This window comes from Granulicella paludicola (genome assembly GCF_025685545.1).
Classification (GTDB): domain Bacteria; phylum Acidobacteriota; class Terriglobia; order Terriglobales; family Acidobacteriaceae; genus Granulicella; species Granulicella paludicola.
The window spans coordinates 403,701-865,073 of record NZ_JAGSYC010000025.1 but is presented as its reverse complement, the minus strand read 5'-3'; the positions used below and the strand labels follow the sequence as shown (position 1 = coordinate 865,073).

General features: G+C 60.0%; 389 protein-coding genes, 4 tRNA genes and 2 pseudogenes (2 of these 395 running past the window's edge). 224 read left to right on the top strand and 171 right to left on the bottom strand.

Annotated features, from left to right (window positions below; translation table 11 throughout):
* Positions 1-339 carry the 5' portion of a bifunctional hydroxymethylpyrimidine kinase/phosphomethylpyrimidine kinase gene (gene thiD, locus OHL14_RS15400; protein ID WP_263380242.1) on the bottom strand. Its footprint begins 456 nt before the window's first position, so the window shows 339 of its 795 coding nt (coding positions 1-339); its start codon is at positions 337-339; its stop codon lies beyond the left edge, outside the window.
* A 168-nt stretch (positions 340-507) separates the two neighbouring features.
* On the opposite strand from thiD, the gene OHL14_RS15395 reads away from it, so the two are divergent.
* A complete protein-coding gene (locus OHL14_RS15395; protein ID WP_263380241.1) occupies positions 508-1,101 on the top strand; it encodes a septal ring lytic transglycosylase RlpA family protein in 594 nt (197 codons plus the stop codon).
* A 174-nt stretch (positions 1,102-1,275) separates the two neighbouring features.
* On the opposite strand, the gene OHL14_RS15390 is transcribed toward OHL14_RS15395, so the two are convergent.
* The 7 genes from OHL14_RS15390 to dnaE form a co-directional block, all read right to left on the bottom strand.
* Positions 1,276-2,175: a dimethylarginine dimethylaminohydrolase family protein gene (locus OHL14_RS15390; protein WP_263380240.1), complete on the bottom strand. Its 900-nt coding sequence runs from the start codon at positions 2,173-2,175 to the stop codon at positions 1,276-1,278.
* Between the two features lie 242 nt (positions 2,176-2,417).
* Positions 2,418-2,597 carry an Rcat domain-containing protein gene (locus OHL14_RS15385; protein WP_263380239.1) on the bottom strand — a complete coding sequence of 60 codons (180 nt, stop codon included), beginning with the start codon at positions 2,595-2,597 and terminating at the stop codon, positions 2,418-2,420.
* Positions 2,598-2,804: 207 nt separating this feature from the next.
* Positions 2,805-3,863 carry a CPBP family intramembrane glutamic endopeptidase gene (locus OHL14_RS15380; protein WP_263380238.1) on the bottom strand — a complete coding sequence of 353 codons (1,059 nt, stop codon included), beginning with the start codon at positions 3,861-3,863 and terminating at the stop codon, positions 2,805-2,807.
* 26 nt (positions 3,864-3,889) lie between these two features.
* The gene (locus OHL14_RS15375) at positions 3,890-4,774 is read right to left on the bottom strand and encodes an acetyl-CoA carboxylase carboxyltransferase subunit alpha (RefSeq protein WP_263380237.1); all 885 of its coding nucleotides are present in this window, start codon (positions 4,772-4,774) and stop codon (positions 3,890-3,892) included.
* Between the two features lie 21 nt (positions 4,775-4,795).
* A complete protein-coding gene (locus tag OHL14_RS15370; protein ID WP_263380236.1) occupies positions 4,796-5,224 on the bottom strand; it encodes a DoxX family membrane protein in 429 nt (142 codons plus the stop codon).
* A gap of 94 nt (positions 5,225-5,318) precedes the next feature.
* On the bottom strand, positions 5,319-6,008 hold the full coding sequence (locus OHL14_RS15365; RefSeq protein WP_263380235.1) for a cupin domain-containing protein: 690 nt from the start codon (positions 6,006-6,008) through the stop codon (positions 5,319-5,321).
* 16 nt (positions 6,009-6,024) lie between these two features.
* A complete protein-coding gene (gene dnaE, locus OHL14_RS15360) occupies positions 6,025-9,561 on the bottom strand; it encodes a DNA polymerase III subunit alpha (RefSeq protein ID WP_263380234.1) in 3,537 nt (1,178 codons plus the stop codon).
* A gap of 117 nt (positions 9,562-9,678) precedes the next feature.
* On the opposite strand from dnaE, the gene OHL14_RS15355 reads away from it, so the two are divergent.
* Positions 9,679-10,068, top strand: a complete 390-nt coding sequence (locus OHL14_RS15355; RefSeq protein ID WP_263380233.1) for a hypothetical protein — start codon at positions 9,679-9,681, stop codon at positions 10,066-10,068.
* 54 nt (positions 10,069-10,122) lie between these two features.
* Here OHL14_RS15355 and OHL14_RS15350 read toward each other — a convergent pair whose 3' ends face one another.
* Positions 10,123-10,578 carry an energy transducer TonB gene (locus OHL14_RS15350; RefSeq protein WP_263380232.1) on the bottom strand — a complete coding sequence of 152 codons (456 nt, stop codon included), beginning with the start codon at positions 10,576-10,578 and terminating at the stop codon, positions 10,123-10,125.
* 301 nt (positions 10,579-10,879) lie between these two features.
* On the opposite strand from OHL14_RS15350, the gene OHL14_RS15345 reads away from it, so the two are divergent.
* A complete protein-coding gene (locus tag OHL14_RS15345; protein ID WP_263380231.1) occupies positions 10,880-12,511 on the top strand; it encodes a M28 family peptidase in 1,632 nt (543 codons plus the stop codon).
* Positions 12,512-12,574: 63 nt separating this feature from the next.
* On the opposite strand, the gene OHL14_RS15340 is transcribed toward OHL14_RS15345, so the two are convergent.
* A complete protein-coding gene (locus OHL14_RS15340; protein ID WP_263380230.1) occupies positions 12,575-13,006 on the bottom strand; it encodes a winged helix-turn-helix transcriptional regulator in 432 nt (143 codons plus the stop codon).
* A gap of 92 nt (positions 13,007-13,098) precedes the next feature.
* Here OHL14_RS15340 and OHL14_RS15335 point away from each other — a divergent pair, with 92 nt between their 5' ends.
* Entirely contained in the window at positions 13,099-13,854 is a 756-nt protein-coding gene (locus tag OHL14_RS15335; RefSeq protein ID WP_263380229.1) for an SDR family oxidoreductase, read from the top strand.
* 61 nt (positions 13,855-13,915) lie between these two features.
* Here OHL14_RS15335 and OHL14_RS15330 read toward each other — a convergent pair whose 3' ends face one another.
* Positions 13,916-14,557: a YdcF family protein gene (locus tag OHL14_RS15330; RefSeq protein ID WP_263380228.1), complete on the bottom strand. Its 642-nt coding sequence runs from the start codon at positions 14,555-14,557 to the stop codon at positions 13,916-13,918.
* Between the two features lie 195 nt (positions 14,558-14,752).
* Positions 14,753-15,802: a M20/M25/M40 family metallo-hydrolase gene (locus tag OHL14_RS15325; RefSeq protein ID WP_263380227.1), complete on the bottom strand. Its 1,050-nt coding sequence runs from the start codon at positions 15,800-15,802 to the stop codon at positions 14,753-14,755.
* Positions 15,803-15,866: 64 nt separating this feature from the next.
* Between OHL14_RS15325 and OHL14_RS15320 the strand changes: the two genes are divergently transcribed.
* The gene (locus OHL14_RS15320) at positions 15,867-16,550 is read left to right on the top strand and encodes an alpha/beta hydrolase (RefSeq protein ID WP_263380226.1); all 684 of its coding nucleotides are present in this window, start codon (positions 15,867-15,869) and stop codon (positions 16,548-16,550) included.
* On the opposite strand, the gene OHL14_RS15315 is transcribed toward OHL14_RS15320, so the two are convergent.
* A complete protein-coding gene (locus OHL14_RS15315; RefSeq protein ID WP_263380225.1) occupies positions 16,475-17,404 on the bottom strand; it encodes an alpha/beta fold hydrolase in 930 nt (309 codons plus the stop codon). The genes OHL14_RS15320 and OHL14_RS15315 overlap by 76 nt on opposite strands.
* Positions 17,405-17,710: 306 nt before the next feature.
* Here OHL14_RS15315 and OHL14_RS15310 point away from each other — a divergent pair, with 306 nt between their 5' ends.
* Positions 17,711-20,671, top strand: a complete 2,961-nt coding sequence (locus tag OHL14_RS15310) for an ATP-binding protein (RefSeq protein ID WP_263380224.1) — start codon at positions 17,711-17,713, stop codon at positions 20,669-20,671.
* Positions 20,672-20,678: 7 nt separating this feature from the next.
* Positions 20,679-22,106 (top strand): sigma-54-dependent transcriptional regulator, encoded by a 1,428-nt coding sequence (locus OHL14_RS15305; RefSeq protein WP_263380295.1) that lies wholly within the window; start codon positions 20,679-20,681, stop codon positions 22,104-22,106.
* Between the two features lie 33 nt (positions 22,107-22,139).
* Here OHL14_RS15305 and OHL14_RS15300 read toward each other — a convergent pair whose 3' ends face one another.
* Entirely contained in the window at positions 22,140-23,972 is a 1,833-nt protein-coding gene (locus tag OHL14_RS15300) for a CCA tRNA nucleotidyltransferase (RefSeq protein WP_263380223.1), read from the bottom strand.
* Between the two features lie 224 nt (positions 23,973-24,196).
* Here OHL14_RS15300 and OHL14_RS15295 point away from each other — a divergent pair, with 224 nt between their 5' ends.
* The 9 genes from OHL14_RS15295 to OHL14_RS15255 all read left to right on the top strand — a co-directional run bounded on the left by OHL14_RS15295 (position 24,197) and on the right by OHL14_RS15255 (position 33,038).
* The gene (locus OHL14_RS15295; protein ID WP_263380222.1) at positions 24,197-24,721 is read left to right on the top strand and encodes a DUF6982 domain-containing protein; all 525 of its coding nucleotides are present in this window, start codon (positions 24,197-24,199) and stop codon (positions 24,719-24,721) included.
* A gap of 20 nt (positions 24,722-24,741) precedes the next feature.
* The gene (lpxD, locus tag OHL14_RS15290; RefSeq protein ID WP_263380221.1) at positions 24,742-25,758 is read left to right on the top strand and encodes a UDP-3-O-(3-hydroxymyristoyl)glucosamine N-acyltransferase; all 1,017 of its coding nucleotides are present in this window, start codon (positions 24,742-24,744) and stop codon (positions 25,756-25,758) included.
* A 20-nt stretch (positions 25,759-25,778) separates the two neighbouring features.
* Positions 25,779-26,135 carry a hypothetical protein gene (locus OHL14_RS15285; protein ID WP_263380220.1) on the top strand — a complete coding sequence of 119 codons (357 nt, stop codon included), beginning with the start codon at positions 25,779-25,781 and terminating at the stop codon, positions 26,133-26,135.
* Between the two features lie 37 nt (positions 26,136-26,172).
* Positions 26,173-28,488, top strand: a complete 2,316-nt coding sequence (locus OHL14_RS15280; protein WP_263380219.1) for a S9 family peptidase — start codon at positions 26,173-26,175, stop codon at positions 28,486-28,488.
* Positions 28,489-28,498: 10 nt separating this feature from the next.
* Positions 28,499-29,161 carry a dTMP kinase gene (gene tmk / locus OHL14_RS15275; protein WP_263380218.1) on the top strand — a complete coding sequence of 221 codons (663 nt, stop codon included), beginning with the start codon at positions 28,499-28,501 and terminating at the stop codon, positions 29,159-29,161.
* Between the two features lie 87 nt (positions 29,162-29,248).
* Positions 29,249-30,664, top strand: a complete 1,416-nt coding sequence (locus OHL14_RS15270) for a cytochrome P450 (protein ID WP_263380217.1) — start codon at positions 29,249-29,251, stop codon at positions 30,662-30,664.
* Between the two features lie 79 nt (positions 30,665-30,743).
* Positions 30,744-31,247 (top strand): Hcp family type VI secretion system effector, encoded by a 504-nt coding sequence (locus OHL14_RS15265; RefSeq protein ID WP_263380216.1) that lies wholly within the window; start codon positions 30,744-30,746, stop codon positions 31,245-31,247.
* An 18-nt stretch (positions 31,248-31,265) separates the two neighbouring features.
* Positions 31,266-32,387: a DNA polymerase III subunit gene (locus tag OHL14_RS15260; RefSeq protein WP_263380215.1), complete on the top strand. Its 1,122-nt coding sequence runs from the start codon at positions 31,266-31,268 to the stop codon at positions 32,385-32,387.
* A 246-nt stretch (positions 32,388-32,633) separates the two neighbouring features.
* Complete coding sequence (locus tag OHL14_RS15255; protein ID WP_263380214.1) at positions 32,634-33,038, top strand: hypothetical protein; 405 nt, start codon at positions 32,634-32,636, stop codon at positions 33,036-33,038.
* A 292-nt stretch (positions 33,039-33,330) separates the two neighbouring features.
* Here the strand turns inward: OHL14_RS15255 and OHL14_RS15250 are convergent, their stop codons facing one another.
* Positions 33,331-34,332 (bottom strand): L-threonylcarbamoyladenylate synthase, encoded by a 1,002-nt coding sequence (locus OHL14_RS15250; protein WP_263380213.1) that lies wholly within the window; start codon positions 34,330-34,332, stop codon positions 33,331-33,333.
* 256 nt (positions 34,333-34,588) lie between these two features.
* On the opposite strand from OHL14_RS15250, the gene OHL14_RS15245 reads away from it, so the two are divergent.
* A complete protein-coding gene (locus OHL14_RS15245; RefSeq protein ID WP_263380212.1) occupies positions 34,589-35,173 on the top strand; it encodes a class IV adenylate cyclase in 585 nt (194 codons plus the stop codon).
* A gap of 244 nt (positions 35,174-35,417) precedes the next feature.
* Here the strand turns inward: OHL14_RS15245 and OHL14_RS15240 are convergent, their stop codons facing one another.
* The gene (locus OHL14_RS15240; protein WP_263380211.1) at positions 35,418-36,362 is read right to left on the bottom strand and encodes an energy transducer TonB; all 945 of its coding nucleotides are present in this window, start codon (positions 36,360-36,362) and stop codon (positions 35,418-35,420) included.
* Positions 36,363-36,664: 302 nt separating this feature from the next.
* Between OHL14_RS15240 and ileS the strand changes: the two genes are divergently transcribed.
* From ileS to OHL14_RS15210, 6 genes are read left to right on the top strand one after another with little or no spacing between them, the layout of a single operon-like run.
* Positions 36,665-39,571, top strand: coding sequence for an isoleucine--tRNA ligase (gene ileS / locus OHL14_RS15235; RefSeq protein ID WP_263380210.1), 2,907 nt, complete (start codon positions 36,665-36,667; stop codon positions 39,569-39,571).
* Positions 39,571-40,056 carry a signal peptidase II gene (lspA, locus tag OHL14_RS15230; protein ID WP_263380209.1) on the top strand — a complete coding sequence of 162 codons (486 nt, stop codon included), beginning with the start codon at positions 39,571-39,573 and terminating at the stop codon, positions 40,054-40,056. Before ileS ends, lspA begins: the two co-directional genes overlap by 1 nt.
* Before the next feature lie 3 nt (positions 40,057-40,059).
* Positions 40,060-43,086 carry an excinuclease ABC subunit UvrA gene (uvrA, locus tag OHL14_RS15225; protein ID WP_263380208.1) on the top strand — a complete coding sequence of 1,009 codons (3,027 nt, stop codon included), beginning with the start codon at positions 40,060-40,062 and terminating at the stop codon, positions 43,084-43,086.
* Between the two features lie 24 nt (positions 43,087-43,110).
* Positions 43,111-44,448 (top strand): tetratricopeptide repeat protein, encoded by a 1,338-nt coding sequence (locus OHL14_RS15220; RefSeq protein WP_263380207.1) that lies wholly within the window; start codon positions 43,111-43,113, stop codon positions 44,446-44,448.
* Positions 44,449-44,462: 14 nt separating this feature from the next.
* On the top strand, positions 44,463-45,110 hold the full coding sequence (locus OHL14_RS15215) for an FMN-binding negative transcriptional regulator (protein WP_263380206.1): 648 nt from the start codon (positions 44,463-44,465) through the stop codon (positions 45,108-45,110).
* A gap of 41 nt (positions 45,111-45,151) precedes the next feature.
* Complete coding sequence (locus tag OHL14_RS15210) at positions 45,152-45,862, top strand: M48 family metalloprotease (RefSeq protein WP_263380205.1); 711 nt, start codon at positions 45,152-45,154, stop codon at positions 45,860-45,862.
* A gap of 117 nt (positions 45,863-45,979) precedes the next feature.
* Here the strand turns inward: OHL14_RS15210 and OHL14_RS15205 are convergent, their stop codons facing one another.
* A complete protein-coding gene (locus tag OHL14_RS15205; RefSeq protein ID WP_263380204.1) occupies positions 45,980-46,843 on the bottom strand; it encodes a prolipoprotein diacylglyceryl transferase in 864 nt (287 codons plus the stop codon).
* Positions 46,844-46,947: 104 nt separating this feature from the next.
* On the opposite strand from OHL14_RS15205, the gene hpt reads away from it, so the two are divergent.
* From hpt to aroA, 4 genes are all read left to right on the top strand, one after another.
* Positions 46,948-47,511 carry a hypoxanthine phosphoribosyltransferase gene (gene hpt / locus OHL14_RS15200; protein WP_263380203.1) on the top strand — a complete coding sequence of 188 codons (564 nt, stop codon included), beginning with the start codon at positions 46,948-46,950 and terminating at the stop codon, positions 47,509-47,511.
* Between the two features lie 156 nt (positions 47,512-47,667).
* A complete protein-coding gene (locus OHL14_RS15195) occupies positions 47,668-48,903 on the top strand; it encodes a putative DNA modification/repair radical SAM protein (protein ID WP_263380202.1) in 1,236 nt (411 codons plus the stop codon).
* A gap of 2 nt (positions 48,904-48,905) precedes the next feature.
* Positions 48,906-50,318, top strand: a complete 1,413-nt coding sequence (locus OHL14_RS15190) for a UdgX family uracil-DNA binding protein (protein WP_263380201.1) — start codon at positions 48,906-48,908, stop codon at positions 50,316-50,318.
* Positions 50,319-50,371: 53 nt separating this feature from the next.
* Positions 50,372-51,682 carry a 3-phosphoshikimate 1-carboxyvinyltransferase gene (gene aroA, locus OHL14_RS15185; protein WP_263380200.1) on the top strand — a complete coding sequence of 437 codons (1,311 nt, stop codon included), beginning with the start codon at positions 50,372-50,374 and terminating at the stop codon, positions 51,680-51,682.
* On the opposite strand, the gene OHL14_RS15180 is transcribed toward aroA, so the two are convergent.
* From OHL14_RS15180 to miaB, 3 genes are read right to left on the bottom strand one after another with little or no spacing between them, the layout of a single operon-like run.
* Entirely contained in the window at positions 51,679-52,806 is a 1,128-nt protein-coding gene (locus OHL14_RS15180; protein ID WP_263380199.1) for a glycosyltransferase family 9 protein, read from the bottom strand. The two genes, aroA and OHL14_RS15180, sit on opposite strands and share 4 nt — an antisense overlap.
* A gap of 27 nt (positions 52,807-52,833) precedes the next feature.
* On the bottom strand, positions 52,834-53,367 hold the full coding sequence (locus OHL14_RS15175) for a bifunctional nuclease family protein (protein WP_263380198.1): 534 nt from the start codon (positions 53,365-53,367) through the stop codon (positions 52,834-52,836).
* Positions 53,368-53,385: 18 nt separating this feature from the next.
* Positions 53,386-54,762, bottom strand: coding sequence for a tRNA (N6-isopentenyl adenosine(37)-C2)-methylthiotransferase MiaB (gene miaB, locus OHL14_RS15170; RefSeq protein WP_263380197.1), 1,377 nt, complete (start codon positions 54,760-54,762; stop codon positions 53,386-53,388).
* 115 nt (positions 54,763-54,877) lie between these two features.
* Here miaB and OHL14_RS15165 point away from each other — a divergent pair, with 115 nt between their 5' ends.
* Entirely contained in the window at positions 54,878-55,339 is a 462-nt protein-coding gene (locus tag OHL14_RS15165) for a hypothetical protein (protein WP_263380196.1), read from the top strand.
* A gap of 6 nt (positions 55,340-55,345) precedes the next feature.
* Here the strand turns inward: OHL14_RS15165 and OHL14_RS15160 are convergent, their stop codons facing one another.
* Positions 55,346-56,713: a glucuronyl esterase domain-containing protein gene (locus OHL14_RS15160; protein ID WP_263380195.1), complete on the bottom strand. Its 1,368-nt coding sequence runs from the start codon at positions 56,711-56,713 to the stop codon at positions 55,346-55,348.
* 313 nt (positions 56,714-57,026) lie between these two features.
* Positions 57,027-57,722 carry a Crp/Fnr family transcriptional regulator gene (locus OHL14_RS15155; RefSeq protein WP_263380194.1) on the bottom strand — a complete coding sequence of 232 codons (696 nt, stop codon included), beginning with the start codon at positions 57,720-57,722 and terminating at the stop codon, positions 57,027-57,029.
* 466 nt (positions 57,723-58,188) lie between these two features.
* On the opposite strand from OHL14_RS15155, the gene OHL14_RS15150 reads away from it, so the two are divergent.
* Positions 58,189-60,363 carry a glycosyl hydrolase gene (locus tag OHL14_RS15150; protein WP_263380193.1) on the top strand — a complete coding sequence of 725 codons (2,175 nt, stop codon included), beginning with the start codon at positions 58,189-58,191 and terminating at the stop codon, positions 60,361-60,363.
* A 31-nt stretch (positions 60,364-60,394) separates the two neighbouring features.
* Here the strand turns inward: OHL14_RS15150 and OHL14_RS15145 are convergent, their stop codons facing one another.
* The 5 genes and pseudogenes from OHL14_RS15145 to OHL14_RS15130 form a co-directional block, all read right to left on the bottom strand.
* Complete coding sequence (locus tag OHL14_RS15145) at positions 60,395-62,143, bottom strand: rhamnogalacturonidase (protein ID WP_263380192.1); 1,749 nt, start codon at positions 62,141-62,143, stop codon at positions 60,395-60,397.
* Positions 62,144-62,320: 177 nt separating this feature from the next.
* Positions 62,321-63,043: an OmpA/MotB family protein gene (locus OHL14_RS15140; RefSeq protein WP_263380191.1), complete on the bottom strand. Its 723-nt coding sequence runs from the start codon at positions 63,041-63,043 to the stop codon at positions 62,321-62,323.
* The gene (locus tag OHL14_RS15135) at positions 63,040-63,345 is read right to left on the bottom strand and encodes a MotA/TolQ/ExbB proton channel family protein (protein ID WP_263380190.1); all 306 of its coding nucleotides are present in this window, start codon (positions 63,343-63,345) and stop codon (positions 63,040-63,042) included. The genes OHL14_RS15140 and OHL14_RS15135 overlap by 4 nt, the downstream gene beginning before the upstream one ends.
* Before the next feature lie 196 nt (positions 63,346-63,541).
* Positions 63,542-63,703 (bottom strand): annotated as a pseudogene (locus OHL14_RS20050) (motility-associated protein); the annotation flags it as partial.
* A 203-nt stretch (positions 63,704-63,906) separates the two neighbouring features.
* Positions 63,907-65,052, bottom strand: coding sequence for an alkaline phosphatase family protein (locus tag OHL14_RS15130; RefSeq protein WP_263380189.1), 1,146 nt, complete (start codon positions 65,050-65,052; stop codon positions 63,907-63,909).
* A 503-nt stretch (positions 65,053-65,555) separates the two neighbouring features.
* On the opposite strand from OHL14_RS15130, the gene OHL14_RS15125 reads away from it, so the two are divergent.
* From OHL14_RS15125 to OHL14_RS15115, 3 genes are all read left to right on the top strand, one after another.
* A complete protein-coding gene (locus OHL14_RS15125) occupies positions 65,556-68,573 on the top strand; it encodes a response regulator (protein ID WP_263380188.1) in 3,018 nt (1,005 codons plus the stop codon).
* 1,144 nt (positions 68,574-69,717) lie between these two features.
* Positions 69,718-71,013 (top strand): aminotransferase class I/II-fold pyridoxal phosphate-dependent enzyme, encoded by a 1,296-nt coding sequence (locus tag OHL14_RS15120; protein ID WP_263380187.1) that lies wholly within the window; start codon positions 69,718-69,720, stop codon positions 71,011-71,013.
* Positions 71,014-71,316: 303 nt separating this feature from the next.
* A complete protein-coding gene (locus tag OHL14_RS15115; RefSeq protein ID WP_263380186.1) occupies positions 71,317-71,583 on the top strand; it encodes a DUF2164 domain-containing protein in 267 nt (88 codons plus the stop codon).
* Positions 71,584-71,810: 227 nt separating this feature from the next.
* Here OHL14_RS15115 and OHL14_RS15110 read toward each other — a convergent pair.
* Positions 71,811-71,888, bottom strand: a tRNA-OTHER gene (locus OHL14_RS15110).
* A gap of 39 nt (positions 71,889-71,927) precedes the next feature.
* A complete protein-coding gene (locus OHL14_RS15105; RefSeq protein WP_263380185.1) occupies positions 71,928-72,959 on the bottom strand; it encodes a LacI family DNA-binding transcriptional regulator in 1,032 nt (343 codons plus the stop codon).
* Between the two features lie 65 nt (positions 72,960-73,024).
* Between OHL14_RS15105 and rfbD the strand changes: the two genes are divergently transcribed.
* Positions 73,025-74,026, top strand: a complete 1,002-nt coding sequence (gene rfbD, locus OHL14_RS15100; RefSeq protein ID WP_263380184.1) for a dTDP-4-dehydrorhamnose reductase — start codon at positions 73,025-73,027, stop codon at positions 74,024-74,026.
* On the opposite strand, the gene OHL14_RS15095 is transcribed toward rfbD, so the two are convergent.
* The 11 genes from OHL14_RS15095 to OHL14_RS15045 form a co-directional block, all read right to left on the bottom strand.
* Positions 74,013-74,423: a hypothetical protein gene (locus OHL14_RS15095; RefSeq protein ID WP_263380183.1), complete on the bottom strand. Its 411-nt coding sequence runs from the start codon at positions 74,421-74,423 to the stop codon at positions 74,013-74,015. The genes rfbD and OHL14_RS15095 overlap by 14 nt on opposite strands.
* Before the next feature lie 46 nt (positions 74,424-74,469).
* A complete protein-coding gene (locus OHL14_RS15090) occupies positions 74,470-75,312 on the bottom strand; it encodes a hypothetical protein (RefSeq protein WP_263380182.1) in 843 nt (280 codons plus the stop codon).
* 315 nt (positions 75,313-75,627) lie between these two features.
* A complete protein-coding gene (pnp, locus tag OHL14_RS15085) occupies positions 75,628-78,120 on the bottom strand; it encodes a polyribonucleotide nucleotidyltransferase (RefSeq protein ID WP_263380181.1) in 2,493 nt (830 codons plus the stop codon).
* Between the two features lie 427 nt (positions 78,121-78,547).
* A complete protein-coding gene (gene rpsO, locus OHL14_RS15080) occupies positions 78,548-78,814 on the bottom strand; it encodes a 30S ribosomal protein S15 (protein ID WP_263380180.1) in 267 nt (88 codons plus the stop codon).
* Between the two features lie 247 nt (positions 78,815-79,061).
* Complete coding sequence (locus tag OHL14_RS15075; protein ID WP_263380179.1) at positions 79,062-79,745, bottom strand: dienelactone hydrolase family protein; 684 nt, start codon at positions 79,743-79,745, stop codon at positions 79,062-79,064.
* A 104-nt stretch (positions 79,746-79,849) separates the two neighbouring features.
* Positions 79,850-80,188, bottom strand: coding sequence for a flagellar biosynthesis anti-sigma factor FlgM (gene flgM, locus OHL14_RS15070; protein WP_263380178.1), 339 nt, complete (start codon positions 80,186-80,188; stop codon positions 79,850-79,852).
* Between the two features lie 85 nt (positions 80,189-80,273).
* Complete coding sequence (locus OHL14_RS15065) at positions 80,274-80,417, bottom strand: hypothetical protein (RefSeq protein WP_263380177.1); 144 nt, start codon at positions 80,415-80,417, stop codon at positions 80,274-80,276.
* 44 nt (positions 80,418-80,461) lie between these two features.
* Positions 80,462-81,319 carry a FliA/WhiG family RNA polymerase sigma factor gene (locus OHL14_RS15060; RefSeq protein ID WP_263380176.1) on the bottom strand — a complete coding sequence of 286 codons (858 nt, stop codon included), beginning with the start codon at positions 81,317-81,319 and terminating at the stop codon, positions 80,462-80,464.
* 201 nt (positions 81,320-81,520) lie between these two features.
* Complete coding sequence (locus OHL14_RS15055; RefSeq protein WP_263380175.1) at positions 81,521-82,786, bottom strand: sigma-54 dependent transcriptional regulator; 1,266 nt, start codon at positions 82,784-82,786, stop codon at positions 81,521-81,523.
* 37 nt (positions 82,787-82,823) lie between these two features.
* Positions 82,824-83,072, bottom strand: coding sequence for a hypothetical protein (locus OHL14_RS15050; protein ID WP_263380174.1), 249 nt, complete (start codon positions 83,070-83,072; stop codon positions 82,824-82,826).
* Entirely contained in the window at positions 83,062-83,787 is a 726-nt protein-coding gene (locus OHL14_RS15045) for a response regulator transcription factor (protein WP_263380173.1), read from the bottom strand. The genes OHL14_RS15050 and OHL14_RS15045 overlap by 11 nt, the downstream gene beginning before the upstream one ends.
* 133 nt (positions 83,788-83,920) lie before the next feature.
* Between OHL14_RS15045 and lexA the strand changes: the two genes are divergently transcribed.
* The 8 genes from lexA (at position 83,921) to OHL14_RS15005 (ending at position 91,416) form a co-directional block, all read left to right on the top strand.
* Positions 83,921-84,526, top strand: a complete 606-nt coding sequence (gene lexA, locus OHL14_RS15040) for a transcriptional repressor LexA (protein ID WP_263380172.1) — start codon at positions 83,921-83,923, stop codon at positions 84,524-84,526.
* 124 nt (positions 84,527-84,650) lie between these two features.
* A complete protein-coding gene (gene panB, locus OHL14_RS15035) occupies positions 84,651-85,517 on the top strand; it encodes a 3-methyl-2-oxobutanoate hydroxymethyltransferase (protein ID WP_263380171.1) in 867 nt (288 codons plus the stop codon).
* 30 nt (positions 85,518-85,547) lie between these two features.
* Positions 85,548-86,387 carry a pantoate--beta-alanine ligase gene (gene panC, locus OHL14_RS15030; protein WP_396271396.1) on the top strand — a complete coding sequence of 280 codons (840 nt, stop codon included), beginning with the start codon at positions 85,548-85,550 and terminating at the stop codon, positions 86,385-86,387.
* Positions 86,384-87,604 carry a bifunctional phosphopantothenoylcysteine decarboxylase/phosphopantothenate--cysteine ligase CoaBC gene (coaBC, locus tag OHL14_RS15025; RefSeq protein ID WP_263380169.1) on the top strand — a complete coding sequence of 407 codons (1,221 nt, stop codon included), beginning with the start codon at positions 86,384-86,386 and terminating at the stop codon, positions 87,602-87,604. The genes panC and coaBC overlap by 4 nt, the downstream gene beginning before the upstream one ends.
* A 131-nt stretch (positions 87,605-87,735) precedes the next feature.
* Positions 87,736-88,311, top strand: coding sequence for an elongation factor P (locus OHL14_RS15020; RefSeq protein ID WP_263380168.1), 576 nt, complete (start codon positions 87,736-87,738; stop codon positions 88,309-88,311).
* A 213-nt stretch (positions 88,312-88,524) separates the two neighbouring features.
* Positions 88,525-89,739, top strand: coding sequence for an efflux RND transporter periplasmic adaptor subunit (locus tag OHL14_RS15015; RefSeq protein WP_263380167.1), 1,215 nt, complete (start codon positions 88,525-88,527; stop codon positions 89,737-89,739).
* Between the two features lie 67 nt (positions 89,740-89,806).
* Positions 89,807-90,667: a DUF4097 family beta strand repeat-containing protein gene (locus OHL14_RS15010; RefSeq protein WP_263380166.1), complete on the top strand. Its 861-nt coding sequence runs from the start codon at positions 89,807-89,809 to the stop codon at positions 90,665-90,667.
* Positions 90,668-90,720: 53 nt separating this feature from the next.
* Complete coding sequence (locus OHL14_RS15005; RefSeq protein WP_263380165.1) at positions 90,721-91,416, top strand: HAD hydrolase-like protein; 696 nt, start codon at positions 90,721-90,723, stop codon at positions 91,414-91,416.
* Here the strand turns inward: OHL14_RS15005 and OHL14_RS15000 are convergent, their stop codons facing one another.
* The 5 genes from OHL14_RS15000 to OHL14_RS14980 are packed head-to-tail and all read right to left on the bottom strand — an operon-like array spanning position 91,417 to position 94,963.
* Entirely contained in the window at positions 91,417-91,914 is a 498-nt protein-coding gene (locus OHL14_RS15000) for a DinB family protein (protein WP_263380164.1), read from the bottom strand.
* Between the two features lie 17 nt (positions 91,915-91,931).
* A complete protein-coding gene (locus OHL14_RS14995) occupies positions 91,932-92,849 on the bottom strand; it encodes an ROK family protein (protein WP_263380163.1) in 918 nt (305 codons plus the stop codon).
* Positions 92,850-92,856: 7 nt separating this feature from the next.
* The gene (locus OHL14_RS14990) at positions 92,857-93,675 is read right to left on the bottom strand and encodes a ZIP family metal transporter (protein WP_263380162.1); all 819 of its coding nucleotides are present in this window, start codon (positions 93,673-93,675) and stop codon (positions 92,857-92,859) included.
* A gap of 56 nt (positions 93,676-93,731) precedes the next feature.
* Positions 93,732-94,568: an alpha/beta hydrolase gene (locus tag OHL14_RS14985; protein ID WP_263380161.1), complete on the bottom strand. Its 837-nt coding sequence runs from the start codon at positions 94,566-94,568 to the stop codon at positions 93,732-93,734.
* A 38-nt stretch (positions 94,569-94,606) separates the two neighbouring features.
* A complete protein-coding gene (locus OHL14_RS14980) occupies positions 94,607-94,963 on the bottom strand; it encodes an FtsB family cell division protein (protein ID WP_263380160.1) in 357 nt (118 codons plus the stop codon).
* A gap of 203 nt (positions 94,964-95,166) precedes the next feature.
* On the opposite strand from OHL14_RS14980, the gene OHL14_RS14975 reads away from it, so the two are divergent.
* From OHL14_RS14975 to OHL14_RS14950, 6 genes are all read left to right on the top strand, one after another.
* The gene (locus OHL14_RS14975; protein WP_263380159.1) at positions 95,167-95,316 is read left to right on the top strand and encodes a hypothetical protein; all 150 of its coding nucleotides are present in this window, start codon (positions 95,167-95,169) and stop codon (positions 95,314-95,316) included.
* 32 nt (positions 95,317-95,348) lie between these two features.
* Positions 95,349-95,957, top strand: coding sequence for a biotin transporter BioY (locus OHL14_RS14970; protein ID WP_263380158.1), 609 nt, complete (start codon positions 95,349-95,351; stop codon positions 95,955-95,957).
* 51 nt (positions 95,958-96,008) lie between these two features.
* Positions 96,009-96,863, top strand: a complete 855-nt coding sequence (locus tag OHL14_RS14965; RefSeq protein ID WP_263380157.1) for a menaquinone biosynthesis family protein — start codon at positions 96,009-96,011, stop codon at positions 96,861-96,863.
* A 140-nt stretch (positions 96,864-97,003) separates the two neighbouring features.
* Positions 97,004-97,079: transfer RNA gene (locus OHL14_RS14960), tRNA-Lys, on the top strand.
* A 504-nt stretch (positions 97,080-97,583) separates the two neighbouring features.
* Positions 97,584-101,492 (top strand): Ig-like domain repeat protein, encoded by a 3,909-nt coding sequence (locus OHL14_RS14955; protein WP_263380156.1) that lies wholly within the window; start codon positions 97,584-97,586, stop codon positions 101,490-101,492.
* Between the two features lie 403 nt (positions 101,493-101,895).
* A complete protein-coding gene (locus OHL14_RS14950) occupies positions 101,896-103,074 on the top strand; it encodes a glycoside hydrolase family 88/105 protein (RefSeq protein ID WP_263380155.1) in 1,179 nt (392 codons plus the stop codon).
* 69 nt (positions 103,075-103,143) lie between these two features.
* Here OHL14_RS14950 and OHL14_RS14945 read toward each other — a convergent pair whose 3' ends face one another.
* Positions 103,144-104,403, bottom strand: coding sequence for a hypothetical protein (locus tag OHL14_RS14945; RefSeq protein WP_263380154.1), 1,260 nt, complete (start codon positions 104,401-104,403; stop codon positions 103,144-103,146).
* 362 nt (positions 104,404-104,765) lie between these two features.
* Here OHL14_RS14945 and OHL14_RS14940 point away from each other — a divergent pair, with 362 nt between their 5' ends.
* Both OHL14_RS14940 and OHL14_RS14935 read left to right on the top strand, forming a co-directional pair.
* Positions 104,766-108,284: a TonB-dependent receptor gene (locus tag OHL14_RS14940; protein ID WP_263380153.1), complete on the top strand. Its 3,519-nt coding sequence runs from the start codon at positions 104,766-104,768 to the stop codon at positions 108,282-108,284.
* An 86-nt stretch (positions 108,285-108,370) separates the two neighbouring features.
* The gene (locus OHL14_RS14935) at positions 108,371-109,447 is read left to right on the top strand and encodes an alginate lyase family protein (RefSeq protein WP_263380152.1); all 1,077 of its coding nucleotides are present in this window, start codon (positions 108,371-108,373) and stop codon (positions 109,445-109,447) included.
* Positions 109,448-109,561: 114 nt separating this feature from the next.
* Here the strand turns inward: OHL14_RS14935 and OHL14_RS14930 are convergent, their stop codons facing one another.
* Complete coding sequence (locus tag OHL14_RS14930; protein ID WP_263380151.1) at positions 109,562-111,103, bottom strand: carboxylesterase/lipase family protein; 1,542 nt, start codon at positions 111,101-111,103, stop codon at positions 109,562-109,564.
* Positions 111,104-111,685: 582 nt separating this feature from the next.
* On the opposite strand from OHL14_RS14930, the gene OHL14_RS14925 reads away from it, so the two are divergent.
* The 9 genes from OHL14_RS14925 (at position 111,686) to OHL14_RS14885 (ending at position 134,884) form a co-directional block, all read left to right on the top strand.
* Positions 111,686-112,975, top strand: a complete 1,290-nt coding sequence (locus OHL14_RS14925; RefSeq protein ID WP_263380150.1) for an Hsp70 family protein — start codon at positions 111,686-111,688, stop codon at positions 112,973-112,975.
* 222 nt (positions 112,976-113,197) lie between these two features.
* Positions 113,198-116,602, top strand: coding sequence for a WD40/YVTN/BNR-like repeat-containing protein (locus OHL14_RS14920; protein WP_263380149.1), 3,405 nt, complete (start codon positions 113,198-113,200; stop codon positions 116,600-116,602).
* A 144-nt stretch (positions 116,603-116,746) separates the two neighbouring features.
* A complete protein-coding gene (locus OHL14_RS14915) occupies positions 116,747-117,352 on the top strand; it encodes a ferric reductase-like transmembrane domain-containing protein (protein ID WP_263380148.1) in 606 nt (201 codons plus the stop codon).
* An 87-nt stretch (positions 117,353-117,439) separates the two neighbouring features.
* Entirely contained in the window at positions 117,440-120,703 is a 3,264-nt protein-coding gene (locus tag OHL14_RS14910) for a WD40/YVTN/BNR-like repeat-containing protein (RefSeq protein WP_263380147.1), read from the top strand.
* A gap of 157 nt (positions 120,704-120,860) precedes the next feature.
* A complete protein-coding gene (locus OHL14_RS14905) occupies positions 120,861-123,833 on the top strand; it encodes a TonB-dependent receptor (RefSeq protein ID WP_263380146.1) in 2,973 nt (990 codons plus the stop codon).
* A complete protein-coding gene (locus tag OHL14_RS14900; protein WP_263380145.1) occupies positions 123,833-126,688 on the top strand; it encodes a TonB-dependent receptor in 2,856 nt (951 codons plus the stop codon). Before OHL14_RS14905 ends, OHL14_RS14900 begins: the two co-directional genes overlap by 1 nt.
* A gap of 755 nt (positions 126,689-127,443) precedes the next feature.
* Complete coding sequence (locus OHL14_RS14895; RefSeq protein WP_263380144.1) at positions 127,444-130,266, top strand: TonB-dependent receptor; 2,823 nt, start codon at positions 127,444-127,446, stop codon at positions 130,264-130,266.
* A gap of 164 nt (positions 130,267-130,430) precedes the next feature.
* Positions 130,431-131,903: a metallophosphoesterase family protein gene (locus tag OHL14_RS14890; RefSeq protein WP_263380143.1), complete on the top strand. Its 1,473-nt coding sequence runs from the start codon at positions 130,431-130,433 to the stop codon at positions 131,901-131,903.
* 92 nt (positions 131,904-131,995) lie between these two features.
* Positions 131,996-134,884 (top strand): hypothetical protein, encoded by a 2,889-nt coding sequence (locus tag OHL14_RS14885; protein ID WP_263380142.1) that lies wholly within the window; start codon positions 131,996-131,998, stop codon positions 134,882-134,884.
* Between the two features lie 75 nt (positions 134,885-134,959).
* Here the strand turns inward: OHL14_RS14885 and OHL14_RS14880 are convergent, their stop codons facing one another.
* A complete protein-coding gene (locus OHL14_RS14880) occupies positions 134,960-138,061 on the bottom strand; it encodes an alpha-L-rhamnosidase (RefSeq protein WP_263380141.1) in 3,102 nt (1,033 codons plus the stop codon).
* Positions 138,062-138,249: 188 nt separating this feature from the next.
* Between OHL14_RS14880 and OHL14_RS14875 the strand changes: the two genes are divergently transcribed.
* A complete protein-coding gene (locus tag OHL14_RS14875) occupies positions 138,250-140,277 on the top strand; it encodes an amidohydrolase family protein (protein WP_263380140.1) in 2,028 nt (675 codons plus the stop codon).
* Between the two features lie 56 nt (positions 140,278-140,333).
* The gene (locus OHL14_RS14870) at positions 140,334-141,434 is read left to right on the top strand and encodes an alpha/beta hydrolase (RefSeq protein ID WP_263380139.1); all 1,101 of its coding nucleotides are present in this window, start codon (positions 140,334-140,336) and stop codon (positions 141,432-141,434) included.
* On the opposite strand, the gene OHL14_RS14865 is transcribed toward OHL14_RS14870, so the two are convergent.
* Genes OHL14_RS14865 through purF form a run of 8 tightly spaced genes read right to left on the bottom strand, consistent with a single transcriptional unit; the run spans position 141,431 to position 152,341 of the window.
* Positions 141,431-142,516 (bottom strand): 5-(carboxyamino)imidazole ribonucleotide synthase, encoded by a 1,086-nt coding sequence (locus tag OHL14_RS14865; protein WP_263380138.1) that lies wholly within the window; start codon positions 142,514-142,516, stop codon positions 141,431-141,433. The two genes, OHL14_RS14870 and OHL14_RS14865, sit on opposite strands and share 4 nt — an antisense overlap.
* Positions 142,513-143,016, bottom strand: a complete 504-nt coding sequence (purE, locus tag OHL14_RS14860) for a 5-(carboxyamino)imidazole ribonucleotide mutase (RefSeq protein ID WP_263380137.1) — start codon at positions 143,014-143,016, stop codon at positions 142,513-142,515. Before purE ends, OHL14_RS14865 begins: the two co-directional genes overlap by 4 nt.
* On the bottom strand, positions 143,013-143,588 hold the full coding sequence (purN, locus tag OHL14_RS14855) for a phosphoribosylglycinamide formyltransferase (RefSeq protein ID WP_263380136.1): 576 nt from the start codon (positions 143,586-143,588) through the stop codon (positions 143,013-143,015). The genes purE and purN overlap by 4 nt, the downstream gene beginning before the upstream one ends.
* On the bottom strand, positions 143,585-144,907 hold the full coding sequence (gene purD / locus OHL14_RS14850) for a phosphoribosylamine--glycine ligase (RefSeq protein WP_263380135.1): 1,323 nt from the start codon (positions 144,905-144,907) through the stop codon (positions 143,585-143,587). Before purD ends, purN begins: the two co-directional genes overlap by 4 nt.
* Positions 144,904-145,881 carry a phosphoribosylaminoimidazolesuccinocarboxamide synthase gene (locus OHL14_RS14845; protein ID WP_263380134.1) on the bottom strand — a complete coding sequence of 326 codons (978 nt, stop codon included), beginning with the start codon at positions 145,879-145,881 and terminating at the stop codon, positions 144,904-144,906. Before OHL14_RS14845 ends, purD begins: the two co-directional genes overlap by 4 nt.
* Positions 145,882-145,886: 5 nt before the next feature.
* On the bottom strand, positions 145,887-146,939 hold the full coding sequence (purM, locus tag OHL14_RS14840) for a phosphoribosylformylglycinamidine cyclo-ligase (protein WP_263380133.1): 1,053 nt from the start codon (positions 146,937-146,939) through the stop codon (positions 145,887-145,889).
* 58 nt (positions 146,940-146,997) lie between these two features.
* On the bottom strand, positions 146,998-150,801 hold the full coding sequence (gene purL, locus OHL14_RS14835; RefSeq protein ID WP_263380132.1) for a phosphoribosylformylglycinamidine synthase: 3,804 nt from the start codon (positions 150,799-150,801) through the stop codon (positions 146,998-147,000).
* A 10-nt stretch (positions 150,802-150,811) separates the two neighbouring features.
* Positions 150,812-152,341, bottom strand: a complete 1,530-nt coding sequence (gene purF / locus OHL14_RS14830) for an amidophosphoribosyltransferase (RefSeq protein WP_263380131.1) — start codon at positions 152,339-152,341, stop codon at positions 150,812-150,814.
* 271 nt (positions 152,342-152,612) lie between these two features.
* Between purF and OHL14_RS14825 the strand changes: the two genes are divergently transcribed.
* The 4 genes from OHL14_RS14825 (at position 152,613) to OHL14_RS14810 (ending at position 158,808) form a co-directional block, all read left to right on the top strand.
* Positions 152,613-152,996, top strand: coding sequence for a hypothetical protein (locus OHL14_RS14825; RefSeq protein WP_263380130.1), 384 nt, complete (start codon positions 152,613-152,615; stop codon positions 152,994-152,996).
* 188 nt (positions 152,997-153,184) lie between these two features.
* On the top strand, positions 153,185-156,106 hold the full coding sequence (locus OHL14_RS14820; protein ID WP_263380129.1) for a TonB-dependent receptor: 2,922 nt from the start codon (positions 153,185-153,187) through the stop codon (positions 156,104-156,106).
* 180 nt (positions 156,107-156,286) lie between these two features.
* Positions 156,287-157,756, top strand: coding sequence for a PepSY-associated TM helix domain-containing protein (locus OHL14_RS14815; RefSeq protein WP_263380128.1), 1,470 nt, complete (start codon positions 156,287-156,289; stop codon positions 157,754-157,756).
* Between the two features lie 302 nt (positions 157,757-158,058).
* Positions 158,059-158,808, top strand: coding sequence for a YoaK family protein (locus OHL14_RS14810; RefSeq protein WP_263380127.1), 750 nt, complete (start codon positions 158,059-158,061; stop codon positions 158,806-158,808).
* A 373-nt stretch (positions 158,809-159,181) separates the two neighbouring features.
* Here OHL14_RS14810 and OHL14_RS14805 read toward each other — a convergent pair whose 3' ends face one another.
* The gene (locus OHL14_RS14805; RefSeq protein ID WP_263380126.1) at positions 159,182-160,912 is read right to left on the bottom strand and encodes a carboxypeptidase-like regulatory domain-containing protein; all 1,731 of its coding nucleotides are present in this window, start codon (positions 160,910-160,912) and stop codon (positions 159,182-159,184) included.
* 237 nt (positions 160,913-161,149) lie between these two features.
* Complete coding sequence (locus tag OHL14_RS14800) at positions 161,150-162,913, bottom strand: GWxTD domain-containing protein (RefSeq protein ID WP_263380125.1); 1,764 nt, start codon at positions 162,911-162,913, stop codon at positions 161,150-161,152.
* Between the two features lie 313 nt (positions 162,914-163,226).
* Between OHL14_RS14800 and OHL14_RS14795 the strand changes: the two genes are divergently transcribed.
* Both OHL14_RS14795 and OHL14_RS14790 read left to right on the top strand, forming a co-directional pair.
* Complete coding sequence (locus OHL14_RS14795; protein WP_263380124.1) at positions 163,227-164,645, top strand: efflux RND transporter periplasmic adaptor subunit; 1,419 nt, start codon at positions 163,227-163,229, stop codon at positions 164,643-164,645.
* Positions 164,646-164,711: 66 nt separating this feature from the next.
* Complete coding sequence (locus OHL14_RS14790; RefSeq protein WP_317890425.1) at positions 164,712-165,470, top strand: ABC transporter ATP-binding protein; 759 nt, start codon at positions 164,712-164,714, stop codon at positions 165,468-165,470.
* A gap of 5 nt (positions 165,471-165,475) precedes the next feature.
* Here the strand turns inward: OHL14_RS14790 and OHL14_RS14785 are convergent, their stop codons facing one another.
* From OHL14_RS14785 to OHL14_RS14775, 3 genes are read right to left on the bottom strand one after another with little or no spacing between them, the layout of a single operon-like run.
* Positions 165,476-166,891, bottom strand: a complete 1,416-nt coding sequence (locus tag OHL14_RS14785; protein ID WP_263380123.1) for a deoxyribonuclease II family protein — start codon at positions 166,889-166,891, stop codon at positions 165,476-165,478.
* Between the two features lie 35 nt (positions 166,892-166,926).
* A complete protein-coding gene (locus OHL14_RS14780) occupies positions 166,927-167,382 on the bottom strand; it encodes a hypothetical protein (RefSeq protein ID WP_263380122.1) in 456 nt (151 codons plus the stop codon).
* 6 nt (positions 167,383-167,388) lie between these two features.
* The gene (locus OHL14_RS14775; protein WP_263380121.1) at positions 167,389-167,712 is read right to left on the bottom strand and encodes a hypothetical protein; all 324 of its coding nucleotides are present in this window, start codon (positions 167,710-167,712) and stop codon (positions 167,389-167,391) included.
* 97 nt (positions 167,713-167,809) lie between these two features.
* Between OHL14_RS14775 and OHL14_RS14770 the strand changes: the two genes are divergently transcribed.
* Entirely contained in the window at positions 167,810-170,668 is a 2,859-nt protein-coding gene (locus OHL14_RS14770; RefSeq protein WP_263380120.1) for a hypothetical protein, read from the top strand.
* Between the two features lie 3 nt (positions 170,669-170,671).
* Here OHL14_RS14770 and OHL14_RS14765 read toward each other — a convergent pair whose 3' ends face one another.
* The 6 genes from OHL14_RS14765 to OHL14_RS14740 all read right to left on the bottom strand — a co-directional run bounded on the left by OHL14_RS14765 (position 170,672) and on the right by OHL14_RS14740 (position 177,855).
* Positions 170,672-172,297, bottom strand: coding sequence for an amino acid permease (locus OHL14_RS14765; protein ID WP_263380119.1), 1,626 nt, complete (start codon positions 172,295-172,297; stop codon positions 170,672-170,674).
* 45 nt (positions 172,298-172,342) lie between these two features.
* Positions 172,343-173,929 carry an APC family permease gene (locus tag OHL14_RS14760; protein WP_263380118.1) on the bottom strand — a complete coding sequence of 529 codons (1,587 nt, stop codon included), beginning with the start codon at positions 173,927-173,929 and terminating at the stop codon, positions 172,343-172,345.
* Between the two features lie 29 nt (positions 173,930-173,958).
* Entirely contained in the window at positions 173,959-174,618 is a 660-nt protein-coding gene (gene thiE, locus OHL14_RS14755; protein WP_263380117.1) for a thiamine phosphate synthase, read from the bottom strand.
* An 88-nt stretch (positions 174,619-174,706) separates the two neighbouring features.
* Positions 174,707-176,089 (bottom strand): acetyl-CoA carboxylase biotin carboxylase subunit, encoded by a 1,383-nt coding sequence (accC, locus tag OHL14_RS14750; protein ID WP_263380116.1) that lies wholly within the window; start codon positions 176,087-176,089, stop codon positions 174,707-174,709.
* Between the two features lie 89 nt (positions 176,090-176,178).
* A complete protein-coding gene (accB, locus tag OHL14_RS14745) occupies positions 176,179-176,682 on the bottom strand; it encodes an acetyl-CoA carboxylase biotin carboxyl carrier protein (protein ID WP_263380115.1) in 504 nt (167 codons plus the stop codon).
* Between the two features lie 54 nt (positions 176,683-176,736).
* On the bottom strand, positions 176,737-177,855 hold the full coding sequence (locus OHL14_RS14740) for a M24 family metallopeptidase (protein ID WP_263380114.1): 1,119 nt from the start codon (positions 177,853-177,855) through the stop codon (positions 176,737-176,739).
* Between the two features lie 96 nt (positions 177,856-177,951).
* Here OHL14_RS14740 and OHL14_RS14735 point away from each other — a divergent pair, with 96 nt between their 5' ends.
* Positions 177,952-178,848 carry a metallophosphoesterase gene (locus OHL14_RS14735; RefSeq protein ID WP_263380113.1) on the top strand — a complete coding sequence of 299 codons (897 nt, stop codon included), beginning with the start codon at positions 177,952-177,954 and terminating at the stop codon, positions 178,846-178,848.
* A 152-nt stretch (positions 178,849-179,000) separates the two neighbouring features.
* Here the strand turns inward: OHL14_RS14735 and OHL14_RS14730 are convergent, their stop codons facing one another.
* The 5 genes and pseudogenes from OHL14_RS14730 to OHL14_RS14710 all read right to left on the bottom strand — a co-directional run bounded on the left by OHL14_RS14730 (position 179,001) and on the right by OHL14_RS14710 (position 183,624).
* Positions 179,001-179,255 (bottom strand): helix-turn-helix domain-containing protein, encoded by a 255-nt coding sequence (locus OHL14_RS14730; protein ID WP_263380112.1) that lies wholly within the window; start codon positions 179,253-179,255, stop codon positions 179,001-179,003.
* A gap of 230 nt (positions 179,256-179,485) precedes the next feature.
* A pseudogene (locus OHL14_RS14725) lies at positions 179,486-180,424 on the bottom strand (MBL fold metallo-hydrolase).
* 192 nt (positions 180,425-180,616) lie between these two features.
* On the bottom strand, positions 180,617-182,158 hold the full coding sequence (locus tag OHL14_RS14720) for an AMP-dependent synthetase/ligase (protein WP_263380111.1): 1,542 nt from the start codon (positions 182,156-182,158) through the stop codon (positions 180,617-180,619).
* A complete protein-coding gene (locus OHL14_RS14715) occupies positions 182,122-182,373 on the bottom strand; it encodes a hypothetical protein (protein ID WP_263380110.1) in 252 nt (83 codons plus the stop codon). Before OHL14_RS14715 ends, OHL14_RS14720 begins: the two co-directional genes overlap by 37 nt.
* A gap of 204 nt (positions 182,374-182,577) precedes the next feature.
* Positions 182,578-183,624: a VWA domain-containing protein gene (locus OHL14_RS14710; RefSeq protein ID WP_263380109.1), complete on the bottom strand. Its 1,047-nt coding sequence runs from the start codon at positions 183,622-183,624 to the stop codon at positions 182,578-182,580.
* A gap of 310 nt (positions 183,625-183,934) precedes the next feature.
* Here OHL14_RS14710 and OHL14_RS14705 point away from each other — a divergent pair, with 310 nt between their 5' ends.
* Positions 183,935-185,050: a WD40/YVTN/BNR-like repeat-containing protein gene (locus tag OHL14_RS14705; RefSeq protein ID WP_263380108.1), complete on the top strand. Its 1,116-nt coding sequence runs from the start codon at positions 183,935-183,937 to the stop codon at positions 185,048-185,050.
* Between the two features lie 11 nt (positions 185,051-185,061).
* Positions 185,062-185,364, top strand: a complete 303-nt coding sequence (locus tag OHL14_RS14700; protein WP_263380107.1) for a hypothetical protein — start codon at positions 185,062-185,064, stop codon at positions 185,362-185,364.
* Here the strand turns inward: OHL14_RS14700 and OHL14_RS14695 are convergent.
* The 3 genes from OHL14_RS14695 to OHL14_RS14685 are packed head-to-tail and all read right to left on the bottom strand — an operon-like array spanning position 185,361 to position 188,268.
* The gene (locus tag OHL14_RS14695; RefSeq protein ID WP_263380106.1) at positions 185,361-185,888 is read right to left on the bottom strand and encodes a GNAT family N-acetyltransferase; all 528 of its coding nucleotides are present in this window, start codon (positions 185,886-185,888) and stop codon (positions 185,361-185,363) included. The two genes, OHL14_RS14700 and OHL14_RS14695, sit on opposite strands and share 4 nt — an antisense overlap.
* Before the next feature lie 9 nt (positions 185,889-185,897).
* Positions 185,898-186,563, bottom strand: coding sequence for a CatA-like O-acetyltransferase (locus OHL14_RS14690; RefSeq protein WP_263380105.1), 666 nt, complete (start codon positions 186,561-186,563; stop codon positions 185,898-185,900).
* A gap of 46 nt (positions 186,564-186,609) precedes the next feature.
* Complete coding sequence (locus tag OHL14_RS14685; RefSeq protein ID WP_263380104.1) at positions 186,610-188,268, bottom strand: alpha-L-fucosidase; 1,659 nt, start codon at positions 188,266-188,268, stop codon at positions 186,610-186,612.
* A 147-nt stretch (positions 188,269-188,415) separates the two neighbouring features.
* Between OHL14_RS14685 and OHL14_RS14680 the strand changes: the two genes are divergently transcribed.
* Positions 188,416-189,768 carry a DUF1015 domain-containing protein gene (locus OHL14_RS14680; protein WP_263380103.1) on the top strand — a complete coding sequence of 451 codons (1,353 nt, stop codon included), beginning with the start codon at positions 188,416-188,418 and terminating at the stop codon, positions 189,766-189,768.
* Between the two features lie 206 nt (positions 189,769-189,974).
* Here the strand turns inward: OHL14_RS14680 and OHL14_RS14675 are convergent, their stop codons facing one another.
* Complete coding sequence (locus tag OHL14_RS14675) at positions 189,975-190,463, bottom strand: DUF3592 domain-containing protein (RefSeq protein WP_263380102.1); 489 nt, start codon at positions 190,461-190,463, stop codon at positions 189,975-189,977.
* Positions 190,464-190,503: 40 nt separating this feature from the next.
* Positions 190,504-191,274 carry a thiazole synthase gene (locus tag OHL14_RS14670; protein ID WP_263380101.1) on the bottom strand — a complete coding sequence of 257 codons (771 nt, stop codon included), beginning with the start codon at positions 191,272-191,274 and terminating at the stop codon, positions 190,504-190,506.
* 351 nt (positions 191,275-191,625) lie between these two features.
* Here OHL14_RS14670 and OHL14_RS14665 point away from each other — a divergent pair, with 351 nt between their 5' ends.
* Entirely contained in the window at positions 191,626-191,847 is a 222-nt protein-coding gene (locus OHL14_RS14665) for a DUF3185 domain-containing protein (protein WP_263380100.1), read from the top strand.
* A 3-nt stretch (positions 191,848-191,850) separates the two neighbouring features.
* Here OHL14_RS14665 and OHL14_RS14660 read toward each other — a convergent pair whose 3' ends face one another.
* Complete coding sequence (locus tag OHL14_RS14660; RefSeq protein ID WP_263380099.1) at positions 191,851-192,123, bottom strand: metal/formaldehyde-sensitive transcriptional repressor; 273 nt, start codon at positions 192,121-192,123, stop codon at positions 191,851-191,853.
* 365 nt (positions 192,124-192,488) lie between these two features.
* On the opposite strand from OHL14_RS14660, the gene OHL14_RS14655 reads away from it, so the two are divergent.
* On the top strand, positions 192,489-193,946 hold the full coding sequence (locus tag OHL14_RS14655; RefSeq protein ID WP_263380098.1) for a carbohydrate porin: 1,458 nt from the start codon (positions 192,489-192,491) through the stop codon (positions 193,944-193,946).
* On the opposite strand, the gene OHL14_RS14650 is transcribed toward OHL14_RS14655, so the two are convergent.
* A complete protein-coding gene (locus OHL14_RS14650) occupies positions 193,943-194,413 on the bottom strand; it encodes a DUF3592 domain-containing protein (RefSeq protein WP_263380097.1) in 471 nt (156 codons plus the stop codon). The two genes, OHL14_RS14655 and OHL14_RS14650, sit on opposite strands and share 4 nt — an antisense overlap.
* 108 nt (positions 194,414-194,521) lie before the next feature.
* On the opposite strand from OHL14_RS14650, the gene OHL14_RS14645 reads away from it, so the two are divergent.
* A complete protein-coding gene (locus OHL14_RS14645) occupies positions 194,522-195,391 on the top strand; it encodes a VOC family protein (RefSeq protein WP_263380096.1) in 870 nt (289 codons plus the stop codon).
* A 69-nt stretch (positions 195,392-195,460) separates the two neighbouring features.
* Here OHL14_RS14645 and OHL14_RS14640 read toward each other — a convergent pair whose 3' ends face one another.
* Positions 195,461-195,934, bottom strand: coding sequence for a hypothetical protein (locus OHL14_RS14640; RefSeq protein WP_263380095.1), 474 nt, complete (start codon positions 195,932-195,934; stop codon positions 195,461-195,463).
* Between the two features lie 210 nt (positions 195,935-196,144).
* Here OHL14_RS14640 and OHL14_RS14635 point away from each other — a divergent pair, with 210 nt between their 5' ends.
* The 18 genes from OHL14_RS14635 to OHL14_RS14550 all read left to right on the top strand — a co-directional run bounded on the left by OHL14_RS14635 (position 196,145) and on the right by OHL14_RS14550 (position 213,107).
* The gene (locus OHL14_RS14635; RefSeq protein WP_263380094.1) at positions 196,145-197,086 is read left to right on the top strand and encodes a prepilin peptidase; all 942 of its coding nucleotides are present in this window, start codon (positions 196,145-196,147) and stop codon (positions 197,084-197,086) included.
* A gap of 78 nt (positions 197,087-197,164) precedes the next feature.
* Positions 197,165-197,575: an NADH-quinone oxidoreductase subunit A gene (locus tag OHL14_RS14630; protein ID WP_263380093.1), complete on the top strand. Its 411-nt coding sequence runs from the start codon at positions 197,165-197,167 to the stop codon at positions 197,573-197,575.
* 74 nt (positions 197,576-197,649) lie between these two features.
* Positions 197,650-198,156, top strand: coding sequence for an NADH-quinone oxidoreductase subunit C (locus tag OHL14_RS14625; RefSeq protein ID WP_263380092.1), 507 nt, complete (start codon positions 197,650-197,652; stop codon positions 198,154-198,156).
* Between the two features lies 1 nt (position 198,157).
* Positions 198,158-199,441, top strand: a complete 1,284-nt coding sequence (gene nuoD / locus OHL14_RS14620) for an NADH dehydrogenase (quinone) subunit D (protein ID WP_263380091.1) — start codon at positions 198,158-198,160, stop codon at positions 199,439-199,441.
* Between the two features lie 140 nt (positions 199,442-199,581).
* Positions 199,582-199,824: a hypothetical protein gene (locus OHL14_RS14615; RefSeq protein WP_263380090.1), complete on the top strand. Its 243-nt coding sequence runs from the start codon at positions 199,582-199,584 to the stop codon at positions 199,822-199,824.
* Positions 199,825-199,924: 100 nt separating this feature from the next.
* Positions 199,925-200,221 (top strand): nucleotidyltransferase family protein, encoded by a 297-nt coding sequence (locus OHL14_RS14610; RefSeq protein WP_263380089.1) that lies wholly within the window; start codon positions 199,925-199,927, stop codon positions 200,219-200,221.
* Positions 200,211-200,576 carry a HepT-like ribonuclease domain-containing protein gene (locus OHL14_RS14605; RefSeq protein WP_263380088.1) on the top strand — a complete coding sequence of 122 codons (366 nt, stop codon included), beginning with the start codon at positions 200,211-200,213 and terminating at the stop codon, positions 200,574-200,576. Before OHL14_RS14610 ends, OHL14_RS14605 begins: the two co-directional genes overlap by 11 nt.
* Positions 200,573-200,878 carry a transcriptional regulator gene (locus OHL14_RS14600; protein WP_263380087.1) on the top strand — a complete coding sequence of 102 codons (306 nt, stop codon included), beginning with the start codon at positions 200,573-200,575 and terminating at the stop codon, positions 200,876-200,878. Before OHL14_RS14605 ends, OHL14_RS14600 begins: the two co-directional genes overlap by 4 nt.
* A gap of 79 nt (positions 200,879-200,957) precedes the next feature.
* The gene (locus tag OHL14_RS14595; RefSeq protein WP_263380086.1) at positions 200,958-201,410 is read left to right on the top strand and encodes a hypothetical protein; all 453 of its coding nucleotides are present in this window, start codon (positions 200,958-200,960) and stop codon (positions 201,408-201,410) included.
* Between the two features lie 175 nt (positions 201,411-201,585).
* Positions 201,586-202,095: an NADH-quinone oxidoreductase subunit NuoE family protein gene (locus OHL14_RS14590; RefSeq protein ID WP_263380085.1), complete on the top strand. Its 510-nt coding sequence runs from the start codon at positions 201,586-201,588 to the stop codon at positions 202,093-202,095.
* A complete protein-coding gene (nuoF, locus tag OHL14_RS14585; RefSeq protein WP_263380084.1) occupies positions 202,096-203,430 on the top strand; it encodes an NADH-quinone oxidoreductase subunit NuoF in 1,335 nt (444 codons plus the stop codon).
* A gap of 5 nt (positions 203,431-203,435) precedes the next feature.
* Positions 203,436-205,817, top strand: a complete 2,382-nt coding sequence (locus OHL14_RS14580; RefSeq protein WP_263380083.1) for a molybdopterin-dependent oxidoreductase — start codon at positions 203,436-203,438, stop codon at positions 205,815-205,817.
* A gap of 15 nt (positions 205,818-205,832) precedes the next feature.
* Positions 205,833-206,894 carry an NADH-quinone oxidoreductase subunit NuoH gene (nuoH, locus tag OHL14_RS14575; protein WP_263380082.1) on the top strand — a complete coding sequence of 354 codons (1,062 nt, stop codon included), beginning with the start codon at positions 205,833-205,835 and terminating at the stop codon, positions 206,892-206,894.
* A 67-nt stretch (positions 206,895-206,961) separates the two neighbouring features.
* Positions 206,962-207,468 (top strand): NADH-quinone oxidoreductase subunit J, encoded by a 507-nt coding sequence (locus OHL14_RS14570; RefSeq protein ID WP_263380081.1) that lies wholly within the window; start codon positions 206,962-206,964, stop codon positions 207,466-207,468.
* A gap of 2 nt (positions 207,469-207,470) precedes the next feature.
* Positions 207,471-207,773, top strand: a complete 303-nt coding sequence (gene nuoK, locus OHL14_RS14565; RefSeq protein WP_317890424.1) for an NADH-quinone oxidoreductase subunit NuoK — start codon at positions 207,471-207,473, stop codon at positions 207,771-207,773.
* Between the two features lie 138 nt (positions 207,774-207,911).
* Entirely contained in the window at positions 207,912-209,861 is a 1,950-nt protein-coding gene (gene nuoL, locus OHL14_RS14560; RefSeq protein WP_263380080.1) for an NADH-quinone oxidoreductase subunit L, read from the top strand.
* Positions 209,862-209,925: 64 nt separating this feature from the next.
* Entirely contained in the window at positions 209,926-211,617 is a 1,692-nt protein-coding gene (locus OHL14_RS14555; RefSeq protein WP_263380079.1) for a complex I subunit 4 family protein, read from the top strand.
* Complete coding sequence (locus OHL14_RS14550; protein WP_263380078.1) at positions 211,617-213,107, top strand: NADH-quinone oxidoreductase subunit N; 1,491 nt, start codon at positions 211,617-211,619, stop codon at positions 213,105-213,107. The genes OHL14_RS14555 and OHL14_RS14550 overlap by 1 nt, the downstream gene beginning before the upstream one ends.
* A gap of 548 nt (positions 213,108-213,655) precedes the next feature.
* Here the strand turns inward: OHL14_RS14550 and OHL14_RS14545 are convergent.
* From OHL14_RS14545 to OHL14_RS14530, 4 genes are all read right to left on the bottom strand, one after another.
* Positions 213,656-213,955 carry an ATP synthase F0 subunit C gene (locus tag OHL14_RS14545; protein WP_263380077.1) on the bottom strand — a complete coding sequence of 100 codons (300 nt, stop codon included), beginning with the start codon at positions 213,953-213,955 and terminating at the stop codon, positions 213,656-213,658.
* Positions 213,956-214,117: 162 nt separating this feature from the next.
* Positions 214,118-214,852, bottom strand: a complete 735-nt coding sequence (gene atpB / locus OHL14_RS14540; RefSeq protein WP_263380076.1) for a F0F1 ATP synthase subunit A — start codon at positions 214,850-214,852, stop codon at positions 214,118-214,120.
* A 40-nt stretch (positions 214,853-214,892) separates the two neighbouring features.
* Positions 214,893-215,303 (bottom strand): hypothetical protein, encoded by a 411-nt coding sequence (locus OHL14_RS14535; protein ID WP_263380075.1) that lies wholly within the window; start codon positions 215,301-215,303, stop codon positions 214,893-214,895.
* Positions 215,303-215,542 (bottom strand): AtpZ/AtpI family protein, encoded by a 240-nt coding sequence (locus OHL14_RS14530; protein ID WP_263380074.1) that lies wholly within the window; start codon positions 215,540-215,542, stop codon positions 215,303-215,305. Before OHL14_RS14530 ends, OHL14_RS14535 begins: the two co-directional genes overlap by 1 nt.
* Positions 215,543-215,716: 174 nt before the next feature.
* Here OHL14_RS14530 and OHL14_RS14525 point away from each other — a divergent pair, with 174 nt between their 5' ends.
* Entirely contained in the window at positions 215,717-217,693 is a 1,977-nt protein-coding gene (locus OHL14_RS14525; protein ID WP_263380073.1) for a lysine--tRNA ligase, read from the top strand.
* Between the two features lie 425 nt (positions 217,694-218,118).
* On the opposite strand, the gene OHL14_RS14520 is transcribed toward OHL14_RS14525, so the two are convergent.
* On the bottom strand, positions 218,119-219,186 hold the full coding sequence (locus OHL14_RS14520; protein WP_263380072.1) for an aminotransferase class I/II-fold pyridoxal phosphate-dependent enzyme: 1,068 nt from the start codon (positions 219,184-219,186) through the stop codon (positions 218,119-218,121).
* Between the two features lie 80 nt (positions 219,187-219,266).
* Between OHL14_RS14520 and OHL14_RS14515 the strand changes: the two genes are divergently transcribed.
* Both OHL14_RS14515 and OHL14_RS14510 read left to right on the top strand, forming a co-directional pair.
* Positions 219,267-220,073 carry a TIGR00282 family metallophosphoesterase gene (locus OHL14_RS14515; RefSeq protein WP_263380071.1) on the top strand — a complete coding sequence of 269 codons (807 nt, stop codon included), beginning with the start codon at positions 219,267-219,269 and terminating at the stop codon, positions 220,071-220,073.
* 57 nt (positions 220,074-220,130) lie between these two features.
* Positions 220,131-221,684: a phage tail sheath family protein gene (locus tag OHL14_RS14510; RefSeq protein WP_263380070.1), complete on the top strand. Its 1,554-nt coding sequence runs from the start codon at positions 220,131-220,133 to the stop codon at positions 221,682-221,684.
* A gap of 8 nt (positions 221,685-221,692) precedes the next feature.
* On the opposite strand, the gene OHL14_RS14505 is transcribed toward OHL14_RS14510, so the two are convergent.
* The gene (locus OHL14_RS14505; RefSeq protein WP_263380069.1) at positions 221,693-222,439 is read right to left on the bottom strand and encodes a ribonuclease T2; all 747 of its coding nucleotides are present in this window, start codon (positions 222,437-222,439) and stop codon (positions 221,693-221,695) included.
* Positions 222,440-222,493: 54 nt separating this feature from the next.
* On the opposite strand from OHL14_RS14505, the gene OHL14_RS14500 reads away from it, so the two are divergent.
* The 5 genes from OHL14_RS14500 (at position 222,494) to OHL14_RS14480 (ending at position 231,671) form a co-directional block, all read left to right on the top strand.
* On the top strand, positions 222,494-226,231 hold the full coding sequence (locus tag OHL14_RS14500; RefSeq protein ID WP_263380068.1) for a glycoside hydrolase family 2 protein: 3,738 nt from the start codon (positions 222,494-222,496) through the stop codon (positions 226,229-226,231).
* Positions 226,232-226,373: 142 nt separating this feature from the next.
* A complete protein-coding gene (locus tag OHL14_RS14495) occupies positions 226,374-227,834 on the top strand; it encodes an FAD-binding oxidoreductase (protein WP_263380067.1) in 1,461 nt (486 codons plus the stop codon).
* Between the two features lie 126 nt (positions 227,835-227,960).
* Positions 227,961-229,121, top strand: coding sequence for an FAD-binding oxidoreductase (locus tag OHL14_RS14490; protein WP_263380066.1), 1,161 nt, complete (start codon positions 227,961-227,963; stop codon positions 229,119-229,121).
* A 128-nt stretch (positions 229,122-229,249) separates the two neighbouring features.
* Positions 229,250-230,668 carry a (Fe-S)-binding protein gene (locus OHL14_RS14485; protein WP_263380065.1) on the top strand — a complete coding sequence of 473 codons (1,419 nt, stop codon included), beginning with the start codon at positions 229,250-229,252 and terminating at the stop codon, positions 230,666-230,668.
* 235 nt (positions 230,669-230,903) lie between these two features.
* The gene (locus OHL14_RS14480; protein WP_263380064.1) at positions 230,904-231,671 is read left to right on the top strand and encodes a 2-keto-4-pentenoate hydratase; all 768 of its coding nucleotides are present in this window, start codon (positions 230,904-230,906) and stop codon (positions 231,669-231,671) included.
* Positions 231,672-232,058: 387 nt separating this feature from the next.
* Here OHL14_RS14480 and OHL14_RS14475 read toward each other — a convergent pair whose 3' ends face one another.
* Positions 232,059-233,276: a DUF2264 domain-containing protein gene (locus OHL14_RS14475; RefSeq protein ID WP_263380063.1), complete on the bottom strand. Its 1,218-nt coding sequence runs from the start codon at positions 233,274-233,276 to the stop codon at positions 232,059-232,061.
* A 58-nt stretch (positions 233,277-233,334) separates the two neighbouring features.
* Between OHL14_RS14475 and aceB the strand changes: the two genes are divergently transcribed.
* The 5 genes from aceB to OHL14_RS14450 all read left to right on the top strand — a co-directional run bounded on the left by aceB (position 233,335) and on the right by OHL14_RS14450 (position 238,588).
* On the top strand, positions 233,335-234,933 hold the full coding sequence (gene aceB / locus OHL14_RS14470; protein ID WP_263380062.1) for a malate synthase A: 1,599 nt from the start codon (positions 233,335-233,337) through the stop codon (positions 234,931-234,933).
* A 134-nt stretch (positions 234,934-235,067) separates the two neighbouring features.
* Positions 235,068-235,775 carry a helix-turn-helix domain-containing protein gene (locus tag OHL14_RS14465; RefSeq protein WP_263380061.1) on the top strand — a complete coding sequence of 236 codons (708 nt, stop codon included), beginning with the start codon at positions 235,068-235,070 and terminating at the stop codon, positions 235,773-235,775.
* A gap of 212 nt (positions 235,776-235,987) precedes the next feature.
* Positions 235,988-237,511 (top strand): CoA-acylating methylmalonate-semialdehyde dehydrogenase, encoded by a 1,524-nt coding sequence (locus OHL14_RS14460; protein ID WP_263380060.1) that lies wholly within the window; start codon positions 235,988-235,990, stop codon positions 237,509-237,511.
* 199 nt (positions 237,512-237,710) lie between these two features.
* On the top strand, positions 237,711-237,983 hold the full coding sequence (locus OHL14_RS14455; RefSeq protein ID WP_263380059.1) for a hypothetical protein: 273 nt from the start codon (positions 237,711-237,713) through the stop codon (positions 237,981-237,983).
* A gap of 95 nt (positions 237,984-238,078) precedes the next feature.
* A complete protein-coding gene (locus OHL14_RS14450; protein WP_263380058.1) occupies positions 238,079-238,588 on the top strand; it encodes a hypothetical protein in 510 nt (169 codons plus the stop codon).
* Positions 238,589-238,894: 306 nt separating this feature from the next.
* Here OHL14_RS14450 and OHL14_RS14445 read toward each other — a convergent pair whose 3' ends face one another.
* The 7 genes from OHL14_RS14445 to OHL14_RS14415 all read right to left on the bottom strand — a co-directional run bounded on the left by OHL14_RS14445 (position 238,895) and on the right by OHL14_RS14415 (position 247,869).
* Positions 238,895-240,250, bottom strand: a complete 1,356-nt coding sequence (locus OHL14_RS14445) for an aminotransferase family protein (protein ID WP_263380057.1) — start codon at positions 240,248-240,250, stop codon at positions 238,895-238,897.
* Positions 240,247-241,704, bottom strand: coding sequence for an NCS1 family nucleobase:cation symporter-1 (locus tag OHL14_RS14440; RefSeq protein WP_263380056.1), 1,458 nt, complete (start codon positions 241,702-241,704; stop codon positions 240,247-240,249). The genes OHL14_RS14445 and OHL14_RS14440 overlap by 4 nt, the downstream gene beginning before the upstream one ends.
* Positions 241,701-243,116 (bottom strand): dihydropyrimidinase, encoded by a 1,416-nt coding sequence (hydA, locus tag OHL14_RS14435; RefSeq protein ID WP_263380055.1) that lies wholly within the window; start codon positions 243,114-243,116, stop codon positions 241,701-241,703. The genes OHL14_RS14440 and hydA overlap by 4 nt, the downstream gene beginning before the upstream one ends.
* A 10-nt stretch (positions 243,117-243,126) precedes the next feature.
* Positions 243,127-244,590, bottom strand: a complete 1,464-nt coding sequence (preA, locus tag OHL14_RS14430) for an NAD-dependent dihydropyrimidine dehydrogenase subunit PreA (RefSeq protein ID WP_263380054.1) — start codon at positions 244,588-244,590, stop codon at positions 243,127-243,129.
* Positions 244,577-245,908, bottom strand: a complete 1,332-nt coding sequence (locus OHL14_RS14425) for an NAD(P)-dependent oxidoreductase (protein WP_263380053.1) — start codon at positions 245,906-245,908, stop codon at positions 244,577-244,579. Before OHL14_RS14425 ends, preA begins: the two co-directional genes overlap by 14 nt.
* A 97-nt stretch (positions 245,909-246,005) precedes the next feature.
* A complete protein-coding gene (locus OHL14_RS14420; RefSeq protein WP_263380052.1) occupies positions 246,006-247,241 on the bottom strand; it encodes a Zn-dependent hydrolase in 1,236 nt (411 codons plus the stop codon).
* A 79-nt stretch (positions 247,242-247,320) separates the two neighbouring features.
* Entirely contained in the window at positions 247,321-247,869 is a 549-nt protein-coding gene (locus OHL14_RS14415; protein ID WP_263380051.1) for a DinB family protein, read from the bottom strand.
* 256 nt (positions 247,870-248,125) lie between these two features.
* Here OHL14_RS14415 and OHL14_RS14410 point away from each other — a divergent pair, with 256 nt between their 5' ends.
* From OHL14_RS14410 to OHL14_RS14395, 4 genes are all read left to right on the top strand, one after another.
* Entirely contained in the window at positions 248,126-248,680 is a 555-nt protein-coding gene (locus OHL14_RS14410) for an RNA polymerase sigma factor (RefSeq protein WP_263380050.1), read from the top strand.
* On the top strand, positions 248,677-249,411 hold the full coding sequence (locus tag OHL14_RS14405; protein ID WP_263380049.1) for a hypothetical protein: 735 nt from the start codon (positions 248,677-248,679) through the stop codon (positions 249,409-249,411). The genes OHL14_RS14410 and OHL14_RS14405 overlap by 4 nt, the downstream gene beginning before the upstream one ends.
* A 187-nt stretch (positions 249,412-249,598) precedes the next feature.
* Entirely contained in the window at positions 249,599-250,231 is a 633-nt protein-coding gene (locus OHL14_RS14400; RefSeq protein WP_263380048.1) for a hypothetical protein, read from the top strand.
* Positions 250,232-250,264: 33 nt separating this feature from the next.
* Positions 250,265-251,437, top strand: a complete 1,173-nt coding sequence (locus OHL14_RS14395; protein WP_263380047.1) for a cysteine desulfurase family protein — start codon at positions 250,265-250,267, stop codon at positions 251,435-251,437.
* A 69-nt stretch (positions 251,438-251,506) separates the two neighbouring features.
* On the opposite strand, the gene OHL14_RS14390 is transcribed toward OHL14_RS14395, so the two are convergent.
* Entirely contained in the window at positions 251,507-253,384 is a 1,878-nt protein-coding gene (locus OHL14_RS14390) for an APC family permease (protein ID WP_263380046.1), read from the bottom strand.
* Positions 253,385-253,721: 337 nt separating this feature from the next.
* On the opposite strand from OHL14_RS14390, the gene OHL14_RS14385 reads away from it, so the two are divergent.
* Positions 253,722-254,276, top strand: a complete 555-nt coding sequence (locus tag OHL14_RS14385; protein ID WP_263380045.1) for a glutathione peroxidase — start codon at positions 253,722-253,724, stop codon at positions 254,274-254,276.
* A 23-nt stretch (positions 254,277-254,299) separates the two neighbouring features.
* A complete protein-coding gene (locus OHL14_RS14380; RefSeq protein WP_263380044.1) occupies positions 254,300-255,412 on the top strand; it encodes an alpha/beta fold hydrolase in 1,113 nt (370 codons plus the stop codon).
* On the opposite strand, the gene cobA is transcribed toward OHL14_RS14380, so the two are convergent.
* The 12 genes from cobA to OHL14_RS14320 all read right to left on the bottom strand — a co-directional run bounded on the left by cobA (position 255,409) and on the right by OHL14_RS14320 (position 266,910).
* Positions 255,409-256,218: a uroporphyrinogen-III C-methyltransferase gene (cobA, locus tag OHL14_RS14375; protein ID WP_263380043.1), complete on the bottom strand. Its 810-nt coding sequence runs from the start codon at positions 256,216-256,218 to the stop codon at positions 255,409-255,411. The genes OHL14_RS14380 and cobA overlap by 4 nt on opposite strands.
* Positions 256,215-256,859, bottom strand: coding sequence for a precorrin-2 dehydrogenase/sirohydrochlorin ferrochelatase family protein (locus tag OHL14_RS14370; RefSeq protein WP_263380042.1), 645 nt, complete (start codon positions 256,857-256,859; stop codon positions 256,215-256,217). The genes cobA and OHL14_RS14370 overlap by 4 nt, the downstream gene beginning before the upstream one ends.
* Positions 256,860-256,864: 5 nt before the next feature.
* A complete protein-coding gene (locus OHL14_RS14365; RefSeq protein WP_263380041.1) occupies positions 256,865-258,589 on the bottom strand; it encodes a nitrite/sulfite reductase in 1,725 nt (574 codons plus the stop codon).
* A gap of 279 nt (positions 258,590-258,868) precedes the next feature.
* Positions 258,869-260,149, bottom strand: a complete 1,281-nt coding sequence (locus OHL14_RS14360) for an MFS transporter (protein WP_263380040.1) — start codon at positions 260,147-260,149, stop codon at positions 258,869-258,871.
* A gap of 72 nt (positions 260,150-260,221) precedes the next feature.
* Positions 260,222-260,926: a response regulator transcription factor gene (locus OHL14_RS14355; RefSeq protein ID WP_317890423.1), complete on the bottom strand. Its 705-nt coding sequence runs from the start codon at positions 260,924-260,926 to the stop codon at positions 260,222-260,224.
* Positions 260,927-260,976: 50 nt separating this feature from the next.
* Complete coding sequence (locus OHL14_RS14350) at positions 260,977-261,312, bottom strand: PilZ domain-containing protein (RefSeq protein ID WP_263380039.1); 336 nt, start codon at positions 261,310-261,312, stop codon at positions 260,977-260,979.
* A 61-nt stretch (positions 261,313-261,373) separates the two neighbouring features.
* On the bottom strand, positions 261,374-262,609 hold the full coding sequence (locus OHL14_RS14345) for a hypothetical protein (RefSeq protein ID WP_263380038.1): 1,236 nt from the start codon (positions 262,607-262,609) through the stop codon (positions 261,374-261,376).
* A complete protein-coding gene (locus OHL14_RS14340) occupies positions 262,606-263,667 on the bottom strand; it encodes an aminopeptidase (protein WP_263380037.1) in 1,062 nt (353 codons plus the stop codon). The genes OHL14_RS14345 and OHL14_RS14340 overlap by 4 nt, the downstream gene beginning before the upstream one ends.
* A 16-nt stretch (positions 263,668-263,683) precedes the next feature.
* Positions 263,684-264,805: a carboxylate-amine ligase gene (locus tag OHL14_RS14335; protein ID WP_263380036.1), complete on the bottom strand. Its 1,122-nt coding sequence runs from the start codon at positions 264,803-264,805 to the stop codon at positions 263,684-263,686.
* 12 nt (positions 264,806-264,817) lie between these two features.
* Positions 264,818-265,138: a hypothetical protein gene (locus OHL14_RS14330; protein WP_263380035.1), complete on the bottom strand. Its 321-nt coding sequence runs from the start codon at positions 265,136-265,138 to the stop codon at positions 264,818-264,820.
* Between the two features lie 5 nt (positions 265,139-265,143).
* Positions 265,144-266,070 carry an ATP-grasp domain-containing protein gene (locus OHL14_RS14325; protein WP_263380034.1) on the bottom strand — a complete coding sequence of 309 codons (927 nt, stop codon included), beginning with the start codon at positions 266,068-266,070 and terminating at the stop codon, positions 265,144-265,146.
* 111 nt (positions 266,071-266,181) lie between these two features.
* The gene (locus OHL14_RS14320) at positions 266,182-266,910 is read right to left on the bottom strand and encodes an esterase family protein (protein ID WP_263380033.1); all 729 of its coding nucleotides are present in this window, start codon (positions 266,908-266,910) and stop codon (positions 266,182-266,184) included.
* Positions 266,911-267,026: 116 nt separating this feature from the next.
* Between OHL14_RS14320 and OHL14_RS14315 the strand changes: the two genes are divergently transcribed.
* The 6 genes from OHL14_RS14315 (at position 267,027) to rplS (ending at position 271,045) form a co-directional block, all read left to right on the top strand.
* Entirely contained in the window at positions 267,027-267,911 is an 885-nt protein-coding gene (locus OHL14_RS14315) for an alpha/beta hydrolase (RefSeq protein WP_263380032.1), read from the top strand.
* A 133-nt stretch (positions 267,912-268,044) separates the two neighbouring features.
* Complete coding sequence (gene rpsP / locus OHL14_RS14310; protein ID WP_263380031.1) at positions 268,045-268,320, top strand: 30S ribosomal protein S16; 276 nt, start codon at positions 268,045-268,047, stop codon at positions 268,318-268,320.
* Positions 268,321-268,615: 295 nt separating this feature from the next.
* On the top strand, positions 268,616-268,930 hold the full coding sequence (locus tag OHL14_RS14305) for a KH domain-containing protein (RefSeq protein WP_263380030.1): 315 nt from the start codon (positions 268,616-268,618) through the stop codon (positions 268,928-268,930).
* Positions 268,931-269,084: 154 nt separating this feature from the next.
* Positions 269,085-269,738: a ribosome maturation factor RimM gene (gene rimM, locus OHL14_RS14300; protein WP_263380029.1), complete on the top strand. Its 654-nt coding sequence runs from the start codon at positions 269,085-269,087 to the stop codon at positions 269,736-269,738.
* Positions 269,728-270,567 (top strand): tRNA (guanosine(37)-N1)-methyltransferase TrmD, encoded by an 840-nt coding sequence (trmD, locus tag OHL14_RS14295; protein WP_263380028.1) that lies wholly within the window; start codon positions 269,728-269,730, stop codon positions 270,565-270,567. Before rimM ends, trmD begins: the two co-directional genes overlap by 11 nt.
* A gap of 97 nt (positions 270,568-270,664) precedes the next feature.
* Positions 270,665-271,045: a 50S ribosomal protein L19 gene (rplS, locus tag OHL14_RS14290; RefSeq protein ID WP_396271395.1), complete on the top strand. Its 381-nt coding sequence runs from the start codon at positions 270,665-270,667 to the stop codon at positions 271,043-271,045.
* 79 nt (positions 271,046-271,124) lie between these two features.
* On the opposite strand, the gene OHL14_RS14285 is transcribed toward rplS, so the two are convergent.
* On the bottom strand, positions 271,125-272,159 hold the full coding sequence (locus tag OHL14_RS14285) for a hypothetical protein (protein WP_263380027.1): 1,035 nt from the start codon (positions 272,157-272,159) through the stop codon (positions 271,125-271,127).
* A gap of 197 nt (positions 272,160-272,356) precedes the next feature.
* Here OHL14_RS14285 and OHL14_RS14280 point away from each other — a divergent pair, with 197 nt between their 5' ends.
* On the top strand, positions 272,357-273,133 hold the full coding sequence (locus OHL14_RS14280; RefSeq protein ID WP_263380026.1) for a ribonuclease HII: 777 nt from the start codon (positions 272,357-272,359) through the stop codon (positions 273,131-273,133).
* Positions 273,133-273,852 carry a PIG-L deacetylase family protein gene (locus tag OHL14_RS14275; protein WP_263380025.1) on the top strand — a complete coding sequence of 240 codons (720 nt, stop codon included), beginning with the start codon at positions 273,133-273,135 and terminating at the stop codon, positions 273,850-273,852. The genes OHL14_RS14280 and OHL14_RS14275 overlap by 1 nt, the downstream gene beginning before the upstream one ends.
* Here OHL14_RS14275 and OHL14_RS14270 read toward each other — a convergent pair.
* The 4 genes from OHL14_RS14270 to OHL14_RS14255 form a co-directional block, all read right to left on the bottom strand.
* Positions 273,849-275,753: a DUF1800 domain-containing protein gene (locus tag OHL14_RS14270; protein WP_263380024.1), complete on the bottom strand. Its 1,905-nt coding sequence runs from the start codon at positions 275,751-275,753 to the stop codon at positions 273,849-273,851. The two genes, OHL14_RS14275 and OHL14_RS14270, sit on opposite strands and share 4 nt — an antisense overlap.
* Before the next feature lie 219 nt (positions 275,754-275,972).
* A complete protein-coding gene (locus OHL14_RS14265) occupies positions 275,973-276,683 on the bottom strand; it encodes a protein-methionine-sulfoxide reductase heme-binding subunit MsrQ (RefSeq protein WP_263380023.1) in 711 nt (236 codons plus the stop codon).
* A gap of 5 nt (positions 276,684-276,688) precedes the next feature.
* Positions 276,689-277,654, bottom strand: a complete 966-nt coding sequence (gene msrP, locus OHL14_RS14260) for a protein-methionine-sulfoxide reductase catalytic subunit MsrP (RefSeq protein WP_263380022.1) — start codon at positions 277,652-277,654, stop codon at positions 276,689-276,691.
* A gap of 47 nt (positions 277,655-277,701) precedes the next feature.
* The gene (locus OHL14_RS14255) at positions 277,702-279,171 is read right to left on the bottom strand and encodes an APC family permease (protein WP_263380021.1); all 1,470 of its coding nucleotides are present in this window, start codon (positions 279,169-279,171) and stop codon (positions 277,702-277,704) included.
* A gap of 61 nt (positions 279,172-279,232) precedes the next feature.
* On the opposite strand from OHL14_RS14255, the gene OHL14_RS14250 reads away from it, so the two are divergent.
* Complete coding sequence (locus OHL14_RS14250) at positions 279,233-282,016, top strand: PIG-L family deacetylase (RefSeq protein ID WP_263380020.1); 2,784 nt, start codon at positions 279,233-279,235, stop codon at positions 282,014-282,016.
* 74 nt (positions 282,017-282,090) lie between these two features.
* Here OHL14_RS14250 and OHL14_RS14245 read toward each other — a convergent pair whose 3' ends face one another.
* Positions 282,091-283,371, bottom strand: a complete 1,281-nt coding sequence (locus OHL14_RS14245) for a hypothetical protein (protein WP_263380019.1) — start codon at positions 283,369-283,371, stop codon at positions 282,091-282,093.
* 484 nt (positions 283,372-283,855) lie between these two features.
* On the opposite strand from OHL14_RS14245, the gene smc reads away from it, so the two are divergent.
* The 6 genes from smc to OHL14_RS14215 all read left to right on the top strand — a co-directional run bounded on the left by smc (position 283,856) and on the right by OHL14_RS14215 (position 291,118).
* Positions 283,856-287,776: a chromosome segregation protein SMC gene (smc, locus tag OHL14_RS14240; protein ID WP_263380018.1), complete on the top strand. Its 3,921-nt coding sequence runs from the start codon at positions 283,856-283,858 to the stop codon at positions 287,774-287,776.
* A 79-nt stretch (positions 287,777-287,855) separates the two neighbouring features.
* On the top strand, positions 287,856-288,383 hold the full coding sequence (locus OHL14_RS14235; protein WP_263380017.1) for a CvpA family protein: 528 nt from the start codon (positions 287,856-287,858) through the stop codon (positions 288,381-288,383).
* Between the two features lie 97 nt (positions 288,384-288,480).
* A complete protein-coding gene (locus tag OHL14_RS14230) occupies positions 288,481-288,765 on the top strand; it encodes a helix-turn-helix domain-containing protein (protein ID WP_263380016.1) in 285 nt (94 codons plus the stop codon).
* 29 nt (positions 288,766-288,794) lie between these two features.
* Positions 288,795-290,795 (top strand): type II secretory protein PulD, encoded by a 2,001-nt coding sequence (locus OHL14_RS14225; protein WP_263380015.1) that lies wholly within the window; start codon positions 288,795-288,797, stop codon positions 290,793-290,795.
* 115 nt (positions 290,796-290,910) lie between these two features.
* Positions 290,911-290,985: transfer RNA gene (locus OHL14_RS14220), tRNA-Gly, on the top strand.
* Between the two features lie 58 nt (positions 290,986-291,043).
* Positions 291,044-291,118 (top strand) — tRNA-Cys (locus OHL14_RS14215).
* Between the two features lie 65 nt (positions 291,119-291,183).
* Here the strand turns inward: OHL14_RS14215 and OHL14_RS14210 are convergent.
* Positions 291,184-291,450 carry a hypothetical protein gene (locus OHL14_RS14210; RefSeq protein WP_263380014.1) on the bottom strand — a complete coding sequence of 89 codons (267 nt, stop codon included), beginning with the start codon at positions 291,448-291,450 and terminating at the stop codon, positions 291,184-291,186.
* Positions 291,451-291,818: 368 nt separating this feature from the next.
* Here OHL14_RS14210 and OHL14_RS14205 point away from each other — a divergent pair, with 368 nt between their 5' ends.
* A complete protein-coding gene (locus OHL14_RS14205; protein ID WP_263380013.1) occupies positions 291,819-292,820 on the top strand; it encodes a hypothetical protein in 1,002 nt (333 codons plus the stop codon).
* Positions 292,821-292,918: 98 nt separating this feature from the next.
* Here the strand turns inward: OHL14_RS14205 and OHL14_RS14200 are convergent, their stop codons facing one another.
* The 9 genes from OHL14_RS14200 to OHL14_RS14160 all read right to left on the bottom strand — a co-directional run bounded on the left by OHL14_RS14200 (position 292,919) and on the right by OHL14_RS14160 (position 304,087).
* Positions 292,919-293,686: a PIG-L deacetylase family protein gene (locus OHL14_RS14200; RefSeq protein WP_263380012.1), complete on the bottom strand. Its 768-nt coding sequence runs from the start codon at positions 293,684-293,686 to the stop codon at positions 292,919-292,921.
* A gap of 32 nt (positions 293,687-293,718) precedes the next feature.
* Positions 293,719-294,708 carry a DsbA family protein gene (locus tag OHL14_RS14195; RefSeq protein ID WP_263380011.1) on the bottom strand — a complete coding sequence of 330 codons (990 nt, stop codon included), beginning with the start codon at positions 294,706-294,708 and terminating at the stop codon, positions 293,719-293,721.
* Positions 294,709-294,766: 58 nt separating this feature from the next.
* Positions 294,767-296,434, bottom strand: a complete 1,668-nt coding sequence (locus tag OHL14_RS14190; protein ID WP_263380010.1) for an NAD+ synthase — start codon at positions 296,432-296,434, stop codon at positions 294,767-294,769.
* 63 nt (positions 296,435-296,497) lie between these two features.
* Positions 296,498-298,003 (bottom strand): sugar transferase, encoded by a 1,506-nt coding sequence (locus OHL14_RS14185; protein ID WP_263380009.1) that lies wholly within the window; start codon positions 298,001-298,003, stop codon positions 296,498-296,500.
* A 129-nt stretch (positions 298,004-298,132) separates the two neighbouring features.
* Positions 298,133-299,146 (bottom strand): ABC transporter ATP-binding protein, encoded by a 1,014-nt coding sequence (locus OHL14_RS14180; RefSeq protein WP_263380008.1) that lies wholly within the window; start codon positions 299,144-299,146, stop codon positions 298,133-298,135.
* 9 nt (positions 299,147-299,155) lie between these two features.
* Positions 299,156-299,752, bottom strand: a complete 597-nt coding sequence (mobA, locus tag OHL14_RS14175) for a molybdenum cofactor guanylyltransferase (protein ID WP_263380007.1) — start codon at positions 299,750-299,752, stop codon at positions 299,156-299,158.
* Positions 299,753-299,763: 11 nt separating this feature from the next.
* Complete coding sequence (locus tag OHL14_RS14170; RefSeq protein WP_263380006.1) at positions 299,764-301,167, bottom strand: dipeptidase; 1,404 nt, start codon at positions 301,165-301,167, stop codon at positions 299,764-299,766.
* Positions 301,164-302,489: an MFS transporter gene (locus tag OHL14_RS14165; protein ID WP_263380005.1), complete on the bottom strand. Its 1,326-nt coding sequence runs from the start codon at positions 302,487-302,489 to the stop codon at positions 301,164-301,166. The genes OHL14_RS14170 and OHL14_RS14165 overlap by 4 nt, the downstream gene beginning before the upstream one ends.
* Positions 302,490-302,692: 203 nt before the next feature.
* Positions 302,693-304,087, bottom strand: a complete 1,395-nt coding sequence (locus OHL14_RS14160; RefSeq protein WP_263380004.1) for a M28 family peptidase — start codon at positions 304,085-304,087, stop codon at positions 302,693-302,695.
* A 64-nt stretch (positions 304,088-304,151) separates the two neighbouring features.
* On the opposite strand from OHL14_RS14160, the gene OHL14_RS14155 reads away from it, so the two are divergent.
* The 5 genes from OHL14_RS14155 to secA all read left to right on the top strand — a co-directional run bounded on the left by OHL14_RS14155 (position 304,152) and on the right by secA (position 311,616).
* The gene (locus OHL14_RS14155) at positions 304,152-304,982 is read left to right on the top strand and encodes a rhamnogalacturonan acetylesterase (protein WP_263380003.1); all 831 of its coding nucleotides are present in this window, start codon (positions 304,152-304,154) and stop codon (positions 304,980-304,982) included.
* Complete coding sequence (locus tag OHL14_RS14150) at positions 304,979-307,357, top strand: beta-galactosidase (protein ID WP_263380002.1); 2,379 nt, start codon at positions 304,979-304,981, stop codon at positions 307,355-307,357. The genes OHL14_RS14155 and OHL14_RS14150 overlap by 4 nt, the downstream gene beginning before the upstream one ends.
* A gap of 24 nt (positions 307,358-307,381) precedes the next feature.
* Entirely contained in the window at positions 307,382-308,164 is a 783-nt protein-coding gene (locus tag OHL14_RS14145; protein ID WP_263380001.1) for a TIGR03435 family protein, read from the top strand.
* 36 nt (positions 308,165-308,200) lie between these two features.
* Positions 308,201-308,485, top strand: a complete 285-nt coding sequence (locus OHL14_RS14140) for a hypothetical protein (protein ID WP_263380000.1) — start codon at positions 308,201-308,203, stop codon at positions 308,483-308,485.
* A gap of 137 nt (positions 308,486-308,622) precedes the next feature.
* A complete protein-coding gene (gene secA / locus OHL14_RS14135) occupies positions 308,623-311,616 on the top strand; it encodes a preprotein translocase subunit SecA (protein WP_263379999.1) in 2,994 nt (997 codons plus the stop codon).
* Positions 311,617-311,779: 163 nt separating this feature from the next.
* On the opposite strand, the gene OHL14_RS14130 is transcribed toward secA, so the two are convergent.
* On the bottom strand, positions 311,780-312,199 hold the full coding sequence (locus tag OHL14_RS14130) for a MerC domain-containing protein (RefSeq protein ID WP_263379998.1): 420 nt from the start codon (positions 312,197-312,199) through the stop codon (positions 311,780-311,782).
* Positions 312,200-312,267: 68 nt separating this feature from the next.
* On the opposite strand from OHL14_RS14130, the gene OHL14_RS14125 reads away from it, so the two are divergent.
* The 5 genes from OHL14_RS14125 to OHL14_RS14105 all read left to right on the top strand — a co-directional run bounded on the left by OHL14_RS14125 (position 312,268) and on the right by OHL14_RS14105 (position 317,954).
* Positions 312,268-312,591 carry a rhodanese-like domain-containing protein gene (locus tag OHL14_RS14125; protein ID WP_263379997.1) on the top strand — a complete coding sequence of 108 codons (324 nt, stop codon included), beginning with the start codon at positions 312,268-312,270 and terminating at the stop codon, positions 312,589-312,591.
* A 20-nt stretch (positions 312,592-312,611) separates the two neighbouring features.
* Positions 312,612-312,992, top strand: a complete 381-nt coding sequence (locus OHL14_RS14120) for a YidH family protein (RefSeq protein ID WP_263379996.1) — start codon at positions 312,612-312,614, stop codon at positions 312,990-312,992.
* Between the two features lie 60 nt (positions 312,993-313,052).
* Positions 313,053-314,132: a DNA topoisomerase IB gene (locus OHL14_RS14115; RefSeq protein WP_263379995.1), complete on the top strand. Its 1,080-nt coding sequence runs from the start codon at positions 313,053-313,055 to the stop codon at positions 314,130-314,132.
* A gap of 80 nt (positions 314,133-314,212) precedes the next feature.
* Complete coding sequence (locus OHL14_RS14110; RefSeq protein ID WP_263379994.1) at positions 314,213-316,075, top strand: APC family permease; 1,863 nt, start codon at positions 314,213-314,215, stop codon at positions 316,073-316,075.
* Between the two features lie 160 nt (positions 316,076-316,235).
* Entirely contained in the window at positions 316,236-317,954 is a 1,719-nt protein-coding gene (locus OHL14_RS14105) for a serine/threonine-protein kinase (protein WP_263379993.1), read from the top strand.
* Between the two features lie 171 nt (positions 317,955-318,125).
* Here OHL14_RS14105 and OHL14_RS14100 read toward each other — a convergent pair whose 3' ends face one another.
* Complete coding sequence (locus OHL14_RS14100; RefSeq protein WP_396271401.1) at positions 318,126-319,091, bottom strand: tyrosine-type recombinase/integrase; 966 nt, start codon at positions 319,089-319,091, stop codon at positions 318,126-318,128.
* Positions 319,092-319,231: 140 nt separating this feature from the next.
* Positions 319,232-320,182, bottom strand: coding sequence for a tyrosine recombinase (locus OHL14_RS14095; RefSeq protein ID WP_263379992.1), 951 nt, complete (start codon positions 320,180-320,182; stop codon positions 319,232-319,234).
* Between the two features lie 80 nt (positions 320,183-320,262).
* Here OHL14_RS14095 and ffh point away from each other — a divergent pair, with 80 nt between their 5' ends.
* From ffh to OHL14_RS14085, 3 genes are all read left to right on the top strand, one after another.
* The gene (ffh, locus tag OHL14_RS14090) at positions 320,263-321,651 is read left to right on the top strand and encodes a signal recognition particle protein (RefSeq protein ID WP_263379991.1); all 1,389 of its coding nucleotides are present in this window, start codon (positions 320,263-320,265) and stop codon (positions 321,649-321,651) included.
* Between the two features lie 49 nt (positions 321,652-321,700).
* A complete protein-coding gene (locus tag OHL14_RS20305) occupies positions 321,701-322,120 on the top strand; it encodes a RipA family octameric membrane protein (protein WP_449727809.1) in 420 nt (139 codons plus the stop codon).
* A 779-nt stretch (positions 322,121-322,899) separates the two neighbouring features.
* Complete coding sequence (locus OHL14_RS14085; RefSeq protein ID WP_263379990.1) at positions 322,900-323,220, top strand: GIY-YIG nuclease family protein; 321 nt, start codon at positions 322,900-322,902, stop codon at positions 323,218-323,220.
* Positions 323,221-323,247: 27 nt separating this feature from the next.
* Here the strand turns inward: OHL14_RS14085 and OHL14_RS14080 are convergent, their stop codons facing one another.
* A complete protein-coding gene (locus OHL14_RS14080; protein WP_263379989.1) occupies positions 323,248-323,730 on the bottom strand; it encodes a PEGA domain-containing protein in 483 nt (160 codons plus the stop codon).
* 112 nt (positions 323,731-323,842) lie between these two features.
* Between OHL14_RS14080 and OHL14_RS14075 the strand changes: the two genes are divergently transcribed.
* The 26 genes from OHL14_RS14075 to OHL14_RS13950 all read left to right on the top strand — a co-directional run bounded on the left by OHL14_RS14075 (position 323,843) and on the right by OHL14_RS13950 (position 353,546).
* Positions 323,843-324,463, top strand: coding sequence for a DUF2062 domain-containing protein (locus OHL14_RS14075; protein WP_263379988.1), 621 nt, complete (start codon positions 323,843-323,845; stop codon positions 324,461-324,463).
* A gap of 286 nt (positions 324,464-324,749) precedes the next feature.
* Complete coding sequence (locus tag OHL14_RS14070; RefSeq protein WP_263379987.1) at positions 324,750-325,442, top strand: peroxiredoxin-like family protein; 693 nt, start codon at positions 324,750-324,752, stop codon at positions 325,440-325,442.
* Between the two features lie 51 nt (positions 325,443-325,493).
* Complete coding sequence (locus tag OHL14_RS14065) at positions 325,494-326,870, top strand: GntP family permease (RefSeq protein WP_263379986.1); 1,377 nt, start codon at positions 325,494-325,496, stop codon at positions 326,868-326,870.
* 132 nt (positions 326,871-327,002) lie between these two features.
* Positions 327,003-328,637: a glucose-6-phosphate isomerase gene (gene pgi / locus OHL14_RS14060; RefSeq protein ID WP_263379985.1), complete on the top strand. Its 1,635-nt coding sequence runs from the start codon at positions 327,003-327,005 to the stop codon at positions 328,635-328,637.
* Positions 328,638-328,805: 168 nt separating this feature from the next.
* Positions 328,806-329,666 carry an IclR family transcriptional regulator domain-containing protein gene (locus OHL14_RS14055; RefSeq protein ID WP_263379984.1) on the top strand — a complete coding sequence of 287 codons (861 nt, stop codon included), beginning with the start codon at positions 328,806-328,808 and terminating at the stop codon, positions 329,664-329,666.
* 152 nt (positions 329,667-329,818) lie between these two features.
* On the top strand, positions 329,819-331,993 hold the full coding sequence (locus OHL14_RS14050) for a hypothetical protein (RefSeq protein WP_263379983.1): 2,175 nt from the start codon (positions 329,819-329,821) through the stop codon (positions 331,991-331,993).
* A 442-nt stretch (positions 331,994-332,435) separates the two neighbouring features.
* Positions 332,436-333,659 carry an ArnT family glycosyltransferase gene (locus OHL14_RS14045; RefSeq protein ID WP_263379982.1) on the top strand — a complete coding sequence of 408 codons (1,224 nt, stop codon included), beginning with the start codon at positions 332,436-332,438 and terminating at the stop codon, positions 333,657-333,659.
* A 161-nt stretch (positions 333,660-333,820) separates the two neighbouring features.
* Positions 333,821-334,807 (top strand): acyl-CoA desaturase, encoded by a 987-nt coding sequence (locus OHL14_RS14040; RefSeq protein WP_396271394.1) that lies wholly within the window; start codon positions 333,821-333,823, stop codon positions 334,805-334,807.
* A gap of 95 nt (positions 334,808-334,902) precedes the next feature.
* Positions 334,903-335,829 carry a sensor histidine kinase gene (locus tag OHL14_RS14035; protein WP_263379981.1) on the top strand — a complete coding sequence of 309 codons (927 nt, stop codon included), beginning with the start codon at positions 334,903-334,905 and terminating at the stop codon, positions 335,827-335,829.
* Positions 335,826-336,509: a MarC family protein gene (locus OHL14_RS14030; protein WP_263379980.1), complete on the top strand. Its 684-nt coding sequence runs from the start codon at positions 335,826-335,828 to the stop codon at positions 336,507-336,509. Before OHL14_RS14035 ends, OHL14_RS14030 begins: the two co-directional genes overlap by 4 nt.
* A gap of 7 nt (positions 336,510-336,516) precedes the next feature.
* Positions 336,517-337,269, top strand: coding sequence for a response regulator transcription factor (locus OHL14_RS14025; RefSeq protein WP_263379979.1), 753 nt, complete (start codon positions 336,517-336,519; stop codon positions 337,267-337,269).
* A 78-nt stretch (positions 337,270-337,347) separates the two neighbouring features.
* Entirely contained in the window at positions 337,348-337,557 is a 210-nt protein-coding gene (locus OHL14_RS14020; RefSeq protein ID WP_263379978.1) for a heavy-metal-associated domain-containing protein, read from the top strand.
* Positions 337,554-339,908 carry a heavy metal translocating P-type ATPase gene (locus OHL14_RS14015; protein ID WP_263379977.1) on the top strand — a complete coding sequence of 785 codons (2,355 nt, stop codon included), beginning with the start codon at positions 337,554-337,556 and terminating at the stop codon, positions 339,906-339,908. The genes OHL14_RS14020 and OHL14_RS14015 overlap by 4 nt, the downstream gene beginning before the upstream one ends.
* Before the next feature lie 49 nt (positions 339,909-339,957).
* Positions 339,958-342,327, top strand: coding sequence for an LptF/LptG family permease (locus OHL14_RS14010; RefSeq protein WP_263379976.1), 2,370 nt, complete (start codon positions 339,958-339,960; stop codon positions 342,325-342,327).
* A 38-nt stretch (positions 342,328-342,365) separates the two neighbouring features.
* Positions 342,366-343,082 carry an FKBP-type peptidyl-prolyl cis-trans isomerase gene (locus tag OHL14_RS14005; RefSeq protein ID WP_263379975.1) on the top strand — a complete coding sequence of 239 codons (717 nt, stop codon included), beginning with the start codon at positions 342,366-342,368 and terminating at the stop codon, positions 343,080-343,082.
* Between the two features lie 97 nt (positions 343,083-343,179).
* Positions 343,180-344,937: an ABC transporter ATP-binding protein gene (locus OHL14_RS14000; RefSeq protein WP_263379974.1), complete on the top strand. Its 1,758-nt coding sequence runs from the start codon at positions 343,180-343,182 to the stop codon at positions 344,935-344,937.
* Between the two features lie 196 nt (positions 344,938-345,133).
* Positions 345,134-346,285 carry a beta propeller repeat protein gene (locus OHL14_RS13995; RefSeq protein ID WP_263379973.1) on the top strand — a complete coding sequence of 384 codons (1,152 nt, stop codon included), beginning with the start codon at positions 345,134-345,136 and terminating at the stop codon, positions 346,283-346,285.
* 317 nt (positions 346,286-346,602) lie between these two features.
* Entirely contained in the window at positions 346,603-347,802 is a 1,200-nt protein-coding gene (locus OHL14_RS13990; protein WP_263379972.1) for a beta propeller repeat protein, read from the top strand.
* Positions 347,803-347,854: 52 nt separating this feature from the next.
* Entirely contained in the window at positions 347,855-348,502 is a 648-nt protein-coding gene (locus OHL14_RS13985; protein ID WP_317890422.1) for a non-canonical purine NTP pyrophosphatase, read from the top strand.
* 152 nt (positions 348,503-348,654) lie between these two features.
* Positions 348,655-349,473: a succinate dehydrogenase gene (locus OHL14_RS13980; RefSeq protein WP_263379970.1), complete on the top strand. Its 819-nt coding sequence runs from the start codon at positions 348,655-348,657 to the stop codon at positions 349,471-349,473.
* Position 349,474: 1 nt separating this feature from the next.
* Positions 349,475-349,900, top strand: coding sequence for a hypothetical protein (locus tag OHL14_RS13975; RefSeq protein ID WP_263379969.1), 426 nt, complete (start codon positions 349,475-349,477; stop codon positions 349,898-349,900).
* Positions 349,901-349,909: 9 nt separating this feature from the next.
* Positions 349,910-351,679, top strand: coding sequence for a succinate dehydrogenase flavoprotein subunit (gene sdhA, locus OHL14_RS13970; RefSeq protein ID WP_263379968.1), 1,770 nt, complete (start codon positions 349,910-349,912; stop codon positions 351,677-351,679).
* 111 nt (positions 351,680-351,790) lie between these two features.
* Positions 351,791-352,576, top strand: a complete 786-nt coding sequence (sdhB, locus tag OHL14_RS13965; protein ID WP_263379967.1) for a succinate dehydrogenase iron-sulfur subunit — start codon at positions 351,791-351,793, stop codon at positions 352,574-352,576.
* Positions 352,577-352,627: 51 nt separating this feature from the next.
* The gene (locus OHL14_RS13960; protein WP_263379966.1) at positions 352,628-352,837 is read left to right on the top strand and encodes a type II toxin-antitoxin system HicB family antitoxin; all 210 of its coding nucleotides are present in this window, start codon (positions 352,628-352,630) and stop codon (positions 352,835-352,837) included.
* Positions 352,834-353,073, top strand: a complete 240-nt coding sequence (locus OHL14_RS13955) for a type II toxin-antitoxin system HicA family toxin (protein ID WP_317890421.1) — start codon at positions 352,834-352,836, stop codon at positions 353,071-353,073. Before OHL14_RS13960 ends, OHL14_RS13955 begins: the two co-directional genes overlap by 4 nt.
* 59 nt (positions 353,074-353,132) lie before the next feature.
* Positions 353,133-353,546: a GlcG/HbpS family heme-binding protein gene (locus OHL14_RS13950; RefSeq protein ID WP_263379965.1), complete on the top strand. Its 414-nt coding sequence runs from the start codon at positions 353,133-353,135 to the stop codon at positions 353,544-353,546.
* Positions 353,547-353,624: 78 nt separating this feature from the next.
* On the opposite strand, the gene OHL14_RS13945 is transcribed toward OHL14_RS13950, so the two are convergent.
* The gene (locus OHL14_RS13945; protein WP_263379964.1) at positions 353,625-353,828 is read right to left on the bottom strand and encodes a hypothetical protein; all 204 of its coding nucleotides are present in this window, start codon (positions 353,826-353,828) and stop codon (positions 353,625-353,627) included.
* A 112-nt stretch (positions 353,829-353,940) separates the two neighbouring features.
* Here OHL14_RS13945 and OHL14_RS13940 point away from each other — a divergent pair, with 112 nt between their 5' ends.
* The gene (locus OHL14_RS13940) at positions 353,941-355,092 is read left to right on the top strand and encodes a dipeptidase (protein ID WP_263379963.1); all 1,152 of its coding nucleotides are present in this window, start codon (positions 353,941-353,943) and stop codon (positions 355,090-355,092) included.
* Between the two features lie 2 nt (positions 355,093-355,094).
* Here the strand turns inward: OHL14_RS13940 and OHL14_RS13935 are convergent, their stop codons facing one another.
* Positions 355,095-355,388, bottom strand: coding sequence for a putative quinol monooxygenase (locus OHL14_RS13935; protein ID WP_263379962.1), 294 nt, complete (start codon positions 355,386-355,388; stop codon positions 355,095-355,097).
* 135 nt (positions 355,389-355,523) lie between these two features.
* Between OHL14_RS13935 and OHL14_RS13930 the strand changes: the two genes are divergently transcribed.
* The 3 genes from OHL14_RS13930 (at position 355,524) to OHL14_RS13920 (ending at position 358,025) form a co-directional block, all read left to right on the top strand.
* Positions 355,524-356,654 carry a glycoside hydrolase family 130 protein gene (locus OHL14_RS13930; RefSeq protein WP_263379961.1) on the top strand — a complete coding sequence of 377 codons (1,131 nt, stop codon included), beginning with the start codon at positions 355,524-355,526 and terminating at the stop codon, positions 356,652-356,654.
* A 48-nt stretch (positions 356,655-356,702) separates the two neighbouring features.
* Complete coding sequence (locus OHL14_RS13925) at positions 356,703-357,449, top strand: peptidylprolyl isomerase (protein WP_263379960.1); 747 nt, start codon at positions 356,703-356,705, stop codon at positions 357,447-357,449.
* A gap of 69 nt (positions 357,450-357,518) precedes the next feature.
* Positions 357,519-358,025 carry a peptidylprolyl isomerase gene (locus OHL14_RS13920; protein ID WP_263379959.1) on the top strand — a complete coding sequence of 169 codons (507 nt, stop codon included), beginning with the start codon at positions 357,519-357,521 and terminating at the stop codon, positions 358,023-358,025.
* Positions 358,026-358,106: 81 nt separating this feature from the next.
* Here OHL14_RS13920 and mdh read toward each other — a convergent pair whose 3' ends face one another.
* Positions 358,107-359,036, bottom strand: a complete 930-nt coding sequence (gene mdh / locus OHL14_RS13915) for a malate dehydrogenase (RefSeq protein ID WP_263379958.1) — start codon at positions 359,034-359,036, stop codon at positions 358,107-358,109.
* 181 nt (positions 359,037-359,217) lie between these two features.
* Positions 359,218-360,648 (bottom strand): glutamine synthetase family protein, encoded by a 1,431-nt coding sequence (locus tag OHL14_RS13910; RefSeq protein WP_263379957.1) that lies wholly within the window; start codon positions 360,646-360,648, stop codon positions 359,218-359,220.
* A 204-nt stretch (positions 360,649-360,852) separates the two neighbouring features.
* Here OHL14_RS13910 and OHL14_RS13905 point away from each other — a divergent pair, with 204 nt between their 5' ends.
* On the top strand, positions 360,853-361,797 hold the full coding sequence (locus OHL14_RS13905; RefSeq protein WP_263379956.1) for a carbon-nitrogen hydrolase: 945 nt from the start codon (positions 360,853-360,855) through the stop codon (positions 361,795-361,797).
* An 11-nt stretch (positions 361,798-361,808) separates the two neighbouring features.
* Here OHL14_RS13905 and OHL14_RS13900 read toward each other — a convergent pair whose 3' ends face one another.
* The gene (locus OHL14_RS13900) at positions 361,809-362,600 is read right to left on the bottom strand and encodes an SDR family NAD(P)-dependent oxidoreductase (RefSeq protein ID WP_263379955.1); all 792 of its coding nucleotides are present in this window, start codon (positions 362,598-362,600) and stop codon (positions 361,809-361,811) included.
* Positions 362,601-362,831: 231 nt separating this feature from the next.
* Here OHL14_RS13900 and OHL14_RS13895 point away from each other — a divergent pair, with 231 nt between their 5' ends.
* From OHL14_RS13895 to OHL14_RS13885, 3 genes are all read left to right on the top strand, one after another.
* Complete coding sequence (locus tag OHL14_RS13895; RefSeq protein ID WP_263379954.1) at positions 362,832-364,259, top strand: oligogalacturonate lyase family protein; 1,428 nt, start codon at positions 362,832-362,834, stop codon at positions 364,257-364,259.
* 89 nt (positions 364,260-364,348) lie between these two features.
* The gene (locus tag OHL14_RS13890; RefSeq protein WP_263379953.1) at positions 364,349-364,843 is read left to right on the top strand and encodes a DUF3455 domain-containing protein; all 495 of its coding nucleotides are present in this window, start codon (positions 364,349-364,351) and stop codon (positions 364,841-364,843) included.
* A gap of 42 nt (positions 364,844-364,885) precedes the next feature.
* Positions 364,886-365,485 carry a hypothetical protein gene (locus tag OHL14_RS13885; RefSeq protein WP_263379952.1) on the top strand — a complete coding sequence of 200 codons (600 nt, stop codon included), beginning with the start codon at positions 364,886-364,888 and terminating at the stop codon, positions 365,483-365,485.
* A gap of 8 nt (positions 365,486-365,493) precedes the next feature.
* Here OHL14_RS13885 and OHL14_RS13880 read toward each other — a convergent pair whose 3' ends face one another.
* Positions 365,494-367,725, bottom strand: coding sequence for a penicillin acylase family protein (locus OHL14_RS13880; RefSeq protein ID WP_263379951.1), 2,232 nt, complete (start codon positions 367,723-367,725; stop codon positions 365,494-365,496).
* Positions 367,726-367,820: 95 nt separating this feature from the next.
* Between OHL14_RS13880 and OHL14_RS13875 the strand changes: the two genes are divergently transcribed.
* From OHL14_RS13875 to OHL14_RS13835, 9 genes are all read left to right on the top strand, one after another.
* Entirely contained in the window at positions 367,821-368,891 is a 1,071-nt protein-coding gene (locus tag OHL14_RS13875) for an agmatine deiminase family protein (RefSeq protein WP_263379950.1), read from the top strand.
* Positions 368,892-368,968: 77 nt separating this feature from the next.
* The gene (locus OHL14_RS13870) at positions 368,969-369,553 is read left to right on the top strand and encodes a cytochrome P460 family protein (protein ID WP_263379949.1); all 585 of its coding nucleotides are present in this window, start codon (positions 368,969-368,971) and stop codon (positions 369,551-369,553) included.
* Positions 369,554-369,570: 17 nt separating this feature from the next.
* Positions 369,571-369,897 carry a hypothetical protein gene (locus OHL14_RS13865; protein ID WP_263379948.1) on the top strand — a complete coding sequence of 109 codons (327 nt, stop codon included), beginning with the start codon at positions 369,571-369,573 and terminating at the stop codon, positions 369,895-369,897.
* 6 nt (positions 369,898-369,903) lie between these two features.
* Entirely contained in the window at positions 369,904-370,518 is a 615-nt protein-coding gene (locus tag OHL14_RS13860; protein ID WP_263379947.1) for an HD domain-containing protein, read from the top strand.
* Positions 370,519-370,530: 12 nt separating this feature from the next.
* On the top strand, positions 370,531-371,046 hold the full coding sequence (gene tadA, locus OHL14_RS13855) for a tRNA adenosine(34) deaminase TadA (protein ID WP_263379946.1): 516 nt from the start codon (positions 370,531-370,533) through the stop codon (positions 371,044-371,046).
* A 42-nt stretch (positions 371,047-371,088) separates the two neighbouring features.
* Positions 371,089-371,862, top strand: a complete 774-nt coding sequence (locus OHL14_RS13850) for an SDR family NAD(P)-dependent oxidoreductase (RefSeq protein WP_263379945.1) — start codon at positions 371,089-371,091, stop codon at positions 371,860-371,862.
* Positions 371,863-372,218: 356 nt separating this feature from the next.
* The gene (locus OHL14_RS13845; RefSeq protein ID WP_263379944.1) at positions 372,219-373,229 is read left to right on the top strand and encodes a hypothetical protein; all 1,011 of its coding nucleotides are present in this window, start codon (positions 372,219-372,221) and stop codon (positions 373,227-373,229) included.
* Between the two features lie 111 nt (positions 373,230-373,340).
* On the top strand, positions 373,341-374,309 hold the full coding sequence (locus OHL14_RS13840; protein ID WP_263379943.1) for a carboxypeptidase-like regulatory domain-containing protein: 969 nt from the start codon (positions 373,341-373,343) through the stop codon (positions 374,307-374,309).
* A 193-nt stretch (positions 374,310-374,502) separates the two neighbouring features.
* Positions 374,503-375,126, top strand: a complete 624-nt coding sequence (locus OHL14_RS13835; protein WP_263379942.1) for a hypothetical protein — start codon at positions 374,503-374,505, stop codon at positions 375,124-375,126.
* 10 nt (positions 375,127-375,136) lie between these two features.
* Here the strand turns inward: OHL14_RS13835 and OHL14_RS13830 are convergent, their stop codons facing one another.
* From OHL14_RS13830 to OHL14_RS13820, 3 genes are all read right to left on the bottom strand, one after another.
* On the bottom strand, positions 375,137-376,297 hold the full coding sequence (locus OHL14_RS13830) for an MFS transporter (protein ID WP_263379941.1): 1,161 nt from the start codon (positions 376,295-376,297) through the stop codon (positions 375,137-375,139).
* Between the two features lie 97 nt (positions 376,298-376,394).
* Positions 376,395-376,985 (bottom strand): hypothetical protein, encoded by a 591-nt coding sequence (locus OHL14_RS13825; RefSeq protein WP_263379940.1) that lies wholly within the window; start codon positions 376,983-376,985, stop codon positions 376,395-376,397.
* 3 nt (positions 376,986-376,988) lie between these two features.
* Positions 376,989-378,062 (bottom strand): PASTA domain-containing protein, encoded by a 1,074-nt coding sequence (locus OHL14_RS13820; protein WP_263379939.1) that lies wholly within the window; start codon positions 378,060-378,062, stop codon positions 376,989-376,991.
* A 128-nt stretch (positions 378,063-378,190) separates the two neighbouring features.
* On the opposite strand from OHL14_RS13820, the gene OHL14_RS13815 reads away from it, so the two are divergent.
* Positions 378,191-378,442 (top strand): glutaredoxin family protein, encoded by a 252-nt coding sequence (locus OHL14_RS13815; RefSeq protein ID WP_263379938.1) that lies wholly within the window; start codon positions 378,191-378,193, stop codon positions 378,440-378,442.
* Positions 378,443-378,509: 67 nt separating this feature from the next.
* Here the strand turns inward: OHL14_RS13815 and OHL14_RS13810 are convergent, their stop codons facing one another.
* Positions 378,510-380,243, bottom strand: a complete 1,734-nt coding sequence (locus OHL14_RS13810; RefSeq protein ID WP_263379937.1) for a chloride channel protein — start codon at positions 380,241-380,243, stop codon at positions 378,510-378,512.
* A gap of 146 nt (positions 380,244-380,389) precedes the next feature.
* Complete coding sequence (locus OHL14_RS13805) at positions 380,390-380,860, bottom strand: MarR family winged helix-turn-helix transcriptional regulator (protein WP_263379936.1); 471 nt, start codon at positions 380,858-380,860, stop codon at positions 380,390-380,392.
* Between the two features lie 203 nt (positions 380,861-381,063).
* Between OHL14_RS13805 and purB the strand changes: the two genes are divergently transcribed.
* Entirely contained in the window at positions 381,064-382,362 is a 1,299-nt protein-coding gene (gene purB, locus OHL14_RS13800; RefSeq protein ID WP_263379935.1) for an adenylosuccinate lyase, read from the top strand.
* Between the two features lie 103 nt (positions 382,363-382,465).
* On the opposite strand, the gene OHL14_RS13795 is transcribed toward purB, so the two are convergent.
* Positions 382,466-383,095: a response regulator gene (locus OHL14_RS13795; RefSeq protein ID WP_263379934.1), complete on the bottom strand. Its 630-nt coding sequence runs from the start codon at positions 383,093-383,095 to the stop codon at positions 382,466-382,468.
* A gap of 71 nt (positions 383,096-383,166) precedes the next feature.
* Positions 383,167-383,928 carry a Crp/Fnr family transcriptional regulator gene (locus OHL14_RS13790; protein ID WP_263379933.1) on the bottom strand — a complete coding sequence of 254 codons (762 nt, stop codon included), beginning with the start codon at positions 383,926-383,928 and terminating at the stop codon, positions 383,167-383,169.
* A gap of 593 nt (positions 383,929-384,521) precedes the next feature.
* On the opposite strand from OHL14_RS13790, the gene OHL14_RS13785 reads away from it, so the two are divergent.
* On the top strand, positions 384,522-385,106 hold the full coding sequence (locus OHL14_RS13785; protein ID WP_263379932.1) for a YkgJ family cysteine cluster protein: 585 nt from the start codon (positions 384,522-384,524) through the stop codon (positions 385,104-385,106).
* A gap of 14 nt (positions 385,107-385,120) precedes the next feature.
* Here OHL14_RS13785 and OHL14_RS13780 read toward each other — a convergent pair whose 3' ends face one another.
* Positions 385,121-386,209, bottom strand: a complete 1,089-nt coding sequence (locus OHL14_RS13780; RefSeq protein WP_263379931.1) for a hypothetical protein — start codon at positions 386,207-386,209, stop codon at positions 385,121-385,123.
* A 234-nt stretch (positions 386,210-386,443) separates the two neighbouring features.
* On the opposite strand from OHL14_RS13780, the gene OHL14_RS13775 reads away from it, so the two are divergent.
* Positions 386,444-387,061, top strand: a complete 618-nt coding sequence (locus tag OHL14_RS13775; RefSeq protein WP_263379930.1) for a UbiX family flavin prenyltransferase — start codon at positions 386,444-386,446, stop codon at positions 387,059-387,061.
* On the opposite strand, the gene OHL14_RS13770 is transcribed toward OHL14_RS13775, so the two are convergent.
* From OHL14_RS13770 to OHL14_RS13760, 3 genes are all read right to left on the bottom strand, one after another.
* Positions 387,048-388,007, bottom strand: coding sequence for an alpha/beta fold hydrolase (locus OHL14_RS13770; protein WP_263379929.1), 960 nt, complete (start codon positions 388,005-388,007; stop codon positions 387,048-387,050). The genes OHL14_RS13775 and OHL14_RS13770 overlap by 14 nt on opposite strands.
* Positions 388,008-388,042: 35 nt before the next feature.
* Positions 388,043-388,690, bottom strand: a complete 648-nt coding sequence (locus OHL14_RS13765; RefSeq protein WP_263379928.1) for a nitroreductase family protein — start codon at positions 388,688-388,690, stop codon at positions 388,043-388,045.
* Between the two features lie 204 nt (positions 388,691-388,894).
* Positions 388,895-389,920 (bottom strand): hypothetical protein, encoded by a 1,026-nt coding sequence (locus OHL14_RS13760; RefSeq protein WP_263379927.1) that lies wholly within the window; start codon positions 389,918-389,920, stop codon positions 388,895-388,897.
* A 176-nt stretch (positions 389,921-390,096) separates the two neighbouring features.
* Here OHL14_RS13760 and OHL14_RS13755 point away from each other — a divergent pair, with 176 nt between their 5' ends.
* Positions 390,097-391,023 carry a hypothetical protein gene (locus tag OHL14_RS13755; RefSeq protein WP_263379926.1) on the top strand — a complete coding sequence of 309 codons (927 nt, stop codon included), beginning with the start codon at positions 390,097-390,099 and terminating at the stop codon, positions 391,021-391,023.
* A gap of 521 nt (positions 391,024-391,544) precedes the next feature.
* On the opposite strand, the gene OHL14_RS13750 is transcribed toward OHL14_RS13755, so the two are convergent.
* Positions 391,545-391,715: a hypothetical protein gene (locus OHL14_RS13750; RefSeq protein ID WP_263379925.1), complete on the bottom strand. Its 171-nt coding sequence runs from the start codon at positions 391,713-391,715 to the stop codon at positions 391,545-391,547.
* Between the two features lie 293 nt (positions 391,716-392,008).
* On the opposite strand from OHL14_RS13750, the gene uvrA (OHL14_RS13745) reads away from it, so the two are divergent.
* The 7 genes from uvrA (OHL14_RS13745) to OHL14_RS13715 all read left to right on the top strand — a co-directional run bounded on the left by uvrA (OHL14_RS13745) (position 392,009) and on the right by OHL14_RS13715 (position 403,562).
* A complete protein-coding gene (gene uvrA, locus OHL14_RS13745; protein WP_263379924.1) occupies positions 392,009-395,194 on the top strand; it encodes an excinuclease ABC subunit UvrA in 3,186 nt (1,061 codons plus the stop codon).
* Positions 395,195-395,253: 59 nt separating this feature from the next.
* Entirely contained in the window at positions 395,254-396,159 is a 906-nt protein-coding gene (locus OHL14_RS13740; protein WP_263379923.1) for a CPBP family intramembrane glutamic endopeptidase, read from the top strand.
* A gap of 296 nt (positions 396,160-396,455) precedes the next feature.
* Positions 396,456-397,502: an S-methyl-5-thioribose-1-phosphate isomerase gene (gene mtnA, locus OHL14_RS13735; RefSeq protein ID WP_263379922.1), complete on the top strand. Its 1,047-nt coding sequence runs from the start codon at positions 396,456-396,458 to the stop codon at positions 397,500-397,502.
* A 106-nt stretch (positions 397,503-397,608) separates the two neighbouring features.
* Positions 397,609-399,438, top strand: coding sequence for a VWA domain-containing protein (locus OHL14_RS13730; RefSeq protein ID WP_263379921.1), 1,830 nt, complete (start codon positions 397,609-397,611; stop codon positions 399,436-399,438).
* Between the two features lie 138 nt (positions 399,439-399,576).
* The gene (locus OHL14_RS13725; RefSeq protein WP_263379920.1) at positions 399,577-401,382 is read left to right on the top strand and encodes a VWA domain-containing protein; all 1,806 of its coding nucleotides are present in this window, start codon (positions 399,577-399,579) and stop codon (positions 401,380-401,382) included.
* Between the two features lie 126 nt (positions 401,383-401,508).
* Complete coding sequence (locus OHL14_RS13720; RefSeq protein WP_263379919.1) at positions 401,509-403,086, top strand: VWA domain-containing protein; 1,578 nt, start codon at positions 401,509-401,511, stop codon at positions 403,084-403,086.
* A 170-nt stretch (positions 403,087-403,256) separates the two neighbouring features.
* A complete protein-coding gene (locus OHL14_RS13715) occupies positions 403,257-403,562 on the top strand; it encodes a permease (protein WP_263379918.1) in 306 nt (101 codons plus the stop codon).
* A gap of 21 nt (positions 403,563-403,583) precedes the next feature.
* Here the strand turns inward: OHL14_RS13715 and OHL14_RS13710 are convergent, their stop codons facing one another.
* Positions 403,584-404,726, bottom strand: a complete 1,143-nt coding sequence (locus tag OHL14_RS13710; RefSeq protein WP_263379917.1) for a hypothetical protein — start codon at positions 404,724-404,726, stop codon at positions 403,584-403,586.
* 131 nt (positions 404,727-404,857) lie between these two features.
* Complete coding sequence (locus OHL14_RS13705) at positions 404,858-405,331, bottom strand: DUF2127 domain-containing protein (RefSeq protein ID WP_263379916.1); 474 nt, start codon at positions 405,329-405,331, stop codon at positions 404,858-404,860.
* A 217-nt stretch (positions 405,332-405,548) separates the two neighbouring features.
* Between OHL14_RS13705 and OHL14_RS13700 the strand changes: the two genes are divergently transcribed.
* The 3 genes from OHL14_RS13700 (at position 405,549) to metG (ending at position 411,046) form a co-directional block, all read left to right on the top strand.
* Positions 405,549-406,952 (top strand): O-antigen ligase family protein, encoded by a 1,404-nt coding sequence (locus OHL14_RS13700; RefSeq protein ID WP_263379915.1) that lies wholly within the window; start codon positions 405,549-405,551, stop codon positions 406,950-406,952.
* A 168-nt stretch (positions 406,953-407,120) separates the two neighbouring features.
* A complete protein-coding gene (locus tag OHL14_RS13695) occupies positions 407,121-408,494 on the top strand; it encodes an MFS transporter (RefSeq protein WP_263379914.1) in 1,374 nt (457 codons plus the stop codon).
* A 119-nt stretch (positions 408,495-408,613) separates the two neighbouring features.
* Positions 408,614-411,046, top strand: a complete 2,433-nt coding sequence (gene metG, locus OHL14_RS13690; protein WP_263379913.1) for a methionine--tRNA ligase subunit beta — start codon at positions 408,614-408,616, stop codon at positions 411,044-411,046.
* A 151-nt stretch (positions 411,047-411,197) separates the two neighbouring features.
* Here metG and OHL14_RS13685 read toward each other — a convergent pair whose 3' ends face one another.
* On the bottom strand, positions 411,198-412,067 hold the full coding sequence (locus tag OHL14_RS13685; RefSeq protein WP_263380287.1) for a sugar phosphate isomerase/epimerase family protein: 870 nt from the start codon (positions 412,065-412,067) through the stop codon (positions 411,198-411,200).
* Between the two features lie 127 nt (positions 412,068-412,194).
* Here OHL14_RS13685 and OHL14_RS13680 point away from each other — a divergent pair, with 127 nt between their 5' ends.
* From OHL14_RS13680 to OHL14_RS13670, 3 genes are all read left to right on the top strand, one after another.
* On the top strand, positions 412,195-413,226 hold the full coding sequence (locus OHL14_RS13680; RefSeq protein WP_263379912.1) for an oxidoreductase: 1,032 nt from the start codon (positions 412,195-412,197) through the stop codon (positions 413,224-413,226).
* Between the two features lie 158 nt (positions 413,227-413,384).
* Complete coding sequence (locus OHL14_RS13675) at positions 413,385-413,570, top strand: DNA-directed RNA polymerase subunit omega (RefSeq protein WP_263379911.1); 186 nt, start codon at positions 413,385-413,387, stop codon at positions 413,568-413,570.
* A gap of 89 nt (positions 413,571-413,659) precedes the next feature.
* The gene (locus OHL14_RS13670) at positions 413,660-414,028 is read left to right on the top strand and encodes a nuclear transport factor 2 family protein (RefSeq protein WP_263379910.1); all 369 of its coding nucleotides are present in this window, start codon (positions 413,660-413,662) and stop codon (positions 414,026-414,028) included.
* A gap of 88 nt (positions 414,029-414,116) precedes the next feature.
* On the opposite strand, the gene OHL14_RS13665 is transcribed toward OHL14_RS13670, so the two are convergent.
* From OHL14_RS13665 to OHL14_RS13655, 3 genes are all read right to left on the bottom strand, one after another.
* Positions 414,117-414,842: a lysophospholipid acyltransferase family protein gene (locus OHL14_RS13665; protein ID WP_263379909.1), complete on the bottom strand. Its 726-nt coding sequence runs from the start codon at positions 414,840-414,842 to the stop codon at positions 414,117-414,119.
* An 85-nt stretch (positions 414,843-414,927) separates the two neighbouring features.
* Positions 414,928-415,368 (bottom strand): cupin domain-containing protein, encoded by a 441-nt coding sequence (locus OHL14_RS13660; protein WP_263379908.1) that lies wholly within the window; start codon positions 415,366-415,368, stop codon positions 414,928-414,930.
* The gene (locus OHL14_RS13655; protein ID WP_263379907.1) at positions 415,365-415,826 is read right to left on the bottom strand and encodes a cupin domain-containing protein; all 462 of its coding nucleotides are present in this window, start codon (positions 415,824-415,826) and stop codon (positions 415,365-415,367) included. The genes OHL14_RS13660 and OHL14_RS13655 overlap by 4 nt, the downstream gene beginning before the upstream one ends.
* Before the next feature lie 409 nt (positions 415,827-416,235).
* On the opposite strand from OHL14_RS13655, the gene OHL14_RS13650 reads away from it, so the two are divergent.
* From OHL14_RS13650 to OHL14_RS13640, 3 genes are all read left to right on the top strand, one after another.
* The gene (locus tag OHL14_RS13650) at positions 416,236-417,057 is read left to right on the top strand and encodes a TatD family hydrolase (protein WP_263379906.1); all 822 of its coding nucleotides are present in this window, start codon (positions 416,236-416,238) and stop codon (positions 417,055-417,057) included.
* Positions 417,058-417,102: 45 nt separating this feature from the next.
* Positions 417,103-417,603, top strand: coding sequence for a YajQ family cyclic di-GMP-binding protein (locus OHL14_RS13645; RefSeq protein ID WP_263379905.1), 501 nt, complete (start codon positions 417,103-417,105; stop codon positions 417,601-417,603).
* Between the two features lie 135 nt (positions 417,604-417,738).
* Positions 417,739-418,755: a polyprenyl synthetase family protein gene (locus OHL14_RS13640; RefSeq protein ID WP_263379904.1), complete on the top strand. Its 1,017-nt coding sequence runs from the start codon at positions 417,739-417,741 to the stop codon at positions 418,753-418,755.
* On the opposite strand, the gene xseB is transcribed toward OHL14_RS13640, so the two are convergent.
* Both xseB and OHL14_RS13630 read right to left on the bottom strand, forming a co-directional pair.
* The gene (xseB, locus tag OHL14_RS13635; RefSeq protein ID WP_263379903.1) at positions 418,752-419,012 is read right to left on the bottom strand and encodes an exodeoxyribonuclease VII small subunit; all 261 of its coding nucleotides are present in this window, start codon (positions 419,010-419,012) and stop codon (positions 418,752-418,754) included. The genes OHL14_RS13640 and xseB overlap by 4 nt on opposite strands.
* Positions 419,012-420,919, bottom strand: coding sequence for a bifunctional homocysteine S-methyltransferase/methylenetetrahydrofolate reductase (locus tag OHL14_RS13630; RefSeq protein WP_263379902.1), 1,908 nt, complete (start codon positions 420,917-420,919; stop codon positions 419,012-419,014). Before OHL14_RS13630 ends, xseB begins: the two co-directional genes overlap by 1 nt.
* Positions 420,920-421,109: 190 nt before the next feature.
* Between OHL14_RS13630 and OHL14_RS13625 the strand changes: the two genes are divergently transcribed.
* The 4 genes from OHL14_RS13625 (at position 421,110) to OHL14_RS13610 (ending at position 425,958) form a co-directional block, all read left to right on the top strand.
* A complete protein-coding gene (locus OHL14_RS13625) occupies positions 421,110-422,663 on the top strand; it encodes a hypothetical protein (RefSeq protein ID WP_263379901.1) in 1,554 nt (517 codons plus the stop codon).
* Positions 422,664-422,667: 4 nt separating this feature from the next.
* The gene (gene bshB1 / locus OHL14_RS13620) at positions 422,668-423,405 is read left to right on the top strand and encodes a bacillithiol biosynthesis deacetylase BshB1 (protein WP_263379900.1); all 738 of its coding nucleotides are present in this window, start codon (positions 422,668-422,670) and stop codon (positions 423,403-423,405) included.
* Between the two features lie 367 nt (positions 423,406-423,772).
* The gene (locus OHL14_RS13615; protein WP_263379899.1) at positions 423,773-424,810 is read left to right on the top strand and encodes a ferritin-like domain-containing protein; all 1,038 of its coding nucleotides are present in this window, start codon (positions 423,773-423,775) and stop codon (positions 424,808-424,810) included.
* 29 nt (positions 424,811-424,839) lie between these two features.
* Positions 424,840-425,958 carry a ferritin-like domain-containing protein gene (locus tag OHL14_RS13610; RefSeq protein WP_263379898.1) on the top strand — a complete coding sequence of 373 codons (1,119 nt, stop codon included), beginning with the start codon at positions 424,840-424,842 and terminating at the stop codon, positions 425,956-425,958.
* 61 nt (positions 425,959-426,019) lie between these two features.
* Here the strand turns inward: OHL14_RS13610 and OHL14_RS13605 are convergent, their stop codons facing one another.
* The 6 genes from OHL14_RS13605 to dcd form a co-directional block, all read right to left on the bottom strand.
* On the bottom strand, positions 426,020-426,658 hold the full coding sequence (locus tag OHL14_RS13605; RefSeq protein WP_263379897.1) for a hypothetical protein: 639 nt from the start codon (positions 426,656-426,658) through the stop codon (positions 426,020-426,022).
* Between the two features lie 31 nt (positions 426,659-426,689).
* Positions 426,690-427,682, bottom strand: a complete 993-nt coding sequence (locus OHL14_RS13600) for a UDP-3-O-(3-hydroxymyristoyl)glucosamine N-acyltransferase (RefSeq protein ID WP_263379896.1) — start codon at positions 427,680-427,682, stop codon at positions 426,690-426,692.
* Positions 427,679-428,581 (bottom strand): lysophospholipid acyltransferase family protein, encoded by a 903-nt coding sequence (locus OHL14_RS13595; protein WP_263380286.1) that lies wholly within the window; start codon positions 428,579-428,581, stop codon positions 427,679-427,681. Before OHL14_RS13595 ends, OHL14_RS13600 begins: the two co-directional genes overlap by 4 nt.
* Before the next feature lie 159 nt (positions 428,582-428,740).
* A complete protein-coding gene (locus tag OHL14_RS13590) occupies positions 428,741-429,433 on the bottom strand; it encodes a lipid-binding SYLF domain-containing protein (protein ID WP_263379895.1) in 693 nt (230 codons plus the stop codon).
* Positions 429,434-429,736: 303 nt separating this feature from the next.
* Positions 429,737-430,435, bottom strand: a complete 699-nt coding sequence (locus OHL14_RS13585) for a response regulator transcription factor (protein ID WP_263379894.1) — start codon at positions 430,433-430,435, stop codon at positions 429,737-429,739.
* 112 nt (positions 430,436-430,547) lie between these two features.
* On the bottom strand, positions 430,548-431,102 hold the full coding sequence (dcd, locus tag OHL14_RS13580; RefSeq protein ID WP_263379893.1) for a dCTP deaminase: 555 nt from the start codon (positions 431,100-431,102) through the stop codon (positions 430,548-430,550).
* Between the two features lie 280 nt (positions 431,103-431,382).
* On the opposite strand from dcd, the gene OHL14_RS13575 reads away from it, so the two are divergent.
* Positions 431,383-431,652 carry an HU family DNA-binding protein gene (locus tag OHL14_RS13575; protein WP_182277472.1) on the top strand — a complete coding sequence of 90 codons (270 nt, stop codon included), beginning with the start codon at positions 431,383-431,385 and terminating at the stop codon, positions 431,650-431,652.
* Positions 431,653-431,746: 94 nt separating this feature from the next.
* On the opposite strand, the gene priA is transcribed toward OHL14_RS13575, so the two are convergent.
* The 3 genes from priA to fbp are packed head-to-tail and all read right to left on the bottom strand — an operon-like array spanning position 431,747 to position 436,227.
* On the bottom strand, positions 431,747-434,287 hold the full coding sequence (gene priA, locus OHL14_RS13570; protein ID WP_263379892.1) for a replication restart helicase PriA: 2,541 nt from the start codon (positions 434,285-434,287) through the stop codon (positions 431,747-431,749).
* A gap of 9 nt (positions 434,288-434,296) precedes the next feature.
* Positions 434,297-435,259, bottom strand: a complete 963-nt coding sequence (locus OHL14_RS13565; RefSeq protein WP_263379891.1) for an alanyl-tRNA editing protein — start codon at positions 435,257-435,259, stop codon at positions 434,297-434,299.
* Positions 435,259-436,227, bottom strand: coding sequence for a class 1 fructose-bisphosphatase (fbp, locus tag OHL14_RS13560; protein ID WP_263379890.1), 969 nt, complete (start codon positions 436,225-436,227; stop codon positions 435,259-435,261). The genes OHL14_RS13565 and fbp overlap by 1 nt, the downstream gene beginning before the upstream one ends.
* Before the next feature lie 56 nt (positions 436,228-436,283).
* On the opposite strand from fbp, the gene OHL14_RS13555 reads away from it, so the two are divergent.
* The gene (locus OHL14_RS13555; protein WP_263379889.1) at positions 436,284-437,597 is read left to right on the top strand and encodes a M24 family metallopeptidase; all 1,314 of its coding nucleotides are present in this window, start codon (positions 436,284-436,286) and stop codon (positions 437,595-437,597) included.
* Positions 437,598-437,760: 163 nt separating this feature from the next.
* Here OHL14_RS13555 and OHL14_RS13550 read toward each other — a convergent pair whose 3' ends face one another.
* A complete protein-coding gene (locus OHL14_RS13550; protein ID WP_263379888.1) occupies positions 437,761-439,674 on the bottom strand; it encodes a CocE/NonD family hydrolase in 1,914 nt (637 codons plus the stop codon).
* 97 nt (positions 439,675-439,771) lie between these two features.
* On the opposite strand from OHL14_RS13550, the gene OHL14_RS13545 reads away from it, so the two are divergent.
* Positions 439,772-440,860, top strand: coding sequence for a vWA domain-containing protein (locus tag OHL14_RS13545; protein ID WP_263379887.1), 1,089 nt, complete (start codon positions 439,772-439,774; stop codon positions 440,858-440,860).
* A 73-nt stretch (positions 440,861-440,933) separates the two neighbouring features.
* Positions 440,934-441,947 (top strand): vWA domain-containing protein, encoded by a 1,014-nt coding sequence (locus tag OHL14_RS13540; RefSeq protein WP_263379886.1) that lies wholly within the window; start codon positions 440,934-440,936, stop codon positions 441,945-441,947.
* On the opposite strand, the gene holA is transcribed toward OHL14_RS13540, so the two are convergent.
* Genes holA through OHL14_RS13525 form a run of 3 tightly spaced genes read right to left on the bottom strand, consistent with a single transcriptional unit; the run spans position 441,944 to position 445,358 of the window.
* On the bottom strand, positions 441,944-443,065 hold the full coding sequence (gene holA / locus OHL14_RS13535; protein ID WP_263379885.1) for a DNA polymerase III subunit delta: 1,122 nt from the start codon (positions 443,063-443,065) through the stop codon (positions 441,944-441,946). The genes OHL14_RS13540 and holA overlap by 4 nt on opposite strands.
* The gene (locus OHL14_RS13530) at positions 443,062-443,601 is read right to left on the bottom strand and encodes an LptE family protein (RefSeq protein ID WP_263379884.1); all 540 of its coding nucleotides are present in this window, start codon (positions 443,599-443,601) and stop codon (positions 443,062-443,064) included. Before OHL14_RS13530 ends, holA begins: the two co-directional genes overlap by 4 nt.
* 2 nt (positions 443,602-443,603) lie before the next feature.
* The gene (locus OHL14_RS13525; protein ID WP_263379883.1) at positions 443,604-445,358 is read right to left on the bottom strand and encodes a M1 family metallopeptidase; all 1,755 of its coding nucleotides are present in this window, start codon (positions 445,356-445,358) and stop codon (positions 443,604-443,606) included.
* Between the two features lie 77 nt (positions 445,359-445,435).
* Between OHL14_RS13525 and OHL14_RS13520 the strand changes: the two genes are divergently transcribed.
* Both OHL14_RS13520 and OHL14_RS13515 read left to right on the top strand, forming a co-directional pair.
* Positions 445,436-446,056 (top strand): DUF4126 domain-containing protein, encoded by a 621-nt coding sequence (locus OHL14_RS13520; RefSeq protein WP_263379882.1) that lies wholly within the window; start codon positions 445,436-445,438, stop codon positions 446,054-446,056.
* Between the two features lie 9 nt (positions 446,057-446,065).
* Positions 446,066-446,620 (top strand): GNAT family N-acetyltransferase, encoded by a 555-nt coding sequence (locus OHL14_RS13515; protein ID WP_263379881.1) that lies wholly within the window; start codon positions 446,066-446,068, stop codon positions 446,618-446,620.
* A 63-nt stretch (positions 446,621-446,683) separates the two neighbouring features.
* Here the strand turns inward: OHL14_RS13515 and ftsH are convergent, their stop codons facing one another.
* A complete protein-coding gene (gene ftsH, locus OHL14_RS13510; RefSeq protein WP_263379880.1) occupies positions 446,684-448,600 on the bottom strand; it encodes an ATP-dependent zinc metalloprotease FtsH in 1,917 nt (638 codons plus the stop codon).
* A 264-nt stretch (positions 448,601-448,864) separates the two neighbouring features.
* Complete coding sequence (gene tilS / locus OHL14_RS13505; RefSeq protein WP_263379879.1) at positions 448,865-449,962, bottom strand: tRNA lysidine(34) synthetase TilS; 1,098 nt, start codon at positions 449,960-449,962, stop codon at positions 448,865-448,867.
* Positions 449,963-450,044: 82 nt separating this feature from the next.
* On the opposite strand from tilS, the gene OHL14_RS13500 reads away from it, so the two are divergent.
* The 6 genes from OHL14_RS13500 (at position 450,045) to OHL14_RS13475 (ending at position 454,584) form a co-directional block, all read left to right on the top strand.
* Positions 450,045-450,527 (top strand): GNAT family N-acetyltransferase, encoded by a 483-nt coding sequence (locus OHL14_RS13500; RefSeq protein ID WP_263379878.1) that lies wholly within the window; start codon positions 450,045-450,047, stop codon positions 450,525-450,527.
* 36 nt (positions 450,528-450,563) lie between these two features.
* Complete coding sequence (ispD, locus tag OHL14_RS13495; protein ID WP_263379877.1) at positions 450,564-451,268, top strand: 2-C-methyl-D-erythritol 4-phosphate cytidylyltransferase; 705 nt, start codon at positions 450,564-450,566, stop codon at positions 451,266-451,268.
* Between the two features lie 122 nt (positions 451,269-451,390).
* Positions 451,391-451,696: an ArsR/SmtB family transcription factor gene (locus OHL14_RS13490; protein ID WP_263379876.1), complete on the top strand. Its 306-nt coding sequence runs from the start codon at positions 451,391-451,393 to the stop codon at positions 451,694-451,696.
* A 140-nt stretch (positions 451,697-451,836) separates the two neighbouring features.
* Positions 451,837-452,268 carry a hypothetical protein gene (locus OHL14_RS13485; RefSeq protein WP_263379875.1) on the top strand — a complete coding sequence of 144 codons (432 nt, stop codon included), beginning with the start codon at positions 451,837-451,839 and terminating at the stop codon, positions 452,266-452,268.
* A gap of 174 nt (positions 452,269-452,442) precedes the next feature.
* Positions 452,443-452,718, top strand: a complete 276-nt coding sequence (locus OHL14_RS13480; protein WP_263379874.1) for a hypothetical protein — start codon at positions 452,443-452,445, stop codon at positions 452,716-452,718.
* 270 nt (positions 452,719-452,988) lie between these two features.
* On the top strand, positions 452,989-454,584 hold the full coding sequence (locus tag OHL14_RS13475) for a sensor histidine kinase (protein WP_263379873.1): 1,596 nt from the start codon (positions 452,989-452,991) through the stop codon (positions 454,582-454,584).
* A gap of 35 nt (positions 454,585-454,619) precedes the next feature.
* Here OHL14_RS13475 and OHL14_RS13470 read toward each other — a convergent pair whose 3' ends face one another.
* Positions 454,620-455,363: a class I SAM-dependent methyltransferase gene (locus OHL14_RS13470; protein ID WP_263379872.1), complete on the bottom strand. Its 744-nt coding sequence runs from the start codon at positions 455,361-455,363 to the stop codon at positions 454,620-454,622.
* A 208-nt stretch (positions 455,364-455,571) separates the two neighbouring features.
* On the opposite strand from OHL14_RS13470, the gene OHL14_RS13465 reads away from it, so the two are divergent.
* The gene (locus OHL14_RS13465) at positions 455,572-456,318 is read left to right on the top strand and encodes a glucose 1-dehydrogenase (protein WP_263379871.1); all 747 of its coding nucleotides are present in this window, start codon (positions 455,572-455,574) and stop codon (positions 456,316-456,318) included.
* Between the two features lie 145 nt (positions 456,319-456,463).
* On the top strand, positions 456,464-457,990 hold the full coding sequence (gene gltX, locus OHL14_RS13460) for a glutamate--tRNA ligase (RefSeq protein ID WP_263379870.1): 1,527 nt from the start codon (positions 456,464-456,466) through the stop codon (positions 457,988-457,990).
* A 76-nt stretch (positions 457,991-458,066) separates the two neighbouring features.
* Here the strand turns inward: gltX and OHL14_RS13455 are convergent, their stop codons facing one another.
* Together OHL14_RS13455 and OHL14_RS13450 are read right to left on the bottom strand one after the other, a co-directional pair.
* Positions 458,067-458,429 carry a carboxypeptidase-like regulatory domain-containing protein gene (locus OHL14_RS13455; protein ID WP_263379869.1) on the bottom strand — a complete coding sequence of 121 codons (363 nt, stop codon included), beginning with the start codon at positions 458,427-458,429 and terminating at the stop codon, positions 458,067-458,069.
* 150 nt (positions 458,430-458,579) lie between these two features.
* Complete coding sequence (locus tag OHL14_RS13450) at positions 458,580-459,065, bottom strand: SgcJ/EcaC family oxidoreductase (RefSeq protein ID WP_263379868.1); 486 nt, start codon at positions 459,063-459,065, stop codon at positions 458,580-458,582.
* Positions 459,066-459,195: 130 nt separating this feature from the next.
* Between OHL14_RS13450 and OHL14_RS13445 the strand changes: the two genes are divergently transcribed.
* Together OHL14_RS13445 and OHL14_RS13440 are read left to right on the top strand one after the other, a co-directional pair.
* Positions 459,196-460,935, top strand: coding sequence for a DUF885 domain-containing protein (locus OHL14_RS13445; protein ID WP_263379867.1), 1,740 nt, complete (start codon positions 459,196-459,198; stop codon positions 460,933-460,935).
* Positions 460,936-460,985: 50 nt separating this feature from the next.
* A protein-coding gene (locus OHL14_RS13440) for a hypothetical protein (RefSeq protein WP_263379866.1) crosses the window boundary here: on the top strand, positions 460,986-461,373 show its 5' end (the start). The gene runs 485 nt beyond the window's last position; the window shows 388 of its 873 coding nt (coding positions 1-388); it begins with the start codon at positions 460,986-460,988; the stop codon falls past the right edge of the window.

Genomic DNA, 461,373 nt, shown 5'->3' with positions numbered 1-461,373 from the left:
GGAGCTGGATCGAATCACAGGGTCTAACACAATTGGAATGTGTGGCTTAGTAACGTGACCTGTCCTCATGTTCTCGAGGAAGTTTGCGACGGCAGCTACGCCCTCAATTCCTCCGAGCATTCCTATCTTGATCCCCATGGCGGGAAGGTCAAAATGCAGTGTTTCGAGGGTTTCAGAAATCAGCTCTTTTGAGAGAACTTGGACCGCCCCCACCCCTACGGTCGACTGAACTGTCAGCGCGGTAATCGCCGAAGTCCCGAATATCCCATGCGCCTGAAACACCAGTAAATCCGCAGTGATCCCCGCGCCCGAAGACGGGTCGTAGCCAGCGATGGTCAATCCGATAGGGGGAGAAACGGGTAAAGTACCGGCGGTTTGGGGCTCCACTTAAAACCTTTTCGTGTGTAAAAAACCTAGCACAGATCAACAAAGCAATGCAAGCATTTTCCAGCGCGTCAATCCTTTGCTTTGTTTGACTTAGGTCTGCACCACCCGGACAATAGTCATATGAGTAATCCCACGATGAAAGTCGTCGGTGAGCTGCAGGGTAAGACCAGACGGATTCTGAAGCATAGTAGCGTTCTGGCTCTAACCCTGGGATTGTCAGCCTCCGGCGTCGCAAGTCCAACAGTTAAGCGAGGGCCTCTGGCAGAGGCGGAGAAACATCCCACCACTGCTTCCAAGCGACACTGGTTCCAGATCGGCAAGGCATCCTGGTATGGTCCAGGCTTCCATGGCCGAACTACAGCAAATGGGGAAACCTTCGATATGTACGCTCTCACCTGTGCACATCGGACGATTCCTCTCGGTTCCTGGGTTCGCGTGACGAACCTCTTTAACAAGAAGTATGTTTTCCTTCGGGTTAACGACCGTGGACCGATGGCACCAAGCCTGATCGTCGATCTCTCCTATGCAGCCAGCAAGAAGCTGGCGATGAGTGGATTGGCGAAGGTCAAGATCGAGGTGGTCTCACCGAAGGATACGCCGCTGGCCCAGCAGTTGGTCGCGCAGCTCTCTATGAGCAATGATCCGACGGTCCTGAGTCCGGTTCCGGCCTTCGAGCCGAACCTGAACCTGGTATCGATGGTCGAGGACCGCTAACCGCGGCACCCTCCAAAGGGCCCCAAAACTAGTAACATTGTTCTAGCTAAGGCCATCAGGCCCTGTCTTCCCTCGTGGAATGCGGGGCCTTTTCTCTGTCCCGATTGCGCCATTCGCCGCAAGACAAAACCCCAGCAGTCCGCTGGGGCTTTGCTGCTAGGCTCTTGAAGAGCTTTAGGGGTGAAGGACACCGTGAGTCACCGGCAGATCGCTCAGGCGAAGCGCCAGAGACTTGGCGCCACCACCGCTGTTGATGAACTCACTCAGCTCCAGCTGCACGACGTCGAAACCGCAGTCGAAGAGCCGGGCAGCTAGGTCCTTGCTGATCTCGCCGGTAAACACCATCCGGCCGAGGTTCAGAGCACAGGAGGCCATGCGGGTCGCGTCTGCCTCGGTGACGGCAATCCGCTTCTCTGCGGGATACGCCGCTTCAATCGCCGCGAGGGACGCCGAATCGAACGCCCCGGGGTAATAAAGCAGGTAGCCGCCATGCAGCGGCGTGAAGCAGGTATCCAGATGGTAGAAGCGCGGGTCGATCAAGTGCAGCGACTGCACCGGCACGTGCCAGGCATCCGCCACATGGCGATGCGCGGACTTGCAGGTGCGAACGCCGTGGGCCGCCCAGAGGCGCTTACCCGTGTCGTCGAAGCTAAGATCGCCTTCTCCTTCGAAGGCGGTCTCACGCGGCGTCTCCCATAGAAGGAAGCCGCTGCTGACAAGCCAGCGACGCAGGTAAGCGCTCTCCGCGCGACGCTCCGTGTGGAAGAAGCTCGAGACGGCCGCAACCCCATGGTGAACCAGCGCGGTGTGTCCCAGGAAAACCATGTCTGGACAGCCAGGTTCTGGATGCAGCAGACGAACGTCAGCGACGGAGCGGAGAACGTTATGCAAGCCCCTCCACTGCGCAAAGGCCAGATCGCGTGAGGTTCGATGAACATTGCCGGCCATCCAGGGATTCAGGACAGACTCAACTCCGAACCATTCGGGGGGACACATCAGAAAGGTAGGGCGGGTGAAGAGAGGCGTGGAGGCGAAGACTTCAGGGGAGGTGGAGACAATGGTGCTTGTAGCCATGATGAAGTAGTTCCTAAGTTCCGTCAGGGAGTTTCCTCCCACGAGATAACGATCGTCAAGTGGCTGCACCCTGATTGGTACATCGACCAGAACGGAACTTATGGTGAGACGCTTTGCCCCTGCGAAACGTTCCTGTGGGTCACCGACATTTCATCTCACTATCTCCATGCCGTGAAGGTTGTCCTTCGCACGACAAAGGGCGCGACCGAAGTCGCGCCCTTTGTCGTGCAATAGCTGGAAAACTAGAGCTTTTCGAAGAACTCGCATGCCGAGCAGGAGATATAAACCCCGCCAGGAATGCCGCGCTCACGGTCCTTGACGCGCTTCACGATGCGCGTCGGCTTCGAGCACTTGGGGCAATCGGTGCTCTTCTGTGTGTCCATAACTTTCTTGCGGTCGCCGGTCTTGGCAATCTTTGCCATCTTTGTGTCTCCCTACAGAACAGATATTTGGCTTGCCTGGCTTCGCAGGCGGCCTCCGCGTACCCACGCGGGCCATCCTTGCTCGATCCTGTCGTCTATTTGGCTGCTTGTAGGCTGGGCCGAAACGAGGAGCTTGCGAGGCGAAGACCTTTGGTAAACGCTCGTCTTCGAGTCTACATGATTAAACCGTGGATTTCCACGGCCTTGCTAGTCTTCCGTGCCATCCAGCGGCGCACCTTGCTCTTTACGCAGGTGCTCCTCGATCGCAGGCATGGTCGATGGTCTTGAGGAGGTTGTCGAAAGGATCTGCACCAGCGGCGCTGGCCTGGCCGCAGCAGCATCTTCCATCTCCGTGTGCGCCGCCGGGGGAGCAATCACCACCGGAACGCCCCCGGGCAGTATCTCCATATGCGTGTAGCGCCACGCGTAGTCGCGGGTGAAGTAATACAGCGGCACAATCGCCAGCAGATGGATCGCCAGCGTCAGGAATGCTCCATCAGGACCATACGGGCCGCCAGTGAGCCAGTTAGCACCCTCAGCCGACGTCGTAATGATCGTACAGAGACTCGCATCACCCGCCGTTGGCAGACCCAAAAGCACAGCCGTGGTCGCAGCCCAGCCAAAGTGAATTCCCCAGCTTACCCAGAGAGCGTTCGTGCGCTGAAACGCGACGCAGAGCAACACGCTCGCAGAGAATGCCACTGCCATGCTGAGCCAGTTGCTATTGGGATGAATGATCGAGGCTAGCGCATAGATCAGCGAAACCACGATCGTCGCCACGACTACGCCGGTACCGGCGATGAGCCGCTTATAGAGAAACCCGCGAAATGCGATCTCGGAGGCGAGAGTGCCAATCGCAATAGCAACAACCGAAAGGATCGCCGGAGCCCAATTGCGGGGTCCCAACCAGAACTCAGGATGAAGGGCACCGACCAGCATCATCGGCACTACTGCGACTAGCGCAATCAGCCAGCCGAGTGAGATCCCACGCAGCCACTCTTCCCTGCTGCTGACGCGCTGCGGCAGGCCATCCACAAGATGGGCTTCGCCACCACGGTTGCCCATCCGTGCAATTGCGGACAGCCCAAGGTAGAGCAAGAAGAGCAGGAACACCGGTTCGAGCAAGGGCTGCAGCAACACAGGCACATGCCCGCCGATGCCATTAGCTGCGGAGTCAGCCAGCCTGTTGGCCACCAGAATCCAAAGCCCTGCCAGCAGGAAGAGGCTGATATTCAACGGTCGCGAAGGAGCGGAGCTGGTCTGCAACGTAGGTCTGTCCTGTTCGTTTGGTGCTACGCGCTGGCTGCGACGCCTGCAACGGTATAAAACTGCGCAATGTTTCGGAACTTGGCGTAACGCGCCGCCAGCAGATCCTCGATCGACTGCGATTGCAGCGCGGCCAAATGCTGGGTGAGCTTCTTATTCACCATCTCAAAAGCCAGCGCAGGATCGTTGTGTGTTCCGCCCTGCGGCTCGTCGATCACGTCGTCCACACAGCCGAGGCGCTTCACATCGGTCGCCGTATAGCGAAGCGCAGCCGCGGCCTGCTGCTTCTTGCTCGCATCCTTCCACATAATCGACGCACAGCCTTCGGGTGAGATCACCGAATAAATGGTGTTCTCGAGCATCAGGACGCGATCCGCAACGGCAAGCGCGAGCGCCCCACCGGAACCACCTTCGCCCGTCACAGTCGCAATGGTCGGCACGCGCAGACGGGACATCTCCAGCAGGTTGCGGGCAATCGCCTCACCCTGCCCGCGCTCTTCTGCTCCAAGTCCCGGGTTCGCTCCCGCCAGGTCGATAAAGGTGAAGATCGGATGGCCGTACTTCTCGGCGAACTTCATCACACGGAGCGCTTTGCGATAGCCTTCAGGGTCGGGCGAACCAAACTTGCGCGCCACACGCTCCTTCAGGCTGCGACCCTTAAGATTGCCGATGACAGCCACAGGCTGACCATGGAACCGAGCCATACCCGCAGCCATCGCCGGATCATCGCCAAACTGGCGGTCGCCGTGAATCTCGCTGAAGTCGGTGAACAGGGCTTCGATGTAATCCATCGGATAAGGGCGCTGCGGATGCCGGGCTAACTCGGTTTTGACCCAGGCCTCTGGGACGGGAGGTGCTACGGAGGGAGCGGATTTCGGTGCTGTATTTTCTGCCATCGGAAGTACCCCCATGATTGTAAGCGATCACAAGGCCTATTGCTGACGGAAGCGACTAAACACAGCCTGCCACGAAAGATCGAACCGGTCGCGACCGAACAGCAGCGCAGCCAGCACCAGCCCATACAGCAGCTGCTGCCCGGCGACGTTCCAATCCTGCTTCAGCGTGACGCCAAACATCAGCACCAGCATCAAGAGTAGTGCGAGTGTCAACGCATACCGCGTGGCCACGCCAAGCAATAACAGCAAGCCAATCAGCAACTCAACACATGGGATGACATACCCCGTCGCCAGGGATAGCGACGGCGGCAGCGGCGTGTCTGCCATGCTCTTCACCATGCCATGCGCAAAGCCGGAAAGGTGCGTGCCTGTAAAGATGCGAGCGAAGCCATGCCCGAAGAAGTTTATTCCGGTAAGTAGACGCAGCAAGGTATACGCGTGACGCTGCTCCTGTGATGCTCCCATCCGAAAAGGCACGACGGGAGCGTTGTTCGTTGAACCATCCATGCGGAGTTAGACGCGAAAAGTCGCAAAGTTGGTCAATCTGCAGTGCAATTCGCTACCGTCGCGCGAATAGAAGTGAGATGCGGAGCACCTGTGCGTCCTTCGAAAGGGATACAGCCTCGTTGGACGCTAGCCACAGGACGTCCCCAACCTGCAGGCTGCGGACCGCCCCGCCTGCAACGATCGCATCCACCGGGGTGATCGCCACTAGCAGTGACCGATCCGGCTTCTCCGCCGCGATGCAGCCCGTATCCGGGGGGCACAGAACCCGTTCGATCTGTAGCGCCGAGTCTCTGAACTCGGTACTCGTACCCGGTTCAGGGTCAGCGGGCACAGGCCCACGAATCGCATCTTTGATGTCGTCCGCCGGAATTCTCTTCAGTTCTACTCGCAGGAAATCTGACGGCTTGTCGTCGAGGTTTTTCACGCTATGCCGCTCCGCAACGCCGGGGCTGATGCGGAACGCGCCTGTGTGTGTCGGAGGCCTATTCACAGAGGGCTCGCTCCCGGCTTCGTGATCGATCCTCACAACACCAGAATCATTCAAATACACATACACCGTCGTAAACGCCGAGTGATCATGCATCGGCACGAACTCCTGCGGCCCATAATGGACACGCATAACCAGCAGGTCAGGGTTCTCGAAGATCGTCTTATAGTTCGACGGCAACGGTAGTGTGGACTGCGCTGCCATCGCCGCCGTGCCGAGCATCGCAGTCAACGCAATGATCATCCGCTTCGCCATCGATTCCTCACTTTCGCTACTGAATCACCTGCACGGCACCGCGGCCGACGAGTGCTTCCACCTGTTCGATAAACGCGATATCGGCTGAGACATTCATCCCATGCGTCTCCAGGTCCGCAGCGAACTGATTCGGCTCTTCGAGCCTCAACATAAGCTTGCCAGTACCCGGACATGCCTGAAAGATCGCTCGCAGCTTGCTCAGCAACTCCGCATCCGGGCTATGTAGGGGCACCTTGATGCGCAAAGCCTCCGGCAGCTTAATCTTCACGTCTTCAAGCGCCTGGATGCCGCTGATAGCAAGCTTCGGTGCTGAATCTTCTTCGCCGCGCAGCGAACCGCGCACGATCACCGGCACCTCGATCTTGAGTTTCTCCGCGAGCTTCAGATAGCTCGCCGGAAATGCAATCAGATCGATCTTGCCTACCGTATCTTCCAGGCACGCCGAGGCGTACATCTCACCTGAGCGCTTCGACTTCGCCACCTTAAGTCCTGTGATCACGCCCGCAATCTGGATCTCGGTTTGCTGCTCGGCCTTGCCACGATTGAAGACGACAGGCTCTGGCTTCATCTCACACGCCGTCACGGTGTCGAGGACCTTCAGATTGCGCAGCTTCTCGCGGTACCTGTCCATCGGATGCCCGGAGACGAAGAAGCCAAGCACATCTTTCTCATTCTGCAGGCGTGTATGCTCATCCCACTCTGGAGCTGCCGGCAGAGCGTCTTCGCTCGCAGAGTTATTCGCAGGGCCGGGATCGTCGAACATGCCAAATAGCCCATGCTGTCCCGCCGCTGCATCCTTCTGTGACTTCTGCGCACGCTCCATCGCCTTGTCCAATGCGGCGAAGACGCGGCCACGCGGTCCAAACGCATCGAGCGCGCCAGCCTTGCACAGCGACTCAAGCACCCGCTTGTTCATCAGGCGGAGGTCAACCTTCTCGCAGAACTCCCAGAGGTTCGCAAACCCCTTCTTGCCCTCTCCAATCAACGCCTCACGCGCGCTGATGATCGAATCAATAGCATTGTGGCCGACATTCTTGATTGCCGCCATGCCGAAGACAATGCTGTCACCCGCAGGCGTAAAGCTGGCGGCGGAGAGCTGTACATCCGGCGGAACCACGGCGATACCCAGCTCGCGGCACTCGCCAATGTACTTCACCACGTTCTCAGGCTTCGAGGTTTCCGAAGTCAGCAGTGCGGCCATGAACTCCACCGGATAGTGCGTCTTGAGCCACGCCGTGTGATACGCCAGCAGCGCATACGCAGCCGAGTGCGACTTGTTGAAGCCATACCCCGCAAACTGCTCCATCAGGTCGAACAGCGCCCCGGCCTTCTCCTTGTTGAACTTCAACTCCGCAGCGCCAGCCATGAAGGTCGTGCGCTGCTTCGCCATCTCCTCCGGGTTCTTTTTACCCATCGCGCGGCGCAGCAGATCGGCGCCTCCTAGCGAGTAGCCGCCCACCGCGGAGCTGATCTGCATGACCTGCTCCTGGTAGACGATGACGCCCAGCGTCTCGCGAAGAATGTCTTCGATCTCCGGGAAGGTGTACTCAACCGCGCGCCTTCCCCACTTGCGCTCGATGAAGTCATCGATCATGCCGCCCTGGATAGGACCCGGACGATAGAGCGCGTTAAGAGCCGTGAGGTCCTCAACAGTGGTGGGCTTATAGCGGCGCAGCACGTCACGCATGCCTCCGGATTCAAACTGAAAGACACCGCTGGTCAGTGCGCGATGAAATACACGCTCGTAAGTCGCCTCGTCATCGAGCGCGATAGTCGCAAGATCTACGTGGTCCCCACGATTGGACTTGATGAGCTTCAGACAGTCGTCGATGACGGTCAACGTTGTCAGGCCCAAAAAGTCCATCTTCAGCAGGCCCATCTTTTCGACGGCCTTCATGTCATAGCTGGTGACGATGGCATCGTCCTTCGTGCGCGTGACCGGCACAAGCTCGGTCAACGGCTGGGGCGCGATGACAACGCCCGCAGCATGAACTCCAGCACCACGTACAAGGCCTTCCAGGCGTAGCGCGGCGTCGATGACCTCTTTGATCTTCGGATCAGACTCATACGCTGCTGCAAGCTGAGGTGAATCCTTGAGCGCCTGGTCAATCGTGATGCCGATCGTCGGAGGGATGAGCTTCGCGATGCGGTCGACCTCGCCATAAGGCATGTCGAGCGCTCGCCCGACGTCCTTGATAGCCGCCTTTGCAGCCATCGTGTTGAACGTGATGATCTGCGCGACCTGATCGACGCCATACTTCCGCTTGACGTATTCGATGACCTCGCCGCGACGGTTCATCTCGAAGTCGATATCGATATCAGGCATCGAGACGCGCTCAGGATTGAGAAAACGTTCGAAGAGCAACCCGTTCTGCAATGGATCGATGTCCGTGATCTCCATCACGTACGCTACCAGCGAGCCAGCTGCCGACCCACGGCCCGGGCCTACAGGAATGTTGACCGACTTCGCGTAACGGATGAAGTCCCAGACTATCATGAAGTAGCCAGGGAACTTCATCGACTTGATGCAGTCGATCTCGCGGGTCAGCCGCTCTTCGTATTCCGCAATCGTGCGACGAATCTTGCCGGTGTCCTGCAGATGCTTCACTGCCGTATCGCGGCGCATCGCCCAACCCTCGCGGCAGACCTTCTCAAAGTATTCGTCCAGATCCATCCCATCCGGGCAGTCGAACTTCGGAAACGGATTCTTGACGGCCTTCATCTCAAGGTTGCAACGCTCCGGGAACTCCATGGTGCGTGTGCAGACCTCGGGGCGTTCGGCGAAGAGACGATGCATCTCGTCCGCCGTCTTGATATAGAACTCCTGCGTGTCGAAGCGGAAGCGCTTCGGATCATTCATGCTCGCGGCCGTTTGAACACAAAGCAGAATTTCGTGGGCACGGGAGTCCTGATCCTCAATGTAATGCGAATCGTTCGTCGCGATCAGCGGAATGTCGAGTTCTTTCTCCAGCCGAAACATCGCCTTCACGACCTCGGCGTCCGGAGCGAGCTTGTGGTCCTGCGTCTCGAGAAAATAGTTGCCGCGACCGAACATCGTCTCGTACTCGCCCGCGGTCTTCTTCGCGGCCTCGTAGTTCCCTTCCATCAGGTGTTGCTGCAACTCGCCCGCGAGGCAGCCAGAGAACGCGATCAAACCTTCTGTATGCTTGGCGAGGAAGTTCTTCGAGACACGCGGCTTTTTGTAAAAGCCGTGGAGCGCCGCCTCAGAGGTAAGCCGGACAAGGTTTTTGTAGCCTGCCTCGTTCTCGGCCAGAATGAGCAGATGATTGTACTTCGACTGCGGATCGGCGAACTCGCGCCGATGGTCTTCTTCCTTGCAGACGTATAACTCGCAGCCAAGGATCGGCTTCAGATTCTTCTTCTTCATCGCGTCGAAGAAGTGGACAGCGCCGAAGATGTTCCCGTGGTCCGTGATCGCGGCTGACTTCTGCCCGATCTTGGTCAGGTGAGCGGCGAGTTTATCGACATCGCAGGCTCCATCGAGAAGCGAATAATCCGTGTGGAGGTGAAGATGGGTAAACTCAGCAGCCATGGAATGAGTTTACTGCTGAGTCCACGGAGGAAATCGAGTTCGAGAATGCTCCCGGCGGCTATTCAAGCCCATCGGTCCTACTGACAACCGTTGTGGTTCCTCGCTAAAATCCACGCTATGACTCTTCTTCTGGGTAGCATCTCGAAGATGATGCGGCGACGAAGGCGAGACCAGAAGCTCGCCGCCGCCGCACAATGGCCGACGACGACCGCCAAGCTGCTAAAGGGCGCACTCGTAGATAAAGACGAACTTGCCGAGGGCACGCTCGCGCAGGACCGCCAGCTGGAGTTCCCCTACTACTTCGCGCTGACCGAGGGTTTCGCCACTGGCTACTTTAGCGGCTACCTCCGTAGCGCTCCCGGCTCTGAAGGTGAGATCCGCCGGCTGCAGAAAGTTGTAGACGAAGGCACTCCCATAACAGTGCGCTATGACCGGTCGAATCCGGACGAAGGTTGCGTCCTCGCCCGAGATAATACCGGCCTCAGCTTCGGCGTCTGGGAAGGCTAGCCCAAATAGAAAGAGGCAGCCCCGGAAACCGGGGCTGCCTCATAAAACGTCGGGTTACTCTACCGTGACGCTCAGGTTTACATCCATGGGAATCGCTTCACCGTTCAGCGTGGCCGGCTTGTACACGTACTCGTTGATCGAGCTGAGTACCTGGTAGTCGGTCAGATCGCCGGCGGACTTTACCACCTTCACAGCGGTGGGCTTGCCGTCTTTGCCAACGGTTAGCGACAGACCTACCGTACGGTTGTGCATATAACCCGCAGGAAGAACGGAGCTCTGCGTGAGCTGCGCTGCGTGTACGAGAACCGGTGGAACAACTCCGGTCGAAACGCGAGCGGTGGTGCGGGTGGAGGCAGTCGCTGCAGCCACGCGCTTGCCAGCCTCAGAAAACTCAGGCTGAACATTTGCGGACTGAAGAACTGGCGTAGATTGGGGCTGAGCAGGCACCTTCGACTGTGCAACAGCAAGCACGGGCGAAAGCGCAAGGATGGCCAACATAGTACGCTTCATGGAATATTCCTCATTGGGTTAGAGTACCCGTTATTACGTTAACCTTGAAGTCATACGATTGTCAACAAAAAGTATTCTCCACTAGAAACGCACTTGCAAAGCAGCTTTCTTCAAACGCGCCAGGTCAGCATCCGCTAACGCTCAACATCCCGCGTCCGACGCCGAATTGCAATGACTTCGCGAATTCGATAGTTTTGAGCCATCGCACCATCCATCGAAACCTAAGAGCTATCGCGCGGGCTAAGCTGGCCTCGCGTCTGCGACCTACCGCATCACTGACTTTCGAAAGCGAGAACTCTTCATGACTCTGCTCCGCTTGAAGCACGCCGCCGTGGCTGCCGTCGCCCTGTTCCTCCTTCCAATCGCACGCGCCCAGGAACAGGCAGGTGACAAGGTCGATCTTGCCACCCTCACGCAGATCAAAACTGAAGCCTACGACCACTCCCAAGTGATGGAGACCCTCTATAACCTTTCCGAGGTCTACGGCCCGCGCGTCAACAACAGCCGGAACCATCGCGCCGCCGCCGAGTGGGCGATGAAGCAGATGAAAGACTGGGGCCTGAAAAACGTCCACCTCGAAAAGTGGGGCCCTTTCGGCTACGGCTGGCAGATCAAGAAGTATTACGGCGCGCTCGAGTCGCCTGCCTACGCTCCTCTCATCGGCTTCCCTCTCGCATGGACGCCCGGCACCAACGGCCCCGTCACCGCTGACGCTGTTTGGGCTCCGCTACATTCCAAGGAAGATTTCGCGAAGTACAAGGGCAAACTGAAAGGCAAGATCGTCCTGATCTTCGATCCTCGCGAGCTCAAGATGCATACCGAAGTCGAAGCAAAGCGCCTGACCGATGAAGAGGTCGCGGCCCGCGCCAACGGCGGTGGTTTCGGAGGTCCCGGAGGACGCCCCGGCGCACCTGCAGCACCCAAGCCCGGCGAGTACACGCCGACCACCCTTTCGACAGCCGCTCCCATCGGCATGGTCAATCGCAACGAGGTCAACACCTTCCTCAAGGAAGAAGGCGCACTCGTCGCCATCACCCCCGGCTACAACGGCGACGGCGGCACCATCTTCGCCTCCTACGGCGGCTCCGAGAAACCCACGGATCCAGTAGGCCCGCCGATGGCCGCCATCACCCCGGAGCAGTACAACCGCATCGTTCGCCTCATTCAGCACGGCAACACTCCAAAGCTCACCTTCGATATCCAGGTCGAATACCAGAAGGACGACCTGATGGGCTTCAACGTCATCGGCGAAATCCCCGGCACAACCAAGCCGGACGAGGTCGTTATGGTCGGCGGTCACTTCGACAGCTGGCAAGGTGGCACCGGCGCCACCGACAATGGCACTGGCTCCTCTGTCGCCATGGAAGCTGTGCGCATCCTCGCCACTCTGCACAAGCCGATGGCCCGCACCGTCCGCGTCGCTCTCTGGGGCGGCGAAGAAGAAGGTCTCTACGGCTCGCTTGCCTACGTGCAATCGCACTTTGCTCCGCGCGACACTATGAAGCAGACACCCGAGTATCCCAAGCTCGATGTCTACTTCAACGACGACTCCGGCTCCGGCAAGTTCCGCGGCGTCTCAGCTTTGGGAGATCCCAAGCTCGCCGCGATCTTCAGTTCATGGATCGCGCCCGCGACCATCAAGGACTCCGGTCTGATCGCCGTCACCGGAGGCACGACCTTCCGGCCTACCACTGCTCCTGGCGGAACGGACTCGACCAGCTTCTCCTGGATCGGTCTCGACGGTATCGGCTTCATGCAGGACGGTTTGGAATACGGCTCACGCACCCATCACTCCAACATGGACTTATACGACCGCGTGCAGAAGGACGACGTCATGCAGGGCTCCATGATCGAAGCGTGGTTCGCGTACAACGCCGCGACCCGCAAGCAGATGCTGCCGAAGATTCCGACACCAGAACCAACAACGAAGTAGGTCTGCAGTGGCAACAACAAACAGGTGAGGCAACAGCCTCACCTGTTTGTTGTTGAAGGAAAGCTAAACAACCCGGCTTTTGAACGCCGCGCGGGCAGCCTCTACCTTCTTATGGTTCTTCTCCGCCCAGATCCAGACCCCGCAGAACGCTTCACTGAGCGTGTACCCGAGGTTTGTGATCTCGTACTCTACACGCGGCGGAATCACCGGATAGACCGTGCGCTCCACCAGACCATCGGACTCCATCTGTCGCACCGTCTTCGTCAGCATCTTCTGGCTGATCCCCGGGATATGCCTGCCCAGCTCCGTAAACCGTAGGCGGCCATGCTCTACCAACGCTTCGAGCACCAGCATCGTCCACGTATCGGCCACGCGGCTAATCACTTCCTGCACGAGCACCTCCACCTCAGGACTGGACGCAGGGTAGGGCTCATGCACAGGCTTTGACGGCTTTGTACTCGCTGTTTGTTTGGCTGAAGCCTTTTTCGAAGCCATATCGCTCACCTTTGGGTAAGTATAGAACGAAAAGGTGCCTACTTCCCAAAAGAGAGCGATAGGCTTATGTTCGTTTTCAGAGGAGATTCACCATGAAGATGACAGGCAACACAATTCTCATTACTGGCGGCGGCTCCGGCATAGGCCGCGGTCTCGCTGAGGCGTTTCACAATTTGGGCAATGAGGTAATCATCGCAGGTCGCCGCAAAGAGGTCCTGGAGTTCACTGCGACCGCAAACCCCGGCATGAAGTTCGTAGTCGCCGACGTCGATTCGCCAAACGCGGTGAAGGTCTTCGCCGAAAAGATCGCAGCCGACTTCCCTGCCTTGAACGTGCTGCTGAATAACGCTGGCATCATGCGACCAGAAGACTTTGCTGCAGATATCGTAGACGTCAGCACCGCCGAAGCCGAGATCACCACCAACATCCTTGGCCCTATTCGCCTCACGGCAGCGCTGCTGCCCCTGTTGAAGAAACAGAAAGAATCCGCAGTCTTAATGGTGACCTCAGGCCTCGCCTTCACTCCGCTGGCAGGTGCACCGACGTATTGCGCAACCAAGGCAGCAATGCACTCCTTCAGCCAGAGTCTTCGCTACCAGCTGCGTGAAACCAGCGTGCAGGTCCTCGAGCTGGCTCCGCCCTATGTGCAGACCGAGCTCGGTGGTGCATCCCAGGCCTCCGATCCGCGCGCTATGCCGCTGGCGGAATACATCAGCGAAACCATGTCTCTGCTGGCAGCCCCGCCAGCTTCAGGAGAGATCCTGGTCAAGCGAGTGGAACCGCTTCGCTGGAGTGAGAAAAACGGCAACTTCGAGCAGGTCTTCGGCATGCTCGCCACGATGCACTAGAGAGCCGCGCAAGGAAGTGGAACAGAAGCTCTTCGCTTCTGCTCCACATTCTTGCGCTTGCCTAGTTTGAAGCGGTCGCAGCAGCTTGCGGAAATGGCGCGTTCGGCGGGAAGCCATGCGTATGAATCCGGCGAGTCTGCTTGATCTCGCTAATGTAGATAGCGAGGATGCGCGCAAAGCTGTACTCACCCGGCCACTCCGAAGCATGCGTGCGCCACAGGATGGGATAGTGCTGCAGGATCAACGCGGCGCGCCGCAGATGCGACGGCGAGCTGATGACCTCTGCCGAGTTCCAGCCTTGCGACTGCATGATCTTGTAGCTGTCGTAGACGTTTTGCAGCGTATCCTTCGCTGTACCCTCTTCGATCACATCGTCAGCAGGCACACCGACGGCCACAGCCAGAGTTTTCATCGCATGCGCTTCTATGCAAGCATTGTGGGCCGCGCCACCCGACATGATGATGTGCGACGCCACTCCGTTCTTGAACTCCCGTACCGACTCGAGCACGCGCTCGCGCTGCTCCGGGCTTGAGCTCCCATCGGTATTGCATGGATAGCCGAGCACCAGCAGCGTGTCGAAGTGCTTCAACTGCGTGTTCGACGCAGGCAGTTCGAAGTAATACATAAGCGGGCGCAGAATCAGCGCGCTGCCGAAAGCAAGAATAAAGAAAAAAGTAAGGAAGATAGTAGACAGGCGGGGCATCGTCTTGCTCCATGGTCGCATTGAGCGGGGTTGGGGCGGAAGGATTTCTGCGCTGAGATCAGTAGCATCGCTGGTTGGTCGACGCTGGTGAGAGTGTAGCAGTCAGATTGTGAGTCTGGCCGCCAGCAAAATCACCCAGCCACCAAAATGGGCTGCACCCATTCCTCACAACATGACCAAAATGTCGCCTCTCGACTAGGCTGTCAGCGCCTTTGCCAGTTTCACGTAAAGCTCAACGCAGTCCAGAAGTTCCTGCTTGTTGATCTTCTCGTCCGGCGTGTGCGCGACGTGGATGCTTCCTGGTCCCAATAGGAACGGCTCACCCCACGCAGTCAACGCGGGGATGTCCGTGGTGAACTTCGCCACCATTGTGTCGAAGCCCTCAAACGAGCGCATGCGGACAAACGGCAACTCCAGCGAAAACACTACCTCGCAGCGGCCAGCGGCAGCCTTCACAATCGCGGCCTTCGTCTCCTCGGCAGGTCCTACCAGTCGCACAAGAATGTGTGCCTCCGCCTTATCGGCAATCACATTCGGAGCGCGGCCACCGTGGATCAACCCCACGTTCAGCGTCGAATCCCCAATGCCCTCGATGACCGGCAGCGGCAGCGATTGGATATCGTGCAGCGCCTCCAGCAGCTTATCGATCGCCGACTCTCCCAGTTCTGGATACGCAGAGTGTGCAGCCCGACCGTGAGCAAAAAGCTCCACACGCAGCGCACCCTTGCTGGCCAGCGCGAGCCGATTATCCGTCGGCTCCCCGTTGATCAAAAACCGCGACCCACGCGGATTCTCATTGGCCACCTTGGCTCCAGCCGAGTCCCGCTCCTCACCCACAACAAACAGCAATCCTATCGGCATGCCCGTCACGCGGAGCTTCTCGGCTGCCGCAATCTGGGCAGCGATAATACCCTTGGCATCGCACGTGCCGCGACCGTACAGATGCGTCTCGTCCTCGCGGCAGGCACCAAGAAACGGTGGCACCGTATCCATGTGCGTCGAAAACACGACATCGGGTACTATGCCCTTGTCTACCATCTCCTGTGGCAGTGCAAACACATTGAAGCGCGGCCCGGTTCCCGCACCGGGAGTGCGCGCAAGGTCCGGCTGCTGCACCGGCTGCCGTTCGACGTGATAGCCGAGCGAGGCCAGGTACGTTGCAAGAAACTCGCCGGCGGGTGCCTCGTGATACGTGGTCGATTCAATATCGACGAGCTGACGTGTGAGCTGAATAGGATCGACCATGCGCCAAGGATAAACGACCTACACCCGTGGAAGATCGAACAGGCTGGCAAAGTAGACTGAGGGTATGAGCGAGTTCCAATCGAAGGTGATGGCCGTTGACGATCTGCAAGGTCCCGCGGGCCGACTCGAAGGCATACTGAACACCGGCCGCGAAGACGCGCTATACGCCGTTCTAATCGCCCATCCGCATCCCCTGGGCGGCGGCACGATGCACAACAAGGTCGTCTACCACGCGGCCAAAGCCTTCTCCAGCTTCGGCCTGCCTGTGTTGCGTTTCAACTTTCGTGGCGTCGGCCTCAGCGAAGGCTCGCACGATGGCGGTCCCGGTGAAATTGACGATGTCCACGCCGCGCTCGACTGGCTCGATGCAAAATATCGTCTGCCCATCCTCTTCGCAGGCTTCTCCTTCGGCGCGAATATTGGTCTCCGCGCCTGCTGCGGTGACAGTAGTGTGAAAGGTCTCGTCGGTCTCGGCCTCCCCGTACAGGCCGAAGGCCGGAACTACACCTACGAGTTCCTCCCCGCCTGCGGACGCACGCCTAAGCTATTCATCTGCGGAGACAGTGATGAATACGCTCCCATGGGAACGCTGGAAGGTGTTCTGGTCTCAGCGCCGATGCCACGCAAGATTGTCTGGGTTGAAGGAGCGGATCACTTCTTTGCCGGAACAGCTCAATCGCCGACTTCGAAGTTGGACGTCATGAGCGGTGCGATACGGCTATGGATCGCCGAAGAGTTCGGGCTATAACCTGCGGCTTCCGCCGAGTAGGCCAGCACCATCTGCTGGATCAACTCCGCGACCTTCGCCGGAGTTTCTTCGGCTGGTCGATGTCCCACCCCAGGCAGTACATGCAGCTCAGACTGCTGGAGATGCGAGCAAAGCTCCGTGGCCGTGTAGACAGGTACAGCCCGATCGCAGGCTCCCCACAACACCAGGGTTGGCGTCGACAGCGGCTTCCGCAGCAGCTTACCGAGCGAAGCCATATCGTCATGCCAGGTGCGAATCAGCTTCAGCAGGTGAGCAATCGTTCCCGGCACACGCAGATTTTCCCGATACGGCGCAAGGCGCTCAGGGGTATCCCAGCTTTGCGGCCCTGCCATGCGGCGTAACCCCATCATCTGAATCCACTGAGGAAACCACGGCATCGTGTGCGCGAAAATCCGCCCCGGCAGCGACAGGTAGAAGCGAATCACCTCAGTCGCCTCGTCGAAAAACGGATGCGCGGGCGCAAGCAGCGCTATCGAAGTCAGCCGCTCCGGATACTTTGCCGCAAGCCGCAGCGCAATAGCCCCTCCATGCGAGTGACCCAGCACAATCGGCTTCTTCAGCTCTAGCGCATCCAGCACACCGGCGACACACAAAGTAGTCGACTTCAGATCCGCCGCAAGATCGGCGCGACGTTCCGACAGACCCGCCCCCGGCAGATCAAGCGCGATCACATGCAGATTCGAGTCCAGCTCATTCATGAACGGAAGGAAGGTCGCCGCCGAACCCATAAGGCCATGCAGCAAAACCAGTGTTGGCCTCCCTTCCATCGCAGCCCCGGTTTCGAGGTACGAGAGTTGAAGGCCGTCAAGATTCAAATAACGGCGTTCTGACACGGCGCGGATAGCTCTTTTCGGACAAGTCTTTAGGGATTGAAGCCCTCTGTTAATAGTATGTAAATTTCGTCGAAACTCAAAGCGAAATGCTCGGAAGCTATCCTGTTGGAACCAAATGGTTGATGTTGTCGTATACAGGACATCCTTGAAATAGAAACAGGTTATGATTTTATGGATCGCAAATGAACATTCCACGCTTCCCCTGCAATGCAGTCTCTAGCAATAGGCTGTTCAAAGCGTTTTACCCGTTTGGCCTGTAACTTGCATCACCAATTAGAGAAAGCCCTTGGACGAGGCGAGATCTCCGTGAAGAGTGAATCGCAAACCCGACTACTTGCCCTTATTCTCGCCGTGTTCACACTAGGCGCGGTAGGTCTGGCCGTTGCGAATTACGTTCAGGAAGGCGGCTACAACCAGCCCACGGATGGAGCCCGCCTCACCGAAGCCGACGGCGGTCTGCGGGTTTACATGGTCCCCCCCGACAGTCCCGCCGAAAAAGCAGGTATCCGCACCGGCGATGTCCTCATTGCTATCAACGACATCCAGACCCCTCGGTTGGCCAGCGCCGAGCGCGAGATGGAGCACACCGGCATCTTCGGTACGGCCACCTACACCCTGCGCCGCACCATCGTCCGCGACGGCAAGGCGACGGTCCACACCATCCCCGCCGCTGTTGTTCTGCTCCCCACCGATCGCACAGATTACCAGGTGCTACGCCTCATCGCGCTGGTTTACCTCTGTATCGGGCTCTACGTGCTGCTTCGCCGGTGGACCGCGCCCAAGTCCACCCATTTTTATGTCTTCTGTCTGACTTCGTTCATCCTCTACGCCTTCCAGTACACCGGCATCCTCGACGGCCTGGACGACACGATCCTCGCCGGAAACATCCTCGCGATGTCCCTGCAGCCGGCACTCTTCCTCCACTTTGCGCTGAGCTTCACCGTCGACCGCTCCAGCCGTGCCCGCCGCGCAGCCTACTCCCTGGTCTACATCCCGGGCATCGTCCTCGTCGGCCTGCGCGCCATGTGGATCTTCCACTGGTCCTCAACCGAACTCCTGAAGCACCGCCTCGACCAGATCGACTACGTCTATCTCGTCACCTACTACACCATCGCCGCCGTCATCTTCTGGGTGCGTTATCGCGCCGAAGAGCAGCCTCTACAGCGCCAACAGCTCAAGTGGCTCTCCCGCGGAACTGTATTGACGGTGCTTCCCTTCACCGCGCTCTACGTCATCCCGTTCGTGTTGAACTGGAGCGCCCCGGAATCGCTCGCCAAGGTCGCCTCTCTCTCGCTCATCCTTCTGCCATTGACCTTCAGCTGGGCCATCGTCCGTTATCGCCTGATGGACGTCGACCTGATCTTCAAGCGCGGCGTCACCTACACGCTCGCTACCGGCGCTCTCGTCGGCCTTTACTTCGGCATCATCGCCCTCTTTGCCGAGATGGTGCACACCCGCATGAAGGGCCTCGGCACCTGGGGACTCGTCGCTGCGGTCATCGTCACCGGCCTGCTCTTCGATCCCCTCAAGCGGACGATTCAGGGCTGGGTCGATCGCTTCTTCGACCAAAAGGAGATCGACTACCGCGAGACCCTCGTCGAGTTCGGCAGCGAGTTGAATGCTCAAACCGACCTCCGCGCCCTCGTCACCTCCATCGTCGAGCGTCTCCCCGAAACACTGCTCGTTACGCGCGTTGCCGTCTTCCTCGCCGATGAAGATGTCACTGGCCGTCGCGAGACCTTCTCCCTGGTCGCCGCTCACGGCCTCAGTGCCCAGGTGATGGCCGAGGGCAGCAAGCTCGACCTCGGCTTCCTCGACTTCGATCACCGCGACAGCAACAGTCATCTCTTCTTCGAGACCCCGCAAGCCGTCCTCCGTCTGCCCGAAGAACAGAAGCAAACCGCCGCAGCCCTCGACCTCAACTACTATGTCCCGTGTCGCGCTGCCCGCCACGGGGGCAGCGGTCGCACCACATTAGCTGTCCTCGGCCTCGGACGCACCGGCGACGGCGACTTCCTCTCCAGCGAGGACATGGTGCTGCTCGAATCGCTCGCCGGCTACATCGGCATCGCCATCCAGAACGCTCAGCTTTACCGCAAGCTCGAGCAGAAGATCACTGACTTCGAACGTCTTCGCGACTTCAACGAAAACATCGTTGAATCCATCAACATCGGCGTCTTCGCCGTCGACCTCGGCGACCATATCGAAAGCTGGAACGCGCAGATGGAGGTTATGTACGCGACCCCCCGTGCCGACGCGCTCCGCCGTCCCATGCGGGAAGTCCTCCCGCCCGAATTCCTCCAGGAGTTCGATCGTCTGCGCAGCGAGACCGGCGTCAGCACCCTTTACAAGTTCCGCCTCCAGACCCCCACCGGCGAGGCACGCACCGCCAACATCACCGTCGCTCCCCTGCTCAATCGCGACTTCAAAACTGTCGGCCGCATCATCATCGTCGACGACATCTCCGACCGCATCAGCATGGAAACGCAGCTTACCCAGGCAGAGAAACTCTCCTCGATCGGCCTGCTTGCCGCAGGCGTAGCGCACGAAGTCAACACCCCGCTCGCCGTCATCTCCAGCTACACGCAGATGCTCGGCAAGCAGCTCCGCGCGGACGAAGCCACCCATGCGCGCCTCCTGCCGGTCATCGAGAAAATCACGCAGCAGACCTTCCGCGCCTCCGAGATCGCCAGCGGTCTACTGAACTTCTCACGTATGGGCAGCGTCGAGTTCTCCAGAGTCGACATCAACGCCATGGTGCGCGACACCGTGCTCCTGCTGGAACACCAGATGCGCAGCGCCAGCGTCACGGTAACCACCGACCTGGCCGAGTCGCTCCCCGCAGTGCTCGGCAATCGCGGCAAACTCCAACAGGTCCTGGTCAACCTTGTACTCAATGCCAAGGACGCGCTGCAGGACAAGAAGGACGGCCACGTCAGCATCCGCACCGAAAGCGCCAACGGACGCCTGTCGCTCATCGTCGAGGACGACGGTGTCGGCATGAGCCAGGAAGTCCTCCGCAAAATCTACGATCCCTTCTTCACTACGCGCAGCAATCCGCAAGAGGGTCATCGCAAGGGCACTGGACTCGGGCTCTCCGTCACCTACGGAATTATTCAGGAACATTCGGGAACCATTGAGGTATCCAGCAACGTAGGAGTAGGTACAACGTTCAGGCTGGAGTTCCCCGCAGCTGAAGGAGCATCTTCGGCGGGGTCCGGGCGTCTAAACGAAAAGAGTGAAGTTGGAAAGGTAGTACATGTCTAATGCTTTGATGACGGAACCGGTGGGCGTCGACGCTGGCGGTGGTAGCTCGCAGCGCGGTCAACGAATTCTGATTGTGGACGATGAAGCCGGAATCCGCGACTCTCTGGAGACGCTGCTCACACTCGAAGGGTTCCACGTCGATCTCGCCGTGGATGGCAACCAGGGTCTCGATCAACTCACCCGCAAGACCTACGATCTTCTTCTGCTCGACCTCGCTCTGCCGGGCGAAAGCGGCATCGATCTTCTACCCCGCATCAAGACCCTCGTACCCGAGATGCCGGTCATCCTCATCACCGCCTACGGCACCGTCGGCAATGTCGTCGACGCGATCCGCGCAGGTGCTTCCAACTTCGTTCAAAAGCCGTGGGACAACGAAAAGCTTCTCGCTGATATTCGCTCCGCGATCGGCAAGAACAAAGCCGAGCAAGAGGTCGTGCTGCTTAAGCGCACGCTCAAGCAGCGCGTCTCCTTTGAAAACATCGTTGGCAAGAGCGAGCCCATGCTCAAGCTCTTCGACCTCGTTGCACAGGTCGCGCCCAGCCGCTCCACCGTACTCATCCAGGGCGAAAGCGGAACAGGCAAAGAACTCATCGCAAAGGCCATCCATCAGCATTCGACGCGCAGAGACAAGCCCTTCATCCCCGTCAACACCGGCGCGGTTCCAAGCGAGCTCCTCGAGTCCACACTCTTCGGCCACGAGCGCGGTGCCTTCACCTCCGCCGTCGCCGCAAAGAAGGGCCTCTTTGAGGTCGCTGATGGCGGCACGCTCTTCCTGGACGAAATCGGCACCATGCAGATGGACATGCAGGCCAAAATCCTGCGCGTCCTGCAGGATAAGCGCTTCATGCACGTCGGCGGCACCTCCGAGATTCAGGTCGACGTCCGCATCGTCGCCGCGACCAATGTGAACCTTGAGCAGGCGGTCAAAGAAGGCCGCTTTCGCGAGGACCTCTTCTATCGCCTCAACGTCATCAGCCTTCATCTGCCGCCGCTGCGCACCCGCAAGGAAGACATCCCGCTGCTCGCCAACCACTACCTCAAGTACTACGCGGAGGAGAACGGCTTCTCGCAGCTTGAGCTTTCTGGCGAGGCCCTGCGCGTCATGATGGACTACGAGTGGCCCGGTAACGTCCGGGAGCTTGAAAACGCGATGGAGCGCGGCGTCGTCCTCGCCAACGGTCCGCAGATCACGCCGGAGCTTCTGCCCACGCAGATTCGCGGCAACACCTACTCGACCAACCTGTTGGAACAGCGCCCCGACGCCTCCCTCTTCGACGTCATCGAAGACATAGAGCGCCGCATCATCGCTGATCGGCTGGAGCGCTGCAATTGGAATCAGACGGAGGCTGCCGAATTCTTCCGTGTGCCGCTTTCGACACTGAACCAGAAGATCAAGCGCCTGAACATTGAAGTTAAGAAGCGTGGACGCGATTAGTTCACTCGAAGCTGAGACAAGGAAAGGCCCGGCTTAGCGCCGGGCCTTCTTTGCTGCAGGCTTCTTCTTCGCAACTGGCTTCGGTGCAGCCTTCTTTGCGGCCGCCTTGGCAGGCGCTTTCTTCGCAACCGGCTTAGGCGCGGGCTTTGCTGCCTTCTTCGCCGGACTCACCTTCCTTGCGACTGGTTTCGGCGTAGGCTTTTTGGCGGCAGGCTTCGCGGGTGACTTCTTCGCAACCGTCTTCGGTGCGGACTTCGCGGCCTTCTTTGCTGCGGGCTTAGCAGGAGCCACAGCCTTCTTCGCAGGTGCTGAAGCTTTGACTGCAGGTTTCGGAGCGGACTTAGTTGCCGTCTTTGCAGCGACCTTCACCGGAGCCTTCACGGCCGCCGGCTTGTCAGCCTTAGCGGGTGCCACAGCCTTTACCGGCACCACCTTCGCAGCCACCGGCTTCACCGTTTCAGAGGCCTCGATTGTCGGCTCCACACCTTCGACCGCCTCCTCCTCACTCTTCTTCGCTACCTTCTTGGCGCGCTTCGAAGGCTTCGCCTCGCGCTTGACGGCGCGCCGACGCAGATTGACCGGCGGCGGAGGTGCGGGCGGAGAGTAGGGCTCCAGGAATGCACGCGCAGCCTCAGAAGTATCCAGCAGCCCGTCCATGATCGCAAAAGTCAGCTTCTCGATCAGCTCCTTATAAACAGGCAGCTCGGGAACAATACGCATCTCCTGCATAAGCTGGTACGGAATCTTGGTGTGAGCCTGCGGCCATTCCGTGAAGAAAGCCTTGAACTTGTTCTGAATACCAGCGGCCTTGCCCGTATGGGCCAGCCACAGAATCGGCTCCGGTGCGTAAGAGTAAAGCAGCTTCCAAGCATCCGAAGGAGCCGCCGCAGCCTTGCTCGTAAAGATTGTGCTGAAGGTCTTCGTCTCCGCATCGAGCGATTCGATCTGCGTCACAAAACCGGGACGCGCAAACGCCGCCTTCAAAGCCGTTACATCCTTCGGTCCGAGCTTTGCCGTCAGCAGTGGGAACAGCGCAGGCGAGGAATCAGGATGCAAACCGAGCAACTCCAGCTGCCCCACCGTGTCGCGGAGGCGTTCCAGCTCCGCCTCGTTTACATGCTTCGATGTCCACGCCGGGAACAGCACCTTTAGCCAGCCTTCGGACTCCAGGCTGTGCAGCACGTGCATCGGATCTTCCTCATGGAAGATCTCTTCCAACTCATAGCCGCTGGCCGTCGGATTCAGCGCCGAGATATAACCCTCAGTCTTGGCCGTCTCGTAGCGCTGCTTGGTCTTCTCTTCAAGCTGCCAGCCCAGACGCGCAGCCAGACGAGTCGCCCGGATCAGCAGGCTCGGGTCTTCGATAAAGCCGTAGTTCGAAACCAGCCGCAGCTCGCGATTCTCGAGATCGGCGATGCCGTTCAAAGGATCCATCAGCAGGCCATAAGATCCCTCATTCAACGAGATCGCCATGGCATTTGCTGTAAAGTCGCGGCGGCGCAGGTCTTCGAGGATGTTTGCAGGTTTGTACACCGGCTTGCCCGGCTTCGGATACGTCGCGGTCAGCGTGGCGCCAACTTCCAGCCGGACGCCGCCGGGGAAGTTGAAGTACAGCTTCTGGGCAGCATCGTCTTCACCGATAAGCGTGCCACCGGCTTTCTCCAGGTCCTTCTTCAGCTTGGTCGCGTTGCCCTGCACGGCAAGGTCGAGGTCGCGGATCGGCGAGCCCGTGGTCAGGTCTCGAACGGCGCCTCCGACCAGGAAAACGGTCATGCTGCGAGAGCGGGCGGCGGTGCGGACGTGTTCCAGGGAGGCGAGCTGAGCTGCGTTCAGGCGAGTCTGCAGCAGGTAGATGTAATCGGCCATGTTGGGTAAGGGGGCTCCGGACGTGTAAGGCGTTGCGGTGCGTTGTGGCGATTCTTTGCAAAGGCTAATTCGTTCAAAATCAGAGGCTTAGGTGTCTTCTAAACCCCGCCACAACTCCCAATTTTACATCAGCAATGCTCATTTGGCTACCTGATTGCACTATTTTCGTTGCGGTTCTGGCCGACAGTGCGACAATCCGGTCAAGTTTCTGAAGGGATTTCTCCATGGCGGCGGCACAGAAGAAGGTCGTTGTAAGAATGAACGGAGGCGCTCTCGCCTGGGGTTATCTACCTCAGAGTGACTTTCTTGCCGACGGAAACGTCGATCTTATCGAGGTGGATGCGCGTGCTAAACATCTACCCATCAGCGAGATAGTCGCCATTTTTTACGTGAAGGATTTCAATCTGAACGACCACGCAGACCCGGAACGTCTCGGTCGCCGAAGCTTCCCTATCCGCCCTCGAGGCGAGGGCCTCTGGGTCCGCCTTGAGTTCCACGAAATGCCGCCCCTCGAAGGCCTGCTTCATCTCGACCTCTCTTTCCTCGACGACCTGCTCCAGACCTCGGGCCTGTTCCTCACCCCGCCCGATCGCCACTCCAATACCCTTCGGCTTTTTGTACCGAGAAGTTCCATTCGCACCTTCGAGGTCGTCGGCTGGGTCAGCTCTCCCACCAGAACGCTCGCCGCGAAGACCGCCAAGCAGGCAGCACTCGCCCTCCAGGCAGGCCTGTTCGAGCAGCAGGACTAGTTCCGGATAAAATGGCGGGCATGACGTTAGGCGAGTTGGCAGCACGGATCGGCGCAGAACTGGTGGCAGGCACAGACGCCAGCGGAGTCGTAGTTACCGGCGTCGCCGGAATCGAAACCGCAGGCCCCCAGCAGATCACCTTCGTAGCGAACCCGAAGTACGCAGCGATGGCCAAAACCACCTCCGCCGGGGCACTCATCGTCGAACCCGAGTTCGCCGAAGTCTCCGTCCCCACCCTCCGCGTCAAAAATCCTTACCTCGCCTGGTCCAGGGCCATCGAAGCCTTCCATCCCCCATTGAAGTACGCGCCGGGTATTCACCCCACCGCTGTCGTTGCCCCCACCGCCACCCTCGGTGAGCGCGCACACATCGGCGCTTATGTTGTCGTTGGCGACGGCTGCGTCCTCGGCGATGACGCCGTACTCCTTCCCCACGTCGTCCTTTACCCTGGCGTCCAGACTGGCGCCCGCTTCCTCGCCCACGCCCACGCCGTCGTCCGCGAAGGCTGCCTCCTCGGCGACGACGTCGTCCTCCAGAACGGCGCCATCATCGGTGCCGACGGCTTTGGCTTCGCCAAAGGCAACGATGGCCGCTGGGTCAAGATCGTGCAGGCTGGTCCCGCCATCCTCGAAGACGCCGTCGAGGTCCAGGCCAACGCCTGCATCGACCGCGCCAGCGTCGGCGAAACCCGCGTCAAAATCGGCGCCAAGATCGACAACCTCGTGCAAGTTGGCCACGGTTCCACCGTCGGCGAAAACACCCTGCTCTGTGCGCAGGTCGGCCTCGCCGGCTCCAGCCACATCGGCAAGAACGTCATCCTCGCCGGACAGGTCGGCGTCGCCGGCCACCTCAACATCGGCGACGGCGCCATCGCCACCGCACAAACCGGCATCCCCAACGACGTAGCCCCAGGCGCCGTCGTCAGTGGCTATCCCGCCATGGACAATCGCGACTGGCTCCGCATGGTCGCTGCAGTCCGCCGCCTCCCCGATCTCGTGCGCAAGCTGCGAAGCAACACGGACCCCAGTTCGAAGTAAGACACTGATACCCTTTACAAATGGTCTTGAAGAGCTTGGTGCGGTGTGTCGGTGTCGCGATGGTGCTGGTCAGTGTCAGTGGGTGCCACTCGGCCTACGTCGAAGCCGACGTGAAGAACGCAACCGCCTCGACCATCAGTCTCGTCGAAGTCGACTACCCCAGCGCCAGCTTCGGCAAAGAGACCCTCGCCGCCGGTGAGACCTATCACTACCGCTTCAAGATCCTCGGCGACGGTGACACCAAGGTCATCTGGACCGACGCCGCGCGGCACGAGCACACCGTCAAAGGTCCCGCCCTCCGCGAAGGTCAGGAAGGTCCACTCGTCGTCACCATCGGCGACGATACCGCGCATTGGGATCTTCGATTGAAGCCATAACCACCCACCCCGCGCCACTCAATACGCGACCCGCCGGATGATATCGTTTCGACATATCTACAGCTTCGTCCGCGAGGGTCCCATGAGAGTCGTCCGCCGTCTGCTTACCGCTTCCCTGTTCATTCTCCCCGCTCTCCTGAGCGTGCCCACGCAAGCGCAGGCGCCGAAGCGGCTCATCACGGACAAAGACCTCTTCGACTTCGTCTGGATCGGCGACACGCAGCTCTCGCCCAAGGACACCCGCGTCGTCTTCGTCCAGACCACCGTCTCTGCAGATCGCTCCGGCTACGACACCTCGCTCTATCTGCTCGACACCGCCGTTCCCGGCGCGACGCCCCAGAAGCTCACCGCTGGCCCGAAAGACTCCTCGCCTCGCTGGTCGCCCGATGGCACCCACATCGCCTTCGTCCGCTCTGGCAGCGTCGACGGCAAGCCCGGCCCCGCGCAGCTCTACCTCATGGCAGCCAGGCCCGGCAGCAAGATCCTCAAGATCACCGATCTCCCCAAAGGCGCAGGCTCGCCCCAGTGGTCTCCCGACGGCCAGGCCATTCTCGTCACCTCCTCGACCCCGCAGGATCAGGCCGCCGCTAAAGCCGACGCCGCAAAGAAGTCGCACCTCACCGGCGATGACGCACACGTCTCCGATATCAAAATCATCGACCGCGCCACGTGGCGCTCCAACGGCGAAGGTTATCTCGATCCCACCTTCGTCTCCCAGCTCTATCTCGTCTATCTGCCCAAGGCCGATGGCACGCAAGCCCCCGCGTGGCAGCTCACCAGCGGCCGCTTCGGCGTGCAGGACCCTCTCTGGTCGCCCGACTCCAAGTGGATCTTCTACACGCAATCGCGCGTGGATGAGTCGATCTACGAGGAGAAGCCCCACAATGCTATCTACGGCATCAAGGTCACCACCGGCACCGAGCATCCGAAGGACACACCCGTCGTCTCCTTCTCGGACGAGCTCAAGCTCAGCGCCCGCGGCCTCGCCATCTCTCCGGACGGTCACCACTTCGCCTTCCACGCCTCCGGCCCTGAACCTAAACCGATGACCCACAAGCAGGACGATCTCTGGGTAATGGACCTCAAGGGATCAGGCGACATGGCCCTCATCGCAGGCGAGCCGCGCAACCTTACCGCCAGGCTGTCCTATGAGATGGGCGGCGGCGTAGGCGGCGACAACACCGCTCCTCGCGGCGGCGGTCGTGGCGGCCTCGCCTGGACCTCGGACAGCAAATCCATCCTCGATCTCGCTGGCTATCGCGGGAGCGCCCTGCTCGTCAGCGTAGACACAACCTCCGGCAAAGTAACGGAACTGACCCAGCAGAAGCAGGCCGTCCTCAGCTTCAATGCCACCCCGGACGCAAAGACCATCATCGCCCTCATCTCCAACCCCGTCCTCATCGGCGATCTCTTCGCTCTTCACGCCGGATCGAAAGAGCAGACGCAGCTGACGAAGGTGAACGACGCGCTGTTCTCGCAGCTCGATCTCCAGATGCCGCTCGATATCCAGGTCAAGCCGACGCATCACGCCGAAGACATCAAGGGCGAAACCATCGACACCTTCATCATGATGCCGCCAGGCATCACCGGTAAGCCCGCAAAGCCTCTGCCGACCATCCTCAACATCCACGGTGGCCCGCACTCCGCCTACGGCTGGGTCTTCGACCACGAGATGCTCTGGATGGCCGCAAAAGGCTACGTCGTCATCTATCCCAACCCGCGCGGCTCCACCACCTACGGCGAAAACTTCGCCAACATCATCCTCAACAACTACCCCGGCGACGACTTTCACGACCTCATGGACACTGTCGACGAGACCATCAAACTCGGCTACGCAGATCCCACAAAACTCGGGGTCACCGGCGGCTCCGGTGGTGGCTTGCTCACCGACTGGGTTGTCACGCAGACCGATCGATTCAAAGCTGCCGTCGCGCAGCGCGATATCACCGACTGGGCCAACTGGTGGTACATCGCCGACATGGCAGGCTTCCATCAGTCCTTCTATCCCACCAGCCCGCCGTGGGAGCACATCGAGCTCTACCGCGCTCACTCCCCCATCACCTTCGTCGGCAACCTCAAGACACCGATGATGTTTATCCTCGGCGATGCGGACTTCCGCACTCCCACCGGCGCAGGCGGCGAAGAGTTCTTCCGCGCCCTGAAGTACAAGAAGATCCCCACCGTCATGGTGCGCTTCCCGCGTGAGAGCCACGAACTCTCCCGCTCCGGCGAACCCTGGCACCGCGTCGAACGCCTCGACAACATCATGAACTGGATGGACCGCTTCCTGATGGGCACCTGCGAACCGCAGTACGACATCACTCCAACCTGCAAGGCTGAGTCCGTGCAGTAAACTCAACGCTGTGTCCGGACTATTCATCACCTTCGAAGGCCTTGACGGCTCAGGCAAGACCACGCAACTGCAACGCCTCGCAGCCTCACTCGCAGCGGACGGCCACCGCGTCGTCACTCTCCGTCAACCCGGAGGCACGGCGCTCGGCGACCGCATCCGTTCCGTCCTGCTCGACTCCAAAAGCGAAGCCGAACTCGGAGCCATCGCCCCCGAAGCCGAACTCGCTCTGATGTTCGCGGACCGCGCGCAGTCGCTCAAGCAGGTCATCCTGCCCGCGCTCGACGAAGGCTCCATCGTCCTCTGCGATCGCTACACCGACTCCAGCGAAGCCTATCAGGGCGCTGGCCGCGAACTCGGTGCCGACCGCGTCCTCGCGCTGCATCAGGCCGTCTGCAACGGCATCCAGCCGCAGTTGACCGTGCTCCTCCTGCCGCCTCTCGAAAAGTCACTCGCCCGCGCGCGCCGCCGCAACGAACGCCACATCCGCAAGACCGGATCAGACGAAAACCGATTCGAGCGCGAAGGCGAAATCTTTTACCGTCGAGTCCATGAACAATACGAGACCATTGCTCGACGCGAGCCACAGCGCGTAGAGGTCTTCGCCGAAGAGGCCAGCATCGAGTCCATCGCCGAGCGGATACTGGATGTAGTCCATAAACGCCTCGAGCGGTAAATGTTTTGAAGGGGCTAGGCTTCAGCTCAGCCATCACCTAAACCTTGAGGATCGGGGCTTCAGCCCCTGAGGGAACTCGGACTCGCTATGAGAGACTTTGACCGCGACTACGACTACATCCCCGCCCGCACCCACGGTGAGTGGCGTCTGCCCCCCGGCCTCAAGCGCGCGCTGCCCTTCTACGCGCGCCGCAAATGGGTCAGCTTCGGCGAACCCATTCCGCTATTCGAGCACCTGCACAAGATCTTCGGCCGCATCGCGCACTATCGCTTCCTCGGCACCACCATCGTCTTCATCAACGACCCCGAGTTCATCCACGAAATCCTCGTCAATCAGGCAGGCAGCTTCGTCCGTGAACGCACCCTGAAGCGCATGAAGATCCTCCTCGGCGAAGGTCTCATCACCTCCGACGACCCCATCCACATGCGCCAGCGCCGCATCGCAGCGCCCGCCTTCCATCGTCAGCGCATCGCCGGCTACGCCAGCCAGATCGTCGCCAATGCCACCACCACCCGCGACAGCTGGCACGCCGACTCCGAGATCGACATCGCCGACGAGATGATGCAGCTCAGCCTGCACATCGTCGCCCGCACCCTCTTCGACAGCGAAGTCACCCCCGACGTTCTCAGTGTCCGTGACGAGGTCAACACCATCATGGGTCTCTACAACTTCCTCGTCGCCTTCCCCATGATCGAAAAGGTCCTGCACCTCCCCATCCCCGGCGTCGTGCAGTTCCGCCGCGCCCGCAGGCGCCTCGACGAGGTCGTAGCCACCATGATCGCCAGCCGCCGCAAGCTCGGCCGCGAAGAGCTCGAATCCCGCACCGACCTCCTCTCCCTCCTCATGGCCGCCCGCGACGAAGGCGACGGCAGCGGCATGACCGATGTGCAGCTACGCGACGAGGTCCTCACCATCTTCCTCGCAGGATACGAAACCGTCGCCAACGCCCTCACCTGGACCTGGTATCTCCTCAGCCAAAACCCCGACGTTGCCGACAAGATGTACGCCGAGGTCGCTGCTGTCCTCGGCACCGGCGACGACGCCCGCACCGCCACCCTCGCCGACTACCCCCAGCTCAAATACACCGAGATGGTCTTCGCCGAATCCATGCGCCTCTACCCGCCCGCCTGGGCCATGGGTCGCCAGTCCACCAAACCCGTCACCCTCGGCGAGTTCCGCATCCCGCCCAACGCCCACTTCTTCATGAGCCAGTACGTCATCCAGCGCTCGGAAGAGTTCTGGCCCGACCCTCTCGCCTTCCGCCCCGAGCGCCACACCCCCGAAGCCAAAGCCGGTCGCCCGCGCTTCGTCTACTTCCCCTTCGGCGGCGGTGGCCGCCAGTGCATCGGCGAAGCCTTCGCCTGGATGGAAGGCGTCCTCTCGCTCGCCACCATCGCCCAGCGCTGGCGTCTCCGATTCGTCCCGACCTATCCCGTCATCGCGCAGGCCAAGATCACACTGCGACCGAAACACCCAATGATGATGCGGGTCAATCGCGTCTGACGACGATAGTTAAAACCCTGATATTTCGCAGGCACTCACGCCGGGACACCTATACACTCCTCACACAAGGAGCAACCCCATGGCACTGAACGCCTACATGACCATCAAGGGCCAGAAGCAAGGAAACATCAGCGGATCGGTAACGCAGAAGGGACGCGAAAACACGATCCTCGTCCACTCCTACAGCCACGAAATCATCAGCCCGCGCGACCCCCAGTCGGGATTACCCACCGGCCAACGCATGCACAAGCCCTTCGTCATCGTGAAGCAGATCGACAAAAGCTCCCCGCTGCTCTGGATGGCTCTCATCAATAAAGAAAACCTCACCAGCTGTCAGCTCCAGTTCTTCACCACTGCGATCGCGGCCTCCGGCACAGCCGCAGCGGAGCAACAGACCTACACGATCACCCTCACCAACGCCAGCATCTCCGACATCCACGAGTCGATGCCCAGCAACGTCGACCCCTCCCAGGTCCGGCTCCCTCTGCAGGAGGAGGTCTCCTTCACCTACCAGAAAATTCAGTGGACCTGGACCGAAGGCGGCATCACCGCAGGCGACGACTGGGAAGCTCCGGTAACCTAGTACAAGAGGTTTTTTGGCTTGGTCACCTTTGAAGAATTTGTAGGAAACTCCCACACGGTCGAAGGTCTGCGCGCCGCCATCGCCGCAGGCCGTCTACCGCGCTCCATGATCCTCCTCGGCCCCCGCGGCGCAGGCAAGTACACCCTCGCCATCATGCTCACCATGGCGCTCGAATGCCAGCTCCAGCCCCGCGAGCTTTCATCTGAAGGTCGTGAGCTCGCCAGCTTCTGCGGCACCTGCCGCAACTGCACCCGCATCGCCGAAGCCGCCGACCTCGATGCCCGCATCGAAGAAGCCGTTACCGTCCGCGAGGACATGCGCGAGACCGACAAAAAAGACACTCGCGTCCTCGTCCAGACCCACCCCGACGTCCTCGTCATTCCGCCCGACCCGCCGCAGCTCCTCATCAAGCTCGGCCAGATCCGCACCATGATCCAGCGCGCGCAATACCTGCCCACCGAGGCCCCCGCCAAGGTCTTCATCCTCACCTCCGCCGCCTTCATGAAAGAAGCCGCCAACTCGCTGCTCAAGCTTCTCGAGGAGCCCCCGAATTACGTCCACATGATCCTGCTCGCTGAAAACCTCGGCGAACTTCTCCCCACCATCCGCTCCCGCTGCGGCGTCTCCCACCTTGGAGCCCTGCCGATGGAAGAGATCTCCTCCATGCTCGCCAAGCGCCGTCCCGAGATGAACCGTAGCGAGCGCGATCTCACCGCCCGTCTCAGCGAAGGTGCCTTTGGTCGCGCCCTCGGCTTCAACCTCTCCGAGTACGCCGCCGCCCGTGCCGATGCTCTCACGATTCTGCAGGGTGCCGAGCGTGGCGGCGACCACTCTGCCCTCTTCAAGATGACAGAAAGTTATCGCGCCGGAGCCGAAGGCCAGGTCAAAACAACCTCGCTCCTCCGCGCCTTTTCGAGCGTCCTCGAAGACATGCTTTTGCTCCAGTCCGGCGCAGGTGACCGCATTCGCAATATCGATAAACGCGCAGACCTTCAGCGCATGGCCGATACCTTCAGCTTTGACTGGATCGAATCCGCTGTTCGCGCCATGGATGCCGTTCAGAGCGGCCTCCGACGCAACCTCTTGCGCTCCTTGAGCTTGGACGCGCTCGCTGTAGAATTAGAAGGCGCAGGCCGATAGACCTGCCCTCTCGGCCCATTTTGAGACATTTCGGGCGGCTGGGCAGTCTAACCATACAAATCAAACGCCACAGAGCGTCTTTGCATCCTACACTCAGGCAAAGAAATCACACAGCTGAAGATTCAGGAACACAAGGTAGGTCGCAATCGTACTGGTGTGTGTGCCATACAGGCCGCCACAGTACATTCGCGCATCCCGCAACATGCGGTAGAAACGCTAGCGACGGAAAGAGCAAGGGGGACAAATTTGATCGAGACTAAGGGACCGGCAACGAAGACAGCAGCCAGCCGCAAGGAAGACAACACGTTCAACGGAACGCGGAAGCTGATTCGCCCGCATCTTTCGCTGATCGAGCGCAAGCGCGATCCCGTGCATGTAGAAGATCCGCTGACGCACGCGAACATCGACGGCTACTCCACGCTGGAGGCCTCACACGCCGAGGCGTTCTACTTCCAGAAACAGATGCAGCAGCAGACCGAGATGCTCGTCGTGATGGACGACGGCGAAGAGCTTCGCGGCATCATCCAGTGGTACGACAAGGGTGCCATTAAGCTACTCGTCGGCCGCAACCGCGTACTCATCTACAAGAATGGCATCAAGTACCTCTTCAAGGCCAGCGAGGCCTACCCCGCCGGCAACATCATGAAGTAGCCGCACCACCCCTTGTTGTCAGTCCATAACGCACCATCGGCCCATAGCGCACCACCCGCTTCTTTTTCACTCCGTAGCACGTCCCCTATTTGTCCTTCCGTAAGCGCATCCCCCTTTTTGTCATTCCGTAGCGCAGCGGAGGAATCTGCATTTCGTCCCAGGACCCCCACAAATCCGGGTGCCCCATCTTCGCGGCAGTTTCGTCGCAGCTAAGCCGGGGCCCCCGGCGAACGTCCTTTGTTCGTTGGGGTGGAACGTGGGCATCGCGCCCCGCGCGACGTTTCACCCGACGCTACTTCGCCATCGCGGCCTTCCGCAACCTATCCCGCAGCGCATCCCCCACCCCGCCCGCCGCAGGCAGCGGACAAACAATCACATCCACTCCGCGATCATCCAACTCCCGCAGCCCGGCAAACAACCGCGCAGCGAGCGTATCCAAATCCTCCCACCGTCCCCACTGATACACGTCTGCCCCGGCAGGCGCCTGCCATCCCTCCGGCAGCATCACGCCAGTCTTCGCACCCACCTCCGGCGCCTCCACCCAAGGCTCCACCAGCATCAGCGTAGCCCGCGGCGCATAGTGCCGAATCCCGACTCCCGGCGACGGCAATGACTCAGGAGCCGCCACCACCCGCGCAGGCTCGTACACCGTTACCTCAACCCCAGTCGCCGCCGTCAGCTGCTCCGCCGTCACCGCCCCCGGTCGGTACAGCACCATCGGCGTCTGCGTCGGATCGAGCACCGTAGACTCAACCCCCACCGAGGTCGGTCCCGCGTCCAGCACCGCATCGATCCGTCCCTCCAGATCGGCCAGCACATGTGCCGCCGTCGTCGGGCTCGTATGCCCGAAGCGGTTCGCGCTCGGTGCGGCGATGGGCAGATTCGCCTCTCGCAACAAAGCCAGCGCCGCCGGATGCGAAGGAATCCGCACCCCCACCAACTCCCGCCCCGCCGTTACAGCATCCGGAATCGCCGCACTGCGTGGCAACAACAGCGTCAGCGGCCCCGGCCAGAAAGCTGAAGCCAGCGCCAGCAGCCGATTCGCAAACTGCGGTGGGACCACCGCAACCTGGCGCAGCTGCGCGACACTCGCGATGTGAACGATCAGCGGGTCCCACGAGGGCCGCTGTTTCGCCTCAAATATCCCTGCAACAGCCTCCGTCGAAAGAGCATTCGCGCCCAACCCGTAGACGGTCTCGGTAGCAAACGCCACCAACCGTCCCGAACGAAGCAGCTCAGCCCCCTGAATGATCTGTTCCGGCTTCTCCGCCGACAAATGAAGCGTTTGTTTCATACCTCCGTTCATCCTAGCCGAAGCCTGCAACAAGAGCGCTTCCAAACTCTTAGCTCATACACTCATAGCTCTAAGCTGAACAGAAACCGCGCCACGACTTCTGCGTTCTTCCTCTGCGTTCAAGCCCTTGCCACAGCGACATGCGAAGCACGAGCCCGTCCCCTTACAACCACGACCTTTTCCCAAAATCTCACAACCCAAGCCATTTCCCGGCATTCCACAGCGATCTCCCCAGGACAGGCGTAGACTTCACCGTATGCAGGCTGCGGAGATCGAGCTGAAGTTTCCCGTGGCGGATGTGCGCAGACTACGCGCCTCCGCTCTAGCGCTTGGGTTCGAGGTTCTGACCGAGCGGACGTTCGAAAGCAACACTCTGTACGACTCTACCGACCGTGCGCTGCGCGTGAAAAAGCAGATTCTCCGCCTTCGCAACTACGGCGGCATCTGCACCCTCACCCACAAACGCAAAGCCGACATGAACGACACCGACGTTCATTACAAGACCCGCATCGAAACCGAAAGTGAAGTCCAGGACTGCGAGGCTATGGCCGAGGTCTTCGCCCAGCTCGGCTACCTGCCGGTCTTCAAATACGAGAAGTTCCGCACAGAACTCGCCCACAATGGCGGCAAGCTCGTCCTCGATGAAACCCCCATCGGCATTTGGGCCGAACTCGAAGGCGAGCCCGCCTGGATCGACTCGATGCTCGCCGGCCTCGGCATCGCCGAAAGCGACTGCATCACCGACAGTTATGGCAAGCTCTTTACCAACTGGAAGGAAGAGACCCGCAGCCCAGCTGAAAACCTCACCTTCGATGAAGTAGCCATCGCTGTAGCTGGATAGCTCTGCAAAGCAACAAACCTCTATCAGTAGATGAAGAGTCAGCTATATCTACAGCTGTTGAGCGACTTGACAACCACCCCTATTGACAGCCTTGATAAACTACGTACAGAAGAAGAAGAAAAGGCCCGGAGCTTATCCGGGCCTTTTCTTCAAGTTCCAATGGGTCATCCAGCATCCGACCTAACCCATCTTGAATGAATGCTTTGAGTACTAAGTATGGGGGGAGGGGGGGTACCCGACCCCGTTAGAAGATCTGGAAGTTTACGTCGATGGAAAGCTCAACCTTCACAGGTTTTCCGTCCTTGGTCGCAGGCTTGAACTTGTACTGACGAACAGCTTCGACAGCCTTCTCATCAAGTCCCATTCCAACTCCCCGCGCAACACGAACATGCGACGGATTTCCCTGCTCGTCGACGATCAGATCGACCACGACGTTTCCAGAGAACTTGGCCTTGCGAGCCTCTTCCGAAAACTCGGGATCGACCTGCGACAGAATGCTCGGAGGCCGAACTCCGCCGCCGATGTGATAAACACCGCCACCAGTATTTCCGCCCGAACCTGGCCCGATCCCATTGCCATTTCCCGATCCGATTCCGCCGCCACTGCCGGTTCCAAGCGAGCCAACCGCAGCAGAAGGAGCATTCGGCATCCCGAGATTTGGCATGTTGTTGGTCGCCATCTTCAGGTCAGGCTGAACGACAACAGTCGGCTCGACAGCGAGCTTGGGCGGAATCGTCGGAGGAGCTTTGGGAGGAACAATCTGCTTTGTGTCTAGCTTTGGCAAAGCGCCCTTGGTGACGGGAGCAAGATCATGCGCACCACCGCCGCCGCCAATCTGATCCTTCGCTGGCGGAAGAGGCGGCGGAGGCGCGGTCAGAACGGTGACATTGACCTTTGCGGGCGCCGCAATCTGAACGCCCTTGCGAATCAGGAGCGCAATAAGAAGAATCAGCAGCGCATAAAAACCGATGGAGAGGCCGACGGATTGCGGACTCATCTTCGTTGCCATGCGGTCGGGCACAGCGATAGGAGTCGACTCAAGGACGAGAGGCGGAAGTTTCTCCGGGAAGAAGGCGTCGCGAACGTTTGAGATAAGGGAGGCGAAGATGCCTTCTTCCTTGATCTCGCCGCTGATGCTCAAGCCGGTGCCTGGGTTTCTGATAGTTCCGATCGTATCTTTTTCAGCCATAGGATTGAGTACGAGGGTGATGCGCAGAGCTTATAGGGTGCGAATTCACTTGCAACATTCTACAAACATTGAAACAGGATTTGTCTGCGAAGGCCTGCTGGCTCCTCAAGGTTAGACGCAAAGAGTGTGGAAGATGTCTCTTTGCGAGTTTTGGTGAGGTCAAGATGGGGAGCTTTCGGAGGTTCGGGTGGAAGACCCGGGGACCAATCCGGTACGAAGAGCCTAAGCGATTTACAATAAAGGTTTGCGCGGTAAGCCGCTGGGGCTGCCTGCCTGCACCTGCACGATGAGATGGAGCCTGGATGTCGGAAGAGACGAAGGTACAAGTTAAGAGCGCCGAAAAAACTGGCCTGAAGAGCACCCTGAACCTGCCGAAGACTGAGTTCGCCATGAAGGCGAACCTTCCGCAGAATGAGCCGGCGAGGCTGGCGGCGTGGGACGCGGCCGGGCTGTATGAACAGATTCGCGAGGCACGCAAGGATGCGCCGAAGTACATCCTGCACGACGGCCCTCCGTATGCCAACGGAGCGATTCACCTGGGTCATGCGCTGAACAAGTGCATCAAGGACTTCGTGGTGAAGACGAAGACGATGGCCGGGTTTGACGCTCCGTATGTGCCGGGCTGGGACTGCCACGGGCTGCCGATCGAGATCAAAGTAGACGAGAAGCTGGGCGGCAAGAAGCTGGAGATGGATCCGGTTGAGGTTCGCCAGGCCTGCCGCGAGTACGCGTCGAAGTTCATCGACCTGCAGCGCTCGCAGTTCAAGCGTTTGGGAGTGCTGGGTCGCTGGGAAAAGCCATACCAGACGATGGACTTCGAGTATGAGTCGAAGATCCTGGAGACGTTTTATGGGTTCTACGAGAAAGGCTTCGTCTACAAGGGACTGAAGCCGGTGTACTGGTGCTCGCACGACCGCACGGCGCTGGCCGAGGCCGAGGTGGAGTACGAGATGCACACCTCGCCGAGCGTGTACGTGCGCTACAAGCTGACGAGCGATGCATCAGCGATCGATCCGAAACTGAAGGGCCGCGAGGTCTGGACGATCATCTGGACGACGACTCCGTGGACGCTGCCGGCGAGCATGGCTGTGGCGTTCGGGCCTGAGGTCGATTACGTTGCGCTGGATGACGGCCAGAATGTGTATGTAGTCGCCGAAGCGCTGGCCGCGCAAGTGATCGAGAAATGCACGCTGATGGGCGATCTGAAGAATGCGAAAGAGATTGCAAAGTTCGCGGGAGCGAAGCTGGACCGCGTCACCTTTCAGCATCCATTCCTCGATCGTTCGATCCTCGGTGTGAATGCCGATTATGTGACGACGGATCAAGGTACAGGCGCAGTGCATACGGCACCTTCGCACGGTCCAGATGACTTTGCGACAGGTGTGAAGTACGAGCTTCCGCTAACGTGCAACGTGGATGCTCAGGGCAAGCTGCGGAACTACGAAGGGCAGCCGTTCGACGGGCTGTTTGTGCAGAAGGCGAACTCCGTCATCAAGCAGGTGGTGCAGGAAAAGGGCGCGCTGATGGGCGAGTTTGATCTGCATCATAGCTATCCGCACTGCTGGCGCTGCCACAAGCCGCTGATCTTCCGGGCGACGGAGCAGTGGTTTATCGGCATGGAGACGCCGGTGCTTTCGCCGAAGGCGGACGGTAAGAATGTGACCTTCCGAGAGCGCGCGCTCGATGAGATCAGCCGCGTGACCTGGGACCCTTCGTGGGGTGAAGAACGGATCAGCAATATGATTGCGACGCGGCCTGACTGGTGCATCAGCCGTCAACGCATCTGGGGTGTGCCAATCGCGGTGTTCCTCTGCGAGAAGTGTCATGAGCCGCTGAACGACGGCGCGATCAACAAGAGTGTCGTGAAGTTATTCGCGAAGGACGGAGCGGATGCGTGGTACTCGCGCTCGGCGGAGAGCCTTCTGCCGAAAGGAACGAAGTGCCCGAACTGCAGCGGCACGGAGTTCCGCAAGGAGATGGACATTCTCGACGTATGGTTCGAGAGCGGCGCGAGTTGGCACGCGGTGCTCGAGGTTGAACCGGAGTTGAGCTTCCCTGCCGATCTCTACACAGAGGGCGGCGATCAGCATCGCGGATGGTTCCATTCGTCGCTGCTTTGCGCTGTAGGACTGAAAGACGCTGCGCCCTACCGGATGGTGGCGACGAGCGGATGGACGCTCGATGAGCAGGGTCGCGCGTTCTCGAAGTCGCTGGGCAATGGTGTCGATCCTGTGGATGTGGCGAACCGGCTGGGCGGCGAGATCATTCGGTTGTGGGTTGCAAGCGTCGACTTCCGCGAGGATGTCGCTGCGAGCGAAAACCTGATGCAGCGCGTGAGTGAGAACTATCGCAAGCTGCGCAACACGCTGCGATTCCTGCTGTCGAATTTGGACGGCTTCGATCCGGCGACGGACGCTGTTGCGTGGAGCGAGATGCAGCCGTTGGATCAGTACATTCTGGCCCGCACAGCGGAGCTGGACGCGGCGATTCGCAAAGCGTACGACGAGTTCGAGTTCCATCGCGCGTATCAGGCGCTGAACGAGTTCACGAACACCGATCTGAGTGCGCTATACGCGGATGTGGTGAAGGACAGGCTGTACACACTGGCTCCGAAGAGCGTGGGCCGGCGGAGCGCGCAGACGGCCATGTGGCGGATTGCGGAGGCGATGACGCGGCTGATTGCGCCGATTCTTTCGTTCACCGCGGATGAAGTATGGCAGCATCTGCCGAAGACGGCGGACCGCGCTAGCAGTGTGCATGTGGCGCTGTTTCCGACGGTGATGGAGATTGTTCCCGGTAGCGTTGCGGGGATCGAGCGCGAGTGGGAACAGTTGTTGCAGGTGCGGTCGTTAGTGATGCTCGAGCTGGAAGCGATGCGCGCGGCGAAGACGATCGGCAAGAGCCTCGAGGCGAGCGTGACAGTGATTGCGACGGAAGGTTCCGATGAGGCGATCGTGCTGCGCAAGTATGAGTCATCGTTGGCGGAGTTTTTTAATGTGTCGCAGGCGACGGTGCAGCTGGTCGGAGCAAGCAAGCAGCAGAAGACTGTCATCATTGAGGCCGGTGTTGCTGACGGCTCGAAGTGCGGCCGTTGCTGGCGCGTGGTTCCGGATGTGGGTAGCGATGATCGCTGGCCCGAGGTTTGTGCGCGTTGTAGCGAGGCGCTGGAAGCGATTGGTTTTGCACCGACGCAGGGAGATGGTAAGTAATGCGGGATAAGCGTTGGTTGATGCTGCTGATTGCAGCGCTGGTTGTGGTGGCAGATCGTCTGTCGAAGATCTGGGTGGTGCAGCACATCAAGATGGGTGCTGCGATCACGGTTTGGCCGAAGGTGTTTCGGATCACGCATGTGCTAAATTCCGGCGCGGCTTTCAGCATGTTTGAGGGTGCGAAGCATCCCGAGATGGTGCGAAACACGCTCATCGGTTTCTCAGTGCTGGCGGTGGTTGTGGTGCTGGTGATGATCTGGCGCATGGGGCCGAGGCTTTCGGCGACGTCGGTTGCGCTGGCGTTGATTATGGGTGGGGCGATCGGGAACATGTACGACCGCATCAAGCTGCACTACGTCGTGGATTTTCTCGAGGTGCATATTTATCACTACCACTGGCCGGACTTCAATGTTGCGGACTCAGCGATTGTGGTGGGAGCTTGTTTATTGCTGCTGGAGATGCTGAAGCCGCAGAGGAGTCACTAGAGCATGGCAGTAGCGACGGCGAACGACAGCATCATCATTCGTGGGGCTCGGACGCATAACCTAAAGGGCATCGATGTGGAGATTCCACACAATGCGCTGACGGTGGTGAGCGGCGTCTCGGGTTCGGGCAAATCGTCGCTCGCGTTCGATACGGTGTATGCCGAGGGTCAGCGACGGTATGTCGAGAGCCTGTCGGCGTATGCGCGGCAGTTTCTTGAGCGCATCGAGAAGCCGGATGTCGACTTCATGGATGGGCTGGCGCCAGCGATCGCGATCAAGCAGAAGAACCAGACGCGAAATCCGAGATCGACGGTGGCCACGGCTACGGAGATCTTCGATTATCTGCGGCTGTTGTTTGCGCGGTGCGGAACGGTGACGTGCCTGCACTGCGGCGGCGTAGTACGACGCGACTCGGTCGATGAGATTGTGACGCGCGTGCTGGCGGCGCTCGATGGGCAGCGGGTGTATGCGCTGTTTCCGATTGTGCGGACTGAGGTGAAGCTCGAAGCGCTGCAAGGGCCGATGGATGCTGAGGGGGGCGAAGCTGCGATCGTGGCTGCTCCAAAAAAGCCGGCGAAGAAGATCATCGCCTCAAAAGGTAAGAAACAGGTCCTTCGCTCCGCTCAGGATGACAATTTCAATAGTCTGACCGAGAGTTTGAAGGAGCGGCTCGGAGAGCTGCGTAGGCGTGGGTATAACCGGCTGTGGCAGGCGGAAGGCGAAGGTGCTGGAAAGATCGTGGAGTTCTCTACGCCTGAGAGCCTGCTGGAGCTGGATTTTTCGAAGCCGATTTATATTCTGGCTGATCGTCTGGCGTTGAGTGCTGAGGTGCGGTCGCGACTGGTGGACGCGATCGAGACCGGCTATCGCGAAGGCGGCGAGATCGTGTTTCGCACTGTGCCACGTGAGGATGGGGGAGAGGCGAGAACGCTGCGGTTTTCAGCGGCGTTCGAATGCGAGACGTGTCATCGAGCGTATCGCGAACCGGAGCCTCGACTGTTCAGCTTCAACAATCCGTTTGGGGCTTGCCCTCGCTGCCAGGGATTTGGGAACACGATTGACTTCGATCCGAACCTGATTGTGCCGGACCGCTCGAAGACGCTTGATGATGGAGCGGTCGATCCGTGGACGAAGCCGAAGTATCGTGCGATGCATGGCGAGATGAAGCGCGCTGCGAAGAGCGAAGGCGTGCCGACAAATGTTCCGTGGTTTGACTTGACCGATGCGCAGCGGATCTTTATTGAAGAAGGCCGCGGCAGCTGGATGGGGATCCGCGGATTCTTCGCGGACCTGGAGCGGAAGAAGTACAAGCTGCATGTGCGCGTGTTCCTGTCGAAGTATCGCGGCTATGCAACGTGTCCGGATTGCCGTGGACAGCGGCTGCGAGCTGAGGCTCGCGCGGTGCTGCTTGAGGGCAAAAACATCTGCGAGCTGTGCGCGCTGACGATTACGGAAGCAGAGGCATTCTTCGATGAGCTAAAGCTGAGTACTTCTCAGATGGAAATTGCGGGCAAGATTCTGGAAGAGGTGCGTCAACGGGTTCACTTCCTCGAACAGGTGGGGCTTGAATATCTGACGCTAGACCGTTTGAGCTCGACGTTGAGCGGCGGTGAGTCGCAGCGGATTCAGCTGGCGACGAGTCTTGGATCGCGGCTTGTGGGCGCGTTGTATGTGCTAGATGAACCCTCGATTGGGCTGCATACGCGTGACACAGCCAAGCTGATCACTATCATGGAAGAGTTGCGCGATCTGGGCAATACGATCCTTGTGGTGGAGCATGATCCCGATGTGATTCGGGCGGCGGATCATCTGCTCGATCTGGGCCCGGGTGCCGGTGAGTTGGGTGGACAGCTACTGGCTGCTGGCACGGTGGAAGAGGTTAGCAAAAATAAGAACTCGATTACGGGCAAGTACCTGAGCGGACGCGCGAAGATTGCCGTGCCCAAGCTGCGGCGTGAACTGGGGCGCGAGAAACTGTTATTGAAGGGTGCGCGTATTCATAACCTGCGTGGTGTCGATGTTGAGATTCCGCTCGGTGTGCTTTGCTGCGTGACGGGTGTTTCGGGTTCGGGCAAGTCGACGATGGTGCACCAGGTGTTGTATCGAGCGCTGATGCAGGCGCTTGGACAAGCTGAGGGTTCGGAACGTGGACAGCAGGAGACGAGTGGGCTGTATCGCGAGCTTTCGGGAACGCAGTACCTGACCGATGTCGTACTGGTGGATCAGTCGCCGATTGGACGCACACCGCGCTCGAATCCTGTGACGTACATCAAAGCGTTCGATGCGATTCGAGAGCTGTTTGCGGCGCAGCCGGATTCTCGGCGCAAGTCACTAACGGCTGGATCGTTCAGCTTCAACGTTCCGGGTGGCCGCTGCAATGTTTGCGAAGGAGACGGCACGGTGACGGTGGAGATGCAGTTCCTTGCTGATGTAGAGCTGCCATGCGAAGAATGCAACGGAACGCGTTACAAAACGTCCATCCTTGAGGTGAAGTACAAGGGCAAGAATATCCACGAGGTGCTGGGCATGACCGTCCGCGAGGCGCTGGTGTACTTTGCCGGTCATGCAAAGATCGTGGACAAGCTGGCAGTGTTAGATGAGGTTGGACTGGGTTATGTGCGGCTGGGACAGAGTGCCACGACGTTAAGCGGAGGTGAGGCCCAGCGCGTAAAGCTGGCTCAGCATCTGGCGACGGTGCGTTCAGGTTCGGATATGAGCGCTGCTCGCCTGGAGGCTCGCAGGGCTACGAATCGGGTCCTGTACATCCTGGATGAGCCTACGACCGGCCTGCACTTTGAGGACGTGGCGACGTTGCTGGCCGCATTCAACAAGCTGATTGATGGCGGCGCCTCTCTGCTGGTGATCGAACACAATCTTGACGTGATCAAGTGCGCGGACTGGGTAATCGATATGGGGCCGGAGGGCGGTTCGGGTGGCGGCAAAGTTGTGGCTGTGGGCACTCCGGAAGAGGTCGCGAAGGTGAAGGAGTCTTACACAGGACACTGGCTTGGGCCAGTGTTGAAGCAGTGAGTAGATAGTAAGGAGTAGTGCGTAGTGAAAACGGTAAAACTGACAGCGGCGGTAGGGGTGGTGATGTTTGCCGCTGTGGTGGGGTTTGCGCAGGACCTGCCGCCGGGGACGCATAGCGTCGATGACCACTCGGCTGAAAACGCGGCGAGTGCGCAGATTGCAGAGGCAGAAAAGCTGCTGGAGCATGGGGACTTTGCGGGGGCTGAGGCGAAGCTGACAATCCTTGCAGGCAATCATCCGAAGGATGCTCGCGTTCAATATGACCTGGGCTTTGCGGCGGACCACAACGAGCATGATGAGGTTGCAGCGAAGGCATACGCGGCTGCGATTGCGGCCGACGACAGCCTTGCGGAACCGAAGGTTGCTCTGGGCCTGTTGGATGCTCGTGCGGGCAGAAGTCAAAAGGCGAAGGATGAGTTGCTGGCCGCTGCGAATACACAGATGGCACCAGCGGAGCTGCGTGGGCGAGCATTTCGAGCATTGGCTAGTTTAGACGATGGTGAAGATCCTATCGGAGCGCAAAATGCGCTGTTTGCCGCGCTGAAGCTGACACCGGAGACGCCTGCAGATGTGTTGCTCGGGGCTGAGTTGAGTGAACAGATGGGGGAGCCTGCGCTGGCTGAGACGGCGTTTCGGCGGGCACTTACACTGACTCCTGAAGATACGGAGGCAACGGCTGGGCTGGCGCATACCCTGGCGCAGCAGAAGAAGCTGGATGAGGCAGATACGGTGGTGACGCAGGGGTTGAAGGAGCATCCGGGCGATCCGCGACTGGTGGCGCAGGCTGTGCCAATCTATGCGGCAGAGAATAAGGCCTCCGCTGCGATTCCGATGATGGTCGAGCTACGTGCGAGCGATGCCAAGTTTGCGGCGAATGCCGAGATGACCAAGGTGCTGGCGCATCTGTATGAGACGCAGAACGACGAGGCGAGTGCGGAGAAGCTGTACCTCGAGCTTGCCGCAAAGACGCCGAATGATCCGGCGTTGCTGGATGATCTGGGCTCGGCTGAGGTGCGTCTTGAGAAGTATGCGCAGGCGCAGGCCGTGCTGGCAAAGGCATTCGCTATGCGCAAGGAGTTTGACGACGACGATGCGTGGGGAGAGACGGCTGAGCATCTGGCGTTCTCGGCTTCGAAGAACAAGGACCCGAAGACGAGTCTGATGGCGCTTGCGGCCCGGTCGACGGTGCTGCCGGATTCCCCTTCGTCTCTGTTTCTGGAGGCGATCTCTCATGATGCTCTGCATCAGGTGAAGGAGGCGCGGGCGAGCTATAAGGCGTTTCTGGCGGTGGCTGGCGGGAAGTTTCCGGACCAGGAGTTCGAGGCGAAGCATCGTCTTGTAGCGTTGGAGCATGAGCACTAATAGCGGAGGCCCGGATGTACATTCCCAAGGCGAATGAAGAGACGCGGCTGCCGGTGCTGCATGAACTGATGCGGAGCCATCCGCTGGCGAGTCTTGTGACATTGAACGCGGGCGAACTGTTCGCTACGCATCTGCCGATGGTGCTGCATAAGGGTGATTTGGAGTTCGGCGTGCTGCGCGGGCATGTAGCGCGAGCGAATGGGCAGTGGAAGAACGCTGATGCTTCGTTGGATGCGCTGGCGATTTTTGCGGGGCCGGAATATTACATTACGCCCACCTGGTACCCCAGCAAGCATGAAACTGGTAAGGAGGTTCCGACGTGGAACTATGTTGTGATCCATGCCTATGGGCCTCTGAAGGTGGTGCAGGATGCGGAGTGGCTGCTGGCACACCTGGAATCGCTAACGGATGCGAATGAGGCTGGACGTGCGATGCCCTGGAAGGTAAGCGATGCTCCTGCGGAGTATGTGCGACAGCTTGTGAATGGGATCGTTGGATTTGAGATCGTGATTCGGCGGCTCGAGGGCAAGTGGAAGGTCAGCCAGAACAAGCGCGAGCCAGAGAAACGTGGCGTGATTGAGGGACTGGCGGTGCTGGGAACCGATCAGAGCAATACGATGAGTGTGCTGGTGGCAGAGCGCGCCGACTTCGCTACGGAGTAGGCTGAGGAAAGCCGCAGGCTGCATGGTGATAGCGTTAAAGAGTGGCGCGCACTTCCCTTCCTATCGTTCCTGAGTCAGTACACACGGTCTTCGCAGAGGAGTACCGGGGTCTGAGGCCGCGCGCTCCGATGCCTGCGCTTGAGATCAAGTTTCGACGTTTCACAAGTTTGAATACGACAATCCGCTTGCGTGATGGGCAGTTGATCGTGCGATTGAGCGATTTGCTGGAGTCAGCGCCTGAGAGCGTGCATCGTGCGATTGCGCACATCCTGCTGGCGAAGCTGTACCGGAAGCCGATTGAGCCGGTATTTGCGGATCGGTATCGGCGGTATACGCAGTCGGAGGCGGTGTCGAGGCAGGCGGAACGGATTCGAAAGGACCGCGGGCGCAAGGTGCTGACCTCACCGCAGGGACATCTCTACGATCTGGATGAGGTGTTCGAGTCGGTGAATACGCGCTTCTTCTTTGGCTTGCTTGGAAGGCCTACGTTAACGTGGAGCGCGCATGTGGCTAAGCGGATGCTTGGCCATTACGACGCTGCCCACAACACGATCGTGGTGAGTCGCGTGTTCGACAGGCCAGGGACGCCGAGGTATGCAATCGAATATCTGCTGTACCACGAGATGCTGCACCTGAAGCATCCGGTGACGGTGCGGGCAGGTCGACGGTGTGTGCATTCGCGGGCGTTCCAGGCTGAGGAGAGGCTGTTTCCTGAGCTGGAGCAGGCGAGGGCGTTTTTGCGGCGGTTGTAGGAGACACTGGGGGCGCGAACCCCATCTCCCAGAGTCAGGGCATGTGGAACCCAGATGGTGGTGGTTCCAGAAGCAGGTCCTTCGCTGCGCTCAGGGTGACAATACTTGAGGGTATTGTTATTCGGTGCGGAGGTAAGGTGGCCACTGCTTGTTGGCCCTTGCGGACCATAGCATGACAATGCCGCCGAGGATGATGCTGCCGAGAGCAGCTACCTGTGCGTTCGACATGCCCCAGTAGAGGCGCGGATTGACGCGGACGAACTCAACGAGGAAGCGACCGATGCCAGCAAGAATGAGATAGAGGCCGGTGAGCCAGCCGACAGGCTTGTGCTTACTGCCGAGTTTCCAGAGAATCCAGAAGACGACGAGCGAGAAGAGAAGCTCGTAGAGTGGCGTGGGCTGCACGAGGGCGTCGGGCGGAGTGGGAGGGACGAGGGCGTCCTTCGCCATGTGAACTCCCCAGGGGAGCGTGGTGTTGATGCCGTAGTCTCCGTCGCCGGAGGTGAGGCAGCCGATGCGGCCAATGCCATAACCGAGAGCAGCCGCCGGAGCTGCGAGGTCTAGCATACGAATTCCGCCGAGGCGTGGGCCGGGAACGCCTTCTGCAGGGCCTTTGAATCGACCGATAGCGCCCTGCCAGTAAAGCGTGATGATGCCTGCGACAAGGCCTCCGTACCAAGCGAATCCAGCCGCAAACCAATGCAGGAAGCCGATCAGAACGGGGCCGGGCTGGCTGAGGCCGGGGAGCAGGATCTGGTGCCAGGCCATGGCGAGTTCCCGGGGGTTTTCGAGTTCGTGCCAGAGCTTAGCTCCGACGATACCGGCGAGGACGACCATGGTGACGACGTTCAGAGCGTCGGTGTCAACGCCGTTGCGCTCGAAGTTACGGAACATGACGACGGTCGCGAAGACGGCAGCCAGCCAGAGTAAGAGGCCGAAGGTGCCGACGTGGAACGAGCCAAGATGGATATATGGGTACATGCAGTCTTTCAGTATAGGGGTTATGGCGTTGGATAAGGACTGCGAGGGGCTGGGACAGGTTTTCCTCATGGCGGTGGAGGCGGGTTTCGCGCTACTCTGTGCCAATGGCTACTTCTTTGCCCCCTTACGTCGATCCCCTCTCCATGGAAGTCCTGTTCTCTGTCGATCAGATTGCCGAACGTGTGCAGTCGATTGGCAAGCAGATCTCCGAAGACTACGCAGGACAGACGGTTGTGCTGATCGGCGTGCTGAAGGGCGCGGCAATCTTTCTCGCCGACCTTGCGCGTTCGATCTCGGTAGATAACACATTCGACTTTGTTGCGGTGTCGAGTTATGGGCGCGCGCGCGTGTCATCGGGCGCGGTGAAGCTCATCAAGGATATCGACAACCCAATCGAAGGCAAGCACGTGATCCTCGTGGAGGACATTCTTGATACGGGTCTGACGCTGAGCTATTTGCGAGGACTGATGTTGCAGCACAAGCCAGCTTCGCTGAAAATTGCGACCTGCCTGGACAAGCCGGAACGGCGCCTCGTGCCGATCGAATCGGACTACACCTGCTTCCAGATTCCAAACCGCTTTGTGATTGGCTATGGCATGGACTATGCCGAGCGTTACCGTGGTGTGGCGGATATCCGCATCTTCCCGGAGACCGTTCCGGGACACTAGCGGCAGGCGAAAGAGCGGCCACGGCGAGATGTCGTGGCCGCATTTTTGTGTCCGACCGTATGGCCAAAGAACATAGCTGCTGCCAGTTTTTCCGTCATGAAAGCGCGGATTACTTTCGCCTTGTGTTCTCTCCCAGAGATGGCGTTGAATAGGGATATGGCGATGCTGAGTGTGCAAAACAAACTCGAAATACTAGCGGACGCAGCGAAGTACGATGCTTCCTGCGCGAGCTCGGGAGCTAAGCGAGCCGGCAATAGCAAAGGCGTAGGACACACCGACGGCATGGGGATATGCCATAGCTATACGCCGGATGGTCGATGCGTTTCACTGCTGAAGATACTGTTGACAAACTATTGCACGTACGACTGCGTGTTCTGCGTAAACCGGGTGTCGAGTGACATTCGCAGAGCGCGGTTCAGTCCGCAAGAAGTCGTGGGGCTGACGCTTGATTTTTACAAGCGGAACTACATCGAAGGGCTGTTTCTCTCTTCAGGGATCATTCAGTCTCCGGATTACACGATGGAACAATTGATCGAGGTTGCAAAGACATTACGGAGCGTCCATCACTTTGGCGGATACATACATCTGAAGACGATTGCGGGATGCGATGAGCGGCTGGTGCAGGAGGCTGGAAGATGGGCTGATCGACTGAGCGTGAATATCGAGCTACCGAGCCAGAGCGATCTGGTGCAGCTTGCACCGGAGAAGAAGGCTGTAGTCATCGAAGGCACGATGGGACAGATTCGCGCGAAGAAAGACGCTGCGGAGGACGAGGGGAAGGCGCTTCGAAGTGCGCCGAAGTTCGCGCCTGCAGGACAGTCGACGCAAATGGTGGTGGGCGCAACGGAAACGACGGACCGGCAGATCATTCTGCGCGCCAGCACTTTGTATGGCGGATATAAGCTGCGGCGAATCTATTACACGGGGTTCAGCCCCTATCCGGAGGCGGATGCTCGGTTGCCGTTGAAGGCAACTCCGCTGATGAGAGAGCACCGGCTCTACCAAGCGGATTGGTTGATGCGCTTCTACGGCTTCAGCGCGGAGGAGATTACGACAGAGAGCGCGCCGCAGTTGTCGCTCGACGAAGATCCGAAGACGACATGGGCCAAAGCCCACCCGGAGTTTTATCCTGTCGACGTGAACGCCGCGCCGAGAGAGGCTTTGTTGCGTGTGCCGGGGATAGGTCATCGCAATGTCGAGAGGATTCTGCGCATACGAACGTATCACCGGATGTCGATGGAAGACCTGCGGAAGCTGCATGTGCGGGTGAAGAGCGTCGCGGGCTATGTGGTTGCGGCAGATCATCTCCCGACGGCTCCAGCTGCAGGGGCGATGCCCACGGCTCAGATGGAGCTCTTTGCAGCCTCAAGTGCGCTTTCGGGGCAGGTCTAATTGTGCGCCGCGTAGAGGTCGCCCCCACGTTTGAAGCGTGGCGCGAGGTGGCGCGGGAGGCTTTGAAGGATGGATACAGGCCGGAGGAGATCAATCTCGCAGATGCGACGGTGCCGGTATCTGGCTTGCTTACGCTGCAAGCTGAAGACGAGCCACAAGGGGCAATGGTGGCGCGGCCTCATGTGCCTAAGGAGTTCCTCGAGCGCGCACGCTCTGTGGCGGCGCATAGGGAGGCGCGAAGATGGAACCTTCTGTATCGGGTGCTGTGGCGTTTGCAGTCTGAACGACGGTTGCTGCGCATGGAGTTGGATGCGGATGTCGCTGAGTTTGGAAGGCTGGAGCAACAGGTGCGGCGAGACCTGCACAAGATGCACGCGTTCGTGCGCTTTCGCAGGATTGTGGACGAGGATGGCGAACAGTTTGTCGCCTGGCATGAACCAGACCATCGGATCGTTCCTTTGGCGGCGCCATTTTTTGCGGAGCGATTTGCGGTGATGCGGTGGGCGATCCTGACTCCCGACGAGTGCGTGAGTTGGCGGCCGGAGACGAAGGAGTTGATCTTTGGGCCAGGTGTTCCACGAGAGACAGCGCCGCAGGCCGATGAACTCGAAGGCCTCTGGCGCAGTTACTATGGTGCGATCTTCAATCCTGCCCGAGTGAACCCAAAGGCAATGCGAGCTGAGATGCCGGTGAGGTACTGGAAGAATCTACCCGAACTCACGCAGCTGCCAAACCTTATGCAGAAGGCCGAGAGCCGAGTGCAGTCGATGATGATACGACAATCACGGCAGCCGACGGCAGCACCTTTCGTCCCAGAGGAGCACACACTTACCGTCCTACGAGAAGCTCTGCCGCGCTGCGAAGGCTGCGATCTGTTTCGACATGCAACGCAGGTAGTGCCGGGTGCCGGAGCTGCCCACGCCGCTCTCATGCTGGTAGGGGAGCAGCCGGGCGACCAGGAGGACTTGCAGGGCGAGCCCTTTATTGGACCGGCAGGAGCTATCCTGCGGCGGGCGATGGAGGAGTTGGGCATCGATGCTGAACAGGTGTATGTGACGAATGCGGTGAAGCACTTCAAGTTTGTATCGAGGGGGAAGTTTCGGCTGCATCAGAACCCCAAGATGAGCGAGATTAGTGCGTGTAGACCGTGGCTGCTGGCGGAGATCGACGCGGTGAAGCCGTCGGTGATTCTGTGTCTCGGCGCGTCGGCAGCGAAGTCGCTGCTGGGTGGCACCTTTGCTTTGATGAAGCAACGCGGAGAGCCTCAGGAGAGCACACACGCGAGGCATGTATACGCAACGGTGCATCCGTCGGCGGTTCTGAGAGGCGCGGATGAAGAAGGCCGGGCGCAGCTTTATGCCTATTTGAAGGCGGATTTAGCCACGGCCTGGGCGCAAGTTTTGAAATGTGAATAAGAGCGGACAGCGCCGGACAAGCGCTCCAAGGGCGTTGCATTTACGATATAGGTATGGCTTCTACGCACGACGCTTCGACCTCCAAGACTCAGATTGTTTCTCCCGCCCGCGGCTTCCGCGGCTCTCTTATGCTGCCCGGAGACAAGTCCATCTCTCATCGTTATGCCATGCTGGCTGGCTTTGCAGAGGGCACTTCGCGTATCGCGAATTTTTCAACCGGTGCTGATCCGCATAGCTCGCTGGCTTGCATGGAGGCAATGGGTGCAAAGGTAAGCACCGAGGGCAGCGTGCTCTCGGTGACAGGCACGGGCGGCGCTCTTGCTCAGCCAAAGGGTGATCTGGACTGCGGCAATTCTGGCTCGACGATGCGCATGTTAGCGGGGTTGGTTGCTGCGCAAGAGGGTAACTTCCGCTTTGTGGGTGACGAGTCGCTGACGGTGCGACCGATGGAGCGGATTCGCAAGCCTCTGGAGTTGATGGGTGCGCAGATCGAACTGACCGAGGGTCATGCTCCCATTACGGTACGCGGCACTGAGTTGAAGGCGATCCACTTCGAGGTTCCTATTGCGAGCGCGCAGGTAAAGACGGCGGTGCTTTTTGCAGGACTGCAAGCGAAGGGGGTGACTTCGATTGCAGAGAAGATTCGAACTCGTGACCATAGCGAACACGCGCTACGGGCCTTCGGAGCGACGCTGACGCGGCATGACGATCGGCTGTCGATCGAGGGCGGGCAAAAGCTGCGTGCGATCGATATGACCGTGCCGGGCGACATGTCGTCGGCGGCGTTCTTTTTGTGCGGCGCGCTGCTGTTTGAAGACAGCAATCTGGTGCTGGATTCTCTGGGCATGAACCCAACGCGCGCTTCCCTGCTGGATGTCATTACGGGGATGGGCGGCAAGATCAAGGTGCTGAATGTCGAAGAGATCCATGGTGAGATGGTGGGCACAATCCAGGTGCAGCGCAGCGCGCAGTTGCGCGGGATGGACATCTCCGGTGCGCTGGCGGCGCAGTTGATTGATGAGCTACCGGTGATCGCTGCGATTGCTCCTTACACTGAGAATGGCGTGAAGATTCGCGATGCGAAGGAGCTACGTGTGAAGGAGAGCGATCGCATCGCGCTGGTGGTGAAAAACCTTCGAGCGATGGGTGCCGAGGTCGTAGAGTACGAGGACGGCATGGATATTCCCGGCGGGCAGACGCTGCGTGGCGGCATCGTGGACTCCGGACTGGACCACCGCATCACCATGGCGTTTTCGATTGCTGCGCTACGGGCGCAAGGAGAGACCGAGATTCACGGCGCTGAGGCGGCCGCGGTTTCGTTCCCCGAGTTTTATACGTGGCTGGATGAGTTGGCGATTCGCTAAGCGCGAGTGTTTGAGAGCAAGCGGGCAATGCGCTGCTCTCGAGCGGAGCCTAGAGGTGGGTGCGTGTTCGTGAGCTGTGCGAAGGCGTTGATAGCTGACTCTGTAGATATTTCATCAAGCTGATAGTCCGAAGGAATGTCATTGCGATCTTCGCCGCGTAGAACGAGAGCGCGGGTGTCGTTGATCGGAAGCCATTCGATCGCAGGCTGCCAGCTAGGTGCGAGCACCAGCATAGGTACACCTGCAGCCCGGCCCACGTGCAACGTACCGGTATCCACGGTAATCAGTGTGTCGCATGAGCAGAGCAAAGCTGCGAGCTGCGGGATGCTTGTACGCCCGGCCAAGCTAGTTCCACGGGAAACCGAAAGAGCGCGAATACGGTTGATCGCCGGGGCTTCGTCAAGTGTGCCGAGAAAGATCGTCCTGTGTCCTAGTGCTTCGACCTGACGGATGAGAGCTGCGAAGCGCTCTTCATGCCAATTATTGCGTTGCGCACCGCTGCCCTGGACGACGATAGCGGTGAGTTGTTGGCCCTCCGCATTGACCTCATGTAGCAGAGACTGCGCAACGGTGAGATCTTCGGTTGTGAAGTAGACAGCGGGCTCATGGTGTGGCGTTCCATCGCCGACGAGCCGGAGGTTGTTGGCAATGAGGCTGATGGATTTGTCGTAAAGGATGGGCTCGTCGTAGAGTTGCGGGATCTGAGCGAAGCCTCGCGTGGGGGCGAGACGCAGCAGCAGGGCAAACAGTGCGAGTTTGCCGCGACGATTAGAAGCATCCTGCAGAATCCGCGTGGGGCGAAGGCCGCGGGTTTGAAGGCGATCGCGCAGCTGTGTGGCGTGCAGCAGGAGATCGCGGAAGGAACTTCCCGGATCGGGGGTATCGAACAAATGGTCTACGTGAGGGTTGTGCTGAAGGAGGGCGAAGCCCAAGCTTCGTGTGGCTACGATAATTGTGCAGTCAGGGTGCGCAGCCTTGAGGGCGGCGTATATGGGAGTGCCATGAACGCAGCAGCCGAGCGGAATCCGGTATTGCAGAATGAGGAATACAGGGGGTGAGCCGCCGACGCGAGGTCGGGAGTAGCGCATGAGTTGAAAGAAGAGACGTAGCAGCGTGTTGCGCATCTTTAGAAGAGACTACACGGACTGAGACTACATTTTGTAACGACCCATCTCATCGTCGTTGAGGCTTTCGAGCCAACGACGGAGATCTTCGGGGCTAAGGTTGCTCGTGCCTAAAGAGGCGCGGCGGGCGTGGTCAAAGACCTGTTGCGACACGAAGATGGGGCAGTCTGCGCGCAGGGCGAGCGCTATAGCGTCGGAGGGGCGTGCATCGAGGGCAACGGGTTCCCCGCCTTGGTCCATCCAAATAGTGGCGTGAAAGGTGTCCTCGCGTAAGGAGCCGACGACGACGCGCGTGACACGGGCATTGAGGCCGTGGATGGCTGCACGCATTAAATCATGCGTCATGGGGCGAGGTGTCGTGGCTTTTTCGATTTCGAGCGCGATGGCGTTCGCTTCAAAGAGACCGACCCAGATCGGTAGCACTACTTCGCCAGTGAGGTCGTTGAGGACAACGATGGGCTGGCGAGTGGAGGGGTCCATCATCAGGCCGCGGATGCGTACCTCAACCTCCTGCTCGGCGAGCTTCTCTTCGGTCTCGGGTTTGAAGCCGGGCAAATGCATAAACGTAGTGTACTGCTTCTATCTGAGAACCGGCACGCGGGCATTGAGAGCCTGTTGAGCCAGTAGTGCGGGCGAGGGAGCGGCGGGAGCCGTAATGGCTTCGCCAACAAGTGAGCTTGGGAAGACCTGCGTGATGCGCACGTCAACGTAACTACCGATCACCGGCACGATCTCGCAGCTAAAGTTGACAGTCTTATTCTGGCTGCTGCGACCGGTAATCTGGCCTCGAGAGTTTGCTCCGTGTTCAACCATTACAGTCATTGTCTGATCGAGATGGCGCGCGTAGTTCCTGCGCTGGATCTCGCGCTGGCGTGCGTTAAGGATGGCAAGGCGTTCGACCTTCGCCTCTTCCGGGATCGAATCGACCATGTGAATAGCAGGGGTGTTGGGGCGCGGCGAGTACTTGAAGCCGTAGATGGCGTCGTAGCCTACCTCGTCGAGTAGCGTGATGGTGTCTTCGAAGTCGCGATCGGTCTCGCCGGGGAAACCGACGATGATGTCACTCGTAAGCGAGATGTCGCGCTTGGCAGCCTTAGTCCAACCGATCCGCTCCAGGTACCACTCGCGAGAATACTCGCGGGACATAGCCTTCAGGACGCTGGTGGAGCCGGACTGGACGGGCAAATGGATGTGGTCGCAGAGCGCTGGCATCGCGTCGATGGCGTCGACGATGTCCTTCGTGAACTGTCGCGGATGCGAGGTGGTGAAGCGTACGCGTTGGATGCCGTTCACCTCACCTACTGCGGAGAGTAGCTCGGCGAAGGAGCGTCTCCCGCTGGGATCAACGTAGCTGTTGACGTTTTGACCGAGCAGCTGAATTTCGGTGTAGCCTTGGCCTGCGATGCGCTGGGCTTCGGCGAGTACGGAGGCCGAGGTGCGGCTGCGCTCCTTGCCACGCGTGTAGGGCACGACACAGTAGGCGCAGAACTTGTCGCAGCCTTCAATGATGGTGATGTAGCCGCGGTGTGGGTTGGAACGCGCGGTGAATTCGGTATCGAAGGTCTCGTCGGTCTGGCGGTCATCGAGGCCGGTAATTCGATTTTCTCCTGCTTCGAGGCGCGCGAGCATCTCCGGCAGGTTGCGATAGGACGAAGAGCCAGCCACGATGGAGACGTAGGGTGCCTTCTCGAAGATCTTTTCCCCCTCCTGCTGGGCAACGCAGCCGATCACGGCGAAGCGCTTACCTTCCCCCTGGAGCTTCTTGTATTCGTTCAGGCGATGGAATACCTTCTGCTCGGCTTTATCGCGGATGGAGCAGGTGTTGTAGAGGATAAGGCCGGCGTCAGCTTCGTCCGGTACCTGCTGGTAGCCTTCGCGCACGAGGGTTCCGACGACTTTTTCAGAGTCGTGCGCGTTCATCTGGCAGCCGAAGGTTTCAATGTAGAAGGTTTTCATGATTCTCGAATTCGCGGGTGTTGATGCGGCGTAGTGCCTACTTCCCTGATCCTATTGTAGCGGTTTCGGGGGTGGGAGACTTGCTCCTGACAAGCTGGAGTGTCATGCTCGAAAGATGAAGTTTTCACGAGTTCTGTCGGTCGTCGTCTCTGGTTGGCTTGGTTGCTGTGCACTTGGTATGGCACAGGAGGGCGGGCAATGGCGCGCGTCAAATACTACGGCCAAGCAGATCACCGGTGATATCGCATTCAGTGACGTTAAGCTGTACATCAACTTCACCGGCTTTACGCTAGCTCAGATTCGCGATCTGAAGGCCGAAGAGGTGAGCATCCTGTTCGATGGGACCGATGGCACGACCGGACGCGGCAACCTGTTTCGGCTGGATATTCCCGCAGCTAAGACTTTCAATCACAAGAGCCACATTTGTGGCTCGGAGAACGCGGAGTATGCCGCGACGTTCGTCACTGGCAGAAAGCTGCAGGTTGCGTTCTTTTCAGGCACGGCCATGCCAGTTCTGACGGGCGAGGCAATGGCGAATGCTACGAACCTTTGTGGAACGTTCGAATACGTCCGCTAGATTTCGTTACGGCTCAGGATGCAAGTGCAGTTTGAGGAAGTCGACGTAGATGGCCCAGTCCGACGGGACCATGCCGTGGCCCCCATCGTGCATGTAGTAGCCAAGATCGTGCAGGATCGGCTGCTTTGCCGCGGGCCACGTTTCTGTATCCAGCGGGTCTTTACCAAGTAGCTTGTAAACCGGCGCTGCGGCTACTTCTGCAAGGAATTCTCCCTTGGGATCGGACCAGTAATCGGTGTTCCCTGTTTGTAGCAGCAATGGGCGTGGCGCGATGAGGTCAATGAGCATGTGCGCGTCCATGGGAGCGATATCTGGAAAGCCGCCATACTTTGACCAGTTGGTGGCGAACTGGTAACTGTAGCGTGTGGGATCGGTTAGGTGCGCGATGGTCTCGCCGTAGTTGCGGTGGCTCAGGGCGGCGCCGCCTTCTCCTGAACAGCTTGCAATGACGAGGGCAAAGCGCTGATCGTGCGCACCTGCCCACATGACAGTCTTGCCCAGCCGTGAGACCCCCTGGATGGCGACGCGCCTGGCGTCTACGCGGGGATCAGTCTCGAGGTAGTCTTCAACGCGACTCATGCCCCAAGCCCATGCGGCTATGGTTCCCCATTCGTCGGGCGCCGGCTTGGTCTGACCAGTCTTCAGATAACGCGACTGAATTCCGTCATTGAAGCCTTCGGGATAGTCGGGAACGACATCACCATAATAGAAAGTAGCGACACCAATGTTGGCTGCAAGCAGGGCCGCAGCATCGACGCCCACAACGAATGCGCGGCGTTCTACCTTCTTACCTTGCTCGTCGGTGGTGATGCTTTGCGCTAATTGCTGCGCTTTCGTGTGGGTCTTTGGGTCCCAAACCATTTGTGGCGTAATGCCTGGGTCATCTATAGCGTTCTGGTTCGCGCCAAAGTTGATAGCGAGCAGCAGCGGCACGGGCTTTTTCGCTGCCGTGGGCAGGTACTCAAGCAAATGAATTGCTGGACCGTTGCTATCGCTGGTGAGGTGAATCGTGATCTGCCTGCGGATTGCCGCACCGTGGAGTGCAGGCGTTCCCTTGTCGGTAATCTCAAAATTCGAAGCGGTCAGGTGAGTCGGAGCTCCCGTGGGGACACGACCAAACTGCTGCGTTTCGAAGATCTGAATGATCTCAGGACGGCGACGCTGCGTCCAAGTTTTGGCGTCGGTTACGAACCTGCCATCATTGAGACGCATTGCGTCGGGTAGCGTGAAGATTCCGACCTTAGCCTCGTCGTAGTTGAGTGGAATGCCTGCAACGACAGGGGGCGGCTCTTTTGCGGGAGCAGTTTGTTGGGCGTGAAGACCGAAGACGGATACGCCGAAAAGTGCGAGAGACAAAGCGGAACGCAGACACATGGAGAGTCCCCGATAACGCTGTCCATGCTAGCACCGCGACCGCGTGCTCCGCAGCCGCAAGAGCCTATCTGTGAAATCAAATCGGTTACTGTATAGCAGACTACGTGAAGGCGGACCAGAAAGCTTGGCACGCGACGCGGATGGAGAGCTTTATCAGTATGCCGGTGGTGGCTTCGGCACGATAGATTGTAAGAAGCAAGAGGAACGGGGCGAGCTCAGGCTGAAACAGCTGAGATCGCCCCGTTTTTCTGCAGTGACTACGGATATGAGTAACAATTCCTTCGAGGATGACAACGATCGGAAGGATGAAACGCTAGCTGAGCCTGCCATCGACGTTGTGCTTCGTAGTCGGCCAGGTCTCTGCGCTCTTGTGAGAGCGGCGGAGGAGACGGCTCAGATGCTCCGGCGTGATGCTGAGCAGCTGTGCGAGCTCCATCTGTTTGAGCATAGGCAAGGCGTCCAAGGTTCTGATCTGCGGATGTTTGACACTGCGTTCGCGCATGAAGCTGTCCAATCGCTGCTCGGCGCTATCGCTCATCAAGCGCACCTGGGCGGAGGTCTGCGCGATAAGTTCGAGGCAGAGGGAAGAGACGAAGTAGCGCATCAGACGGGCGTTTTGCGTAAGCCGCTGATTGAAATCCAGCGCGCTGATGCGTGAGACTACGCAGGGTGTGACAGCCTTCACGGAGCAGACGCTTGGGGTGTGCATCACAAGGCAGGCCGCTCCGCCGAACCAGCCCGCCGCGCGCAGGCCCAGTGTCGTCTCGCGTCCCTCTGGGCTAACGTAACTGAGTCGAACTAGCCCGTCACGAATCAGCCAAACCGTCTTACAAATCTCTCCCTGCTCCAACATTAGTGTCCCCGGGGGAACCTCTACGGGCTCAGGTAAGTCCTTCAGATTTTCGAACGCATCGGACAGAATGGGGGCAAACGCGGGGAAGGTCGATCCTTCGACATCGTTCGTATATTGGCCCGACTCTGTAAAGGGATAGGCATCAGTCCATTTCACAGGGCACATCTCCAGGTTAGGTTAATCTCGACTCTTTGCTCGCTTCGCGGATAACAAACTATCTGTGTCTCGCTTACGAGGTAGATCGCAGGAAGGATTGGTAAAAACCTTCTAAGTTTTTTCTAGCCTCTGAAACTTCCCGTTGTGGGAAATGAAGATGGGTTTGGCTGCTGTCATGTGATTCGTTTGGGCAAGATTTGCGCAGATGCCAGGCAGTCGCACAACAACTCTTGAACTTGGTGCGAATCAAGTTTTTAAGTTTTTTAATCTGCCAGAAGCATTGCTGCAAATCTCTGGTTTTCAATGGAGAAAGTATTTCTCACTTACGGGTTCGACAATGTATAAAACTCTGGGAGATTTACGATTGAAGCCATACGCTCGCAACACTGCCGCGATTCTATTCTGTGCCTTGAACCTGATAGAGTCACTGGCCATAAGTGCGCAACAGCCGTGGCAAAAGCTGCAAATGCCCACAGCTGCAGCGATGGCGAAGGCGTGGCTCGCGCCCCCTTCGGAGTATGGGCCAGAACCTTATTATGGACTCAACGGACCGGTGACTCTCGAGAGCGCGCGGCGCGACCTGGATGTCATAAAGGCTCTTGGTTTTCGTGCGGTCACGGTGCAGGCTGGCGGTGGCATGGTGCAGCCGTACCTGTCTCCGGAGTATTTCGCCTTCTTCAAGCAATTTGTGCAGGAAGCAAAGAAGCGTGATCTGCGCGTGTGGATCGTCGACGATATCGGCTATCCTAGCGGATTTGCAGGCGGCAGGTTCTCAAGCGAGAAGCCTACGCTGCGGATGCAGGCCCTGTCGATCGAAAGGCGGTTACCAGTGCATGGCGGCGAGACGCTAACCGTGCCGATCAAGGCGGAGACGGTGGCTGTCGTTGCACAAAGTTCTTCGGGAGAACGGATAGCCGTCACTATCCCTGGCGACGGCCAACTTCACTGGACCGCGCCGACGGGGCAAGACTGGACAGTGCTGGTAGTCGAGCACGTCTTTCGCACCTCGCCGACGAGGAGCGACACCAATCCGACGCACCAGAAGGACCAGTCGCAATCGCTGGAGGATTATCTAAATCCGGCTGCCACGCAGGCATACCTCCAGTTCGTCCATCAGCAATACTACGACGCAATGTCGGAGGCGTTCGGCACGACGATCCTTGGCTTTCGCGGCGATGAACCGGACTATTCCATCTCCGGCCTGCCTTGGACGCCTGCGTTCTTCGAACGATTTAAGCGGTTGAAAGGCTATGATGTCCGGCCCTATGTAGCCGCTTTGATCGCTGCGCAGACCAGCCGCGGGCAGGTGCCCGCAACGTTGACGGCAGAGGAGGTGCGGGCCAAAGGCGATTACTACGACGTCTTCTCGCAGATGTTTCGCGACGGCTTCTTCAAACCACAGGCTGAGTGGTGTGCCGCGCATCGCGTCGAATATCAGGTCCATCTGAATCATGAAGAGATGGAACTGGCACTTGTGAAATCAGAAGGCGAGTTCATGCGCGACATGAAATACGTTCAGGTGCCAGGGATCGATTCAATCTGGCATCAGATTTGGACGGACACGATCTCCGACTTCCCCAGATTGGCGGCAAGCGCAGCGCATGTGTACGGACATCCGAGGGCCTTCACCGAGAGCTTTGCCGCATATCGCCCTGCGCCCGACATCACGATGGCGCGCTACATTCTGAATGAGCAAATCGTTCGCGGCGTGAACCTTGTGGAGACGATGTACTATCCTGCAACACCGCCCCAGAAAGCCGAGAATATCTCTGCCCGACAAGAGCGCCAGGGAGGACCGCCGGAGGTAATGCGTGATCCCGGCTGGCCCGCTCTGATGCAGTATGTGCAGCGACTTAGCTATGTGATGAGCATGGGGCGACCCGCAGCGGAGGTAGCGCTCTATCTTCCTTCAAGTTCGATGTGGCTTGGCGACGCGGCCAGCGATACGGCCTTTGTGGCGACGGAGCAGATGCTTTCGGAGCGGCAGATCGACTTCGACATCATCAATAACGACGCGCTCGCGAGCGACCTAAAGTCCGGCAAAGGAGGCTTCGAAACGCTTAGCGGTAACCGCTATCGTACGGTGATCGTTCCCTCTCCACTGGTGATAAGCGAGACCGAACTCGAACGCCTAAGAGGGTTCGCAAAGGGTGGCGGTAAGGTTCTCTTTCTCGGTCGCGCACCTTCGATGATCTACAACAGAACGATCCTCGATGCTCGCGCAGCTGCGTCGCGGGAGTTTGCGTTCGCGACGATTGAGACATCGGCGCAACTACCGGCGACACCAACACCGCCAGCGCAGCCACCAGTAGAGCCCTTGAAGCCTCAGATTGTGCCCACAGCTATTGAGGCTGCCGTGACGGGTGTCATCCGCGCCCACACCGTAGCGCTTGATAGTCCCGATACGGCGCTGAAGGTGATGGCGAGAAGGCTAGCGGATGCCGACGTGTATCTGATCTTCAATGAAGGCGCAGAAGCGAAGGCCCCTTCCGCAACCTTTCACTCGAAAGGAACGAGGGCCGAACTTTGGTCGCCGCAGGATGGCACCGTGAGCCCACTGCCGTCGACTCACAGCAGTGGAGCGGTCACGATCAAGCTCAACCTGAAGCCATATGAGACCGAGCTGATCGTGATTCGCTAGGCTGAATCTGCGGCCTGCATTTACCTGCCTGCTAAGGCACGATGGAGTCCGGCGCCGCGCGTGATAGTAGGATGCGCGTGTCTGTGGAGCTATTCAACGAGAACGCAGGCACATTGCTGGGGGCTGTGATGAAGTAGAAGTCGGCGCGGTGGACGTTGTCTGTGTAGATAGCGGGGCGGGCATCGGGCACCTTCGGTTGTATCTCAACGTGGCTCATCTCGAGTCGGTTGACGTGCCGGAAAAAGAAACCGTGCGCCGGCAACGTGCCGAGCATCCCGGGCTCCGGATAACCGTCTTCCTTCTCAGGTACTTGAATCTTCGCCTGCTCCGCCGTTCCGCCACCCACATGCTCGACGTAGACATCGGTGATCTTCAGGTCTTCGATCGGATAGCCGGGGATGCCGGTAATGTTCGATCCGTACTTGCCTGCGGTGTTGTAGCTGGTCACGTTTGAAATAAGAACGCGCCGCAGCGTGCCGACGACGGTCGACTGATCGCCAGTTCCCTTCGGCCCGCGCAAGCGCGAACCCAGCCGCAAGAAGATCGGGCAGGAGATCACATCGCGCATGGTGATGTTCGTAACGGCGATATCTTCGAGCAGCGCACCGTCGACGGTCTCCAACGCGAGCCCCTGGCAGCCCTCAAAAACACAGTTCGAGATGGTGATGTTAATGAAGCCGCCGTTCGATTCAGTGCCGCACTTGATGCGACCGGTGCCGCCGACCTTGCCATAGTCCGCTGGCGAACCGTCAAACTTTTTGAAGGTTCCATCGAGTACGCTACCAAGGCGATAGGCGCCGGTGACGTAGCAGTTGGTGATGTTTACGTTTTCGGTGGGGCGATTGTAACCAAGCGCGAAGCTAGATTTGGGACAGATGCCGTCGTCCCACGGTGAGTTGACGGTGCAGTTGGAGACACGAACATTTTTGCAACAGTCGATGTCCATGCCGTCGCGATCGGTGTCAATTTTGAGGTTGTCGATGGTGAGATTGTCCACGCCGGTGAGTAGCAATCCGAAGTGACCACCTTTGAGTATGGAGAAATCGCGGAAGATGACGTTGCGGCAGTTCTTCAGCGCGATAGCCTTGTTGCCGACACCGGGCTGTTCAGCTTGAAACATTGGATAGTCTCCGCGGGGCGGCCGGTTGCGCTCTACAGCCTGCGCAGGTGCGGGGGTTCCGACGTGCTCCGGGCCGAAGCCACGGCCCGAGGACCCAGCCGCAGCCGGTGGACGACCCGGCCCCGCACCGAAGCTCAGTCCTCTGCCCCAGATGAGGCCGGGACCGGTGATGGAGAGATCGGAGAGGCCCTCGCCCCAGAAAAGCGAGTTGTGCCAGTGATTGTGCCCGTAATCCTGGTAGGCGTCATAGCTCGTCTTTGGTTCGGCCGCGTCGTAGGTTCCGCCCATGTAGCCGGTCGTTTCGCCGGGTTTCGGTGAGTCGGCAGCGATGACCGTGCAGCCCTGCGACAAATAGAGATCTACCTTGCTCTTGAGGTGGATAGAGAAACTAAGATACACGCCTGCAGAAAAGTAAACCGTCCCACCTCCGGCGGCTGCGGCGGCATCAATCGCGGCGTTGATCGCAGGCGAATCGACGGCGTGACCATCGCCCTTTGCGCCAAAGGCGCGCACATCGAAGATCATTGGAGTTGCGGACTTCGAGGCGTTGTTGCGTGCCTCACCCGCAGCAAGGGTGGGGACGACAGCGGCAGCGGAGGCGGCGAAGCTCAAGCTACCAAGCTTCAGGAGGTTACGGCGGGCGGAGTCGAAGGGATCCATGTCGCCGGTGATGCTAGCAGAGTTCTAGTACGTTTGAAAATCATTCCCCATAGGAATCTTCGCAGCAACTGCGGAGAGAGCAACCAGACGCTCGGCCTGTACGCTTTATCGCTTTAAGCTCCTGCAGGCATCGAGTCACCTCCGCGAACGCACGCCCCGCCGTCCCGGTTCGCTTCCCTACTCGTTGTCCATCTTCGTTGCTGTGACGATGACGATATCGACCCTGCGATTCGATTGGCGCCCCAATGGTGTGTCATTCGTGGTGACGGGATGATATTGACCGTAGCCAGCAATGGAAAGACGCGCTGGATTGAAGTGTCCGTCATCTATTAACATCATCGCAACGTTAGTTGCGCGCGCGATCGAAAGGTCCCAATTGGAGTTAAACTCAAGCGTGTGGATCGGGAGGTTGTCAGTGTGACCTTCCACACGCATATCGAGCCCGTACTTCATCAGGACGGAAGCTATGCGCTGCATCTTTCCCGTCGCGTCCGCGAGTAGCGTCGCCTCTCCGCTCCTGAAGAAACCGAGTTCATGCAGGCTGATGACGAAGCCGTCCGGAGTCATCCTCAGCACAACCTCATTACGCGCAATCTCTTTCCCGAGTGCAGAGGTCAAGTCCCGCTGCAGTGCAATCACATCGACCCCCGCGCTTCGATTCACTAAAACAGGACCTGCATCAGAAGTCCTTGCTGCGCTGTTTACACCGGCGGCGGGAAAAGCGCCGAGTTGCTGGAAGCCCTGCTTCACGGCAGAGGATACCTGCTGAATATCGTGCTTCTCATGGTGGGAGGATGCGAAAAGAACGACAAAGAGCGCAAAGAGAAGCGTCATGAAATCAGCGTAGGAAACCGTCCAGCGCTCTGTGGAGGATTCACTCTCATGCTCCTGCAGGCTCATCGGGTCACCAATGAAGGGCGCTGCTTCGCCGACGCCGGCCCCACATAAACGAACGGTCTAAGTCGCTGCTCGACGGCGCCAGCGCTGAGACTTTCGGCGATGCCTGCGGTGCCTTCGACGATCATCTCGCGCAGAGCCTGACGCCGGGAATTGAGAACACGGATGCGACCGGCGCAAGGCAATAAAAAGAGGTTGGCCGCACCCACACCGTAAATGGTTGCGACAAAAGCGACGGCGATCCCCCGGCCGACTTCGGCGATATTTTCCATTTGCTGCATTACCTGATCGACATCGAATGCCACTCACACCCCCGGTGATGCCCATCCGCAGCGTATCGCACACAAAGTCCCGCGCGTGATGGTCTTTTAGGAAGCCCGGATACTTCGCAAAGATCTGGCTCTTGTCCGGATCCTCCACATCAGCCTCGATTGCAACCGACCCTTCCTTGCGAGCCTTGCTCAGCACGTCGAACATCATCTTCAGCGTCTCCGTATAGCGTTTCTTCGTATACGGCGATCCTTTCAGCACCCCAAGCACGCTGCTGATTGTTTTCTTCAAAATATGGATAGGGTTTGCAGTAAGAACAGTTCCAATCGCAGCTCCCCCGATGGTCACCAATTCTGATGGCTGGATCAGAACGGCTAGCTTGCCCTTCTCCATCAAGAACCCAGTAATCACGCAGCCAAAGACGACCAGTATTCCCACGATAGAAAACATTCGTTGTGACCCCGTTGTAGTGTTTAGCCGGGACGGCGATAAGCCGTCTGGCAAAGCAGAGTGGCTGATGGTGCCCGTGCTGTATCTGCATGGTCATCATCGGCAACCGGGGTAATTATTTAAATCGAAGGAGCGCGGACACGCACTCAGGCAGCGATGCCGATGCTCTGGCTCAGAACGCGCCGCAAATCCTCGAGTCCCTGCGGTCGGGGCAAAGTCTGCTCATTCGTCGCGAAGAACGCGATTGAATCCTCATGCGCAGGGTCGAACCCATGCATCCCCGCATAGCGATAGCGCCCCATGAAGCTGGGGTTCAGCAGAATCCCCGGCTTCAGTAAATAGATGCGGTCGCCATAACGCCCGTCCGGAAAGTCGCAGCCCCATGAGCGGAGAGTCTCGTCGTCGAGCCACTGCCCATCGGAGAGATACAGCAGAGCATCGCCGATCAGCCGCTCCGCCTCTTTGGTGTGAAACCAGAAGCGGGCCATCGTCGCATCGTAGACCGCGAAATAGTCTTCGCCAAACTCCAGCGGCAGAGAGCTCACGATCTGCATTAGCGCACACTCCTTGCGGATGTCCGTCATGCCGTGGTCGGAGAACGCAGCCACCTTCACTTCGTCGTAGTGCTCGCGGGCCAGCGCAATCAGGTCGCGAATCTCCTGCTCATACCAGCCCAGCTTGCAGATGATCTTCTGTGACGATGTGCCTTCATACTGCTGCAAAATATCTAGCTGCGGCAGAAAGATGTATGCCAGACGCAGCTTACCGGTGGCAATCTCTTTACGCGCGGCTGCCAGGTTCTCTTCCTCGTCCAGCCGCCAGTCCGATACATGGAATGGCACATTCTGCCTGCGCAGGTCGTCGAACAGAGTTGCCTGTGCACCGTTCGGCTCATAGAGGTCGCGGTTGTCGTTATAACCCAGTTGCCGCAGCAGGTTGAACGGCGTGTCACGTACCTCGAAGTCGCCGTTGCCACCCACATAGCGGCTTAGTTTCTTGCCGAACCAGCGCCGCACGCGGCCACGCCGCGTTAGAAACTGTGGCAGCAGCCGCGGCCACAGGACCTTGCGGAACGGCGAGTTGCTCGGGTCGTACGTAAATAACGCAAAGTGGCCGTGATCGCGTGGCTTCAGGCCCGTCAGGATCGTTGGATCGCCTGTCGCTCCTGGCCCGAAGATCGTTGCCAGCGGACCACGATATGGAAGCTCCTCGCGAAGGAAGCCGTGCTCGTGGGCCAGCCGCCAGCCCAGAGCATCGATGAACACCGCGATAGTGATGGAGGTTTTAGGCATCTTCACAGGACGAAACGGGTCGTACGAGCAGTTGTCCAATGAAGACATTCTCCAGAGAGAGGCCCGCAATTTGCTTGACAACAGTACTCAACCCATTGCAAGTCAACCTGTGACAAGCATAGGTTTGCCCGTGCCTTTCAGCACTTCCTCAAAAGGGGCAGAGCTTACCTCCACACCCATGTTTGCGACTTACCTGTTCCGAAGCGGGACACGTCACGACACGCGCGCTGGCACCAAACGCACAAATTCGTATATTTCTGTGGAAATCCTCGATAGCCCCAGAACTCGGTAACGTGACTGTAAATTCTTACTCCTCCTGCCACTCCCATCGATCAAGATCAACTAAATCGAGTCATCGATTGACAGATTCCGCTGGAGTCGCCTTCACGCTTGCAATAGATTATGGTGTACGACCGAAACACAACGAGACGCGTGCTGAAAGTCTGTTGCCGCGCCTTGGCCAGGCTTCGAACTTCACCAACGCTGGAACGATGAGGTAGTGGATGCAAACGGCACCAAGACAGATAGACGACCTGAAACGCGCGGAGTCTCTGCTACGCAGCGTACTTAACGGCTCTATCGATGGCATTCTCATCATGGATGCGGATGGACGCGTAGAGCTCGCCAATCCGGCCGCCGAAGCACTCCTCGGCTACGCCTCAGGTCAACTACCCGGCAAGAGCGTTGTCGATCTCCTTACCGTTCCCGAGCATCAGAATGTCGAAGAATTCCTCACCCATAGGGCGCAGGAACAGGAGCACTCCACCGAAAAGATCAGCACGCCCATCGACGGACGCAAACGCAATGGCAGCTCTATTCCGCTTTCTCTCTCGCTGAGCTCCACAGTCAACGAGGACACACCCGGATACATCTGCTGCCTCCGCTTCACACCGCCACAGAACGACTCTCACCATCAGGTCGAACTTGCGCTTAAGAACGCAAGGGACGTCGCTGAAGCAGCCAACCGTGCGAAAGGCGAGTTCGTCGCCACGGTCAGCCATGAGATCCGCACGCCGATGAACGCTGTCATCGGCATGACAGGTCTACTCCTCGAAACGCCTCTCACTCGCGAGCAGCGCGAGTATGCCGAGACCGTTCGCTCCTCCGGCGAAAATCTTCTTGAGATCATCAACGACATTCTCGACTTCTCTAAAATCGAGTCTCTTCGCCTTGAGCTCGAAGAACTGGAGTTCAATCTTGCCGAATGTGTCGAGGATGCGCTCGACCTCGTTGCTCCTGCCGCTGCAGCCAAAGGACTCGAGATCGGATACCTTCTCGACGAAAACCTGCCTTCGCTGGTCGTCGCCGACATCACCCGCGTGCGACAGGTCCTCGTCAACCTGCTTTCCAATGCCGTCAAGTTCACTGCTGCCGGTGAGGTCCTCGTCACGGTTTCGGCCGACAATAAGCGCGGCAACCAACTTCGACTACTTTTCGCGGTAAAGGATACCGGTACCGGCATTGCGAAGGATCGTCTCGATCGCCTTTTCCAGCCTTTTACTCAGGCCGACAGCTCCATCACGCGCCACTTCGGAGGCACGGGCTTAGGCCTCGCCATCAGCCAGCGGCTCGCCATCCTCATGGGCGGAACCCTGCGCGTTGAAAGCGTTCCCGGCGAAGGTGCAACCTTCTTCTTCACCATGCAGGCGCGATCACGCCCCTCTGCGGCCACGCACCATCTTTTCAAAGGAAAGACAGTCGTTCTGATCGATGCCAGCCCTCTGAGCGCACGTACCATTGAGGCTCAGGCGAAACGCCTTGGTCTCAAGCTGCTCCAGGCCGCTACTGCGGCCCAAGCCCAGACGTTACTTGAAAACAACGACGTCGACGCCGTCCTGCTCGCCAACACCGTGGCAAGCAAAGAGGGCGCAGCCGTCCGCTCCGCGCTGGCGTCTAGTAGACGGAAGAAGTTACCGCTCGTCATGCTCACCTCGCTCGGGGCCCGCAACACGGAACTCCACGCAGGCATCGTCCCCGCAGGCTGGCTCAGCAAACCGATCCGCTCGCAGGGCCTCGAATCCATGTTGTCCGAGCTCTTCGCCGGAGGCATCCCCGTTTCCGCTCCCATCGCCAGCGCGCAGAGTGGACCGACCGTCAAGCGCAGCATCCGCATCCTCGTCGCCGAAGACAACCCGATCAACCAGAAGGTTGCGATGAAGATGATTAAAAGCCTGGGCTATCGCGCCGATGTCGCCGGGAATGGGCTGGAAGTGCTCGATGCTCTCAACCGACAGCCTTATGACGTGGTGCTGATGGACGTGCAGATGCCGGAGATGGACGGTCTCGACGCGACGCGCAGGATTCGGCAGCGCTCGCCCGCCGAAGACGGCCCGTATGTCATCGCGATGACCGCGAATGCTATGCAGGGAGATGAGGAGATCTGTCTCGCCGCTGGCATGAATGAGTACCTCACCAAGCCGATCCGGATGGCCGACCTCAAGCTTGCGCTGGATCGCTGGGCGGAGATGAATCCAGATCAGGAGCGCACCGTCGTCACCTCCGCCGAGACCGCCGCGAAGTCCGCGCTGAGCGGCCAGCTGGCAGAGCTGCAGAGCATCGGCGGCGATGAGCTCGTCGCCGAGGTGATGAATGAGTTCCAGCTCCAGGTCGAGTCGGACCTCGCCGAGATCGTGGTTGCTGCCAAAGCCTGCGACTATGCAGAGCTACAGCGGCTCGGACACCGCTTGAAGGGCGGAAGCACGACTGTTGGCATTACGACTGTGACTGCGATCTGCACTGAGCTGGAAGCGGCGGCGGCGGACAAAGACGATCGCCGCATCGCGCTCATCGTCGAGCGGCTGAACCGCGAGGTGATCCGAACTCGGACGCTTTATGGAGCGAATGACGCTTCGAAGAACGTTCGCATTCTGATTGCGGACGATCATCCAGTTGTGCGTTTTGGCGTGCGAAGGATGCTACAAAGTCACGCTGAGTATGTTGTCGTTGGCGAGGCTTCAGATGGCAAGGAAGCGATTCGCGAGATGCGCGAGATGCAGCCTGACATTCTACTGCTCGACCTGAACATGCCGGAACTTCCAGGGTTGGAGACGCTGCGCGAGCTCACGACGATTCAGGTGCCGACAAAGACGATCCTGCTGACTTCAGCGATCAGCCAGCGCGAGATTCTGGAGGCTTTGCAGCTCGGCGCTCGCGGCGTTGTGCTGAAGGATGCGCTGACGACCGATCTGGCGATGTGCATTTCTACTGTGATGCAAGGTCATTATTGGCTGGGACGAAAGCCAGTTCAGAACCTGGTGCAGGTTCTGAACGATCTGATGGAGGAGATTAAACAGCCTCCGAAGAACACGTTTGGTCTGACTGTGCGCGAGCTGGAGATTGTGCGACTGATTGCGCAGGGAATGACGAACAAGGACATTGCGCGCGAGTGCGATATTGCCGAAGAGACGGTGAAGCGTCATTTGAAGAACATCTTCGACAAGGTTGGTGTCTGGAATCGGTTGGAACTGGCGTTGTTTGCGATCAACAACCATCTTGTTGGGGATGGTGCGGCGCAAGCATGAAGGCCCTCCCCCCATACTTTGCAGCTAAAGTGTTGACAGAATGCGGCTTACGGTGAGAGTTCGACACCTGAAGTCTGGGGTCCAGGACTAGGTCTGGACAGACAGCTGAGGATGTTCTCAAACCTTTCAGGATCTCGTCTGCCTCTACTTCCTATTTTAACAAACCGACCCAGGAAACATCCATTTATTTTTCAGCTCCTAAGCTGTTTCTTGTCAGCGAGTTCCCTGTCTAGGGCTGGCGCTGGGGGCTTGACACCAATTCACAGGAGCAGAGGAAACGCCAAACGCTGCCGCGAGACTTCGCGGCAGCGTCTGGTATCAGCAAGAGAGTTCAAGAGAGAGTGAAGGGCGGGACAGGCTTACCTGCCCTGCGCTTGCAAACAAGTGAAGAATTGGTACAAGTTCGAACGGTATAAGGGCAGAGAGAGATTTCTACGAATCTTTGTGCAGTGGTCCCCGTGATCCGGTCTGGATCAGGAGACCGGGAGAAGCTTGTTGACCCCACATGTGCGCTCGTTTTGGCGCCGCTTGTTTCCTGTATCCAAGATGCTGCCAAGGGGCGGAGTGCGGATATACCCCGATGGAGGTTGGGATGGTGCTTTGGGGGCAGAGGGCCGAGCCGAGGTCAGACAGCGTCCAAAGAGTCGATATCGGCGTTGATTTGGAAATGCCGGGCTGAGGAGAAGGGATGTGCCAGGGACTGAAGCCCGATTCCCGGACGATTCCAGATGCCTTGGCTTAAGCCCAAAGCTATCCTGAAGCGAATTTGGCGTAAGGCGTTGATGCTAATGCGTTTGCATCAAGGAATTCGGATGCAGGCTATTCAAGTCTGTCGATGCCAACAAAATAACTGTGGGAAACAAGAGATTTTTCGCGTTCGAGATGTGTTTTTCCATGAATTTCGCGTTACCGTGGAATCACCGAACGATTCATCGCGTTCGTAGCTGGTCTTATCAGGCCGGACTACGAACAAGGGTCCCCGCTACTGCTTTCGATTCTTCCAGGACGAAGATCAGGCAGCCACGACGATTCCCAAGACAGAGCCTTGCAGTGACCATTGCCTGCGGTCTGCCGTCGTGCATTCCAAGTTTCCCCAACAACTTCATTCCTACATCCAACTTCAACCAGCACGAGGAGAAGACTTATGACGACCGAGAACAGCAACTGTAATGTCAGTGGAGTATCGCGCCGCAACTTCCTGCGTACTCTGGGTGCAGCCAGCGCGGCTGCGGCAGCACTTCCGGCAGCGGCTGCGTTTGCGCAGCAGGCAGCGCCCCAGGCGGCTGTAGGCCAGGCACGTCGTCGCGACTTCGGATCGGACATGGGCGAGACCCGCGTGATGAACCCGAACACGGTCATCATCAGCTCGAACGAGAATCCTCTCGGACCCGCGTCTTCTTCGCTCGAAGCGATCTCGAAGACGGCCTCGCTGGGTGGACGTTATCACCAGGAGATCAGCGCGCAGACGGTGGCTGCGTTCAACGAGATCTACGGCCTGAAGCGTGGCTACTCTGCCCTGTTCCCCGGATCGGGTGGACCGCTGGACCTGGCGCTGATGTCAAACATCGGCCCCGACAAGCCGCTCGTGATGGCTGACCCCAGCTATGAGCAGGGCACGCGCGCTGCGCAGGCGATGAAGGCTCCCCTGTTTGCCGTGAAGCTGACCCCGACCTATGCGCACGATGTGAAGGCGATGCTCGCCGCTCATCCCTCGCCCGGTGCGTACTACATCGTGAACCCGAACAACCCGACCGGCACGATGACCCCGAAGGCCGACATTATGTGGCTGCTGAAGAACAAGCCCAAGGGTTCGGTGGTGATTGTGGATGAGGCTTACTTCCACTTCTCGACCGACGATTCGATGCTGGACCAAGTGGCTGCCGATCAGGACCTGATCGTGATGCGGACGTTCTCGAAGATCTACGGCATGGCCGGCCTGCGTGCTGGTTTTGCTGCTGGTCGTCCTGACCTGCTGATGAAGTTTGCGACTGTGGCCCAGCCGGCCCGCAGCCTTGCGAGCATCTCGATCACCAGCGCTGCCGGTGCGAAGGCTGCCCTGCAGGACAAGGACCTGATCGCGACTCGCCGCAAGATCAATGCGGACAACCGTTCGGAGACGCTCGAGTTCCTCTCGAAGAAGGGCTACACGGTTCTGCCCGGATCGCAGGCGAACTTCTTCATGGTCGACGTAAAGCGTCCGGGTCACGACTTCCAGCAGCAGATGATGAAGGAAGAGGTCGCTATCGGCCGTACCTGGGCTGCGATGCCGACCTATGTCCGCGTCACTGTGGGCACGAAGGACGAGATGGCGAAGTTCCAGACGGCGTTTGTGAAGTGCATGGACACGGCTCCGACCCCGGGACCGGTCAATGGCGCTTCGCTGTATCTGCCGACCCACTACACGCCGAGCGAGCTGTTCCGCGGCGAGTTCCACGGCTAAACGAACCTCTCAACCACGTTGCGAAAGCCCCGGCAAAACAGCCGGGGCTTTTTGCGTGTGATTATAGATGGCCACTTCTAGAGCTGAGAGATCGGGCCAGCTCTACCTCTGGGGCTAAAGCCCCCCTGATTGATTGGGCAATCGACGTACGGGCTAAAGCCCGTACCCTTCGAAGCCATATTTTCAGCAACCGCTGAAGCACCTACCCTTCTAGGCAAAACTTTCAGCAACCGCTGAAGCACATCCCCTTCAAGGCCAAATTTTCTTCGCCGAGCATTTCGTACACTTTGGGTGGAGGGTTGGATGATCGCGATAAAGAAAGAAGAAAAGGCGGAGGCCGTGGCGTCGCTGCAGCGTTATTTTGAGATGGAGATGCCGGAACCGCTGGGGACTCTGCCTGCGACGTTGCTGCTGGATTACTTTCTGGAGGAGATTGGACCGGTGATTTATAACCAGGCGATCGCGGATGCTCAGTCGCGGGTGATGCAGCGGGTGGGGGATTTGAATGGAGAGCTGTTTGAGGACGCGTTTACGTATTGGGCGAAGAAGGAGAAGAAGCGGCGGCGTTAGACGCGGGTCGCGAGGACAGATTTCGGCGGGGTGGCGGAGGGCAAACCTTAGGGCTGAAGCCCTTACTTCTTCTGCAGGCTGTGAGACCCAAGGCTGAAGCCTCGGGGTTACCTGAGTTGTGGCAGGGCTGGAGAGAGTACCCTCAGCGGCTGAATTCGTGCCCCAGAAGGGACGTTACGGCATAGCTGAAGCGATGCCCTTCACGAGACTGCGGGGCGGGAGGGTTGTGGCGTCCCCGACGGGATTCGAACCTCGTGTTTACGTCGTGAGTGCGACGTCGTCCTGGGCCACTAGACGACGGGGACTTCCCTGCCTGCGGGCTGATGGTGCATAGCCTTCCTTGTCTATTGTAGGCGAGGGCGGGCGGTGGAGTTGCGGATGAGGAGGGTGGGTTGGATGAGGTGGGCCTGGCTGCGAGGGCGCGGGGTGTCGGGGGTGGTGGCGTCGGTGCGGTGGAAGAGGCTGCGGAAGGCGGTGGCGGCTAGCTCGGCTCGGGGGACGTGGATGGTGGTGAGGGCGGGCTGGGTGTAGGCGCTGAGCTGGATGTCGTCGAAGCCGATGATGGAGATGTCGTGGGGAATGGAGAGGCCGGCTTCGTGGATGGCTCCCATGGCTCCGATGGCGGTGAGGTCGTTGGAGCCGAGGATGGCGGTGGGTGGGGCTGCGGCGGCGAGTAGGTGGGCCATGGCCCGGTGGCCGCCTTCGATGCGGTGGTTGGCTTCGATCAGGTGCTCGGGGGCGAGGGAAAGGCCGTGGGCGTGGAGGGCGGCGATGAAGGCTTGGGTGCGGGAGCGGGCGGAGCTGAGGGCTGCGGGGCCGCTGATAAAGCCGATGCGGGTGTGGCCGAGGGTGACGAGGTGGGCGATGGCCTGGTGGATGCCTGCGGCGTAGTCGACGGAGACGACGCTGGCTCCGGGGACGGCGGTGGAGGTGTCCATGAAGATGGTGGGGATGCGGCGCTCGCTGAAGGTGTGGATGAGGCGCTCTTCCATTTCGGAAGTCATGATGGCGACGCCGTCGACTTTGCGCTGGAGCATGCGGATGACGCAGCGCTCCATGCGGGCGGGGTCGTAGTCGGTGTTGGAGATGAGGACGTCCTGGCCGTGGGATTCGGCGATCTCTTCGAAGGCTTTGACGAGCTCGGGGAAATACGGGTTGGTAATGTCGGAGATGATGAGGCCGTAGAGATGGCTGCGGCCGGAGCCGAGGGTGCGGGCGCTGGTGTCGGGGTAGAAATCGAGTTCTTTGATGGAGGCACGGACGCGGTCGGCGGTGGCAGGGATGACGTGGGCGGTGCCGTTGATGACGCGGGAGACGGTGGCCTTGGAGACGCCAGCGTGTTTTGCCACAGCAGAGATGTTCATGCGCTCGATCATTCGATGCTTGAGTGTAGCGAGTGTGGCGCAGTCTTGACCAATGCGTTACGGTACCATCGCTTTGGATGCTGACAGGAGGCGATGTGGCAGGGCGAGTTTTGTTGACGGGTGTAGGCGGTCAGGTGGGTGGGGCGGTGGTTCCGCTATTGAAGAGGTTTGCGGAGGAGCGCGGGCTTGAGGTGGTGGCTCCGGTGCGGGGTGAGCTGGATTTGAGCGATGCTGCCGCTGTTCGAAGGTATGTACGCGAGGTGGTACCGCGGTGGATTGTGAATCCGGCGGCGTATACGGCAGTGGACAAGGCTGAGAAAGAGCCTGAGCTGGCGTATGCGATCAATGCAGAGGCGGTGAAGGTGCTAGGCGAAGAGGCGAAGGCGCTGGGGGCGGCGGTGATCTCGTTTTCTACGGACTATGTGTTTCCGGGCGACGGCGAACGTCCTTGGGTCGAGACGGATGCGACGGGACCGCTCGGGGTGTATGGAGCTTCGAAGCTGGCGGGCGAGAGGGCGCTGGCGGAGAGTGGGGCTGCATACTTCGTGTTTCGGACGAGCTGGGTATATGGGGCGACGGGAAATAACTTTCTGCGGACGATTCTGCGGTTTGCGCGAGAGCGTGAGGAGATGAAGGTGGTGGCCGATCAGCATGGTGCGCCGACGTGGTCGGAGTCGCTAGCGCGGCTGGTGGTGCATACGATGGCGAGGATGGAGGATGCGACCTGCAAAACCACGTCCCAAAGGCGGGACATGGGGCACCCGGATTCGAGCAGATCCCTGGCGGAGGCTGTGCGCGAGGTGGGCGGGGTGTATCACGCTTGCGATGCCGGGGAGACGACGTGGTTCGGGTTTGCGGAGGAGTTCGTAAGGCTGGCGAAGGTGGCGGAGCCGGAACAGAGGTTTGCGCGGCTGCTGCCGATCGCGACGAGTGACTATCCGACGCCGGCGAAGCGACCGCTGAACTCGCGGATGAGTTGCGAGAGGCTTCGCGCACAGCTGGGGTTCACGATGCCGAAGTGGGAGGACTCTGTGGCGCAGGTGATGGCGGCGATTGCGACCGGGTCTACCGCCAGCTGAAGGCGAGATGCCAGCGCAGGCCACTTTCGGCGGTGCGCTTTAAGACCTGCTCGTACTCGTGGAGTTCTGCCAGTATCTCGGCGCTGTGTTCGCCCAGCCGTTTCGGATCGGTCTCCAGCGCAGCTACCAGCGCGCTCACGGTATGCAGACCCTCTGCCGCGTCGAACCACTGTGGAGGCGGCAGCCTAGGGAGCAGATCGGGATTGCCTGCGCCTTCTTCGATCAGCAACGCCATTGAGTTCTCATCAGCGGAGAAGTACGTCAGCAGCGGAGGTACGCCGAGCCGCAGCGCCAGCTCCTCCACGGCGCTCTCATGACGGGCCAGTTCCCGGCCATTCACGTAGATGTTGAACCCAGGATCTTCGCCCTCAACGACGATGTACATCGTGGCTGCCATGTCGAAGAGTGTATCGCCAGAAGCGGCTATGAAAACAACCACGAAACTACCTTGGCACCACGCCGGAGTTGCGTTCGGCATCCTCAGACGATGGCAGGAGCAGGTAGACGCCCGCGAGCACCAGCAGCGCCAACCCTACGACGCCACGTAGCGTCATCGGCGGACGCGTGAGCACGATTCCCTCCAGCGCGATCAACAACGGCAGCAACGTGAACTGCGCGGACCACCGTGTGGCCCCGACACGCTGTAGAGCATAGACGCTTAGCAACGCAAGTAGACCGTCGCAGGAGACAGCCAGCAGGGAGACCGTAGGCCGGGTGTGCGTGGCCAGCGATTCCGCTGTGAGTGCGAGGCTGAAGATGAGGGTTCCGCCCAGCAGAGCGGTCGTGGGTCGCCAGCGTGTGGCGCTGCCGCGGAGGCAGAAGAGTGCGGCGCCGACACCTGTCATGACTGGCGCAAGCACCAGCGCTACATTGCTACGGACGTTGCCGAGGTTTGGTTCTACCAGCAACAGCAATAAGCCACCGACGGCAGCAAGTCCCGGCCAGATGCGACCCGCAGCGCCATCCAAGCCGCCTGCTCCCATCGCAGCAGCGGCAATGCCAACCGCCACGGGGGTGAGCGCCAAGGACATCGTCAGTGCCGGGCCATCGAGACCGCGCGCGTTCAAGAGGGCTCCTACGGCGGGACCGGCAAAGAGTAGCGCGCCGGAGAGCAGGCCGACCCACGAGCCTCTCAGCGTCACTTTTGCAGGGCCGCGACGCAGAAGGCTCAGGCTGACCAGCGTCGCCCACCCGCAACCCACGGCCAGCGATGACAGCGTTGGCTCGGCTTCAGGATGCGCCTCCGTGACGATCCAGCGGCTCGCGCCTGCCAACACAAGCAGCACAAACGGCGCCCAATGGGCTAAGCGAACTCTAGTCGTGCTCTTCAGCCCAGCCTCCGTGATGCGCAACAGGTCACACTTGGTAGACGCACCCTTGCAGGCCTACGGATTCAAAATGTGTTGAAGCGGTCTTGCGAGACCCATGCGGACTCTACGCTACCAGCGAAAAGCAGATGCTTCGGTTGCACCCCAACGAACGAGAAACATTCGTCGGGGACCTCGCCTGCGCTCAGGATCACAAGCAAGAAGGATGGGCCTAGACACCGAAGGCCGCGCTGTTTGCGCGGCCTTCGGTGTCTGTTTCTGGGTGGAAATGGGTTACTGAGCTCCGCCAGCCGGAGCACCACCCTGCGGTGTGCCACCCGGACGACGACCACGGCGACGGCGGCCACGGCGCTGTCCAGCAGGACGCGGCGTGCCGTCTGCAGGCGCATCGCCAGCGGGCTGAGAGTTCTCTTCGCCCTCTGCTCCCTCGTCGGTACCCTCATCCTCTCCGTCGAACTCCTCGTCGTCGAACTCTTCGTCATCGTCCGTCGGGTTGGATTCCTGAACCGGAGGAGCTACGGGACGATCGGCGCCACGGCCACGATCACCACGCTCACCACGATCACGGTCGCGCTCGCGTCCGCCTTCACGCCCGCCGCGCTCACCGCGGTCCGAACGCTCGCCACCACCAGCCGCTTCGGCTACCGGCGGCAGACCAAGCTTCTCGCGCTGCTCACGCAGCACAGCCTTGCGGCTGAGCTTGATGCGGTTGCCTTCGATCGCCAGGACCTTCACGAGGATCTGATCGCCCTCGCGGAGTTCGTCCTTCACTTCCTTCACGCGGTGCTCAGCGATCTCGGAGACGTGCAGCAGGCCGTCGGTGCCCTGGAAGATTTCGACAAAAGCGCCGAACTCTGCGAGGCGAACGACCTTGCCGAGGTAGGTCTTGCCGACCTCAGGCACGGCGGTGATGTCGGAGATCATCTGGATCGCCTTGGCGAGACCTTCTGCATCCGAGCTGGCCACGTTGACACGGCCCGTATCGTCGACGTCGATCTTGACGCCGGTTGCATCCACGATTCCGCGGATGACCTTACCGCCGGGTCCGATGAGGTCGCGGATCTTGTCGGTGGGGATCTGGATGGTGTGGATGCGAGGAGCAAATGCGCTCTTCTCTTCCGACGCCTTCGAGATCACCGCGTCCATCTTGTCGAGCAGGAACATGCGGCCCTCGCGAGCCTGCGCCATCGCCTCACGCATGATCTGCGGAGTGATGCCCATGATCTTGATGTCCATCTGCAGGGCGGTGATGCCGTTGCGCGTACCAGCGACCTTGAAGTCCATGTCACCGTAGTGATCTTCTGCGCCTGCGATGTCGGTCAGAATGGCGTACTTGTCGCCTTCCTTGACGAGGCCCATTGCGACGCCGGCAACTGCACCCTTGATCGGGATACCCGCAGCCATCAGCGAGAGCGAAGCGCCACAGACGGTGGCCATCGAGGAGGAACCGTTCGACTCGAGGATGTCCGAGACGACGCGGAGCGTGTACGGGGACTCCGACTCGTCAGGCAGAACAGCTTCAATTGCGCGCCAAGCGAGCGCGCCGTGACCGATCTCGCGACGGCCCACGCCGGACATACGTCCAACCTCACCTACCGAGAACGGCGGGAAGTTATAGTGCAGCATAAACTTGCGCTTGATCTCGCCTTCATAGCTCTCCATGCGCTGCGCGTCGTCGGTGGTGCCGAGCGTTGCGGAGACCAGAGCCTGCGTCTCGCCGCGCTGGAACAGGGCCGAACCGTGCACACGGGGTAGCACGCCGGTCTCGATAGCGATCGCGCGGATCTCGTCGAAGGCGCGGTGATCGGGACGGATGCGGTCGTTGAGCACCTGCTCGCGGAAGATGGTCTCGCGGAGACCTTCGAAGTACTTGCTCAGCTTCTTACCCGCGTTCGGGTCGTCAGCCGGGAGTTCCTTTTTGAGCTCGTCCTTGATCTCCTTCACCTTGGCGTAGCTCTCGAACTTGGGGTACTTCTGCGTGTTGAGCGCGTCAGCGAGCTTATCGCCGATCTTCGCCTTGAGAGCAGCCGCGTACTCGGTGTCGTTCTCCAGCGGAGTGACGGAGCGCTTGGTCTTACCTGCAACCTTCACCAGCTCGTCGATACCAGCAACGATCTTCTTGATCTCGACGTGAGCGAACTCGATGGCTCCGACGACGACCTCTTCGGAGACTTCCTTTGCGCCGGACTCAACCATCACGATGCCGTCAGCGGTGCCGACGACCATGATGTTCAGCTTCGAGGCGAGGCGCTCGGTGTAGGTCGGGTTCACGATGTACTGCTCTGCACCGGGCTCACCGATATAGCCAACGCGCACAGCGCCGACAGGGCCGTGGAACGGAATGTCGGAGAGAGCGAGAGCGCAGCTTGCGCCGTTGATGCCGAGGACGTCGGGATCGTTTTCCTTGTCAGCCGAATACACAAATGCGACGACCTGCGTCTCGTTGCGGAAGGCCTCAGGGAACAGAGGGCGGATCGGGCGGTCGATCTGACGGCTGGTCAGGATCTCCTTCTCCGACGGGCGGCCTTCACGCTTGATGAAGCCGCCGGGGATGCGGCCACCGGCATAGGTGAACTCGCGGTACTCGACGGTCAGCGGGAAGAAGTCTATGCCTTCCTTGGGGTCGGGCGAGGCTACAGCCGTCGCGAGGACCGCGTTGTCGCCGCTGGTGGTGAAGGCTGCGCCGGATGCCTGCTTGGCGATGCGGCCGGTCTCAAACTTGATGTGTTTGCCGCCTGCGAGTTCTACGGTTACTTCTTGCTTCATATGTATTTCTTCCTCTTCTTCTCTGTCGTCAGTTTGTCTCTAAGCTTGTGGGTCGCGGCGCGCGGAGGCTCGGTGTCTGCGCAGCTCTACGACAAAAGCCCCGCCGAAGAGTTGGCTTCGGTCGGGGCTATGTGTCTTTCATACCTTTGGCAAGAAGTGTGGATGGAGAGCATGGGCACTCGCGAGTACGTACGGGGCATAAAAGCGGTGAAGGCTGCGAAGTGAGCCTCCATCCGTACTTGTGCCGCAAACCCGCGGGTGGCACCATGCAAAGTCAATCGTCCTACACTCCTGGCACTTGTAAACCCAGACGTCGTAACCATGGAGGTTGTTGACTCTGGTCTTCCAGGCCCGGGTCTTGTGAACCCGGCCAGTCCGTTGGGCGCAAGAGCCGCAACAGCCAGCCATAAGGCCTGCTCGATCGCAGTTACTTGCGAATACCCAGCTTGCCGATCACTTCGCGATAGCGATCCGAGTCCGTCTTCTTCAGGTAATCGAGAAGGCTACGGCGCTTGGATACCAGCATCAAGAGTCCGCGGCGCGAGCCATGGTCCTTCTTGTGCATCTTGAAGTGCTCAGTCAGCTCACCAATGCGCTCCGAGAGGATGGCAATCTGCACCTCGGGGCTACCGGTGTCCGTATCGTGAGTACGGAATTTGCTGATGATGTCTGTTTTCTTTTCAGTTGCTAACACGAGTTTGTCTTGCTCCTGATTCTTAGTACTCTAGTCCACCAAATTTCCAGTGGCCTCGTTAAAGATAGCACGCTGGCGGACATAAACTGCCCAGCCAGTGTGGTTTATGGGGTCCAAGTGGACCGTTTCGGCCCGCACCTCGCTCGCCTGATGGCGAGCGAGGTGCGGAGTAGACAGGGGCCACTTGCCTTGGCTGGGCTGAAGCCCAGCCATATGGAGAAAGAGACGAAAACAACGAAGACTGCGATTACCCGAGGTGCTTGTGCAGGAAGGCCAGCGAGCGCTCATCGGCTGTCTCTGCGGCAGCTGGAACAAAGCTGGGACGGGCAGGGTTGGCGAAGGCATGGCCTGCACCTTCATACAGATAGATCGTCACGTCGGGATGGGCGGAGCGGACGGCGTCGACCTGGTCATTGCCGATGTGGTCGTCGTCCGCGCCGAAGTGCAGCAGCACGGGGCAGACGGGTGTCTCGGTCGCGACGCTGCCGATACCGCCAGCGTAGTAGCCGACGGTGGCGGCCGGGGTGATGCCCAGGGACTTGGCGCGGGTGGCGCTCAGCCAGGACATCAGGCCGCCATAGCAGAAGCCGAGGACGGCGGTCTTGCCAGCGGATTCGATGTGCTTGAAAGCTGCCGCCACGTCGAGCAGTGCGGTCTCGGGCTTGAGCTTGCCGTACAACTCGAAGGCCTTCTTCATGTCTTCCGGGCCGTAGCCGAGCTGCAGGTCGCGCTCATAGCGGTCGAAGAGAGCAGGGGCCGCGGCGAGGTAGCCATGCTTCGCGTAGTGGTCGGCCACGCCCTGGATGGACGGGTTGACGCCGAAGATCTCCTGCACGATGACGACCGCGCCTTTGGCGGTGCCTTCGGGTTTGGCTACATACGCCGAAAGTCCGTGACCATCGCTTGCCTTTACCGATACAAACTCACCCATGTTGTTTCACTCCTGATGTCTGTTGTGACACGCCTCTGCGACGAAAAGGTCGCTGGACGATTGTCTCCTAAGAGAGATGCAGGAAGTGTGAAGGAGGGTGCTGATCAGGAGTTGTCTTTGTCCGGATGAAGAGAATCTGGCCCGGCGATGTGCTCGATCATCTTTTCGGCAAGGGCCTCGGCCGTGACGGAGTAGGAGCCATCGGCGAGAGCGGCGCGCAGGCGCTCGATCTTCGCGCGGCGCAGTGTCTCCTCGCGCCGCAGTTCCTCCGGAGCGGCTGCGGTCGTCTGCAGCAGAACAGAGTGCAGCGTCTCATCGTCCTTGGAAGCCTTTGCGTGGGCCAAGCGGTCCGTCCCCTTCGTCAACGCCACGGTAGCGCGGCCCGCCTCGGTTGGGAGTGCGAGGCAGCGCCCCTGCGGCAACGTGTTCCTGATCTGCGGCACAACCGTGCTTTCTGAGGTCCTCTCTCAGAAAGCGCCATCGGCAACCGATGAGAAAACTTTAGCTTAAATCTAACTTCTTCCTAACCTAAACATTCACGATGAGGATCAGGGCGGCCAGTACGAAGAGCGTGCCCAGGGTGTGCTGCATCAAGGCGCGGACCTCATTCCGGCGACGGGTGATGTAACGCGGATGCAGAGCTGTGGCGCTGTTGATGGTCGATTCGATCATGCGGTGCCTCCCTGGTGTGGTGCGGGTTGGATGATGCGTTGAGGTCAAGCTGCATTGCGGATGCGCGTCTTTTTTACCGATCGTCCCGCACCCATCGCGGAGCGAAGGCGAAGGACCGCCGAGGTGTGAATCTGCGAGACGCGCGACTCTACGACGCTGAGCGTGAGACCTATCTCCTTCATCGTCAATTCCTCGTAGTAATAGAGGGTGAGGACGAGTCTTTCTTTTTCCGGCAGCTTTTCGATCGCGTCTATGAGCAATTGCTTACGCTCGCTCTTGAGGCATTGGAAGAGGGGGTCTTCCTCAGGCGAGGTGGGAAGAAACGACAGCTCCTCTTCGCCTGAGTCTTCACTGCGCTCGGCGTGCAGGCTACCGATCTCGAGACCTTTAAGCTCGCCGAGCAAGTGCTGAAAGTCGCCGAGCTGCAGGCCGAGTTCGCGGGCGATTTCAGACTCCTGCGGAGCGCGGCCGCAGCGCTGTGTAAGCGCTCGAATCGCCTCTTCGATGGCGCGACCTTTGCGGCGCAGCTCGCGGGGGCTCCAGTCCAGTTCGCGCAGCGAATCGAGGATGGCACCGCGGATGCGGAACTGCGCGTAACTCTTGAACTGCACCATCTTGCTCTGATCGAACTTGTTGAAGGCGTCCATCAGGCCGAAGACGCCGGCGGAGACCAGGTCTTCGATCTCGACGTGTTGCGGCAGCCGTTCATGCACACGGCGAGCGATGTAGCGGACCATCGGCAGATGTTCGATGAGGCGGCGCTCGCGCTCGTGCTCATCCATGGCCAGCGGCGGGAGCGGCGGAATACCGCAGAGACCAACGGAGAACAAGGCGTCGGTGTTCAATCCATTCATGTCAGTGGGGCCCAGGGTCTTCGTCGTGTTGCTCTGCATGCTCGTCATCGGATGGACTCCTCAAGAGATGTGGATTGTGCAAAGTGCCCTGGCTGGGATCGTTGCGCCTCGGTGGCTCTGCACTTGCAACAGGTAAATGCAACCTGCGTGCCAAACCCGGGAGCTCGAATATGAGAGTTCTCCAAGATAGGGATGGCCGATTCTTAGAGTTCTCTCAGATTGATCCGGTCCGAGGAGAGGCAGGTTTTGTCAACGGCGGCCACCGCGCAGGCGAATCTCCTCCACGCGCAGCACGGCGCTGTCTCCAGCGAGAATGGTGCCTCGTTCCAGCACGTGAGCAAGCTCGCGCACGTTGCCGGGCCAGTTGTGGCTCTTCAAGACCTCAAGCGCCGAGGCCGAGAGGCGCTTGCGAGGAGCGTCGCGGCCGAGCAGCTCCAGGAAGTGTTCGGCGAGCAGAGCGATGTCGTCGCAGCGATCGCGCAGAGCGGGGACCTCCAGCGGAAAGACGGCGAGCCGATGATAGAGATCGAGGCGGAATGCGCCCTCGGCGGCGCGTTTTTCAAGATGCTGGTGCGTCGCTGCGATGATGCGGACGTTGACATGGATGAGCTCGTTTTCGCCGACGCGCTGCAGCTCGCCGCTCTGCAGGAAACGGAGCATCTTGGCCTGCAGACCAAGCGGCATCTCGCCGATCTCGTCGAGAAAGAGCGTGCCTCCATCGGCGGCTTCGATGCGGCCGGTGCGCGACTGGACGGCTCCGGTGAACGCGCCGCGAGCATGACCGAAGAGCTCGGCTTCAAGTAAAGCTTCAGGAATTGCGGCGCAGTTCAGGACAACGAGAGGTTTCTTTGCGCGTGGACTGAGCCGATGCAGGGCCTGCGCGACGAGCTCCTTGCCGGTGCCGGTCTCTCCTTCGATCAATACCGTGGTGGAACGGGGAGCGACGAGCCGAATCAGCCTGGCGAGCTCTTTGATAGGTGTGCTCTCGCCGATCATGTCATCCACCGCGGCGGTCGGACCGGCGGCGTCGACAGGAAGGGGCTGGACGACTGGCGTCAGCGTGCTCTGCGAGGGTGTGACGGCAGCGACGGCGGAGGCGTGTGCCTTTGCCGCGCCCGGTCGGACGGAGGGCAGACTCTGGGCCTCGCGCAGGGAGTGCAGAAGCTCCTGACGGTGAGAGCTCCGCACCTGTCGCAATGCCTGCACGCCGGAGGTCTGCACCAGGGGCTGCCCATCGACGCGCAGTACCTCGAGGCCGGGATAGAGCATGGCGAGATTCCCGGCGAACTCACCGACCTCCAAGTCGGGCAACCACTCATCGAGCAGCAGCGCATCCTGCGTGTGCTCTTCCAGCACACTGATGGCCTCAGCACCTCCGCTGGCCTCGCGTACCACCCAGCGCATGGCGTTGAGGCTGGAGACCAGTTTTTGTCTCAGGACACCATCCGCGCTGGCGATGACCACTCGCCTGCCCTCTCCTGCGCTGCGTGCATCGAGGTGTTCGATTGCGTTCATATCCCCTCACCGTCCTTGCATAGGAACAAGGGTTTGCTTATGGCCTCAGCTTCATCTCAACGAGCAGCGATTGCCGCAGCGACTCAACACACTCGAAGATGAGCCGGATATCGTCAAGGCCCCCCCGCACTGCCTCCCGCAGGCTCTCCGGCTCGGCTTCGGCTGGATCGACCTGCATCATCGCCAGCTCCAGGCGGCAACGCAGCGTCGTAAGCGGCTGGCAGAGATCATGGAGCGCCGAACGCATCTCTTCGTGAAACTCATTGGAGACTCTCTCAGCTGCCATACGCCACCTCGGCAGGAGCTGCGGCGCGGCGCAGCCGGTAGCCTGCTCCGCGCACGGTCTCGATTACCTGGGCCACCGCGACGACCTCACCTTGCAGGCGCTGCGCGTCGGCGAACTTACGCCGCAGATAGGTGATGTAAACATCGACGACGTTGAGGCCGCTCTCGGACGAGCCGGGCCATACCTCACCCAACATCTCGGCACGCGTGATGCATTCGCCGCGACGGCGGACGAGGACCTCGAGCACCATGAACTCCTTCGCCGTGAGATCGACTGCCGTATCGCCATAGCGAACAGAGCGCTCCATGAGGTTCATGGTGATGCCGTTGAACTCAAGGAGTGGGCTGGCGAAGCGTGAGCGACGGCGCAGGATGGCGCGACAACGGGCGGTGAGTTCGTGAAAGCTGAACGGCTTCTGCAGATAGTCATCCGCTCCGGCGTTCAAGCAGTAGACTCGATGCTCAAGCTCGACGCGCCCCGTGAGCACAACGACAGCGGTGTCCGGACAGCGTTCTCGCACGACCTTCAATACCTCCAGGCCATCGCGCCGCGGCAGGCTGAGATCGAGCACCATCAGGTCGACGCAGCGCTCCTGCACATACTCAATCGCTGCGTCCCCGTCCCCAGCGCAGTCGACCTCGTGGCCCTCAATCTTCAGTCCCTTTTGCAGGAACAGGGCGAGAGCGGTATCGTCTTCGACCACGAGTACATGCATCTATAAGTCCTCACTGGGGCGGCGCTGCCGTTTGACATTCCTCTTACGCTCTTGGGAAGGCTATCGGCACCTGAGGTATCTTTTTTTATTCCCTCGCGTTGCAGTTCGCTTTTTATTCGCTAGAATGGACGGCATGGCGATTACGCGTCGGCAAAAAGAAGTTATCGATTTCCTCTCGGGTTTCACGCAGCGCAACGGCTACTCTCCGTCATACGAGGAGATTGCAGCGGGGCTTGGCCTCAATTCGCTTGCGACCGTACACAAGCATGTGACAAACCTGCAGAACAAAGGGCTTTTGCAGCGCGCTCATAACCGCAGCCGCTCCATAGACGTTCTGCCACAGCGTAAGGCGCGCTCGGCGATGGATCGACTGCCTTTGATGGGGCGTATCGCCGCCGGTCGACCGGTCGAGGCAATTGAGCAGGCCGAGACAATCTCTCTGGGAGATATCCTGGGCAATCGTGAATGCTATGCGCTGGAGGTTCGCGGCGATTCGATGCGCGATGAGCACATCATGTCCGGCGACTACGTTTTGGTAGAACGCACCCGCACAGCTCGCGAGGGTGAGATCGTTGTCGCGCTGATCGACGGTGCGGACGCCACGCTGAAGCGCTTCTATCGCGAGGGCAACCTGATCCGCCTTCAGCCTTCGAATACCGAGATGGCCCCCATCTACGCGCCTGCCGCGAATGTAGCGATTCAAGGCAAGGTACTGGGCATCCTTCGCAAGTACGCTTAAATAGGGATCGACAGCAGGGATAGAGCGAACGGCTACGGCCCTTCTCCCCTGTCGTCCAGCTCCCTTGCTATACTCAGTTCGTTCGGGCTGCATTCGCACTATGCGAAGTGGCACTGGAGAGACGATGAGCCTTACTACCCCCACGAGCGTGGCAAAAGTCACGCCGCAAAGTCTGCTGGCACAGAAACAAGCCGGCGCCGCTATCACCGCCATTACAGCTTACGACTACCCCACCGCCCGTCTTGCCGACGAGGCTGGGATCGACCTGCTTCTTGTAGGCGATTCCCTTGCCATGGCCGTCCTGGGACATCCCGACACTCTGTCCGTGACTTTGGACGAGATGATCCATCACGCGAAGGCTGTTCGCCGCGCTACGCAGCGCGCCCTGCTGATCGTCGATATGCCCTTCGGCAGCTATCACGTCAGTCGCGAAGAGACGTTGCGCAACGGTATCCGTGTCACGAAAGAAGCCGGGGCCGAAGCGATCAAAATCGAAGGCGGAGCAGAGCAGGTTGTGAACGTTCGCACGCTGACGGCAGCGCAGATTCCCGTCGTCGCCCACATCGGACTTACTCCACAATCGCTTCGTCGTATGGGCGGCTATCGCGTTCAGGGGCGAACCGAAGCCGCTGCACTACAGCTTGCAGACGACGCGGTTGCGCTGCAGGATGCCGGTGCGATCGCGATCGTGCTCGAGGGGGTTCCCCGCGAGTTGGCGACGCATATCACTTCGCTGCTGGCGATACCCACGATCGGCATCGGTGCCGGTCCCGATTGCGACGGACAGATCCTCGTCTTCCACGATCTCTTTCGACTCACCTTTCGCCAGCCTGCGAAGTTTGTCCGGTCCTTCGGCGATGCGGGCGAGTTGATGCGACAGGGGCTCGACGAATTCCGTAATGCTGTCGAGTCGCGGAGCTTCCCTGATGACAGCGAAAGCTATCACCTGCCCACTAGCGTATCGCTCGAAGTCGCTGTTAGCCGGGGGTAACGAGTGCAGATCATCAGCAGCATCTCTGCCATGCACGAACTACGCCGTGCACTACGCCGGGGATCTTCGATGGAGACACTCGGGCTCGTGCCGACGATGGGCGCTCTCCACGAAGGCCATCTCTCGCTCGTGCGCGCGGCTCTTGAGGGTTGTGATCGCGTCGCTGCAAGTATTTTCGTCAACCCAACGCAGTTCGCTCCAGGCGAAGACTTTGCCAAGTATCCACGCACGTTTGAGGCGGATTGCGCTCTGCTGGAGCAGGCCGGGGTTCACTACCTCTTTGCACCGACGACTGAAGAGATGTACCCACCTGCGGCAGAGACCTTCGTCGATGTGCCCAAGATCGGATCGCGGTTGGATGGCGCCTCCCGGCCGGGTCACTTTCGCGGCGTCACGACAGTTGTCAGCAAGCTATTCCACATCGTGCAGCCAGATCGTGCGTATTTTGGGCAGAAGGATGCGGCGCAGGTAGCCGTGCTGCAGGCGATGGTACGCGACCTCAATTTCGATATCGAACTGGTCGTATGCCCGACGCGGCGCGATGCGGATGGCCTCGCGCTCAGTTCGCGCAATCGCTATCTCTCCGAAGCAGAGCGCGAACAAGCCCTGGCGATTCCACAAGCCCTCTGTGATGCGGCGGAATCGATCGGCCAAGGCGACAGTTCCTCGGCGATCGTACGAGCTACGCTAAGGCATGATCTTGATGCCGCTGGCGTTCGCGTGGACTATACGTGCGTTGTGGATGCCAGGAGCCTCGAACCCGTCACTGAAGTCAGGGCCGGTTCACTTATCGCCATCGCCGCCTTCATCGGGAGTACCCGTCTCATCGACAACTTCGTGGTTCCCATAGACGAAGAGGTAGCAGAATGAAGATCCTTTTGGGAGTGACCGGCGGCATTGCCGCCTACAAAGCGGCCGAGCTTACACGTGAGTTGCAGCGGCGCGGCGCGGAGGTGCAGGTTGCCATGACGGCGGGAGCCGAGCGGTTCATCACGCCGCTTACCTTCGCCTCTCTCAGTGGTCGCCAGGTGCTGACCTCGTTATGGCAGCCGCACGCTGAGGCCACCTCTGGAGAGCCAGCACCTTTTGCCATCGAGCATATCTCGGTGGCGCAGCAGATCGACGCACTGGTGATTGCGCCTGCGACAGCGAATAAGCTCGCTAAGCTCGCGCATGGCATCGCTGACGACCTGCTTACAACGATCGCGCTGGCAACAATAGCACCGATCGTCATCGCGCCTGCCATGAATGTAAACATGTGGCACCACCCGGCGACGCAGCAAAACCTGGCGACGCTGCGTTCTCGTGGCGTGCATATCGTCGAACCGGGCAGCGGTTCCCTCGCCTGCGGCATGGTCGGCGAAGGCCGCCTTGCTGATCCGGTTGAGATAGCGGATGCTGTCCTCGCAGTCGCGACACCCATCCGCGACCTCGAAGGGGAGACGATTCTTATCACGGCTGGCGGCACACGCGAGGCGATCGATCCTGTGCGATTTCTCGGTAATCGCAGCAGCGGACGCATGGGCTTTGCGCTCGCAGAACAGGCGTCGAACCGAGGGGCGCGAGTCGTGCTCGTCACAGCAGCGAAGGCAACTGAACCTCTCGACTGCGAGATGCATTCTGTCACGACTGCCGCTGAGATGCAGGCCGCCGTGCTGGAAGCGTTGCCACGAGCAACGACCGTTATCATGGCGGCCGCTGTCTCGGACTATCGGGTAGTGTCGCCCTCGCTGCAGAAGTTGAAGAAGGCTGCGGCCATGACGCTGAAACTGGTTCAAAACGACGACATCCTGAAGCAGATCATCAGCCACCGCCGGCCAGGCACCGTCGTCATCGGTTTCGCCGCCGAGACAGAAAACCTGCGCGCAGAGGCTCGCCGCAAGCTGCTGGCGAAAAATCTCGACGCCATCGTGGCAAACGATGTCTCCGGTGCCGACAGCGGCTTCGAGGTCGACCGCAACGCCGGATTGTTCCTGACACATGACTCGGAGATCGCTCTGCCACCATCTTCCAAGCTGGCGATGGCCGGTCGCATCCTCGATCAGTTGACCGCTCTTCGCCTCTCGCGCTCAGCCCTCGTATACTAGAGCTAATTAGCTGTTGCTGCGAAGCGCAGACATAGTATAGAGCCGTTTTCTCTGGGAGAAAACGGCGTCAATACCTAAGCCACACGAGATACCCACAGCTAATTAGCTCGAGGGAGCGAAAGAGAGAGTTTATGGCCACACTGCTCGAAGCTATCAACGTAAAACGCAAGATGCTGTTTGAGTTCGAGAACGAACCCTATGTCTGCCTGGACTCCGACATCAGCACACCGACTGCACGCGGCGGCCAGACGCTCGTGCGTCTGAAGATGCGTAACCTGCTGACCAACGCGGTGTTCGATAAGACCTTCAAGGCTCAGGATCGGTTCAAAGAGCCGGACGTAGTGTTCGTCCCTGCCTCCTACCTCTATAGCGATGGTGAGGGTTCACACTTCCTCGACCAGGAGAGTTTCGAGACGCATACGCTGACGCCCGACATGCTTGGCGATGCGCTGGATTGGCTGCTTGAAGGCACCATGCTGCAGATCCGCAAGTACAACGGCAACCCCATCGGCCTGCAGCTGCCGATCTTCGTCGAGCTCGATGTAAAGTACACCGAGCCCGCCGTTCGTGGAGATTCCTCCAGCGGCAGCGTCACCAAGGATGCCGAGCTCGAGACGGGCCGCGTCATCAAGGTGCCGCTCTTCATCAAGGAAGGCGAAAAGATCAAGGTCACCACCGAAACGGGTGAGTTCTCCAGCCGCGCCTGATCCTTATTAGCGAAAGATCTGAAGCGCCCGGGAGCCAAGTATTGGCCTCCGGGCGCTTTTGCGTTCGATCCATCTAATGTAATGAAATAGAAGACACTTACCTTGAGTCAGCGAACAATCCAACATCTCCGGGAACCAACCTCACACCACCTGCGTATCTCCTTCCGAAGCAACACTTGACTCTTGCAATTCGACCTCGGAGGTCCTACAACGGTGAGCACTTTGAATCGGTCCCGCAAGCGGCTATGGATCATCCTCGGGGTGGTCGCTGTGGCTCTCATCTCCGGTGGCGTCGTTGCGGCGAAGACGTTAGGCGGATCGACCGCCATCGACCCCACGCAGATCGCTACAGCGGAGACAGGCGACATTGCACGCTCGGTCGTCGCGACCGGGAAGATCTGGCCGATCACTCAGGTTGAGGTCAAGTCCAAGGCCAGCGGCATTGTCACCAAGCTTGACACGGACATCAATCACAGCGTCCGCAAGGGTGAGGTGCTCGCGCAGTTGGATCAGCAGGAGATTCTGGACCAGGTCGCCGCCCAGAAAGCACAGCTCGCCGCCGCCGAGGCGAATGCAAGTTCTGCCAAGGCTGCCGTCGAGTATGATCGCGTCGCCGCGGAGTCTCCCGACCTGCCCATGGTGGAGCACTCGTATCAGCGCCAGCTTGAGATGCAGAAGGATGGCGTCGTCTCGAAGCAGTCGCTCGATGACGCCGAGCAGAAGTACCGCGCTGCAGCCAACACGCGTGATCGTTACACAGCACAGATCATCGTCGATCAGGCGAAGCTGAAGCAGTCCAACGCACAGGTGCAGCAGGCGCAGGCTTCTCTAAAGCAGCTCGAAGAGCAGCTGAGCTACACGACGGTCACCTCTCCCATCGACGGCGTCGTACTCTCACGTGACGTGCAGGTCGGTGATGCCGTCAGCTCGATCCTGGTGCTGGGTTCGACTGCAACGTTGGTCATGACGCTCGGCGATACGCATGAGGTCTACGTCAAGGGCAAGGTAGACGAGTCCGATATCGCGAAGGTGTATCTTGGCCAGCCAGCACGCATCAAGGTGCAGAGCTTCCGCGACAAGACCTTCGCCGGACGTGTCACCAAGATTGCACCTCTTGGCGTCGAAAAGGATAATGTCACGACGTTCGAGGTCCAGATCTCCATCGACAATCCCGGCGGCGAACTGAAGGCCAACATGACTGCAAACGGCGAGATCGTTCTGGAGGAGCATAAGAACGTGCTCACGATTCCGGAGCAGGCGGTGATCTACGATAAGGATCGCAACGCCACCGTATGGGTTCCGGATGCGCATGGCAAAGACGGCCACCGTGCTGTACCGGTCAAGGTCGGGCTCTCCAACGGCAGCCGCATCGAAGTGACAGCGGGTCTACACAGCGGCGACAAGGTCGTCCTGCAGCAGACTTCCTGAGGATTTTGAAACAGCATTTGTAGCAGCATCCATGAACCATCACGTCATACCTGGAAGGTAAACGCCCATGAAACTCCAACTCGTCACCGCTGCCGCCGTACTGGCCATCAGCACAGCCGCCTTCGCCGACGGACACTTCGAGCGCACGCTCAACGTGTCGTCGACTCCCGATCTCTACGTCAACAATGGCTCTGGCAACATTCAGATTCACGCCGGCTCCGGCTCGGAGATTCACATCTCTGCCCGCATTCGTACCAGCTGGGGCATGTTCGGGGGTGGTGGAGACTCGAGCAACGCCATCCGCGAGATTGAAGACCATCCGCCGATCGCGCAGGAAGGCAACAGCGTCCGCGTGGGCTTCGTCACCAATCACAGCGAGTACAACCATGTCTCGATCGACTACGACATCACCGCGCCTGCAGGCGTCGCACTCAACCTGCATAGTGGTTCGGGCGACGTGACAACTGCGGATGTTGGCCGATTTATCACTGCAAGCACCGGGTCAGGGAACATCCGCGCACAAGGTGTTTCGGGACCTGCCGACCTTCAATCCGGATCCGGCGACATCACCCTCGACCAGCGCAACGGTGGCGACATCAAGGCACGCACGGGTTCGGGCAACGTCCATATCCACGGCTTCAATGGCAGTCTCGTGGCTCGCTCGGGTTCCGGCGATATCGACGCCGAAGGTCATCTCACTGGGACCGCCACACTCGACAGCGGCTCGGGGAATGTGAAGCTGCACCTCGGCAACGATGCGCACTTCAATCTCGAGGCCTCCACAGGCTCTGGCGACATCCGCGTTCGCTATCCAAACGCGCCCGAGCAGGACGAGCACTCGCGCCATCACATGACGGCTCCAATCAATGGCGGTGGACCTCCGCTACAGGTTCGCACCGGCTCCGGCAACGTAGAGATCAGCAGCTAGGCTGACATCGGCAACACACAAGCAGTGCGGCACCGCCATGTATTCTTAATCCCATGGCTGTGCCGCGTTTTCTTGTCTTCGACCTTGATGGAACGCTCATCGACTCTTCTCTCGACCTCTGCAACTCGGTCAACATGGCGCTGCAGGATGTTGGCAAGCCCACGTTGCAGAATGAGTTGATTGCCAGTTACATCGGCGATGGCGCGGCCATGCTGGTGAGGCGCGCTCTGGGTGATCAGGGAGATGTTGACTCCCTCGCACCCGATGATGAACTCGTCCAGCGCACCTATCGCAGCTTTATCGAGCACTATCACCTGCACAAACTCGACAACACACGTTGTTATGAGGGAGTTCTCGATGCACTGACTGCGATACGAAGGCGGCATCGCGATCTGCCGATGGCTGTGCTGACAAACAAGCCTGTGCATCCCTCACGAGAAATTTGTGAGCAACTCGGCATGGCACAATTCTTTTTCCAGAACTACGGTGGCAACTCCTTCCCCACCAAGAAGCCCGACCCCACCGGTTTACTGACGCTGATCACCGAGGCGCAACAGTTTTCCAAAGAGATCGTTGCAGAGAACACCGTGATGATTGGCGATTCGAGCGTCGACATCTACACAGCAAAGAGAGCTGGCACGCGTTCCCTGGGATGCAGCTTTGGCATCGCACCGCATACGCTTGCGGATGCGAGGCCGGACGCGATCGTCTCTCACCCATCTGAGTGGCTCGTCGCGCTCGGCCTCTAGTTACTTCTTCCAGGCGCCCAGCAGGCGGCGCAACACGATCAGTTCGCCCACATGATAACCAGCGTGGTCGATGATCAACAGGGCCTCGCGGAAGAGCGTTTGTCCTTCGCCCCACTCGAACGGAGCTACTAGCTGTTCATCTGTCGCGGCTTCAATCAAAGCTTCAAAGCTCTTGCGGTCTTCGAGCACAGACTTAATCGCTGCGTCCCAGGCTTCGCTGCTCGGCGGCGAAACGTCCTTTGGCCAATAGGCATCGGGCCACTTCATCGGCTTGTATTTGCCGTCATGGTTATCGCTGAACTCCAGGATGTCCCGTTGCGCGATGCGAATGTGCTCCAGAATCTGCCATGCCGAGTACGGCAGACCTTCTGGCGCAGTGCCACGCAGCTTCTCCGGAAACGCTTTTACAGCGTCCTCGAAGGTAGCGTGCGCCTGGCTGCCATCGAGCATCTTCAGCAGCTCACTCTTTACCGATGTTGCCGATACGTTCTTCGTCATGGCTGCTTGGATGCTACTTAGTGCTTCGCGGTTTCAGGTTCCGGCCACAACCATGCCGCGCCACGCACACCACTGGAGTCACCGTGAACGTTCTTTACGATGGGAGTCGTCACGCCACCGCCAAAGGATGCATCGCTCAGGAGCCGCGAGAGTTCTCCATCGTACAGGCGATCCAGGTTGGAAAGTCCGCCGCCGAGCACAATGATGTCTGGATCGAAGACATTCACGATCGTCGACAGTCCTCTGGCCACGCGCGAAATCAGCCGCTGCAGTGAAGCCTGCGCTGCAGGCTCGCCTGCCGCCGCCGCCGCGACAATCGCTGACCCGCGCAGGTTGCTGCTGGTCGCGCGCGCATAGTCCCACTCCAGGCCAGTGCCGGAGATCCATGTCTCCAAGCAGCCCTGCTTACCGCAATAGCAGGCTGGACCGGGAAACTCTTCGCCCGTCATCCAGGGCAACGGCGTGTGCCCCCACTCGCCCGCCAGACCATTCGGACCGGCGTGGACGCGCCCGTCGATCGAAATTCCACCGCCACAGCCAGTGCCCATAATCACGCCAAACACCGCGTGATAACCCTTTGCGGCTCCATCGGTCGCCTCACTCACCGTAAAGCAGTTGGCATCGTTCGCGCAGCGCACCTCGCGGTTGAGCGCGGTACTCAAGTCCCGCTCGAACGGCATACCGTTAAGCCAGATAGAGTTGGCGTTCTTGACCAGTCCGGTCGCAGCGGTCACCGTACCCGGGATGCCCACACCGACGGTACCGCTCTCGCCCAACTCCGCTTCCATGTCGAGAGCGAGGTCACGGATCGCGTTCACTGTGCCCTCGTATTCGCCCTTCGGTGTTGCTACACGAACGCGGCGTAACTCTTTGCCTGCTGCATCCAGTGCGATCGCTTCAATCTTTGTGCCACCCAGGTCAATTCCAATTCGCATTGCTCTCCTACGCTCCTCGCATCTGCGTCAGCCCAAGGGCCAGCAGTACGCCGACAATCAAACAAAGAATCTGCCCGAACACCGCTTTAGGCTTGTCTTCTGCCTGCAGCTCCGGGAGCAAGTCTACTAGAGAAATGTATAGGAAGCTGCCTGCACTTACCGGCAACAACCACGCTACACGGGCGGAACCACTTCCGCCCAGCGCTACCACCAGCAGCCAACCAAGCAAACTCGAAGCGCCTGCGCCGATAGCCAGCCACGCAGCCCGGTTGCGCTCGATGCCCATGTGAACCAGCAGAGCAAAGTCTCCCATACGATGAGGAATCTCATGCAGTCCAACGGCCAGCGCTGTCACCCACCCCACACGGCGGTCCAGCGCAAAGGCCGCGGCTACACTGGTGCCGTCCACGAGGCTATGTGTTACGGCTCCGAGCAGGAGGGTCGTCGACCGCGATCCATGGTGGTGGTGATGATGCTCTCCGGGCTCATGCACCTCGGTGCAGTCGACCTCGGGTGAAGGTTCAGCACTCACCCCTGACAGGACATGGAATGCGCGTTCAAACGTATAGAGTGTAAGCATGGTCATCACCAACACCACCCATAAGGCGGTGCGGTTACCCAACGCCTCAATCGCCTCTGGCAGCAGGTGCGCCGCTCCCGTGGTCAGCAATACGCCGACAGCTACGCTAATGACATACGGCAACGCGCGACGAAGCCATGCATCGAAGCGATGAAGACCCGTGACCGCAGCAGCAGCCAGCAGCTGAACACCCACCACGGCAAGCAGCGAGATCAGGTCTTCGTGAGATAAAGATGAGCCGAGCAAAATTCCTCCGCTCCTTATCCTACCTGCCCTTTTGCGGATTTCGCTCGAAGCGAAAACTATCCCTGCAGCAAGGCAAGCATTGCATCGCGGCTAATCGGCCACGCGTGGCTTTCAGGGTCGACCACGTCGAAGTGGTCTGCCCCCGGCACGATCTTCACCTCCACAGAATCGCCCTGGCGCCTTGCATTCTCTGCCCAGCGTTGCGGCAGCTCCGCGGGTATCTGATCGTCGTAACTTCCCTGCACCAGAATCTGCCGCACGCCCAGCGGTAAGAGCAACCCGGGGTCGGCGGCACTGTACCGTGCTGGCACCTGCTTCGGATCACCGCCCATCAGGCTGCGAACGGCAGAACCGCCGTTACTGAAGGCGAAGAAACCACCGAGATCAATCGTCAGCCGCAGATCGACCGCGCCCGCCAACCCCACGAGCCCTTTTAGCGCTATCCTCGGTTGCGGCTCAGCCAGTTCGCTCGTATGCGGAACGTGATGTCGACCCGCGAGCCAGAACGCGAGCTGTCCCCCCGCCGAGTGCCCCGCTGCGATCACTCGCTGCAGGTCCAGCGGATACGCCTGCGCCAGCTTCGCCACATGGTCGAACCCCGCAGCTACATCGTGCATCGTTCCCGGCCAGCCGCCGCCGTCTTCGCCCACGCGACGGTACTCAAGCGACCACACGGCGACACTCTGAGAGCGCATCGCGTCACAAAGAAAGCCCGCATAGCCGAGATCGTACTGCGCCTTCCACCAGCCGCCATGAATGAAGACCACCAAGGGCCAACGCTGTTTGTTGCTTGCGAGAGTCTTTGGTAGCCAGAGGTCGCCAAACTGCAAAGGCAGTGACCCATACGGCAGTCGCAGGTCGCATTTTGGAGGATTTCGTTCGAGAACGCTCATACTGAACTAACGCACCGAAGCGACCATCAGATGCGGCGTTAGTGCTTTGCAGAGGCGTCGGTATTGGTGGGTAGCGTGTAGATCACTTCCCCATTGCGGGTGTAGTGGAGCTGCGCGCGAGCCTCGTGCTCAATAGCGCTGGGATCGCTCTGCAGACGCTCGACGTGACCGCGCAGGCGCTCGTTCTCGGTCTTCAACACCTGCATCTGCTGCTGCAGGTCCTTGGCCTCTTCGCGCTTTTTCGCAAAAGCCGTCAGGCCGTTATGACCGAACACTACGCCATATCCCATCCCAAGCGCGAGCACGCCGACAGCGATCGTCGCTCCGCGGCGACGCCAGATATAGATGTGACCCCGCGCCGCTTCGGCGAGCGCCGGAAGCCGCGAGCTGGGCATCGTCTTTTTCTGACCTAACGGCACAAGACTTTTCCTGACTTAAGTATCGCCCACAAAAACCGCGTGTTGTGCGGGCTTTCGTTGGGTGGAACCATACTTGTCGACAGCAGACAACTTATTTAGCGTGCTGATTGCTTCGATGCAGGATCGCACCGAGGCGTCGCCCCCTCCACCTCGCCTTTTGCTATCCTTTACAGGTACACATGCTTGTTCTGATTGCCATCTCGATTCTGTCGTTCCTCACCCTGCTTGTGACAAGTCTCGTGATAGCCCGCCACATCTCCCGCGTTCGCAAGAGCCGCACCCCTGCGGTCCCTGCAGAAGCCCCAAGAAATCTTTCCAACTCGCTTTAGGCTTCACCCATCTCCCAACAACGGGGACATACATGCCGACCATCACCGCCCTCTCTTCGCGCAATGCCAATCTCGCCACCGCCGCTAACACCCTTCCGGGCAAGATCGCCATTGGCATCGCAGCGACTGCTGTCGTTGCTGCCGCTGCGCACATCGCGATCCCGCTGCCGTTCACGCCGGTGCCGCTTACGCTGCAGCCTCTGGCCGTGCTCGCCGTCGGTCTCACGCTCGGACCCGTGATGGGCTTCTTCACCATGCTCGGCTATCTGGCAGAGGCCGCCATTGGACTGCCCGTACTCAGCCCCGCAGGCCCCGGTGGTATCGCGCAGATCCTCGGCCCTTCAGGCGGCTTCCTCATGTCTTATCCGCTGGTAGCCGCCGTCATCGGCGGCGTCGCACGCACTCTCTCCGTGCGCCTATCCAGCTTCGCCTCTGTTGTTATCGCTGGATTCTGCGCAATCGCCGTGCTCTTCACCTTCGGGGCTGCCTGGTTCGCGAACTACACCCACCACTCTCTCTATGCCACTTGGATCGGCGCTGTCGCTCCGTTCCTTCCCGGCGAGATCGTCAAGGTCTTCGTCGCAGCTGGTATGTACAGCGCCTTCACCAACACGCCCAACCGTACCCGCAACAACGCATAACTTCGGGCGGAGCTCAGCACGCGCACTCCGCTCGACCAGCACAAGGAACCAATGACTACTGCAGCAACCGACGTACGCGAGATCAAGATAGCCCACAGCCCCGACTCCGATGACGCCTTCATGTTTTACGGCCTCGCCACCAACAAGGTTCGGGTCCCCGGCTACAAGTTCACCCACACCCTTACGGACATCGAAGCACTGAACCATCGCGCACGCACCGACCAGTTCTACGATGTCACTGCGATCAGCTTCCACGCCTACCCCTACGTGCAGGAGCACTACACCATCATGTCCTGCGGCGGCTCCATGGGCGACAGCTACGGTCCCATGATCGTCGCTCCGAAGAAGTACACGCTCGACGAGGTCAAGAAGCTTCGCATCGCCGTCCCCGGCGAGATGACCAGCGCCTACCTCGCGCTGAAGCTATTCGCTCCCGAGATCGAAACCGTCACCGTTCCCTTCGACAAGATCATCCCGGCGGTCGTCGCTGGCGAGTTCGATGCCGGCCTCATCATCCACGAAGGCCAGCTGACCTACGCACACGATGGCCTGAAGAAGATCATCGACCTCGGCGTATGGTGGCACGATCAAACTGGGCTTCCCTTGCCTTTGGGCGGCAACGCCATTCGCCGATCGCTTGGGCCTGAGGTCCAGGAGATCGTTGTCAACGCCCTGCGCGACAGCATTCAGCATGCCCTCGATAACCGCGAGGCAGCGCTGGACTACGCCATGCAGTTCGCTCGCGATCTCGATACCAGCCTGGCCAACCGTTTCGTCGGCATGTACGTCAACGAGCGCACGCTGGACTACGGCGACGACGGCCGCGAGGCTATTCGCAAATTCCTTGACATGGGCTACGAGCGCGGCATCATTCCGATCAAGTCCAATGTGGACTTCGTTGGATAGAGTTTTCCTCATGGTTCGGCGTAGCAAAATCACGCCGGACCATGCTATATTTATTCAAGTGCGGTGAATGCCCCCTGCACTTCCCTTAGCGAAACTTATTGCTTCGCTCCTGACTCTCCCCGAGACAGGTTTCAAGGAATGGACGCGTAGCTCAGCTGGTAGAGCATTCGACTCTTAATCGACTGGTCGTAGGTTCGATCCCTACCGCGTCCACCACTTCTCCCTCAAATGCAATACCGTACAGATGAACGTCAAGTAGTGCTTCGCCCGCTCCACGCGGATTGGTTGTTTGTCATGTCGCAGGATCGCTTCACTTGCTCCCATTTCTTCCAGCAGATGAACCCTGAAAACGCACCTGCCGACGTCGAGAGATGGACCGCGTGTGTCCGGAAAACCTGTGACACGGACACACAAACTTCATCCTGAAGCCTCTCGCATAACTGGGAGTTGCTAATGATTTTCTCGCACACGTTCAAAAGTGGGCGTGCCTTCCGCACCGCGCCGGTTGACTCACTGCTTCCAGCTTCCACATCTCTTCCCTATTAGAGAGCCGACGCATGACTGCCTAGGTGAACGTCTTTAGACGATTGAAATAGTTTGTGCGTTTCAACAAATCGTTACACGGATGACATTTATTTTGGCTATCTTGTCTTCATGTCTTCTTTTTTTCGGTGTTCTTCGGCCCGTAGTCGTGTTCTTTTTGTTCTTTTTCTGACGCTGATGTTCGGCTCCCAGGCCTGGGCAGGGTCAACCACCGTCGTCATCAGTCAGATCTACGGCGCAGGTGGGAACTCAGGCGCGGTGCTCGACTCGGATTTTGTGGAGCTCTTCAATCTCAGCTCCCAGCCGGTCAGTTTGAATGGCTGGTCTATTCAATACGTGTCTTCTGGTGGTACGGCGGCGACTTCTGGCACGGCATATTCGCTGCCCAACGTGACGCTGCAACCGGGCCAGCACTTCATCATGAAAGGCGCCACGGGCACAACTTGCACCGCCTCTTCGACACCCGCCTGCCCTACCTTTACCGCCGATGGCACCAGCGCGATCAACCTTTCCGGCACTATCGGCAAGGTCTTTCTCGTCAATACGACGACTCTGCTGACGGGGGTGACGCCGACAGGCACCTCCGGTGCCTCATCTTGCACCGGACCGACCTCTGTGGTGGACTATGTGGGGTTTGGCAACTCCGCTACATGCGCAGAAGGTGGCAAATACACCACGCCAAATGCCACAGCAACGCAGGCCATCATCAGGACGAATCCCTGCGTCGATACCGACAACAATGCGGCTGACTTCAGCAACGGAACACCGGTGCCGCACAACATGTCATCGACGTTCACTCCCTGCTCAACGTCGTCGAGCCCGACGGCTCCGACGCTGACCGCTTCCGTTACACCGGCCTCGCAGACGTCGGGTCTGTCCGTGCTTCTCACTGGTGCGGGCACGCCAGGTTCTTCCCCGGCGTCGACAGGCCTCGCGGTCACTGCCGATCTCAGCGCTCTTGGCGGCAGCGCAACCCAGCCGCTGAACGATGCAGGTACGAACGGAGATGTGACCGCAGGCGACGGAACGTACAGCTACAGCTTCACCATCCCCTCCGGTCAGGCCGCGAATCTCTACAAGTTGCCCTTCACCGTCAGCGACAGCCAGCTTCGTAGCAGCACGACAAGCGCAAATCTCACGGTTACGGCACCGGTGTCGTACACCCCGATCCACACCATTCAGGGCAGCATGGGCAACGGTATGACGGCCCCGACTGCTTCGAGTTATGTGGGGCAGGTGGTGCAGACCTCCGGGATCGTGACCGGCGTCTTGTACAACGGCTTCTACCTTCAATCCCGCGATAATGCTACGGACTCGGATCCCACTACGCCAGAGGGCCTCTTCGTCTACACGGGATCAGCTTCTACCTCGACCACTCCCGTTCCCGCCTTGGGATCCGAGGTTCAGGTCACCGGCACAGCGACTTTGTACCCAAGCGGCGCGACCCTTGCAGGTCTTGAACTCAAGGGCATCACGGGCTACTCCGTGCTCAGCACAGGCAATCCTCTGCCTGCGCCGATCACGCTGACCACCAGTATGCCTAGTCCGAACGGCGGCCCGTACCAGCTCCTGCGCTATCAGTCGATGCGTGTGACGGTACCGAGCTTTACGGCGACCGAAGGCACCCAGGGCACGCTCACCGAATCGGACGAAACGTATGTTTCCAACGGCCAGTTCTACGGAACGGTAACGGGTATCACGCGACCGGTGCGCGGACCCGGTCTTGAAGTCCTTGACCCTCTCACGCCAAGCTATCCGAACATCCCACAGTTCGATGACAACCCCGAGGTCATCGCGGTAGATTCAACCGACAGCGGCGGCGCTGCGATCGACCTCGCTACAGGCTCTGTGCTGACGAACATGACCGGCGTGATGGACTTCTCCGGCATCGAGTACAACGCGAACAGCGGTTCGGGACCGCAGCTCGGAGCAGGCCCGGTCTTCATGCTCGACGCCGCTACACGCCCGACGGTCACGGGTGGCATGACAGTCGTCTCGGTTCCTGCAGCCAAAGCGAACGAACTCACCATCGGCGACCAGAACATGGAGCGATTCTACAACGCAACGGCCGATACCGCCGGTGCTGTCGTGCTGACGTCCGCGGCTTACCAGCACCGGCTGGCGAAGGCCTCGCTTGCCATTCGCAATGTGTTGGGAACTCCCGATATTCTCTGCCTGGAGGAGATGGAAAACCTGGCCACACTGACCGATCTGAGCAACAAGATCAGTGCGGATGCTCTTGCTGCCGGCCAGATCGACCCGCTCTATGTGCCGTATCTCACCCAGGGTAACGACTCCAGCGCCATCAACGTCGCTTTCCTTGTAAAGCCCTCAAAGGTCGACGTGACCGACGTGACGCAGTTCGGTAAGGGCACGACCTACACCAACAGCACCGGCGCACAGGCCGTCCTGAATGATCGCCCGCCGCTGGTGATGCACGCAGGTATCAAGCGCTCGGGTGTGGCCGACTATCCGTTGACGATCATCGTGAACCACCTGCGCTCCCTCAATGGCGTGACCGATGCCACCAGCTCCGGTCAAAGCGTTAGATTGAAGCGCGAAGCGCAGGCCGAGTTCCTCGCGAGCCTCATTCAGGGCTATCAGGCAAATGGCGAGCATGTCATCTCGGTCGGCGATTACAACGCCTTCGAGTTCAACGACGGCCTCGTCGACACGCTGGATATCGTCCGCGGTGTGGCGACGAATGCGAACCAGGATGTTGTGCCTGGCCCAGCGACGCCCATCGTCACCCCGGCCCTGGTGGACTTGGCTCCTACCAACGTTGCCAACGGAACATACTCCTACGTCTACGTCGGCGACGCGCAGAGCATCGATCACTTCTTCGCCACGTCGGATATCGCAAGCCTCATCCATACCGCTCCCGCGCACTTCGATGCTGACTTCCCCGTGGTCTACCGCAACGATGCCGCGCGGCCCGAGGCGAGTTCGGACCATGACGGTATCGTCGGCTACTTGTCCGTTCCCTCGGGCACCGTCATCACGGTTGCGCCGTCGTCGTTGACCTACGCCAACAGCCAGCCGCTGAATACTCCTTCGGCCTCGCAGCCAGTGACGGTCACCAATACCGGAACCTCTGCCATCACAATCAGCAGCATCGTCACCAGCACCGGCTTCACGCAAACCAACAACTGTGGCACGTCGCTTGCTGGTGGAGCCAACTGCATCGTGAACGTAGTCTTCCAGCCAACTGTGACAAGTCCGCAAACCGGAACTCTCACGCTCAATGACAGCGATGCGAACAAGATGCAGACGATCGCACTGAGCGGTACCGGTGCCGGCATCTACAGCACGATTTCGCTGAGTGTAGCGCCGCCGACGGCAGTTGCTGGAGCGAACGTTGTGCTGACGGCGACACTCTCTGGCAACAGCACGAACCTGCCTTCGGGCAACGTGAACTTCTCAAGCAACGGAACAGTCCTCGGCACAGCGGCGATCACCTCGGGTGTGGCATCGCTTACGACCAAGTCACTTCCCGTTGGTTCGGACGCTATTACCGCAAGCTACACCGGCGACGCAGTTTACCCAACAGTCTCAACCACCGCTCCGGTGACGGTCACGATCACGCCTGCTCCTATTCCGGACTTCACCTTCTCGATCTCCAACACGGCCATCAATGTAAGCGGCTCTACAACCAGCGGGAGCTCCACAATGAACGTCGCGATGGTGAATGGCTTCAGCTCATCAGTCACCTTCAGCTGCTCGGGACTGCCTTCTAACAGCCACTGCAGCTTCGCCCCGGCGACGCTGACCACCAGCGGGAGTTCAGTGCTGACCGTCGTCATCGATAAAGCGGCGCTGGCTCCTGCAGGCGTGAACCCCATGGAGCGGAACGAAGGTATCGCGGTCGCCATGCTGCTTGGTCTTCCCTTGCTGCTGCGTCGTTCGTTGCGTACAAAGCTGGGTGGTCGCGGCAGCTTTCTGGCGGCGCTCCTATTCGCGCTTACGATCTCGGCAATCACCGGCTGCGGTAGTGCCACCACGAATAAAGGTACGAGCACGGTCGTAGTCACAGCGACGGGAGGGAACACCTCGCACACGGCGAGCGTCACTCTTAACGTCCAGTAGTTGTAGCGAACAAGTGAAGGCGCAGGCCCGCGCCGGTTCCCCCCGGAACTGCGCGGGCTGCGCTAAGGGTCGCATGGTGTCGAGGTCGAGTTGCTACCCAAAGCCGGCCAGCACGCGAAGATCAGGAAGTAACCACGGTCGCCGCGACGAGCCAGCAGGTCCTCAGACTCCACTCCATCGCAAAAGACACTCGTTGACGTGGGATCGAGGAGGAGAGCTGGTGGGTCACAAAAACTTAGCTGTCGTGACGAGGGTAAATATCTACTGCTGCGATCCACAGACTCTAAGACAGCTGGGCTATTTGTTCGGCGATGCAACTAATATGTCAAAGCTGCTATATTCGCTCTCGCAGAAATTTCTGCCTAGATCTTTGCACGCAAGGTGAAGACATCAGGAGAGCGAGATGAATCGTTTGTATTCGGGCATAAAGCTGGGCTTCATCCTTTGCATCAGCTCGCTCATGCTTGCCACCACTGCGTGGGCTCAGTCGCCCTCAACGGTGGTCAAACCACAACCCAAACCCGTCGACCGCGAGGCCAGCGGCGATGCGCCCACCGATCCCGGCCCCCTTGCGGACGGTCTCTCCGGCAAGCTCTACCCCCGAGACATTCAGGTGGCCATGCGTAAAGTTGCCGACTGGCAGATCGCTTATGCCGGTGCGAAGTTCAACCAGCAATGGACGTACGCTCCTCTCTACGAAGGACTCATCATGGCTTCTCGTTCCATGCATGATCCCACTTATGAGTCCGTCGTCGAGAAGACCGCGAAGGGCTTTGACTGGCAGCTCGTCGACGATCGCTTCCCTCACGCGGACGACGAAGCTCTCGGCCGCGTCTACCTCGAGCTTTATCAGGCGCACCCCGACCCGAAGAAGATCGCTTCCGTCAAGACGATTTTAGATCGCCTCGTGGCTCGGCCCGACGACCCCAACAAGCCCGTCTGGTGGTGGTGCGATGCTCTTTATATGGCTCCGCCTGTGCTGATGCGGATGTACGCTGTCACCGGCGACCGGAAGTATATCGACTACATGGACCGTGAGTGGTGGATCACCTACAACCTGCTCTACGACAAGAACGAGCAGCTATACTTCCGCGATGCGAGCTTTCTACAGCGCAAAGAAAAGAACGGCAAGCCTCTCTTCTGGGCACGGGGGAACGGATGGGTGCTTGCCGGACTCGCACAGTTGCTTGAGCTGATGCCAAGGGATTACCCGACGCGTCCGAAGTACATTGCAGAGTACAAGGAGATGTCCGCGAAAATCGCATCGCTGCAGCAACCCGATGGCTTATGGAAGACCGGACTGCTCGACCCGGAAAACTACTCCATGTCCGAGGTATCGGGTTCTGCCTTCTACACCTATGGCCTGGCCTGGGGCATCCACCGCAAGCTACTCGACGCGAAGCTCTTTCAGCCTGTCGTAGCAAAAAGCTGGGCAGGCATGGTCTCGCACATCTACGCGAGTGGTCGGCTCGGTTCGATTCAGCCAGTAGGAGCTGCACCCGACGCCTTCACAGCATCCTCCAGCTATGTCTTCGGAGTCGGAGGCTTTCTGCTCGCAGGCAGCGAACTCAACAAGAAATAGAAAGGCTGTTGAATCCGCTAAAGTTTCGTGAAATGCGGGTTGGAAGCTTTAACTTCCCATTCTTGAAGTTCACCACACATGAGCGGCGAGAATCGTCGGGGCACCCGTCTTACCATCAATGACATTGACGCGGAGGACGACCTCCACATTGCGGTTCGCGAAGTCGCTGCCCAGACGCTCCTGAAGCAGTTTCATATACCGAGGGCTCGTCGCGAACTGCGCAGCCGCTTCTGTGCCGTTGCGGCCGAGACCAGCCAGAACAACAACCCAGCTATCTGTCACCGTGTTGCGGAAGCGTGCAATCAGGGCGAAGTCATCGGCGCTGGAGTACGGCAGTGAATGATCGCGCCTCCACAGAACCCCTGGTTGCGCGCCATCAACGATAGCGGACGAGGGATCGTTGTCAGGCGAGAAGTGAAAGCGGAGTGGCTGCACCAGCCGAGTTGTCCACTGATTGTTATACCCGCCGACAAGGATGACCGATCGGTCGCGAAGTTCGTTGAGTGGAGTAGAGGCAGCCACCTGGAGATGCGGGACAGAGCCGCTAACCTCGATCAGGCCACTAAGCTGCGCGATGGCTGAGGCCGACTGCATGGAAACGAAGGGATATTCGATATCCTTTCCCGCTGTTTCCACGCCGGAGAAGTCGTTTTGTCCAAAGACGGATCCTCCGGTGCAGACGAGCACGGACGGTTGATCACGCAGTACGGGAGCCCAGAAGCTGGAAACTGGCGTAGGAAGAGCGTTCCTGCGAGAGGCCCAGCTCCAGCCCGCAAAGGCTCCGAGGATGGCGACACAGGCAACAACGCTGAGGACAACACTGCGACGCGAGAGCAGCGCGGACGATTCGACAGGAAACGTCGCGGGTAACAAAACCTGCTGCGGCGAGGCTGGAATAGGATCGTTCGACGGTGCCAATAGCTGGGATTGCGGGTGGAACTCCAACTCATCCTCCGGAACATGGACGAATTCGGGAACGTAAGAGCCAGCCGGAAGCGAAATTTGGATGGCTGGTTTCTTATGGAGCTCGTGATAGTAGAGCGAAAGTCGCTTGCGCACCTCTCCGGCTGTATAGCGGACAACGGTGTCGGTATTGGTGTCGTAGGAGGCTGGCCGGTCGAAGACCTCAACGCCAAGAGTCCGCTCCTTCAATGAGTCTGATTGCCCGTCGAGGGTCTTCTCTACAACGTATTGAAGAAGGGCTGGGTAACGCTTGCTGTTACAAAAATGCGGGCTGGCAAGGATCTCCTGCAGCTCACGCAGGATGGCTTCGCGGTCGAGACGCGTCTGAGGATGCCAGGCGTCCCTCGAGATGGTGGTGAGACTCATGATCAATCACGAATCCTACTCGCCCTTGCTTCGGCCCCGCAAGGCACGTTTGTCACAAGTTCAAACTAGGGCAGAGACAATTCATTCTAAAAGGGATAGGCGCGGGCACCTGAGCCAAACGGTGAGTCACTTGCCGGAGTGACTTCTTAAGGCGGAGTGTGGCGCTGCTTGAAAAAGGAAACCGTCTCCGCGCTGAACCTCAAGATGCGCTGGGACATGGATGGCCCTGATCCTGCCGAACATCGGGGTATTAAGTTTCAACCCCGGTCTAAAGCGACTCAATTCTTCCAAGAATCTGAAGCGAATTTGAGAGAGTTCCACCCACAGATAACAGAACTTAACAACTTTTGGAGGCAGTACAGATGAACCCGCAAAACCAACTCACCAGCATGCAACGGATTGGATTCGGCAGAACCAGAGTTGTGATTGCAGCCGCCATTCTTATGACCGGCACCTATGCTCTCTTTCCGGAGCTTACCCCCAGCAACTTGATTGCTCATGCGCAGAACACGAATGCTACGATCCGCGGCCAGGTACTCGATCCGACCGGCGCTCTCGTTCCGAGCGCTTCCATCCTGATCGTCAACAAAGAGACCGGAGTTACAGTGTTCAACGGTAAGACCGATTCCGCCGGAACCTTTGTTGCACCGCAGGTTATTCCCGGCATCTATAAGGTGACCGTCACCGCCCCGGACCTTAAGCAGTCCGTCACCGATAACCTTCAGGCGACCGTAGCGCAGATCGCGGATGTGACGGTCAAGCTTGAGCTCGGCGAGAGCACGGAGGTCGTGACTGTTGAATCTAAAGGCGAGCAGCTCGACAGCAGCACCTCAGACGTGTCCACGCTGATCACGCCCGCTGACGTTCAGAATCTGCCCATCCAGGGCCGCACGACGGAGAACCTTCTCGCATTCATTCCCGGCGTCGCGCACGGTGGCGGCGGCACCACGCCGAGCACCTCTCAACTTTCCATCAACGGCAGTCGAACGCTCAATACCGAGGTGCTGCTCAACGGCGTCTCCACGATTGTAGCCTCCACCGGTACACCCCTCACGCTTCCCTCACCCGATGGGGTTGATTCGTTTCGTGCCCTCACGACGAACGCGCCTGCAGAGTATGGCCGCACCTCAGGCGCTGTTATTTCAGTCAACACCCGCTCAGGTGCGAACGCCTATCATGGCAGCCTCTATTTCCTTATGAAGAACGAGGACTTCGACGCCAACACGTACTTCCATAAACTGACCAGCCCGGTGTTGCCGCGCAACAAGGACCGTTTCTTCCAGATGGGAGGATCACTCGGCGGTCCTATCCGCGTACCCTGGCTCTTCAATGGGCACGACAAGGCCTTCTTCTTCTTCAACTACGACCGCACATTGCAGCCCAGTTCCACGACAATCACCGAGACTGTCCCGACAGCCGACATGCGCGCCGGGCATTTCTCCTATGCGCTTGCGCCGGTGGATGCCACGGGCAAGGCGCGCGCTCCCCAGCAGCTCTTCTATCCGGGCCCGCGTGGAGCGGCAGGAGGCACGACGACGGTCGCCATTCCCAACAATGATGTCAGCGCTCTGCTCGATCCTGCATCCGTAGCCATCATGAACCTGCTTCCGCTACCGAATGCAGCGGGCACATACGACCCCGTCAACAATCGCTACACCAGCAACTGGCAGTCCCTGCAGAATCTCAGCGGCCACTATCAACGCATCGTGGGTCGCGTCGACCTGACGCCCACGCTGAAGGATCGCTTCAGCATCAACATCTACCGTTACACCACGGCGACTCCGAATGCTGTTACCTACAACAGTCAACTGCTCAACACCACCTGGGACTGCACCTGCAACAATGCCTGGCTCCCTTCGATCGACTGGACGCGTAGCTGGTCATCTTCCCTCGTGAGCGACTTGAACATGGGCTTCTTCCGCAACGTCGTCCTTCGTAATCCTCCGGGCCAGGTCGGCAACGTATCGCAGACGACCGGCATCGCGTCGTTACCCATCAACCAGTTCCCCGAACTCACCGATCCGGGATTCAGCAATATCGGCTCAGACACCAACACCAACCAGGTCAACATCACCAATACATTCACGCCCTTCGGTACGGTCACGAAGACCTTTGGCCCACATACCTTCAAAATGGGTGGCTCGCTGCGCAAGAACCAGTTCAACTCCTACAATCCCGCGGCAAGCCCTGAAGGCTCTATCGCATTCGACGGTTCCATCACCAATCACGGCGCATCCGGCACGGCCACCTCTGGTGTTGCCGATTTCATGCTGGGAGAGATCAAGACTGCCAGCTATGAACAGCCGATGCCCGAGACGGGACGTCGCAACTACAACCTCGGCCTATTCTTCCAGGACGACTACCGCGTCACGCCAAAGCTGACCCTGAATTTGGGTCTGCGTTACGAGATCGAGGGATCGCTCTACATTGCGACGAATGTCTATAGCCGCTTTGACCCTAACACCGGCGCGCTGCTGGTAGCCGGGCAGAACGGCGTGTCCCGCTCCCTAAATGTCACCGAGCCCAAAGCTGATTTTTCTCCGCGCATCGGCCTCGCCTACAGCGTCAACGACAAGACGGTGATCCGCGCGGCGTTTGGCACCTTCTATGGAACGATCTTCCAGAACCTCGGTGGCCAACTTGCCTATCCCGGATATGACAATTCACCCTCGTACAACAATCTGGGCACTGGTATCGCGCAACCTTTCAGCCTTTCGCAGGGGCTACCACTCGTCGCTCCCGTGCCATTGAGCAATCCAGGCCTCGCGATCGCCAATGCCACGGTCTCCAATCCCTACTCGCCAAGCGGTGTCTCCTTCAACGAGCTGAATCCGATGGCACTCGTCCAGCAGTGGAATCTTGGGTTCCAGCGCAAGCTGCCGCTTGCGATGACACTCGAGGTGAACTACATCGGCAACCATGCACTGCACCTTGCCTACGTTATTCCAGCGAACATCGTCCCACTCACGTCTGTGGATGCAGTCACGCTGGCCAACAACACTACGGCCACGCAGAATGCAGTTCCCTTCCACACCATCAAGTCGTTCTCTGTTGTCGATGGCGTCGGCAACTCGAACTACAACTCTCTGCAAGCCACGTTGAAACGCGACTTCAACCGAAGCCTCGCGGTGCTATCCAACTACACCTACGCTAAGGAAGAGGATGACGGGAGCACAATCTACAACTTCGCTGCACCCAACGGCACGGCGAACGCACAGTACACGGCAACAGGTGCTTACCGGTCTATGGATTTCACTGTCGGTAATATAGACGCGAAGCACACGCTAAACATTGCGATGATCTACACCACACCAGGTCCCTGGTGGCTGCGCGACTGGCATATTTCCCCGGTCTTTGTCGGTCGTACAGGGCTCCCGGTCAACGTCACGCAGACCAACGAGATTTCAAACGTGTCGCAGCAGCGCCCTAACGGCAATCCGCAACTGGTCAAACTGGCTCATCCCTACGTAAATGGCAGCAGCATTCAGTACTGGGACTCGCCGCAGACCGACACCACCAGCTTCGCTCTCACGCCCTCGGGGCCGGTGTACAACACCATCGGAGGCGTTCGAACGCGCATTGTGAACACAGGCTTCGGCAACGTTCCTCGCGACTCCAATCGCGCGCCAGGCGAGGTAGACTTTGACGCATCTGTGGCGAAGGACTTCCCCATCTACGGCCGCTTCAAGTTCCAGATCCGGTTCGATGCCTTCAACGTCATCAACCACACCAACTTCAGTGCGCCGAGCGGGTCTCTCAGCGTGGGCGAACAAAGCACCGCGCCTACTGTGGCCAACTTCCAGGGATCTACCGCGTTCGGAAAGATCACGGGAACTGGAGCAGCAAGAACCATGCAAGCATCCACACGCATCTTCTTCTAAGAATGCTTTGACCTGACCCGCTGCGAGTGACCGCCGCTGGAGGTGGTCACTCGCCTAAAGATCCAAAACCTCTCACTCGAGAAACTATGACCTTTCTAAGACATGATTCGTCCCACATCGTTGGCTTTGTCCTCGTCGGCGTCGCTCTCTGCGGCCTGCCTCGCCTGGCTGCATCCCAGACACTTCGATCTCCATGGGATGGTAAGCACGTCGCTGCGACCGACGTGCCGTATGCCTGCACGCCAATCACGCACATTGCACCTGACCTGACCACCGACGGATTTTATCGTCTCGATGACCCGACGCACTCGATCATCGACCCCGTTCGCCAGAAGGCTTACAACGAGTCCAGCAACCCGGTGAAGGCCGCCGGAATGAACATCGTCATAGCTGCCGACGCGTACCGCACCACTGGATCGAAGCAAGCACTGAAATGCGCCGTGGAAGGAATTCTCACCATGGCGAAAGACCGCTCTCTGTCGGGTCATATGTCTTCAAGTCAGGCTTACTATGTCCAAGGTTGGGTCGTGGGTGCCATTGCCATCGCGTATCTCAAGGTGAGAGACGGTGTGCGCGTCACGCCAGAGCAGAACGATCTGGTCGGCAACTGGCTCGTAGCAGTTGGAGCACAAACGAAACGCTATTACGACGATCGCCGCAAACCCGGGACGGGGGACGCGGGCAACAATCATCTCTATTGGGCAGGTGTCGAGCTGGTAGCGATCGGAGTAGCGGCGAATGATCGTAAAGACTTTGACTGGGGAATCGCAACCTACGACAACGGTGTCAACCAGATCCGACCGGACGGCACGTTACCCCTTGAGATGGCTCGCGGCAGCAAAGCGCTTCACTATCACCTCTATGCCTTAGCGCCTCTCGTCCTCATCGCAGAGTTCGGCCAAGCCAACAACATCAACCTCTATGCGCACGCGCATGGCGCCATTCATAAACTCGCGGACATATCGGTTGCAGGCCTCGAAGACCCGCAACTCTTCGTCAAGGGCACAGGGGTCAAACAGGAGGTTCCCAACGTACCTAGCGGAGACCAGATCGGCTGGGCCCCTCCCTATGTTCGCCGGTTCCCAAATCCGGATTTGACGCGGCTTATCCAGAAAGCCCCAAGTCTGAGCGTCTATTACCTTGGTGGCCTACCACCCGCGTGACGCCAAAACCCACTCACGCGCCATAGCTCATTCATGCGCATTACACTGACGCATCCCATCCCCTGGATCGCAATACTTTTCAACGTCAAGTACGAAAGGCTCCTTTACACAACTTCACAAAAGCCCATCCCATAGCAGAAGTTCGGCCTGTTGGGGATGCTCCGCAACCTTACTTGGGATGTTGAGCAACATCGTCGAGCGCACTTCCTGCGTGAACTGGGGCCACACAGGAAGACCTGCGGCAGCAGGTGGTTCACCCTTTAGGAAATTGAGCCACGCTGCATGCATCTGCTCTGCCAGTGCAGTCTCCCCAGCTTCGGGAGAAGCTTTGGTCCGATCCCAAACCAAGTCTATGTCTTCGGAATGGAACGCCAGCCCCTTCATTCTGCCTTTGGTTGGAGCGTAATCCAGCCGGTACATCCATGCAGATCCACCTCCGTTGACGAACGCCTCTGCCACACGTTCACTTGGTATCCAATACTCCTCCGCCGTAACCGCGCGGATTCTGCGAAGTTCATCACTCATGTCCGGATACAACGAGGCGTACTTCGCAAATACTTCGTTAAAACGCGGTAATTGAACATTGCCTAGATCCTGCGCCGTCGGATCGTGTTCAGGACGAGGCCCGATAAAAAGAGCGCTCTCATCGCGGTTCGTGCCAATCAGCAGCCGTTTCGATCCTTCCGATTTGCCGATAGATTTGATGGGTAACCGCGGTAACAGATCTACATCGATCTGAGGCCGTAGTGGGAAGTGCTGCGGCCAGCTCTTCAGAAACTTGGTCTGTACATCCAGCAGCGCGGAAGCAGGTGCATCGAGCATCGCAGCCACAGCTGTTTGGGTTTCATCCTTCCATAACTTGCCGAATCCCTCGGCCACGTCGGCTGATGCTTCCTTTGACCACACGCGCTCCGCGCCACCGCTTTCCGAGATTGCCTGCGAAAATAAAGGCTGAGCGCGTGGCGTGCCGAGCAGTATATCTGTCAGCTTTGCGCCAGCGCTCTCACCACCCACCGTAATACGTGCGGGATCACCTCCGAAGACACTGATATTTCTCTGAAGCCACTCCAAAGCCGCGACCAGATCACTCAACGCATTATTAGCAGTCCCCTCGTATGCTGCACCGAGCAGCGGCTCCCAGTTCAGAAAACCAAAGACGCCAAGCCGATACCCCACCGTCACAAGCACCACACCTTCATGCGCAAACTGTGAACCGTCGTAAGTAGCCTCAAAGGCATGACCGTTTGTGAAGCCTCCGCCATGGATCCATACGAAGACCGGCCACGGGCCTTTGCCTTGAACACCACCCGGAGTCGGCGTCCAAAGATTGAGGTATAGGCAGTCTTCGCTATGTTTCACACCGGGTTCGCCGGTCTGAACTGGCGAGTCTGCGAACGAGCGCGCATCCCTCACCCCGATCCATGGCTTTTTCTTCCCGGCGGGACGGAAGCGCAGTTCGCCCACGGGCGGTTCTGCATATGGAACGCCCCGAAAGATATGCACACCGTCAATAGTTTCCCCACGGAGCATGCCGAGGTCTGTCTTCACCACCGCCGTCGAATCCTGCGCCCAGATGCGGCGAGGCAGAACAGCAACTCCCGCCGCCAGGAACCCCTGCTGCACTATAGCTCTACGTGACCAAACTTGCTTCTTCATCCCACCAGCCTAAACTTTTTTGCCGGGTTAGGACCGCTCATCAGATGTACGTTGCTACATCACCGGCCCCAAGTTTCGCAGTAAATACCTTGTCATGAAAACCGACGTGGAAGAAAATCGACACCCACATCGGACTGCCAAGCGTCTACTAAAGGCCCATCAGAGCAAAAAACCACACCAAGCGCCATCGTTCTGCACATAAGAGTCCTCACGGGGCTTATTGAAAGCGAAGGTTTCGCCTTCGACACTGCCTCTGATCGCGATGCGCCCCAGGGTTTGATAATCTGGGTTGATGCGGTAATGGAAAAGGCTCTTATCGATTGCTTATTGCTCTGAGTCGACTATGCCTTCAAGACCGTAAGAGCGGCACACTTGGATAACCGAATAGGGCGTATAGTCCAATCGACCTTTCCAGTGACCGCGTCTGGAATCGCTAACTTGGTACAGACTTGTCGGATATTGGCGCCGCGTTGAGACGCTACCCAGTTTGGCTTATCTGAAGTGGGTGCCTCCACACCTGGAAACATCGAGCGAACGTGCCACCGAATCGCTCGAGTGGTTACGCGAAACGCAGGAGAAAGTTTGGAACAGGAACCTCAGGTTGTGGGGATAGACTTTGGAACGACGAACAGCTCCGTTGCTCTACTACGGCAGGGCAAGGTCATAGAGGTTCCGTTCGAATCCAGAGCTGAGAGTAGCCGATCCTCGCGGTCCCTTCTCTATCTTGAACGTGACCGTGAAAGAAACGGACCTTCTGCCATTCGCTCATGGACTGGCGCCGAAGCGGTTGAACAGTATCTTGAGGCCAATGAAGAGGAGGTACAAAAGCGACTCATACAGTCCTTGAAGAGTCACTTGGCAGCTCGTAATCTCACGGGCACCGAGATATTTAGCCGACAATATCGTTTCGAAGAGCTTGTTGCGCGCATCCTTCGGGATCTGAGGCGACGGTCTAGTGAAGTGTTCGGCTTCGAAGTGACGAAGGCCGTGGTGGGCCGCCCGGTGATGTTTGTTAATGCAGCAAACGAAAGCGATAATGCGTTTGCAGAGCAGCGACTTCGAACTGCCTTGAGCGACGCCGGATTCAGCGACATCACGTTCGCCATGGAACCGATTGCGGCGGCGCGGGCCTATCAAGCAGCGCACGCGATCCAAGGCATTACCCTCATAGGGGACTTCGGGGGTGGTACTACCGACTTTTCTCTACTGAATGTCACGCGAGGAAAGTCCAGAGTCTTGGCGAGTACAGGTGTCGCGTTAGCAGGAGATGCCTTCGATGCGCGCATTGTCAGGCGACTCATCTCTCCCGCGCTCGGCTCGGACTCTTTTTCACTTTCTTTCGGCAAAGAATTATCCGCGCTTCCAGCATGGGTTTATCGCCGCCTCGAGAACTGGCACACGCTGTCCTTCCTGCGGACCAGAGAGGTGCGAGACATGCTTCGCGTCGCGGAAAGACGCTCGACAGAACCAGAAAAAATTCACGCCTTGCGGGAGGTAGTGGAAGACGATCTTGGATATCTTTTGCATCGCGCGGTTCAGCGCGTAAAGGCCGAGCTATCAGAGGCAACAGAGGCGACGTTCCTCTTGGATACAGGCAATCTGCGGTTGCAGCAGCAGGTTGCGCGCTCGGACTTTGAGACATGGATTGCTCCGGAGCTGGAACAGATGACCCGTGGCATCACCGCACTCCTGGAGGAAGCGGGTATTCCTGCGACAGAGGTAGATCAGGTTTTCCTGACTGGAGGCACGTCGCTGGTGCCGGCAGTGAAGCGAATTTTCCGAGAACGTTTTGCGAATGCTGAGTTTAAATCTGGCGACGTCTTCACATCCGTTGCACAGGGGCTGGCACGGATAGCTCAGGACATATCTTAAGAACGCGACATGCACATCCAGATAGGGACTTGCGGGACAAATGAACGCACCGCCAAAATCGGCCTTACCCCATGCGATTAGTTCATAAGTTCCGCTAAACCGATGCTGGCCGGAACTTCTAGTTCTCGCCGTTCGAATACGCCACCGCAGTGGATATAAACTGACGACAGTCTTATCCCGATACGACCTGCTTTCGTTCAAATATCTTGAGGTTCTGACATCATGACGCGAATTTCGCGAGTGGTTCTGAGTGGACTGGCCTTCGCCAGCCTGACGTTTTCTTGTTTCTCCGCCGCTGCGCAGGTTGATCCAAGCCTCTACGCCGGTCTCAGATGGCGCAACGTGGGCCCCTTTCACGGCGGCCGCATCTCTTCGGTCACCGGAGTCATCGGTCAGAGCGGCACGTTCTATGTGGGCACTCCTCTTGGCGGGATCTGGAAGACCACCAGCGGCGGCGTGACGTGGTTCCCTGTCTCCGATCAGCAGACGAGCTTTAATAGTGTGGGTGCAATTGAGGTCGCGCCATCGAATCCGAACATCATTTATGCCGGTACTGGCGATCCCATCAGCGGCAGCCTGGGCAACGGCATGTGGAAGTCCACCGATGCCGGGATGACGTGGAAGCACATCGGGCTTGAGGACACCGTCAAGATCGGCAGCATGGTGGTCGACCCCTCCGATCCTAACGTGGTGCTTGTCTCTGCGCTTGGCGACAGCACGCATTCCGGAGGCGGTATCTATCGCACCACTGATGGCGGCGATACCTGGACCAATGTCCTGAAGACTCCGGACTACGATGGCGTGCGGGACTTGCAAGCCGCTTACGACGAGCCGAAGGTGATGCTGGCGGCGACACAAGGCACAGGCGGCGGACGTGGCCCCGCTACAGGCAAGGTCAAGCCGCCGTTGACCTTCAAGTCCACGGATGAAGGCAAGACGTGGAAGCAGATCAAGATTCCGCCGTTCGAGGGCCGCATCGCGGTGGCTGTTGCCATGCACACCAAAGGTAAGCGGATGTACATCGTTGGCAACGTCATTGAGCACGGATCTGGCCTCTATCGCTCCGACGATGGCGGTGATACCTGGAAACACATGGCGGGCAACGACACCCGCATCGCCAACGGTCAGGGTGCTTACAGCAGCGGTGTCTTTGTGGACTCGGAAAACCCGGACGTTCTTTACACCATGAGCACCGCCATGTACCGTTCGACCGACGGTGGCGAAACATTCGAAGCCTTCAAGGGCGCTCCCGGCGGCGAAGACTATCACAAGCTCTGGGTCGATCCGACTATCGGCGGCCGCATGCTGGTTGGGTCCGATCAAGGTGCCAGCGTGACGCTCGATAACGGTCGCACCTGGAGCCTCTGGTATACAGAAGCCATCTCGCAGGTCTACCACATCGCCACCGATAATCAGTATCCGTACTGGATCATGGCGGCACAGCAGGATACCGGCGCGGTGATGATCAGCAGCCGCGGCACCTTCGGCCAGGTGAACTTCACCGACTGGAGCCCGCTGCCTTCTTCAGAGTTCGGCGTTGTCACGCCCGATCCAAAGAATCCTCAGATTATTTACGGCGTTGGCTACGGACCCGGCGGTGGCGGCAGCGGCCTGATCAAGATCGACATGAAGACCGGGCAGTGGCAGAACGTCGCGCCGAACTTCGGTACCGACGCAGCGAAGTTCACAGCAGGCCGCGACTTCCAGAAGAAGTTCGATCTCGCCTTTGATCCCAGCGCCCTCTATGTCGCGTACCAATGTTTGGTGGTCACACGAGACGGCGCTCACAGCTTCTCCATCGCCAGCCCTGATCTCACAACAGCCAAGGGATCGCCGAAAAAGTCCTGCGGCGCCGCTCCGGTTACGCCTCCCGCCAAGGGAACGCCGCCCTCCTCCGTAGCCGGTACATTCACGCCGGAGCCGAGCTTTGAGCAGCGTGTGGCTGTGCCTGAGCCTTCCATCAACGACTTCTCCATCTCGACAGTCAAGCGCGGTGTGATGTGGAGCGTCAGCAGCAACGGCCAGATCTACAACACGATGGACCACGGTAAGACCTGGAACAATGTCAGCAACATTACCGACGCTCCTGCACGCACGAACTTCAGCACGATCGAAGCCGGAGACAACGTGAACACAGCGTTTGTCGTCGGCCGCATCGCCCTTGGACCGGCGGCGGCGATGAACGCTTCCTCCGCTGCGAACACCCCGGCTACCCCAGTAGACGTGGACGTTCCACTGATGTGGCGCACGATCGACGGCGGCAAGACCTGGCTGAAGATTATCGACGGTCTACCCGCCGACGAGCGAACCGGCAGCTGGATCAACAGCATGCGTGCTGATCCGCAGCAGCCGGGCCTGCTCTTTGCTGGCAGCGAAACGACCGTCTACGTCAGCTTCGACAACGGCGATCACTGGCAGCCGTTGCGCCAGAACCTTCCCAGCACGTCTATCCGCGATCTTACGGTGCACACCGATCATCACCAGAATGATCTGGTGATCGGTACGTACGGTCGTGGCTTCTGGGTTCTCGACGACATCACGCCACTGCGGCAGCTTGCCGCGCACGCGCAGACCATTGCCTCTTCCTCGGTGTATTTCTTCGAGCCCGAGCAGGCGATTCGCGCTCGCAACAACAGCAACTGGGATCAGCCCTTCTCCATCGAAGTACCCCATGTCGCAAATGCGCCGTATGGCGCCATCGTGGACTATTACCTCAGCAAGGTACCGACCGGCCCGATCCAGTTACAGATCTTCGATGGCCACGACAACCTCGTTCGCACAATCACCAGCACGCCGCCCCCGCCGATCACCGGCGAAGAGTATCCGCACTACTGGCTCGCTTCGCCGGAGTCGCGCGCACTCAGCACGCATATCGGCCTTAATCGCATCAATTGGAACCTCTACTACGATGACCCGCCAGCCCTGCGTCACGATCTCGAAAACGAGATGAACATGACCGAAGGCTCCGTTACCCCCGGCCCGCATGGACCGCAGGTGATCCCTGGGATCTACAAACTGAAGCTCACCGTCGACGGTCAGGTCTATACCCGCGAAGTCACCGTGATCAATGATCCGCGCGTCGGACAAAGCCCGGAATTGATGACCGCTCTGAATAATCAAAACAAGCTGACGCTGCTGTCGGTCCAGGGCATGCAGCAGAGCTTCGACGGCAACGCTGAAGTGGATGCGGTGAGAAATCAGACTGCGACCTTGATGCAGAGCAAGCTGCCTGAGGATGTCGCCACTCAGGCCAAGGCACTCGATGCCTCACTCCTCAAGATCGGTGGTGCCCTGCCGACCGGTGGCGGTGGTGGTCGTCGCGGTCCTGTGGACCCGAAAGCGATGCAATCGTTCATGGACCTGAACAACACCTACAACACCATGGTCAGCATGATGCAGGTGGGTATGGATATGGCACCCACACCTTCGCAGATTGCGACCTGGGAGAGCGATTGCAAGAGCTTCGATCAGACCGTCGAGGCCTGGAAGGCAGCACAGAAACAGATCGCCGACTTCAACGCGCTGGTGATCAAAAATAATCTGAAGCCGCTCACCGTAGTACCGAGCAAACTGGCCGAGCCGACGTGCAGCTTCATCCCTGCAGCGAGTGTAAGGGCAAAGAAGTAATCCTCCCGATTCCAGGTGCAGGAGAAAACGCAGGCAGAGCGGTCGCCCTCACAGCGGCTTCTTTGCGTACTCGCAACTACCAAAAGGCACCTATACTCAGTCCCGCTATTCATCACTTCAACCAGGAGAGCTCTTCGGAGAGGAATGACTTTACTCGATCTGTGTTCGTACCTAGGGCTGGGCGCGGCGGGGGCGGCGACGTTGAATCTGCTGCTGGGCCTGCTGATGTCGATGCGTTACAGCCCAGTACGAATGTGGCCGCACCGTCGTATTAACGTGTTCATGCTGCATCAGTGGACAGCGTACCTCACGGTGGCGCTGACTGTAACGCATCCGCTGGTGCTTCTGTTTCAGTCGACACGAGTGTTCCGCGTCGTCGACCTGATCTGGCCGCTGCACTCCCCACTGCAGCCGACACTGAACACAGTAGGCGCGCTGGCCGCGTACCTGGTGCTGTTGATTGTGGGCTCTTCTCTCCTCCGGACACAAATCGGACGACCTGTGTGGAGACGTCTCCACTACCTTGCGTTTCCAATGATGTTGCTTCTCTTCATCCATAGCATCCTTACCGATCCGGAGTTGAAGGACGGGCATCCTGACCTGCTGGATGGCGGGAAGATATTTCTCGAGATCGCTTGCGTAGTGAGCATCGCTGCGGTCGTCGCGCGCCTGTGGCGGCGCGGTCGCGGACTCCGACCGGTCACAAAATCAACGTGGGAGTCTTTCAACGGGCCAACGTCGTCTGAATGATTACACTGCAGTTAGAAAATGTTGAGAGGGAGCTGTAAATTGGTGATTAGCTCCCGCACGCCACAATCTACGTTTCGAGGAACCACTGTGAAAAGATTCGGTCGATCTCTTTCCGTCTGCCGTGTTTCGGCCAAGCGCGGCTTTGCCAGTAAAACAGCGTCATCTTTGCTGGTCTTCCTTGGAATGAGTGTGGCGGCCGCTTACGCCCAGAGTGCGCCAGTGTCCACCTTCAACGACATGAAGTGGCGGCAGATTGGGCCGATGCGAGCAGGTAGAACCCGAGCGCTGGCGGGTGTCGCAAGCCAGCCTGCCACCTTCTATATCGGCGGAGTGAATGGTGGCGTCTGGAAGACGACCGACGGCGGTGCGACCTGGCATAGCCTCTGGGACGCGCAGCCTTCGGGCTCGATCGGCACGATTGCCGTGGCAGACTCGAACCCCGATATTGTCTGGGTAGGCAGCGGAGAAGGCCTGCAGAGGCCAGATCTTTCGACTGGCGACGGTGTGTACAAATCTACGGACGCGGGCAAGACATGGACGCATCTTCCACAGCTCCGCGATGGACAGCAGATCGGGCAGATTGCGATCGACCCTAAGAATCCCGACAAAGTGTTTGTCGCGGTGACGGGACACCCGTATGGCCCGAATAAGGAGCGCGGACTGTATCGCACGCTTGACGGTGGCAAGACCTGGAAGAACGTCCTCTACATCGACGAGCAGACAGGCGCGTCCGACGTAGAGATCGACCCAAACAATCCGCAGATTGTTTACGCAGGCATGTGGCAGCGGCAGGAAGGTCCGTGGGAAAACGGCGCCTTCATTGGCGATCGCGGCGGTATGTTCCGCTCGACCGACGGCGGCGAGACGTTCGCGAAAGTGACAGGCGGAGGTCTGCCCGACGACCAGCTGCAGGTGAATATCGCGATCGCCCCTTCCGATTCGAACCGCATCTACGCTGAAGTTGCACGGCTTCGCGGCGGCGTGCTGCTCATGCGCTCCGATGACGGTGGCAAGACATGGATCCATGCCCCAGTCAATGATTCTCGACCCGAAGGTCGCATCGGCGGCGGGGACGTGCCGGTTCCCCGCGTCGATCCCAAGGATCCGAACACCGTCATCGTTGCAAGTGTCGTAACCTGGCGATCGACCGACGCAGGTAAGACCTGGTTCGGTCTGCGAGGAGCGCCCGGCGGCGACGACTACCAGAACGTCTACATCAATCCCAACAACACGGACATCATCGCGCTTGCCAGCGATCAGGGCGTCATCGTCTCGATGAACCGCGGAGAGTCCTGGACAAGCTGGTACAACCAGCCCACCGCGCAGATGTACCACGCGACGGCAGACAATTCGTTCCCGTATCGCGTCTGCGGCGGACAGCAGGATTCTGGCAGCGCCTGCGTCGGTAGCCGTAGCAACGACGGACGCATCACCTTCCACGACTGGCACCCGGTCGGCATCGAAGAGTACGGCTACGCCGCTCCCGATCCGGATAATCCCGACATCGTCTATGGCGGCAAGGTCACCAGGTACGACCGCAAGACCGGGCAGATACAGAACGTGGAGCCGAAGGCAACGCGCGGCATCCGCACAGTGCGCACCGAGCCGCTCCAGTTCTCACCCATAGATCATCACAAGTTGTACTTTGGAGCCAATACTCTTTGGCTTACAGAGAATGGCGGGCAGGACTGGAAGGAAATCAGCCCGGACCTGAGTCGCGAGACTTACGACATTCCCGACGTCATTGGAACGTATAAGGACAACCCGGCGGCCAAGCCAACCCGACGCGGAGTCATATACTCTCTCGGCCTTTCGCCGCTCGATGTGAACCGCCTCTGGGCCGGCACGGACGACGGTCTGATCTGGACGACGGCGGATGGCGGAGCCAACTGGTCCAACGTAACGCCGCCTGCCATGAAGCCGTTCTGGAAGGTGTTCAACATGGACGCCGGCCACTTCGACAAGCTGACGGCGTACGCCGCCGTGAATACGCTTCGGCTCGACGATATGCGACCTCACCTCTTCCGCACGCACGACGGCGGCAAGACGTGGAAGGAGATCAATAACGGCATTCCTGACGGTGCAGCCACGAGCGCAATCCGCGAAGATCCGAAGCGTAAAGGTCTGCTCTATGCAGGTTCTGAGACGCAGGTATATGTCTCCTTCGACGACGGCGATCACTGGCAGTCACTGCGGCTGAATATGGCTGCGGTTTCGATCCGCGATCTCGAGGTGAAGGAGGACGATCTCATCGCAGCGACGCATGGCCGTGGCTATCTGATCCTGGACGACGTGACACCATTGCGGCAGTTCAGCGAAAAGCTCGAAGCCGAGAGCGCTCACCTGTACACACCGCAGGTAGCCATCCGTATCCGCGGAGATATGAACCCGCCGACGCCGTGGCCGCCAGACATGGCAACGGGAGAAAATCCGCCCGACGGGGCGATCCTCGATTATTACCTGGGCTCCAAGTTCAACGGTACCGTCTCACTCGAAATTACGGACAGCAAGGGTGAGGTCGTCAACAAGTTCAGCAGCACCGATCCCGTGACGCCGCTCGACCCGCGTTATCCCGACCCTACCGTCTGGGCACAGATGCCGCGCATCGTGCAGACTTCGGCCGGACATCATCGCTTCCTGTGGGACCTGCGCTACGCAGAAGTTCCGGGCATGGCCACCGGCCCTGATGCTTCACAGGCTGTGCCCCACAATACCCCTCCGGTTCCTTCGTCTCCCTTTGTGATGCCGGGTGAGTACACGCTCAAGATGGTCGCGGGCGGCAAAACGTTCAGCACAAAGATGACAGTCGTGATGGATCCGCGAGTAAAAACTACATTTGCTGATCTAGAGAAGCAGTTCGAAGTTTCAAAGAAGATGTACGACCAGATGATGCGCGCGACAGCAGCGATTCACGAAGCAACCGTGCTGCGGCACCAGATGGAGGCCGACGGCTACAAGGGTCCGAGTGGCGCCTCCTCTAATCTGGAGAGCAAGCTGGAGACGATCGTCGGCGTGGAGCGCGGAGAAGAGCGTGGTGGCGGTGGCCGTCGCGGTGGTGGCCCTGCACCTCCACCGACGCTGGGCTCTGCCCGCACCGCACTCGCCCGTCTGGAGCACGAGATACAGAACGCAGACGCTGCTCCTACGACGACACAAGTACAGGCCGCGGAAGAAACAGGCAAACCGCTTGAGGACCTTCTGCAGAAGTGGGACGATCTAAAGAAGACGGACCTGAAGTCTCTGAACGAGTCACTCCGCCAGAAGAGCCTGCCGCTGCTCTCACTCGATACACACATCATCGATCACGATGTCGAAGATCAAATTGAGTTGGGCGACGAAGACGAGCCATAGCGCAACGAGGTAGGGAGGGCACAGCCTTCCCTGCCCGTCAGTTTCACAGTACAAACTTACAAACAAGAGCGTGGTGCATTGTTCCGCGACAAGGGAGCGTTGCACCTTCATAGATGACAGCGCATTCATCTGCAAGACGATTACAAGAGGACATCAAGTGACAAGCAATTTCAGGAGACGTTTTCTCGCGCTGTTTGCAGCCATGACGATAAGCGGTTCGCTGCACGCCCAGACGCCCGATACCGTAACCTTGACCGGCGTGGTGCAGGACACCACGCATGCGCAGATTCCCGGCGCGACCATCACGGTGACCAACGCTCTCACCGGCCTGTCACTCTCCGTGATCTCAGATAGCCACGGCGACTTCACCCTCAACGGTTTACCCGCCGCAGGTAGTTACAACGTCCGCAGTGAGAAGAATGGCTTTGCGCCCGCGACGGTGCAGCACATCTCGGTCGCAGGCGGCAGCACGGCGAAGGTGACGGTAACGCTGAGCGTCGAGCCAGCTACAACGCGGGTGGATGTAGCAGGATTCGCAACAGACGTTCATCTTGACCAGCCGCAACTGGGCGACTTCTTGAGCGCAACGCAAATCCAGGAGACGCCGCTGTTGAACCGCCGCATCACCTATCTGCCGCTGCTTAACGCGGCGAACCGCCCAGCCATCAATCAGGGCGACGTTTTTATGAATCAGGACCTCTTCACAACCAACGGCTCGGGACGCCGACAGACGTGGTTCGAGATCGACGGAGCGAACGGCAACGATGGCTGGGGGCGGCAGACGATCTTTACCAATATTCCTGAAGATGCTGTCGAAGAGGTCTCCGTTCTGACCAACGCCTTCAGTGCGCAGTACGGATATGGCACAGGCAGCGTGGTGAATATCGTGACGAAGAGCGGCGGTAATAGGCTGCACGGCGATTTGCTCGCGCTCTATCGTCCATCCGGCACGGAAGCCAGGCTTTCCGGCTTTACGACCGCGAATGCAGCCAGCGGAAATGACATCGTGAACGACAGCATGGACCAGTTTGCGGCCTCGCTCGGCGGCCGGGTGGGCAAAGGCGATGCCACACACTTCTTCGGGGCCGTAGAAGAGACGCAGCAGAACCGTGCGAGTCCTATCACCTCGCCGCTTGCGCCAGGCAACTTCATCGGCCACTATCACGACCTCATGGGCACCCTTCGCCTCGACCACCAGTTGGGCGAGAAGAACAATACTTTTTTCCGCTTTGCTGGCGACGGATTCTACGACACCAATCCTAATGGCACCGTTGGCGGATCGACGCTGGCAAACGTGGCACGCACTTTCCGTCGTCGCACCTACACTACGGAGATCGGTGACACAACGCAGCTGAGCTCGCACCTGGTGAACAACCTGCGTGCAGAGTTTCAGCTTGGCTCGCCCATTACCGAGTTCGATCCGGTCGTATTCTCCACTCAGTTCAGCGTGCCTATCTCCGGCGGCGGATCGTCCTCCACATTCACCAGCGGCACTAGCCAGAGTGCCCTGCTGATGAACCATCAGTACGAGGTCAACGATGTCGTGTCCGCTTCTCTGCACCGGCATCAGCTCTCGTTCGGCACAGAACTGATCTTCGCGCACACTGGCGGCAACAGTAAAGAGTTCGGTGGCCCCGTCTATCTCGGCAAGTTCACCTACAACACCTGCACTCTTGCAGGTGCGACTGCAGCCCAGGTCGATGCCTACTGCGAGAGCTCCGCATACTTGAACAACATCGCCAATGTCGCAAACTACTCGCAGAGTTATGGCAACGCGAACTATACCGTGAACGATGCACTCTATGCAGTCTTCGCGCAGGACGACTATCGCCTCAGCAACAGACTCACCCTAAACCTCGGCCTGCGCTACGAGGGGCAGACCTTTACCGACGCGCACAAGAACTTCGCCCCACGCGTAGGCTTCGATCTCGATGTCTTCGGCAGAGGCAAGACCATCATCCGTGGTGGCTTCGGCATCTACTACTCGCAGATCGTAGACAACGAAGAAGCGAGCTATGCGCTTACCGGGCCCACCGGCGTCTTCAGTTACACCGCGACGCCCGGACAGGTCGGATTCCCCACCAGCATTGCTGCAGCCCCTCTGCCATCGTTCCCTACGGGTGCAGTCGCCCCCCTCCGCAGCCTCTATATCCGCCCCGGCGAGAGTGCGTACCTGAACCAGTTCTTTCCCACTTCCACGCTGGTTGGCTACCCAAGCAAGCTGCTGAACCCGTACTCCGAGCAAGACACCTTGAGCGTCGAACAGCGCCTGGCGCGCGAGACCGTGCTGAGCGTGGATTACGTTGGCACCCACGGACTGCGCATTCTGCGACCGCTCGACGTGGACGCGCCCGCCTCCTTCGTACGCACCGACAACATCACCGTTCGCTCGGCGATCGCAACGAACTGCAGTCGACCTTACTGGGTCTACTACTTCGCGCAGAAGGGTACGAGTTGCACCGCGTCGACAGCGGCCACGCAGCCTCCGTACAGCGTCATCCAGAGCGACGTGAACAATGGCTTTCTGCACTATGACGCTCTCGATGTAAACCTGCGCAAGAGTTTCGGCGATAGGGGCGTTCTGCTTGCGAGCTACACCTGGTCTCACACCTTGGATAACGTCGATCCCGACGCGACAAGCCAGAACCCCAACGATCCACTCAAGACTGGCCCAGCTGAGTACGGCAACGCACTTTACGACCAGCGCAACCGATTCGTCCTGAGCGGCTTTTATACCGCTCCGCTGAAGATCAAAATCGGTGGGATCGCGACAATGGCCGGCGGCTTGCCCTATAACCTGACCACTGGATTGACCAACAGCGGAGATACGGGTGCGACGACCGACCGGCCCATCATCAATGGCGTGCTTGTAGGGCGCAACACCGGTCGCGGTCGAGCTATGTACTACGTCGACCCCTTCGTCGAACGCTCGTTCCCCATCTATCAACGAGTGCATCTCGACCTGCGCGCCGAGGCCTTCAACGTCAACAACCATCCCAACTTCGTCACGTTCAACGGCGTGTACGGAACCGGCACCTCGCCGTCGCCGACACTGGGCGTTCCGAGCGCAGGTGCTACAGCACAGCTACCCGCGCGTGAATTGCAGTTCTCGGCAAAGGTAAGTTTCTGATGCGTCGGCTATCTGCCTTATTCGTACTCCTGTTCTGCGCGGGCACTTTGCTCGCGCAGAACAGCACCGGCTCCATCTTCGGCAAGGTTACCGATCCACAAGGACTCGCCATTCCGCAAGCGACGATCACGATTCGTAGTACGGATCTGGCAACCATTCGTGTCGTTCGGTCGGATGCAGTTGGCGAATTTCGTATCAATGGTCTCGTTCCGGGTGCATACACCCTCGATGCGCAAACGAAGTCGCTCAAGCTGCGCAAACCCACGAAGCTCACGGTCGGTCTGGGCAGCAGCATAGACATTGCGATCAAGCTGGACATCACCGACGTGAAACAGAAAACGACCGTGTCGGCACGCGCTGGCACCTCCGAAGGAAACACGACGGCCCCGCCGATCAACCAGAGCGAAGCCTCCGTCAGCACCTTCTTCGCAGGCCTTACCGAGACGTACTTACCGAATCGCGATCGAGATGTGACACAGTTCGATCAATTCACCGCGGACTCCCATGACAACGACGACGGCACGAGCGTCGATGGACAGAGAACCAATGCGCTCATCACTCAGGTCGACGATGTCGCCTTCTCTAGCCCGCTTTTCGGTTCCGCGCGCACCGCCGAGGATCATCCTTTTTTCTTGCCGCAGACAGTCGTACGCGAGTTTCAGCTCGTGACTGCCGGCGCCTCTGCCGAGGTCGGCTTCACAAGCGCAGGCTTCGTCAACGTCGCGACAAAAGAAGGCTCGAATCGTCTTCACGGCGAAGCCTTCTACACGGCAAGGCCAGCCACACTTACATCCTCGGACGCCTTCGGCAATAGCCCGAGCAATACGATGAACAACTTCGGTCTCTCCGACGGCGGCCCCATCGTGAAGAACAAACTTTTCTTCTACGCCGGCATCGAGCAGAACCTTCTACACGCGCCTCGATTCACCGAGTTCGCGCCCCAAGCACCAACGTTCGCAACTCCCACAAACCTGCTCGCGCTGCAGGGGCAGATCAAAGAACGCGACAAACCTCTTGCCATTTCGGGCCGCCTCGATGCCATTCTCGGCACGAGAAACACGTTGAACCTGGAGATCGCTGGGACGCGCGTTCGCTCCGCGCGTATGGAAGATCTCAGCGGCGATGGCGAAGAGCGCACACTTGGAGCCGCATCCACCGCAGCGAACGAGAGCGGACAGAGTCTCTTCGCGAAGGTGGGTCTCTCGACTGTTCTAAGTGCAACAAGCGTCAACCGCGCTCTGGTTGCGTGGTCCAGCGATCACCGTGCGATCACGCCGCTCTCGACGGCTCCTGCGTTCGTCATCAACGGATTCGGCACGCTCGGTGGCAGCACCCTCGGCACTCATCTCTACACCGCCCAGCAATGGCAGATCACGGACGACGTTACGCTCTCGCGAGGTCGTTCGCTGCTGAGTTTTGGAGGAGCGTTTTTCTACGATCCGTCCTACGAGCAGCGCGAAGAAAACCTCAACGGGCGCTTCGACTACAGCTCTCTGGCTGACTATCTAGACAATGCTCCTCGGCGCTTCCAGCAGACCTTCGTGACCGGCAATGTGCGTTACAACGAGGCGGTAAAGAGTCTCGGCTTGTATGCGAACGAGCGTGTCGAACTGCATCGCGGCTTGACCCTTACGGCAGGCCTTCGCTGGGCAGGCCAGTGGAACCCACAGCCCTTCAACGCCAACACGCTCATCGCCCAGTCACAACGCGTCCCCAATGATTTAGCGCAGTGGCAACCCCGCGTCGGACTGGCCTGGCGCGCAAATGACCGCACCGTGGTACGCGTATCTAGCGGGCTATACGACGCGCCCACTCCGGCAACGATCTTCCATCGTGTCTTCGCAGATAATGGCACACAGACGGTCACTGCGGATAGCTACTTCGATCCCGCCCTGCTTACCCTCACCAACGCAAGAACCACGACGCCTATCGCGTTGGGCACAGTGCCCAGTGGGCTGACCACTCCCCAGTCTCTCGTTGAAGCCATCGATCCCCTCTTCCGCAATCCCCGCTCGTTCCAGAGCGCGGCAAGTGTGGATGAGACCGTGGACTCGAAGCTCATCATGCGCGCAGAGTATCTGCACGCCTCCACGTGGAAGCTACAGCGCACCGTTGACGAAAATCTGAACGCACCAACGATCAACGCGCAAGGGGTGCCGATCTTCCCTGCTCTGCGACCAATCCTCGCAATCGGCAGAGAGATGGTGAACCAGTCAAGCGCGCATGCCCATTATGACGGTCTCACTCTGTCCGCCCTCGCGAAGCTATCCACGCGCTCGCAGATCAGCCTGAACTACACCCTATCGCAGACGAAAGACGGCGACTCCAGCGATGGCCCGTACAGCATCAGCTCTGCCCTGAACCCTTTCGATCTCCGAGCAGAAAATGCATACTCGAACCTCGACGTGCGGCATGTGCTGAACATAGCGGGAATCTTCAATCTTCCGCTAGGCTTCAAACTCAATCCGTTGATAGTGGCGCAGTCAGGTTCTCCGTACTCTGCTCTCGTTGGCTTCGATACACAAAACGACGCAAACGACTTCAATGATCGTGCCGTCGTGAACGGAGTTGTAACGCCTCGCAATATCTATCGCGGCCCTGTCTTCGGTGATGGGGACGTTCGCGTAGTGAAGGATTTCACCCTCAAAGGCGAAGGTCATCACCTCGATCTCTTTATGGATATCTTCAACGTGACAGGCGCCAGCAATCGTAGCTTCGGCCCGCAGCAGGTGAGCCTTTTCGGCTCGCCAGGAAGCCCGCTCTTCTCCGCAGGGCAGGCGCTCTACGCACCAGGCACCACACGCATCGGCGGTCCGCGTGGATTCCAATTCACAGCCCGCCTGGTAGGGTTTTGATCGCTGTCCAAAGCAAAGCTGAATCTCTTGTTTTGGATCGTTGCAGTACAAGTCTTGGCTCCTGTAACGGCCATCATATGCGCGGTCACAAGCCACGAAAACCGACCCGTTATCCGAACGAAGATGTTGCCGCACTCCCTTCAACACCATCACAAATTCAAGATATCGCCAACGATGGCTCTTCTCGTGGCCTTGCTATACCCTTCCGTCTGCAGGTTCCTCAAATAAGATCGGTTTCTTCGCCTTCAGCGCGTTTGAAGGCTTCACGCCCATTCACGCGTAGTTTTGCGCTTACTGCAAAGATCGGAAGCCCTTTGCGTTCCAACTTTCGCGCGTGACGTTGCCCGTCAGCGTATTAGTGGACGCAACAGATGCCACTCTTGGGATGGCGCTCAAAGACTCCACGAACAGGTTGGCAGCCTCCCTGCCACGCCTCGCTGGCGGCTCAGGAGATACCCTGGTGCTACATTTCGATCAATAAACATATACGTTTCCGCCAGAACCTTAAGGTTAGCTTCATATTCCACAGACCCCTCCGCCATTAACACTCCTGTCACCAAGCTTTCACGAGTCCGTTACGAGAACGGCGTCCTTCCCTGACAAAGTGATACCAAGCCAGTAAGCCATTTGCTCTGCGGCCAGTCGCGGATTTCACCTCGAAATCCAGCTTCGCCATGACCTCTCATGGAGTACCTCACGGAAACGCAGACAGTGTTGCGCCAGGCTAAGAACTCTCCCTCAGGGAAGGACAAACAATGTTGATTGAAATCTCTCGTGTGCAGCTGCGGTTCAGCGCCTCGCGCAGTCTGCGGCTCTTCGTGGTCGCAAGCCTCTGCACGCTCTCGACCAAACTGATGCTTGCCGCCCCGGCGATGCGTCCCTATGCCACCGGCATCCACACGCACAGCGGCCAGGCGACAGCCACTCTCCAGGGCACCGTACAAGACGCCAAGGGTGGACTCATCGCTAACGCGACCGTCACCCTGCACGAGACCTCCACCAAACGCAACAAGACCGTGACCACCGACGCCAAGGGGCACTACTCCATCAGCAATCTGCCCACCGGCACCTACGATCTCGTTGCTGTGGCGCCCGGTTTCAGCGCCGTTATGAAGAACGGCATCGTGCTCAGCGAGAGCGGCACAGAAATCACCTTCTCACTCCCCATCGGCAGCGCAACCACGGACATCACCGTCGACGCCGACCAGACGCACTCCGTTGCGGCCTCTCTTGCTCCCATGGACGCTGTGCTCTCGGAGACCTCCGCTCGCACCGAGATCACCTCGACCATGATTAAGGACTTCATGTCGCCCGTGGCCGATTACGGTGAGGCCGTCGAGATGGCGCCCGGCACCTTTACCACCAACAGCAACGGCGTCGGCCTCGGTCAGTCCAGCACCTACTTCCGCGGCTTCCCCGACGGCGACTACGACATCGACTTCGATGGCATCCCCTTCTACGACACCAACACCCCTACCCATCACTCATGGGCGTTCTTCCCTGCTCAATTTCTCGGCGGTATCGACTTTGATCGTTCCCCCGGCTCGGCATCGACCATCGGACCTGCCCCTTTCGGCGGCTCCATCCACCTGCTCTCCAAGCGTTTCTCCCCCATCGACAATCTGCGTGCCACTTTCTCCGGCGGATCGTTCAATACCTTTCTCTACGACGCGCAGTATGACTCCGGCAACTTTGGCCCGGGACAGAAGTTCAACCTCAACCTCGACATCCACCACCTGCAGTCGCATGGCTATCAGAGCCTGAACAACCAGCAGCGCAACGGCGGCGATATCCAGTTCCAATACCGCCTCAGCAACAAGACAACTCTCACCGGCTTCTCCGCCGTCATCTGGCTCGATGCCAACACGCCGAACTTCAGCGCGACCCGCTGCCAGATGTACGGCGTCAGCTCGACCAGCGCTTATAGCTGTGCTCTCACCGGCGGACCTGGCGGTCTTTATCCGTTCACTGGCGCCGGTCTCAACTTCCTGCTGACCAACAACTCCGATCCGCTTTTGTATCTCGACGATAAATACAACTACTACCATGTGCCCACCGACTTCGAATACGTCGGCGTGCACTCGGACCTCGGTAAGGGCTTCATCTTCGATATCAAGCCTTACACCTACAACTACGACAACTCGGAGTACTACTCGAAGGCCACTACCATCACCGACGCTACCAGCATCAATGGATCGAAGACGTACCTCGGATTAAAGATCGCTCCGTGCAATGTCGGCACGGTCAGCACCGTCAATGGAATCTCTGTCTCGGCTTATCCCTGTGCGGTCGACAAGTACAACAGCTACCGCAAGTACGGTGAGACCTCGGAGCTCTCGCAGGTATCGAAGCATGGCATCCTGCGCGCCGGTCTCTGGTATGAGTGGGCGAACACCAACCGCCACCAGTATCCTTCCGATCCAACCAGCTCATCGCACGCAGATTCGACGCTGCCCAACTTCTCGGAGACCTACGTCACTAACTCTTATCAGCCTTTCGCAGAGTATGAGTTTCACTTCGGCTCGAAGCTGACCATGACACCCGGAGTCAAATGGGCCTACTACACCATCGGCACCAAGCAGTATGCCGACAACGGTGGCAAGATTGGCCCGCTCAATGGCAACCCGTCCACCTTCATCACCAACGGTGGCAGCTACCTGTCGACCTTGCCCTCGGGCTCTGTCAACTACCGCATTCGTAATAACTGGTCGGCCTACTTCCAGGGAGCAACGGGCAGCGTCGTGCCTCCTTCCGCAGTCTTTGACTTCAGCCAGGGTGCAAGCGGTGTGCCTGTTGCGACACTTCCTAAGCAGCAAAAGAACCTGACGTACCAGGGCGGCACTGTGCTGAAGCTCAAGCGCGTCACCTTCGATGCCGATCTCTTTCACATTCACTTCGACAACACATACTCTTCGTTCACACCGCTCTCCACCGGCGAGCCCGTCTACTTCCTTACGCCCAGCACGAACACGGTTGGCTTTGAGGCGGAAGGCAACATCTATCTCGTAGCAGGCCTCAGCCTCTACCTCAACGGCAGCTACGATAGTGCCACCTACAATGGAACGCTGGCGGGAAGCTGCACCACGGGTACCACCGGCTGCACCACCACGACAGCGCAGTACACCTTCACCGCACCGTCAGGTCAACATGTTGCGAACACTCCCTCAGACATCGAAACCGAGGGTCTGACTTACCAGAAGAAGTCCTGGGATGTCGGCATCTTCAACAAGCGCGTCGGAACGCAGTATCAGGATGTTAGCTCCTATCACAATCAGTACACAGTGAACCCCTTCACCCTAACCAACGCAAACGTCAACTACACCGTCCGCTCAGGCCGTTTCACAAACACGACGTTAGCTCTGTCCCTAAACAATATCTTCGACAACCACAACATCACCAGTGCTTCACTGGCAGGTAAACCGATCACGCAGAGCGTCATAGTGAACGGCATCACCTACGTCGACCCGTTCAACACAGTGGGGCAGACGCCCATTAATGGACAGGACGCCATCAGTATCCTGCCAGCGCGTAGCATCATGCTCTCCGTCACCTTCGGACTCACACCTAAGGGCCGGTAAGTTGCAACCGATATGCCTCCACTTCTCAAGAAGTGGAGGCATTTGTCTTTGCATAACGCCTGACTCCAGTCAGGCCACTACCTCCTAGCCCTGCAACGCCCCTTTAGCCTCAGGTAAAACGTCTACGCACACCTGCGTACTCTGTATGAAGGAGAATCTCGCTCGTGAATCTACTTCGCCTAAGCTCACACATCGCAGTGATCTCTTGCGTCCTGAACACTCTTGCGCTCGTCGTCCCGGTTAGCGCGTTGACCGCGCAGCAACCAGCACAAGCCCCCGTCGTCATGCTGAGCGATCTGCACTTCGACCCCCTGCACGATCCAGATAAGGTCGCTCGCCTGCAGAAGGCACCTCTCTCCGAGTGGACCTCTATCCTTGAGTCCCCTGCCTCGCCTAACCAGCCCGCGCGCTTCGCAGCCTTGCAGGACGAATGCAGCGGGAAGGCCGGCATCGACACGCCCTATGCCCTTCTGCAAAGCAGCCTATCTGCAGCGAAAGCTAGTTCCCACTCCGCAGCCTTCGTAACGGTAAGCGGCGATCTCCTCGTGCATGACCTCGATTGCCGCTACCGCGCCGCCATCGGCATGCCCTCGAGCCAGGCGGACGACCAATCCGCCTCCGCTGCCTTCGCTGAAAAAACGACGGTCTTCGTCATGAGCAGGGTGGAGTCGACATTTCCGGACATCCCCGTCTATCTCGCGCTCGGCAACAACGATTCGCGCTGCAATCACAACCGTCTCGACACGCAAGACGAATACCTGAAGGCTTCGACCTCGACCGTCATCGCAGGCCTGCGCGGCATCAGCGTGGCAGACAAAGCCTTGGCAGCCCGCACCTATGCGTCCGCAGGCTATTACGCCCTCACCATGCCCGCGCCGATGATGAACACCCGCCTGATCGTCATCGACGACATCTACATGATGCCCAAGTTCGCCAACTGCGAAGCAAACGCCGGAGACAAGAAAGGCGAGCAGGAACAAGTCACCTGGCTCCAGCAACAACTCACCGAGGCTCGAACCGCTCATCAGCGCGTCTGGCTGCTCGGCCATCTGCCGCCCATCGTCAACGCCGACGCTTCGCTTTCCGGAAAGAACTCCTCCTGCCCCACGCTGAAGGTCGTGCGCTACCAGGACAATGAGGATCTAGCCAATGTAGTGGCCGCCAACGCCAGCACCATCACGCTCGGCATCTTCGGCCATACCCACATGGACGAGTTCTTCCTGCTCCCCTCAACGACCGGTGGCGTGCCCGTCAAGGTCATTAGCTCCGTCTCGCCGGTCAGCGGCAACCTGCCCTCGTTCACCGTTGCTACCGTGAATCCTGCCTCCGCCCAGCTCGCCGACTACGCCGTCTACAAAGCCTCAAACGCCACGGGCGAAGCCACCGTCTGGTCGAAAGAGTACGCCTTCGGCTCCACCTATAACGCGACGGCGTTCACGCCAAAATCTTTGGCAGACGTGATCGCTACCCTTCAGGCAGACACCTCTGGAACAGGCAAGGAGAGCCGCGCCTATCAGGAACACTTCCTCAAAGGTGCAGGCGGCAAGAAGCTGTCCCCCAGCTGGCCCGGCTATGCCTGCAGCCTGAATCATCCAACCGCAGAGGCCTTCACGGCCTGCGCATGCGCCTCGCGATAGTCCACGCTACCGCCACAAACAAAGTTGTATCGTTACATCAAACAATTAACTCCGCTCAGCGCCATGCTTCAGCGGTCAAAAAGAGGTTGCTCATGCGCCGGACTCGTCTCTTCTCTCATTGCGCAACAGGCTTCACCGCCGTATGCGTGTCCATGACTTCGGCATTGGCTCTCAGTCAGACGCCCCAATCACAGCCAAGCAACTCCGGCTTCAGCGTGGCCGCTCCCAAAGACGAAATCATGGGCAAGGAGGCGGCCCAAAAGCAGTCAACGAAGTCCAGGGTCGACAGCCCGAACCGCACCGTCGGCCCGCAGCAGGATGGCTCGATCGTCGCATCCGACAACCAGACACTCACACCCGCCGGAAAGATCATCGAACTCGGCTCTCCCGTACGAGCCAAAGCCATCGCACTCAATCCCGATCAGTCCAGCCACACAGCGGCCGTGCTTCTGATGGGCTCCCCGCAGCCAGTCATCGTCATCAATACGGAGACGGGTCAGGTCCTCCAACGCTTCATCCCCGAAGACCCAGGCGCCGCCTCCGTCAAAGATCGCAGCGCTGGCTCGTTCACGGGCATCACCTACTCGTCTAAAGGATCGAAGCTGCTCTTCAGCCAGGACAACAACTACGTAGTCATCGCCACCGTGAACAAGCGCACCGGCCTGCTCAGCCACGAGCAGCGAGTGGCCCTTCCAGAACCGCCCGCAGACGGTCGCCTCTATCACAACGCGAAGGCCATCAACCCCGGTGGTATCGCGCTCTCCGCGGACGGCAAGCGAGCCTATGTTGCCTTGAACGCAGCAAACACGCTCGGTGTCATCGACCTCGCCGCATCCCCTGCCAGGCTCATCGCCCAGATCCCCGTCGGCAACGCCCCCAACAGCGTGTTGCTTCGCGGCAACTACGCCTACATCAGCAACGAAGGCGGCCGCCCCGCGACCAGCGCGGACTTCACCAACCTCTCCGATGGCACCCCCATCGTGGTCGATCGCACCGATGCCTTCACCCTCACCGGCACCGTCTCCGTCGTCGACCTCGCCGCGGGCAAAGTGATCAAGTCGATCCCCGTCGGCCTCCATCCGGCAGGCATGACCCTCTCCGGCTCCAGTCTCTATGTCGCGAACGCCTACAGCGACAGCCTCTCCATCATCGACCTCAGCACAGACACCGTTACCCGCACCATCTCGCTCAGCGTTCCCATCGCTGGCGGTGTCTTCGGCTCAGGCCCCAACGATGTCGCCGTCACAGGCGATGGCAAGGCCTACGTGACCCTCGGCCAGGCGAACGCCGTCGCGGTCGTCAATCTCCAGGGCCGCGAGCCCAACCCAGTCATCGGTTACATTCCAACCGCGTACTTCCCCACATCCATCACTTACGACAAAGCGCAAAAACAGCTCGTCATCGCAGACGACAAAGGCCTCGGCTCTCGCGGCAACTCCACCACAACCAAAGGTGTCGTCGGCTACAACACCCATGCCGACATGGGCGTCGTAAATCTTATCTCCGAACCCAACGCGGTTGAGCTTGGTCGATTGAGCAAGCAGGTCTTCAACAACAATCACTGGGATCTCACCACAAACATCGAAGTCGGCAAAGAGTACATCGACCCCGCTGCCAAGCCTGTTGCCGTGCCTCTCCACATCGGCGAACCCTCGCTCATCAAACACGTCTTTCTCATCATCAAAGAGAACCGCACCTACGACCAGATGCTCGGCGACGTAGCCTGGGGCAACGGAGCTCCCGAGCTCGCCGTCTTCGCCTCCGCTCTGCCCAATCAGCATGCCTTCGTAAAGCGCTTCCCTCTGCTCGACAACGTCTACGCACCCAGCCGACAGTCTGCCGATGGCCATCCGTGGATCGGCATGTCCGGCTCCTTCTACTCCAACGACATCCTCTCGCCCGACTGGATTCGCTCTTACCCCGGCGGCGAAGCAGAGGACGCCCTCACCAACACTCCCCAAGGTTTTCTCTGGACAGCCGTCGAAGCCCGCGGCCTCAACGCGAGTCTCTATGGTGAGTGGAGCAGCGGCACCACCGTCGCGAAGAAGCCTAACGGCGCAGCCTACACCTGGACCGACTTCTACAACACCTCACTCTGCAAAGAAGGCCGTGCGCCCGCCGCAAGCTGCGTCGTCCCCGATGACGCCATACACGTAACCTCCGCGATCCCTTCGGCCGCGAAGATCATGGACCCACACTTCCCTCCCTTCAATCTCGATATTCCAGACCAGTACCGCGCGGATTACTGGATCAAAGACTTCCAACGCATCGATGCCGCCAATCAGGTGCCGAACCTGACCATCCTCTGGCTACCCGACGACCACACCGCAGGTACCTCTACCGGCCATCCTCTACCCATCAACTATCAGGCCGATAACGACCTCGCCCTCGGACGCATCGTCGACGTCATCAGCCACAGCAAGGTCTGGGCGCAGTCGGCCATCTTTGTGGAAGAGGACGACTCCCAGGCAGGCACAGATCACGTCGACGGCCATCGTCAGCCCATCTACATCATCAGCCCCTACACCGCCGCCCCGCAGGCACCCGGCCAGGGCAAGGTCATTCACACCACATACACCGCTGAAAACATCAATCGCACCATCGAGAACATCCTCGGCACGCAACCCCTCACGCAGTTCGACCTGGTCGCTTCGCCCATGTTCGATGCCTTTCAGGACACGCCGGACCTCACCCCTTACAACCACCTCGCCGCCGTCATTCCTCTAGACAAAGGTCCCGGCCTTACTGGAGACGCCTCCGCCGCTACCAACGCCATGGAAAAAGCCTGGCTCAAAGCCACGGAAAAAGTCATGAAGGGCAAGTACGATAAGGCCGACTCCGTCGATCCGAACTTCCTGAATCACGTCACCTGGTACGTCACCACCGGCTGGAGTCGCCCTTACCCCGGTGAGGACAAAATCCTTTCGCCTGAGCCCCTCGTCAAAGCCGCGATGAAGTACAAAGACGACGATGACGACTAGAACACAGTAGCCTTGGTCACACAGAAAAGCGCGAAGAGCCTCCGCTCCTCGCGCTTTTCCTTCTTCTTTAGCTTCCTACTTCGTGACAGAGTACGTGTGCACTCCGCTGCCAACACTCTCAGTCCGCCCATCCGGCAGCGACACCTTCGCCGTCGTATTCGCAGGAATCTTCAGCGTGAACTGGTGCCTCGCCTCCGACCAATCCGACACGATTGTGCCATAGGCAGAGTCATACTCCACATGTAGCTTAGGCAGGCTCGGATCGAAGTGCGGCTGCACCACGATCTCGTGATACCCAGGCCCAGTCGCATCCGTATCGATGCCCGCAGCCCTGCGATACACCCAGGCCATCACCGAACCGAACGCATAGTGGTTGTACGAGTTCATGCCCGGATCGCCAGTATCGCCGTTCCAGCGCTCCCACCAAGTCGTCGCACCCTTCTTCACCATGTAGCCCCACGATGGATACGTGTCCGAGAGCAGCAGCTTGAACGCAAGGTCCGTCTGCTTGTTCTCATCCAGCACAAACATCAGGAACGGCGTTCCCAGGAAGCCCGTCGATAGATGATTGCCATGCGCCTGTATATCTTTCACCAGTCGCGACACCATCTCCTCGCGCTGGCTCTCAGGAGCGATCCCCGTGAACAGCGTCGCAAGATAGCCCGTCTGCGTATTGCCCTCAACAGAACCGTCCGCCTTCACATACGCTTTGCGATAAGCCGCAGCAATACTCTCATACTGTTGCTGATACTTCGCCGCATCCTCCGTCTTCCCAAGCGCTCTTGCCATCTCCGTCATCTCACGCGCCACCAACGCCCAATAGGCCGTGCCAATCAGGTTCGGCGGCGTGTGCTGATCCGGCGCAAGCCAGTCGCCATAGTTTTCCGAAGTCGCCTTCGTTCGCAGATAGTCAGGGTTGTTCCGCAGGATGAAGTCCATCCAACGCTCCATCGCAGGCCATGAGTTCTCCACCGTTACCTTGTCGCCGTACTGCAGCCACGCAGCATACGGTATGAAAATTCCTGCATCGCCCCATCCCGGCGCGCCCGGCTCCGACAGCACATCCGGCGAAACATTTGTGAACGCACCATCCGGCTTCTGCGCGTCGATCACATCCAGCATGAACTTATGCGTGAACGCATCGATATCGAAGTTGTAGCTTCCCGTGCGCCAGAACACTCCGGCATCGCCCATCCAGCCCAGTCGCTCATCGCGCTGCGGGCAGTCCGTCGGAATCGAAACGAAGTTGCCGCGCTGGCCCCATTCGCCGAGCTCATTCATCTTGTTCAGCGTCTCGTTAGAACTCGTGAGGCGAATCGTCGGCTTCTCTGGAAGACTGTTGTACACCAGCCCCTCAATCGTTCCAAGCGTCGCCATCATCGTATGCTTCGCATTCATCACATCGAGCTCCACATAGCGGAAGCCATGGAACGTAAACGCCGGCGTCCACACCTCTTCGCCCTGCCCGGAGAGCACATACGTATCCGTAGCATCCGCGTTGCGCAGGTTCTCCGTATAGATGCTGCCATCCGGATTCAGCCGCTCCGCATACCGCAGCTTGATGACCGTCCCGCGCTCGCCATGCACATGGATGCGCACGTTGCCCACCATGTTCTGACCCATGTCGTAGATGTACGGATGAACGGCACTCGCCGCATCCAGCTTCACAGGCTTCACACTCTGCGTCGTCGTGATCGGCAGATCCGGCTGGGCCATCAACTTCATGTCCGCGTCTGGCGGCGTGCCCGCCACGGCCGCAGTCCAGTTCGAAGCCTTGAAGCCAACCTTGTCCCATCCTGCCTGCGTCAGCTGCGCATCGTAGGACTCGCCACCATAGATCTCCGCAAACGTAATCGGCGAGGACGAGGTGCTCCACGTCGGATCGGTCACGACGCTCTCATGCCGTCCGTCAGCAAACGTAATGTCGAGCTGCGCGCGCAGCAGCGTCGGCCCCGGCGTAAAGCGAAAGCCCGACCACGTCATCGGCGAACTGTACCAGCCCGCGCCCAGCATCACGCCCATCGCATTCTGCCCGGCCTTCACCAGCGACGACACATCGTACGTCTGATACTCCGCACGCTTATGGAAGTCCGTCCATCCCGGCGACAGCAACGTCTTCGGCGCAACCGGCTCCCCATTCAGAAACACCTTGTACGCACCTAGCGCGGTAATGCTCAACCGTGCCGTCTTCACCGGCGTCGCCACCTTGAACTCTTTGCGCAGCAGCGAAGCTCCAACCGCAATCGACGTCGGCCCATGAATCGGCTTATCGCGATCGAGTCCAATACCGAAGTCCATCGACAGCGGTCCCACCACCGCTACCGGCTGCCAATTGTCCGTCGGCTTCAACCGCTCCTGCCATCCACCATCCGTCGACTCGCCACCCGTAACGATCCGCTCCTCATGTCCATCCGCGTGCGTCAGCCGAATCGACGCAGCGATCGCCGTCGGCGCATCCTTCCGTGCGCGGTGCGAGGTCACATCCAGCAGAATCTCGTTGTCGCCCTCATGCAGATACCCCGCAATCTCCTCGCGATCAAACGCTCCCCAGCCATCGTGATGCCCCGTCACATGCCCATTCACACTCGCGGTAAATTCACCGCGCACATACACATGCAGGCTCGCCGCCTCGAGCTTCTCGTGCAGCGGCAGATGATACGCAAACTGCACCTTCGTCGCAGACGGCACATGCTCGGCATCCATCTTCGGAATCCACACCAGCCGGATCGCATCGAGCTCCTTCTCGTCCGCAACATCCTTATGCCGGATCCACTGCGCCTTCCAGTCATTCTCCTGCAGTATCCCGGTCTCGAACCACGTCGGCAGCGACGAGCTGCGCACGCCCTTCGTATCCCAGCTGATCACCTTCCACACATACCTGTGCTGCGGCTTCAACGTCGCTCCCGCATACGCCACATCCACCGATGAGGACGAATCCACCTTGCCCGAATCCCACGCATCCGCCTTGCCCGGCAGTAGGTCGCTCGCTCGCGTCGCCACCAGCACCTCATACGCCGCCTGCATCCAGTTTGGGGTCTTCGCATCACTCTGCCAGCTAAACGTCGGATGCGGCGTATCGATCCCCAGCGGTGTCGTCAATCCATTCGAACGAAGCCGCACCGGGCTTGCCTGGGCCGTAATCACCACCGTAAAGAGCACAAGAATCAGCTTTCGCATTTGGACCATCTCTCCCTCAACATCGATACTTGCCGTTCGCCAATCCCAGCCATCATAGCCCCCACTCGCAGGTGGAAACCATTCCATCCCGGAAATCGACCAAAGGACAATACTCCTAAACAGACCAGCTGTCGCGATCAGGTAGCATCTTCCTAGCTCGCATTCGAGCCCAAGGCCATCCTCTCTTTATGCGTCGCGCCCTGCTCTCTCTCTGCTTTTACTGTTCCGCTTTTGTTCCTCAGACCATCCAGGCACAGCACGCGCCACTCGAGACCGAGCACGGCATCTACGCCGTTCATCTCATCCTCCACACCATCGGCACAGAGGAATACCGCGTCACCGACACAGGCAAACAGCAGCAACTCTCCATCACCACCAACACCGCCGACCGCGGCATGAAGCGCACCACCACCGCGACCCTCGACCTGCTCCCCGGCTTCATCCCCACGCGCTTCGAACTTCACACCCTCACGCCAGCAACCGACACCGCACCCGGCGTCGACACCTCCTCGCTCACCGAGATCACCGGCAATAAAGTCTCCGTGCGCGAAGGCGATCTCAACCGCACACTCCTCAAGCCGCCCGTCGCCTTTACCGGCTTCGCCAACATGCCCGCTGCTGCGCAGATGATGATGATGCGTTACTGGCTGCACCACCAGCACCCCGCGCAACTCCCCCTGCTCCGCGCCTCCGCACAGGCGCTGCCCGTCGTTATCCGTCCCGTCGGCCACGACGTCTTTACCGTCAAAGGCCAGATCGTTCGCCTCACCCGCTACACCATCTCCAATCTCATCTTCGGTCGTGAAGTCCTCTGGATGAACGACAGCGAACGCGTCGCCGCGCTCATGACCTTCGCTGGCGGCCTGCCACAGGAAGAAGTCCTCGACGAGTACAGCTCCGCCTTCGACGCCCTCATCCAGAGCGGCATCCGTCAGGAGATGCTCGACCTAGCCGACCTCACCCGCGCCACGCGCCCCACAGCCTCCATCAACTTCGCCATCGTCGGCGCTCGTCTCATCGACGCCACCGGCGCGCCCGCCGTCGAAAACTCCACCGTCCTCATCCGCAACAATCGCATCGCCGCCGTTGGTTCCGCAGCCTCTGTCCACATTCCCCCCGGCACCCGCATCGTCCACGCCGACGGCCAGTCCATCCTGCCCGGCCTGTGGGAGATGCACTCGCACTACTCCGGCATCGAGTTCGGCCCCGCACTCCTCGCCGCTGGCATCACCACCGCGCGCGACTGCGGCGGTGAATTCGAGTTCCTCATCACCCTCCGGCACGCCCTCGAAGCCCAGCATCAACTCGGCCCGCGTCTCCTGCTCGCTGGCCTCATCGACGGCGGAGGTCCACTCAACTTCGGCGCCTTCACCGCCGACACACCCGGCGAAGGCGTCGTCGCCGTCGACCTCTACGCCGATCAGCACTTCGACCAGATCAAGGTCTACTCGCAGCTCAAACCCTTCGTCCTGCGCTCCATCGCAGAAGAAGCCCACAAGCGCGGTCTCACCGTCACCGGCCATGTGCCCAGCGCTATGGACGCCTTCGAAGGCATCGCCGATGGCATGGACCAGATCAATCATCTGCAATACATCACCAACGCGATGAAGCCCCTCGGCTCAACCGCCCCATTCACTCCCGCCGACCTCCAGTCCGATAGAGCAAAGAAACTCATCGCGCTTCTCGTTGAAAAACACATCGTCGTAGACCCCACGCTCGGCTGGGGAGAGATGGCGAACCATCCTGCCAGCATCCCCACCTCAAGCCTCGAACCCGGCGTCAACGCCGCACCCTATCCCCTCGCGCTTCGCTTCAACAACATCGGCAAGCCCAACATGGACGAAACGAAGTTTCACGCCACGATGAACGCCAACCTCCAGGCCGTTGCCGCACTGTTCAAGGCAGGCGTCCCCATCGTCGCAGGCAGCGATACCAACCTCGTCGGCTACGGCCTCGACCGCGAACTCGAACTCTACGTACAGGCCGGCATGACGCCCCTGCAAGCTATCCAGTCCGCCACCATCGTTCCCGCCCGCGCCATGCACCATGACGCCGACTCCGGCACCATCGAAGTCGGCAAGCGCGCCGACCTCGTCCTCGTCAGCGGCGATCCCCTCACCAACATCAGCGCCCTCCGGAACGTCGTCAGCGTCGTCACCGATGGCCGCCTCTATGACAGCAAGCGCTTAGCCGCCACCGTTGGCTTCCACCGATAACCTCTCGCCAACATCCTTACTCACGAGCGACAATGGAGCGCACCTAAGAGGACTCCATGACTCGTCGCCTGCCCCTCGCCATCGCTCTTCTCAGCACTATCGCCACCGCGCAGACCCCGCGCCCCACACCGCCCACACCGCCCACACGCGATCCCGCCACCGCAGGCTACGTCAAAGCCACAAGCCTCGCCGACGACACCAACGCCCCCGCTGCCACCGACGGCAACTTCATCCTTGGCCCCACGCACACCGCCGCACCCGAAACCTCAACCAATCCCAGCGTCCCACAAGGCACCGTCTACGAGTTCACCATGAACTCCTCCGACAGCAAGCTCTACCCCGGCATCGCGCGCGACGCTGGCACCTTCGGCACACCTGACCCCACCGACCCGGCCAAGCTCATCGTCACCACCAGCCACCACGCGCCCTACACCCGCAAGGTCGCCGTCTACGTCCCCGCGCAATACGTTCCCGGCACCGTCGCTCCCTTCATCATCGGAACCGATGGCCCCGACCGCACCCTCTTCACCACGCTCGATAACCTCATCGCCGCCCACCGCGTCCCCGTCATGATCGCCATCTCCCTCGCCAATGGCAGCGGCGATGCGCAAGGCAGCGAGCGCGGCCTCGAATACGACACCATGTCCCCGCGCTATGCCGACTTCGTCGAGACCGAAGTCCTCCCCCGCATCGAAAGCCAGTACCACCTTCGTCTCAGCAAAGACCCCAACGCCCGCGCCACCATGGGCGGCAGCTCTGGCGGCTCCTGCGCTCTCATCATGGCCTGGTATCGCCCCAACCTCTATCACCGCGTGCTCACCTACTCCGGCACCTACGTCAACCAGCAGTGGCCACCCAACCCGCAAACCCCGCACGGTGCATGGGAGTTCCACGAGCACCTCATTCCCTCATCGCCCACCAAGCCCTTGCGCATCTGGATGGAAGTCGGTGACCGCGATCTCCTTAACCCCAACATCATGCGCGACAACCTGCACGACTGGGTCCTCGCCAACGAGAACATGGCCAACGTCCTCGCCGCGAAGGGCTACCACTACCAATTTGTCTTCGCCAAGAACGCAGGCCACACCGACCACGCCGTCAAACTCCAGACGCTCCCCGAAGCACTCGAGTACCTCTGGCAGGACTACCAACACTAATCCTCAGGATTCAGCCGCGTATACCACCGGCCAATCGCCTCGCGCTCACTCGCCGCAAACGTGATGTGCCCCACCTTGCGCCCCGCACGCGCTTCCTTGCCATAGTCATGCCGATGCAGCGCAGCCGTGCTGGCCGTCTCGACCTCGCTCGGCATCTCGCCAATGCAGTTCAACATCACCGTCGGCTCGCTCGTCGTCGCTCCCAGCTCCATGCCTGCAATCGCTCGCAGATGGTTCTCGAACTGCGACGTGGCCGAGCCCTCAATCGTCCAATGCCCCGAGTTATGCACCCGCGGTGCCATCTCGTTCGCCAGCAGCCCGCGGTTCACCACGAAGAACTCCACCGCCAGCACGCCCACATATTCCAGCGCTTCCAGGATCTTCCGCAGATACGTCTCCGCCAGCTCCTGCAACTCCGCCGTCGCACCAGCAAACGGTACCGTCGATCGACGCAGAATCCCCTCGCGATGCACATTCTCAATCAGCGGATAGAACACAATCTCGCCGGTCGTCCCACGCGCCGCGATCAGCGAAACCTCCGCCCTGAACCGCACCATGCCCTCAAGAATGCACGGCACATTGCCGACCTCCGCCAGCGCCGTGGCGATGTCGCCACTGCTCTCCAGCCGCACCTGCCCCTTGCCGTCGTACCCCATACGCCGCGTCTTCAGAATCGAAGGCAGCCCCAGCTCCGCCACCGCGCGCTGCAAATCCTCCGTGCTGTCCACCTGCGCAAACGGAGCGCATCCAATGCCATTCTCGTTGAAGAACCGCTTCTCCAATAACCGATCCTGAGCAATTCCGATCGCCCGCGCATTCGGATGCACGTTCAATCCCTCCAACACGAACATCTCGGTGTTCTCGCTCTCGATCGTCACCACGTCCACCTGCTTCGCAAACGCGGCCACCTGCTCCGCATCGTTCAGGTCCACTACCACCAGAGTGGCCACCTGCTCTGCGCAGTCACCCGGCTGCCCGGCGCAGATCACCTCCACGCCCAGCCGCTTGCCAGCCTCGGCCAGCATCAGCGCCAGCTGCCCGGCGCCCAGCACTCCCACTCGTGAGGTCTTTACGTCACTCATACGCGCGGATCAGGTCCCTTCAATACCGTCTTTGTCTGCTTCGCTCGGAACGCATCGAGCGCCTTCGCAATCTTCGCATCCTCATGCGCCAGCACCGCCGCCGCAAACAGCCCAGCGTTCTTCGCTCCAGCCTCGCCAATCGCAAACGTCGCCACCGGAATTCCCGCAGGCATCTGTGCAATCGATAGCAGCGAATCCAGCCCATTCAGCGCGCGGCTCTTCACCGGAACTCCCAGCACCGGCACACTCGTCTTCGCCGCCACCATGCCCGGCAGATGCGCCGCGCCACCAGCGCCCGCGATGATCAGCCGCAGCCCGCGATCCTTAGCGCTCTCCGCATACCGCATCATCTTGTCCGGCGTGCGATGCGCGCTAACCACCTCAACCTCGTACCCAATGCCGAACTCATCCAGCATCTTCGCAGCGTTCTCCATCGTGGGCCAGTCCGACTTCGACCCCATGATGATGCCCACCACCACCTTCTTCGCAGCCTTCTTCATCCGCGTCTCCAATCCTTCAGCACCTCGACGAACGCCTGCTGTTCCAGCGCCTGCACGCGCTCCTTCAGCATCTCCGCCGTATCGCCCGGCAGCACCTCGCAGCGCTTCTGCAACACGATCGGCCCTGCGTCCACCTCTTCCGTCACCTGGTGGATCGTGCATCCCGTCTGCTTCACACCTGCCGCGATCACCGCCTCGTGCACACTCATATTCATCATGCCGCCAAACGCAGGCAGCAGCGAAGGATGCACATTCAGTAACCGCCCTCGCCACGCATCTACAAACGCTGTCGTGACGATCCGCATGTATCCGATCAGCAACACCAGCTCGACGCCAGCCTCCTGCAGCGCAGCCGACACGCGCTCATCGTACTCCGCGCGCTTCAGTCCCGTCGCGTCGATGTGCAGCGTCTTCACGCCATACTTCGCAGCGCGCTCCAGGATCTGCGCCTCCGCCTTGTTCGAGATCACCACCGCAATCTCAACATCGAGCGAACCATCCGCAATCGCATCCAGCACGCCCTGCAGCGCCGTCCCGCGCGTCGATCCAAGTACCCCTACCCGCAGACTCATACCGACCTCAGCTTCTGCATATGCTCCATACGCCGCTCGATCGCAGCCGCCGTTCCAATGTCCGTGCGATAGAAGAACGGCCCCGGCACCTGCTTCGCAGCCTCGCCACAAATCGCCTCTGCCTCGGCCAGCGTCTCACCCACACCCACAAACGCCACCGTGCGCGACCCCATAGCCACCAGCGTTCCATCCACCATATCGACAGCGCTCAAATACGCGCTCACACCCGCAGGCAACTGCTCCGGCATCACCACCGCATCGCCCTTGCGCGGAGTGTCAGGATATCCCTCCGGCACGATGTACCGGCACACGCTCGCCTTCTTCGCAAACGTGACATCCACCGCATCGAGAGTTCCATCCGCAATCGCCACACACACCGCAACGAAATCGCTCTCCAGCAGCGTCAGCAGATTCAACGACTCCGGATCGCCGAACCGCGCGTTGTACTCAATCAAACGCACACCATCGCGAGTCGCCATGAACCCGCCATACAGTATCCCTTGATACAGCGCGCCGCATTCCTCCGCCAGCGCCGCAGCCACGCGCTCATTGATCGCCTGCGCCTCGGCCACATCGCTCTCAAGCAGGAACGGCAGCTTGTGGTCCGCATCGCTGTACGTTCCCATACCACCCGTATTCGGTCCCTTGTCGCCATCGTAGGCGCGCTTATGGTCCTGCACCGCAGGCATGTGTCGCAGCGTCTTCCCATCACAGAAGCTCATCAGCGAAAACTCCTCGCCCTCCAGCTTCTCTTCCACCACAAACGGATGTCCCTGCTCTACAAGCTCCTTGCAGAAGGCCACGCTCTCAGCCTGCGACAGCAGATGATCGCCACACACCTTTACACCCTTGCCACCGGCCAGTCCATCGTCCTTGATCACATGCTGCATCGGAAACCGCGCCAGCACCTCGTCCACGCCATCCATCGACTCGAAGCGCTGAAAGAAAGGATTGCCCGGAATCGCATACTTTGCCAGCAACTCCCGCGTGAACGCCTTGCTCGACTCCACACGCGCCAGGCTCTGCGTCGGTCCCACCACACGCACCTTCGCCGCCCATAACGCATCCGCAACACCAGCAGCCAGCGGAGCCTCCGGCCCGAGCACAGCCAGCGTCGCACCATGCTCCGCAGCAAACGCCACAACCTCTGCAGGCGCAGTGATGCTGCCCAGCCCATACACTTCACACAACCCATCGATTCCAGGGTTCTTCGCTCCACTGAAGCAAAGCAGCGCAGGCTTCTGCGGCGAACGCGCCAGTGCCACAGCGATCGCATGTTCGCGAGCGCCCGACCCTACAATCAGAATCCGTTCAGTCATCTTGCGTTTCCTATCGCCGCAAGCACCGTAGCCTCAAGCGGTCGTGCATCCGGTACAAACTCCTCACCGGTAATCTTTTCGAACAGCAGGATGTATCGCGACGCCAGCTCCGCAATCAGATCCTCCGGCGGCGTCGGCAGCACCGCATCCTTGTACGGATCGCAGCGCTCCCGGAACCACAGCCGGAAAAATTCCTTGTCGATCATGTCCGGCTCCTTGCCCGCAGCCACGCGCTCCGCATAGCTGTCCGCAAGCCAGTAGCGGCTCGAATCCGGCGTGTGTACCTCGTCGATCAGCACGATCGCTCCGGCATCATCCACACCAAACTCATACTTCGTATCGACAAGAATCAGCCCACGCTCTGCCGCCAGCTTTTGTCCAAACGCAAAAAGCTCCAGCGCCTTCGCCGAAACGAAATCCCACTCGTCCTGCGTCAGCCACTTCTCCGCGACAATCTCTTCCGCCGTGATCGGCCGATCATGCGTGGCCTCCTTCGTCGTCGGCGTCACCAGGTTCTCATGCAGCGGCACATTCTTCGTCATGCCCTCAGGCAGCGTATGTCCGCAGAAGCTCCTCACGCCCTTTGCATACTGCGTCCAGATCGAAGTGTCCGTCGACCCCGTCATGTACCCGCGCACCACAAACTCAATCGGCAGCACGCGGCACTTCTTCGCCAGCAACGCATTCGCATGCGGGCTCGCGATCACATGGTTCGCAACGATATGCTTCGTCTGCTCAAACCAGTACAGCGATGTGCGGTTCAACACTTGCCCCTTGTACGGAATCGCGCCCAGCATCCGATCAAACCCGCTCTGCCGGTCCGTCGTCACTAACAACATGCGGCCGTCACTGAGCTCGAACGTGTCACGCACCTTGCCAACATAGTGCTTCACACCTTCACCCAGCGCGAGCTCCGTCTTCGTCACGCAATCAGGAATCGCCGCAATCAGCTGCTCTCTTGTCACAGTGCTCATCGCGCTTACACTCCACCAAATCGCACGCCCGTGCCCGGTTCAACGCGGCCCATCTCCCACACGCGCAGCTTCGGATACGCCACAATCGCAGCCGCAATCTCCTGCTGCAAACCAGCCGGTGCCACAATCACCAGGCCCACACCCATGTTGAACGTGCGGTACATCTCGATCTCTTCGATCTGTCCCAGCTTGCGCATCCACTCGAACACCGGCTGCGGCTTCCACGTTGCGCGGTCGATCACGCAACCCAAGCCCTCAGGCAACACCCGCGGAGTATTTTCCACCAGCCCGCCGCCCGTCACATGCACCATGCCCTTCACCGCAACGCCCGCGTTCAGTATGTTCCGAATCGGCGCCACGTAGTTCGCATGCGGCTCCAGCAGCACATCGGCCAGCGACTCTCCCTGCAGCTCTGCAGGCTTGTCATCGATCGAATGCCCTGCCATCTCAAAAATCAACTTGCGCGCGAGCGAAAAGCCATTCGTATGCAGGCCGCTTGAGTTCACTGCGTACAGCACATCCCCCGCAACAATGCTGGAGCCGTCGATCAGCTTCTCGCGCTCGACCACGCCCGTCACAAAGCCCACAACATCCAGCTCACCCGGCGCGTACACAGCAGGCATCTCCGCCGTCTCGCCGCCCACCAACGCAATGCCAGCCTCGGCACAGGCATCGCTCATGCCCTTCACCAGCTGCTCCACAATCGCAGGCTCTGTCTTGTGCAGGCCAAGGTAGTCGAGAAACGTCAGTGGCGTCGCGCCCATCACCGCGATATCACCAGCCACCGCCGACACCAGGTCATGACCCAGCGCCTCATAACGCCCCGCCATCACCGTCACCTTCGTCTTCGTGCCCACGCCATCGGTGCTCTGCACCATCACCGGATCGCTCATTCCGGCAAGCGCATCCTTCAGGCTGAACAGCGTGCCAAACGATCCCAGTCCCGTTAGCACCGCCTTCGAATGCGTCTTCGCTACATGCGACTTCATCCGTCGCACGGCCTCGTTGCCCGCCTCGATATCTACACCCGCCGCTTTGTAATCAACCTTCGAACTCACGCGCTCACCCAATCCGTGATCGTCTTCATCACTCTTGTCTTCTCAATACTGTCTGTTTCTACCCAACCCACTTGCGTGCGTTGTCAAACATCCTCTGCCACGGACTCTGCTTCAGCGCCCGCGTCCACGTATGCTGCACGCCCAGCGAAATCCGCTCCGGATGCGGCATCAGAATCAGCGCCCGCCCATCCTCACTCGTCACACCGGCAACACCCTGCACCGACCCGTTCGGATTCAGCGGATAGTGCTGCGTCACCGAGCCACCATTGTCGATATACCGCAACCCAACCACAGCATCGCCCGCAATCTCCGGCACAAACCCTTCTCCATGCGCAACCGCAATCGGAGCCCGCGCTCCCGCCATGCCCTGCAGCATCAGCGAGGGCGAATCCTCAATCTCCACCATGCACAGCCGCGCTTCAAACCGCGACGACACATTGCGCTCGAACCTCGGCCACGCCGCCGCTCCCGGAATGATCCCACGCAGCTGAGACATCATCTGGCAGCCATTGCACACGCCCAGCGAGAACGTATTCTTGCGCTCGAAGAACTCCGTAAACATTGCCTTCAGCCGCTCATTGAACAGGATCGTCTTCGCCCAGCCACTGCCTGCGCCCAGCACATCCCCATACGAGAACCCACCGCACGCCGCCAGTCCCACAAACTCATCCAAAGTATGACGACCCGCCAGCAAATCACTCATATGCACATCGACAGGCGTGAATCCAGCGCGATCGAACGCTGTCGCCATCTCCACCTGTCCATTCACGCCTTGCTCACGCAGCACCGCAACCCGCGGCGTCTTCACATGCACAAACGGGGCATTCACCCGCTCGCCAAGATCGAACGGCACACTCACCGAAAGCCCAGGCCGACGCGCATCATCCAGCAGCGCATACTCCTGCGCCGCCGTCTCCGGATTATCCCGCAGACTCTGGATGTAGAAACTCGTCTCCGCCCAGATCTTCTGCAGCGCACTCCGCGAGTCCTCGTACACAATCTTCTCGGTCGTGCGGAAGATCACCTCGTTCGATGCCTTACTGAACCCGATCACGCTCGCCGCAACGCCGACCTTGGCAAACGTCGTCAGCACTGCATCCACGTTCTCCCAAGCAACCTGCACCACGCCGCCAAGCTCTTCGCTGAACAGCGTAGCCAGATCACACACCCGCAGCTGAGCTTCAAACCCGCTCTGCCCCGCGAACGCCATCTCCACCAGCGTCACAAACAACCCACCATCGCTGCGATCGTGATACGCCAGCAGTTTCTTCTCGCGATTCAACTCCTGCATCGCGGCAAAGAAACCCTTCATCACCTCAGCCGTAGGCGCATCGACAGCCTCGCCGCCGCTGCGACCATACACCTGCGCCAGGCAAGATCCGCCCAGCCGATTCTTCCCTTCACCCAGATCGATCAGGATCAGCGCCGCATCGATCGCGCTCATCTCAGGCGTCAGCGTGCGCGTCACATCGCTCACCGGCGCAAAGCCGCTCACAATCAACGACAGCGGCGACACCAGACTCTTCGTCGCTCCATCCTCCTGCCAGCGCATCCGCATCGACATCGAATCTTTGCCCACCGGAATCGTCATGCCCAGCGCCGGACAGAACTCCATCCCCACAGCCTTCACCGCGTCGAAGAGCTTCTCATCCTCGCCCGTCTCACCAGCCGCAGCCATCCAGTTCGCCGAAAGCTTCACATCGCCAAGCTTCTCAATCGCCGTGCCCGCAAGGTTCGTGATCACCTCGCCCACAGCCATTCGAGCCGAGGCCGCAGCATTCATCACCGCCAGCGGCGTGCGCTCGCCAATCGCCATCGCCTCGCCATGCTCGGTGTCATACGCACTCAGCGTCACCGCGCAATCAGCGACCGGCACCTGCCACGGGCCCACCATCTGGTCCTGCACCACCATGCCCGTGATGCTGCGGTCACCAATCGTAATCAGAAAGCTCTTCGATGCGATCGCGGGCAGCCGCAGCAACCGCTCCACCGCCTCATCAATCGTAATGCCACTCAGATCGAGCGTCGCACTCTGCGCAGCAGCGCGGCTAAAACTCCGCTCCATCTTCGGAGCCTTCCCAAACAACACGCTCATCGGCAGATCGATCGACTTCTCCGCGCCATCCTCCAACGTCAGGTGCTGCTGCTTCTCAGCAACACCCACCACCGCAAACGGACACCGCTCCCGCGCACAGATCGCCTCGAACTCCGCCATCTGCTCCGGAGCAATCGCAATCACATACCGCTCCTGCGACTCGTTACACCACGCCTCCAGCGGACTCAACCCTTCTTCGCCACGAGGGATCGCACTCAGCTGAAACGTGCCACCCGTGCCGCCATCCTTCACCAGCTCAGGAAACGCATTCGACAATCCACCTGCACCCACGTCATGGATAAACGCAATCGGATTCTCCTCGCCACGTTGCCAGCAGCGGTCGATCACCTCCTGCGCGCGACGCTCCATCTCCGCGTTATCGCGCTGCACCGAAGCAAAGTCCAACTCCGCATTCGCAGCGCCTGCACTACTCGAAGCCGCACCACCACCCAGCCCAATCAGCATCGCCGGCCCACCCAGCGCCACCAGCTTGTAACCCGGCTTGATCTCGCCCTTCTCCACATGCTCCGTGCGAATGTTGCCGAGTCCGCCAGCCAGCATGATCGGCTTGTGATATCCGAACGCCACTCCTTCGCTCGTCTGTTCAAAAGTCCTGAAGTAGCCGCAAAGATTCGGCCGCCCAAACTCGTTGTTGAACGCCGCCGCGCCCAACGGCCCTTCGATCATGATGTCCAGTGGCGAAGCGATATGCGCAGGCCGACCAATCGTCTGCTCCCACGGCTGCGGCGCCTGCGGCAGCTGCAGATTCGAAACCGTAAATCCGCTCAGCCCCGCCTTCGGCTTACCGCCGCGCCCCGTCGCACCTTCATCGCGAATCTCACCACCCGAACCCGTCGCCGCTCCCGGCCACGGCGAGATCGCCGTTGGATGATTGTGCGTCTCCACCTTCAGCAGAATGTCGATCGCCTCTTCATGCGCGCGATACACCCCATCCTTCGCATCCGGAAAGTATCGACCCCCGCGCCAGCCACGAATCACCGCAGCGTTATCGCGATACGCCGAGAGTACATTCTCGCTCGACATCTCATGCGTATTCCGAATCATCCCGAACAGCGACTTCGGCTGCTTCTCGCCATCCACCGTCCACGTCGCGTTGAAGATCTTATGCCGGCAGTGCTCACTGTTCGCCTGCGCAAACATGTACAGCTCCACATCGGTCGGGTTTCGCTTCAGCCGCGTAAACTCCTGCACCAGGTACTCAATCTCATCCGCCGCCAGCGACAAGCCAAGCTCGCGGTCAGCTCTCTCAATCGCCGCGCCACCTTCACCCAGCACATCGATGTACGCCAGCGGCTTCTGCTCCCGCGGTGCAAACAACATCTTCAACTCATCGGCGCTCGCGAAGAACACACTCTCCGTCATGCGATCGTGCAGTGCCGCCGCCACTGCATGAAGATCGCTCGCCCCACTCACCGTAATCTCGCGAGCCCGCTCTACGCGCAGCACACTCGTAAAGCCAGTGTTGTGCAGAATCTCCGTCGCCTTGCTCGACCACGGCGACTGCGTACCTGCGCGCGGCCCCACCCACATCCGCGCCCCGCTTGCCTCCACCGCCTCGCTGTCCACCACACCCAGCAGCTCGAACAGCCGTGCCTCATCCAGCACCGCATCCTCGTTCACAACCTGCAGCACAAACAGGTAGTCGCTCGCGACCACCTGTGCGCCTGCATCGATTGTCTGGAGTCGCGTCGTCAACCGTTCCCGCTCGAACGGTGTCAGCGCCGCAGGTCCGCGCAGGATGCGCACGACCGGCAGTTTAGATATGGGCTGCGAGGTTTCTCGAAATATGGCTTGCGACATCTTCTGTTTGTTTGGCCGTGTCGTTTCGCTGGCGCTCCAGCAGGTTGAGATACTCTTCGGTGATGTCTCCGGTCACATAAATGCCATCGAAGACAGACGTATCGAAGTGCGTCAGCCCAGGCGCCGCCTCGGTGATCGCAGCCTTCAAGTCATCCAGGTCCTGAAAGATCAGCTCGTCCGCGCCAATCTCCTTCGCCAGCTGCTGCACATCCTTGCCCGTCGCAATCAGCTCTGATCGCGCTGGCATATCGATGCCGTACACATTCGGAAACCGCACCGGTGGCGCAGCCGAGCACACATACACCTTCGCAGCTCCCTGCTCGCGCACCATCGCGATAATCTCTTTGATCGTCGTTCCGCGCACGATCGAATCGTCCACCAGCATCACGTTCTTGCCGCGGAACGCATTCGGAATCGGGTTTAGCTTCCGCCGAATCGACTGCTTGCGCAGCGCCTGTCCCGGCATGATGAACGTGCGTCCCACATAGCGATTTCTCACCAGCGCATCGCGATACGGCAGGTTCAGTCGCGTAGCAATCTCCTGCGCCGCTATCCGGCTCGTCGAAGGAATCGGCACCACAACATCGATCGGCACATGCGCCCACTCGCGCTTGATCTTCGCTGCCAGCTTCGTACCCATGTTGATGCGCGCCTCATACACCGACACACCATCCAGCACCGAATCCGGCCGCGCCAGATACACATACTCAAACAGACACGGGGCCTTCTCATGCGCCAGCAGACTTACATGCCGATGCACCTCGCCCTCCATGTCGATAAAGATCACTTCGCCCGGCTCGAGATCGTGATGCAGCTCAAAGCCGCCCACCTGCAGCGCAACGCTCTCACTCGCAATCATGTACTCCGTCGCGCTCGGCATGTCCTTGAACTTGCCCGTATCGCGCGTGCCGAACACCAGCGGCCGAATCCCATGCAGATCGCGGAATGCCACCATGCCTACACCAGCGATCATCGTGATCACCGCATAGCCGCCCTTGCAGCGACGATGCACTTCCTCGACCGCAGCAAACACATCGAACTCATTCGGCTTCACCGCACCGCGACGGCTCAACGCATGCGCGAACACGTTCAGCATCACCTCGCTGTCCGAACGCGTATTCAGATGTCGCATGTCCGTCTCGAACAGGCCGCCCACAATCTCAGCCACATTCGTCAGGTTACCGTTATGCGCAAACACCACGCCATACGGAGAGTTCACATAAAACGGCTGGGCCTCTGCCACCGATGAACATCCCGCCGTCGGGTACCGCACATGCCCCACACCAACGTTCCCCAGCAGCCGAGCCATGTTGCTCTTGTTGAACACATCCGTGATCAGGCCTTCCCCCTTCTCGAGGTAGAACCGTCCCTGGTAGTTCGTAACAATGCCCGCTGCGTCCTGCCCACGATGCTGCAGCATGGAGAGTGAGTCGTAGATTACCTGGCTTACCGGACTATGTCCGAAGACGCCAACGATACCGCACATATGTCCTCACTGCCGTTCGGGTCACTGGGAAGTGGTTACTGGGGCGAAAATCGCCACCCTCCCATTATCCCTCATTCCCGGGTGGAAAATCCCTACAACTCCCTACCTCTATTGTCATCCTGAGCGCAGCGAAGGACCTGCTTCTTATCCGTCAGCAACTTCGCCGCAACTGCCGGGTGCCCCATCTTAGCGACGGTCTTATCGTGGCTAAGACGAGCATCGCGCAAAGCGCGACCGCCCCGCCCACTCTACCCATGTACACTACCTCCAAGTGCGCCGTCTCATCACCCTCGTTCTGCTGCTGGCCTTCGGTCTTCCGACCGCTGCGCCCGCCTTCGGCCTCACCGCCGATGCAGACACGTCGCTGCCGGCATGCTGTCGTCGCAACGGCATGCACCACTGCGCGATGTCCCCGGCCGAGCGCGAAGCCCTCACCCACGGCACCAAGGTCAGCCTGCTCACCGCTAAGTGCCCCTGCTGCCCGGCGCCCGCCTCGCAACTCCAGCACCTCGACGTAGCCTTCGCTCTTAACACCCCCAGCCTCTTCAACCTCATCGCTGCGCCCACCCCGGCCAGCCAGATCGCCGCCTGGGCTCGCGCTGCCGAAGCCGGTGCCCGTCACAAACGCGGCCCCCCTGCCGTTCGTCTCTCCTAAATGGTGATGTTCAGTCTCGAAGGGGCACGGCTTCAGCCGTGCCGCATGTGACCTCCTAGGCAAGGGGCTTTAGCCTCTGAGGCACGTCTTCTTTCAAGCTGCAATACCATCTCCTGGCTAGCTCCCTCACATCCTTGAGCCGCAACAGCACGCGACCTGCCGCGTGCAGCCGTCCGTAGGAGGACAACTTGTACCGAAGCCTCTCCCTAGCGCTCCTTGCGCTTTCAGCATCCCTGCCTGCAATCCGCGCCCAGGAGACCATCAACAACGCCTCCCTCGCCGGTCGCGTCACCGACACCTCCGGAGCCGTCATCCGCGACGCCGCCATCTCCGCCCGGGCCCTCAACACCGGCCTCAACGCCAGCACCACCACCGACGCCGCCGGCCGCTTCCGCTTCCCTTACCTCGCCGTCGGCCCCTACGAAGTCACCATCCACCAACCCGGCTTCTCCGACGTCCGACGCTCCCTCACTCTCACCATCGGCGCCGCCTTCGATCTCCCGATAACCCTCACCATCGGCAGCGTCCAGACCGGCGTCACCGTCGAATCCGCCGCCCCCGTCCTCGAAGCCAGCCGCTCCCAGATCACCTCCACCGTCTCTCAGAATGAAGTCGCCAACCTCCCGTTCAACGGTCGCAACTTCCTCGATCTCGCTCTGCTCGTCCCCGGCGTCAGCCCCACCAACACCGCCGCCAACCAGCTCTTCGCCGAAACCTCCGCCGTCCCCGGCCAGGGTCTCTCCGTCGGCAGCCAGCACAACTTCTCCAACTCCTTCATCGTCGACGGCCTCTCCGCCAACGACGACGCCGCCGGTCTCGTCCAGACCGACTTCGGCCTCGACGTCGTCCAGGAGATGCAGGTCGTCACCAACGGCGGTCAGGCCGAGTACGGCCGCGCCCTCGCCGGTTACTTCAACTACGTCTCCAAATCCGGCGGCAACCACTTCCACGGAGACATCTACTCCTACCTCCGCGACAAACACCTCAACGCCAAGAACGCCTACAGCGGTCTCCTGCTGCCCTACACCCAGACCCAGTCCGGCGCCTCCCTCGGCGGCCCCATCATCAAAGCCCGCACCTTCTTCTTCGGCAACTACGAGTACCGCCAGCTCAACCAGACCAACTTCCTCACCATCACCCCGGCCAACGCCGCCGCCATCAACTCCGTGCTCACCGCCAGCAAATACCCCGGTCAGCTGCTCAACATCGACCCCTCCGGCATCACCGTCTACGCCAACCCCGTCCGCTTCAATAACCTCTTCTTCAAGATCGACCACAAGCTCAGCGACAAGGACCAGCTCACCGCCCGCTACAGCCTCTACCACGTCTCCAGCATCAACTCCCGCAACGCCGGCGGCCTCACCTACACCTCAGGCGGAGCCAACCTCAACGACCTCGACCAGACCGTCGCCGTCTCGAACATCTACACCATCAACTCCCGCACCGTAAACGAAACCCGCGGCCAGTTCACCAACTCCAACCTCAAGGCTCCCGTCGTCGATCAGGTCGGCCCCGCCGTCAGCATCACCAACGCAGCCACCTTCGGCACCGCCTCCGGCTCCCCCACAGGTCGCTACGATCGCCTCTACGAGGTAGTCGATAACCTCTCCCGCCAGATCGGAGCCCACTCCGTCCGCGTCGGTGCCGACTTCCTCTTCAACGACCTCACCATCACCTTCCCCATGTCCAACCGAGGCAGCTACTCCTTCTCCTCCCTCGCCAACTTCCAAAAGGGCATCTACTCCACCTACGCTCAGACCTTCGGCAACTTCGTCGTCCCCCAAACCAACCCCAACTTCGGCATGTACGCGCAGGACGAGTGGAAGGTCAGCCCCTCGCTCACCCTCAACGCCGGGGTACGCTACGACCTCCAGTGGCTCAAGGCAATCAACCTTGACACCAAAAACGTCTCGCCGCGCGTAGGCTTCGCTTACCAGCCCTTCCGCGGACGCGGCACCATCATCCGCGGCAGCTTCGGCCTCTTCTACGATCGCGTTCCCCTCCGCGCCCTCTCCAACGCACTTGAGTCCGATGGCAACGGCACCTCCATCAACGCCAGCACCCTCGCCTCGCTCTCCCTCTCCTACGGCCAGACGAACGCGCCCGTCTTCCCTAACATAGTCACCGGCTACACCGCACTAACCCTTCCACCCACGCTGCGCCTCAGCCTCAGCACCATGGACCCCGACATGAAGAACGCCCGGGCCATCCAGAACAGCCTCGAGGTCGATCAGCAGATCAGCCCCACCAGCAACCTCGCTATCGCCTATCAGCACATCCGCGGCGAAGACATCCTCATCGACGTCAACCTCAACACCCCCACCTGCAGCTCGACGGTCGACCCCACCGACCTCTGCCGTCCCAACCAGGCCATCGCCAATAACAAGCAGTACTACCCCGGCGCCGACTCCTACTTCGACGCCCTCACCGTTTCCTACAATCTCCGCCCCGTCGCCCTGCCCTTCGGAACCGGCGGCAGCTTCCGCCTCTCCTACACCTGGTCCAAAGCCATCGACGACGTCAGCTACGCCTTCTTCTCCGGCCCCGTCAACAACTACGACCCCGGCATGGACCGCAGCATCTCCGACGACAACCAGAAGCACCGCGTCGTCGTCGACGGCACCCTCCACACCTCGCTCGACCACGGCGAAAACCTCTCCGCTAAACTCACCCACGGCTTCGAGCTCGGCGGCACCCTCACCTACTACTCCGGCTTCCCCTTCAACATCACCAACGGCGTCACCGACATCCAGACCACCACCGAGCGTCCCTGCCTCGTCGTCGCCTCCCTCTGTGCCACCGCAGCGCCCGGCACCATGATCAGCCGCAACGCTGGCCTCGGCTTCCCGAGCTTCACCATCAACACCCGCCTCTCCCGCACCTTCAACCTCGGCGACCGCTTCAAGCTCCAGGGCCTCGCCCAGGCCTTCAACCTCGTCAACACGCGCAACGACCTCTTCCCCTCCGGCAGCCTCGGCAGCAGCTGCAGCTACCCATCACTTACCCCCACCCCGGGCAACACCACCTGCGTCGTGCCCTCCACCTTCGGCAAACCCACCAACTCTGCAGACCCGCGCAGCATCGAGTTCGCAGCCAAACTGATCTTCTGAAATCCTTCGCCATTTGGCCTGTCCCTTCTGATTTGACTTTTTTCGTTTGTCATTCCCGAAGGGAATCTGCTGTTGCTTTCCGCCGGGTGCCCCATCTTCGCCGCAGCTTCATCGCGGCGAAGGTGGGCATCGCGCAAAGCGCGACCGCCCCACCACCAGCGCACCATAAAGGACACCGCCATGACCACCACCGCCCTCGACCACCGCACCGTCTGGCGCTGGCACTTCTACGCCGGGCTCTTCTGCATCCCCTTCGTCCTCTGGCTCTGCGTCACTGGCACCGTCTTCCTCTTCCACCCGCAGATCCAGCACTGGCTCGACCGCCCCTTCGACCACCTCAACATCTCCCAGCGCGCCTCCGCCAACGCGCAGGTCCAGGCCGCCCTCGCCGTCGTCTCCGGCACCACGCTCGACTCCTACCAGCTTCCCTATACCCCCACCTCCGCCTCCGAGGTCCTCGTCGATAAAGGCACCGCGCAGTTCCGCGTCTACATCCACCCGCAGACCCTCGCCGTCCTCCACATCGATAACGAAGATCACCGCATCGACATCTTCACCTCACGCCTCCACGGCGAACTCCTCCTCGGCAAGTACGGCTCCTGGATCACCGAGCTCGCCGCCTCATGGGCCGTCGTCATGGTGCTTACCGGTCTCTTCCTCTGGTGGCCGCGCCATGCCAGCGGCCTCGCCGGCGTGCTCTATCCCCGCCTCCGCGCCGGGGGCCGCACCTTCTGGAAAGACATCCACGCCGTCACAGGCATCTACGTCTCGTTCTTCGCTCTGTTCCTGCTCTTCACCGGCCTACCCTGGGCCAAAGCCTGGGGAGGTTACCTCAAAGCCATCCGCCACTTCAGCGCAGGCCACGCCGTCCAGCAGGACTGGACCACCAGCAGCGCCGACACCCTCGCCGCCCGCAGCAAACGATTCTCCGCCGCTTACCCCGCACCACCTATGGACATGAGCGGCATGTCCACCATGCACACCATGCCCGGCACGCCCTCTGCTCATCACATGGAAGGCATGCCGAACATGTCTTCTATGGAGCCTGCCGCCGCCGAACACGCCCAGCACCTCGGCTTCGGTCGCCACGCAACCAACCTCTCCGGCCCCGACGCCTTCCGCGATCTCGATAAGATGGTCGCCACCGTCGCCCCGCTCGGTCTCCCCAACCCCGTCCTCATCGCCCCGCCCATGCACTCCGGCGGCAACTGGACAGCCAAATCCGACACCCGCGACCGCCCTCTTCGCGTCGACCTCGTCCTCGACGGCCACTCCGGCGCCCTCCTCAAGCGCACCGACTTCAGCTCCAAGCCCTGGCTCGATCGCGTCATCGGCACCGGCATCGCTGCCCACGAAGGCCAACTCTTCGGCCCGCTCAACCAGCTCCTCAGCCTCTTCACCACCGCGGGACTCTTCCTGCTCAGCATCAGCGGCCTCATCATGTGGTGGAAGCGTAAACCCGGGTCCGTCCTCGGCGCTCCCACTCCCCTCCACCCCATCCGTTTCTCCGCCGCCCTCCTCGCCCTGCTCGTCGCGCTCGGCCTCTACTTCCCCTTCCTGGGCGGCTCCATGCTCCTGGTCCTCCTCACCGAGCGCCTCATCCTCCGCCACCTCCCCACAACCCGCCACTGGCTGGGCCTCCGCACATAAGAACAGCCACTCGACAGACCAGCGTCAATCTTTCCGCCGGGTGCCCCATCTTCGCGACGGCTTTATCGTCGCTAAGATGGGGCACCCAGCGAACGTTCTTTGCTCGTTGCGGTGAAACGTGGGCATCGCGCAAAGCGCGACCGCCTGGCCTTACTCCTCTTGCTTGTCACGCTCTTTTGTTTGTCATTCCCGAAGGGAATCTGCTGTTGCCGTTGCTCTTGCTGTTGCTCTTCCTTCTGAATAGGTCCGAACTTCGCCATCCCATAAGAACTAAAATATCAATCAGACCTCAGGCCACCCCGATGCCTCTGCACTACCTCCGCCGCCTCACCTCCGTAAATCGCTCCGAACGCGCCGACAGGCACCTCGCCCGCTATCTCGCCTTTGTTGCCGGCGCCGTCAACGCCGGAGGCTTCCTCGCCGTTCGTCAATACACCTCGCATATGTCGGGAATCGTCGCCGCCATGGCCGACAACTTCGCCATCGGCGCCTACGCTCTCGCCGTCCGCGGTCTCGCTGCCCTCACACTGTTCTTCCTTGGAGCCCTCACCACCACCCTGATCGTGCGCTGGGGCCGTTCTCACAATCTAAGCAGCGAATACGCCCTTCCGCTGCTCGTAGAGGCTGCTCTCTTGGTAGCCTTCGGTGTCACCGGAAAGGTCTTTGTGGTGGAACCGGTCATTGGAACGATTCTGCTTCTGTGCTTCACCATGGGCCTGCAGAATGCCATCGTCACCAAGATCTCCACGTCTGTCATTCGAACCACTCACATCACAGGCATGGTCACCGACGTGGGCATAGCCGTCGGTCGCATACTCTGGGCGTACGCCAGCAGAACCGGGGATGCAACCACCCATCACTGGTCCAGCCTCCGCCTGCTCACATCCCTCATCGCCCTGTTCTTCATCGGCGGAGTCATCGGTGCGATCGGCTTCAAAAGCTTCGGCTTTCTCTTCACACTCCCCTTGGCTCTCCTGATCGTCATCCTCGCAATCCTGCCCGTAATCGACGACCTGAGGCAGCAATCCGCTGCCTCACCCGAACACAAATGAACCCTTCACCCCACAAACAAAACTGTCATCCTGAGCGAAGTCTCGCAGCCTCATCGCGAGGCGCAGCCGAAGGACTCCGAAGAAGCCCCACCCACCCGTACTTTCGACACCTTCTTGCCCAAAACCCCTTGCAGTAGGCCCACCCGCTTCGCCAAAATCCTGTCAAGCCCTGATAGCTCTAACCCACACATTCCAAAACAAATAGAGTTGCATGTTCGCTGTGTGCCATTCGCTATAATTAAGTAAAGGGGCAAAACAAAGCGGCCGACTCACCGCTGTCTACCCAATGTGGCTGGATGTCATCAAAAGTCCAAAAGTATCCCATTCCGAATCAAGACTTTGGACACTGAAGTCAGGGGGGAGGGGGGTTACTCTAGAAGTTGAAAGCTAGCCCAGCCTGAATCCCGCGCGGAACCTGCGCCAGAAACAGCGTGTGTCCATCCGGAGCCAGCACAGGCTGGTAGCCCTGTTCCAGCAGATTCGTAGCTTCTACCACAGCATCGACGCCCTTCGGCAACATCCGCCCGCCCCACAAACGCTGCCGGACGAAGAAGCTCAGATAAGCCTCTTCCGGCGTCGTGTTGTAGCTGTTCACCTGCGTCAACGTCCGGTTCGGCTGCCAGCGATATTCAGCCTTCAGCGAAGTGCCCGTGTGCAGAATCTTCCCGCGTAGCGACACACTCGCTGCTGACGTAACTTGCTTCGACAGGCTCTGCTGCAACGCCGCAATCGAAACCAATCCCTGCTGACTCACGAGCGCGGTTCCCAGATCGTATTCGCCCCACGCTGAAAGCGCAGGCGTAATCGAATGCATCACCGACGCACTCAAACCGTGGCTCTCATAACCCTGAGCCGCGACCTGGAAAGTTCCCGTCGTCGGGTCCTGCACGATCCCGGTCTGCTGCAGATCGCTCCGCACCAGAATCCCGCTGCCGCCAATCGCCGTATACGAAACCCGGTCAATAAACCCAGCAACAGTCAACACATCCTTGTCGCCGAGCTTATGGCTCACGGAAAGCTCGTTGTGGCTTCCCTGATTTCCCAGCGGTCGTCCATTCGCATCGGCCACAGCCGTAATCGAAGGCTTCAGCCGATCAAGATCCTCTGAGCTTTGCGCCTCGTGTCCGCTGGCAAAGCGATACTCGACGACGAAGTCTTCATCCGGATGAACCATCACCCGCACATAAGGCTGCGTCCGCAGCCGCGTCTCTTCGAGCTTTTCCGCTTCCAGCAGCGTACCTGCGTCGATCACCACCAGATCACCTAGCGCCAACCGTTGCGCGCTGGCGACCTGCATCACCTCAAAACCAGGTCCATAACCCGGCAGCGACCCATTCGCCAGCTCTGGATGCGACTGGAAACCCGTCACCAGCCGCGTGCTTCCGCCCAGCAGTGTCTGCCGCTGATAACCAGCAGTCACAGCAACCGAAGGTCCTGGCGAATCGATGCTCGACGAGTTGCCGACATCCGCCCGCAACACCGCAGCATCTCCGTCGCCCATCGTGCGGCTCAGCACCAGCGACTGGTGCATACCGCCCTCGCCGAACGTGCCATCACCGTTGGTCATGGTCACGCGGCCTTCATTCACAGATCTCTGGCTAGACTCGGAGCTCGACGAAACAGAGATGCCATCCTCGGGATCGACCAGCCGCAGCAATGGCCGATTTGCTGTCGACCTCAGCGCCCACTTCCAGTCATCGGCAGGCTCGTCCGCGCGACGCCGCTGCGTCGGCAGCCAGTTCGCCGCTTCAAAGATAGTGCTCATGGTGAGGTTGACGATGGTCTGCGAACCAGACACCAGCCGCAGGTTGTTCTTCAAAGTCGGCATGAAAAACGCGGCGGAGGCTCGAATCTGGTATTTGCCCGCATCGACCGCAGGAATCAGGAAGCGACCATGATCGTCGCTGAAGGCTGTCGCTACTATGGTGAGATTGGCTCCGACCAACTCCACTAGAGCGCCCATCTGAGGAGTGCCCTGCGCATCGCGCACGACACCGGACACCGCCGCCGAAGTGGCAGAGCCGTTATGTGTGGCCGCTGCGCAGATCTGGGAGATTCCCAGCAGCGATGCCAACATCATCAGACCCGGTACGAATCGTCTCACCGCGCTCCAATACCTCGTGTGCGCGCCTACGGCTCTCCAAAACGTCCGCGGCTCGTGCAACCAGCCGGTTGTCGCCCTCGGAAGGATTCGATCAGGACCTACGTGTCTGCCTGACGTCTTTCCCTGCTGCCAGCTTGCGGCGGCACTCCAAAGTACGACATCTGTCCTAAAGACTATCGCGAAACCGCCTGAAGGCTCAACTCGCGGCTTCGCTGTCCTCGTTCTCTCAACTCAGTCTTACTGCTCGACGATGAAAGGAGCGCTCGAAGCAATTGCCTGCTTCGTCACACCGTCGTTGATCTTGATGGTCACCTGGTAACGACCCGGCTGCAGGCTCGCCAGCGGCATCGTCTTCTCCAGCGTGAGCTGATCGGCGTTCGGGTTCAGCTTCGCAGCCGACTCCGAAGATGAAAGAATCTGCTTGTTCGTCGCCAGATCCAATACCTGGTACTCGATCGTCGCATCATTCTTCTTGTTGTCGCCGATGCCCAGGTTATAGACCTGCATCCAGAAGTTCAGGTTCTGCGCGCGGTGGAAGACCACCGGAGTCGAGAACGTCGCCGGAACGCGAGGACGGATCTTGGTGTTGCCGATGACGAAGTTACCCGCGCCTACATCCTTCGAGGGCACCCTCTCCATCTGATCAGCGAGGATCAGCGACGAAGCCGCCAGGCGGTCGTCGTCAAATTTCGGCACGTCCACACTGCGACGCCACACGCCAAAGTGGTCCTTGTTATTGACGTCCTTGATCGCGATCTCAACCTTGTACCGGCCCGGAGGTAGTGGAATTGCCTTCCAGTACACCGACTGGTTGTTCTTGGTGCGCTGCAGCAGGTCGCTCGGCGTCTCCACCTTCACGGTGTCCTCGAACGTCTGGACCACGCGGTGGTTGATATTGCTGACGCGGCCAAGGATATTGACCGTACCGACCGAATCGCCGTCCTTCGTGTTGTACGTGATGTCACCATTACGAATCTGCAGAGTCACCGGCACCATAACGGTGTCGTTCGTCAGCTTCACATAGTCCGTGCGCACATCGAACAGGAAAGGAGGTCCGGTCAGGATCTTCTCGGTCGCCAGGAACTGGTCCAGGTCGGCGAACTTTACCGGCGGCGGAGCGAACAGCTTCGCAAACTGATCGAGACGATCGAACTGCTTGCTCTGCTGCATAGAAGACATCGGGCCATTACCGAGCTGCTCGAGACCTCCACCCGCGAAACGGTCCTTCTTATCGGCCTGACCGTTCTGCTCATACTGCGTCAAGCCGGCGCCCGGAACGTGCTTCAGGGCATCTTTCTCGGAACGGTCGATCGTCGCATGGTAATCGCCGCACATGCAGGTGTCCACGAACTCGATGTCGATGTTGTCGCCAACACCGGCGAGATAGCGGTAGTGCCACGTCTCGAACGGGAAGGTCGAGGTGTTGCCACCGCCCTCTTCCATCGGACGGTCATAGCTGCCGCCCGAAGGGTGCGAGTCGATCGAATCAGGCTTGCCGTAAGCGATATAGATGTGACCGCGGTCTGTCATCCAGCCAGGCTTACCTGCAGCAAAGTGCTCATTCGCGTAGGCGATGCGGGCGTAGTGCTCGTCCTTGAACTCGTTATCGTTGGAGTCCGGGTTCGGGTTGCGGCGCAGCCAAAACTGCTCGATGAACTGATCGCGCTCCTCATCGTTGGCGAGGCTCTTGAACGCCTTCTGCTCTTCGTCGGTGATGATCCAGCGAACGTCCTCATCCAGCCACTTCTTGTACTCGCCCTTCAACTCGGCGACGGTGGCCTTACGACGGGCGCGTTCTTCGCGATCGCTCAGGCGACGCTTCAGCGGATCGGGCTTTTCAGTGGTTGCGGGTGCCTTGACTACGCCACCATTGTCCTGCACCGTCTGCTCCTGCCCCGGCTGCTGCTCGGGCGCGGTCTGGGCATGCGCCGCCAGGCCGGCAAAGGATACAGTGACCAGCGCCAGGCTGGTGAAAAAAGACGAGATCTTCGGTGAGTTCATGGGTAGCTGCCACTCCTGTTACTAGACGTGATTCATTCTAGTCTTCGCAGCCTCTGCATACAAGACGATCCGCGGGCCCGCTGCTATCATTCGGTGTGGATCGTTTGACTGGTTAGCTGCTTCTGAGTGTTTCGACTCATCCGCAGCGAAAAGGTCACCGACCGAAGCCTTCCGTCTTTAGGGTCAATGTAAGCTATCTCCGATTCATGCTAAGTACAGTTGGAACAAACTCTGTATCTTCTTCGTATCCCCTTCAGCCTCTGAGTCCCTCGCGTGTCCAACCTGAGCAACATCCCTGGAAAGTAAGCATTTGATGAGCGGAAAAAAGGTATTCTTCGTCATCCTGGCCCTGATCGCCCTTGTTGGCATCGTCTATGGCAGCATCCTCTATAGCCGCACAGACGTGCTGGCCGTCACGACGGCCAAGGCGGTACGCCAGGATCTGGACGCCAATGTCAGCGGCACAGGGCAGATCAAGCCCAAGACCTACGTCAACGTAGGTGCGACCGCCTTCGGTCGCATCACGCACCTTTATGTGAAGGAAGGCGACCACGTAAAGAAGGGCGACCTGCTCGCCCGCGTCGAAAGCGTGCAGCCCGAGGCGACCGTCTCGGCCCAGAGCGCCGCGATCGCCGCTTCCAAAACCGACATCAACTCCTACATCGCTGCCGAACGCACCGCCGTTGCGAACGTCTCGCAGGCTAAGGCCGACCTCGAACAGAAGCAGCTCGATTACAGCCGCGCCAAGCAGCTCTACAACGACCAGCTGATCTCCAAGCAGGACTACGACGCCAAGGTGGCCGCCTTCGACATGTCCAAAGCCACGCTGGAGCAGCGTGATGCCTCCGTGGCACAGGCGAAGGCCCAGACTGCTTCCGCTCGCGGTCATATGAGCCAGGCCGTTGCAACGCAGACATCCAACTTCGACGCCCTGGATAAGACGATCAGCCGCGCGCCTTATGACGCTCTGGTCACCAACGTTCCTGTCCGCGAGGGCGAGACCGTCGTTGTCGGCATCCAGAACGCCGGCGGCTCGACCATCATGACGCTCGCAGATATGTCCGTTATCACCGCTGAGGTGAAGGTCGACGAAACGGACATTGTGAACGTGCAGATGGGCCAGTCCGCAGACGTCACCGTAGATGCCCTGCCCGGCAAAATCTTTAAGGGCCACGTGACCGAGGTTGGAGATCAGGCTCTGCTGCGCACGACCGGCCTATCCACCACGCAGTCGACCACCGGCACGGAAGAGGCGAAAGACTTCAAGGTTGTCGTGACACTGGATCAACTGCCTGGCGGTGGTTCTCAGATGCCCGACTCGCTGCGGCCTGGCCTCTCCTGCACGGCAAAACTGACCACCGCGCACAAAAACGATGCGCTCACCATCCCCATTCAGGCGCTGGTAGAACGCGATGCAGACACGGAAGCGAAGTTCTTCAAGAACAAGGGTAAGACGCCTCCCACCGGCGATGTCGCTCCGACCAAGGCGAAGCCGCTCACGCAGGGCGTCTACATCCTTGTGATGGATGACAACCGTACTCGCGTGAAGTTCGTTCCGGTTTCGACCGGCGTCACGGGCACTACAGACATCGAGGTGATCGCCGGCCTGAAGGCAGGCGACGAGATTGTTACCGGCCGCTATAAGACACTGCGCATCCTCAAGAGTGGCACTGCCGTCAAACGCGATAATTCAGTCGCCGCAGCAGCGCCCTCGGACGACAGCTCCAGCTAACCCGCTATGCGGCGGTCGCTCGTCGCATAAACGTTATCCCTCTTTGAAGCTTTATCGGAGATCTTCATGGCCTACACCATCGACCCGCCTGAACAAGACCGCATCGGCGCCAACGCATCCGGCCCCCGCGAAGGCGACGTCATCGTCACCGACAATCTGTGGAAGACCTACGAGATGGGTGATCAGATCGTAAATGCCCTGAGCGGTATCGATATCCGCATCCGCCACAACGAGTACGTCGCCATCATGGGCCCATCAGGCTCGGGCAAGTCAACGTTGATGAATCTACTCGGATGCCTCGATTCGCCGAGCAAGGGACAGTATTGGTTGAACGGGCATGACGTTTCAAAGCTGAACGACGATGAACTCGCCCGCATCCGCAATAAGGAAATCGGCTTCGTCTTCCAGACCTTCAATCTGCTGGCCCGTGCCACAGCTCTGCACAACGTGGAGCTGCCGCTGATCTACAACGGCACGCCTGCAGCCGAGCGCATCGAGCGCGCTAAGTTCGTGCTGGAATCGGTAAATCTCGGTAGCCGTATGCACCACAAGCCGAACGAGCTTTCGGGCGGTCAGCGTCAACGCGTGGCCATTGCTCGGGCCCTGGTGAATAAGCCTTCTATCATCCTCGCCGACGAACCCACCGGCAACCTCGACTCGAAGACCTCGGTCGAGATCATGGCCCTCTTCGATGAACTACAGGCGCAGGGCAACACCATCATTCTCGTGACGCATGAACCGGACATCGCTGACTTCGCTCATCGCGTCATCAGCATCCGCGACGGTTCGGTTGAGTCCGACGGGCCCAGCCGCCGCGTCCGCTAGATTCATTATGGAGTCACCGGAGGCGTCGTAGCCGCCGTTCCTCCGGCTATCAGCTTGGCCATGTCGGCGGAGAGCGTCGCGTTCTTCATCACGAAGAACATGCCACCGCGGCCATTCTGGCTGCTGTCGCAGGTTCCGTCCGGGCCGTCCAGCGTTCCCTGCTGGTTCTCGTCCCCGAAGATCGCCAACCCATCACCCGGTCTGGTCGAAACACCGATCTTCGCATGATTGCCATCCGTGCCGGATTCCCCCTTCAGGTTGAACACCGGACCTCCGTTCCAGCTGCCAGAGGTCGCAATCTCCACCGCACCTGGAGCGGTTGGCAAAGAGCTGTCCCAGCAAGCCGGAGGAGCTCCGCCCGTCGTTGAAGGAATATACGGCGTGGCCCACCACGTCGCGGCACGCAGCGGCACGCCGCCCAGCACAGAGGACACCATCTGCCACGGCGGAACATGCAGCCCTGAGGGTTTTGCAATCAGGCGCACTCCCGTTGAAAGCGTCACGGGCATCGCCGGGTCGAGCACCGTCTGCGTCGACTTTACTCCAAGCTTCAATTGCTTCAGGAGGTCGATCACATCGGCGGGCCCGCCGATGTTCGCCACCTGCGGATTGTTCGGATCGGTCGCCACACTGGCCTGACTCAACGAGGTCAGCACCACCTTCAAGTCCGTCTCGTTCAGCTTCAGCGCGAAGAAGTGCTGACTCACCTCAACGTCGTCGTCACCGTTGATACAGCCGAGCGTGTTCCCTGTCGCCTGCACCGACTTCAGGTTGCCCGCGTTCGGCCACGAGGGCGTACTGACCTGCATCACGAAGCCTTCACCCGCATCGTTCCACGCCACCATGCCCTTGGAATGACCCCAGGGCGATCCGCAGTCGCCCTTCGAGCAGCCAAGAACCGCCGGACTCACATCATGAAACTGATCGTTCCAGATCAGGTAGTGATACCCGCCGTTGAAGACCTCGTCAAAAGTAGCTCCTACAGGATCGCTCGTTGTGGTACCCAGACACTCCTGCGCGCTCTTTGCCAGCGCCGGCGCCTCACTGCTCGCATACACAAACTGCTGGCCGCCAGCATAGGTCTGCTTGCTGCCACCGAACGGACAGGTGATATCGCCTCCGCCACAGTTCGGGTATGCCTTCGCATCGAGCTTGAAGACGAACCACCAGTCCACCGGATGCCCCTTCGCCAACAGAGGCATCGGTGGTGCACTAGGCGTCGCGGCGCCCATCACCATCTGGGTGGTGGAAGCCTCGGGCACAGCCTGCGGTGCCTTGCCGGTACCGCTCAGCGATCCGCAAGCCAGCGCAATGGCTAACGGAATCGCCGGACCGATCGTGCGCACAAGACTGCCCTTCTTTGGCGCTGCGGGCGTCGTAGTCGTGGTGGTTACCGTCGTGGTCGTTTTCTTAGCCGGCATCGTCTTTCTCCTCAGCAATCGCGCCCGACAACGTTCTAGTTGTTGGTGTTTGCAGGAGAAGGATCAGCACCCGATGACACCACGTTTGAGGCGTCGGCGGCGACCGCTGCACCCGTATTCGACATCTGCTGAGCGCTATTTCGCACGGCAGCGCGCTCCTCCGGCGTGGTCACACCTTCATCGCGGCTGTAGGAGATTCCTTTGCCGACCGCATAGGTGCTCGCACTGATCCCCAGCAGCGTCAGTATGCCGTCAGGAATCGCCGGAAACACATGATTGGTCTCCACCATCATGAAGAGGCTGATCGCGACCACGAGGGTAAAGATCAGCAACTGCAGGCGCGAGATGCTTGCGGAGCCGTTCGCCTCCGACAACACCTTCGAAAGGTCGATCTTGTCGGTCCAGATAAACCACAGCAAGGTCGCGCAAAGCAGCCCCATGAACAGGCACACACCGTAACCGCAGATCGTCTGCATCAAACCCATCGTCATCTCTCCTTAGATCGTCTTTAGCAACCACATCTTGGCGGCCTTCACAGACATGTACACGCCGCTACTGGCCCCAAACACCACAAGCTCCTGCGTTGATACCGTTGGAAACACCGTGCTGCCGTGCGCTGCCTGGCCGACAATCCGAGCACTCACCGCGATCGTTGAAATCAAAAGCTGCACCCGCTCCGGGCTCACGGGCTGGTTGCGCGTCTTGTCCGCAAACAGTCCGGCCAGCGACAGTCGCCCGGTCAACATGCGATAGGCGAACGTCGCTGCAAGCAGCGCGAGAAAACCTCGAAACTCCAGGCCCAGGATCACAGCAGGTGACATATAGATTTGGTTTGTAGGAACGCGCCGATGCTAGCACCAGTCTTTGTCAGTAGCAACAATATCTTTCTCTCCAACCACTTTTCTCTGTTGCATTCGGATGGCCCCCCTTCGATTTGGTCTGCATGAGATCCTCCACAGCAACAATCTCGGCGAGGTCGCATCTAAACTAAGACCTATGGGGTATTTCACCCGCAAGACGGTTACGCTCCTCTCGCTGCTCCTCACCTTTGGCCTGCCGCATGCGCAGGCGCAGGCCACCGCGCGCTTTGACCTCGTCGGTCCCAAGATCGATGTGCGCGTTACCCGCAACGGCGTCACGTTGCCAATCGCCCAGGTTCCCACACTGAAGCCCGGCGACAAGCTTTGGATTCACCCCGACCTGCCACCCACCCAGTCGGTCAAGTATCTGCTGATCGTTACGTTCTTGCGAGGCACCACCAACCCTCCGCCCCCGGAATGGTTTACCCGTGTTGAGACCTGGGACCATCACGTCCGCGCCGAAGGCGTCTTTATCACCGTGCCCGCCGAAGCCCAGCAGGCGCTGATCTTCATGGCGCCCGAAACCGGCGGTGATTTCTCTACGCTACGTTCCGCAGTCCAAGGTCGTCCAGGCTCCTTTGTCCGCGCCTCCCAGGATCTGATCGAGGCTGGCTTCGAAGAGGCACGCATCGAAAAGTACATCGCCGACATTCGCCGCGTACCTCCAGCCGATCCGGCCGACCTGCAAAAGCACTCCGATCTGCTGGCGCGCACTCTCGCCTTGAAGCCCAATGCAGACTGCTTCAAGCGCCCAGTCGATACACAATTCAGCTGTCTGACGCAGACCGGCACCCAGGTCGTGCTGGACGATGGCCATGGGCAGACCGTCATCAATGCACTTTCGAATGGACCAGGTTCCGATCTCATCCAGCAGGCCAGCTACACGCAGGCTTTGGGCGCTGGCGTCTACTCCGCCTACGTGGGCGCCATTGTCGACGTGATTCGCATTATGGGCAGCCTGCACACGGCGCAGTTCCAATACATCCCCGCCATCAGCTTCCCACAGGCCGAGCAGATGAACCTGCGCCTGAACACACCACCCTCCTTCCATAATCCGAAGTCTGTGCTGGTCATAGCTCTGCCCGCCGTGCAGGCGGCAACTCCTCCACCTTTGCGCGCCGCCGACCCCAACCACGTTAGCTGCCTCATTCAACCCTCGGTCGTACTCCCTACCGAGGGCGCTCCGCTGGTCTTCTCCGCCGACTTCGCGCATAATCTCGTGTTGCACCTGAACACACCCCCCGGAGCTCCCACTCAACCGGACATCCCTCTGGTGCCTGATGCCTACTTCGGCGGCCTTGTACTGCAGCAGACGCCCGAGCACCACGTTCTCCTGCCGCAGCCGCAACCCCTGGCGTCCGCCGATACTGGACCCGCAGCGCCAGTCACCCGAACTCCGGCGCCTGTGGCGACTCAGCCCAAGCCGGTCCTGCTGACAGGCACCGTCATGGGCCGATGGGGCTTCGACAGCTTTACTGGACCGACCATGCCCCTGCAGCAACTCCCCGGCTCCGGTTGGCACATTGTCGCCCGCGGAGATGCCAATCCCGACCTGATCGCTGGCCGTAACGTACAGTTGCTGCTCGCCTCTTCAGGTACCTCGTGCGTGCATACGATCACGGCTAGGCCCAACGGCGTGCGGGCCAACATCAACATCGCCTTCAAACCCGAGCCTCTGACCCCACCCTCGGATACGCCAGAGGCAACGCCTGCCCCTGAAGCTCAACCTCTTGACCAGGTGCTGGCGCTCACTCTGCCGCTCGATCACAACATCACGCCAGGTGACCTAAACCTCGACATCCAGCAGTTCGATCAGCCGAAGCCCGATAAACTCGCCGCGCGTACCTTCGCGGAGCCTGCAAATATCACCGGCGTCGAACTTCATGCCGGAGATCGCTCACTCCAGCTGATGGGGTCGCACCTGAACGAAGTTTCGCAGCTGATGCTCGGAGACCTCGTCTTTTCGCCGACACCGGACGGCCTTACCTCTTCCGATGGAAAAGACACGCTTCGCCTCGCTCTGCCTGCAACGCTGCCGCCGCCCTCGATCCACGATGGCGACCACCTCTCTGCGAAATTAAACCTGCACGACGGACGATCGATCACCGTACCTGTGACGGTCGGCTCCCCCCGACCTTCGCTTTCACTACTCAGCAAGACCGCTGCGCCGACCAACTCTCTCATTGCTCTGCCCAATCCAGACGACCTGCCACTCAGCACAAGCCTCACCTTCACCGTAAAGAGCCAGAGCAACTTTCCACGCAACGGACAGATCGAGATCGAGACTCTCGACGGTACCCTGCGCACGGTATTGACGCTTGCGCCCTCGGGCGGTCTACTCCTGCAGGATCCTCACACCGTGGTGGCCACGCTTGACCCGCTGCGCTCCTTCGGACCCAGTGCCTTTGGAGCGTTGCACCTGCGCGCTGTCTTCCCGGGAGACAAAGCTGCCACGAGCGACTGGCTTCCCTTTGTCACCTTGGTGCGACTGCCGACGCTAACGCAACTGCAATGCCCAGAAGCGGAATCCCAGCCCTGCACCCTGACTGGCAGCAACCTCTTCCTCGTGCAGGCCATATCGACGGACCCGACTTTTACGGTCTCGACGCCGGTACCTGATGGCTATACCGGCAACGCTCTCACGGTGCCTCACCCCGCGGCGTACACAGTCTTCCTGAAGTTGCGCGACGATCCTGCGACGGTCGATTCAGTCATCTTCCCGGCCCCGCCCTCGAATCGCACGCATCGCGCGGGCAGGTCGACCTCCGAGAAGGAAAAGTCTTCCGGAGAAGGACAGCAGTCGGAGAAACAACCTGCGAGCGAGGGCTCCTCGAAGAAATCTGCTCCTGCTACGCCCACACAAACGCAGAAGAGCCCGGCAGCATCGCCGGGCTCCCCTACGAACCAACCTTCGTGAGGCTTACGCTCCGGGGCTATCCGCACCAGGATCAAGTTCGCCCGGCAGCAGGTTCTGCTGCACCCGGCTGTGCTTCTGCCCATAGGTGAAGTACACCACCAGACCAATGATGAGCCAGATAATGAGACGGGCCCAGTTCAACCAACCCAGCTTGATCATCATGTAGCCGTTGAAAAGCACTCCGAGAATCGGCACCAGCGGTACCCACGGCGTGCGGAACGGACGAGCCTTGTCAGGGTCAGTGCGGCGCAACACGATGATCGAGATGCACACGATCACGAACGCCAGCAGCGTTCCGATGTTCACCATCTTGCCGATATCGTCGATCGGCGTCAGAGCGCCCACGATCGCAGCGATAAGCCCGACCAGATAGGTGTTCTTGAACGGTGTCCGGAACTTCGGATGCACCTCAGCGAAGAACTTCTTCGGCAGCAAGCCATCGTTTGCCATCGCGTACAGCACGCGGGTCTGACCAAGAAGCATGACCAACATCACACTCGTCAATCCAGCCAGGGCACCCGCAGTGATAATGTCACTCGCCCAGGGCAGGCCGCGATCGAGGAATGCGCGCGCAATCGGAGCTTCAATGCTCACCTGCTGCCACGGCACCATGCCCGTCAGTACAGCAGCTACGCCGATATACAGCAGCGTACAGACAGCCAGCGAGACGATGATGCCGATCGGCAGATCGCGCTGCGGGTTCTTCGCCTCCTGCGCCGTCGTCGAAACAGCATCGAAGCCGATGTACGCGAAGAAGATATACGCCGCTCCAGCGCCGATGCCCGCAAATCCGAACGGAGCAAACTGGTGCCAGTTCGCGCCCCAGTTAGCCGGATGCACATAGTGTGAACCGAGGCCCAACACGAACAGCACGACCGCCACCTTCAACACCACGATGCCGGAGTTGAACTTCGCCGACTCCTGAATACCGATCGCGAGAATCGACGTGACCAGCATGGCGATGATGAACGCGGGGAGGTTAAGACCGATCTCGTGGCCGAAGAGAACAGGAGCGCCCAGCAGCACATGCGCGCGCGCAATCACGTCCGCAGTCGGAGCTGCTTTCAGCGCACCCAGCTGCGTAATGTACTCCTGCGAACCGGCGATCAGCGACGGATAGTTCGTCGCCATCACCTGACGGCAAACATTTTCGACAGCAACGCCCAGCGCCGTCCAGTGGTCATACGCCAGCCACAGCGGAAAATTGATATGGAAGATCTGCATCAGCTCAATAAAATGGTTCGACCAGCCCGAGCTAACGGTGCTGGCGCCCATCGCATACTCGAGCGTCAGGTCCCAACCGATGATCCATGCCACCAGCTCGCCCAGCGTAGCGTAGGCATAGGTGTAAGCCGATCCAGCCAGCGGAATCATTGCGGCGAACTCGGCATAGCAGAGCCCGGCAAACGCGCAACCCAGTCCACTCAGCACGAACGAGAGCATCAGGCCGGGGCCAGCGTAATGAGCGCCCAGACCAGCCAGCACAAAGATGCCCGCTCCGATCACAGCTCCTACACCCAGCGCGGTCAGCTGGAATGGTCCAAGCGATCGCTTCAACGTGCCTTCGCCTGTGGCCTCCGATTCGGCCATCAGAACTGCCATCGACTTCGTTGCAAAAAGTTTCGCCATTGCCTAGAGTCTTCTCCTGTTTCCTATCTTACGAATCACAAACCACTACTCGCCAATCAGTGCCTTCTTCGCTTGTCGCTGCCAGATCGCGTACACCGGCAATCCCAACAGCACGAGGATCAACCCAGGCCACGTGTACTGAGGCTTGTATCGCAACAGTACACCACAAATCCAGGTCGCCATCACGATATACAGCGCCGGAAGCACCGGATAGCCGAACGCTTTATAGGGTCGCGGTGCATCCGGCTGCGTGCGTCGCAGGCGGAACAACGCCACGATCGTCAGCACGTAAAACACCAGCACAGCGAAGATCACGTAGTCCAGCAGGTTGCCATACTGGCCGCTCAGGCACAGCAGGCACGCCCAAGCGCACTGCATCCATAAAGAGTTTACCGGCGCGTTCGACTTCCGATCGAGTTTGCCTACCGTCTTGAAGAACAGCCCATCGCGGCTCATCGCGTAATAGACGCGAGCACCCGCGAGCAGCATCCCATTCACGCAGCCGAAGGTACTGACAAGGATAGCCGCCGCCATCAGCTTCGCACCGATGGCGCCGAAGGCAGCCTGCAAGACGGCAGTAGCAACGCGGTCCTGTTTCGCACCGGCTATCCCAAGTTCCATCAGACTTTGAGGATGAAACGTGGAAGTGTTGAACATGCTATTCATCGGTAGCACACTCAAATACACAAGATTGCAGGCAATGTAGAGAAGAAGTACAACTCCAGTGCCGATGGCGAGCGAGAGTGGAAGGTTTCGTTTTGGATTGGAAATCTCACCTGCAGTAAAGGTCACGTTATTCCAAGCATCCGAAGAGAAAAGCGACCCCACTTGCACGATGGCGAGGGCAATAGCGACGTTCAAAACAATTTCCGAGATCCCAGCACGAAGCATTGGTCCTGAGTGCCCTTGACTACTGGAAAAGCCTTGGTACTTTGTAAACGCGAGTGACCAGAAGTTATGGCCAAAGTTTGCAGCGAGTCCCTCTGCGTCTTTGTGCTCAAAAAATAAAAGCAGCCCGACACCAATCACCGCCAGCAGCGCCAGCACCTTCGCGCTGGTAAACACATTCTGAATCGCCGCCCCGGTCTTCACCCCGCGCGTGTTCGTAAACGTCAGCAGCACAATAATCACAATCGCCGCAAAGTTCGCCGTGCTCAGTCCGACGTTGCCGCTGCCGATGTGAACGATCCAGTTCGTCTGGCTCACGCTGGGGAAGAAAACTCCGAGAAACTTCCCAAACGCCACACCCACCGCGGCGATCGTTCCTGTCTGGATGACGAGAAACAGCGTCCACCCATACAGAAAGCCCCAGATCGACCCCAGACCTTCGCGGAGGTACACATATTGCCCGCCCGCCTTGGGCATCATCGCCGCGAGTTCGCCATAGCTCAGCGCTCCGATGATCGTGAGCGCCGCCGTCACCAGCCATGCGGCAATCAGCAATGCGGGCGAACCCAGGGTGCGGCTCATATCCGCAGGCACGATGAAGATGCCTGACCCAATCATCGAGCCCATCACGATGGCCGTCGCCGAAAACAGCCCCATGCCCTGCACAAAGTGCGGCTGGGTTGCAGCGCCGGAGACCTTGTCATCCTGAGCCGTAGGCGAAGGACCTGCTTCTTGACCAGCCATGGGTTTGAGAGGATTCACGTTCCTTCAACCTACCGTAAACGCTGCAGAAAGTCTTCCACCACCGCCGCTACGGTCATCCCCGGCACAAAAAGCCCGCTGATCACGGCCACCGAGTCCGCACCGGCATGGATCACACTCTGCGCATTCTCCCGCGTAATGCCGCCAATGGCCACCAGGGGCTTTTGGGTCAGCGACCTCGCCCGACGCACGCCCTCAAGCCCCACAACAGGCTCGGCATCCTTCTTCGTTCCCGTCGCAAAGACCGGCCCCGTGGCGATGTAGTCCCACGACCCAGCCAAAGCCGCCGCACCGTCCGCCTCGCAGGCCTCGAACGCAGCATCCGCCTCCAGCACCTGCGTCCCATTGTGCGTGGAGACGCCGACAGCCCCCACGAGCAGCTTAGCCGAGCGCACCGGCAGGTCTCCCTGCCCGACATGCACCGCGTTCCAGCCAGCCAGCTTCGCCAGATCAGCGCGGTCATTCATCACCAGCATGGCCTCTCGCCCTGCAAACGCCGCCGAAATCTCCGCAGCAGCCCGCAAGACCTCCTGCGGGCCATTTTCTTTATCGCGATACTGCACCAGCCGCACACCTGCCTGCGCCAGCTCCGTAGCGAATGCAGCAACGCTCACCCTGCGTGCGTTTAGCGTTGCGCGGTCGGCGATCACATACAGTTTTGGTATATCCATCAACCTACATCCCACGTCCTGCGTTGAAATGGCGGAGCTTTCGCTCCGCCATCGCTCTTATGACACCCGCGCACTTTCCAAATCGGGTCTACGCGGTCTTCTCCGCTTCCTTCGCGCGAGCTTCCTTTTCGCGCTCCAGGAACCTCTCCATGAACTTCGTATCGAAGTCGCCGGACCGGAAGCCCTCATCGGCAAAGATCCGCTGATGTAACGGGATCGACGTGAAGATTCCCTGCACCACGAACTGGCTCAACGCGCGCTGCATCTTGTCCATCGCCTCTTCGCGATCTTTGCCATGGCAGATCAGCTTCGCAATCAGCGAATCGTAATACTGCGGCACCACACCTTCGGCATACTGTGCTGTATCCACGCGCACACCATTGCCGCCGGGCAGGTTGAAGACTTTGATCTTGCCGGGGCTCGGCGTGAACTTCTCCGGATGCTCTGCATTGATACGGCATTCGATCGCATGGCCGGTGATGATCGGCACCTCCGGCACGATGTCCGAGAGCTTCTCGCCCGCCGCAATGCGCAGCTGCGCCTTCACGAGATCGACGCCAGTCACCATCTCGGTGACACAGTGCTCCACCTGGATACGCGTGTTCATCTCGATGAAGTAGATCTCGCCATCTTCATCCATCAGAAACTCAATCGTTCCAGCATTCCAATAACCAATCGCCTTCAGCGACTTCTTGATGACCGCCGCGATGTCCTCACGCTGCTTCTGCGTGATCTGCAGGCTCGGAGCCTCTTCAATCAGCTTCTGATGCCGCCGCTGAATCGAGCACTCACGCTCGCCAAGAGACATCACATTGCCATGCTCATCGGCCAGCACCTGAAACTCGATGTGGCGTGGACGCTCGATGAACTTCTCCATGTACAGGTCGCCGTTCGAGAACGCATTTAACGCTTCGGTAGACGCGCTCTGGTAAAGCGCAGGCAGCTCTTCTTTGGTGCGCACGATGCGCATACCGCGACCGCCACCACCGGCGACTGCCTTCAGGATCACCGGATACTTGATTTTCTCCGCGATCTTCAGCGCCTCTTGCTCGCTGGACAGAATGCCGTCGGAACCCGGCAGAATCGGCACCTTCGCGTCCTTCATCGTTTGGCGCGCCGTCGACTTCTCACCCATCATCTGAATCACTTCAGGCGGGGGTCCGATAAACTTGATGTTGCTTGCGCGGCACACCTCAGCAAAGCTAGCGTTCTCGCTGAGCAGCCCGTAGCCCGGATGAATCGCATCCGCGCCCGTGATCTCCGCTGCGGAGATCACAGCCGGAACGTTGAGGTAGCTGTCCTTCGAAGGCGGTGGCCCGATGCAGATCGCCTCATCCGCAAACTTCACATGCAGGCTGTTGCGGTCCGCCTCCGAGTACACCGCAACCGTGCGGACACCCATTTCCTTGCACGCATTGATGACGCGCAGCGCAATCTCACCACGGTTTGCAATCAAAACTTTACGAAACATCCAGCACCCTTACTCGAACATTCTTGCTTCTTAGTTTGTCATTCCGCAGCGCAACGGAAGAATCTGCTTCACCATTGCGCCACGAGACCCTACTTGATCGCGAACAGCGGCTGCCCATACTCCACCGGTTGACCAGGCGTGACGAATACCTTCACGATCTTGCCAGCGGCATCGCTCTCAATCTCATTCATCAGCTTCATGGCCTCGACGATACAGAGCACCTTGCCCACGCTCACCGTGTCACCCTCCTGCACGAAAGCAGGCGCATCGGGAGAAGGCGAAGCATAAAAAGTGCCCACGATCGGCGACTTCACAATGTGCGCGCCCTCATGCGGATCAGCCGCAGGCGCCGCCGGAGCTGCCGCCGCAGCGACAGGAGCAGCTGCCATGGGAGTAACCGCTGGAGCCGAGCCACGTGACGCAGACATCAACGCCGCCAGCTGCGCCGCATCAATGCCACTCGACGGAGCCGCTGTGCCCACAAACTTCAGGCCCACCTTCAGGTCCGGGCGCTCCATCTCAAACTCGGCAATCCCGCTGGCCTTCAAAAACTCAACCAGCTCCTGCAACTCCTTCAAATCCTTCTGATCCATCTCATCTCCTATTTGTATTTCTAATCCCTAATCCTTGTTTCCTAATCCCTGCCCTTACAACTCAATCCACGCCTTCGGGCTTGCGGCGGTCAAGACCTCGCCACCCTTCGGCGTTACCAGCACCATATCTTCGATGCGCACGCCGAACTTGCCGGGGAGATACGCCCCAGGTTCAATCGTAATCATCATCCCCGGCTCCAGCACCTGCTCCTGCTTCGCCGCCACCCGGGGTCCTTCATGAATCTCCAGCCCTACGCCGTGCCCGGTGGAGTGACTGAAAGCCTTCTCCAGCCCAGCCGCTCGCAGCACCGATCGCGCTGCCTCATCCACATCGCCACAGCTCACACCTGGACGCACCGCAGCCACTGCTGCCTTCTGTGCTTCCAGCACCGAATGATACACGTCCCACTCTTCTTCACTCGCCTTGCCCATGTGTACCGTGCGCGTCATGTCCGAGCAGTATCCATCCAATACAACTCCAAAATCCAGGGTCACGAAGCCACGCCTCGGCAGCTTAGCCCGCGTCGCGCGTCCGTGCGGCAGCGCGCTGCGCACACCGCTCGCCACAATCGTCTCGAAGCTCATCGCTTCCGCGCCGCCCCGACGAGCCAGCAACTCCAACTGAGCAGCTACCTCCATCTCCGTGGCGCCGACCACCATGTGCTCCAATACACCCTCAAAGAGATGGCACCCCAAGGCAGCAGCCTTCTTCATTAGCTTGATCTCGCCGGCATCCTTGATCTCGCGGATCTTCGCAACCAGTCCATCTGCCGCTACAAAGAAGCTTCGCCGCACCCTCCCCGGTACAGCCTTCTTCAGCGCCTCGAAATCAGCTACTGAGGTCTGTCCTGCGTCGAAAGCGCAGGTCGCCACACCCAGACCCGCCAGCCACTCCACCGCACGCACCGCAGCGGAGCCTTTTTCTACGTTTACCCTGAGCCCGGGAGCTTCGTCCCTTGCCTGCGTCGTGTACCGTCCATCTGTAAATAAGGCAGCGCGCCCACCCGCGATCCCTACCGCTCCGTTCGAGCCAGTAAATCCAGTGAGATACCGCACGTCTGGCAGATGTGTCACCAGCAACGCCGCTGCCCCAGCCTTTGCCGCAGCTTTCGCGGCTTGCTTACGTCGTTCAGAATGCTGGGACCCGGGCTTCTTCGTTCCTGCCTGTTGCATCCGTTGATTTTACCTGTAGAGGGTCTTGAAATGGACGATAGCCGACGATCAAGGTTCCCAGTACCTAACAGACGACCAGACCAGCTATCATGATGTATGCGTTATGATTCCGGCCTCCGCCGTTATCCAAAGACGGTGTCCCCAATCACCCGCCGGGCTTTCATCGGTGGAGGCGCCGCCTTCGCAGCGGGACTCGCCGCCTACTCTGGAACCATCGGTCGGCATCAGCTTGAAACCTCACACCACGTCTTCGCCCTGAAGAACCTGCCTGACACCTTCGTCGGCTTCCGCATCGTCCAGATCAGTGACATCCACCTGAAGGAGTACACCGAGGCCTGGTTCCTCGAAAAGGTGGTTGCCGAGGTCAACGCCCTTAACCCTGACCTTGTACTCCTTACTGGCGACTTCATCAGCCGCGGCCCTCTGCCGGCCTCCTATGCCTTCAAATATGCAGGGGTCGCCGCCGAAATCCTCTCTGGCCTCCAGGCACCCCAGCGTTACGCCATTCTCGGCAACCATGAAGCCGCCGTCGGCCCCCGGCGAATCGTGGACGTCCTCCGCACCCACGGAACGCCCTTCCTTATCGACAGCTACGTCCCCATCGAGCGCGGCTATGAGCGCATCTGGCTCGGCGGGACTGACGACGCCTCGTTCAACAAGCCGGACCTGGCCACCACACTCCCTCACGACCCAAAAGTACCCATCATCCTGATGTGCCACGAACCCGATTACATCGACACTCTTGCGCTCGATCCGCGCTTTGCCAAAGTCGACCTGATGCTCTCAGGCCACAGCCATGGCGGACAGGTACGCCTGCCCATCGCAGGTCCACTGATCCTGCCTCCGCTTGGCCGCAAGTATGTGCAGGGTCTCTACCAGGTAGGCGATACCAAACTGTATGTGAACCGTGGCATCGGCACCGTCGGCCTGCCCTTCCGCTTTCATTGCCCCTCGGAGATCTCGCACTTCACCCTGATGCGCGACGACACTTAGTCATGCCCAGAGATCGGGTGCCCCATCTTCGCCGCAGCTAAGGTGGGCATCACGCGAAGCGCCGCCTTCGAAAATATGTAAGAGCGCCGTACTCTTTGGAGATTTTTATTCGGAGCAGCGAGTCTGCTCACGGTAGGACAGATGAAGGCCAGCTACCGTGCCCGCGCCACCGGCTTCTTCACCGCCGGGTCCACCGACGCCGAAACCACACCGCTCTTCTCATCCATCCAGTTATCGAGCAGGCTCTTGCGAAACCGCCACCGGTTCCCCAGTTTGAACGCCGGCACAAAGCCTTCGGACGCGTACCGATACAGCGTGTCGCCGCTGATGCCCAGGTACTCCGCCGCCTGACGGATATCCATCACCTCGCGAACCGCTACCTGCTGCCCCTGCGCTACTGCTGCCATGGCTTTCGTCTCCAGACCTCCGGAATCTTCCGCGTTCTTTCCGGTAGTTGCTGTTGTACCGGATTTTCCACAGGCATACAAGAGTTTTCTCAGGCACGTTCCTGCTTTAGGAACTGCATCCGGCAAGAGTAACTAAGTCATTACTAACGAAGGAGTTAGGAATCTCGCAAGTCAACACATTCTCAAGCTACAAGTTAGGTTTATCTTGCAACTGCCTGAAGCAAGAACACTTAGCCTCGTTGCTGCCACCAGGACGACCACAAACCATCGCCGCGTACGACCTCCGTCGGCTCCCCTGGTCGCGGAGACCATAGTTTGACGCCGCGCTCCGCCGCCAGCTCGATCATTCGCTCCATTGGCTGGCGCCACCCATGCAGTGCCAGATTGAAGAGTCCCCAGTGAATCGGCATCAGCACGCCACCACCCGTCAGCCCACCCATCGCCTCATACGCTGCGACGGCAGCATCTGGTCCCAGGTGAATGGTCGGCCAATAGGGCGAAGACGCCCCAATCTCCAGCATGACTACGTCGAAACCGTCGTACTGAGCACCGATCTCCGCGTAACCTTCCCAGGGGCCCGAATCCGCCCCGTAATACAAACGGTGCTGCGGCGTCTCCAGCACGTAGGAGCCTCATAGCGTCGTAAACCGGTCACCGAGACCGCGCCCGGAAAAGTGACGCGAAGGCCACATCGTTAGCTTCAAGGCTCCAACCTCGACGCTCTCCGTCCAGTCCAGCTCTGTGATCTGTGCAGCAGCGACACCAAACTTGCGTAGCCACGCACCAACACCCAGCGCCGTCACCCACTTCGCCTGCGGCTGCAACTTTGCCAAACGCTTCACTGTCTTAGCGCCGAGGTGGTCGTAATGATCGTGGGAAATAAGCACCACATCCAGCTTTGGCATGGCCTCCAGCGCCAGCGTCGGCGCATAAAAGCGCTTCGGCCCCATAAAAGAGAAGGGGCTGGCCCGCTGCTCCCACACGGGATCGATCAGCACCCGCACGCCGTCGATCTCCACCAGGGACGAGGAGTGCCCGAACCATGTCACCCGCAGCCCGCTTGCTGGGTTCTTCGCATACACTGACGCATCCGTCGTGAAAGGTCCCAGCGGCGTCTTCGGCTCTGCCTCCTGGCGGTTAAACAGGAACTCGGGCAGCACCTTCCACATCGTGCTGAACCCGCCAACCTGCGTTGGAACGGGATTCTGATAGGTTTTCCCTACTTTGGTCGATCGTCGTAACAGGGTCATCTATCTAATAGGATGCACCATCCCACCGAACGTTTCGTCCTACGAAAAAAAGCTCCGATTCCCAGTCGATTCCTCGGCTGAGACTCGGAGCTTTTCATTTCGATGCCCCTTCTATTCGTGATACATCCCTGCAATTTCATCCTTGTACTTCTCGAGGATCACACGGCGCTTCAGCTTCATGCTGGGCGTCAGTTCGCCGGAGTCCACATTCCACTCTTCCGACACCACTGTCACCTTCTTGATGGTCTCGTGATGCTCCAGACCGCTGTTCACCTTCTTCACGATCTCTTCGTACAGCTTCTGCACCTTCGGATCCTTCACCATCGCGGCATGGTCGCCTGCCGCGACACCATTCTGTCCCGCCCACTTCTCCAGTGCCGGAATGTTCGGAGAGATCAAGACGCTCGCGTACTTACGGTTGTCGCCGATCAGCGCAGCATTGCTGATGAGGCCATCGGCCTTCAGCTTGCCTTCAATCGGTTGCGGCGCGATGTACTTGCCGCCACTGGTCTTAAGCAACTCCTTTTTGCGATCCGTGATTGAGAGGAAATTATCTTCCAGCTTGCCAATGTCACCGGTCTTGAACCACCCATCTTCGGTGAACTCAGCCTTCGTTGCCTCTTCACGCCGCCAGTAGCCCGCGAACACCGAAGTGCCCTTCACCTCGATCTCACCGTCGGCTGCGGTACGAATCTCAATATTCGGTATCACTTCACCGACTGTACCCAACCGATAGGAATCAAAAGTGTTGCGCGACAGCACCGGCGATGTCTCCGTCAGGCCATAGCCTTCAAAGATGCGCACGTTCATATCGAGGAACCAGTTCGCGGAATCCATACCCAGCGGGGCTCCACCCGAGACGAACAGCCGCACGTTGCCGCCCAGAGCCTCGCGCAGCTTCGAATACACCAGCTTGTTCGCAAGCTTCCACAGCGGCGATCCCGGCTCCTCACCCTTGGCGACTGTCGCGCGATTGCTCTTACCCACGCCCAGCGCCCAGTTGAAGATCTTCTTGCGGAAGCCCTGCGGCTTCGACTCCGTCCCCTGCCGCACCTTCTCAAACACACGCGGCACTGCCAGAAAGATCGTCGGCTTCACAGCCTTTGTGGCGCCTACGAGATCATCGAACTTCGGCAGGTAAGCGATCTGCCCACCATTGCCATAGATCGCATAGTCCAGATGTCGTGCGAGACAGTGGCTCAGCGGCAGGAACGAGATCGACGAATCCTTCTCGTCAATGTAGAGCCCGTCTGTCGAATGCTTCAGGTTATCCGCCAGATTTTGGTGCGTCAGCATCACGCCCTTGGGATCGCCTGTGGTCCCCGACGTGTACACAATCGTCGCCAGCTCCTCTGGCTTTACCTGCGTCAAGAGTGAATCGAATCCCTCATCCGGGGATTCCAACGCCGGCGCGCCCTTCATCGGTTCGCTGAAGTTCAAAGCATTGTCGAACTGCCCATCGTCGAGCACGCACACATGCTCCAGCGCAGGAACCTCGCCTGCGTCCACCAGCTTCTTGAACTGCTGCTTGGTTGAAAGAAAGAAGGCTCGCGCGCCTGAGTCGCGAAGGATATAACCCATCTGCTCCGGCGTCAGCGTCTGATACAGCGGCACGCTCACCGCGCCCATGCCGAGAATTGCGAAATCCAGCACAGGCCATTCCAGCGGTTCTCACATACCATCGCAACACGATCGCCGCGTTGAATTCCCCACGACTGCAACAGTGCCACCGCAGCCCGCACCCGTCCATACATTTGCTGCGACGTGATGGGCTTCCACTCGCTGCCGTCCTTCCACTGAGCAACCGTTTTCGAGCCCTTGTGGCTCATCGTAAGGAACAACTCGTTGATCGTCGAAAATTCCAGCATCCGGTCTGTTCTCCCGCAGTGGCCCAGCCACTGCAAACCCGAACCATCTTATCCCGATGAGGCTAAGTCCGGTCAGGCTCTTGGCTTGGATGCAGATTCAGACGAATGCGATTTCCTCTTCGCGCGAAAGCAATAACCACGGTCCAAACAAATTGAAGGCCCGAGACTGATGGCTCCTTCGACATATCGTGCCGGCAGATCAGGTTATTGGGGCTTAGCTACCTTCGGGAAGTACCCGGCACGTGTACGTACCGTCAGCGCATGGAAGCCCTTTTCCTTGGCCTCTACATGAATCTGGCGGTAGCCGCCTTGCGAGATCGGCTTCGTTGAGCGGTACTCAATGGTGTACTGCGTGCGAACATCAGCAGCGACCTCCTGCGCAATCTCGTCCACATCCTTCAGCGCCTTCGGGAAATAGGCAACTCCACCCGTCTGCGCAGCCAGCTCGCTGAGAACCTCTCTGGAGTGCTTCGCCTCGCTACGGCTCGTGTCATCGCCGAAGAGCAGGCCGATGCAATAGATAGCAGGACCGTCCAGCTCCTGCACACGCCGAATTGCCTGCTCCAGCGTGGCGCTCGACGCATTATCGTCGCCGTCCGTCACGATCAGCAGCACCTGCTTCGGTCGATGCGCGTTCTTTGACAGATAATCCGCCGAAGCAATCACCGCGTCATATAACGCCGTGCCACCGCTCGAGCGGATGAAGCTCAAACCCTGTTGCAGCTTCGGAATGCTGTTCGTGAAGTCCTGATCGATATAAGCCTCAGAACTGAAATCGACAAGAAAAGCCTCATCCTGCGAATTCGACAGCCGCACCAAATTCAAGCTGGCAGTGTCCACCGCCGCTCGCTTGTCGTACATCGAGCCCGAACTATCGATCAGGATGCCGATCGACACCGGCACATCCTCATGCTTGAAACCCACGATTTGCTGCGGAACACCATCTTCATACACATGAAAACTCGAAGCTCCGAGCGTATCTACGGCCTTGCCCGAGCCATCGAATACCGAAGCATTCAACCGCACCTCAAAAGCATCGGTGTGCAGAACATATTTGCCGTTCTCTTTGGAGATCGCATTGTCCTGAGGCTCCTGTTTCTGAGCTGGGGCTGCCGGAGAGGCGCCATCAGGCGTGGGCACCGGGTCGGCATCATGCGTCAGGTCCGGAACCTGTGCGGGTTGCGTAGAGTTCTGCGCCACGGCGGACTGTGGTCCAGTCAGCAGCCCCGCTAACAAAATCGAGCCGATCATCCAAGTCTTGCAAGTACTGCGAACGTGCATAAAACCCCTTGCAACAACGCGCCGCAGGTGCATTCCAACGCGGCAGCGAGAAAGTCGCCTCTTCAATGTACGATAGCTCGCCGCTCTTCGGCGATACCTCAGCAGAGCCAACCGTTAGAACCTACGACGGAGAACCAGCGCCTGGGGTTGCAGGAATCCGAAAACTCCCTGTGGTTCAAACCTCCTAAATCGCGCGGCGCTGAAGAATCTGCTGCTCACCTGCGCCCACATCTCCTATACTGGCCGCGCCTGCATTTGCAATTTTGAGGGAGCTACAGCCATGTCCTCCGTCCGACTGTTGGTTGGAACTAGAAAAGGTGCGTTCGTCCTCACTGCCGACGGCGCACGCAAGAACTGGACCGTCTCTCAACCTCACTTCCCGGGCTGGGAGCTCTATCACCTCAAGGGCTCGCCCGCCGATCCCAATCGCCTTTACGCCTCACAGTCCAGTGGCTGGTTCGGCCAGCAGATTCAGCGCTCCGACGATGGTGGCCTCACCTGGAACCCGGTCGGCAATAAATTCGCCTACGACGGCACTCCCGGCACACACCAGTGGTACGACGGCACAGCGCACCCCTGGGAGTTCAAACGCGTCTGGCACCTCGAGCCCTCGCTCACCGATCCCGATACCTGCTACGCGGGCGTTGAAGATGCCGCACTCTTTCGCACCACCGACGCAGGCCTCTCCTGGCACGAGCTTCCCGGCCTTCGCAGCAGCGCCACCGGCCCAGCCTGGCAGCCTGGCGCAGGCGGTCTCTGTCTCCACACCATCATCCTCGACAAGGCCAACCCCGATCGCATGGTCATCGCCATCTCCGCCGCCGGAGCCTTCCGCACCGACGATGGCGGGAAGACATGGAAGCCCATCAACAAAGGTCTCTATTCCAAGTACATTCCCAACCCCACCGCCGAGGTCGGCCACTGCGTCCACCACGTGGCCATGAACCCAGCCCGACCCAACACGCTCTTCATGCAAAAGCACTGGGACGTCATGCGCTCAGACGATGCCGGAGATCAGTGGACGAAGATCAGCGGCAATCTTCCCACCGACTTCGGTTTCGTCATCGACACCCACGCCCACCAGCCCGACACCGTCTACGTCGTCCCCATCAAGTCCGACTCCGAACACTTCCCCCTCGACGGCGAGCTCAAGGTCTATCGCTCGCGCTGCGGCGGCAATGATTGGGAACCCCTGACGAAAGGCCTCCCGCAGAAAGATTGTTACGTCAACGTTCTGCGCGATGCCATGTCCGTCGATCAGCTCGACGACTGCGGCATCTACTTCGGCACCACCGGCGGCCAGGTCTACTGCTCGCCCGACGGCGGCGATACCTGGAGCGCCATCACTCAGAACCTTCCAGCGGTTCTCTCCATCGAAGCCCAGACACTCCCTTAGACCGCGCTCTCATGCTCATCCGCGTCGAACTTCCCCAACATCTCCGACAGCTCGCAGGCATACCCACCCACGAGCTTTCGCTGCCCCTCGCCCCTCCCATTACTTTGAACGCAATCCTCGACGCCATCGAAGCGGCCTACCCTGCACTTCGCGGCACCATCCGCGACCATCACACGCAGCAACGCCGCCCCTTTCTGCGCTTCTTCGCAGAGATGGAAGACATCTCCCAGCTCCCGCTCGACGCTCCACTCCCGACCAGCGTCGCAGAAGGCCGCGAGCCGCTGCTCATCATCGCGGGGATCGCAGGCGGCTAAGCAATCGCCCGCTCCATCACCACAAAGTACAGATCGTCCCGCAGCGGCGTCCCAAACCGCTCGTCCCCATACGGAAACTCCTCGCGCTCGCCGGTCAGCGCATACCCACGCCGCTCGTACCAGGCGATCAGCCCTGCGCGAACATTGAGCACGGTCATCCGCACTCGGCTTGCTCCACGCTCACGCAGGTCGGACTCTGCAGCCGCCAGCAACTGCCGCCCCTTTCCCTGGTTCTGCAATCCCGGCCGCACCGTCAACAGCCCCAGATACCACGTCTCCGCGGACTTTGGCTCCAGCCAGACCGTCCCCAACAATTCACCTGAAGCCTCATCGCGCCATAGCATCAGCCTCGCCTTCGGCTTCGCGGCCACATCTTCACGCAACGCCTCTTCGGTCGTTCGCACACCCGCGATAATCCCTGTCTCCGAGTTCCAGCTGGCACCGTCGCCCGCACTCCGATAGGCCACATTTGCCAGCGCCGCCACTTCGCTCAAATCTGCGTCGACCGCCTCGATCAGCACCATCGACCCAGTCTACAACCCCAACTCCAGCGCTTCAGGCGACTCCAAAGCCTGCTCAAAGCGCTCTACGAACTGGGCTACATGCGACCCGTCCGCAAGCCCATGATGCACATGAATCGACACCGGCATCGTGCTCCGACCGCCAGCCTCCGTGATCTTGCCAAACGTAATCTTCGGCGCGGAATCAGGCTTTGAAAGATTCATCGCATGTGAGATCGACGTGAAGTCGAACCATGGCAACACCGAGTAGCGGATCAAATTTTGATGGGACGACCGCTCCAGATCATCGCGGCTCTTTACGCGCTCCACCTCAGCCGAGGCGGCACGCACAAACGGCACAAGCTCTCGCTGATAGACATAGTCGCCAAAACCAATCGTCCCGTTTGCGCGACCCACAGCGCTGCCGCCATGGATCGTGCCGTACTCCCACACAGCTCCATCGACCACACGAGTTCTGAAGTTTTCAACCGCGTTCGCCGCCACCAGCGATCGATGCAGCAGCGTAAGAAATACTGAGAGCCCGCTGTCCTTCGCAAAACGAAACGACTCTGTGCAATCCACACGGATACAGACCCCGTGGTAGGGGTCTGTAAATCCGCTGAATAACCCAAAAAGCGGTCCACGCTCCCACGTCTTCAAATCGATCTGGACAGCATCCGCCCTGAACTTCTCATCCATGGCTTCATCGTATCGCCTCCGCAATCTCCATGGCAGAGGCCCCCGCTTACAGCTTGCCCAGCAGAATCTGCCCGCTCGCTGCGCCTTCAACCGTTCCGGAGATCGTCCCCGAGTCGCCCATTCCCGTCACATCCAGAATCAGTTCATTTGGCTTGCCCGGCACCTTCTTCAGCATCTTCGGCTGCGGCGCTCCGCCCAGCATCAGCGCAACATCGCTGATCCCCGTCACCGCACCTTCGCTCGCCACCAGCCGCAGACGATACTGCGCCGCCTCCTTGGTATGCCCATGCAGATCCAGATCGAAGTGGCCACCCTTCCAGCCGCCCACCAGGTCTGGCGCCCACAGCGACGAAGCCGCATTCCAATCCGACGGCGGCGCCATGCCCGTATCGAACACGGCCAGCCGCCGCAGCGTCATCGTGCCGACAGACTTCGTAGCCACCACACGCAATGCCTCCACGGTCACCGGCTTCACCGGCTGAATCCGTTTCTGCCCAATCGCCGAGCCTTCACCCAGTGCCACCCACGCCCTCTCAACTCGGCCTTCCAACCGATAACCGCGTACCCGCTCCCCCTTCATCGTGTCTTCCTGCAGCATGACCGTATCGATCCGCACAGGCGCCTTCAACATCAACGTCACAGCACGTCCTTCGCCAGACGTCTCTGCCACAGACTTACCAAACCGGCGCTTCACCTCAGCGCCCAGCTTCGCCGCGGCCTCTGCATCCGCTGCATCGAAGCGTCCCGTCGGATTGGGCGGCAGGTTCAACAACAGCTGACCTCCGCGCCCCACCGAACGGTAGTAGATCGAGAGCAGCTGCTCCTCCGTCAGCACCTTGTTCGCATCCGTCGGCGTCCAGAACCAGTCCGGCCGACGAATTGACACATCCACCTCGTTCGGCAACCATACGTCGCCGTCCGGAGTTCCATCCAGCGCCGTCGCCGTTCCGTGTACCGCATCGCGACGCTCAATGCCGTTCCAGCAGGGATACGGGGCAAAGCCATCCTCATTGCCCACCCATCGAATCGTCGCGTTCGGCCCCTGAAACACAGCCACATGCGGCTGATACTTCTTCAGGATATCGCCCACCGGCGTCGCGGTCGCTCCATCGAACCAAACCTCGACCAGCTCTCCATACTCGCTCAACAACTCCGTCAGTTGTTCGCGATAGATCGCGTCATACTTCTTCTGCTCCTCCGGCGTCTTGCAGATGCCGCCAGTCGCCGCCCCAAAGTGATCGTCCCGCGGCGATAGATAGACCCCAAGCCCCAGCCCGAACTTCTTGCACGAAGCCTGCAGCTCACGCATGATGTCGCCCTTGCCGTTCTTCCACGGCGAACTCTTTAAACCGAAATCCGTCGTCTTCGTCTGCCAGCAGCAAAATCCATACTGATGCTTCGCCACAAACACGATGTACCGCGCCCCAGCAGCCAGCGCGGTCTTCGCCCATTCATCCGTATCGAGATTCACCGGGTTCACCTCAGACGGCTGCACCGTGTACGAACCCGGTCGGCCGTTCTGATAGGTCTCATTCCCAAAGTGAATGAACATGCCCATCTCGAGGTCCTGCCACCGCGCCTGATCCGGCGTAGGCCGCGCCACGGCGCGCCCCTCTGCAACAGCAGGAGCAGCCAAAGCCAGTCGAGGAAGAGCAGCCACAAGTCCGGCACGAGCAGAGAGGGAGAGCAGAGTCCGTCGATTCATAAGCAGCATTCTACGACTATCAATCATAAAAATGAACATTCACCCGTAATAAATACAAAATAGATGTCAAGGGGTCGGTGACCTTCGCAGGCGACCAAACTACCTGGGATACCCCTCTGCACAGCCATCAAAAGTACAATCATCCATATGGCTCGCCTTTATCCGTTCCGCGCCCTCCGTTACGATCCAGCCCGCGTCAACATGACCGACGTCGTTACCCAGCCGTATGACAAGATCTCCCCGGCCATGCAGGACGCCTACTATGCGGCGAGCCCCTACAACCTGATCCGCGTCATCCTCGGTAAGCACCTGCCCGGCGACAATGACACCGAGAACGTCTACACCCGCGCCGCCGCCACCCTCAACGACTTTCGTAAGGAGGGCATCCTCAAGGAAGAGTCCGAGCCCGCGCTCTACGGCTACTCCCAGACTTACAAGGTCCCCGGCACCGAAGAGGTCCGCGAACGCCGCGGCTTCATCGCCCTCGCCCAGCTCTCCGACTACGCCGACAAGGTCGTCTATCGCCACGAGCAGACCTTCCCCAAGCACAAGTCCGATCGCCTCTCGCTCTTCAAGGCCACCCGCGCTTACTGCGAGCAGATCTACATGCTCTACTCCGACCCTACCTTCACGGCCGAGAAGATCATCTTCGCCGACGGTGCCGCGCCGGAGCTCGAAATCACCGACGAGTACGACGTCATCCACCGCGTCTGGAAGCTCACCGACCCCGCGCTGATCCAGAAGGTCCTCGCCACAATGGAGGACAAGTGGCTGCTCATCGCCGACGGCCACCACCGCTATGAGACCTCAACGACCTACATGTTCGAGCGCGCCGCCGAGCTCGGCGTCGACCCGAAGGCCGCACCAAAGACCACGCCCGAAGGCCTGCCGGCACCCGCCTTCCCTGAGCAGGCCATGATGATGACCTTCGTCAACGCCGACGCCCCGGGCATCACCATCCTGCCCACGCACCGCGTCGCCTTCGGCCTGCCCGACTTCAGCGGCCACGCCTTCGCGGACAAGGCGGAGAAGTTCTTCACCGTCGAAGAGATTCACGCCACCCCCGACGGTCATCTGCCCGGCGCACCTGGCCTGCTCCAGCACCTGAACGAGACACCCGGCATCGCCTTCATAGCAGCCACCCGCGACGGCGATTTCCTGCTTACTCCCAAGCCCGAGGCCATCGCTCCGCTGCTCGCGCATCTTTCCCCCCGTCAGCAGCAGCTCGACGTCGTCCAGCTGCACAAGGTCGTACTCGAAAACCTCCTCGGCCTGAACGAAGAGAAGGTCCGTGCCGGTAATAACGTCCGCTACCTCCGCGAAGCCACCGAAGCCCTGCAACAGGTCGGCAGCGGCAACGCAGATGTGGCCTTCCTCATCAAGCCGGTAACGCTGGAGCAGATGAAGGAAGTCTCCCTCAACCTCGAAGTGATGCCGCAGAAGTCGACGGACTTCTACCCCAAACTCCTCAGCGGTCTTGCGATGTACACGCTCGACTAAAGCAACCTGAATCTTCCTCCAAGACAGTCTCTCTTTTGGTTTGTCATTCCCGAAGAGCCTGCCCTGAGCGAAGTTGAACGGGGAATCTGCGTTTGTCTTTGTTTAGCGCCAGCGGCGCGGCCACATACCAGCCCAGGGCGTAGCCCTGGGTTCGGTGGCAAAAAGCAATCTGAGGGCTGAAGGCCCGACACAATCTTGTCAACCGCTCAAATGTGTTCAAGCGATTGGATTTTACTGAGGTTGCGTGGCCGCGCCTCACGCTTGTTGACGCGCCACCGGAAAAACAGCCCGAACAAAGTCATAACAATGGCGGCAATTCCAAACCCTATGGAAAAGCCCCATGTTTGGCCGAAGCTATTGATCGCCGCATCAGACGGATCATCTGGCTCGTAACGGACGGGGACCTTCTGACCCACTTCAAAAGGCGACGAGTTCGAACCTACGTTTGATACGACCGCCTGCTGATTGCCATCTTTTAGCGAAAACGTGAAGGCCGGCTCGTACGTCACACTGCCTTCATCGTCTTGCTTCTCTCGAAGCTCGACGATCGTTCCAGTGGTCGTGATGGATCGCGCTATAAAGATGAGCGTGTGGGCAGCAAACCCCAAGGTGAGCAGAGTCCAGATTATTCCCTGAACCAGTCCGATCCACATTAGGAGTTTCAACACTACTAACCAGATATCACGTCGAGACATGAAGATATTATGCCTATCAAAACACGGCCTCGACTGACGATCACCGCGAAATCCCCTCCAGCGGCGAACTGGCCGTCGCATACAGCTTCTTCGGCATCCTCCCCGCCAGAAACGCCTCACGCCCCGCTTCGACACCCTTCTTCATTGCGCTCGACATCAGCACAGGGTTCTTCGAAGCCGCCATCGCCGTATTCAGCAGCACGGCATCGAAGCCCAGCTCCATCGCCAGCGCCGCATCGCTCGCCGTTCCCAAGCCCGCATCCACCACCAGCGGTACCTCCGTGATCAGCTCGCGCATCATCCGCAGCGTATACGTATTTGCCATGCCCAGCCCTGTCCCAATCGGAGCTCCCAGCGGCATCACCGCAGCCGCGCCTACATCGATCAGCCGCTTCGCAAACACAATATCGTCGGTCGTATACGGCAGAACGGTGAAGCCTTCCTTCACCAGCACCTTCGTCGCCTCCACCGTCGCCTGCACATCGGGATACAGCGTTGCCTGATCGCCGATCACCTCGATCTTCACCCAGTCAGAAAGCCCCACCTCACGCCCCAGCCGAGCCGCGCGGATCGCCTCCTCCGCCGTGTAGCAGCCTGCCGTATTCGGCAGTAAAAAATACTTCTTCGGATCGATGAAATCCAGCAGCGACTCCTTGCTGCGATCCAGATTCACGCGCCGCACCGCGACCGTCACCATCTCCGCGCCGGAGGCCTCAATGGCGGCCTTCGTCTCCGCGCCATCCTTGTACTTCCCTGTGCCAACAATCAGCCGCGACCGAAACGTTCTTCCTGCAATGACCAATTCATCCATCCCTCTATCCTAAATCCGCCGCCGCAAACACAATCGGCCCGTCCCGAAGGACGAGCCGATATGCGGTGATCTGTTTGGGTTGACCTGAGGCATCCGTTACGGATGGGCCTCGGCAGGACTTATGGTCGTTCGACGAAAAGCCGCCAGGACTAGAGCAACGGATGCTCTAAGCCTCAGTCACCTCACGTGTTGTGGTGCTACATGTACTGTCAATTTTCATAAGGTTTGGACCATCCTCCTTTCCCGTGTAGCTCGAAAGTAAAACCGACGGAGAAGAAAGTCAAACGCGATGTTAACCTCAATTTGCATCTCACGAAACGACTGACATTTCAGCACGGAGTTTTCTACACCATGAAACCAGCAACCATCATCGGCGCGATCCTCATCCTCGTCGGCATCGTCGGCTTTGCCCTCGGCGGCTTCAGCTTCACGCATGAGAAGAAGGACGTCGACCTCGGCCCGCTGCAGGTCTCGCACGAGCAGAAGAAGACCGTACCCATCCCGCCCGCGGCAAGCCTCATCTGCCTAGTCGGCGGCGTCGTGCTCGTCGGCGTCGGCATCACCCGCAAGTAGACGCTACTTCATATACGCCCGCACCAGATCAATCAACTCTTCCCCAAGCTCAGGCGTCAGCGCCTGGGCCTTCGGCCCCACAAGATGAAGGCGGATGTGATCTTCCAACACCTCCGCCATCAATCCATCGATCCCGCCGCGCACCGCCGCCAGCAGCATCAGCACATCCGAACACTCCCGCCCCTCAATCAAACTGCGCTCCACTGACTCCACCTGCCCATGAATTCGCTTGGCTCGGTTGATCAGTTTTGTCCGCTCGCGACTCGTCTCCATCATTCCCTCCATATACCCTACTGGGGTATACTATATCCACGACGCAGCCGAACCGCGCCGAAACATCTGAGGCACCCCGTGCCGGAAAGGAGATTCCCCATGACCCTCTTTCGCAATCCGCTTCGCAGGAAGGAAACCATCCCAACCCCGACCCGTCCGATCCGCACCATGCTGATCACCCGTCGCTTTGTAGAAACCGGCGACGAACGCTGCCCCCTCGCCGGTATCTGGATGCCGCTCAACGACAGCTCCGCTGTCTCTGAAGACTCTGAATTACTCCGGCCCGTCATCGGGAAACTCCTCCTTGGCGGGCCATTCATCTCACTCTTACATTCGCTCCGTACAGTCACAGAAAGCCTCCACGACCGATGCCTCAGACACCTGGCCGTCTCTCACCTCTCGTCCTCCTTCTCTGCGCTCTCTGCGTAACGCCCTCCCGCGCCCAGCAGGACGCCGCCGCAACCGCCCCTGTCCCAACTCCGGAAGCTCCAGCGCCGCAGCTCACCGTCTTTCCGCATCCTGACACCGCGCGCTACCTGCTCTCCGGGCAGGCCAATATCGTCTTCCAGTCGCATCCCGGCTTCCACTCGCCGTATGAAGGCACCAACTCCTTCCTGGCGCGCGGTGAATACAAAACCTCGCTCGTCGGCACGATCTACGGTGGCTTTCAGCTGATCGCCGATCCTCGCTTCGAGCTCGACGGCATCTTCGACATCGAATCCGCAGGCGGTCGCGGCATGTCCGAAGCCCTCGGTCTCGCTGGTTTCAGCAACCTCGACGTCGTGCGCAACCCTACGCTCGGCTCCAAGCCCTACATCGCCCGCGTACAGCTGCACCAGACCATCGGCTTCACCAGCAAGATGGTCGACCAGCCACGTACGCAGTTCTCGCTTGCCACCAAAGTCCCGGAGCGCCGCCTTGACCTCCGCGTTGGCAAGCTCAGCATGCCCGACGTCATGGACATCAGCGGCCCCGGCTCCGACTCGCACCTGCAGTTCCTAAACTGGACCGCCGACAACAATGGCGCCTGGGACTACGCCGCCGACACGCGCGGCTACACCTACGCCGCCGTCGCCGAGTATGACGACAAGCTTTGGTCCGCGCGCTACGTTCTTGGCCTCATGCCCACCGTCGCTAATGGCATCGACCTGCAATGGAACCTGCACCGCGCCAGCGGTCAGAACGTCGAGCTCGAATACCGCAAGACGCCCTTCGCCTTCCTGCCCGAACGCCTGATTGCTGCCGATCGCAAGGGCACGGTACGCCTGCTCGGCTTCGTCAATCATGCCAACATGGGCGACTACCGCGATCAGAACAAGATCGCTATCTTCGAACGCTCCATCGGCCAGACCAGCGCGACACCCAGCATCACGCAACACGCCGAACAGGTCACCATGAAGTACGGTATCGGCCTGAACTTCGAGCAGGAACTCACGCAGGACGTCCGCGTGTTCGGCCGCTTCGGTTGGAACGAAGGCCAGCACGAAAGCTACGCCTACACCGAGGTCGATCAGACCTTCGAACTCGGCGGCGACATCTCCGGCGCCCACTGGGGACGTACCAACGACAAGGTCGGCCTCGTCGGCATCTCCAACGCCATCAAGCGCGACCACCAGCAGTACCTCGCGCTCGGTGGACTCGGCTTCATCCTCGGCGACGGCGCTCTAAGCTACGCGCGCGAAGACATCCTCGAGACGTACTACACCGCTCACAACTGGCGCGGACTCTTCACTGCCTTCGATCTCCAGCTCGTCGCGCACCCCGGCTACAACCAGGCCCGTGGCCCGGTCGAAATCTTCACCGTCCGCACCCACGTTGACTTCTAGGCGCGCACAGTCCTCTTGCGAACGCGCCCCAGAATCAAGCCGACATCAGCCAGAACGATGCCGATAATTCCGAACACACAAGCCACAAAATAGAGTCGCCACACCGTAGCTACCTGCGCGGACTCGGGCGATTGAGCCGGATAGATCACAGGCACAACCTCGCCCGTAGCGAAGCTGGGATCGTCACTGCGGACGGGGTCGATGAAGTTCACGATCCTTCCGCCCGGCAGCTGAAACCGCAGATGGGTGACCGACACCACCTCTCCCTGCGCATTCTGCGTCGAAACATTCTCCGTCACAGTTGCCGAGATCCGCGCGAAGGACCGGAACGTCCACCAGGTGTGGGCCGCAAAGACCGCGCACAACACCAGCGACAGCAAGCCAAAGGGCAACGTAATCCTCGCAACAGGGGGTGCCGTGGCCGAAAAGTACGCGCCCCACGTTCGACGCAGTGCAACCAGATCCATCTCTCCACTCTATGCGAATGCGCGCCTCACCGTTGCGGCCCAGCCTCATGCCAGCGACAACCGTCCACCCAGCCCTCTACAATCTTCACCGGAGAGTGCCCAACCACGATGCTGAATCGCCGCCGTCTCACCGCTTCCCTTCTCAGTCTCTTCGTTCTGCCGCTCGCAGCCCGCGCCCAGCAGCCTGCCGTAACTCCCTCGGCCGATCTCGCAGGCATCGCCCATGTTGCCATCCGCGTCCACGATCTCGACGCCTCCGTCGCGTACTACGAAAAGCTCGGCTTCATCCGCGCCTTTGCGCTCTCGCGCGAGGGCAAAGTCTACGAGGCCTTCATTAAGATCGACGATCAGCAGTACCTCGAGCTTTACCCGGTCGAGGACAAGAACACGCAGATCGGGTTCCTGCACGTCTGCTTCTACGGCAGAGACCTGCCCGCCGTGCACGACTACTACGTAGCCCACGGCCTCACTCCGAACAACGTTCGCACCGCTGGCGCAGGCAATCTGCTATTCACCATGCCCGGCCCCGCCACCCTTACCGGCCCCCAAAACATGGAGTACACGCAGTACATGCCTGCCTCTATGCACTCCAAGGCCATCGGCCAGTTCCTCGGCCCCGATCGCATCTCGACCCACCTCATCGGCGTGGAAATCGGTTTCACCAATCCCGCCGAGGCAGCCGCTTTCTACAAAGACAAGGCAGGCTTCATACCGCAGGCGCCCACCAGAATGCCCTCACGCGGCCCGCAGACCACCTTCGCCCTTCCCGGCAATCCCTCCGAGTTCATCAAGCTCGTCTCGTCCGCCGAACTCGGCTTCCGCTCCCGCATCGTTCTAGCCGCCGATACTTCCACCGCCGCAGCGAAACTGAAGCAGCAAGGGGTTGAGTTCAAGCAGGGTGGAGGCGAACTGGATAGTCACGACCTTCTGCTCACCGATCCCGATGGCAATCAGATCATCCTCAAAGCCACAAAATAGTTCTTCGCCGACAAAAGAAAGACGGCTGCCATGCAGGCAACCGTCTTTTGTTTCTGTTTGGGTAGAGGATTAGCGATGTCCGCCGCCGCCGCCACCGTGGAAGCCGCCGCCACCACCGTGGAAGCCACCACCGCCGCCGCCGCGGAAGCCACCACCAACATTGCCGTGGAAACCGCCACCAGCATAACCTCCGCGATAGCCACCACCGTAACCGCCACGGTATCCACCACGATAGCCGTAGCCACCAACACCGCGGTAACCGTAGCCGCCACGATAGCCGTAGCCGCCGCGACCATACCAACCGCCGCGATACCACGGGCCTGCGCCGATAAAGAGGCCGCCGTTGAACCACTCAGGGCCGTAGTACCCATACGGAGCGCACGCATACGGCGCGTAGTCGTAGTAGCCATAGCTGCAGGCCGGAGCCGCGTACGGATAGCCGCCAACACCGATGCCCACCGAAACCTGAGCGTTCGCCTTAGGCGCCGTCGTAAAGAAAAAACCGAGTACTGCGAGAAAAGCGAAATAGCGTAAATAACGCATGATGCAACTCCCTCTAACCTCGCTCGAGCGTGCTTTCTCGCTACGAGGTCTGGGTTCAGGACGTTTTCAATGTTGCCGTCCGTTCCCTATTGTTAGAACACAGCCTCCCCCGCAAAGTTGCACACAATTCCAAGCAGAACAGAACGATAACCGCGCCCGCCTGAATCGCGTCCCCAGGCAACCATTCGCCACAACCTATACTTGAGACTCATGATGTCTCCGCTCGTGTTCGAGATCGTCGCCTTCGTCCTTGGTCTGCTCTTCGGCAGCTTTCTGAACGTCTGCATCGCGCGCCTGCCGCGACACGAGAGCCTTTGGCACCCCCGCTCCCACTGCCCCCATTGCAGCAAAACGATCCGCTGGTACGACAACATCCCTGTTCTCAGTTGGATACTGCTGCGCGGAAGGTGCCGGGATTGCGGCGAGAGCATCTCTTGGCGCTATCCGGCGGTGGAACTCGCCACCGCGATCTGGTTCACATTGGTAGCCGCCGTCTTCAACGCCCGTTTGCTCAACGTACTCCACGAGCAAGTGCCAGCCTTTCAAACTGAACACCTCGCCGATCAATCTATCGCAGGCATCGCCGCTCTCATTCTCGGCTTCCTTCTCATCGGTCTGCTCGTCATGGACTGGCGCACCCACACGCTTCCCAACGCCTTCACCACACCCGGCATAGCGATAGGCTTCTTCCTCACCTGCTGTCAAATCATCTTCCTCGGCCCCAAGGAAGGCGATGTCATGCTGCACGGCAAGAACCCGATCACCAGCGCGGGCAGCACCGTCGACAAGGGCAATCTCATCCTCACCGGCCCCGAGCACATCGTCCTCGGCTGGCTCGCCTCCGTCGCCGCCGCAGCCTGCCTCCTGCTGCTGATCCGCTTCCTCTATCAGAAGCTACGCGGCCGCGAAGGCCTCGGGCTGGGCGATGTGAAACTCATCGCGATGATCGCCGCCTTCCTCAGCTTCTGGCCAGCGATGCTCTCCCTCTTCGTCGGCGTGGTCCTCTGCTCGCTATTTGCCGTGACGCTGATGGCTCGCGGAAAAGCCAATGCCACCACGCAGCTACCGCTTGGCACCTTCCTCTGCATCGGAGGGCTCGTCGCAACCCTCTTCGGCGCTCCGCTTATCGCCTGGTACAGCACTTTGCTCTAGCTTTTCCGTCGGACGCTATCCCCTGTGGATGCCGTCCCTTGATTCTTGACCGCTACGCTCCTACACTCAAGACTGGCCATGCAAACTCACTACATCTGGCAATACATCCCTCTCGTGCTGCAGATCCTGGTCGCTCTGGCTATGGCCGGCGGCATGGTCGCTGCGTCCTTCTTCATCGGCAAACACAAGCGCACCAAGGTCAAGCTCGGCGCGTACGAGTGCGGTATGGATCCCGTGGGCGACGCCCGCGGACGCTTCTCCGTCAAGTTCTACATGGTCGCCATGTTGTTCATTCTGTTCGACGTCGAAGCCGTCTTCATAATGCCCTGGGCCGTCATCTACCGCCAGCTCCACACCATCACCGGCCAGCGTCTCTTCGGCTTCTGGGAGATGGTTGTGTACCTCGGCTTCGTCGCCGTCGGTCTTTTCTATGTCTGGAAGAAGGGCATCCTCGACTGGACCAACACAAGCAGCCGCGGCGATCTGTAAGCCGCACAACCTCATCGATTTGTCATTCTCCTGAGCGAAGTCGAAGGGGAATCTGCTTTCAGAGAAGAGAAGATATGTCTGACCCGATCATCAACCCTGCGACTCCCGAGGCCTGTTTCGGCAAAGAGGCCGTCACCGCTGCGCTCGCCGACCACGCCGCTATCCAGGGCCTCGCCGATCTCATCGTTGACGCCAAGTGGGATCGCAAGGAACTCACCCTCACCGTCGCGCCTGAGACCATCGTCGCCGCCTGCAAGGCCGCCCAGGCCGCCAGCTATGTCTTCTTCGAGGACGTCACCGCCGTCGACTGGTACCCCGCCGAGCCCCGCTTCCAGCTCAGCTACTCGCTGCTTTCGTACAAGCTCAAGCAGCGCATCCGCGTCGTCGCCCGCCTCAACGAAGGCCAGTCCATCGCCTCGGTTACCGGCGTCTGGCCCTCCGCCAACTTCTACGAACGCGAGGTCTTCGACCTCTTCGGCGTTCCCTTCACCGGCCACCCCGGCCTCACCCGCATCATGATGCCGGAGAACTGGGAAGGTCATCCGCTGCGCAAGGACTACCCCGTGGAGGGCTACCGCTAATATGTCTCCTATCGAACAGCTTGACGAAATCACAGCAGAAGACATGTTGATCCCCGGCGTTGAAGACGTCGTCCGCGAGTCCACCTCGCATCACCGTCCCGAAGGCTCCGACCCGGTGAGCGAAAGCACGATGATCCTGAACATGGGTCCGCAGCACCCGTCCACGCACGGCGTTCTTCGCCTCGTGCTGGAGATCGACGGCGAAACCATCGTCTCCCTCGCGCCCGACATCGGCTACCTGCACACCGGCATCGAAAAGACCTGCGAGGCCAAGTTCTACAACCAGGTCACGCCGATGACCGACCGCATCGACTACCTGTGTCCGATGACGAACAACACGGCCTACGCCCTGGCCGTGGAAAAGCTCCTCGAACTCGAAGTCCCCGAACGCGCGCAGTACATTCGCGTCCTCTTCAACGAGCTCACGCGCATCCAGTCGCACCTCGTCTGGCTCGGCACGCACGCCATGGATATCGGCGCGCTCACCGTCTTCCTCTACTGCTTCCGCGAGCGCGAAGCCCTGCTGCGCATCTTCGAGGCTGTCAGCGGCCAGCGCATGATGACCAGCTACGTCCGCATCGGCGGCGTCGCCCTTGAAATGCCATCCGGCATGATCAAGGACATCCGCGCCTTCCTCGCCGACTTCCCCTCCAAGATCGCCGAGTACGAAGGCCTCCTCAACAACAACCCCATCTGGAAGTCGCGCCTCCAGGGCGTCGGCAAACTCACCGCGGAGCAGGCGATCGCTCTCGGCGTCAGCGGCCCGCCCATGCGCGCCTCCGGCATCGACTTCGACGTCCGCCGCGACATGCCCTACTCGGGCTACGAGAAGTTCAAGTTCAACGTCCCCGTCTCCAACGGCTGCGACGTCTGGGCCCGCTACCTCGTCCGCATGGACGAGATGCGCGAGAGCGTCAAGATCTGCCTCCAGGCGCTCGACGGCATGCCCGAAGGCCGCATCGTCGCCGACGCGCCGAAGATCATCCTTCCCGACCGCGAGCAGATGAAGACCCAGATGGAATCCCTCATCCATCACTTCAAGATCGTCACCGAAGGCTTCGCAGTCCCGGCAGGCGAAGCCACCAGCTCGGTCGAAGCTCCGCACGGCATGATGAACTACTACGTCGTCTCGGACGGCACCACCAAGCCCTACCGCGTCCACATGCGCAACGCCGACTTTGCCAACCTCCAGGCATTGGAGACCATGTGCAAGGGACAGCTGATCGCGGACGTAGTCGCAGTCATCGGCTCAATTGACGTAGTGCTCGGAGCTATCGATCGGTAGTCCGGTGAAACCTTTTGCCCTACTCTGCTGATTTGCCCGATCAACACCGAGATGCGTTAGTAGCGCTCTGGAATGAGCTGGTGGCTAAGTTGCGCTCTCGCCTTAGTGATCTGGAGGCTAGTGGCTTTTTGAAACGGCCCATGGTCGAAGAGATTTTGCCGCAGGAGTTCATTGCCACAACAGAGGGTGGTGATTGGGGCGGATATTTGAGTGTCTGGCTAGATCCTCACTCCGGCGAAGGAAGCTGGAATCAAATCGCACCTGAAGATAAGTGCGAGCCCTGGAGGATGTCGCCAGATGGCATCGCATCAATCAGTGGAGAGCAGGTCTCGGTGCACGGGCTTGCAGAACGTTTCGCCACCAAATTGATCACGAAACGATGAATCATGACCTCCACACCGAACTCTGGGTTTCCTGAGTACCAAGCTGCGCCTCTGCCGACGGTTGCAACAAAACCCAACGAAGTTCATCTAGACTAAACGCATGAGCCGCGACGAGGTTCTCGCCAAACTCCGCCAGCACGCGCCTGAGCTACAGGCCGAAGGCATCCTGCACCTCGCGCTCTTCGGCTCAACGGCGCGCAATGAGGCCGACGAGGCCTCCGATGTGGATTTAATGGCTGACTATGACCCGGAGAAGAAGCTCAGTTTGCTGGACATCGCCGGTCTGCATCTACAACTTGAAGACCTGCTGGGCGCGAAGGTCGACCTCTGTACGCGCAATCTCATCAAGCCCATCCTGAAACCCTATGTAGAAGCGGACGCCGTCGATGCGTTCTAATCGCACCCCTGCAGTCTACTTCGACGACATCCTACGGGCCATCGCGCTTCTGCGGGCTTACTGTGCCGAGTTGGACTTAGCGACCTTCGAAGAACAGCAAGGGAAGCAGGATGCGATCCTCTATCGTCTGCTGGTTCTCACCGAGGCCGCTCACCGTCTTCGTGAGGACGAACTGGCACTCTGCCCGGGACCGAACTGGCGCAAGATTCGAGACTTGGGAAACGTGATTCGGCATGCCTACGACGCGATTGATCGTGCGACCATCTGGGAGATCATCCACAGCGATCTGCCGCCGCTCAAGGAAGCCTTGGAGCTTACGATGCGGAAGCATTTCCCGGATGTACCGCTGCCATGACCTCTCAACTCCACACCGAACTCTGGACCTCCTGGGCATCCGTACTGCGTAGCTACGCAGCCGCGCACGGCCTGAACGCTAAGCAACACGCCGTGGTCGAGGTCAGCGCCGACTCCATCATCCTCCGCGTCGGCAGCCAGTGGATGGAGTTCACCGCAACCGAGCAGCGGTTGAGCGACGGCCCCCCTGTCCCGTTCGCACTCCTCGAAGACGGCACCGTCACCCTGAACCACGCCCCAGCCGAAGAGATGGACATGGCCGCCGAACGCCTCGCCCGCGAAATGCTCTTCCCTTCGCTCTAACGAACTTCTCTGGCGCCACATTCTCTGTTTTCAAGTACTCTAATCACCATCGGGCCCCCATATCTTCGCCAGGATGGATATGACTGCACCGCTAGGCTCCAAGCTCGCTCAACTCGCGAACGCCCGGAAGAAGGCCGAAGAGACTCTCGTTGTCTCGGCAGATGAACTCGCCCGTCGCGAGGCAGAAGCCATCGCTGGCAAAGCACGCGCGATTCAACAGCTGCTCACGCCGCATGTGGATGCCTTCAATGAAGCTGTCGAGGCTGTTGACCGCATCACGGTTGAAGTGGCTTCGCCCGTCGTAAAGATCAAGCAGAACCATGTGAACCTCATCTCGATCGAGGTCAAGGTCGCGGGTGCCACCTTCAAGCGAACAGGCGGACGGTATACCTCGGAGGATTACTTCACCTTCGGCACCGACGAAAGTGGAGCGATAACTTTTCGCAACTTTGACGCGACCGTCAAGAAGCCGCTCAGTGGCGATCAGTACGCCGAGATCGTGCTGATGGAAGCGCTCGGTCTCAACGAATAATGCGGAGTGATTCGCTTGTGACGAGGGCGATCTCCCATCAAACAACTGCGGCCACTTTTGTCGCATATCGTTTTTCGAACAGATACAAGCAGCTTTCCTCAACCGACTGTGACTTGAGTGGCTTAGCGATAGTAGACTAGGTTTCGACGCCTCATTTTCGAGAACCCGAAACTCTATGAGCACCATTCCGAATTCGATCTTTACGCCTGCAACTGCGGCCCGCTTCGATAAGCTGGCCACCATCTATCCCGTGAAGCGTTCGGCCCTCGTTCCGATGCTGCTCTATGCGCAGGACGACCTCGGCTATGTCAGCGACGCGGCCATCTCCGAGATCGCCAAACGTCTCGACCTGCTCGAACTCGACGTCCGCAACGTGCTCAGCTACTACTCCATGCTCCGCACCGCCCCTGTCGGCAAGTACAACGTGCAGGTCTGCACCAATATCAGCTGCATGCTGCGCGGCGGCTTCGAGCTGCTGGACCACTGCAAGAAGACCCTGCACATCGGCCACAAGGAAACCACCGCCGACGGCATGTTCTCGCTCGAAGAAGTCGAATGTATCGGCGCTTGTTGCTGGGCTCCGGCCGTGCAGGTGAACTATGACTTCCACGAAGACCTGACCCCCGCAAAGATGGACGCCGTCCTGGCTGACTATCGCGAAGGCCGCGGAAAGGACGTGAAATAGATGCCAACCCTCGTCTCGCATCCTGATGAAGTCAAAGTCGTCTCTCGCCGCTTTGGCATGGGCGCAACCGACATCGACAAATACATCGAACTCGACGGATACAAGGCCGTCCAGAAGGCCATCGAAAATGGTCCTGAGTGGATCGTCAATGAGATGAAGGCCTCCGGCCTGCGCGGTCGCGGCGGAGCAGGCTTCCCCACCGGCATGAAGTGGAGCTTCGTTCCCAAGGTCTCCGAGAAGCCCAAATACGTCCTCGTCAACGGCGACGAATCCGAGCCCGGCACCTGTAAAGACCACGTCCTCTTCCTGCACGATCCCCACTCCGTCATCGAAGGCACCATGATCGCGGGCCTCGCCATCGGCTCCAAGGTCGGCTTCATCTATCTCCGCGGCGAGTATCGCTATCTCCTCAAGATCGTCGAAAAGGCCGTCGCGGACGCTTATGCCAAGGGTTACCTCGGCAAGAACATCTTCGGCAAAGAAGGCGTCGACTTCGACATCATCACGCAGACCGGCGCCGGTGCGTATGAGGTCGGCGAAGAGTCAGCCCTCATGGAGTCCCTCGAAGGCAAACGCGGCGTGCCGCGCATCAAGCCTCCCTTCCCAGCGGTCGTCGGCCTCTACGGCGGCCCCACGGTAATCAACAACGCAGAGACCATCGCCAACGCTCCGCACATCCTCCTCATGGGTGGCGAGGCCTACGCCAAGCTCGGCAGCGAACGCAACGGCGGCACGCGCCTCTTCGGCATCAGCGGCCACGTCGAACGCCCCGGCGTCTACGAACTCCCCATGGGCTACTCCATGCGCGACGCCATCTACAAGGTCGCAGGCGGCATCAAGGACGGCAAGAAGCTCAAAGCCGTCGTGCCCGGCGGCAGCTCCTGCCCCGTCCTCAAAGCCGATGAGATCGATGTCGGCCTCGACTTCGACCAGATGGCGAAAGCTGGCACCATGCTCGGCTCCGGAGGCATCGTGGTGCTCGACGAGTCTGTCTCCATCGTCGAGTTCGCCCTCCGCACCATCCGCTTCTACCAGCACGAGAGCTGCGGCTGGTGCATCCCCTGCCGCGAAGGAACCGACTGGATCAAGAAGACCCTCACCCGCTTCCACGCAGGCGGCGGCAACAAGAAGGACATCGACAACATCCAGTACCTCGCCGAAAACATGATGGGCCGCACCTTTTGCCCACTCGGGGACGCCGCTGCGATGCCCACGCTCGGCTTCGTCAAGAAGTTCCGCTCGGAGTTCGAAGAGTACCTCGAAGGCAAGCGCGTCGAGCACCCGCTGATCCAGATCACGCCCATCGGCGAGCCCGCGCTCGCAGGAGCCCACTAGACCTTATGCCAGACGTAAATTTCATCGTAGACGGCAAGAAGCTTACCGCCCCGGCGGGCACGCTCCTCATCGACGCCTGCAAGTCCGCAGGCATCGAGATCCCGGCCTTCTGTTACTACCCCGGCCTCTCGCTCCAGGCAGCCTGCCGCATGTGCGTCGTCCGTATTGAGAAAGCCCCCAAGCTGGGGACCGCCTGCACCACCACCGTCGCCGAGGGCATGAACGTCACCACCGAATCCCCCGAGATCGCACAGGCCCGCAAGGCCACCCTGCAACTCCTGCTCGGCAATCATCCGCTGGACTGCCCCGTCTGCGACGCCGGCGGCGAGTGCGAGCTGCAGGACATGACCTTCAAGTACGGTGCAGCCGACAGCTTCTACGCCGAACCCAAGAACCATCGCGAAGAGCAGAAGTGGTCGCCGGTCGTCTACTTCGATCGCCCCCGCTGCATCCTCTGCTATCGCTGCGTCCGCATGTGCGGCGAGGGTATGGACATCTTCGCGCTCGGCGTCCAGAACCGCGGCAGCAGCTCCATCATCGCTCCGAACGTCGCTCCGTCCGAGTCGCCCGATCACATGGCCGCGCTCGACTGCGAGCAGTGCGGCATGTGCATCGACGCCTGCCCCGTAGGCGCGCTCACCTCCGGCACCTACCGCTACAAGACCCGCCCCTGGGAGATGAACCACGTCGCCACCGTCTGCACCCACTGCGGCGACGGCTGCAAGACCACCCTCGGCGTCCGCTCCGTCAACGAAGGCTCCGAGATCGTCCGCGGCGACAACCGCGACAAGAGCGGCATGAACGGCGACTTCCTCTGCAACAAGGGTCGCTACGCCTTCGACTTCGCCAACAACATCGAACGCCTCAGCTCGCCGCTCGTCCGCCAGTCCGATGGCAAGCTCAAGCCCGTCAGCTGGGAAGAAGCTCTCACCTTCGCAGGCAAGAAACTTCGCGAGCTGCGCGATGCCAAGGGTGCCAACAGCATCGGCGTCATCGGCTCCAACCGCACCACCAACGAAGAGAGCTACCTGCTGCAGAAGTTCGCGCGCACGGTCATCGGCACCAATAACATCGATCACCACCGCACCGCCGACTTCGTCACTCTCGCGACCGCCCTGCAAGGCACCACCACTGCAGACGGCAAACCCCGCTTCGCCTCGCAGCGTTGCGTCGAGAAGTCGCCCGCCATCCTGCTCATTGGTGGCGACCCGACCAACGAAGCTCCGCTGACCGCCTGGAACATCCGCACCAACGTTCGCCTCAACAAGGCGCGCCTCTACGTTGCGAACCACCAGGACATCAAGCTCAAGCGTCAGGCCAAAGCCTTCGCTCCTGTAGCCGAGTTCGGCTATGCCGCCTTCATCGACTCCCTCGCCTCTGCCAACGACTTCAGCACCGCCGTTAAGGCCGAAGAGAAGCTCGTCGTCGTCGTCGGCAACGAACTCCGCGGCGGCGAACTCGCCAAGCTGATCGCCGCCCTGCCCCACGCCAAGTTCGCTCTGCTGGCCGACTATGCCAATTCGCGCGGCGCGTCGGACATGGGCGTTCTTCCCGACGTCCTCCCCGGCTATCAGTCGCTCAAGGGCTCCACCCTCGCCAGCGAATACGGCGCAGCCGGCCAATCCCAGGTCGCTGACGCCCCCGGCCTCGACCTGCTCGGCATGTTCGACGCAGCCAGCGCCGGCCATCTCTCCGCGCTCTACGTCGTCGGTTCGAACCCCATCAAGCGCTTCGGCATCGACGCCTCCGCACTCAAGAACACCTTCGTCATCGTGCAGGACATGTTCCTCACCGAGACGGCCGTGCTCGCCGACGTCGTCTTCCCCGCCGCTAACCTCTACGAGAAGGCCGGTTCTGTCACCAACAGCTACGGCGATCTGCAGCTCGTCGCCAAGGCGGCCGACAAGGCTGGCGTCCGCTCGGACTTCGAGCTGATCGTTCGCCTCGCCGACAAGTTCGGCCACGACGTCAAGACCCTCGTTCCCTTCGGCAAGGGCCTCCGCGCGGCCGGTATGTCTGGAGACATGGGTCAGACCCGCGGCGCTCAGTCCGGCGAAGCCGACCGCCACAGCGTCTGGCTCACCGCCAACAACCTCGAGCCCAAGCTCTCGCCCTTCGATCCCTTCGCCATCCTCGACGAGATCCAGCGCGTGGTTCCCGGCTACGACAAGCTTCTCCGCCTGCAGCTGCTCAGCGGCAACGACCAGCACATCGCGCCCGCAGCCTCCGGCCTCGTGCAGATCCAGACCGGCCGCAAGGACCTCGTCCTTCCCGCAGCGGACACCCTCTTTACCTCGGGATCGCTCACGCGCTTCTCGCCCATGCTGCAGGATGTGCAGCGCCATCAAGCTTCCGAACACACTGACCACCTGGCCTCTGCCGACTGAGAGCACTAAAGCCCGATGATTCATCTGTCCGCATTTCAAATCTTCCTGCTGCTCACGGTCCTCAAGATCGCGGTGGTGCTGGTCATCACGCTTACCGCAGTGGCCTACACCGTGCTGCTGGAACGCAAGGTGCTCGGCCGCATGCAGAACCGCTGGGGACCCAGCCGCGTAGGCCCGTTCGGCCTGCTACAGCCCCTCGCTGACGGCATCAAGCTCTTCCTCAAGGAAGACCTCATGCCGCTCGCCGTCGAGCGCCCGCTCTTCGTCGCAGCCCCCGTCATCGCCCTCGCCTGCGCCCTCATCTCCATCTCCATGGTGCCCTTCGGTGCGGAGACCACCTACCAGGGCGTCGATCTGTTCCAGATTGCCAACATCAACGTAGGCCTGCTCATCATCCTCGGCGTCACCAGTATCGGCGTCTACGGCATCGCGCTCTCCGGCTGGAGCTCCAACAACAAGTACTCGCTCTTCGGCTCACTGCGGTCCACCGCGCAGGTCATCAGCTACGAGCTCGCCCTCGGCCTCTCGCTCGTCGGCGTCATTCTCCGCGCCGGTTCCCTTTCGCTTCGCGATATCGTGAACTCGCAGTCGGCCCACGGTGCCCGCTCCTGGAACATCTTCGGCGGCCTCCAGATCGTTGGCTTCTTCATCTACCTGATGGCCGCCTATGCCGAAACCAACCGCTCGCCCTTCGATCTCCCTGAAGCCGAGTCCGAGCTCGTCGCGGGCTACCACACCGAATACTCCTCGATGAAGTTCGCCATGTTCTTCATGGCCGAATACGCCAACATGATCACCGTAGCCTGCGTCGCGACCCTGCTCTTCTTCGGCGGCGCGTCCTCACCCTTCGGTCACCTCACCGACCACCTCTTCGCCACCGGCTTCATCCACGCCGTACTGCCGATCTTCTGGTTTGTCTTCAAGGTCTTCTCGTTCATTCTTCTCTACATCTGGGTGCGCGCTACGCTGCCGCGCTTCCGCTATGACCAGCTCATGGGCTTCGGTTGGAAGTTCCTTCTGCCGCTCGCCATGGTTAACATTCTCGCAACCGCTCTCGTGCTCGCGTTCCGCAGCTAATACATCTCACGACGCAGTTACAATCGAAGTAAACCGACACGCTGAAACACGAAAGATTGAAGCAACAATGCAAATTGCCCTCTTCACCATCTTCGGACTGCTGGCCGTCATCGCAGCACTCAACATGCTGCTGCAGCGCCATCCGATCAACTCGGCGCTCTCGTTGGTCGTCGTGATGATGTCGCTGGCCGTGCTCTACTGGTCGCTTGGCGCGGAGTTCCTCGCCGCCGCCCAGATCATCGTCTACGCCGGCGCCGTCATGGTGCTCTTCGTCTTCGTCGTCATGCTGCTCAACGCAGGCGAAGAACAACGCACCAAGGGCTCGAAGATCGCCTCCATCGCTGGCTTCCCCGGCGCGGCCGCCATCTTCTGCCTGCTGACCTTCATCTTCCTCAAGAACCGCGCAGCCCTCGGCAACACGCAGCTCTCCGGCCTCTACAACGGAGCCGAAAGCAACCTTACCCGCATCGCACACGCGCTCTTCACGAACCTGCTGCTGCCCTTCGAGGTCACCTCCGTTCTCGTCCTCGTGGCCATCCTCGGCGCAGTCGTGCTGGCAAGGAAGGAGCTCTAATCATGGTGCCCACCTCCTACTACCTCATCCTCGGCGCAGTCCTCTTCTGCATCGGCATCGCGTCCTTCCTCATCCGGCGCAACATCATCACCATCTTCATGTCGATCGAGCTCATGCTAAACGCCGTCAACCTCACCTTCGTCGCCTTCGCGCACATGTGGGGCCAGGTCGCGGGCCAAATCTTCGTCTTCTTCGTGATGGTCGTCGCCGCAGCCGAGGCCGCCGTCGGCCTCGCCATCATCATCGCGCTCTTCCGCGTTCGGCAGACGCTCAACGTCGACCAGGTCAACCTGCTCAAGAACTAGCTTTGTAACTGTTTCGGTTTGTCATTCCCGTAGGGAATCTGCTTCTCGCTTTTGTTCTTGCTTTCGTTTTTGTACTTGCTTTTGTTTGTCATTCCCGAAGGGAATCTGCTTTTCGCTTCTCGCGCCACCGAATCAATCATGGACAACACGAACCTGCTCTGGCTCATCCCGACCCTTCCCTTCGCCGGCTTCCTGATCAACGGAACGCTGGGCCGCAAGCTGCCGCGCGCCGCTGTCTCGGCCATTGCGCTGCTCTTCACGGTCCTGCCCGCGCTCATCGTGGCAAAGCTCTGGCTCATCCTCAAGGCCGACGGCGCCCCGCTCGCCCTGCAAGCCGTCAGCCGCCCCTGGATCGCCGTCTCCGGCTTCCATGTCGACTTCGCCTTCACCGTCGACCACCTCACCCTGATCATGCTCAGCATCATCACCGGCGTAGGCTTCCTCATCCATATCTACTCGGTCGGCTACATGGCCTACGAGGAAGGTTTCTGGCGCTTCTTCGCCTACCTCAACCTCTTCATGTTCTTCATGCTCGTCCTGGTACTCTCGTCGAGCTTCCTCCTGCTCTTCGTCGGCTGGGAAGGCGTCGGTCTCGCCTCCTACCTGCTCATCGGCTTCTACTTCACCAAGGACTCCGCCGCCAACGCAGGCAAAAAAGCCTTCATCGTCAACCGCATCGGCGACTTCGGCTTCCTGCTCGCGATGTTCCTCCTCATCGCTCACTTCGGCTCGCTCGACTTCAACACCGTCTTCTCGCACGCCGCGACGACAGCAGCTCCCTTCACCGCCATTTGCCTCCTGCTCGCTCTCGGAGCCACCGGCAAGTCCGCCCAGATCCCGCTTTACGTTTGGCTCCCCGACGCGATGGAAGGCCCCACGCCCGTCTCCGCGCTCATTCACGCCGCGACCATGGTCACCGCCGGCATCTACATGGTCGCCCGCTGCCATGTGCTCTTCAACCTCTCGCCGACCGCCCTGGCCGTCGTCGCCTGCATTGGCGCCGCCACCGCACTTCTCGCCGCCACCATCGGCATGGTGCAGAACGACATCAAGCGCGTCCTCGCCTACTCCACCGTCTCGCAGCTCGGTTACATGTTCATGGCCTGCGGCGTCGGAGCGTACTCCGCCGGCATCTTCCACGTCATGACGCACGCCTTCTTTAAGGCCCTGCTCTTCCTCGCCGCAGGCTCCGTCATCCACGCCCTCGGCGGCGAGCAGGACATGCGCAAGATGGGCGCCCTCCGCAAGCGCATCCCCATCACCTTCTGGACCATGTCCGCTGGTGTCTTCGCCATCGCCGGCTTCCCGTTCCTCTCTGGCTTCTTCTCCAAGGACGAGATCCTCTTCCAGGCCTTCACCGCCGGCACCGCTGTCGGCAAGTTCGCCTGGGCGATCGGCGTCTTCACCGCCTTCCTCACCAGCTTCTACATGTTCCGCCTCTGGTTCAAAACCTTCTTTGGCGCCTCCCACGTGGTCGAGCACAACACCCACGATCATCACGCGGCTCACGATAGTCACGGTTCGCATGGTGTGCACGAGTCGCCTCTGGTCATGACGGCTCCCCTCATGATTCTCGCAGTCCTCGCCATCATCGGCGGCATCGTTGGCGTCCCAACAGCCTTCGGTGGACACAACGAGTTCGAGCACTTCCTCGATCCCGTCCTCTCCAGCGGTCACGAGGTCGTCGCCGCCTCCAGCGGAACAGCCATCGCGCTTTCGACCGTGGCAACTCTCGCCTTCGCGCTCGGTCTCGGCCTGGCCTATCAGCTCTACATCCGCAAGCCCGGCACCTCCCGCGAGATCGCCAAAAAGTTGCAGCCGATCTACTCCCTCCTCGACCACAAATATTGGGTCGACGAGGTCTACAACTTCGCCATCGTCGGCTCCCTGTTGAACGTCTCGCGCATCGCCCTTAGCGGCATCGTCGACACCGGCATTGTGCAGGGCTCCATCGGCCTGCTCTCCAGCGGCACCGGCGCCCTCGCTTCCGTCACCCGTCGCATGCAGTCGGGCAACATTCGTTCCTACGCCGGCTGGCTCGCCCTTGGAGCCGCCGCCGTCATCGCCATCACTATCTTTATTCACTAACCGTTTTGTTTGTCATCCTGACCTTGAGCGTAGCCGAAAGGGATGGACCTGCTTCACTCGCTTTTTGCTTGTCATTCCCGAAGGGAATCTGCTTCACCGAACGACCGCGACCTTTATGAATCCAGACCACTCCATTCTGACGCTCCTCCTGCTAACGCCGCTGGTCGGCGCGGTGGTGCTCGCCCTGATCCCGGAGCGCGAAGCCGACATCCCCGGGCAGTCCGGCAGCAAGATCCACGCCATCGGCGCGCTCGTCGTCACGCTGCTCACCTTCCTCTTCACGCTGCATCTCCCCGCGCACTTCAACTACGCCGCAGCCCCCGGCAGCTTCCAGTTCGAAGAGAACTACAGCTGGATCACCTCGCCTGCCATCCGTTACCACCTCGGCGTCGACGGCCTCTCCATGTGGCTCATCGTCCTCGCGGGCTTCCTCGCCCCCATCGGCGTCCTCGCCTCCTGGAACACCATCAAGCAGCGCAGCAAGCTCTTCTACATCCTCTTCCTGCTGCAGCAGGTCGCCATGCTCGGCATATTCGTCGCGCTCGACCTCTTTCTCTACTACGGCTTCTGGGAGTTCTCGCTCGTCCCCCTCACCCTCCTGATCGCCACCTTCGGCCGCACCGAAAACCGCCGCCGCGCCGCCATCAAGTTCTTCCTCTACGCCTTTATCCCCTCGGCCATCCTGCTCATCGCGATCATCTGGCTCTACGTGCAGACCAACACCTTCCAGCTGAATGAACTCCACGGCATGGCTCTCGCCAAAGCCATCTCGCCAAACTCAAAGGCCATGCTGCTCTGCTCCATCGCCTTCCTCGTGGCCTTCGGCGTCAAGGTACCCATCTTCCCACTCCACGGCTGGCTGCAGGACGCCGTCTCAGAAGCTCCCACCGCCGCCGTCATGGTGCTCGCCGGCAAGCTCGGCCTCTACTCCATCCTGCGCTTCAGCTTCGGCATCTTCCCCGACCAGTCCCACTACGTCGCCCCGCTGCTCATCGCACTCGGTGCCGTCGGCATCGCCTACGGCTCGCTCATCGCGCTCATCAAGACCGACCTCAAGAAGCTCGCCGCCTTCTCCACCCTGGCGCACGCCTCTTTCGTGGTCCTCGGCATCTTCACCTTCACCGTCGCCGGTCTCGATGGCGGCGTCTTCCAGATCCTCAACGAAAGCCTCGTTGGCGCCGCCTTCTTCATCCTTCTTGGCCTGCTCTACGAGCGCTACGGCACCTACGAACTCCGCGACTACGGCGGCCTCGCCGCGCGCCATCCCTGGATGGTCACCATGTTCGTCATCATGACGCTCGCAGCTGTCGGCCTGCCCATGCTGAACGGCTTCGTCGGCGAGTTCCTTATCCTCTCTGGCTCCATGCAGTCGCTCATCGCGCACCACATCCTCTGGACCGTCGTCGGCACCACCGGCGTCATCTTCGGAGCCGGCTACATGCTCTGGATGATCCAGCGCATCTTTTATGGTTCTTTGGGCCACAGACCCAAAGAGGTTACGGGCTGGGACCTCACCGCTCGGGAACACCTCGAACTCTGGCCCTTCGCCGCTCTCTTCCTCGTCATGGGCGTCGCCTCCCCGCTCTGGATGAAGGCCATCGACACCTTCGGCGCGCCCACGGTCGACATCAACACCGATATCACCATGAACATGTCGCCGCGACCGGCGACTCAACCAACCTTCGTCGACCCCACCCTCGCCTCCGCCGCTCTTGGCAAACCGGCCCCAACCACTGACAAGGGGGCGCGCTACTAATGTCCACCAACCTCCTCGCCCTGCTTCCTGAACTCGTTCTCACCATCACCGGCGTCCTCGTGATGGTCCTGGAACCCGTCATCCCCGCTGGCAAGTCGCGCAAGCCGCTCGGCTGGCTCGCGATCCTCGGCTCCCTGCTCTCCGGCTTAGCCGCTTTCTATCAGCTGCAGATCGTCAACGCTCAGGGCACCCTCACCGCCTTCTATTCCACGATCCAGATCGATCCCTTCTCGATCTTCTTCCACCTCCTCATCGCCGCCGTCGTGCTTGTAACGCTGCTCGGTTCGCTCGACTACTTCGAGTCCCCCATCACCCACGCAGGCGAGTACTTCGCCCTCGTCCTCTTCGGCGCCGTCGGCATGATGTTCATGACCAGCTCCGTCGAGCTCCTGATGGTCTTCATCGGTCTCGAAATCTCCTCGATCTCCACCTACATCCTCGCTGGCTTCCGCAAGGGCCGTGCCACCGCCTCCGAGTCCTCCATCAAGTACTTCCTGCTCGGCAGCTTCGCCACCGCCTTCTTCCTCTATGGCGTAGCCCTCATCTACGGAGCCACCGGCTCCACCAGCATCGGCCCCATCGCCGCTGGCCTCGCCATCACCAGGACCCCCACCATGGCCATCCTCGCCGTCGCCATGGTCCTCATCGGCCTCGGCTTCAAGGTCTCCGCGGCTCCCTTCCATGTCTGGACGCCCGACGTCTACCAGGGTGCTCCCGCCCCGGTCGTTGGCCTTATGTCTACCGCACCCAAGGCCGCTGCCTTCGCCGTGTTGCTCCGCTTCCTCTTCAATGGAACACCCATGCTCCACGGCCACTGGATTCTCCTCATCGAGATCCTCGCCGTCGCCTCCATGTGCCTCGGCAACCTCGGCGCGCTCAAACAGCACGACGTCAAGCGCCTGCTGGCCTACTCCTCCATCGCCCACGCCGGCTACCTGCTCGTCGCCTTCACCGGCACCCACCAGAACGCCGTCGCCGGTGCCTGCTTCTACACCGCTACCTACGCTGCGATGAACGTCGGAGCCTTCCTCGTTCTCTCGCAGCTCTCCGGCTTCTCTGAGCGCATCCGTTCCATCGAAGACTTCACCGGCCTCGCCCTCAAGCGGCCCGGTATGTCCGCTCTGCTCGGCTTCTTCCTGCTCTCGCTCATCGGAATCCCCTTCACCGGCGGCTTCTTCGGCAAGTTCTACGTCTTCTCGGGAGCGCTCCAGAACGGCCACGTCTGGCTCGGCATCGTCGGCCTCGCCAACTCCGGCGTAGCCTGCTTCTACTACCTCCGCCTGCTGGCCGCCATCTACTCGCGTCCCACCAGCGACAGCGTTGCCTACATCCCCGTCCGCAAGGTGACGGCTCCGGCAGCGGTCGCTCTCGCAGCCACCGCCCTAGCCACCCTCGGCCTAGGCATCCTGCCCAACAAGCTGGTCCACCTGGTAGAACGAGCGACCCCCACCACCACGGCAGCGGTCGCAGTTCAACCCACCCAGCAATAAGCCCCGCTACCCCAGGCGAAAGAAAGGCCCTCGCAATCGCGAGGGCCTTTCTACTTCTGCTCTTGCTTTGACCCTTGCATTCGCCTCTTTTGTTTGTCATTCCGCAGCGAAGCGGAGGAATCTGCATTTGCCTCTGCTTTTAGCTTGCCATTCCCGCCGCGAATCCTCTTCCGCCTTTCGCGAAACACCATTCCCCACTCAGTCGCCTCGCAAACGCCACAAAGCCAAACCACCCGCCGCTCCTTTTGCTGTCAAGCCCTTGCGGCCTCCACAATTCCGCTAACTCCATGCAAACAATAGACATCCCCACCGAAAAACAATTGCATGTTTACCCTTCCCTACTTGCTATCCTTAAATAAGAGAAGAAGTCGCAGCGAAGGCATCGCTCCTTCTCACTCTTTCGAGCACCCCAGACTTCCGCACCAAAGAACACACCTAAACCCCCCGCAATCAATACTTTGACACAATAAGTAGGGGGGAGGAGGGGGATACCCACAAACACAACGGCCCCCGCCGAAGCGGAGGCCGTCGCCGTCTACAGACGTCGTTTACTTCACGTACAGGAAGATGATGACGAACGTGAATAGAGCGAGCGATTCGATGAACGCCAGGCCGAGAATCAGGAAGGTGAAGATGCCAGGACGAGCGCCCGGGTTACGAGCCAGAGCCTCGGTTGCCGAAGCAGTTGCCTTGCCCTGAGCCAGACCGCAGAGACCAGCAGCGAGCGCCATGCCGATGCCTGCGCCGATCGGAGTCCACGGGCTGACAGCATCCGCACCCTGTGCGAACGCGGGGGTTGCGAGGAACAGAGCGGCCAGAGCCGAGAAGAGGTATTGAAGCTTACGCATTGTTGTTACTCCATGCTCCCGTAAATGTCGCTGCCAGTGGGTGGTTGAGGTTCACCGTGCTGACCCCCTCACGCTGTACAACGTTGTAACTCTCCTCGAACAGGGAGCGCCCAATTCGAAGAATCTTGCTGGCCGGGGGGAATTTCCCCGACCAAAAGCTCTCTAATGGTCGTGCGAAACCGCAAGCGACAGATAAATCATCGCCAGCAGCACGAACACATAGGCCTGAACAATGGCCACACCAAGATGCAAACCAAGGAACAGCAGCGGAATTCCCAGCGGCACCAGCGAGAAGAAAGCCAGCGTCAGCAGGTCACCTGCGAACATGTTCGCGTACAAACGAACCGTCAGCGACAAAATACGCGCCAGGTGCGAGATGATCTCGATCGGCAGCATCAGCGGATAGAGCCACCAGACCGGTCCCAGGAACTGCTTCACGTAGCCGAAGCCGTTCGCCTTGATACCGTAGATGTGGTAATACACAAACGTCACGAGCGCGAGCCCGAGAGGCACCCTCGGGTTCGCTGTTGGCGACTCAAGCCAAGGCGAAGCTAGACCCAATAGGTTGCACATCACAATGAAGAGACCCAGCGCAGTCAGATAGCCAGTGAACTTCTCGTGACCATGCCCGATGATCGACTCACCCTGGTCATTGATGAACCCGTGCGTCATCTCCGCGAGATGCTGCACCGGTCCCGGCGTCTCCACGCTCAGCGTCGCGCGGATCGAGATGAAGTACACAACCAGTACCAGGAAAACCAGCACTTCCATCGCGAACGTGTTCGTGATGGGCGCATCGAGATGCTTCGGCGTCTGGTGAGCCATCGCCAGCAGAGCATCCACCGGGCGCGCAAAAAGGTCGTTCAGAATCTTCGTAAAAAACAATTGATGTGGCATAAGTCTCTTAGATCTTTAGCTCTGTGGCCGCAGAAACCGTCTACAGCGTCCATTCCCTGGCCATCTTCAAGGCCTCGAACGTCAGCGCAGCGATCCCCAATCCGAGACCTACGGCGAGCGCGATCACGGAACCATGCAGATACTTAACGCTAACATAAAGCACCGCAATCGCTAAGCCCAGCCTGAGGAAGAACCCACTCAGGATCAGCCCCATCGGCCTCGCCTTCCCACCCGCATCCATCCGCGCCATCACCGCAGACATCAGCTTCATCCACTCCCACAGCCCAGACCCCGAGATCACCGCACCGACCAGCAGCAGCAGCGCGCTCGCCCAGCCCAGCTTCCAGCCAATCGCCACCATCCCGACCGCCGTCATCGCCGCCAGCAGCTTCAGCGTGCGCACCAGCGTCGAGCGAACATCGTCCTCGGTAAAACCTTCCAGCCCTGCCATCAGTCTCCCCGCTTCATGTAGCCTGAGGCCGTCTTGTAGATCTGCACGAAACCCGCGACAGCTCCCAAAATGATTCCAGCCACCGCGATCCAGCTCGTATGAAAGTGCTTATCCAGCCACATCCCGGCCAGCGCGCCGATCAGACATCCCGCAGGCAGCGCCAGCGCCAGCTGAATCATCGACTCAGCCTTCACCAGGTCCTTCAACGAACCGTTGTCCTTTTTGCCGTCATCAGCCATCGCTCTAAACCGTAACACCTCAGTCGTTCAAACCGGTAGCCACCAGCTTCAAACTTTGTCATCCTGACCCTGAGCGAAGCCGAAGGGGAAGGATCTGCTTTTTGCTTGCCACGTCACCAACGCCGATATACTGGACATCACGAATCTGCACGAAACGAGCCTCAAACTTTGTCCTTGCCTGAAAACCAATCCGCTACGCCTCTCCCCGACCAGTTCGAAGCCCAGTTCGAGTCCGCCTTCGAACAGCGGTTCTACAACGAGCGCCTGGAAAAGCTCGAAAAGATCGCCGCCCTCGGCGCCGCCAACGGCCTCAAGCCGCTCGAAGCCACCTATCCGAACAGCTTCCGCTTCGTGCCAGAAGGCATCGACGTCCCCCAGATCCGCTCGCTCTACGCGAACGCCACGGCCGAAGAGCTCGAAGCCCAGAAGGCTGAGATCGCCGTCGCGGGCCGGATCGTCGCCATCCGCCTGCAGGGCAAGGCCGGCTTCGCCACGCTGCTCCAGAACGGCGAGCGCCTCCAGCTCTACGTCCGCAAGGACGACGTTGGCGAACCCACCTTTGAGCTGTACAAGCTGCTTGACCTCGGCGATCACATCGGCGTCAGCGGCTCGCTCATGCGCACCCGCACCGGCGAGCTTACCCTCAAGGTCGGTCCGGCCACGCCGGAGAAGCCCACCCTCACCTTCCTCTCGAAGGCCATGCTCCCGCTGCCCGACAAGTTCAGCGGCCTCGGCGACATCGAACTCCGCTACCGCCGCCGCTACCTCGACCTCTTCACCGACACCGGCGAAACCGCCGAAGCCAGCTCTGAACCTGCCACAAACCCCGTCATTCTGAGCGAAGCGCAAAGCGCGCAGCCGAAGAACCCCGAAGCCTCTGGCCCCGCCACAACCGCCGAAACCATCTCCACCACATCACCCGAACCTGCGACAATCACCCGCCGCCCCGCCCGCGAGGTCTTCGTCAAGCGCGCCGCCATCCTCCGCGCCCTGCGCCACTTCTTCGATAGCCGCGGCTACCTCGAAGTCGAAACTCCCATGCTGCACACCGTCGCCGGTGGCGCCGCCGCGCGCCCCTTCGGCACGCACCACAACGCGCTCGACATCCCGCTGAACCTCCGCATCGCCCCGGAGCTCTACCTCAAGCGCCTCGTCGTCGGCGGCTTCGACCGCGTCTACGAGATCAACCGCAACTTCCGCAACGAGGGCGTCAGCACGCAGCACAACCCCGAGTTCACCATGCTCGAGTTCTACCAGGCCTACGCCAACTACCACGACCTGATGGACCTCACCGAAGAGCTCATCAAGTTCGTAGCCACGGAAGTGAACGACACCACGATTACTTTCTTTACTCACCCCAATAAGCGCTTCTCTCAACAAATCCTCGAAAGTCTAGCTCCAGTTCGTATCGATCTTTCGAAATGGCAACGCTTATCCATGCGACAAGCGATCATTCAGTTTTGGCACGGAGAGTTTTGCCAAGCTCCTGAAATGGAGGACTTTGGAAGCGCCCAAAACTTATTTGATTTTTTGGTTCGTGCTGAGAAAGAAGCTCGAGAAGCACGTCATCCAGACGCTCCGGATTTGTTCCATGAAGTGTCTGAAGCTTCTTTGACAGAATCTAAGCGGCAGTGGTTTCAAAGCGTCATAGCTCATGGGCTTCACGCATGGGAAGATGACAAGCAGTATGGGAAAATCATCGCGACGCTCTTTGAAGATATTGCCGAAGAGCACCTCATCCAGCCCACGATCATCTACGACTTCCCACTAGCCGTCTCACCTCTCAGCAAGGTCAAGCCCGACGAGCCTGAGTGGGTCGAGCGCTTCGAGTTCTACATCGGCGGCTTCGAGATCGGCAACGCCTTCTCCGAGCTCAACGACGCAGCCGACCAGCTCCGCCGCTTCGAATCGCAGCTCGAGGACCGCAAGAACGGCGACGACGAGGCCATGGCCGAAATCGACCACGACTACGTCCGCGCCCTCGGTTACGGCCTGCCTCCCACCGGCGGCGAAGGCATCGGCATCGACCGCCTCACCATGCTCCTCACCGGCTCCCGCTCCATCCGCGACGTCATCCTCTTCCCCCTGATGCGCCCCCAAACCAAGGCCACCGCACAGGAAGAGCACACCCACGGCGAGTCCGCGGAGTAGCAGCCACAACAGTACCCCCATGAATTGTCATCTCGACCGAAGTCCGCGCTTTCTGCGGACGTAGCGGAGAGACCCCTGTATTTGTGGTAGCGATGTGCGAAGCACGAGCGTACCTTTCCGTCACGCTGCCAAAAATACAGGGGTCTCTCCGCTACGCACGGCGATAAAGCTGCCATGCTTCGGTCGAGATGACAACTTCTAGCAGTTGTATCCGCTCCAGATGCGAATTTCAGACATCGTCATCCTGAGCGCAGCGAAGGACCTGTTTTCTGCTCCGAGTCTCGAAGGATGGCCCGCGAGTAAAGCTCTAGAATGTTTCGATAGCGCCCCGGGTCCGTTGGCTAAACAAGCGAAAACAGGTCTTTCGCTGCGCTCAGGATGACAATATTAAAGGGCGTTGCATTAGACTTTCGGTGCCTCGACACTCAACTCCCCACCACCTCACCCACGACCTTTACCCCTTCCATCACCCGCTCAAACTCCACCTCACCCCCCAGAGCCACGCGCATCCCGCGAGCCACCACACCCGGCGCAGCAAACCCGTGCCCTCCACTCACCAGCACACCGCGTTCCGCGCACAGCCGCTGAGCCTCTACCGCCTCCATCCCGTCGGGCAACAACACCCAGAGATGCCATCCAGTCTTCGCCCCCGGAGCGACCCGCACAGCCGCAGCCGCCAGCACCTCGCGCGCCGCAGCATTCCGCCGAGCACCCTCCACCAGCTTCCGCTCGATCAACTCCTGCATCGAGCCATCCGCAATCAGAGACACCGCCGCCGCATTATGAATCAGCGAGGTCCCTGAAGCCGTATTCATCATCGCCAGATCAATCGCGCCCTTATATCGCTCCGGTGCCACAAGAAACCCCGTCCGCGTCGCTGGACAATAGATCTTGCTTAGCCCGCGCACATAGAACGTCCGCTCCGGCGCGAGCACGCGATACCCCACAGGCGCATCCGGCTGCATGTAGCCATACGCATCGTCCTCGAGGATCACCAGGTCGAACTCCCGCGCCACGGCGACAATCGCCTCGCGCCGTGCCAGCCCAGCCGTGAACCCGACAGGGTTCTGCACGGTCGGCATCACAAACACCGCCGCCACCTCCTGCGCCTCGCACACGCTGCGCAGCGACTCCGGCGTCATTCCCTCATCATCGAACTCCACCGCCGCCACCGGGCATCCGAGAAACTTCGCCTGGTGCAGAATCCCGCCATACGTGATCCCCTCGGCAGCAATCGTCTTGCCAGCCAGCCCGGCGGCCATCAGCGACACCAGCACGCCATGATGTCCGCTACAGACGATCCAAGTCGTCTCCGACGGCGATCCGATCCACTTTGCCGCCACCGCACGCAGCGCCATCTGGTCGTTGCGATACGTCGGGCGCAGCTGATTCGCATCGTTCACATGCAAGTCATCCACGGCCGCGCGCAAACGCTGCTGCCACTGCTCACCCTGCCCCGGAAGCAGAGGAAAGTTGTACTGCATCTCGATCATGCGTTGAGTGTAATGCCGCGGAACAAGAGACGCAGATTCCCTTGCGGGAATGACAAACAAAAAAACGGTAAACTCATACAGTGAACATTCTTTTCGTCGGCGATGTCTTTGGCTCGCCTGGCCGGCACATCGTCCGCGAACATCTTCCCCACGTCCTCGAATCCAACGACGTCGATCTCCTCGTCATCAACGGTGAAAACGCCGCGGGCGGCTTCGGCATCACGCCCTCCATCGCAGAAGACCTCTTCGATCTAGGCGCGCACGTCATCACCACCGGCAATCACATCTGGGACAAGAAAGAGATCTTCGAATACATGACCGTATTCGAGAACTCGCACGAGCGAGGTCGCCGCGTGCTCCGCCCCGCCAACTATGCCATCGGAACGCCGGGCTTCGGCGTCTACGAAGGAGAGCTGCCGAACGGCACGAAGTATGCGGTGATGAACATGCAGGGCCGCGTCTTCATGTCCTCCTGCGACGACCCGTTTCGCAAGGCCGACGAGCTGCTCGCAGGCATCGAGCGCAACTCCGGCGCGAAGATCATCCTGCTCGACTTCCACGGCGAAGCCAGCAGCGAAAAGGTCGCGCTCGGCTGGTATCTCGATGGCCGCGTCACAGCCGTCCTTGGCACGCACACCCACATTCCCACCGCTGACGAGCGCATCCTGCCCAACGGCACCGCCTACCAGACCGATGTCGGCATGTCCGGCCCCTACGACTCCGTCATCGGCGTCGAAACCGAGCTCGTCCTCAAGCGCTTCCTCTCAGGTATGCCCGGCAAGTTCGAAGCCGCCAAGGGCAATCCGAAAATGTGCGCGACGTTGATCGGTTGCGATGGCGGCACAGGCCGCGCCTACAGCATCCAGCGCATCATGCTCGGCGAATAAACCTACGGCAGCAAGGCTGTCTCCGCGTACACTTGGCTCCATCCAGCGGAGACAGCCATGCCCCTGCCCATCAAAATCCCCGGCGTCTACATCAACGAGCTCACAGGCCTCACACATACCATCACCGGCGTGGCCACCAGCATCACCGCCTTCATCGGACGAGCAGCCTTCGGGCCGGTAAATACAGCAACTCCCATCGCCAGCTTCTCCGATTTCACCCGCCTCTTCGGTGGCCTCAAACCAGGTCTTCCCCTCGGCTATGCGGTCAACGACTTCTACGTGAACGGCGGTGGTCAAGCCATCGTTATACGGCTGGCTCCAGGAGCCATCGCATCTGTCGCGACCACCCAGCCCTTCGGCGTTACCTTCTCCGCAATCACTCCAGGCACGTGGGGAAACACTCTCAGTACCCCCACGCCCGACCCGTCACCGGGACACCCCGCAACAGCGCCCACCGGACTCAGTCTGCGCATCGACCCCGGCACCACGCCCACGACCTTCCACGTAACCATCTCGCTCAATGGCTCCACGGAAAGCTACCAGGACGTTCTTCTCGCGGGTGCCGCGTCGTCCACGCGCATCGACATACTGCTGGCCCGCCAGTCGCAACTTGTTCACGCTAGCCTTCCGCCGGTCGCATCGCCCACCCCCTCTACCGGCTGGCTCACCTTCGCAGGAGGCCTCGACGGGACGCCTCTCACCTCGAAGGACATCATTGGCGACGCATCCGCGCACACGGGCATCTACCAACTCAACCAAGTCGGCCTCTTCAACACCCTCTGCATCCCGCCCGACACCTTCGACACCGATATCGACCCAACCGTCTGGGCCGCCGCAGCCGACCTCTGCCAGCAAAACCGCGCCATGCTCATCGTCGATCCCCCCATCGCCTGGAGCGCCGCGCTGGAGGCTGACACGCTCAACGCGATCTCCCTCAATCACTTTGGCATTGCAGCAGCAAGCGCACAAAACGCGGCCGTCTATCTTCCCCGCATCGTCTCGCCGGATCCGCTCGCGGCCAACGCCACACTCACCCGCGCCCCCAGCGGAGCCATCGCCGGAGTCTGGGCGCAGACCGACACCCAACGCGGCGTCTGGAAGTCGCCAGCCGGTGTAACGGCTCCTCTGCTCGGTGTGACCGGCCTGGAGTCCGTGCTCACCGATGCTCAGAACGGCGTACTCAATCCCCTAGGCATCAACTGCCTTCGCACCTTTTCCGCCTATGGCACCGTAGTCTGGGGAGCGCGCACTATGGCAGGCGCCGATACCCTTGGCGACACCTACCAATACATCCCCGTCCGCCGTCTTGCACTCTTCCTCGAGACCAGCCTCTTCGAAGGCCTCAAGTGGGCCGTCTTCGAACCCAACGGAGAACCTCTCTGGGCAGAACTCCGCCTGTCCATCGGCAGCTTTCTTCAAACTCTCTTTACCCAGGGCGCGTTTCAAGGCAGCACTCCAACGCAGGCATACTTCGTCAAATGCGACGCAGAGACAACGACACAAACCGACATCGACAACGGCGTAGTCAAATTCACCGTAGGCTTCGCTCCGCTGAGGCCCGCAGAGTTTGTCATTCTTCAGATCCAACAAGCTGTCTCACCGCCAGCCTAAGCTTGCACCTACTGATCGCTCGTAGCCCCCGGCGGCGTAATCCGCACCGAGTTTGCCCTGCACGTCTTCACGCTGCCGCAGCTCACAGCCGTCAGGCTCTTCGAGAGACAAACCTCGATCGCTGTCAGCCGATTGTTTCCGCAGGCCAGCACCACATCGCCGCTCGGATCACTCGGATTCGCCGCAGAGAAATCCGCGAGAATCGCCCCCGGCGTCAGCGAGATCGCGTTCTTCAACCCGTTGAGCTGCGACGGCACCTTCACCGCATCGAACGCCTTCCGCTCCGCCTGGAAATACGCATCCGGCGCCAGCCCAGAGCACGTGCCATGCGTCGACCACTCGTGCTGCAGTAGCCCCTGGTCCGGATAGATATCGCTATACTGCCCTGGGTTCGCAGGCCCCGGCGCATTCGAGCAGTTCTCCGGATACGTCCCATCGCTGTTCTCCGGCCATAACCCATGAAGCTCAAACGCCGGATGCGCCGCGCACTCCGTCGCCGTCGGATGCGTGACGCAATACTCCGGCGACCACGACAGCGTCAGCAGATAAAAATCGAACGTCCCCGGCGCAGCCGCAACACCACGATTCCCTCGCCGCTGGCTGCGCGGCTGCGACACACTCTCGCTCCGCACACTGTAGACGCCCGGCCCCGTCTGCGTCCGCTGCGTGTTCGTCACCGTCGTCTCATCCGCGACCGGTGCCTTACACCCCACCACGAACAACACGAACGCCAACACCATCGAACTCCGAATCATCGCTCTCTCCTTCTCAGTTCAGATGCATCTCGCATCCTACACGCCACTCTGCCTTTGTTTGTCATTCCCGAAGGGAATCTGCTTCTCGCCCTGATCATCAAAGGCTCCATCGTCAACCCGCTCTATAAACCTTGCGATGCCGCAGCGCACCTTTGTCATTCCTCTCTCACCTTTGTCATTCCGCAGCGTAGCGAAGGAATCTGCATCTCTTCCACCCATACCCTGTCCTCTCGACCGAACGCTGATCTAGCGAAGCGCGCCGAAGAGGCAGCGAAGAGACCTGTATCTGCAACAGCCAACCTCATCCACCGCAACCTGCCTGACAGCTTTCCGCTCCTTCCGGTAGACTTCCCACCTATGGACTCTCTCTCCCGCCGCCGCTTCCTGCAATCTGCTGCCCTCGCCTCCGCCGCCACGCAGATCATCCCAGTTCTTAGCGCCTCGCCCACCGCAGCGACTCCGGCATGGCCCGAGAACGGCACCCTCGTCCCCGACACCGGCTGGCGACTCTGGCTCGACCCGAAAGCGGACTGGCAGAACGACGACCTCTTCCTCCCCGAAGACGTTAGCTGGGTCGGAGAAGGTAAAGACGCGAAGCTCTGCGGCAAAGGCAAGCCGCTGCCCATCAACGCACCCACCGGCGGCTGGTCCATCCTCACCGCCACCGCAGGCAAAGAAGTCATCCTCCCCACCACCGTCGAGCAGCACTTCTGGGGCAAGTTCGGCGCAGGCACCGACGGCAAACCCCGCCCCTACACCCCCGAAGAGTACCGCTACGCGGCTACCACCCCTCCCGTCGCTCCGGCCGACGACAACATCCCGCAGAACGGAGCGTACTTCGGCGTCTCCTGGTGGTATCGCGAGATCGACATCCCCACCGCCATGCAGGACAAGCGCATCTTCCTGCACATCCGCGGCGCACGCCTCCGCGCAGAGGTCTACCTCAACCAGCAGCTCGTCGGCTACTCCATCATGGAAGAGCTCCCCTTCGAGTGCGACCTCACCCACGCCGCCAACCCCGGCGGCCCCAACATCCTCTCCATCCGCCTCACCAACCCCTTTGGCCGCTTCGACTGGGTCGACGGCGCCAACGCCAAGTGGGGACACCTCAGCCTCTATCGCTCACACGGATTTGCAGGGCTTGATCGCGGCATGACGATCAGCGAATGTCCACGCACTCATAGACTCACAAATGCGTATGTGCTCAATACTCCTTTGCCAAACACGATTTTGGTGCGAGGGACCTACGAAACCAAAACATCCGCACATCAAGACATGCTCGACCCAGTGCTGGACTTGATTGATCCAGAAACAGGTAGAACGGTATGGACCAACGCGAATGCCGAGGATTTTTTCCCCGGGCAAGCGCCTTCAAAGAGCGGCATAAGCAATCAATTCGACTTCGAAATTAAAGCAATGATTCCGAAGCCTAGTCTTTGGGACTTGAATGGAGGCAAACTTTACCACGCTCGCCTCACGGTCAAAGGGAAAGACAATACTACCGACACCCGCACCATCGCCTTCGGCTTTCGCTCCTTCACCGTAGACGGCATCGGCACCATCCCCTCGAAAGACAAGCCCGGCTCCGGCACCAACGCCCTCTTCCGCCTCAACGGTCGCCGCATCCGCATCTACACCTCCATCTCCTGGGGCTTCTGGGGACTCAACGGCCTCTTCCCCGTCCCCGAGCTCGCAGAAAAAGAAGTCACCGCCGCCAAAACCCTCGGCCTCAACTGCCTCAACTTCCACCGCAATCTCCCCAAGGAAGACGTTCTCCGCAAGCACGACGAACTCGGTGTCCTCCGCTACATGGAACCCGGCGCAGGCAAGCTCGCCATCGGCAAACTCCCCGCAGGCGTCGCCACCAACGCCGCTGGCACCGTCATGGAAAAGCCTCACACCGAGGCCGAAAAGTTCGCGCAGCGCTTCATGTTCGTCAAGTGCGTGGAGATGGTGAAGGCCAACCGCTCGCACCCCTCCGTCATCGAGTACTGCCTGCAAAACGAGATCGGTGCTGACCTCAAAAACCCCGACACCCTCGCCATCCTCAAGGCCATGCATGACGAGGACCCCAGCCGCTGCGTCGTCCTCAACGACGGCTTCGTCGCCCGCGGCGCCGCACAAGCATGGTACGAGCCATGGTCCGCCGACCTCAAAGAAGGCAAGCTCCACCGCTCCGACGAAGAGCCGTGGGGCGACTGGTGGAACAACCATCAAGGCGCGGGCGATCAGTGGTACGACAGCTTCTACAAATCACCCACCGACTACACCTACAAGGCTCCCTACAAAGAAATCCTCACCGAGTACGGCGAGATGGAAGGCTGCGCCCGCCCCGACAATCACCCGCTGATGGTCCACCAGATCAAGGAGACCTACAAGAGATACGGCGGCGACTCGTACGATCTTCTCGACCACGAAGAGATCATCGCTGGCTACGAAAGCTTCATCGCCAAATGGGGCTTCCGCAAAGCCTTTCCCACGGCCGAAAGCTTCTTCCTCGCCTGCGGCCGCACGGAGTACGAGTCCTGGCAGAACTATATGGAGAACGCCCGCATCAGCGACGAGCTCGACTTCGCCGCGATCTCCGGCTGGGAGTCGACCGCGATCGAGAACCACTCTGGCATCGTCGACAACCTCCGCAACTTCAAATCCGACCCCGAACTGATTCGAAGCTCCCTGCTGCCGGTGCGACCCTGCGCGAAGCAGCGCAGCACCGTTATTTCGCTCGGACCTCAAATGACTGGTCACGCCATCTTCGATCTATACCTCTTCAATGACACCGGCAAAGCCGTGACTGGCACTCTGACCTTCGAGATGATTACCCCAAATGGACGACGAGCCACTCTTGTGACTTTTCCCGTTCCGAAGAACCAGCTAGCGGACCAATTTAGCTATCTAATCCAAGAAGCTTTCACTACCCCACCGCTGAGAGAAGAAGGACTGTACCAGTTTAGGTTTTCAGTCTCCTCCCTTCCGCTAGCGACACAAACAAAAGAAATCTGGGCTAGTTGCATCGTTGAGACGGAGTTTGCAAAAGAATATGGAATGTCCATCGGCTATTGGCTAAAGTGCGACCAAAATCGACGGCTTGCGGTCTCGGGCATCAGTGAAGCTTTGCGGAAGCAAATCGCTGAGGTCGGAGAATATACATGTCACAACATTCTTGACTTCAAACCTGGCGAACACTACGACCTCATCATCACCTCCGGCATCACCGCCCACACCTCCAAAGACGGCCAGATCGGCGAAACCACCGGCGAATCCATGCCCGTCATGAAGCCCGGCCACGTCGCTGAACCTGGCGAAGTCCCCGAGACCAAACAGCTCGGCCACATCGACCCCGCCATCCTCGAAGCCGCAAAGGTAGGCACGCCGCTCCTCGTCATCCCGCAGGCCGACACGCTTTCCGACGGCTGTGCCCAGCAGCTCGCCGCCGCCGGAGCCTTCACCTACCACGGCAACGTCGGCGACTTCCGCGCCCCGTGGATGGGCAACTGGTACGTCGGCCGCGAGCACCCACTCTTCGCAGGCATGCCCACCAACGCCGCCCTCGGAGGCTTCTACCAGATCCCCGGCCGCCAATCGAACGGTCTGCTCATCGAGCAAGCTCCCAACGGCTCGCCCGTCGAGATCGTAGTAGCCTACTCCCGCGACCACGACCGCAGGATCGGCGCAGGCACCTTCACCACGCGCCTCGGTAAAGGCAAGCTCCTATACCACCGCGTCCCCCCGATGCACCCGGTCATGCAGCAACGCTTCCTCGCCAACGCCATCCGCTGGCTCACCACCTAACCCAAAACGCTTGTCATCAAAACGCCTGTCATTCTGAGCGGAGCGCAGCGAAGTCGAAGAACCCCGAAGCCCATCACTCACCACCAGGGCTCTGACCTTTCCACCCGAGCCCACCCACACCCTCACGCGCTACCATAACAACGTGTTCACCCCAGCCATCCTCGACGAACTCCGCGCCGCCGTCGACGCGCGCGGACTCATCGTCGACCGCAACCAGCTGCAGACCTACGAGTGCGACGGCCTCACCGCCTACCGCACCCTGCCCTCAGCCGTAGTCCTCCCACGCACCACCGCCGAAGTCTCCGCCGTCATCAGGATCTGCGCCGCGCACAGCATCCCTTTCGTCGCCCGCGGCGCAGGTACCGGCCTCAGCGGAGGCTCGCTCCCCGCAGAAAACTCGCTCGTCATCTGCCTCGCCCGCATGAACAAGGTCCTTTCCGTCGATCTCGAAAACGCGCGCATCACCGTCGAACCCGGCGTGACCAACACGCAAGTCACTGAGCGCGTGAAATCCGCAGGCTACTTCTACGCTCCAGATCCCTCCTCCCAAACTGTCTGCACCATCGGCGGCAACCTCGCCGAAAACGCAGGCGGCGCGCACTGCCTCAAGTACGGCTTCACCACCACGCACGTCCTCGGCTGCGAGGTCGTGTTGCCCAACGGAGACATCCGCTGGTTCGGCTCTGAGCACGGCCTCGTCGACAGCCCCGGCTACGATCTCCCCGGCGTGTTCATCGGCTCCGAAGGCACCCTCGGCATCGCCACCAAAGCCGTCCTCCGCATCACGCGCCGCCCTGAGACCGTGCAGACCCTCCTCGCCGCCTTCGACTCCGCCACCGATGCCGCGCAGACCGTCTCCGACATCATCGCCGCCGGCATGCTGCCCTCGGCGATGGAGATGATGGACCGGACGTCGATCTTTGCGGCGGAAGCCGCCGTCCACGCGGGCTATCCCGACTGCGACGCCCTGCTGCTGGTCGAACTCGACGGCCCCACCGCCGAGGTCCAAGCCCAGATGGCGCAAGTCCGTTCCCTCTGCTCTACAAACAAAGCCTGGGAGCAGCGCCTCGCCCAAACCGACACTGAACGCGCCCTTGTCTGGAAGGGTCGCAAAGCCGCCTTCGCCGCTATGGGCAGAGTCTCGCCCAACTACATCGTGCAGGACGGCGTCATCCCGCGCACCGCCCTACCCGCCGTGCTCACACGCATGAAGCAGATGTCCGAGGAGACCGGCCTGCGAATCGCCAACGTCTTCCACGCAGGCGACGGCAACCTGCATCCCATGGTGCTCTACGACGCCGCTAACCCCGGCGAAGAGGACCGCGCCCTCATCCTCTCTTACGACATCCTCCGCATGTGTGTCGACGCAGGCGGCTCCATCAGCGGCGAGCACGGCATTGGCCGCGAGAAGCAGTGCGTCATGAGCTACATGCACGCTGAGCCCGACCTCGCCACCATGCAGCGCGTGCGCCGCGCCTTCGACCCCAACAACCTCGCCAACCCCGAAAAGCTCTTCCCAACGCCACGTCTCTGCGGCGAACGCCGCCACGGCGCCTATATCCCCCACCCCATCGAAGCCGCCGGTATCGCGGAGGTCTACTAAAACGAACTTCATACCTGCAATAGAATTGTCATCCTGAGCGGAGCCTCTCGCGGCTTCATCGCAAGAGGCATAGTCGAAGGACCTGCTGTTAGCTCGTAGTTACAAGATGTTGATCCATTTCAGCCCATGCCCACCAAGACGCACTCCCCCGCTACCACCGAAGAACTCTCCGCCATCCTCCGCGAAGCCTCCGCGCTGGGCCGCACCATCACGCCCACCGGCGCTGGCACCAAGCTCGCCTGGGGCAACGCCATCACCACCGACGACACCATCTCCCTCGCCAACCTCTCCGGCGTACGCGAGCACTCCTGGCAGGACCTCACAGCCACGGTCGGCGCAGGCACAACCTGGTCGGCCCTCCAGTCGCAGCTCGCCAGGCACCACCAGCGCGTCGCCCTTGACCCACTCTTTCCCGAGCGCGCCACCGTCGGCGGCATCCTCGCCACCAACGACTCCGGCCTGCTTCGCATGCGCTACGGAGGTCTCCGCGATCTCGTTCTCGGCATGACCGTCGTGCTCGCCGACGGCACCATCGCGCGCACCGGCGGCAAGGTCGTCAAGAACGTCGCAGGCTACGATCTCCCCAAGCTCCTCACCGGCTCCTTCGGCACGCTTGGCATCATCACCGAGGCCACCTTCCGTCTCCACCCTCTGCCCGCGCATACCTCGACTTTCACCGCGCGCTCTGCCGACATCGCAGCCCTTGCCGACCTCATGCAGCACCTCGTCACCTCCGCCATGAGCCTCGAGGCCATGCAGCTGCGCAATGAACCCGACGCCTTCGCGCTCGACATCCAGTTTGCCGCCGTCCCCGAAGCCCTCGACGACCACGAACAGCGCCTCCGCCGACTCGCCTCGAAGCTCTCCCTCGAACCCACCACGGTCGACATCTACACCACACGCGAACAACTCTTCGCCATCCCCAACGCCACCATCCTCAAACTCACTACACTGCCAACCAAGCTTTCCGCTCTCATCGCAGGCTTCGCGCAACTCGCAGCCCACGGCATCACCGCCCAGGCCGTAGCCGACCCCTCAGGCATCGTCACCGTCGCTCTCGTCGCGCCCGCCGCAGGCCTCGCCACCATCCTCGAAGACCTCCGCGCCCGTCTTGCACCCATCGGCGGCACCGCCGTCATCCTGCAGCGCGGCGCACTTCCCACAGACATTGACCCATGGAACAACCCCGCGCACCCGCCCGCCGCCCTCGACGTCATGCGAGCTATCAAGAACGAGTTCGACTCCCACCGCCTCCTCAACCCCGGCAGGTTCGTTGGAGGCCTCTAGTGCTTCGCCAGCCCTGCTAAACTCTGTCATTCTGAGCGGAGCGTAGCGCAGCCGAAGAACCCCGTCACATCGAAATTCGTCACAACCGCCCGAACCGTTCCGCCACGACTCGTACCACCACAGACTCCATGCCCGAACCCCTCACCCAAATCCAACCCGCCGTCACCCTACCGCTCTCACTACTCGACAAGTGCGTCCACTGCGGTTTCTGCCTCCCCGCCTGCCCCACCTATGTCCTCTGGGGCAATGAGATGGACTCCCCGCGCGGTCGCATCTGGATGATGCGCAAGTCCACCATCGGCGAAGCCAACGAAGACGAACACCTCGACCACAACCTCCGCACCCACATCGACAACTGCCTCGGCTGCATGTCCTGCATGACCGCCTGCCCCTCCGGCGTCGAGTACAACAAGCTCATCGAAGACACCCGCGCACAGATCGAAGCCCACACCGTCCGTCCTCTATCCGAACGTCTCTTCCGCTGGATGCTCTTCAGCACCTTCCCGCACCCCACACGCCTCAAGCTCCTCGGCCTTCCCATCGCACTCTACCAGCGCTTCGGCATCCAAGCCCTTGCCCGCAAATCAGGCCTCCTCAACCTGCTGCCCCGCCGCCTCCATGCGATGGAAGCTCTGCTCCCCACCGTCCCTCTCAACCCTTTCCGCAAACTTCCGAAACTCATCCCTGCACAAACCCGTTGGTCAGAATCACCACAAGACCGGGTGCCCCATGTCCCGCTTCTGGGAAGTGGGTTCGCAGAATCCGTCCCCGTCACCAACACCCTCGGCCGCGTCGCCATGCTCACCGGCTGCGTGCAGGACGCCTACTTCAAGCACGTCAACGAAGCCACCGCCCGCGTCCTCTCCGCCGTCGGCTACGACGTCGTCATTCCTCCCGCGCAAGGCTGCTGTGGAGCTCTCATGGTCCACTCCGGCCTCGAACACGAGGCCATGGACTACGCACGCCGCATGATCGCCATCTTCGAGCGCGCACAGGCCGACACCATCGTCATCAACGCCGCAGGCTGCGGCAGCACCATGAAGGAGTACGCCCACCTCCTCCGCAACGACCCCGCCTGGTCCGGCCGCGCCGCGCGTTTCTCCAAACGCTGCAAGGACATCTCCGAACTCCTCGCCGCTGCTCCCATCACGGCGCAGCTCTCACCGCTCCCCCTTCGGGCCGCTTACCACGATGCCTGCCACCTCCGCCATGCGCAGGGCATCTACGCCGAACCCCGCGCTCTGCTCGCACATATCCCCGGCCTCACCATCGCCGAGCTCGCCGAATCGAACATCTGCTGCGGCTCCGCTGGCGTCTACAACCTGCTGCATCCCGAAACAGCCGATGAACTCGGAGACCGCAAAGTCCAGCACCTGCTCGAAACCAAGGCCGAAGCCCTCATCAGCGCCAACCCCGGCTGCCTGCTGCAACTGCAAGCCGCTCTCCGTCGCAACGGACACGCCGAGCTCCCCACCTTCCACATGGTCGAGCTCCTCGACGCCTCCCTGCGCAGTCTCACAGTAGACAACCTGCTGAAGCGTCACTAAATCTCAAATATTGTCATTCTGAGCGCAGGCGGGGTCCCTAGCGAACGTTCTTTGTTCGTTGGGGTGGCAAGCGAAGGACCTGCTGTTGCCCTCTGCACACTCGCCACAGCTCGGGTACCCCGAGGCTTGAGCCTCGAGTCTCATAAAACGTAGCGAACGGAGGGCTTTAGCCCCAAGGTTTGCTTTTGCACGACGAAGCATGACGCACACCACGTCTCTGAGGCACACTGACTATATGACCGGAACCCGCGAAGACATCCTGCTCACCACCGTCGACACCCTGCTCGAAGCCCGCCGCACCGGCAAGACGCTCACCGACCTGCCCGCCGAGCTCATCCCCGCCGACATCCCCGAAGTCTACTTCGTGCAGGACGCCGTCGCCGCAGCCTTCGGCCCCATCGGCGGCTGGAAGATCGGCGCCCCCACCCCCGAAGCCACACCCGTCTTCGCGCCCATGCCCGCCGCCTGGATGGCTCCCTCCGGAAGCACCCTCACCGATCCCCGCCACCTCTACCGGGGCCTCGAAGCCGAGATCGCCTTCCTCATCGGCGAAGATTTGCCGCCACGCGACACCCCCTACACCCGCGAAGAAGCCCTCGCCGCCATGGCCTCCTGCCATCCGGTCATCGAGGTCCTCGAGTCAGCCTTCACCGACCCCGCCGCCGCCTCCAAGTTCGCCTCCCTTGCCGACCTCCAGATGCACGGCGGCTTCGTCTACGGCCCTGCCTTCGACGCTTGGCATGGTTTCGACTTCAACACGGAAAAAGTCAACCTCTCCATCGACGGCGTCATCCGCGTCGAGCGCACCGGCTCCAACACGTCCGGCGACCTCCTCAAGCTCATCCCGTGGCTCGCCAACGAAGGTGCCACCCGCACCGGCGGCCTCAAGAAAGGCCAGTGGATCACCACCGGCTCCTGGACCGGCAACACCCTTGCCAACAAGAACGCCAGCGTCGACGTCGAGTTCGCCACCGCAGGCCGCGTCCAGATCCGCTTCGCCTAGATTCCACGAAATCGCGACTCCAGCTCTGGCACCTTCCTCGCCAGAGGTGAAATTGCACCGTGCGACCATCCACCCTATTGTCTCGCTTCTATCTCTTCGCTCTTATCTGAACAGGATCCTTGAGTATCTCGACCGGAGGTAGCTTTATCACCGAAGCGGAGAAAACCCGCGTCAAGAGCATCGTCCATACTCGCGTAGCCCTTGATTCAGGGCCGGAGGTCCGTTCGATACCAGCGTAGGGCGAAGCCCTACGAGCTTTGGGGGGAAAGTCCGAGGGCCGGAGGCCCGATCTATAAAGCTGCATCTGAAGGGAAATATTCTGTGTTGGCGACCCCCGTGCCCCTGTTATCTCGCTTCTAACTGTTGTCTGTCACCGGAACAGCAAGCCTACAGCGCATGATCCGCCACAACATCCTCCCCACCCCACACCTTCTGCGCCGTCCACTTCGCGCTCGCATCCTTCCAGAACGGCTTGTCTGCACCCAGCCCAAGCGGCAGAAACGCCTCCAGGCACAGGTACAGACTCCCCGTAGAGATGTAGGTCTCCCCCAGCGCAGGCTGATGCCCCGCCAGTCCAATCGCCAGCCATCCATCCTCGTCGTACGACCCCGCCGCTCCCAGCGAAACCTCCATCGCTGCCGTTAGCGCTCCACGCACCTGCGCGGGCTTCACTCCCTCCGGCAGCTCCTCGCGTAAAGCCGAATCCGCCAGCAGATGAAACGCTCCACACCGGTACGTAATCGACCGTCCCACCACCGGCCAGGTCCCATCGCAAGCGATCATCCGTTCTTGGATCGCCGCATACCGCATAGCGCGTTCGCCTTCCACCTTCGCCAGCTCCGGCCCCACGCCAACCTTCCCCACCGGAGTCTCAAGGACCGCGCGCAGGAGCGGATGGATCACGAAGCTGTCGTAATAGTCCGCATGAAACTGCGGCCCATCGCCATACACGCCATCGCCGACATACCAGTCCTTATGCTTCTGCAACGCCACCTCCACCGGCCCACGTTCCCACTCAGCACCTAACCGCTCCAGCGTCGCCTCCACTGTAGCCGCAAACAGCAGCCAGTTGTTCACGGGAGGCTTGATCACACGCGTCTTCTTCAGTCCCTCGATCAACTGCGCCTTCACCTTCGCAGGCAGCTTGTCCGCCAGCTCCTTCGGAGCCCGCAAAATCCCCAGCCCCAGAAACGCCGCATCCACGACCGTCTGCGAAGTCGCTCCGAACGGCATGGCGTCTGCCGAAGCAGGATCGACCCCGGCAGCGATCGCCTCCCGCGCCAGCCCGCAATACCGCTTACGCAGGTCAGTTTCACTCCCACTCTCCAGCCAGGGAGCAATGCCGCTCAGCGTTCTCCCCAGCGCCTCCAGATAGGTACACTGTCGCCGACTCGCCTCCTGCCCCGGCTTGCTCTCCACCGGCATCACCACCTTCAGCCTGCGCTCACTCAGCGCCGTCAACACAGGCCCGGCAGTCTTCTCCAGGTACATCACCCAGCGTCGACGAACATCCCCAACCGAATCAACGATCGGCGACGCCTCCATCCTCGGCACCCCCGCCGCCATCAGCAGCCCGCTCCCCTGCAAAAACCTCCTGCGGTCCATGTCGCCTCCCCCCGGAATCCTAACGCACACGCTCGCTCTGCCGTATCCTGAACAAGCCATGATCGAACTTCCCGGAGTCACCCTCCAAGCCGCCGTCCCCTCTGCCTACGCCGACATCCTCTCGCCCGAAGCCCTCGCCTTCGCCGTCGCCCTCCAGCGCGAGTTCAATCCCCGTCGCAAGGAGCTCCTCGCCGCCCGCGTCACCCGCCAGCAGCGGCTCGACGCCGGCGAACGCCCTGACTTCCTTCCCGAGACCGCCCTCGTCCGCGCCTCCAACTGGGTCGTCGCTCCGCTTCCCTCCGATCTCCTCGATCGCCGCGTCGAGATCACCGGCCCCGTCGATCGCAAGATGATCATCAACGCCCTCAACTCCGGCGCCCGCGTCTTCATGGCCGACTTCGAGGACTCCACCACCCCCACCTGGCACAACGTCCTCGACGGCCAGTTCAACCTCCGCGACGCCGTCCGCCGCACCATCACTTTCGACGACCCCAACTCCGGCAAGCACTACGAACTCATTCCCAACCCCGCCGTCCTCTTCGTGCGCGCTCGCGGCTGGCACCTAGAAGAAAAGCACATCCTCGTCGACGGCGACCCCATGTCCGGCTCCATCTTCGACTTCGCACTCTACTTCTTCCATAACGCGAAGGAGCTCCTCGCCCGCGGCTCCGGCCCCTACTTCTATCTGCCCAAGATGGAGTCCCACCTCGAAGCCCGCCTCTGGAACGACATCTTCGTCCGCGCGCAGTCGCTGCTCAACGTCCCACAGGGCAGCATCAAGGCCACCGTCCTCATCGAAACCATCCTCGCCACCTTCGAGATGGACGAGATCCTCTACGAACTCCGCGAGCACTCCGCAGGCCTAAACTGCGGCCGCTGGGACTACATCTTCTCCTTCATCAAGAAGCTCGCCGCCGACCAGTCCATGCTGCTCCCCGACCGCTCCCAGGTCACCATGGCCTCGCCCTTCATGCTGGCCTACTCCAAGCTCTGCATCAAGACCTGCCACCGCCGCAACGTCTCCGCCATGGGAGGCATGTCCGCCCTCATCCCCATCAAGTCCGACCCCGAAGCCAACGCCCGCGCCATCGCAGGCGTCAAGATCGACAAAGAACGCGAAGCCACCAACGGACACGACGGCACCTGGGTCGCTCACCCCGGCCTCGTTCCCATCGCGCTCGAAGTCTTCGACCGCATCATGCCGCAGCCCAACCAAATCTCCCGGCAGCTCCCCGACTACGACTGCACCGCCGCCGAACTCCTCGCCGTCCCCACCGGCACCATCACCGAAGCCGGCCTAAACCAGAACGTCGCCGTCGGCCTCGGCTATCTCGAAGCCTGGCTGCGCGGCATCGGCTGCGTCCCGCTCTTCAACCTCATGGAAGACGCCGCCACCGCCGAAATCTCCCGCGCCCAGCTCTGGCAGTGGGTCCACCACCACGCCATCCTTACCGACGGCCGCCCCGTCACCGAAGCCCTCGTCAACGCCGCCATCGACGCCGAACTCACCCGCGCGAAAGCCACCGTCGACCCCAACCGCTTTGCCGCATACGAGCAAGCCGCAAAGCTTACCCGCGACCTCATCGCCGCCCCACGCTTCCCCGACTTCCTCACCCTGCCTGCCTACGAGCAGGTCTTAGCCCACGAGACCCTGTAAACCCTCGCAAAATAGAACCTTCAGGCAGCTTTCCATGCCCTCAAACGCATCCATCTTTACTGTAACTTGTTGAATCGCGGAAGTCGGCTACCCGACAGACTCGCTATCGGCAGTTACGAGTTACTGGAGACATCATGGCAAGAACCACAATCACGAGCGAATCTGTCACCACTGAAGAAGGCGGCATCCTCGCCGTTGATCCCAACTCGGCTGAAAACCTGCTCGCCTCCGCACATCTTGGCGAACGCATCAAGCGCCTCCGCCTCAAGCGCTCCATGGGACTCGTCGAGCTCGGTCGCAAAACCGGCCTCTCCGCCAGCTTCCTTTCGCAGCTTGAGACTGGCCGCGTTGTCCCGACCCTGCGCAACCTCGCACGCGTAGCGCTCGTCTTCGGCAAGGATCTTTCGCACTTCTTTGACTCCGCAGATCCGAACTCGCAGCGTATCTTCCGCATCCAGCGCAAGAAGGATCGTGTCCGGCTTCCCCACGGCTCCAGTCGCGCCGACTATATCTCAGAAAGCTTCGGCATCCTCGTCCCCGAAGGCGGCCTGCGTCCCTGCAAAGCAGAGTTCTTCCCAGGCGACGAATTCCAGCCGTTCCATCCTCATATTTACCCCGGCGTCGAGATGGTGTACGTCCTTGACGGCACCCTCGAAGTCAACCGTCGCGGCGAGCCCCACGTCCTCGAATCCCGCGACGTCCTCTACATCTCCGGCGAGACTCAGCGCACCTACAAAGCCACCGGCGATAAGCCAGCGCAGGCTCTCATCATCAGCTTCGATGCCGAAACCGGAGACCTCCGCCGCAATCGCCGCAAGCTGGTCCCCACCGAAGCGGCATAAACTCCCATCATGTCGGGTGCCCCATCTTTGCGACGGTCTCATCATCGCTAAGGTGGGGCATAGCGCTTTAAGACGCGCGACCTTCCCCTCTCACTTCTCACTTCTCACTTCTCACTTCTCACTTCTCACTTCTCACTTCTCACTTCTCACTTCTCACTTCTCACTTCTCACTTCTCCTGCGTTACCATAGCTCCTTCACCCGAAGGAGCCGCATGCACATCCTCACCCACTGGATCGACAACGCCCCCACCGCAGGCACCTCCGGCCACTCCTCCGACGTCTTCCACCCTGCCACCGGCACCGTCCAGGCCCAGGTCCCGCTAGCCTCCGCAGCCGAGGTCAACGCCGCCGTCGCCTCCGCCAAAGCCGCCTTCCCCGACTGGTCTGCGCAACCGCCTCTGCGCCGCGCCCGCGTGCTCTTCCGCTTCCGCGAAATCTTCGAGCGCCGCCTCGACGAGGTCGCCACCCTCATCAACCGCGAACACGGCAAGGTCTTCTCCGACGCCAAAGGCGAAGCCACCCGCGGCCTCGAGGTCGTCGAGTTCGCCACCGGCATCCCACAGCTGCTCAAAGGCGAGTTCACCGAACAGGTCGGCACCGGCGTCGACTCCTGGTCCATGCGCCAGCCCCTCGGCGTCGTCGCCGGCATCACCCCCTTCAACTTCCCCGCCATGGTTCCCATGTGGATGTTTCCCGTCGCCATCGCCTGCGGCAACACCTTCATCCTCAAGCCCAGCGAACGCGACCCCAGCGCCGCGATCCTCATCGCCGAGATGCTCAAGGAAGCCGGCCTCCCCGACGGCGTCTTCAACGTCATCCACGGTGACAAACTCGCCGTCGACACCCTCCTCCAGCACCCCGACATCGCCGCCGTCAGCTTCGTCGGCTCCACGCCCATCGCCGAGTACGTCTATACCCAGGGCACGAAGGCAGGCAAACGCATCCAGGCCCTCGGCGGCGCCAAGAACCACATGGTCGTGATGCCCGACGCCGACCTCGACCAGGCCGCCGACGCCCTCGTCGGTGCCGCCTACGGCTCCGCAGGCGAACGTTGCATGGCCATCAGCATCGCGGTCACGGTCGGCGCAGAGACAGCCGACAACCTGATCTCGCGCCTCACCTCCCGCATCGCCAACCTGAAACTCGGCAGCGGGGCCCCCGGCACTTCTCCCGAAGCCGACCTCGGCCCTGTCGTCACCCAGGCCCACCTCGACAAGGTCACCAGCTACGTCGCCATCGGCCTCGAGGAAGGCGCCGAACTCGTCGTCGACGGCCGCAACCCGAGACTGACAACTGAGAACGGACAACTCACAACTGAGAACGGCTTCTACCTCGGCGCCTGCCTCTTCGACCACGTCAAGCCAGACATGCGCATCTACAAGGAAGAGATCTTCGGACCCGTCCTCGGCATCGTCCGCGCCAGCAACTTCGAGACAGCCCTCCAGCTCATCAACGACCACGAGTTCGGCAACGGCACCTCCCTCTTCACCCGCGACGGCGACACCGCCCGCGACTTCACCCGCCGCGTCCAGGCCGGCATGGTAGGCATTAATGTCCCCATCCCCGTCCCCATGGCCTTCCACAGCTTCGGCGGCTGGAAGCGTTCCCTCTTCGGCGATCACGCCGTCCACGGCCCCGAGGGCGTCCGCTTCTACACCCGCATCAAGACCGTCACCAGCCGCTGGCCCACTGGCATCCGCACCGGCGTAGACACCAAGATGCCCACCCTCGGCTAACCCCAAAACCCCGCATAAATCGCTATCCAGCCCCTTGAACGCTCCCTTGGACTCCGTCGAAAGGGGCTGACCTTGCCTTTGCTTTTGCCCTCGCCCTCCCCCTCTCCTTTGCCCTCGCCCTCGCCCTCGCCCTCGCCCTCGCCCTCGCCCTCGCCCTCGCCCTCGCCCTCGCCCTTGCCCTTGCCCTTGCCCTTGCCCTTTGGCTTGTCATTCCCGAAGGGAATCTGCTTTTGCTTTTGCTTTTGCCTTTGCCTTTGCCTTTGCCTTTGCTTTTGCCTTTGCCTTTGCCTTTGCTTTTGCCTTTGCCTTTGCTGTCTTGGTTTGTCATTCCGCAGCGCAGCGAAGGAATCTGCATCTGCCTTTGCCTTCGCCTTTTTGCGTTGCCCTTCCCAAAGGGAATCTGCTACTTGCCCTGCTTCCCGTCCCCACCCCCCTAGCCTGTCCTCCTTCGCCTCTCCCTGTCGCTAAATAATCCAGAAACATTACCTTCGTACCCCCTCCACCTATGCAAGAATGGGTCAACGTTAGTACCTCCTGACGTATCCACCTTTGCAAAGGGGCAACACTATGAGGACTGCAGCACTTTTACCGGTATTACTTGCAATGACTTCCGCGGCGTCCAGCTTATCCGCCGCTCAACCCAAGCCCATCTTCCAGGACGCTCAGAATCCCTCCTGTGCCGTGCACTTCTCCGGCATGGCCGTCCATAACAATCGCATCGACTTCGCCTTCGCCAATACCTCGGACCGCACCATCCAGAGCATCGAGTTCGGCGCAGCTATGTACGACAGCAGCCAGCAACTTCATCGAGTGCAGGTCATCGGCGACGTCCACAAACACCTTCGCATCGGCCAGCAAGCTACCTATGACTTGAATATCAAGCCTTGGAAGAACACCAACTACGCCGCCTGGATGCTTTACCCCTCGAAGGTCGAGTTCACCGACGGAACCTCGTGGGATATGACACCCGCCCACGCCTCCTGCGAAGTCGAGCAGTGGCTCAGGACACCCTCAGGCAACCCAGCCAGCCCGCTTCAGGCTGTCAACCAGGCTCCGGAACTAGGCTCCACGAACTAAGCCCTGCAGGGCGCGAGACAAGAAAACGCTGCACCGGACCCTCCGGTGCAGCGTTTTCACTTCCTGTCAAAGCCTAAATCCTGTCAAGCCCCCATCAAGCCTAACCTCATCATTCAAAAGGAGATAATAATTGCATGTTTACCCTTTGTGGTTTGGTAAAATTAAGTAAAGGGACAAATAAGAGAAGGAACACCGCATCTTCCTCTCTTCGTACCGCGCGCACTTAGTGCAGTCTCGGTGCAAACTTAGTGCAGACATAACTCCCTGCTGCTCAAGACTTTAGGACCTGAAGTATGGGGGAGGGGGTCACCCCCCGCATGCCTCATCCGCAATCGACAGATACTTGTCCAGCATGTCGATCCCGCGCTCGATCTCTTCCTTCTCTACGATCAGCGGCGGAGCGATCACAAAGTGCGAAACCCAAGCCTGCATGATCACGCCTTCCGACAGCATCTTGCCCGCAATCTGATCCACCAGCAGCGGCTTGCCTGAAACCTTGTCGGTATACGTGTTGAACGGCTCCTTCGTCGCCTGGTTCTTCACCAGATCGACAGCCCAGAAGAGCCCTTTGCCGCGCACGTCGCCAACACTCTTGTGCTTTGCTTTCAGCGCCTGCAGTTTGGCCTCGACAAACGGCCCAAGCTCGCGAGCCCGCTCCACCAGCCCAAGTCGCTTCATCTCCTGGATCGTCGCCACCGCAGGCAGCAGCGTCATCGGATGCGCCTCGTACGTGTGCCCATGCGCGAAGTAGTGGTCCTGAAAGAAGTCGCCGATCTTCTCGCTCGTCGCACAAAGTCCCAGCGGAACATAAGCACTCGTAATTCCCTTCGCCGTCGTCAGAATGTCCGGCGTTACGCCCCAAAGATTCATAGCGAACCACTCACCCGCGCGTCCCCAGCCGCTCATCACCTCGTCGGCGATCAGCAGCACGCCCGTCTCGTCGCAGACCTTCCGCAGCTTCGGCATGTACTCCGCTGGCGGCACGATCACGCCGTTCGTGCCCACAATCGGCTCGACCAGCACCGCAGCCACATCGCTCTCGTTGCGGATCATGTGCTCCAGATAATCCACGCACGCAATCCCGCACTCAGGATATGTATGCTTGATCGGACACTTGTAGCAATGCACCTCAGGCCCAAAAATAATTCCCGGGCCCTTGCCGCGGGGCTCCATCGCCCAGCGTCGCGGATCACCGGTCGCAGCAATCGAACCCGCAGTTGAACCGTGGTAACTCCTGTAGCGAGCGATCACCTTCGACTTGCCCGTATACATGCGCGCAATCTTGAAAGCCGCCTCGTTCGCGTCCGTTCCGGATGTCGTAAAGAAGAACTTGTTCAGCCCCTTCGGCAGCACCTCCAACAGCAGCTTGCTCAACTCCGCACGTGCAGTCGTCGCATATCCCGGCATCGCGTACGCGAGGTCTTCTGCCTGCTTCTTGATCGCATCGATCACCGCCGCGTTCTTGTGGCCGAGGTTCATGCACATCAACTGCGAAGAAAAGTCGAGATACTTCTTCCCGTTCGCATCCGTGATGTAGCAACCTTCGGCATCGACGATGTGCATCGGGTTCCAACCCTTCTGGAACCGCCATGTGCCATAGTTCGTGTCCTTCGTGATCTGCACAACCTCATCTGAGGTCAACGTCGTCAACTGCTCACTCATAGTCCATCCACTTCTGCCGCGCGCACGCGCTGGCTGAACATCATCCCGTAATAGATTGCTCCCGAAAGGAAGAACCCGACGAACCAGGCATAGTCATACAGAAACGCCACCTGCGGCACAAACCGCCCGACCAGCGCGACAAACACACCCGTCACCAGCGCCACAATCGCCGCTGGATTCAAGCCCCTTCGATACTCGTAGATTCCATCCCGCCGATACAAAGAGTAGCTATCCAGCCGCGTGCCTCGAATCAGAAAATAGTCCACGACCATGATCCCCGCAACCGGACCGAGCAACCCAGAATAGCCGACAAGCCAACCAAACACGTAATTACCAAACGTCGACATCCAATACCACGGACACATCAGTAAGCCGAGGAACCCCGTAATCAACCCCGCCGTGCGGAAGCTTATGACACGCGGTGCAAGATTCGAGATGTCGTTCGAAGGCGAAACCACATTCGCAGCGATGTTTACATTCAAGGTCGACACCAACAGAGCAACAAGCCCGAGAAACGCCACCCAGGGATTGTGGAACCGACCCAGCAACTCAACCGGATTCCAGATCGCATGTCCAAACACCACCGCCGAAGCGGACGTCACCGCAATACCCAACGCGGAGTAAAAGACCATCCCGAGCGGAAGCCCAAGCGCCTGCCCGACAAGCTGCGACTCTTGATTTTTCGCATAGCGGGTAAAGTCAGGAATGTTCAAGCTCAGCGTCGCCCAATAGCCCACCATCGCCGTCAGCGAAGGCACGAAGAACTTCAAAAAGCTCCCAGTGGAAGTGAACCTGCTCGGCGCAGAAAAGACAGGGCCAAGTCCTCCCGCGCGATGCACCATGTAGCCCAGCAGCGCAAGACTCATCACCAGCATGAAAGGGGCCGCGAAGCTTTGCAGAAATCGGATCGACTCAACGCCACGCCACACCACAGCCATATTCAACAGCCAGAACCCGAGGAAGCACACCCACGTCACCATCGGAATTCCCAGCGTGTGCGGCCACAACACACCAACCATCGCGGCAATCGCCTGCCCGCCAATCCAGCTCTGAATGCCAAACCAGCCGCACGCCACAATCGCCCGCAGAATCGCAGGAATGTTCGCTCCAACCGGCCCGAACGACGCTCGCACAAACACAGGAAACGGTATGCCATACTTCGCACCAGCATGAGCGTTCAGTAGCATCGGCACCAGCACAATCAAGTTACCTAGAAGGATCGTGCCGATCGCCTGCTTCCAGTTCATGCCACCCGCGATCAGGCTCGCCGCCAGCATGTACGTCGTGACCTCCATGCACATGGAGAACCACAGAGCGAAGTAGTTATACATCGACCAAGTGCGCTGCGAAGGCATCGTCGGCGCAAGATCATCGTTGTATAGTCGCGCGTCCGGCGCGAATGCGCCCGCCATCACATCGCTGTCCATCACCACATTCGGCTTCGGAAGAATCAACCGATACCTCCAGCATTCGCCTCGCGCCGCACAAACCTGCCGCGGCCCGTCGTTCCGAGAAACTCTCCCGGCTTCGCCACGTTATCGACCACCAGTTCACCGCGAGAATAAACCTTCGCGGCGTTGCCCTTCACCTTCCAGCCCTCAAACATCGAGTAGTCCGTGGCCATCTTCTGCGTCTTCGCAGAGATCGTGTACTCCGCAGTCGGGTCCCACAGCAGCACATCTGCATCGAGGCCCACAGCAACCGCGCCCTTCTGCTTTTCCATGCCGAAGATGCGTGCAGGCGCCGTTGCAGCAAGTTCAACGAACCTCTCCGGCGTGATCCTTCCAACGTTCACTCCGAAGTGCCACAGGATCTGCAGCCGGTTCTCAACACCCGGACCTCCATTCGGAATCTTGCGAAAGTCGCCGCGCCCAAGTTCCTTCTGATCCGCAAACCGGAACGGGCAGTGATCGGTCGACACCACCGACATGGCTCCATCAGCAAGAGCTTCCCACAACGGCTCCTGATTCTTCTTCTCGCGCAGTGGCGGCGTAAAGACATACTTCGCTTCCTCCCAGCTCTTGCCCGGCATCTGATCTTCGATCGACAGCACAAGGTACTGAATACAAGTCTCAGCAAGCGCCTTCGCTCCACGCCCCTGCATAAACTTCAACGCTGCCAGCGCATCTTCATTCGACAGATGCACGATGTACACCGCTGCCCCTGCGATATCCGCCAGAGCAATCGCGCGATGCGTCGCTTCAGCTTCAGCCTTCGGCGAACGCGAGAGCGCGTGATAATGCGGCTCCGTCTTCCCTTCCGCAATCATCTGCGCAACCACAACATCGATCGCGCTGCCATTCTCTGCATGGATAAGACAAAGCGCATTCAACTCCGCAGCCTTCTGCATCACGCGGAACATCAGCTCGTCATTCACCATCAACACGTTCGGATACGCCATGAACAACTTGAAGCTGGAGATACCCGCCGCAACCATCTCGTCCATCTCCGCCAGCGTCTCCGCGCCCTCTGGCCCATGCAGATTCGTCACGGCCATGTGCAGCGAGAAGTCCACGCAGGCCTTATTATCCGATTTCTTCAGCCACGTATCGAGCGCATCCTTCAACGTGCTCGACTGGTTTTGCAACGCAAAATCGATCACCGTTGTCGTGCCACCAACCGCCGCTGCCTGCGTGCCTGTCGTGTAATCATCCGCAGAGGTCGTTCCACCAAACGGCATATCGAGATGCGTATGCACGTCGATGCCCCCAGGCATTACCAGCAATCCCGTCGCATCGACAACCTCATGCCCTTCCGCAGAGATGTTCGCCGCAACCTCGGCGATCCTCTCACCGACGATCAACACATCGAGCTTCTGCGAATCTTTCGCGCTAACGACCGTTCCGTTCTTTATAAGTGTTCCCATGCGACGACTCCTACAAATTCGGATTCCCTGTTGCAGCCACGCTTTCAGCCGCCTCACGCTTCGCCACTCGCTGCTCCCATGTCTCCGGCGGCAAGCCCGTATCGCGACGCTCCATCGTGATGCACTCCGGCACAGGGCAGACCAGCGAGCACAAATTGCAACCAACGCATTCGTCCTCATCCACACGCGGAACGCGGTGCAGCGGAGTGCCCTCGCCCGAAGCGACAGAACTCATATCCAGCTTCGGGATCGGCGTCGTCGTAATCACCATCGCCGACTTCGCCAGCACCATCGCTGGCGTAGGCATTCCATGCGGATTCGGCTCGCCATGCTCATAGCGCGGATCGGTGCCCTTCACTAGGGTCTGCATGCCTCCGTCCGCGCGGTCCAGATGGATGCACTGGTGCGCTCCATCCCAGCAGGCCGTGTAGCAAAGCTGACAGCCGATGCACTTGTCCGCATGGATCTCCGCGACCACGCGAAAGTTCAGGTTCAGGTTCTTCCACTCACGCACGTTCGGCAGTGAAAGCCCGCGAAAGTCGTCGATCGTCTCGTAGCCCTTGCGGCGCATCCATGCGAGCAGCCCATCACTCATGTCCTCCACGATGCGATAGCCGTAGTGCATCGCAGCCGTGCACACCTGCACCGTGCCGGAGCCCAGCAGGATGAACTCCGCCGCGTCCTGCCAGCTCCCAATGCCCCCAATCCCTGACATCGGCAAAGCAGCCAGCGGGTCGCTCATCACCTGCTGGACCATGTTCAACGCGATCGGTTTTACCGCAGGTCCACAATAGCCACCGTGCGAGCTCTTGCCATCGACGTTCGGCCGCGGCTGTAGCGTCTCAAGGTCGATGCTCGTGATGGAGTTGATCGTATTGATCGCAGAGAGCGCATCGGCACCACCGCGCTTCGCCGCGCGCGCAGGCATACGTATGTCCGAAATGTTAGGCGTAAGCTTCACGACGACCGGCGTGCGCGCTTTCTCCTTCACCCAGCCCGTGATCTCCTCGCAATACTCAGGCACCTGCCCCACCGCCGACCCCATGCCACGCTCGCTCATGCCGTGCGGACATCCGAAGTTCAACTCCAGCCCATCCGCGCCAGCATCTTCGACGCGTTGCACAATGTCATGCCATGTCTCGCGCTTCGATTCCACCATCAGTGACGCAATAACGACATGCTTCGGATAGCGTTTCTTCACCTCCGCAATCTCGCGAAGGTTCACCTCGGTGGGCCGGTCGGAGATCAGCTCGATGTTATTGAAGCCCATCATTCGCTGGTTGCTCCAGTCAATCGACGAGTAGCGCGAACTCACGTTCGTAACCGGCGCTCCAATCGTCTTCCACACCGCGCCGCCCCAGCCAGCATCGAAGGCCCGCATGATCTGCTCGCCGCAGTTCGTCGGGGGAGCGCTCGCCAGCCAGAAAGGATTCAGACACTTGATGCCGGCAAAGGTCGTCTCAAGCGTTGGCATGGGCTACCTCCAGATAGTTAGCGATCCCGATGCCTGCGCGTTTGCCGTCGGCGACAGCATCGACGACCTCGCGACCTCCATTCGCGCAGTCTCCTCCCGCAAAGTACTTCGCGTTTGAAGTCTGTCCGGTGGCGCGGCTCACCACAATGCGACCTCGCTCCAGCTCCACCTTGCCACCATCAAGGAACTCGGTGTGCGTACCTTGGCCGATCGCGAGCACCAAGAGGTCCACAGCTACCTCGCAGGCGTTTTCCGATCTGTGTGCGGGCGGGCCCAGGTTGGGTGCAAGCCGCAGCGACGTTATGCTTTCTTCACCTATCAGCTCCGAAGGTACGACGTGCCACAGAAAACGAACGCCTTCCTGCTTTGCATGTTCGTACTCAAAGGTGAACGCAGACATGCTTTCAGGCCCACGACGATAGATCATCGTGACCTCCGTCGCTCCGAGCCGCACCGCTGCGATGGCTGCGTCGATGGCGGTATTGCCGGCGCCGATGACTGCGACCCTCGCAGGCACTGAGGTCATCGTGCCACTCTTATACTCAGCGATCATGTCCAGCGCGTTCGTCACACCAGCGCGCTCCTCGCCCGCTATACCAAGTTTGCGGATCGCGCCCAGGCCCACACCGAGAAAGACCGCATCGTAACGGGCTTCAAGATCGTCGAGCGCCCTCGCATCGATGACCGTATTGAAGTGGAAGTCCACTCCGAGTTGCGTGAGCATATCGATCTCGCGCAGGCTCTCCACCAGGGGCAGCTTGTACTCCGCAATACCGTAGGTATTGAGTCCCCCGGGGAGTGCGCGGGCATCGAAGAGATCGGCCTGGATACCGCGGCGTCGAAGCTCTGCCGCGCAGGCGAGCGATGCCGGACCCGCACCGATCAGCGCCACTCTCTTGCCTGTGTCTTTGCCTGGTTCAAAGGGGAGAGGCGCTCCGCTCGCATGTAACGCGTCCATCGCAAAACGCTGCAGCCGACCAATCTCGATCGGTCGGCTATTGTGATGGTTCAAGACGCATGAACCTTCACACAACACTTCTACTGGACAGGCACGCGAACAACTCGCACCGAGGATATTCGCATCGAGGATCGTTCGTGCTGAGCCTTCGAGATTGTCACTCGCTATCTTCTTTATGAACTTCGGCACGTCGATATGCGTTGGGCATGCCGCCATACAAGGCGCATCGAAGCAGTAAAGACATCGGTTCGCCTCAATCATCGCGGCCACAGGCGTAAGCGGAGGATGCAGATCAGCAAAGCGCTCCGCAATCTCCGGCGAGCCGGGTGCCTTCTCAAAAAAGCCAGTAGACGTACTCACAATGAGCAGAACTCCTTGAGCTTGAGAGTGAAAGATTGATTATCCACCATTCTTCGCGTTTGCGGGAGCCGCCCGGCCAGGAATCAATAGCAGCAACTTAACCTGTAATCCACCCAACCGTCTTCTCCGCAAGAGACGCGAACGCGGAAACAGCCTGTTCCAGATGCTCGCGCTTTGTATCTTCAGCGGAGTTGTGACTCAGGCCGTTCAGGCTCTGCACGAACATCATCACCGTTGGAATACCGGCGCGCGCCACCTCCGCTGCATCATGAAGTGGACCACTGGGTAGCGTCTCCGTCACGCCAACAGTCTCAACGACAGCCTCTTCGCAGAGCTCAATCAGCCGTAGGTGAAACGGTATCGGCTCAATCGACCAGACCTTTGACCACTCCACAGTGCAGCGCTCTTCTGCAGCAAAGCGTTCACTCGCCGCGCGAGCCTCCCCTAGCATCTGCGCCAGCACCTCTGCATCGAGGTCGCGGATGTCGAGTGTCGTCTCACAACGGCCAACCACGGCCGTCACGATGCCGGGAAAGGTCTTGACGCTGCCCATCGTGGCAACCGCTTGCGGATGCTTCATCGCAATCGGTCGAATCTCCAGCGCGAGCTTCGCAGCAGCGGCAAGTGCGTCGCGACGCACAGCCATCGGCGTAGAACCTGAGTGCGCCTCCTGACCATGAAACGTGATCGCCCAGCGCTCCACGCCCTTGGTCCCGAGCACAACGCCGAGTGGCTTACCTTGTGCTTCAAGAATCGGTCCCTGCTCAATATGCAGCTCCAGATACGCTGCGAGGTCCTTCTGCTCTGCCACAGCATCGCCCACCCGATCGATAGCGACTCCACATGCAGCCAGCGCAACTTCCAGGGTCGTGCCCTCGCGATCGGTCCGGTTACGGTCCGCCTCTATCGTCGCTTTACCAGCGAACGCGGAGGAGCCGAACAAGCTGCGACCGAAGCGCGCGCCCTCCTCATCCGCAAAGTCAACAAGCTTGATCGTAATTGGCGGACGTCCGTCGTAGCGTTCCGAAAAATGCGTGAGCACCTCCAGCGCAGCCAGCACGCCAAGGCATCCATCGAGCCACCCGCCGTTCGGCACCGAATCCAGATGGCTGCCAACTAGAAGGGCTTTCGGGCTCACACCCTGCAGCGTGACCCAGTGATTCCCAGCTGCATCGTAATGATGCTCGACAGGCAGCGACTTCAGCTTCTCTTCAAACCAAGCGCGCGCCCTCAGCCAGACCGGCGACCACGCGAGACGCTGCGCTCCGTGTTCGTCCGCAGTCAACGCCCGCAGTTCGTCGAGGTTGTTCAGTACCCTGCTTGCATTCACCATCGTTTTCTCCCGTACCCGTTCGAATAAAGCAAGAGGGCCGCCGACAAAGGGCAGCCCTGCTAACCTCACCTCCCGGCGACTACTTGCTGCCCGGAGGGATGACGCCATTCATACGCAGATACTCGACCATCTGGCCGTAGTGATCATAGCCATGCGCTACGCTGAAGGCCGCAAGCGAAGCGCGGGTCTTCATACCGTCAACCGGCTTGATAGGAAGGAACGCATTCTGCGTGGTGATCGTCGCGATGGACCTGTGCCCGAAAGCAAAAGACTTCGCCAGGACCGCGACGATATCTTCCTTCTTCGTCATTGTCTCAATCGTCTTTACATCCACGTCCGGCTTCAGACCGCTGATGCTGGAGAAGAAGTAGTAGTTCGCTTCGGCGACGTGCGTGGCCTCGGCGGCAAATGTCCGCACTCCCTCAAACTTGGCGCCCTGTCCTGCCGCAAACGTCCCTGCTGCGGGAGCGAAGCCAAACTTTTCGGCCGGCATGGAATTCACCACGCCCATCATCTCTTGCTCAAAGAGTTTGAGAGGCTCATCCAGTGCCACCGAGGGCGACTCCGCCGCAGTCGACGAGACACTCTGCGCTTTGTCCATGCCACCCATCTGGGCGCTAAGTCGCACAGTCAAAAAAATCGTACAAACAACCAGCGCCATCCTTACGAACCTGTCACGCACGACCATCTCCATCACCTCCAGCAGTGGTTTGAACAGGATCAGCCTATCAGATACATACGTCCCAGCCGACAAACCGCGACAGGAGGTCTCGCCGTCCAGTCGTGTACGCTTCCATGCAAGACCGCCATCACTTCGTGAGAAAGGTTGAAAATCAACCGAGCGAATTTCAAACCCGCCCGTCTGTACCAGTAGAAGGCCATTTATGAATGCGCTTGAGGGATTCAGCTTGGGGATGTCGTCCATGCAGGCGGTACGATCGGAGATCGATCTGGCCGTACTGGTGGAAACCTACTCCGCACTCCTCTTCCGCGTCGCACACTCTATCCTGCGCAGTCAGACCGAGGCCGAGGACGTCGTGCAGGATGCCTTCGTGCGCGTCATCGAGCATGGCCGCAAGCTCAATGAAGTCCGCGACATGCGCGTTTGGCTCGTTCGCATCGCGTGGAACCTGGCTCTCGATCGCAAACGTCGCATCAAGCCGCAGCAGTTCGATGTAGGCTTTGCTGAATCCCTCGCAGCACAGACGGTCGCCGCCGATCAGGCTCTTAGCGAAGCTCGCCAGATGCATGCCGTATTGCAGGCCATAGACCACCTGCCCAAAGCTGAGCGCGCCGTCCTCCTGCTCTCCGCCATGGATGAGTTACAGACCTCGCAGATAGCGGAGATACTTCACAAAAGCGAGTCTGCCGTCCGCGCCCTGCTCTTCCGGGCCAGAACCCACCTTCGTCAACGCCTACAGAAAGGAGTACGTGTATGAACCCCACAGATCAGCGCATCGACCAGCTTCTGCACGCTCTGGGCTCTACTACCGCTCCAGCAGGAATCGAGCAGCGCGTCAACGCGCGCCTCGCTCAACGCGAGGTTGTCGCCGAGTACAGAGCGTCTCTCTCAATTCGCACTATCGGCTTCAGCTTGAACTCCCGCTTTCCGCGCCTGACGTTAGGATCAGGCGCCATCCTGGCGATAGCGCTTGCAGGGATCGGTGTCGGTTTTACGATTCACTGGAGGTATACGCAAACGCAGTCCATCGCAACCACCACACAATCAGCCTCGTCTGTACCTGCAATCGGCCTTCACCATAAGCCCGTTGCGCCTCCGAGCGAAACCGCAGCAGGCAAACATAGAGCCTCCAACGTGCCTTCACAGACGCCCTCTCCGTCAAACGACGCCACCGATGCAATTGACGCCCTCGCGCTGGCCGAGACGCTGGCTCCCAGCCATCCGCCTCCGGCGCTCGCGCTGACAGACCAGGAGACGCTTCTGATCCACTCCACCCGCCCCGGTCAACCACTCGAGATCGCAACGCTCGATCTTCTGCGCGAGTCCGCACTCAGCGCCGTTGCCGAAGCCCGCGAACGTGCGAGCATCCGCGAGTACGTGCATGGCCTGCTCGGTCCATTGGCAACTGCCCAGGTCCTTACCCCTGCTTCTCCACCGTCGGAGGAGATACTGCCTGCCACCGACATCGAACCTCCTTCCTCTCACTAGCCTCAACTTCATGATCGGAGCCTTCAGCATGACTCTCTCCCGCCTCACATTGCGCAGCCTATGCCTCTTCGCCGCATTGCCTGTCAGTCTCGCAGCTCGCGCACAATCGGCAGACTCAAACGCCACTACCGACTGCAATAAGCTTTCAAGCCATACAGCAGAGGGTGACTGCCGACGCCTTCACTCTGTGACAAAGACTATTTATCTTGCGAACGTGACCACGCAGAACGATGCCAACGAGATCCTCGTCGCCGTGCGCAATATGTTCTCTCCTGAACTGAAGGTTTATCTCATCGCAAGCCAGGATGCTATTTCCATCAGTAGCTATCCAGAGGAGATCGGCAGGATTGAAGCTTTCATTCACGAACTTGATCGGCCTCGCAAACTGTACCGGCTGACATACACCGTTGCAGTTTCTGAAAATGGCAAGAATATCGGAACGCAGCATTATTCGCTGGTGGCTTCCGACGGAAACCGGAGCACAATGAAAGAAGGCGATAAGATCCCTGTAGCTACCGGCTCGTTCTCAACAGACAACGCAGCCTCGCAGACCCAATTCACGTACTTAGATGTGGGTATGAGTTTCGATGCAACCGTGATTTCGATGGCGAACGGCGTCAGCCTGAAGTCAAAGGTCGAACAGTCCAGCATCGGTTCAACGAACACCATCGCTGGTGTAACGGAGCCGGTTGTCCGCCAGAGCGTACTCGAAGGCTCCAGCATTGCGACGTTGGGCAAGCCCTTGATGCTCGGCTCCATCGATATCCCGAACAGCACCAGGCATCTCGATATCGACGTGATGGTGGAGCAGATCAAGTAGGAGAGAGCTGCTGCATGACTCTACAATCGAGACATGCAGCAGCGCATCTATCTCGACGCCAACGCGACGACTCCAGTTTTGCCTGAAGTGGTTGCGGCAATGCTTCCCTACTTCACGGTCGGTTCCGGCAATCCCAGTTCGGCGCACCAGGCAGGTCAGCGCACGCGCGCCGCAGTGGAACGGGCTCGTAACGCGGTCGCAAAGTTGCTTAAAGCCTCCACCAAAGAGATCGTGTTCACCTCCGGCGGCACCGAAGGCGACAATCTTGCCCTGATGGGCGTAATGCAGCCGTGGCTGCATGCAGGCGAACCAGCTCACCTCATCACCACTCAGATCGAACATCACGCCGTGCTATACGCTGCCGAAGCGCTCGAGAGGCGCGGCGTCCGCGTCACTTATCTCGCACCCAATCGCGAAGGTGTCATCGATCCGGCAAGCCTCGAGGATGCACTCACGCCGCAAACCAAGCTGATCTCCGTAATGCTGGCGAACAACGAGACGGGTGCCGTACAGCCTGTCGGCAAACTCGCTCGTATCGCTAAGTCTTTCAACACGGAGATCGTCTTTCATACCGATGCTGTGCAGGCTGCAGGCAAGCTGCCGCTCGATCTGAGCGGTGAATTCAAGAATGTTGACCTGCTCACCATCTCCGGCCACAAGATGTACGCGCCCCAGGGCACTGGCGTACTGTTCGTCCGCAGCGGCCTGCATCTGACGCCCTTGCAATACGGCGGACCTCAGGAGCGACAGAGGCGGGCGGGGACAGAGAATGTGCCAGGCATTGTGGCACTCGGCCGGGCAGCTGAACTCGCCCAAGTTTGGCTGCAAGCAGATAACAACGCCGCCGCTCTCGGTGCTCTCCGCGATCGGTTGGAAGAGGGACTGCTCTCGGCGATTCCAGGCACAAGTGTGAACGGCACAACGAGCCACCGAGCACCCAACACCACAAATCTGCGTTTTGAAGGTGTCGATGCGGAGTCGCTGCTGATTGCGCTCGATATGCAGGGCATCGCCGCAAGCTTCGGCGCCGCCTGTCAGTCGGGAGCAACCGAGCCCTCGCACGTCCTCGTCGCGATGGGTCTCACGCCTGGAGAGGCAAGCGGCAGCTTGCGGCTTTCGCTTTCGCGCCTCACCAGCTCCGAGGAGATAGATCTTGCGCTTGCAATCATTCCTCAAGTCATTGCTCGCCTGCGAAGCCTGATCTAGACGCGTCAAGCAGAAACAGCAATGCCACCCATCACAGGCGGCATTACTGAAAGGCTTCTATTCGTTGCGTTATAGGTACCAGGGGATGTTAACAACCACCAGCCGCTGGTTGCCCTTCAACAGAAGCAGCAGCTTCAGCAGTTGAACGCGCTGATTGTGCAGCAGATTCTCCCACCAGTGGCGAACTACCAACTCAGGCAGAAGTACCGCGATTTTTCGACCAGGGTTGTCGTCTTCCAGTTGCAGGACGTAATCCATCAATGGAGAAAGGATCGTGCGATAGTTGCTACGGACCGTAATCAACTCAGGCTCCGGCATGTTCGATTCTCGGATCGGCCTTAGCACCATCTCTTCCCACACCTGGCCTAGCGCATCGGCGTCATCCGAATCTACGTGGACTACCTTGACTACAGTACTCATCGTCATGCCAAAGCGCATCGCTTTTTCGGTAATCTTGTCCCAGCGAGCCATTGGGATCACAACGATCGGCGGCTCGAGCCCGGTAAGCCGCAGTGGCGTAGGATCTTCTGTCTCGCGCTTCACGCGCATGTAGTGACGTTTCACCATCAGCATCACGCCGATAAGGAATGGCACCAGCAGCACCGTCACCCAGGCTCCGTACAGGAATTTCGTCACCAGGATAATGAGCAGCGAAATACCCGTTGCGACGGAGCCGAGGCCATTGATAAACATTTTCAGGTGGCGATGGCTCGCGTCGAGCGTTTTATGCCAATGGCGCACCATGCCAGCCTGGCTCAACGTAAACGCCAGGAACGCGCCGATAGCGTATAGCGGGATCAGGCGATCGGTTACGCCATCGAACAGAATCAGGATGAGCGCGGTGAAGCCGGTGAGCGCGTAGATGCCGTGCGAGAACAGCAAACGACGTCCACGCAGCAGAAAGACGTGCGGCAGATAATCTTTGCCGGCGATCGCTCGAGCCATACGCGGGAAGTCCGCGAACGCTGTATTTACGCTGAACGACAGTGCAGCGAGCACCGCACCCATGGTGACATAGTAGAACCAGCCACGCCCAAACACCGCGGCTACCTCAATCGAAAGCACGCTCTGATAGTTGCTCGCATTGGGGTCCATCGCGGTCACGCCATACGACTTCGCAACATAGCTCAGACCGTAAAGCAGAACAATCAGGATGAAGATAATGACCGTCAGCGTGCCGTTCGCGTTCTTGCTGCGCGGCTCTTTGAAGGCGGTCACACCGTTCGATACCGCTTCCACACCGGTCATGGCTGCGCAACCGTTGGAGAATGCCTTCATCAGCAGCCAAAGCATCAGCATCGGCGTGAACTTCTGCATTTGCGTTACGTCGATCGGCGGTGCCGCGAGAGCCACCGGGTGACCATGGGCAATCAGCGAGTGGTAGACTCCAACGCCGATAGTGGTCAGCAGCGTTCCCACAAACAGAAACGTCGGCAGCATAAACACTGCCCCGGCCTCCTTCACACCGCGCATATTAACGATGGCAATCACCACCAGCAGGAACAGGCACATCTCCAACTGGAAGCGATGCAACGCCGGCACCGCGCTCACCAGCGCAGTGATACCTGCAGAAAGCCCTACGGCCGCCGTCAAAATGTAATCGATCATCAGGGCAGCTGCCGCCAGAAGCCCCGCATGGTCCCCTAGGTTCTCACTCGCGACGGTGAACGAGCCGCCACCGTTCGGGTACGCCTCGATCGTCTGCCTGTAGCTGAAGTAGAGAATCACCAACAGCGAAAGGATGAAGCCAAAGATTGGCAGCAGATAATGCTGCACTCCCCACAGCCCCAGAGGGATCAGCAGCGTCATCGCTGCTTCAGGCCCGTAAGCCGCACTTGTTAGTCCATCAAGCCCGAAGATCGGGATACCCGCTGCAATACCGATATGTTCGGCATGCGCCTCGTTCGAAGCCAGCGGCTTACCAAACAGCACATCAAAGAACTTCATACCCTTACAGAATCCTCAATGGCGTGGGAGGGCGCCGATAGGTATCCTACTGCAAAACTGTCAAGTATCCACACAGAAAACGTAGGGTCTCTTTACGGAGCCTTTACAACTTTTTAATGCATTCCGTATTGCAAGATGATGACTGCACTCGACTTAGGAGAATTTGAGACGGGAATGCATCGTGAATCGCGCAGTTGCCTTGTGGATATTGAGAAAGCCTTACCTATTTAGGCTGCACAATCTGACTATAGATGCTGCATCATCCAACTGATTTCGCAAGTCTGCGCGGGATACTCTTCGTTCCGAGCGTCCTGATGCAACTTGCTAGACTGGCAGTATGGCAAGCATCTACGACATCCCCCTGACCACGATCTCCGGCACCCCCGCCACTCTCGCCGACTATGCAGGCAAGGCACTGCTCATCGTCAATGTGGCCTCGAAATGCGGTCTTACGCCGCAGTACACAGCGCTCGAGCAGCTCTATCAGAACTACAAGGATAAAGGTCTCATCGTTCTTGGCTTCCCTGCGAACGATTTCGCAGGCCAGGAGCCTGGCACGAACGAGGAAATCGCCACCTTCTGCTCCACCGAATATCCCGTAAGCTTTCCTTTGTTCGCGAAGATCGCCGTTACAGGTGAGGACACGCATCCGCTCTACAAGGAACTGATCGCCGAAGAGCCAGAGGCCATTGTGAACGGCCCTTGGCGCGAAGGCTTGGAAAAGTACTCCGCCGCGCATGGATTCCCACCACCCAACCCGGCGCCCGGCATTCTCTGGAACTTCGAGAAATTCCTTATCGGCAAGGACGGTAAGGTCGCAGCTCGGTTTGCTCCCGACATGCCGCCTGAAGACCCTCGCGTGACTGAGGCTGTCGAAAAGGCCATTGCCTAAACCGTAGCTCAAAGGAGACTGCGATGAAGTGGCCACTGATTCCAGTACTGCTCGTGACACCCGTCTTTGCTCAAACAATGAGCACTCCACCCATCGCGGCTCCTCTCGTTGCGAGCACGATGAAGTACGACGGCGCTCCCGGCGACTACATCGCAAGGGACTTCCGCTTTGGCTCAGGTGAGACCCTGCCCGAGCTGAAGCTCCATTACCTAACGCTCGGCCAGCCGCATCGCAACGCGGCTGGCCACGTGGACAACGCTGTTCTGCTGCTGCACGGTACCGGCGGTGACGCCCACACCTTATTCGCTCCACAATTTTCTTCCGTCCTGTTTGGCCCCGGGCAGCCGCTCGATATCACAAAGTTCTACCTCATCTTTCCTGATGACATAGGACACGGCGTTTCTGCCAGGCCCTCCGATGGTCTGCACATGCGTTTCCCTCACTACGACTACGACGATATGGTCCGCTCGCAACATCAGATGCTGCTGGAGGCGCTGCACGTCGATCATCTCCGGCTCATCCTCGGCACCTCGATGGGCTGCATGCAGAGTTTCGTCTGGGGTGAGACGTATCCTGGCTTCGCGGACGCGCTGATGCCGCTGGCCTGCAACGCCATACCTCTCGCCGGACGCAACCGCATGACACGCTACATGGCAATTGAGAACATCGAACGTGATCCTGCGTGGAAGAACGGCGAGTATACCGCCGAGCCCGTCGAAGGTCTTCGCGGGGCAAATGAGATGTTGCTCATCATGGGTTCAGCGCCACTACAGATGCAGAAGCTATATCCCACGCGAGCGGAAGCTGAAGCCTATGTAGACAAGTATCTTGATCGCACTGTGGCTGCAACCGATGCGAACAATCTCGTCTATTACATGGATGCTTCGCGTAACTACGACCCCAGTAAGAACCTCGCGAAGATCACGGTTCCGGTCATGTGGGTGAACTCCGCTGACGACTTCATCAATCCGCCAGAACTGGACATCGCGCAAAAGCAGGTGAAGGATATGCCCCGGGCACACTTCATCGTGGTCCCGATCTCCGATGCGACTCGCGGCCACGGCACTCACACGCAGGCCGCGGTCTGGAAGGAATATCTGGTTCAGCTTTTGCAGGAGTCCGAGCCGAAACACTAGCTCTCGTCGCGAAGTCCGGCATCTGCGCGCTCGATAAGGGGCATCAGTTCGCGCGCATCGCTCTCAACCGCAAACAGCGGTTCCATTGCTCGTCCCACCAGCAAAAGGAGTGGTGCTGGTCCGCAAACCAGAGTGCTCAGACCTTCGAGTCGTGCCGTAACAAAGCTCTGCCGCGGAGTCGCAGCATGAGAAATCGCGCAGCACGGCATATCTGACGGAAGACCGGCCGCCGCAAGCTCTGCCGCAATTCTCGCCGTGTCGCGCCCCGGCATGTATAGCGCCACCGTCGCATCCTCAGGCAATGTGCCTGTCCACAGCGGCGTGGTCGACTGCTTTTCAGCGGCATGGTGCCCTGTGCAGAGGATCAACTTCGACGCACTCTTGCGATCCGTTAAAGGCAGCGAGAGGGCGGCTCCCGCAGCGAACGCAGCCGTCACCCCTGGCACAACCTCAAACTGGATCTTCGCTGCCCGCAGCGCGGCAATCTCTTCTCCCGCGCGACCGAAAACGAGCGGATCGCCACTCTTCAACCGAACGACCGACTGCCCTGCCTGCGCGGAATTCACCATCAGTGTATGTATCTCAGCCTGCGTAATGCGCGGACGGCCACAACGCTTGCCGACGCTTGTGATGAGCGCGCGACGGTTCGCAAGTGCCAGCACCTCATCCGGCACAAGATCGTCGTGAAAGATGACATCGGCGGATTCGAGCAGCCGGAGCGCACGCAAGGTCAGTAGCTCAGGATCGCCGGGACCTGCACCGACGAGATAGACGCGTCCCTTCTCCGCCCGTGTGACGACGCTCATGCAGTCTCCTTCGGCAGGAAACCCAGCTCGCGAGCGTGCTGGCGCGCGCGCATGCGTGAGGGGCACTCGGCAAATCCGCAGACTTCGCGCTGTGCCAGCTCATGCAGCAGTTGCTTACGCGGTTCACCGATGGGCTCGACAGCCGTCACCTCGCGCCGCAAACGGCCAAGCTCCATAAGCCACTCGCCGGTATCGAGCGGCAAAGCCGCATTCAGCTCCTTACGCAGGCGCTGTGCCAGCGCAGGACTCTCGCCTGCGGTGGAGATCGCGATCTGCAACTCGCCACGGCGCACCACAGACGGAAAGTAGTAATCGCAGAACGGCGGATCATCGACGGCATTGCAAAGAATGTCTGCAGACGTCGCCTCAGCATAGACAGCGCGGTTCACGCTCGCCGTCGCCGTGGCAGCGACGACAAGAAACGCTCCAGCGAGGTCACCCTGGGCATACTCGCGGCGATGCCAGGTGAGCGCCCCGCTCTCGGCCCACTCCCGCACTCGCGGCAACGCCTCTGGAGCGATGACCGTCACTCGCGCCTCCGCGATCAGCAAGCTCTCAATCTTGGACTCAGCAATGTTCCCTGCGCCAACAACGACACATGGGCGAGACGCAAGTTTGAGGAAGATCGGAAACAGGCTCATAGTCGTTAGCTTACGCTCGCTGGAACACGCCCAGGCGCAGCCTCTCTCTCAACCGCGTCCACGATTTCGCCAGCGAGATGCGTCCGCAGATCATCATCGCTTGTGCGGCGAAAGTAGGAACGCAGATCTTCGCCCTCGTTGCGCAGTTGCAGATAACCTCTAAGAAGGCGCTCGATCGCCTCAGGGCAATCTTCCGCAGCCGCTCGATAGCCAATCTGCCGCGCAATGCCCGCATGTTCGCCAACCGAGCCACCCACGCAGAAGTAGAAGGCATCGACCAGCTTGCCGTCTTTCTTGATCTTCTTACCTTCGAGGCCGATGTCTGCGATCCAGCTCTGTCCGCAGCTATTGGTGCAGCCCGTTACATGCAGACGAATCTGCTGATCGAAGCTCGGCATCCGCTCTTCCAGCTCGCCAACCAGCCACTTGTTGAAGCCCTTCGTCTCGGAGATAGCCAACTTGCAGAACTCCGTACCCGTGCAGGCCACAGCACCGCGATAGAACACCGTCGGCTCCACCTGCAGGCCAAGCGCTGTGATCTTACCGACCAGCTCCGCGACCTTCTCGTTCGCAATATTCACCAGTACGATGTTCTGGCCGATCGTCGCGCGCAGCTGACCGTTGCCGTAGGTCTCGCTCAACGTCGCGAGCGCATGAAGCTGGTCTGGATCGAGCCGCCCGTTCAGTACAGTCACTCCCACATAGCTAAGGCCATCCTGCTTCTGGCGATGCACACCAACGTGGTCACGATACACATCGTCCGCAATCGGGCCCTCTTCGCTAGGATCGAACTTATAGCCAAGCTTCTCTTCGATGGCGGTTAGCATCGTCTCTGCCGTCCAGCCGTGTCGCATGAAAAGATACTTGATGCGGGCGCGCGTGCGGTTCTCACGCAGAGCATCCTGCTCGCGGAAGATTTCGCAGACAGCCTTCACTACGTCATAAGCCTTGTCCTGCGGAATGAACGCATTCAATCGCACAGCAATATGCGGCTCCGTAGAGAGACCACCGCCGACGCGGATCGAATAGCCAATCTCCTCTTCGCCATCCTTCACACGCTTCAAGGCTGTGAGCGCTACGTCGTTGATCTCCGGGTACGAGCACCAGATGGGGCAGCCCGTCACGCTGATCTTGAACTTGCGCGGCAGGTTATAAAACTCGGGATTCGCGGTCAGCTTCTCCGCAATCTCCAATGCCAGCGGCGAAGCATCAATCAGCTCATGACCATCAGTCCCGGCCAGTGGGCAACCGGTGACGTTACGAACCACGTCGCCGCAGGCACCCTTGGGGGACAGGCCAATCGCCGTCAGTGCGTCAACTACATCAACCAACGCTTCGATCGAAAGCCAGTGCAGCTGAATGTTTTGACGCGTCGTAATGTCGGCTACGCCACGCGCATGTCTCGCGGTCAGATCGGCGATCACATGCAGCTGGTGCGCGGTCAACAGACCGTTCGGCAGCCCGATGCGCATCATGAAGTAGTCGCTGGCGAGGCCCTCGCCGTTCTTACCGCCAGTCACCCCGAGACCATCGCCCTGCGTGTATACGCCCCACCACTTGAAATACAGACCCGTCCATTCCGGCAGCACACTGGCGCGACCTTCACGCGCAAACGTACGCACCTCGTCCCATGCATTCCAGGGGTTTTTCGCGAGCTTCAGGCGCTCGGACTTCTGGGCCTTTGTCTCCTTCGGCGCGGGTGCTGTGGGATTCGCATTGACTTCGCTCAAGGTCTATCTCCTGTCGGATGTACAGATACAACAAAGCCCACGTTCAAGGCGTGGGCACTGGGGTCGAATATTCTGCAATCGCTTGTTTTTAGTAAGCTGCGCAGCACGCCCTGTGCGAGAGCAGAGGACAACAGGCCGCGATAGGCGAAAGCTTCATAGATGTAAGGTTAGGGTCTCCACACTCGAACGTCAACCCATATAAAACTTATGCCGCATAAGGATTTCTTATCGCGAGGCAACCAAATCGACGAGTGCGTCAGCGAGGGATGCTGCTGAAAGTCAGATAGTCATGGACATATCAGCACCCTTGGCCTCGCGTCCAAAACCAGTTAGCAGCGCCACTGCTATGGCCACAAGCAGCACGGTCCAACCCAGCACGGGCGCCAGGTGTCCTGCATAGAGGCTTGCCGCAAGTGAAGTCTGCAGAGGTGCATTCCACGACGTAGTAAGGTTGCCGATCTGGTAGGCAAGGCCCGGGAAAATCGCGCGCACCGGAGCGGGCGAAAGTTCATTCAAATGCACCGGGATTACGCCCCAGGCCCCCTGCACCATGAACTGCATCAGGAACCCACCAACCGCGAGTATGACAGCCGTTCGCGGAAAGCCATGCAGACCCGCCCATAACGGAATCATCGGAATAGCCAGCAACGCAGCACAGACGATTGCCTTGCGTCGACCGAACTTCTCAGAGATGGTGCCGAAGCAGATGCCACCGAAGATTGCGCCGAAGCCACCCGCCGTATTCACCCACGTCGCCGTCGTCTTGGAGAAGCCGATGTCGTGCTTTAGGAAAGTCGGATACAGGTCCTGCGTGCCATGGCTGAAGCTCATGAAGGCCGTCATCATACAGACGAGCAACAAAAAGTTAGGCAGGTAGGTAAGGATTTGCCGCAACATAGGTACGGCATCGGCAGCCTTTTCTTTAACGGCGTTGCGCGTGGCGAGCCATGAAGGCGACTCCGCGCATCCGCTCAGCAGCCAGAGCACGAAGAGCGACGGAATGGTGCCAAGCACAAAGAGAGCGCGCCAATTTGTGAACGCCGCGTTGTGGAAGTGCGGGAAGATCAGGCCGTAGGTGATGCCGTAGAGAGCTCCAGCGAGGAGATTCCCGGTCGAATATCCCTCTTGAAGCAGTCCCGAGAAGAAGCCGCGACCTTCTGAAGGCAGCGTCTCAAAAGCGAGCGCAGCACCAACGCCCCATTCGCCCCCCATACCGATGCCAAAAAGAGCGCGTGTGACAAGGAAGAACGTGAAGTTGGGGGCAAATGCCGAAGAGAGGCCGAAGATGGTGAAGCAGGCAATGTTCACCATCAACACATGCTTGCGACCGAAACGCTCTGCTAAGGCACCAAATAACAAAGCGCCCACAGGGCGCATGCAAAGCGTCCAGAACAGGCTGTGGGTGACCGTGACCGCACTCACGTGAAAAGTGGCCGCAACCGAGTCGAGACACCACGTCAGGATGAAGAAATCGAAAGCATCGAGCGTCCAGCCGAAGAAGCAGGCTGCAAACGTGCGCCGCTGTTTGCTGGTGAGCCTGCGAAAGGGCGCAAAAACCATCGTGATTAATCCTCCGTCGGTTGTCGCCCCTCAGACGGAGGCATCGTTTTGTAGCGTGCGAACTCCGCAGTCCTACTTCGGGCGTTGCGCCGAACCGGCCACATCTGCGACCTCTGCACTCTCGGGATCTTGTTTCAGAATCTGGTGGTGGAGGCAGTATAGCGCGAGCTCCAGCCTGTCTGAGACTCCAAGCTTGTCATATACCTTGCGCAAATAGTTCTTCACCACCTGCTCAGAGGTACCGATCTGCGAGGCAATCTCCTTGTTTCTCATGCCGCGCGTGATGCAGCCAATGATTGTAAGTTCCTTGCTTGAAAGCTTTGGCTGAGTCCGCGGATTCATTAGCGCAGCAGCCTGTGCCCGATAGGCCTCAAGCACCCAGCTGATCGACTGGTTGTCGATCCAAGTCTCTCCCGCCGCGATGCGTCGCACACAATGCACCAGTTGGTCGGGCAGGATAGACCGCGCGACCACGCCCTTCACGCCGCTACGGTACAGACCGACCGTATCGTTCTCGTCGATCTCCGCCACCTGCACAATGAACTTGCTCTTTGGCGCCCGCATTACAATCTCCGGGATCGTGACGGCGAGGTCGGGAATCATCTGGCCCTCAAGAATAACCACGCCCTCTGGAAACCGCTCCAGCGCCGCAAACAAGTTATCGAGGTTCTCCGTCTGGGCGACGACACGGATGTCGTCCTCCACTGCGAAGACCTTTCGCATTCCCACTCGGTAGATAGCCTGCGAATCTGCAAGAATGACCCGAATGGAAGGCACGCTTGACTCCTCCACGTTATGACTCATTGGGAGGGTGCTGCTGTCGCTGTTCATAGATGCTCTGCCTTTAGCGAATACTCGTCGATCACGGCAGCGGCGGTGAGTTTTCCATCGCTGTCGTCGTGGCGCACAATACGGCCAACGCAGTGTAGCAATACATCTTCGTCTCCGCCCATGATCGCTGCCGGCATCTTCAGCCGGAATTCGACGGGCGTTCCGACTGCCGGCAGCTTGTCGGATATAAATAACAACCCGTTGGCTGAAACGTTTTCCGTCACCGCACGGCACTCGCCCTCAGGCGTCGTCAGCACGATGTCCATATGCAATGGAAAACGTACCGCAGACCGCAGCGGGGTGGAATCGAGCGGATTGTTGGAATCGGGCATGATGGTCCTTAGTTGGGCGCGCGTAAAAACGCTTGGGGTACGCCATGAAAGTTTACTTCACTTAGACGTGAATCTGTCGGTCCCCGGATACATACAGCCCCGCAGAACTTCCCACCCAGGATTTATCTCGATTATGGTCTACCCCCATCATCAGTCCGCGTCCCAGTCGAATGAGGCTGGTCATCGCCGTCAACTCACCCTCCTCGGGCCATGCGTACAGAATGCGAATCTCTGGCTGTGTCAAACCTTCCGGCGTTCGGATGGTGTTTGCAAACTGCACACGTTTTTGCAGCAGGTAGCTATGTCTTTCCGTCACTTCAATCGCATCGAGATCATCCTGTGTCGGTCCGAACTGAATACCCTTACCAGCAAAGGAGTACAAAGGCTTCAAAACCCACTGGTTGGGGTCTTCTGGCAACTGGTCATGTCCCTTGCCCGCAAACCAATCATCAAGAAAGACCGCTGGCGGAACGGTTGCATGGCGCAGATACGGTATCGACAGTTTGCTGATTCGGAAGTACCAGTTCGGATGACCGGCCCACTCGACATCTAGATCATCGCGATAGTCAAAAGGCAACTTGACTTTCTTCCGTATCAGTTCGTCCACGATCACTCGGTTGAAGATCCGATCAATCCGGACTACCTCATCCGACTCATTCCGATAAAAAAGCTGTCTATCCCGCTTTATCAATTTGGCAACATCGACGGTGCGCACACCAAGACGGTCCTCATAAATGCGGAAGTCCGGCAGCGTCTTCTGCGTCTCCGGCGCGATCTCGGCCAGCACCACATTTTCAGCAGCATGCTTGCCAACAATCACCTCGCGCATCAACGACCAATACGCTACATCGTCAAGACCACTGAAGCGATACTCCAGCCTAGGATCCAGTGCGAACACATCCTTGAAGGCTTGAGCAAACAATGGCTGATAACCGAAAAGTGACGGAAATGCCTGCATCTCGACCAGTCTTGGCTCCAGTTCCCCCGCTTCATTTCGGACAAGACCAAAGTCCACCGTCATGAAGTGTGGATGCGTGTCATCGTTCGGAACACGGTATTCAGCTGGAATCGCATCTAGCGAAGACTGCATATACTCAGGATTGTCGAGCAGTTGATGCGTTAGTTCAGCGCCGGCGGTGACCATCGATTGCAGCAGCTCAGGTGGGAAAAAACATGGCGTCTCTGCAACGCGAAACTCGATCTGCGTGCGCGTCCGCTCATTCATCACGCGCTTCAGATCCTCATACTTCTCCGAAGTGAAGCGAGCATTGAAGTCGCTGCGGTAAGGCTCGATCATGTTGCCTGCTCTCCGATGAGGAACCCGCCATCGCTCATGATCTGCTCTTCGCGACCATCCGCGTCGCCGAGCCAGATGTTGAACCTCAGACCAACAACATCGATGTGCGTAGTCGACTTCCACGCAGCACCGGTGTGATTGCCATAAGGATCTCCAAAGGCTATGTGAATGCCCGGAAACTTCTCATCCTGCAGGATGTTTCCGATGACATGCGACACACCGATATTCGTACCGATAGCAAACTCACCCACGCGGTCGGAGTTTTCATCCGTGTGTGTATAGTCCCAGAACTCGCGCTCGAGGTCTTTGTTCTCACTGCGCGCCGAGACGAGCCGGTTCTCCTCGATCTTCAACGTAAGTGGCGTCGCTTGCAGAATGCCATAGCGTGCGCAGAGAAAATCTCCGACAACTCCATCGACCACAAAGGTGCCGTTCACCTCACCGGGCGCGGTGAAGCACTCCCCGCCTGGAAGATTCCCCCACTTCTCCGGGCTGATAATGCCTGAGGTCTTGAACCATTTGTACTGCGGGTTGAGCTGTACGTGGATATCCGTCCCGACAGGCGTGGTGGCACGCACATAACTGGCGGCACGGACCTTGTCGAGCACAACTTGGCTGAGCCGATCGACCGCATTGAAGTCCGCACGCATCCCCTGCAGCATCACGTCGGGCGTGATATTGACCATGTGCGCATGGCGCATATGGCGACGATTGACCACATCGGTCATATCCATGCGACTGCGCAGCTCATTCGGCTGCACCTGCACGGCGAAGATGCTCACCTGCGAGCTTTCCATATCGTCGAGGACAACCTGCGGCATCCCCTTGAGCGGCCGCTCAGCAATCTCTTCCAATACGAAGGCATTCCAGGCGCAGCCCAGCTTCGTCAGCTCGGTTGCAAGTGCTGCGGCGATCTGCAGCGTCGTCTCGTCTCCAATCAGAGTGACCTTCTCCTGAGGCGTGATGCGCAGGCAGGTTGTGACAGCGTTGCGCGCACCCTCGCTGAAGGCATCGGGAAAGCTCACGGTGAGCAGATCGGTCGTTGTTGTTCCTGTCATCGGTTTCGTCTGGTCCTCAAAGTCCTACCTTGGTTTCAGCGGCCATGTAATCGACCACGTCACGAAGCTTCCCGGCGTGGTCTTCCGCCTTCGATGTGCGGAAGGCATTGAGCTGACGATCGGCTCCTGAACCGTTATGAAGCATGGTGTGGATGTAGTTAATTGCTTTGCGCGAACCGAGTTCGTCCACCTCTTCTTCTACGAACCGGAGGTACTCATGGATGAGCTCGCGCTCGTCAATCTCCTGCTGTTTCCCGAAATCGATCAGCTTCCCATCGAGACCATAGCGAACAGCACGGAACTTGTTTTCCATCAGCAGCGCGCGAGAGTATTGGCGAAAATCGAGGTTATCGGCATGCAGCTTCCAAAGCTTACAGGCCGTGGCTTGAATCAGGGCCGCAATCGCGACACTCTCCTCAGCTCTCAAAGGGATATCACACACGCGCACCTCAACGGTGCTGAAGTATGGGTGCGGTCGAACGTCCCACCAGATCTTCTTTGCGTCGTCGATGCAGTTGGTCTTGATGAGCAGATTCACATAGCTCTCGAACTCGGAATAACTCGCGAAGGAATCCGGCAGATTCGTGCGAGGAAAGTTCTCAAAGACCTTCGCGCGATAGCTCTTGTAACCGGTCTCCATGCCAAGCCAGAAGGGCGAGTTCGTGCTCAGCGCAAGAATATGCGGCAGGAAGTACCGCAGCGAGTTCATTACCCGGATGGCAGCCTCGCGGTCCTCGATGCCGACGTGAACATGCAAGCCGAAGATCAAATTCGATCGAGCGACCAGCTGTAGATCTTCGACCACCTTGTCATAGCGAGGGTCAGGATAGATCTCCTGCGCACGCCAGTCGGCAAAGGGATGCGTGGCACCCGCGACAAGGACCAGGCCATTCTCTTCAGCGAGCCGGATCATGTTGCGGCGAAGGTCGTAGATGTCTTCCCGCGCCTCCTCGATGTTATGGCAGACTCGTGTACCCACCTCGATGACCGACTGATGCATCTCGGCCTTGACGCGCTCTTCAAGTCGCAACTTACCCTGCGCCAACATCTCGGTCGCGATATGCGAACGCAGATCGCGCGTGACCGGATCGATGGTCTGATATTCCTCTTCAATCCCCAGTGTGAAAGACGGTCGCATGTTGAACACCCCTCAGTTGTCGCTTTTATACCCGTGCAGAGTTTCGAAGACACAAAATTCTTCATCCTGCGACGAATGCTCTATCAACGCTTCCAGCTCGTCGCCCACCAGGCCCGCCTGCACCGCCTCTTTATAAGCCATTACATTTTCAAACCCCGCAACGAAGAGCCCATGTTGCTGACAGGCGTCGGTCACCTTTGCCTTGAACGACATGTCATCCACAGCCCAGCACGCCCACGAGGTAAATGTCCCTTTGCCCCTCTGACCAAAGGAACTCTCCTCAGTCGGCGCATATCTCAACTCGGCATGTCCAACCCAGATCTCTTTCTCCATGCTCGTTAGTTACCTAGAAAACTCGACCATCGCAAGTCGATCGGCTCAGGCTTCTGCACCTTACGGACAGCCAGATGCGCGACCTTCTCCACGATCCAGTCGAAGTTAGCCTGCCCGACAGAGTTGATGTCTGCATCGGGAGCCGGGTTCATAAAGTCGATCGCGTAGGGAATGCCGTCTTCCACCGCAAACTCAACGGTATTGAGGTCGTAGCCGAGCGCCCGGCAAAGCGTGAGCGCGTCCTTCTCCACTCGCTCCAAAAGCCCGTCGGGATACGTCTGGGGCTCCAGCACGTAGCGCTCTGCGTGTGGCCGGCGAGGATCGTAAGCCATGATGTGAACATCCTGCTGACCGACAACGTAGCAGCGGAAATACTCCTTGAAGTTCACGGCCGCCTGCAGCGTCATGCAGAGGTCGCGGGTCTGATCGTACGCGCAGAAGAACTCGTGCGGATCGTGCACGTGGAAGACATCGCGCCAGCCGCCACCATCGTGCGGCTTCAGGAAGGCCGGGAACTTCACATAGTCGAAGATGCCTTCCCAGTTCAGAGGGAACTCCAAGTTGCGTACGGAAGTTTGCGAAATATCTGGCGGAAACTGCTTGTGCGGCAGAAGAACAGTACGCGGCACGGCCACACCGAGCTTATCGGCCAGAGCGTAGTTGAAGAACTTATCGTCCGCCGACCACCAGAAGGGGTTGTTGATGACCTGCGTCCCTGTAAGCACCGCGTTCTTCAGATATGCCCGATAGAACGGCATGTCATGCGAGATGCGATCCACGATCACGGCGTAGGGACAAGGCTTATTCATCTCCACACCACCCACGGTCACGAACTCGGCGGAAATGTCAGGGAGATTCATGCTGTTGATTCGCTCAACGAGCGCGGGCGGGAAGGTGTTTTCCATGCCGAACAGGACGCCGATCTTTTTCATGGTCGAAGGTCTCCGTGTTGCGGATAGTGTAGCGGAGAAACCGCCGCTACTGAGGTTCGGTCATTCACTGCCACAGATGAACGCTTGTCATTCACTGCCACAGATGAACGCTTATAGATACGTGTGCGCCATCTTCTGCCACCAGGGCCAGTCGTGGCCGGCATCATCCCCCCAGACATATAGGTGCGACGTGATGCCCTTGGCATGGAGCAGTGCGTTCATCCGTTCGTTGTCATTCCAGCATTGGTCGTGGACACCCGTAGCGAGTACGTAGCTGTTTTGCCGCATCCGGTCCAGTGCGTAGCCGTCGTGCAGGTTGGGCACATAGTTGAAGGGCAGATTGAAATAGGCATTCTGGTCATGGTAGCCACCTAGAAAGCCCAGCTTCTCCATGTCGAATGCGCCCGACATCGACAGGCAGCCATCGAAGGTGAACGGATGCTGCAGCGCTACGTTCAGCGCGTGAAAGCCACCGAAGCTGCAGCCTGCAGTAATCATCTTGGGGTTGTAGTTGCGGCTGCGGATGAAAGGCGCAAGCTCGTACTCGATGTAACGCACGTACTGCACCTGGCGCGCTATGCGCCAATCGGGGCCTACATTGCGGTTGTACCAGCTCTCCGCGTCAACTGAGTCCACACAGTACAACTCGATGCTGCCGGAGTTGATGTGATGATCGAGGGCCTGCACCATCAGCCTGTCTTCAAACTCATAAAAGCGGCCCTGTGACGTAGGAAAAACGACGACCGGCATCCCAAAGTGCCCCCCGTCTGTGCAATAAGAGAGCATCTCCATGTCGCGGCCAAGCTGGTGAGAGTAGTGATTGTGGTACTCGCGTCGCATGTGACTCCTTTGAATGGGCTGACGATGCTGCAAGCCTGACGGCTAGGTTAACTGGTTATCTTTGGTATTCTGACAGCTTAGCTTACGAGCGAAAGTCGGCGTTCCCTACCTTGTTCATGACATCCACTCCCAGTCCGCTGCGGCCGCTGTTCCAGAACCTTGGGCAGACGCCGGAGTTCGCTCCGCTGCCCCAGAACGCCAATACACCAAGTTGGCTGGATGCCAACCCCCGCTACTTGCGGCTCCAGGAGTTCCGTTCTCGATGGCTACCTTCCCGGCGCGATGTCTTCGTGTATCTGCCTGAAGCCTACTTTGCCGAACGCGAGCGGCACTTTCCTGTCTTTTATCTGCATGACGGACAAAACCTGTTCGACGGGCGCACCTCCTACATCGCCGACCATACATGGCGGGTATCCGAGACCGCAGATGCGATGACTGCAGCCGGGAAGATCGAACCCACGATCATGGTGGGCGTCGCAAACACAGGCGTGCGCAGGATGATGGAATATACCCCCACCCGAGACACCCGGCTGGGCGGCGGGGGGGGGGATCGCTACGGACGGCTGCTTGTCGAGGAACTCAAGCCGCTGATCGACAGCACCTTCCGGACGCTGGCTGGGCCGGAGCACACAGGCCTTGGTGGCGCTTCACTGGGTGGGCTGATATCGCTCGCTTTGGGACTCGCCTACCCCCAGGTCTTCGGCCGACTCGCTGTCATGAGCCCTAGCGTGTGGTGGAATCAGCGCAGCATCCTCAACATCGTCAGCGAGTTCCGCGCAAGCGAGTCGAGGCCGCGCCCGAAAATTTGGCTCGATATGGGTACCGGAGAGGGCCTGAAGCACCTGCGCGATACCGACCTGCTGCATCGGAGGCTGAAGCTGCGTGGCTGGCGCGATGGCAAAGATCTGCGCTATCTGCGCGTGGAAGGAGCGTCCCACACTGAAGACGCCTGGGCTGACCGCTTCGATGAGACACTCGCTTACCTATTTCCTGCCGTTTAGCGCTACCCGCGTTGCGGGATCGGTGGAAATACGAGATACTTAGCTGTTGGGTTGTGTCGTCTCATCCTTGACCATTCGGTCGCTGATCGCAAGATCTTCTCGCCCAAACTAAACAGAAAAGGTACTACTTACCATGTTGATGATCCGTCTCGCCCGCGTTGGCGCTCGCAAGCAGCCTCACTACCGCATCGTTGTTATCGAAAAAGACCGCGCCCGCAATGGCCGCTCGATTGAAGTGGTTGGAACCTACAACCCGCGCACTGAGCCTGCTACGGTCGAATTGAAGCGCGAACGCATTGACTACTGGACCAGCAAGGGCGCACAGCTATCGACCATCGTCGCCAAACTGCTTTCCAAGCATGTTCCGGCTGCTGCCGAGGTTGAAACCGAGACGGCTCCTGCCGCCTAAAGTAATCTTTTGACCGGCCACCGAGTAACCTCTTGTACGCACATCGGGGAGCATCAAATGTGTGCCCAAAGAGTTTGTTTTGTTACTGTCACAGTCGCGTAAACTCAGCCCATAACGCAACCCTGTCAGACTTCTTTTCATAGGAATTTTGTCAGGGTTTCGTGTGAGCAGCGACAGGCATCAAGCAAGACGTGTGGCCGCCAGGCAATCGAAGAAGAAGCAATACTCTTTCCAAGTAGAGATCAAGAGTTGCGGAATCGATGGTAGCTACACTTACTTTCCCAGAGGTGTAAGAGTGACCGAGCTTTCCGAACGAAACGACAGCGCTGCTGTTGTTGAAATGATCTCCCTGTTACAGACCATTGCACGGGCCCTGGTGGATGACACCACCGCAGTAAAGGTAGAGGCAATCCCCTCACCTGATTCACATGTTTTGCGATTGCACGTGTCCCCCCAGGACATCGGTAAGCTGATTGGTAAGCAAGGACGCACAGCACGATCACTGCGTACGATCCTCAGTGCTGCCAGCATGAAGCTACAAAGCCGCTTTGCTCTCGACATAGTCGAGGCCGGTCGTCCCGAGCCTATCACTCCCACTCCCCAGCCATAAAGTAACGCTCTCAGGCCAGCCGGCCCGCGTGTCAGGTTCTCAGGCGCACGATAGACTAAGAGGCTGCAGCCAGCAGATGGGCTGTCGTCACAAGCTATTCATCCGTTGGTGACCGAACCACTGTTGGCGTTATCTGCGCCTGGGAGCTTTTGCTTTGACCACCTCCGCCGTTACGAATATTGCCACCGATGGGTGGATCGCCATCGCCACCTTGCTACGCCCTCAAGGGCGTCGAGGCGAGTTGCTGTCCGACCCACTGAGCGACGTAGAGGGCGTATTTTCCGCAGGCCGCTCCGTCCTTCTTTCAGGCAAGACCGCCGCAGGCAAGCAGGTGAAGGAGCCGCGCACGCTGGAGGAAGCCTGGCGTCCGACAGGACGCAACGCCAGCCGCATCGTGCTGAAGCTGAGCGGCTGCGAAAGCATCAACGACGCGGAGGCCATCGCGGGGCTTCAGGTGCTGATCGCCGCAGACGATATGCCCGCACTCGAAGAAGATACCTATTTCGTCGGCGATCTGGTGGGCTGCGCTTTCTTCGATGGCGATGAACCCGCAGGCAAAATCATCGACGTCGAGTTCCCCGTCGGCAGCGACGGTCGTCGCCTTGAGGATGCGGCGTTGCTGCTGGTCGTAGAAGTCGCGGAGGTTGAAGAGCCCGTACTCGTCCCCTTCGTGCGAGCCTGGCTCAAGCATGTGGACGTTAGAGAGCGCCGCGTGGTGATGAATTTGCCCGCGGGGCTGTTGAGCGGCGACGCTGAAATCTTCGGAGAGGAAGACGAAGACGAAACAGAGGAATCCGATGCGATTTGATATCGTGACGATCTTCCCAGGGTTCTTCGGCTCAGCAGGTGCGAAGAGCGGTGAAGGCTCGGGTATCCTGGGCCACGGGATTCTCGAGCGCGCCTTGCGTCAGGGACAGGCGGAGGTCACGACCCACGATCTCCGTTCGTTTACACACGATCGCCACAAGACTGTCGATGATCGCCCCTTCGGCGGTGGCGAAGGCATGGTGCTGAAAGCACAGCCTATCTTCGAGTGCGTGGAAGCCATGCACCTGCAGTCAAAGGGCGAGCGAGGCAGCAAAGAGCGCGTTATCCTCCTCTCGGCGCAAGGCCAGAGCTTCACGCAGGCAACCGCGCGACGTCTCGCAACTTACGAGCGTGTGGTATTGATCTGTGGCCGTTACGAGGGCGTAGACGAGCGCGTGAGCGCAATGCTCTGCGATGAAGAGGTCGGCATCGGCGATTATGTGTTGACGGGCGGGGAGCTCGGCGCTGCCGTCATCGTTGACGCTGTCGTACGCCTGCTACCCGGCGTACTCGGACATGCCGACTCGTCACGCTATGAAAGTTTCGGGGAAGGCGATGAGCCCACCGAGACAATGACGGCGGACGGTGTTCCCCGCGCAACGCATGGAGCAGGCGGCTTGCTGGACTACCCGCACTACACGCGGCCGGCGGAGTGGAACGGAATGCCTATCCCCGAGGCCCTCGGCGGTGGCGATCACCTGGCTATTCGCAAGTGGCGGCGTCGTGCCGCACTTGGGAAGACGCTTGCCAACCGGCCAGATTTGCTGGAAACAGCTCCACTATCCGACGACGATCGAGAGTATCTGGCTAAGCTCGGATGGAATGGCTAGCACTCTCGCCGATTCCGCCATCCAATGTGGAAAACAGCTGCAAAACCAACCGAAGTCGCGTATACTAGCACTTGCGACTTTACGCAAGGAATCTACTATGTCTATTCATCCGATTATGCAGAAGCTGGCTGAGAAGTTCCAGCGCACAGACCTCCCCGACTTTGCTCCTGGCGATACCATCCGCGTGCAGGTAAAGATCAAGGAAGGCGACAAAGAGCGTCTCCAGGCTTTTGAAGGCATGGTTATCGCTACGCGCAAAGGACCTCAGGGCTCTTTCACCGTTCGTAAGATGAGCTTCGGCCAAGGCGTCGAGCGCATCTTCCCATACAACTCCAAGGTTGTAGACAAAATCGAGAAGGTTCGCAGCTACCAGGTGCGCCGTTCGAAGCTGTTCTACCTCCGTGGTCTCCGCGGCAAGGCGGCTCGTCTGCGTGAGGTTGAGCGCAAGATCGAGCGCCCGGCAGCTGCTAAGGCCTAGGCGTTATCGAAACACCGAAACAATGAGAGAGGCGGCCTCCGGGCCGCCTCTCTTCGTTGCTTATCTCTCGCTCCGCAGCTTAGGACTTCTTGCCAAGCACCAGAGGCACGTCCACGTCACGGCAATTCCCCTGACTTCCATCGGCGTTCTTTGCGCAGATCTTCACAACCTGTTCCTTCTGGCGTAGGTTTTCAGGCAGCGCGGGTGCCTTCGTGTTGGCGCGCAGATCTATGAGCGTCCCTGGCCAGTTATACGGTGCCTTGTTCTGGTCGCCGTAGCCGAACTGAGGGTAGTTTGATCCCAGCTGATAGTTCGTATCCAGCGCCACATACAGGCTGGTGGGCTTCTCCTTCTTCTTACCCTGGAATATCTTTTTCCCTGCCTCGCGGTTGAGCATATCGCCATCACAGGCCAGTTGAAGCTGGTGTCCATCGACCTTCACCGTCATCGTGTTGCCATCGATCGCATCGGGCTGGATCTTCGCTCCGGCAAACGGCTGGTTGGAGATCACGGCTGTGCCGAGCCCCGGAACCCAGACGTATAGATACTTGAGGTCGATGATCTGAAAGTTGAGGCCGGCCTTGGCAATGAGGCCATCAATTGTCAGTTCCCCGTGAACGATATCAACCGGAACCAGCTTCGGCGGCTTCTCCTTCTTCACCTTCGCCTTTACGAGTTTGCCGTGCTTGTCATACACAGGCTTAGCCGGCGCGTTGTCCTTGGAACCATCAGCGTCTTTCCCTGCAACGGCGGGCACAGTACCTTCCGCCACCGTAGGCGCGGCGGCTGGGGCAGAAGCCTCGGCAGCGATAGGCGCGGCTGTAGAACTCGCCGCCGCAGGCGCCGCACTCTGTGCAGGGGCAGCTGCCGCCGCAGGAATCGTATTCGAGGTGACAGGAGTCGCCGTCGTAGCAGCATCGGCATCGCCGGACTTGCCATGCTTCTTCTTCGCCACCTTCGCGGCCGCATCGTCCTGCGCAGCCTTTGCCTGCTGCTGAGCGGCCTGCAGCTGGTCATACGTAGGAGACGGGGTGCTGGACTGCGAGTAGGCGGCACGTGAACCTGACAGCAGGAGCCCGGCGGCCAGAACAATTCCACAACGAGAAAGAGCCATGGATATACGCTCCGATCATTTCTTTACGGCAAAGGCTTGAAGGTGTTCGAGCTTACGCCGCGAGCACAAGAACAGCAAGATGACAGGCAAGCAACCTCGCCTTCATACGATTGTACCGGCGAGATGTTGGCGGTCGATGACACAGATCACCCGAATATCCGCCGCTCTAGATTGATTACACTGAGCAGGAAGATACCATGCCTGCTTCGCGAAATCCTGTTACGAAAGTCTTTCGACAAAGAGCTACCGACAGCGCCAGCAAGATGGCCCGGCTGAAAAAGCTCGTCTGCAGCGATGCCTACGAGAGAAGACTGCGATCTGAAGGCTATCGCAACATCGCCGGCATCGACGAAGTCGGTCGCGGCTGCCTGTTTGGCCCGGTGGTGGCCGCCGCCGTGATTCTGCCTGAGGACCTGCGCGCGCTGAAGAAGCTCGGACTGCGAGACTCTAAACAGCTTACAGAGGTCATGCGGCGCGAGCTGGATGAGGTCGTTCGCTCGTTGGCGATTGCCATCTGCATCGCCGAAGTAGACGCCGCGACCATCGACCGCATCAACATCTATCAGGCGAGCCGTCTGGCGATGCTTCAGGCCGTGCAGGGTCTCAGCTGCGAGCCCGACCATCTGCTGATTGACGCCATGCAACTGGACCATACCTGCGCACAGACGAAGCTCATCTACGGAGATTCGCTGAGCCTGTCGATCGCTGCCGCCTCCGTGGTGGCGAAGGTCCACCGCGATGCGATGATGGTGTCTTACGACGCCGGGTTTCCGCAGTATGGCTTCGCTTCGCATAAAGGCTACGGCACTGCGCAGCACCGTAAGGCTATCCAGGAACATGGCCTGCATGAACACCATCGCAGAAGCTTCGCGCCCGTGGCGGCTGTGCTGTCAGGCTCACCCATGGTGCAGGGCATTCTAGCAGGTATGGAAGACGACGACCGAATAGGGGAGGACCTTTGGGAAGAAGACTAATGTGTGTCGTGGCACACCCAGACGATGAATGTGTGGCCTTCGGCGGCGCTCTAGCTCTCGCTGCGAAGGATAGCGTAGAGACCAGCGTCGTCTGCCTTACAGATGGCCAGGCTGCGACCTACCGAGGCGACTCAAAGAGCGCAGCAGAGCTCGGCGCGATCCGGCGCGCTGAGTTCGTTGCGAGCTGCCATCTGCTCGGCGTCTCGCAACAGGAACTGCTCGAATACCAGGACGCGCAACTCGAGTTCAAGAGCATCTCTGAGCTTGCGGGGAAGCTGGTGCAGCGAATTCGCGCGTTCAAACCGCAGGTCATCGTAACCTTCGGTTGCGACGGCGGCCTGAACACGCATCCCGATCACATGGCCGTATCAACCGCGACGACGGCAGCTTTCCACTGGGCTGGACAGGAAAAACGCTATAAAGATCTTGGCCCGGCATATCGTCCGCAAAGACTCTTCCATCTTTCCACCGGCTACTTCCTCCCCGACCGCCAGCCGCCGCTGCCCGCACCTTGGTCGCTCGCACTGGATGTCCGCAGCGTCTTCGAGGCCAAAGTCGAAGCGTTTCGCGCCCACGCCTCCCAGGCACCGCTGATGGAAAAAGTCGGTGACGTCTGGAAGCAGCACGGGCAGACAGAGCTGTACACCCTCATGGCCACAGTCTCCCCGCAGCCCGCTCGACAATCCAAGGACATGTTCGAAGGGGTACTTAACGACTAGCGCAGCTGGAAGTCAGGCGATCCCAGCACCAGCGCTGTCAGCAGGTTTAGCGTGTCGGTCGGTGTCGCATTCGCAGGTTGTTGGGCGAGCTGCTTGTCGATCAGCACATTCGTTTGCGTCGATACGGGTGCGCCGATCATCGTCTCCTCCAGCACATGCAGCGTTAAGTCTGCACCGGTCCCTGTGGGTGTGTGCGGCAACGCGATCAGCCCACTCGCGACCAGCTTCGGCGCATCGAACTTCTGATTCGCAAATTTCCCGTTTGTCAGCTGATACGCAAAGTTCAGGCGATCGACGAGCGCCGTCGAGTTCATCCAGCGATCTGCAGTGAGGTAATACCCCGTAGGCGGCAGCGCACGGAAGAGCGGCATCCCCATTGTGTTCAGCTGGTTCGCGAGCGCACCAAGGTTCTGCGGGTCGGTAGCCGTGGCGCGGAAGGCCGAGGCGATGAACTCCTCCGGTGTCTTCACCTTCGTATGAAAGTACTGCCGCGAGTTGAACTCAGGTGATGTGATCAGTGCGCGCAGTATCGTCTTGATGTCTCCGTGCGAGTCGATGAAGACTTGCGACAAGCGGTCCACAAGCGCAGGCGGAGGGTCATCGGCGACAAAATACTGCGCCAGTTCAGTAGAGATGAATCGCGCGGTCTGAGGAGCATTGGCAAGAATGTTCAGCGCGGCAATTCCCTGCTTCACGCTTTCGGGAGTGGCGACCGCGTTGCCCACCGTCAGGCTCGCCGCTGATATCGGCTTGCCCGGATCAATCTTCGTGACATTGCCCTTATCGTCGATCACATAGCCAAACCAAAGCTTCGAGCCAGGCTCATGTCGCTTGTAGTCGAACTGAAAACCTCCGCCGTTGTTCGGCTGATCGATACCCCACCCAGTAAGGATCGCCGCGAGCGACGTAACATCCGCCTGCGTATAGCCGCCGTTGACGCCAACGGTATGCAGCTCCATCACTTCGCGGCCATAGTTCTCGTTGAGACCCTTGTTGCCCTTCTTCGACTTCGGATTCTGCGGGTTGACTCCATTCGCGAGTGAATCCGGCCCGATAGAAAGCCAGTTGTCGAGATAGACCATCATCGCGGGCGACTGCGCGGTAGCAAGCAGCAGGTCTCGGAAGTTGCCCAGCGCATTGCGGCGAATCACATCGCGCTCGTAGCTCGTGGTATACCACTGGTCGCTGTCTTTCGGCGCATAGATGTTGAAGTGATTGAACCAGAAGGCGGTCATCACCGCTTCCAACTGCCGCTCCGTCAGGATATCGCGCGCCACACGAGCCTGCGTAAGCTCGTTCAGAAGATTGCCCGAAGAACTGACCTGACCGGACATCGCGATAAAAGCATCACGCTCGCGCGGATTGAAATCCGCAAAGAGCAGGTTGCGCTGCTGATCCTTGAGGTTGCCATTCCCCGTCAGCACGATCTGGTCCTCTACCGGCAAGGCGAGGATCGCCTTCATCCGCTGCTCCTTCGGCAACGAAATCAGATCCCCAAACAAGCGAGATGCCTTTTCCTGATCGAGCTTCTTCTGCGCAGCCTTCTCCGCGTCGGTCGGCTCTGCTACCGAAACCGTAGTGCCATCTGGCTTCTTCTTGTCGCGCTCCTTCATCAGCTTCGTATATTGCACATCGAACACCGCGTGAAGGAGCGGGTCGGTAGGTGGCTCGCTTGTCTCATTCGCCACCGCGCTGATCTGCGGACGATCCGGAAAAACCGTCATCGCCTGTTGCGTACTCATGCCTACGGTGGGGAGATCACCGAGCTTGCGCGCCAGGATCGGATCAGGAATCGAGCCGGGTTGCATCTGCTGCGCTAGCCACGCGTCACTCCCCTGCGCAATCACTTGGTCAACCTGTCCAGGCGTGGGCCCAAAAGTAAAGCGGTCAAGCAGTTGCACTACACGCTCCCGCGGTGAAAGCGGGACAAGTGCAACAGGTTTCACGGACTTCGACGCAGGATGGGGCTTCGAGGCGTGCGACTGAATCTGCGCGCTAAGCAGTGACGCTAGGCATAGGGGCGCGAAGATCGGGACAAAATACACGGCATGGCGGGTCCTTGGCATCGGCAACACCTCAACACCCAGCTTAGACCTGTACTATCAGCCAGAAGTTGCGGTTCATGCCATCTTTGCTGATGGTTTTGCAGCGCTCGGCTTCTTGAGGCGCTTCATCACCGAATAAACAATACGCGCCAGGAGGAGCACCGCAAGCACGGCTGTCACCTTCCACGGCGCAAGCACACCCGCCTTCACTAGCCACCAGTAGTGAATGACCGCAGCAATACCTGCCACATAGATAGCGCGATGGAGCCGCTGCCAGTTCTTGCCACCCATCGCCCTCATCACTCGCTGCGGCGAGGTGATAGCCAGCGCCAGCAACAGCACCCACGCCAGCAGCCCCACCTGAATAAACGACCGCTTCTCCACGTCATCCAGCATTCGGGGCCAGATGAGTTTGAACTGGTTCCAAGGCTCGATCAGATGACCTGCCTGGACTCCGGCCCATGCCGTCGGCAAATCGTAGCCGCTGAACAAAACGACATAAATCAGCAGATGTAGCGTCGCATAGAAGAACGCCCACAGCCCGACCATACGCCGAAGACGAATCAACCATGCCAGTGCTGAATTCAGGCGGCGAAGTGGCGTGATCGCAAGGTCGGCAAGCAGCAACCAAAGCGCCCAGTCGCCCGTGAAGTGCGTCAGGTAGTTCGTCGGGTCCGCAAGGCTTGCAAGTGCGCCGCTGCGGTATTGCTGAAGAAGATACAGCAGTGGCAGAAGGCACAGGAGGTGAAGGACACCCTTCAAATAAGGAATCGCTCGAGTAGGCATGGTATCTAGTAAAAACGCTTCAAGTCCATGCCCGCGTACATAGACGCGACCTCATTCGCATATCCATTGAACGGCAGCGTGGGCACGGACTTCACAAAGAGGCTGTTGCCTGTCGTATTCAACAAACGCTCATGCGCCTGCGACCAGCGGGGATGATCGACGGACGGATTTACGTTTGAGTAGAACCCATACTCCTCGGAGTTGAGATCGTTCCAGGTCGTGTGCGGCATCTTGTCGACGAACCGGATCTTCACAATCGACTTCGCCGACTTGAATCCGTACTTCCACGGAATGATCACCCGTATCGGCGCACCCTGCTGGTTCGCCAGCGTCTGCCCATAGCTGCCGAATGTCAACAATGTCAGCGGGTTCATCGCCTCATCCATGCGAAGGCCTTCACTGTAAGGCCACGCAATGCCACTCGGCAGCTCCTCTGTCTTGCTATCTGCCAGCGAGATAAATTGCACAAATTTGGCACTGGGCAGTGGGTTTGCAAACTTGATCAGCTCCGCCAACGGATATCCGTCCCACGGAATCACCATGGACCACGCCTCGACGCAGCGGAAGCGATAGACACGCTGCTCCATCGGTCGAAGGCTCGCGAGCTTGTCCAGGTCGAGCGTCAGCGGCGTCTTCACCAGGCCTTCGATCTTCACCGACCAGGGGTTTGTCTTCAATGTGTGAGCATTCTTGGCAGGATCGTCCTTCTGCTCACCGAACTCATAGAAATTGTTATAGCTCTTCGCCTTGGATTCAGGCGTGGTGGCGCGGTCCGGCACCGAGTAGTTTGTGGTCACAAACTTGAGCGGCGTCTCGCCCAGCGCCAGCTGCGGCAGGCCCGCAGTGGCAGCGGCAGCGCCCACAGCGCCAAGGCCAGAGAGCACACGGCGGCGCGTCATCTTGAAGGACTCGTACACCTCTTTAGGCGTGATCTCGGACGACGGAATGGACTTCTCTGTTCGCAGCAGCATCTTCAAATCTCCTCTTCTGCGGGTTAGACACGCAGAAACCACTCTAGTTACAGTACGCTGTCCGAAGCCCGTTTGGATGGGAAATTGCCTCTTGCGAGCGTGCTCAGCACGAAGAGCATAGACCCCGCTAGCGCTACCACGGCAGCCAGCAAAAGCTCCCGGTGAAAGTTAGGCCGCGAGAATACGATGTAGCCGAAACCAGCCAACGCCAGTAGCGGCGGCACAGGGTAAAGCCACAAGCGAAAGGGCCGTGGCAGATCGGGACGACGTATCCGAAGCACGATCACCCCAACATGCTGCAGCGAAAACTGCAGCACAATCCGCAGCACCACCAGCGCGGCAATGACATCGGCGAGCGCGAAAAAGCAAAACACACACGCAGCCGCCGCCAGGGTCAGCAGCGAAAGATACGGAAAGCCCCGCGTCGGGTGCAGCTTGCCGAAGATCGCCGGAAAGTTGCCATCCCGCGCCGCAGCAAACGGGATGCGCGAATAGCCGAGCAGCAGCGAGAATACGCTCGCAAACGCCGTCACCATCACAAGGACCGCAGCCGTCCGCCCCAGCCATAAGGCAGTGTGCGCTCCCAGCGAAGGAGCATAGGCCGTCTGCATGAACTGCGAGAGCAACGCTCGGCGGGCATCCAGCGTGCCACCGGCAGCGATCGTCGCCGAGGAGCCCAGCACCGCAAGCACGCTGGTATTCAGTGCGAGATATAGCAGCGAAACGATGCCAATGGAGATCAGCACAGCACGTGGGATCGTCCGGCCGGGCTCGCGCGTCTCTCCGCCAAGGAAGGTCACATTGTAGTAACCCCAATAGTCGTAGGTAGCAATCAACATTGCAGACCCAAGCCCTGCAAAGAACGCATGATTCAGCCGGAAAGCACCGGGAGCGAATGCAAAAGCCTTTCCGATGTGCCCATGCAGAAGCCCCGTCACAATCGCCCAGCCAATCGTCAACAGCACCAGCGCAAGCAGCCCCGCGCCAAGCGCCCGCATCTCAGACAGCTTTCGATACAGCAACACGACCGCCACAGCGACAGCCGCAACCGCAAGCCATGACGACACACCGAAGGTCACGCCAAAGCTGTACGGGCCAAGGTGCAACGCATGGACCGCCGCATGAGACACCAGCGCAGGCGATAGATAGCCCGCGTACTGCGCAAGCCCGATGCATCCGCTCGCAACCGACAGCGGTGCCGAGAAGCAAAGCTGAAAGACAAAAAGAAAGCTGAGCCATCGCCCGAACTTGCCGGGAAAGATCGTCGCGAGATAGTGATAAGTGCCCCCCGCTTCCGGCATCGCCGCGCCCAGCTCCGCCCACACCAGGCCATCGCAGGCGGCCAGCAGCGCGCCGAGCACCCATCCCAGCATCGCCTGCGGGCCACCCATCGCAGCCAGCAGCAGCGGCAGCGTGAGGAACGGCCCAACCCCGATCATGTCCAGCAGGTTCAGAGTCACCGCACCGCGAAGGGTCAGTGTGCGTTCAAGCTCAGGGCTTCGGGTGGTGTCGGTCACAACTATCAGTCTATGCAAAGTTTGCGGTTCGTCGAACCTTCACGGTATGCGAACCTAGTGTATGCGACTGATCCCTGCCCTCAGCCTCACGCTGCTGCTCTCGACCGCGTCTGCCCAAACTGGTGTCCAGACTGCTACCAGCAAGACGAACTTCTCCGATCCCGCTAACTTGGGCGGCGAGCGCGTCAAACCTCACGATGGCCGCGAGCTGCCTGTCGATCAGGGCGCCTCCGGTCTCCAGCAAATGCTTCGCAGGCTCAACACGCGAGCTTCGATAATGAACATAGTCGCCCACCCCGACGATGAAGACGGCGGGATGCTGACCTTCTATTCTCGCGGTATCGGCGCACGCGTCGCAGACCTCTCTCTCACCCGCGGTGAAGGTGGTCAAAACGCCATGACCGGCGACTTCGAGGATGCCCTCGGACTGCTCCGCACACAGGAGCTCCTCGCCTGCGACCGCTACTCCGGCATCGATCAATTCTTCGGCACAGAGGTCGACTTCGGCTTCTCAAAGACCAAGGAAGAAGCCTTCGGAAAGTGGACACATGAGCGCGTGCTCTATGACGTCGTGCGCGCCATCCGTATCTACCGGCCCTTGGTGCTGACAGCAACGTTTATCGGCGGCGTGACCGATGGCCACGGTCAGCATCAGGTCTCCGGAGAGATCGCGCAGGAGGCCTTCAAGGCTGCGGGCGATCCCAAAGTCTTTCCCGAACTCACAGCCGAGGGCATCCTTCCCTGGCAGCCGCTAAAGGTCTTCGCTCGAGTCCCGACGCAGTCGATCACCGAGAAAGGTCTCTTCGACTACGCGACAAACCAGTACACGCAGCCGCGCTTTGAAAACTACGTCAGCGGCGAAGTGACGACAACACCTCCATCGATCGACGTCGTAGTACACGAGGGCCAGCCGGACTCGCTGCTAAAGGCGGACGATGGCAGCTCTCTCAGTTACGTGCAGTTCGCACGAATTGGCCTTGCGCAGCAGAAATCACAGACCGGCCCTGGAATGCGCATGCCGGGCGCCGGCAAGTTCGACTCCAGCTTTCACTTGTACGGCTCGCACGTGCAAGCAAACAGCAAGCCCGCCGAAGATGCCAACTTCTTCGATGGCATCGACACTAGCCTTTTCGGTATCGCCACGATGGCGCCCGACTCACCGAAGTATCTACATGATTCGCTGGAGCTGCTGAGCGCCCAGATCGAAAATGCCACGAAGCAGTTCAAGATCGCGCAGCCTGAAAAGCTCGCTCCACTGCTTGCCGACGCGCTGCAACAGGCGCGCGGGCTGGAAGAGCGGATTGCCAATGCAGACTTTGATGCAACTCAGCGCGAGAGCGTGCTGCACGAGCTGCATATCAAGACAGCGCAGTTGAATGATGCTCTCGTGCTATCCCTTGGCCTGAGCTTGGATGCGACCGCGACAGGCACCGAGCATTCCGCTGACACTGGTGTCTCTGTATGGTCGCAGGTGCGTGTAAAGTCCGCCGAAGCTCTGCATGGCAAGTCGAGCTGGTTGAACAATGCAGCTGGCGGCAAAGAAACCACCGACGATGTAAGCGCAGAACGCAACCATCTCACGGTCGATCATCCACTTTCTTTCACACTGACGGCGAAGCCAACGTTTACAACCAACATCACGCGGCCCTACTTCCGTCGCAGTGATCTTGAGATGCCTGTCTATCAACTTGCACGTCCTGAACTGCGCAACGCCCCCGTCGCGCCTCCTGCCCTCACGGCATGGGCCAGAATCGAGTACCGCGGCGCAGTCATCGAACTTGGACGCATTGTACACGACGGACCTCAACCGATCAGCTTTGTACCAGCAGTGAACCTCGCACTCTCTTCGAACGCGCAGGTTCTTCTGCAGAGCGAATGGAACTTCGAACTCGTAGCTAACGCAAGCTCGACCTATTCCCGCGATAGCTCCTACAAGGTAGAGAAAGGTCTCAAGCCACAGGAGCCGCCGACAGTTCATTTGAGCGTGCCCGCACGATGGACCGTCAAGCCAACGCAGCCGAAGCCGCTAGACGGCAAGACTATCTTTCTTGTGACGCCCCCAGCAGAGCGACAGAGCACCGCTACACTAACCGCGTCCGTTGCTCTGCCCACAGGCAGCACGTATGCCGAGGGTTATCGGACCATCGGCTATGGCGATCTTCCCCGCACCATCTTCTTCACCCCGGCAAAGGACCGCATTGTTCCCGTCGACCTGAAGCTGCCTGCACACCTCCGCATCGGCTACCTGCCCGGCACCGGCGACGCCGTACCAGAAGCGCTCGCGTCCATTGGCATGAAGCCCGCACTATTGACCCTCGCTGACATCAACGCCGATACCCTGAAAAAGTTCGACACCGTCATCCTTGGCGTTCGCACCTACGCCGCCCTGCCTGAACTTCACGGCGCTCCCACCAAAGCCTTGCTTGACTTCGCACGTAACGGAGGAAACGTCGTCGTGCAGTATCAGACAACGGAGTTCACCGGCGATGATGCTCCCTACCCACTCACCCTCGGCCACGATGCCGAGAAGGTCGTAGACGAAACCGACCCCGTACATCTGCTTGTGCCGACTTCTCCCCTGCTCTCATCACCCAACCGCATCACGCCCGCAGACTTCGACCATTGGATTGAGGAGCGCGGCCACGGCTTTCTTCGTACCTGGGACGAAAAATACACGGCCTTAACCGAAACCCACGACCCCGGCGAAGATCCACAACAAGGTGGACTGATCACTACGCAGCTTGGCTCCGGTCGCTGGACCTACTGCGCCTTCGCCATCTATCGCCAGCTCCCCGAAGCTGTTCCCGGAGCCTTTCGCGTCTTTGCAAATTTGCTCGTGAAATGACGCGTCATACTCAGCCACAAAAGTAGAACGGCCTCCTTTGCAGGAGGCCGTTCTACTTTGCAAATCGTTGAGGATTAGTGAGCGGGGCGGCGGCGTACCGGAGCCTTTGCAGGCGTCTTCGGAACGATCGTGCCATCAGTCAGCGTAATCATCAGCGGGTTAGAGGTGTAGGAATCGTAGGTGCCTTCGACGGTGATCTTCTCTCCAGCAGCCGGCTCGGTCTTCGGAGCCTCCTTCAGGTTGATGGTGAAGTCTGGCGTCTTGCTTGCATTTGCGTCGTCGGAAACCATCAGCACAATCGAGGCCCCCGACGCGCTAACAACCGTTACATCCGGGAACGAAACCGACTTGCCCTTCACCGAAGCGAAGACCTTGTCTGCATCATCCTTCGTGCCGTACTGCAGAGCTGTCTCCTTGTCACCAAGGGCAAGCGTTGCAAGGTCAGGCGTCGAGGCTACCAGGCTGTGCACCATGTCTTCCGGCTTCGGTGCAGGCTTGATGCCTTCAAGTAGACCGGCAGGTGGATTCAGGTTCGTTGCCACTGCAGTCTGCAGAGCATCGTAGCCATCCGCTCCGCCATGGAACTTCTTGTAGCAGTAAGTCGCAAGCTGCTGGATGGTCGGCTTGAAGTTCGCCGGAGCGAAGTTCGCAGCACGGGTCGCATACCAGGCACAGTTCAGATAGTCCGGCGGCGTGGAGGTGTAATACGCCTGGGCCAGCACGTAAACATCCTGCAGCTGCTTGTTCGGGTCCTGAGTGTCGGCCACGGGAACAGCAGCCAGCTCGGTCTTCAGAGCCGTAATCGCACCGGCGTTATCCTTCTTGGCAAGATCGTCATCGGCGATCGTGCTCTCGAAGGTCGGCATCGTCGCGTCCTTGAACTTCTTGTAGTCATCAGCAGAAACACCCGTGGAACCGGTAGCAGACAGACCCTGATTTGCGTAACCGGCGGCCTTATCCAGCGCCGCCTGCTTTGCAGCAGGATCTGTAGCAGCATCACCCTCGGCGCGGAGGTAGTAAACCTTGATCGCGAGAGCGCGCAGGTTGCCCGGATCGGCAGCGAGCAGGTCATCGGCTGCGGCCAGCGTGGCATCCTTGTTCGTCGTCTGGCTATAAAGGGCCACAATCTGCGTGAGCACCGCCAGCTTGACGCTCGACTTCGGATACGCCTTGAGATATGCCTGGAAGGCCTGTGCCTTGGCGGCCGGATCAGTCTGAGTGTTGGCGTTGTTATACGCTGTGTACTCATCAGCCGACATCGCGACCTGGCCCGCAGGGTCCTGGGCGTGTGCAAGAGTTGCCATGGGCAGTGCGCAGGCTACGGCCAGCAGCGAAGCAAGTACGACCTTCTTCATAAGTAAAGTTCTCCTCGAACCGTTCATGGAATGTTGCCGGTATTCAAATAGATTAGCGCAGTCCGCGCTCCAAACTGTAGACGTTTCAGGGAGACAGACGCCGTTAGCCGGATGATGCGGATTATAAGAATCGCGGTCGCGCTGTGCAACCGCTGTCGCTTTTGGTCGAAACATAGCCGCCTCCTGCCCTTCTCAACACCATTGGGAACCCCACCAACCTGGACAGGTTGCGGCGTCTCTCTATCGCCTTGGATGCAAATTCCAGCGAACAGATTGCACCCCAAAATGGGCACTCCCATCTCTCATCCGCCAACGTAGCTAAATCCGGCAAAAAACCTTCAATTCCGGACGCCCTTATCCACAATTCGGCCTAGATTCGGGTTGATTCACCCCCTGACGCCGCTTACGATTCGACCAGACGCGGGTCCGGCAGGCCTCGCCGATTGCACCTCAACACCCCTGCTCAAGAAAAGGTCCTACTTCCTTGCTCAAGCTCAAAAAGGTTCAGATCCTCGGCTTCAAGTCGTTTTGCGACCGTACAGAGGTCCAGCTCACCGGCGAAGGTATCGCAGCCATCGTCGGCCCGAACGGCTGTGGCAAGTCGAATATCTCGGACGCCATCACCTGGGTGCTGGGCGAGCAGTCGGCCAAGAGCCTGCGCGGCATCAAGATGGAAGACGTCATCTTCGCCGGTACGCGCACGCGCAAGCCGACAGGCATGGCCGAGGTCTCGCTGACTCTTGTCGACCCTGAGGTCTACGACGGCAACACCCTCGCGGAGGGCGAAGAGGCCATCGGCGCCCCCGAAGGCGAAGCTGCCACTACGCCGATCGACTCCCAGGGTGACTGGGACGAGTCTGCCGTCCGCGAAGCAGCGGCGCAGGAAACGGAAGACGCCACCATCGAAGCCCAGCCCGGCACCACCTACGAGGCCGAAGTTCCGCAGAAGAAGGGCGACAAGGCCGCCGAAGGCGACGCGTCCGCCGAGCTCTCCCCTGAAAACAATGTCGTCCTGAAGATCCGCCGCCGCAAGTTCGGCCGCGCTCCCGTCCGTGCCGGTGAAATCACCGTCACCCGCCGCCTCTTCCGCTCCGGCGAATCCGAGTACCTGCTCAACGGCAAGATCTGCCGTCTCTCCGACATCAAAGACATCTTCATGGGCACCGGCCTCGGCGGCGAAAGCTACGCCATCATCGGTCAGGAACGCATCGGACAGCTCCTGTCGTCCAAGCCGCTCGATCGCCGCGCCATCATCGAAGAAGCTGCAGGCATCACCCGCTTCAAGACGAAGAAGCGTCTCGCCGAACTGCGACTCGAAGCCGCCAAGCAGAACCTCTCCCGCGTCAACGACATCTTCGAAGAAGTCACGCGCCAGATGGGCGTGCTCAAGCGCCAGGCCGCCAAGGCAGAGCGTTACGGTGCCCTGCGCGACGAACTTCGCGCCAAGCTGCGCGTCGTGCTCGCCAGCCGACTCACGCAGATGGACACCGAGCAGTCTGCCGCCACCACAGAGATCGCTCGTCTTGCCGAGCTGATCGATGGTCAGGCAGCGCAGCTGGAGCTGATGGATGCAGAGCACTCCACCGGAGTCGCTCGCGGCTACGAGCTCGACGGGCAGATCCGCGAAGCCGGCTCCCGTGCTAACACCAGCGCCGTCGAACTGGAGCGCATCGCAGCCCGTACCGCCTCCAACGCCGACCGCGTCACCGAATTAACGCAGCGCCTCGAAACCGGCAACGAAGACCTCGCTCAGGCCCGCGGACAGCTCGAAGCCCTCGCCAGCGAGCGCGAGCAGCATCGCAGCTTCCTCGAAAGCGCCACCAGCGAGTCCGGCTCTGCCCGCGAAGCCGCCAACGCGCAACAGGCGCAAGCGCATGAAGCCACGCGCAGCGTCCTCGCCGCCGAGGCCCTCGCCGAAAACCACCGCCGCACCGCCATGCAGTCCATGCAACGCGCCGGGCAGGCCAATAACGAAATCGCCCAGGCCGACGCTGCCCTCGCCGGTCTCGACCGCGAAAACGAACGCCTCAGCGCGGAGTCAAACACCGCACGCCAGGAGCTCGAACAGCTTGGCGTGCAGCGCGGCCAGCTCCAGATCTCCTTCGAAGATGTGACCGCCCGCCTCAAGCGTCTCGAAGCCGAGATCAGCGAGCTTCGCCAGACCCTCGACAGCAAGCGCATCGCAGAAATCCAGTCACGTCGTCGCGGTGATGAGTTGCGCGGACAGCGTGCCTCCTTCTCCGGTCGTCGCAGCTCGCTCGAAGCTCTTATTCGCGAGCACAGCTACTCCACCGACACGGTTCGCAACATTCTGAAGGCCAAGCACAATGACTCGGCCTCTGCTCCCATCGGCACCCTCGCCGACTTCCTTGAAGTTGACGGCAAGTATGGCGAGATCGTCGACGAGTTCCTGCGCGAAGAGCTCAACTACGTCGTCGTTCGCACATGGGACGCAGCCGACGAGAGTGTGAAGATGCTCCACTCCAACGTCGCCGGTCGCGCCACTCTTCTCGTGCATCCCGATGGCGCGCACGTCACCGTCCCCGCTCCTGGCGCGATGCCCATCTCCAACCCTGAAGGCGTCGTCGCCCTTCGCGACTGCGTTCGCGTCGTCGCTAAGGACGGCGTGGCAGATTTCGGTCGTTCCCTCGAAACCCTGCTGCCCAAGTTGCGCGAAGGCTTCATCGCTCCTGACAGCGCCACCGCCCAGCGGCTCGCAGCGCAGTATCCGCAGGCCTACTTTCTCTCTCCTACCGGCGAGACCTTCCACAATCTCACCGTCACTGGCGGCAAACCGCGTGAGCAGGGGCCGCTCGCACTGAAGCGCGAACTCGGCGAGTTGCAGACGAAGCTCGAAGGCGTAGAAGCCGAACTCGAGCAGACCGAGCAGACCACGGCTACGCTCACAGCAGAGATCGCCGAGCACAACGCCACCATCGAGTCCAAGAACCACGAGCGTCGCGACGCCGAGCGCGAAAGCGCCAACTCCGGCGCTGCCCTGCGACAGATGGAGCAGGAGGTCTCGCGCATAGAGAGCCGCCTGCAGCAATGGCAGATCGCGCAGGGCCGCAACAATGACCAGCGCCAGGGTCGCCTCGACCTCATTGCCCGCAAGCGCGAAGACGCCACCAAGTTTGAGCAGGAGCGCGCCGCTCTCGAGCAGCAGGTCAGCGACCTCAGCGAAAAGATCGTCTCCTTGCGTCTCGCTCGCGAAGAGCTTCAAAGCTCTGCCAGCGCCGCTGCCGCTGCCCTCGCAGGCCTCGAAGAGCGCCGCCGCAACGCCAACGCCAACTTTGAGCAGACCAATCGTCTATTCGAAAGCCAGTCGCAGCGCATCACGCAGCTTGAGTCACAACTCTCCAACGCCGCCGCCGAAAAGCAGCGTCGCGAAGAGGAGACCACTGAACTAGGCGGCAAGCATGAAGAGCTCCGCGAGATGCGCGCGCAGGCCATCGCTGAAGGCGAGACACTCTCCGCCGAAGCGAAGGAACTCCGCACAGCGATGGCCGAGCTTGACGTGCAGCTTCGCTCCCTTCGTCATGAGACTGAGCAGCTGCGCGAACAGCGAGCCACGCTAAGCGCCCGCGCCGCCAAGCTAACATCAGACCTCGAGCACCTCGAAGCCACCTGCGTCAACGATCTCTCCGTCGAGCCGATCGTGTTGCGCGAAGACGCGGCCATCGAACGCATCGAAGGCGATGCCCTCACCGCCGAGGACGAAGCCGCTCGCGGCCTCAAGCAGCGCCTCGAAGCCATGGGCCCGGTCAACATGATGGCCCTCGAGGAGTACACAGAGACCGCCGAACGTCACGGCTTCCTCGAAACTCAGCGCAAAGACTTGCTCGACTCCATCGAAAACACGCAGCAATCCATCAAGGAGATCGACGACGTCTCGCGCATCAAGTTCGACGAGGCGTACAAGATCATCAACGAGAACTTCTCCAACACCTTTACTAAGCTCTTCGGCGGCGGTCAGGCCTTCATGCGACTCACCGAGGTCGACGAGGCCACCGGCAAGAGCTCCGACATGAGCGGCATCGAGATCATAGCCTCACCCCCAGGCAAGAAGCTGCAAAACGTACTGCTCCTCTCCGGCGGAGAAAAAGCCCTCACCGCACTCTCGCTGCTCGTCGGCATCTTCCAGTTCCAGCCCGCTCCTTTCTGCGTACTGGACGAAGTCGATGCCCCACTCGACGAGACGAACGTCGGCCGCTTCTCGCGCCTCGTCGCCGAAATGTCCGACACCACCCAGTTCATTGTCATCACCCATTCCAAGCGCACCATGGAGCAGGCCGATGTCATGTACGGTGTCACCATGCAGGAGCCCGGCGTCTCGAAGATCGTCAGCGTCTCGCTCGGTGGCCGCAGCCAGGGCCGCGAATCCGTCAAGCGCAACGCAGCGTAACGAACTCGCCACTTGTTGGCGCCAACATCTGTAGCGATCATCAAGGGAGACGGCCACAACGCCGTCTCCCTTCACTCTTATGAACCCGCTCAATCCGCTCGACTGGATACTCGCCCTGCTTCTCGCCTACTCGGTGATCCGCGCCATCATGCGCGGTCTGCTCCGCGAAGCGCTCTCCCTGTGCGGCCTCGTCATCGGCTTCCTGCTCGCCTGCTGGAACTTCCACACCGTCGGCCTTCGCCTGCACGGTATCGTGAACGACCGTCCCATCGCCGACCTGCTCGCCTTCCTCCTGATCCTCGCTGGGGTCATGATCGTCGCCGCACTTCTCGGTAAGTTGTTGAGCCGCACAGCCTCCGCCGTCGGCCTCGGCTTTCTTGACCGCCTCGGCGGCGCCTGCTTCGGCTTCCTGCGCGGCGCCCTCCTGGGGTTGGCATTATTACTGGTTGTCACGGCATTTCTCCCGACCGCCCCCTGGGTGCAAACTTCTTCGCTCGCTCCGTATTTTCTTCGGGCCAATCATGCTGTATCCTTCGTCATGCCGTCGAACCTCCAGCAGCAGCTCAGCAAGGGTCTCGAGCGCATACGCAACCCGCACCTCTTCTAAAGCATCTGCCTCTCAAGCACACAAACTGCTGTTGGATCAAACAGGCCTGCCCGTCGCACAATAGCTCTACTAGTTCATAAGTAAGGAAGCTGCGCGATTGAAACGCGATCTCGATACTCTCGTCCTCCAGATGTACTCCGCCGGTGTCTCGTACGCTGACGCTGTCCGCGAATTCAAAAAGCATTACATCCTCGAGGTGCTCTCGCGCCATCGTGGCAACCAGTGCAAAGCAGCCGAAGAGCTGAACATGCACCGGAACACGCTCAGCCGCACGCTCACCGAGCTCGGCCTTGACTCCGCGCAGATCCGCCAGGGCACACGCCGCCCCGTCCGCTCGGTTCGCCCTGAGCGCACCCTACAGATCGTCTCCAACGGACGTTAGCGCCTTCGCTTCGTCTAACATGGCAGAGAATGCTCCGCCGACACACACATCGCAGCCCGTACCGTAGCGCCCTGCAACTTCTCTGCACGGCAGGTGTCCTGTGCGCGGCGACTCCCGTGTTCGCGCAGGCCAATCCTGCGGACGCACCTGTAAGTGTGCCTGCTGGCGCACTCACCTCACCTCCCCAGCCTGAGCCCGTCGCCCCCGACACCACCCCAACCTATCCGCAGATCTCCGCGAAGCAAACCCGTGAAGCCGACGACCTGTACCTACTCGGCATCAAGCAGACGAAGCAGGAAGACCTCGGCGCTGCTGTCATAAGCTTCCAGCGCGCCTCCCAGCTAAACCCCGGCAACCGCGACTACGCTCTGGCCCTCATCATTGCAAAACAGAGCCGCAGCTCGCAGCTGGTACACCTCGCAGCCGCCGCCCTGCAGCGCGGCGACTCTGCAAAGTCCGACACACTGCTCGAAGAAGCGCGCAAGCTCACTCCGGATGACCCCATCGTCGCGCAGCACTTCGGCGCAGCCTCCAAGCCTACCGCCACCCCCCAACCTCTCCGCGCAGACTTCGTCGCCTCCACCCTCGGCGGCCCCATCCAGCTCGATCACAAGAAAGACACCCACAGCTTTCACTCCCAACGGGACACCCGCGGTCTTCTGCAGGACATCTACCAGGCCTACGGCATCACCCCGATCTTCGACTCCTCCGTCGGCAGCGGCGGCAGCGTCCCGATTGATGTCGACAATGTGAACTTCGACGACGCTACCCGCATTGCACAGAGCCTCACCCACACCTTTGCCGTCCCGGTCCAGACAAAGCAGGTGCTCCTCATCAAGGACACACCCGAGTACCGGCAGGAGTTCCAGCCGCTTGTCGAAGAGACGGTCTACCTCCCCGGCTACTCGCAGGAACAGATGACCGAGCTCGCCAACGTGGCTCGCAACATCTTCGACGTGAAGCAGGTCACGGCCAGCTCCAGCAGCGGCTTCATTCTTTTACGCGGCGATGTCGAATCGCTCAAGCTCGTCAACGCCGTCTATACCGACATGGCCGATGGCGGCACCGACATCCTCTTCGATGTGAACCTGTACGAGATCACCAACACGCGCAAGAACGACATCGGAGCCATCCTGCCCAGCTCAGCCGGTGTCATCAGCATCGCTGCTGAAGCCGAATCGCTCATCACCGCCAATCAGTCACTCCTCAGCGAGGCCATCTCCGAAGGTCTTTTGAAGCTGACCGGTTCCACTCTGCAGCAGGAACTCCAGGAGATCGGATTTCTCGTCGCCTCGGGAACGCTCTCCAACTCGACACAATTCACCGGCCTGCTGGGGACCTTCGGTGGCGGCCTCGCCTTCTCCGGCCTTTATCTTGGCTCTAACTCCAGCTTCAATCTCGCGCTCAACACCTCGGACTCCCGCCTGCTGGACGCCATCCAGATCCGCGCAGGCAACGGCCAGCCCGTCAACTTCCGCGCAGGCTCGCGCTATCCCGTCATCACCGGTACCTACAGCTCCGGCATCAGCAGCTCTCTTGCCTCCCAGCTCGCCGGACTCACCTCCGCGGGTACCAGCGTCAGCAGCGCTCTCTCCAGTCTGCTCGCCAGCACCCAGGCGAGCGTTCCGCAATTTCAGTTTGAAGACCTCGGCATCACCCTGAAGATGACGCCCACCGTCCTGCGTGGCGACGACATCAGCCTCAAACTCGACATGAAGCTCGAAGCCCTCGGCGGCTCCTCGCTGAACAGCATTCCAATCCTCAACGATCGGGCGCTGGCCTCGACTATCACTATCCCCGTTGGCAAGACCGCCCTGCTCGCACAACTCGTCACCAAGCAGGAGATCCGCTCCATCGACGGCCTCCCCGGCCTTAGTGAACTCCCCGGCTTTCAAGGCACCGACAAGGCCAAAGAGGTCGACACCGACGAGTTTGTCCTCACCATCACGCCTCACATCGTCCGCGCCGGCGCGCCACACTTCAACAGCAAGCCTCTGGCTGCAATCCATACCGAGTCGACCGCTCAGTAACTCAGCACCAAATAATTTCTCCCTATAGCTTTGTTTTCTCAGTTTTGCACTGTGTGATGCCACCCCAAGGGATTGCAAAACCTCGCAAGACTCGATATATTCAAAGAGTGGCAGGGCGGGAGTAGCTCAGTGGTAGAGTGCTTCCTTGCCAAGGAAGATGTCGCCGGTTCGACCCCGGTCTCCCGCTCCAAAACCTTCTCTTCTTCAACGCCCGGAGAGAACTGCTAGCGATGTTCAGTTTCCCAAGGGGCGCGGTACCCAAGTGGTAAGGGAGAGGTCTGCAAAACCTTTATGCGTCGGTTCGATCCCGACCCGCGCCTCCATAAATGAAACAGCCGCCCCTTTCGGAGCGGCTTTGTCGTCTCTACTCAAATAAGCGACTTACGCGTTACCCTCTCACGAAGATCGTCGACTGACTCCCCTCAGCCTGTAAAGCTCCGCTTCTGGCTGTGCTCGCCTGCTGCAAATCCGACTGCAGCGCGCCGAATACCTGCTGAGCCCCACTCAAGGTTCCCGCTTGCAGTTCCTGGCCCAGCTGCTTCAGGAGCTCGCTCGTTGTACCCGTCTGACTGCTGCTGGAATCCGTGCTGCTCATCTGAATGCTGTCGCTATCCGCGTGGTGACGGTGGTGGCGATGTCCGGAGACTCCGCTCAAGCTCGAAGCCGTCGCTGAGGCGTGCTGTAGGTCCCGCTGCAGCGTGACAAAGTCCGACTGCGCCGCTGAGAGGTTCCCCGACTTTAGGTCTTTGCCCAGTTAGTTGAACTCATTGGCAATTTGCTCCGCGCTCGTCAACGAGGTCGCATCCGTAAGACTGCCTGAAATACCTGCCACAGACATAGGTGTGTCCTCCCTGCCTTCAAATGGCCGTTTGTTTGCTGACAGGGCCTCGAAGCTTCTATCGGCCAGTTGCAGGTCCTTATTTAGACCGGCACTCCTTTTTCAAAATCAATGCCTCACAAACTGCACCATGACTTCCGTCCTCTGGCACGTAACGCAACAACGGCAGTTAGAATACGGACATCATGAGAAACTTTCTGATCGTTGCCGCACTGCTGGCCCTTCCTCTTGCCTCTGTTGCTCAAACGGATACGCCTGCTGTCGCGCCGCCACCCGAGTGCGGTGACGCTTTGGCGAAGCCCTTCGATGGTGGTCTTGATCCGCGCATCCAGCCCGACTGCGACTCCACCGCCTTCTACTTCGGCATTGGCCGCGCCAAAGATCCCGTCGCCGCTCGCTCCTGCGCCCTGATCGAGCGCATCCAGCACGTCGATAAAGACGGCAGCCTCTTCACAGGCCCCGGCGTCCTCAGCGTCGTCTACGCCAACGGCGAAGGCGTGCCGCGCGATCTCGACGTCGCCCGCCGCTTCGTCTGCGAAAACAAGCAGGCCAGCGAAGCTGAAATTCTCGCTCGCCTAAAGGTCATCGATAAGATCGCCGCCAATCCGCAGAGCCCGCCGAAGTTTGACCTATGCACCACCGCCACCACCGGCCAGACCTACGGCTGGTGCGCCGCCGTGCTGCTCCGCGTTCATGATGCCCGTCGCTATGACAACCTCGTAGCCTACGTCGACAAGCTCACTCCCGCTGGCCAGGAAGCCTTCAAGGGTCTACAAACTGCCGAGGGTGCCTTCGAGACAGCCCGCTTGAAAAACGAGGTCGATCAAAGCGGCCTCACCGGCTGGGCCCGTCAGTTGCAGGAAGAAGACAAGATTCGCGGCCAGTTCGTCAGCGACTTCACCCTCTTCGCCAAACCCGACTACGCACAGCCCACCACCGCAGCCACCGTCGATGCCCTCGTCGTTAAGAACTACGACATCCTCGCCGGCCCGAAGGGCGAAAGCACCCTGCGCGGCACCACCATCACGCCGGCAGGTGTGCAGGAAACTCAAGCCGCCTGGATCAAGTACCGAGACGAGTGGCGCGCCTTCGAAGCCGTCGTCAACCCACAGCTCTCCGGCGACGCTGTCGTCACTCAGATCGAACGCGAACGCCTCTTTCACCTGCGGCGCCTGATCGAGCCGTAAGGCCAAGAACCACCTGAGCAACGACGATGGCCCACGAGACGTCGCCTTCACGGCTGAATCTCATGGGCCATCGTCGTTTAGGCCTTCGCATCACAGAACTAACGCACGAAGCTCGTCGCTCGCCACGCAGCATTCGTCCAAAGCCGCTCGCGCCCTTCATACTGCGCACTGTATTCCGCAATCGTATCCGCCGTCGCGTCTTCATACTGCGAGTCATAACAAAGCGCCATCCGGCGCTTGCGCTTGATCGCGGCCGCCATATCCGCAGGCGGCTCCGCGGCAAACCACGCCTGAAGCGGAGCACCAGCTGCCAGAGCACCTTCCTGCACCGCCACCTCCACCTTCGCAGGCTCCAGTGCAGAGTAAGGCTGATCCTCATAGAACGCCACCGGCGTCACATTCATATCCGCCGGTAAAGCCAGCTGTCGCACCGTCAGGTGATCGACATGCCCCCCCACACCCAGTGGCAGCACCAATACCGCAGCGCGCGACTGCTCCAGCGCGCGCTTGATCTTCAGCACCACCTTCTCCGTCGGTTCAGGCTCGCGGAAGACCTCATCGACCCCGCAGTGCAGCCGCAACGGCGCATCCTTCAGGTTTAGTTCCGACAACGTCACCCTGCCCCTGCCCGGCAGTCCCTGGTAGAGTTTCACCCACGACTCATCCTCCCGCTTGCGTACCGCCGTCGCAAACGACACACGGTCGTTGCCATGCAGCGAGTCGACATCCGAAAAGGGAGCCTGTTCCGTGCGCGAAAAAACGTTCATCACCTCGACCGCGTGGCCCTGTTCGAGCCACGCGCCGATGGTCAATCCGAGTGCGAGCGCGGCATCATCCCGATGCGGCGAAAGTACAACAATCCTCATAGTTTCAGCTTCCTCGCTCTTACTTCCCGGCCTTACTTCAGAGTACCGAGCATCGGTTGCAAGTGAACCGTAACTCCATCCAGACCAGCCTGATAAGCCACGATCTTCCGCAGCGTCTCATACGGCAGCGCGTTCATCGGCAAAGCATGACCATTGACGAAAAGCGTGGGCGTCTGGTCCACACCTACAGATTTGCCAAGCTCGATCGAAGCCGTCACCACCTGCTTCGTCGCCTCGGTCGCAGCGCACGTCGCAGCCGCAGCTGGATCGCCACCGGCAGCCGTCACCGCGTCGGCCAGCGTCTTGTCCGCCAGCTCCGGTGTCAGAGACGCCTGCTTGTCATACACCGCAGCCGCGTAGGTAAAGAACGCCGCATCGCCCTTCGCCTTGCGCACACACAGGCCTTCGGCAGCTGCGCGGAACGCGAACGGATGCACCTCGGGCAAGGGGAAGTTCTGGTACACAATACGCGCCTGCGGGAAATCCTTCGCCAGGTTCGCCATTGCTCCCTGAGCCTCCTTGCAATGCGGGCACTGCAGATCAGCAAACTCCACCAACAGCAGCTCCTTCCCGGTAGCGCCCTGCGCCGGGCCGTCCGCAGCATCCTGCAACTTCTTGCGAGTCTCCGCAAATGGCTGCGCACCGAAGTCAATCACTTGGTCGGCGATCGCATGCTTGCCGTCGGGAGTCGTAAAGAAGACGGTCGTCTTCGCGCTCGCCTGTCCCGCCTCCGACACAAATACAACCACCTTCGCCACACCCGGCGCCGACGTCTTCAGGATTGCAGCCACCTCCCACTTGCGGTTCTCGTCATAACCCCACATCGACTTCAGAAAAGAGTTAACCTCATCCGCAGTCGGCGAGGGCGCCGTGAAGTTTTTCGGATTGACCGCTGGAAACACGGGAGCTGCCACCTGAGGTGCATTTGCCTGCGGCTTCGGAGTCTCCACTTCACTGGTCTGCGCCATCGCCGCAACCGCACACATCATCGTCAACGCCGCTGCCGGCAACCACTGCTTCATCCTCTTCATTGCATCAACCCTTCTTTTGTTGTGATCGTCCAGTTGTGATCGTTCCGAACTAACGCCTGGCTGCGATCGGGAAACGCCTTCCCATGCCAAACGACTTCCGTGAAACCTTCAGCACAGGCGCCGCCTGCTGCCTCTTGTACTCGCTGATCTCGACCAGCCGAATCACCTTCCGCACCAGCTCCAACTCAACGTCCTGCGACTCCGCAATCTCTTCCGCCGGAACGTACTCTTCGATATAAGCTCTCAAAATCGGATCGAGCACCTCGTACGGCGGCAGCGAGTCCGTGTCCTTCTGCCCCGGCCGCAGCTCAGCCGACGGCGGCTTCGTCAGCGTATCGCTCGGAATCACCTCGCGTTCGCGATTCACATATCGGCTCAGGTCGTAGACCTCGGTCTTATACACATCCGCAATCACCGCCAGCGCGCCCACCATGTCGCCGTACAGTGTGCAATACCCACAAGCCATCTCGCTCTTGTTCCCGGTCGTCAGCACCAGAGCACCCGTCTTATTCGACAACGCCATCAACAGGCTTCCCCGGATCCTCGGCTGCAGGTTCTCCTCTGCCAGCCCGAACGGTGTCCCCTCAAACGCCGGAGCCAGCACTCCCGTGAATTGCGTATAAATCTCGCGGATCGGCAGAATCGAAAACGCGATACCAAGGTTCTTCGCCAGCATCTCCGCATCGCTGACCGAACCAGTCGAAGAAAACTCACTCGGCATCCCCACACCCTGCACGTTCTCCGCTCCGAGTGCCTCGACCGCAATAGCAGCCACCAGCGCCGAGTCGATGCCGCCGCTCAGCCCGACGAGAGCCTTCTTGAAGCCGCACTTGCGCACATAGTCGCGCGTTCCCAGCACCAGCGCCTGCCACGTCAGCGCAATCTCATCCTCTACGGCCACCACGCTCTTCGCCGGTGCCTCTGTATCGATCACCAGCAGGTCTTCCGCAAAGCTCCTCGCCTGGGCCAGCACCGCGCCATCCGGCCCCACCGCCAGCGAGCTGCCATCGAACACCAGGCTGTCATTCGCGCCTACCTGGTTCACCATCACCAGCGTCGCGTTATGCCGCTGAGCCAGCGCACCCAGCATCTTCTGACGGACTTCGACCTTGTCATGCCAGTAAGGCGAAGCAGAGATGTTCAGAATCAGCCGATGCCCGCTCAAGGGCTGCGGCAGTATCGACCACTGCCTCATCAGCTCCTCGATCGGGTCCACCGGATACATCTGCCGCGGCCAGAACATCTTGTCGTTCCAGGCGTCCTCACAGATGGTAACCGCCACTGCGCGCCCCTTCACCACGCACAGCGACTGCTCCGTCGCAGGCTCAAAATATCGCTGCTCATCGAAGACGTCATAGAACGGGAGCAGCATCTTCTGCTGCACCGACTGCACCTCACCGTCGACCAGCATGGCCGCCACGTTGCGCACATGCTTGCCCCGCACCGCCTCGCAGCGCATCACCGATCCGCACAGAATCGCCGGTCGACGCACGCCGCGCGTCAAAGCCGCCACGGCAGCGAGCGTCTCTTCCGCCTGTTTGATAAAAGATTCTTTCTCCAGCAGATCTGCCGGAGGATAACCACACGTCGCAAGCTCAGGAAACATCACCAGATCGACGCCTTGCGCCGCCGCCCGTTCGACAAAAGAAGAGATCAGCGCGAGGTTCCCCGCAAAGTCTCCGACAGTAGGATTGATTTGAGCCAGCGCTATCCGCACACAACCAGTCTATCGGAACTGAGCGGCTTCTACTCCCCACTCCCGTCCCCTACGACCTCTTGTTTAGCTTCCAGTGCCGCTCACAATCACCCCAACCGTACGCAGCATGATCTGCAGATCGAGCAGCAGGCTCCAGTTCTCCACGTACGCCGTATCCAGCGAGATGTACTGATCGAACGAAGGGTTCTGCCGCGCCTGAACCTGCCACAGCCCGGTGATGCCCGGCAGCACATCCAATCGACGAAGATGCGCGATATCGTACTTGGCGACCTCGGAACTCAACGGTGGCCGCGGTCCAACGATGCTCATATCCCCAAGCAGAACGTTGAAGAACTGCGGCAACTCATCGAGCGAAAACTTCCGCAACCACGCACCGGTCGCCGTAATACGTGGATCGTCGGTAATCTTGAACAGGATGCCGTCACGCTCATTGCGGTGTTCGAGCGAAGCCTTTAGCTTGTCCGCCTTGTTCACCATCGTGCGGAACTTGTAGCAGCTGAACGTGCGCCCTTTTCGACCCACGCGCTTGGCCGCATAAAGAATCGGCCCGTCCGATTCCGTCTTGATCAGCAGTGCCACCACCAGCATTACGGGCGAGCAAAGGATCAGCGCGATAAGCGCAAAAATGACATCCATCATGCGCTTCAAAACGAATGCGCCGCGCGGAAAATCTCGCATATGCAGAGGAATCGTCGGAAACTGTCCCACATACTCCACCGGCGCGTTCCACGCCAACCCGTCGTACATATCCGGCACAATGCGCACGTCGATGCCGTTTTCGTGTGCCTCCTCGACGACTGCAACCACCGTTTCTTTCGCCACTGCCGCCGTAAAGTAGATCTCGTCCACAAACAGGGACCGCGCCACCGCAACACAGTTCTCCACATCGCTTACCACCTCGGTCCCGTGTCCGCCACCCTCCACCGAAACGAAACCCTTGAAGCGAAAGCCCATGTACGGCAACGATTGCAAATGCTCACGCAGCGCATCCGCCACGCGGCCTTCGCCTACGATTAGCACATTGCGTACATCGCGCCCATCCAGGAACCGACGTTCCCGCACCTTGCGCCAGACGAAACGGCGCACCATCATCGCGCTCATCGTCAGCACCAGCGTCAGCGCCACCACAATACGTGACACCGCATACGCCCGCATCACATACAACGTACCGCACAGCAGCAGCCCCGCCGTCAGCACCGCTTGCACCGTCATCCGCTGTTCATTCAGGCCGCTGCTGTGATCCGCCGCCCGATATAACCCGTAAACGCGTGCAAACGCGATCAAATACAGGCCAAACAACACCACATACACTACCGAAATCAAAGGCAGGCTCAACCAGAATTGATGATTGAGGAAGCCGTGATACAGCGGAGCAATCCGAGCATGTTGGCGGATCCGAAAGGCGATCAGGCCCGACGCCAGCGCACACACATAATCCAGCACCACCCACAGCAGTACCGTGATCGACAACCGTGCCGAAAGCCCACCGTGTCGCGACGCGGAACCGGCTTTCTGCTGCTGTCCGTCAGGGATAATTTGATTTTGTTCCAAAATATCGGGAATCGTCATGGCCAATCTCGAGAGCAAAACACCGTCTTCCAAACGTACGAGGTCGCGGTAAAGAGTACAGTCGGCGCAACTACTAGCTCGACCATTCTATAACCAGACTGAGTAGGTCCTGCGAACCGTGACCGAAACTCAGCGACGAAACGCCGATCCGCCCGCTTGCCCCCTATCCAAAACGGTCCCAGGCAAAATGAGTTCGTCTAGTGCGAGAAACTCATGCAGCACTGGGTCCTGCGTCGCTCTCATCTCCTCCGTGGTCCCGAAGAATCGCGCTGTGCCTTCATGCAGGAACACCACACGGTCAGCCAGTTTCTCGGCAAAACGCATGTCGTGGGTAACTACAATACTGGTGAGATGCAATTGCGCCTTCAAACGCTGGATCAGGTCGCCTAGAAGGTGTGCCATCAGCGGGTCGACCATCGTCGTCGGCTCGTCATACAGCACCGCCGCCGGCTGGGCTGCCAGTGCCCGCGCGATCGCTACTGATCGCTTCATTCCGGTCGAAAGGTCTGAAGGCAGCGCATTCTCCATCCCCGCTACGCCAACCATCTCCAGCAACCCCTTTACCACCGTCAGTATCTGGTCTTCTTCCATGTTGCCGCGCTCCCGCAGAGGAAACGCAACATTCTCACCCACCGTAATCGAATCGAACAGGGCGCCATTCTGAAACACCATCGTCACCTTGCGGCGCACCTGCTGCATCTCTCGCTCGCTCAGCCCTGCAATGTCCTGCCCGGCTACCCGCACCGTGCCACTGTCCGGCTTCAAAAATCCCATCAAAATCTGTAGCGACACTGACTTACCCACGCCGCTGCGCCCCAGAATGCACAGCGTTTCGCCCGGATTCACAAAGAAGCTCACATCCTTCAACACCACAAAGTCACCAAACGACTTCGACACATGTTCAAACGAGATGTACGGCAGCGTCTCTTCTGCCACCCGCCCCTTAGCGCCATCTTCCACCGTCTCAGGCTCGAAGTTCGCCATCACTCCCTCTTGAAGGAAGTCCTCCACCGCTGGAGCAATGTCTGCGGAGACATCTGCAGTTAGTTCTTCGTTGGCCCCGTCCGTCTTGATCCCGGGCAAATCTTTCCCCCGGTCTTTGAGTTCATTGCTCTCTGGCTCGGCCATATCTAAGTATGTCATCCACCGCACCTACTCGGCAGCCTCCGCCGCTGCTAGCTCCTCAGGCGTATTCACGTTGGCAAAATATCTCACAGCTCCCGGCATCAGCCCCTCTGCGTCCACCACCAGCAGCTTCTCCCCAAATCCTTTGAATATTCTCGTCAACTTCCGGTCCCCGCCATCCAAAGCCTCTCGGAACAGGGACAAACAATCCCGATGCACCAGACATAGAGCCGGATGCCACTCCCCGGAACACTCCATATAACTCGCGCGAACACCCTCGCGGCCCAGAACGAAAGCCATCCACTTCCTCAGTAGTTCCGCAGACATCATCGGCACATCCACCGGCAGCATCAGCACCCACGGTCTCTCCGAGCACTCCAGCGCCGCCTCAATCCCCGCCGCCGGACCCTCCCCCGCTCGCCGCTCCGGTACTATCTCTCCCCACGCCGCAAGATCCTCACGATTGCCGCTGATCGCCACTTTGTCACTTACCGTACATAGCGTCGCCAGCGCAATCTCCACCATCGGTCGCGCGCGGAACGACAGCAGCGCCTTATCGCTTCCCATCCGCGAACTTTTGCCACCTGCCAGCACAAAGCCCTGTACCTGAGAACGCTCGCTCAACTCTGCTCCCGCTACGCCGCGCCGACCTTATCCAGAAACAGAATGATCGACTCGATCCCGCGATGAAAGTTCGCCAGATGAAACTTCTCGTTCGGCGCATGAAGGTTATCATCCGGCAGTCCAAAGCCCATCATCACCGTTGGAATCCCCAGCTCGCGCACAAAGTCCCCCACGATCGGAATCGATCCACCGCCCCGCACGAACACCGTCTCTTTGCCAAAGACCTCGCCCATCGCCGCCTTCGCAGCCGCAATGAACTCATTGTCCGTACTCACCACGATCGGCTCGCCCGAGTGAATCATCCGCACCTCGGCCGTCACGCCTTTCGGCACAATCGACTCCACATACTTCTTGTACTTCTCAAACGTCGCCTCCGGCTTCATCCCCGGCACCAGTCGGAAGCTGATCTTCGCCAGCGCCTTCGCCGGAATCACCGTCTTCGCTCCCGCACCGACAAACCCGCCCGGCATCCCATGCACATCCATCGTTGGCCGCGACCACGTCCGCTCCAGCACGCTGAACTCCGGCTCACCCGTCAGCTCCGTTGAACCCACCTCGGTCTTTCGATAGTGCTCTTCATCGAACGGCAGCGACTTCCACGCCTTCAGTTCGTCAGCCGTCGGCTCCTCAATCCCGTCATAGAAATCCGGAATCGATACATGCCCATCCTCATCCTTCAGCTTGGCAATGATCTGCGCCAGCGCCACAAACGGATTCGGAGCAGCGCCGCCATACATACCGCTATGCAGATCGGTCGCAGCACCACGCACCTCAAGCTCGGTATAGATCATCCCGCGCAGCCCGACACATAACGTCGGCAGCTCCGGCGCGAACATTTCTGTATCCGACACCAACGCCGCATCGGCCTTCAACTGGTCGCCATGCTCGCGCACAAACGCCGCGATGCCCTCACCGCCAACCTCTTCCTCTCCCTCGACAATCACACGCACATTCACCGGCAGCTTGCCCTCTGTCTTCAACAGAGACTCCAGCGCCTTCACATGCATCCACATCTGCCCCTTGTCATCCACCGCGCCACGCGCATAGATGTTGCCATCGCGCTCGGTCGGCTCAAACGGTGGCGACTTCCACTCATCCAGCGGCTCCGCGGGCTGCACGTCATAGTGCCCATAGAGCAACACAGTAGGCTTGCCTTCTGCATGCAACCACTCCGCATACACCAGCGGATGTCCTTTGCGTCCCTGCTTCGCGGCTGAAGGCTCCGTCGACGTCTCGATCAGCCGCACCCCCTCAAGCCCGGCAGCCCGCAGCCCACTCGCCACAAACTCCGCAGCCTTGCGCACATCCTCAACATGCTCAGGAGCCGTCGACACCGACGGAATCCGCAGCAGGTCCTTCAACTCATCCACAAACCGCCCACCATTGGCCTTAGCAAACTCAACTGCACTGCTCATCCCAAACTCTCCCTTGCCACAGTCACTGAAGCACTCTTCCGAGTCGCCGCCCACATGCAGGCAGCCGCCACACAACATGGCACCACCAGCGCACCGATGCCTACAGCATAGCCTCCGCTCGCCTCGCGCATCCACCCCATCCAATACGGCCCCACAAACCCGCCCGCAATCCCGCACATATTCACAAACGCAATCGCCACCGCCGAGGCCTCACCCGGCAGCAGCGTCGTCAGCACCCCCAGCAGCGGCCCCTGCATGGCGTAGTAGCTCAGCATCATCAGCAGCACCCCTGCCACGCCCTGCCACCCCGCAAGATGCGTCCCCGTAATCACAGCACCAATTGCCATCAACCACGCACACGCAATGATGTACGGTCCGCGCTTGCCGCTTCGGTCCGACAGCCACGCATTCCCCAACATCGCCACCGCTCCCAAAACCCCCAGCCCGCCGATCAAGTATCCAACCCGCCCGGCATCCCACCCAAGGCTCTGCCCTAGCACCGTCGGCAATGAGAACGTCAGCGCATACAGCGTGCCCAGCCCGCAGAAGTAGAACACCGCTACCGTCCACACCCGCACACTTCGCAGCACCACACCGAGGCTCCCCGCATGGTGCTCCGACGCCCCGCCATCGTCCTGCTTCACCTCTGCCACCAGCGCCTCACGCTCTTCCGCACTGAGCCACTTCGCCGCAGAAGGATTATCCGGCAATCCCCACAGCATCACCCCCGACAGCAACACCGCAGGCAGAGCCTCCACCAGGAAGATCCACTGCCAGCCACGCAGCCCAAGCTTTCCATCGAGCCCCAGCAAAGCCCCCGCTAGCGCTCCCATAATCGCGCTGCTCAGCGGAAACCCTATATAAAACAAGCTCAGCGCCCGCGCCCTCAATCTGCGCGGAAACCACTGCGACAGAAAGTAAATCGCCCCCGGGAAGTACCCCGCCTCCGCCACCCCCAAAAGCAGACGCAATCCATAAAAGCTGCGCGTCGAGCGCGTAAACATCATCGCCATCGCCACCACGCCCCACGTCAGCATAATGCGCGCCAGCCACCGCCGCGCCCCAAACCTCAGCAGCAGTCGGTTCGAAGGAATCTCGCATGCCGCATAGCTCACAAAGAATAGCCCCGCGCCCAGCCCATACACCTTCGGCGTAAAGTGCAGATCGCGGCTCATCGTATCCGCCGCAAAGCTGATGTTCGCCCGGTCCATATAGGCCACCAGGTAGCACACAGCCAGCAGCGGAATCAGCCGCCACCAAGCTTTGCGCAGGGCACTTTCCAGAACAGGATCATCCGCAACATCGGTAACCGGTGCAGGCATAAGCCTCCCTTGCTATTCAATTGAGCCAGAGCTTGCAGCCTATCCTACACACGATCGATCTTGCGTCTCTCCTGAAGCAGATTTCTAACATCGTTGGTGTTTTGACTTGTCATCCTGAGCGAAGCGAAGGACCTGCTGCTTGCTCGTACCGGAACGACTCATCTATCCCGACTTCCTGCTCACTATTCCCTGCTCCCTATTCCCTACTCCCTACCTTTAGGTCTTCCCCCAGCCACCCACTCCGGCTTGAAGTCGCTGTCCGCAAGCCACCGCACGGGCTCCACCAGGCTCTGAATCGCCGACGTCATGAACGGCACATCCAGATGCGCCAGGTCGTCGCTCGGCTGATGATAGGTCGGCGGCGTGCCCCAGCCCGCAGCCGTATGCGCCACCACTCCCTGCAACGCCAGCGCATAGTTATCGCTGCGCTCGAAGAAGTGCTCCTCCGGATACGGATCAGGCCCCAGCAGCGCGCCATGCGCCTTCAGCGTCGGCCCAAGATTGCTCCGCTCCCATCCCGTCAGCAGCAGCACACCCTTCGGCATCTTGGGGTCCTGGTTGCCGATCATCTCGAACTCCAGGTTCGTCACCAGGTCCTTCAACGGCACCGGCGAGTGCTTTCCAAAGTACGTCGACCCCAACTCGCCCGCCTCTTCGCTGCCATAGCAGACGAACAGCACGCTCCGCTTCAGCTTCGGCCCCGCCGCCAGAGCATGCGCCAGCTCCAGCACAGCCGTCGTACCCGCAGCATCGTCATTCGCTCCGTTGTAGATCGCATCCCCATTCACCGGACGCCCCACGCCCAGATGGTCTAGATGCGCCGTCAGCAGAATCGTCCCGGAGTTCGCATCCGTCCCTTGCAGATATCCAATCGCATTGAACGTCCTGCGCGGCTTCGCGTCGGGAAGCAACTTCACGGCGACACTCACCGTGCTTCCGTCGGTCAGCTTTGCCGCCGCATCGGCGTGGACGAGCACGAACGTCGGTCGTGCCAGCGGCGCGGGGTCATCCGCCAGCCGAATCGGAGTGCGCGTGGTTCCGCCCAGCATGCCCAGCAGGTTCTCGGTCCCCGGCGCCTGCACCAGCAGCACCACCGCAGCACCCTTGCGGCGGAGCCCTCCGTAGGCATTAAGCGCCGCATCCACATCGGCAACTCCGGTCACGAGCACCGCCGCTCCACGCTCCACCTTCGCCGCCGCGATATCCCCCACCGCTACAAGCAGCAGCTTGCCCTCCGCCATCTTCCCTGGCGAGTTCAGTAGATCAAAATCCTTGCCCTCCTGTAACGTCACACCACCTGCCGACACCGTAGCATGGCCATCCAGCATTGGCGCAACGATCTCCGCACCCTGCAGATACCCACTCATCCCCGGCACCATCTTCAGCCCGTACGCCATGAACTCGCTCGCCACGTACGTCGCCGTAATCTCCTCATCGCGCGTCGCGCTCCCGCGCCCCTGCATCACATCGCTCGCCAGAAACTCCTCATGCGCCCGCACCCACTCCGGTTTCACCACCCAGCCCGTCTGCTGCGCCACCGCGCCCAACGCCATCGACCCCGCAAACGCCACCCACACCATCGAACGAACCAACCGCATGCACTGCCTCCGCTTACAAGAATTCACTCCCACATCCTACCTTCAGAGGAGTACGCTAGCTCCCATGCGTCGCCTGATTTCAATAGCCACATTGTTTTTGGCTCCCGCCCTCACCCCCGTCGCCCAGCAGCCTGGTGCCCCCATCACCCCCGAGCAGACCGCCGTCCACACAGACGCCGCCCTCAACCCCGCGCTACCCACCGTCTTCATCGTCGGCGACTCCACCGCCCGCAACAACGCCGACCTCGGCTGGGGCGACCACTTCGCTCCCCTCTTCGACACCTCCCGCATCAACGTCGCGAACCGCGCCATCGCCGGCCGCAGCTCCCGTACGTACATCAACGAAGGTCACTGGAAGAGCGTCCTCGCCGAGATAAAACCCGGCGACTACCTCCTCCTCCAGATGGGCCACAACGACGGCGGCGATCTCGGCGGAGCCAAGCCCCGCGGCGACCTCAAAGGCATCGGCGACGAGACCCAGGACGTGCCGCAAACCACCGGCCCCCTCGCGGGAACCACGGAAACCGTCCACACCTACGGCTGGTACATGCGCAAGATGATCGATGAAGCCAAAGCCAAGGGCGTCACCCCCGCCGTGCTCTCGCTCACCGTCCGCAACATCTGGAAGCCCGACGCCAACGGCACTCCGCAAATCGAGCGCGACATGGGCTACAACGCCTTCATCCAGCAGATCGCCCAGCAGGAGCATGTCCTCTTCATCGACATGGCCCCCATCGCCGCCGACAAGTTCCAGGCCCTCGGCCCCGAAAAAACTGCCTTGCTCTTTCCCAAGGACCACACCCACACCAGCGCCGAAGGCGCGCAGATGAACGCCGAATCCGTCGCGCAGGCCCTCCGCAACGCACACTCTCCCCTCGTCGCCTACCTCAAATGAAGCTGACTGCCCTCTTGCTCCCGTTCGTTTTTGCGACCACGCTGCACGCGCAGAACCAGCTCGTCTTCGACGCGACCCGCGCAGGAGGACCACCCGCTCCCGCCTCCTACACACCGCAGTTCGCCTCTGCCCCCGGAGGCCACACCCTCGGTCTCAACGACCGCTATCTTCTCCGCGACGGCAAACCGTGGCTCCCCGTCATGGGCGAGTTCCACTTCTCCCGCGTGCCCCGCGAGCAGTGGGACGAACAACTCCTGAAGATGAAGTCCGCAGGCGTCGACATCGTCTCCACCTACGTCTTCTGGATTCATCACGAAGAGATCGAAGGCCAGTGGGATTGGTCCGGCGACCGCGACCTCCGCGCCTTCATTCAGGCCTGCGCTCGCCATCATCTCTCCGTCATCGTGCGCGTTGGCCCCTGGGCACACGGCGAAGCCCGGAACGGTGGCCTGCCCGACTGGCTTCTCGCCAAGTCGCCCCACACCCGCCGCGACGACCCCATCTATCTCGCCGCCGTCGACACCTTCTTCGCCCAGATCGCCCACCAGCTCGACGGTCTCTACTTCAAAGATGGTGGCCCCATCGTCGGCATCCAGATCGAAAACGAGTACAGTCAGCGTGGCCCCGGCGCAGGCGAGCACCACCTGCTCACCCTGAAGCACCTCGCCCAACAGCACGGCATGGACGTCCCCTTCTACACCCTCACCGGCTGGGATAACGCCGTCTTCCCGCACGGCGAGTTCGTGCAGGTCTTCGGCGGCTATCCCGACGCCCCCTGGGACGACAGCCTCCACGACCTACCCCCGCAGGAGGTCTACGCCTTCCGCTTCCACACCCGTGTCTCCGCCAACATGGGAGCCATCGGCGCCACCGGCAACACCCCATCACAACCCGCCACCTACGATCTCCCTTTCCTCACAGCCGAGGTCGGTGGCGGCATTGAGGACACCTATCATCGCCGTCCCGTCATCTCCGCAGACGACGTCGCCGCGATGATGCCCGTCCTCCTCGGCTCCGGCGCGAACCTGTACGGCAGCTACATGTTCCAGGGCGGCATCAACCCCGACGGCAAACTCACGACGCTGCAGGAATCGCTGGCAACCCACTACCCCAACGACCTCCCCATCAAGAGCTACGACTTCCAGGCCCCGCTCGGCGAAACCGGCGATGCCCGCCCCTCGCTCGGCAAGCTGCGCCTCATGAACCTCTTCCTAAACGGCTTCGGCGACCAGCTCGCCCCCATGACGGTCGTTGCTCCCAACCTTGAGCCGGCAAGCCCCGCCGACCTCGCCCCCGCACGCGCCGCCGTTCGCTCCAACGGCCACAGCGGCTTCCTCTTCTTCAACAACCACGTCCGCGGCCCCCAGCCAATGCCGGCCCGCCCCGACTTCCAGACCACCATCAAGCTCGGCGCGCAGGAACTCCGCCTCCCCGAGCAGCCCATCACACTCCCCGCAGGCGCCTACGGCATCTGGCCCTTCGGCCTCGACCTCGGCCCCATCCACCTCATCTCCGCCACCGCGCAACTCATCTCCCACACCCACACCACCACCGGCGACGCCTACTTCTTCACCGAAACCCCCGGCGTCCCCGCAAACTTCGTCCTCGGCGAAAACGCCCATCCCAAACGCCTCACGCCTAAGCTATCTCTCAGGCCTTTCTACTCCGCTGGCGGCACACACCTCTACCTCCTCTCGCAGCAACAAGCCGAATCAACGGTCCGCGTCCACGCATCCGACGGCGACCACCTGCTCCTCACCTCCGCCGAAGCCTTCGCCGACGGCACCGACCTCTGGCTCGAATCCAGCCAGCCCGGCTCCTTCGCCACCAGTTTCCTGCCCCCGCTCCTAGTGCCTCGTCACCAGCAACTCAAAGTCCCCGCTACCCCCTCTGCCCTCACCCTCACACAGACCCGTAAACCTCAATCCGCGCCACCCGTTACCTCCATCACCATCCCCGGTCGCCATCCCCGCACTGTGGCCTCCGCGCCAACAGACGCTGCCTTCGCCACCGCAGCCAGCTGGCAAATCCAACTCACTCCGGCGACTCTCGCTGCGATTCGACCCGGCTTACAACCCGGCCTGCACAACCTCACCCTCCACATCAGCTACACCGGCGACGTCGCCCGACTCTCCGCCGACCACCATCTCCTCGACGACAACTTCTACAACGGCACCCCCTGGACCCTCAACCTCGCCCGCTGGCGCAACACCCTCGCCACCCATTCACTCGAGCTCCAGATCATTCCCCTTCGCAAGGACGCCCCCATCTTCCTCGAAGCCCCCTACCGCCCCTCCAATCCGCAACAAATCGACCTCCGCTCCGTCCAACTCAGCAGCCAGTACCTCTTTCACATCGACCTCGCCAAGCCTTAAACTCGTTCCATCGAGGCCTCCCATATGCTCCGCTCTCTGCTCGTGACCTTCGCTCTCCTCCTCCCGCTCACAGCAGTCGCGCAGACCCCCAAGCCCCCGGCCTTCGACGTCGCCACCATCCACCCCGTCGATCCCGCCGCCCAGTCAGGCCGCTACATAAAGATGGAAGGCGACCATCGCTTCATCGCCTACCACTTCACCCTCAACCTCCTCATCGCCGCGGCCTACGACCTCAACCCCCGCACCATCTCCGGCGGCCCCAAGTGGGTAGACTCCGACCACTTTGACATCCTCGGCATAACCCCTGGCGACACCCGCCCCCCCCGCGAGCAGCAGATGGCCATGCTCCGCGGGCTGCTCACCGACCGCTTCGGCCTGACCTTCCACCGCGAGCCCAAAGTCTTCTCGATCTATGAGCTCCAGGTCGCCCCCGGCGGCCCCAAACTCAAGCCCACCTCCGCAGCCCCCGACGCTCCCATCAACGTCACCAACACCGTCTACCCCAGCAAGGTCGTCCTCCCCGCCCGCAACGCCACCATCCAGGACGTCGTCGCCATGATGCAGCGCGCCATGCTCGATCGCCCCGTAGTTGACAAGACGGGCCTCACCGGTCGCTATGACTTCGACCTCGAATGGGCACCCGACGAGACCCAATTCGGCGGCGCCCTCATCCCCGCACCCACGGACGCTCCCTCACCGCCGCTCTTCACCGCACTCCAGCAGCAACTCGGCCTCAAACTCGTCGCCACCAAAGGCCCCGTCGACGCGCTCATCATCGACCATGCGGACCAGCCCTCTGCCAACTAAGCACCGAAACCCCGCTATCAGCTAAACTATCTACAGATGCGTCTGCGCACCGCCCAACTCGCCTGCCTGCTTCTGCTGCTCACCTCCATGGGTGCAGCCGAACGCTCCGCGCGCGATGTCAACTTCTCCATCGGCGGGCATTACATCGCGCAGCTTCTGCTGCAGAACGCTCCGGCCGATCCCATCGAGACGCCGCTCAGCCGCAGCCTCGAAGCCCCCGCGATCATCGCTCCTGCGACCACCGTCGCCACGATCGCCTGGACCATGCGCCCACCCTCGGCACACAGCGTCCGCGTGCAGGCCGTCACCTCCGGCATCTAGTTCCGTCCGAGCACACACCCTCGCGCTCTGACTCCGGCCAAACACAGCCACACCCCTATCGAAACCACCTGCCTGCGACACGCCACGTCCGCACCTCATGACGTAAGCCCTCGCCCGCAACCCAAGGAACGACATCCATGTTCAATCAATTCCTCGCCAAAGTCTTCGGCACCAGCAACGAACGCGCCGTCAAAAAGCTCATCCCCGTCCTCGAGCAGATCAACAGCCTCGAGCCTTCCATCTCGGCGCTCTCTGACGAGCAGCTCACCGCGAAGACCTTCGAGTTCAAGGCCCGCATCGCCAAGTCCATTGAAGGCCTCACCGACCCCGAAGAGATCCTCGCCGCTGAGAAGCAGGCCCTTACCGACATCCTCCCGGAAGCCTTCGCCGTCGTCCGCGAAGGTGCCAAACGCGTCATCGGCATGCGCCACTATGACGTGCAGCTCATCGGTGGCATGGTCCTGCACTCCGGCAAGATCGCCGAGATGAAGACTGGCGAAGGCAAGACACTCGTCGCCACGCTCCCCTGCTATCTCAACGCGCTCGCTGGTCACGGCGTCCACGTTGTCACCGTCAACGACTACCTCGCCAAGCGCGACGCCGAGTGGATGGGCAAGGTCTACGGCTTCCTCGGCCTGTCCGTCGGCGTCATCGTCCACGACCTCTCCGATGAGCAACGCCGCGCCGCCTACTTCAGCGATATCACCTACGGCACCAACAACGAGTTCGGCTTCGATTACCTCCGCGACAACATGAAGTTCGAGCTCTCCGAACAGGTGCAGCGCGGACAATACTACTGCATCGTCGACGAAGTTGATTCCATTCTCATCGACGAAGCCCGCACCCCGCTCATCATCAGCGGCCCCACCGATAAGACCACCGATAAGTATGCCATTGCGAACCTGCTCATCCCGCAGCTCGAACTCGGCGAACTCATCGAGACCCTCGACACCAAGACCTGGTCCGGCGACTACGTCGTCGACGAAAAGGCCCGCGCCATCACCGTCACCGACGAAGGTTTCGAGAAGATCGAAAAGCTGCTCGGCATCGGCAACATCGCCGACCCCGAAAACTGGGACATGAAGCACCACATCGAAGTCGCCATCAAGGCCCACGCGCTCTACACGCGCGACGTCGAGTACATCGTCAAGGACGGCGAGATCATCATCGTTGATGAGTTCACCGGCCGCCTCATGCCGGGCCGCCGCTGGTCCGATGGCCTGCACCAGGCCGTCGAAGCCAAGGAAGGCGTCCAGATCCGCAAGGAAGATCAGACCCTCGCCACCATCACCTTCCAGAACTACTTCCGCCTCTATAAAAAGCTTTCCGGCATGACCGGCACGGCCGAAACCGAAGCCACCGAGTTCGATAACATTTACAAGCTCGAGATCGTCGTCATCCCCACCAACCGCAAGATGCTCCGCATCGAAAACTCCGACGTCGTCTACCGCACCGCCAAGGAAAAGTACTTCTCGGTCGCGGACGAAATCGAACGCCTGCACGCAGAAAAGCAGCCCGTCCTCGTCGGCACCACCAGCATCGAAAAGTCCGAGCTGCTCTCCAGCATCCTTCAAAAGAAGGGCGTCCGCCACGTCGTGCTGAACGCTAAGTTCCACGAGAAGGAAGCCGAGATCGTCGCACAGGCCGGTCGTCTCGGCATGGTCACCATCGCCACCAACATGGCAGGCCGCGGTACCGACATCCTCCTCGGCGGCAACGCTGAGTTCATGGCCAAGCAGGACCTCGTCAAGCGCAACCTCGGTCGCGCCGTCTCCCCCGCGGAAGGCGCCATCTCCCCCAACGCCGCTCCCGGCTTCGTCCGCTTCCTCTATCAGTCGCAGGAGTTCGAAGTCACCGAGCAGCAGTGGAACGACGCGATGGAAAAGCACGTCGCCTCCACTAAGGTCGAACACGACGCCGTCATCGAAGCCGGTGGCCTGCACATCCTCGGCACCGAGCGCCACGAGTCCCGCCGCGTCGATAACCAGCTCCGTGGTCGCGCCGGTCGTCAGGGCGACCCCGGCAGCTCGCGCTTCTTCCTCTCACTCGAAGACGACCTCATGCGCATCTTCGCTCGCGAGTGGGTCTCCGGCCTGCTGCAATCGCTCGGCATGGAAGAAGGCGTGCCCATCGAAAGCCGCATGATCTCCAAGCGCATCGAGTCCGCGCAGAAGGCCGTAGAAAGCCAGAACTTCGAGTCCCGCAAGCACGTCCTCGAGTACGACGACGTCATGAACAAGCAGCGTGAGGCCGTGTATGCCCTGCGCCGCCAGCTCATGGAAGGCACCGACCAGAAGCAGCTCATCGCCGATGACTACGTCTCCACCATCCTCTCCAACATCCTCGACGAATTTGCTCCCGCGAAGGCCCTGCCACAGAACTGGAACACCGAAGGCATCAACACCGAGGTCTACGAGATCTTCGGCCTGAAACTCGACGGTGTCGTGGATTACAGTGATATGAGCCGCCGTGAGCTCGGCGACAAGATTTTCGATCTCCTCCAGGACCGCTATAACGTCAAGGAGCAGATCCTCGGCGAGCCCAACCTGCGCTATCACGAGCGCATTGTCATGCTCTCCGTCCTCGACGGCCTCTGGAAAGAACACCTCCTCAACATGGACCACCTCAAGGAAGGCATCGGCCTGCGTGGCTACGCGCAGCAGGACCCGCTCGTCGCCTACAAGAAGGAGTCCTTCGAGATGTTCGAGCAGATGATGCTGCGCTTCCAAGAAGATACCTGCCGCAACCTCTTCCGCATGCAGATCCTCGGCCCCAACCAGGAGCCCATCGAAACCCTTGAGCAGCTTGCCATCCTCCGCGGCGGCTTCACGCAGCAGCAGGGTCAGCTCGAGTCCTCCGCCATGGACGCCGACGGCTCCGTCAACGTCGAAGTCCCCGCACAGCAAGCCCCCGCGCCAGCCGTACCCACAGCCTCGCCCAAGACCACCATCGACAACCTCGAGCGCGAGTTCCAGCGCAACAAACAGCGCGACCTCGACGCTGCCCGCAACGCAGGCGGCGGCACCGCAACCGCAACTCCGCGTCGCACCGGCGCTGAAGTCGGCCGCAACGACCTCTGCCCCTGCGGCTCCGGCAAGAAGTACAAAAAGTGCCACGGCGCGAACGCATAACTCTATCCAGCACCAAAACCAAAAAGCCCTCACACTCGTGAGGGCTTTTTGCTGTCGACCAATGATCCATTGGCAATCAGATATTGTCATCCTGACCCTGAACGTGCCGAAGGGGGAAGGATCTGCTTGTTTGCTTATGCCGACAACGCGTCACGAAGCGCACTTAGCAACTCGCGCACGAACATCTCCGGCAGAACGTATGGTTCAGCCGATGTGCCGCAATCATCAGCGCACTCCCCGCACACGTAATCGCCACCTCTTCCCAGTGTGCCGCAAGATGATCCCCAGCAAACGCTCCGAAGAAGATACAAGCCAGCCCCGCAGCCATCAGGCAAGGAATCAGCCTTCGCCCATGCGCTCGAAATCCCTTCACCAGCGCCAGACACCCCAGCAAAGACACCAGCAACGCCAGCGTCCGATGAGTACCTTCCTCCGAAGGCAGCAGGTGCGCAAGCACCGCCGACATAGACAACAGCACCGGCGTCAACACGCAATGCACCACACATAACCCAGAAGCCCATATCCCCAAGCGGTCCGACCATCCAGCACGCACCAGCGACTCTTCCTGCAACTGCATCCTCATCTGCTCATGGTATCGAGAACCTATTATCAATAGCAAATCCACCCCATCCATCGATGTATCCTCTTCTCATGGACCTCGAAGTCACCGTAGAACAAGCCAAGCAACTCCTCGCCACCACCCCCGCCCCGCTCCTGCTCGATGTCCGCGAGCCGTGGGAGTTCAACACCGCGCACATCGAAGGCGCCACCCTCATCCCCATGAACGAGATCCCCGGACGCGCCCACCAGGAGCTCGACGAAGAGGCCCCCATCCTCGTCCTCTGCCATCACGGCGCACGTTCGCTCTCCGTCGCCAACTGGCTGCGCAACCAGGGCTTCGACAAAGCCCAGTCCATCTCCGGCGGCATCGACGCCTGGACCCGCCGCATCGACCCCACCGTGCCTCTCTACTGACATCCCGCATCCAACCCACCATGGATAAGCCCGCCGAGCGCGCACCCGAAGTAGACCCGCGCGTCTACTTCGCCGCCGAACGCACCTTCCTCGCCTGGATTCGCACCGGCCTCGGCCTTATGGGCGTGGGCTTCGCCGTCAGCCGCTTCGGCCTCTTTCTGCGTGAGTTCAGCGCAACGCAACACACCCTCACCACCAACTCCGTCGTCACCGGAGTGGTGCTGGTCGCCCTCGGCGTCGTCATCAACATCGTCGCCGTCATCAATCACACGACCATCGTCCGCAGCCTCGCCGCAGGCACTTGGCGACCGGGCAAAACCTCAAAGCCCGCGATTGTCCTCGCCCTCGTCCTTGCAGCCCTTGGTGTTGCGATGGCAGCTTACCTCCTGAAATTTCGCTAGACCAAACTAAACGCCATCCCTCACTTCACACGCGCCACCGCCAGAGCATCCAAAGCTCTCATGTCGTCCGCAGTCGCATCCCCGCCCGTCACGCCATCCGCCGACTCCCTAGCCTCTGCCAAAGCCGCACACCTTCGCTACGTCTATGACAGCAAGCCCGGCATCACGCGCCACCGCTCCGGCAAATCTTTCCGCTACACAGGTCCCGACGGCAAGCCTCTGCGCGACAAAACCACCCTCGCCCGCATTAAGTCCCTCGTCATCCCGCCCGCCTGGAACGATGTCTGGATCTGCCCGCTCGACAACGGTCATCTGCAGGTTACCGGCCGCGACGCCCGCGGTCGCAAGCAAAGCCGTTACCACCTGCGCTGGCGCGAGGTCCGCGACGAATCCAAATACGAGCATGTCCTCGCATTCGCCAACGCCTTACCCGCCCTTCGCACCCGCGTCGACCACGACCTGAGACTCCCCGGCCTGCCCCGCGAAAAAGTCCTTGCCACCATCATCCGTCTCATGGAGCTCACCTTCATCCGCGTCGGCAACGAAGAATACGCCCGCACCAACGGCAGCTTCGGCCTCACCACGCTGCGCCGTCGCCACGTCTCCGTACGCAAATCAAAGATCGTCTTCAACTTCAAAGGCAAGTCCCGCGTGCAGCACTCCATCGACGTCAACGACCGCCGCCTCGCTAACATCGTCGCCACCTGCCGCGACATCCCCGGCTACGAGCTCTTCGAATACCTCGACGACGACGGCAACCCCCACTCCATCGACTCCACTGACGTCAACGACTACCTTTCCACCATCACCGGCGGCCACTTCACCGCCAAGGACTTCCGCACCTGGGCCGGCACCGTTCTCGCCTGCTCGCTCCTCAACAACTTCACCGCGACCGACACTGCGACCCAGGCAAAGAAGAATGTCGTCGAAGCCATCAAGACCGTCGCCGAACGCCTCGGCAACACGCCCTCCGTGTGCCGCAAGTGCTACGTCCACCCCACCGTGATCGAAAGCTATCTCTCCGGAGAAATGCCCGCAGCCCTCAAGCGCCTGCCTAAAACCCGCCCCACCCCACACGGCCTCCAACCCGAGGAACGCGCTCTTCTTCATCTGCTCAAACAGCAACTAGCCACCAGATAAACCTTAACGACTTACTTACGCATTCCAGACTTAACCTATCCAGCGGGGCGTTTCACCATCAACTCGCCCCATGGAGCAGCATGAGTCTCATCGACCTCGTCGCCGGCAAAGCCCTCGCCACATCAGAAGAACGTGCCGAACACATCGGACCCATCTCCGGCATCCCCGTCTTCGGTCTCGACGCCCTCAGCTCCGCCGCCTACGGCCCCGAGGCCGCGCTCACCCTGCTCATCCCTCTCGGCATGGCAGGCATCGCGCACATTGTCCCCATAAGCTTCGCCATCATCGGCCTTCTAGCCGTCGTCTATTTCTCCTACTGCCAGACCATCGACGCCTATCCCAACGGCGGTGGCAGCTACACCGTAGCCAGCGAAAACCTCGGCGAACTCCCCGGGCTGCTCGCCGCCGCCGCGCTCATGATCGACTACATCCTCAACGCCGCCGTCGGCATCTCCGCCGGCGTCGAAGCCCTCACTTCAGCGTTTCCCTCTCTGCTGCCGCACACCCTCGCCTTCTGCCTGCTCATTCTCACAGTCCTGACTCTCATCAACATGCGCGGCACCAAAGATACCGGCGTCGCCTTCCTCATCCCCACCTATCTCTTCATTGCTACGCTCGTCATCGTCATCGGTATCGGCGCCTTCCGAGCCTTCGCTGCCCACGGACATCCGACTCCCGTCACCGCTCCGCCGCATCTCCCTATCGGCACCTCTACGCTCGGTCTATGGCTCCTTGCCAAGGTCTTCTCCAGCGGCTGCGCTGCCATGACCGGCGTTGAAGCCGTCTCGAACGGCGTCGCGGCCTTCCGCGAACCCACGCAGCGCAACGCCAGGCGCACCCTCACCATCATCATCGTGCTGCTCATGCTCTTCCTCGGAGGCATTGCGCTTCTCTGCCGCGCCTACAACATCGGCGCCACAGATCCCACCGCCCCCGGCTATCAGAGCATCCTCTCGCAACTCATCTCCGCCGTCATGGGACGCGGCTGGTTCTACTACGTCGGCAGCGGCTCCATCCTGCTCGTGCTCGCGCTCTCGGCCAATACCTCCTACGCCGACTTCCCGCGTCTCACCCGCGCGATCGCCATGCACGACTACCTGCCCCACGTCTTCAAGATCCGTGGTCGCCGCCTCCTCTACTCCCACGGCATCGTCGCTCTCGTCGGCTTCACCGCCGTGCTGCTCATCGCCTTCGACGGCATCACCGACCGCCTCATCCCACTCTTCGCCATCGGCGCCTTCCTCGCCTTCACCCTCTCGCAGGCGGGCATGGTCGTCCACTGGCACAGGCAGACCGGCCCCGGCCGCCATCACCGCATGATCATCAACGGCATCGGAGCCATCGCCACCGGCATCACCCTGATCGTCGTTCTCGTCGCCAAGTTCACCGCCGGAGCATGGATCACCGCCCTCCTAATCCCCGCGCTCATCTTCCTCATGCTCGGCGTCAAACGCCACTACCAGGGCGTCTCCGATGCCATCAACATCGACCGCCCCATGCACGTCGAAAACCTCATGCACCCGCTCGTCATCGTCCCCATGGACCGCTGGACGCGCATCACCGAAAAAGGCCTGCGCTTCGCCATGAAGCTCTCCGACCAGGTCCAGGCCGTCCACGTAGACGCCGAAGACTGCCGCCCGGACGTCGAACAGATGTGGCAACGCAACGTCGCCTCGCCCATCGAAGCTGCAGGCAAGCCCATCCCCGAACTCGTCTTTCTCAGCTCACCCTACCGCTTCGTGCTCATGCCGCTTGTCGACCACATCCTCCAGGTCGAACATAACCACCCCGAGCGACAGATCGCCGTCCTCGTTCCCGAACTCGTCGTCAAACACTGGTGGCAAAGCCCTCTCCATAACCAGCGCGCCCAGCTCCTCAAACTCCTGCTACTCGTCCGAGGCAACCAGCGCATCACCGTCATCAACATCCCCTGGTATCTCTAGCGATTGCCCAGATCGCGCGCCGCCGCTGTCTCGCGCGCCGAACTTTTTGAATGGCGCTCGGTCTCTTCAAGAGCTACAATTTCCGCGCAGCCAGTCGTTTCGATTCCGCCGGCTCGGGCCATCTTCATCCATTTGTACGCCGGATCTTGAGGGTACCCGCATGGCCTTTGAAGTCGGACAACGTATCGGCGATTACGAAGTCGTCAAGATGCTCGGCGTGGGTGGCATGGGCCACGTCTATCTCGTGCGCAACATCATCTCCAACCGCACTGAAGCCATGAAGGTCCTTCTTCCCGACCTCACCGCCGAGCGCGATCTCGCCATGCGTTTTATCTCCGAGATCCGCACCCTCGCCGGCTTCGATCACCCCAACATCGCCCAGCTCCGCACCGCCTTCCAGGGCAACAACCAGCTCATCATGATCATGGAGTTCGTCGAAGGCTCCACGCTCGAACAGATGGCACAGGGCCGCTCACTCACCGTCCCCGAGGTCGCAGACTACATCTCGCAGACCCTCTCCGCCCTCAGCTACGCGCATGCCCACGGCGTCGTGCATCGCGATATCAAGCCGGCAAACATCATGGTCACCAGCCACGGCATCGTCAAGCTCATGGACTTCGGCATCGCCAAATCCGCCCGCGAAAACCTGCAGCAGACGCGCCCCGGCACCACCATTGGCTCCCTCCATTACATGTCACCCGAGCAGGTCCGCGGCGGCACCATCGACTCCCGCTCCGACCTCTACTCCGTCGGCGTCGTGCTCTACGAACTCACCGCAGGCCGTCGCCCCTTCGAAGCCGAAACCACCTTCAGCATCCTCAACCAGCAGCTGAACGTCGAACCCACGCCCCCCATCGAGTACAACCCGCAGCTTTCCCCCGAACTCAACCACGTCATCATGATCGCGCTCGCCAAAGATCCTCTTGCACGTTTCCAGAGTGCCGACGACTTCCGCGCCGCCCTTAAACCCTTCCGCGCCGCAGCAGCCGTCGAAGGTACCTCCCTGAGAGTCGTGCCCACGCCCGCTCCTCAAGCCGGGCCCGCCGCAACGCCCCAACCTACGCCCATACCTGCTCCGGCAGCCGCCTATGCAGCCACTGAGGCCGTCGCAGCCCGAACCCCGGCCTTCACCCCTGTTCCCAACACGGCATCCCCCGCCCATAACGCAGCTCCAGCGCAGCCATCGATGCCGCCACAAGCCGCTTCTTTCCCTCCACCGAACAGCCCTGCTCGCCCCGGAAACCATCGCGGCCTTTGGATCACCACCGGTGCCCTCGTCGTTCTTCTCGCACTCGTCGGCGCAGGCTTCGCTCTACCGCACTTCATCGGCGCCTTCGCAGGCTCACGCAGCGCCTCTTCAGATGCCGCCTCATCCACACAGCAGCGTGCCGTCGCAGACACCACACCCGCACCCCAACCGGCAACGTCGCCAGCTTCCAGTGCTGCTCCCCTCGAAGCCAGTACTTCGACAGCCTCCGCGCCGCAGCCTGCCTCGAACAGTCCCACTCCCATAGTCCGCAATAGCATCCCTGCCCCGCAGACCGCCTACCCTCAGACCGCCTCACCAGAAGCTCAACCTGCCAATCAGCCAGGGCCGCAACCCAACAATGAGGCAGCCATCGAGCAGGCACAGGAACGCTTCACCCAACTGCTCGCCCGCTCCAACGCTGCCCGTCGCGGAGTCGACCGCATCCGCCGTCAGCAGGAAGCCGACGGCCTCGGTATGCGCGGCGACATCGACGCCTCCGATTCGCGCCTCGGCTCCTACATCGCCACCGCAGGCAACGCCATCTCTCGCGGCGATCCTGCAGCCGCTCAACGCGCTATGGACAAAGCCGAGTCCGACCTATCTACCGTAGAAAAATTCCTCGGCCACTAAAGCCAGTTACTCGGTCGCCTGCTTTGCACAAAAGTTTCCTCTCACTCAAAAGCTGTCATTTCGACCGGAGCATCGCAGCTTCATCGCGATGCGTAGTGGAGAAACCCCTGTATTGACACCAGCGATGTGCGAAGCACGAGCCCACTCTTCCTGTTCCCTATTCCCTGGCGCTCACCGAGCGCGAGGATGCGTCTCGTCATACACCTTCTGCACCTGCCCCACCGTCAACTGCGTATACCGCTGCGTCGTCGACAGCCGCTCATGCCCCAGCATCTCCTGGATAGCCCGCAGGTCCGCACCCTCTTCCAGCATGTGAGTTCCGAACGCATGGCGCAGTGTATGCGGATGCACATCCGCAGCCAACCCTCGACTCAGCGCGATCGCCTTCACAATGCGCCCCACACTCCGCGTCGTCAGCCTGCACGCGCCCCGTGTTCTCGCATTAATCAGCAACGGCCCCTCATGTACGAACTTCCCTTTACCCGCCGCCTCCAGCCGCGATTGCCGCTGCACTATATAAGCCCGCAGAGCCTCCGCCGCCGCATCGCCCAGCGGCACCAGCCGTTCCTTGCGTCCCTTGCCAAACACCCGAATCGCATCGTCGCTCCAATGAATTGAACCCACATCCAAGCCCACTAACTCCGAGTTACGAATCCCACACCCATACAGCAACTCAAAGATCACGCGGTCCCGCTCCGGCCACGCCGCCGCCTCGCCACCGTCCCTGGGTGCCCCATCCATACGCGGCTTCCTCGCGGATGGGTGGGATGCAAACTTCTCCCCTGACGAACCACCTAGCGAGTCCAACACCCCGTTGAGTTCTTCCATACTCGGCACCCTCGGCAGATGCTTCGGCAGCTTCGGAGTACTCACCAGCCGCGCCGGATTACTCTCCACCAACCCGGACTTCGCCAGCCACTTGAACCAGCTCCGCACCGCCGCCAGCGCCCGCGCCACACTCGCCTTCGTCAACCCTTTGTCATACAAAACCGCCAGATACCCACGGATATGCGTATGCTCCACACTCGCAACATCCGCATCCCCCAACGTCTCCTGCAAGTAAGCAGCAAACCCACGCACCTCCCGCGCATAAGCCCGCAGCGTATGCTCCGACGCCCCACGCTCATCCCGCAGCATCGCAAGATATCTCTCTGCTAACTCTGCAAACTGGCTCACCTGTTCGGGGAAATCATTCACTCGAAGGGGCACGGCTTCAGCCGTGCCATCAAGACCACTGTTTGACGGCGGCTTCAGCCGCTGAGGTACGTCTGACGTCGTCATGTCGCAACCTCCCTCTTCTTTGCCCGCGGATGACACATCCGATGCACCGTCTTCAACCGATCAATCGCCAGATGCGTATACACCTGCGTCGTCGCAATATCCGCATGACCCAGCAGCGTCTGCACACTCCTCAAATCCGCCCCATGCTCCACCATATGCGTCGCCATGCTGTGCCGCAGCTTATGCGGACTCGCATTCTTGTTCACGCCGCGCACCATCTGCCACACGGCCTGCGTCGTCAAAGCCCTGCCCCGCACACTTAAAAACAGAGTCCTCTCAACTTTCGGCTGACTCGTGCCCGAAGGGCGTCTCGCCGTCTGCGCAAGACCAGGCCGTCCCCGCTGCAAATAAACCTCAATCGCCTTGATTGCCTTCTCCCCGATCGGCACGATCCGCTCTTTATCCCCCTTGCCGCGCACCTGCACATTCCCGCGATCAAGATGCAAATCCTCCACCCGCAGCGACACGATCTCCCCCACCCGCAGCCCACCCGCATACAGCAACTCCAGCATCGCGTGGTTCCGTAGAGCCGCCCCGTCCGCATCCGCCGCATCCGCCCTATAGCCGGTGGACGCCAGCATCTCGCCCACCTCGCGCTCACCCAGCGACTTCGGCAGCACCTTCCAGCTGCTCGGGCTCTCGATATTTACCGTCGGATCGCCCACCACCCGCTTGTCCATCAGCAGCCACTTATAGAACCCCCGCAGACAACTCAGCTTCCGCGCAATCGACCGCGACTCCACACCCTTCTCGCGCTTGTCCCGCATCCACTCCGACACATCTTCCTGCCGCGCGCCCATCAGCGTCTTCGCCGTCTTCTCCAGAAACTCCGCAAACTGCTCCAGGTCCCGCGCATACGCCTCAATCGACAGCGGCCGCAGCCCGCGCTCCACCCGCAGATGTCCCTTGTACTCCCGCAACAACCCCGAGTTGTTCGCCAATTCCATCACCCTCGATTCTCAATCCCGCTACCCTGCAATACCAGCCCCGGTATCCACCTTGCCATCACAGCTATACTTAATAAGCCATGTTTGAAACCCTCTCAGAAAAGCTACAGCGCTCCTTCAAGACCCTCCGCGGTCAAGGCACTCTCACCGACGAGAACATCAACGACGCCCTCCGCGAGATCCGCGTCGCTCTCATCGAGTCCGACGTCAACCTCGACGTCGCCAAAGACATCATCGACAAGATCCGCGACAAGGCCCTCGGCTCCCAGGTCGCCACCGCCCTCTCGCCCGCCGAACAGATCGTCAAAATCGTCCGCGACGAGCTCATCGCCACCCTCGGCACCGACACCGCCAAGTTCAAGTTCGCCTCCCAGCCCCCCACCATCATCCTCATGGCTGGCCTCCAGGGCTCCGGTAAAACCACCACCAGCGGCAAGCTCGCCCAGTGGCTCAAAAAGGGTGGCCACCGCCCCATGCTCGTCTCCGTCGACGTCTACCGTCCCGCCGCGCGCGAGCAGCTCCGCGTCGTCGCTCAATCCATCGGCGCAAAGATCTACGAAGGCGAACTGACAACGGAGAACGGACAACTAGGAACTCCGGACGTCCTCCGCCTCGCCAAAGAAGCCCGCCGCGAAGCCACCAACTCCGCCTGCAACATCCTCATCGTCGACACCGCCGGTCGCCTCGGCATCGACGAGGCCCTCATGGCCGAGATGGCCGAGCTCAAAAAGCTCCTCAACCCCTCCGAGATTCTCTTCGTCGCCGACGCCATGACCGGACAGGACGCCGTCAACTCCGCCAAGGCCTTCAATGACCGCCTCGCCATCACCGGCTCCGTCCTCACCAAGATGGACGGCGACGCCCGCGGCGGCGCTGCCCTCTCCATCCGCCAGATCACCGGCCAGCCCGTCAAGTTCCTCGGCACCGGCGAAAAGCCCGACGCCTTCGAGCCCTTCCACCCCGACCGCATCGTCTCCCGCATCCTCGGCATGGGAGACATCGCCACCCTTCTCGAGCGCGCCGAAGAAAAGCTCGATAAGTCCAAGGCCCACGCCTTCGCCACCAAGGCCCTCTCCGGCGACGGCTTCTCCCTCGAAGACTTCCGCGAGCAGCTCCGTCAGATCAAGAAGCTCGGCTCCATGCAGTCCATCATGAAGATGCTGCCCTCGGTCGGCCCCTTCGCTGGCATGCAGCAGGCCGCCAACTCCGTCGACGAGAAGCAACTCGGTCGCACCGAAGCCATCATCAACTCCATGACGATGAAGGAACGCCTCAACTCCGCCATCATCAACGGCAGCCGCCGCAAACGCATCGCCCTCGGCGCAGGCGTCCAGGTCTCCGAGGTCAACAACCTCCTGAAACAACACGCCCAGATGTCCAAGATGTTCAAAACCATGGGCGCCGGCGGAGGCAAAATGCAACAACGCCTCATGAGCCAACTAGGCGGCATGCAAAAGTTCGGACGGTAGGGCAGAATGCACGAAAGCAAAGCCAACGGATTCAGAGCACCTCTACCAAATAGCTTTCGAGGCTTGGAAATTTCAAGTCGAGACTTATTGGACACGCTCTAGCTATTTCGTTGTGTTCGAATTGGCTGCAGCCGCCGGAGTCTGGCAGGTATTCGCCGCAGGATATAGATTGAGTGCCTGTTTCGCATGCTTGGCTTCGCTTTACATGACGAGAATATGGCAACTCAATAATCAGCGCCTGTCTGAATACATTCACTTTTACTGGTATCGCTTGCAAGACATTGAGAAAACGGCAGGACATCCGATGTCACATAGAATCTTTTCCCGATGGGAGAATGAGCGCCCTCAGCGCAAGTATTCAGGTGATTACAGAAGCTATGTGAACAAGGTGCCCCTCGTTTTCTTCGCAGCGTGGACTTGGGGTATATCAGTGTTCATCTACGTGATGAGTGAAGGCTCCACCCGTTAATCACTTGGACAGCGAGGCGGGTGTCCCACATCTGAATCCCCACTACCTTGGGTGCCCCACGTCTCGCTTCTGAGACGTGGGTTCGCAGGACGCCAACTTCCTTCCACTACAACCCAGTAGGTCCCGGCTTCACCCGGGACACTAAACCAACCCCAACTCCGGGTGCCCCATCTCCGCGGCAGCTTTATCGTCACTAACGTGGGCATTCGCGCGGGTACGCGCGAACCGCTCCCACCCATACCCTGTCATCCTGAGCGGACCCTGAGCGTAGCGAAGGGGGAGCCGAAGGACCCCGACACAGCCCATCTCACCCATACCCTCCACCCATTCTCACCCTGAGGCTCGACCTTCAAGCCCCCCGCCTAAAAGCGCAACCACTCAAGTCTCAACCAACCCCCTCGCGGTTCTTCGACTGCGCCCTGCGGGCTTCGCTCAGAATGACAGTTCTGAGATGCTTTCAGAAACAACACCGCCACCCCACCCATACCCTGTCATCCTGAGCGGACCCTGAGCGTAGCGAAGGGGTAGCCGAAGGACCCCGACACCGCCCACCTCACCCGTACCCTCCACCCCATTCTCACCTGAAAGCCCGCCCTGCAAGCCCCTCGCCCAAAGCCATAAACATCCGAGTCGCACTCAACACCTTCGGGGTTCTTCGACTGCGCCCTGCGGGTTTCGCTCAGGATGACAGTTTGAGGGTTCCCAAAATGGCGCGAGAAGCCCCACGCAACATAACACCTTGATATAGCAAGCAAGAAAGAAGCTGCTAGCTTCGCTCCATGCCAGCCGGTTACACCTACATCCTGGGCAGCGCGACAGGGACGCTCTACATCGGCGTCACCAGTGACCTCTACACCCGCATCATGCAGCACAGGAACGGCACTTACGAAGGCTTTTCCAAGAAGTATGGATGCGTCCGCCTTCTCTATTACGAAAACTTCGGCGACATCCGCCTCGCCATCGCACGCGAGAAGCAACTCAAAGGCTGGCGTCGCGAAAAGAAGCTGGATCTCATCCGCACCACCAACCCCGAGTTCAAAGACCTCTCCGAAAAATACGGCTGGAAGCTCATCACTCGACACGAGCACATGAACCCCTGACCCATCCTCACCAATCCGGGCACGTCCCTACAAATCCTCAACCGGCGACAACCGCACGTAGATCGCCGCATCGCCCACACCCTGCGTGAACGTCCCCTCGGACGACCGCCAGCCATCCTTCTGCACCGTCACTGTATGCAGGTCGCCAGCGCGACCTTCCCAGTCGACCTCCGTTGGCGAAGTCCCGGCTCGCTTCCCATCCACATAGATCACCGCATCCGCGGGCTCGGCCGCGATCAGGCACCGCACATGGTGGTCCACACTCAACGCCACAGCATCGTACCCCGCAGACGCATCGTCCGCAGCAGCCGCCTCCGCAGGGAGCAGCACCAGCGCCGAAGACGCGCGCATCACGTGAATGCCCGGCTTCAGCACACCGCGGACTCGATACATCCTGCTCGTCGCCTTCACCTTCGCTTGAACGTCGACCTTTGGCTTACCCGCTGCCAAAGCACTCGAACAACCCAACGCTAACCAGAGAATCGAAAACACGCTCAACAAGCTTTTCATGTGAGGCCCGCTTTCACGAATCAGGGATGTACTGCTGTCCTTGACTCTGAAACTCCACCGCCATCCAGGCGCTTGATATAAGTTAAGTTACCCCCCAGCAGGGTGGTCCGTTTTGGGCATCGGGCGTCCCATCCTAGGCCCAGCCGCAGCCCCGTCTACTCGTCTCAGGACCCGCACCGTCCCGCTCTACGACCCCACCGTACTTCGCCGCCAGCGCATCTCACCTCTTGTGAGTCTTGTGCTGCTGCCCGAGCCAGTTCGTGAGTTTCTCCGCTGCAAGGTCCTGCGACCTCTGCTGCGCCTCCTGCGCGGCGGCGTCACCCCTCGCCGCCTGGCCTGGAGCCTCGCCGTCGGCATGATCGTCGGCATCAATCCCTCCGTCGGCGTCACCACCCTCCTGGTCGTCCTTCTCGCCTGGACCTTCAAGCTCAGCCAGACCGCCTCGCAGATCGGCACCCACCTCGTAGCCCCGTTGCACCTGCTGCTCTTCGTGCCCTTCATCGAACTCGGCGTCCACCTCTTCCATACCCGGCAGCTCCCCATGTCCAAGACCCAGTTGGAACACCTCAGCCACCATCCCCTCCGCCTCTTTCACTCCATCTGGCAATGGGAGTGGCACGCCATCATCGTCTGGGGAATCGCCGCCGTCATCCTGCTCCCCATCCTCGCCCACTTCCTCCGCCGATCTCTCGTGCTTCTGCTCCGCCGTCACGCCGCCCTCGCCCGCTCCTGACCTGTCGCGACGCCGATTCCTGTCAACCCCCTCCGGCCCCTGCAAGCGTGAAAACCCTCATCAACACTGGCGTTTTCTGCTTAAAAGAATTGCATGTTTCCTACGTCCGGCTTGATAAAATAGAACTAGAGAGTAAGTCCAAAGCCCTGTCACCACCGGGCAGATCAGCTTAACTCTCGGAAACGCACCAAAGTCCAGACCTAACCCGAACAGTCTCAAGACTTTGGATCCCAAAGTATGGGGGGGAGGGGGGGGGTACCTGCCGATACCCGGTAAACTAAACCTGATGCCTTTGCGCCCAACACAATCCGGAACTGACGACCTCCTCGTTCCGCGCCTGCAGGACCAGCTTGACACCATCACCACCAACACGCGCGGTTTAGTTCAACCCGAACGTCTCGCCATCACCGACGAAGCGGTTCAAGACCTCCTAGCTTCCGGCATCGAGTCTCAAATTCTCCCTGTCGGAGCAACAGCGCCAAGCTTCACCCTGCAAGACGCTCTGACCAAAAAGTCCGTCTCTTCCGCCGATCTGCTCGCCGTCGGAACGCTCGTCATCAAGTTATTCCGCGGCCGCTGGTGTCCGTATTGCATGACCGAACTCGAAACCTGGCAGTCGCTGTATCCGACTCTGCGTGAGCGCGGCGCTCTCTTCGTCGCCATCAGCCCGCAGATGCTGCGCCAGAACGACTTCACCGTCCAGCAGCACAACCTCACGTTCCCGGTTCTCTCCGACCCTGGAGCTCACGTCGCCGCCAGCTTCGGCGCAGCCTACAGCGTCACCGACAAAATGCGCAGCCACTATCGCAGCATCCTCATCAACATCCCTTTCCTGCATGGCGATCAAGGCGCAGACACTTGGCAGCTACCGATCGCTGCCACCTTCGTTGTCTCCCGCGAAGGCAAAGTCCTTTACTCCGAAGCGCACGCAGACCATCGCGTTCGCCCCGAGCCGCAGGAAATCCTCGCCGTTCTCTAATCCGCACTCCGCAAGCCATAATGGTTCTCGGAACCCATTCGAGGCCCTTGCATGTCCCACGCAACAATCCAGGTGATCGCAGCCGTTCTCTCCATCGCGCTGCTCACCACATTGGTCCTCAAAGCCAAGCTGCATCCGTTCCTCGCCGTGCTCTGCGCCTCGATCTTTCTTGCGCTGGCAATCCAGATGCCCGCGACCACAGCGATGACCTCGTTTACCGCTGGTGTCGGAGCCACGCTCGGCCAGGTCGCCATCGTATTGGCCCTCGGCGCAGTGCTGGGCGAGATGCTCTCCGTCTCGGGTGGCGCAGAAACCATCGCCACCACGCTTCTCACGCACGCCGGCGAGCGGGGCCTGCCTTGGGCAATGCTTCTGCTGGGCATCCTCATCGGCATGCCCGTCTTCTTCGAGGTTGGGCTGGTCTTGCTCATCCCTATTGCGCTCACAATTGCTCACCGCAGCGGCAAAGCTCCCGTCGCCATCGCCCTGCCGATGCTGGCTGGACTCTCCGTCACGCATGGCCTCATTCCGCCACATCCAGCGGCTCTGCTAGCGATGACGCTCTACCACGCAGACATCGCCAAAGGCATCCTCGTTGGACTCATCATTGGGATACCCTCCGCGGCGCTCGCCGGGCCAGTCTATCTCTGGGTCATTCGCCGCAGCGCCGTTCTTCAAAATCCGGCGCAAGGTGATGCCTCGGACAACGAACCGACACCGTTTGAGGCTCCTGCAGATGTGTCTGCAGATGCTCCTCATCCCGGTCTGCTGATGGCAGCCTCGATCACACTGCTACCGGTTTTCCTGATCCTTCTTGGCAGCCTCTCCGATCACCTGCCTTTACGCTTCGGCGCTGTCCGCATCGTTTTGCATGACGCGGGCATTCCTTCTGTAGCTCTGTTGATCGCCGTCCTCTGGAGCTTCTACGTCGTCCATCGCACACGTGGCTTCGGCATGGCGAGCATCGAGAAGTTCGCTCAGGAATCGCTCGGCCCCATGGCCGCGTTCCTTATCATCCTGGGAGCAGCCGGAGGCTTCTGCCGCATTCTGCAGGACTCGGGCATTGCGGCCACCATCGTTGCTTCGGCGATGCACGCGCATCTGCCACTGATCCTGCTCGCCTGGCTTATCGCCGCCGGCGTTCGCCTCGCCACAGGTTCAGCCACCATCGCAATGACGACCTCTGCCACCATTGTCGCCTCAGCCACTATCGGCATGGCGATCCCGCATCCTGAACTGCTGGCAATTGCCAGCGGTTCAGGCTCGCTCATCTTCTCGCACGTCAATGATGGCGGTTTCTGGATGATCAAGGGCTTCCTCAAGCTGTCGCTCAAGGAAACCTTCGCTACCTGGTCGGTAATGGAGACGATCCTTGCTGTTAGCGGGCTGATCTTCGCACTCAGCCTTTCTGCGTTCCTACCTGCCTGAGAGCAAAATCCTGCCTCCAGTCCAAACGAGCCGATTACCTATAAACACTCCGTCATCGGACAGTGGTCTAATAAATACTGTGGATCACGGAAGACCGATTCCCGGTTCCGCACCCACAAGGAGACAGCTTCAATGAGCGAGAAAGTAGCCCCTCTGTCCCAGCGCCCAGCCTGGAAAGCCCTGACTGCGCACGCCGCAACCCTCAAGCCGCAGCACCTGCGCGACCTGTTTAAGGCCGATCCGGCCCGCGGCACACGCTACACTGCCGAGGCCGATGGCATATTCCTCGACTACTCGAAGAACCGCATCACCGATGAGACGCTCAAGCTGCTCATCGAGCTCGCGGAGCAGTCCGGCCTGAAGCAGCACATCGAGGCCATGTTCACCGGCCAGAAGATCAACGTCACCGAGAACCGCTCCGTACTGCACGTTGCCCTGCGCGCGCCGAAGTCCGAATCCATCATCGTTGACGACGAGGACGTTGTTCCGGCAGTTCACGACACCCTCGACAAGATGTCCGCCTTCGCCAACAAGATCCGTTCGGGCGAATGGAAGGGCCACACCGGCAAGCGCATCAAGAACGTCATCAACATCGGCATCGGCGGCTCCGATCTCGGCCCGGTGATGGCTTATGAGGCACTGAAGCACTACTCGCAGCGCGACCTCACGTTCCTCTTTGTCTCCAATGTCGACGGCACCGACTTCGCTGAAGCCGTCCACAACCTGAACGCCGACGAGACGCTCTTCCTCATCGCTTCGAAGACCTTCACCACGCTCGAAACGATGACCAACGCGCACTCTGCACGTGACTGGTTCCTTGCCTCGGGTGCGCCTGAGTCGGAGATTGCGAAGCACTTCGCCGCGCTCTCCACGAACGAGAAGCTCGTCTCCGAATTTGGCATCGATACCGCGAACATGTTCGGCTTCTGGGACTGGGTCGGCGGCCGCTATTCGATGGATTCGGCCATCGGCCTCAGCACGATGATCGCAATCGGCCCGGACAACTTCCGTTCGATGCTCGCCGGCTTTCACGCGATGGACGTACACTTCCGCACAACTCCTCTGGAGAAGAACCTGCCGGCGTTGATGGGTCTGCTCACCGTCTGGTACACCGACTTCTTCGATGCTCAGACAGTGGCGATCCTGCCCTATGAGCAGTACCTGAAGCGCTTCCCTGCCTACCTGCAGCAGCTCACGATGGAGTCGAACGGCAAGCACGTCACGCTCGACGGCCAACACGTCGACGCCGATACCGGCCCAATTTACTGGGGCGAGCCTGGCACGAACGGCCAGCATAGCTTCTACCAGCTCATTCATCAAGGAACACGTCTGATCCCCTGCGACTTCATCGGCTTTAGCAAGTCGCTCAACGTTCTCGGTCGTCACCATGACATGCTGATGGCGAACGTCTTCGCGCAGGCAGAAGCTCTTGCCTTCGGCAAGACAGCGGAAGAGGTGAAGGCAGAAGGCGTGGCCGAAGCGCTCGTACCGCACAAGGTCTTCGAGGGCAACCGTCCTTCGAACGTGCTGCTGGCGGAGGAGCTCACGCCTGAACTGCTTGGCAAGTTGATCGCACTGTACGAGCACAACGTGTTCACGCAAGGCGTCATCTGGTCGATCGACAGCTTTGACCAGTGGGGCGTTGAGTTGGGCAAGGTGCTCGCGACGAAGATCCTCGGTGAGATCGAAGCTCCCACCGAGCCCGCGCTCACGAATCACGATACGTCCACCGCGAACCTGATCCGCCGGTATCGCTCAACGAAATAAGCAAACGATCTTTTTCAGGCGATGCCTGACTAGGCAAGAAAACGTCGAGAGCATCCAAAGGCTCTCGACGTTTTCTTGCGGAAAAGTCATTGTGCGTTTATCGTTATCGCAGGGCGGCAATCGCACTTCACTTCCGAAGTCCTTCTGCGGCCCAGGAGAACTTCGCTCATGTCGCCGTCTTCCGCTCTTCAGGCCGCTGTTCCCACATCTTCTCTATCCGCAGTTGCACCTCGCCCCAAGGTCCTGCCCGGCACCGCACTCGATCAGTACAGCGGTGACCCCAACTTCATGGCCTCGCTCGCACGTGGTCTCGTTGTCATTGAGGCGTTCACGCCGCAAACACCGCAGATGACGATCTCACAACTGAGCCTGCGCACAGGCCTCTCGCGTGCTGCAGTGCGTCGGTGCCTCTACACTTTGGTCAAGCTCGGCTTCGCCGGCGCCGATGAAAGCCAACGCTACTCGCTGCGCCCGAAGATGCTGACACTCGCGAACACTTATACCGCTTCAAGCACACTGGCGAACGCGGCACAGCCTATCCTTGAGCGCATGTCTGCGGCCTACGGTGAAAGCTTCTCCGTCGCCACGCTCGATGGCGAGCAGATCGTTTACATCGCGCGCACCAGCGTGACGCGGGTTATGTCGGTCGATCTGCACATCGGGTCGCGACTTCCCGCTTTCTGCACCAGCATGGGTCGCGTGCTGTTAGCGTACCTGCCGCAGGATCAGCTGGAGACGTATCTCGCCCGCGTCATCCTCACGCAATACACGCCGAGAACCATCAATTCGGTCGACAAGCTCCGTCTGGCTCTGCGTAACGTACGCCGCAACGGCTACGCGCTCTGCGATCAGGAGTACGAGGTTGGCCTTCGCTCGATTGCTGTTCCTGTCCACGCAGGCAATGGTCGCGTCGTCGCTACGGTGAATCTCAGCGGCCATGCTCCCCGTATGCCCATGCTGGAGATGCAGACGCGGTTCCTGCCACCGCTGCGCGCAGCCGCGGCCGAGCTCAGCGTCTTCATGCGTTAAGGGTACATTCTCGCGGCACCAACCATGGTGCAGGGCATTCAACCTCTGTCCTGTACTATGGCAGCAACTTTGCAAACATCTCATCCATCTGTCAGACTAATCCGATTTTTCGCGCTTACTGAGCTTTGCTCCTCTGCAAAGGAGCTGACGCGGTGACGGCCGATGTAGTCCCTTGCGGCATTTTGAACGTCCAAGATTTCATGCTCAAGGATGTACTTGGCAGCTTGGTTGCGGTTCTTGCCTTCTCTTCATTGCTGTATGCACCAGGATACATCGCGGCGTACGCTGTGGACCTCTTCGGCTTTCGCCGTCTTGACTTCGCTGCGCGCTCGCTCTGGGCCATTGCTTGTTCCTTCATGCTCACGCCGATCGCGGCGTACTTCGTCGGCCGTCTCTTCGGTCTGAACGGCATCGTTTGCGCCATGATCCTCTGCACGACGGGCTTCGCGCTGCTGCTTCTCTTGCGTGATGGTCGGGGAGCGTGGACAGCGAACGATCGCAGGATCACCGCGCTGCTTGCTCTCGGCTGGATAGCCTTCGCTCTTCTGATGCTGGTGGAGTTCCAGGTCGGTCATAGGCTCTACCTCAGCGTGGTGATGGCTGATCAGAGTTACCGCATCGCGTTCACGGACGCCGTCGTGCGCACTGGTATCCCTCCCGCGAACCCGCTTTACTTTTCGGGCGCGCCCGCGGCGATGCGTTACTACTACTTCTGGTATGTCCTATGCGCGGCAGTCGTAAAGTTCGCGCACGTCACTGCGCAGCAATCCTTTATCGCCAGCACCATCTGGGCCGGCTTCGGCCTTTTCACGACGGTGAAGCTCTACACCTCGCACTTCTTCCACTGGGGTCGCCGACAGCAGTGGATCGCGATGGGTCTGCTTGCCGTCACAGGTGCAGACCTTATCCCGGCACTCGGCAACGCGTTCGGTCAGCCAGCTCTCAACGGCGACATCGAATGGTGGTCCGTTGATCCGATCGACGCCTGGCCGGACTCGTTGCTCTGGGTGCCGCACCATGTCGCCAGCGTGCTCTGCTGTCTGCTTGCCTTTCTTTTTCTTTGGCGCACGCTCGAGCCGATCAGCCGCAGGTGTCGCCGCATCGCTCTCGCCATCGCAGCACTTGCCTGTGCCAGCGCCTTCGGCCTATCTGTTTACGTGGCCTTCGGCTTTGCGCTGCTCATTGCCAGCTGGATGGTCTGGATCGCAGTACGCCAATGCCCGGAGCATAAAGCTCATTGCGGACGCATCGCGACCATCACCGCCCTTAGCGCGGTTGCCCTCCTTCCCTTCCTTTATGAGCTGCTGCGTACGATGTTGCAGCCGTCCGGAACTGACGCAGTTCCTCCGCAGCACCTTTTCACCTTCAGCGTCCGGCCCATGATCGACTCCGGACTGTTGACCGACGCTCGCCCACTCGCCGCATGGAAGCAGACGCATCCACTAGTACTCGATCAGATCATACGGCTCCTGTTACTTGTCCCTGGCCTCGCAATGGAGCTTGGCCTTTACGGAGCGGCGCTGGCGCTCATCCTCCGCTCGAGGCGGCTGCGCGAAGCGATGCGGGACCGCGCCTTCGACACCTCACTCTTCTTCACAATCAGCGGCCTAATCCTATCTCTCTTACTCAGTTCGTCGGTCATCAGCAACAACGATTTCGGCTACCGCGCCGTGATGCTGCCTCAGTTCTTCCTTACGCTACTGACCGCGCAGGTTCTCGGAGCTTGGTGGGCTCCGTCAGAGTCTGCCGTCGTTACACCAACCCCCGGCAAGCGTCGGCTCTTGCTGGGGCTCCTCTACCTCGGACTCGCTGGCTCACTCTGCGGTGCAGTGCTGCTGCGCGCCTGGCAGCCGTACGTCGAACATGTCACACCGCAGCGATTCGGACAGCTCTCTCAGGACGCATTCCAGGTGCGCGAGGCCTTCGCCAACCTCCACCGCGTCGCGCGATTGGATGCCGTCGTAAGCTTCCGTCCCATCGACCCCGACCCCGATCGGCAGAACGAAGTTGTGACCGCCGATGAGCTCTACCAGCGCATGTTGGTGATGGACACCGGAAGACAGTTACTGAACGCCGAAGGCAAATGCGCCGTCCACTTTGGCGGCGACGCCTCCAAATGCAGCGCCATCCAAGCTGCCACTGCCGCGCTCTACGCGACACCAGCTCCCTCTCCCGAGGCCGCCCGGGCGTATTGCTCGCAGTTCGGCGTCTCCTATCTCGTGGTCAGCCATCACGATCCCGACTGGTCACAAACCACCGGCTGGCCGGTTACCCTGCCTGTCATAGCCCGCCAGCCCGGTCTTCGTATCCTCGGTTGCAGGGACTAGCTGTATATCCACAACGCAATGCCGGTGAAAAGGCCGAACAGCCTCGCGAAGCGATTGAAATACGCCCTTCCCGCCGCTCCGCGTCTGAACATAAAGCTTTCTAAATCTTTTAGTTAGACAAGAAAGCCCCAAACTGTGCCAACTTCAGCAACAGGTACAAAAAACAATCTGCTTGTACTCCTCCGTCACATGAGAGTCGTCTCTATCATGGAGAGAAGTGTGGGCCCCGTACGATACACTTGGCTCAAATAAATCAAACAAACCAAACAGGAAAGCGGTTCTTATCTACACGCCCAGAACTCAAACTCCCCCTGATTCCTCTCGGGAAACGCGCGCTTCCCTGCTGTCGAGACTGCTACACCAGGTCGAGAGTCCCTCCGCGTATCTGTCCCTTGTCGTTCTTGCAGCCCTCGTACTTCGCTTGGTCGTCGTCTTTTTCGTCGTGCATGATTCCAGTCACACGGTGAACGACAACAACTTCGGATGGGAGAGCTGGGAGATGGGCTGGACGGCCCGCAGCATCTTTCTGGGCAAAGGGTTCAGTTCGCCATTTCTTCCGCAGACCGGTCCTACGGCCCTGGTCCCGCCGCTTTATCCATATCTGATTGCCTTTTCTTTCAAGCTCTTTGGCTTCTGGACTTCGGCGGCTGCGGCGGCTGTGCTCAGCTTTAATGCCGTCTGCTCAGCACTGACCTGCATCCCGCTTTTCCTACTGGTCCGCAACACTCTGAACGAACGCGTCGGCCGAATCGTTGCGCTCGCGTGGGCGATTTATCCGTTTGCCATTTACTTTTCGGCTAGCCGCGTGTGGGATTACGCCCTTACCGGCCTGCTCTTCACCACCTGCCTGCTGATCGCGCAGAGCGTTCACCTGCGCTCGGCATGGGCGTGGCTCGGATTTGGTCTGCTCTACGGCGTGGCCGTACTTTCTAACCCGTCGATCACGACTCTGCTGCCGGTCTTCCTGCTGATTGCGATCATCAAGATGCATTCGGCCCGCAAGCCGTGGCTCAAGAAGACTGCGCTGGCGCTGGTGGGCTTCGTGCTCGTCTGCACGCCATGGCAGATCCGCAACTACCGCGTGATGCACGCAAACTTCTTTATCCGTGATGGCTTTGCCCTTGAGGCCTACGCGGGCAACAATGGCGACACAACCGCGTCAAATTCTGCCTTTGCACACCCCGCCAGCAATCCTGTGGAGATGGAAAAGTACCAGACGATGGGCGAAATCGCCTACATGCAGCAGAAGCACGATCTATTCATCGCCTTCATGAAGCAGCATCCCGGCTTCGTCGCTGTCGCCACCGTGCGCCGCATCGTTCGCTTTTGGCTGGGCTACTGGTCGTTCAGCCCAAGCTACCTCAAGTACGAGCCCTTCGATCTGCCAAACGTGCCGTTCTGTATGTTCCTTTGCTTCTTCGTCTACAAGGGACTAAGGCGCTGGTGGAAGCAGGACCGCAAGGCGGTCGTGCCCTACCTTATGGCGATGGCGATCTTCCCGCTGCCCTACTACCTTACGCACAGTTCCATGGACTATCGCCAGCCTCTGGAGCCGATGATGATCCTTCTGGTTTCGATAGGCCTGTTCGGAACGGCACCCGCATGGGAGCCTGCCACCGAAACAGATTCGGAAGAGGATCTGGACGACGAATTTGTACTCGCATAAATAAAACCAAACATGAAAAAGCCCCGCATTTGCGGGGCTTTTTCATGTTTACGCATCGCCTTCCACAACGTGTACGCGGCATTACAAAACTCTTACACAAAGGTCCTCTCGCAAGCCGTATGGTTACCGATAGAAGCTTTACCAAGGAACTCGATACCAATATGAACTCCACGCTACAGACGATCGAAAATCCCGCCGCCGACGTTGCCACAGCCGACCCGCTTGCAGCCGTCAAAGAGACCACACAGCGCATCAAGCAGGATCTGCGCATGGGCCGTGAGCATCAGCAGGGTCGCATCAACTGGATCACGACGATCGCCATGGGCCTGTTCCATGTCGGCGCGATCGCTGCGCTTTTCTTCTTCAGCTGGAAGAACCTTGCTGCCGGCGTCATCATGTATTTCCTCGCGATCAACGTAGGCATCGGCATGTGCTACCACCGCCTGCTCACACACCGCGGCTACAAGGTCCCGGCATGGATGGAGTTCATCCTGAGCGCCTGTGGCACCCTGGCTCTCGAAGGTGGACCGATCTTCTGGGTCGCGACCCACCGCGTTCATCATCAGAACTCCGACCAGGAAGGCGATCCTCACACCCCGCATGACGGCACCTGGTGGGCACACGCTGGCTGGATTCTCTCGGGTCGCGCGCTTCATTCAGAAACCGCTCTGCTGGGTCGCTACGCTCCCGACCTTACCCGCAGCCCCATGCAGGTCTGGCTGTCCAAGTACCACTGGCTGCCGCTGACCGTCGCAGGCGTCCTGCAGATTGCCATCGGCGCTGCCCTGGCTCCCTCGGGTCACCGCTTCGTCGGCGGCCTCGGTATGCTGCTCTGGGGCACGTTCCTGCGCACCACGCTCGGTCTGCATGCTACCTGGCTCGTGAACTCGGCTACGCACCTCTGGGGTTCGCGCCGCTTCGAAACCAAGGATGACTCGCGCAACAGCTGGTGGGTCGCGCTCCTTACCGGCGGCGAAGGCTGGCACAACAACCATCACGCTCATCCGGTCAGCGCGCGCCACGGCCTGGCCTGGTACGAGTTCGACATCAACTACTACGGCATCTGGCTCATGGAAAAAATCGGTCTCGCAAAGAAAGTGCAGATCGCCAAGTTCGACCCCATGGATCCGAAGCCCGCAGGCGTATAAAGCAACCTGATCCGCAAGCACAAAGGCCGCTCATCTCGAGCGGCCTTTGTGCTTCTCTTCCCTCCTCTACCCTCTCTCCTCTATCCTCTGTACTTATGAACCTCACACGCCGCCGCGGGTCGAAAGCGTTTTTCATCACGCTCGGTGTATGCCTCACGGCTCTTGCGATCACACTGAACATCACATGGATCCATAACAACAGCCGTCGCTTAGCCATTGACCTGCTCGGTGTCCTGCTCTTCAGCATCCTCATCGCAGGCGTTGTACTGAATACCGTCTTCCTGGTCCGCGAAATCCGGCGCAACGAGCGACAGGACAGCTTCCTCAACGCCGTCACACACGAGCTGAAGACCCCCATCGCCAGCATTCGACTTTATCTCGACACCCTCGGTCGCCGACAAGTCGATGAGGAGCAGCGGCAGCGCTTTTACGCCATTATGCGTGAGGACACCGACCGCCTGCTTGGCACCGTTGAGACAGTCCTCAAGGCTGGCGAACTTGGCCAGCGACAGCGTGCCGACCAGCGCAATCGCATTGAACTGCACCCGCTCTTAGCCAATTGCATCTCCACGGTCATCAACCGTCATCACCTGGCTCCCGATGCCATTTCGCTCGCGCCCGTCCCCGGCGACGTTCGACTGTACGTGCTCGGCAATCTCGAAGACCTGCGGACGGCGATCCTCAACCTGCTAGACAATGCGGTGAAGTATTCACCGAACGGCGTCAACATTGAGTGCCGCGTCGGCATCGAACGCTACACCTGGGTCGTACTTTCCATCACCGACTCAGGCCTTGGCATCGCCTCCCGAGACCTCAACCGCATCTTCAAACGCTTCTACCGCGCCTCCTCCAACGATCTCGTTAAGATCAAGGGTACCGGTCTCGGGCTCTTCCTCGTGCGCACCATCGCGAGGCAACACGGCGGCAGTATCCGAGCGCTCAGCGAAGGTCCGGGTAAAGGGTCTACCATGTTGCTTAAACTGCCGCTCTATATTCCGAGCGAAACCTCACCGCCCTCATGAACCTTTACCTGCTTTGGAAGTTCTTCGCGCTCGCATTCAGCGCCCTGCTACCACTGGTCAACCCTCTGGGATCGGCCCTGATCTTCGTCGGTGTCGTCGGCCCAGCCAGCATCGGTGCTTATCGTTCGTTGGCCCGGCGCATCGCGATCAACACTCTTGGCTTCTTCCTCATCGTTGAAATCGTTGGTTCGGCAGTCCTCAACTTCTTCGGCATCTCTCTTCCCATCGTGCAGGTTTCGGGTGGACTTGTCATCGCAGCGATGGGTTGGGGGCTTTTGAATCAGAAGGACAGCGACACCAGCGAGAAGAAGGTCGAGATCAAGGATGACGATATGGAGTTGAGTCACACGCTCTCCGAAAAGACCTTCTACCCGTACACCTTCCCACTCACCGTCGGCCCAGGTTCACTGGTCGTTACTCTAACGCTGAGCGCCCAGGCCACTCAACATACGTTGACGATGAGCTTGATTGCTCATGCAGGTATCCTGCTTGCTGCTCTACTCATGGCAGTTGCCGTATATTTTTGCTACTCCAATGCGCCACGGATCACACAAGCGATATCGCCCTCGACGGCCCACGGCATCCTGCGCGTCGTCGCCTTTTTCCTGCTCTGCATCGGCGTACAGATTGCGTGGAACGGTCTCAGCGCGCTGCTTACACCGCTTCTGAAATTGGCCTGAGAAGATCATGACCTCCACCCCTGCACTCATTGCCGTGATTGAAGACGAAGAGCACCTCGCACAGGGTCTGCTCTTCAACCTGCAGGCCGAAGGCTACGGCACCCACCACGAAGCTGACGGCGATAGCGCTTTGTCCTGGCTGCTCGAAGTCACCGACCCGAACTCATCGCATTTCGCCCCACCGGCAGCCATCCTGCTCGACGTTATGCTGCCGGGCCGCGACGGATTCTCCATCGTGCAAGCCCTCCGCGATGCCGGCCGCTATACCCCGGTTCTTTTGCTGACGGCACGGGGCCGCGCGGAGGATGTCGTCGAAGGCTTCACGGCTGGTGCCGACGACTATCTGCCGAAGCCCTTCGACCTGAACGTGCTTTTTGCTCGACTTTCTGCCCTGCTGCGTCGCATGTCGTGGCAGGCTCCCGCATTGGCCGCTCCCGCTGTCAAGGAAGACGCACCTGCCTTCGCGCTCAATGGACGCACAATCGATTTCGAGGCATTGGAGATCACCACACCCGACAAGGTTATCCATTTGACACTGATGGAAGCCGACCTCTTGCGGTATCTGCTCGATCATCCGGACCGCATCATTCCGCGCAAGGAATTACTGGAAAACGTGTGGCGCGTAAAGGAAGACACCGACACCCGCGCTATCGACAACTTCATTGTCCGCCTGCGCCGGTACCTCGAAACTGATCCAGCCAAACCCGTTCATTTGGTCACGGTGCGCGGTATCGGGTATCGCTTCGTGCCTGAACTGTAAAGTTTTGACCTCGCCCGCGTATCTCGAAGCGAGACGTGCGAGCCAGATCCATTTTCTACCCCGAGGCATCTAATCCGTATGTCGACTCTTACGCTCCAGATCGAGAACATGCACTGCGGTGCCTGCGTCCGGCGTGTTTCTGACGCTCTGAACTCGCTGCCCAACACCCACGCCGAAGAGGTCAGCATCGGTGCCGCACGCATCGTCACCGATGCAACGCCGGCCCAGGTGCAGCAGGCGCTCATCGCTGCAGGTTACCCTGCAGTCTTCGATCCGGAAATCCTGTGAACCGGCAGACGCTGCAGATCTCCGGCATGAGCTGTGCGGCCTGCCAGATTCATGTGCAGAAGGCGCTCCAGGCAGTTCCCGGAGTAGAGTCTGCCAACGTCAACCTGATGGCCCACACCGCGCAGATCGACTCTTCTGTGCCGGTCGACAGCGACCTGCTCATAAAAGCTGTTCGCAGCTCAGGCTATGAGGCTGCGGTCCCGGCAAGCAAGAGTAGCGCGATGTCGGATATGCACGACTCGATGGACATGGAAATGGACGGCACCCATTTAGGCATTCGCACCGTCCTTGCACTCGTCGCCGGAGCCGTTGCCATGATGCTGTCCATGCCGCTGATGATGGACCAGCCTGCTACCTCCGATCCGCTCCTTGCTGCTGCCACGCGCGTGCTTTCTCCGCTCATGCCCGCAGCTTTGATGACTCTGCCGGCGCAGCCGCTCCGATGGATACTTTGCGTGCTCGCGCTCGGCACCATGCTCTTCGCCGCTCCGGAGATCTACTCCGCAGCTTGGCGCGCCGCTCGTCATCGCGCCACCAACATGAATACCCTTGTGGCGCTCGGAACGCTCGCCGCCCTCGCCTCGTCGCTCGTAGCGACGGTTGCACCAGCAGCCTTCGCTCGCAACGGCATCACAGCCGACGTTTACTACGAGGCTGTGGTCCTCATCCTCGCCTTTTTGCTCACCGGCCGCTGGCTCGAATCCCGCGCCCGCAGCCGAGCCACCGCAGCCCTGCGAGGTTTCGCACGTCTACAGCCGTCTGACGCGCGACTGCTCAACCTGCCCGCAAACCCCACATCGCAGCAATACACCACCGCACCAGAGAAGAAGCTGCCACTCGACGCGATCGCGGTTGGTGACATCCTCCGCGTGCTTCCCGGTGACCGCATCCCACTGGACGCCACGATTCTCTATGGGCGCAGCTCGATCGACGAGTCGATGCTCACGGGCGAGCCGGTGCCCGTCACACGCACGACCGACGAACGTGTCTACTCCGGTACGCTCAACCTCGATGGAGCGCTCATCGTACAAGCCACTGCTATCGGATCCGCCTCCACGCTCGCGCAGATCGAGCAACTGTTAAACGAAGCGCAATCCAGCCGCGCGCCCATGCAGCGCCTGGCCGACCGAGCCAGCGCGATCTTCGTGCCTACCGTGCTCGCGCTCGCAGCGATCACCTTCACAGCATGGGCGATTATCGCCAACACGCACGGTCATCACGAAGGCTACGCACGTGCCTTCGCCATCGCGATCGCGGTCCTCATCATCGCCTGCCCCTGCGCCATGGGACTTGCCGTACCGGCCGCGATCACTGTCTCCATCGGTCGTGCTGCCCAGGCAGGGCTGCTGATCAAAGGAGGCGAGTCCCTCGAACGACTCGCCTCCATCGACACCATAGCGCTCGATAAAACAGGCACGCTTACCCTCGGTCGGCCAACCATCGCTGGCTTCGTCAGAGTCTCCACGGCCGCGCTTGATGAACACACACTCCTCGCTTACGCAGCGGCGCTCGAGCGCCTCACGACGCACCCGCTTGCAAATGCGGTTGTCGACTTTTCGGAGCAGCGTCACGATCTCCCCGCAGCACCCGCCGTGGAAGGTCTGCGCGTCCTCCCCGGCACAGGACTCACCGCTACCATCGCGGGCAAGACGGTCGCTATCGGAAACGCCTCGCTTCTCGGAACGGCACCTCCGTTGGAGCTAAACGCGCCGGAGCATCTCAGCCTGGCAACGCCTCTGTACCTTATCCTCGATGGCGTACCTCAGGCGGCCTTCTTCGCCACCGACGACCTCCGCCCCAGCACCGCAGAGGCGATCACACAGCTGCGAGCACTCCACATCCGCCCGCTCGTCCTCACGGGAGATACCGCGGCGGCCTCCAGCTCAATCGCAAAAGAAGCAGGCATCTCCAAAGCCACCGACATCCAGGCGCACCTACTGCCAGCGCAGAAGCTCGAAGCCATCCGTGGCCTCCAGTCGCAGGGCCACAAGGTGGCCATGGTCGGCGACGGCATCAACGACGCGGCCGCGCTCGCACAGGCCGACGTGGGCTTTGCGATGCCCTCCGGAACCGATCTCGCCCGGGAAGCAGGGGAGATCCTTCTGCTGCATCCTGATCTGCGCTTGCTCTCCACGGCAGTACGACTTGCGCGGCGCACCACGCACATCATGCGCCAGAACCTCGGCTGGGCGCTTATTTACAACGCGCTCGGTCTGCCCATCGCCGCGGGTGTGCTCTATCCCCACTTCCACATCCTGCTCAGTCCCATCCTCGCCAGCATGGCGATGGCACTGAGCTCCGTCAGCGTGCTCGCCAACTCGCTGCGCCTTCGCCGCTTGCATCCGGCCTGACAGCCTGACCGCGATACACTATCCCTACCGCTTGTTCGCGGACTGACCAGTGCGCATCTTTACACGCTACATACTCCGCGAAATCACCGGCTACGCCCTTCTCGGGGGCGTTCTCTTTACCTTCATCCTGTTCATGCGCTATCTGCTCCCCCTGATGGAGCTCTTCGTTCGAGGTGTCGCCTCGCCCGCCGATCTGCTGCGCCTCATCGGCTATCTGCTACCCGCGTTCTTCACTGTCACGATTCCAATGTCTGTCCTGATCGGCATCCTGCTCGGCCTCAGCCGTCTTGCCTCCGACAGCGAAATTACGGCCATGCGTGCAAGCGGCGTCGGTATCCTTGCCTTCGTTCGGATCGTCAGCGTCTTCGCGATCGTATCGTGGGGCATCGGCCTGGCAAACTCGCTGGTCGTCGCGCCACGCGCCGCGCAGGCGCTGCTCGACTATGAAGTGCAGGCCAAGTCCTCGCAGGCAACAGTTCAGGTGCAGCCGCGCGTCTTCTATGAAGACTTCAAGAACTACGTTCTCTACGCTCAGGATGTGATCCCCGGCGCCAATGGCACAGCCATCTGGAAGCACGTCTTCCTCGCCGACCTGACCAAGCCGGCAACACCGCACATCATCACCTCGAACGAGGCCACAGTCCTCAGCGGCGGCGCACAGACGCTCCGCATCCAGCTCGCCGATGGCAGTCGCCACGACATCTCAGCCTCCGATCCCGATCAGTACGACGTCTCCGCATTTGACTCCACGGAACTGCCCATCCAGACCGGCCAGCAGGAGGAAGATTCGCACCTGAGCCGTCGCGATACGCCGCTGCAGGCACTTGGCACCGTCGAACTCTTCCATCTCATTCACGGTTCCAAGCCCACCGACGAGCGGACCTACCGCATCGAGCTGCATCGCCGTTTCAGCTTCCCCACTGCATGTCTCGTGTTGATGCTCGTCGGCGTGCCGCTCGGGCTATCGTCCAAACGTGGCGGTAAAGGCACTGGCTTTGTCGTCACGCTCGCGCTCGTCTTCATCTATTACTTCCTGTCGATCATCGGTACCGCGCTTGCACGGCAAGATAAAGTGCCGGAGTTCCTTGGCGTCTGGGGAGCGAACATCATCTTCACCATCGCGGGCCTTCTGCTGATCCAGCAGATGTCACGCGGCGGTTTCGCGGTCAATCTCGTCGGCAGTGTCGGAGCCAGCTTCACCGCTCTCATAGAGAAGCTGGGCCGCAAGCGCTCACAGAATCTGCAGACACTCGGACGCGGCGCGTTAATGCAGCGGATTCGTCGCTCGCTACGCATCCGCTTTCCCCTTATCCTCGACGAATATGTGATGGGCAGCTTCTTGCGCAACTTCGCGCTGGTGCTGTTAACCCTGGTCAGCCTCTTCGTGATCTTCACCTTCTTCGAGCTCATCGGCGACATCATTCGTAACCGCACGCCGCTCGTCACGGTCGGCGATTACTTACTGAATCTCATTCCGTTCATCCTCAACAACGTCACGCCTGTCTGCTCGCTGGTCGCGGTGCTCATCACCTTTGGAGCTCTTAGCCGCACCAGCGAGATGACGGCTATGAAGGCTACGGGAACGAGTCTCTATCGGATCGTCGCGCCCGCGCTCGTCGTCGCTGCCCTGCTCTCCGCAGCACTCTTCGTCTTCGACGAGACCTATCTCCCCGATGCCAATCGACGCCAGGAAGCACTACTGTCTGTCATCAAGGGCAAGCCTGCGCAGACCTTCCTGCGACCGGACCGCAAATGGATGTCCGGCGAGACAGGCGGTTCGCAGACGGAACCCACGCGCATCTTCTATTACCAGTTCTTCGACGCCGACCGGAACGTCTTCGCGAATATCACCGTGTTCGAGTTCCATCCCGGCAACTTCGACCACCTGTCAGGACGCATCTATGCGAACAGCGCGCACTGGGATGCTAAAGCCAATGCGTGGGTCTTCGAGAATGGTTGGCAGCGCACCTTCCTGCCCGATGGACGACTGGACAACTACCGCACCTTCTCCACCAGTACCTTCGCTGAAGTCCACGAGCAACCCGGTTACTTCAAGAAGGAGGACCGCCAGTCGCAGGAGATGTCGTACACCGAGCTCTCCAGCTACATCACCGACCTGCGCCAGAGCGGCTTTGATACGACGCGTCTGCGCGTTGCGCTGGACCGCAAGATCGCCTATCCGCTCATCACGTTCGTGATGGCGATCCTCGCCGTGCCGTTCTCGCTCTCGTCCGGCAAACGTGGCAGCCTGACTGGCATGGCGACTGCGATTGGCGTGGCGATTGCTTATTGGGTGATCGGAGGCATCTTCGAGAACCTGGGCAATGTGAACTCATTGCCTGCGGTGCTGGCGGCGTGGTCGCCTGATCTGCTGTTTGCGATGGTGGGAAGCTATCTACTCCTGCGAACTCCGACCTAGTGCCTCGCAACGATGCGTCACGCTACACTATTTACGACATGAAAACCACTCTCCCCGCTCTCCTTCTTGCGACAGCTATTCCCGTCGTAGCCCAAACGACTGCCTCCAAGCCCGCGGTTCATCACACGACGACCTCTGCAACAGGCGTGCATCACACCGTTGCGAGTCACTGCTCTGTGACATTGCCGGTGATGTCGGCGAAGATTCCAGCTCTGCCCGCAACCGCGCCCAAGTGCCCTTCGATCGAGTACCAGCTGACCTACATCGACACCAAGATCGGTGAAGGCGAGCTGGCGACCTCCAAGAAGTGGTATACGGTCCATTACACGGGCTATCTTCCCGATGGCACAAAGTTCGACTCGTCCGTGGACCGCGGCGAGCCCATCACCTTTCCCTACGGCGCGCATCGCGTTATCACCGGATGGGACACTGGCTTTGAGGGCATGCGCGTAGGCGGCAAGCGTCGCCTGTTCGTGCCGTATGAGCTTGCTTACGGAGAAGACGGTCATCCGCCGGTGATTCCGGCGAAGTCGCTGCTGATCTTCGATGTGGAGTTGGTTGGCCAAAGCGCAACGCCGCCGGCTCCTCCTGCTGCTCCGAAGCCTGCTGCACCCGCTGCAGGAGCTGCAACTCCCGCTCCTGCTGCCAAGCCGACGACCAGCGAGCCAGCTCCTGGAGCCGAGCCGAAGACGACGCCAGCTCCTGCTCCAAGTGGCGCTCCAACATCGACTCCGCCTTCGGCGCCGAAGCAGTAGGCAAATCAGTAAGTCGAGAGCCCTGCGTCGAGCATCTGAGACGCAGGGCTTTTCTGTCCGCACGCGGCAAGCCCTTTGTCACTACACTTATATTTATATGCTTTCGCGCCTCAGCCCGCTCTTTCCGTACCTTCGCCGCTACACGCAGAGCTTTCTTCTGGGCGGCCTCGCGCTCGTGGTCTACAACGCCTCCAAAGCGATGATTCCGCTGGTCATCGGCGGCGCGATGAGCGACATCCAGCACGACCTTTCAGCCAAGAAAATCGAATATCACGCGCTTCGGTTGCTCGCGGTGGCGATCATCGCCGGAGTGAGCCTGTATCTGACACGGCAGATCATCATTGGCGCGTCGCGAGAGATCGAGTTCGACATCCGCAACGACCTGTTCAGCCATCTCGAAGCGCAACCGCCTGACTTCTTCCAGCGTCATCGCACGGGCGACATCATGGCGCATTCGACGAACGATCTGAATGCAGTGCGTCAGCTTCTGGGTCCGGCGATCATGTACTCGTGCAACACGATCGTCTTCACGGCGTTTGCGCTGCCTTTTATGCTGCGCATCAGCCCACGACTGACGCTATTTGCGTTCCTTCCGTTGCCATTTGCTTCCGTGCTGGTGCAGTACTTCGGCGCGAAGATTCATACGCGCTTCGAGCGGATTCAGGCGATGTTTTCGGACATCTCCGCGCAGGCCGAAGAGAACTTCTCCGGCGCTCGCCTGATCCGTGCCTTCGCGCAGGAAGAGGCCCAGATCGCGGCCTTCGAGACCTCCAACCAGGAATATATTCGTCGCAGCCTCATGCTGGCTCGGCTGATGGCGATGCTTTGGCCAACGCTGGAGTTTGTACTGGGTATTTCGATCATGCTAACGCTGCTGGTTGGTGGACACGAGATTGTGAATCACCGCATTACGGTTCCTCAGTTCACGACCTACATCGTTTACATGGTGCAACTGACCTGGCCGATGATCGCGATTGGCTGGGTTGTAAACCTGGTGCAACGCGGAGCAGCTTCCGTAACGCGCATCGATAACCTGATGAAGGAACAGCCGAGCATCGATGACAGCGCGGCTGTTCTGCCGGCAACCGCGCCGATTCGTGGCGAGATCACGCTACGCGATCTGACGTTCAGTTATCCGACTGGACCTGCGGTGCTGAAGGACATTTCGCTGGAGATTCCTGCGGGATCTTCGTTGGCGATTGTGGGCCCGACTGGAAGCGGCAAATCGACGCTCGTTTCGCTGATTCCGCGCTTATACGACGCTGCGAATGGAGCGGTGCTGATCGATGGTCGAGCGATTACGGATTATCCGCTGAGCGCGTTGAGGACAGCGATTGGGTTTGTGCCGCAGGAGACGTTCCTGTTCTCGACAACGATTGCGGACAACATCGCTTTTGGCGACGTGAAGCAAGGACAACATTCCGAGGCAGAGATCGAAGCTGCTGCGCGCACAGCGCATATTGCGACGGAAATTCTTGAGTTCCCTGCTGGTTTCGAAACGGTTGTTGGCGAACGCGGGATGACGCTTTCTGGTGGGCAGAAACAGCGAACGGCGATTGCTCGTGCGGTGTTGCGCGATCCTCGGATTCTGATTCTGGATGATGCGCTGGCGAGCGTCGATACTTATACGGAAGAGCAGATTCTAAGCGGGTTGCGCGAGGCGATGCTGGACCGAACGACAATCCTTATTGCGCATCGCGTCTCAACTGCGAGGAATGCGGATCGAATCGCGGTTCTGATTGATGGCAGGATTGCGGAGATTGGCTCGCATGACGAGCTAGTTAGCTCTGGTGGTTATTACAGCGACTTATACGAGAAGCAGTCGCTGGAGGAAGAGATCCTCACTGCCCAGTAGCCCCCCCTGCTTTGGGGACAAAGTATTGATTCCCAAGGGAATCATGCCTGTGGGCGGGCAGCGAAATCGGCAAGGTCTTGTAAACAAAGGGGTAGTCCCACCGGGAGTATCGGACAATTTGGAACCCCTTTTGTTTGCAACATCCCTTGAGGCTGGTGAGAGATCCACCCTGCCACGAGCCTGGACGTGCAACGCCATGGAAGGCCTGGGCATTTACACTCCGACCATGCGACTTCTACCGATTTTCCTGCTTTTTCTTGCTCTCATGATTAAAGCCAACGCTCAATGGGAGATTCAGCATTCCGGGACGACGGCCAGCCTGCGGGGGATCGATAATGTGGGCGGTGGCGTGGCGTGGGCTTCGGGGACGGGTGGGACCGTGCTGAAGACGGAGGATGGCGGGAAGCACTGGCAGGTATGTGCGGTGCCTCCGGGGGCGGAGACGCTCGACTTTCGTGGGGTGCAGGCGTTCGATGCGAAGACGGCAATTGTGATGTCGAGCGGCAAGGGGGACCTGTCGCGGCTGTATAAGACGACGGATGGATGTGCGACGTGGAAGCTGGTGTTTACGAATCCAGATAAGGATGGGTTCTGGGATGCGTTGCAGGCTAGAGATCAGGATCAGTTAGAGATAGCGGGCGATTCCGTGGATCGTCCACTTGTGAACGAAAAAATGGGGCATATCCTTCCTGTATGGAAATACAATGAAGGCGACGATCCAGCCGGAGACCTGTCAGATCATTTCTTCGAGCTGGCCGCGTTGTCTGGCGAGAGCGGCTTTGCAGGAAGCAACTCAACATTGGTTTTGGGTAGCGTTCCTAAGCGCGATCCTGTCTGGAACTATCAATGGTTAGCTACGCAGACTCCAGAGCACTCTTATATCCATCGAGAAGCCGAAGAAGACACCCCAACTTGTGAGCCATGTCGAGGAGAACGTCTTCGAGTTGAAACCCCAATGAGCCAAGGGAGCGAAAGCGCTGGGATCTTTTCCTTGGCTTTCCGCGAAGATCGCATCGGCATCGCCGTCGGGGGAGACTATAGGAAACCGAATGACCCGACTAAGACGGCTTCTTACTCCGTAGATACTGGAAAAAACTGGGTGCTCGCTGTGCGCTCTCCTCACGGCTACCGTTCTGCTGTCGCCTACGATGCAAACGCAAGAGCATGGATCTCAGTTGGCCCAAACGGGACGGATGTTTCCTTCGATGATGGAAAGAACTGGAAGCCGTTGACGCCGGGTGCGGGAGAGACTCTGGGGGCGGATAAGGATTGGAATGCGCTGTCGCTTCCCTTTGTGGTGGGGCCTAATGGCAGGATTGGGGTGCTGAGGGATAGGGTGCTGAAGTAGCGTTCGGGTGGGAAGGGGCGGGCGGTATGGGGGAATGTGGGCGCTGCCGGGGTTCTTCGGCTGCGGTTGGCGTAAGGCTGCCAACCTTCGCTCAGAATGACGGGGCGGTGGGGTGGATGGGCGATTGTCGCGAAAACAGGATCGTGCAGCTTGGCGAACTTTGGACGTCACCGGCCAGTTTAGAAGAAGCAGATTCCCTGCGGGAATGACGAACGAGAGCAGGTTCCAGGACCTGGAGATGGTCACAGGCGGGGTGTCTAAAGACGGATGACTTTTGGCATGGATACGGGCGGCTTGGGCGGGATTACACTCCGTGCATGAAAACTGTACGTCTTGCTTCTTGTTTGATAGCTTGCTCTTTCTTTGCGACGACGGTTCGGGCCCAGTGGGAGATGCAGCGGTCGGGCACGACGGCGGAGTTGCGTGGGATCGATAACGTGGGGGCGGGGGTGGCGTGGGCCTCCGGCAGCCAGGGCACGGTGTTGCGGACCGAGGATTATGGTGAGCACTGGGAGCACTGTACCTCGCCTGCTGCGGGGACGACGTTTGCGGCGGATTTGGACTTTAGGGGCGTGCAGGGGCTGGATGCGAAGACGGCGATCGTGATGGCCAGCGGGCGTGGGGGCTTGTCTCGTCTGTATAAGACCAGCGATGGTTGCAGGACTTGGCGGCTGGTGCTGGCAAACACGGACAAGGACGGTTACTTCGATGCGCTGAAGATGACGCTGCCGCTGATCAGCATGAGGCCCGGGGTGAAGCAATATCAGGGGCGCGTGATTGGCGATGCGGTGCGCGGCAAGTTTGCGCGGTATGAGACGACCGACAGTGGCGAGCACTGGACGAAGATCGGCAGCGATCAGGTCGAGTCTCCGGCGGCGGAGGATGGCGAGGCGATCTTTGCGGCGAGCAACTCTTCCCTGCTGTATTTTCCGAATGGCAGTGAGCTGTTTGTGACGGGCGGGCTGATCGGCGCACGCAGCCGCGTGATTGCCGAGACGATCAAGATGGGCAAGCACACGATGAAGTATGTCGGCGGATATATTCCGGTGTCTTCGGGGACGGAGGATACGGGGGCATTTTCGGTGGCGATCAAGTCGGAGGGTGGCGGAGCTCCGCATGTGGCGCCGGACAACAAGGAAGAGGTGCTGTATGTGGACAGCGGTGTGCTGGTGACGGTGGGCGGCAATGATCTTAAGCCGGAGTCGACGAAGGGGACGGCGGCGTTCAGCACGGACAGCGGGGTGCGGTGGACGGCGGCGACGACGCCTCCGCATGGGTATCGGTCGGCGGTTGCGTACGATGACATGACGAAGATGTGGATTGCGGTGGGGCTGAACGGCACGGATGTTTCGGTGGACAATGGCCGCGACTGGAGCGCGCTGATGCCTGGGCAGGGCGATGCGCCGGATGCGGACAAGAACTGGAATGCGCTGTCGTTGCCGTATGTGGTGGGGCCGAAGGGGCGGATTGGCGTGCTGAAGACGCAGAGCCGGATGCTGCTGGCGACCGGGCAGTAGGCGGTGTGTGGTCGGTTGCTAATGCCTGCTGGCTGATAATAGGGCGATGACGATGAGCGACGGAATCACGATCTATGCGGCTACGGGGAATGCTGGAAAGCTGAGGGAGTTCAGCGAAAGTGCCAGCGGGGATGGCGTGACGGTGCTGCCGGTGCCGGGGCTGGCAGCGATGCCGGAGCCGGTAGAGGATGCGGCGACGTTCCTGGGGAATGCGACGCTGAAGGCGGTGGCGTACTCGCGACTGGCGCGGGAGGCCGAAAGGCGCAGCCTGATGGTGTTTGCGGATGACTCCGGGATTGAGGTGGATGCGCTGGGGGGCGAGCCGGGGGTGCGGAGCGCTCGGTATGCGGAGGATGCGGGGTTCGGTGCGGACTCGGGGCTTTCGAAGGATGCGAGGAACAATGCGCTGCTGCTGGAGCGGCTGAGCGGCGCGGGGAGGGTGCCTAGGTCGGGGAGGTTTGTGTGTGCGCTGGTGCTGGCGAAGGATGGCGAGGTGCTGCTGCGGGCGATGGGGTCGTGCGAGGGCGAGGTGCTCGACGCACCGCGAGGGGAGAATGGGTTTGGGTATGACCCGCTGTTTCTGCTGCCGGAGCTGGGGTTGACGATGGCGGAGCTGTCGGGCGAGGAGAAGTGGCAGATATCGCATCGGGGGAATGCGTTTCGGAGTCTGCTGGACCAGTTGAAAGTGACGAAGCTTTAGGGTCTAGATATCGCACAGCCGCACGATTATCGACGAGCGGCGAGAGACTTCGCTTGACCGCGCTATTTTCGGGGTGGAATCATCACAATGCCAATACGTTACGCCTGAGGTTGGCGGCGAACGTCGGCAAAGATTTGTGAGGAGCCCCCAGTATGGCCGCAATCGCACCTCCCGCTCCAGCTTCAAACCCCCATTCCGGTAGCAAGCGTAGGGGCGTCCAGCCGCTACGCGCGGGGCAGGGCCACGACTTTCTTCTGCGTCGCCTGCACTCGCTGACAGGGCTGCTGCCTATCGGCGCGTTTTTAGTCGAGCACATCGTTTCGAACTACGAGGCCGTGAACGGGCCGCTGGCGTATGCGCAGCAGGTGAAGTTCCTGAACGGGCTGCCGCTGGTCCGCGTGCTGGAGTGGGCGTTCATCTTTATCCCGCTGGCTTATCACGCGCTGTATGGCGTGTACATCGGCATCCGCGGTCGCAGCAATGTGAATGTGTATCCGTGGGCCGGGAACTGGGGCTACTACGCGCAGCGAATCACGGGCTACATTGCGTTCGTGTACATCTGCTATCACCTGTACAGCCAGCGCTTCAGCGGCGTGAGCCTGCCGGAGCATCCGGGGGCGGCGTTCCACAAGGTGCAGATGGAGTTGCAACATCCGCTCATCCTGTCTGCCTACGTGATTGCGATGGTCGCCACGTGCTGGCACTTTGCGTACGGCATCTGGCTGTTCGCAGCGAAGTGGGGCATCACGCCAGGCAATGTGGCTCGTAAGCGGTTTGGGTATGTGTGCGCGGCGGTTGGCTCGGGCCTGTGCGTGCTGGGACTGATCGGGATGTTTGCGTTCCTGAATCCTAAGTATGCGAACGCGCCGGATGATGTGATGCCGGAGCAGCCTGCGGGGATTGTGTTGCCTGCGCCGAATGTGGCTCCGGCGGGGAGTACGAATCCTAGTCAGCCGGGTGAGGTTCGATGACATGTTCAAGCTTCGCTTTATGCAAGCATTCAGTTTGCTGCTATTGTTCTGCCTGATTTCCGGCACGTACTTAGGATTGCGAGATCGGGCATATATCCCTACTGCGATTGGAATGTGTGTGAACGTTATGTGGCTGTACGGAGCCCAAGCAGCGATTCGCAAGCGGAAGCAAAGCCTGACGAACAGCGATGCAGACTCGAATATGGTGGTCGAACCTGTGGCCGTTAGACTCGAACCACGAGAAGTAAAGAAAGCGATGCTACCTGTTTTAGCTATCTTTGTTGCCGTTCTGCTCGTCGATGTGACTTTGTTTGTATCGAACCGAGTGCCGCCACAGATTTTCGCTTGGCTTGTAGTAGGTGAAGCCGCCTTGACAACCATAGTTCTAACTTGGCGCCTGAATAAGGCACACAAGCTGAAAGGTTAGGAAGCCAGCATGGCAGCAGCACCACGCATCATCGTTATCGGAGGAGGCCTTGCTGGTCTCTCGGCGGTCATCAAGATTGCTGAGGCTGGCGGTACGGTCGACCTGTTTTCCATCGTGCCTGTGAAGCGGTCGCACTCGGTGTGCGCGCAGGGCGGCATCAATGCGGCGAAGGACCTGAAGGGCGAGGGCGACACCGTTCTGAAGCACTTTGACGACACGGTCTACGGCGGCGACTTCCTCGCCAACCAGACGCCGGTGAAGAACATGACCGCGCAGGGACCGGCGATCATCGACCTGCTGGACCGCATGGGCGTGCCGTTCAACCGCACGCCTGAGGGGCTGCTGGACTTCCGTCGCTTTGGCGGGACGCTGTATCAGCGGACGGCGTTTGCTGGAGCGACGACGGGGCAGCAGCTGCTGTATGCGCTCGATGAGCAGGTGCGCCGCTTCGAGAGCGAAGGCAAGGTAAAGAAGTACGAAGGCTGGGAGTTCCTGTCGGCGGTGCTGGATAACAACGGCGTGTGCCGCGGCATCTGCGCGATGGACCTGCGGTCGATGGAGACGCGGACGTTTGCTGCGGACGCGATCATTGTGTGCACCGGCGGCAACGGAGCTATTTTTGGAAAGTCCACGAACTCGGTGGTCTGCACGGGCAGCGCGCAGTCGGCGCTGTATCAGCAGGGTGCGTTCTATGCGAACGGCGAGTTCATCCAGGTGCATCCGACGGCGATCCCCGGCGAGGACAAGCTGCGGCTGATGTCGGAGTCGGCGCGTGGCGAAGGTGGTCGCGTGTGGGTGCCTCGCGACAAGAACGACAAGCGCGCCGCGCAGTCTATCCCGGAACCGGACCGTTGGTACTTTCTCGAAGAGCGCTATCCGAAGTATGGCAACCTGGTGCCCCGCGATATTGCGACGCGCGAGATCTTCAAGGTGGTGTACGAAGACGGCATGGGCATCGACGGGCAGCCCATGGTGTATCTCGATGTGAGCCACCTGGCCCCCGAGAAGCAGCACAAGCTTGAGGGCATTCTTGAGATTTACGAGAAGTTTGTCGGCGACGATCCGCGCAAGGTGCCGATGAAGATCTTCCCCGGTGTGCATTACACGATGGGCGGGCTGTGGGTGGATTTCAACCAGCAGACGAACATCCCCGGCGTGTTTGCGGCGGGTGAGGCGGACTACTCGATCCACGGAGCGAACCGGCTCGGTGCCAACTCCCTGCTGAGCTGCATTTATGGCGGCTTTGTGGCTGGGCCGCAGGCGATGGCGTATACGAAGAATCTGCCCGCGCAGGTGGGAGACGGCGGTCATGCTGCAGAGCTGAAGCGTCAGAACGAGAAGAACTCGGCGCTGCTGAACAACAAGGGCACGGAGAACCCGTTCAAGATCTGGCGCGAGCTGGGCGAGAACATGACGAAGCACGCGACGATCGTGCGCTACAACGCCGGGCTGGATGAGGCGGATGCGAAGATCGTCGAACTGCTGGACCGCTACAAGAATGTGAACCTGAGCGACAAGAGCCAGTGGGCGAACACGAGCTTTGCTTTTACGCGCCAGCTGTACAACATGCTGGAGCTGGCACGGGTGATCGTGAAGGGCGCGCGGCTGCGGGACGAGTCTCGTGGAGCGCACTATAAGCCGGAGTTCGCGGAGCGCAACGATGAGAGGTTCCTGAAGACGACGAAGGCCGCGTTTGTGGATGGCGCGCCCAGCATCAGCTACGAAGAAGTTGATACGCAGTACATCACGCCTCGGCCAAGGGTTTATACGAGCAGCTAACTGGGTGTGCCGCAGGGAGCGAGAAGCAGATTCCCTGCGGCAATGACAAACAGGAAAGACAGAAGCAGATCTACTGCGGGTATGACAAACAAGGGTAGTCAGGAGTTTGCTATGACAGAGCGCACGATCAAGGTTGAAGTAAAGCGGCAGTCTGGGCCTGACGCGAAGGCGTTCACCGAGACGTTCGAGATTCCGTATCGGCCGAACATGAACATCACGTCGCTGCTGGGTGAGATTGCGCTGAATCCGCGCGCGATCAATGGCGCGGAGAGCACGCCGATCACGTATGACTCGAACTGCCTGGAAGAGATCTGCGGCAGCTGCGCGATGCTGATCAATGGCAAGGCGATGATGGCCTGCTCGGCGCTGGTAGACAAGCTGCTGGGCGCTGTTGAGCATGGTCAAAAGCCGGACCTTTCAAAGACGATCACGCTGGCGCCCCTGTCGAAGTTTCCGGTGGTGCGCGATCTCGCGGTCGACCGTTCAGTGCTGTTCGAGAACTTGAAAGCAGTGAAGGCGTGGGTGCCGATCGATGGCACGTACGACCTCGGCGCAGCGCCGCGGCAGCATCCACAGATTCAGGAAGAGCGCTATCCGCTGTCGAACTGCATCAGCTGCACGATCTGCATGGAGGTCTGCCCGCAGTTCAACGATGTGACCGGCTTTGTGGGCGCAGCGACGATTGCGCAGACGAAGCTGTTCAACATGGACCCGGCCGGCTCGGTGCTGAAGGAAGAGCGGTTGCGTGCGCTGGCGGGCGATGGCGGTATTCAGGAGTGCGGCTTTGCGCAGAACTGCGTGCAGGCGTGCCCGAAGCAGCTACCACTGACCGAAGCCATCAGTGATATTGGCCGCGATGTGTTTATTCAGCAGGTGAAGGATTTCTTTACGCATTAGGCATCGACAAAATGCTTGATGCTATCTGCTTGTCGAGCGTACTCTGTGAGCATGACTGAGCTTGTCTTCAACGTCACGCAGGAATCCGATGGAGGTTACGTGGCTGTGGCTGTCGACCACAGTATCGCCACACAAGGCGACACGTGGGACGAGCTCTGCTACATGGTGCTGGATGCTACACGCGGGTACTTTTACGACTCAACACCGCCGGACAAGATACGTCTCTTCCTCCATGTCGAGCAGGTGCTGGCGGTTGCGTGAAGACACCGCGTGATATCTACGGTCGCGACCTGGCAAACCATCTTGTGCGATTGTGGCAGTACGTTGAGGATCGACAGCTTGGAAGTCACATCATCCTGAGAACGGATGAACCGACCGGCCAGACTTTGCCCATACCAGCACACAAACCCCTGAAGACCGGTACCCTGTCTGCCATCGTTCGCATGGTCGCAGACCACAAGCAGGTATCTCGAAAAGACATATTGCAAGGTTTTTAGACTTCACACCTTGCGGCATCCTACGTGCTACATAAGTTCAACCACAGGAGAAACACAAGATGAGCACCAGCATCAAGAGTATTGACCTTGTAGACGCACGCCGCATTATCGCGGCAGCTACGAAGAAGGCCGAAGAGATCGGCCAGCCCATGAACATTGCCGTTGTGGACGCGGGTGGCAACCTACTGGCGTTTGAGCGCATGGAGAATGCCTGGCTCGGCTCGATCGATATTGCGCAGAAAAAGGCGTTCACGTCGCGCGCGTTCGACATCACGACAAAAGATCTGGGTGCAAATTCGCAGTCCGGCGATCAGTTCTTTGGTATCCACGCATCGAACAATGGAAAGATCATGATCTTTGCTGGTGGTATTCCGCTGAAGCAGGATGGCGTAGTGGTGGGCGCTGTAGGCATCAGCGGCGGTAGCGGTGAGCAGGACCACGCTGTGGCTGAAGCTGGAGCTGCCGCTCTCTAACGACGTACGCAAAAATGCACGCACAAAAGCCCCGCACAATGGCAGGGCTTTTGTGTATTCGGGGCCCGACTTCTACAACTACTTAGTAAACTCTGAGGTTCCGGGTACGTTGCCCTTGTCATTGTTGATGCGCTTTGCAGCGCGCTCGGCGCCTTCGTTTGCAAGGTGTTCGACCTTCTCAGAATCCGTGCCACCCGGCTTCATTCCTGCGGTGTCGGGGGCTTCCACTGAAATGTTGGTGTTGCGCGTCGTGCTCGTGTTGGGACTCACTTCGACAGCCATAATTGCACCTCTGCATAGTAGAGATGGTGTTCGGAGGAGTCGCGTTGTCTGATGAGGTGTGAGATTGCCGATTGATACAATCAAACCTCTCAGGATGGATGCAGACTCAGTCATGACAAACCTCGGACAGCTCAGCGACAAGTTTCTTGTTATCGACGGCCATGCCGATACGCCTCAACGGTTTGTGGATGAAGGGTGGAACTTCAGCGATCCGCTGCAGGGTGGGATGATTAACCTGGAATCGGCGATGGCGGGGGGGCTGACGGCGGAGTTCTTCGCTATCTGGGTCGACCCGAAGGAGTGGGGCGGGCGGTATGCGCAGCGCACACTGCAGTTGATCGAAGGCGTGCGAGAGCAGGTGCAAAAGCATCCGGAGACGATGAGGCTAGGGCTGAACGCTGCCGATGTGGTGAAGGCGCATGAGGAAGGGGTCTTCTGCGCGCTGATGGGGATTGAGGGTGGGCACTCGATCGAGAACAAGCTGGAGAACCTGCGAGAGTTTTACAAGCTCGGCGTGCGCTATATGACGCTGACGTGGTCGAACTCGAATGAGTGGGCGGACAGCTCGGGAGATCTGGACGATGCGAGTGTGACTCATCATGGCGGGCTGAGTACGTTTGGTCGCGAGGTGGTGCGCGAGATGAATCGCCTGGGCATGATGGTGGATGTCTCGCATGTGTCCGATGCGACGCTTGCGCATGTGCTGGAGACGACGAGCGTGCCGGTGATTGCTTCGCATTCTTCTTCTCGGGTGCTGACGGACACACCGCGCAATCTGACGGATGATCAGCTACGCGCAATCGCGCGGAACGGTGGCGTGGTAATGGTGAACTTCTACCCGCCGTTCATCGATGAGGCCTGGACGAGGGCGTGGCTGCGGAAGATTCCGGAGCGCGATGCGATGCGTGCTACAGTGTCAGCTCCATATCGCGATCGTGGAGAGCCGGTTCCCTTCACCGTGACGGTGGCTGCGGACAGGGATTTTTATGAAAAGCATCTGCGGGTGACGTTGCCACTGACACCGCTAAGCACGCTGGTGGACCACCTCGATCATGTCGCGCGGGTGGCGGGCGTCGATCACGTGGGCATCGGTTCCGATTTCGATGGCATCCAGTTTCTGCCAGAGGGATTGGACAGCGCGGCGGACCTGCCGAAGATTACGGACGCGCTTGTGGAGCGCGGCTATACCACCGAGCAATTACAAAAGCTGCTCGGCGGTAATCTGCTGCGTGTCTTCGGCGCGGTGCAGGCTGCGGCCGAATAACTCTATTTATCTGCGAGGATTTCCATCTTCTCGATCTTGATCTCGTTCGAGAAGAGTTCGCTGGCGTTCGCCATGAGCGCCTTGGCGATCTCACCATTGAGGTGTGCGTCGCGTCCGGCCTCGTCGTCAAAGGTATCGAAGACACCATACACCCCCGGGCCCATCTTGACGCCGTACCAGGTGACGGTCTTCGGCTCGTCGTGGCTCATCACCGCGCCCTGCTTCAGGAAAGCTTCTACATCGTTCTCTTTGCCGGGCTTAGCCTTCAACATCACCCAGATCGCCTTCGTTGCCATCGCTTCTCCTTTGAATCACTTTGATGCTTGTAGTGAGAGTACGCTTCTATGGTGCTGGCGGATGTGCAGACTTCCCTATCGCTCCCGCGGTGCGCTAAGCTCTTGCGGTCAGAGATTTGAGCGACGGGGAGTTTTGTGCAACGAATCTTTCAGATTGTCATCTTTGCTGCGGGGCTAACGGCTACGGCGTCTGCCCAGGACTGGCAGCTGGGTCCGTTCACACGACCGCTGGATGTGCCCGTCATCAGCCCGAATAAGGCGTCTATCTTTCTCGATCCGATCTCGCAGAAGCCTATCCACTGGGAGGCGCTGCATACGTTCAACCCGGCGGCGACGATCGCCCCGGATGGCTCTGTGGCGGTGGTGTATCGCGCGGAAGATGACAGCGGCGTGATGGGAATCGGTGGCCACACGTCGCGGCTGGGGCTTGCAACGAGCAGCGATGGGCTGCACTTCAAGATGCGGCCCGCGCCTGTGCTCTATATGGACAACGATGCGGAGAAGTCGCATGAGTTTCCAGGCGGCGTGGAAGATCCGCGCATTGTGCAGGCTCCGGATGGCAGCTACGTGGTGACCTATACGCAGTGGGCGCGCGATCGCGGAACGTATACGATCGGAATTGCGACGTCGAAAGATCTCGTGCACTGGACCAAGCATGGGCCTGCGTTCGACGCTGCGGACGGCGGCCACTACAAAGCGCTGATGTATAAGTCCGCGGGCATCCTGACGGAGCTGCGTGGGGACCGGCTGATCGCGGCGAAGCTGCATGGCAAGTTCTGGATGTACTGGGGCGAGATTCAGATACGGCTTGCTACGTCGGACGATCTGATCAACTGGACGCCGGTGGTCGATCCTGCAACGCATGAGCCACACGTGCTGCTGGCAGCAAGGTCGGGACATTTCGATAGCGGTTTTCCGGAGACAGGACCGCCGCCGGTGCTGACGTCACAGGGCATTGTGATGCTTTATAACGCGAAGAACTCGAACCCGGAGGATACGATTCATTCTTTGCAGGGAGACCCTGCGATTGCAGCGGGAGCGTACTCGGTGGGGGAAGCGCTGTTTTCTGCTGACGATCCGACGAAGCTGCTGGCGCGGACCGATCAGCCTGTCTTCAAGCCCGAGCGGCCGTATGAGCGCACGGGGCAGTATGCCGCGGGTACGACATTTGCCGAGGGGCTGGTGCCTTTGCATGGCAAGTGGTTTCTCTACTACGGCACTGCGGACTCGTTCGTAGGCGTGGCGACCGCTCCGATGAAGAAGTAGACGCGCAGCTTTCTCCATTGGCTCGAATGGAGTAGCCTTGAAGGTGGAATGAAGACCGCTACCCTCCCTCTCCGTACCTTTCTCTGCACGCTGGCGGTTGTCCCTTTCAGCAGCGTGCTTTATTCACAGACGACCCAGTCCCCCGCTGCCTTGCCTGACGCGCCTTCGGCCGTGGCACAGGTGGCACCGCCTGCAGTTCCTACCGGCCCCACGGTGCTGTTCGACACAAGCATGGGCCGCCTGACGTGCAAGCTCTTCAGCAAGGAAGCACCAAACACGGTTGCCAACTTTATCGGGCTGGCGACCGGCACCAAGCCCTACACCGACCCGGTAACGAAGGACCCCGGCAAGGGGCCGTTCTACGATGGCACCACCTTCCATCGCGTTATCCCCGGATTCATGATTCAAGGCGGCGACCGCGCGGGGAACGGCACTGGCGACGCCGGTTACTACTTCGAGGACGAGATCACACCCTCGCTGCGCTTCGATGTGCCGGGACGCCTGGCGATGGCGAACTCGGGACCGAATACGAACGGGTCGCAGTTCTTTATCACCGAGGCGGAGCAGCCGGAGCTAAACGGCAAGTACAACCTGTTCGGCCAATGCGATCCGCACTCGGTGTTGATCGTTGCGACGATTGCCCGCGTGGATCGGAATGCTGAGGACAAGCCACAGACACCGGTCATTTTGAAGAAGGTGACCATCGTGCCGGAAGGTCAGCCGATTCCTCCCGATCCGCTGGCAGCGCCCACTGCGCCTGGTACGCCCACAACTTCTGCCGCGCCTACCCATTAGGAGCGCAGCAGCCGCATCTTACCCAACACGAGTCGAAGTCAGGCTCACAACAGAAAGACAGGAGAACCCATGGCTACCACCGCAACCTTCAAGACATCCGAAGGCACCATCGTCTGTAAGCTGTTCGAAGCAGAAGCACCTGAAACAGTGAAGAACTTCATCGAGCTCGCCGAGGGCACGAAGAAGTGGGACGCGCCCGGCAAGAAGGGCGACAAGCTCTACGACGGCACGATCTTCCATCGTGTGATTCCCGAGTTCATGATCCAGGGCGGCGATCCGCAGGGCTCCGGCATGGGTGGCCCCGGTTACAAGTTTGCCGATGAGACCAAGGGCAGCCCGCACCACTTCAAGGCTCCCGGCAAGCTCGCGATGGCGAACTCCGGCCCGAACACGAATGGCAGCCAGTTCTTCATCACCGTCACCGACACGAGCTGGCTAACAGGCAAGCACACGATCTTCGGCGAAGTGACCGAAGGTTATGACATCGTCGAGAAGATCAGCAAGGTGCCTCGCGACGGCATGGACCGCCCGAAGACGCCGGTGGTGCTCGAGAGCGTCACGATCAACCGCGATTAACTTGCTCGCGCATAGAAAAACAGAAGCCCCGCCGATGAGCGGGGCTTCTGTTTTTGCTGGCTGATTCAGCAAGCGGTAACGTCAGGCTACACTAATCACCGTGCAGAGTTCTTTTACCGCGGCGGCACTCTTGTTCAGCGCGGCCTGCTCGTCTTCGGTGAGTTTGATCTCGATGATCTTTTCGAGACCCTTGGCGCCGAGCTTGCAGGGTACGCCGACGTAAAGCCCGTCGATGCCGTACTCGCCCTGCAGATAGGCGGCGCAAGGGAGGACCTTCTTCTTGTCCTTGAGGATGGCTTCGACCATCTCGACCGCAGCGGCGCTGGGGGCGTAGTAGGCGGATCCGGTCTTGAGGTGCTTGACGATCTCGGCGCCACCGTTAGCGGTGCGCTCTTCGAGGGCCTTCAGCTTCGCAGGCTCGATCAACTCCGTGATGGGGATGCCTGCCATCGTGGAGTAGCGCGAGAGCGGCACCATGGTGTCGCCGTGGCCGCCGAGCACAAAGGCGGTGACGTTCTCAACCGAACACTCGAGCTCCTGCGCGATGAAGGTGCGGAAGCGGGCGGAGTCGAGCACACCAGCCATGCCGATGACGCGTTCGCGAGCGATGCCGAGCTTTTTGAATGCGGTCTGCGCCATGGCGTCGAGCGGGTTGGAGACGATGATGAAGATCGCGTTGGGCGAGGCGGCGAGAGCCTTCTCTGCCACGTCGCTCATGATCTTGAAGTTAGTGTTCAGAAGGTCGTCGCGGCTCATGCCTGGCTTGCGGGCGATGCCCGCCGTGATGACGACGATGTCCGAGTTGGCGGTATCGGCGTAGTCGTTGGTGCCGATCAGCGACACGTCGCGCTTCTCAATGGGCATCGCCTGTGCGAGATCGAGCGCCTTGCCCTGCGGCACGCCTTCTATCACGTCGATGAGAACGACGTCCGCCAGTTCCTTTGCTGCGATCCAGTGTGCTGCCGTTGCGCCGACGTTGCCGGCACCTACCACTGTTACCTTCTTGCGCATCTTGTTGTCTCTCCACTGAGAAAATCTGTGTCATCTCGACCCCTTCATGATATGCGCCGGAAAGAGCGACTGGACAGCAGCAGCCGATAAACGCACCTGCTGTTCGATTTCGCAACACTACGGCTGCAAAGAGTAAGAGCCAGCCCGAAGGCTGGCTCTTTCTGCTGCAACGCGGCGGAGGTTAGAACTGGCCCCAGAGGAGCTGGTTGTAGACCTCGTGATGGAACTGAATCTCGCAGGCCTTGATCTGCGTACCGAGCAGACGCGGGCAACGGTCGGCGGATGCCTGCTTCAGCTCTGCGTAGCGCTCCTTCACATCGGCACCGAGCAACGTGTCGTTCCAGGTACCGGCGCGGAAGTCTTCGAGGGCGGTGTAGATGTTGTCCGGCAGGTAACGCTCAGCCTGACGCAGGTTCTTGATCTTCGCGATGTGGCCGTCGAGGCCGGTCTTGAAGACCGTGTAGAGCACGATGTAGGGGTTCGCATCCGGACCGACGGAGCGGACCTCGACACGCGCCGACTTCTCGTTGCCAATGGGAACGCGCACCATGGAGCCGCGATCTGTGGCCGAAGCCTTGATCTGGTTCGGAGCTTCAAAGTGCGGATCGAGACGACGGTAGCTGTTGACGCTGGCATTCAGCAGCAGGCAGATATCGTTGCCGTGGGTGAGGATCTTGTCGATGAACGTCCATGCTAGCTTGGAGATCTTCTCCTGGCCATTGGGGTCCCAGAACAGGTTCTTGCCACCCTTGGTGATGGACACGTTGGTGTGCATGCCCGAACCGTTTACGCCGGTGACAGGCTTTGGCAGGAAAGTCGCCGTCATGCCCATCTGCGTCGCAACCTGGCGACAGATCAGCTTGTAGAGCTGGATCTGGTCGGCAGCGGTGACGACGTCGCCATAGGTGTAGTTGATCTCAAACTGGCTGGGAGCGACTTCGGGGTGATCCTTCTCGTTCTCGAAGCCCATCGCGCGCTGCACTTCAGCGGTGGTGTCGATGAACTCGCGGAGCGGATCGCCGGGCAGCGAGTGATAGTAGCCACCCTGGTTGGTGTACTCAAACTTGCCGAGGAGCGGGTAGTTGCGCTCTGCGTCGATGCCTTCGAAGAGAAAGCCTTCGATCTCGTTGGCGGCGTTGAGCGTGTAGCCATTCTTCTTGAACTGCTGGTCGGCGTAGTCCTTGAGCACGCCGCGCAGATCGCCTGAGTAGTGGTCGCCGTTCTTGTCGATGACCTCACCGAAGATGAGGACCTTGCCTGCACCGAAGATGTCGGCGGGAACCCAGTAGAACGCAGCCCAGTCGAGACCGAGGCGGAGATCGCTCTCCTTCTGCGCGGTAAAGCCGCGGATGGAGCTGCCGTCGAAGGTGAGGTTGTCGTAGCTCTTGACGAGGAACTTCTTGTCGTAGTCGAGCATGTGCAGGCGGCCTTCGAGATCCGAGAACAGCACGGTCACGGCCTTGATGCCGGGGGTGTCGTTCAGGTAGGCGAGGCGCTCTTCGCGGATGATGTCGATCGACACGCGCTTCTTGCGCTGCTCTTTGGCCTTCAGGTTGAGCTCTTCCAGCTCTTCGTACGACAACTCAAGAAAATTGCGAAATTCGCTCGACATGTTGCTCCTTCTTTAGCAGCAGACTGCTGTGGTTTTGGATAAGTTCTGCGGTGGTCCGAAGCTCTTCCCGGTCGCACTGAAAATGGGTTGTCTTAAACGTAGCAGATGCCCATGTAAAAATTCCATATATCCGCGCGGCGAATCTGCATCCCGGCGCATCAGGGCTTGTCTAATACACTGGTATAGACAGAACGAATCGCACCCATGAAAAATACAACTACCCGTGTCGCCCTGATTCAGATGTCCTGTGAGCCTTCCCTCGAGGCCAACCTCGCCAAGGCTGTTGCCCGTGTGCGCGAAGCCGCCGAGAACGGCGCCACGCTGATCTGCCTGCCAGAGCTCTTCCGCGCGCAGTACTTCTGCCAGCGCGAGGAGCATGAACTCTTCGGCATTACCGAGTCCATTCCGGGGCCTTCCACGAAGGCGCTGGCTGCGGTGGTGCGCGAGCATAAGATCACGCTGGTGGCGAGCCTGTTCGAGCGCCGTGCGCCGGGCCTGTATCACAACACCGCGGCCATCATGGACCACGCGGGCGATCCGGCGAAGGACTACATCATCGACGTGTATCGCAAGATGCACATTCCGGACGATCCGCTTTATTACGAGAAGTTCTACTTCACGCCCGGTGATCTTGGATTCAAGGCGCAGCATACGTCGGCTGGGCCCATTGGCACGCTGGTGTGCTGGGACCAGTGGTATCCAGAGGGCGCTCGCATGACCGCGCTGAAGGGGGCGGAGACGCTGTTCTACCCCACTGCGATCGGCTGGCACCCCAGCGAGAAAGAAGAGTTTGGCGAGCGTCAGTACGACGCCTGGCAGACGATCCAGCGCGCCCACGCCATCGCGAACGGAGTGTGGGTGTGCGGCGTGAACCGCGTGGGGCATGAGCATGGCGACGTGATCTGGGACGACGCCGATGGCCACCACGACCTCAAGGGGCCGGAGGGTGCAGGCCTCGAGTTCTGGGGCGGCAGCTTCATCGCCGATCCCTTCGGCCGCGTGATTGCGAAGGCCTCGCATGACAAGGAAGAGATTCTGTACGCGGACCTCGACAGCAAGGAAGTCGAGATTACGCGGCAGCACTGGCCGTTCCTGCGGGACCGCCGGATCGATGCGTATGACGGGATCGTGAAGCGGTTTCTCGACTAACTGCCATCAACTTAGACAAAGCCGCCGTCGATCACGTAACTCTGGTTCGTGATGGCGGCGCTGTCGTCTGCGGCGAGGAACAGGACCAATCGTGCGACCTCGTCCGGCAGGATCAGTCGCTTGAGCGCCTGCCGCGAGAGGACTTCGGCGGTGTAGGCCTCCGTGAGCCAGAGACGCTGCTGGCGTTCGGTCTGGATCGCACCCGGAAGCACTGCGTTGACGCGAATGTTTTCCGGGCCAAGCTCGTGCGCGAGCGTGCGCGTCATACCGACGATGGCGGCCTTGGCTGTGGCGTAGACCGGAACGCCGGTGGACGGGATCAGCCATGCGATGGAACTGAGGTTGATGATGGAACCGCGGCCCAGCCGTCGCATGCCCGGCAGAACTCCCTGGCAGAGAAAGAACTGCTGCTTAAGGTTGACCGCCATCAGCGAGTCCCAGAGCTCAGGCGTGACCTCGTCGAGGCGATGGCGCGTGTCGTTGCCAGCGTTATTGACCAGCACCTCGATGTCTCCGAGGTCCTGCTCGATCGTTGCGATCGCCTGGCGCGTGGCGGAGAGATCCGTCACGTCGCAGGAGAAGAATCGCGGGGCGTGAGGGGCGGAGCTGCTGAGCCGCTCGACGAGAGCCTCGCCGGCCTGCTGCTGTAGGTCGAAGAAGGCCACGCGCGATCCCTGCTCTGCGAAGGCTTCCACGAGAGAAGCGCCGATGCCGCTTGCGCCACCGGTGACGAGCACTGTGCGGTCCCTAAGGCTGGGATAGGTTGCGAACGGAGAGGGCGCGGACGGATTCGATGGAGTCATAGGCGTGGAAGCACCAATCTATTGGACTGGGCAAGGATGCACAACCGCCGGGGACGTTTGACGGTTTGGGAGTTGACGGCTTTTTCATTTCCAACAGGAAACAATTTCCCAAGGCATATCGTCTCCGTGTATAAATCTGTCGCCGTCCGGCACCGCTGGTTCGAAGTACTGAAATATTTCAGAGCCTTGCGCACCGATGGCCCAGCCTTACGATCCTGGCAAGGAGACCCCATGCACCGCCGCCTCTTCCCTTTCGTTGCAGCCATGACGCTGCCGCTCGCAATGCTTGCCCAACGGCCCGATGCCTTGAAGCCTTCCACCACTGGCGCGGTTCCGCCGAAGACCTGGGTGGACAAGGACACCGGTCATCGCGTCTGGCGTATGACGGATGAACCTGGGTCTTCGGGCTTCTACTTCAACGTGAATGCGTACACGCCTGACTTGAAGACGATGATCTACTCCGCGCCCGACGGCATCCACGGCCTGGATTTGGCGACGAAGAAGACGTGGCTAATTGTGCCGAATCCTCCGCGCCCTGAAGGGGCGGACGCGCAGCAGTTTCGCTTCGGCGGCGTACACGCCATCATCGCAGGGCGCAAGACCAATTCGGTGTTCTACACGCAGGCCGATCCGACGACACACGTGACGGCGATCTACAAAGCCGATGTTTACACGAAGCAGATCACGAAGCTGACCGATCTGCCGAAGGGTATGGGCGTGGCGACGATCAACGCCGATGAGACGCTGGGTGCAGGCACGATCAATGACAACCAGGACGCATCGCAGGATTATGGAGCGCGTCGCGTCGATCCGAAGGGTGTTCAGGCCGGGCCCCTGGTGCAGCCGCAGAACAAGGGCGAGATGATGGAGCAGCGCCTGGCCTCGCGCATTCCGCTGACGCTGGACACGATCAATCTGCAGACGGGCAAGCTGACGGTGCTGTTGCATTCGACGGACTGGGTGAACCACCTGCTCTTCTCGCCGAAGGACCCGACGCTGCTGATGTACTGCCACGAAGGCCCGTGGCAGAAGGTGGATCGTATCTGGATGATCCATACCGACGGCACGCACAATACGTTGATCCACAAGCGCCGCATCGCCATGGAGATCGCAGGTCACGAGTTCTGGGGCCTCGACGGCGAGACTATCTGGTACGACTGGCAGCCGATCAAGGGGCAGGATTTCTATCTTGCCGGGTATGATCTGGCGACCGGCAAGCGGACGGCGTATCACATGGACCGCAACGACTGGTCGATCCACTTCAACCTGACGAAGGACCTCGACGTATTTACCGGCGACGGAGGCGATCCGGGGCAGGTGGCGCGCGCGAAGGATGGCGAGTGGATCGAGTTGTTTCATCCGACACTCATCAACACCACCGGGGCTCTGAATGATCCTGACTTCTTCCAGCCGGGGTTCTTTACGCCGGAGCACCTGGTGAACATGAGCCACCATAACTATCGGCTGGAGCCGAATGTACGCTTCTCGCCGGATAAGTCGATGGTGTTCTTCACTAGCAACATGTTTGGTCCGAGCTATGTGATGGGAGTGGAGACGGCGAAGGCTGTAAACCCTCCGGCGGACGAGGTGAAGTCGACGCCTGAACTGGGCGAGCAGTTCAACCCCGGCGCTCCGAGGCCGGTCCACGACGTGCAGTAGAGCAGCGGGGGTGGCCTGTTGACGCAGGCCACCGCGGCTCTCGCTACAATCGGTGCAGCGATGCGTTCAAACGCTACGGAGCCGATTCGATGATGATCTCTGCCCTTGCCGTACTGGCCCTGCTTTCCCTGCCCCAGACAGCCGACTCCACGACGCCCCCGGCAAGTGTTCACGCGCGGATCACGACCACCGGGATCGGTGTGCAGATCTACAGCTGCAAGCAAAGTGCGGCGGGCTTCGCTTGGGAGTTTCAGGAACCGCAGGCGACGCTGTTCGATGCCACGACGCACCAGCCTGTCGGGACGCATGCGGCTGGGCCGACGTGGACGTGGAGCGATGGCAGCGTGCTTACCGGCAAAGTCGTGCAGAAGTCGCCATCACCGGACGTCAACAGCATTCCGTGGCTGCTGCTGGAGACGACTGCCGCCGGCAAGAATGGTGCGTTGAGCCGCGTCACCATGGTGCGGCGCTCGGAGACGCAGGCTGGCGCTGCTCCCGCCACAGGTTGTGACGCGCAGAATGTCGGTGTTGTCATCAAGGTTCCTTACCAGGCGACGTATACGTTTTATGAGCCGAAGCACTAGACCTAGCTGGGGAATCTGGCAAGTTCTATTTAGAATCGCACTATGAAAGCTGCGCGTTCTCTCGGCTGCGCCATTCTTTCCCTTGTCGCGATCCTCAGCCTTTCAGGCTGCCACAAGAGTTTTTCATCGATGCCGGCACATGTCTCCAGCCAGGAGATGCAAGTTTATGAGGCATGGCTCAAGCAGCAGAAACTGCGCTTTCCACTTCGCACAATCGAAGTCGCTCCACTCACATCACCCATCCCGCCAAATACCGTAGGCACAAATGGCAGCGAGGACGAAGTGAGGGGTACTCGCAAGTGGTTGCAGCGTGATGGCGTTCCAACGTCGGCGTTCAACAAACTCGCGGATCTTGGCGGAGCTATGTATCCACTTCCAGAGCCGTTTGATCCTCACCTTGCGAAGAACAGGAGTAGCTCTGACAGTTCTTGCGCTCCAGAAGATAGAGACACCGACATAACCCACGTGACATTTTCGCGGATTGTCTTTAGCCGCAGGGGAGATTTGGCACTGCTACATGTCAGCAGACTCCCCTGCCTGCATGGCGTTTGCGGTGGGGGAAGAGGGGAATATCTGATAGGAACGCAGCACGGTGCCGATTGGAGTTTCAAATCGGTAGGGCCTTCAGCCATTCTGGATTGACGCCTCGCCTAGAACGACTCTCTCTTTTCGACATTCTTTTCGACCTCAGCCCGCGTGCGCCAGACATCGCGCCACTGCTTGTGCTCGAAGAGTGGCAGCTGGTCGGTATGGTGCGCGCATCCGGGCTGCGAGCAGTCGCCGTAACTCACGAGCACCTTCGCCTTGATCGGGTTCGAGTACTCGACCGCCATCGTGAAGCCGTCACCATGCACCGGCGTGCTGGTGCCGTCGACACGCGGTCCCGGCGTCACAACGCGGAAGATACCAATCGCGCCCGGGCCTCCATTGCCCGGCAAGTCGACTCCGTTCAAAGCCGTTCCACGTGGAACGCTCGTTACGCCGTCGCTCTGGTTGTTGATCTGCACGCGCAGGAACGAACCCCACGGCTTATCGAGCGAGCCGAAATTTTGTTCTGTTTCTCGCGCTGCTTCATCGAGCATCGCAGCCGCAGCCTTCGGGTCCTTGATGCCGGAGGGCGTCGTCAGCGGCTTGTCGAGTTGATAGCTGACAGTGAAGTTTTTCACCGATGAAGGCGCGGCAGAGGGCATACCAAACTTCGTCGCCCAGTTCCAGAAGAGGATCGTGCCGGTCGAGGTTGATTCTGCCTGACGGTCCCATGCTTTGAGCACGGCCGCGGCCTGCTTTGCCTTCGGCGTGCCGTATTGATCGACTGCGGCGAGCAGATCGGGGAGCAGCCGGTCCGCTGCCTCCGCACGCGTCGAGAGCTTCTTCTGCAGCAGCATGTCGAAGCTCATCTTCTGGTCTTCGCTCAACATGCGGAGCGAGCGATCGGAGCGGAAGTACGGCCACTCGGGCGAAATATACGGCGCGTACTTTTTCGGATCGATCATCGTCGGCCAAGCGGCATCCCACGGTGGCTGGTTTGAGTTCTGCACGTAGCCGCTGGCCGGGTCAATCACCTTCGGCAGCTCTTCATAGGTCAGGGAACCGGTCGGCAGCAGCTTCGAGGTCGAACCATCGACGGGACGCGACCACATTGCATAATCACCTTCGCTGCGGCGCGGCACGGGAGCATTGAAGAGGTACTCGATGTGCCCGGCCTTGTCCGCATAGAGGATGTTGTACATGGGTATGTTGAGCCGCTTCTCCTGCGCTTCATACTCGGCGAAGTTCTTCGCGATGCTCATCTTATAGACCTGCTCGAGCAGAAACGGCTTATCCAGGCCTGCGATGTACACGGCAATCGGCACGCCCTCGTCGCGACGGATGATGGGCCCGTGCACGGTCTTGAGCACCTCGATGGTTTCAGACTTGTAACTACCATCCTGCTGAAGAATCCTGATGGGATAAGAGGCCTTCTCGTACGGGAGTACCTTGCCGTCAAACAGGTAGCCGCCCGGCGCCTCCTTGATCTTGTAGAGCAGGTGACCATTGTTCACGTTCACGGTGTTGGTGATGGCGTGCGTGCCGCTCATGACGAAGCGCAGCGAAGGCACACCGATCTGCGTAGCGCCGTAGAGATTGATGCCGGGCGCGGTTAGCTGCACCTCGAAGTAAGACTGCTCGCCACCCCAGGCGAGATGCGGATTGAGCAGCATCATCGCGTGGCCGTCGGTGGTGTGCGAAGGTCCGATGGCCCAGCCGTTCGAGCCGTCTTCGCTGTCGAGCTGCGTGTTCTTAAGTCCTGGAGCGACAGGTGTGGTGAGTTCGGCCGTCTCCGTGGAACGCGGCGAGCTCATCAGGTTCTTATTCGCGGTGAACTCGAAGTTGTAGAAGTGCTGCTCGTGCTCGATCACATTGAGAGCTGTGATGGGGAGAACCTGCTTCACCTCAGGCGAGAGCGCCTCAGGATGCTTTGCGGCATAACCATTGATGCCAGCGGCGAAGGCCTCCAGATAGCTGCGAAACTCCGGCGTCTGTGCGGCGAGCCATACGGCGGCGCGCTTGGGCACCTCGTTGGTCCAGATCCAGCGATCAGTCTTGAGATTGTTGTCCGCGATGCCGGGGCCGAAGTATTCCGCACCCCGACCACGCGAGCCGCCCATCACATGCAGCAGCAGATCGCCATGGGCTTCGGCCTGCGCCCAGCCGAAGCAGTAAAACATATCAGGCACGGACTTCGCATAGACGTGCGGGACGCCCCAGGTGTCCCAGAGGATTTCCGTGCCCTTCTGCGTCTGGTAGGGCTTCTGTGCGAATGCAGAGAACGCGGCAGAAGGGATAGCGACTGCGGCAGCTACGGCCAAAGTGCGAAGGATACGCGAGGGACGAAGGCTCATCGGCGGGGCTCCTGCGATGCGAAACTTGTTCGGGATTTACAAAACTGTATCACTCCGCCGCGCTCTGCACGGCTGACTCCCATAAACTGAAAGAGATGAGTACTCCAGCACAACAGCACTTCCGTATGCCCGCCGAATGGGCTCAGCATGCCGCTACGTGGATCGCGTGGCCGCATAACCCCGAGGATTGGCCGGGCAAGTTCCAGCCTATTCCGTGGGCGTATGCCGAACTTGTTCGTCACCTGTCGCAGGTGGAAGATGTGCATATCCTGGTGAACGATGAGTCCGCCGAAAGGCGCGCTGGCTCGATCCTTCGCAAGCAGGGCGCGGAGCTGGCGCGCGTGCATTTCCATCGCTGGCCCACGGATCGTGTCTGGCTGCGCGACTCGGGTCCGATCTTTGTGAAGGATCCCAAGGGCGAGACTGCCATCACCAACTGGAAGTTCAACGCGTGGGCGAAGTACGACAACTGGAAGAACGACGATAAGATTCCCGCGCACATCGCCAAGCTCTACAAGAAGAAAATGCAGAGCTTCGAGCCGAGCGTCACGTTGGCGAACGGCAAGCAGCAGCGACTGGTGCTCGAGGGCGGCAGCATCGACACGAACGGAGCGGGCGTCCTGATGACGACGGAAGAGTGCCTGCTTTCCGACGTGCAGCAGCGCAACCCGGGCGTGAGCAAAGAGCAGCTGGAAAAGGCGTTTCACGACTATCTCGGCACAGAGCAGGTGTTATGGCTGAACCGTGGCTGTGCGGGCGACGATACGCATGGCCACGTCGACGACATCTCGCGCTTCGTCGGCGAAAATACGATCCTCACTGCTATCGAGCCAAACAAGCGGGATGAAAATCATGAGCCGCTTGCCGAGAACCTTGACCGCTTGAAGTCTGCGCGCAACCTGAAGAAGAAACCGTTCACGATCAAGACGTTGCCGATGCCTGCGCCTATGGTGTTCGATGGACAGCGCCTGCCCGCGAGCTATGCAAACTTCTATATTGCGAATGACCTGGTGCTGGTGCCGACTTTCAACGATCCTAACGACCGCGTGGCGTTGAATACGCTGGCGGAGTGCTTTCCGAAGCGTAAGGTTGCGGGGATTCACTGCACGGACTTCATCTGGGGCCTGGGCGCACTGCACTGCTGCACGCAGCAGGAACCTGCATGATGAGAAAGCCGGCGAACGGAACTTCCGCGCTACACTCAGCGTAATCATTCGCATCTTCGCTCTGGGAGTTCCCTGACATGATCAAGCCTGTGCTGTTCGTCTCCGCGCTGCTGTTGTCCTTGACGCCTGCGCTGCCGCCTGCCGTTGTGCAGGACGCACCGGCTTACACCGCGAGTGGCAGTCTGGTCGCACCCGGCAACTATCGCGAATGGGTCTACCTGACCTCCGGAGTCGATATGTCTTACAGCGCGACGACGGACCCGGACCATCATGTATTCGACAATGTGTTCGTCAACCCGGAGTCCTATCGCGCGTTTCTTGCAACCGGCACCTGGCCCGACAAGACGACCTTCGTTCTTGAGATCCGCGGTGCCGAGAGTCCGATCTCGATCAACAAGCGCGGCCACACGCAGTCCACCGAGGTGATGGGCGAAGAGCTTCATGTGAAGGACAATGGCAAATGGAGCTTCTACGATCTGCCCGGCGGAGCGAAGGAGGCCAAACTCATTCCTCCTCCGGCGACCTGCTACACCTGCCACGAGCAGCATGCGGCTGTCGATACAACCTTTGTGCAGTTTTATCCGACGCTGCTGCCGATTGCGAAGAGCAAGAATACGATCAGCCCGGCGTTTCTGAAAGAGATGGCAGCGCCCACTAAGTAACTGGAGCTCACAGAACAATGTCCGCACCCTGGCCACCACCCCCTGATCTCGAATCCATCCAGCAGCTTGTGCGCGAGGCAGACGTCGAAGGCCATCTCGCCGAGGGTGCACCCGCCGACGAGTACGAGCCGGAGGAGGATGAACTTTTCGCCGCCATAGCTCACTTGCCCACGTCCGAACTGACGAGCGAAAATCTCCTGCCGATCGTGACGGACATCTGGACAAACAGCTTCGCGCTCGATGAACATGCCCTGGCGGAGCGCGAACCGAAGCTGCAATCGCTCGCAGCCGAGATCGAACGGTTCTTCGGGCCAGAAGCTACGCCGCAGGTTCGAAACGCCTGATCCGCTATGCAAGACTTTCGACTCCAGCTCGAGCAATATCTGCAGCGCGAAGCCAGCCCTGTGTACAAGTACGGCCATCAACCGCGGCTGTTTGCGCTGGCGCAGAAGATCGTGGCGCGCACGAAGCCTGCCCCGGCGTACGACGAGGATGTGGTGTTCGCGGCGGCCTGGCTGCATGATCTCGGCGTTTTCATCGGACACCGCCCGGAAGACGCAGCCGCGCTCCAGCAGTGGAACCACGTCACGTATGTCTGTGATCGCGCGCCGGAGCTGCTTCTAAGCTTTGGCTTCCCTGCCGAAAAGATCGACGCGGTGCTGGCTTGTATCCGCGAGCACCAGCCGCAGGATTCTCCACAAAGCTTTGAGGCTACGCTTCTTCGCGATGCTGACATCCTGGAACAATTGGGAGCCATCGGCATCCTGCGCACGGCGGCAAAACTAGGCAGCGACACCCGCTTTCATACGCTGAGCGATGCTTGCAACTCTCTGCGGCGCGCGCTCGATACCCTGCCCGCACAGATTCGGCTGGACGCCACGCGCGAACTCGCGCTGCCGCGCATTCAGATACTACGGGAGTTCATGCTTGCGGTTGAGCAGGAGTCTGGCGAGCATCTCCACTAAACTCGAAGCAGCATGTCCGACGCGTCCAACGAACTCGATCTCCACTTTATGCGGCTGGCAATCGCTGAGGCTCGCGCTGCCGAGGCTGATGGCGAGGTCCCTGTCGGCGCGGTCGTTGTGACTCCAGCAGGTGAGGTGATCGCGACCGGCAATAATCGGGTGCTTCGCGACCATGACCCCACGGCGCATGCGGAGGTCGTGGCGCTTCGCGCGGCTGGACAGGCACTTTCGAACTATCGCATACTTGCGGACCGCGACGGCAAGCAGAGTGGCTGCACGCTTTACGTCACGCTCGAGCCGTGCGCCATGTGCGCCGGGGCCATTCTCCACGCACGGATCGGTCGCCTCGTCTACGCAGCTGTCGATCCGAAGGCCGGGGCCTGCGGCTCGGTGCTTTCGGTGATGAACCACGAGGCACTGAATCATCGCGTCGAAGTGATCTCCGCCGTCCTCGCAGACGAGGCCAGCGCAATGCTTACCAACTTCTTTCGCGCCCGCCGCACCTCCGCCACACAAACTTCCTCCTAATCGCCGCATCAAACTATTGAGTCAGCAAGAAAGAGAGTTAGCATGCCAGGTCGTCTCGAAGGAAAAGTTGCCGTCGTCACAGGTTCAGGTTCGGGTATCGGACAAGCCATTGCAGAGCGCCTCGCGCAGGAAGGCGCGTCGCTGGTGGTCGACTACCGCAACCACATCGAACAGGCGCAGGAGACGCAGCAGAAAATAGCCGCTGCCGGCGGTAAGTCGATCCTGGTGAAGGCAGATGTCTCCGTGATCACCGACGGGACCAACCTCATCGAGCAGGCGTGGCAGCAGCTCGGCGGCTGCGACATTCTTGTGAATAACGCGGGTATCGAGAAGTCTGCCAGCTTCGTCGACGTCACTGAAGCCGACTACGACGCCGTACTTAACGTGAATCTCAAGGGCGCGTTCTTCTTGACGCAGGCCTTCGTGCGCAAGTTGACCGCAGCCAAGCAGCCGGGTCGCGTCATCAACATCTCGTCCGTCCATGAAGACATGGTTTTCCCGCATTTTTCGACCTACTGCGCCAGCAAGGGCGGTATGCGGATGCTGATGCGCGATCTCGCGGTCGAGCTGGGGCCACTCGGCATTACGGTCAACAATATCGCCCCCGGTGCGATCAATACCCCGATCAATACGTCTTTGCTGGAAGATAAGCCGAAGCTGGATGCACTGCTTGCGAATATTCCGCTGGGCCGTCTCGGCAAGCCAGAAGAGGTGGCAGGAGTGGCTGCGTTCCTCGCGTCCGAGGACGGAGCTTATGTTACCGGCAGCACCTACTTCCTCGACGGCGGTCTCATCCGCAACTATCACGAGCAGTAACGGGCGCGCCCTGCCGGCACCCCCATCTAAGTCCCTGACAGTAACGCCGAAAGCGATACCCCTTTCAGGGAGAGGGAGAACCTGGCAAGGTTCCCCTCTCCGGATAGTTCTTGTGTGCGTAGGATCCTGCCTTTACGCTCACCGTAACCTCATGCAAGAGCCGGAAGAGCAAACACAATAGGCATCTGCGTATAGGCAGCTTCAGGAGATGCCCGTTGAAAGCTTTTCTCTACCTTCCAGCAGTACTGTTTTGCCTGTGTCTATCCTCTCTGCCTGCTGCGGCAAGGCGTCCCCAGGCTCGCCATCCCCGCTCAACCCTGCATGCCGGCTCGCACGCCGCTTTGACCCATCGCAGCGTGCATAGAGCACAACTGCTGCTGCGCGTCCGCTATCGTGTGCCTCCCCACCGCCATTTGCTGCGCAATAAGCCCGGCGTGCCTCCTGCACATCAGACATCGACGAAGCCAACACCAGGCGTCCACGCCATCCTGTCCCTCCCGTTGCCACCCGATGAAGTCGCGAGTGCAGAGCCGGCACAGCAGCCCCGCCAGATCGAGAAGCCGCACGTAGAGATAATGGCGCCAGCCACAACGCTATCAACACCCGCGCCAACGCCCATCCACTTGGCAGAGGTTCAACCCGCCGCTGAGGTCGTTGCCCCACCAGCACGCCGCCTGCTCACACCTCCGCACGAGGCGGCTCTAGCGCCTGCAATCAAACCTGCACCCTTTATGCTTCCCAATCACGTTCTCCCTCTCGCGTTGGAGCTCCAGATCGCGAACAGCATCAATACCGGCGGCAAGGGCCCGCTAACCGCCGACGCCGCGCACAACTTCCACCTCGCCGCTGCGGTCACCGGAGTCATCACCACGACCCTCAACAGCCCGCCCGCACATCAATCCACCGATAACACTCCCGGCGGTCTGGTCAGCTTCGGCAGGCGTTCCGCCAATTGGCTTGACTTCAACATCAACTATCAGTTCAGTCGCTTTACCGAAAGCTACGCCGCGATCAACCAGACTTCGCTCACCAACGTCCCCCTCACCTTTCAGGAGATCTCGGCAGAGTATCTCCATACCTGGTGGGATGACGGGCTTTCCACCCATCGCATCCGTCCGTTCGTCGGCCTAGGCGGCGGTGCGCTGCTCTTCACTCCTACGAACACCGCACAGTTCAACACGCAGACGCGCGCTACAGGCCTCGTCGATCTCGGAGCAGATATCCCCTTGCACGGCGAGCGAGTCTCCCTGCGCATCAGCAGCCACACGCTCGCATACAAGGCTCCCGACTTCAACAGCAGTGCACTCTCCAACAATCGTTGGGTCGTTTCCACAGAACCCGTTGTGGGCCTGAACTTCCGCTTTTGATCATGACAGCTCCCCATCAGCTTTGCTGTATAAACAAAGCTGATGGGAACCCGGATTGTGAGCCTACGCGTGAGCTTACGAATCGCGATTTTTTTCGCGATAGCAATCAGCATGTTCTCTTTTGCGGCTGCCCAGGAGACCACTACGCCGCTGCCGAACGCTCCCAGTATCGGCGTTATCAACGGTGTTGTTACCGATACGGACCAGGCCGCCATCCCCAACGCCAAGGTCGACCTCGAAGAGCCCGGCGGCAAAACTTCCATCCTCACAACAAATTCGGATGCCACCGGCTCCTTCACACTCTCGCCCATAGTCCCGGGCACCTATCGCGTGCGCATCAAAGCTCCCGGCTTCTCTGCATGGAAGGTCGAGGATGTAATCGTTCCCCCGGCGAAGACGGTCACGCTCACGACAGTCGAGCTAGGCGTGGAAGCCATCGACTCAGCCGTCGACGCCATTACAGTGGAAGATCTCGCCGAGCTGCAGATCACCGCCGAAGAGCACCAGCGCATCCTGGGTGTCCTCCCGAACTTCTTCGTCAGCTACGTCCCCAACGCGCAGCCACTCACCGCGCGGCAGAAGTTCAAGCTCGCCGTGGTTGTCAGCCGCGACCCGCTCACGTTCTTTACCACCGGGGTCAACGCGGGCATTGAGCAGGCGACAGGCGCGTTCTCCGGGTACGGATACGGCTATACAGGGTACGCATCGCGTTACGCCGCTGGGTATGGTGACCGACTGAGCGCGACCTTCTTCGGCGCGGCGATCTACCCGTCGCTCTTTCATCAGGATCCGCGTTATTTTTATCGAGGTCATGGTCGCATCATCACTCGCGCGCTCTATGCCATGTCGACCGTGGTGATCTGCAAGGGCGATAACGGCAAGTGGCAGCCGAACTATTCGAACGTGCTCGGCAACCTGACCTCGGGTGCAATCTCCACACTGTATTACCCCAACAGCGCGCGCCATGATGTGCAGACCTCAGTCGACAACATCTTTATCGGCATCGGCGAAGGCTCGATCGGTACGCTGTTACAGGAGTTTCTGCTGCGGCATGTCACCCACGGCGTACCCAAGCCGTAAGAGTCAACTCGCCGGAACTCAAGCAAAAATAAGAGCTTGCGCTCGCGGGTCTGCCCCTTTTGGTGCATACGCGGCAGCTGAGGATGCCTGTATCCTCGGTTTAGCTTTCCAGCAAGACGTCTCACGCTTCAAAAAAGGCCGCTGGCAAAAGGGCTTTTGCCTCACCAATTCACTCCGCAGAGGAGCTCTTTCCTTGAAGCATCTTCGTCTCATCCTGCCACTCGTTTTGCTCTCTATTGCCACCACCCTTTCGGCACAGGTCTATAACCTGCGAGGAACCGATCTCGCTTTCTCAGGCGCGGGACAGTTCACCTCGTCGATCACGAATCAGAATGCCGGACTTCCGCACCAGTCCACGACCGGTTCACTGGGCTTTCTTCTCACCTTCCGCGACCATCCCATCACAAAGCTCGACGTCGAGCTGAACTACCAGTACAGCAGCTTCACTGAGCGCTTCATTGCGCCGAACAACTCCTTCGATGTGCGAGTTCCCCTGGCCTTCCACGAGGCAACGGCTGCTTATGTGATCCGCAATCATGTATCTGACGCAACGCCCTTCCGTCCACGCTACTTCGTCGGTATCGGCGGTGGAGCGCTGTACTTCAATCCGTCCATTGTCGACGTCCGCACGCAATTGCGGGCTACAGGACTGGTTGATGTCGGTGTTGACATTCCCACCCGCAACCCGCATATAACGTACCGCTTGCAGGGACGCTCGCTCTTCTATCGCGCGCCCAACTTCAATCAGCCGATCCTTTCCAGCTCGCGGTGGTATGCGATGGTGGAACCCGCAGTCGGCGTAGCCTTCCATTACTAGCTGAGTGAGGCTACGGCGCTGTCGCCGTGGCCTCGCGACGCAGGAGCCTCCACAACAGCACGCCAGCCACTGGCAGCGAGACCACCAGCCACAGCCCCTGCGTGTACGCTCCATGGTCGAAGAAGCGTCCCAGCACCGGCGTCAGAATCCCCGTCACCAGCGCCCACGACGAGATCGCAATACCAGCCAGAAATCCTGAGTTCTCCTTGCGCTGCGCGTTCATCCCGTCGGCCAGCGAGAGCACGACAAACCCGCCCGCGATAAACATCTGCACATAAAACAGGACCATAGTGAGCATCACCGGATGCGCGCTGCGGATCGCCAGCGGCTCCAGCAGCATGACGAAACCTGCTATCACGAACGCGACGAACAGCCCTGAAGGCTGGCCTGCGCCGCGCCGCTGCCGGCGATCTGAAAGCCATCCCCAGAAGAGATACCCCGTCTCCCAGCCCGCCGGTGGAATCCAGAGCAAATGCCCCAGCGACGCTTGGCCGACATGCAGCACCCGCGACAGGTACAGTGGCGCGGCATAAAGCCCGAACGCCAGCGGAGCCGCACCCAGCCCGTAGACAGCAGCCGTTGCAAACAGATTCCGGTTCCATTGGCCGACTCGCTTCTCCGTCCTGACAATGGCGCTGGCTCGATACAGCCCCGTCGCTCGAATCACAATCCAGAGCACTACCCACACCAATCCGAGAACCATCGTCAGCAGAAACGTTGCCCGCCAGCCGTACTTCACTCCGACCGGTGTGATGAGCAGCGCGGCCAGCATCACGCCCAGCGATCCGCCGCTATAAGCCAGCCCCAGTGCAAAAGATCGCTTCTCGGGGGGCATCGTCTCTGCGACGGTTGCGAGACCTGCCGGGAACGTAGCTCCCTCGCCAAACCCGAGCACGCCGCGCGCCAGGCACATCCCAAACAAACCCGTCATCAAAGCATGAGCGCCAGACGCCACTGACCAAATCGCGACGGCCACGAGAATCGTGATCCAAACACCCTTGCGGTCGATCCAGAAGCCCCACACTGGGTTCGACACCATGTAGCAGACGCTGAACGCGGAGACCGCATAGCCATACTGCTGCGCAGACATATGCAGTTGCCCGAGGATGGTCGGGCTGAGAATCGCCAGCACGCTGCGGTCGGCGTAGCTCAGCAGAGACAGCAGCAGCATGCTTACACACGGCGCCCACAGGCGCACAAAACTTGTTCGCTCTTCGTTCCGTTGCGGATCGGTCACAATCCATCTATTGTGCCAGCCGGAGCGGGCATCACGCGATCTTCAGCACGCGATTCCACCGCAACGCTCCTGGCAGATCGGCATGCAACAGTGGTTTGCTCCAAAGCTCAACACCACACAGCGAGATGGTCGCGTCGCCTTCACACTCTCCGCAGCGCACGCCGCCGATGCCGCCTTCGCGTACCTGCAGCTCGAGACCTTTTACCGCGCACGCCAGCTCCACGCTGAACTTGAAGCCACCGAGCTTTATGCCATCCACGAGCACGTCCACCTCGGGTTCGACGGAATAGGTGAATTCATGATCCGCTAGGGCCACGAGTTCGGTGACGCCTCTCTTGTCCTTCGTCTCGGCGGCAGCTTTTCGCAGCTCGGCACAGCGAGCCCAGGCCCCAGCGAAGATCTCGCCTGCATCGCCTTGCAAAAAACCCACCACGTGCTCTGCCAGCTCCGTGCGTGTTCCACCTGCGTCGGACTTGCTAACCCAGGCCTGAAACGCTGAGGAGTCCTCGCGCGCCGCTCCCTCGATCCGCGATTTCGTCAGCCCAGCCGCGATCTCCGACGCAGTCGCGCCGATGAACTGTTGCAGCGAAGCTCCATCTATCTGTGTCTCTACCAACGCCATTGCTCACTCCTTTCGCTCGCCCTTGATCTCTCCGTCCCCTTTGACTGCAAGCGCACCCGCTGCGGGCCAGTCTCGCAGCTGGATCGTCCATCGTAAAGCGGGGTCAGCGGACATTGTGATCTTTCCGCTGGCAGCATTCGGTCTGGTCACCATCGTTTCGGTAGCTTCGGCAAGGGCCGGCGACTTCGGATACGGCGTCGGTGTTTTCTTCGCAGCCACAAAGGCCCCAATCGCTCCCAACAGCACGACTCCTCCAGCGGCGTACCAGCCCCACGGATTGCTCTTCTGCTGGACTACGATGATGTCGTTCTTCTGCGTGCCCATCACCAGCCGCACCTGACTACCCTTCGCTACGATCGTCCCGGCTGCGGGGGTTTGCCGCACGACCACTCCGCTTCCAGGGCCGAGTACGAGCGGCTTGCCCAGCCCGGCGGCGTACAGCTTCGCAGCCGCGGCGGCTTCGCTCAGCGTGAGCACCTTTGGCACAGTCACCTTGATCTCAGCCGGAGGCTTGCCGATCGCACCGGTCGCCCCAACAACGCCTGCGGGGGCTGCCATTACTACGTCCACAATGGAGAGCGGCAGCACCGTTGTTCCTGCCGCCGGTGTTTGGGTTGCGATCTTCAGCCTCGCATCCCCGGAGACCTGTCCCAGGATCAGCGAGCTCTGCGAGAGGCGGGACCGGGCGTCGGCGACGCTCATCCCTTGCAGAACAGGCACAGTTATCTGCGCGAACTTCATCGTCAGCGTCGCAGTCTGACTTCCCGGATAGACCCTGGTGCCTGCTGTGGGCGTCTGTGCGCCTACAACGCCGTCTGGCGGCCCTGTCATGTTTAGCTTTGAGAAGATCGGCCTCGACGCGACACCGGCCTTGGTGGACACGACGACGTTGGCCGCCTGCGCCTCCTGCAGGGTCATCCCTTGGAAATCGGGCGCGGCGACCGTCTGCACGACCATCATCGCGGGATTTCCGCCGTACCCTCCGGGGTTTGCCGCCTGGCCACCCGCGTAGCTTTCCGCACCTGCGGCTATTCCCACCACCGCTGCCAACATGAACGCTCGCCAGAATTTACGCATATCACTCCGTAGAACGAGCCCGATGCGGCGAATCTATCCTTCCTGCAACCTCAATGCAATCAAAACTTTACATCGCCATTCGACGGAATGCGCTTTCTTCTGCGCGGTAAATCAGCGAAAATGATGGGATGGACTTGAAGCTCTACTCCGCCGACTGGTGCCGCGACTGCCGAGAGGCCAAGCGTTTCCTCAATACCCACTCGATCCCCTTCATCGAGATCAACATCGAGACCACGCCCGGCGCTGCCGACGAGGTCATCGCTCACACCGGCAAGCGCGCTATTCCGCAGCTCGTCCTCGACGGCAAGTGGATTCAGCCCTATAAGCCTGGACAGGGTTTCCTGCACGCAGAGATGTCCGAGCTCTTCGGCGTCGCCTAGTTTTCGCATAAGGCAAAGAGAGGTCCTCAGCCGGTGGCTGAGGACCTCTCTTTGCTTCAGTGAATTGTCATTCCGTAACCGTCTCTACTTTTGTGACGGGTTTCCGGGTGGAGAATGGCCACCGCAACCGAAGCACGCGCTCGCGGTCTGATTCGCGGTGAGCCTGCTCGCTGCGACCTTTCAGCACATCCTCCAGCGTCATCACACCGACCAGTTTCCCATCCGTCGCGACCACCGGGTATGCGGTCAGCTTGCTCTCCGCCATTGCCTCAGCGCAGCTCCTAAGCGTATCTCCTGGAGACACCGTCGCCGGCTCCAGATTCGCATCATCCAGCAGAGGCCGATCCTTCTCCGCGTCCGACTGCCCCGCCGCAACGATCATCTTCGCTCGCGTCAGCACTCCCTGCAGCTTGCCTTCCTCATCCACCAGCGGAAACACGCGCTGCCAATGTGACCAGCCAGCTGCTCCACGCTCTTCTGTTGCCCGCAACCAGTCCAGAGCGTTCTGCCTTGTAGCCGTTGTTGGCAGCGCGAAGACGCTCGTATGCATCGCCTGTCCCACGAGCATCGTCTCTAAGGGATCGACTCCGTATTCGCGGCTCAGGTGGAAGCCCCTGCGGCTCAGGCCCTCGGTCAGCATCGACCGCGGCTGCACCAGAACGCTTACCGCATACGCTGCCACGCAGCTCAGCAACACCGGTAGCATAAGCCCGCCGTTATGCGTCAGCTCCAGCGCCAGCATCGCCGAGGTCAGCGGAGCTCCAATCGCCGCCGAAAGCACCGCCGTCATGCCGACCAGCACCCAGGCACCGATCGGCATGAACGGCATAAAGTGTCCCAGCGTGGCACCGAGCGCGCCGCCAATCATGAGCAAGGGAGCCAGGATACCGCCGGCCGTGTTCGACCCCAGCGAGAAGATCCAGATTCCGGTCTTGACGATAAGGACCCCGGCCAGCAGCTTCCAGGTCACATCACTACCCGTGATCATCTGCTGAATAACGCTGTAGCCCACGCCGAGCGCTCGCGGGAAGATCAGGCCTCCAAGTCCGATACCAAGGCCGCCGATGGCCGGCCACCACATCCAGTGAACGCCCAGATCTGTCAGCTTTTCGAACCAATGCTCCATGGTGTGGATGGCCTTGCCCAGCCCCGCCGCGACAAAGGCGGCGATGATGCCGACCAGCAGCGCGCCGATCATGGCGGAGTGATACACCGGCCCCTGCGTGGCAGGCATGGACATCAAGCTATCGGGCCCAAGCAGCAGACGGCGCACGGCTCCTGCCGTAACGCATGCGATCGCGACGGGAACAAGCGAGCGGGGCTTCCACTCGAACAGCAGAATCTCCACCGCGAGCAGGGTCGCGCTCATGGGGCAGTTGAAGGTAGCGGCCATGCCTGCGGAGGCGCCAGCTACCATCAGTACCGTTCGTTCGGAATCTGTTACCGGAAGCAGCTGTCCCACCACACTGCCGATTGCACCACCCGTAATGATCACCGGGCCTTCTGCACCGAACGGTCCACCCGAACCGATCGAGATCGCCGTCGCAATGGGCTTCAGCACAGCTACCCTCGGCTGCACCCGGCCCTTGCCAAAGACGATCGTCTCCACGGCCTCGGGCATACCGTGACCGCGAACCTTTGGAGAGAGGAACCGCGCGATCAAGCCCACAATCAGGCCGCCCAGCACGGGCATAAAGACCAGCCACCAGTGCTGAGGCGCCTGCCATGGGTCGCGATCCTTGAAGCTCCAGGAGTGGAAGTAGAACAGGTTCGTACAGAGTGCAATCAACTCAAGCAGCACCCATGCTGCTACTGCGCTAATTGCACCCAGTACTGAAGCCAGCGCACTGGTGTAAAGAATCCGGCTGTCTGCCGAATAGTCCCGTAACGTGCTACCCCTACCCAATCTTCCTCATTCCCCGCCGAACGATCGCGGCGGCGTGCTCATTACACGGAGCCTTCGCCCTCGGTGAGACCCTGCATGCCGGTCCGTGTGATGTCCTGTAACTGCTTGAGAGCTTCGATCAGAGGCTCACACTTCGGAGCGAGCTCGTCCATGTGCTCGTCCACCAGCTTGCCCAGAACGGTCTGACCTTCAACCGTAAGGCGAACCAGCGAGCGGCGCAGATCGCGCTCGTCATGCTCACGCTTTACCAGACCGGCGCGCTCGGCGCGGTCCACAAGCTCCACCATGCTGTTATGCTTCAACACCATACGGTCAGCTAGGTAGCTGATCGATGCATCCTGCCCCGGTGCCATCGCTGCGATCACCTGCATCAACTGATACTGCTGCGTCGCAATGCCACAGCGTTCGGCCGCCGTCTCGCTAAAGCTGAGAAACTTACGCATCTGGTAGCGAAACTCAGCCAGGCTCTTAAGCCGCTGATCCTTCGCCGGCACTGTATTTTCCGTTGTCATAGATACCACTCCCTCGTATTATATCGCAACCCGACGGCGTGCCCGGTGGTGTCGAGCCACTGAACCATACCACTCAAGCTTCGGAACTCGCTACACTAATGATCGGTCCTACTTGTTTCTTATTAGAAGAGCCAACTTGTAATACGTTAGCCTTTCCATAAACTTTACGAAATCTTTACGTCCCCAAACGCACTGGAGTTCGCATGATCGCCCGCTATACCCGTCCCGCCATGGCCGCCATCTGGTCAGAGCAGCAGAAGTTCAATAATTGGTTGCGTGTCGAGCTCGCCGCCACTGCCGCTCTTGCACGTGCTGGCGTCGTGCCCGCCTCCGCTGCTGAGGTTCTCCAGCAGAAGGCGTCATTCACTATCGAGCGCATCCATGAGATCGAAGCAGAAACCCGCCACGACGTCCTGGCCTTTACCACTGCCGTCGCCGAGGCCGTCGGACCCGAAGCGCGGTGGCTGCATTACGGCCTAACCTCCACGGACGTGGTCGACACCGCCCAGGCGTTAGCGATTACGCAAGCCTCAGAATTGATTCGTACAGGAATTGTGCGGCTTCGTGACGTATTACGCAAGCGCGCCGTCGAATTTAAAAATACCCCCACCATCGGTCGCACCCATGGCGTGCACGCCGAACCCACAACCTTCGGCGCCAAACTCCTACTCTGGTACTCCGAGATGGGCCGTAACCTCAAGCGCTTCAATGCGGCAGCGGAGGATCTTCGAGTAGGAAAACTCTCCGGAGCAGTCGGTGCCTTCGGCAAACTTAAACCCGCACATGAAGCCGCGATCCTCTCCGATTTGAACCTTGAGCCTGCTCTCATCTCCACCCAGGTGTTGCAGCGTGACCGCCATGCCGCCTTCATTACCACCTTGGCTGTAATGGCCTCCACCCTCGACAAGATCGCCCTTGAGATCCGCCACCTCCAGCGGACCGAAGTCCGCGAGGCCGAGGAGTTCTTCTCGAAGGGCCAGAAGGGTTCGAGTGCCATGCCACACAAGCGCAACCCCATCACCTGCGAGAATATCTGCGGTCTTGCCCGCGTGATACGCGGTAATGCTCAAGCAGCACTTGAGAATGTGGCGCTCTGGCACGAGCGCGACATCTCACACTCCTCCGCCGAGCGAGTCATCTTCCCCGACACCTGCATCCTTGCCGATTACCTCCTCGACAAGACGGCCACCCTGATCGAAAAGCTGCTGGTTTACCCGGAGCGGATGAAGAAGAACCTCGAATCCACTCATGGCCTGGTCTTCTCCGGACAGCTCCTGGTTGACCTCGCCGCCGCAGGCATGAGCCGCGAAGACGCCTATAAGACCGTCCAGACGCATGCTATGGATGCTTGGGAGAACGATAAGAACTTCCGCGAGTTGATTGAAGGCGATCCGAACATCGAGAAGTTACTTGGGGCCGATAAGGTCGCCGCTGCCTTCGACGTCAACCGTCAGCTCACAAATATCGATGAGATCTTCGACCGCGTATTGGCTGCTGGCTAAGGCGGAAGGCCGGACTGCGCTGATACCGGAGATCGAACCTAAAATCCAACCAACGCCTGAGGTTATCCTTTCAACCATCTAATAAGCAAAGGGATGGATAGCTTCAGGCCGTTGCATACGGCTGAGATGTTGCCGGGTCCAGCTCCTGCACAATGGCGTACTCTATCGGCGTCTGGCAATGCGTACATTCGGTCTTATGCATCGTTCTTTCGTCTTCGCGAAGAAGCTGAGGGAGCGCCCGCAAGCACTCCGGGCAGCTGATCATCGCGTATAAAGCTCCTGAGGGCCGCTCCCCTGCCGGTGTCTTCCTGCATCGTGAAGTCCAGATCGGCGGCGCTCCATTCTGCTTGCGGGAGGCGCGCAGGTCCTCGTCAATCCAGACCTCTACCTGTTTCACCAGGGAGTGCATACTCGTCCCCTTGGGATGGAACGCATCCGCCGCTACGCCAGGCGGCAATTCATTGCTGGTGTAGGCGCCGCTGCTCGCCACCACGTAGATGGAGGCCAGCCGCCTGCGTATGACAGACAATAGTTCAAATCCCGACATTCCGGGCATGTTCAGATCCGAGACGATCACATTCGGCATCCACTCCCGTAGCTGACGGAGCGCAGAGAACCCATCTGAAGCCGTCCGCACACTGTAACCCAGCTGTGTAAAAACCTGCTCCATGACTGTGCGTATCTGCGGCTCGTCATCGACGACAAGCAGTTTGCTGATCGTGTTCGGCACCATTTCACCTCCAGAACTGCGTACCACGCTCCAAAGTATCTCGCAGCGCTAAGCCGGCTTCTGTCTCGGATTGCTCATTTGCCTGTTTCCTTTACCAGGCTTGTGCGTCTCGCCCTGAGTTTCTTTCGAGCCATCGGGATGTCGTCATCTTTAGGCCTCATCGCATTCTGATCGGGAAGATGGTCGTGGAGGATCACATTCAACAGCGATTTATGCACCCGAATCCGCCCGTTATATTCGATGAATCCCAGCTTCCGAAACCGATTCATAAAGAAACTTACGCGCGACCGGGTCGTGCCTATCATCTCTGCCAAAGTCTCCTGGGTGATCGGCGGTATCAGCGTCTCGGGTTCGCCTGGCATCCCGAACTCTGCCATCAGGAGCAGAATCCGTGCCAGCCGCTTCTCACTGGAGTTGAAGAGTTGATCTACCAGATCAGCCTGCGTCCGCATACTGCGCGCTAAAAGAAACTTCAGGAATAGCGCAGAAAACTCAGGCTCGTCCTGAAGCACACGGCACATCTCGTCCCGTTGTATCCACAGCCCCGTGCAAACAGTGATCGCCGTCGCCGTTGCCAGCCGCAGTCCCGCCGACCCCGCTATAGCCTCTTCCCCCACAAAATCGCCTGCCGAAAGCAGCGTGATCGTGGCTTCTTTGCCGCGATTGGAGACTACCGTCAGCTTCGCTCGCCCGCTGTGCAGGTAGTAGACGCAATTGGCCGCATCGCCCTGGCTGAAAAAAACCGACTTTGCTCGAATCTGCACTAATTTTCGTCCGAGTCCCGGCGTTCTCAAAAAGACGCTCGGATCGAATTTGTCAGCTTCGGCAACGCCCATGCAGTAATCTCCTATCGTCGGCGATCGAAAGAGTTGAAGCGAAAACCTATGAGTCGCCTACCCGACATTACTTCTAGAATGACTCCGCGGCGAGGCGACGTCTGTTCTTTTTTGATCATCTCGCCTCCCAAAGAAAAGAAAACTACTTCGCATTCATCCACAAGAGGTTGATAACCTGATTGCGATGATGGTATCGAGCCTGGCAACGGTAGAGCATCCCGATTCTCCATAGCTCTGACTTATTAGGTAGAAGTGGATGCTGTCCAATAGCAGGTAGTACAGATGGCATCCAACGCCCAGCGGCATTTTTCTGGTGCACACAACTTCAGCCATCACGTACTCTTTCTTTATGAGGAAGTGGTTTGTTGGCTTCAGTCCCACAACTGTCCCATAGCCGACATAGGGTGTCTGTATAAAAATTGCTCTGTTTGGAATGAAGGGCGCACGAAGCCGGACAAAGGTTGAACGGCACTCTCAATCTGAAAAACTCGGAAGATTATGAGTTCGCGAAAGAGATATACATTCTCCCAAATGTCTTTTTTACAAGCACTTCATCGGATTACATAAACGACTTGATGAATGCGGAACAGAAAATGTCAGGCTCAATTCAGCTTTTCCCTATGGTCGATGCCGCTTTGACTTCAGCGGCGCAACGCTCAGGCGACTGGCTGGTTTGCAAGCCCGGCTGCCACCAGTGCTGCGTCGGCGTCTTCCCTATCTCGCCGCTTGACGCCGAATCCCTGCAGACCGCACTCAACGCGGCCGAGCCCGACCTCGCCGACCGTATCCGCGGCCGCCTCGCCGACTCCCGCGCCCGCCTCGCCCCAGACTTCCCCGGCGATCCCGTCTCGGGCGATCTCTTCACTCAGCCCCAGCACGAAGATCTCTTCGAAGACTTCGCTAACGACGAAGTCTGCCCCATCCTGGACCCGATTACGGCTACCTGCGATCTGTACACCACCCGGCCCATCCAATGCCGGACCTTTGGGCCCCCTGTCCGCGACGAAGATGACCACCTGACCGTCTGCGAACTCTGCTTCGTCGAAGCACCAACCGAGGAGGTCGCCCGCTGCGAGATGGACCAGTCCTGGCGTCCGCTGGAAGACAAGCTCATCGAGGAAGCTGAGCGACGCACAGGCAGATCCGCCCCGACGCTGATTGCCTTCGCCCTTCGTTAGAAAGGTTTGGAGAATTACTGAAGCAGCGCCGGGAGTGTTCCCGGTGTTACAACTACGGGTCCGCCTCCCTCCGCTAACGACACGCCTCCACTTGGCGGACTCACCACGGGCTGAGGCGGCTCCGGCATCTGCGGCATTCCCATCGCGAATGGCCTCACGATCGCCAACTGCTGCTGTAACTGGGCTATATCCAGCTTCGGGGCATCCTTCGGCATCGAAAACCGCCCATGCGCCACGTAGGCCACCAGTGCAACGCCTTCGATGTGCGGAGACAGCAGCACCAGCGGCACACTGTACCGCTTCACCACCCCTTCCAGCACCCCGGTATTTCCATGCGAACGAGGCAGACTCCCCGGCACCTGTGGAATCACGAAGACATCCAGCTGAGCCTCGGGATGCTTTTGCGCGTAGTGCGTAAGCCCCCGTGCAGCCGCCTTTGGAGAACTTACCCCCAGATCGGCGATATAGTTCCGCCGAATCGCATGCGGGTAAACCCGGTTTATCGCCACACGGACGAAGTCTGCACAGTTCCGCCAGATCCCATTGTACCGTTCGGTATTTTTCTGGTCGTTGTAGACCGCGATCAGCATCGCATCCTGCTCCGCATTCGTCGCGACGCGAAAGCCGTAGATTGTGCGGTCGTACGCCGAACCGATCAGTTCATACCAGTTGCCGTCGGGCGTCGAGCCGTCTTCCTCATCTTTGGCAACGCTTTCCAGATGCTGGCGACGATAAACATCGCGCAGCTGCTCTTCCGTATCCTTGTCCATGGTGTCTGGAATCTCGTCCGCGGACTCTACGGCGTACAGGTACGGAATGAGCGGCACAGCAACCCAGTCCAGACCATTGACGCCGTCGTAGCGGCTGAGAACGACTCCCATCTCGCCAGCTCCGCAGGGCCGGAGCTTGATCGGAGTTTCGGCGCAGACGCGGTCCAGGTAAATGGCGGAGTGTCCGCCCGGGTTGAAGTGTCCCAGCTTACCGTACGGCTGCTCCACCAGCAGCGTCATCGAGCCATGCGCCGAACCAGCCACCATCCACGTCGCCAGCCCCACTATTCCAGCCCTCACGGCTGAACGCCAATTGTGCTTGTACGTCTTCATTCGTTTCACGCTCCGTAGAGACTTGTTGAAGCCAGATGCGGAGTGGACCTTTGTATCTTTCCTTTATGGACGAGCCGTAGCAAAAACGAGGTTCAAAACCGAAACTTCAGTGCCTGAACCGAAGTAGCACATAGTTGTATTGAACCGAAGTCTGTCGCAAATGTCTCGCGAAAATCGAAGGGTTTCACCTAAGAGGACAAACGCGTGTCGGGCATTGCGAGATAATGAGGTCTCATGAGTTTTGAAGTACATCCACTCACGATTACCCTCGCAATTACAGGCGCCAGCGGTTCTGTCTTTGCAGTTGAGATGCTTCGCGCCCTTGAGCAGGATGCCCGCGTGGGGCGAGTGCACCTTGTGCTGTCGCCGAGCGCATTGCGGGTTCTGGCTGAAGAGCTCAAACTCGCAGGTCGCGCCAATCTCGTGGAGCGACTCCTTGGCGAGCCATCTACAAAGATCATTCCGCTCGCACATGAAGACATCGGCGCTTCAATCGCGTCGGGGTCCCATCATGTGGATGCGATGATCGTACTTCCCTGTTCCATGGGCACCTTGGCAGGGATCGCGCACGGCATGGCGGGCAACCTGATCGAGCGCGCCGCGGACGTCTGCCTGAAGGAACGCCGCCGCCTCATTCTCTGCGTGCGCGAGACGCCCTTCAACCTCATCCACATCCGCAACATGGCCTCGGTCACAGAGGCTGGCGCAACGGTTTACCCGGTGATCCCCACCTTCTACAACCATCCTCAGACGATCGAGGACATCGCGCGGAACTACGTACACAGGGTGCTGCAGCATATCGATCTGCCACAGCCAAACGCCTACGCCTGGGGCGAAACTACTGCGAGCTAGGTCCCCACGTCCGCATTCCACCTTGCTTCGCAGGCATGGCTTTTAGAAAATCTACCGTTGCGCTCGCTGCCTGAGTCGTACAGACAGCCGGCACCAGATGCCCGCAACCCTGCATGACATCCAGCTCCGACTTCGGATCGAGCTCGTGCATCTTCTCACCCACGGTCGCTAGCGGCAGCAGCCGGTCGTCCTCGCCCCACACAATCAGCAGAGGTGCTTGCAGCGTCGGCAGTCGAGTCTCCAGTGCGTCCTTCTTCGTCAACATCGCCGCGATCCCGCGATCGATCACCCACTGCTGCCCGGCGAACTTCCGAAGCGCATCCTTCGCGATAAAGTGCGACAGCGGTTTCGCACTCGGCTCCAGCAGATGCACCAGCCGATCCAGCTCAGCCTCGTTGGTCGGATGGAATACAGTATCGGGATAAGTCCGCGGGTAATCCACCCCGGCCGAGTCAAAGACGACCAGTCGATCCACCATCTCGGGGTGATCCAGCGCCAGCAGGATCGACGCCCAGCCGCCCATCGACCAGCCAGCAACGTCTGTCCTCTCCAGACCAAGCCCGTGGATAAAATCTGCCACCACCTTCGCCTGCAGCGCCATGGAGTAATCCGCATCCGCAGGCTTTGGCGAACGACCGTAGCCGAGCAGGTCCAGCGCATACACGTGGAAGCCCTGGCTGCGCAGCTTGTAGATCATCGGTGCCCACGCCTCGCTGCGATCACCCAGACCATGTACCAACACGATCGGCGTACCGCCCCCCGAAATCCTTGCCTCAGCATCGTAGTAGTGGATGCGCCCTTCCGGTGTCTCCACGTAATCGCTCTGTACGCCCTTGAGCGCGAACGTAAGGTGTGTAAGCTGCAGGCTCACCCACACAGGCCGCAGGTACATCGCTGTCCCACCCACCACCACCAGCACCATCAGCCAAAACAATAAACGCCGCACCGTGTTTATACCCTCGATCCTTCTCACGGCAGCCGCTACTTAAGCGGCTTGCCGTACTCTTCACCGAACACCGTATGTGCCAGGTCGAACCGTCCACCATGAAACTTGTCTTGTCCTTTAAGATGTCCTATGCCGAGCAAAGATACAACCCAATAACTCATGGGTAGGCGCAATGTCTCGCACACCTTGTCCTGCTCGAAGCCTTCCATCATGGCTGTGTCGTACTCCAGGGCCTCCGCCATTAGCATCATGTGCGTCGTCGCTACCATCACCTGTTTGTTCAGCCATGCCTTCATCTGATCATCGCTGAAAGCCGATAAATACCCCGGCACGGACTGCGCAGCCTGCGCGGCGTAGCTCTCGGGCATTCCACCTTCACGACCCATGCGCAACATCTCATCGAGGTCCTTGCGCCAGCCGTCGCGATCCCCACAGGCCACAATGACCACTGAAGCCTCTTCCACCTTTGCCTGGTTGTAGCTCGCTCCCCTCAGGCGCCGCTTCTGCTCTGGCTCTTGCACCACCACAAAGCGCCAGGGTTGAATGTTGTATCCACTTGGCGCGGAGAGCCCCGCCTCCAGGATCTTGCGAACGTCGTGCGCCGGGATGGGCTCTCCATCAAAGCTCGGCGTCGAGCGGCGTTCGCGAATGACCTGGGATAATGACTTCTTCTCGCTTGCCATCGATTGTCTCTCCAAACCTCATACCGGACCCGATTCCGGACTCCGGTGCTCTCGCGTAAAGGCGTATGTCCCTGCATAAGGGTTCCACACTCAATCTAAGCTACGATGCAATACCAGTCATTCTAGGCAAGAATTTCGCTTTACGACGCAAACGTTCCTGCAATCAATTTCACAGGAAACCTTGATCGCCGTCCCCACTTCACTCTAATGAATCTCGCCGATCTTCTGCTCGGTCACAAACGGGGTCCGCCCAGCCACCTCGGCGATCACCGTCACGCCATCGAAACCCTGCCGCAACTCCGGATGAGCGGTCAGCAACGCCGAAGCAGCGGCTGAGTTCTCCGCCATCTCTGCCGCCGATGCCGTAACCGATGGATCCCCCTGCAGGTGCAGTACCAGATTCAGTCGTTTGCCGTCGTCCGAACCCTCGCTACCCAGAGAAGATAACTTCACTGCCGCTCCGGTGGAGGACTTCAACACCAGCGGACTTTCGGCGCTGATGCCGCCTGCCAGCTCCGGAGGCGTTGCCGCCGTGCGCTCCGCACCCAGCTTGTCCAGGTTCGATGTGCTGACGAAGTTTGCCGGGCGGAGCAGCTTGTCCGCCTGCCCATACAGAACCCAGCTGCGCCACAACTGCTTCGCCTTCGCCTGATCGCGTGCCGCACTCCAGTACCAGAGACCGTCGCGCCCCGCGGCGGACCTTGCCCGCGGATAGAGCCCCGCTAACTTCCAACGGCCGGCATCCTGTCTCACCAGCATAGACACCAGCCAGGCCCGGTCGCCCATCGCCTCCACCATCGCAAAACCGTACATCCCCGGCGGCAGATCAGCGATTGAAAAGTCCGTCTCTCCCGCCGAACCCGCCAGCGGACAGCTGAAGTCCGTATCGCCCGTGTCCGTGGCCTTCCGCCCACTCGCATCCAGAAGGTACACCTGCGACACATGCAGCTGATCGCCCTTGATCCTCTCCGACGTGTCCGAGATCAGAGTGGTGGCGGCGGCGAAGTTCTGCGCATATTCAGCGATTGCCTCAGTCTGCAGCTTTGCGGCATTGCCCGCCTTCACATCCGTCGCAAAGGCAAAGGCCGCATCCGCCAGACTGCCGCGCACCTGGCCGGTCATCTTCGCCTGAGTTGTGCAACTCTGCGCACCCATGCCGGCTGGCGCAAATAGCGCCACGCAGACAGCCACTTCGCTCCAGACTCCAATTGTTGCCAACCCTAAGCGCATCGCATTCCTACCGTCGCTCTCATAAATTGCCCGAGCCTCAGCATACGGACACTACCTCTTTCCAGCAAGCACCCCTGTCCCCTCACCCTCGCCTGTCTCTTGCCTCCAGGGTCGGACCGAAACCCAAACCGCCATACAACCCTCCCTCTCCGCACAATCCGGTCTATCCTTGACGCATGAGGCTACCCTCCGCCGCCGCCATACGTCCCAACGTCAGCATGTACCGCCCCATCACCTTCGCCGCGTCTCTACTCTTCTCGCTCGTCCCTCTGGCGGCAGCGGCCCAGACGCTTCCAGCCACCGCGCCCACCAGTCTGCCGGCTACCGGTACGCCTGAAGCCAACATGACAGCGCCTATCAACGGCACTGCGCCCGCCGTCGTCGCCACGCGGCCGCACCATGCCGAGGTCGTCTTCGTCAACGAGCAGCTCACCGTCCGAGCCAACGACTCCAGCCTTCATCAGATTCTCAGCAGCATCGCCCACATCACCGGCATGAAGATCACCGGCGGCGTAGAAGAACAGCGCGTATTCGGCAGCTACGGTCCGGGCAACGCCTCCACCATCCTTGCCACGCTGCTCGACGGCACTGGCGTCAACATGCTCATCCGCGAAGACGACAACCACCGCCCGACCGAACTCGCACTCAGCCCCCGCGCCGGCGGCGCAGCACCTCCCGTCACCGCGCAGGAGGCCGACCTCGGCATGGATCTGCCAGTCGCGCCTGCGAACCTGCGGACGACGCCGCTGCCCGAGGCCGTCCGTACCAGCCCCTCGGTGCAGGCAGGTCAACCCTCATCGCAGCAGCCCAACGCAGGTGGCCCGCCCAGTATGCCGCAACCTCTGAACAACCCGCTCGGCGATCCCAACAACGTCACACCGACGGCCTCACAGATTCCGACGACGAACTCCGTCCCGACCGACTCCCTGCCCACACCCTCCACCGCGCAGCAACCCGCTCAGGGCATCGTCGACACACCCAATCAGACTCCCAGCAACACCAGCCCCCTCACGGCAGACCAGGTCTACCAACAGCTTCTGAAGATGCAGGCTGCCAAAGCGGCCCAGTCCAACAGCACGACAACTACCCCTCCGCCCCAGTAGTCAAGCGCAACGAATTCGGACGCAGCGAAGTGAAGGTGCCTGATCCACAGGCACCTTTTCGCGTTTGCGAACAGGTTGAGCAGCTAGAGACGCAGCAAGGTCGAGCCACCCGTTCCACAGGCACCCGTCTGACCTCGCCAAGCCGCTCTACAGACGCACTGAACTGATGTCCCCTGTTCCACAGGGACCGCCCAGATCACGCCTCTTCATCAAAAAAACCTTGAAACAATCGCCCTACCAACGCACTTGCCTGAAGCCCACCATTCCACAGGGGCTGTTCAGCGTTTGCATGCGATCAGAAGAACTCAGTCGTCAAGCTGCGGGCGCAGTTTGGTCGGGCTGCCTGTTCCACAGGCACCGTTCACAAGCTCACCCAATCAAGGGAACACCGGAGCCGCCGCTCAAACAGACGCAGAAAGGTCAGGCACCCTAATCCACAGGCACCCTGCTGGCTCCAGCACAGAATCAAAGAACAACGGAAGTATTCGCCTCTGCTGAAGCAGAGACCAGTTGAGAGGAAACTACTGTTCGGCGAGAACCGCGGTCTGCACCGTGGCCCGTTCGCGTGCTGCCTTTACCGAGAGGCTATGGATGCGAAACACTTGGAACATCCCATAGCAAACGCCATAAGCCACCAGCACACCACTCGCCAGTGACACCATCACAGCCGCTACCAGCATCAAACTAGCCATCACCCGAGTACGCTCCTCAAACTTGTCCACGCGCGGAATTCGTATCTCCGCTGTGGTACTTCGGATGTTAGTTTCACCGATCCCGCTGCCAATCCAACATCAAAATCTGTCGACACTAGTTACGAAGGCGGTTCCCTATATCCACAACGACTTATGCGTCCCCTGTTTACGCAGTGAAAAACATGTCCGCAAAACCACCTGCCGTCACCTTCTATTCACGATTCAGACCGGCAGCCTCGTCCACTCCGCTGCCCGATTCCTACTCGCTGCCTTTCTTCAAGTAAACTTAACCCTTGGCTACTTCGACTCCCACCCCGCGTCGGAACCTCACGCACATCAATGTGCGTGGAGCTCGTCAGCACAATCTGCGCGACGTCTCCGTATCCATTCCCCGCAACACGCTCACGGTCGTCACCGGTCTATCTGGTTCAGGCAAGTCCTCCCTTGCCTTCGACACGATCTACGCCGAAGGTCAGCGTCGCTACGTTGAGACGCTGTCGGCATACGCTCGCCAGTTCCTCGACCAGATGGAACGCCCCGACGTCGACTCGATCGACGGCCTCTCGCCCGCCATCTCCATCGAGCAGAAGACGACCTCGCGCAGCCCGCGTTCAACTGTCGGCACCATCACCGAGATCTACGATTACCTGCGCCTGCTCTGGGCCTCTGTCGGCCAGCCGCACTGCCCGAACTGCCATCGCCCCATCGCACGGCAGACCGCCGACCAGATCGTCGCGCAGATCGTGGCGCAGGCCACCGAGCGCGCCGCCGCAGGACAAGCGCAAGAGCGCATCACGGTACTCGCTCCCGTCGTTCGCGGCCGCAAAGGCGAGTTCCGCGAAGAGATCGAAGCTCTCGACAAGAAGGGCTACCGCATCCGCATCGACGGCGAGATCACCGAGGTCGAAGAAGGCATGCGCCTGGAGAAGCGCAAGAACCACACCCTCGAAGCCATCGTCGACCGCATCATTCTGAAGCCTGTCCCCCCGTCAGACTTGTCATCCCGCAGCGAAGCGGAGGGATCTGCATCTGGAATCACCCCCGATCCTCCCGAGTTCGACACAAGAAGACTCGCCACCGCCGTCACGACCGCGCTGCAACTAGCCAACGGCCTAGTGCTCATCGGCCAGCAGCCTCCGGGAGGCGCATACGCCGAGACACTCTACAGCTCGTCGATGGCCTGCCCCGACTGCGGCATCAACGTGCCTAAGCTCGAGCCCCGCAGCTTCAGCTTCAACTCCAACTACGGTGCCTGCCCTGAGTGCCACGGCCTTGGCAGCATCTACGACTTTGATCCTGCCAAGACCATCACCGACTGGTCGAAGCCGTTGCTCGATGGAGCCATGGGGCCCGGCGGCACCTCGCAGTATCTGCTCAAACTCATCAAGGTTGCCGCAGACAAGTACAAGATCAACCTCAAGCATCCATTCAGCGCGCTCACGAAAGAGCAACAGAACCTGCTGCTCTACGGTCCGCCACGCAGCGAGGTCGGTCGCACCGGCTTCCACGGCATCCTCAACTGGCTGCGCGACACGCTCGAAGACACCAAGAGCGAAGGCTACCGCGAGTACATGATGCAGTTCATGTCCGCCACCGTCTGCCCCAAGTGCGACGGCAAGCGTCTGCGGCCTGAATCTCTCGCCGTCACCATCCCGTTGGCCGACGCGATCGCGCATCCGCCCACGCTGCTTGAAGACAACGACACCGAGTCCATCGGCGCGTCGAACGCGCGCAAAGACTTCTCCATCGCCGACTTCACCGGCCTCTCGCTCGAGCGCGCGCTCAACGGCTCGCGCTCCATGCACTTCACCGGCCGCGATCGCATCATCGCCGACCGCCTGCAGCGCGAAATCGTGGAACGCCTCGAGTTCCTCAACGCCGTCGGTCTCGGCTATCTCTCTCTCGATCGCTCCGCTGCAACCCTCAGCGGCGGCGAAGGTCAGCGCATTCGCCTCGCCACCCAAATTGGTTCGCGTTTACGCGGCGTGCTCTACGTCCTCGACGAGCCCTCCATCGGCCTGCATCAGCGCGACAACCAGCGCCTCATCGCCTCGCTCTCCAGCCTGCGCGATCTCGGCAACACCGTCCTCGTCGTCGAGCACGACGAAGACACGATGCGCGCCGCCGACTACCTGCTCGACCTCGGTCCCGGCGCCGGCAAGAACGGCGGCATCGTTATGGCCGAAGGCACGCCTGCCGAGGTGATGGCCAACCCCAACAGCATCACCGGCCAGTACCTCTCCGGCAAGATCGACATCGTGACGCGCCCGACACCCGATAAAGCGCCACGCCAGCTGACCGGGAATTGGCTCTCCGTCGAAGACGCAACCTCGCACAACCTGCAGAACGTCACCGCGCACTTCCCTCTTGGTGTCATGACGGTCGTGACCGGCGTCAGTGGCTCCGGCAAGTCGACGCTCGTCAACGATATCCTCTATCGCTCGCTCGCGAAGGAGCTCTACGGCTCGCGCGAAGAACCCGGACGGCACAAGGCGATCCACGGCGCAGCGCAGCTCGACAAGGTGATTCAGATCGACCAGTCGCCCATCGGTCGCACCCCGCGCTCAAACCCGGCCACCTACACCGGCGTCTTCACACAGATCCGCGACCTCTTTGCCATGCTGCCGGACTCGCGCGAGCGCGGCTACAAGCCCGGCCGCTTCAGTTTCAACGTCCAGGGTGGTCGCTGCGAGGCCTGTCAGGGCGACGGCCAGCGCCGCATCGAGATGAACTTCCTGCCCGACGTCTACGTGCTCTGCGAGATCTGCAACGGACGCCGCTACAACCAGGAAACGCTCGCCGTAAAGTTCAATGGCTACTCCATCGCCGACATCCTCGACCTGCCGATCGAAGACGCCGTGCCTGTCCTGAAGGACATCCCCGCAGTGCACCAGAAGCTGCAGACCCTCGTCGACGTCGGCCTCGGCTATATCCATCTTGGGCAGTCCGCGACGACGCTCTCCGGCGGCGAAGCGCAACGCATGAAGCTCGCCCGCGAGCTCTCCAAGCGCCAGACCGGCAAGACGCTGTACCTGCTCGACGAACCCACCACCGGCCTGCACTTCGACGACGTACGCAAGCTGCTCGAAGTGTTGCATCGCCTCACCGATCTCGGCAATACGGTCATTATCATCGAGCACAACTTCGACATGATCCGCAACGCCGACTACCTCATCGACATGGGGCCCGAAGGAGGCGAGGGCGGCGGTCGCATCGTAGCGCAGGGCCCGCCCGAGCTCGTCGCGCACGCACCCGAATCGCATACCGGCAGCTTCCTCGCACGTTACTACGAAGGAACAGGTACACTCGCAGCCAGCAAACACCTGCCGCCTGCCGAGCTGCCGGACCTCGAAAAGAAAGCTCCCAAGCCGAAGTTCATCAAGCCGGAAAAGAAGATGGGCGTGCCCACTGCGTCAAAGATCAAACCCGAACCAACAGCAAAAAGTCCGCAACGAAGAAGTCAGCTTCGAAGAAAGTAACCCAATCGAAGTAGTCACAGGCCGTTCTAATCCCTAACCCCCGTTTCCGAATCCCAGCCATGAGCGACCTCCCCATCCCGTTCCCGCCATCCTCTGAAGCGCTGCCCACCGCGCTCCCGCTGGTGCTCGATATTCAGCACGACACTGACCCGGCAGACGATCATGGCAGGGCTCGGCGCATCCCGCACATGGGCCACGCCGCGATTTTCTTCATCATCGCAGGCTTCTGTGTCATCCTCGGCGTCCTGATCATCCTCACGGCAGCACATATCCGCACACAGGCGGACGCCCTCGTGCATCCGGGTTACGCGATCGGCGCACAGGCCGCAGCCTATCTCGCCACCCTCGCCATCTCCATGGCGGTCTTTCCCCTGATGTGGCACCGCAGCTTCTTCAGCGGAGTCCACTGGAACGGCCTCGTCGCTATACGTCACTGGAAGAAGATTCTGCTCCTCGGCCTGCTCGTCAGCTTTGTCTCGCAGGCCGCGATGCACTTCGTCTCTGCACCGCAGGACGCGCCCATCGACTCGCTTATCCTCAACAAACACCTGATCTGGTACATGGCCGCCTTCGCTATCGTTCTTGGTCCGTTTATGGAAGAGCTGGCCTTCCGCGGGTTTCTTCTACCAGCTATCGCCACGGCCTACGATTGGCTCTCGCTCGACCGCACACCTGCCGGACTGCAGCGCTGGGAACAGACCACCGCACATTCCACGCCAGCGCTCATCGTGGCAGCGATGCTCTCCAGTCTGCCCTTCGCCCTGATGCACGCCGCCCAGATCGGATACGCCTGGGGCGTCGTCGGCATCTTGTACGCTGTCAGCCTGGCTCTTAGCTTCGTTCGCATTAGGACTCAATCACTTGCGTGCTCCACCCTGATGCACGGCTGCTACAACTTCATCATCTTCGCCTTATTGTTCGTATCTTCAGATGGCTTTCGTCATCTCGAAAAGATTGCGCACTAGTTTTACTTGGGATACAGTTCAGTCAGTTCGACACTGCAGTACTTGGGTCCCCAACTATGCCAAATCCACCGAAATGTCCTCATTGTGGCTCCGAAGATACTGTCCGATCCCATCGGCGGCCCCTTGAACGCATTCTCTTCCTCATCCGTCCCTACCGCTGCGAAATCTGCCAACACCGCTTCATCACCTTCCGCGCTCATAGTCGAAAACAGAACGTCAACGCCTCCGTCGAGTAGCTCCCGTGCGTCCAAACGCGCTGTCCACGCAACGCCCGCATCCTCTAAACTGGTAGAGATATGATTCCTACCCTCGAATGGACGCCTGCGGGCGTCAACTTCCTCGACCAGACCAAGCTCCCTCACACCGAAACCTACGTTCTGGCAACCGACTACAAGCAGGTGGCCACCGTCATCAGTGACATGATCGTGCGCGGAGCCATGGCCATCGGCGTCTCCGCCGCCATGGGCGTAGCCATTGGCATCGACCGCTCGACCGCTACCTCAATCCCTGAGTTGACCGCAGAAGTCGACATCATCTGCAAGACGCTTGCCGAGACCCGCCCCACAGCAGTGAATCTCTTCTGGGGCATCGCGCAGGTGCGTGAGCTTTACAACCAGCTCGCCGCAGCCAACACGCCTATCCCCGAAATCAAGCAGCAGGTCGTAGCCCTCGCCAATTGTCTTTACGACGAGGACATCGCCAACCTCCGCATCCTCGGAGCCAACGGCGCAGCCCTGCTGCCGGATGAAGCCACCGTGCTCACCCACTGCAACGCGGGCGCGCTCGCTGCCTGCGGCTATGGCTCCGCTCTCGGTGTCATCCGTGCAGCCATCGAGGCTGGCAAGAAGATCGACGTTTTCGCAGATGAGACTCGCCCCTTCAACCAGGGCACACGCCTCACCGCCTGGGAGCTCACCAAAGACAACATCCCCACCACGCTCATCTGCGACAACATGGCCGGCTACTTCATGGGCCAGGGGCGCATCCAAGCCGTCATCGTCGGCGCAGACCGCATCGCCGCCAACGGAGACACCGCCAACAAGATCGGCACCTACTCCGTCTCGATCCTCGCGAAGGAGCACGGCATCCCCTTCTACGTCGCCGCTCCCTTCAACACCATCGACCCTGAAACCGCAGCCGGTAGCTTGATCCCGATCGAGCAGCGCGCCGCCCGCGAGGTCACGCACGTCAACGGAGTCCAGGTCACGCCCGATGGCGTCAACATCGAAAACCCCGCCTTCGACGTCACCCCCGCCAAATACATCACCGCGATCATCACCGAACGCGGCGTTCTTCGCGCACCGTTCACTGAATCCATTGCAGCCATGGCCCACAAAGCCTAGCTCGGGCCCCGTCTCAACGGTCTCTTCGAACGAGGCGGGGCTCTGATTCAATTCGCGAACCACATAAGAATGCACGGAAGGTAATATTGTCGCCAGGAGATACTCTGTGCTCTGGACCAGCCGCTGCATTGCAATCGTTTCTTTCACTCTGTGTGCTGCAACTGTTGCACAGTCGACTTCCACAACACAGAGTCCTGCTCCATCGCTCACCGTCGTCACGCGGCTCGTCCTTGTCGACGTCGTTGTGCGTGATGCCGCAGGGCATCCCATTCAAGGGCTAAAGGCCAACGATTTCGTTCTCACCGAAGAGAAACATCCCCAGACTCTGAGCAGCTTTGAAGAGCACTCTCCCGCAAGACCTGTCACGAGCCCCAAAGCACTCGAACTGCCGCCCGGTACCTTCACCAACTACACGCCCGTACCGCCGGATGGCACCCTGAACGTGCTTCTTATCGACGCTCTGAACACACCCAACGCCGACCAGACCTACGTGCGCAAGCAGCTCCTGAAATATGTACAACATGCCGATCCCACAAAACGAACGGCGATCTTCCTGCTTGGCTCACATCTCCTGCTTCTACAGAGCTTTACCTCCGATCCTGCCATTCTTCGGAATGTCGTGGAGTACCAGCTCTCGGCACGTTCACCCGCCCAGCAAAACGTCTCGCAAGGAGAGTCGCTTTCCCAGGCACTTTCGGAGGTAAACGGCGCTGCTGAGACAGCTGCAGCCATTAGCCAAGCGGAGGCCGAAGCCAAAGCCGCACAGACCGAGTCCCGCATTGGCTACACCCTCGATGCCTTCAACGATCTGGCACATTATCTGTCTGCGTTTCCAGGCCGCAAGAATGTTGTGTGGTTCTCAGGCTCATTTCCCATCGATCTCGCGCCTGACCCCGACATCAAAGAGTCGTCGCGAACGGTTCACATCAATGATGCCGAGTTCCGCGAAACACTCAGTTTGCTCTCTCGTGCCCGGGTAGCCGTCTATCCCGTCGATGCTCGCGGCTTAGCTGTACCCATGGGCTCACTCGATGTGGCTACACCGAACACCGGCAGCTTCACCTCACAGACCCTCACGCAGGGAATCGTGCAATCCGCCCAGACGGCAGGCGAGGAGCGAGGCACCATGTACTCCATGGCTCGCGATACCGGCGGCGAGGCCATTCTGGACACAAACGATCTCGCTGCAGCAGCCGCGCAAGCCTTGGCTAAGGGCTCCGATTACTACACGCTCGCCTATTACCCGACAACGACACCTCCTTTCAGCACCTACCGTGACATCCATGTAAGCCTCTCGAATCCCGTCAATGGAGCACAGCTTTCCTATCGACGTGGATACCTCACCGACGCCCCCCGCAAGACGGATGCATCACAGCCCAATACCGACAAGCAGTCAGATCCGCGACGCGAAGCGACCGCCCTTTACGCACGCGCAGCGATGACGCGCGGCGGTCCGGCTCCGCAGGAGATCCTCTTCAAGGCGCGGCTCGCTGTTTCCTCCGAACCTCCTCAGGCATCGCCCGCACCTGGCAATACCGCGAACGCTGGCACTGATATCCATGGACAATGGCAGGCGTACGACATCGATATGGTCACCCCTGTAGACGCCTTCAGTTTGCCTGTCGGGGCGAGCGGAAAACGTACCGGTGCCGTTGAAGCGGTCGTCTTTGTCTACGATGCAACAGGACGCGTTCTGAACTCTCAGTCAAAAAGCCTCCAACTCTCGCTCACACCTGAGCAGTTCGAAAAAGTACGAAAGTCTCCTCTTCGCTTCCACATGGTTGTCAGCGCCCCAGCGAAACAGGCAACTTTCCTTCGACTTGGATTTCATGACCTGACCGACAACCGCTTCGGCGTCATCGAAGTGCCGAGCAGCGCCGCTCTCAGTGCCGAGAAAGCTCCAGCCAAAGCTCCGGTCAGCAATTCACTTCCGTGACGGGCTCTCTTAGAGATTCGCAGCACCCCGAAGGCCCAGCCACAGGCTGGAGCCTTTCTTTCTCTATGCTTTTCGTCTTGCCTCGATACAGCTTCCCGCGTACCCTCTAATCCAGCATTCCCTAATTGAGGCCGCACCATGCTCCGAACACTTGCCCTGCTCGCCGCTGCACTGTCCTTCGCCTCTACCTGTGTGGCTCAATCTCCTGAAGAACCCACGGTCCTCCAGGGTGCGGGCATCCAGCTCGTCGTCGTGGACGTCGTCGTGCGGGACGCCAACGGGAAACCTGTCCATGGACTCAAAGCCGCAGACTTCAACCTCACAGAAGACAAAAACGCTCAAGCAATCCGCAGCTTCGAAGAGCACACCCCCGTCACCGCACCTGCCACCACAACCACAGCGGGCAGCATGCTGCCTGGGACCTTCACCAACTTCACGCCTGTCCCTGCTGGCGGCGCACTGAATGTCCTGCTTGTCGATAGCCTCAATACGCCCATGGTCAATCAGGCTGTTCTTCATCAGCAGCTCAAGAAGTTCATCGACCAGGCGCATCCTGGAGACCGCATCGCCATCTTCGGCCTCACCGATCGCCTGATCCTGCTCCAGGGCTTCACCTCCGACATCGCAACCCTCAAAGCCGTCATAGATCACAAGGTAACGCCACACAGCTCCACCAAGCTGAATCGCCCGGTGGGCGATGGCGCTGACAGCCAGACCCTCACCGAAGAGATGAGCGACTCCTACACTCCTGAATTCATGGCTAACATGGCCGCGTTCGACAGAATGACCAGCGACATTCAGAACACCGAGCGGCTGCAAAGCACACTCGACGCCTTCAACAGCATCGCCCGCTACCTCTCCAGCTTCTCGGGGCGTAAAAATCTGCTCTGGTTCTCCGCCGGCTTCCCCGTCAACCCTGTCAATCAAAATGTGTTCCACCGCTCGGCTGTCCTTCTCTCCCGCGCTCAGATCGCCGTGTATCCCATCGACGCGCGCCAGCTTGAGGTGGACCCCATGTGGAACCCCGCAGACGCAGGCGCCAACGCAGCGCTCGCGTCGCGCAGTGCGAGACCCACAGCCGCAGCACACGCGAGCTTTGCCGACTCCCGGTTCCAGGACCACACCTCCATGGAGACCCTCGCCGAAGCCACCGGCGGCAAGGCCTTCTACAACACCAACGGTCTTACCGAAGCCACGCGCGAAGCGATCGACATCGGCTCGAACTACTACACGCTCACCTACGTTCCCACCGATCGCAACTGGAACCACTCCTACCGCTCCATCCACGTCGATCTCGCTTCGGCTGCGCACGATACAAAGCTGAGCTATCGGCCGGGCTACTTTGCCGATCCGCCTAACCGCCTCAAGCCCGTCGACCCGACCGCAACGGCATCGGAGATCGAAGCCGCCGCTTACATGCAGCACGGAGCTCTCACCTACGACCGCGCTGCCATGGCCCGTGGTGCTCCGCAGCCCGAGGACATCCTCTTCAAGGTCCGCGTCCTACCAGCCTCCTCTGCGTCTGAAACCACGCTCGCCCGCGACAATGCTCTCGACCCGGCGCACCCCGCACCCGGCCCCTTCCATCGTTACAACGTCGACTACGCTCTCCTTCCGACGGCGATAACCTTCACCGCGCAGCCCAACGGCAATCACGTGGGCCAGCTCAAGTTCACGGTCTTCGCCTATGACCGCGACGGCAAGCTCCTCGTCGCCGCGCACAAGAACTACACCCTCAACCTCAAACCCGACCTCTACGAGCGTTTTATGAAGGCCGCCGTCCAAAACCACATGGAGATCAGCGTCCCCGATTCCACCGAGACCTACCTGCGCATCGGTGTTGAAGACGTCCCCGCCGATCATTACGGAGCCGTTGAAGTTCCCGTAGCCTCGGTCAGCCACCTTCCGCCGCCAGCCCCCAGAGCACCGGCTCCGACCCACTAAACGCGCACTTCCGCAACTCTCGCCACACCAATCCCGTCAACCCTCCAGATGTTCTTTCGCGACCTCGGATGATCCCATCGTCCGAGGCCCTTCGCCTTGCATCCAAGCATCATCAGGAGGTTGCTGTTGGTCCGTTCGCTTTACAAATCCCTGGCTCTTCTCGCGCTCGTCCCTCTGTGCGCGCACGCCCAGACGGCACCGGCAACGCCACGGACGATCACCGTTCGCGCAGCCCAGCCCCTCAAGGCCGACGACCTGCATCTTTCTCTTGCGAACCAACCGCAGACGATCCTCAAGCTGGAACCTCAGCCAGCGACCGCCGCCTCTCCCCGGCCCTTCGATCTTCCGCCTGGCACACTGACCGACGTCGCGCCGGTCGCTCCGAACGCCACGCTCAACATCCTCCTCATCGACGCACTTAACACCCCCTCGAAGTCCCCCGCCTACCTTCGCACCCAGCTGCAGCAACTTACCGCGCATGACAATCCTGCGACGCCGCTGGCGATCTTCGGACTCGCGGATCACGTCATCCTGCTGCAAGGCTTCACCAGCCCGCAGCCGCTGAAGGACGCCGTCGAGCACAAGCTCATTCCGCGCGCCGCCACCGACCGCGCCAACGATGGCGCCTCGCCATCCGAAGCTCTCCTTGCCGCGAACCTGCAGCAGTTCATCGCTCAGGCCGCCTCGGTCGACACCCAACTACGCCCGCAGAAGACGCTCGACGCGCTAAACATTCTCGCTCACTTTTTCGCCGGACTGCCCGGTCGCAAGAATCTTCTCTGGCTCTCGGCATCCTTCCCTGAGGGCCTGCTCGCCGACCCAGCCAAACCCTCCACTCTCAATGCCGACGAGCTCTACGAAACCCGCGCCCTGCTTGCCGACGCGCACGTGGCCGTCTTCCCGATCGACGCTCGCGGTCTGCTCCCCGCCAGCGCCACAAAAGACATCTCCGACTCTACGCAGCATGCCATCATGACGCAGCTGGCCGAAGCCACCAGCGGCGAGCCATTCTTTGACACCACCGACCTGCCGGCTACCGTCGCCGCTGCGATCCGCGCAGGCGCCACCGCTTACACGCTTACCTTCACGCCTACAAACCCGCCGGAAGCGAAGGCGGCTCAACCGATACAGATCGCGACCACAAACGCTGGCGAGAAGCTCGCCTATCCACGCTTCCTCTACGCCGCGCCCGGCAAGCCCTCGGACGCCTACCTGCAAGCTGCGATTACGCGCGGTGCGCCCGCTCCCTCCGACATCTTCTTCAAAGTCCGCGTGCTGCCCGCCTCCACCCCACCCGAGCCCAAGGTCGCGCCCACCAACACCGAAAACCCCAGCTATAAGGTTCCTGGCCCCTGGCAACGCTATGCCATCGACTACATCGCCCTCGGCAACCAGTTCACCCAGCTTCCCCAGCCCGACGGCAGACGCGCCATCAAGGTCCAGTTCTTCGCCTACGTCTACGACATGAACGGACGCCTCCTCAACTCCGAAGGAAAAGGCATCGCCGTAAACCTTTCACCCGACCAGGCACAGAAGTTCACGACCGCCCCTATCTCCATGCACCTCGAGGTCAGCGTCCCTCTGCGTCAGGAAAGCTTCCTTCGCATCGCCATCAACGACGCCAACAGCAACCGCGTCGGCGTAGTCGAACTCCCAGCCTCTTCAGTCGCCCAGCTCCCTCCAGCCCCCACGCCAAACCATTGAACTCATCCTCTTTCAGAATCTGTCCCGGCACCCGTATCACCAGAAGTGGAATGTCCGCACCATTCCCAGACTCCCATCAAAACGCTGGTCGATAACTGGCACGCTCTAGCCACCGCACCTTCTCCCACGCGCTAGACTTACCCCAGGCCGAAATCCGCCGTGGTAGCGCTTTGCACATCGCAACACTCCATCCCCGCCACAAGTCCCTCCTCCGAGGCAATCTTCTCGTCGGCGGCAGCTTCGTGCTCGCGATCCTTCTCTCGCATGCTCCCCGCATCCAGGCCAACCCCTGGATCGCTCTGCCGCTGATCACCAGCTTCGTCGGCACAGCCGACACCCTGCGCTGTATCCAGCGTCGCTGGAACTTCTATCACGCGGGCGTCATCCTCTGCCTCTACGCAGACCTCATGGCGATCACCCTCATCGCCTTCTTCCTGCTCTACCCCTATTTTTACTGGTTCAGCAGCTCGCATTAGCCGCCACAAACCAGCGAGCCGCTAGACGTTCCGTATCACCTCAGCCGCTTCGATGACCTCGCGCGGCGCTTTGTAGATATGCGGTAGCGCAGCGATCAGCCCGATACCGCCTGCGTACGCCGCGAGCAAAACGATCTCGCCAAGCACCCACGAAACCCCATAGAACAGGCCACCCGCCACCCACTGCACACACTGCACCATCAGCGGAATCCCCACCGGCGCACCCACGGCCATAATCAGCGCAACCAGGGGGTTACCGTCGCGACCTGTACTCAGGCTCTTCAAGATCACCGCATAGAAGAAGGTGCAGATCAAAAACATAGCGACTGCCCATCCACCCGCCGACCCAATCCTGCTCAAAGTGACTCGAAGCGCACGCGGTGTACCGAAGATCGTATGGAACGTCGGAATAGGGATCACCCCGAACCGGATAACGGCCGCGGGTGGCATATCTTGTTCGAGCAGGAGCTTCTGAGCACCCGAATCCTGCTGGTTCAACTGCGCCAGCGTAGGAGCGTTGTTTTGCAGGTTGAACGCGCTCGGAGCAGGCAGAGCCTCTTCTTTTGTTGGGATCTGCTGAAGAACAGTTCCCTTCGGCTTCTCCACAAGCAGCGCATGCAGGTCCTCATCGCTAAACACCTGCTTCGGCTGCACCGTATCGAACGCGTTGGACAGGTCCTTGTGCGGCCCTGCAGGAGTGGGTAGCGAATAAACCTTCGAGACCTGCGAAGCCGCAGGCTGGCCCGCAAGAGCAGCCGATGCACTTCTAAGAGTCGTGTCAACGCCAAACGCCTTCAGGTCGACAGGCCGCTGCGCGGGCAGACTGGGGAGCACCCAGCGGACCGGCCGCTCTTTGCACTGGAACCTCCAGCTGCAATCGTGTGTGTCCAGATCGCGGCTGAAGCTGCCAGCCAACGACCTAGCATCGACGCCGCGTATCTGCTGCAGCTGACGATCCACGCTGTCACGCATTCCCGCCCACACCGAAGGCTCCGACTCCGCAGGGTGTTCCTCGTGCCGCTTGTGCATCGTCTCGCGCACCTCACCGACAAACGAGAGCACATAGGCGATCGTCAGCAGGATCGACGCAGGCGCCAGCACATAGCGGCGAAACCTTCCGATTCGTTTGTGTTCGTGCGGAGACTCCGTGCTTTTGTGGTCCATGTCCAGGCAGGCACCTTCCGGGTTCCGCGGAGTGAGAGAAGTAGGAACAACAAGGCGATGGAGGTCTTCGAGTTCAAACTATCGGGCTATCCGTTCGCTGTCAAACCAGAAATGCCGCCAGTACGGCCTCTTTAGCCCTCCGACTTCTCCGTCCGTTCCCTGCGAATCCGCACCACCAGATACACAACGATGGCAATGTTGAGCAGCAGCACGATGACCTTCACCGCCGTGGGATGCCGATAGATCTCATAGATCTCCAGCGGCACCAGCGAGCCCGTAATAATCGCCGTGAACCACTCCGCCCAGGGCTTCGCCAGCCACAACCCGAACCCCTCGGTCAGAAACAGCGCAGCATACACAAAGCTCCCAATGCCGAGCTCCTTGAAGTCCTTCGGTGGCAGGTTCGCGATCTTGCCCAACGCATGGTCGACCAGCGGCCCACCCGGATTGAACCCGAACTTCGCTGCCCATCCGGTCACGGCCTCGGCAGCATTGTTGTTATGGAACAGCTTCAGAGCGCCCACCCCAACCGCGATCAACGAGAGCGCCTTGACCAGCTTGAACAGCGCAATCAGGCGAAGCAGCCCACTATCTTTCTTCTTCATAAGTGTGTGATCCACCTTGGCGACGATTGGGTGTATGTCATTCCCCGCACTGATTTTAGCTGTGCCACACAGGACTTACACTATCCTGCCGTAGAAGCCCCCGAAATCGTCTTTTCTCTGTTTGTCGATCATCGCCGATGTATCGGAGCCTAAAATCCCCGACACTCGATTCTGTGGAGTGCGACAAGTCCGATCCGTAATTCACATGAGGAGAAGCATGACGGTTGCCGTAGCTGAAGAGATCGAGTTGGAGACGGCATCGCTGCCTGTGAACGCAAGCGACGACTCTGCCTCGAAGCGCCGTCTCTTCACGGCTATGCTTCTGCTACCTCTGCTTTTCTTTGCGGTACATGGCTTCTTCTCGCTCATGGGAGACGGCGATCAGAGCGTAGCGATGAGCCAGGCCACCGTCATGAAGGCGACCTCGCACCAGAGAGGCATCTTCGGTGCAGTCATCCTGCCGGGCATCGCCTATGGGGTCGTACTGTGGGCGCTCCTGACGAACTACCGCGGCGTGCTGCAGATGACGGTGGAACGCAAGCTCTTCACCTTCCTCGCGTTTCTGACCATGGCCTCCGCACTCTGGTCCCAGGATCCTGTCAGGTCCTTCTACAGCGGTGGCTTCTACCTTATCGGCACGCTGTTCGCCTACTATCTCGTCCTGCGGTTTTCATCTGAAGAGATTATGGGACTGATGATGCGTCTAGGCGTCCTCGTCGTCCTGCTGGATCTCGTCATGGTGTTCGTGTTCCCACACTGGGGCGTTTCGAACTCCGACCCGCGTACGCTCGGTGCGTGGAACGGCATCTTTGAGGACCGCGTCACCTCGGCGAAGACCACTGTCTTCCTTCTAAGTCCCGCATTGATCTTCACCGCCGCGCGCAGCCGCTGGCGCAACGTGATCTATGCAATCGCGCTGCTCGCCGTCATCGTCATGGCGAAGGCCGTCACGGCCCTCGGCGTAGTCTTTGCCTTCGCGGCAATCATGACCATGGTGCAACTCTCGCGCAGGCTCGAACGCAAAACAGCACTGTTCTTCGGGTCGATCGTGGGCGTCGTGGCCGTCACCTTCTTTCTCTTCGGAGACACGCTTATCGCTCCCGTCCTCGCCCTGTTCGGCCGAGACATGAGCCTCACCGGACGCACCGAGATCTGGGCGCTGCTCTTCGACTCCATCGCCAAGCATCCTACCCTCGGCTACGGCTACTACGCCTTCTGGCAGGGCATGGAAGGCGAATCCGGCAACGTCATTACCGCCGCCCACTGGTTCTTCGGCTACGCGCACAACGGCCTGCTTGAGATCGTTCTGCAGCTCGGCCTGTTCGGCACCACCATCTTCCTCGCGACGCTGGTCATGGCGCTAAAAAACGCCTGGTTCTGCTTCAAATACGGCCGCACCGCAGGCATCGAGTGGTACTTCGGCGTGCTTGTCCTCTCACTGCTCTACAACGTGGATGAAGAGACAGTCATGTGGCCTAACGATCTGCTCTCGATCCTCTACATCGTCGCGTGCTGCGGCCTCGCCGTCGAAGCCAAGCGCATCCGTACGGAACAATTTGCGCTGCACGCCGCATCTTTGAGTCAAAGCGATCCCTACGCCCCGCTCGAACTAGCTGCCTAGTCGCTCCCCACGACCGATCGCCAGCCCTGCGTCTTGACAGCCATCGCCTCCGGCAAGCTATCCTCATCTGGCAAGTCGACACAGCTGTCATACCGCCCTGAGCACCGGGTACAGACCCGCCGGGCGCAGCCCGCTGCACCCATTCAGCCGCACCCGGAGCCCCCAAGCATGTCCGCAGCCTCCCAAGAGTTCACCGCAAACGCACCCGAGCAGTCCAACAATATCCGCTGGGTCGTCTGCTTCCTGCTCTTCCTCGCCACGACCATCAACTACATGGACCGCAACGTCTTCGGTCTGGTCGAGCCGCTGCTGCACAACGTCTCCTTCATGGGCTGGAACGCCGCCGCCGACAAGTTCCATCAACCTGTCTTCGATAACAACTTCGGCAACGTCCTCATCTACTTCCAGCTCGCCTACGGCATTGGTTTCCTCGTCGCAGGCCGCGTCATCGACAAGCTCGGCACCAAGACCGGCTACGCCCTCGCCATCGGCATCTGGGGCCTGTCCTCGATGTCGCACTCGCTCGTCACCTCGGTCGCCGGCTTCTGCGTCGCGCGCATCTTCCTCGGCCTCGGCGAATCCGGCAACTTCCCCGCCGCCATCAAGGCTGTCTCCGAGTGGTTCCCCACCCGCGAGCGCGCCAAGGCCGTCGGCCTCTTCAACTCCGGCGCGAACGCCTCTGCGCTCATCGCCCCCGCGCTCATCCCCTTCGTCACCATTCGCTACGGCTGGCGCGCCGCCTTCCTCACCACCGGCTCCATGGGCATGATCTGGCTCGTCCTCTGGCTGCTCTTCCCCTACAACAAGCTCCGTCGCGGAGCCACGCAGACTCAGGTCAACCTCGAAGCCGACTTCGCCTCGCAGAAGGCCCACGGCGTCCTGCCGCTCTCCGCCCTCCTCGCCCGCCCCGGCCTCTATGCCTTCGCCATCGGCAAGGGCCTTACCGATGGCGTCTGGTGGTTCTACCTCTTCTATCTCCCCCAGTTCCTCAACCGCAACTACGGCCTCTCGCTCAAGGACGCCTACTGGTACATCGTCGCCGTTTACATGGTGTCGTCGGTCGGCTCCATCTTCGGCGGCTCGCTCTCCGGCTTCCTCATGAGCCGCGGCTACACCGTCAACGCCGGCCGCAAGCTCGCCATGCTCGCCATGGCAATCCTCGTGCTTCCCGTCATCTTCGTACCGCAGATGGCACACCTCTTCCCCTCAAACGCCTGGCCCGCGACGCTGCTCATCGCCATCGCCGCCGCCGCCCACCAGGGCTGGTCCGCCAACATCTTCTCAACTCCCGGCGACATGTTCCCCTCCACCGCCATCTCCACCGTCGTCGGCATTGGCGGAGCAGCCGGAGCGGTCGGCGGTGCCTGCTTCACCTGGATCGTCAAGCGCAACCTCTCGCTCCACCAGCTGCTCGTCTTCTCCATGGCCGCAGGAGCCTACCTGCTTGCGCTGCTGATCTTCCAACTCCTCGTTCCCCGCCTCGGAGCTCCGATCGACCCAACGCTCACCGCCGAACTCGAAGCCGAAGGCGAAGACATCTAAGGCGGCAAACAGCGGTGAGGAGACAGGAGTGAGCAGACCAGATTGGCAGGATTCTTTTCCTGTCTACGGTCTTCTCACTCCTGTCTCCCTTCCCCTGTAAACTGTGGACTGAGCGAAACATGCCAGACCAGCCAAAAACCTACTACCTCACCACGCCGATCTACTACGTCAACGCCCGCCCGCACATCGGCCACGCCTACACCACCATCGTCGGCGACGTCCTCGCGCGCCGCCACCGCCTTCTCGGTGAAGAAACCTTCTTTCTTACCGGCACCGACGAGCACGGCCAGAAAATCGAGCGCAGCGCCGCAGCAGCCGGCATCCCGCCGCAGCAGTTCACGGACAAGGTCTCCGCCCAGTTCCGCACCCTGTGGGACCGCATGGGCATCACCTACAACGACTACATCCGCACCACCGAGCCCCGCCACAAGCAGGGCGTGCAGCAGCTCTTCCGCAAGCTCTACGAGAACGGCTTCATCTACCTCGACAGCTACACCGGCGCCTACTGCGTCTCCGACGAGGCCTTCGTCGACGCCCCCGTCGGCACCCCCTGCCCCGACTGCGGCAAGCTCCTCGAAGAGGTCACCGAAGAAAACTTCTTCTTCAAGCTGAGCGCGTTTCAGAAGCCTCTGCTAGACCTTATCGAATCAAACAAACTTGCAATAACACCTCCATCTGCGCGTAACGAAGTTCTAAGTTTTGTTCGTGGAGATTGGAACTCTATTCTGGAACTCTCTAATGAAGAGTTAGGCGCTGAGCATAGCGAGCCTCTCGAAGTGTTCGAAGCCTTCGATCTCGCGCATCAGAAGGGGCTCTTAGAGAAGTTCGGCGAAGATCTCTACTACATTCCCGGTGCCCTCAAAGACCTAAGCATCTCCCGCAGCAGCTTCTCCTGGGGCATCCCCGTCCCTGAAGACATTCAGAAGGCCGCAGGCGCGACCAAGCCGCACGTCGTCTATGTCTGGCTCGACGCCCTCGCCAACTACATGACCGCCCTCGGCTACGGCAGCGACGACGACTCCCTCTGGCAGAAGTTCTGGCCCGCCGACCTTCATCTCGTCGGCAAGGAGATCACGCGCTTCCACTGCGTCTACTGGCCCGCCTTCCTCATGGCCGCCGACATCGCCACCCCTAAAGCCATCACCGCCAACGGCTGGCTCCTTTTCGACAACGCGAAGATGTCCAAGTCAAAGGGCAACGTCGTCCGCAGCGAAACCATCCTCGAAGGCTTCGGTCGCCTCTGCCCTCCGCCTCTCGCTTTGAAGGGGACGGGCTTCAGCCCGTCCGTCACAAGCCCCATAAGAGAAGAAGGGGCTTTAGCCCCTGAGGCGAATCAACGCGACCGCGACCTCTTCGCCACCGACGTCCTTCGCTATTTCCTGCTCCGCGAGATCCCCTTCGGCCAGGATGGCAGCTTCAGCTTCGACGCGATGATCACGCGCTACAACGCCGACCTCGCCAACGGCTACGGCAACCTCGTCAGCCGCACGCTCAACATGATCCAGCAGTACTTCGCCGGAGCCGTGCCCTCGCCCATCTTCGAAGTCCCCGGCACCGATGCCATCGACACCTCCGTCGTTGGCGCCGCCGCCATCGCCTTCCAGAAGAAGCTCGCCACTCTCCGCGACACCGACTTCTCCACCTTCCTCACCGAAGTCGCAGCCTTCATCACCGTGGTCGACGGCTTCATCTCCGCCGCCGCACCATGGAAGCTCGCCAAGGACCCCACCAAGGCCGACCAGCTTGCCACCGTTCTCTACGTCTCCGCCGAAGCCATCCGCTGGATCTCCGGCACGCTCTTCCCCATCTGCCCGACCATCACCGCCAAGGTGTGGCAGCAGCTTGGCCTCGGCGACATCAACCTCGCCGCCACCGACGGCGAACTCGCCCACCTCATCTGGGGCGGCCTCAAACCCGGAACGCAACTCGGCACCCTCGGCCCCATCTTCCCCCGCGCCGACAAAGGACTTGCACAAATCATGATCGACCTGGAAAACCCCACACCCCTGACAATTGAGAACGGAAAACTGAAAACTCCCGCCACCACCGACCCCGCCGCCCCGCCGCGCACCGCCTCACTCGACGAGCCCTCGGGCACCCTCACCGTCGGCGGCAGCGCAGCGCACACCACCGGCCCCAGCACCACGCCCTCGCACACCGAAGCCCCCGCCTCAGGCATCTTCGCCACGCCACCTGCCGCGCCTGCCGTCTCCGATGCCTCGCCCGAGATCACCATCGACGACTTCGTCAAGGTCGAGCTCCGCATCGCCGAGGTCAAGGTCTGCGAGCGCATCCCCAAGGCCGACAAGCTGCTCCGCCTCGAGGTCGACCTCGGGCCCCTCGGCACCCGCCAGATCCTCTCCGGCATCGCCGAGCACTACACCCCAGAAGAGATGGTCGGCAAACGCATCATCGTCATCACCAACCTCGCCCCTCGAAAGATGCGCGGCCTCGAATCGCACGGCATGCTCCTTGCTGCCAGCGAAGAAGGCGGCAAGCCCTTCCTCGCCACCGTCCCCGAAGGCGTCCCCGTAGGCACCCGCCTCAAGTAGCCCGCACCCATAACGAAAACACCCTTCACGTTGAGTGAAGGGTGTTTCCTGCTTGCTATCCCACCGCCTCGTCTTCCTCTTCTTTTTGTCATTCCCGAAGGGAATCTGCTTTTGTCTCAAGCCCCGGCACCCGTCCCCGCCAGCCCCGGTCTCACCCCTTCAACCCATTCACATAGTCATAGTCCACCTTCAGAGCCTCCATCGGCGGCATATCAAACCCTTCCTGCTCCACAAAGATGTGTTTGATGTTCGAAGCCTTCGCCGCCGCAAAGATCGGCCTGTAGTCGATCGTTCCTCGTCCCAGCTCCGCCGGCGGAGGCGTGCCCTTCGCACTTGGATCAGCCTTCGGCTTGAAGTCCTTCACATGCAGCAGCGAGATCCGCGTCGGATACTTCTTCAACAGCTCCACCGGATCGCCGCCACCGACCTTCACCCAACCACAGTCCATCTCGAACGTGATCAGCTTCGGGTCCGCCGCAGCCATCATCGCGTCATACGCCAGCACACCGTTCTCCCGCACGAACTCCGGCGTGTGATTGTGATACCCCAGCTGCAACCCTTCCTTCCGCAGCTTCTCGCCAATTCCATTCAACTGCTCGATCGTCCACCTCAGATCATCGATGGTGAACTCTCCCTTCGCCGCAGCCTCTCGATGCGACGAATACGCGCACACCACCGACGGACAGCCCAGCGTCTTGTGGAACTCGATGATCTTGTCCACATTCGGAGCCAGCGCCGTGTACGCATAGTGCGCTCCGACACACTTCACCTGCGCGTCCGCCATCGCCTGCTTCACCTGCTCCGCCGTTCGGTTATAGAAGCCCGCCGCCTCCACATCGCGATACCCGATCGCCCCTACCTGCTTCAGCGTGCCCTCATAGTCCTTCGCCAGCTGCTCCCGCACAGAGTACAACTGCAACCCCACCGGCCTGCCCCACGGTGCCGCCAGCGCGCTGCGCCCCGCTATCGTCGCACCTATAACTCCCATGCCTGCAAACTGCACAAAACCACGCCGCGTCATCTGCTCCAAGGCCAAACCTCCAGCTCGACGGAATCGTTTCCATCCCAAGCGCAGAAAGACTAGCAGATCGCCACCAATCTCTGTCCATCAGGCCGCGCCTTCACGCCTTACCTATTAAAATCCAAGCATGAACGTGCGCGTTGGTCTCATCGGCTACGGCTATGCAGGAAAGGTGCTTCACGCGCCGCTGATCCGAGCAGTGCCCGGATTGCAACTCACTACTGTCGCGTCCAGCAAGCCTGAAGAGGTCCGCGCCGACCTTGGTGATGTGCGAGTTTGTACGCCCCACGACCTCATCGCCTCCGACGACGTCGACCTCGTCGTCATCGTCACCCCCAACACCGAGCACCTTCCGCTCGCGCTCGCCGCGATGCAGGCCGGCAAAGATGTCGTCGTCGACAAGCCCTTCACCCTGAACCTCGCCGAAGCCCAGCAACTTCGCACCTTCGCTGAAGCCAACCACCGCTTGCTCACCGTCTTCCAGAACCGTCGCTGGGACAGCGAAGTCCGCTCCGTCAAGGACGCCCTTGACCGTGGCCTTGTTGGCCGTGTCACCCAGTTCGACTGCCGCATGCACCGCTATCGCCCCAACGTCCGTGACCGCTGGCGCGAAAACCCCGGCCCCGGCGCTGGCCTCTGGTTAGATCTCGGCCCTCACCTCATCGACCTGACCGTGCATCTCTTCGGACTGCCCAGCGCCGTCACCGCGGACCTCGCCGCCTTCCGCGAAGGTAGCCTCACCGACGACTGGGCCCACGTCGTCCTCACCTACCCGCAAATGCGCGTAACGCTCGAAGCCTCGCTCCTCGCCGCAGCCCCTCTGCCGCGCTCCGTGCTCTACGGAACGCAGGGCACCTGGGTCAAGTACGGTGCCGACGTGCAGGAGACGCAGCTTCAGCAGAAAATCTCTCCGCTCGATCCTCAATTCGGCATCGACCCCACAAAGACCACCTTCTACTCCGGCGATGGCGCCGTGACCGAACTCGACTCCGTCCCGGGCAATCAGTTCGCCTTCTACGCCGCGGTGCGCGACGCCATCCTGCACGGCGCGCTCCCTCCCATCTCTTTACAGGAGGCCATCGCCGTCATGACCGTCCTCGACGCCTCCTTCCAGTCGGCAAAGGAGCAGCGCACGCTGCCCCTCGCCTTCACCGACTAATCGCACGCTCCCAGAACGGCGGCATTTCAATCCCCACGGAGACGACCCCAGAAAGATAAACCCCACAATCCGGCACAAGCCCCTCGCAGGGTATAGCCTTAGATCTCCCCCACAAAACAGTAATCCTGCTGTCATTGGCGGCCGCACGACGAGGTCCTATGCGTTCAGAAATCATCTTTCGTGCAAGCGAAGCCATCGACAACAAGTACAAACTCTGCCAGACCGTAGCCAAAGCTACGCGCCGTCTCCACATCGGCTCGCAGGAAATGAACCAGACTATCAACAACGCCTTCCTCCGCATCGCAGCCGAAGCCCCTGTGCGTGTGATCCCCGAAGTAGCGTAGCAACATCGTTCAAGCACCACCGAGCCTGCTGACACATCGCTGTCAGCAGGCTCTCTCTGCTGTTCTCAGCAGCATTAGGGAGAAACGAAATGACTCAGAATCAGAAGGCGTGGAAACTCTATGAAACGTACGTAGAGGCTTGGAAACCGATCACCGACGACCAGCGCACCAGCATCCTCGATGAAGTTTTTGCCGACGATCTCCTCTACTTCACCGCTGATTTCCAGGGAGGTCGCGAAGCCGTACTCGCCGACATCAACAGCTTTCAGACGAAGTTCCCCGGCTCGTACTTCACCATCGACGACATCTCCACGCACCACGACATCGCCCTGTTCACCTGGGTCTTCACCCAGCCTGACGGCAAGGTCGTTGCGAAAGGCCATGACCATGTCCGCTTCTCAACGGAGGGCAAAATGGCTGCCATCACCACCTTCGGGCCGTCCATCCCAAAGCCATAGATCAGCAGCCATCACGCGAGGCGTCCCGTTCCTGAAAGCTTCATCGTCAGCAACAGGCTCTGTCGTTCCTCGCGCAGCACCTATGTCTTCATGCGGGGCTGCGTATACCTGGATACTCGAGATCGGCCAGAATCCTTACCCGCTGCTCGTCCAGCACCGCCAGGTTCTCCCACACCTTGTCTTCCGTGTCCGGGACCGGATGAGGAGCTCGCTTACAGGTGACCTTCACCCCTCCGCCCTCCAACTCTGCCCACACCAACACCACCTGCGCTCCCAGCCGTCCCACCAACCGCATCCCGTTCGGATAGAACGGCCCAAGCGGATCGCGGTCCATCAACAAGGCACCCACCTCCCCTGCCTGCAGCCTTCCGCGCATCTGCATCAACGCCATCGGTCCCTGAACCACGGGATACAAGCCCTCCGTGCAGCCTGTCGCCAACCACTCGCCCTCGGGTGCAATGTGCTCTTCCGCCGTCACGATAAACGAGGCTCGCACGCCATGCTCAATCAGCCCACGCATAGCTACGCGCATGCCAGGCAAATGCACACCGCACAACAGCACCCCTCCGGAGTGTGCAACCGCCTCGGTCAAGGCCTCCAGTCCAACCACCGTGAAACGCACCGGAAACCCGCCACGCCGCGTCAGTTCGGCAAGCCACCACTCCAGCGCCACCGCCGCCAACCATGTTGCCTTGCGCCGGGAGCCAATGCTCGACACCCGACCCTGCCACAGACTCAGCCGCACCTCGCTGCCATACCAGAAACGCCGGGGAACGAACCCTGCCACCACATGTACCCGAAAAGACAGGGGCACAGCTCTCTTGATCTTCGAAGCAAAGACACGTACACGCACTCGCACTGCTTCCTATCCCGTACACCGAAATTTCTATCTATGCTGCCTATTGTCCTACCTGGAACACCATGTAGCGCGCCATCCCCGTCCCTGCATTGCGCATCGCATGGGTCGTCCCGTATGCCACATAGATCACATCCCCGGCCACCGCCCGCTCTTTCTTGCCATCGTGCTCAAACTCCACCTCGCCTTCGAGCACCGCGACCATCTCCGAATGCGTGATCCGGTGCAGCGCAGGAGCAGGTGTGCCCGCCGGAATCCAGCTCTCATGCATGGACGCCGTCTCACCCGTCGCAAGCGTCCCCATAAACGCACTCAGCCGCTCGCCACCATTCGGCAGCTTAGTTCGCTCTGCAGAACTAGTCTTGAATACCTTCGACCCGCCTGCGAAGTCACCGCTGGCCTTCGTGACCTCCGCCTCCTGCCCTCTCGCAACAGCAGCCACACCAGCCGCCGCCAACCCCACCATCACTGACCTTCGGTTCACGCCTTCACCTCCAGTCCTTTGCTGACCGAAACCACAAAGTAGAGCGCATTGGTCGTCCCGATATTCTTCAGGCCATGCAGCCGGTTCGAAGCATTGAAGATGATGTCACCCGGCACCACCGGCCGTGCATCTGCAACGCCTTCGTTCAGGTGCTGCAGCTTGCCCTCGCGAATCAGAATGAACTCCGAGTTCGGATGACGATGCGGAGGATGCGGCATCTGTCCCGGAGGCAGCATCGTCTCATGCACCTCCACGATCTCGCCTGTCGCCAATGTCCCGTGCGTCACCGCGCGGCTCCAGCCACCGTTCGACGAAGGCTTCTCCACCATCTCCGAAAACCGAAACACGTGCGACACGGTCAAATCCTCCGACCCCGCCCCACCCGTTTGCGCCTCTGCCGCTGTCGCTCCCAGCGCAGCAAACGCCGCCAACGCTCCCAGAACATCCCGCCGATTCATCGCATCCACACCACACCTCCAAAACTCGCGAGCATCATACCTGTCAGACAGCACCACCGTCCTCCATCCATCCCCACCTGATCCCTTCGCGACCTTCGCGCAGAACCTTCCCGCCCTCCGCGTTCAAAGCCCCTGTCCTTTGCTTTTCACTCACCCTCCTCTCCCCCTTTCCCCTGTTTTGCTGTCAAGCCCCCTTTTACCCTAACCTGCACATTTGAATAGAGATATCTTTTGGATGTTTGCTGTGCGCCATTCGCTACAATAGCAGTAGGGAATAAACAAGAGTCACGTCACACCCGCCACATCTTGCCGACTCACTTCACGACTTTCCACTCATAGTCCACGCTTAAACCAAGCGCAATCAAGACTTTGAACCATAAGGTGGGGGGGTACCCCAAGGAATCGCAATATGCTGATCGATAGTCACTGCCATCTCGACGATTACGAAGACCTCGCGCCGATTCTCGCCAACGCCGAAGCAGCCGGAGTCAGGAAACTTCTCGCCATCGGTATCGGAGAAGGTCCAGACACGATGCACCGCGCTTTGGAACTCGCAAACCAGCACCCCGAAATCTTCGCGACCGCTGGAATTCACCCGCAGGAAGCTCAGCGCGCAACGCCGGAAGCTCTCGCAAAGCTCGCAGCGCTCGTCCAGGACCCGCGCTGCATCGCTATCGGCGAGATCGGCCTCGATTACTACCATCTCGGCAACCCGGACATTCCGACGCAGCACGCTGCCTTCATCGCGCAGCTGAAGATCGCCGCTGCCGTCCGCAAGCCGATCACAATCCACTGCCGAACCTCGGAGCTCGCGATACCCGCAGCAAAACAAAAATACGAACCAGCAGACGCTTGGGAAGATCTTCTCGCGCTCCTCGCCGAGCATTGGACACCGCACAATCTTCCCGGCATCATGCACTGCTTCTCCGGCAATGAAGCTCAGGCAGCGCGCTCGCTCGCCATCGGCTTCTATCTCAGCTTCGCTGGCAACGTCACGTACCCGAAGTCAGTGACGATTCAACAGGTCGCAGCGTCAGCGCCCGCCGATCGCATCCTTGTCGAAACCGACGCTCCGTTCCTGACGCCGATCCCGCTGCGCGGCCAGCCCAACGAGCCAGCAAATACTGCGCTCACCGCTAGCTTTGTCGCCAACCTTCGTGGCATCTCGCCAGCATCGCTCGCCGAGCAGACCACCGCAAACTTCCACCGCCTGTTCCCTGCGACTGCGTAGCGACGCATCAGGCATAATGAACATCCAAGCAAAAGAGGAAACATCATGGCAGCAGATAACAGCTTCGACGTCGTCAGCAAAGTAGAGATCCAGGAAGTCAAGAACGCCATCGACCAGGCGACCAAAGAGGTCAACGCACGCTTCGATCTGAAGAATTCCAAGTCAACGATCGTGCTCGAAAAAGAAGAGGCCATTCAACTCGCCTCGCAGGATGAGTACACGCTCAACGCGGTCACCGAAATTCTCGGCCAGAAGCTCGTCAAGCGCGGCGTATCGCTGAAAAACCTCGAGTACGAGAAGATCGAACCCGCCTCGAACTCCTCCGTCCGCCAGAAGATCAAGCTCAAGCAGGGCATCTCGTCCGAGCCCGCGAAGAAGATCGTCGCGATGATCAAGGACTCGAAGATGAAGGCGCAAGCCAGCATCCAGGGCGACACAGTCCGCGTGACCAGCAAGGACCGCGACACGCTGCAACAGATCATGGGCCTGCTACGCGGTAAAGACCTCGGCGTCGAGCTGCAGTTCACCAACTTCCGCAGTAACTAGCGGCACATATCCATGCGCCCATGTCCCGTTTGGGGCATGGGTTTTGCAGGATACTCGACTCAGCTAGATAACTTTCGTATCCCACAGTCCCGCCGCTTTTGGACTTCGTCCTAACCCTGCTACTCTTAGAGGTACGTGAGCTCTATCTCCATCGCGTCGGCTGCTGAGGTCTTCGACCTCCTCAAGGACGACCTCGCCGCCATTGAGCGCGAGTTCACTGGTCAGTCTGCATCTCCCGTCGCTGTCGTTACAGAGATTGCCAACTACCTCATCGCAGGTGGTGGCAAGCGCATCCGGCCCTTGCTGCTGATCCTCGCGGCCAAGGCGCTCGAGAGCAAGAGCGACGCTCGCATCCGCCTCGGGGCAGTGGTAGAAATGCTGCACACCGCCACGCTGGTCCACGACGACATCATCGACGAAGCCAGCACGCGCCGCGGCAGACCTTCTTCCAACACCACCTGGGGCAACGCCAAATGTGTTCTTGCCGGCGATTGGCTCTACATGCAGGCCTTCCAGACTGCCCTTGAAGAGCGGAACTTCCGCATCCTCGATCTTCTGATCTCGCTGACGCAGGAGATGGTTGAAGGCGAGCTACTGCAGATGGAGAAGCTCGGCCACCTCATTAACGAGGAAGAGTACTTCGACCTGATTTATCGCAAGACTGCGTGTCTCTTCCAGGTCTCGATGAAGCTCGGCGCGGTGATCGCGAACCCTTCGTCCAATGGACACGATAAGGAAGAGAACTCCCCGTTCGAGCAGACACTCGGCGAATACGGTCGCAACCTTGGCCTGGCCTTCCAGATCGTCGACGATGTGCTCGACCTGACCGCGACCGATGATGTGCTTGGAAAGCCAGCAGCAAGCGATCTTCGCGAAGGCAAAGCGACGCTCGCCGTGATCCATGCTCTCGAACGCGGCACCGGAGCCGACCGCGAGGCCATTCGCACAGTGCTCGCTGACCGTAGCTTCGCCCGCGTCGCCCATCAGGACATTCTGGAGATTCTGCAGCGGCACGGCTCCCTCGCCTACGCGATGGACACAGCCTGCGCCTATGCAGAAGCAGCGCGCCAATCGATCGCCGAGCTACCGGAGAATGAATACAAACGTGCCCTGCTCTGGGTGCCGACGTTCGTTACGACTCGCGACCGCTAAAGTCGTCCGTCGTCTAGGTCCAAATCATCTTCCTCCACCTCGACATCCAGCTCAGCCACCCGCACCGGCCCGTTCTCCTTCGGTTCGAGCAAGACCTCGATGCGGCTCTCTGCGTTCGCGAGCTGCTTCTTGCAGGCGTCTGAGAGCGACATCCCGCGTTCGAACAGGCTTACGTTGTCCTCGAGCGAGAGGTCGCCGCGCTCAAGCTTTTCGACCACCTTCTCCAGTTCTGCCAATTGATCTTCAAAGTTCGCCATTAGCCCTCCAGGCCCTCAAGCACTTCGACCGCAGCCGAGTACTTGCCGAACGGCGCGCTGACCTGCACGCCCTGTACCTCGCCACGCACGCTGGCCAGCATCTCGCGCGCGATCTGTAATCCAATCTCCAGCGACTCTTCCTTATTGGTCGCCGCCGCCATGCGCTTCAGTATCTCCTCCGGCATGGAGACCTTTAGCTGGTCGCGCATGAACTCCGCATTGCGCAAACTTGTGAGCGGCCAGATGCCAGCGACGATAGGTATGCGGAAGCTTTCGATGCGGCGGAGGAACTGTTCCAGCAGCCGCAAATCGAAGACCGGCTGTGTAACGCCGAACTCGGCACCGGCTTCGACCTTCAGTTCAAAGCGGCGGATCTCGTGGTCGATGTCCGGCACGCCGGGATTCGCGGCGACCGAGATCGTAAAGCCTGCCGATGCATTGATCGGATTGCGTCCTAAATCGAGACCATGGTTCAGGTCGCGCACGATGTTCACCAGGCCGATCGCGTCCACGTCGAAGACTGCCGTCGCATCGGGATAGTTACCCATCTTCGGCGGATCGCCGGTGAGGCACAGAATGTTCTTCAGCCCGGTGGAAGCTGCACCGAGCAAGTCACCCTGCATGCCGAGCACGTTGCGGTCGCGGCAGGTGTAGTGCAGCACCGTCTCAATGCCGACCTGCTGTTCGATCTGCAGGCAGAGGCTCATCGCGCTCATTCGAGCGCTGGCTCGTGGCGAGTCAGGGATGTTGATTGCATGGACGCCGTGCTCTTTCAGCAGCTTCGCTCCCGCAATCTCCTTCGACGAATCGAAACCCTTGGGCGGAACGATCTCCACCATTGTCACGAACTCACCCGTAGCAATTCGGCGTCCAATGCCAGAGCGCTCAGCGAGTGGTTTCGGCTCAACGCCCTGCTCTGACTCAACGCTTGCCTGCCGCGTCATGCCGGGTGCGGAAGACTCACCGACCACCTGCGCCTCCAAGGCGCGCAAGGCGCCTCGCATGGCGCGAATGTGCTCGGGCGTAGTGCCACAGCAACCACCCACCCAGCTCGCTCCGGCACGCACAGCCTTACGCGCGAAGCTCGCCATGTACTCCGGCGAGGTCAAATAAATATGCCTGCCCTCAACGGTCTTCGGCATACCCGCGTTCGGCATTGCGACAAGCGGCAGCTTCGTCACAGCCCTCATGCGACCGATCACGCTCAGCACTGTATCCGGACCGACGCTGCAGTTGCAGCCTAGCGCATCCGCACCGGCCGCAGTCAGCGTCTGCGCGGCCATCTCCGGCGTATTGCCGTCGAGACAGTTCCCTGCCTCATCCACCGTCATCAACACCACGATCTTCAGCTGCGGCGCCGCCTCCCGCGCGGCGAGCACAGCCTGCTCGGCCTCAGCAACAGACATCATCGTCTCGGCGATCAGCAGATCGACGCCGCCTTCAGCCAGCGCGGCGATCTGCTCTGCAAACGCGGCGCGCGCTTCCACCAACGTAGTCTCGCCAGCCGGTTCGAGCTTCAGGCCGAGTGAGCCGACGGCTCCGGCGACGAACGCCTGCGTGCCTTGCTTTTCCGCCTGCGCCTCAACGCACCGCCGAGCCACTGTGGCTCCCGCGCGGTTAAGGGCGGCGACCTTGTCCCGCAGACCGAAGCGCTCCAGCCGGAAGGCGTTGGCGCCAAAGGTGTTGGTCTCGATGATCTGCGCGCCCGCCTGCAGATAATGCTCATGCACGCCACGGACGATCTCCGGCTGCGTCACGTTCAGTTCGTCATAACAGCGGTTGATGAAAACTCCGCAGCCGTACAACATCGTGCCCATCGCGCCGTCGCAGAGCACAGTTTCGCCTGCGAAGAGCTTTGCGATCGCGTCATTTCTTTCCTCGATGGGCATTTCTACCGCAGCAGCCATGGATCTCCGTTCTTGCTCATTTCTAACGCCTCAAGGTCCAGACGTAACCTCCATCGTATAACGCCGGGCCGCTGCCGGAGCCTTCTCCACACCCGCCGGACGACCTGCTGGCTCACCTCTGCCTGATATACTCGTCTGAAGTCTGTAGAAGTCCCAGCGCACCGGCGCAACCGATTTGGAGTGGTTAAAGTTGAAGATTCGAAGTGTCTCTGTCCGGCTCTATGTCGGCCTCCTTTTGGCTGCGTCTACCCTGGCGCTCTCCTCCTGCCGCGCGCCGCTGTATTACTACCCTGAGTACAACACTGCTGGCCGTGCGACCCCGCCCAGCGGGCTGCTTTATCGCGTGATGGCTGCGTACACCACCGGTGTTAGCGGCGGTCTGGAGATGCTGGATGGCGAGCGCGATCTGCGTGGCAACGTTCAGAACACGATCACGCACTTTACGATCTCTGGCTATTCCGAACTGGACCCCGTCCAGATCATCAACTATCCGGAAGAGACCACCGGCTATGTCTTCTCTTCTAACGATGGCGCGCTGACGACCATCAACTACAGCAAGGAAACCAGCTCCGGTACGGCGGTCAGCTTCGGCGCGAACGCCCCCTCCGCAGCTGCTTCAGTAAACGGAGTCACCTTCCTCGGTGCCTCGCAAACGACCGGGCAGTTTGTGATGTCCTACGGCGGAGGCAGCTACGCGTTCAGCCTGCCGAACGTGGATAAGGTCGTTGTCTCCCAGGGCAATACCGTGATGTTGGCGATGGTCAAGAACTCCAACACGCTCTATCGCGTGGTGAAGCTACCCGCGACTACGACGCCTGTGATTCCCCCCGGATCCGTGGACTGCGAACCGCTGTTGCTGCCGACCTTCTGCATCGTACCGGTGAACGGTACCTTTGACCGTCCGCACGATGTGTATTTCTCTCTCGACGGCACCACAGCTGACGTTCTGAACAGCGGTCCCGAAGCGGGTGGAACGACTGCCAGCGTGGCGTTTCTGAAGATGTCGACGCTCGACTTCAACAACGTTCCCACAGCGAGCCCTGACGTATCGGCGATGGCGACGTTGCCGGTGGCGAATCCGGTGCTGATCCCTGGGGGAGTCACGGTCGCGCTTTCGGACTCTAACTATCTCTATCTGGCGGGGCAACAACTCCAGGGTAGCGGCTTGTTTGCAGGTAACCTGACCCTGCTGAATCTGTCCACCTACAAGGCCGGTTCGCCGGTTTCGATCTCCGACGGCACACATACGCGCCTGTTGTTCGCGGATGACAATACCCTCTGGGTCGGATCGACACAGTGCGCCAATGGAGTGCGAGCGTATACAGCGACCCAGGAACTGAATGCCAAGGGCGTTACGGACCAGGCCGGCAACTATAACTGCCTGACCATGGTGACCCTGAACGGAACGAGCACGCCGACAGCGCAGATCGTTCCAGCAGTGACGCAGAACACCGGCACGCCCGCCTCTGCTGTCACCGTTGCGTACCCCAACACCGACGACAACCTCTATTACTACGGCAGCGCGACGGGCATCTGCTGGGTACAGGGCTTCCATAAGGTCTTTACAGCCTATGGCGGTCAGATCCACGCCTTCTACACCGGCGGCGCGATCACCGATCCCCGCGATCCTGGGTACAACACGACTCCGGCAGCTGGTACGGAAATCAACAACTACAACATCACCATCCAGGGCACCGTGCTGGACGTGGCTTACATGGACGCGCTGACCAACAGCGCGAACTAACCTGATGCAGCAGACAAGTCCCTCCGTAGTCGACGTTCTTGCCATCGCAGCCCATCGCGATGACGTGGAACAGACTTGCGGAGGGACTTTGCTTGTGCAGCAGGCCCTCGGCTGGCGGACAGGTATCCTCGACCTGACCCGCGGCGAGGCAGGCACTCGTGGCTCGGCTGCCGAACGGGAAGCCGAAGCCGATGCCGCTGCCGAGATCCTGAAAGTCAGCCATCGCGAGGCGCTTGACCTGCCAGATGGCAATGTGCAGAACACGCTCGAGAACCGCCTGAAGATTGCCGCTGTACTGCGACGACTTCGGCCGCGCGTGGTCATCCTGCCTTACTGGCAGGGACGCCACCCAGACCACTACACCACGGCAACGCTGGGCTATGAAGCTTGCTTCGCTGCCGGACTTTCGCGGCTCGACCTCGATGCTTCGCACGGAGCGCCGCACCGGCCTTACAAGATCCTCTACGCCTCGCTCTACTCCGATGTCCGGCCTACCTTCGTGGTCGACATCACACCGTACATTGAGACACGTCAACAGGCGCTACTCGCCTACCGTTCGCAGTACGGTGAGCAGACAATGGGCGCGGGTCTCTTTGTGCCGGAAGCGGACATTCGTGAGCGCATGTACTCGACGGCACGTCATTACGGTCTGCTGGCAGGAGTTCGCTATGCAGAGCCATTCGTGCAGCGAGAAGTTTCGGCGGTGAGCGATTTGATGTCACTTCCAGTTCAAAGCATTTAGTCGAACATTTCTATCTTTCTTGAATCCTTTCCAATCCAAGCGAACCTTGTTCGCGTGAATGATACAGAGCAAGCGTTGTCGTGATGCTTGTTCCAACGCCATATTGGGAGGCATGATCGCGTTTCATCGGTCGACGAAGTTCAAGAATATTTACTTCGTTGCACCCTATGAAAGCGCGCTTCGACCGGTAGACATCCATCTTCTGCCACTCCGAATCAATCAACCCGTAACTCTGCCATTTTCACTTCACTCGCAGGAGATTTCCTGCCGAGGCGAGGATTCCCTACGCAAAATGGCGGACGCCTCACGACAGCAAAGATTTTCTGGGCCAGAACGTAAGACACACGGATTCACAAGGAGAAGTATCGTGAAGAAACTCGATGACAAGCTGAATCACCTGTTTTCACGGCGTAATTTTCTCGCCGGTGCAGGCACAACCGCGGCAGCTGCGATGATGGTGGGCTGCTCCAACGATAGCGCGGCTCCCGTAACGACGACGCCCACCAGCACCTTCACGGATGCCGATGTGCTTAACTTCGCGTTGAATCTGGAGTACCTCGAAGCGTCCTTCTATCTTTACGCTGCGAATGGCTCTGGTCTCGCTGCAGCAGACATGGCCGCGCCCAGCGGCTACAGCGGCTCGTACACGCAGGGTACGATCAAGACCAGCGGCAACATCCCGGTGACCTCCGTCGCCTCAGGTTCGGCTGGCGCGCTCACCGCAGCACAGCAGAACATCATCAATGAGATCGCCTATGAAGAGCAGTCGCATGTGCGCTTTCTCCGGTCGGCTCTCGGCTCGGCCGCGGTACCCTGCCCAGCACTCGACCTCACTTTCTTCAGCACACTTGCAAATGTGACCCCGGGTATCGGCACACCGGCAACAGGCACGGGAGCCTTCAGCCCTTACACCAGCTTCAATAACTTCCTCATCGGCTCGTTCATCTTTGAGGACGTAGGTGTCACGGCATACTCCGGCGCAGCCCCGCTGATCAGCACGACGACGACGGGCAAGACGTATCTCACCGCAGCGGCCGGCATCTTGGCAGTCGAGGCGTACCACGCAGGCTATGTGCGCACAGCCATCACTGGCATCTCGGTGGCGACCAGTTCCAACGCCCTGATTGGTCTGGCGAACAGCGTGGCCGCTCTTCGCGCTTCGCTCACGGTTGGCAACACAGCTGCTCCAAGCACCTCGGGATCGGTTGAGACCGCTCTGACGCTGCCGACCTCCTACAGCACGCCCAGCGCAATCGTTGCTGCGGATCCTGTAAAGGCCGTTGGCTTCTCGCGTACGGTCAACCAGGTTCACCACATCGTCTATGGGTCTGCCACGGTCGGCGTAAAGTCCGGCGGCTTCTTCCCCAACGGAACGAACAGCATCTTCGCGACCACAACGGCTTAATCGGCACTGACTGAAGGACGGAAAATATCATGGCAACCTTAGAGACTCAAATTCTGGACGACATCATCGTCAAGAGCCGCCGCAAGATGCTTTCGCTTGGCGGCGCAGCCCTCGCCGGACTCGTGGTCGGCGCTGGTTCAACCAAGGCAGAGGCACAGTCGGCAACGTATACCGATAACGACATCCTCAACTTCGCTCTCAATCTCGAGTACCTCGAGGCGAACTTCTACTACCTCGCGGCCTTCGGTTGCACCATCAACACGCCGAATGCTGCTGCCATCGCGGCAGGCGCACCTTCGGCCGGTATCCCGATCACCATCACCGGTGGCGGCGTTGGCACGGCTGGCACGGTAAACACCACCGGCGCAAACCAGGTGCCGTTCGGAGCCACCACGACAGGCACGACCGTCGGCTCTTACGCGACGGAGACGGCCATCGAAGAAGGCAAGCACGTACTCGCCCTTCAGGCTGCTCTGGGTACGCTCGCTGCGAACCAGCCTGCGATCAACCTCAGCTCTGCGCTCTGGAACTCCCTCGGTGGTCTGGCAACCTCGGGTGCTGTTACGACGTTCTCGCCCTACCTCAGCAATCCGTTCTTCCTCATCGGAGCCTACGTGTTTGAGGATGTAGGCGTCACGGCATACCACGGCGCTGCGGCCCTGCTGACAGGTACCACCACGACCCTTCCGGTTGCGGCTGGCATTCTGGCGGTTGAGGCGTACCACGCAGGCCTGGTGCGTACGACGATCAACAGCCTCGACCCGAATAACACCAACGGCTACCTCACGCTAACCAACCAGGTGTCGGCTCTGCGGGCCACGCTGGCAGCGCAGGGTACGGCAGCCAGCACCTTCGACCCGAGCCCGGATGACTTCGGCCTCATGGCTGTCGGCGCCGGTGGAACGACACTGACCCCGCCCACCGTCTCGCTTGCCGGCACAACCGCCGTCAGCGCAACCCGCTTGGTCGACGTTGACCTTTCGGCGTCGGACCCCACCAACAGCATCGCGATTGCGCGCACTACGAACCAAGTGCTCAACATCGTCTGCGGTGGATCGAAGGTCTCGGCTGGCGGCACGGTTACACCGACAGCAACGGGTCTGTTCTTCCCCGCTGGCCTCAACGCCGGTGCCAACGGCTTCAAGTAGATCGAACCCGCAACAGCAGCAAAGCCCCGCCATCTGCGGGGCTTTGCTGTTTAGTTGCTGCTCACTTATTGGTGGTTGCGATCTCTGCCGTCATCTTCTCGCGGACAAGTTGCACCAGAATCTCGGAGCAATACTCCGGTGCCTGAAACTCGAAGCGACGTCGGGTCGCCAGCACCTTCGCTGAGACACCATCCCATCCAGCATCGAAGACGGCTCCCGCCGGCACGATCACGGCATCAGTGCGGTCCAGATACCGCTTCGCTGACTCCTTGAAGTCGCTCACCGCAGGATCGAGCACACTGAGCGACAAGTCCGGCTGCAGGAAGCGAAGAACGCTGTTGGACTCGACGATAACATTGCCCTCGTTGGCCTGAGCCGAAAAAAGCAACTGCCGAACCCGCGGCATCGCCTCTGCCAGCTGCCCCTGCCGCGTGCGCACCCAGAAGGACCGGATCGCGCCAGCCGCGAGATAACGCGACGAGTCTGTGCCGCTGGTGCGCTCTCGTTCTTCGCTGACGGCGATCGTGTGGTCCGCTGTCTCGCAGTCGCAGGGCTCACCGTTCGCCGAGCAGACGCCGTGTCCGAATTGCGTGATCTTGATGGCTGTCCAGCGTAACTCCGGCAACGCGGCGATCAGGCCAGCGACGACACTGGTCTTGCCGATGTTCCGCGTGTGTCCGCCGACGACGACGATCGCCATTGAGCCTCCCTGCTCCTCCGCCAAAGAACTTCTACTTCAGACGCCGTACCTTAGCCATGGTCTTCAGGAAATCGCGCACGGGCTCCGCAGGCGTGCCCGCAAACATCTCACCCTCCCCGCGTATCGTTTTGCCAGGGTAAACGCCGCCCTGACCACCAAGGATCACGCCCTTGCCCACTGTGGCGTGGTCACCGAGGCCCACCTGCCCGGCAAGGATCGCGCCATCCTCGATCACACATGAGCCGGAGATGCCCACCTGCGAGGCAATTACCACGTGTTTGCCCACCTGACAGTTGTGACCCACCTGCACCAGGTTATCGATCTTTGTTCCTTTGCCGATCCTCGTCTCGCCAAGCGCGCCACGGTCGATGGTCGTGTTCGCACCAATCTCAACGTCGTCCTCGATCACCAGTTTCCCCTGCTGCGGAAAGAGGAGGTACTCGCCCGTCTCTCGGTTGCGTACGTAACCGAAGCCGGTAGAGCCAAGTACCGCTCCAGCCTGCACCACGACGCGACTGCCAAGCTCCACACCTTGCAGGATCTTTGCACCCGCCCCAATCACGACGTCATCGCCCATTCGCACATTGGCTTCGACTACCGCTGTCGCGCCGACGCGTAGACGCTTGCCCCAGCGCGCGCTGTCGTCGACGAACGCGCTGGGATGGATGCCCAAGGCACTTTCGGCGCTCAGTTCCTTCGCGACGAGCGCGAAGACGTACTTTGGTGCCTCTACCCCTAAGACGCGCGCGTCAGCCTCGGCACCCTCAGTCGCTGTATGGCCTTTCAAAAGCTTAAGGGGGGCCAGTACCAGCCCAGCCTTTGAAGCCAGCGCTGTCGCCAGCGACGCCTCGTCCTGCGCGAAGACAACGGCATCGGGCCCGGCGTCTTCCATGCTTGCCACGCGCGTGAGCGGTGTTGCGGGAGGCTGCTGCTCTTGCCGCAGCTTCGACACCGAATTCTGCGTTGGGCTGCCAGGTTCCATCCCTGCGAGCGCGGTGATCTGTTCTTTCGTAAGGCTCTTCATCGATACAATCTCTCCTCACCCGGAGGGCGCGTCTTCCAGCGACGATGCACCCACAACCACTGCTCCGGGTAACGCCGAATATACGACTCAGTGACAGCGGTAAACAACGCCGTGTTAGCTACGATGTCCGCTTGCGCGTCGCCGGTACGAACTAACTCGATCTGCGGGCCGAAGCGCAGCACATACTTCCGCTCGGAAGCTTCCCATAGCAGAAAGCCCGGGATCACTGCAGCGTCGGACCTGAGTGCGATGCGAGCCATAGCCGTAGCCGTGCAGGCAGGCACACCAAAGAAGGGTACAAACACTCCCTGCGGGGGTGTCATGTTGGTGTCCATCAGGATGCCCACAGTCTCGCCCTTGTTCATCGCAGTCAGCAACCCACGTGCGAAGTCATCTTTGTGGATGACACGGTTGCCATGTAGACAGCGAATCCGGTTTACATACGCATCCACCAACGGATTGTCTAGCTTGCGGATTACCATCGACATGGGATAACCCACCAGCGAGTGATAGAAGCTTGAAAGCTCCCACGCGCCGAGATGGCCTGTGAGTACAAGCACCCCCTTGCCTCGATCACGGGCCGCAAGATAGTTCTCCAGACCGGCGTAACGAATGAACATCGATGCCTGCGTTGCGGTATAGCGGGACATCTTGCAGAACTCGGCCAACTCCCAGCCCAGCGAGCGATACACGCCGTTCAGGATCCTCTCGCGCTCTTCAGCCGTCGTCTCCGGAAGCGCCATGGCAAGGTTTTGAAGTCCGGTCTGACGCAGGCGAGACAGGGTCACACGGACCAACGTTCCCAGTGCAGCGCCGACCGCTCGCGCGACTCGGCGCGGCATGACGCCAATCGCCGCGACCAGCAAGCGTAGAGCGCAATATTCCACGCGATGCTGCATACCCGGAGAGGCGGCCTTCGGATTGATTTTGATATGAGCCAACAACGAACAGTCTATCCGCTTGCTGCGTCCGCTTGCATGTGAATCCGGATTGCTCTGCAAAAGCAAGAGGGGCGACCGAAGTCGCCCCTCTGTGCAATATTGCTGACTGCGCTCAGATTACTGCGCGTCCTTCGAAATTACGAAGTACTTCGCAACGGTGTGAACAAAGGGACGAGCGTTTTCAGGCGTCACCACCTGGCCAGAAAGCACACCCTTGAAAGGTACATCCGAACCGTACTCAGTGCGTGTATCGTCTGAGTTCTGCGAAAGCACCGTACCGTCGAGGTCGATACCAGCGAAGAGACCCTTGCTGCGCGAGTAGGTCAGGAATTCAGCATTGAGCTTCCAGTCCGTACCAGCCTGGGCATTGCGGCCTACCGGGCCAGCCGAAGCAGCGGCATCGCCACCGATCTTGAATTTGTTCGTCAGCATGTGCTCCAGGCCGCCCTCGTTCATAGCAACGAGAATCAGATCCGTTGCCTGTCCGCCGATCTGGAAGCCGAAGCTACCACCGGTCAGCTGTACGAATACTGGCGAGCTCCAACCCTTTGGCGTGCGGCAGGTCGCCACACCTTGGCCATACTGAGCACCCACAACAAAGGCGCCCTTCTTGAAGCTCGGAACCACCACCAAACACTTGGCGTCAGCCAGGATCGACTGCGGAATTGCCTTATCTGGAGCCGCCATCACTTCGTTGATCACGTTCGTGGCACTCTGCAAACGATCCGTCAGCTTTGCATCCTGAGCGTGCGCAGGAACCATTGAGGCAGACATCGCCACAGCACAGAGAACACCCATCAACTTTTTCATTATTCAAACCTTTCAGAACAATTGGCAGGGATCGTCTCGCAACGCTCAACCGCCTATGTTTGGTCTGATGGAAAGAGCCACGATGAGGTTGCACCGCGCGCACATATGCCGCGAGATAAAAAAATGGGGGTTGTGAAGTGGTGATTGTCTCCAATCGCCGCTCACAACCCCGCTTCTCCCAGGTCTGTACTTGAGTTACTTTCAGCCATCCGGCCCGCGCAAACAAGAGTACTGAGGGTGGTATACCTTCGGGTGTAGACCTAAGTCCCACATTCCCCAATAGCTACGGAATACGACACAAGATCAGGCTCGAGTGCCGGCACGGCTGGGCTGCAGGCGCGTGGCTCGCTCTTCAATCGCTCGCAACGTCAGTTCGACGCGATTACTGGATCGCGTTTTCCGCAACATCCGGCCTAGGTGCGCCTTCACCGTCACCTCGTCGATGCCCATTGCCGAAGCGATGTCTCGATTGGTGCGGCCATCCATAAGAAGATGCAGCACCTCGAGTTCGCGTGGCGTCATCACGCCGACGACGGAATCAGTACTGGCAACCGTACCGCCGAAGTTCACCCTCCCTGCATCGATCAAACGGGCGAGCACCTTGCGCGGTGCCCAGATCGAGCCATCGAGCACGACCTCCATAGCCATGCGGATCTCACCCTCGCTGGCGGTCTCTGCAAGGTACCCCTTAGCTCCTGCGCCGATCACGCTCTGCACATACTCGGGGTCGATCTGCGCGCCCATCACTACGACCTTCAAACCGTTGTAGTCGCGTCGCACGCGTGAAATCATGTCCGACAGTTCATCGAGTGGCATACGTGTATCAAGCAGCAGCGCATCGAAGTTCGCTGGGTCGCTCGAAGGGACACCATGCCGCGCGTCCAACCGCTGGATCTCGCGGTCCTCGGACATACCAAGCGATACCGCATCCACCAAAACGGTCTCTTCCAGAATAGCCAGCAACCCGATGGAGCGCAGGGGGTCAGCTGCTATTACACCCACACGTGCTCTTGAGCCTCTTGTCAACGTCGCGCTCCTGCGTCGATACGGTTCGTTGTTCTTTCTGTGTTGTGTACAACGTACTGCCTGGCCCTTGAACTTCGCAGCTTGGCTCTTACAGCTTTGGCAGAACGATACCCTGCTGGTTTTGATACTTGCCCTTGCGGTCCGCGTAGCTGACTTCGCAGGGTTCGTCGCCCTGGAAGAAGAGTATCTGGCAGAGACCTTCATTGGCGTAGATGCGCGCCGGCAACGGCGTCGTGTTCGAGATCTCGAGGGTCACATACCCTTCCCATTCCGGTTCGAACGGCGTCACGTTGACGATGATGCCGCAGCGCGCATACGTACTCTTGCCCACGCAGATCGTGAGCACATCGCGGGGAATGCGGAAGTACTCGATCGAACGTGCAAGGGCAAAAGAGTTCGGAGGAACGATGATGGTGTCCGCTTCGACCGAGACAAACGACTTCTCGTCGAAGGCCTTCGGATCGATGATCGCGCTATTCACATTCGTAAAGATCTTGAACTCGTTCGAAACGCGCAGATCGTAGCCATAAGACGAAAGTCCATAGGAGATCACACCCTCACGTACCTGCTTCTCGCTGAAGGGTTCGATCATCTTATGTTCGAGGGCTTGGGTCCGAATCCATCTATCGCTCTTGATCGACATCGTTTGAGGTCTTTGTCGCAGCGCGCCGTAACGGCAGCGGCCTGCTGTCCTTTCGAAATGAGTTCTGCCTACGAGCGTATCCTAAACCCCTGTGGGTAGCTCGTGACCCCTTGTCGCGAGGCTAAATGGCAAGCATCACAATTGACAATCCGCAGACCGCTTTCTACCATCAGAAGATATTGAACCGGGCGCACAGTAGCTCAAGCGGTTTCTATCAAATCAAAAGCGACACCCATGTCCCAACCGCTTCCACTCCAATAGGCTAAGGAAGGCATCCTCATTGATTAAGCAGGATCTCATTCAACGTGTCGTCGAACGCACCGGACTTCCCCGGATCAAGGCCGAGTCCGCCGTTGACGCCATCTTCGAAGCCATGAAGGGGGCTCTGACCAAGAGCGACCGTATCGAGCTGCGCGGCTTCGGCGTCTTCACCGTCAAACCCAGAAAGACCGGCGTGGGCCGCAATCCGCGCACTGGCGCCGAGGTCAGCATCACCCCCGGAAAGGCCGTTCGCTTCAAGCCCGGCAAAGATCTCCACCTCATCGACTAGTTTTTCCTGATTGAATCATGCAAAAAGATATGCCTGTCCCATTCACCGGGTCAGGCATATCTTTTTGCTTCCCGTGCCATTTGAGGACACGCGCCTACATCAGGTGGACGGGGTCTACATCCACGACCACGGCACGGCGCGGAATCTGTTCTGCCTCCACCACGTTTAGCATCGCGCGCAACGCTGCGCTCAGCACATCGCGACGATCGGCCTTTAACACCATGTGATACCGGTAGATCCGTTTCAACTTAGAGTTCGGCGCGGGTGCCGGTCCCAGCACCCGCACGCCCTCCGGCTTATGTTGGCTCAGCCAGCGGCCCAGCTTCGTCGCCCAACCCAGAACCTCTTCGAGCCGCTCGCCCTGGATAATTACATTCGCCAGCACACTCAGCGGCGGATACTTCATCGCTCGCCGGAAGTACATCTCCTTCGCGGCAAAGCCCGTGTAATCATGCTCGCGCGCAAACTGATTCACATAGTGGTCAGGCTGATAGCTCTGCACCAGCACCTTGCCCGGTAGCTCACCGCGGCCAGCGCGGCCACTGACCTGCGTCAGCAGCTGGAACACACGCTCGGAGGCACGGAAGTCCGGCAGCCCCAGCGCAAAGTCTGCTCCGACGACCCCAACGAGCGTAACGCCGTGAATGTCGTGCCCCTTGGCGATCATCTGCGTCCCCACCAGCAGGTTGATCTCGCCCGAATGAAGTTTAGCCAGGAGCCGTTCCATGTCCCCACGAGTACGCACGGTGTCACGATCCATGCGGCCAATCCGCGCGCCCGGAAACAGCTCCTGCAGAATCTCCTCACCCTGCTGCGATCCCGCCCCGAGGTAGTACAGGTGCTCGCTCTGGCACTTGGGACAGTCCTTGGGCACATTGCGCCGGAACCCGCAGTAGTGGCACTCCAACCGCTGCCCGACCCGCGCTTCGCCGTTCAGACTCTGTTCCTCGCCACCCTTGTGATACGTCAGCGAGATGGCGCAGTTCTCGCATTCCAGCTTTTCGCCACAGCTGCGACACATCACCACAAAGCTATAACCGCGCCGGTTCAGCAGGATGATCACCTGCTCACCGCGACCGAGCGCCGCCGTCGTTTCCTCGATCAGCCGCCGGGCAAACAACTGCTCCTTGCCCGTCTCGCGAAACTCCTCGCGCATGTCGATCATCTCGACCTTCGGCAGCGGTCGCGAGGCGACGCGCTCCGTCATTTCGATGCGCACATAGCGGCCACGCTCGGCGTTGCTCCAGCTTTCGAGCGACGGCGTCGCCGAGCCCAGCACGACCGTGCAGCCGAGCAGTTTGGCCCGCATCACGGCGACGTCGCGACCGTGGTAGCGCGGCGTCTCCTCCTGCTTGTAACTACTGTCGTGCTCTTCGTCGACGAGGATCAATCCGAGCTCTGGCATCGGCGCAAACACCGCGGAGCGCGTGCCGATGACAACGCGGGCCTCGCCTTTACGAATGCGGTGCCACTGCTCTGCACGTTCGTCCGGCGTTAGCTGCGAGTGCAGCAGCGCCACCTCGCTGCCGAACGCCGCGACCATCTGCGCGGCGGTCCCCGGCGTCAGCCCAATCTCCGGCACCAGCAGCAGCGCCGACTTTCCAGCTGCCAGCGCCCTCTGCATCGCGGCGATATACACCGCCGTCTTACCCGAGCCGGTGATGCCATACAACAGGTGCGGTCGAAAACCGCTCTTTTCCATCGCCGCAGCAATCACCGCTAAAGCCTCTATCTGCGCCTCGTTCAATGTATGCTCATGCGCAAACTTCTTGCCATGCTGGCTCAGGCTCGTCACATGGAAGGCCTGGGCTGACTCCTCCAGCCGCACCAGCCCCCGCTTCACCAAAGTGCCCAGCGACGATTCGGGCACACCATGCACCGCCAGCCGTATCCGCAGCTCCCGCACCAACTCGCGCCCACCGCAGCCTGCGAGTTCCGCCATCACGGCTAGCTGGTTTTCGTTCAACTTCGGCAGCCGCTTCGTCTGCTGTTCTTCTACACCCTGCTCTCGATTCCCTACTACCTGCTCTTCAAGAACGGCCACCATCTCCACCCGTCTCGCATCGCGTACCTCCTGCAGCGGCTCGCGCACCAGCCACTTCTTCTTGGCCATCGCGTCGAGCATCGCCTTATTCGCGCCCGTCGCGCTACGGATCGCCGACACCTTGCCCGGCTCGCCGCTCTCCAGATAATTCAACACTGCGTATTCGCGGTTCTGCTCTTCCGGCGTCAGCTTCGACCGCCGCGAGCTGCCCTTCGCCGCGCCCTCATACAGCACGCGCCGTCCCTGCTCGCCGATGCGATAGGTCCACTGGCGCTTGACCTCAGCCGTCAGCGGCATCATGCCGCGCAGCACCTCGCCCAGCGGAGCGCAGTAGTAGGCGGCAATCCACTTGCCCAGCTCCATCAGTTCATCGGGAAGCAGTGCAGCCTCATCAAGCACCCGCTCGACACGCTTGACCTCGACGCCCTCGTCCGGAGCTGCATCATGCACCGCCATCACGATGCCCACCAGCCGCTGCCCACCGAACGGCACCATCACCCGCGCGCCTACCTCCGCCTCAAGCTCACCCAGCTCGTACGTAAAGGCCCGGTCCAACGGCACCGGCAACGCGACATCGCAATACTGACTCACCTCTCCAGACTATTCCCCGGCGCTGTGAATAGCCTCTTGCGCCGGAGGGGTTCCAGAGCTTGCGGCCTTCTTCAACAGTTTCAACTCCTTCGCTGCAGCCTTCGCATCCTGCAGCAGCTTCTCCACCCGCGCCGGAAGATCCTTCGCGCCCACACTCAGCAATCCTGCCGCCTGTCGCAGCAGCGCATAGTCCCGCCGAGCCGTCTCCACCGCACGCAGGCCACAGACAAACTCCACGCGCGTTCCCTGCTTCACCTTCTCCGTGCGCCGCACAAGGATCGATCCAATCGCACCCGTGCTCGCAACATGCGTGCCACCGCACGCGTTGAACTCGATGCCCTGCATCTCCACAATCCGCATCGGACCTTGGCGTTCCGGCAGCTTGCGCAACTCGCCGCGCTGCAGCATGGCCTCAGCTTCTGCGCGCTCCACCCACCTCGGTGCGATCACCCTATCCTCGTAGATCACGCGATTCGCCGCAGCCTCAACCTGCTGCAGATGCTCCTCGCTCAGCTTCTCCACCGCAAGATCAATCGTCACGCTGTCCGCACCGAGATGAAACGACACCGTCTTCGCGCCGACTTCCTCAAGAAAGATCGCCGAAAGCAGATGCTGCCCCGAGTGCTGCTGCGCGTGGTCCATCCTCCGCGACGCATCCACGCGCCCCACAATCTCAGTCTCATGCATGAGCGGCTTGCGGACGTAGTGCCACACCTCGCCAGCCTCGTCCTCTTCGACGCGCTCGACCTGCACCTCAAGCACAGCGCCGCTGCGCGAGGTCGCCGTGAGCGTACCAAGGTCGAACGGCTGTCCGCCACCGACTGGATAGAAAGCTGTCTTGTCGAGCGAGATCTGCCACAGCTGCCCGTTCGTGTCCTTCGAATCGAGCCGGATGTCGGTCACCGTCGCGGCAAACTCCAGCGCGCGTAGCTCCAGAGCAGACGCGTTGTAATAAAGTCTCTCGGCAACCACTACTTTGCAGCCCCCATCACCAGGCGATTGAGCGCTTCGACCTCAGCCTTGCTGCCCACGATCAGCGACGTGCGTTCGTGAATTCCTTCAGCCTTTAGATCAAGAATCCGCGTCGCTCCATTCACCGCCGCGCCGCCTGCTTTCTCCGCAATCAACGCCAGCGGACGAGCCTCATACAGCAGCCGCAGCTTGCCCGTCGGCGCTTTCTCCGTCGGTGGATACAGAAACACACCACCCTTCAGCAGCGTGCGATGAAAGTCCGCCACCAGGCTGCCGATGTAGCGCGCGCTGTAGGCCTTACCCGCCAATCCTTCGCTCACCAGCGTCTTCACAAACTCCTGGTACGCCACCGGCCAGCTCGCGGCATTCGCCTCGTTGGCTGAGTAGTACGGTCCCTGCGGAGGCATTGTCATCGACTCGCTCGTCAGCACGAATCTCCCCTCGGCATCGAGTGTGAAGCCTGCCACGCCATCCTTATCCCCGAACGCAATCACCATCACCGTCGAAGGCCCATAGACCACATAGCCCGCAGCGATCTGCTCGGTTCCCGGCTTCAGCACCGACTCCACCACATCGCCGCTGACGCGCGCAATGCTGAAGATCGTGCCGACGTTCACATTCACATCAATGTTCGAAGAGCCGTCGAGCGGATCGAAGATGACCGCGAACTCCGCGCCCGGATGGTCGAACATGACAGGTCCCTCGTCCTCTTCGCTCACCACCGCCGCAACACTCTTCACCTTACCGAGTTGCGCGATCAGTTCGTCATTCGCGTACACATCCAGCTTCTGCTGCTGCTCACCCTGCACGTTCACCGCGCCAAACGCGCCATAGACATCGCTCAGGCCTGCCAGCCGAATCTGACGCTCGATCCCCTGCGAGGCCACCGCTATCGCTGCAAAGACCACACCCAGCTCCGCGCCTGCGCGCTCCGTTACAAACTCTTCCACCGTCCTTCTGTATGCCATGCCGCCCTCGTCATCTTCAAACCTGCGCTTACAGTATTTCACCTTACAATCCCAGTATGCTCACCCGACGCCGCCTCCTCTTCACCGCGACTGCCGCCGCGCCCGCTTTCGCCCTCGGTTCCTCTGCCGCCTCAGCCCAGCGCGCTGCCGCCGAAGAGTCCGACGGCAAGCCGCTTCCACCGTCGATCCTCGCCCTGAAGAACCGCTCGCACGAGGCTGTGCCCATCACTTCGACCGAGCGCCAGCAGCGCCTCGATCGCGCCCGCGAGCTGATGCAGCAGCAAAAAATCGCGGCGCTCACCATCACCGGCGGCACCTCGCTGCAATACTTCCTCGGTATCGGCAGCGGACAGTCCGAACGCATGTTCGCCTGGACGCTGCCAGCCAGCGGCGCTCCGTTTATCGTCTGCCCCTCGTTTGAAGAGGGGCGCATGACAGAGGCGCTCCATACCGTCCCCGGCGGAGCAACCACAAAGATCTACACCTGGCATGAAGATGAAGATCCGTACGCGCTGCTCGCTTCATCGCTGAAGGCCGCCACAACCTCATCCCTGCCGCTGGCACTCGACGAGCGCTTGCAGTTCGTCTTCGCCGACCGCATCGCCAAGGCCGTCGCCCCACGTGCCACAACCTCCGGCATCCCAATTGTCTCCGGCTGCCGCAGCCTCAAGACCCCTGCCGAGCTCGCGCTGATGCAGCTCGCCAACAACATCACGCTTTCGGTCTACAAGGCCGTCTACCAGGCCTGCGGTCCGGGCATGACCAACCGCCAGTTCACCTCGCTGGTCGACGCCGGCTACGCGCGTTGCGGCGTTCGCGGCGAAGCCTCCTGCCAGGTCGCCGAGTTCTCCGCTCAACCCCACGGCTCGCCTACGCCGCAAATCATCCGAGAAGGGGAGATGGTACTGATCGATGACGGCTGCTTCGTCGAAGGCTACCAGTCGGACATGTCTCGCAGCTTCGTCTACGGCAAACCCACCGATCGCCAGAAAAAGGTCTTCGATGTCGTCCACGCCGCGCAGGCAGCAGCGCTCGCGGCCGCGCACCCCGGTGCAGAGATGCAGTCGGTCGACGCCGCCGCCCGCAAGGTCATCACCGACGCAGGCTTCGGCCCCGACTACAAGCACTTCACCCACCGCGTCGGCCACGGCATCGGCATGGACATGCACGAGTGGTACTACCTCGTCCGCGGCAACACCATGAAGCTCGCCCCCGGCATGACCTTCTCCGACGAACCCGGCATCTACCTCGCCGACGACCCCGCACCCTTCGGCGTGCGCCTCGAAGACGATATGTTGATCACCGCGGACGGCGCAAAGCTCTTCACGCCGCAAAGCCCCAGCCTCACCGACCCGTTTGGGAACGCCTAGAGCGTGTTTTACAAATACGCATCTTTTTGGAATTGGCATCCTAAGCGCAGCGAAGGACCTGCTGTTTGCTCATAGCCGCATGGCTTTCAAGGGTTTATGAAACACGCCAAACAACAAGCCCCGAGGCAGACCTCGGGGCTTATTCCTTACCAGACTTTGCAACTTACTTCGGCATCACCATCAGCTCGACACCGCTTGCAGCATCTGCCTGGTGAAACACCGTCTCGGTCGCCTTCTTGAAGTCCGTCGGCTTCGCTTTCGCGATGTCCATGAACACGTTCGGATTGCGATCGGTCAGCGGGAACCACGAGCTCTGCACCTGCACCATGATGCGATGGCCCTTGAGGAACGTGTGGTTCACGTCCTGCATGGAGAAGTCCACCGTCGTCAGCTTGTTCGGCACCAGCGCCTCGGGCTTCGCCAGCGAGTTCCGAAACTTCGCGCGGAACGGCTCGCCGCGCACCAACATCTGGTAGCCGCCCATCACCACCGGCGGAGCGCCCAGTACATGCTTGCCCTCGTTCGGCGTCTGCGGATACTCAAAGTCTGCCGGATACACATCGATCAGCTTCACATCGAAGTCCGCATCCGTCCCGGTCGACGCAATCTTCAGCCGCGGCTTCACCGGTCCGACGACCGTCACATCCTCGGTCAGCGGCTCCGTCTCATACACCAGCACATCCGGCCGAGTCGCCGCGAACCGCTGATCGTCATCCATGTAGCGCTGCGGCGGATCGGCCTCGCTCACATAGCCGAGGTAGGGCACTGGGTGTGCCGGGTCGCTCACATACTCGTCCCTGCTCGTCTTCGCAGCAGGAGCGGTCCAGGCCAGTCCGCCGCCCGGCTGGAAGTAAATCATCTTCGACACAGCCTGCCGTGGCGGCCACGCGTCGTATTTCTTCCAGACGTCGCTGCCCGTCTCGAACGTGTACGCCTTCGGCAGCGGAGCCCACGCTGCGCCCTTCAAATAATGCGCAAAGAACGGCGCCTCGATCGTCTCGGCATAGAACACCGACGTATCCGATCCAAAGCGAATGTCTCCCAGTGAAGCTCCTGTGCCGCGCGACCAGCCGCCATGCACCCACGGACCTTCCACAAGCGTATCCGCCGCGGCCTCGGGGCTCATCTTCGCTACCGCATGGAAGCCCTTCACGGGCCCTGCGAGATCTTCCGCATCGAACCAGCCACCCACAAACATCACCGCAGCCTTCACGCCCTGCATGTGCAGCTCCATGTTGCGCGCGGCCCAGTACTCGTCATACGTATTATGGATAGTCTGATCGTGGTACAGCGGGTTCGTGCCACCCTCTGGCGAATCGAGCTTCGCCAGCGTGCCCATCTGCAGATAGTACTGATAGGCATCCGGCGTCGAGAACTTGAAGTTGTTCGGCGGCTCGACCTTCAGCGGATTCTGCTGAGGCCGGTAGAACGGCGCATAAAAAGAGTGGTTCGCCGACAACATGAACGCGCCCCCGTGATAGCTGTCGTCCCCATCAAGCAGATTAATCATCGGTGCCTGCGGGCTAGCAGCCTTGATCGCCGGATGCCCGTCGATGATGCTCGCCGCCGTATAGAAACCCGGATAACTGATACCCAGGATGCCGACGTTGCCGTTATTCCCCGTCACATGCTTCAACAGCCAGTCCACCGAGTCGAAGGTGTCGGTCGATTCGTCGATTCCCTTGCCGTCCTTCGGCGGAGTCATCTCCACCCAGCTGCCTTCGCTCTCCCACCGTCCGCGCACATCCTGACAGACGAGGATGTAGCCCGACTTCAGCATCGCCATATTGCTCGTCACGCGCGGCTGCACCGTCGGGTTGTCGTAGCTGCCGCAGCTATACGGGGTGCGTGTCATCAGAAACGGATACGGTCCCTTGTCCTCGACCTTGTCGGCAATCGGCGTATACACCTGCGTGTAGAGCTTGACGCCGTCGCGCATCGCGATGCGGTACTCGTGCTTCTCATAATGGCTCTTGAAGAACTCCGACATGGCACTCTGCTGCGACTGGGCCTGCGCCACTCCCGCGGCGAAACCTGCCAGCACCAACCCCATCCACACGCGACGCGTACAACCCATAAACATCCTCCAGGCTTCACGATACGAAGCACCTACATCCAACTGCAAACGGTCTCTACCGGGATTGTATCGCCTCCAATCTGTCATACTTCCAGCTATGCGCCTCCGTTGGCAGCTCGTCGTTTGTTTATCCCTGCTGCTAGCCTTCGACCCTGTCCTGCCAGGCCAACAGGAAGTCTCACCGAGGCCCTACGTTCTGCACGCTTACGTCAACCTGGTGCAGGTGCCGACCCTCGCGCTCACCTCCGACTTCACGACCCTGCCAGAGATGGTGCGGACACAGTTCTCTCTTAGCCTCGATGGCGGTCCAGCCTTTCATCCGACTCGCATGCACGTCGAAGGCGATGAGCCGATCTCACTCGCCATCCTGCTCGACGCCAGCGGCGACCAGGATCGGATTCTGCACGTCCTTCCGCAGGCGCTCGCCAGCCTGGCGCGTACCTCCCTCAACTCCCGCGACCACGTCTCCATTTATGCGATGGATTGCCATCTTATTCGAACCGGCCTCAATCTCCCCGCCGATCCCGCGGTCCTCCAGTCTGCGGTCGAGAGAGGTCTGAAAGAACCAACGCTGCACGGCACCAAAACCCACGGCGCCTGCGGCCGTTCCCTCACCACCTGGGATGCCGTCGCCCGCGTCACGCAACTCCTCGGCGACGAAAGCGGACGTCGCGCCCTGCTACTCGTCTCCACCGGACACGATCACAAGAGCCGTAACACCCCAGCTACCGTTCTTCACCTGGCCGTCGATAAGAGCGTCTCGATCTTCGCCATCCGTGACCTGCTCCGTTTTCGAGGAGACTTCGGCCTCAACCGTTTTCCAGCCTCTACCCGCCCAATTTATCTAGCTCTCGCAGACTCCTCGGAGGACCAGTTCACCGAACTCTGCGAGTCCACCGGCGGCCTGATCATCACGCTCGATAGCGATTACCTCCGACAGGGTCTCGAGCAGTTCATCGCCCTGCTTCGCAACCGCTACATCCTGGAATTTCCCCGCCCGAACACCCACGTCGGCGGCGAGCATCGCATCGACGTCAGCATCCCGAGCCGAAACACATTTATCGTCACGACCGGCGTCAGCGTCCCCCTGCCGGACGCGGCGCTCGAGTCCGATCCCAACACCATCCCCTCTAGCCCGTCCCCCGCAATCCTCGGCAATCGCAAGGTGCTTCCCCACACTCCCTGACCTCGCAGGAAGCAGTCGCTTTTTCTCTCCCTCAATCGTTCCGCAGAGTCTTCTTCTCTGGTATCGTTCCGGGATGAATTGCGTCCCGGTCTGCGCCTCTTTCAAAGTCTTCTGCGTCGCATTCCCGCTGGCCCTCCTTGCGTCTTCAGCGACGGCCCAGGCACCTGCGTCTGCGCCCGACAAAAGCCTCGAGATTCCCACCCTGGTCGTCGATCACGACCACCGGCCTGTCGGCGATCTCACGCCAGGCCAGTTCAGCATCTCGGTCGATAATCACCCGTCCTTCGCTCCCGTAGCGATTCGCGAGCAGCACAACGAGCCCGTCGCCCTCACCGTCCTCATCGACGCGAGCCGCGACCCCTACCATGACCTGAGCAACCTGGGCGAGGAGATAGGCGGACTCACCTCCACCATGTTTCTTCCCGATGATCGCCTCTCCATCTACGCGCTCGATTGCGTGATGACCCGATCTCTTTACAACATGCCGCCCACGCCGGAGAACGTGCGTAAGGCTGTCGCGAGTGCGATGTCCCAACCGGACCTGCACAACCACGACAAGTCCTCCACCTGCGGCAAGTCCGTCCATCTCTGGGACAACATCGCAGCCGCCGTTGCAGCGCTGTCCAAACTGCCAGGGCGTCGCGTGCTGCTCGTCGTCTCCAGCGGCCACGACGGCGGCAGCAAGTACAACTGGCAGACCGTTCAGCAGTATGCGCTCGATCAGGATGTTGCGATCTTCGGAATCCGCGACCAGCGCCAATTTGATGCCGATACCTTCACGCCGAGCGCGCTTTCGGTGAAGAACGGTCACACCGGTCAGACCATCTCGCCCACGCCCGAGACCCGCGAGGCCACGAAGCTCGATCTGCTCTGCGCGAACGCCGGCGGCCTCATCCTTAACGCCCTTCCGCTCCGCCGCAACGAGACCTTCGCCTACTTCCTGTTCATCGTCCGCCACCGCTACATTCTCACGATTCCCGCTGAGGCCTATCCGCAAGGCGCGGACCATACGCTCAAGGTGACGATACCCCGCTCCCCCTTCTTCGTCAGCGCCGCGGGCGCAGGGCCGCCGCAGCCGCCCTCCTAGCTCACCAGCTCCAGCTCGCGCGACTTCCCTGCCAGCCGCATCACCAGCCGTTCCAGCACCAGCCGCTTATCTGGCGGGCTGGACCGCAGCTCCAGGTCAGCCTTCGCAATCATCTGCAGGCCACGCGTCAACTCGCTGCGATCCTTGTACCGCCTCGCCTGCGCAATCAGCGCATCCGCTGCGAACGGCGCCACGCGGAATCCCGGCCACAGCACCTGCCACATCGCACGCTGGTCCTTTACCTGCTTCTCGTTCAGCACCAGCATCTGTCGAAAGGTTTTGGCCAGCATAAATACCTGCCCGATCGCGGCATCCTCACCGCCCTCCGACGCATTCAACAAGCCATGCAGCAGGGCCAGCGCGCGCGGCGCATCCTTCAGGCTGATCGCATCCGTCAGCTCGTAAAGGCTGCGCTGCTTCGCTGCTGAGACCATCGTCTCCACATCCGCCAGCTCGACCCGTTCGCGGTGCATCGCGCCTGCATACAGCAGCATCTTTTCGAGCTCACTCGCGGTCAGCAGCATGTCCGCGCCCAGCGCATCCACAAGCTCCCGAGCGGCGTCGTCGGTGAAGACCACGCCCTTCGCCTGCGATTCACGCAGCACCCACTTCACCGCGTCGTCCTCACTCACGCGCTGCAGTTCGACGATCCCACACACATCGCCCAGCGTCTCGCGAATCTTCTCGGCGCGCTCCTTGTCCGTCATATCCATCCGTCGCACATCCTGCGGCAACGCAATATGGTCAGCCACAAAGATCAGCAGCGCCTGCGGATTCGGACTCCGAAAGTACGCATCGAGCGCGGCAAACTCATCTTTCTTTTGCCCGCGTCCATACAGCGTCTTGACGTTACGCAGGAACAGCACCTGGAACGGAGCCATCAGCGATGGCGTCTGTGCAAGATCGAGCGCATCGAAGATCGTCGTCGACGCCAGGTCCAGATCATGCAGGCAGAACTCGCGCATGTCCTCCGGCACCAGCGTCTTCAACACACCCTTGCGGCACATTTCGTAAAGAAACGCCTCATCCCCGAGCAGCACATAGCACGGTCGGCGCGCATCCCCGCTCACCTCCGCGAGGAAGCGTTCGACTCCCGAAAAGCTCTTCAGCGCGCTCATTGGAACGACTCCAGCATGTCGCTCACCAGTGCCTTCGCAAACTCCTTCGACACACGCCGCATCGCTGCGCCATCCTCTTGCACGAAGCCTGAAAGATCCTGCGTCGACTGGTACTGCTCGTGCCAGGCCATCGCATCGTTCTGATAGAGCACCGTTCCGTCCTGCGCCACCAGCTGCACACTCGCGGTAATGCTCACCAGGTAGCTCGATGTTTGTCCGCTCGAAGGATCGTAGGTCAGCGGCGTCACCGTCTGAGCTGTGATCGTTCCCTTCAGCGTTGCGTCGGCGCTGCCCTTTTCCGAAGCCGAAATGCGGTACTTCGTGCGCGTATTCAACTCGCGCACCACAGCCTCGGTAAACGCCGTCTCCGTGTTGAACGCCTGCACCTTGGACTGGAAGATCGGCACCGCCAGCGTCTGCACATTCGCAGGGATATGCGTCGCCGAACCCACCGCGTGATAGTCGCAGCCGCTCAGTCCCACGCACAGGAGTCCGACAAACGATGACAGCATCGCCAAACCTAATAACTTCCGCACGCTCACTCCTTCACCACGTTCACATAGTAGAAGTCCGAAGCGACCTTCACCTCCTCCAGCGTCCCTGTCCACGGCATTGCCTTCCACGTTGTCGTCACCGGTGTCACCTTCGTCCAGTGCTGCGGATCGCCGATCTCAATCGGCATCGCAAATGCCGCTTCATCGGCCTTCCAGCGGTATTCAACCTCTCCCGCCTTCGCTCCGGCCTTCAACTCCAGCACCGGCAAGTCCTTATGACGCAGATACTCGTCGAAGAACGGCGTCAGGTTCATGCCCGTCCGCTTATTCCACCACGCCTCCACCTCTTCCGTCATGATCGTCTTGTACTTGAACGCCTGGTAGAAGTCGTGAATGTCCGCAAACCACTTCTTATCGTCGCCGATCACGCTGCGCAGCGTATTCAACATCAGCGCGCCCTTGAAGTACTGGTCCTGCGGCGGCTCCGCATTCGTGTCGCGCGGTGTGATGATCGGCCGCTCGTTCTGCACCTTCGGCTTCAAGCCGTTCACATAGCGAATCGCGTCCGCCTTGCCCCAGCGGTACTCGACATACAGCACCTCGAGATACGTAGTCCACCCCTCGTGGATCCACATATCGCTCTTGTCCGCCGCCGTGATCGCGTTGCCAAACCATTCGTGCCCGCTCTCATGAATGATGATGAAATCGAACTTCATCGAAATGCCGACACCCGTCCAGTCACGGCCGTAGTAGCCATTCTCAAAGTGATTGCCATAGGCCACCGCACTTTGGTGTTCCATGCCCGCATACGGCACCTGGATCAACTTATATCCATCCTTGTCGAACGGATACTCGCCAAAGTAGTGCTCATACGCATCGAGCATCTCAGGCACCTGCGCAAACTGCACCTTCGCCTTCTCTAAATCCTCAGGCAGCGCATAGTAGTCGAGCGTCGTCTTCTCGCCCGTCTCCTTGTTCACATGCACGTCGTTCCAGTGCTGATAGTCGCCGATATTCAGCGCCACATCGTAGTTGTTGATCGGGTAATGCACCTGCCACTGCCACTCGGTATAGCCATCACCGAGGTCCTTGCTCGCAACGAACCGTCCGTTTGATACATCCGTCAGCCCGTTCGGCACAGCGATATCCAGCTCCATGCCCTCCTGCGGCTCGTCCTTCCACTGATCCTTGTTCGGCCACCAGATGCTCGCGCCCTCTTCCTCGCAGGCGGTCGTGATCCACGGCTTGCCTGCCTTGTCCTTATCGAACGAGAAGCACCCGAACCGCCCCTGCGTCACCGGTTGGCCGTGATACGCAATGGTGATCTCATCAACGCTGTCCTTCTTCAATTCTCGTGGAAACTCCACGTAGAACGTCCGCGACTTCTCAGTCGCATCGCGTTCAAACTTTGCTGGCTTGCCATCGAAGGTCACACTGTCAATCGTCAGCAAAGGCGTCAGCTCCAGTTGGATCTTCTGCCCTGGCTGCAGCATACGGAAGCGCACCGTATTCGATCCAGCAATCGTCTTCGCCTCGGGATCGACGCGCAGCTTCAGTTTGTACGACAGCAGATCGTTGTTCGCGCGATACGGCCCATACGCTCCGCGCAGCAGATCATCCGGGGTCGGCACCTTCAACACGTCAGGCGGACGCACTCGCCCCGGTGTCGTTGTCAGCTTCTGAGCCGTGGCCGCCTTCGGTGAAGGACTCGCTGTTTGCGCCGCCAGCGTTCCCGCAAGACCCCACACAGCGACCGACCCCAACGCCCAGCTCACACGGCAAACACGCGACATTCCCATCTGCCTAGCCTATCGCACCCGCCTGAGAATCCGCTCCTGCCCTCGTCCCAGATGGGATAGCATTCCATCAGAACGTCATGTTCACACCATCCTCCATCGCCGCCCTCATCGTCGCCGCCAGCTTTGCCGCCGGTCTCAACGTCTACGCCACCGTCGCGACGCTCGGCATCCTCTCCCACTTCGACTGGGTCGTCCTCCCGCCAGGTCTCGACACTCTTGGTCATCCCTGGGTCATCTGCGTCTCCAGCCTGCTCTTTGCCGTCGAAATCTTCGCCGATAAGATTCCCGCACTCGATCTTGTCTGGAACGCCGCTCACACCTTCATCCGTATCCCCATCGCCTCGCTGCTTGCCTACAAAGCCGCCTCGCAGCTCTCGCCAGAGATGCAACTTCTCGCCGCCGCAGCCGGAGCCGCCATCTCGGCCCTCGCCCACACCTCAAAGACCGCAGCCCGCGCTCTCGTCACCCCCAGCCCTGAGCCGGTCTCCAACATCGCGCTCTCTGCCGGAGAAGACGTTGCCGCCATCTCCCTCACCTGGCTCGCCACGCACCATCCCTACACAGCTGGTTCCATCGCCACGGTCGGCATCATCCTCTTATTGCTGAGTCTGCGCTGGATCGCCGTCCGCCTCAAGCGGATGTTCCGCCGCCGCTCTCCCGAGCCCGTCCTCGTTCCCGGGGGAACGACACACCGCTAAACTAGCTCTATGCCCGCAGGCCTCCCAGCCCACATCGTCGCGCCCACTCTCAAGACCGAGCGCCTTACTCTCCGCGCCCATCGCGTCGCCGACTTTGAGCAATACTGCGCGCTCTGGTCCGACCCCGCCGTCACTCACTTCGTTCTGCTACGCCCCAGCACACGCGAAGAGGTCTGGTCACGCCTGCTGCGCTACGCAGGCCATTGGGCGCTCCTCGGCTTCGGCTACTGGGCCGTCGAAGAACGCGCCACCGGCATCTTCGTCGGCGATGTTGGCTTTGCCGAGTACCATCGCGCGTTCGATTCGCCCTTCGCTGCTCTCCCCGATCTCGGCTGGGTGCTCTCGCCCACGATGCACGGCAAGGGCTATGCGACCGAAGCCGCAACCGCCGCTCTCGCCTGGGCGCAGGCAAACATCCTCACGTTCGACGAAGTCAGCTGCATCCTCCACCCGGACAACACCGCCTCCCGCCGCGTCGCTGAAAAAGTCGGCTACCTCTATCGCGAAGCCACCACCTATCGCGACCAGCCGACACTCGTCTTCACTCAGCCGCTCCTACGTTAGACCGCGGCACAAACAAGAAGGGCGACCATCGCTGGTCGCCCTTCTTTCCATCTTTCGTTTCGACTAGGAAGCCGTCGCGCCCTCGCCGAATCCAGTCTTGCGACCCGTGTCAGGCTTCAGCACCTTCTGCGTGTCATCCGGACCACCATCGGCGTAAGCGAGAGGGCTCTTGACCGGCGGAAGTTCCTTGTCCGCGATAATCAGAGCTATCTCCGAAGCGTCCAGGGTCTCGCGCTCGAGCAGTTCCTTCGCCATGCGGTGCATGATGTCCTTGTTGCTGCTCAGGATCGAGTACGCCGAATCGTAACCGGCATCCACGAATTTGCGGACCTCGGCATCGATCTTGCGAGCGGTGTCCTCCGAGTAGTCGCGTGCCTGTGCCAGATCGCGGCCAAGGAACACTTCCTGCTCCTTCTTACCGTAGGTCAGCGGTCCCATGTCGCTCATACCGAACTCGCACACCATGCGGCGGGCAAGCTCCGTAGCGCGAACGATGTCGTTACCGGCACCGGTGGTCTTGCGACCCATGAAGATCTCCTCAGCGCAACGTCCGCCCATCAGCACGGCAAGCTGCGTGTCGAGATAATCCTTCGTCACGGTATGGCGATCTTCCTCAGGTAGATGCATCGTTACGCCCAGCGCCATGCCGCGCGGGATGATCGTCACCTTGTGAAGCGGGTCCGAGTGGTCGCGCATCGCAGCGACAAGAACGTGCCCGGCTTCGTGGTACGCCGTGTCCTTCTTGTCGTCGTCCGAGAGCAGCATCGACTTACGCTCTGCGCCCATCATGACCTTGTCCTTGGCTACTTCAAAGTCGTACATGTGTACGGCCTTGCGGTTGAAACGGGCAGCCGTCAGAGCAGCCTCGTTCACCATGTTCGCCAGGTCAGCGCCCGAGAAGCCCGGTGTGCCACGAGCGAGAACGCCCAGGTTGACGTCTTCCGCCATCGGGACCTTCTTCGAGTGGACCTTCAGCACTTCCTCACGGCCACGGATGTCAGGACGATCCACCGTCACGCGGCGATCAAAACGACCGGGACGAAGCAGCGCCGGGTCGAGCACGTCAGGACGGTTCGTCGCGGCAATCAGGATCACGCCGTCGTTCGACTCGAAGCCGTCCATCTCTACCAGTAGCTGGTTGAGAGTCTGCTCGCGCTCATCATGTCCGCCGCCGAGTCCTGCGCCACGGTGACGACCGACAGCGTCAATCTCATCGATGAAGATGATGCACGGAGCATTCTTCTTGCCCTGCTCAAACAGGTCGCGCACGCGGCTTGCACCGACGCCGACAAACATCTCGACGAAATCCGAACCGGAGATCGAGAAGAACGGAACGTTTGCCTCGCCCGCCACAGCGCGCGCCAGCAACGTCTTACCCGTTCCCGGAGGTCCGACCATCAGCACACCCTTGGGAATGCGACCACCAAGCTTCTGGAACTTCTGAGCCTCGCGCAGGAATTCGATAATCTCCTTCAGCTCTTCCTTCGCCTCGTTCACACCGGCGACATCCTTGAAGGTGATCTTCTTCTGCTGCATGCTCAACAGGCGAGCGCGGTTCTTGCCAAAGCTCATCGCCTTGTTTCCGCCGCTTTGCATCTGACGCATCATGAACAGGATGAATCCGAACAGCACCACGAACGGCAGGAACGAGATCAGTCCCTGCACCCAGATGTTGCCCTGCTGATTCTTGATTGTGACGTCGACGCCGTGGTCCTTCAGATCCTTGTACAGATCAGAGTCGTTGGCAGGGATCGTCGTCGTAATCGTGCCCGCCTTCTCATCCGCGTACTTACCCGTCAGCTCGGTCCCGTCGATCACGACCGATTTAATCTGTCCCGCTTCTGCAGCCTTCTGCGTCGCCGTCAGGCTCAGCGGATGATTGTTGCTCGTCGCCATGTTCGTCGCGACAAACTTCCAACCCAGCAACAGGCAACCCAGGGTCAGCACCCAGATCAAAAGCTGTTTGACTGTTGAATTCAATCTGCTTCCTCGTTTCCTACTCTTCCAGCAGACTGGGCGCTCGCCTCGGCGAATTCGCTTGCTCTGCTGTCCCGCGATAACCGCATCGCAGCTAACTGTTTAGACGCCATTCCTGCTCAGAAGGTGCAATCCCGGCAAGCTCCACAAAACCTGCGAAAAGCCATCTCCAACAAATTCTACTCTGCTAACGGACGAGCTTGCGGAAAATTGCACACCGCGGTGGAGGGTTCCTCCCTTGCGACGGTTCTACATCCAAAAAACTACTCAAACATTCGTAACACGCCAAAACCGTAACTCCCGCGCCGATCGCTCAATGCGAAGCCCCTCGCGCAGCTCCAATTTGCCGCCAATCTTCGCGGCCACCGCGCCAAAGCCCGCCAAAGCCAAAACTTTCGCCGTCTCCTCCGCACTCAGTCGAGATCCCACAGACCGCGCCAGCGCCCTCACCACCCGCCGCCGCAGCGCTGCGGGCATGGCCAACAGCCGCGCAATCTCTACCCCGCAGCCCTGCTCACCCACCGCCGTACTCACCGCCCGCCCCCCGCCGCGCACCGGCTTTCCCGGCAGCATCACCTGCGGCAGCACACGGGCAACTTCATCCCGCCAAAAAGCTTCTTCATCCCGCGCAACTTCCGCCATGCGAGCCAGCGCGTCGTCCACCGCAGGATTGAACCCCCGCAGCACTGGCATCAGCTCGTGTCGCACCTTATTACGAGTCAGCGACACATCCCGGTTGCTCGCGTCCTCCCGCCAATCCTGTCCCCGCTCCCGCAGAAACGCCTCCACCTCGCTCCGACGGACCCCCAGCATCGGCCGCACCACCCTCGCCGATTTCTTGAAGGTGTTGTCATCCTGAGCGGAGCGAAGGATCTGCTTTTCTACCTTTCCACCACCACCCTCCACTACCGGCGAAATCCCACCCAACCCCTCCGTCCACGCCCCGCGCACCAGCTTCATCATCACCGTCTCCGCCTGATCATCCAGCGTATGCGCCGTCACAATCGCATCGACCGCCAGCCCTCGCAGCGCCTCATATCGAAGCTCTCTGGCAGCCTCCTCCAGGCCCTCCCGCTCCGCCGCCTGCCGAGCCGCCGTATCTACCCGGAACACCGTCAGCGCCACGCCCAGCCGGTCGCAGAGCTCTTGCAGAAACGCCTCATCCCCATCGGCCTCAACCCCACGGAGACCGTGATGCACATGCGCGGCGCTCAACACCACACCCAGCGGCAACGACTCCTTCGTATACCGGCTCTTCTCTCCGGCAGCAACCGCTGTATTTGCTTCCACCAGCGCCAGCAGTAGCGCCGTCGAATCCGCCCCGCCGCTCACCGCAACGCAAACCCGCTCGCCCACTTTGAACATAGACCGATCAATTACCAACCTTTTCACCGCACTTCCCTGATCCCTATTCCCTAATCCCTGTTCCCTGCCTTATTATCCCCCGATGCCAACCCTCCGCCGCGCCACCGTAGCCGATGCCGAAACCATCACCGAGCACCGTCACCAGATGTTCGCTGACAACAAGCTCGCGAGCGAACAGCGCTTCCGCGAGATGGACGCAAACTTCCTCCCCTGGGTGCGTGAGCGACTCGCCGACGGCCGCTACGTCGGCCTGCTGCTCGAAGATGAGAAGACCGGGCAGGTCGTTGCCGGAGCTGGCATCTTCTACATGGACTTCCCGCCCCACTTCCTCGACCCCCAGCCCTGCCGCGCCTACTTGCTGAACTTCTATACCTCTCCCGAAGATCGCGGGAATGGCTACGCCAACGTCCTGCTCACCGCCGCCGTAGCCGACTGCCGCGAACGCGGCGTCGAGGTCGTCACCCTCCACGCCTCACGCTTCGGCAAACCCATTTACGAAAAGTTCGGCTTCAAACACCACAACGAGTGGGCCCTCCGCCCGGATGGAGAGCAGATCAAGCACTAATCTTGAAGCGTTGATCCGCGCTATACTGCGTATCCCATGTCTGTATTCGTCATCCTCCCCGCAGCCGGTATCGGCACCCGCATGGCCTCCACCACTGGAGGCTCGCCCAAGCAGTTCCTCGCGCTCAAAGGTCTGCCCATCCTGATCCACTCGCTGCAGGCATTCCTCGCCGAGCCCCGGGTGACGGCCATCTACGTCTCCGTGCGTGAGTCCGAACACGCCCGCGTCGCCGAACTCATCGCGGAGCACAAACTCTCAGGCAAGGTCCACGTCGTCACCGGCGGCGACACCCGCCAGGACTCCGTTGCCAACGCCCTCGCCGCGCTGCCCAGCACCTCGCCAGACGACATCGTCCTCGTCCACGACGCCGTCCGCCCGCTTATCGACACGGCCACCATCGCCCGCACCATCGCTGCGATAGAAAAGCACGGCGCCGCAATCGTTGCCACCCCGGCCATCGATACCATCAAGCAGGTCGAACGCACCGCCGACGGAGCGCTGATCACCGCCACCATCCCCCGCGAGCTCATCGTTCACGCCCAAACCCCCCAGGGCGCCCGCGTCCCCCTGCTCCGCAAGGCCTTCGCCGAAGCCGCAGCCGATGAGTTCGTAGGCACCGACGAATCCAGCCTCCTCGAACGCGCCAACATCCCCGTCTTCGTCGTCTCCGGCAGCAGCCGCAACTTCAAAGTCACCCAGCCCGGCGACCTCGAAATCGCCGAGTTCTACCTGGCCGGCTAGGTACAGCCAGCCACAAAACGGGGCGCCCCATCTTCGCGACAGCCCCATCGTCGTTAAGGTGGGTTTGCAGGACAAATCCCATCTCGCGTCCATTTCTCCGCCAAAGCATCTAAACTCTTGCTATGACCGCAGTGGCCCCACCCGTCGAGCTCTCCGAAGACCAGCTTCAGTTGATCGCCAAGGCACTCGCCGACCCGCGCCGCTACGAGATCCTCCGGAAGATCGGTACCTGTAGCCAAACCTCTATGCCCTGTTCCGAGATGCGCGAGTGCGTCACCATCAGCCCCGCCACCCTCTCGCACCACATGAAAGAACTCGAGACCGCAGGTCTGGTCCGCTCCTGCAAAGAAGGCAAGTTCGTCCGCTACTTCCCCCAGACCGACATCCTCCGCGCCTACCTCGATCGCCTCAAAGCCGACCTCGCCTAGCGAGTCACACTCTCGACACTCAGTCTTCTTAACCGGTCGCAGTGCAAAGATCGGGAATTGGTCTCACGCCCGGAAGTTGCGTGAATCGCAGGACATCACGCCAGCGGGAGTATCCTTGTCCTTAAAACTGGAGAAAGCAAATGTCGAGCCGCCTGCTCAAGCCCATGTCTCTGTTCCTCGGAGTCGTCATGTTCCTCTTCGGGTTCCTGAAATTCCTGTCGCCCTTCAGTGGCTGGTTTGACATCCAGATCCAACAAAGCCATCTACCTCACGCAGCCATCCTCGCAGGCAAACTGACAGAGATGCTCACCGGCTTACTCTTCCTGTTGCCCTGGTTTCTAAAATCGCTCAAAAAGAACAGGGCTCAGGTCATCCTGCTCGCGTGCCTGATCCTCTTCACGCAAATGGTCGTCGCCATCTATGTCCATCTGCAGCCCGGAGTCCCCGCCAGCGTCCTTCCTCTGGGTATCAAGCCACCGATTATTCCCATAACCGTTCTCGTGTTCGGATTGTTCACGGCCTCTGCCGCTTGGAAAGCAGAACAAACCGATAGCTCCGCCCCGATCCGATAGCCAATCGTTTTCACTACCGGCACGCCGAAACTCGCTTGACTTCGCTCGGTAATCAATATCCATAACTTTCCCGATTCCCGCGCATCCTTCTAGAGTCATCCGGGTTATAGTTCGGTGTGTCGTGCAGTCGCGACTCGAGGACCACTCAATCGTCCCATCTCGCGGAGGAAACAAATGAAGATTAAAGCTCTCGTCGCAACCGTAGCCACCACCGCAATTCTCACGCTCGGCGTCACCCTCGTCGCGCAGAACCCCGGCGTAGACGTCGGTCGCCGTCACCCAAACCTCAACGCAGCCCAGCGTCTCATCGAGCAGGCCATCAACCGCGTCTCTACAGCGCAGGGCGCCAACGAGTTCGATATGGGCGGACACGCTGCCAAGGCCAAGGCCCTCCTCGATCAGGCGGACGCCGAAATCAAGCTCGCCGCAGAAGCCGCAAACCGCCACTAATCATTCACTGCTTCCCTCTCCGCGACCGCCAGCTCGCATCAGCTAGCGGTCGCAGGCCTGGTCCGCTCCTGCAAAGAAGGCAAGTTCATCCGCTACTTCTCCCAGACCGACGTTTTCCGCGCCTATCTTGACCGCCTGAAGTCCGACCTCATTTGACCTTACCCCTGAAGTACCCTCCGCCGACAGTTGCCCAATAGCAGCAAAATCCAGCACTCTGTAGGTATGGAGAATCTCTCTATATCTGCGACCGTGTCGGACGATTCAGCTTTAATGAACCGCCCCTCCCGCATCGTCGGCCACAGTCAGATGGCGGACCAGATTCGCAGCCACGCCTGGGAGCAAACCATCCTTGGTCCAATCTCCTCCTGGCCTAGCGAGTTGGTGGTCGCAGTCAATCTTCTACTCTCCTCTAAACTGATCTCCTGCATCCTTTGGAGCGCAGACAAGCTGCTGATCTACAACGATCTCTATCAACCGCTGCTCGGCAACAAGCCATCCGCTCTAGGCAAGCCGTTTCTCGATGTGTGGGATGAAATTCGCGAGCAGGCCAAAGCCATCATCACGCCGCCGCTGACGGTCGGCGAATCAAATCTTTTTGATAAGGTGCCGTTCAAAATCCTTCTCGACGGCGAGTTCTCCGAGAAAATCTGCACACTCACGAATAGCCCCATCTGGACGGAGACTCCGGACGGACCCAGGATCCAGGGTCTCTTCCAGACCATCGTCGACCACACCGAAGGCGAACGCGCCATGCGTCAGCTCACGGAAAGCGAAGCGCAGCTGCGCCACACCCACGCCGAACTTGATGCCATGTATGACAGCGGCGCCGTCGCCTCTGCCCTCATTGACCCCATAGATTTTCGCTACGTCCGCGTCAACACCAAGTTGGCCGAGATGCTGGACTCAACGGTCGCCGAAGTAACAGGCACCAGCATCTTCGACCTCGCCTCCAATGTGCCAACGCTGCGACATCAGTTATTGCAGGTCGCGAAGGGTACTCCCCTGATGAACGTCACCGCGGAAGGAGAGATCGCCACGCGCCCCGGAGAACTGCGAAGCTGGCAAAGCAACTACGTTCCCGTGCGCTCGACTACAGGCGAGATCATCGGCATCGCCGCCGCAAGCATCGAGACCACCGGTCAGAAGAAGGCCGAAGCCATCCTCATCCGCAACGAAAAGCTCGCCGCCGTCGGCAGACTCGCCGCATCCATTGCGCATGAGATCAACAACCCTCTCGAATCGGTTACCAACCTGATCTATCTCGCTCGCGGCGCAAGCGATAAACTCACCGCCAATGAATACCTCGAGACCGCTGATCGGGAATTGCGCCGCGCCTCGGCCATCACCAATCAGACGCTCCGCTTCTATAAACAGTCCACCAGCGCTCTCAGCGTCACAGCGCATGAGTTGCTCGAAAGCGTATTAGCGATTCAGCAGGGCCGCATCGTGAATGCTGGCATCCATGTGGAGTTCAGGGATCGCACATCGGAGCGGGTCAAATGCTTCGATGGAGAAATCCGCCAGGTTCTGAACAACATCATCGGAAACGCCATCGACGCCATGCACACGAGCGGAGGCCGCCTGCTCGTAAGAAGCCGTACGGGTACCCACTGGCCTACCGGCGCCAGAGGCATCACTCTCACCATCGCAGACACCGGTAACGGAATGTCATCGGAAGTCCAGGGTCGGCTCTTCGAGGCCTTCTACACCACCAAGGGCATCAACGGAAACGGTCTGGGTCTTTGGGTAAGTAAAGAGATTATCGACAGGCACGCCGGTAGTCTGCGAGTTCGCAGTTCTACCCTCCCCGATGCCCACGGCACGGTGTTCTCCATCTTCCTTCCCTTCCAGACGTCCAAGATCTGACCCTCGCAAGCGGTTGCCACCATCAGGCCATTTCGTCACTTCTTCTGGAAGATAACGATGTGCTGCAGTGGCAGCGTCTCCACCGTGCGCACGCGCACCAATCCCACCGCATTCATCTCCTTCTCCAACTGGTACACAGACATCTTGTGCACCTCCTTGATCTGGACCTCAGGGTCTTCCTTCCGATACTCGACGAAGACCACCCGCCCCTTCGGCTTCAGAGACTCACGCACCCTCTCCATTACCTCGCGTGGGTAAGCCAGCTCGTGATACACGTCCACCATCAGCACCAGATCGACAGCCCCGGGGGGAAGATGCGGATCTGTCTCCGTTCCCTTCACGACCTCGACGTTCGTCACCTTCATGGCGGCGGCGCGTTGATGGAGTGTCTGCAACATCTCGTCCTGGACATCGACGGCGATGACCTTTCCCGTCTCACCAACCTGCGGTACCATGCGAAACGTAAAATAGCCCGATCCCGCTCCCAGGTCCGCAACGACCTCGCCAGGACGAAGATGCAATGCGGCGAGCACTTCGGCTGGATGCTCCTCCGTGTCTCGCTGGCTCCGGTCCAGCCACGCAATACCGCCAGCGCCCATCACCTGAGCAATCTCCCGCCCCATGTAGAACATGCCCGTGCCATCGGGATCGTGCTTCGCACGAGCTTCATAGAACGGCGATGTCTGCGGACTGGGTATCGCGCTTTGAGTGTGTGCCTCAGCCACGAGGCAGGAGAGACATAGACTTACAGCAATCGCACGTCGTTTGAGATTGAGCATCGCAAAGGCTCCTTGCCCGTGAAACCTCTCGATTCAATCACACCCGTCCCACCACGGACTGCTCGACCGCCGCTCAACTCAAGTCCCGTCGGCTGCATTTCATACGCGATGAAAAGTTTTGGTCGACTTTGAATCCTTCTCGCTCCCCGCCACATCAATTCGATGGCTGTCGAAATATCAAAGCGATATCGACACAAGGAGATTTGAAATGAGCACTCTTACAGGAAAAGTAGCGGTCGTCACCGGCGGGTCCAAGGGCATTGGAGCCGCCATCGCCAAGTCACTCGGAGCTGCTGGTGCCTCCGTCGTCGTCAACTACGCCTCCGACAAGACCGGCGCAGAGGCCGTCGTCAAGGCCATCACCGAAGCAGGCGGCAAGGCCGTCACCGTCAAGGGTGACGTCTCCAAGGTCGCCGACGCAAATGCCATCATCGACGCCGCCATCAAGACCTACGGAAAGCTCGACGTCCTCGTGAACAACTCGGGCGTGTACGAGATGCGCCCCCTCGAGGCCATCGATGAAGAGCACTTCCACAAGCAGTTCAACGTAAACGTGCTCGGTCTTCTGCTCACCTCGCAGGCCGCTGCCAAGCACTTGCCCAAGGGTGGCAGCATCATCAACATCGGCTCGCTCGTTAGCCGCATCACGCCCCCAGCCAGCGCCGTCTACACCGGCACAAAGGGAGCCGTCGATGCCATCACCGGCGTCCTCTCGTTGGAGCTTGGTCCCAAGGGCATCCGCGTCAACGCGCTAAACCCAGGCCTGGTCGAAACCGAAGGCACACACACCGCCGGCTTCATCGGCTCCGACTTCCACAAGGGAGCTGCTGCTGTCACCCCACTCGGCCGCATCGGTCAGCCTGACGACATCGCCACCGCTGCCGTCTTCCTCGCTTCCGACGATTCCGGCTGGATCAACGGCCAGCTCATCAATGCCGCCGGCGGCGCTCGCTAAGGCCGTCCGGCACGCCAACGAAATCGGCACGCCCGCTACAGCCAAAGGCGCGACTCTCCTCAGCGAGTCGCGCCTTGCTTTTGCCGTTCGAGACGGGCATCTGGAACCGGGCGACACTCTGTTAACATCGAAGTAGACAACTTCGATGACAGAGACCTCCGCAATAACTCCCGCCGCTCCTTCGCACGACTCCCGCCCCACCCGCGTCCGCATTGCTCCTTCGCCCACAGGCGACCCGCACGTCGGCACCGCCTACATCGGCCTGCTCAACTATCTCTTCGCCACCCAGCGCGGCGGCCAGTTTGTGCTGCGCATCGAAGACACCGACCGCACCCGCTTCGTCTCCACCAGCGAGCAAATGATCTTCGACGCCCTCAAGTGGGTCGGCCTCACCTGGCAGGAAGGTCCCGACGTCGGCGGCCCCTACGGACCCTATCGCCAGTCCGAGCGCACCGAAATCTATCGCGAGCACGTCGAAATCCTCCTCGCTAACGGCACCGCGTACAAATCCTTCGAGACCGCCGAAGAGCTCGAGGCGATGCGCCAGTCGCAGATCGCCGCCAAGATGCCGCCGCGCTACAACGGCGCCCACCGCGAGCTGACCGCCGAGCAGATCGCCGCCTTCGAAGCCGAAGGCCGCCAGTACACCGTGCGTCTCAAGGTCCCCGCTACCGGCTCGACCACCTTCCGCGACGAGCTGCGCGGCGAGATCACCTTCGATCACAACAACGTCGACGACCAGGTACTGATGAAGTCCGACGGCTTCCCCACCTACCACCTCGCGAACGTCGTCGATGATCACCTCATGCAGATCACCGACGTGATCCGCGCTGAGGAGTGGATCAGCTCCACGCCTAAGCATGTGCTGCTTTACAACGCTTTCGGCTGGGAGCTGCCCAAGTTCTGGCACATGCCGCTGCTGCGCAACATCGACAAGTCTAAGATCTCCAAGCGCAAAAATCCCGTCTCGCTCAACTACTACCGCGAGTCCGGTTACCTGCCGCAGGCGATGCTCAACTTCCTCGGCCTCATGGGCGGCGGCATGGCCCAGCCCACCGAGCAGGAGATCGTCTCGAAAGGCCTCAACACCAAGGAAGGCGACATCTTCTCGCTCGCCGAGATGATCGAGAAGTATGACTTCGCGCGCATCTCCCTCGGCGGCCCGGTCTTCGATCTCGTCAAGCTCAAGTGGCTCAACGGCGAGTACATCCGCAAGCAGTCGCCGGATGAGTTCTTCGCCACACTGCGTTCCACGCTCTTCTCCGACGCCTACCTCCGCGCCGTCGGCTCGCTCATCCAGACCCGTATCGAAAACATCGGCCAGTTCGGCGACATGACCGGTTTCCTCTTCTCGGACAACGTCATGCCCCCCGACATCGTCTGGATTCCCAAGAAGCGCGAGCCCGCCGACACGATCAAGTTCGCCGAAGAGCAGCTCACCACGCTCGAAGCCGCCGCCTGGGACCTCGACTCCATCACCGCCGCACTCAAGGCTCTCGGCGAAGCGAAGGAATGGAGCGTCAAAGAAAACTTCATGCTCCTTCGCGCCATCCTCACCGGCAGCACCACCTCACCGCCGCTGGTCGAAAGCCTCATCGTCTTCGGCAAGGCCCGCACGCTCGATCGCATGAGGCGCTTCATCGCCTTCCAGAAGTTGCCGAAACGTTCGTAGCCAGTGTCACGCTAAAAGCCCTTTCGGTCGCCAGGATCGAAAGGGCTTTGTTCCTACAAACCTCGCTCATGCCAACTTAGTTCGCCGAAACCTCAATCTCCTGGTTCACCGAAATCCCGAGCGTCACGCTCTCCTCGGCAACTTTGTCTTCTGCCACGTCGACACCCGCCAATGCAGGCGTAAAGCCCGCAGCGTTGATGCTCACGGAATAGCTGCCCGCAGTCAGGTTCGATAACTCGAACGCTCCTGCGTCATCGCTCTCGAGCGTGCGCGTAAAACCATCTGCACCGGTGACAATCACCTGCGCTTTGGGGATCAGCGCGCCGGACGGGTCAAGCACCGTGCCGTGGATCGAGCTGTGGTTAGACTGGGCAAACGCCGAAGTCATGCCGAGTGAAAGGAAGAGGCCGAGCGCAAAGGTCTTGGAAGTGAGGGTCATGTGTGTATCTCCTAAGTGTGTGAAGTATGATTTCCCTGTGACTTCCCTAGAAGAAATCATCCCCGCACCCCGTGCGGTCACATTGAGTCATGCTGTGTCACGAATTGTCACGCTAAACGTAGGCTTTTGTAACAGCCTGTCATGCCCGTATTACTTCAAGTGAATGATGTCCATAATCAGCGCGTCGCTGACCTTCCACACGCCATCCTTTTTCACCAGCACCTTCAGATAGTAGGAATGTCGCGGCGCCATCGGGTGCCCGCTCACGTCATTCACTAGCCCTTCAATCTGTTCATCGCTCCACACAGCGGCCGTCGTTGGCGAAGTGATCCGCACATCCAGAATCCGTGTCGGCGCAGTATCTTTCCCCGCCCGATACCCTGGCCGAGCCAGCAGGTCCGTAAGAAACTTCTCGATCTCTGCCGAGCCATGCAGCCGCACCCCAAACGGATTCTGCCAGATCGCATCACTCGTAAACGTCGACGCCACCTTCTTCGCATCGAACTGGTCCCAACCCTCTGTCTCGCGTGCCAGCACCGCTCGCACCTCCGCCTCATCGCGCGACTGCTGCGCACGAGCAAGCGGTTGCAGCGCAGCGACAAACAGTATCAAAACCATCACTCTGCGTAGAGACATCGCAACCTCCACCTTCGACTCCGAAACATGCTGTCGATAAACCATATCAACATCGCAACAGCATGATCGAGTCGCAGCCAACGCCCCCAGCAATATCGTTCTCCCCTCAAATCTGCTAGCTTTTGAGTCAATGCGATTTCATCCCCTCCTCCTAGCCTCTCTCTTCGCCACGACAGCCTTCGCCCAGACGGCCCCCGTCGCCAGCCGCCTCGCGGCACAGAACGATCTCTTCGAGCAGCAGTATCAGTCTGACCTCAAGCTCTCGCCTGAACTCGCCACCCAGCTCGGCGACTATCGCTACAACGATCAGCTCTCCGACGCCTCCATTGCAGGCCAGGTCCACTCGAACGACGTCAACAAGGCCTTCCTCGCAAAACTCCAGGCCATCTCCACCAACGGCTTCCCCGAGCAGGACAAGCTCTCCCACGACCTCATGCTGCGCTCCCTGCAGCAGCGCATCACCGACTTCGGCTTCAAGGACTGGGAGATGCCCGTTAACCAGATGGGCGGTGCTCCTACCGATCTCGCCGATCTACCGCTCTCCGTACCGCTCGACTCCGTTAAGCACTACGAGGACTACATCGCCCGCCTTCATCAGATTCCCCGCGTGCTCTCGCAAACCCAGGACGTGATGCGCGCCGGCATGAAGGACAACCTCATGCCCGTGAAGTTCCTCCTCGAAAAGATCCCGGCTCAGATCGACGGCGTCCTCGCGGAAGACCCATACCTCACCCCCACGAAGAAGTTTCCGGCCTCCATCTCACCAGCCGACCAGCAACGCCTCACCAAAGAGATCACCGACGCCCTCAACACGCAGGTCTTCCCTGCATACAAGTCATTCAAGGCCTTCCTCGTCAACAACTACGATCCGCACGGCCGCACCACGCTCGCCATCACCTCGTTGCCCAACGGACAGGCCCGCTATCAGAACGACATTGTCTCCTCCACCACCACGCATCTCACCGCGAATGAGGTTCACGAAATCGGCCTGAAGGAAGTCGCCCGCATCGAGGCGCAGATGGCCGCCATCGCCAAACAGCAGGGCTTCGCCGACAACGCCTCCTTCCAGAAGTCCCTCAGCACCAACCCCAAATACAAGCCCACCTCTGCCGAGCAGATCCTCGACGACTACCGTCACTACATCGCGCAGATGCAGCCGAAGCTCAAAGACCTCTTCACCGTCATCCCGGCACAGCCCGTCACCGTTGAAGCGATCCCCGCCTTCCAGTCCGCCATGGCCACGCACTACCAGGAGGGCACGCCCGACGGAAAACGCCCCGGCCGCGTCGTCGTCGCCACCTCCGACCTCGCGCATCGCTCGCTAGTAGGCGACGAATCCATCGCCTACCACGAAGGCATCCCCGGCCATCACATGCAGATCTCGATCGCCCTCAGCCTCACCAACATCCCCAAGTTCCGCACCATCCTCTTCAACTCCGGCTACATCGAAGGCTGGGCACTCTACGCCGAGCAGCTCGGCAAAGAAGTCGGCTTCTATCAGGACCCCGTCAGCGACTACGGTCGCCTCAGCAGCGAGCTCTTCCGCGCCATGCGCCTCGTCGTCGATACCGGCATCCACGAAAAAGGCTGGACCCGCGATCAGGTTGTCGAACACCTTCGCACCGTCGGCATCGACGAACCCGAAGTGCAGTCCGAAACCGACCGCTACATCGCGTGGCCCGGCCAGGCGCTCAGCTACAAGCTCGGCCAGCTCACTATCCTCAAGCTTCGCGCCCGCGCCAAGGATCAACTCGGTCCCAAGTTCGACATCCGCACCTTCGACGACGAAGTTCTCTCCGGCGGCGTGCTACCGCTCGACGTCCTCGAAGCGCGCATCGACAACTGGATCGCTGCGCAGAAGTCTCACTAACCCACTCGCGGCAGGCCTCACCCCGAGGTCTGCCGCTTCTTCTTCAAGCCATGGCCCCCACACTCGACATCCTTCAGCACCGTCTCCGCACGCTCATCCCCGCGCAGTATCAGCAGACGCCCGCAACGCCCGCCTCCATGGGCTCAGCAGGCCTTCAGTACAACGCAGACGGCACAGTGGCGTGGGACAAAATCTGGGGCAGCTTCTGCGACCTCGCCCTCGCTGGCGGCCCGCCGCATAAGGGCACGCTGCTGCAACCTGCCTCCGCAGCCGACATCGCCTCAAAACATATCCCCTATCAGCAAGTCGTCCGCGAGATCTGCCGCGGCATCACGCTCGTCACCGCACTCGACGACGAACCCGACACCCCCGGCTGGGTCCGCCTCAGCTGCACCAGCAACGTCATGGCAGGCTGGCTCCTCCGCGCCATCACCACGG

Bases quoted from the DNA above. Each gene is read 5' to 3' on its own strand.
- OHL14_RS13740 (WP_263379923.1), top strand. From the start codon at position 395,254: ATGAGCGACCTCCCCATCCCGTTCCCGCCATCCTCTGAAGCGCTGCCC.
- OHL14_RS14700 (WP_263380107.1), top strand. From the start codon at position 185,062: ATGCTCATCCGCGTCGAACTTCCCCAACATCTCCGACAGCTCGCAGGC.
- OHL14_RS15335 (WP_263380229.1), top strand. From the start codon at position 13,099: ATGAAGATGACAGGCAACACAATTCTCATTACTGGCGGCGGCTCCGGC.
- OHL14_RS13920 (WP_263379959.1), top strand. From the start codon at position 357,519: ATGGCTACCACCGCAACCTTCAAGACATCCGAAGGCACCATCGTCTGT.
- mdh (WP_263379958.1), bottom strand. From the start codon at position 359,036: ATGCGCAAGAAGGTAACAGTGGTAGGTGCCGGCAACGTCGGCGCAACG.
- OHL14_RS14450 (WP_263380058.1), top strand. From the start codon at position 238,079: ATGAGGACTGCAGCACTTTTACCGGTATTACTTGCAATGACTTCCGCG.
- OHL14_RS14740 (WP_263380114.1), bottom strand. From the start codon at position 177,855: ATGCAACAGGCAGGAACGAAGAAGCCCGGGTCCCAGCATTCTGAACGA.
- OHL14_RS13695 (WP_263379914.1), top strand. From the start codon at position 407,121: ATGTCCGCAGCCTCCCAAGAGTTCACCGCAAACGCACCCGAGCAGTCC.
- OHL14_RS14735 (WP_263380113.1), top strand. From the start codon at position 177,952: ATGCGTTATGATTCCGGCCTCCGCCGTTATCCAAAGACGGTGTCCCCA.
- OHL14_RS14790 (WP_317890425.1), top strand. From the start codon at position 164,712: ATGGCCTACACCATCGACCCGCCTGAACAAGACCGCATCGGCGCCAAC.
- OHL14_RS13990 (WP_263379972.1), top strand. From the start codon at position 346,603: ATGAAAACTGTACGTCTTGCTTCTTGTTTGATAGCTTGCTCTTTCTTT.
- OHL14_RS14150 (WP_263380002.1), top strand. From the start codon at position 304,979: ATGAAGCTGACTGCCCTCTTGCTCCCGTTCGTTTTTGCGACCACGCTG.
- OHL14_RS13985 (WP_317890422.1), top strand. From the start codon at position 347,855: ATGAGCGACGGAATCACGATCTATGCGGCTACGGGGAATGCTGGAAAG.
- tilS (WP_263379879.1), bottom strand. From the start codon at position 449,962: ATGTTCAAAGTGGGCGAGCGGGTTTGCGTTGCGGTGAGCGGCGGGGCG.
- OHL14_RS15060 (WP_263380176.1), bottom strand. From the start codon at position 81,319: ATGACGAGCATGCAGAGCAACACGACGAAGACCCTGGGCCCCACTGAC.
- OHL14_RS13895 (WP_263379954.1), top strand. From the start codon at position 362,832: ATGCACCGCCGCCTCTTCCCTTTCGTTGCAGCCATGACGCTGCCGCTC.
- OHL14_RS14875 (WP_263380140.1), top strand. From the start codon at position 138,250: ATGCGTCGCGCCCTGCTCTCTCTCTGCTTTTACTGTTCCGCTTTTGTT.
- uvrA (WP_263380208.1), top strand. From the start codon at position 40,060: ATGGCAGTAGCGACGGCGAACGACAGCATCATCATTCGTGGGGCTCGG.
- OHL14_RS15295 (WP_263380222.1), top strand. From the start codon at position 24,197: ATGGCGGCGGCACAGAAGAAGGTCGTTGTAAGAATGAACGGAGGCGCT.
- OHL14_RS14035 (WP_263379981.1), top strand. From the start codon at position 334,903: ATGAACCTCACACGCCGCCGCGGGTCGAAAGCGTTTTTCATCACGCTC.
- OHL14_RS14420 (WP_263380052.1), bottom strand. From the start codon at position 247,241: ATGGTGAATGCAAGCAGGGTACTGAACAACCTCGACGAACTGCGGGCG.
- OHL14_RS13485 (WP_263379875.1), top strand. From the start codon at position 451,837: ATGTCGAGCCGCCTGCTCAAGCCCATGTCTCTGTTCCTCGGAGTCGTC.
- OHL14_RS14085 (WP_263379990.1), top strand. From the start codon at position 322,900: ATGCCAGCCGGTTACACCTACATCCTGGGCAGCGCGACAGGGACGCTC.
- OHL14_RS13825 (WP_263379940.1), bottom strand. From the start codon at position 376,985: ATGGCGTTGGTAGAGACACAGATAGATGGAGCTTCGCTGCAACAGTTC.
- OHL14_RS15390 (WP_263380240.1), bottom strand. From the start codon at position 2,175: ATGGCTACAAGCACCATTGTCTCCACCTCCCCTGAAGTCTTCGCCTCC.
- OHL14_RS13805 (WP_263379936.1), bottom strand. From the start codon at position 380,860: ATGACAACGGAAAATACAGTGCCGGCGAAGGATCAGCGGCTTAAGAGC.
- OHL14_RS14390 (WP_263380046.1), bottom strand. From the start codon at position 253,384: ATGAAGTTCTTTGATGTGCTGTTTGGTAAGCCGCTGGCTTCGAACGAG.
- nuoH (WP_263380082.1), top strand. From the start codon at position 205,833: ATGATTCATCTGTCCGCATTTCAAATCTTCCTGCTGCTCACGGTCCTC.
- OHL14_RS14935 (WP_263380152.1), top strand. From the start codon at position 108,371: ATGACCTTTCTAAGACATGATTCGTCCCACATCGTTGGCTTTGTCCTC.
- OHL14_RS15375 (WP_263380237.1), bottom strand. From the start codon at position 4,774: ATGGGGGTACTTCCGATGGCAGAAAATACAGCACCGAAATCCGCTCCC.
- OHL14_RS14590 (WP_263380085.1), top strand. From the start codon at position 201,586: ATGAGCACCATTCCGAATTCGATCTTTACGCCTGCAACTGCGGCCCGC.
- OHL14_RS14080 (WP_263379989.1), bottom strand. From the start codon at position 323,730: ATGAAAAGCTTGTTGAGCGTGTTTTCGATTCTCTGGTTAGCGTTGGGT.
- OHL14_RS15125 (WP_263380188.1), top strand. From the start codon at position 65,556: ATGCAAACGGCACCAAGACAGATAGACGACCTGAAACGCGCGGAGTCT.
- OHL14_RS14630 (WP_263380093.1), top strand. From the start codon at position 197,165: ATGCAAACTCACTACATCTGGCAATACATCCCTCTCGTGCTGCAGATC.
- OHL14_RS14125 (WP_263379997.1), top strand. From the start codon at position 312,268: ATGGACCTCGAAGTCACCGTAGAACAAGCCAAGCAACTCCTCGCCACC.
- OHL14_RS14120 (WP_263379996.1), top strand. From the start codon at position 312,612: ATGGATAAGCCCGCCGAGCGCGCACCCGAAGTAGACCCGCGCGTCTAC.
- OHL14_RS14195 (WP_263380011.1), bottom strand. From the start codon at position 294,708: ATGAAGCAGTGGTTGCCGGCAGCGGCGTTGACGATGATGTGTGCGGTT.
- OHL14_RS15045 (WP_263380173.1), bottom strand. From the start codon at position 83,787: ATGCATGTACTCGTGGTCGAAGACGATACCGCTCTCGCCCTGTTCCTG.
- OHL14_RS14380 (WP_263380044.1), top strand. From the start codon at position 254,300: ATGAAGTGGCCACTGATTCCAGTACTGCTCGTGACACCCGTCTTTGCT.
- OHL14_RS14770 (WP_263380120.1), top strand. From the start codon at position 167,810: ATGGCCCCCCTTCGATTTGGTCTGCATGAGATCCTCCACAGCAACAAT.
- OHL14_RS14815 (WP_263380128.1), top strand. From the start codon at position 156,287: ATGACCACCACCGCCCTCGACCACCGCACCGTCTGGCGCTGGCACTTC.
- OHL14_RS14920 (WP_263380149.1), top strand. From the start codon at position 113,198: ATGACGCGAATTTCGCGAGTGGTTCTGAGTGGACTGGCCTTCGCCAGC.
- OHL14_RS14880 (WP_263380141.1), bottom strand. From the start codon at position 138,061: ATGCGAAAGCTGATTCTTGTGCTCTTTACGGTGGTGATTACGGCCCAG.
- OHL14_RS14795 (WP_263380124.1), top strand. From the start codon at position 163,227: ATGAGCGGAAAAAAGGTATTCTTCGTCATCCTGGCCCTGATCGCCCTT.
- OHL14_RS14445 (WP_263380057.1), bottom strand. From the start codon at position 240,250: ATGAGTGAGCAGTTGACGACGTTGACCTCAGATGAGGTTGTGCAGATC.
- OHL14_RS14915 (WP_263380148.1), top strand. From the start codon at position 116,747: ATGACTTTACTCGATCTGTGTTCGTACCTAGGGCTGGGCGCGGCGGGG.
- trmD (WP_263380028.1), top strand. From the start codon at position 269,728: ATGCGATTTGATATCGTGACGATCTTCCCAGGGTTCTTCGGCTCAGCA.
- OHL14_RS15240 (WP_263380211.1), bottom strand. From the start codon at position 36,362: ATGGCTGAAAAAGATACGATCGGAACTATCAGAAACCCAGGCACCGGC.
- OHL14_RS14480 (WP_263380064.1), top strand. From the start codon at position 230,904: ATGACCGGAACCCGCGAAGACATCCTGCTCACCACCGTCGACACCCTG.
- OHL14_RS14655 (WP_263380098.1), top strand. From the start codon at position 192,489: ATGCCTCAGACACCTGGCCGTCTCTCACCTCTCGTCCTCCTTCTCTGC.
- OHL14_RS13545 (WP_263379887.1), top strand. From the start codon at position 439,772: ATGCGCCTCCGTTGGCAGCTCGTCGTTTGTTTATCCCTGCTGCTAGCC.
- OHL14_RS14335 (WP_263380036.1), bottom strand. From the start codon at position 264,805: ATGCGACCGTCTTTCACACTGGGGATTGAAGAGGAATATCAGACCATC.
- OHL14_RS15215 (WP_263380206.1), top strand. From the start codon at position 44,463: ATGTACATTCCCAAGGCGAATGAAGAGACGCGGCTGCCGGTGCTGCAT.
- msrP (WP_263380022.1), bottom strand. From the start codon at position 277,654: ATGCTGCTGCGAACAGAGAAGTCCATTCCGTCGTCCGAGATCACGCCT.
- OHL14_RS15320 (WP_263380226.1), top strand. From the start codon at position 15,867: ATGAGCGAGTTCCAATCGAAGGTGATGGCCGTTGACGATCTGCAAGGT.
- OHL14_RS13675 (WP_263379911.1), top strand. From the start codon at position 413,385: ATGCGTTCAGAAATCATCTTTCGTGCAAGCGAAGCCATCGACAACAAG.
- OHL14_RS14385 (WP_263380045.1), top strand. From the start codon at position 253,722: ATGGCAAGCATCTACGACATCCCCCTGACCACGATCTCCGGCACCCCC.
- OHL14_RS13590 (WP_263379895.1), bottom strand. From the start codon at position 429,433: ATGAAAAAGTTGATGGGTGTTCTCTGTGCTGTGGCGATGTCTGCCTCA.
- OHL14_RS14225 (WP_263380015.1), top strand. From the start codon at position 288,795: ATGCTCCGCCGACACACACATCGCAGCCCGTACCGTAGCGCCCTGCAA.
- OHL14_RS14155 (WP_263380003.1), top strand. From the start codon at position 304,152: ATGCGTCGCCTGATTTCAATAGCCACATTGTTTTTGGCTCCCGCCCTC.
- OHL14_RS14330 (WP_263380035.1), bottom strand. From the start codon at position 265,138: ATGGAGAAAGAGATCTGGGTTGGACATGCCGAGTTGAGATATGCGCCG.
- OHL14_RS14545 (WP_263380077.1), bottom strand. From the start codon at position 213,955: ATGCGTAAGCTTCAATACCTCTTCTCGGCTCTGGCCGCTCTGTTCCTC.
- OHL14_RS13525 (WP_263379883.1), bottom strand. From the start codon at position 445,358: ATGGGAATGTCGCGTGTTTGCCGTGTGAGCTGGGCGTTGGGGTCGGTC.
- OHL14_RS14675 (WP_263380102.1), bottom strand. From the start codon at position 190,463: ATGTCTCGACGTGATATCTGGTTAGTAGTGTTGAAACTCCTAATGTGG.
- OHL14_RS14965 (WP_263380157.1), top strand. From the start codon at position 96,009: ATGACTACTGCAGCAACCGACGTACGCGAGATCAAGATAGCCCACAGC.
- OHL14_RS13975 (WP_263379969.1), top strand. From the start codon at position 349,475: ATGTTCAAGCTTCGCTTTATGCAAGCATTCAGTTTGCTGCTATTGTTC.
- OHL14_RS15115 (WP_263380186.1), top strand. From the start codon at position 71,317: ATGATCGCGATAAAGAAAGAAGAAAAGGCGGAGGCCGTGGCGTCGCTG.
- OHL14_RS14730 (WP_263380112.1), bottom strand. From the start codon at position 179,255: ATGGCAGCAGTAGCGCAGGGGCAGCAGGTAGCGGTTCGCGAGGTGATG.
- OHL14_RS15385 (WP_263380239.1), bottom strand. From the start codon at position 2,597: ATGGCAAAGATTGCCAAGACCGGCGACCGCAAGAAAGTTATGGACACA.
- OHL14_RS14715 (WP_263380110.1), bottom strand. From the start codon at position 182,373: ATGCTGGAATTTTCGACGATCAACGAGTTGTTCCTTACGATGAGCCAC.
- OHL14_RS14275 (WP_263380025.1), top strand. From the start codon at position 273,133: ATGTGTGTCGTGGCACACCCAGACGATGAATGTGTGGCCTTCGGCGGC.
- OHL14_RS13935 (WP_263379962.1), bottom strand. From the start codon at position 355,388: ATGGCAACGAAGGCGATCTGGGTGATGTTGAAGGCTAAGCCCGGCAAA.
- OHL14_RS13820 (WP_263379939.1), bottom strand. From the start codon at position 378,062: ATGCGTAAATTCTGGCGAGCGTTCATGTTGGCAGCGGTGGTGGGAATA.
- OHL14_RS14940 (WP_263380153.1), top strand. From the start codon at position 104,766: ATGAACCCGCAAAACCAACTCACCAGCATGCAACGGATTGGATTCGGC.
- OHL14_RS15195 (WP_263380202.1), top strand. From the start codon at position 47,668: ATGGCGATGCTGAGTGTGCAAAACAAACTCGAAATACTAGCGGACGCA.
- OHL14_RS14475 (WP_263380063.1), bottom strand. From the start codon at position 233,276: ATGGACCGCAGGAGGTTTTTGCAGGGGAGCGGGCTGCTGATGGCGGCG.
- OHL14_RS14615 (WP_263380090.1), top strand. From the start codon at position 199,582: ATGGTCGAAGAGATTTTGCCGCAGGAGTTCATTGCCACAACAGAGGGT.
- OHL14_RS13815 (WP_263379938.1), top strand. From the start codon at position 378,191: ATGGACTTGAAGCTCTACTCCGCCGACTGGTGCCGCGACTGCCGAGAG.
- OHL14_RS15355 (WP_263380233.1), top strand. From the start codon at position 9,679: ATGACTCTTCTTCTGGGTAGCATCTCGAAGATGATGCGGCGACGAAGG.
- OHL14_RS14775 (WP_263380121.1), bottom strand. From the start codon at position 167,712: ATGTCACCTGCTGTGATCCTGGGCCTGGAGTTTCGAGGTTTTCTCGCG.
- OHL14_RS14780 (WP_263380122.1), bottom strand. From the start codon at position 167,382: ATGACGATGGGTTTGATGCAGACGATCTGCGGTTACGGTGTGTGCCTG.
- OHL14_RS13450 (WP_263379868.1), bottom strand. From the start codon at position 459,065: ATGTCTCTACGCAGAGTGATGGTTTTGATACTGTTTGTCGCTGCGCTG.
- OHL14_RS14975 (WP_263380159.1), top strand. From the start codon at position 95,167: ATGCTTGTTCTGATTGCCATCTCGATTCTGTCGTTCCTCACCCTGCTT.
- OHL14_RS14245 (WP_263380019.1), bottom strand. From the start codon at position 283,371: ATGAAGAAGGTCGTACTTGCTTCGCTGCTGGCCGTAGCCTGCGCACTG.
- cobA (WP_263380043.1), bottom strand. From the start codon at position 256,218: ATGAGCGTCGTCACACGGGCGGAGAAGGGACGCGTCTATCTCGTCGGT.
- OHL14_RS14130 (WP_263379998.1), bottom strand. From the start codon at position 312,199: ATGAGGATGCAGTTGCAGGAAGAGTCGCTGGTGCGTGCTGGATGGTCG.
- OHL14_RS13600 (WP_263379896.1), bottom strand. From the start codon at position 427,682: ATGAAGAGCCTTACGAAAGAACAGATCACCGCGCTCGCAGGGATGGAA.
- ispD (WP_263379877.1), top strand. From the start codon at position 450,564: ATGTCTGTATTCGTCATCCTCCCCGCAGCCGGTATCGGCACCCGCATG.
- OHL14_RS14065 (WP_263379986.1), top strand. From the start codon at position 325,494: ATGTCCCACGCAACAATCCAGGTGATCGCAGCCGTTCTCTCCATCGCG.
- OHL14_RS13650 (WP_263379906.1), top strand. From the start codon at position 416,236: ATGCTGATCGATAGTCACTGCCATCTCGACGATTACGAAGACCTCGCG.
- OHL14_RS14550 (WP_263380078.1), top strand. From the start codon at position 211,617: ATGTCCACCAACCTCCTCGCCCTGCTTCCTGAACTCGTTCTCACCATC.
- OHL14_RS14955 (WP_263380156.1), top strand. From the start codon at position 97,584: ATGTTCGGCTCCCAGGCCTGGGCAGGGTCAACCACCGTCGTCATCAGT.
- OHL14_RS14485 (WP_263380065.1), top strand. From the start codon at position 229,250: ATGCCCGAACCCCTCACCCAAATCCAACCCGCCGTCACCCTACCGCTC.
- OHL14_RS15340 (WP_263380230.1), bottom strand. From the start codon at position 13,006: ATGGCTTCGAAAAAGGCTTCAGCCAAACAAACAGCGAGTACAAAGCCG.
- OHL14_RS14530 (WP_263380074.1), bottom strand. From the start codon at position 215,542: ATGGCTGATGACGGCAAAAAGGACAACGGTTCGTTGAAGGACCTGGTG.
- OHL14_RS14370 (WP_263380042.1), bottom strand. From the start codon at position 256,859: ATGAGCCTGTTTCCGATCTTCCTCAAACTTGCGTCTCGCCCATGTGTC.
- OHL14_RS14285 (WP_263380027.1), bottom strand. From the start codon at position 272,159: ATGGCTCTTTCTCGTTGTGGAATTGTTCTGGCCGCCGGGCTCCTGCTG.
- OHL14_RS13790 (WP_263379933.1), bottom strand. From the start codon at position 383,928: ATGGGCGTTGCCGAAGCTGACAAATTCGATCCGAGCGTCTTTTTGAGA.
- metG (WP_263379913.1), top strand. From the start codon at position 408,614: ATGCCAGACCAGCCAAAAACCTACTACCTCACCACGCCGATCTACTAC.
- OHL14_RS15065 (WP_263380177.1), bottom strand. From the start codon at position 80,417: ATGATCGAATCGACCATCAACAGCGCCACAGCTCTGCATCCGCGTTAC.
- OHL14_RS13515 (WP_263379881.1), top strand. From the start codon at position 446,066: ATGCCCGCAGGCCTCCCAGCCCACATCGTCGCGCCCACTCTCAAGACC.
- OHL14_RS15265 (WP_263380216.1), top strand. From the start codon at position 30,744: ATGGCACTGAACGCCTACATGACCATCAAGGGCCAGAAGCAAGGAAAC.
- OHL14_RS14710 (WP_263380109.1), bottom strand. From the start codon at position 183,624: ATGATCGGCTCGATTTTGTTAGCGGGGCTGCTGACTGGACCACAGTCC.
- OHL14_RS14030 (WP_263379980.1), top strand. From the start codon at position 335,826: ATGAACCTTTACCTGCTTTGGAAGTTCTTCGCGCTCGCATTCAGCGCC.
- OHL14_RS14160 (WP_263380004.1), bottom strand. From the start codon at position 304,087: ATGCGGTTGGTTCGTTCGATGGTGTGGGTGGCGTTTGCGGGGTCGATG.
- OHL14_RS14640 (WP_263380095.1), bottom strand. From the start codon at position 195,934: ATGCGTTATTTACGCTATTTCGCTTTTCTCGCAGTACTCGGTTTTTTC.
- OHL14_RS15050 (WP_263380174.1), bottom strand. From the start codon at position 83,072: ATGGCAGCTGAGAGAGTCTCCAATGAGTTTCACGAAGAGATGCGTTCG.
- OHL14_RS14510 (WP_263380070.1), top strand. From the start codon at position 220,131: ATGCCCCTGCCCATCAAAATCCCCGGCGTCTACATCAACGAGCTCACA.
- accC (WP_263380116.1), bottom strand. From the start codon at position 176,089: ATGTTTCGTAAAGTTTTGATTGCAAACCGTGGTGAGATTGCGCTGCGC.
- OHL14_RS13900 (WP_263379955.1), bottom strand. From the start codon at position 362,600: ATGACTCCATCGAATCCGTCCGCGCCCTCTCCGTTCGCAACCTATCCC.
- OHL14_RS14140 (WP_263380000.1), top strand. From the start codon at position 308,201: ATGCGTCTGCGCACCGCCCAACTCGCCTGCCTGCTTCTGCTGCTCACC.
- OHL14_RS14005 (WP_263379975.1), top strand. From the start codon at position 342,366: ATGAAAACCACTCTCCCCGCTCTCCTTCTTGCGACAGCTATTCCCGTC.
- OHL14_RS14320 (WP_263380033.1), bottom strand. From the start codon at position 266,910: ATGCGACGCGAGTACCACAATCACTACTCTCACCAGCTTGGCCGCGAC.
- OHL14_RS14205 (WP_263380013.1), top strand. From the start codon at position 291,819: ATGAGAAACTTTCTGATCGTTGCCGCACTGCTGGCCCTTCCTCTTGCC.
- OHL14_RS14095 (WP_263379992.1), bottom strand. From the start codon at position 320,182: ATGGAATTGGCGAACAACTCGGGGTTGTTGCGGGAGTACAAGGGACAT.
- OHL14_RS14610 (WP_263380089.1), top strand. From the start codon at position 199,925: ATGAGCCGCGACGAGGTTCTCGCCAAACTCCGCCAGCACGCGCCTGAG.
- OHL14_RS14250 (WP_263380020.1), top strand. From the start codon at position 279,233: ATGCGACTGATCCCTGCCCTCAGCCTCACGCTGCTGCTCTCGACCGCG.
- nuoD (WP_263380091.1), top strand. From the start codon at position 198,158: ATGTCTCCTATCGAACAGCTTGACGAAATCACAGCAGAAGACATGTTG.
- lspA (WP_263380209.1), top strand. From the start codon at position 39,571: ATGCGGGATAAGCGTTGGTTGATGCTGCTGATTGCAGCGCTGGTTGTG.
- OHL14_RS13500 (WP_263379878.1), top strand. From the start codon at position 450,045: ATGCCAACCCTCCGCCGCGCCACCGTAGCCGATGCCGAAACCATCACC.
- OHL14_RS14985 (WP_263380161.1), bottom strand. From the start codon at position 94,568: ATGAGCGTTCTCGAACGAAATCCTCCAAAATGCGACCTGCGACTGCCG.
- OHL14_RS14895 (WP_263380144.1), top strand. From the start codon at position 127,444: ATGTTGATTGAAATCTCTCGTGTGCAGCTGCGGTTCAGCGCCTCGCGC.
- OHL14_RS13905 (WP_263379956.1), top strand. From the start codon at position 360,853: ATGAAAAATACAACTACCCGTGTCGCCCTGATTCAGATGTCCTGTGAG.
- OHL14_RS14145 (WP_263380001.1), top strand. From the start codon at position 307,382: ATGCTCCGCTCTCTGCTCGTGACCTTCGCTCTCCTCCTCCCGCTCACA.
- OHL14_RS14350 (WP_263380039.1), bottom strand. From the start codon at position 261,312: ATGCCCGATTCCAACAATCCGCTCGATTCCACCCCGCTGCGGTCTGCG.
- OHL14_RS14650 (WP_263380097.1), bottom strand. From the start codon at position 194,413: ATGGATCTGGTTGCACTGCGTCGAACGTGGGGCGCGTACTTTTCGGCC.
- OHL14_RS15165 (WP_263380196.1), top strand. From the start codon at position 54,878: ATGAAGTTTTCACGAGTTCTGTCGGTCGTCGTCTCTGGTTGGCTTGGT.
- OHL14_RS13785 (WP_263379932.1), top strand. From the start codon at position 384,522: ATGTCAGGCTCAATTCAGCTTTTCCCTATGGTCGATGCCGCTTTGACT.
- OHL14_RS13840 (WP_263379943.1), top strand. From the start codon at position 373,341: ATGTTCTCTTTTGCGGCTGCCCAGGAGACCACTACGCCGCTGCCGAAC.
- nuoL (WP_263380080.1), top strand. From the start codon at position 207,912: ATGGACAACACGAACCTGCTCTGGCTCATCCCGACCCTTCCCTTCGCC.
- OHL14_RS14995 (WP_263380163.1), bottom strand. From the start codon at position 92,849: ATGCGAATTGGAATTGACCTGGGTGGCACAAAGATTGAAGCGATCGCA.
- OHL14_RS13725 (WP_263379920.1), top strand. From the start codon at position 399,577: ATGCTCCGAACACTTGCCCTGCTCGCCGCTGCACTGTCCTTCGCCTCT.
- OHL14_RS15345 (WP_263380231.1), top strand. From the start codon at position 10,880: ATGACTCTGCTCCGCTTGAAGCACGCCGCCGTGGCTGCCGTCGCCCTG.
- OHL14_RS14185 (WP_263380009.1), bottom strand. From the start codon at position 298,003: ATGACGATTCCCGATATTTTGGAACAAAATCAAATTATCCCTGACGGA.
- OHL14_RS14665 (WP_263380100.1), top strand. From the start codon at position 191,626: ATGAAACCAGCAACCATCATCGGCGCGATCCTCATCCTCGTCGGCATC.
- OHL14_RS14505 (WP_263380069.1), bottom strand. From the start codon at position 222,439: ATGATTCGGAGTTCGATGGTGTTGGCGTTCGTGTTGTTCGTGGTGGGG.
- OHL14_RS14685 (WP_263380104.1), bottom strand. From the start codon at position 188,268: ATGAATCGACGGACTCTGCTCTCCCTCTCTGCTCGTGCCGGACTTGTG.
- OHL14_RS13960 (WP_263379966.1), top strand. From the start codon at position 352,628: ATGACTGAGCTTGTCTTCAACGTCACGCAGGAATCCGATGGAGGTTAC.
- OHL14_RS13945 (WP_263379964.1), bottom strand. From the start codon at position 353,828: ATGGCTGTCGAAGTGAGTCCCAACACGAGCACGACGCGCAACACCAAC.
- OHL14_RS13980 (WP_263379970.1), top strand. From the start codon at position 348,655: ATGGCCGCAATCGCACCTCCCGCTCCAGCTTCAAACCCCCATTCCGGT.
- hydA (WP_263380055.1), bottom strand. From the start codon at position 243,116: ATGGGAACACTTATAAAGAACGGAACGGTCGTTAGCGCGAAAGATTCG.
- OHL14_RS14885 (WP_263380142.1), top strand. From the start codon at position 131,996: ATGCGCCGGACTCGTCTCTTCTCTCATTGCGCAACAGGCTTCACCGCC.
- pgi (WP_263379985.1), top strand. From the start codon at position 327,003: ATGAGCGAGAAAGTAGCCCCTCTGTCCCAGCGCCCAGCCTGGAAAGCC.
- OHL14_RS13775 (WP_263379930.1), top strand. From the start codon at position 386,444: ATGAGTTTTGAAGTACATCCACTCACGATTACCCTCGCAATTACAGGC.
- OHL14_RS14870 (WP_263380139.1), top strand. From the start codon at position 140,334: ATGACTCGTCGCCTGCCCCTCGCCATCGCTCTTCTCAGCACTATCGCC.
- OHL14_RS13950 (WP_263379965.1), top strand. From the start codon at position 353,133: ATGAGCACCAGCATCAAGAGTATTGACCTTGTAGACGCACGCCGCATT.
- OHL14_RS14760 (WP_263380118.1), bottom strand. From the start codon at position 173,929: ATGGCTGGTCAAGAAGCAGGTCCTTCGCCTACGGCTCAGGATGACAAG.
- OHL14_RS13890 (WP_263379953.1), top strand. From the start codon at position 364,349: ATGATGATCTCTGCCCTTGCCGTACTGGCCCTGCTTTCCCTGCCCCAG.
- OHL14_RS14670 (WP_263380101.1), bottom strand. From the start codon at position 191,274: ATGGATGAATTGGTCATTGCAGGAAGAACGTTTCGGTCGCGGCTGATT.
- OHL14_RS13470 (WP_263379872.1), bottom strand. From the start codon at position 455,363: ATGCTCAATCTCAAACGACGTGCGATTGCTGTAAGTCTATGTCTCTCC.
- purB (WP_263379935.1), top strand. From the start codon at position 381,064: ATGATCGCCCGCTATACCCGTCCCGCCATGGCCGCCATCTGGTCAGAG.
- OHL14_RS15020 (WP_263380168.1), top strand. From the start codon at position 87,736: ATGGCCACACTGCTCGAAGCTATCAACGTAAAACGCAAGATGCTGTTT.
- OHL14_RS13455 (WP_263379869.1), bottom strand. From the start codon at position 458,429: ATGACCCTCACTTCCAAGACCTTTGCGCTCGGCCTCTTCCTTTCACTC.
- OHL14_RS15105 (WP_263380185.1), bottom strand. From the start codon at position 72,959: ATGATCGAGCGCATGAACATCTCTGCTGTGGCAAAACACGCTGGCGTC.
- purE (WP_263380137.1), bottom strand. From the start codon at position 143,016: ATGAAGAAGGCTGCGAAGAAGGTGGTGGTGGGCATCATCATGGGGTCG.
- OHL14_RS14395 (WP_263380047.1), top strand. From the start codon at position 250,265: ATGCAGCAGCGCATCTATCTCGACGCCAACGCGACGACTCCAGTTTTG.
- OHL14_RS14625 (WP_263380092.1), top strand. From the start codon at position 197,650: ATGTCTGACCCGATCATCAACCCTGCGACTCCCGAGGCCTGTTTCGGC.
- OHL14_RS14690 (WP_263380105.1), bottom strand. From the start codon at position 186,563: ATGGATGAGAAGTTCAGGGCGGATGCTGTCCAGATCGATTTGAAGACG.
- hpt (WP_263380203.1), top strand. From the start codon at position 46,948: ATGGCTACTTCTTTGCCCCCTTACGTCGATCCCCTCTCCATGGAAGTC.
- rplS (WP_396271395.1), top strand. From the start codon at position 270,665: ATGTCTATTCATCCGATTATGCAGAAGCTGGCTGAGAAGTTCCAGCGC.
- aceB (WP_263380062.1), top strand. From the start codon at position 233,335: ATGATCGAACTTCCCGGAGTCACCCTCCAAGCCGCCGTCCCCTCTGCC.
- OHL14_RS14020 (WP_263379978.1), top strand. From the start codon at position 337,348: ATGTCGACTCTTACGCTCCAGATCGAGAACATGCACTGCGGTGCCTGC.
- OHL14_RS13830 (WP_263379941.1), bottom strand. From the start codon at position 376,297: ATGCTGCTGCTGTCTCTGCTGAGCTACGCCGACCGCAGCGTGCTGGCG.
- OHL14_RS13610 (WP_263379898.1), top strand. From the start codon at position 424,840: ATGGCAACCTTAGAGACTCAAATTCTGGACGACATCATCGTCAAGAGC.
- sdhB (WP_263379967.1), top strand. From the start codon at position 351,791: ATGACAGAGCGCACGATCAAGGTTGAAGTAAAGCGGCAGTCTGGGCCT.
- OHL14_RS13795 (WP_263379934.1), bottom strand. From the start codon at position 383,095: ATGGTGCCGAACACGATCAGCAAACTGCTTGTCGTCGATGACGAGCCG.
- thiE (WP_263380117.1), bottom strand. From the start codon at position 174,618: ATGGATATACCAAAACTGTATGTGATCGCCGACCGCGCAACGCTAAAC.
- OHL14_RS14645 (WP_263380096.1), top strand. From the start codon at position 194,522: ATGCTGAATCGCCGCCGTCTCACCGCTTCCCTTCTCAGTCTCTTCGTT.
- OHL14_RS13910 (WP_263379957.1), bottom strand. From the start codon at position 360,648: ATGTCGAGCGAATTTCGCAATTTTCTTGAGTTGTCGTACGAAGAGCTG.
- OHL14_RS14105 (WP_263379993.1), top strand. From the start codon at position 316,236: ATGGCCTTTGAAGTCGGACAACGTATCGGCGATTACGAAGTCGTCAAG.
- OHL14_RS15250 (WP_263380213.1), bottom strand. From the start codon at position 34,332: ATGAAACAAACGCTTCATTTGTCGGCGGAGAAGCCGGAACAGATCATT.
- OHL14_RS13875 (WP_263379950.1), top strand. From the start codon at position 367,821: ATGAGTACTCCAGCACAACAGCACTTCCGTATGCCCGCCGAATGGGCT.
- OHL14_RS14810 (WP_263380127.1), top strand. From the start codon at position 158,059: ATGCCTCTGCACTACCTCCGCCGCCTCACCTCCGTAAATCGCTCCGAA.
- OHL14_RS15095 (WP_263380183.1), bottom strand. From the start codon at position 74,423: ATGGCAGCCACGATGTACATCGTCGTTGAGGGCGAAGATCCTGGGTTC.
- preA (WP_263380054.1), bottom strand. From the start codon at position 244,590: ATGCCAACGCTTGAGACGACCTTTGCCGGCATCAAGTGTCTGAATCCT.
- OHL14_RS14845 (WP_263380134.1), bottom strand. From the start codon at position 145,881: ATGAGCACTGTGACAAGAGAGCAGCTGATTGCGGCGATTCCTGATTGC.
- OHL14_RS15010 (WP_263380166.1), top strand. From the start codon at position 89,807: ATGAAACTCCAACTCGTCACCGCTGCCGCCGTACTGGCCATCAGCACA.
- OHL14_RS14100 (WP_396271401.1), bottom strand. From the start codon at position 319,091: ATGCTGCGGGATGAGCGTGGGGCGTCGGAGCATACGCTGCGGGCTTAT.
- OHL14_RS13680 (WP_263379912.1), top strand. From the start codon at position 412,195: ATGAACGTGCGCGTTGGTCTCATCGGCTACGGCTATGCAGGAAAGGTG.
- OHL14_RS14680 (WP_263380103.1), top strand. From the start codon at position 188,416: ATGGCTCGCCTTTATCCGTTCCGCGCCCTCCGTTACGATCCAGCCCGC.
- OHL14_RS13630 (WP_263379902.1), bottom strand. From the start codon at position 420,919: ATGGCTGCTGCGGTAGAAATGCCCATCGAGGAAAGAAATGACGCGATC.
- OHL14_RS13995 (WP_263379973.1), top strand. From the start codon at position 345,134: ATGGAAGGCCTGGGCATTTACACTCCGACCATGCGACTTCTACCGATT.
- OHL14_RS15305 (WP_263380295.1), top strand. From the start codon at position 20,679: ATGACGGAACCGGTGGGCGTCGACGCTGGCGGTGGTAGCTCGCAGCGC.
- OHL14_RS13465 (WP_263379871.1), top strand. From the start codon at position 455,572: ATGAGCACTCTTACAGGAAAAGTAGCGGTCGTCACCGGCGGGTCCAAG.
- OHL14_RS14180 (WP_263380008.1), bottom strand. From the start codon at position 299,146: ATGACATACTTAGATATGGCCGAGCCAGAGAGCAATGAACTCAAAGAC.
- OHL14_RS14165 (WP_263380005.1), bottom strand. From the start codon at position 302,489: ATGCCTGCACCGGTTACCGATGTTGCGGATGATCCTGTTCTGGAAAGT.
- OHL14_RS15280 (WP_263380219.1), top strand. From the start codon at position 26,173: ATGATATCGTTTCGACATATCTACAGCTTCGTCCGCGAGGGTCCCATG.
- OHL14_RS14115 (WP_263379995.1), top strand. From the start codon at position 313,053: ATGTCGTCCGCAGTCGCATCCCCGCCCGTCACGCCATCCGCCGACTCC.
- OHL14_RS14900 (WP_263380145.1), top strand. From the start codon at position 123,833: ATGCGTCGGCTATCTGCCTTATTCGTACTCCTGTTCTGCGCGGGCACT.
- OHL14_RS15130 (WP_263380189.1), bottom strand. From the start codon at position 65,052: ATGCCTAAAACCTCCATCACTATCGCGGTGTTCATCGATGCTCTGGGC.
- OHL14_RS14070 (WP_263379987.1), top strand. From the start codon at position 324,750: ATGCCTTTGCGCCCAACACAATCCGGAACTGACGACCTCCTCGTTCCG.
- OHL14_RS13880 (WP_263379951.1), bottom strand. From the start codon at position 367,725: ATGAGCCTTCGTCCCTCGCGTATCCTTCGCACTTTGGCCGTAGCTGCC.
- OHL14_RS15140 (WP_263380191.1), bottom strand. From the start codon at position 63,043: ATGAGCCTGCAGGAGCATGAGAGTGAATCCTCCACAGAGCGCTGGACG.
- pnp (WP_263380181.1), bottom strand. From the start codon at position 78,120: ATGAAGCAAGAAGTAACCGTAGAACTCGCAGGCGGCAAACACATCAAG.
- OHL14_RS14580 (WP_263380083.1), top strand. From the start codon at position 203,436: ATGCCAGACGTAAATTTCATCGTAGACGGCAAGAAGCTTACCGCCCCG.
- coaBC (WP_263380169.1), top strand. From the start codon at position 86,384: ATGAAGATCCTTTTGGGAGTGACCGGCGGCATTGCCGCCTACAAAGCG.
- OHL14_RS13670 (WP_263379910.1), top strand. From the start codon at position 413,660: ATGACTCAGAATCAGAAGGCGTGGAAACTCTATGAAACGTACGTAGAG.
- OHL14_RS13475 (WP_263379873.1), top strand. From the start codon at position 452,989: ATGAACCGCCCCTCCCGCATCGTCGGCCACAGTCAGATGGCGGACCAG.
- OHL14_RS14605 (WP_263380088.1), top strand. From the start codon at position 200,211: ATGCGTTCTAATCGCACCCCTGCAGTCTACTTCGACGACATCCTACGG.
- OHL14_RS14520 (WP_263380072.1), bottom strand. From the start codon at position 219,186: ATGATCGAGATGCAGTACAACTTTCCTCTGCTTCCGGGGCAGGGTGAG.
- OHL14_RS15145 (WP_263380192.1), bottom strand. From the start codon at position 62,143: ATGGATCCCTTCGACTCCGCCCGCCGTAACCTCCTGAAGCTTGGTAGC.
- OHL14_RS14570 (WP_263380081.1), top strand. From the start codon at position 206,962: ATGCAAATTGCCCTCTTCACCATCTTCGGACTGCTGGCCGTCATCGCA.
- OHL14_RS13765 (WP_263379928.1), bottom strand. From the start codon at position 388,690: ATGGCAAGCGAGAAGAAGTCATTATCCCAGGTCATTCGCGAACGCCGC.
- OHL14_RS13445 (WP_263379867.1), top strand. From the start codon at position 459,196: ATGCGATTTCATCCCCTCCTCCTAGCCTCTCTCTTCGCCACGACAGCC.
- OHL14_RS13705 (WP_263379916.1), bottom strand. From the start codon at position 405,331: ATGAAGAAGAAAGATAGTGGGCTGCTTCGCCTGATTGCGCTGTTCAAG.
- OHL14_RS14200 (WP_263380012.1), bottom strand. From the start codon at position 293,686: ATGAGGATTGTTGTACTTTCGCCGCATCGGGATGATGCCGCGCTCGCA.
- xseB (WP_263379903.1), bottom strand. From the start codon at position 419,012: ATGGCGAACTTTGAAGATCAATTGGCAGAACTGGAGAAGGTGGTCGAA.
- OHL14_RS14865 (WP_263380138.1), bottom strand. From the start codon at position 142,516: ATGAGTGACGTAAAGACCTCACGAGTGGGAGTGCTGGGCGCCGGGCAG.
- OHL14_RS14600 (WP_263380087.1), top strand. From the start codon at position 200,573: ATGACCTCTCAACTCCACACCGAACTCTGGACCTCCTGGGCATCCGTA.
- OHL14_RS14950 (WP_263380155.1), top strand. From the start codon at position 101,896: ATGAATCGTTTGTATTCGGGCATAAAGCTGGGCTTCATCCTTTGCATC.
- OHL14_RS15150 (WP_263380193.1), top strand. From the start codon at position 58,189: ATGCCCACAGCTGCAGCGATGGCGAAGGCGTGGCTCGCGCCCCCTTCG.
- lexA (WP_263380172.1), top strand. From the start codon at position 83,921: ATGGCGATTACGCGTCGGCAAAAAGAAGTTATCGATTTCCTCTCGGGT.
- aroA (WP_263380200.1), top strand. From the start codon at position 50,372: ATGGCTTCTACGCACGACGCTTCGACCTCCAAGACTCAGATTGTTTCT.
- ileS (WP_263380210.1), top strand. From the start codon at position 36,665: ATGTCGGAAGAGACGAAGGTACAAGTTAAGAGCGCCGAAAAAACTGGC.
- OHL14_RS14930 (WP_263380151.1), bottom strand. From the start codon at position 111,103: ATGAAGAAGCAAGTTTGGTCACGTAGAGCTATAGTGCAGCAGGGGTTC.
- OHL14_RS13550 (WP_263379888.1), bottom strand. From the start codon at position 439,674: ATGGGTTGTACGCGTCGCGTGTGGATGGGGTTGGTGCTGGCAGGTTTC.
- panB (WP_263380171.1), top strand. From the start codon at position 84,651: ATGAGCCTTACTACCCCCACGAGCGTGGCAAAAGTCACGCCGCAAAGT.
- OHL14_RS15325 (WP_263380227.1), bottom strand. From the start codon at position 15,802: ATGGTCGATCCTATTCAGCTCACACGTCAGCTCGTCGATATTGAATCG.
- OHL14_RS13655 (WP_263379907.1), bottom strand. From the start codon at position 415,826: ATGAATCGGCGGGATGTTCTGGGAGCGTTGGCGGCGTTTGCTGCGCTG.
- OHL14_RS15365 (WP_263380235.1), bottom strand. From the start codon at position 6,008: ATGGCGAAGCGGATGATCATTGCGTTGACTGCGATGCTCGGCACGGCG.
- OHL14_RS15270 (WP_263380217.1), top strand. From the start codon at position 29,249: ATGAGAGACTTTGACCGCGACTACGACTACATCCCCGCCCGCACCCAC.
- gltX (WP_263379870.1), top strand. From the start codon at position 456,464: ATGACAGAGACCTCCGCAATAACTCCCGCCGCTCCTTCGCACGACTCC.
- OHL14_RS14705 (WP_263380108.1), top strand. From the start codon at position 183,935: ATGTCCTCCGTCCGACTGTTGGTTGGAACTAGAAAAGGTGCGTTCGTC.
- OHL14_RS13925 (WP_263379960.1), top strand. From the start codon at position 356,703: ATGAAGACCGCTACCCTCCCTCTCCGTACCTTTCTCTGCACGCTGGCG.
- OHL14_RS13520 (WP_263379882.1), top strand. From the start codon at position 445,436: ATGTTCACACCATCCTCCATCGCCGCCCTCATCGTCGCCGCCAGCTTT.
- OHL14_RS14785 (WP_263380123.1), bottom strand. From the start codon at position 166,891: ATGCCGGCTAAGAAAACGACCACGACGGTAACCACCACGACTACGACG.
- OHL14_RS14110 (WP_263379994.1), top strand. From the start codon at position 314,213: ATGAGTCTCATCGACCTCGTCGCCGGCAAAGCCCTCGCCACATCAGAA.
- OHL14_RS14280 (WP_263380026.1), top strand. From the start codon at position 272,357: ATGCCTGCTTCGCGAAATCCTGTTACGAAAGTCTTTCGACAAAGAGCT.
- mtnA (WP_263379922.1), top strand. From the start codon at position 396,456: ATGATTCCTACCCTCGAATGGACGCCTGCGGGCGTCAACTTCCTCGAC.
- holA (WP_263379885.1), bottom strand. From the start codon at position 443,065: ATGAGCGCGCTGAAGAGCTTTTCGGGAGTCGAACGCTTCCTCGCGGAG.
- OHL14_RS15055 (WP_263380175.1), bottom strand. From the start codon at position 82,786: ATGAACGCAATCGAACACCTCGATGCACGCAGCGCAGGAGAGGGCAGG.
- OHL14_RS14970 (WP_263380158.1), top strand. From the start codon at position 95,349: ATGCCGACCATCACCGCCCTCTCTTCGCGCAATGCCAATCTCGCCACC.
- OHL14_RS15300 (WP_263380223.1), bottom strand. From the start codon at position 23,972: ATGGCCGATTACATCTACCTGCTGCAGACTCGCCTGAACGCAGCTCAG.
- tadA (WP_263379946.1), top strand. From the start codon at position 370,531: ATGTCCGACGCGTCCAACGAACTCGATCTCCACTTTATGCGGCTGGCA.
- panC (WP_396271396.1), top strand. From the start codon at position 85,548: ATGCACGAACTACGCCGTGCACTACGCCGGGGATCTTCGATGGAGACA.
- OHL14_RS15075 (WP_263380179.1), bottom strand. From the start codon at position 79,745: ATGGGTGAGTTTGTATCGGTAAAGGCAAGCGATGGTCACGGACTTTCG.
- purN (WP_263380136.1), bottom strand. From the start codon at position 143,588: ATGAGTCTGCGGGTAGGGGTACTTGGATCGACGCGCGGGACGGCGCTG.
- OHL14_RS14660 (WP_263380099.1), bottom strand. From the start codon at position 192,123: ATGATGGAGACGAGTCGCGAGCGGACAAAACTGATCAACCGAGCCAAG.
- miaB (WP_263380197.1), bottom strand. From the start codon at position 54,762: ATGAAAACCTTCTACATTGAAACCTTCGGCTGCCAGATGAACGCGCAC.
- OHL14_RS13480 (WP_263379874.1), top strand. From the start codon at position 452,443: ATGAAGATTAAAGCTCTCGTCGCAACCGTAGCCACCACCGCAATTCTC.
- OHL14_RS14000 (WP_263379974.1), top strand. From the start codon at position 343,180: ATGCTTTCGCGCCTCAGCCCGCTCTTTCCGTACCTTCGCCGCTACACG.
- OHL14_RS13870 (WP_263379949.1), top strand. From the start codon at position 368,969: ATGATCAAGCCTGTGCTGTTCGTCTCCGCGCTGCTGTTGTCCTTGACG.
- OHL14_RS14265 (WP_263380023.1), bottom strand. From the start codon at position 276,683: ATGCCTACTCGAGCGATTCCTTATTTGAAGGGTGTCCTTCACCTCCTG.
- fbp (WP_263379890.1), bottom strand. From the start codon at position 436,227: ATGGCATACAGAAGGACGGTGGAAGAGTTTGTAACGGAGCGCGCAGGC.
- OHL14_RS15395 (WP_263380241.1), top strand. From the start codon at position 508: ATGAGTAATCCCACGATGAAAGTCGTCGGTGAGCTGCAGGGTAAGACC.
- OHL14_RS15180 (WP_263380199.1), bottom strand. From the start codon at position 52,806: ATGCGCAACACGCTGCTACGTCTCTTCTTTCAACTCATGCGCTACTCC.
- OHL14_RS14765 (WP_263380119.1), bottom strand. From the start codon at position 172,297: ATGGCGAAACTTTTTGCAACGAAGTCGATGGCAGTTCTGATGGCCGAA.
- OHL14_RS14460 (WP_263380060.1), top strand. From the start codon at position 235,988: ATGCACATCCTCACCCACTGGATCGACAACGCCCCCACCGCAGGCACC.
- OHL14_RS13710 (WP_263379917.1), bottom strand. From the start codon at position 404,726: ATGGACCACAAAAGCACGGAGTCTCCGCACGAACACAAACGAATCGGA.
- OHL14_RS15245 (WP_263380212.1), top strand. From the start codon at position 34,589: ATGCAGGCTGCGGAGATCGAGCTGAAGTTTCCCGTGGCGGATGTGCGC.
- OHL14_RS15285 (WP_263380220.1), top strand. From the start codon at position 25,779: ATGGTCTTGAAGAGCTTGGTGCGGTGTGTCGGTGTCGCGATGGTGCTG.
- accB (WP_263380115.1), bottom strand. From the start codon at position 176,682: ATGGATCAGAAGGATTTGAAGGAGTTGCAGGAGCTGGTTGAGTTTTTG.
- lpxD (WP_263380221.1), top strand. From the start codon at position 24,742: ATGACGTTAGGCGAGTTGGCAGCACGGATCGGCGCAGAACTGGTGGCA.
- OHL14_RS14325 (WP_263380034.1), bottom strand. From the start codon at position 266,070: ATGAAAAAGATCGGCGTCCTGTTCGGCATGGAAAACACCTTCCCGCCC.
- OHL14_RS15175 (WP_263380198.1), bottom strand. From the start codon at position 53,367: ATGCATTTGCCCGGCTTCAAACCCGAGACCGAAGAGAAGCTCGCCGAG.
- dnaE (WP_263380234.1), bottom strand. From the start codon at position 9,561: ATGGCTGCTGAGTTTACCCATCTTCACCTCCACACGGATTATTCGCTT.
- OHL14_RS13850 (WP_263379945.1), top strand. From the start codon at position 371,089: ATGCCAGGTCGTCTCGAAGGAAAAGTTGCCGTCGTCACAGGTTCAGGT.
- dcd (WP_263379893.1), bottom strand. From the start codon at position 431,102: ATGTCGATCAAGAGCGATAGATGGATTCGGACCCAAGCCCTCGAACAT.
- OHL14_RS14360 (WP_263380040.1), bottom strand. From the start codon at position 260,149: ATGGTTTTTGCGCCCTTTCGCAGGCTCACCAGCAAACAGCGGCGCACG.
- OHL14_RS13860 (WP_263379947.1), top strand. From the start codon at position 369,904: ATGCAAGACTTTCGACTCCAGCTCGAGCAATATCTGCAGCGCGAAGCC.
- OHL14_RS14800 (WP_263380125.1), bottom strand. From the start codon at position 162,913: ATGAACTCACCGAAGATCTCGTCTTTTTTCACCAGCCTGGCGCTGGTC.
- OHL14_RS13780 (WP_263379931.1), bottom strand. From the start codon at position 386,209: ATGAAGACGTACAAGCACAATTGGCGTTCAGCCGTGAGGGCTGGAATA.
- OHL14_RS13540 (WP_263379886.1), top strand. From the start codon at position 440,934: ATGAATTGCGTCCCGGTCTGCGCCTCTTTCAAAGTCTTCTGCGTCGCA.
- OHL14_RS13685 (WP_263380287.1), bottom strand. From the start codon at position 412,067: ATGACGCGGCGTGGTTTTGTGCAGTTTGCAGGCATGGGAGTTATAGGT.
- purD (WP_263380135.1), bottom strand. From the start codon at position 144,907: ATGACTGAACGGATTCTGATTGTAGGGTCGGGCGCTCGCGAACATGCG.
- OHL14_RS13595 (WP_263380286.1), bottom strand. From the start codon at position 428,581: ATGCAGCATCGCGTGGAATATTGCGCTCTACGCTTGCTGGTCGCGGCG.
- OHL14_RS14235 (WP_263380017.1), top strand. From the start codon at position 287,856: ATGAACCCGCTCAATCCGCTCGACTGGATACTCGCCCTGCTTCTCGCC.
- OHL14_RS14945 (WP_263380154.1), bottom strand. From the start codon at position 104,403: ATGAGTCTCACCACCATCTCGAGGGACGCCTGGCATCCTCAGACGCGT.
- sdhA (WP_263379968.1), top strand. From the start codon at position 349,910: ATGGCAGCAGCACCACGCATCATCGTTATCGGAGGAGGCCTTGCTGGT.
- OHL14_RS15370 (WP_263380236.1), bottom strand. From the start codon at position 5,224: ATGGGAGCATCACAGGAGCAGCGTCACGCGTATACCTTGCTGCGTCTA.
- OHL14_RS15005 (WP_263380165.1), top strand. From the start codon at position 90,721: ATGGCTGTGCCGCGTTTTCTTGTCTTCGACCTTGATGGAACGCTCATC.
- bshB1 (WP_263379900.1), top strand. From the start codon at position 422,668: ATGCAGCAGACAAGTCCCTCCGTAGTCGACGTTCTTGCCATCGCAGCC.
- OHL14_RS15205 (WP_263380204.1), bottom strand. From the start codon at position 46,843: ATGTACCCATATATCCATCTTGGCTCGTTCCACGTCGGCACCTTCGGC.
- nuoK (WP_317890424.1), top strand. From the start codon at position 207,471: ATGGTGCCCACCTCCTACTACCTCATCCTCGGCGCAGTCCTCTTCTGC.
- nuoF (WP_263380084.1), top strand. From the start codon at position 202,096: ATGCCAACCCTCGTCTCGCATCCTGATGAAGTCAAAGTCGTCTCTCGC.
- OHL14_RS15120 (WP_263380187.1), top strand. From the start codon at position 69,718: ATGACGACCGAGAACAGCAACTGTAATGTCAGTGGAGTATCGCGCCGC.
- OHL14_RS14980 (WP_263380160.1), bottom strand. From the start codon at position 94,963: ATGCCCAGCTCGCGGCTTCCGGCGCTCGCCGAAGCGGCGCGGGGTCAC.
- OHL14_RS14055 (WP_263379984.1), top strand. From the start codon at position 328,806: ATGTCGCCGTCTTCCGCTCTTCAGGCCGCTGTTCCCACATCTTCTCTA.
- rfbD (WP_263380184.1), top strand. From the start codon at position 73,025: ATGCTGACAGGAGGCGATGTGGCAGGGCGAGTTTTGTTGACGGGTGTA.
- OHL14_RS13605 (WP_263379897.1), bottom strand. From the start codon at position 426,658: ATGGCGATCGTCGTCGTCGGCGGACACACGCGGAACATCGGCAAGACC.
- OHL14_RS13940 (WP_263379963.1), top strand. From the start codon at position 353,941: ATGACAAACCTCGGACAGCTCAGCGACAAGTTTCTTGTTATCGACGGC.
- ffh (WP_263379991.1), top strand. From the start codon at position 320,263: ATGTTTGAAACCCTCTCAGAAAAGCTACAGCGCTCCTTCAAGACCCTC.
- OHL14_RS13490 (WP_263379876.1), top strand. From the start codon at position 451,391: ATGACCGCAGTGGCCCCACCCGTCGAGCTCTCCGAAGACCAGCTTCAG.
- OHL14_RS15000 (WP_263380164.1), bottom strand. From the start codon at position 91,914: ATGACGAAGAACGTATCGGCAACATCGGTAAAGAGTGAGCTGCTGAAG.
- OHL14_RS13700 (WP_263379915.1), top strand. From the start codon at position 405,549: ATGACGGTTGCCGTAGCTGAAGAGATCGAGTTGGAGACGGCATCGCTG.
- OHL14_RS14040 (WP_396271394.1), top strand. From the start codon at position 333,821: ATGAACTCCACGCTACAGACGATCGAAAATCCCGCCGCCGACGTTGCC.
- OHL14_RS14410 (WP_263380050.1), top strand. From the start codon at position 248,126: ATGAATGCGCTTGAGGGATTCAGCTTGGGGATGTCGTCCATGCAGGCG.
- OHL14_RS14465 (WP_263380061.1), top strand. From the start codon at position 235,068: ATGGCAAGAACCACAATCACGAGCGAATCTGTCACCACTGAAGAAGGC.
- OHL14_RS14405 (WP_263380049.1), top strand. From the start codon at position 248,677: ATGAACCCCACAGATCAGCGCATCGACCAGCTTCTGCACGCTCTGGGC.
- OHL14_RS14535 (WP_263380075.1), bottom strand. From the start codon at position 215,303: ATGGCAGGGCTGGAAGGTTTTACCGAGGACGATGTTCGCTCGACGCTG.
- OHL14_RS13750 (WP_263379925.1), bottom strand. From the start codon at position 391,715: ATGGCTAGTTTGATGCTGGTAGCGGCTGTGATGGTGTCACTGGCGAGT.
- OHL14_RS14170 (WP_263380006.1), bottom strand. From the start codon at position 301,167: ATGAGCAGTGCAGTTGAGTTTGCTAAGGCCAATGGTGGGCGGTTTGTG.
- OHL14_RS13555 (WP_263379889.1), top strand. From the start codon at position 436,284: ATGCTCACCCGACGCCGCCTCCTCTTCACCGCGACTGCCGCCGCGCCC.
- OHL14_RS13755 (WP_263379926.1), top strand. From the start codon at position 390,097: ATGAGGCTACCCTCCGCCGCCGCCATACGTCCCAACGTCAGCATGTAC.
- OHL14_RS14345 (WP_263380038.1), bottom strand. From the start codon at position 262,609: ATGATCGAGCCTTACCGCAGCGACTTCAATGCTCGCTTCACTTCGGAG.
- OHL14_RS14490 (WP_263380066.1), top strand. From the start codon at position 227,961: ATGCCCACCAAGACGCACTCCCCCGCTACCACCGAAGAACTCTCCGCC.
- OHL14_RS15160 (WP_263380195.1), bottom strand. From the start codon at position 56,713: ATGTGTCTGCGTTCCGCTTTGTCTCTCGCACTTTTCGGCGTATCCGTC.
- OHL14_RS14340 (WP_263380037.1), bottom strand. From the start codon at position 263,667: ATGACAGGAACAACAACGACCGATCTGCTCACCGTGAGCTTTCCCGAT.
- OHL14_RS13865 (WP_263379948.1), top strand. From the start codon at position 369,571: ATGTCCGCACCCTGGCCACCACCCCCTGATCTCGAATCCATCCAGCAG.
- OHL14_RS15350 (WP_263380232.1), bottom strand. From the start codon at position 10,578: ATGAAGCGTACTATGTTGGCCATCCTTGCGCTTTCGCCCGTGCTTGCT.
- OHL14_RS15330 (WP_263380228.1), bottom strand. From the start codon at position 14,557: ATGCCCCGCCTGTCTACTATCTTCCTTACTTTTTTCTTTATTCTTGCT.
- OHL14_RS13645 (WP_263379905.1), top strand. From the start codon at position 417,103: ATGGCAGCAGATAACAGCTTCGACGTCGTCAGCAAAGTAGAGATCCAG.
- OHL14_RS14695 (WP_263380106.1), bottom strand. From the start codon at position 185,888: ATGGTGCTGATCGAGGCGGTCGACGCAGATTTGAGCGAAGTGGCGGCG.
- purF (WP_263380131.1), bottom strand. From the start codon at position 152,341: ATGTGCGGTATCGTTGGCGTCTTCGGACATAGTCCGGTAAGCCAGGTA.
- OHL14_RS13760 (WP_263379927.1), bottom strand. From the start codon at position 389,920: ATGCGCTTAGGGTTGGCAACAATTGGAGTCTGGAGCGAAGTGGCTGTC.
- secA (WP_263379999.1), top strand. From the start codon at position 308,623: ATGTTCAATCAATTCCTCGCCAAAGTCTTCGGCACCAGCAACGAACGC.
- OHL14_RS14025 (WP_263379979.1), top strand. From the start codon at position 336,517: ATGACCTCCACCCCTGCACTCATTGCCGTGATTGAAGACGAAGAGCAC.
- OHL14_RS14595 (WP_263380086.1), top strand. From the start codon at position 200,958: ATGACTGCACCGCTAGGCTCCAAGCTCGCTCAACTCGCGAACGCCCGG.
- OHL14_RS14315 (WP_263380032.1), top strand. From the start codon at position 267,027: ATGACATCCACTCCCAGTCCGCTGCGGCCGCTGTTCCAGAACCTTGGG.
- OHL14_RS14635 (WP_263380094.1), top strand. From the start codon at position 196,145: ATGATGTCTCCGCTCGTGTTCGAGATCGTCGCCTTCGTCCTTGGTCTG.
- OHL14_RS13885 (WP_263379952.1), top strand. From the start codon at position 364,886: ATGAAAGCTGCGCGTTCTCTCGGCTGCGCCATTCTTTCCCTTGTCGCG.
- rpsP (WP_263380031.1), top strand. From the start codon at position 268,045: ATGTTGATGATCCGTCTCGCCCGCGTTGGCGCTCGCAAGCAGCCTCAC.
- atpB (WP_263380076.1), bottom strand. From the start codon at position 214,852: ATGCCACATCAATTGTTTTTTACGAAGATTCTGAACGACCTTTTTGCG.